389 protein-coding genes, 39 tRNA genes, 4 rRNA genes, 8 pseudogenes, 2 riboswitches and 3 other annotated features (2 of these 445 cut by a window edge) are annotated in these 461,373 nt (G+C 46.3%); of the genes and pseudogenes, 109 read left to right on the top strand and 331 right to left on the bottom strand.

Annotated features, from left to right (window positions below; translation table 11 throughout):
* Both QMA13_RS04955 and zwf read right to left on the bottom strand, forming a co-directional pair.
* Positions 1–994, bottom strand: the 5' portion of a protein-coding gene (locus tag QMA13_RS04955) for a metallophosphoesterase family protein (protein WP_282939892.1). The gene continues 71 nt to the left of window position 1, outside the view; 994 of the gene's 1,065 nt are visible here — the first part of the coding sequence; its start codon is at positions 992–994; the stop codon falls past the left edge of the window.
* Between the two features lie 233 nt (positions 995–1,227).
* Positions 1,228–2,748 carry a glucose-6-phosphate dehydrogenase gene (gene zwf, locus QMA13_RS04950; protein WP_282939890.1) on the bottom strand — a complete coding sequence of 507 codons (1,521 nt, stop codon included), beginning with the start codon at positions 2,746–2,748 and terminating at the stop codon, positions 1,228–1,230.
* Positions 2,749–2,948: 200 nt separating this feature from the next.
* On the opposite strand from zwf, the gene QMA13_RS04945 reads away from it, so the two are divergent.
* Positions 2,949–3,287 carry a hypothetical protein gene (locus QMA13_RS04945; protein WP_282939888.1) on the top strand — a complete coding sequence of 113 codons (339 nt, stop codon included), beginning with the start codon at positions 2,949–2,951 and terminating at the stop codon, positions 3,285–3,287.
* Positions 3,288–3,307: 20 nt separating this feature from the next.
* On the opposite strand, the gene QMA13_RS04940 is transcribed toward QMA13_RS04945, so the two are convergent.
* Together QMA13_RS04940 and QMA13_RS04935 are read right to left on the bottom strand one after the other, a co-directional pair.
* Positions 3,308–3,460 (bottom strand): hypothetical protein, encoded by a 153-nt coding sequence (locus QMA13_RS04940; protein WP_282939886.1) that lies wholly within the window; start codon positions 3,458–3,460, stop codon positions 3,308–3,310.
* 100 nt (positions 3,461–3,560) lie between these two features.
* Positions 3,561–4,016, bottom strand: a complete 456-nt coding sequence (locus QMA13_RS04935) for a GNAT family N-acetyltransferase (RefSeq protein WP_282939885.1) — start codon at positions 4,014–4,016, stop codon at positions 3,561–3,563.
* 291 nt (positions 4,017–4,307) lie between these two features.
* Here QMA13_RS04935 and QMA13_RS04930 point away from each other — a divergent pair, with 291 nt between their 5' ends.
* The gene (locus QMA13_RS04930; protein WP_282939884.1) at positions 4,308–5,027 is read left to right on the top strand and encodes a hypothetical protein; all 720 of its coding nucleotides are present in this window, start codon (positions 4,308–4,310) and stop codon (positions 5,025–5,027) included.
* Here the strand turns inward: QMA13_RS04930 and QMA13_RS04925 are convergent.
* Positions 5,022–5,306 carry a hypothetical protein gene (locus QMA13_RS04925; RefSeq protein WP_282939883.1) on the bottom strand — a complete coding sequence of 95 codons (285 nt, stop codon included), beginning with the start codon at positions 5,304–5,306 and terminating at the stop codon, positions 5,022–5,024. The genes QMA13_RS04930 and QMA13_RS04925 overlap by 6 nt on opposite strands.
* A 792-nt stretch (positions 5,307–6,098) precedes the next feature.
* On the opposite strand from QMA13_RS04925, the gene QMA13_RS04920 reads away from it, so the two are divergent.
* Positions 6,099–6,695, top strand: coding sequence for a TetR/AcrR family transcriptional regulator (locus tag QMA13_RS04920; protein ID WP_282939881.1), 597 nt, complete (start codon positions 6,099–6,101; stop codon positions 6,693–6,695).
* On the opposite strand, the gene QMA13_RS04915 is transcribed toward QMA13_RS04920, so the two are convergent.
* The 7 genes from QMA13_RS04915 to QMA13_RS04885 all read right to left on the bottom strand — a co-directional run bounded on the left by QMA13_RS04915 (position 6,673) and on the right by QMA13_RS04885 (position 11,576).
* Positions 6,673–7,323, bottom strand: coding sequence for a response regulator transcription factor (locus QMA13_RS04915; RefSeq protein ID WP_282939879.1), 651 nt, complete (start codon positions 7,321–7,323; stop codon positions 6,673–6,675). The genes QMA13_RS04920 and QMA13_RS04915 overlap by 23 nt on opposite strands.
* Positions 7,301–8,395 (bottom strand): sensor histidine kinase, encoded by a 1,095-nt coding sequence (locus QMA13_RS04910; protein ID WP_282939877.1) that lies wholly within the window; start codon positions 8,393–8,395, stop codon positions 7,301–7,303. The genes QMA13_RS04915 and QMA13_RS04910 overlap by 23 nt, the downstream gene beginning before the upstream one ends.
* Positions 8,396–8,464: 69 nt before the next feature.
* Positions 8,465–9,130, bottom strand: a complete 666-nt coding sequence (gene liaF / locus QMA13_RS04905; protein WP_282939876.1) for a cell wall-active antibiotics response protein LiaF — start codon at positions 9,128–9,130, stop codon at positions 8,465–8,467.
* Positions 9,131–9,287: 157 nt separating this feature from the next.
* Positions 9,288–9,995: a PspA/IM30 family protein gene (locus tag QMA13_RS04900; protein WP_282939874.1), complete on the bottom strand. Its 708-nt coding sequence runs from the start codon at positions 9,993–9,995 to the stop codon at positions 9,288–9,290.
* A gap of 2 nt (positions 9,996–9,997) precedes the next feature.
* A complete protein-coding gene (locus tag QMA13_RS04895) occupies positions 9,998–10,522 on the bottom strand; it encodes a PspC domain-containing protein (RefSeq protein ID WP_282939872.1) in 525 nt (174 codons plus the stop codon).
* Positions 10,519–11,208: a PspA/IM30 family protein gene (locus QMA13_RS04890; protein WP_282939870.1), complete on the bottom strand. Its 690-nt coding sequence runs from the start codon at positions 11,206–11,208 to the stop codon at positions 10,519–10,521. Before QMA13_RS04890 ends, QMA13_RS04895 begins: the two co-directional genes overlap by 4 nt.
* 65 nt (positions 11,209–11,273) lie before the next feature.
* The gene (locus QMA13_RS04885; RefSeq protein ID WP_282939868.1) at positions 11,274–11,576 is read right to left on the bottom strand and encodes a LiaF transmembrane domain-containing protein; all 303 of its coding nucleotides are present in this window, start codon (positions 11,574–11,576) and stop codon (positions 11,274–11,276) included.
* Between the two features lie 227 nt (positions 11,577–11,803).
* Between QMA13_RS04885 and QMA13_RS04880 the strand changes: the two genes are divergently transcribed.
* Positions 11,804–12,304: a hypothetical protein gene (locus tag QMA13_RS04880; RefSeq protein WP_282939866.1), complete on the top strand. Its 501-nt coding sequence runs from the start codon at positions 11,804–11,806 to the stop codon at positions 12,302–12,304.
* Here QMA13_RS04880 and QMA13_RS04875 read toward each other — a convergent pair.
* The 6 genes from QMA13_RS04875 to QMA13_RS04850 all read right to left on the bottom strand — a co-directional run bounded on the left by QMA13_RS04875 (position 12,264) and on the right by QMA13_RS04850 (position 18,980).
* The gene (locus QMA13_RS04875) at positions 12,264–13,460 is read right to left on the bottom strand and encodes a GNAT family N-acetyltransferase (protein WP_282939864.1); all 1,197 of its coding nucleotides are present in this window, start codon (positions 13,458–13,460) and stop codon (positions 12,264–12,266) included. The two genes, QMA13_RS04880 and QMA13_RS04875, sit on opposite strands and share 41 nt — an antisense overlap.
* Positions 13,457–14,737, bottom strand: a complete 1,281-nt coding sequence (locus tag QMA13_RS04870) for an ATP-binding protein (RefSeq protein ID WP_282939862.1) — start codon at positions 14,735–14,737, stop codon at positions 13,457–13,459. Before QMA13_RS04870 ends, QMA13_RS04875 begins: the two co-directional genes overlap by 4 nt.
* 537 nt (positions 14,738–15,274) lie before the next feature.
* The gene (locus QMA13_RS04865) at positions 15,275–16,516 is read right to left on the bottom strand and encodes a molybdopterin molybdotransferase MoeA (protein ID WP_282939861.1); all 1,242 of its coding nucleotides are present in this window, start codon (positions 16,514–16,516) and stop codon (positions 15,275–15,277) included.
* A gap of 7 nt (positions 16,517–16,523) precedes the next feature.
* On the bottom strand, positions 16,524–17,528 hold the full coding sequence (gene moaA / locus QMA13_RS04860; protein ID WP_282939860.1) for a GTP 3',8-cyclase MoaA: 1,005 nt from the start codon (positions 17,526–17,528) through the stop codon (positions 16,524–16,526).
* Between the two features lie 138 nt (positions 17,529–17,666).
* Positions 17,667–18,299, bottom strand: coding sequence for a molybdenum cofactor guanylyltransferase (gene mobA, locus QMA13_RS04855; protein WP_282939859.1), 633 nt, complete (start codon positions 18,297–18,299; stop codon positions 17,667–17,669).
* A gap of 36 nt (positions 18,300–18,335) precedes the next feature.
* Positions 18,336–18,980, bottom strand: coding sequence for an MOSC domain-containing protein (locus tag QMA13_RS04850; protein ID WP_282939858.1), 645 nt, complete (start codon positions 18,978–18,980; stop codon positions 18,336–18,338).
* Positions 18,981–19,153: 173 nt separating this feature from the next.
* Between QMA13_RS04850 and QMA13_RS04845 the strand changes: the two genes are divergently transcribed.
* On the top strand, positions 19,154–20,305 hold the full coding sequence (locus tag QMA13_RS04845; protein WP_282939857.1) for a GerAB/ArcD/ProY family transporter: 1,152 nt from the start codon (positions 19,154–19,156) through the stop codon (positions 20,303–20,305).
* On the opposite strand, the gene QMA13_RS04840 is transcribed toward QMA13_RS04845, so the two are convergent.
* The 3 genes from QMA13_RS04840 to QMA13_RS04830 all read right to left on the bottom strand — a co-directional run bounded on the left by QMA13_RS04840 (position 20,302) and on the right by QMA13_RS04830 (position 23,359).
* Positions 20,302–21,612, bottom strand: coding sequence for a molybdopterin-dependent oxidoreductase (locus QMA13_RS04840; protein ID WP_282939856.1), 1,311 nt, complete (start codon positions 21,610–21,612; stop codon positions 20,302–20,304). The genes QMA13_RS04845 and QMA13_RS04840 overlap by 4 nt on opposite strands.
* 231 nt (positions 21,613–21,843) lie before the next feature.
* Positions 21,844–22,650, bottom strand: a complete 807-nt coding sequence (locus QMA13_RS04835) for a pyruvate, water dikinase regulatory protein (RefSeq protein WP_282943261.1) — start codon at positions 22,648–22,650, stop codon at positions 21,844–21,846.
* 55 nt (positions 22,651–22,705) lie between these two features.
* Complete coding sequence (locus QMA13_RS04830; RefSeq protein WP_282939855.1) at positions 22,706–23,359, bottom strand: helix-turn-helix transcriptional regulator; 654 nt, start codon at positions 23,357–23,359, stop codon at positions 22,706–22,708.
* A 240-nt stretch (positions 23,360–23,599) separates the two neighbouring features.
* Here QMA13_RS04830 and glpX point away from each other — a divergent pair, with 240 nt between their 5' ends.
* From glpX to QMA13_RS04815, 3 genes are all read left to right on the top strand, one after another.
* Positions 23,600–24,571 (top strand): class II fructose-bisphosphatase, encoded by a 972-nt coding sequence (gene glpX / locus QMA13_RS04825; protein ID WP_282939854.1) that lies wholly within the window; start codon positions 23,600–23,602, stop codon positions 24,569–24,571.
* Positions 24,572–24,645: 74 nt separating this feature from the next.
* A complete protein-coding gene (locus QMA13_RS04820; RefSeq protein WP_282939853.1) occupies positions 24,646–25,461 on the top strand; it encodes a sulfite exporter TauE/SafE family protein in 816 nt (271 codons plus the stop codon).
* An 81-nt stretch (positions 25,462–25,542) separates the two neighbouring features.
* Complete coding sequence (locus QMA13_RS04815; RefSeq protein ID WP_282939852.1) at positions 25,543–26,592, top strand: polysaccharide deacetylase family protein; 1,050 nt, start codon at positions 25,543–25,545, stop codon at positions 26,590–26,592.
* A 92-nt stretch (positions 26,593–26,684) separates the two neighbouring features.
* Here QMA13_RS04815 and QMA13_RS04810 read toward each other — a convergent pair whose 3' ends face one another.
* Positions 26,685–26,972 (bottom strand): alpha/beta-type small acid-soluble spore protein, encoded by a 288-nt coding sequence (locus QMA13_RS04810; RefSeq protein WP_282939851.1) that lies wholly within the window; start codon positions 26,970–26,972, stop codon positions 26,685–26,687.
* A gap of 132 nt (positions 26,973–27,104) precedes the next feature.
* Here QMA13_RS04810 and QMA13_RS04805 point away from each other — a divergent pair, with 132 nt between their 5' ends.
* The gene (locus QMA13_RS04805; RefSeq protein ID WP_282939849.1) at positions 27,105–27,326 is read left to right on the top strand and encodes a hypothetical protein; all 222 of its coding nucleotides are present in this window, start codon (positions 27,105–27,107) and stop codon (positions 27,324–27,326) included.
* A 93-nt stretch (positions 27,327–27,419) separates the two neighbouring features.
* Here the strand turns inward: QMA13_RS04805 and QMA13_RS04800 are convergent.
* The 22 genes from QMA13_RS04800 to QMA13_RS04695 all read right to left on the bottom strand — a co-directional run bounded on the left by QMA13_RS04800 (position 27,420) and on the right by QMA13_RS04695 (position 36,389).
* Positions 27,420–27,500, bottom strand: a tRNA-Leu gene (locus QMA13_RS04800).
* A 5-nt stretch (positions 27,501–27,505) separates the two neighbouring features.
* Positions 27,506–27,582, bottom strand: a tRNA-Arg gene (locus tag QMA13_RS04795).
* Positions 27,583–27,599: 17 nt separating this feature from the next.
* Positions 27,600–27,688 (bottom strand) — tRNA-Leu (locus QMA13_RS04790).
* Positions 27,689–27,695: 7 nt separating this feature from the next.
* Positions 27,696–27,769: transfer RNA gene (locus QMA13_RS04785), tRNA-Cys, on the bottom strand.
* A gap of 9 nt (positions 27,770–27,778) precedes the next feature.
* Positions 27,779–27,853 (bottom strand) — tRNA-Gly (locus QMA13_RS04780).
* 10 nt (positions 27,854–27,863) lie between these two features.
* Positions 27,864–27,935: transfer RNA gene (locus QMA13_RS04775), tRNA-Gln, on the bottom strand.
* Between the two features lie 16 nt (positions 27,936–27,951).
* Positions 27,952–28,027, bottom strand: a tRNA-His gene (locus QMA13_RS04770).
* A gap of 13 nt (positions 28,028–28,040) precedes the next feature.
* Positions 28,041–28,114: transfer RNA gene (locus tag QMA13_RS04765), tRNA-Trp, on the bottom strand.
* A 7-nt stretch (positions 28,115–28,121) separates the two neighbouring features.
* Positions 28,122–28,206: transfer RNA gene (locus QMA13_RS04760), tRNA-Tyr, on the bottom strand.
* 32 nt (positions 28,207–28,238) lie between these two features.
* Positions 28,239–28,314: transfer RNA gene (locus QMA13_RS04755), tRNA-Thr, on the bottom strand.
* 13 nt (positions 28,315–28,327) lie between these two features.
* Positions 28,328–28,403, bottom strand: a tRNA-Phe gene (locus QMA13_RS04750).
* 23 nt (positions 28,404–28,426) lie between these two features.
* A tRNA-Asp gene (locus QMA13_RS04745) sits at positions 28,427–28,503 on the bottom strand.
* A gap of 13 nt (positions 28,504–28,516) precedes the next feature.
* Positions 28,517–28,593, bottom strand: a tRNA-Met gene (locus QMA13_RS04740).
* A gap of 13 nt (positions 28,594–28,606) precedes the next feature.
* Positions 28,607–28,682 (bottom strand) — tRNA-Val (locus tag QMA13_RS04735).
* Between the two features lie 19 nt (positions 28,683–28,701).
* Positions 28,702–28,776 (bottom strand) — tRNA-Glu (locus QMA13_RS04730).
* A gap of 9 nt (positions 28,777–28,785) precedes the next feature.
* A tRNA-Ser gene (locus tag QMA13_RS04725) sits at positions 28,786–28,874 on the bottom strand.
* 3 nt (positions 28,875–28,877) lie between these two features.
* Positions 28,878–28,953, bottom strand: a tRNA-Asn gene (locus tag QMA13_RS04720).
* Positions 28,954–29,060: 107 nt separating this feature from the next.
* A 23S ribosomal RNA gene (locus tag QMA13_RS04715) occupies positions 29,061–31,987 on the bottom strand.
* Positions 31,988–32,185: 198 nt separating this feature from the next.
* Positions 32,186–33,720: ribosomal RNA gene (locus QMA13_RS04710) — 16S ribosomal RNA — on the bottom strand.
* The 16S and 23S rRNA genes sit together here with 17 tRNA genes alongside, the layout of an rRNA operon.
* Before the next feature lie 418 nt (positions 33,721–34,138).
* The gene (locus tag QMA13_RS04705; protein WP_282939848.1) at positions 34,139–34,912 is read right to left on the bottom strand and encodes a thiazole synthase; all 774 of its coding nucleotides are present in this window, start codon (positions 34,910–34,912) and stop codon (positions 34,139–34,141) included.
* 52 nt (positions 34,913–34,964) lie between these two features.
* On the bottom strand, positions 34,965–35,165 hold the full coding sequence (thiS, locus tag QMA13_RS04700; protein WP_282943259.1) for a sulfur carrier protein ThiS: 201 nt from the start codon (positions 35,163–35,165) through the stop codon (positions 34,965–34,967).
* 168 nt (positions 35,166–35,333) lie between these two features.
* Positions 35,334–35,469: riboswitch (TPP riboswitch) on the bottom strand.
* Positions 35,470–35,519: 50 nt separating this feature from the next.
* Entirely contained in the window at positions 35,520–36,389 is an 870-nt protein-coding gene (locus QMA13_RS04695; RefSeq protein ID WP_282939847.1) for a nucleotidyltransferase-like protein, read from the bottom strand.
* A 116-nt stretch (positions 36,390–36,505) separates the two neighbouring features.
* Here QMA13_RS04695 and QMA13_RS04690 point away from each other — a divergent pair, with 116 nt between their 5' ends.
* Positions 36,506–36,853, top strand: coding sequence for a DUF2614 family zinc ribbon-containing protein (locus QMA13_RS04690; protein WP_282939845.1), 348 nt, complete (start codon positions 36,506–36,508; stop codon positions 36,851–36,853).
* Positions 36,854–36,936: 83 nt separating this feature from the next.
* Here QMA13_RS04690 and QMA13_RS04685 read toward each other — a convergent pair whose 3' ends face one another.
* From QMA13_RS04685 to QMA13_RS04655, 7 genes are all read right to left on the bottom strand, one after another.
* Positions 36,937–38,679 carry a glycosyl hydrolase family 18 protein gene (locus QMA13_RS04685; RefSeq protein ID WP_282939844.1) on the bottom strand — a complete coding sequence of 581 codons (1,743 nt, stop codon included), beginning with the start codon at positions 38,677–38,679 and terminating at the stop codon, positions 36,937–36,939.
* 151 nt (positions 38,680–38,830) lie between these two features.
* Positions 38,831–39,265 carry a peroxide-responsive transcriptional repressor PerR gene (perR, locus tag QMA13_RS04680; RefSeq protein ID WP_282939843.1) on the bottom strand — a complete coding sequence of 145 codons (435 nt, stop codon included), beginning with the start codon at positions 39,263–39,265 and terminating at the stop codon, positions 38,831–38,833.
* A 101-nt stretch (positions 39,266–39,366) separates the two neighbouring features.
* A complete protein-coding gene (locus QMA13_RS04675; protein ID WP_282939842.1) occupies positions 39,367–40,620 on the bottom strand; it encodes a DUF4097 family beta strand repeat-containing protein in 1,254 nt (417 codons plus the stop codon).
* A gap of 22 nt (positions 40,621–40,642) precedes the next feature.
* Positions 40,643–41,269, bottom strand: coding sequence for a hypothetical protein (locus tag QMA13_RS04670; protein ID WP_282939841.1), 627 nt, complete (start codon positions 41,267–41,269; stop codon positions 40,643–40,645).
* 67 nt (positions 41,270–41,336) lie between these two features.
* Positions 41,337–41,813: an anti-sigma factor family protein gene (locus tag QMA13_RS04665; protein ID WP_282939840.1), complete on the bottom strand. Its 477-nt coding sequence runs from the start codon at positions 41,811–41,813 to the stop codon at positions 41,337–41,339.
* The gene (locus QMA13_RS04660) at positions 41,758–42,366 is read right to left on the bottom strand and encodes an RNA polymerase sigma factor (RefSeq protein ID WP_282939839.1); all 609 of its coding nucleotides are present in this window, start codon (positions 42,364–42,366) and stop codon (positions 41,758–41,760) included. Before QMA13_RS04660 ends, QMA13_RS04665 begins: the two co-directional genes overlap by 56 nt.
* Before the next feature lie 83 nt (positions 42,367–42,449).
* Positions 42,450–43,139 carry an MgtC/SapB family protein gene (locus tag QMA13_RS04655; protein ID WP_282939837.1) on the bottom strand — a complete coding sequence of 230 codons (690 nt, stop codon included), beginning with the start codon at positions 43,137–43,139 and terminating at the stop codon, positions 42,450–42,452.
* A 202-nt stretch (positions 43,140–43,341) separates the two neighbouring features.
* Here QMA13_RS04655 and QMA13_RS04650 point away from each other — a divergent pair, with 202 nt between their 5' ends.
* A complete protein-coding gene (locus QMA13_RS04650; protein WP_282939836.1) occupies positions 43,342–45,036 on the top strand; it encodes a hypothetical protein in 1,695 nt (564 codons plus the stop codon).
* A gap of 34 nt (positions 45,037–45,070) precedes the next feature.
* On the opposite strand, the gene QMA13_RS04645 is transcribed toward QMA13_RS04650, so the two are convergent.
* From QMA13_RS04645 to QMA13_RS04625, 5 genes are all read right to left on the bottom strand, one after another.
* Positions 45,071–45,547, bottom strand: a complete 477-nt coding sequence (locus tag QMA13_RS04645; protein WP_282939835.1) for a GNAT family N-acetyltransferase — start codon at positions 45,545–45,547, stop codon at positions 45,071–45,073.
* A 165-nt stretch (positions 45,548–45,712) separates the two neighbouring features.
* Positions 45,713–47,158 (bottom strand): Asp-tRNA(Asn)/Glu-tRNA(Gln) amidotransferase subunit GatB, encoded by a 1,446-nt coding sequence (gene gatB / locus QMA13_RS04640; RefSeq protein ID WP_282939834.1) that lies wholly within the window; start codon positions 47,156–47,158, stop codon positions 45,713–45,715.
* Positions 47,159–47,185: 27 nt separating this feature from the next.
* Complete coding sequence (gene gatA, locus QMA13_RS04635; protein ID WP_282939832.1) at positions 47,186–48,643, bottom strand: Asp-tRNA(Asn)/Glu-tRNA(Gln) amidotransferase subunit GatA; 1,458 nt, start codon at positions 48,641–48,643, stop codon at positions 47,186–47,188.
* 30 nt (positions 48,644–48,673) lie between these two features.
* Positions 48,674–48,961: an Asp-tRNA(Asn)/Glu-tRNA(Gln) amidotransferase subunit GatC gene (gatC, locus tag QMA13_RS04630; protein WP_282939831.1), complete on the bottom strand. Its 288-nt coding sequence runs from the start codon at positions 48,959–48,961 to the stop codon at positions 48,674–48,676.
* A 222-nt stretch (positions 48,962–49,183) separates the two neighbouring features.
* Positions 49,184–49,564 (bottom strand): ATPase, encoded by a 381-nt coding sequence (locus QMA13_RS04625; RefSeq protein WP_282939830.1) that lies wholly within the window; start codon positions 49,562–49,564, stop codon positions 49,184–49,186.
* A gap of 473 nt (positions 49,565–50,037) precedes the next feature.
* Here QMA13_RS04625 and QMA13_RS04620 point away from each other — a divergent pair, with 473 nt between their 5' ends.
* A complete protein-coding gene (locus QMA13_RS04620; protein ID WP_282939829.1) occupies positions 50,038–50,496 on the top strand; it encodes an IS3 family transposase in 459 nt (152 codons plus the stop codon).
* A gap of 210 nt (positions 50,497–50,706) precedes the next feature.
* On the opposite strand, the gene QMA13_RS04615 is transcribed toward QMA13_RS04620, so the two are convergent.
* Positions 50,707–51,729: a collagen-like domain-containing protein gene (locus QMA13_RS04615; RefSeq protein WP_282939828.1), complete on the bottom strand. Its 1,023-nt coding sequence runs from the start codon at positions 51,727–51,729 to the stop codon at positions 50,707–50,709.
* Between the two features lie 145 nt (positions 51,730–51,874).
* Here QMA13_RS04615 and QMA13_RS04610 point away from each other — a divergent pair, with 145 nt between their 5' ends.
* Positions 51,875–52,966, top strand: a complete 1,092-nt coding sequence (locus QMA13_RS04610) for a YheC/YheD family endospore coat-associated protein (protein ID WP_282943258.1) — start codon at positions 51,875–51,877, stop codon at positions 52,964–52,966.
* A 190-nt stretch (positions 52,967–53,156) separates the two neighbouring features.
* On the opposite strand, the gene QMA13_RS04605 is transcribed toward QMA13_RS04610, so the two are convergent.
* The 4 genes from QMA13_RS04605 to QMA13_RS04590 form a co-directional block, all read right to left on the bottom strand.
* Entirely contained in the window at positions 53,157–55,700 is a 2,544-nt protein-coding gene (locus tag QMA13_RS04605; protein ID WP_282939827.1) for an EAL domain-containing protein, read from the bottom strand.
* Between the two features lie 40 nt (positions 55,701–55,740).
* Entirely contained in the window at positions 55,741–56,547 is an 807-nt protein-coding gene (locus QMA13_RS04600; protein WP_282939826.1) for a 6-carboxytetrahydropterin synthase, read from the bottom strand.
* 60 nt (positions 56,548–56,607) lie between these two features.
* Complete coding sequence (locus tag QMA13_RS04595) at positions 56,608–57,288, bottom strand: SDR family oxidoreductase (protein ID WP_282939825.1); 681 nt, start codon at positions 57,286–57,288, stop codon at positions 56,608–56,610.
* A gap of 349 nt (positions 57,289–57,637) precedes the next feature.
* Entirely contained in the window at positions 57,638–58,699 is a 1,062-nt protein-coding gene (locus tag QMA13_RS04590; RefSeq protein WP_282939824.1) for a MerR family transcriptional regulator, read from the bottom strand.
* A gap of 207 nt (positions 58,700–58,906) precedes the next feature.
* Between QMA13_RS04590 and QMA13_RS04585 the strand changes: the two genes are divergently transcribed.
* Positions 58,907–59,116: a hypothetical protein gene (locus tag QMA13_RS04585; protein ID WP_282939823.1), complete on the top strand. Its 210-nt coding sequence runs from the start codon at positions 58,907–58,909 to the stop codon at positions 59,114–59,116.
* A 324-nt stretch (positions 59,117–59,440) separates the two neighbouring features.
* On the opposite strand, the gene QMA13_RS04580 is transcribed toward QMA13_RS04585, so the two are convergent.
* The 8 genes from QMA13_RS04580 to QMA13_RS04545 all read right to left on the bottom strand — a co-directional run bounded on the left by QMA13_RS04580 (position 59,441) and on the right by QMA13_RS04545 (position 66,703).
* On the bottom strand, positions 59,441–59,695 hold the full coding sequence (locus QMA13_RS04580; RefSeq protein WP_282939821.1) for a hypothetical protein: 255 nt from the start codon (positions 59,693–59,695) through the stop codon (positions 59,441–59,443).
* Between the two features lie 129 nt (positions 59,696–59,824).
* A complete protein-coding gene (locus tag QMA13_RS04575; protein ID WP_282939819.1) occupies positions 59,825–60,385 on the bottom strand; it encodes a hypothetical protein in 561 nt (186 codons plus the stop codon).
* A gap of 7 nt (positions 60,386–60,392) precedes the next feature.
* Positions 60,393–60,632: a hypothetical protein gene (locus QMA13_RS04570; RefSeq protein WP_282939818.1), complete on the bottom strand. Its 240-nt coding sequence runs from the start codon at positions 60,630–60,632 to the stop codon at positions 60,393–60,395.
* Between the two features lie 48 nt (positions 60,633–60,680).
* Positions 60,681–62,363 carry a glycoside hydrolase family 13 protein gene (locus QMA13_RS04565; RefSeq protein WP_282939816.1) on the bottom strand — a complete coding sequence of 561 codons (1,683 nt, stop codon included), beginning with the start codon at positions 62,361–62,363 and terminating at the stop codon, positions 60,681–60,683.
* A 67-nt stretch (positions 62,364–62,430) separates the two neighbouring features.
* Positions 62,431–63,252 carry a carbohydrate ABC transporter permease gene (locus QMA13_RS04560; RefSeq protein ID WP_282939815.1) on the bottom strand — a complete coding sequence of 274 codons (822 nt, stop codon included), beginning with the start codon at positions 63,250–63,252 and terminating at the stop codon, positions 62,431–62,433.
* Entirely contained in the window at positions 63,252–64,118 is an 867-nt protein-coding gene (locus QMA13_RS04555; protein WP_282939814.1) for a carbohydrate ABC transporter permease, read from the bottom strand. Before QMA13_RS04555 ends, QMA13_RS04560 begins: the two co-directional genes overlap by 1 nt.
* A gap of 72 nt (positions 64,119–64,190) precedes the next feature.
* Positions 64,191–65,459, bottom strand: a complete 1,269-nt coding sequence (locus tag QMA13_RS04550) for an ABC transporter substrate-binding protein (RefSeq protein WP_282939813.1) — start codon at positions 65,457–65,459, stop codon at positions 64,191–64,193.
* Between the two features lie 233 nt (positions 65,460–65,692).
* The gene (locus QMA13_RS04545; protein ID WP_282939812.1) at positions 65,693–66,703 is read right to left on the bottom strand and encodes a LacI family DNA-binding transcriptional regulator; all 1,011 of its coding nucleotides are present in this window, start codon (positions 66,701–66,703) and stop codon (positions 65,693–65,695) included.
* A 453-nt stretch (positions 66,704–67,156) separates the two neighbouring features.
* Here QMA13_RS04545 and QMA13_RS04540 point away from each other — a divergent pair, with 453 nt between their 5' ends.
* The 3 genes from QMA13_RS04540 to clpP are packed head-to-tail and all read left to right on the top strand — an operon-like array spanning position 67,157 to position 68,732.
* On the top strand, positions 67,157–67,756 hold the full coding sequence (locus QMA13_RS04540) for a winged helix-turn-helix domain-containing protein (RefSeq protein ID WP_282939810.1): 600 nt from the start codon (positions 67,157–67,159) through the stop codon (positions 67,754–67,756).
* A gap of 5 nt (positions 67,757–67,761) precedes the next feature.
* Positions 67,762–68,100 carry a hypothetical protein gene (locus tag QMA13_RS04535; RefSeq protein ID WP_282939808.1) on the top strand — a complete coding sequence of 113 codons (339 nt, stop codon included), beginning with the start codon at positions 67,762–67,764 and terminating at the stop codon, positions 68,098–68,100.
* A 44-nt stretch (positions 68,101–68,144) separates the two neighbouring features.
* Complete coding sequence (gene clpP, locus QMA13_RS04530) at positions 68,145–68,732, top strand: ATP-dependent Clp endopeptidase proteolytic subunit ClpP (RefSeq protein ID WP_282939807.1); 588 nt, start codon at positions 68,145–68,147, stop codon at positions 68,730–68,732.
* 136 nt (positions 68,733–68,868) lie between these two features.
* Here clpP and QMA13_RS04525 read toward each other — a convergent pair whose 3' ends face one another.
* From QMA13_RS04525 to QMA13_RS04470, 12 genes are all read right to left on the bottom strand, one after another.
* Positions 68,869–70,062, bottom strand: a complete 1,194-nt coding sequence (locus tag QMA13_RS04525) for a M24 family metallopeptidase (RefSeq protein ID WP_282939806.1) — start codon at positions 70,060–70,062, stop codon at positions 68,869–68,871.
* Positions 70,063–70,400: 338 nt separating this feature from the next.
* Entirely contained in the window at positions 70,401–71,018 is a 618-nt protein-coding gene (locus QMA13_RS04520; protein ID WP_282943257.1) for an S-layer homology domain-containing protein, read from the bottom strand.
* A 64-nt stretch (positions 71,019–71,082) separates the two neighbouring features.
* Complete coding sequence (locus tag QMA13_RS04515; protein ID WP_282939805.1) at positions 71,083–72,906, bottom strand: hypothetical protein; 1,824 nt, start codon at positions 72,904–72,906, stop codon at positions 71,083–71,085.
* A 29-nt stretch (positions 72,907–72,935) separates the two neighbouring features.
* Positions 72,936–73,430 (bottom strand): hypothetical protein, encoded by a 495-nt coding sequence (locus QMA13_RS04510; protein WP_282939804.1) that lies wholly within the window; start codon positions 73,428–73,430, stop codon positions 72,936–72,938.
* Between the two features lie 7 nt (positions 73,431–73,437).
* Complete coding sequence (locus QMA13_RS04505) at positions 73,438–73,836, bottom strand: hypothetical protein (protein WP_282939802.1); 399 nt, start codon at positions 73,834–73,836, stop codon at positions 73,438–73,440.
* Complete coding sequence (locus QMA13_RS04500; RefSeq protein WP_282939801.1) at positions 73,833–74,069, bottom strand: hypothetical protein; 237 nt, start codon at positions 74,067–74,069, stop codon at positions 73,833–73,835. Before QMA13_RS04500 ends, QMA13_RS04505 begins: the two co-directional genes overlap by 4 nt.
* Before the next feature lie 24 nt (positions 74,070–74,093).
* Positions 74,094–74,987, bottom strand: a complete 894-nt coding sequence (locus QMA13_RS04495) for a hypothetical protein (protein WP_282939799.1) — start codon at positions 74,985–74,987, stop codon at positions 74,094–74,096.
* Positions 74,988–75,011: 24 nt separating this feature from the next.
* The gene (locus tag QMA13_RS04490; protein ID WP_282939797.1) at positions 75,012–76,004 is read right to left on the bottom strand and encodes a hypothetical protein; all 993 of its coding nucleotides are present in this window, start codon (positions 76,002–76,004) and stop codon (positions 75,012–75,014) included.
* Positions 75,982–77,670 (bottom strand): ATPase, T2SS/T4P/T4SS family, encoded by a 1,689-nt coding sequence (locus tag QMA13_RS04485; RefSeq protein ID WP_282939796.1) that lies wholly within the window; start codon positions 77,668–77,670, stop codon positions 75,982–75,984. The genes QMA13_RS04490 and QMA13_RS04485 overlap by 23 nt, the downstream gene beginning before the upstream one ends.
* 3 nt (positions 77,671–77,673) lie before the next feature.
* Entirely contained in the window at positions 77,674–78,945 is a 1,272-nt protein-coding gene (locus QMA13_RS04480; RefSeq protein ID WP_282939795.1) for a P-loop NTPase family protein, read from the bottom strand.
* A 27-nt stretch (positions 78,946–78,972) separates the two neighbouring features.
* A complete protein-coding gene (locus QMA13_RS04475) occupies positions 78,973–79,671 on the bottom strand; it encodes an SAF domain-containing protein (RefSeq protein ID WP_282939794.1) in 699 nt (232 codons plus the stop codon).
* A gap of 15 nt (positions 79,672–79,686) precedes the next feature.
* A complete protein-coding gene (locus tag QMA13_RS04470; protein WP_282939792.1) occupies positions 79,687–81,336 on the bottom strand; it encodes a serine/threonine protein kinase in 1,650 nt (549 codons plus the stop codon).
* Positions 81,337–81,606: 270 nt separating this feature from the next.
* On the opposite strand from QMA13_RS04470, the gene QMA13_RS04465 reads away from it, so the two are divergent.
* On the top strand, positions 81,607–82,371 hold the full coding sequence (locus QMA13_RS04465; protein ID WP_282939790.1) for a polysaccharide deacetylase family protein: 765 nt from the start codon (positions 81,607–81,609) through the stop codon (positions 82,369–82,371).
* A gap of 174 nt (positions 82,372–82,545) precedes the next feature.
* Here QMA13_RS04465 and QMA13_RS04460 read toward each other — a convergent pair whose 3' ends face one another.
* Genes QMA13_RS04460 through QMA13_RS04450 form a run of 3 tightly spaced genes read right to left on the bottom strand, consistent with a single transcriptional unit; the run spans position 82,546 to position 85,478 of the window.
* Entirely contained in the window at positions 82,546–83,439 is an 894-nt protein-coding gene (locus QMA13_RS04460) for a glycine betaine ABC transporter substrate-binding protein (RefSeq protein ID WP_282939788.1), read from the bottom strand.
* Between the two features lie 4 nt (positions 83,440–83,443).
* Positions 83,444–84,283, bottom strand: coding sequence for an ABC transporter permease (locus QMA13_RS04455; protein WP_282939786.1), 840 nt, complete (start codon positions 84,281–84,283; stop codon positions 83,444–83,446).
* Positions 84,261–85,478, bottom strand: coding sequence for a quaternary amine ABC transporter ATP-binding protein (locus QMA13_RS04450; protein WP_282939784.1), 1,218 nt, complete (start codon positions 85,476–85,478; stop codon positions 84,261–84,263). Before QMA13_RS04450 ends, QMA13_RS04455 begins: the two co-directional genes overlap by 23 nt.
* A gap of 271 nt (positions 85,479–85,749) precedes the next feature.
* Between QMA13_RS04450 and QMA13_RS04445 the strand changes: the two genes are divergently transcribed.
* Entirely contained in the window at positions 85,750–86,319 is a 570-nt protein-coding gene (locus QMA13_RS04445) for a GbsR/MarR family transcriptional regulator (protein ID WP_282939782.1), read from the top strand.
* Between the two features lie 73 nt (positions 86,320–86,392).
* Here QMA13_RS04445 and QMA13_RS04440 read toward each other — a convergent pair whose 3' ends face one another.
* The 3 genes from QMA13_RS04440 to QMA13_RS04430 form a co-directional block, all read right to left on the bottom strand.
* On the bottom strand, positions 86,393–86,992 hold the full coding sequence (locus QMA13_RS04440; RefSeq protein WP_282939781.1) for a TetR family transcriptional regulator: 600 nt from the start codon (positions 86,990–86,992) through the stop codon (positions 86,393–86,395).
* Positions 86,993–87,167: 175 nt separating this feature from the next.
* Positions 87,168–88,331: a YhgE/Pip domain-containing protein gene (locus QMA13_RS04435; protein WP_282939779.1), complete on the bottom strand. Its 1,164-nt coding sequence runs from the start codon at positions 88,329–88,331 to the stop codon at positions 87,168–87,170.
* Positions 88,332–88,551: 220 nt separating this feature from the next.
* On the bottom strand, positions 88,552–88,857 hold the full coding sequence (locus QMA13_RS04430; RefSeq protein ID WP_282939778.1) for a hypothetical protein: 306 nt from the start codon (positions 88,855–88,857) through the stop codon (positions 88,552–88,554).
* A 253-nt stretch (positions 88,858–89,110) separates the two neighbouring features.
* Here QMA13_RS04430 and QMA13_RS04425 point away from each other — a divergent pair, with 253 nt between their 5' ends.
* On the top strand, positions 89,111–89,338 hold the full coding sequence (locus QMA13_RS04425) for a hypothetical protein (protein WP_282939776.1): 228 nt from the start codon (positions 89,111–89,113) through the stop codon (positions 89,336–89,338).
* A gap of 88 nt (positions 89,339–89,426) precedes the next feature.
* On the opposite strand, the gene QMA13_RS04420 is transcribed toward QMA13_RS04425, so the two are convergent.
* The 4 genes from QMA13_RS04420 to QMA13_RS04405 all read right to left on the bottom strand — a co-directional run bounded on the left by QMA13_RS04420 (position 89,427) and on the right by QMA13_RS04405 (position 94,836).
* The gene (locus tag QMA13_RS04420; RefSeq protein ID WP_282939775.1) at positions 89,427–90,308 is read right to left on the bottom strand and encodes a carbohydrate ABC transporter permease; all 882 of its coding nucleotides are present in this window, start codon (positions 90,306–90,308) and stop codon (positions 89,427–89,429) included.
* 30 nt (positions 90,309–90,338) lie between these two features.
* Positions 90,339–91,292 carry an ABC transporter permease gene (locus QMA13_RS04415; RefSeq protein WP_282939773.1) on the bottom strand — a complete coding sequence of 318 codons (954 nt, stop codon included), beginning with the start codon at positions 91,290–91,292 and terminating at the stop codon, positions 90,339–90,341.
* Positions 91,293–91,399: 107 nt separating this feature from the next.
* Positions 91,400–92,929, bottom strand: coding sequence for an extracellular solute-binding protein (locus QMA13_RS04410; RefSeq protein WP_282943255.1), 1,530 nt, complete (start codon positions 92,927–92,929; stop codon positions 91,400–91,402).
* Positions 92,930–93,309: 380 nt separating this feature from the next.
* On the bottom strand, positions 93,310–94,836 hold the full coding sequence (locus QMA13_RS04405) for an extracellular solute-binding protein (RefSeq protein ID WP_282939771.1): 1,527 nt from the start codon (positions 94,834–94,836) through the stop codon (positions 93,310–93,312).
* A gap of 128 nt (positions 94,837–94,964) precedes the next feature.
* On the opposite strand from QMA13_RS04405, the gene QMA13_RS04400 reads away from it, so the two are divergent.
* Complete coding sequence (locus tag QMA13_RS04400; protein ID WP_282939769.1) at positions 94,965–97,280, top strand: AraC family transcriptional regulator; 2,316 nt, start codon at positions 94,965–94,967, stop codon at positions 97,278–97,280.
* A 1-nt stretch (position 97,281) separates the two neighbouring features.
* Here QMA13_RS04400 and QMA13_RS04395 read toward each other — a convergent pair whose 3' ends face one another.
* The 5 genes and pseudogenes from QMA13_RS04395 to uptA form a co-directional block, all read right to left on the bottom strand.
* Positions 97,282–98,034: a lipase family protein gene (locus QMA13_RS04395; protein ID WP_282939768.1), complete on the bottom strand. Its 753-nt coding sequence runs from the start codon at positions 98,032–98,034 to the stop codon at positions 97,282–97,284.
* A 110-nt stretch (positions 98,035–98,144) separates the two neighbouring features.
* Positions 98,145–98,780: an MBL fold metallo-hydrolase gene (locus tag QMA13_RS04390; protein ID WP_282939766.1), complete on the bottom strand. Its 636-nt coding sequence runs from the start codon at positions 98,778–98,780 to the stop codon at positions 98,145–98,147.
* A 13-nt stretch (positions 98,781–98,793) separates the two neighbouring features.
* Entirely contained in the window at positions 98,794–99,360 is a 567-nt protein-coding gene (locus QMA13_RS04385; protein ID WP_282939765.1) for a thioredoxin family protein, read from the bottom strand.
* A 100-nt stretch (positions 99,361–99,460) separates the two neighbouring features.
* Positions 99,461–99,937: pseudogene (locus QMA13_RS04380) on the bottom strand (nuclease-related domain-containing protein); the annotation flags it as partial.
* Positions 99,938–99,955: 18 nt separating this feature from the next.
* Positions 99,956–100,558 (bottom strand): annotated as a pseudogene (gene uptA, locus QMA13_RS04375) (undecaprenyl phosphate transporter UptA); the annotation flags it as partial.
* Between the two features lie 202 nt (positions 100,559–100,760).
* Here uptA and QMA13_RS04370 point away from each other — a divergent pair.
* Together QMA13_RS04370 and QMA13_RS04365 are read left to right on the top strand one after the other, a co-directional pair.
* A complete protein-coding gene (locus QMA13_RS04370) occupies positions 100,761–101,228 on the top strand; it encodes a cupredoxin domain-containing protein (protein WP_282939763.1) in 468 nt (155 codons plus the stop codon).
* Positions 101,229–101,364: 136 nt separating this feature from the next.
* Complete coding sequence (locus tag QMA13_RS04365) at positions 101,365–101,679, top strand: dehydrogenase (protein ID WP_282939761.1); 315 nt, start codon at positions 101,365–101,367, stop codon at positions 101,677–101,679.
* Between the two features lie 23 nt (positions 101,680–101,702).
* Here QMA13_RS04365 and QMA13_RS04360 read toward each other — a convergent pair whose 3' ends face one another.
* Complete coding sequence (locus tag QMA13_RS04360) at positions 101,703–102,365, bottom strand: NAD(P)H-binding protein (protein WP_282939759.1); 663 nt, start codon at positions 102,363–102,365, stop codon at positions 101,703–101,705.
* A gap of 193 nt (positions 102,366–102,558) precedes the next feature.
* On the bottom strand, positions 102,559–102,945 hold the full coding sequence (locus tag QMA13_RS04355; RefSeq protein WP_282939757.1) for a VOC family protein: 387 nt from the start codon (positions 102,943–102,945) through the stop codon (positions 102,559–102,561).
* 255 nt (positions 102,946–103,200) lie between these two features.
* Between QMA13_RS04355 and QMA13_RS04350 the strand changes: the two genes are divergently transcribed.
* Positions 103,201–103,965, top strand: a complete 765-nt coding sequence (locus tag QMA13_RS04350; protein WP_282939756.1) for a sulfite exporter TauE/SafE family protein — start codon at positions 103,201–103,203, stop codon at positions 103,963–103,965.
* Positions 103,966–104,086: 121 nt separating this feature from the next.
* Here the strand turns inward: QMA13_RS04350 and QMA13_RS04345 are convergent, their stop codons facing one another.
* Positions 104,087–104,374: a hypothetical protein gene (locus QMA13_RS04345; RefSeq protein WP_282939755.1), complete on the bottom strand. Its 288-nt coding sequence runs from the start codon at positions 104,372–104,374 to the stop codon at positions 104,087–104,089.
* 232 nt (positions 104,375–104,606) lie between these two features.
* On the opposite strand from QMA13_RS04345, the gene QMA13_RS04340 reads away from it, so the two are divergent.
* Both QMA13_RS04340 and sugE read left to right on the top strand, forming a co-directional pair.
* Positions 104,607–105,200 carry a TetR/AcrR family transcriptional regulator gene (locus QMA13_RS04340; protein ID WP_282939754.1) on the top strand — a complete coding sequence of 198 codons (594 nt, stop codon included), beginning with the start codon at positions 104,607–104,609 and terminating at the stop codon, positions 105,198–105,200.
* Between the two features lie 14 nt (positions 105,201–105,214).
* Positions 105,215–105,529: a quaternary ammonium compound efflux SMR transporter SugE gene (sugE, locus tag QMA13_RS04335; protein ID WP_282939753.1), complete on the top strand. Its 315-nt coding sequence runs from the start codon at positions 105,215–105,217 to the stop codon at positions 105,527–105,529.
* Between the two features lie 158 nt (positions 105,530–105,687).
* Here sugE and QMA13_RS04330 read toward each other — a convergent pair whose 3' ends face one another.
* Positions 105,688–107,502: an ABC transporter ATP-binding protein gene (locus QMA13_RS04330; protein ID WP_282939752.1), complete on the bottom strand. Its 1,815-nt coding sequence runs from the start codon at positions 107,500–107,502 to the stop codon at positions 105,688–105,690.
* Positions 107,499–108,068 carry a spore protease YyaC gene (yyaC, locus tag QMA13_RS04325; protein WP_282939751.1) on the bottom strand — a complete coding sequence of 190 codons (570 nt, stop codon included), beginning with the start codon at positions 108,066–108,068 and terminating at the stop codon, positions 107,499–107,501. The genes QMA13_RS04330 and yyaC overlap by 4 nt, the downstream gene beginning before the upstream one ends.
* A 136-nt stretch (positions 108,069–108,204) precedes the next feature.
* Here yyaC and QMA13_RS04320 point away from each other — a divergent pair, with 136 nt between their 5' ends.
* From QMA13_RS04320 to QMA13_RS04310, 3 genes are all read left to right on the top strand, one after another.
* A complete protein-coding gene (locus QMA13_RS04320) occupies positions 108,205–109,434 on the top strand; it encodes a glycosyltransferase family 2 protein (RefSeq protein ID WP_282939750.1) in 1,230 nt (409 codons plus the stop codon).
* A gap of 369 nt (positions 109,435–109,803) precedes the next feature.
* Complete coding sequence (locus QMA13_RS04315; RefSeq protein WP_282939748.1) at positions 109,804–110,484, top strand: response regulator transcription factor; 681 nt, start codon at positions 109,804–109,806, stop codon at positions 110,482–110,484.
* Positions 110,481–111,860 carry a sensor histidine kinase gene (locus tag QMA13_RS04310; RefSeq protein WP_282939747.1) on the top strand — a complete coding sequence of 460 codons (1,380 nt, stop codon included), beginning with the start codon at positions 110,481–110,483 and terminating at the stop codon, positions 111,858–111,860. Before QMA13_RS04315 ends, QMA13_RS04310 begins: the two co-directional genes overlap by 4 nt.
* 246 nt (positions 111,861–112,106) lie before the next feature.
* Here QMA13_RS04310 and QMA13_RS04305 read toward each other — a convergent pair whose 3' ends face one another.
* From QMA13_RS04305 to QMA13_RS04285, 5 genes are all read right to left on the bottom strand, one after another.
* Positions 112,107–112,772: a hypothetical protein gene (locus QMA13_RS04305; RefSeq protein WP_282939746.1), complete on the bottom strand. Its 666-nt coding sequence runs from the start codon at positions 112,770–112,772 to the stop codon at positions 112,107–112,109.
* Between the two features lie 15 nt (positions 112,773–112,787).
* Positions 112,788–113,927, bottom strand: coding sequence for an LCP family protein (locus tag QMA13_RS04300; RefSeq protein ID WP_282939745.1), 1,140 nt, complete (start codon positions 113,925–113,927; stop codon positions 112,788–112,790).
* A 266-nt stretch (positions 113,928–114,193) separates the two neighbouring features.
* A complete protein-coding gene (locus QMA13_RS04295) occupies positions 114,194–114,529 on the bottom strand; it encodes a hypothetical protein (RefSeq protein ID WP_282939744.1) in 336 nt (111 codons plus the stop codon).
* Between the two features lie 60 nt (positions 114,530–114,589).
* The gene (locus QMA13_RS04290; protein ID WP_282939743.1) at positions 114,590–115,090 is read right to left on the bottom strand and encodes a dihydrofolate reductase; all 501 of its coding nucleotides are present in this window, start codon (positions 115,088–115,090) and stop codon (positions 114,590–114,592) included.
* 92 nt (positions 115,091–115,182) lie between these two features.
* Positions 115,183–115,392, bottom strand: a complete 210-nt coding sequence (locus QMA13_RS04285) for a hypothetical protein (protein WP_282939742.1) — start codon at positions 115,390–115,392, stop codon at positions 115,183–115,185.
* A 388-nt stretch (positions 115,393–115,780) separates the two neighbouring features.
* Here QMA13_RS04285 and QMA13_RS04280 point away from each other — a divergent pair, with 388 nt between their 5' ends.
* Positions 115,781–116,683, top strand: a complete 903-nt coding sequence (locus QMA13_RS04280) for a helix-turn-helix domain-containing protein (protein WP_282939741.1) — start codon at positions 115,781–115,783, stop codon at positions 116,681–116,683.
* 60 nt (positions 116,684–116,743) lie between these two features.
* Here the strand turns inward: QMA13_RS04280 and thyA are convergent, their stop codons facing one another.
* Together thyA and QMA13_RS04270 are read right to left on the bottom strand one after the other, a co-directional pair.
* A complete protein-coding gene (thyA, locus tag QMA13_RS04275) occupies positions 116,744–117,538 on the bottom strand; it encodes a thymidylate synthase (protein ID WP_282939740.1) in 795 nt (264 codons plus the stop codon).
* Between the two features lie 171 nt (positions 117,539–117,709).
* Positions 117,710–118,462, bottom strand: coding sequence for a (S)-benzoin forming benzil reductase (locus QMA13_RS04270; protein ID WP_282939739.1), 753 nt, complete (start codon positions 118,460–118,462; stop codon positions 117,710–117,712).
* A gap of 170 nt (positions 118,463–118,632) precedes the next feature.
* Here QMA13_RS04270 and QMA13_RS04265 point away from each other — a divergent pair, with 170 nt between their 5' ends.
* The gene (locus QMA13_RS04265) at positions 118,633–119,433 is read left to right on the top strand and encodes a Cof-type HAD-IIB family hydrolase (RefSeq protein ID WP_282939738.1); all 801 of its coding nucleotides are present in this window, start codon (positions 118,633–118,635) and stop codon (positions 119,431–119,433) included.
* A 117-nt stretch (positions 119,434–119,550) separates the two neighbouring features.
* On the opposite strand, the gene QMA13_RS04260 is transcribed toward QMA13_RS04265, so the two are convergent.
* Complete coding sequence (locus QMA13_RS04260; RefSeq protein ID WP_282939737.1) at positions 119,551–120,207, bottom strand: MBL fold metallo-hydrolase; 657 nt, start codon at positions 120,205–120,207, stop codon at positions 119,551–119,553.
* Positions 120,204–120,893: a TetR/AcrR family transcriptional regulator gene (locus QMA13_RS04255; RefSeq protein WP_282939735.1), complete on the bottom strand. Its 690-nt coding sequence runs from the start codon at positions 120,891–120,893 to the stop codon at positions 120,204–120,206. Before QMA13_RS04255 ends, QMA13_RS04260 begins: the two co-directional genes overlap by 4 nt.
* A gap of 275 nt (positions 120,894–121,168) precedes the next feature.
* Here QMA13_RS04255 and QMA13_RS04250 point away from each other — a divergent pair, with 275 nt between their 5' ends.
* From QMA13_RS04250 to QMA13_RS04240, 3 genes are all read left to right on the top strand, one after another.
* The gene (locus QMA13_RS04250) at positions 121,169–122,509 is read left to right on the top strand and encodes a hypothetical protein (RefSeq protein WP_481858202.1); all 1,341 of its coding nucleotides are present in this window, start codon (positions 121,169–121,171) and stop codon (positions 122,507–122,509) included.
* 404 nt (positions 122,510–122,913) lie between these two features.
* On the top strand, positions 122,914–124,623 hold the full coding sequence (locus QMA13_RS04245; RefSeq protein WP_282939731.1) for a proline--tRNA ligase: 1,710 nt from the start codon (positions 122,914–122,916) through the stop codon (positions 124,621–124,623).
* 185 nt (positions 124,624–124,808) lie between these two features.
* Positions 124,809–125,246, top strand: a complete 438-nt coding sequence (locus QMA13_RS04240; protein WP_282939729.1) for a collagen-like protein — start codon at positions 124,809–124,811, stop codon at positions 125,244–125,246.
* 116 nt (positions 125,247–125,362) lie between these two features.
* Here QMA13_RS04240 and QMA13_RS04235 read toward each other — a convergent pair whose 3' ends face one another.
* A complete protein-coding gene (locus tag QMA13_RS04235; RefSeq protein ID WP_028550115.1) occupies positions 125,363–125,692 on the bottom strand; it encodes a hypothetical protein in 330 nt (109 codons plus the stop codon).
* Positions 125,693–125,880: 188 nt separating this feature from the next.
* Between QMA13_RS04235 and QMA13_RS04230 the strand changes: the two genes are divergently transcribed.
* Complete coding sequence (locus QMA13_RS04230) at positions 125,881–126,945, top strand: acyltransferase family protein (RefSeq protein WP_282939726.1); 1,065 nt, start codon at positions 125,881–125,883, stop codon at positions 126,943–126,945.
* Positions 126,946–127,283: 338 nt separating this feature from the next.
* On the opposite strand, the gene QMA13_RS04225 is transcribed toward QMA13_RS04230, so the two are convergent.
* The 4 genes from QMA13_RS04225 to QMA13_RS04210 all read right to left on the bottom strand — a co-directional run bounded on the left by QMA13_RS04225 (position 127,284) and on the right by QMA13_RS04210 (position 131,855).
* On the bottom strand, positions 127,284–127,481 hold the full coding sequence (locus tag QMA13_RS04225; RefSeq protein ID WP_282939724.1) for a hypothetical protein: 198 nt from the start codon (positions 127,479–127,481) through the stop codon (positions 127,284–127,286).
* 39 nt (positions 127,482–127,520) lie between these two features.
* Positions 127,521–128,837, bottom strand: a complete 1,317-nt coding sequence (locus tag QMA13_RS04220) for a deoxyguanosinetriphosphate triphosphohydrolase family protein (protein ID WP_282939723.1) — start codon at positions 128,835–128,837, stop codon at positions 127,521–127,523.
* Between the two features lie 130 nt (positions 128,838–128,967).
* Positions 128,968–130,914: a methyl-accepting chemotaxis protein gene (locus tag QMA13_RS04215; RefSeq protein WP_282939722.1), complete on the bottom strand. Its 1,947-nt coding sequence runs from the start codon at positions 130,912–130,914 to the stop codon at positions 128,968–128,970.
* Between the two features lie 38 nt (positions 130,915–130,952).
* On the bottom strand, positions 130,953–131,855 hold the full coding sequence (locus QMA13_RS04210) for a PAS domain S-box protein (protein ID WP_282943253.1): 903 nt from the start codon (positions 131,853–131,855) through the stop codon (positions 130,953–130,955).
* 362 nt (positions 131,856–132,217) lie between these two features.
* Between QMA13_RS04210 and QMA13_RS04205 the strand changes: the two genes are divergently transcribed.
* Entirely contained in the window at positions 132,218–132,757 is a 540-nt protein-coding gene (locus QMA13_RS04205) for an RNA polymerase sigma factor (RefSeq protein ID WP_282939721.1), read from the top strand.
* 3 nt (positions 132,758–132,760) lie between these two features.
* Positions 132,761–133,705: a DUF4871 domain-containing protein gene (locus QMA13_RS04200; RefSeq protein WP_282939719.1), complete on the top strand. Its 945-nt coding sequence runs from the start codon at positions 132,761–132,763 to the stop codon at positions 133,703–133,705.
* Between the two features lie 97 nt (positions 133,706–133,802).
* On the opposite strand, the gene QMA13_RS04195 is transcribed toward QMA13_RS04200, so the two are convergent.
* The 9 genes from QMA13_RS04195 to QMA13_RS04155 all read right to left on the bottom strand — a co-directional run bounded on the left by QMA13_RS04195 (position 133,803) and on the right by QMA13_RS04155 (position 149,123).
* Positions 133,803–134,039, bottom strand: a complete 237-nt coding sequence (locus tag QMA13_RS04195) for a DUF6953 family protein (RefSeq protein ID WP_282939717.1) — start codon at positions 134,037–134,039, stop codon at positions 133,803–133,805.
* 119 nt (positions 134,040–134,158) lie between these two features.
* Positions 134,159–136,513 carry an RNA polymerase recycling motor HelD gene (gene helD, locus QMA13_RS04190; protein ID WP_282943251.1) on the bottom strand — a complete coding sequence of 785 codons (2,355 nt, stop codon included), beginning with the start codon at positions 136,511–136,513 and terminating at the stop codon, positions 134,159–134,161.
* 356 nt (positions 136,514–136,869) lie between these two features.
* Positions 136,870–139,098, bottom strand: coding sequence for a glycosyl hydrolase family 95 catalytic domain-containing protein (locus QMA13_RS04185; RefSeq protein WP_282939716.1), 2,229 nt, complete (start codon positions 139,096–139,098; stop codon positions 136,870–136,872).
* A 12-nt stretch (positions 139,099–139,110) separates the two neighbouring features.
* Positions 139,111–140,406 (bottom strand): ABC transporter substrate-binding protein, encoded by a 1,296-nt coding sequence (locus tag QMA13_RS04180; RefSeq protein WP_282939715.1) that lies wholly within the window; start codon positions 140,404–140,406, stop codon positions 139,111–139,113.
* Between the two features lie 121 nt (positions 140,407–140,527).
* The gene (locus QMA13_RS04175; protein WP_282939713.1) at positions 140,528–141,409 is read right to left on the bottom strand and encodes a carbohydrate ABC transporter permease; all 882 of its coding nucleotides are present in this window, start codon (positions 141,407–141,409) and stop codon (positions 140,528–140,530) included.
* Between the two features lie 15 nt (positions 141,410–141,424).
* A complete protein-coding gene (locus QMA13_RS04170) occupies positions 141,425–142,387 on the bottom strand; it encodes an ABC transporter permease (protein ID WP_481858131.1) in 963 nt (320 codons plus the stop codon).
* A gap of 80 nt (positions 142,388–142,467) precedes the next feature.
* Positions 142,468–144,117: an extracellular solute-binding protein gene (locus QMA13_RS04165; RefSeq protein WP_282939712.1), complete on the bottom strand. Its 1,650-nt coding sequence runs from the start codon at positions 144,115–144,117 to the stop codon at positions 142,468–142,470.
* A 424-nt stretch (positions 144,118–144,541) separates the two neighbouring features.
* The gene (locus tag QMA13_RS04160; RefSeq protein ID WP_282939711.1) at positions 144,542–146,479 is read right to left on the bottom strand and encodes a chondroitinase-B domain-containing protein; all 1,938 of its coding nucleotides are present in this window, start codon (positions 146,477–146,479) and stop codon (positions 144,542–144,544) included.
* 310 nt (positions 146,480–146,789) lie between these two features.
* The gene (locus QMA13_RS04155; RefSeq protein ID WP_282939710.1) at positions 146,790–149,123 is read right to left on the bottom strand and encodes a helix-turn-helix domain-containing protein; all 2,334 of its coding nucleotides are present in this window, start codon (positions 149,121–149,123) and stop codon (positions 146,790–146,792) included.
* Positions 149,124–149,425: 302 nt separating this feature from the next.
* On the opposite strand from QMA13_RS04155, the gene QMA13_RS04150 reads away from it, so the two are divergent.
* Together QMA13_RS04150 and QMA13_RS04145 are read left to right on the top strand one after the other, a co-directional pair.
* Positions 149,426–150,175 (top strand): SDR family NAD(P)-dependent oxidoreductase, encoded by a 750-nt coding sequence (locus tag QMA13_RS04150; protein ID WP_282939708.1) that lies wholly within the window; start codon positions 149,426–149,428, stop codon positions 150,173–150,175.
* Between the two features lie 13 nt (positions 150,176–150,188).
* Entirely contained in the window at positions 150,189–150,659 is a 471-nt protein-coding gene (locus QMA13_RS04145) for a MarR family winged helix-turn-helix transcriptional regulator (protein WP_282939707.1), read from the top strand.
* Positions 150,660–150,759: 100 nt separating this feature from the next.
* On the opposite strand, the gene QMA13_RS04140 is transcribed toward QMA13_RS04145, so the two are convergent.
* From QMA13_RS04140 to hepB (QMA13_RS04050), 19 genes are all read right to left on the bottom strand, one after another.
* Entirely contained in the window at positions 150,760–151,314 is a 555-nt protein-coding gene (locus QMA13_RS04140; RefSeq protein ID WP_282939705.1) for an OsmC family protein, read from the bottom strand.
* A 104-nt stretch (positions 151,315–151,418) separates the two neighbouring features.
* Positions 151,419–151,952, bottom strand: a complete 534-nt coding sequence (locus tag QMA13_RS04135; RefSeq protein WP_282939703.1) for a hypothetical protein — start codon at positions 151,950–151,952, stop codon at positions 151,419–151,421.
* Between the two features lie 41 nt (positions 151,953–151,993).
* Positions 151,994–152,959, bottom strand: coding sequence for an ABC transporter ATP-binding protein (locus tag QMA13_RS04130; RefSeq protein ID WP_282939701.1), 966 nt, complete (start codon positions 152,957–152,959; stop codon positions 151,994–151,996).
* Positions 152,934–153,926, bottom strand: a complete 993-nt coding sequence (locus QMA13_RS04125; protein WP_282939700.1) for an ABC transporter ATP-binding protein — start codon at positions 153,924–153,926, stop codon at positions 152,934–152,936. Before QMA13_RS04125 ends, QMA13_RS04130 begins: the two co-directional genes overlap by 26 nt.
* Positions 153,927–153,951: 25 nt before the next feature.
* Entirely contained in the window at positions 153,952–154,881 is a 930-nt protein-coding gene (gene opp4C, locus QMA13_RS04120) for an oligopeptide ABC transporter permease (protein ID WP_282943249.1), read from the bottom strand.
* Between the two features lie 19 nt (positions 154,882–154,900).
* Positions 154,901–155,857, bottom strand: a complete 957-nt coding sequence (locus tag QMA13_RS04115) for an ABC transporter permease (RefSeq protein WP_282939699.1) — start codon at positions 155,855–155,857, stop codon at positions 154,901–154,903.
* A 63-nt stretch (positions 155,858–155,920) separates the two neighbouring features.
* Positions 155,921–157,642 (bottom strand): ABC transporter substrate-binding protein, encoded by a 1,722-nt coding sequence (locus QMA13_RS04110; protein ID WP_282939697.1) that lies wholly within the window; start codon positions 157,640–157,642, stop codon positions 155,921–155,923.
* 323 nt (positions 157,643–157,965) lie between these two features.
* Positions 157,966–161,748, bottom strand: coding sequence for a discoidin domain-containing protein (locus QMA13_RS04105; RefSeq protein WP_282939695.1), 3,783 nt, complete (start codon positions 161,746–161,748; stop codon positions 157,966–157,968).
* Between the two features lie 353 nt (positions 161,749–162,101).
* Positions 162,102–163,427, bottom strand: a complete 1,326-nt coding sequence (locus tag QMA13_RS04100) for an ABC transporter substrate-binding protein (protein WP_282939693.1) — start codon at positions 163,425–163,427, stop codon at positions 162,102–162,104.
* A gap of 84 nt (positions 163,428–163,511) precedes the next feature.
* Positions 163,512–164,831: an ABC transporter substrate-binding protein gene (locus QMA13_RS04095; protein ID WP_282939692.1), complete on the bottom strand. Its 1,320-nt coding sequence runs from the start codon at positions 164,829–164,831 to the stop codon at positions 163,512–163,514.
* Positions 164,832–165,015: 184 nt separating this feature from the next.
* Positions 165,016–166,419 (bottom strand): sulfatase family protein, encoded by a 1,404-nt coding sequence (locus QMA13_RS04090; RefSeq protein ID WP_282939691.1) that lies wholly within the window; start codon positions 166,417–166,419, stop codon positions 165,016–165,018.
* Between the two features lie 34 nt (positions 166,420–166,453).
* Positions 166,454–167,959 carry a PHP domain-containing protein gene (locus QMA13_RS04085; RefSeq protein ID WP_282939689.1) on the bottom strand — a complete coding sequence of 502 codons (1,506 nt, stop codon included), beginning with the start codon at positions 167,957–167,959 and terminating at the stop codon, positions 166,454–166,456.
* 65 nt (positions 167,960–168,024) lie between these two features.
* Entirely contained in the window at positions 168,025–169,920 is a 1,896-nt protein-coding gene (locus QMA13_RS04080) for a heparinase II/III family protein (RefSeq protein WP_282939687.1), read from the bottom strand.
* A gap of 9 nt (positions 169,921–169,929) precedes the next feature.
* A complete protein-coding gene (gene hepB / locus QMA13_RS04075; protein ID WP_282939685.1) occupies positions 169,930–172,173 on the bottom strand; it encodes a heparin/heparin-sulfate lyase HepB in 2,244 nt (747 codons plus the stop codon).
* Positions 172,174–172,354: 181 nt separating this feature from the next.
* Positions 172,355–173,665, bottom strand: a complete 1,311-nt coding sequence (locus QMA13_RS04070) for an ABC transporter substrate-binding protein (RefSeq protein WP_282939683.1) — start codon at positions 173,663–173,665, stop codon at positions 172,355–172,357.
* A 78-nt stretch (positions 173,666–173,743) separates the two neighbouring features.
* Positions 173,744–175,783, bottom strand: a complete 2,040-nt coding sequence (locus QMA13_RS04065; RefSeq protein WP_282939682.1) for a heparinase II/III domain-containing protein — start codon at positions 175,781–175,783, stop codon at positions 173,744–173,746.
* A 53-nt stretch (positions 175,784–175,836) separates the two neighbouring features.
* The gene (locus tag QMA13_RS04060; RefSeq protein WP_282939681.1) at positions 175,837–176,973 is read right to left on the bottom strand and encodes a glycoside hydrolase family 88 protein; all 1,137 of its coding nucleotides are present in this window, start codon (positions 176,971–176,973) and stop codon (positions 175,837–175,839) included.
* 61 nt (positions 176,974–177,034) lie between these two features.
* Positions 177,035–178,492 (bottom strand): sulfatase family protein, encoded by a 1,458-nt coding sequence (locus tag QMA13_RS04055; RefSeq protein ID WP_282939679.1) that lies wholly within the window; start codon positions 178,490–178,492, stop codon positions 177,035–177,037.
* Positions 178,489–180,780: a heparin/heparin-sulfate lyase HepB gene (gene hepB, locus QMA13_RS04050; RefSeq protein WP_282939678.1), complete on the bottom strand. Its 2,292-nt coding sequence runs from the start codon at positions 180,778–180,780 to the stop codon at positions 178,489–178,491. Before hepB (QMA13_RS04050) ends, QMA13_RS04055 begins: the two co-directional genes overlap by 4 nt.
* Positions 180,781–181,188: 408 nt before the next feature.
* Here hepB (QMA13_RS04050) and QMA13_RS04045 point away from each other — a divergent pair, with 408 nt between their 5' ends.
* Positions 181,189–182,412 carry an ROK family transcriptional regulator gene (locus QMA13_RS04045; RefSeq protein WP_282939677.1) on the top strand — a complete coding sequence of 408 codons (1,224 nt, stop codon included), beginning with the start codon at positions 181,189–181,191 and terminating at the stop codon, positions 182,410–182,412.
* 79 nt (positions 182,413–182,491) lie between these two features.
* Here QMA13_RS04045 and QMA13_RS04040 read toward each other — a convergent pair whose 3' ends face one another.
* The gene (locus tag QMA13_RS04040) at positions 182,492–183,151 is read right to left on the bottom strand and encodes a YheC/YheD family protein (RefSeq protein ID WP_282939676.1); all 660 of its coding nucleotides are present in this window, start codon (positions 183,149–183,151) and stop codon (positions 182,492–182,494) included.
* Between the two features lie 159 nt (positions 183,152–183,310).
* Positions 183,311–185,674, bottom strand: a complete 2,364-nt coding sequence (locus QMA13_RS04035) for a PDZ domain-containing protein (protein WP_282939674.1) — start codon at positions 185,672–185,674, stop codon at positions 183,311–183,313.
* Positions 185,675–185,933: 259 nt separating this feature from the next.
* Between QMA13_RS04035 and QMA13_RS04030 the strand changes: the two genes are divergently transcribed.
* Positions 185,934–186,767 (top strand): helix-turn-helix domain-containing protein, encoded by an 834-nt coding sequence (locus QMA13_RS04030; protein ID WP_282939672.1) that lies wholly within the window; start codon positions 185,934–185,936, stop codon positions 186,765–186,767.
* A 52-nt stretch (positions 186,768–186,819) separates the two neighbouring features.
* Here QMA13_RS04030 and QMA13_RS04025 read toward each other — a convergent pair whose 3' ends face one another.
* The 9 genes and pseudogenes from QMA13_RS04025 to QMA13_RS03985 all read right to left on the bottom strand — a co-directional run bounded on the left by QMA13_RS04025 (position 186,820) and on the right by QMA13_RS03985 (position 201,127).
* Positions 186,820–188,127 carry a carbohydrate-binding protein gene (locus QMA13_RS04025; RefSeq protein WP_282939670.1) on the bottom strand — a complete coding sequence of 436 codons (1,308 nt, stop codon included), beginning with the start codon at positions 188,125–188,127 and terminating at the stop codon, positions 186,820–186,822.
* Positions 188,124–189,743 (bottom strand): GAP1-N2 domain-containing protein, encoded by a 1,620-nt coding sequence (locus QMA13_RS04020; RefSeq protein ID WP_282939668.1) that lies wholly within the window; start codon positions 189,741–189,743, stop codon positions 188,124–188,126. Before QMA13_RS04020 ends, QMA13_RS04025 begins: the two co-directional genes overlap by 4 nt.
* Positions 189,743–191,009 (bottom strand): annotated as a pseudogene (locus QMA13_RS04015) (TRAFAC clade GTPase domain-containing protein). Before QMA13_RS04015 ends, QMA13_RS04020 begins: the two are co-directional and overlap by 1 nt.
* A 442-nt stretch (positions 191,010–191,451) precedes the next feature.
* Positions 191,452–192,096, bottom strand: a complete 645-nt coding sequence (locus QMA13_RS04010) for a hypothetical protein (protein ID WP_282939667.1) — start codon at positions 192,094–192,096, stop codon at positions 191,452–191,454.
* A 97-nt stretch (positions 192,097–192,193) separates the two neighbouring features.
* Entirely contained in the window at positions 192,194–193,486 is a 1,293-nt protein-coding gene (locus tag QMA13_RS04005; RefSeq protein ID WP_282939666.1) for a VWA domain-containing protein, read from the bottom strand.
* A 32-nt stretch (positions 193,487–193,518) separates the two neighbouring features.
* Positions 193,519–195,531 (bottom strand): hypothetical protein, encoded by a 2,013-nt coding sequence (locus tag QMA13_RS04000; protein ID WP_282939665.1) that lies wholly within the window; start codon positions 195,529–195,531, stop codon positions 193,519–193,521.
* Between the two features lie 17 nt (positions 195,532–195,548).
* Positions 195,549–195,884 carry a hypothetical protein gene (locus tag QMA13_RS03995; RefSeq protein WP_282939664.1) on the bottom strand — a complete coding sequence of 112 codons (336 nt, stop codon included), beginning with the start codon at positions 195,882–195,884 and terminating at the stop codon, positions 195,549–195,551.
* A 64-nt stretch (positions 195,885–195,948) separates the two neighbouring features.
* Positions 195,949–199,338, bottom strand: coding sequence for a tubulin-like doman-containing protein (locus QMA13_RS03990; RefSeq protein ID WP_282939662.1), 3,390 nt, complete (start codon positions 199,336–199,338; stop codon positions 195,949–195,951).
* Between the two features lie 22 nt (positions 199,339–199,360).
* Positions 199,361–201,127 carry a vWA domain-containing protein gene (locus tag QMA13_RS03985; RefSeq protein WP_481858130.1) on the bottom strand — a complete coding sequence of 589 codons (1,767 nt, stop codon included), beginning with the start codon at positions 201,125–201,127 and terminating at the stop codon, positions 199,361–199,363.
* A 247-nt stretch (positions 201,128–201,374) separates the two neighbouring features.
* Here QMA13_RS03985 and QMA13_RS03980 point away from each other — a divergent pair, with 247 nt between their 5' ends.
* From QMA13_RS03980 to QMA13_RS03960, 5 genes are all read left to right on the top strand, one after another.
* Positions 201,375–201,527: a hypothetical protein gene (locus tag QMA13_RS03980; RefSeq protein ID WP_282939661.1), complete on the top strand. Its 153-nt coding sequence runs from the start codon at positions 201,375–201,377 to the stop codon at positions 201,525–201,527.
* Positions 201,520–202,458 (top strand): hypothetical protein, encoded by a 939-nt coding sequence (locus QMA13_RS03975; protein WP_282939660.1) that lies wholly within the window; start codon positions 201,520–201,522, stop codon positions 202,456–202,458. The genes QMA13_RS03980 and QMA13_RS03975 overlap by 8 nt, the downstream gene beginning before the upstream one ends.
* Before the next feature lie 15 nt (positions 202,459–202,473).
* The gene (locus QMA13_RS03970; RefSeq protein WP_282939658.1) at positions 202,474–204,294 is read left to right on the top strand and encodes a hypothetical protein; all 1,821 of its coding nucleotides are present in this window, start codon (positions 202,474–202,476) and stop codon (positions 204,292–204,294) included.
* Positions 204,295–204,450: 156 nt separating this feature from the next.
* The gene (locus QMA13_RS03965) at positions 204,451–205,389 is read left to right on the top strand and encodes an HD domain-containing protein (RefSeq protein WP_282939657.1); all 939 of its coding nucleotides are present in this window, start codon (positions 204,451–204,453) and stop codon (positions 205,387–205,389) included.
* Positions 205,390–205,519: 130 nt separating this feature from the next.
* Positions 205,520–206,227 (top strand): MOSC domain-containing protein, encoded by a 708-nt coding sequence (locus QMA13_RS03960; protein ID WP_282939655.1) that lies wholly within the window; start codon positions 205,520–205,522, stop codon positions 206,225–206,227.
* A gap of 137 nt (positions 206,228–206,364) precedes the next feature.
* Here the strand turns inward: QMA13_RS03960 and QMA13_RS03955 are convergent, their stop codons facing one another.
* From QMA13_RS03955 to QMA13_RS03895, 13 genes are all read right to left on the bottom strand, one after another.
* Positions 206,365–207,873: a response regulator transcription factor gene (locus tag QMA13_RS03955; RefSeq protein WP_282939653.1), complete on the bottom strand. Its 1,509-nt coding sequence runs from the start codon at positions 207,871–207,873 to the stop codon at positions 206,365–206,367.
* Entirely contained in the window at positions 207,870–209,627 is a 1,758-nt protein-coding gene (locus QMA13_RS03950; protein ID WP_282939652.1) for a cache domain-containing sensor histidine kinase, read from the bottom strand. The genes QMA13_RS03955 and QMA13_RS03950 overlap by 4 nt, the downstream gene beginning before the upstream one ends.
* Positions 209,628–209,724: 97 nt before the next feature.
* Positions 209,725–210,546, bottom strand: a complete 822-nt coding sequence (locus QMA13_RS03945) for a carbohydrate ABC transporter permease (protein WP_282939651.1) — start codon at positions 210,544–210,546, stop codon at positions 209,725–209,727.
* Positions 210,543–211,481, bottom strand: coding sequence for a carbohydrate ABC transporter permease (locus QMA13_RS03940; protein WP_282939649.1), 939 nt, complete (start codon positions 211,479–211,481; stop codon positions 210,543–210,545). Before QMA13_RS03940 ends, QMA13_RS03945 begins: the two co-directional genes overlap by 4 nt.
* 286 nt (positions 211,482–211,767) lie before the next feature.
* A complete protein-coding gene (locus tag QMA13_RS03935) occupies positions 211,768–213,099 on the bottom strand; it encodes an ABC transporter substrate-binding protein (protein ID WP_282939647.1) in 1,332 nt (443 codons plus the stop codon).
* Between the two features lie 323 nt (positions 213,100–213,422).
* Positions 213,423–214,217: a (2Fe-2S)-binding protein gene (locus QMA13_RS03930; RefSeq protein ID WP_282939646.1), complete on the bottom strand. Its 795-nt coding sequence runs from the start codon at positions 214,215–214,217 to the stop codon at positions 213,423–213,425.
* A gap of 489 nt (positions 214,218–214,706) precedes the next feature.
* Positions 214,707–215,273 carry a peroxiredoxin gene (locus QMA13_RS03925; protein ID WP_282939644.1) on the bottom strand — a complete coding sequence of 189 codons (567 nt, stop codon included), beginning with the start codon at positions 215,271–215,273 and terminating at the stop codon, positions 214,707–214,709.
* A gap of 63 nt (positions 215,274–215,336) precedes the next feature.
* Positions 215,337–215,579: a glutaredoxin family protein gene (locus QMA13_RS03920; protein ID WP_282939642.1), complete on the bottom strand. Its 243-nt coding sequence runs from the start codon at positions 215,577–215,579 to the stop codon at positions 215,337–215,339.
* 41 nt (positions 215,580–215,620) lie between these two features.
* Positions 215,621–216,544 carry an NAD(P)/FAD-dependent oxidoreductase gene (locus QMA13_RS03915; RefSeq protein WP_282939641.1) on the bottom strand — a complete coding sequence of 308 codons (924 nt, stop codon included), beginning with the start codon at positions 216,542–216,544 and terminating at the stop codon, positions 215,621–215,623.
* A 205-nt stretch (positions 216,545–216,749) separates the two neighbouring features.
* Positions 216,750–217,499, bottom strand: a complete 750-nt coding sequence (locus QMA13_RS03910) for a winged helix-turn-helix transcriptional regulator (protein ID WP_282939640.1) — start codon at positions 217,497–217,499, stop codon at positions 216,750–216,752.
* Positions 217,478–217,873 (bottom strand): Fur family transcriptional regulator, encoded by a 396-nt coding sequence (locus tag QMA13_RS03905; protein ID WP_282939639.1) that lies wholly within the window; start codon positions 217,871–217,873, stop codon positions 217,478–217,480. Before QMA13_RS03905 ends, QMA13_RS03910 begins: the two co-directional genes overlap by 22 nt.
* 182 nt (positions 217,874–218,055) lie before the next feature.
* Positions 218,056–218,772, bottom strand: a complete 717-nt coding sequence (locus QMA13_RS03900) for a GGDEF domain-containing protein (protein ID WP_282939638.1) — start codon at positions 218,770–218,772, stop codon at positions 218,056–218,058.
* Between the two features lie 22 nt (positions 218,773–218,794).
* Positions 218,795–219,430, bottom strand: coding sequence for a GGDEF domain-containing protein (locus tag QMA13_RS03895; protein ID WP_282939637.1), 636 nt, complete (start codon positions 219,428–219,430; stop codon positions 218,795–218,797).
* Positions 219,431–219,732: 302 nt separating this feature from the next.
* On the opposite strand from QMA13_RS03895, the gene QMA13_RS03890 reads away from it, so the two are divergent.
* Entirely contained in the window at positions 219,733–220,926 is a 1,194-nt protein-coding gene (locus QMA13_RS03890; RefSeq protein ID WP_282943247.1) for an MFS transporter, read from the top strand.
* 59 nt (positions 220,927–220,985) lie between these two features.
* Here the strand turns inward: QMA13_RS03890 and QMA13_RS03885 are convergent, their stop codons facing one another.
* The gene (locus QMA13_RS03885; protein ID WP_282939636.1) at positions 220,986–221,876 is read right to left on the bottom strand and encodes a LysR family transcriptional regulator; all 891 of its coding nucleotides are present in this window, start codon (positions 221,874–221,876) and stop codon (positions 220,986–220,988) included.
* A 138-nt stretch (positions 221,877–222,014) separates the two neighbouring features.
* On the opposite strand from QMA13_RS03885, the gene QMA13_RS03880 reads away from it, so the two are divergent.
* Positions 222,015–223,226, top strand: a complete 1,212-nt coding sequence (locus QMA13_RS03880; protein ID WP_282939635.1) for an MFS transporter — start codon at positions 222,015–222,017, stop codon at positions 223,224–223,226.
* A 142-nt stretch (positions 223,227–223,368) separates the two neighbouring features.
* A pseudogene (locus tag QMA13_RS03875) lies at positions 223,369–224,924 on the top strand (DUF4127 family protein).
* Between the two features lie 47 nt (positions 224,925–224,971).
* Here the strand turns inward: QMA13_RS03875 and QMA13_RS03870 are convergent.
* The 3 genes from QMA13_RS03870 to QMA13_RS03860 form a co-directional block, all read right to left on the bottom strand.
* On the bottom strand, positions 224,972–226,741 hold the full coding sequence (locus QMA13_RS03870; protein WP_282939634.1) for a SulP family inorganic anion transporter: 1,770 nt from the start codon (positions 226,739–226,741) through the stop codon (positions 224,972–224,974).
* A 185-nt stretch (positions 226,742–226,926) separates the two neighbouring features.
* Positions 226,927–227,253 (bottom strand): ArsR/SmtB family transcription factor, encoded by a 327-nt coding sequence (locus QMA13_RS03865; protein WP_282939633.1) that lies wholly within the window; start codon positions 227,251–227,253, stop codon positions 226,927–226,929.
* 118 nt (positions 227,254–227,371) lie between these two features.
* Entirely contained in the window at positions 227,372–227,824 is a 453-nt protein-coding gene (locus tag QMA13_RS03860) for an SRPBCC family protein (protein WP_282939632.1), read from the bottom strand.
* Between the two features lie 190 nt (positions 227,825–228,014).
* Between QMA13_RS03860 and QMA13_RS03855 the strand changes: the two genes are divergently transcribed.
* Positions 228,015–228,401 (top strand): winged helix-turn-helix transcriptional regulator, encoded by a 387-nt coding sequence (locus QMA13_RS03855; RefSeq protein ID WP_282939631.1) that lies wholly within the window; start codon positions 228,015–228,017, stop codon positions 228,399–228,401.
* Between the two features lie 152 nt (positions 228,402–228,553).
* On the opposite strand, the gene QMA13_RS03850 is transcribed toward QMA13_RS03855, so the two are convergent.
* Together QMA13_RS03850 and QMA13_RS03845 are read right to left on the bottom strand one after the other, a co-directional pair.
* Entirely contained in the window at positions 228,554–232,282 is a 3,729-nt protein-coding gene (locus QMA13_RS03850) for an immunoglobulin-like domain-containing protein (RefSeq protein ID WP_282939630.1), read from the bottom strand.
* Between the two features lie 431 nt (positions 232,283–232,713).
* Entirely contained in the window at positions 232,714–233,472 is a 759-nt protein-coding gene (locus tag QMA13_RS03845; RefSeq protein ID WP_282939629.1) for an SDR family NAD(P)-dependent oxidoreductase, read from the bottom strand.
* 259 nt (positions 233,473–233,731) lie between these two features.
* On the opposite strand from QMA13_RS03845, the gene QMA13_RS03840 reads away from it, so the two are divergent.
* Positions 233,732–234,421, top strand: a complete 690-nt coding sequence (locus tag QMA13_RS03840; RefSeq protein ID WP_282939628.1) for a TetR/AcrR family transcriptional regulator — start codon at positions 233,732–233,734, stop codon at positions 234,419–234,421.
* A gap of 71 nt (positions 234,422–234,492) precedes the next feature.
* Here the strand turns inward: QMA13_RS03840 and QMA13_RS03835 are convergent, their stop codons facing one another.
* Entirely contained in the window at positions 234,493–236,529 is a 2,037-nt protein-coding gene (locus QMA13_RS03835) for a molybdopterin-containing oxidoreductase family protein (protein ID WP_282939627.1), read from the bottom strand.
* Positions 236,530–236,797: 268 nt separating this feature from the next.
* Here QMA13_RS03835 and QMA13_RS03830 point away from each other — a divergent pair, with 268 nt between their 5' ends.
* From QMA13_RS03830 to QMA13_RS03820, 3 genes are read left to right on the top strand one after another with little or no spacing between them, the layout of a single operon-like run.
* The gene (locus QMA13_RS03830) at positions 236,798–237,784 is read left to right on the top strand and encodes a substrate-binding domain-containing protein (RefSeq protein ID WP_282939626.1); all 987 of its coding nucleotides are present in this window, start codon (positions 236,798–236,800) and stop codon (positions 237,782–237,784) included.
* The gene (locus QMA13_RS03825) at positions 237,781–239,268 is read left to right on the top strand and encodes a sensor histidine kinase (protein ID WP_282939625.1); all 1,488 of its coding nucleotides are present in this window, start codon (positions 237,781–237,783) and stop codon (positions 239,266–239,268) included. The genes QMA13_RS03830 and QMA13_RS03825 overlap by 4 nt, the downstream gene beginning before the upstream one ends.
* Entirely contained in the window at positions 239,243–240,586 is a 1,344-nt protein-coding gene (locus tag QMA13_RS03820; protein WP_282939623.1) for a response regulator transcription factor, read from the top strand. Before QMA13_RS03825 ends, QMA13_RS03820 begins: the two co-directional genes overlap by 26 nt.
* Before the next feature lie 80 nt (positions 240,587–240,666).
* On the opposite strand, the gene QMA13_RS03815 is transcribed toward QMA13_RS03820, so the two are convergent.
* From QMA13_RS03815 to QMA13_RS03805, 3 genes are all read right to left on the bottom strand, one after another.
* Entirely contained in the window at positions 240,667–240,975 is a 309-nt protein-coding gene (locus QMA13_RS03815) for an MGMT family protein (protein ID WP_282939621.1), read from the bottom strand.
* 17 nt (positions 240,976–240,992) lie between these two features.
* Positions 240,993–241,670, bottom strand: coding sequence for a DNA-3-methyladenine glycosylase family protein (locus tag QMA13_RS03810; RefSeq protein ID WP_282939619.1), 678 nt, complete (start codon positions 241,668–241,670; stop codon positions 240,993–240,995).
* A 594-nt stretch (positions 241,671–242,264) separates the two neighbouring features.
* On the bottom strand, positions 242,265–242,459 hold the full coding sequence (locus tag QMA13_RS03805; protein ID WP_282939617.1) for a hypothetical protein: 195 nt from the start codon (positions 242,457–242,459) through the stop codon (positions 242,265–242,267).
* A gap of 396 nt (positions 242,460–242,855) precedes the next feature.
* Here QMA13_RS03805 and QMA13_RS03800 point away from each other — a divergent pair, with 396 nt between their 5' ends.
* Positions 242,856–244,250, top strand: a complete 1,395-nt coding sequence (locus QMA13_RS03800; protein ID WP_481858129.1) for a sugar porter family MFS transporter — start codon at positions 242,856–242,858, stop codon at positions 244,248–244,250.
* 65 nt (positions 244,251–244,315) lie between these two features.
* On the opposite strand, the gene QMA13_RS03795 is transcribed toward QMA13_RS03800, so the two are convergent.
* From QMA13_RS03795 to speB (QMA13_RS03765), 7 genes are read right to left on the bottom strand one after another with little or no spacing between them, the layout of a single operon-like run.
* On the bottom strand, positions 244,316–245,611 hold the full coding sequence (locus QMA13_RS03795) for an MFS transporter (RefSeq protein WP_282939613.1): 1,296 nt from the start codon (positions 245,609–245,611) through the stop codon (positions 244,316–244,318).
* A 53-nt stretch (positions 245,612–245,664) separates the two neighbouring features.
* Complete coding sequence (opp4C, locus tag QMA13_RS03790; protein WP_282939611.1) at positions 245,665–246,597, bottom strand: oligopeptide ABC transporter permease; 933 nt, start codon at positions 246,595–246,597, stop codon at positions 245,665–245,667.
* A gap of 22 nt (positions 246,598–246,619) precedes the next feature.
* Positions 246,620–247,570 carry an ABC transporter permease gene (locus tag QMA13_RS03785; protein ID WP_282939609.1) on the bottom strand — a complete coding sequence of 317 codons (951 nt, stop codon included), beginning with the start codon at positions 247,568–247,570 and terminating at the stop codon, positions 246,620–246,622.
* Positions 247,563–248,600, bottom strand: coding sequence for an ABC transporter ATP-binding protein (locus tag QMA13_RS03780; RefSeq protein WP_282939607.1), 1,038 nt, complete (start codon positions 248,598–248,600; stop codon positions 247,563–247,565). The genes QMA13_RS03785 and QMA13_RS03780 overlap by 8 nt, the downstream gene beginning before the upstream one ends.
* Positions 248,601–248,642: 42 nt before the next feature.
* On the bottom strand, positions 248,643–249,617 hold the full coding sequence (locus QMA13_RS03775; RefSeq protein WP_282939605.1) for an ABC transporter ATP-binding protein: 975 nt from the start codon (positions 249,615–249,617) through the stop codon (positions 248,643–248,645).
* 21 nt (positions 249,618–249,638) lie between these two features.
* A complete protein-coding gene (locus QMA13_RS03770; RefSeq protein ID WP_282939603.1) occupies positions 249,639–251,276 on the bottom strand; it encodes an ABC transporter substrate-binding protein in 1,638 nt (545 codons plus the stop codon).
* 26 nt (positions 251,277–251,302) lie between these two features.
* Complete coding sequence (gene speB / locus QMA13_RS03765) at positions 251,303–252,286, bottom strand: agmatinase (protein ID WP_349254194.1); 984 nt, start codon at positions 252,284–252,286, stop codon at positions 251,303–251,305.
* Between the two features lie 344 nt (positions 252,287–252,630).
* On the opposite strand from speB (QMA13_RS03765), the gene QMA13_RS03760 reads away from it, so the two are divergent.
* Positions 252,631–253,233, top strand: a complete 603-nt coding sequence (locus tag QMA13_RS03760; protein WP_282939601.1) for an ANTAR domain-containing response regulator — start codon at positions 252,631–252,633, stop codon at positions 253,231–253,233.
* A gap of 123 nt (positions 253,234–253,356) precedes the next feature.
* On the opposite strand, the gene speB (QMA13_RS03755) is transcribed toward QMA13_RS03760, so the two are convergent.
* Positions 253,357–254,331: an agmatinase gene (gene speB, locus QMA13_RS03755; RefSeq protein ID WP_282939600.1), complete on the bottom strand. Its 975-nt coding sequence runs from the start codon at positions 254,329–254,331 to the stop codon at positions 253,357–253,359.
* A gap of 332 nt (positions 254,332–254,663) precedes the next feature.
* Between speB (QMA13_RS03755) and QMA13_RS03750 the strand changes: the two genes are divergently transcribed.
* On the top strand, positions 254,664–255,272 hold the full coding sequence (locus tag QMA13_RS03750; protein ID WP_282939599.1) for a transglutaminase-like domain-containing protein: 609 nt from the start codon (positions 254,664–254,666) through the stop codon (positions 255,270–255,272).
* A gap of 133 nt (positions 255,273–255,405) precedes the next feature.
* Here QMA13_RS03750 and QMA13_RS03745 read toward each other — a convergent pair whose 3' ends face one another.
* The 4 genes from QMA13_RS03745 to QMA13_RS03730 form a co-directional block, all read right to left on the bottom strand.
* A complete protein-coding gene (locus QMA13_RS03745) occupies positions 255,406–255,774 on the bottom strand; it encodes a DUF6547 family protein (RefSeq protein WP_282939597.1) in 369 nt (122 codons plus the stop codon).
* 98 nt (positions 255,775–255,872) lie between these two features.
* Positions 255,873–256,586: a PadR family transcriptional regulator gene (locus QMA13_RS03740; protein ID WP_282939596.1), complete on the bottom strand. Its 714-nt coding sequence runs from the start codon at positions 256,584–256,586 to the stop codon at positions 255,873–255,875.
* Positions 256,587–256,772: 186 nt separating this feature from the next.
* On the bottom strand, positions 256,773–259,448 hold the full coding sequence (locus tag QMA13_RS03735; RefSeq protein ID WP_282939595.1) for a YhgE/Pip domain-containing protein: 2,676 nt from the start codon (positions 259,446–259,448) through the stop codon (positions 256,773–256,775).
* Between the two features lie 139 nt (positions 259,449–259,587).
* A complete protein-coding gene (locus QMA13_RS03730) occupies positions 259,588–260,670 on the bottom strand; it encodes a Gfo/Idh/MocA family protein (protein ID WP_282939594.1) in 1,083 nt (360 codons plus the stop codon).
* A 201-nt stretch (positions 260,671–260,871) separates the two neighbouring features.
* On the opposite strand from QMA13_RS03730, the gene QMA13_RS03725 reads away from it, so the two are divergent.
* Positions 260,872–262,089, top strand: a complete 1,218-nt coding sequence (locus QMA13_RS03725) for an MFS transporter (protein WP_282939593.1) — start codon at positions 260,872–260,874, stop codon at positions 262,087–262,089.
* A gap of 356 nt (positions 262,090–262,445) precedes the next feature.
* On the opposite strand, the gene QMA13_RS03720 is transcribed toward QMA13_RS03725, so the two are convergent.
* From QMA13_RS03720 to QMA13_RS03680, 9 genes are all read right to left on the bottom strand, one after another.
* Positions 262,446–263,642, bottom strand: coding sequence for an MFS transporter (locus QMA13_RS03720; RefSeq protein ID WP_282939591.1), 1,197 nt, complete (start codon positions 263,640–263,642; stop codon positions 262,446–262,448).
* Positions 263,643–263,663: 21 nt separating this feature from the next.
* A complete protein-coding gene (locus tag QMA13_RS03715; RefSeq protein WP_282939590.1) occupies positions 263,664–264,107 on the bottom strand; it encodes a MerR family transcriptional regulator in 444 nt (147 codons plus the stop codon).
* Between the two features lie 184 nt (positions 264,108–264,291).
* A complete protein-coding gene (locus QMA13_RS03710) occupies positions 264,292–265,107 on the bottom strand; it encodes an ABC transporter permease (RefSeq protein WP_282939589.1) in 816 nt (271 codons plus the stop codon).
* Position 265,108: 1 nt separating this feature from the next.
* On the bottom strand, positions 265,109–265,885 hold the full coding sequence (locus QMA13_RS03705; RefSeq protein WP_282939588.1) for an ABC transporter ATP-binding protein: 777 nt from the start codon (positions 265,883–265,885) through the stop codon (positions 265,109–265,111).
* A 4-nt stretch (positions 265,886–265,889) separates the two neighbouring features.
* Positions 265,890–266,954 (bottom strand): ABC transporter substrate-binding protein, encoded by a 1,065-nt coding sequence (locus QMA13_RS03700; protein WP_282939587.1) that lies wholly within the window; start codon positions 266,952–266,954, stop codon positions 265,890–265,892.
* Positions 266,955–267,082: 128 nt separating this feature from the next.
* Positions 267,083–267,565, bottom strand: a complete 483-nt coding sequence (locus tag QMA13_RS03695; protein WP_282939586.1) for a DinB family protein — start codon at positions 267,563–267,565, stop codon at positions 267,083–267,085.
* Positions 267,566–267,668: 103 nt separating this feature from the next.
* Positions 267,669–268,256: a sulfite oxidase-like oxidoreductase gene (locus QMA13_RS03690; RefSeq protein ID WP_282939585.1), complete on the bottom strand. Its 588-nt coding sequence runs from the start codon at positions 268,254–268,256 to the stop codon at positions 267,669–267,671.
* 55 nt (positions 268,257–268,311) lie between these two features.
* Positions 268,312–270,492, bottom strand: coding sequence for a PAS domain S-box protein (locus tag QMA13_RS03685; protein ID WP_282943243.1), 2,181 nt, complete (start codon positions 270,490–270,492; stop codon positions 268,312–268,314).
* A 98-nt stretch (positions 270,493–270,590) separates the two neighbouring features.
* The gene (locus QMA13_RS03680) at positions 270,591–271,541 is read right to left on the bottom strand and encodes a Gfo/Idh/MocA family protein (protein WP_282943241.1); all 951 of its coding nucleotides are present in this window, start codon (positions 271,539–271,541) and stop codon (positions 270,591–270,593) included.
* 257 nt (positions 271,542–271,798) lie between these two features.
* Here QMA13_RS03680 and QMA13_RS03675 point away from each other — a divergent pair, with 257 nt between their 5' ends.
* Positions 271,799–272,368: a hypothetical protein gene (locus tag QMA13_RS03675; RefSeq protein WP_282939584.1), complete on the top strand. Its 570-nt coding sequence runs from the start codon at positions 271,799–271,801 to the stop codon at positions 272,366–272,368.
* A gap of 149 nt (positions 272,369–272,517) precedes the next feature.
* Here QMA13_RS03675 and QMA13_RS03670 read toward each other — a convergent pair whose 3' ends face one another.
* From QMA13_RS03670 to QMA13_RS03655, 4 genes are all read right to left on the bottom strand, one after another.
* The gene (locus QMA13_RS03670) at positions 272,518–273,534 is read right to left on the bottom strand and encodes an aldo/keto reductase (protein WP_282939583.1); all 1,017 of its coding nucleotides are present in this window, start codon (positions 273,532–273,534) and stop codon (positions 272,518–272,520) included.
* Between the two features lie 180 nt (positions 273,535–273,714).
* Positions 273,715–275,226, bottom strand: a complete 1,512-nt coding sequence (locus QMA13_RS03665) for an anti-sigma-I factor RsgI family protein (protein WP_282939582.1) — start codon at positions 275,224–275,226, stop codon at positions 273,715–273,717.
* Complete coding sequence (gene sigI, locus QMA13_RS03660; RefSeq protein ID WP_282939581.1) at positions 275,219–276,028, bottom strand: RNA polymerase sigma factor SigI; 810 nt, start codon at positions 276,026–276,028, stop codon at positions 275,219–275,221. The genes QMA13_RS03665 and sigI overlap by 8 nt, the downstream gene beginning before the upstream one ends.
* A 230-nt stretch (positions 276,029–276,258) precedes the next feature.
* Entirely contained in the window at positions 276,259–276,687 is a 429-nt protein-coding gene (locus tag QMA13_RS03655) for a hypothetical protein (protein ID WP_282939580.1), read from the bottom strand.
* A gap of 416 nt (positions 276,688–277,103) precedes the next feature.
* On the opposite strand from QMA13_RS03655, the gene QMA13_RS03650 reads away from it, so the two are divergent.
* Positions 277,104–277,313: a KTSC domain-containing protein gene (locus QMA13_RS03650; protein ID WP_282939579.1), complete on the top strand. Its 210-nt coding sequence runs from the start codon at positions 277,104–277,106 to the stop codon at positions 277,311–277,313.
* Between the two features lie 354 nt (positions 277,314–277,667).
* Entirely contained in the window at positions 277,668–279,629 is a 1,962-nt protein-coding gene (locus tag QMA13_RS03645; protein ID WP_282939578.1) for a glycoside hydrolase family 15 protein, read from the top strand.
* Positions 279,630–279,745: 116 nt separating this feature from the next.
* Here QMA13_RS03645 and QMA13_RS03640 read toward each other — a convergent pair whose 3' ends face one another.
* The 4 genes from QMA13_RS03640 to leuB all read right to left on the bottom strand — a co-directional run bounded on the left by QMA13_RS03640 (position 279,746) and on the right by leuB (position 283,204).
* Positions 279,746–280,471, bottom strand: coding sequence for a polymer-forming cytoskeletal protein (locus tag QMA13_RS03640; RefSeq protein ID WP_282939577.1), 726 nt, complete (start codon positions 280,469–280,471; stop codon positions 279,746–279,748).
* A 336-nt stretch (positions 280,472–280,807) separates the two neighbouring features.
* Complete coding sequence (gene gcvH, locus QMA13_RS03635) at positions 280,808–281,191, bottom strand: glycine cleavage system protein GcvH (protein ID WP_282939576.1); 384 nt, start codon at positions 281,189–281,191, stop codon at positions 280,808–280,810.
* A gap of 104 nt (positions 281,192–281,295) precedes the next feature.
* Positions 281,296–281,844: a peroxiredoxin gene (locus QMA13_RS03630; RefSeq protein ID WP_282939575.1), complete on the bottom strand. Its 549-nt coding sequence runs from the start codon at positions 281,842–281,844 to the stop codon at positions 281,296–281,298.
* A 280-nt stretch (positions 281,845–282,124) separates the two neighbouring features.
* A complete protein-coding gene (gene leuB, locus QMA13_RS03625) occupies positions 282,125–283,204 on the bottom strand; it encodes a 3-isopropylmalate dehydrogenase (protein ID WP_282939573.1) in 1,080 nt (359 codons plus the stop codon).
* A 223-nt stretch (positions 283,205–283,427) separates the two neighbouring features.
* Here leuB and QMA13_RS03620 point away from each other — a divergent pair, with 223 nt between their 5' ends.
* Together QMA13_RS03620 and QMA13_RS03615 are read left to right on the top strand one after the other, a co-directional pair.
* Positions 283,428–284,612 (top strand): aminotransferase-like domain-containing protein, encoded by a 1,185-nt coding sequence (locus tag QMA13_RS03620; RefSeq protein ID WP_282939571.1) that lies wholly within the window; start codon positions 283,428–283,430, stop codon positions 284,610–284,612.
* A gap of 122 nt (positions 284,613–284,734) precedes the next feature.
* On the top strand, positions 284,735–284,878 hold the full coding sequence (locus QMA13_RS03615; protein ID WP_282943713.1) for a hypothetical protein: 144 nt from the start codon (positions 284,735–284,737) through the stop codon (positions 284,876–284,878).
* 166 nt (positions 284,879–285,044) lie between these two features.
* Here the strand turns inward: QMA13_RS03615 and QMA13_RS03610 are convergent, their stop codons facing one another.
* From QMA13_RS03610 to QMA13_RS03545, 14 genes are all read right to left on the bottom strand, one after another.
* The gene (locus QMA13_RS03610) at positions 285,045–286,595 is read right to left on the bottom strand and encodes a 2-isopropylmalate synthase (protein ID WP_282939569.1); all 1,551 of its coding nucleotides are present in this window, start codon (positions 286,593–286,595) and stop codon (positions 285,045–285,047) included.
* A gap of 202 nt (positions 286,596–286,797) precedes the next feature.
* Positions 286,798–287,790 (bottom strand): ketol-acid reductoisomerase, encoded by a 993-nt coding sequence (locus tag QMA13_RS03605; protein ID WP_282939567.1) that lies wholly within the window; start codon positions 287,788–287,790, stop codon positions 286,798–286,800.
* Between the two features lie 185 nt (positions 287,791–287,975).
* Positions 287,976–288,464: an acetolactate synthase small subunit gene (gene ilvN / locus QMA13_RS03600; protein WP_282939566.1), complete on the bottom strand. Its 489-nt coding sequence runs from the start codon at positions 288,462–288,464 to the stop codon at positions 287,976–287,978.
* The gene (gene ilvB / locus QMA13_RS03595) at positions 288,461–290,203 is read right to left on the bottom strand and encodes a biosynthetic-type acetolactate synthase large subunit (RefSeq protein WP_282939564.1); all 1,743 of its coding nucleotides are present in this window, start codon (positions 290,201–290,203) and stop codon (positions 288,461–288,463) included. Before ilvB ends, ilvN begins: the two co-directional genes overlap by 4 nt.
* A 497-nt stretch (positions 290,204–290,700) precedes the next feature.
* Positions 290,701–291,087 carry a GtrA family protein gene (locus QMA13_RS03590; RefSeq protein WP_282939562.1) on the bottom strand — a complete coding sequence of 129 codons (387 nt, stop codon included), beginning with the start codon at positions 291,085–291,087 and terminating at the stop codon, positions 290,701–290,703.
* Entirely contained in the window at positions 291,087–293,654 is a 2,568-nt protein-coding gene (locus tag QMA13_RS03585; RefSeq protein WP_282939561.1) for a glycosyltransferase, read from the bottom strand. The genes QMA13_RS03590 and QMA13_RS03585 overlap by 1 nt, the downstream gene beginning before the upstream one ends.
* Positions 293,655–293,684: 30 nt before the next feature.
* Complete coding sequence (locus tag QMA13_RS03580; RefSeq protein WP_481858201.1) at positions 293,685–295,952, bottom strand: cyclic di-GMP-binding domain-containing protein, MshE-related; 2,268 nt, start codon at positions 295,950–295,952, stop codon at positions 293,685–293,687.
* Between the two features lie 41 nt (positions 295,953–295,993).
* Positions 295,994–296,224, bottom strand: coding sequence for a hypothetical protein (locus QMA13_RS03575; protein ID WP_282939557.1), 231 nt, complete (start codon positions 296,222–296,224; stop codon positions 295,994–295,996).
* Positions 296,225–296,227: 3 nt separating this feature from the next.
* Entirely contained in the window at positions 296,228–297,568 is a 1,341-nt protein-coding gene (locus QMA13_RS03570) for a sugar phosphate nucleotidyltransferase (RefSeq protein ID WP_282939556.1), read from the bottom strand.
* 238 nt (positions 297,569–297,806) lie between these two features.
* On the bottom strand, positions 297,807–298,166 hold the full coding sequence (gene rplT / locus QMA13_RS03565; protein WP_282939555.1) for a 50S ribosomal protein L20: 360 nt from the start codon (positions 298,164–298,166) through the stop codon (positions 297,807–297,809).
* Positions 298,167–298,207: 41 nt separating this feature from the next.
* On the bottom strand, positions 298,208–298,411 hold the full coding sequence (rpmI, locus tag QMA13_RS03560) for a 50S ribosomal protein L35 (protein WP_282939554.1): 204 nt from the start codon (positions 298,409–298,411) through the stop codon (positions 298,208–298,210).
* A 22-nt stretch (positions 298,412–298,433) separates the two neighbouring features.
* The gene (infC, locus tag QMA13_RS03555; RefSeq protein ID WP_036746454.1) at positions 298,434–298,949 is read right to left on the bottom strand and encodes a translation initiation factor IF-3; all 516 of its coding nucleotides are present in this window, start codon (positions 298,947–298,949) and stop codon (positions 298,434–298,436) included.
* Positions 298,950–299,100: 151 nt separating this feature from the next.
* Positions 299,101–299,239 (bottom strand) — a sequence feature (ribosomal protein L20 leader region).
* 53 nt (positions 299,240–299,292) lie between these two features.
* Positions 299,293–300,528, bottom strand: a complete 1,236-nt coding sequence (locus QMA13_RS03550) for a glycosyltransferase family 2 protein (RefSeq protein WP_282943237.1) — start codon at positions 300,526–300,528, stop codon at positions 299,293–299,295.
* A gap of 265 nt (positions 300,529–300,793) precedes the next feature.
* Positions 300,794–301,966, bottom strand: coding sequence for a glycosyltransferase family 4 protein (locus QMA13_RS03545; RefSeq protein WP_282939553.1), 1,173 nt, complete (start codon positions 301,964–301,966; stop codon positions 300,794–300,796).
* A gap of 293 nt (positions 301,967–302,259) precedes the next feature.
* On the opposite strand from QMA13_RS03545, the gene QMA13_RS03540 reads away from it, so the two are divergent.
* Together QMA13_RS03540 and QMA13_RS03535 are read left to right on the top strand one after the other, a co-directional pair.
* Entirely contained in the window at positions 302,260–302,787 is a 528-nt protein-coding gene (locus QMA13_RS03540; protein ID WP_282939552.1) for a phosphatase PAP2 family protein, read from the top strand.
* A gap of 69 nt (positions 302,788–302,856) precedes the next feature.
* Entirely contained in the window at positions 302,857–303,975 is a 1,119-nt protein-coding gene (locus QMA13_RS03535) for an MGDG synthase family glycosyltransferase (RefSeq protein ID WP_282939550.1), read from the top strand.
* A gap of 68 nt (positions 303,976–304,043) precedes the next feature.
* Here the strand turns inward: QMA13_RS03535 and trmB are convergent, their stop codons facing one another.
* The 3 genes from trmB to QMA13_RS03520 all read right to left on the bottom strand — a co-directional run bounded on the left by trmB (position 304,044) and on the right by QMA13_RS03520 (position 305,744).
* A complete protein-coding gene (gene trmB / locus QMA13_RS03530; RefSeq protein WP_282939549.1) occupies positions 304,044–304,799 on the bottom strand; it encodes a tRNA (guanosine(46)-N7)-methyltransferase TrmB in 756 nt (251 codons plus the stop codon).
* Positions 304,800–304,922: 123 nt separating this feature from the next.
* Entirely contained in the window at positions 304,923–305,126 is a 204-nt protein-coding gene (locus QMA13_RS03525; protein ID WP_282939548.1) for a hypothetical protein, read from the bottom strand.
* A gap of 6 nt (positions 305,127–305,132) precedes the next feature.
* Positions 305,133–305,744 (bottom strand): WGxxGxxG-CTERM domain-containing protein, encoded by a 612-nt coding sequence (locus QMA13_RS03520; RefSeq protein WP_282939546.1) that lies wholly within the window; start codon positions 305,742–305,744, stop codon positions 305,133–305,135.
* A gap of 246 nt (positions 305,745–305,990) precedes the next feature.
* On the opposite strand from QMA13_RS03520, the gene mnmL reads away from it, so the two are divergent.
* The 5 genes from mnmL to QMA13_RS03495 all read left to right on the top strand — a co-directional run bounded on the left by mnmL (position 305,991) and on the right by QMA13_RS03495 (position 309,248).
* Positions 305,991–306,953: a tRNA modification radical SAM protein MnmL/YtqA gene (gene mnmL, locus QMA13_RS03515; RefSeq protein WP_282939545.1), complete on the top strand. Its 963-nt coding sequence runs from the start codon at positions 305,991–305,993 to the stop codon at positions 306,951–306,953.
* 44 nt (positions 306,954–306,997) lie between these two features.
* Positions 306,998–307,120 (top strand): hypothetical protein, encoded by a 123-nt coding sequence (locus QMA13_RS03510; RefSeq protein WP_282939544.1) that lies wholly within the window; start codon positions 306,998–307,000, stop codon positions 307,118–307,120.
* A gap of 106 nt (positions 307,121–307,226) precedes the next feature.
* On the top strand, positions 307,227–307,556 hold the full coding sequence (locus QMA13_RS03505) for a hypothetical protein (protein ID WP_282939542.1): 330 nt from the start codon (positions 307,227–307,229) through the stop codon (positions 307,554–307,556).
* 93 nt (positions 307,557–307,649) lie between these two features.
* A complete protein-coding gene (mnmM, locus tag QMA13_RS03500) occupies positions 307,650–308,234 on the top strand; it encodes a tRNA 5-(aminomethyl)-2-thiouridylate-methyltransferase MnmM (RefSeq protein ID WP_282939540.1) in 585 nt (194 codons plus the stop codon).
* Positions 308,235–308,282: 48 nt separating this feature from the next.
* Positions 308,283–309,248 carry a type I phosphomannose isomerase catalytic subunit gene (locus tag QMA13_RS03495; protein WP_282939539.1) on the top strand — a complete coding sequence of 322 codons (966 nt, stop codon included), beginning with the start codon at positions 308,283–308,285 and terminating at the stop codon, positions 309,246–309,248.
* A 70-nt stretch (positions 309,249–309,318) separates the two neighbouring features.
* Here QMA13_RS03495 and QMA13_RS03490 read toward each other — a convergent pair whose 3' ends face one another.
* Together QMA13_RS03490 and QMA13_RS03485 are read right to left on the bottom strand one after the other, a co-directional pair.
* Complete coding sequence (locus QMA13_RS03490; RefSeq protein WP_282939538.1) at positions 309,319–311,079, bottom strand: B12-binding domain-containing radical SAM protein; 1,761 nt, start codon at positions 311,077–311,079, stop codon at positions 309,319–309,321.
* A 104-nt stretch (positions 311,080–311,183) separates the two neighbouring features.
* The gene (locus QMA13_RS03485) at positions 311,184–311,411 is read right to left on the bottom strand and encodes a hypothetical protein (RefSeq protein ID WP_282939536.1); all 228 of its coding nucleotides are present in this window, start codon (positions 311,409–311,411) and stop codon (positions 311,184–311,186) included.
* 311 nt (positions 311,412–311,722) lie between these two features.
* Here QMA13_RS03485 and rlmD point away from each other — a divergent pair, with 311 nt between their 5' ends.
* Positions 311,723–313,177, top strand: a complete 1,455-nt coding sequence (rlmD, locus tag QMA13_RS03480; RefSeq protein ID WP_282939534.1) for a 23S rRNA (uracil(1939)-C(5))-methyltransferase RlmD — start codon at positions 311,723–311,725, stop codon at positions 313,175–313,177.
* 138 nt (positions 313,178–313,315) lie between these two features.
* Here rlmD and QMA13_RS03475 read toward each other — a convergent pair whose 3' ends face one another.
* The 8 genes from QMA13_RS03475 to QMA13_RS03440 form a co-directional block, all read right to left on the bottom strand.
* Complete coding sequence (locus QMA13_RS03475) at positions 313,316–313,636, bottom strand: hypothetical protein (RefSeq protein ID WP_282939532.1); 321 nt, start codon at positions 313,634–313,636, stop codon at positions 313,316–313,318.
* Between the two features lie 27 nt (positions 313,637–313,663).
* Positions 313,664–314,089, bottom strand: a complete 426-nt coding sequence (locus tag QMA13_RS03470; protein WP_282939531.1) for a hypothetical protein — start codon at positions 314,087–314,089, stop codon at positions 313,664–313,666.
* Between the two features lie 5 nt (positions 314,090–314,094).
* Positions 314,095–314,319: a hypothetical protein gene (locus QMA13_RS03465; RefSeq protein WP_282939530.1), complete on the bottom strand. Its 225-nt coding sequence runs from the start codon at positions 314,317–314,319 to the stop codon at positions 314,095–314,097.
* A 42-nt stretch (positions 314,320–314,361) separates the two neighbouring features.
* Positions 314,362–314,778 carry an Hsp20/alpha crystallin family protein gene (locus QMA13_RS03460; RefSeq protein WP_282939529.1) on the bottom strand — a complete coding sequence of 139 codons (417 nt, stop codon included), beginning with the start codon at positions 314,776–314,778 and terminating at the stop codon, positions 314,362–314,364.
* 205 nt (positions 314,779–314,983) lie between these two features.
* Positions 314,984–315,433: a hypothetical protein gene (locus QMA13_RS03455; protein ID WP_282939528.1), complete on the bottom strand. Its 450-nt coding sequence runs from the start codon at positions 315,431–315,433 to the stop codon at positions 314,984–314,986.
* Between the two features lie 97 nt (positions 315,434–315,530).
* Complete coding sequence (locus QMA13_RS03450) at positions 315,531–315,806, bottom strand: hypothetical protein (RefSeq protein WP_282939527.1); 276 nt, start codon at positions 315,804–315,806, stop codon at positions 315,531–315,533.
* A 34-nt stretch (positions 315,807–315,840) separates the two neighbouring features.
* A complete protein-coding gene (locus QMA13_RS03445; RefSeq protein ID WP_282943236.1) occupies positions 315,841–316,101 on the bottom strand; it encodes a hypothetical protein in 261 nt (86 codons plus the stop codon).
* Positions 316,102–316,190: 89 nt separating this feature from the next.
* The gene (locus QMA13_RS03440) at positions 316,191–316,733 is read right to left on the bottom strand and encodes a hypothetical protein (protein WP_282939526.1); all 543 of its coding nucleotides are present in this window, start codon (positions 316,731–316,733) and stop codon (positions 316,191–316,193) included.
* A 381-nt stretch (positions 316,734–317,114) separates the two neighbouring features.
* Here QMA13_RS03440 and QMA13_RS03435 point away from each other — a divergent pair, with 381 nt between their 5' ends.
* The 6 genes from QMA13_RS03435 to QMA13_RS03410 all read left to right on the top strand — a co-directional run bounded on the left by QMA13_RS03435 (position 317,115) and on the right by QMA13_RS03410 (position 324,173).
* Positions 317,115–318,401 (top strand): histidine--tRNA ligase, encoded by a 1,287-nt coding sequence (locus QMA13_RS03435; protein ID WP_282939524.1) that lies wholly within the window; start codon positions 317,115–317,117, stop codon positions 318,399–318,401.
* Positions 318,402–318,712: 311 nt separating this feature from the next.
* Positions 318,713–319,876 carry an SEC-C metal-binding domain-containing protein gene (locus tag QMA13_RS03430; protein ID WP_282939522.1) on the top strand — a complete coding sequence of 388 codons (1,164 nt, stop codon included), beginning with the start codon at positions 318,713–318,715 and terminating at the stop codon, positions 319,874–319,876.
* A 172-nt stretch (positions 319,877–320,048) separates the two neighbouring features.
* The gene (locus QMA13_RS03425; RefSeq protein ID WP_282939520.1) at positions 320,049–321,650 is read left to right on the top strand and encodes a spore germination protein; all 1,602 of its coding nucleotides are present in this window, start codon (positions 320,049–320,051) and stop codon (positions 321,648–321,650) included.
* Positions 321,650–322,846, top strand: a complete 1,197-nt coding sequence (locus QMA13_RS03420) for a Ger(x)C family spore germination protein (protein ID WP_282939518.1) — start codon at positions 321,650–321,652, stop codon at positions 322,844–322,846. The genes QMA13_RS03425 and QMA13_RS03420 overlap by 1 nt, the downstream gene beginning before the upstream one ends.
* On the top strand, positions 322,843–323,067 hold the full coding sequence (locus tag QMA13_RS03415) for a hypothetical protein (protein ID WP_282939516.1): 225 nt from the start codon (positions 322,843–322,845) through the stop codon (positions 323,065–323,067). Before QMA13_RS03420 ends, QMA13_RS03415 begins: the two co-directional genes overlap by 4 nt.
* A 14-nt stretch (positions 323,068–323,081) precedes the next feature.
* Positions 323,082–324,173 (top strand): GerAB/ArcD/ProY family transporter, encoded by a 1,092-nt coding sequence (locus QMA13_RS03410; RefSeq protein ID WP_282939514.1) that lies wholly within the window; start codon positions 323,082–323,084, stop codon positions 324,171–324,173.
* Between the two features lie 83 nt (positions 324,174–324,256).
* Here QMA13_RS03410 and QMA13_RS03405 read toward each other — a convergent pair whose 3' ends face one another.
* The 5 genes from QMA13_RS03405 to QMA13_RS03385 all read right to left on the bottom strand — a co-directional run bounded on the left by QMA13_RS03405 (position 324,257) and on the right by QMA13_RS03385 (position 328,017).
* A complete protein-coding gene (locus QMA13_RS03405) occupies positions 324,257–324,547 on the bottom strand; it encodes a hypothetical protein (protein ID WP_282939512.1) in 291 nt (96 codons plus the stop codon).
* 146 nt (positions 324,548–324,693) lie between these two features.
* Complete coding sequence (locus tag QMA13_RS03400) at positions 324,694–324,918, bottom strand: DUF1128 domain-containing protein (RefSeq protein WP_282939511.1); 225 nt, start codon at positions 324,916–324,918, stop codon at positions 324,694–324,696.
* A 226-nt stretch (positions 324,919–325,144) separates the two neighbouring features.
* Complete coding sequence (locus QMA13_RS03395; RefSeq protein ID WP_282943235.1) at positions 325,145–325,729, bottom strand: TetR/AcrR family transcriptional regulator; 585 nt, start codon at positions 325,727–325,729, stop codon at positions 325,145–325,147.
* A 168-nt stretch (positions 325,730–325,897) separates the two neighbouring features.
* Complete coding sequence (locus tag QMA13_RS03390; protein ID WP_282939509.1) at positions 325,898–326,536, bottom strand: YigZ family protein; 639 nt, start codon at positions 326,534–326,536, stop codon at positions 325,898–325,900.
* Between the two features lie 125 nt (positions 326,537–326,661).
* A complete protein-coding gene (locus QMA13_RS03385; RefSeq protein ID WP_282939508.1) occupies positions 326,662–328,017 on the bottom strand; it encodes a glucose-6-phosphate isomerase in 1,356 nt (451 codons plus the stop codon).
* A gap of 127 nt (positions 328,018–328,144) precedes the next feature.
* Here QMA13_RS03385 and QMA13_RS03380 point away from each other — a divergent pair, with 127 nt between their 5' ends.
* Positions 328,145–329,392, top strand: a complete 1,248-nt coding sequence (locus QMA13_RS03380) for an NAD(P)-binding domain-containing protein (protein ID WP_349254193.1) — start codon at positions 328,145–328,147, stop codon at positions 329,390–329,392.
* Positions 329,393–329,512: 120 nt separating this feature from the next.
* Here QMA13_RS03380 and ppnP read toward each other — a convergent pair whose 3' ends face one another.
* Positions 329,513–329,830, bottom strand: coding sequence for a pyrimidine/purine nucleoside phosphorylase (ppnP, locus tag QMA13_RS03370; protein WP_282939507.1), 318 nt, complete (start codon positions 329,828–329,830; stop codon positions 329,513–329,515).
* 61 nt (positions 329,831–329,891) lie between these two features.
* The gene (gene tkt, locus QMA13_RS03365; protein ID WP_282939506.1) at positions 329,892–331,901 is read right to left on the bottom strand and encodes a transketolase; all 2,010 of its coding nucleotides are present in this window, start codon (positions 331,899–331,901) and stop codon (positions 329,892–329,894) included.
* 297 nt (positions 331,902–332,198) lie between these two features.
* Here tkt and QMA13_RS03360 point away from each other — a divergent pair, with 297 nt between their 5' ends.
* The gene (locus tag QMA13_RS03360) at positions 332,199–333,305 is read left to right on the top strand and encodes a GGDEF domain-containing protein (protein WP_282939505.1); all 1,107 of its coding nucleotides are present in this window, start codon (positions 332,199–332,201) and stop codon (positions 333,303–333,305) included.
* Between the two features lie 93 nt (positions 333,306–333,398).
* Here the strand turns inward: QMA13_RS03360 and purU are convergent, their stop codons facing one another.
* Together purU and QMA13_RS03350 are read right to left on the bottom strand one after the other, a co-directional pair.
* The gene (gene purU / locus QMA13_RS03355) at positions 333,399–334,292 is read right to left on the bottom strand and encodes a formyltetrahydrofolate deformylase (protein ID WP_282939504.1); all 894 of its coding nucleotides are present in this window, start codon (positions 334,290–334,292) and stop codon (positions 333,399–333,401) included.
* A gap of 36 nt (positions 334,293–334,328) precedes the next feature.
* A complete protein-coding gene (locus QMA13_RS03350; RefSeq protein WP_282943233.1) occupies positions 334,329–335,453 on the bottom strand; it encodes a deoxyribonuclease IV in 1,125 nt (374 codons plus the stop codon).
* 120 nt (positions 335,454–335,573) lie between these two features.
* On the opposite strand from QMA13_RS03350, the gene QMA13_RS03345 reads away from it, so the two are divergent.
* A complete protein-coding gene (locus tag QMA13_RS03345; RefSeq protein WP_282939503.1) occupies positions 335,574–335,999 on the top strand; it encodes a DUF2621 domain-containing protein in 426 nt (141 codons plus the stop codon).
* A gap of 107 nt (positions 336,000–336,106) precedes the next feature.
* Here the strand turns inward: QMA13_RS03345 and QMA13_RS03340 are convergent, their stop codons facing one another.
* From QMA13_RS03340 to QMA13_RS03315, 6 genes are all read right to left on the bottom strand, one after another.
* Positions 336,107–337,492 (bottom strand): S-layer homology domain-containing protein, encoded by a 1,386-nt coding sequence (locus QMA13_RS03340; RefSeq protein ID WP_282939502.1) that lies wholly within the window; start codon positions 337,490–337,492, stop codon positions 336,107–336,109.
* Between the two features lie 130 nt (positions 337,493–337,622).
* Positions 337,623–337,808 (bottom strand): YjfB family protein, encoded by a 186-nt coding sequence (locus tag QMA13_RS03335; protein ID WP_282939501.1) that lies wholly within the window; start codon positions 337,806–337,808, stop codon positions 337,623–337,625.
* Positions 337,809–337,879: 71 nt separating this feature from the next.
* Entirely contained in the window at positions 337,880–338,410 is a 531-nt protein-coding gene (locus QMA13_RS03330) for a VanZ family protein (protein ID WP_282939500.1), read from the bottom strand.
* 68 nt (positions 338,411–338,478) lie between these two features.
* A tRNA-Leu gene (locus QMA13_RS03325) sits at positions 338,479–338,561 on the bottom strand.
* A gap of 30 nt (positions 338,562–338,591) precedes the next feature.
* Positions 338,592–338,664, bottom strand: a tRNA-Lys gene (locus QMA13_RS03320).
* Positions 338,665–338,706: 42 nt separating this feature from the next.
* A tRNA-Glu gene (locus QMA13_RS03315) sits at positions 338,707–338,781 on the bottom strand.
* 142 nt (positions 338,782–338,923) lie between these two features.
* On the opposite strand from QMA13_RS03315, the gene corA reads away from it, so the two are divergent.
* Positions 338,924–339,859 (top strand): magnesium/cobalt transporter CorA, encoded by a 936-nt coding sequence (gene corA / locus QMA13_RS03310; protein WP_282939499.1) that lies wholly within the window; start codon positions 338,924–338,926, stop codon positions 339,857–339,859.
* Between the two features lie 28 nt (positions 339,860–339,887).
* Entirely contained in the window at positions 339,888–340,559 is a 672-nt protein-coding gene (locus QMA13_RS03305) for a hypothetical protein (protein ID WP_282939498.1), read from the top strand.
* A gap of 190 nt (positions 340,560–340,749) precedes the next feature.
* Here the strand turns inward: QMA13_RS03305 and QMA13_RS03300 are convergent.
* From QMA13_RS03300 to QMA13_RS03290, 3 genes are all read right to left on the bottom strand, one after another.
* Positions 340,750–340,838 (bottom strand) — tRNA-Ser (locus QMA13_RS03300).
* A gap of 7 nt (positions 340,839–340,845) precedes the next feature.
* Positions 340,846–340,921 (bottom strand) — tRNA-Asn (locus QMA13_RS03295).
* A gap of 18 nt (positions 340,922–340,939) precedes the next feature.
* Positions 340,940–341,413: a SprT family protein gene (locus QMA13_RS03290; protein ID WP_282943232.1), complete on the bottom strand. Its 474-nt coding sequence runs from the start codon at positions 341,411–341,413 to the stop codon at positions 340,940–340,942.
* Positions 341,414–341,536: 123 nt separating this feature from the next.
* On the opposite strand from QMA13_RS03290, the gene QMA13_RS03285 reads away from it, so the two are divergent.
* A complete protein-coding gene (locus tag QMA13_RS03285; RefSeq protein ID WP_282939497.1) occupies positions 341,537–341,896 on the top strand; it encodes a hydrolase/acyltransferase in 360 nt (119 codons plus the stop codon).
* Between the two features lie 86 nt (positions 341,897–341,982).
* Positions 341,983–342,123: a cortex morphogenetic protein CmpA gene (cmpA, locus tag QMA13_RS03280; protein ID WP_282939496.1), complete on the top strand. Its 141-nt coding sequence runs from the start codon at positions 341,983–341,985 to the stop codon at positions 342,121–342,123.
* 215 nt (positions 342,124–342,338) lie between these two features.
* Here the strand turns inward: cmpA and QMA13_RS03275 are convergent, their stop codons facing one another.
* The 6 genes from QMA13_RS03275 to QMA13_RS03250 form a co-directional block, all read right to left on the bottom strand.
* Complete coding sequence (locus QMA13_RS03275) at positions 342,339–344,561, bottom strand: Tex family protein (RefSeq protein WP_282943231.1); 2,223 nt, start codon at positions 344,559–344,561, stop codon at positions 342,339–342,341.
* Positions 344,562–344,844: 283 nt separating this feature from the next.
* Positions 344,845–345,195, bottom strand: coding sequence for a type II toxin-antitoxin system PemK/MazF family toxin (locus tag QMA13_RS03270; RefSeq protein ID WP_028553083.1), 351 nt, complete (start codon positions 345,193–345,195; stop codon positions 344,845–344,847).
* A gap of 3 nt (positions 345,196–345,198) precedes the next feature.
* A complete protein-coding gene (locus QMA13_RS03265) occupies positions 345,199–345,480 on the bottom strand; it encodes a CopG family ribbon-helix-helix protein (protein WP_028553084.1) in 282 nt (93 codons plus the stop codon).
* Between the two features lie 246 nt (positions 345,481–345,726).
* Positions 345,727–346,914, bottom strand: a complete 1,188-nt coding sequence (gene alr / locus QMA13_RS03260; protein ID WP_282939494.1) for an alanine racemase — start codon at positions 346,912–346,914, stop codon at positions 345,727–345,729.
* 324 nt (positions 346,915–347,238) lie between these two features.
* Positions 347,239–348,816 carry a LolA family protein gene (locus tag QMA13_RS36515; protein ID WP_481858128.1) on the bottom strand — a complete coding sequence of 526 codons (1,578 nt, stop codon included), beginning with the start codon at positions 348,814–348,816 and terminating at the stop codon, positions 347,239–347,241.
* Between the two features lie 136 nt (positions 348,817–348,952).
* Entirely contained in the window at positions 348,953–349,864 is a 912-nt protein-coding gene (locus QMA13_RS03250; protein WP_282939493.1) for an LTA synthase family protein, read from the bottom strand.
* 612 nt (positions 349,865–350,476) lie between these two features.
* Here QMA13_RS03250 and QMA13_RS03245 point away from each other — a divergent pair.
* The 5 genes from QMA13_RS03245 to QMA13_RS03225 all read left to right on the top strand — a co-directional run bounded on the left by QMA13_RS03245 (position 350,477) and on the right by QMA13_RS03225 (position 357,907).
* Positions 350,477–353,326, top strand: a complete 2,850-nt coding sequence (locus QMA13_RS03245; protein ID WP_282939491.1) for an ArnT family glycosyltransferase — start codon at positions 350,477–350,479, stop codon at positions 353,324–353,326.
* Between the two features lie 55 nt (positions 353,327–353,381).
* Complete coding sequence (locus QMA13_RS03240; RefSeq protein WP_282939489.1) at positions 353,382–354,542, top strand: glycosyltransferase; 1,161 nt, start codon at positions 353,382–353,384, stop codon at positions 354,540–354,542.
* Positions 354,532–355,467 carry a lysylphosphatidylglycerol synthase domain-containing protein gene (locus QMA13_RS03235; protein ID WP_282939488.1) on the top strand — a complete coding sequence of 312 codons (936 nt, stop codon included), beginning with the start codon at positions 354,532–354,534 and terminating at the stop codon, positions 355,465–355,467. Before QMA13_RS03240 ends, QMA13_RS03235 begins: the two co-directional genes overlap by 11 nt.
* The gene (locus tag QMA13_RS03230) at positions 355,433–356,434 is read left to right on the top strand and encodes a glycosyltransferase (RefSeq protein ID WP_282939487.1); all 1,002 of its coding nucleotides are present in this window, start codon (positions 355,433–355,435) and stop codon (positions 356,432–356,434) included. Before QMA13_RS03235 ends, QMA13_RS03230 begins: the two co-directional genes overlap by 35 nt.
* A 177-nt stretch (positions 356,435–356,611) precedes the next feature.
* Positions 356,612–357,907 (top strand): UDP-glucose dehydrogenase family protein, encoded by a 1,296-nt coding sequence (locus tag QMA13_RS03225; RefSeq protein WP_282939486.1) that lies wholly within the window; start codon positions 356,612–356,614, stop codon positions 357,905–357,907.
* A gap of 254 nt (positions 357,908–358,161) precedes the next feature.
* On the opposite strand, the gene QMA13_RS03220 is transcribed toward QMA13_RS03225, so the two are convergent.
* Genes QMA13_RS03220 through QMA13_RS03165 form a run of 12 tightly spaced genes read right to left on the bottom strand, consistent with a single transcriptional unit; the run spans position 358,162 to position 372,842 of the window.
* Positions 358,162–358,560, bottom strand: a complete 399-nt coding sequence (locus QMA13_RS03220) for a GtrA family protein (RefSeq protein ID WP_282939485.1) — start codon at positions 358,558–358,560, stop codon at positions 358,162–358,164.
* An 8-nt stretch (positions 358,561–358,568) separates the two neighbouring features.
* Positions 358,569–359,540 carry a glycosyltransferase family 2 protein gene (locus tag QMA13_RS03215; protein ID WP_282939484.1) on the bottom strand — a complete coding sequence of 324 codons (972 nt, stop codon included), beginning with the start codon at positions 359,538–359,540 and terminating at the stop codon, positions 358,569–358,571.
* 40 nt (positions 359,541–359,580) lie between these two features.
* Positions 359,581–361,833 (bottom strand): DUF6311 domain-containing protein, encoded by a 2,253-nt coding sequence (locus tag QMA13_RS03210; RefSeq protein WP_282939482.1) that lies wholly within the window; start codon positions 361,831–361,833, stop codon positions 359,581–359,583.
* A gap of 58 nt (positions 361,834–361,891) precedes the next feature.
* On the bottom strand, positions 361,892–362,791 hold the full coding sequence (gene galU / locus QMA13_RS03205; protein ID WP_282939480.1) for a UTP--glucose-1-phosphate uridylyltransferase GalU: 900 nt from the start codon (positions 362,789–362,791) through the stop codon (positions 361,892–361,894).
* A gap of 38 nt (positions 362,792–362,829) precedes the next feature.
* A complete protein-coding gene (locus tag QMA13_RS03200) occupies positions 362,830–365,190 on the bottom strand; it encodes a glycosyltransferase (RefSeq protein WP_282939479.1) in 2,361 nt (786 codons plus the stop codon).
* Complete coding sequence (locus tag QMA13_RS03195) at positions 365,187–366,392, bottom strand: glycosyltransferase family 4 protein (protein WP_282939477.1); 1,206 nt, start codon at positions 366,390–366,392, stop codon at positions 365,187–365,189. The genes QMA13_RS03200 and QMA13_RS03195 overlap by 4 nt, the downstream gene beginning before the upstream one ends.
* A gap of 13 nt (positions 366,393–366,405) precedes the next feature.
* Positions 366,406–367,686, bottom strand: coding sequence for a class I SAM-dependent methyltransferase (locus tag QMA13_RS03190; protein ID WP_282939476.1), 1,281 nt, complete (start codon positions 367,684–367,686; stop codon positions 366,406–366,408).
* 11 nt (positions 367,687–367,697) lie between these two features.
* Complete coding sequence (locus QMA13_RS03185) at positions 367,698–368,963, bottom strand: ABC transporter ATP-binding protein (protein WP_282939474.1); 1,266 nt, start codon at positions 368,961–368,963, stop codon at positions 367,698–367,700.
* A 13-nt stretch (positions 368,964–368,976) separates the two neighbouring features.
* Positions 368,977–369,753, bottom strand: a complete 777-nt coding sequence (locus QMA13_RS03180) for an ABC transporter permease (RefSeq protein ID WP_282939473.1) — start codon at positions 369,751–369,753, stop codon at positions 368,977–368,979.
* 14 nt (positions 369,754–369,767) lie between these two features.
* Positions 369,768–370,724, bottom strand: a complete 957-nt coding sequence (locus tag QMA13_RS03175) for a GDP-mannose 4,6-dehydratase (protein WP_282939472.1) — start codon at positions 370,722–370,724, stop codon at positions 369,768–369,770.
* A 14-nt stretch (positions 370,725–370,738) separates the two neighbouring features.
* The gene (gene gmd, locus QMA13_RS03170; protein WP_282939471.1) at positions 370,739–371,713 is read right to left on the bottom strand and encodes a GDP-mannose 4,6-dehydratase; all 975 of its coding nucleotides are present in this window, start codon (positions 371,711–371,713) and stop codon (positions 370,739–370,741) included.
* Positions 371,714–371,762: 49 nt separating this feature from the next.
* Positions 371,763–372,842 (bottom strand): mannose-1-phosphate guanylyltransferase, encoded by a 1,080-nt coding sequence (locus QMA13_RS03165; protein WP_282939469.1) that lies wholly within the window; start codon positions 372,840–372,842, stop codon positions 371,763–371,765.
* Between the two features lie 295 nt (positions 372,843–373,137).
* On the opposite strand from QMA13_RS03165, the gene QMA13_RS03160 reads away from it, so the two are divergent.
* The 6 genes from QMA13_RS03160 to QMA13_RS03135 all read left to right on the top strand — a co-directional run bounded on the left by QMA13_RS03160 (position 373,138) and on the right by QMA13_RS03135 (position 383,941).
* Positions 373,138–374,637: a sugar transferase gene (locus QMA13_RS03160; protein ID WP_282939468.1), complete on the top strand. Its 1,500-nt coding sequence runs from the start codon at positions 373,138–373,140 to the stop codon at positions 374,635–374,637.
* A gap of 2 nt (positions 374,638–374,639) precedes the next feature.
* Entirely contained in the window at positions 374,640–375,782 is a 1,143-nt protein-coding gene (locus tag QMA13_RS03155) for a glycosyltransferase family 4 protein (protein WP_282939466.1), read from the top strand.
* Between the two features lie 28 nt (positions 375,783–375,810).
* Entirely contained in the window at positions 375,811–376,914 is a 1,104-nt protein-coding gene (locus tag QMA13_RS03150) for a glycosyltransferase (RefSeq protein ID WP_282939464.1), read from the top strand.
* A complete protein-coding gene (locus tag QMA13_RS03145; protein ID WP_282939463.1) occupies positions 376,907–379,366 on the top strand; it encodes an O-antigen ligase family protein in 2,460 nt (819 codons plus the stop codon). Before QMA13_RS03150 ends, QMA13_RS03145 begins: the two co-directional genes overlap by 8 nt.
* A 153-nt stretch (positions 379,367–379,519) precedes the next feature.
* Positions 379,520–381,193: an S-layer homology domain-containing protein gene (locus QMA13_RS03140; RefSeq protein ID WP_282939462.1), complete on the top strand. Its 1,674-nt coding sequence runs from the start codon at positions 379,520–379,522 to the stop codon at positions 381,191–381,193.
* 1,272 nt (positions 381,194–382,465) lie between these two features.
* Positions 382,466–383,941, top strand: a complete 1,476-nt coding sequence (locus QMA13_RS03135) for a hypothetical protein (protein WP_282939461.1) — start codon at positions 382,466–382,468, stop codon at positions 383,939–383,941.
* Positions 383,942–383,944: 3 nt separating this feature from the next.
* Here QMA13_RS03135 and QMA13_RS03130 read toward each other — a convergent pair whose 3' ends face one another.
* Positions 383,945–384,067 (bottom strand): hypothetical protein, encoded by a 123-nt coding sequence (locus tag QMA13_RS03130; RefSeq protein ID WP_282939459.1) that lies wholly within the window; start codon positions 384,065–384,067, stop codon positions 383,945–383,947.
* Between the two features lie 45 nt (positions 384,068–384,112).
* Positions 384,113–384,361: a phage terminase large subunit family protein gene (locus QMA13_RS03125; RefSeq protein ID WP_282943229.1), complete on the bottom strand. Its 249-nt coding sequence runs from the start codon at positions 384,359–384,361 to the stop codon at positions 384,113–384,115.
* 499 nt (positions 384,362–384,860) lie between these two features.
* Here QMA13_RS03125 and QMA13_RS36510 point away from each other — a divergent pair.
* The 3 genes and pseudogenes from QMA13_RS36510 to QMA13_RS03115 form a co-directional block, all read left to right on the top strand.
* Positions 384,861–384,959 (top strand): annotated as a pseudogene (locus QMA13_RS36510) (hypothetical protein); the annotation flags it as partial.
* Between the two features lie 45 nt (positions 384,960–385,004).
* Positions 385,005–385,655 (top strand): tyrosine-type recombinase/integrase, encoded by a 651-nt coding sequence (locus tag QMA13_RS03120; protein ID WP_481858200.1) that lies wholly within the window; start codon positions 385,005–385,007, stop codon positions 385,653–385,655.
* Positions 385,618–385,845 carry a tyrosine-type recombinase/integrase gene (locus tag QMA13_RS03115; protein WP_282939457.1) on the top strand — a complete coding sequence of 76 codons (228 nt, stop codon included), beginning with the start codon at positions 385,618–385,620 and terminating at the stop codon, positions 385,843–385,845. Before QMA13_RS03120 ends, QMA13_RS03115 begins: the two co-directional genes overlap by 38 nt.
* Positions 385,846–385,926: 81 nt before the next feature.
* Here the strand turns inward: QMA13_RS03115 and QMA13_RS03110 are convergent.
* Positions 385,927–387,229, bottom strand: a pseudogene (locus tag QMA13_RS03110) (chaperonin GroEL); the annotation flags it as partial.
* A gap of 135 nt (positions 387,230–387,364) precedes the next feature.
* On the opposite strand from QMA13_RS03110, the gene QMA13_RS03105 reads away from it, so the two are divergent.
* Both QMA13_RS03105 and QMA13_RS03100 read left to right on the top strand, forming a co-directional pair.
* Entirely contained in the window at positions 387,365–387,613 is a 249-nt protein-coding gene (locus tag QMA13_RS03105; protein WP_282939455.1) for a hypothetical protein, read from the top strand.
* A complete protein-coding gene (locus tag QMA13_RS03100; protein WP_282939454.1) occupies positions 387,600–387,980 on the top strand; it encodes a type II toxin-antitoxin system VapC family toxin in 381 nt (126 codons plus the stop codon). The genes QMA13_RS03105 and QMA13_RS03100 overlap by 14 nt, the downstream gene beginning before the upstream one ends.
* A gap of 129 nt (positions 387,981–388,109) precedes the next feature.
* Here QMA13_RS03100 and groL read toward each other — a convergent pair whose 3' ends face one another.
* The 10 genes from groL to QMA13_RS03050 all read right to left on the bottom strand — a co-directional run bounded on the left by groL (position 388,110) and on the right by QMA13_RS03050 (position 396,291).
* Positions 388,110–389,738 carry a chaperonin GroEL gene (gene groL / locus QMA13_RS03095; protein ID WP_282939452.1) on the bottom strand — a complete coding sequence of 543 codons (1,629 nt, stop codon included), beginning with the start codon at positions 389,736–389,738 and terminating at the stop codon, positions 388,110–388,112.
* Between the two features lie 124 nt (positions 389,739–389,862).
* On the bottom strand, positions 389,863–390,144 hold the full coding sequence (gene groES, locus QMA13_RS03090; RefSeq protein ID WP_028553107.1) for a co-chaperone GroES: 282 nt from the start codon (positions 390,142–390,144) through the stop codon (positions 389,863–389,865).
* 342 nt (positions 390,145–390,486) lie between these two features.
* Positions 390,487–391,248, bottom strand: a complete 762-nt coding sequence (gene tatC / locus QMA13_RS03085) for a twin-arginine translocase subunit TatC (protein WP_282939450.1) — start codon at positions 391,246–391,248, stop codon at positions 390,487–390,489.
* 33 nt (positions 391,249–391,281) lie between these two features.
* Positions 391,282–391,707 (bottom strand): twin-arginine translocase TatA/TatE family subunit, encoded by a 426-nt coding sequence (tatA, locus tag QMA13_RS03080; protein WP_282939449.1) that lies wholly within the window; start codon positions 391,705–391,707, stop codon positions 391,282–391,284.
* Positions 391,708–391,733: 26 nt separating this feature from the next.
* Positions 391,734–392,729, bottom strand: coding sequence for a molybdopterin-binding protein (locus QMA13_RS03075; protein ID WP_282939448.1), 996 nt, complete (start codon positions 392,727–392,729; stop codon positions 391,734–391,736).
* Positions 392,719–393,219, bottom strand: a complete 501-nt coding sequence (mog, locus tag QMA13_RS03070; protein ID WP_028553111.1) for a molybdopterin adenylyltransferase — start codon at positions 393,217–393,219, stop codon at positions 392,719–392,721. The genes QMA13_RS03075 and mog overlap by 11 nt, the downstream gene beginning before the upstream one ends.
* Before the next feature lie 41 nt (positions 393,220–393,260).
* A complete protein-coding gene (moaC, locus tag QMA13_RS03065; RefSeq protein ID WP_282939446.1) occupies positions 393,261–393,755 on the bottom strand; it encodes a cyclic pyranopterin monophosphate synthase MoaC in 495 nt (164 codons plus the stop codon).
* Positions 393,752–394,390, bottom strand: a complete 639-nt coding sequence (locus QMA13_RS03060) for a 5-formyltetrahydrofolate cyclo-ligase (RefSeq protein ID WP_282939445.1) — start codon at positions 394,388–394,390, stop codon at positions 393,752–393,754. Before QMA13_RS03060 ends, moaC begins: the two co-directional genes overlap by 4 nt.
* A gap of 142 nt (positions 394,391–394,532) precedes the next feature.
* Positions 394,533–395,333, bottom strand: coding sequence for an FkbM family methyltransferase (locus QMA13_RS03055; RefSeq protein ID WP_282939443.1), 801 nt, complete (start codon positions 395,331–395,333; stop codon positions 394,533–394,535).
* Between the two features lie 64 nt (positions 395,334–395,397).
* On the bottom strand, positions 395,398–396,291 hold the full coding sequence (locus QMA13_RS03050; protein WP_282939441.1) for an endonuclease/exonuclease/phosphatase family protein: 894 nt from the start codon (positions 396,289–396,291) through the stop codon (positions 395,398–395,400).
* A gap of 267 nt (positions 396,292–396,558) precedes the next feature.
* On the opposite strand from QMA13_RS03050, the gene QMA13_RS03045 reads away from it, so the two are divergent.
* Entirely contained in the window at positions 396,559–397,680 is a 1,122-nt protein-coding gene (locus QMA13_RS03045; protein WP_282939440.1) for a hypothetical protein, read from the top strand.
* 137 nt (positions 397,681–397,817) lie between these two features.
* Entirely contained in the window at positions 397,818–398,474 is a 657-nt protein-coding gene (locus tag QMA13_RS03040) for a hypothetical protein (RefSeq protein ID WP_282939439.1), read from the top strand.
* Positions 398,475–398,605: 131 nt separating this feature from the next.
* On the opposite strand, the gene QMA13_RS03035 is transcribed toward QMA13_RS03040, so the two are convergent.
* Complete coding sequence (locus QMA13_RS03035; protein ID WP_282939438.1) at positions 398,606–401,215, bottom strand: Ig-like domain-containing protein; 2,610 nt, start codon at positions 401,213–401,215, stop codon at positions 398,606–398,608.
* Positions 401,216–401,947: 732 nt separating this feature from the next.
* Here QMA13_RS03035 and abc-f point away from each other — a divergent pair.
* Positions 401,948–403,903 (top strand): ribosomal protection-like ABC-F family protein, encoded by a 1,956-nt coding sequence (abc-f, locus tag QMA13_RS03030; RefSeq protein WP_282939437.1) that lies wholly within the window; start codon positions 401,948–401,950, stop codon positions 403,901–403,903.
* 19 nt (positions 403,904–403,922) lie between these two features.
* Here abc-f and QMA13_RS03025 read toward each other — a convergent pair whose 3' ends face one another.
* The 19 genes and pseudogenes from QMA13_RS03025 to QMA13_RS02935 form a co-directional block, all read right to left on the bottom strand.
* The gene (locus QMA13_RS03025; protein WP_282939436.1) at positions 403,923–406,517 is read right to left on the bottom strand and encodes a hypothetical protein; all 2,595 of its coding nucleotides are present in this window, start codon (positions 406,515–406,517) and stop codon (positions 403,923–403,925) included.
* Between the two features lie 441 nt (positions 406,518–406,958).
* The gene (locus QMA13_RS03020; protein ID WP_282939435.1) at positions 406,959–407,774 is read right to left on the bottom strand and encodes a class I SAM-dependent methyltransferase; all 816 of its coding nucleotides are present in this window, start codon (positions 407,772–407,774) and stop codon (positions 406,959–406,961) included.
* A 149-nt stretch (positions 407,775–407,923) separates the two neighbouring features.
* The gene (locus QMA13_RS03015; protein WP_282943226.1) at positions 407,924–409,474 is read right to left on the bottom strand and encodes a 2-isopropylmalate synthase; all 1,551 of its coding nucleotides are present in this window, start codon (positions 409,472–409,474) and stop codon (positions 407,924–407,926) included.
* Positions 409,475–409,964: 490 nt separating this feature from the next.
* Positions 409,965–410,234, bottom strand: a binding site (T-box leader).
* Between the two features lie 126 nt (positions 410,235–410,360).
* A complete protein-coding gene (locus tag QMA13_RS03010) occupies positions 410,361–411,758 on the bottom strand; it encodes an NCS2 family permease (protein ID WP_282939434.1) in 1,398 nt (465 codons plus the stop codon).
* A gap of 170 nt (positions 411,759–411,928) precedes the next feature.
* Positions 411,929–412,029: riboswitch (purine riboswitch) on the bottom strand.
* A gap of 1,016 nt (positions 412,030–413,045) precedes the next feature.
* Positions 413,046–414,584 (bottom strand): glutamine-hydrolyzing GMP synthase, encoded by a 1,539-nt coding sequence (gene guaA / locus QMA13_RS03005; RefSeq protein WP_282939432.1) that lies wholly within the window; start codon positions 414,582–414,584, stop codon positions 413,046–413,048.
* Between the two features lie 426 nt (positions 414,585–415,010).
* A complete protein-coding gene (locus QMA13_RS03000) occupies positions 415,011–417,467 on the bottom strand; it encodes a transglutaminase TgpA family protein (RefSeq protein WP_282939430.1) in 2,457 nt (818 codons plus the stop codon).
* Positions 417,430–418,665, bottom strand: coding sequence for a DUF58 domain-containing protein (locus QMA13_RS02995; RefSeq protein WP_282939429.1), 1,236 nt, complete (start codon positions 418,663–418,665; stop codon positions 417,430–417,432). Before QMA13_RS02995 ends, QMA13_RS03000 begins: the two co-directional genes overlap by 38 nt.
* Before the next feature lie 11 nt (positions 418,666–418,676).
* Positions 418,677–419,614, bottom strand: a pseudogene (locus QMA13_RS02990) (AAA family ATPase).
* Between the two features lie 307 nt (positions 419,615–419,921).
* Positions 419,922–421,088 (bottom strand): alpha/beta hydrolase family protein, encoded by a 1,167-nt coding sequence (locus tag QMA13_RS02985; protein WP_282939427.1) that lies wholly within the window; start codon positions 421,086–421,088, stop codon positions 419,922–419,924.
* 389 nt (positions 421,089–421,477) lie between these two features.
* Positions 421,478–423,868 carry a glycosyl hydrolase family 95 catalytic domain-containing protein gene (locus QMA13_RS02980; protein WP_282939425.1) on the bottom strand — a complete coding sequence of 797 codons (2,391 nt, stop codon included), beginning with the start codon at positions 423,866–423,868 and terminating at the stop codon, positions 421,478–421,480.
* A 32-nt stretch (positions 423,869–423,900) separates the two neighbouring features.
* Positions 423,901–425,211, bottom strand: coding sequence for an ABC transporter substrate-binding protein (locus QMA13_RS02975; RefSeq protein ID WP_282939424.1), 1,311 nt, complete (start codon positions 425,209–425,211; stop codon positions 423,901–423,903).
* A gap of 74 nt (positions 425,212–425,285) precedes the next feature.
* Positions 425,286–426,905 carry an extracellular solute-binding protein gene (locus QMA13_RS02970; protein ID WP_282939423.1) on the bottom strand — a complete coding sequence of 540 codons (1,620 nt, stop codon included), beginning with the start codon at positions 426,903–426,905 and terminating at the stop codon, positions 425,286–425,288.
* Between the two features lie 105 nt (positions 426,906–427,010).
* The gene (locus tag QMA13_RS02965; protein WP_282939422.1) at positions 427,011–427,877 is read right to left on the bottom strand and encodes a carbohydrate ABC transporter permease; all 867 of its coding nucleotides are present in this window, start codon (positions 427,875–427,877) and stop codon (positions 427,011–427,013) included.
* 30 nt (positions 427,878–427,907) lie between these two features.
* Positions 427,908–428,867, bottom strand: coding sequence for an ABC transporter permease (locus QMA13_RS02960; protein WP_481858127.1), 960 nt, complete (start codon positions 428,865–428,867; stop codon positions 427,908–427,910).
* A 294-nt stretch (positions 428,868–429,161) separates the two neighbouring features.
* A complete protein-coding gene (locus QMA13_RS02955; protein ID WP_282939421.1) occupies positions 429,162–431,375 on the bottom strand; it encodes a helix-turn-helix domain-containing protein in 2,214 nt (737 codons plus the stop codon).
* 91 nt (positions 431,376–431,466) lie between these two features.
* Positions 431,467–432,825 carry a polysaccharide deacetylase family protein gene (locus tag QMA13_RS02950; protein WP_282939419.1) on the bottom strand — a complete coding sequence of 453 codons (1,359 nt, stop codon included), beginning with the start codon at positions 432,823–432,825 and terminating at the stop codon, positions 431,467–431,469.
* Positions 432,826–433,024: 199 nt separating this feature from the next.
* On the bottom strand, positions 433,025–433,495 hold the full coding sequence (gene bcp / locus QMA13_RS02945) for a thioredoxin-dependent thiol peroxidase (RefSeq protein ID WP_282939417.1): 471 nt from the start codon (positions 433,493–433,495) through the stop codon (positions 433,025–433,027).
* A 66-nt stretch (positions 433,496–433,561) separates the two neighbouring features.
* Positions 433,562–434,845, bottom strand: coding sequence for a serine hydrolase domain-containing protein (locus QMA13_RS02940; protein WP_282939415.1), 1,284 nt, complete (start codon positions 434,843–434,845; stop codon positions 433,562–433,564).
* A gap of 150 nt (positions 434,846–434,995) precedes the next feature.
* Entirely contained in the window at positions 434,996–435,682 is a 687-nt protein-coding gene (locus tag QMA13_RS02935; protein WP_282939414.1) for a hypothetical protein, read from the bottom strand.
* Positions 435,683–435,911: 229 nt separating this feature from the next.
* Positions 435,912–436,194 (top strand) — a binding site (T-box leader).
* Positions 436,195–436,243: 49 nt separating this feature from the next.
* Between QMA13_RS02935 and metG the strand changes: the two genes are divergently transcribed.
* Complete coding sequence (gene metG / locus QMA13_RS02930; RefSeq protein WP_282939413.1) at positions 436,244–437,869, top strand: methionine--tRNA ligase; 1,626 nt, start codon at positions 436,244–436,246, stop codon at positions 437,867–437,869.
* Between the two features lie 128 nt (positions 437,870–437,997).
* Here the strand turns inward: metG and QMA13_RS02925 are convergent, their stop codons facing one another.
* The 3 genes from QMA13_RS02925 to QMA13_RS02915 are packed head-to-tail and all read right to left on the bottom strand — an operon-like array spanning position 437,998 to position 440,627.
* Complete coding sequence (locus QMA13_RS02925) at positions 437,998–438,783, bottom strand: ABC transporter permease (protein ID WP_282939412.1); 786 nt, start codon at positions 438,781–438,783, stop codon at positions 437,998–438,000.
* Between the two features lie 4 nt (positions 438,784–438,787).
* On the bottom strand, positions 438,788–439,582 hold the full coding sequence (locus QMA13_RS02920; protein ID WP_282939410.1) for an ABC transporter permease: 795 nt from the start codon (positions 439,580–439,582) through the stop codon (positions 438,788–438,790).
* Positions 439,575–440,627, bottom strand: a complete 1,053-nt coding sequence (locus tag QMA13_RS02915; protein WP_282939409.1) for an ABC transporter ATP-binding protein — start codon at positions 440,625–440,627, stop codon at positions 439,575–439,577. Before QMA13_RS02915 ends, QMA13_RS02920 begins: the two co-directional genes overlap by 8 nt.
* A gap of 450 nt (positions 440,628–441,077) precedes the next feature.
* Between QMA13_RS02915 and QMA13_RS02910 the strand changes: the two genes are divergently transcribed.
* From QMA13_RS02910 to QMA13_RS02890, 5 genes are all read left to right on the top strand, one after another.
* Entirely contained in the window at positions 441,078–442,169 is a 1,092-nt protein-coding gene (locus tag QMA13_RS02910; protein ID WP_282939408.1) for an LCP family protein, read from the top strand.
* Positions 442,170–442,417: 248 nt separating this feature from the next.
* Positions 442,418–443,215, top strand: coding sequence for a PhzF family phenazine biosynthesis protein (locus QMA13_RS02905; RefSeq protein WP_282939407.1), 798 nt, complete (start codon positions 442,418–442,420; stop codon positions 443,213–443,215).
* A 55-nt stretch (positions 443,216–443,270) separates the two neighbouring features.
* Entirely contained in the window at positions 443,271–444,629 is a 1,359-nt protein-coding gene (locus QMA13_RS02900) for a glutamate-1-semialdehyde 2,1-aminomutase (protein WP_481858126.1), read from the top strand.
* A gap of 717 nt (positions 444,630–445,346) precedes the next feature.
* A complete protein-coding gene (locus QMA13_RS02895; RefSeq protein ID WP_282939405.1) occupies positions 445,347–449,897 on the top strand; it encodes a glutamate synthase-related protein in 4,551 nt (1,516 codons plus the stop codon).
* A gap of 159 nt (positions 449,898–450,056) precedes the next feature.
* The gene (locus tag QMA13_RS02890) at positions 450,057–451,073 is read left to right on the top strand and encodes a Rieske 2Fe-2S domain-containing protein (protein WP_349254192.1); all 1,017 of its coding nucleotides are present in this window, start codon (positions 450,057–450,059) and stop codon (positions 451,071–451,073) included.
* Positions 451,074–451,076: 3 nt separating this feature from the next.
* On the opposite strand, the gene QMA13_RS02885 is transcribed toward QMA13_RS02890, so the two are convergent.
* The 26 genes and pseudogenes from QMA13_RS02885 to QMA13_RS02760 all read right to left on the bottom strand — a co-directional run.
* Complete coding sequence (locus QMA13_RS02885; RefSeq protein WP_282939404.1) at positions 451,077–451,916, bottom strand: serine/threonine-protein kinase; 840 nt, start codon at positions 451,914–451,916, stop codon at positions 451,077–451,079.
* Positions 451,913–452,713, bottom strand: a complete 801-nt coding sequence (locus QMA13_RS02880; protein ID WP_282939403.1) for a class I SAM-dependent methyltransferase — start codon at positions 452,711–452,713, stop codon at positions 451,913–451,915. Before QMA13_RS02880 ends, QMA13_RS02885 begins: the two co-directional genes overlap by 4 nt.
* Before the next feature lie 262 nt (positions 452,714–452,975).
* Complete coding sequence (locus QMA13_RS02875) at positions 452,976–453,455, bottom strand: hypothetical protein (protein WP_282939402.1); 480 nt, start codon at positions 453,453–453,455, stop codon at positions 452,976–452,978.
* A 144-nt stretch (positions 453,456–453,599) separates the two neighbouring features.
* Entirely contained in the window at positions 453,600–454,262 is a 663-nt protein-coding gene (locus QMA13_RS02870) for a bifunctional 2-keto-4-hydroxyglutarate aldolase/2-keto-3-deoxy-6-phosphogluconate aldolase (protein ID WP_282939400.1), read from the bottom strand.
* Between the two features lie 99 nt (positions 454,263–454,361).
* A pseudogene (locus tag QMA13_RS02865) lies at positions 454,362–455,338 on the bottom strand (sugar kinase).
* Positions 455,338–456,093, bottom strand: a complete 756-nt coding sequence (gene kduD, locus QMA13_RS02860; protein ID WP_282939398.1) for a 2-dehydro-3-deoxy-D-gluconate 5-dehydrogenase KduD — start codon at positions 456,091–456,093, stop codon at positions 455,338–455,340. Before kduD ends, QMA13_RS02865 begins: the two are co-directional and overlap by 1 nt.
* A 180-nt stretch (positions 456,094–456,273) precedes the next feature.
* Entirely contained in the window at positions 456,274–457,266 is a 993-nt protein-coding gene (gene bioB / locus QMA13_RS02855) for a biotin synthase BioB (protein WP_282939396.1), read from the bottom strand.
* 490 nt (positions 457,267–457,756) lie between these two features.
* A tRNA-Arg gene (locus QMA13_RS02850) sits at positions 457,757–457,833 on the bottom strand.
* A gap of 7 nt (positions 457,834–457,840) precedes the next feature.
* Positions 457,841–457,914, bottom strand: a tRNA-Gly gene (locus QMA13_RS02845).
* Positions 457,915–457,930: 16 nt separating this feature from the next.
* Positions 457,931–458,007, bottom strand: a tRNA-Pro gene (locus tag QMA13_RS02840).
* 7 nt (positions 458,008–458,014) lie between these two features.
* Positions 458,015–458,097, bottom strand: a tRNA-Leu gene (locus tag QMA13_RS02835).
* Between the two features lie 4 nt (positions 458,098–458,101).
* A tRNA-Gly gene (locus tag QMA13_RS02830) sits at positions 458,102–458,176 on the bottom strand.
* Positions 458,177–458,246: 70 nt separating this feature from the next.
* Positions 458,247–458,321: transfer RNA gene (locus tag QMA13_RS02825), tRNA-Gly, on the bottom strand.
* 7 nt (positions 458,322–458,328) lie between these two features.
* Positions 458,329–458,408 (bottom strand) — tRNA-Leu (locus tag QMA13_RS02820).
* 14 nt (positions 458,409–458,422) lie between these two features.
* A tRNA-Lys gene (locus tag QMA13_RS02815) sits at positions 458,423–458,498 on the bottom strand.
* A gap of 9 nt (positions 458,499–458,507) precedes the next feature.
* Positions 458,508–458,582 (bottom strand) — tRNA-Gln (locus QMA13_RS02810).
* A 16-nt stretch (positions 458,583–458,598) separates the two neighbouring features.
* A tRNA-His gene (locus tag QMA13_RS02805) sits at positions 458,599–458,674 on the bottom strand.
* An 18-nt stretch (positions 458,675–458,692) separates the two neighbouring features.
* Positions 458,693–458,768: transfer RNA gene (locus tag QMA13_RS02800), tRNA-Thr, on the bottom strand.
* A 50-nt stretch (positions 458,769–458,818) separates the two neighbouring features.
* A tRNA-Asp gene (locus tag QMA13_RS02795) sits at positions 458,819–458,895 on the bottom strand.
* A 14-nt stretch (positions 458,896–458,909) separates the two neighbouring features.
* A tRNA-Met gene (locus tag QMA13_RS02790) sits at positions 458,910–458,986 on the bottom strand.
* A 15-nt stretch (positions 458,987–459,001) separates the two neighbouring features.
* Positions 459,002–459,077 (bottom strand) — tRNA-Val (locus QMA13_RS02785).
* Between the two features lie 16 nt (positions 459,078–459,093).
* Positions 459,094–459,168 (bottom strand) — tRNA-Glu (locus tag QMA13_RS02780).
* 11 nt (positions 459,169–459,179) lie between these two features.
* Positions 459,180–459,271, bottom strand: a tRNA-Ser gene (locus tag QMA13_RS02775).
* Positions 459,272–459,322: 51 nt separating this feature from the next.
* A tRNA-Asn gene (locus QMA13_RS02770) sits at positions 459,323–459,398 on the bottom strand.
* A gap of 36 nt (positions 459,399–459,434) precedes the next feature.
* Positions 459,435–459,551 (bottom strand): 5S ribosomal RNA (gene rrf / locus QMA13_RS02765).
* Between the two features lie 196 nt (positions 459,552–459,747).
* A 23S ribosomal RNA gene (locus tag QMA13_RS02760) occupies positions 459,748–461,373 on the bottom strand; it runs 1,297 nt beyond the window's last position.

Below are 461,373 nucleotides of genomic sequence, written 5' to 3'. Positions count from 1 at the left end.
TGACTCTATCCTTATACACCTGAACATATAAGCCTTGAGATTTCTCCTTGCCGGCATTCTCATAGTTCCGGTTCAATACTCTGCCTACGGAGGAGTTATGGAAGTAATGGAACGTTTCTTTCACGTAATGCTCTGCTCCATTCTGGAAATCCTGATGTCTATGTCCGCAAAATACGAATACATTTTTATAAGGCTTCAAAATTTCACGGAACTTCTTGGCAGGGATGAGCTGATGCGTTGCTCCATCGGAACCAATAGGCGGCAGCGGCTGGTGAGTCATCACGAAGATAGGCCTGCCATCTTTATGCTGTGCCAGCTGATTTTTGAACCAATCCAATTGCTCATCGGAATACCATGCACCCTCACCGACTTCCGGCTTCTCCTGCATGTATGCCTCTTGGGATAGTAAAATGATAGGGAATCCGTTAATCTGAGCGGCATTGTAAATGCTGTTCAAATTAAAAAACTTCTGGAAACGCTCACGCGCCTGCCAGTCCGTCTTCCCGTTAGGCATTGTTTCTTTATTGAATGCGCCTTTCTTATCTACCCAAATATCATAATAATCGTGATTCCCCATGTTCGCATACATCGGCGGAAGCTTATAGGCTGACAATAGCTTTTGCAGCTCCTTGTAGCCGTCCGCGCCTCCGAAATCCGTCAAATCACCTGTAAGCATCAGCGCTTCTATAGGAGATTCGAACTGCTTCATATCTTCCAAGGCTTCCTTCATATGCTTGACAGTATTCGGGTCATAAACCGAAACATGAAGATCGCTTAATATCATAAATGAAAATAACGGATCCTTATCGTTGGAAGGCTCCGGTTTGGGAGACGGCGGCTCCTGCTTAGCCATCTTCGGTTCTGTATCTGTGCCTGACTGGGCTGTTTGCTGTGTGTCCACCGATCGCTGAAGCAGTTTGAATAAGCCTGTGAATGCCGCTCCGATAAGGATGACCAATCCTAGCATCCAGCGGATAAAAGCCCGACGGGACATGTTGTTAATACCCCCTGAGGTGAGATCATGCTATCTATTTATTCAACGTTCATTTTACCATGAAATGCGTTTCTTTATTATATCTGTTTATCCGTTTGGTTGCACACTTTTTCATAGCCATTTCTCAAGTTTTGTAAAACAACAAAGAAACAGGGCTCGTACCCGTTAAAAGTACGGCCCTGCAATCTTCTCTCTTCTATGCCACTTCAATCAATCATTAGTAGGATTAAGCTTTAACGCTGTGTAAATTCCCAAGCCACTTCGCCCTCATCCTGACCGTTAACCGGCCACCATTTGAAGCCATCCTCGGACAACAGCTTCTGAGCTTGTTCGGGTCCCCAGGTTCCGGCAGGATACAATTGCAGATTGTCTGTGCGCTCTCCCCATGCCGCAGCGATTTTGTCGACGTATTTCCAAGCTAATGCCACTTCATCCCAACGGGTGAAGTAGGTTGAATCTCCGCGTGCGGCATCATGCAGCAGTCGCTCGTAAGCTTCCGGCGTATTCAGGCCGACTTGGCAGCTTTGGCAAAAATCCATGGCTACAGGTACAATCGTCCCTTCGGACCCTGGCTGCATTGCGTTCATTTTAAAGTAGATACCCTCCATCGGGTTCACTCGGAACACTAGAAGGTTAGGCTCCAGCTTATGCTTTTTAGACAAATACACATTATTAGGCACGTTTTTAAATTCGACTACAACTTCCGTCGTTTTCACAGGCAATCTTTTACCTGTACGAATGTAGAAAGGAACGCCTGCCCACCGGAAATTGTCCACGAATACACGTGCTGCAAAATAAGTCTCCGTCGTCGATTCCGGATTGACGGAATCCTCTTCACGGTACCCCGGAACCTGCTTGCCTTTGCTGGTACCCGCTACATATTGTCCGCGAACGGTATTGGCCCGAGCTTCGGCTGCTGTCTGGAAGCCGCGCAGCGAGCGGAATACTTTTACCTTCTCATCGCGAATATCTTCTGGCGAAAGACGGCTAGGCGGCTCCATAGCCATCATGGCCAGCATTTGCAGCATATGGTTCTGCCCCATATCCCGCAAAGCGCCGGAATGATCGTAATAGCCCCCGCGTTCTTCCACGCCAACGGTCTCACTCAATGTGATCTGAATATTCGAAATGTATTTATTGTTCCATAGAGGCTCAAAAAATGCATTAGCAAAACGAACAACGCTAATGTTTTGAACCATTTCTTTTCCAAGATAATGGTCGATACGGTAAATATCCTTTTCTTCAAATACTTGTCGAATTTCCGCATTCAGCTTCTCTGCCGACGGCAGATCGTAGCCAAAAGGCTTCTCGATGACAAGGCGTGCCCAACCTGGGGTTTCGAGCAATCCGCCCGCTTGCAGGTTATGGGAGACGCTGCCGAACAATTCAGGAGCCAGCGCCAAATAAAACAAGCGATTGCCGCCTACGTCGAACTTCTCGTCAAGTCGATCCGCTACCTGACGCAGTTCCTTGAACGCCGAAGGATTGTTAATGTCCAAAGGCATATACTCGAAATGCTCCGCAAAGGACTCCCACTGCTCGTCCTTCGTTACGTTATAACGCGCGAATTCTTTAATCGAATCCAGAACATCCTCACGAAATTGCTCATTGGTTCTCGAACGTCTCGCCAAACCGATCACGGCAAAGCGATCTCCCAGTTTACGCTCGCGATACAAGCTATAAATTGCAGGGTACAGCTTGCGGCGGGCCAAATCGCCCGTCGCTCCGAAAAGGAAAAATACCGTATTGGTCATCTTCTCATCATTCTTTCATATGTATTTTTTTGTAGCTTTTACTAATCAAAGTTAGGAACTCTATAAGCATAACGAAATCTCGCTCAGGATTCAATGCTTTCGTCAAGTAAATTGGGCGCGTAACCTCTGGGCCTTTATCCAAACGCACACAAACATTGCGCATAGACTAGAGTGTACATGATGACGGAGGTGTTGACACAATGAGACATATTCATCCCATTAACGAGGATACGTGCCGGGAGCATTACGGCAAGCCTGTTCTAATCATCTTAAGAGATGGTAGTGAATTGGTGGGTATTCTTAGCCAGTACGACAACGATAAGCTCATTTTGAACAGACAGGTAGCTGCTGCCGAAACAACAACCGGCACATTGAGCTCCAAAAGATCCGGCAGCCTCAGATCTAAAAAGACCAAAATCAAGGCCAAAACGAAAGCAACGGTATCCGCTTATCCAGGCCTCGGGTTCGGTTTTTCTCCCTTCGGCGGAGAGTTTGCATTGGATCTTGCCTTTATTGCCTTTCTGTTCTTATTGATCTAAGCTCCTAAGCTGCAAGAAGGCTAATTTTCGGCGGAAGAGAGAACCCTTCTCTCTCCGCCGCCGAGACTTATAATTTGATTTTCAAAACGAATCCATACCTTATGTAGAACAAACCGTCCATCGATGTCCTTAAATAGATGCGCGACCTTTTCACTGGTGGTTAATATCACCATTAGGAATAGCCCCTTCACTACGCAAACGCTTTAGTGAACTAACTTCCTTATGTGGTAAAAAAGGCCCCGCCCATTCACAGCGAAGACCTTGCTTATGGAGTTATTTCTCCTTCAGTTGGAGACGTTTTGATAATTGATAGCAGCGAATCAAGCTGTTGTACTGAATCGGTACATAATCTTTGGAAGCATAGAACCGCTGTGCTTGTGAATTAGTGTCATCCACCCACAGCCGGATTTCATCCTTCCCGGCTAACACGGAGAATCGCTCCGCATGTTCCATAAGCCTTGAACCGATCCCTTTGCCCTGCGCTCTTGGATGAACGGCAAGCATGTCGATACTCATTGCATCCCTGCCCTCGCGAAGCGTAATAAAGCCGCTCGGCACTCGGCCACCTGAAGATGCGACATAAGTGCTGCTTCCCTTCATCCGCTCTCTTATCACCGAAAGCGTGACACGCAGATCCGGTTGAGTCAATCTCGCATAGGGCAATAAAAGCAGCTCTACCAGTTCCAAAATCACTTTATCGTCCTGACGCGGAATTCGTTTTCGGATCACTGGCGTCGCCTCCTGGAATAAAGAATTACTTTATTCTATGAAGCGACGATAAGCTCTGCTATTATTTCAAATACTTTTTAGCGACGAAGGCAAGAAACAGCACGCAAACGATAATGACAACCACAATAACGGCCGTTTGTACCCAATCCATGACGAAATGCCCCTTTTTCCAAGTTAATTGTATATCATACAGTAGTGTTAATAATTATGTCAAGTTTTAATTTACGAGAAAAGGAACATTATGTATAATGGAACCATCTATTTTCTTTAAGAAAGCGGAGGTGTTCAAGCATGTTGACCAAGCTATCTCAAGTGGCTCGCACATACCGTACCAACGCACTGTGGCATTCCAGGGAAGAAGTATGGAAGCGTCGTTCTCGACATACGCCCTTCTCCTTCACACCATCGATAACATCCCCTACCATTCAAAATGACTTTGAGTCGTTTGCTCAGGCAGCAGCGCAAGGGTTGGCTCAGATTTTATTATCCGCTGTTCAATTAAGAGAATCTGCTGAAGGGTTGGCTCAAGGGGGCAAATCAGATCCAAAGGATGAAACTGATAACAATCCCTCCTTATCTGCAAACGAACAAGAGACCACCTCCCATCAACTACAAGTTGAGGAGCTGATCCAACACTATAGCGCTCTCCATAAAGCTATCGATTCAGCCTCCCAGTACATAAATAGCAAGACAGTTCAGGAAGCACTGGGCAAACCATATTCAGAATTATTAGCTCAGCCAGGTATTCGACAACGGGACGATGCTGCGTCTCAGATGTACGAGTTGATTGATCTGCATCTATTCAACCCACTGAGAACAAGCGAGCTTGCAGCCAATTTATCATCCGCAGCAGGCCGACTGCTTGCCCATCCGCCAGAGCAGCTTCTCGACATAAAACAACCGAAATTCAAATCGATAACGAATTACCATTTCCGACAATGGGACCGCAGCAAGATTCATACCTATTTTTCCATCTCCTTTAACGGAATGCTTGTTAATCAGTATTTATAACGCGCGGCTCATGCCGCGTTTTTTGCTTTCAAGCGATTGCATCAGGGCAGCATGCTTTACCTTCGCCAGCCTTCCGCTTTCCGACAGCTCAAACCACTCATGACACTTGTACAAAGATGTAAGTGCTTGCTGCGCCGCTTCCATTGCCTGCCCTTCATTCCTCAGCATGTAAAAGGCTATTTGATAACAGTAATCTTCATATTGCCGGAGCAGACCTGTTTTCTTATTACAAACCGACAGAGCTGACTCCCTCTTGCCTTCGAGCATATGGACAGTCATTCTTACTCTCCCCTTTTGACTGCTGTGATTGACCACTACTGCTTTATCTCCATACATTTATATCCTTACATATATAGACGAAGCAAAAGGCAATTTTCTTTCACCATTTACTCTATATCCACAAAAAAATGTCGTTTTCTTCATTTTTGAAGAAAACGACTGCTTTTATCTTCCATCTTTATGCTATTCATTCATCACATTGAAGCGTCAACCGCGCCATTTTTACGTGATAGGGTATTTTGTCAATTTCCCCGGAAATAATCGTTTTTTGATTCTGCATCCTGACAAAGATTTAGCTTTCCTATACAGATAATAAAAGTGCGTCGAACCATTTCGTTTTTTTCGTCATGCGCCCCTATGAAAATATCCGCTTTCATTAGATTCGACAATGGATAGTAGAAAATGTGCTGTCGAACAACGACTCATCTCAACCATTCGGAAGTCAACTCTAGACTGTCCAATCTCTCCCCGAATATGTAAACTTCTCTCCCCATCATTTTTAGGTAAACAAGAAGATTGAATACTTCAATCTGGATTTTGCGTAGTTATCTTCTATTATATGAACTCGAATCTCTTTGATACGTATGCCCTCATGACCATAATGCTGTTAAAAGGCGAGTGTAACACCCTCCTTATTCCTGTTAATCTCACAATATCACTCCCCTTTCGAGTGTTATATATAGTAACACAATTATTTAAGAATTGCGGGATCATTATTGTATTCAGCTGTTTTTATGTTATTATATATAACATATTATAGCGATCATTCATTAGGAAATGGAGTTCTGATAAATGACATCAAGTACGATTAAATCTGCTGCTTTACGCCACTTTGCGCGAAACGGGTATGAGGGCACCCCTTTATCGGAAATTGCTAAGGAAGTTGGCATTAAGACACCGTCGCTTTATGCTCATTTTCGCAGCAAAGAAGACTTGTTTCTTAAGCTGTTCGAAGATTTGCTCCAGGAGCATGCTGCTCGTGTCGGTCAATTATTGGCGTCTATCCAAGACTACTCCATTAAAGAAAAGCTGTTTGCTATCCTTCAAGACTCTTGTGACAATTATATGTTAAGCGAAGAAAAAATCACTTTCCTGCGCAGAGCCATGCTGTTTCCTCCTACCTTTCTCCAAGAACGGCTTCAGCAAAAATTTATCGACATCGAAAGTATGTTTACGGCCCCGCTTCAGGACATTTTTTCGACAGGCATACAAAAAGGACTCATCCGCGATGAGCCCGTTGAGGAGCTGCTGGCATCCTATCTATGCTTGATGGACGGCTGCTTTCTCCAATTATTTTATTATGGCCGACCTCAATTCGAACAGCGATTGGAGGGCGTGTGGCGTATCTATTGGGACGGTATAGCCGCTAATCCACAAGACCGTTCTTAAAAGCATAAATAGCCGCCTGCGTTCGATCCTCCACACCAAGCTTGGCGAGAATGTTAGTAACATGGAATTTGACCGTTTTAATACCGATGAACAGCTCGTCGGCCACATCCTGATTCGACTTACCGGACGCGATCAGTCGCAGCACTTCCATTTCTCTTTCCGTCAAATCCTCATGGGCAGGAGCGGCAGCCTTTGGCTGGCGAAAACGATTCATGATTTTGGAAGCAACCTGAGACTCCAGGATGGATTGACCCTTCACTGCTGCACGGATCGCTTGCGCAATTTCTGCTGCACGAGATGTTTTCAGCAAGTAACTGAAGGCTCCCGCCTCTATTACCGGGTACATTTTTTCATCATCCAAAAAACTCGTAAGCACGATCACCTTGCATTCGGGATACAGCTGTAGAAGCCGCCGGGTCGTCTCGATCCCGTCCATCCCTTCCATGACCAAATCCATCAAAACTACGTCAGGCTTATATTCCTGAGCAAGACGAATGCCCTCCGCACCGTTGCTGGCCTCACCTACGACCTCAATATCTTCCTCCGTGCTCAGTACAGCAGCCAGACCTATCCGCACCATTTCGTGGTCATCGACCAGCAGCACTTTAATCGCCATCTCGTTCTCCATCCAATTCTCCCCCTTCCGTCAAGATCGGTACCCGAATATCTATCCTTGTTCCTTTACCTGGGGCCGTTATCAAATTCAACGAACCGCCGATTTCATTAACTCGCTCCTTCATGGTGACAATTCCGTAGGAAGCGTGTTTTTTCGCGTCAAGGTCGAAGCCGACTCCGTTATCACGGATGAGCAGTCGAATCGCGTCGCTGGAAGGCTGTGTCAGTCTAACCTCCATCTTGGTTGCCTTGGAATGTCGCAGCGCATTGGACATCGCTTCCTGTACAATCCGGAACAAATGGTCCTCGATGCCCTTGGGCAGCTTCACATCTTCCTCTAGTTCCCAAGCCATTTCCATAGGTACCTTAGCCATCAGCTCTTGCAGCAGCTCAAGCAATCCTTCAGCCAGCCGCTTTCCTTCTAGATGCACCGGACGTAAATGCAGGAGAAGCGCCCGCATTTCGGATTGGGCGACAGAGGCCATTTCCTCAATCAGATGAATTTGTCGTTTAGCCTTCTCGAACAACGCTTTGTCGAAATCCTTGTCCAAGGTCCTCCCAACGGCAGTTGCTGTCATCGAGATGGCGAACAATTGCTGGCTGACGGCATCATGCAGCTCTCTCGCCAACCGCTGCCGTTCCTCCACTATTGCGGAATATTTCGCTTTCTGCGCCAGCTGTGCATTGTTGCTCGACAATCGCTGGAGGGAAGTCACTTGCTCTTCCCACTTTTTCGTAATTTGATTAAGCTGCTCTCCCAGTCTACCGATTTCATCTTCCCCCAAAGGGGGAACCTTGCGGCTTAGATTCCCTTTTTCCAGAGAAATCATCACTTCCCGAAGCAGCTCTAGTCGCCGCTTGGTCTTGCTGCTGTTCCACAGCCCGTAAGCGCCGCCGATAACCGTAACGATCCCAATGACCGTCAGGCTGAGCCGAACCCCTTCCTGCCAGGTGTTGAATTCATTAATGTAGCCATTGGAACTCAGGAAGTATACGATGACCCCAAACAAAAGAAGGCTGAGTATTATCGACTCGCCCATGCTTCGCCATATCATGTTGGTCAGTCGTTTATCATGCCCTTCCATCCATCCCGGCCTCCAATTGGATCTAATCCGTCATTCATACTAACGAGGTCTATATGTCCATTTGTTGCATTACACGATTTTAATATCAACATCAGCCACGATATAAGAGATCAGCAGCTTCACTCGGGTATCCGCGGTCTCGTAGTTATGGGACTGCCATACAGTTTTATTTAAAGCACCCGCTTCCTTAAGCGGTCCGATATCGGATTGCCCGAACAAGACTGAAGAAGTTACCGATACGCCCATATCTTCAGGAACGATAATATCGACGTCTGCAATGACGCCCTGAAGCACAATCGTTGTTTCCTGCTCCTCAGGAATGGCATAGGTCAAATCAATCTGCAGCTCGCCGAGCACGTTCCATATGGAGCTGCTGCGCAGCACCCATGGCTCTCTTCCCCAACGAATGCTTTCAATCAAGCTCTGCTTCCTGACATAATCGTCTCCCCGCTGAAGCTGTTTGGACCGAATATAAAAGAAACCTAGAGAAATCAGCACAACCGCTAATAACAGAGAGAGATTCCCTCCAATCAGTATGACCAATCCAATTCCGATAAATATATACCCTTTACGTACAGACGCGTTTCGGATTTTATTAATGCCGAAAAGTATAAATAAAAGAGCCAACACGGTGAAAAAGCCGAAATGGTTATCGAGAAGCAAGTAAATCCCGACTCCGATCAAAATCAGAGCTACATTTCGGTTATTGTTTCGGTTTCGCCAATTCTTCTTCATCCGTGCTGCCTCCCTTCTTATGTCGATTCTGGGTCGCCCTTTGATAGGCGCAAAAGCCATAGCGGCCTACAATTGCCCTATGGCTTTTTGCCTTTCCTAGCATATCATAATTTACTATGGCCTCAAAGAGGATTTTATGATACGGGGTGCAGTCTTCTTATTGAGATTGCTCAGTGCTCAGTTTTTCTTTCAAGAGCTGAAGCTGATCATCGACTTTTTGCTGCTTCGCTGTGTCGATGGTGCCATATCCTCCTGCCGTTGCACCGTATCCCGTTCCGGAATAGGTATTTACATAAGGCTTACGGGCCATTTCTGCTTCCACTTCTAAGGAAAGAATTTTATCTTCCATACGACGGAATCCTTTTACTGCATTGCCGCCATCAATCACGTTATTCGTTGTTACCTCTGCCATTTGTTTTTTAGCTTTTGCTAATTGGGCACGGGATACAAGCTCACTGCGTTTGTTGCGCATTTGATAGAATGCATCCTTCATTTCATGCAGCTGCTGGACCAATTCTTCAGCTTGCGCTTTGGATTGGGCATGCATTTCCGCATATTCCGTAATTTTGCCCTCGTAGTACAGTTTTTGCTCCAAAGCTTGACGCGCAGCTGCCTCTTGGCCGTTTTTCAAAGCATCCTTCGCTTGCTCTTCGCGCTGAGCTGTCAAACGGATCGCTTCATCCCAACGTTCTTTCACTTTGCGTTCCGTTGCGATTTGGCGAGCTACAGTGACTTCAGCTTGAGCTATTTCCTCTTCCATATCACGAATATATTGATTCAGCATGACGATCGGATCTTCTACCTTATCCAACAGCTCGTGCATCGACGCTTTTGTCATATCTTTAATTCTGGAAAATACTCCCATGTTTATACATCTCCCTTGAATTGTTGTTGTTTTTCATATTGTGCGACTTTGCTGCGTAACTCTTCAATTTCTTTCCACATTGCCTTTTTCTCGATATCTTTCATCATATCGTCTAGATCGGCTCCAGCATTCTTCGCTTGCTGCTGGCCCTCGTACCCATATCCAGCTTGGTTATATTGTCCTTCAAACTGCTGATCACGAGCATCTCTGTCATGACGTCTGCGGGGACCGCCATGACGTTTTCTTCCGAAATCCGCGCCCCATTGGGAGCCCGCGCCTGCCTGATTCCATTGGCCTTGTCCGTTACCTCCGTAGCCGTATCCTCCTGTATGACTGTCCGGATAAGGCTCGCTAGGTATAACAAGCGCCGCCAGGAAGTATAGCGGGATAACAACTCCAGCCGAGAAAAATGCTGTTATGACAACTATCAAACGAAGCAAATTCGAATCTATTCTTAATGTATCGGATAATCCTCCGCAGAGGCCGGTCACTTTACGGTCGATTCGTGAACGGTATATTCTGGTCATGATCGCATCCAGCCCTCCTGCTGTAATTTCGATTTAAGCTTGGCCAACTCACTCTCCAGTACTGAAGAAGCTGCGCTGCCTGCTGCCATGAAAGCATCTCGGCTTTGCGAGCGAACCTCACGAAGCGTGCGCGCCGTCATCTCCATGTCGGATACGCGTTCCTCCAGCCGATCGAACATCCTCGGCTGTGTTGAGCCGAATCCGCCGCCCATGCCGCGAAGACGTTCATTCATGCGCTGCTGAAGTCTTACGCTCTCCAGCCTTGCAATGTAATAGCTGCGCTTTGCCGCTACTTCATCAAAATCGGACTTGAGCTGTTGGACCTGCTCCTCCAGCTCGACGATGCCGAGCTTGCTTTGTTCATAGAGCGCTTTGTACTGCGTGCTGCGCTCCTCCTGCTGCAGCTTCTCCTGCAGCGCAATGCGCGCTACTTCTTCCTCGCCTGCCTTTAAGGCGATTACAGCCTGCTGTTCTCGGCGTTCCTTCAATTGAGCCGCATTCATGTACTGCTGTCTAAGCGACGCCGCATGGGACAAGCATTGCTGCAAAAGCCTTTCGGATTCACGAATTTGTTCAGCTTGCGAATTTAAATATTTATCAATCAAGCGCACCGGATCTTCGGATTGCTCCAGCATTTCGTTGAATGTCGCTACGGTAATGTCTCTGAATCTTTTGCCTAAACTCATGCCCTAACCACCTTTTCTTCGAATTCTATCCTATCCTTTATGCCAGGTTCATTGTGTCAGATAAATTAATAAGCGTCTCTTGACTTCTTCTTTAAGATGGATACACCGTAGCAAATAAATCCGATAGCAACCGCGATAGCAATCAAACCGGATAATTTACCGAGAAGAATCAGACCTCCGAATACGAGCAAGATCCAACCGATTGCAGAGCGACCGTTCTTGATACCCAGCCAACCCAATCCGACTAGAGCTATTGGAAACACGTAGCTCATGATGTGTCCTGTGTGGAAACCAATCTTACTCAATAAGATGATGGCTCCGAAGAAGATGAGTAGAAGCGCTAGACCACTGTGTCGATTTAGTCTCATGTATGTATTCACCGCCTTTCGTTGTCATGTCTTTCGTTCATGTCTTTATTTTAGGTTCTTTAGCGTTTTTTCAAAACGGACCTGCGTCGGTTTTTGCACCTAGACCAAAGTCGGGGCAACTATTAGACCTAAGCCAAAGTCCACAGAAATAAAGGGCTGAACAGGGATGAACTCTCATTTTCTGAGTCATACTAGCTATGAAACCTACTGGATCGGAGAGATGCTTCTTGAATCGCCCTCGTATTTCCCCTAGCGGCAGCACATTTCTGCGCTTTTCATGGATAGCCGCTATGATATGGCTGACATCAATCTCTTCGGCTCTTGCCGAGCCACAGCCTCCCGTACAAGTATTTGATGTCCAACAGGAGCAAGTCGTAGCAACACTTCCGAATACAGCCGCTTTTCGAGAGCAAGCGGCAAGCTGGCTTAAGGCAGTCCAGCATCTGTCCGGAAGAGCACGTGTAGAGGCTGAATCAGGCATCGTCGTCCATATTCCGCTTCAGCCCCCGCTTCCCGTGCAGCATAACTGGCTGACGATGAACGCTGCTGATCTATACCTTTTTATTGATCCCGAGAAAAAAGAAAACCCTCATCTGCTTGTATTCAGCAGCGAGGGCAAGCCGTACGTATTTGATTGTCCGAGCGACCCGGAATCCTTTTTAGAGCAGCATGGTCTGCTGCAGTTTGCTAAAAAAAGTCAGGCAAATATGTCTGACCCTGCGGAATAATCGATTCCAACAGATGGACAGCTTCTCGATCCCCTTGCAACCGTTCTGTCTCATACAGGAACGCTGGCCGCTGGTATCCCATGAACATAGTGGTTAGCGTTCCAATTCCGCAGGAAACCATCGGCGCAGAGCCACCGGCTTCGCGAATCTTTTCTACACGCAGGGATCCGTTCGAGGAAACTTCCAACATGAATTCACCGTCGTTCCATTCTGCATGTACGTCAGTAACCTTCAGTAATAAGCGGATAGTCGAGCCATCCTGCTGACCTGTACAATTAAACGGAAATTGCTCCAAGAAGAGCTTAACATCAACGATTCTGGCCATGAAATAAGGAATGATTTCCTGCTTTATGCGCGGATTATCCAGCAGGAATGACATACGGTCGTCTACCGGGACGCTTATTGTCACCTTCTCGATCATCGAGTCATGATCGGCGATAAACCTCCATAGTCCTCTCCAGGCTTCCTGATGAAGATACACAAGCTCATGGATACGACATATTTGATTTTTCACCTCGTAATGAACATAACCCGACGGAGAACCGGAAGCGTCGTAATAAACGGCCGCAGTCCCCTTTTTAGCATCGAAAATGCGGTTATTCCACCACGCTGAGTCGCGGTCCAGCGTTCCGTTATACCTCATCGCATATTGTTGATATATGGAATTTAGCAGCTCAATGTCCCTACCAACTCTTACAATGCGGCCAGGTTGATGCGGAAGCCTAGGCAGGAGCGTGGTCGGAATCTCATATTTTTTCGTTTCCGTGTAAGTCTCCCAACCGTATTTTCTATAGAATGCGAATTGAAAGGGATGCAAGTACGAAAGAGACTGTCCCTGCTCCCGCATCACCTGCAGTGCATTGCTTAATAAGCCAGATACTAAGCCGCCTCTTCGATATTCCGGCCAAGTGGCTACCGACGCGATGCCTCCCATTGCATATCGCTTGCCGTACAGCCAGGTATGCATATCCATTACGGTCATACGGGCGGCCAGTTTTCCTTCCACATAAGCACCCCAGCATTCCTTTTCCTTTAAAAGAGAGATTTTTTTCTCCCGCTCCTCCTTGGGCACCTCGTATTGGAAGGCAAACTCCGACAACGACAAACTATCTTGAAACTGCTCTTTTGGAATATGGCGAATAACAAATGATGTCATAGCATTCCCTCCGTCTTTTCTTGATACGATAGCGGCAGCCTTACGGTTACCGTCGTTCCTTTCCCTTTCTCACTCTGCAGCTGAAGAAATCCGTTAGCCGTTTCTATTATTTTATAACAGATCATAATCCCTATTCCCGTTCCTTTTGTTTTGGTGGAATAAAAGAGCGATCCCAATCGTTTTAATTCTTCCTCAGACATCCCGATCCCTTCATCCAAAATACGAATAACGGCTTGATCGTCCTCACGATACAGCTCCAACTGAAGCTTGCCTCCATCCGGCATGGCCTCGATACCGTTCTTAATGAGATTTATCATTAACTGACTCAATTTTTGACGATCGAAATAAATGGCAAGCGATGTCTGCCAGCAGGTCTGGATTTCTACTTGATGCGTATTCGCATACGACTTAACCACATCCACTGCATGAGACAACTGTTCGCTTAAATTCAGCTTCTCCCAGAGCGCATTCTGAGGCTTAGCGAATGAGAGATAATCGATTAGAATGGATTCGGCGCGATCCAGCTCTTCAAGAATTAACGGAGCATAATCATTAAAACGTTTTAATGCAGAGCTATGCGAATTCATCAGCTGCATGAAACCACGCACTACAGTCATTGGATTGCGGATTTCATGAGCAACCGAGGCAGCAAGCTCCCCCAGCATTTGCATTTTTTCCTTCTGTTGAAGCTCAGCCTTCATAAGCGAGTTCTCGTTCATCTTTTCAATAAAATAAATGCTCATATAAGCGCAAACCGCATGAAGCAGACCAAACAAGAGCATGTGAAGCACCATTTGAAGGCTCCAGTGGCTATATTCAGGCTTCAGTATGTAGATCAATACAACAACCAGCTCTCCAACAGCACCTGAGAGGAGTGTCGCTGCCAACAGCTTCTTTTTCATCGGTAACAGCTGATAGGTTCGGCCGAAATAAGATATGAATGTCCAACTTAATATAACGATAATTATCATCGACCACAGCTCAACGCTCCCACCCTGGAGTGCACGTACAAAGACGGTAAAAACCCCCAAAGTCAGTCCAACATACATTCCCCCATACAGGCTTCCGATGATCAACAAAACACCACGTAGATCAAAGGTATACTCCTGAAAGGAACCAATTTGAAAAGTCATGCATCCTGCCAGTCCAACGGCTAGTAAAGCCGTTAAGATAGGCTTATTCAGCTTAGCATTATGATTTATCCTATCCAACCACAGCACTTGATACAAAAAGATGCATGCACATATAATCAGCACGTTCAATAGCAAATGACTCAATTCTTTAGCACGCCCCCCTTCATCCTTACACTAAGGACCGATACCGATCATTTAACGTCAAGCATAGGTTTATTACAGATGCTCATCCTCCTATAAATCCTCATCTTGCTGCCGCGGATTCTCATACTTTTCTATCTTTAACCTACGGATCAAAAATAGTTCTGATAGCGCTGTATGAATCAATGTATTCAGAGTACAGTATATGGACATATTACCATTATGAGGCTAATATTTCTATTGTTGAATAGGAATAAATTCCGATTTTTACCGTTTCCGTTCAACTTTATCCCGATTAACTGCCAAGTTCCAAAGAAGAGTGTTCTCCCCTACAGAACACCCGTTTTTCTTACCTTATTCGGGCTCCTATCCAATCATCAGCGTCCCGCATAGGATAGTCCATATCTTCTGAAAGGGGGATATCGAATGAGCGGTGTCGGCGGAGTTTTCACTAGCACAGGAGTAATCCTTGTATTGTTCACAAATAACCCCCGATAAGGCCGATTTACGCCTCTTCGGGGGTTTTATTTCTACTCTATATTAATTTTTTCTCAGCAGCATCACAGTAACTATCTCGCCTGCTGCAGCGCCACGCCCACCTGCTGGAATATGAATCAAGCAATCCGCATCCTTGATCGATACCATGATGCTTGATTTATCCTTTCCTGCCGGCTCGGCACCGATCATCCCATTCTTCATGACTAACGTCCCACGTACATATCGTGGAAATGCGGAGCCTTTGGAATAGTCGGACATCAAGTACGCCTGTACCTCCTGATGCATGACCTGGCTGCTTCGCATTAGTGCGCGCATATAGGGCCGAACAAAAAGCTCGAAACCGACAAAGCAGGCGCCAGGATTGCCTGATAAAGCAAAAAGCAGCTTATCTCTCCACACACCAACGGAAGTCGGACTTCCAGGCCGCATAGCAACCTTATTGAAGAGCAGCCTTCCTTCCCACTGCTCAAAGACATCGACAAGCACATCCTTGTCACCAACCGAGACCCCGCCTGTCGTCAACACCAGATCCACTTCTTCAAAAGCCGTTAAGAGCTCTCGTTCTAGACTTCCCGGATCATCCGGCATAATAGGCATTATAATCGCCTCTCCGCCTGCTTCCTGAACCTGGCAAGCTAGCATATAGCTGTTGCTATTGCGTATTTTCCCCGGCTCAAGCGGTTTGTTTACGTCCAACAGCTCTGAGCCCGTGGAGAAAATCGCAACTCGAGGCTTACGGTATACAGGAACACTCGAATAGCCGAAGGCTGCCAATATAGCAGTCTCGCCAGCTCCGATCCATTGTCCCTCGTGCAGCAGCAGCTCACCTGAGGTCACTTCTTGGCCTATCGGTGTAATATTGTCTCCAGCAGTCATCTTCTTGCGAATACGCACCTGCTGCTCCCATGACTCCGTCATTTCAAGCATAATAACGGAATCAGCACCTTCAGGTACTACAGCGCCAGTCATAATACGGGCAGCCTGACCCGGTTGAACGCAGCGTTTAGGTACATCGCCGCTATATATATGCTCGACCACCTCAAGGGTGACAGTCTGATCTGGTGAGACAGAAGCGCTGTCTAAAGCACAGATAGCATAGCCATCCACACCTGAACGGCGAAAATGCGGTACGGGCTGCTCGGCTGACACGGGTACGGCCAGACGTCGCCCGAAGCATTCTGCTAAGGGGACTTCTTCCGCCTCCTGATGCCGAACCCAACCGAGCACTGCCTGCTGGGCCTCCTGTACCGTAATCGCTTTTCGTTGAAACTTTAATCCGGACACTTCGGCTCTATCCCCCAATCTGCGACATTCTCCGCAGCGTAGGAATGTGACTTTGCTGCTCGTTCAGCAGCGCTTTGGCCATTTCGTGGCTTTCGGGCTTCACTTCCAACGCTTTAAGGAATAAGTCCGCCAAAGCTTGATCATTGCCAATGTAGCTGCGGACATTGAACTCATCCGACCAGTACAGACATGGCTTAATGTTTCCGTCTGCGGTGAGGCGAAGCCGATTGCACGTTTCGCAGAAATGATCACTCACAGGATGAATCAAGCCGAATGTACCTGCAGCCCCTTCGATACGAAAATTTTGAGAAGGTCCATTACCGTAGATTTCACCGAATGGACTTATTTCCCAACCGCGCTCTGCACATCGATCTGTTACCGTGCTTAATGGAACGTACTTGCTTTTCCATCCCATATCATCGTGGCCGATTGGCATATATTCAATAAAACGTACTTGTACTTTACGGTCGATCGTCATTTGCAGAAAGTCATCAATCTCATCCTCATTCAAGCCTTTCATCAATACCACATTAAGCTTTATAGGGTCGAGGCCTACGCGATATGCCGCGTCGATAGCTTCCAATACCCGTTTAATATCCCCACCACGAGTAATCAGCGCAAAGCGATCCGCACGTAAGGAATCCAAGCTGATATTAATCCTCGTCAAACCGGCTGCACGGAGCTGCTCAGCTTTCGAGGCGAAGAAAATTCCATTCGTCGTCAAGGCGATATCCTCAATGCCGTCAATGGCTGAAAGGCGGGCAATGAGCTGCTCGATGTTTTTTCTGACCAACGGCTCTCCTCCGGTAATACGCAGCTTTCGCAGTCCAAGAGCTGCCAGTACTCTTACCACCTCGACTATTTCATCGAAGGTCAGCAGTCGTTCATCAGGCTCGAACTGCATACCCTCCTCAGGCATGCAATACACACAACGAAGATTACATCGATCCGTAACCGAAATGCGTAAATAATCGTGAACCCTTCCGAAACGATCCGTTAAAATGACTGACATCACAGCTCACCTCCATTATCCGCTTTGTAGATCCCGGACCTAACTCTTACCCCATATTATCATGTTATTATGGCATAATTCATTGTAAAAAAATAGCTTAGTGTAACTTATTCTAACATCTATCTACTAGCCTATTCCTTATTGCTGCAGCTTTTCGTATTGAATTGGATCATTAATATTTTCCACAAAATTAAGTGGAATGCCCTTCTCAGCAAAAAAACATTCATCCTCTTGCCTGTAGTTCAGCTTATGCATAAATTGCATTACCCTGTGCTCATTTGACTCAAGCATTTCATCTATAATCCCAATACATCGGTTGATTTTGTAAATCCCATGAAGCGGCTGTATTCTTCCACCCACCGTCGGTACCACTGCATCCCATTCTTCTCCGGAAGAAGAGTGAATCAGCTCCGACATGGCTCCAGCAGCAGCAGCTGATATATAAGGCATATCACAAGCAACAACCCACAGCACCTCACTCTGTGCGGCAGCCATAGCCGCCTGCATGCCTGCAAGCGGACCCTTTCCAGGCAGCAAATCCGGGATGACCCGCACATCTCTATAGCTCTGCTCTAGCAGCAGCCTCTCGAATGGAGCAGGCTCGTTAGCGATAATTAATATTTCCCCGCACAGCTTATTAAGCTCCTCCAACTGCCTCTCAATAAATAACTGTCCTTGCAGCTGCAGCATGGCTTTCATCCGGCCACCCATTCGACGGTTCTGCCCCCCAGCCAGCACCACACCTGAGAGACTCTTCTGACCCCCGTCCATATGCTCATTCCTCCATCCAAAATATTGGATTAGCTGCTAGCCTTCCGCTGAGTCCAGACGCTTTTGAAATGAAGCCCTCCAGCTTTCCGATAGCGCTTCGACCTCAAGCAATGAGCGAATCCCGCTCCAATCGCTTTTATCATGATATTTTAATCGGTTAGCCTCCGATATCGTATTAGACGCCGTATGACGTTCCACGATCCGCAGCTGCTGACCGGCTGATACCTTACCTGCTTTCAGCACTCGAAAGTAATAGCCGGTTAAGCCTGTGTTCTGAAACATAATCGGAAGCTCCGGTATATCGTACTTTTTTCCAAGCTTGAAGCAAGGCTGCCTTGGCTGAGAAATCTGTACGACGGCATCGCCCACCTCGAATATATCACCGATATGAACCTCGGTTTCCGTCATTCCGGTAACGGTAAAGTTCTCGCCGAAAGCTCCATGGGTCATCTCCATTCCAAGCTGCTTTTGCCAAAAACTGAAATGCTCCGCGCAATAAACGCAAACGGCTTTATCTTTTCCCCCATGATTTATCAGATCTGCTTGCCCATCGCCCTCAAGCTGAATGGATGAGAGGAATACAGCTCCTTCTACGGGCTTCTTGTATATACCGGTTTCCAGCGGCTTGCCCTTATAATCGATGACAACAGGTTTCCCTACATTTAACGACAACAGCTGCATTCCGTCAATCTCCTCTTAGTAAGCAGGACCTCCAAGTCCCGCAAACCACAATTTCTTACTACTATAAAAGAAAATGCTTCTCATCGCCATAGGAATCATTAGGATTTACCGTTTAATGCCTTTATGGAAAGGATAAAATAAACAGTAGAACGAATTATGGAGGGACTTGCAGCATGATTGAAAAGGGGAGAATCTCCTCATTCCAGATGGCGGTGCTAATGTACCCGACCATCATATCTACATCGATTCTCTCTGTTCCCTCTATAACAGCTAAGTTCGCGGATAAAGATCTATGGATCGCTCCCATCTGGGCTGCACTCACCGGTTTCTTAGTCGTTTATATCCTGATTATGCTAAGTAAGCTATATCCGGGACAAAGCATGATCGAATACAGCACCCACATACTTGGGTACAAACTAGGAAAACTGTTAGGCCTCATCTACATCATCTCTTACCTTATCAATGTAGGGATCATGATAAGAGAATACGGCGAATTTATAATGGACGCCTTTCTACATGAGACTCCAATCATTGTCGTCATGGGCAGCATGGTACTCGTGTGCGCTTTTGCTGTTCGCAGCGGCCTGGAAGTACTGGGGCGTGTTGCTCAAGTCTTTGTCCCTATAGTGGTTATTCTTTTATTGCTTATCTTTTCTTTAGCAATTCCTGACCTGGACCCTGACAATATGCTCCCTATTTTTGAGCGAGGGATAACCCCCTCCCTCATCGCGGCGATTCCAACCCAAACCTGGTTCACCGAGTTTATCGATATTACAATTCTGCTGCCTTTTTTGGCAGACCGCGAAAAGGGCTTGAAGTGGGGAATGATTTCGGTCATTGCCGTTATGGTATCCATGGTGCTTTGTGGAATCATTAGTCTGCTGCTGCTCGGGGACATCGTGAGCAGCTATAGCTATCCGGTCATGCTCGCAGCGCGTTACATTAGTCTGGCTGACTTTCTGGAGCATTTGGAAGCCATGGCCATGGCTGTTTGGGTACTCGGCATGTTTATCAAAATTTCGGTTGTTTACTATGTGCTGGTTTTAATGGTTGGGCAATGGCTTCAACTGCCAAGCTATCGTCCGCTCGTTTTTACTATCGGCTATATGTCTGTTGTTTACAGCAAATGGGTCGCGTCCAGCCGGGAAGTATTGAACCACATGCTCGCGACCTCACTTGTATTTTTTTATATTACCATTCAGTTTGTCATACCAGCTTTACTTCTATTGATTGCACTCCTTCGAAATAAATGGAGCAAGCACAAAGAACCGGGCAGCCGGTTGCCAACAAATGCTGTATCTCCAGAGAAAAGCTCAGACGGTTAAGACAATCTGTTTTTGCTAACCCATGCGTCATTATCGTAACCACGAACCTCCCAGTAGCCAATATGCTCTTTATCAATCAGTTCAATCGCCTGCAGCCATTTGACCGATTTATAGGCATACATTTTGGGAACGACCAATCGGACAGGACCTCCCAGCTTTTGGGGAATCGGCTTTCCATCCATAAGAACGGCTACCATTACATCCTCCATATGGGCCTGCTCCAACGATAAACAATCCGTGTATACTTTATCTCCCGAATACATTTTAACGAAGCGTCCTGTGCTCTTCACATTCGCCATAGCTAGAAGCTCAGACAAAGGAATCCCCTCCCAGGTTACCTTGTAGACAGACCAGCCAGTAACACAGTGAAAATCACTGACCTGCACTTGACGCTTTAGCTTCAGAAACTCCTCCCAGCTCCACGAAAGGGGCTTCTCCACCAAGCCTCCAATAGTAAACTTCCAATTATCACTCGCGAAGGCTGGGATATCTGTGACGGTATATACTCTAAATTGCCCTTGACCGCCTCCACCGGCAGGAGGATTGGACTCAGGGAGCGCTTCAGGTGCAGGGACCATCCGATTCGCATCCTCCCCTACCAACTTCTCCAATTCGGCTCCGCCTGTATCCGTTGCCGACTTAATCCACCGATAAAAAGCCGGACCGACTCCAAACACAATAGCCAGACCTACAACCCATCTAATAAATGCAGCACGTGAAATCGGTGCTTTCTTCCAATATTGTATCTGCGTTTGGGGTGAGCTCTCATCCTCATCCTGCATTCCAACCCCAATAGTAGCAGCCATGTCTCTGCCGCGCAGAACAGAAGCTTCGCGCTCCTCCTTACGCCTCATTACTTTTAACCATCTGCTCCTTGAAACAGAGTGATACACTGCATAGGGGATACCAACCCATGTGAAAAGATCATGCAGCACAAGGGCAGCATTGCTCCATACTGGAGAGAAGCTGCGGAACTGCCACAATATAATCCCGGACACACTCCAGCCTGTAAGCAAAAGAAGAACAATAACCAAATTCCAGCGCTGGTTCACTTTCTGCCGGATTTGCTTCCAATGCTTCGGGATATATCGGATATAGGAAGCGATAACCAGAATGGATGCAATCCCTAATACACTATGCGCCTGCTTTAAAAACACCCGAAAAGCTCCTAAATCTCCTCGAATCGAAGGAACATACAGCACGACACCTGTGATGGCAAGCAAGACAATCAGCCATGCATTCCACGCATGGAGCCGTTTCAGCGTTTTCCCATACGATTCCTTTAACCAGCTTCTCCAAGCATCCATCCTTGCACGCTCCTCTTCCTAGAGATGCACCCAGCACACTCTGCTCATCTGCATTTTGTTCTATAGAATTCGTTCATTGGAAGCCCTTTCTTTTATTGTAACATATCATAAGCCCTCCAGCCCATTAGGCCTTAAACGTATGATCAACCGACAGAATGCACAAAAAGCATGAAACCTACGCCCGCAAAGCGTACATCGCATGCTTACATTCCAAGATCGGCCACCGATCCTTTATTGTTTATAACCCATAATAATTCCTGCTGTCTCCTCGATTGCCTTATCGGTCACATTAATGATTGGGCAGCCTACCTGTTTCATAAGCTTTTGTGCGTAATCCAGCTCCTCCTTGATCCGTTCCATCACCGCATATTTTGCTCCGAACGGCAAACCGACTGCTTTCAATCGTTCCGTTCGTATTTTCAGCAGCTTGTCCGCATCCATAATAAGACCAATGATTCGATTGCCCGGCAATAGGAATAGCTCCTTGGGAGGCTTCACTTCTGGTACCAGCGGTAGGTTAGACACCTTGATCCCTTTATGCGCCAAAAAGATGCTCAGTGGCGTCTTCGACGTTCGTGAAACACCGATCAGCACGATATCCGCCTTCAATAAAGAGCTTGTGTCTCTTCCATCATCGCACTTTACGGCAAATTCTATGGCTTCGACCCGTTTAAAATAATCGTCGTCCAGCTCATGAAGCAGACCTGGCTTGCGCTTTGGGGAATCGTTGAACGTATCGATAAAAGCCTGCATCATAGGGCCCATAATGTCAACCGCACGGACTCCCAAACGGACTGCTTCTTCCCTCATCATTTCACGAAGCTCCGGTTGTACGAGAGTATAAGCGACAAAACCGCCGCGTTGGGCAGCTTCCTCCATGATCGCGCGGATTTCATCCTCGTGCTTAATATGCCCGATCCGTTTCGTCTTGACCTGCTGCGCATCAAATTGGCGCATGGTCGCCTTAACGACGGCTTCAGCGGTCTCCCCTACCGAATCAGAACAAATTGTGATTTCATAATGTTGGTCGTCTTTCATCATCCGGTTCTTCTCCTTTGTTTACAAGCATTTTCATCCATATTCCTTCTGTATATTAAGGCTCGGTTGCAAGCTCCAACAGAATTTGGGTCATGATCGTCTTGGTGATCCGACCTACTACGTCCCATCGAGAGCGACCTTGTGAAGTATCCTGTTTGGAACGAGTGACTACGGGAAGACTGTCCACCTGATGGAGAATCATTTTCCGTGCAGCATCGATAACCGTATCATCAGGATTTACATGAACTACGTTCGCCTCCCTAGTCATTACCATACTAACGGGCATGGATGCAGCCGCTGTATTGCCTAGTGTAAACTTTAACAAGTCTTTTCGGGATATGACACCGGATAAACAGCTTTCCTCGTCAACAACAATCAAGCTCCCCACATTTTCCATAAAAAGCGACACGACTGCATCATGAACAGAAGCATTCTCTCTTACAATGACCGGCATGGACTGTACATCTTTTACTTTAAGCGACTGCAGCCTCCGGGAAGCCTGACTTCCTGAGGACATGGCGGAACCCGGCGAGTAGCCCACTTTAGGCTTGGCATCGACATAACCGAGCATGACAAGCAAAGCAAGATCAGAACGAAGTGTCGGGCGGCTTAATCCGAGCATTTCCGCTATCTGTTCCCCTGTAATCGGCGAATGCTGTTTGACCAATTCTACTATTTGTAATTGCCGAGCTGTCAGTTCGATGATCATAACCTCCTGTCTTATTTCGAGCATGTTATATTACATGCATTGTACCAAATAATGAATCAAACTTATATAAAGAATGCATCCGTATCTCATAATAGGCTCAAAAGAGATGATTAATAGACTAAAAATAAAATATATTGCACGTTTTATCACTAATTATTATACTATATTTATTAAACATTGTATCTTATTTAATAATAAATGATACCACACAGAAAAAATCGGATATGGGGGCTATGTACTATGGAAAGAGAACTAGCACTGGAAATTGTTCGCGTTACTGAACTTGCCGCGTTGTCGGCAGCGCAGTGGATGGGCCGGGGAGACAAGATTCAAGCGGATGGAGCAGCGACCTCTGCCATGAGGACCATGTTCGACTCCGTCTCCGTCCAAGGGACTGTAGTTATCGGAGAAGGAGAAATGGATGAGGCTCCTATGCTATATATCGGCGAGCAGGTTGGAAATGGACAAGGTCCTGAAGTAGACGTTGCCGTGGATCCGTTGGAGGGCACCGAGCTTGTTGCTAAGGGACTAAATAATGCCCTTGCCGTCATTGCTATCGCCAACAAAGGCTGCCTTCTTCATGCCCCCGATATGTATATGGAAAAATTGGCCGTAGGCCCTGCCTTGGCAGGCAAGCTGCATCTGACTGACCCTCTTGAAGTTACTCTGGAGAAGGCTGCCCATTACCTGGATAAGCCACTAAGCAATTTAACCGTTATGATTTTGGATCGCGAGCGCCATCAAGATATGATTCAAACACTGCGTCGTGTGGGTGTACGTATCAAATTGTTGAGTGACGGCGATGTTGCCGGTGCAATGGCTCCTGCTCTGGCTGAATCAGGCATAGATCTCTACGTCGGCTCTGGCGGCGCTCCTGAAGGAGTTCTCGCAGCGGCTGCGTTATCCTGCCTTGGCGGTGAGCTGCAAGGACGTCTTATGCCTTCCAATGATGAAGAATACGAGCGCTGCTTGAAAATGGGTATGGACGATCCTTTGAAGCTTTTAAGCATGGAGGATATGGTCGGTACTGAGGATGTTATTTTTGCCGCAACAGGTATTACACCAGGAGAGTTTTTAGGTGGCGTTCAGTATTTGGCTAATCAGCGTGCGGAGACTCATTCCATCGTGATGCGGGCCAAGACCAAAACCGTACGATTTATTCGCTCCATTCATTATTTACCTAATAAACCTCAAATTATTACTTCGTTATAATAAGCCATATACTGCTCTACTTCTCTCGTATGTTACAATACTCATACACAACATATGACGGGAGAAGGTTTAAAATGGCTATCTTGTTTTATACAGCTGTAGGTTTGCTTGCAGCGACATTCGGGAGTCTTGTAGGCTTAGGCGGGGGCGTTATTATCGTCCCTGCTCTAGTTTACTTGGGTCCTATTTTTGTCGGTCAACAAATCTCCGTCGCTACGGCGGTAGGTACTTCATTGGCTGTTCTCATCTTCACTGCCTTATCTTCCACATTCACCTTTTATAAACAAAAGCGGGTCGATTTCAAAAGCGGATGGCTGTATTTCATCACCTGCGGACCTGGCGCCATGCTTGGATCATATACAACACAATTCGTTAACGCAAAATCATTCCAGCTCAGCTTCGGTATCTTTATGTTCTGTATGGCTACCCTCTTAGTGTTAAGAGATTATATGAAGCCATTGAATATTCAGTGGAGAATCCAACGATCATTTACAGATGCTCAAGGAAACATTCACGAATATGGCTACGGGATCATTCCAGCGCTTGTCATTGGGTTAGCTGTTGGGTTCATATCCGGTCTATTCGGGATAGGTGGGGGTTCTCTGTTTGTGCCGGCCATGGTTATCATTTTCCGGTATCCTCCGCATATTGCGACCGCTACTTCCATGTTTGTTATTTTCCTATCTTCCATTATGGGCTCCTTTACTCACCTCAGCTTGGGGGAAATCGATGGTTGGATGGTTCTAGGACTTGCTCCCACTGCCCTCGTAGGAGGTTGGCTTGGGGCTAAAATTGCCAGCAAGTTAAGCAGTAAAAAATTGCTCTGGATCCTTCGAATTACCTTTTTCATCGTTGCTATCAAAATGATTTGGGAAGGTATTGCAGGATAGCTGGTTATTTCTTGCTTTAGGATAATCCCTCCCTCTTTCGCCAACACTAAAGGCATCTTTGTGCAAGGGGGAGACCGACGTATGAGACCAAATGTTTTCAAAATAGCCTTATGCATTTCCATTGCTTCCTTGAGCTTATCTGGATGCGTACATCAGTCGGAACACTCTGCTCCAACCCCATCCGTACATACAACGGAACTGCTGCAGACTGAACCGAAGCATCAAGACAAGCTCTTGATAACTATGCCCGATACAGTCCAAGCGCCTAAATCATCGGTTGGACTACAGCCTACTGTCGTTCAACCGCCTTCTCCGACACCGGAGGTTCAACCTGCTTCTCCAGTTCAGCCTTCCGTTCAACAGCCATTAACTGAGGAGCAGCTACCCGTCCGTAAAGCAAACAAGAAGATACCTAAACATTCTGAGGGTGCACCTGCCTCAACCGCTTCCAACAAATCAACAGCAGCTAAGCGGCTGACCTTAAGTCAGCTCATAAAAAAATATCCTGATCTGCTCTTGTTAAAAGGGTCTTCTAACTCCAAACAAATCGCGCTTACCTTTGACGATGCTCCCGATACGCTGTATACGATTCAAGTATTGGATATTTTAAAAAAATATAATATAAAAGCTACCTTTTTCGTTGTAGGTCGACTTGCAGAGGCGCATCCATCTGTAGTAAAACGAATGCATAGAGAAGGACATGTTGTTGGAAATCATACCTATAACCATGCCTTACTAACCAAGCTGTCGGATGAACAGTTCCAGTCTCAAATTTCTAAAACCCAAAAAGTAATAAAGAACACTATCGGCTATACACCTAGACTGATTCGTCCTCCTTACGGAGAAATAACGGAAAGTCAGTTGCTGTGGGCTTCCAAACAACACTATACAATCGTTAATTGGAACGTAGACTCACGGGACTGGAAGCAATTAAGTCAAGCTGAGGTTACGGCCAACATATTAAATCACGCTGGTGCTGGATCGATCATTTTACAGCATTCTGGTGGGGGACCTAGTCAGAACCTGACAGGTACAGTAGCCGCCCTACCTGTAATTATTGAATCTCTTCAATCGAAAGGATATCGATTAGTTACTCTGCCTGAGCTTCTCAAAGTATCCAAACAGCTATAGACTTGAAGTCACTGAACGGTAAAGAAGCCTTCGATACCCAAAGGTAAATGAAGGCTTCTTCTTATTGTACATTCACGTTAAGGCAAGTTAAACTACCTACGATCCTCCAGCAGCTTTTGCTGTGCCATTCTTATCATCTCTTTAACCATGGAGCCGCCTATTCGTCCGCCAATCTTTCCTGCCTGCTCTGTCGTTAAACGTCCATTATCGTTAGGCGACAACGGAATACCTAATGTTTTCGCAACCTCATATTTGACTTCATCCGGCTTGTTCATATTGACGGCAAAGCCTTGCTGACTCATGACTTCACCTTTGAAATGCTCCATCCCTTGCGATGCATTCGGGACCAAGAGCCTGCTGCTGCTCCTTCTTCTTGCCATGGCAGTACTCCTTTCTCTTCTGGTAAGTATAGAATAAGCTTAAACAACGGCTACTATACTTACATAAAAACTTGACTTACCGTCAACAATAATGAAGCTGAATTCAATGTGTTGAGGAGGTACCGGAAAATCATGAGTCATCTATCTGAAATTATCGATAACCACTCTAACCTGGATGGTCTCTTTGCAATTATTAAGCATTATGGCGTAAGCGCGGAATTCGTTACCGATGCGCTCGTTCAACGGTTTGAGCAAATACAAAAGGATGATAACTCCGAAGCGAAGACTGAGGAAGAAACAGCATACTGTGAGGAAATATTAGATTCTTTAAATCAATACTATGCACGATTGTGATGATTAGCTGACCCATCAAGTAAGCCCAACTCCAATTGCATCTATAAGCATATAAAAAGACCATTAGATATTGTATCTAATGGTCTTTTTATATGCCGGTGAAGGGACTCGAACCCCCCACGGTTTCCCTCACGATTTTGAGTCGCGCGCGTCTGCCAATTCCGCCACACCGGCTAGTATGGCGCGCCCTGAGAGATTCGAACTCCCGGCCTTTTGATTCGTAGTCAAACGCTCTATCCAGCTGAGCTAAGGGCGCAAATATGAGGTTGTAACTGGTGCCGAAGACCAGACTTGAACTGGTACGGTAGTCACCTACCGCAGGATTTTAAGTCCTGTGCGTCTGCCGATTCCGCCACTCCGGCGTAAAAATGGAGGCGCCACCCAGACTCGAACTGGGGGTAAAGCTTTTGCAGAGCTCTGCCTTACCACTTGGCTATGGCGCCTAATTAAGTTGGAGCGGAAGACGGGAATCGAACCCGCGACCCTCGCCTTGGCAAGGCGATGCTCTACCGCTGAGCCACTTCCGCATATAATAAACTGGGGATCTAGGATTCGAACCTAGGCATGACGGAGTCAAAGTCCGTTGCCTTACCGCTTGGCTAATCCCCAATATTTGATGAAATAATGGGGCGATCGATGGGACTTGAACCCACGAATGCTGGAGCCACAGACCAGTGCGTTAACCCCTTCGCCACGACCGCCACAGTATTAAATTGGCAGGGGCAGCAGGAATCGAACCCACACCAAAGGTTTTGGAGACCTTTGTTCTACCTTTAAACTATGCCCCTATGAAAATGGTGGAGGCTGATGGATTCGAACCACCGAACTCGATGAGAGCAGATTTACAGTCTGCCGTGTTTAGCCACTTCACTAAGCCTCCGTATTCAAATGCGTGCTTCTTTAATGAAGCAATGGTGCCGTCGAGAGGACTTGAACCCCCAACCTACTGATTACAAGTCAGTTGCTCTACCAGTTGAGCTACAACGGCATATTAACTTAAATGGTGGCTCGGGACGGAATCGAACCGCCGACACGAGGATTTTCAGTCCTCTGCTCTACCGACTGAGCTACCGAGCCTCGGTACTACATTGTAAAGATAATGGCGGAGCCGACGGGATTCGAACCCGCGGTCTCCTGCGTGACAGGCAGGCATGTTAGGCCTCTACACCACGGCTCCACACTAGATAATTTGGTTGCGGGGGCAGGATTTGAACCTGCGGCCTTCGGGTTATGAGCCCGACGAGCTACCGGGCTGCTCCACCCCGCGTCGTTGTACTATATGGTGGAGGCTGACGGGATCGAACCGCCGACCCTCTGCTTGTAAGGCAGATGCTCTCCCAGCTGAGCTAAGCCTCCATATGTACTATAGTTTAAATGGTGACCCGTAGGGGATTCGAACCCCTGTTACCTCCGTGAAAGGGAGGTGTCTTAACCCCTTGACCAACGGGCCTTACTGCTACGGAGAGAGAGGGATTCGAACCCTCGAGACGCTTGTGACGCCTACACGATTTCCAATCGTGCTCCTTCGGCCAACTCGGACACCTCTCCATATGGCTCCCCGAACAGGACTCGAACCTGTGACAACTCGATTAACAGTCGAGTGCTCTACCAACTGAGCTATCAGGGAATAAAAGTTACAACAGAGTATCAGTTAATTGCACCCTGAAAACTAGATACGAAATAAATGCGCGTTGGTTGAGCTATACTTCTGCATGTTGTACACATCACAGAATCTTGGATAAGCCCTCGACCGATTAGTATTCGTCAGCTCCACACGTTGCCGTGCTTCCACCCCGAACCTATCAACCTCGTCGTCTTCAAGGGGTCTTACATACTGGGAAATCTCATCTTGAGGGGGGCTTCACGCTTAGATGCTTTCAGCGCTTATCCCGTCCGTACGTAGCTATCCAGCCGTGCTCCTGGCGGAACAACTGGTACACCAGCGGTACGTCCATCCCGGTCCTCTCGTACTAAGGACAGCTCCTCTCAAATTTCCTACGCCCACGACAGATAGGGACCGAACTGTCTCACGACGTTCTGAACCCAGCTCGCGTACCGCTTTAATGGGCGAACAGCCCAACCCTTGGGACCTACTTCAGCCCCAGGATGCGATGAGCCGACATCGAGGTGCCAAACCTCCCCGTCGATGTGGACTCTTGGGGGAGATAAGCCTGTTATCCCCAGGGTAGCTTTTATCCGTTGAGCGATGGCCCTTCCATTCGGTACCACCGGATCACTAAGCCCGACTTTCGTCCCTGCTCGACCTGTATGTCTCGCAGTCAAGCTCCCTTATGCCTTTGCACTCTTCGAATGATTTCCAACCATTCTGAGGGAACCTTGGGGCGCCTCCGTTACTTTTTAGGAGGCGACCGCCCCAGTCAAACTGCCCACCTGACACTGTTCCCCGACCAGTTCATGGCCGCGGGTTAGAACTCCGATACGATCAGGGTGGTATCCCAACGTCGCCTCCACACAAGCTGGCGCTCATGCTTCTCAGGCTCCCACCTATCCTGTACAGATCGTACCAAAGTCCAATATCAAGCTGCAGTAAAGCTCCATGGGGTCTTTCCGTCTTGTCGCGGGTAACCTGCATCTTCACAGGTATTAAAATTTCACCGGATCTCTCGTTGAGACAGCGCCCAAGTCGTTACGCCATTCGTGCGGGTCAGAATTTACCTGACAAGGAATTTCGCTACCTTAGGACCGTTATAGTTACGGCCGCCGTTTACTGGGGCTTCGGTTCATAGCTTCGGGATTGCTCCCTAACCACTCCCCTTAACCTTCCAGCACCGGGCAGGCGTCAGCCCGTATACTTCGCCTTGCGGCTTCGCACAGACCTGTGTTTTTGCTAAACAGTCGCTTGGGCCTTTTCACTGCGGCCCCCTCGGGCTATTCACCCTACCGAGGCACCCCTTCTCCCGAAGTTACGGGGTCATTTTGCCGAGTTCCTTAACGAGAGTTCTTCCGCGCGCCTTAGCATGCTCTGCTCGCCTACCTGTGTCGGTTTGCGGTACGGGCACCTTCTCCCTGGCTAGAGGCTTTTCTTGGCAGCCTGAACTCATGACCTTCGCTACTGCAATTTTCGCTCCCCATCACAGACCAGCCTTAACGATGTGCGGATTTGCCTACACATCAGCCTCTCTGCTTGGACGGGCATCCATCAGCCCGCGTCACTATCCTTCTGCGTCACCCCATCGCTCATAACGGTTCACGGTGGTACAGGAATTTCAACCTGTTGTCCTTCGACTACGCCTTTCGGCCTCGCCTTAGGTCCCGACTTACCCTGAGTGGACGAGCCTTCCTCAGGAACCCTTAGGCTTTCGGCGGACAAGATTCTCACTTGTCTTTTCGTTACTCATACCGGCATTCTCACTTGTATGCTGTCCAGCGCTCCTTACGGTACACCTTCAACCTACATACAACGCTCCCCTACCCAAGAGCATCTTTAGATGCTCAGGCCATAGCTTCGGTGGCGTGTTTAGCCCCGTTACATTTTCGGCGCAGAGTCACTCGACCAGTGAGCTATTACGCACTCTTTCAATGGTGGCTGCTTCTAAGCCAACATCCTGGTTGTCTGTGCAACTCCACATCCTTTCCCACTTAACACACACTGGGGGACCTTAGCTGATGGTCTGGGCTGTTTCCCTCTTGACAATGGATCTTAGCACTCACTGTCTGACTCCCGGGATGAAAGTATGTGGCATTCAGAGTTTGACTGGACTTGGTAACCCTTGGCGGGCCCCGCACCCAATCAGTGCTTTACCTCCACTACTCATCTCCCGAGGCTAGCCCTAAAGCTATTTCGGGGAGAACCAGCTATCTCCAAGTTCGATTGGAATTTCTCCGCTACCCCCACCTCATCCCCGAATTTTTCAACATTCGTGGGTTCGGGCCTCCAGTGCGTGTTACCGCACCTTCACCCTGGACAGGGGTAGATCACATGGTTTCGGGTCTACGCCCACGTACTAAGTCGCCCTATTCAGACTCGCTTTCGCTGCGGCTTCGGCTCTTCACCTTAACCTTGCACGGGAACGTAACTCGCCGGTTCATTCTACAAAAGGCACGCCATCACCCATGAACGGGCTCTGACTTCTTGTAAGCACACGGTTTCAGGTTCTATTTCACTCCGCTCCCGCGGTTCTTTTCACCTTTCCCTCACGGTACTGCTTCACTATCGGTCGCTAGGGAGTATTTAGCCTTGGCAGATGGTCCTGCCTGCTTCCCACGAGGTTTCACGTGTCTCGCGGTACTCGGGATCCGTCTAGCGATACGTTCGTTTTTGGCTACAGGACTTTTACCCTCTCTGGTCGGCCTTTCCAGACCGCTTCACCTAACCAACTTTTCGCATATTGACGTCCCACAACCCCAGAGGGCAAGCCCCCTGGTTTGGGCTATTCCGCTTTCGCTCGCCGCTACTGACGGAATCACTTTTGTTTTCTTCTCCTGAGGGTACTTAGATGTTTCAGTTCTCCTCGTATGCCTCCAATGCAGCTATGTATTCACTACATGGTAACTGAGTATTACCTCAGCTGGGTTCCCCCATTCGGACATCCCCGGATCAAAGCCTGCTTACGGCTCCCCGAGGCCATTTCGTCGTTCGCCACGTCCTTCTTCGGCTCCTAGCGCCTAGGCATCCTCCGTGTGCTCTTATTAGCTTAACCAGCTAATGATTCGATTCGTAAAGAATCGTCACTACGTGTATTGCTCTACGCATTTATTTCGATATCTAGTTTTCAAGGAACAATCTTAATTCAATTGAGAAGTGTTATCCTCTCAAAACTGACCAACGAGTGAATGTTGTTTGCAGTATAATATACTGCTTTATGTCCGATGACCTACAGTCATCATGGACTCCATAGAAAGGAGGTGATCCAGCCGCACCTTCCGATACGGCTACCTTGTTACGACTTCACCCCAATCATCTACCCCACCTTCGGCGGCTGGCTCCCTTGCGGGTTACCCCACCGACTTCGGGTGTTGTAAACTCTCGTGGTGTGACGGGCGGTGTGTACAAGACCCGGGAACGTATTCACCGCGGCATGCTGATCCGCGATTACTAGCAATTCCGACTTCATGCAGGCGAGTTGCAGCCTGCAATCCGAACTGAGACCGGCTTCTAAAGATTCGCTCCACCTCGCGGCTTCGCTTCCCGTTGTACCGGCCATTGTAGTACGTGTGTAGCCCAGGTCATAAGGGGCATGATGATTTGACGTCATCCCCGCCTTCCTCCGGTTTGTCACCGGCAGTCACTCTAGAGTGCCCAACTCAATGCTGGCAACTAAAGTCAAGGGTTGCGCTCGTTGCGGGACTTAACCCAACATCTCACGACACGAGCTGACGACAACCATGCACCACCTGTCTCCAATGCTCCGAAGAGGGCACCTATCTCTAGGTGTTTCATCGGGATGTCAAGACCTGGTAAGGTTCTTCGCGTTGCTTCGAATTAAACCACATACTCCACTGCTTGTGCGGGTCCCCGTCAATTCCTTTGAGTTTCACTCTTGCGAGCGTACTCCCCAGGCGGAGTGCTTACTGTGTTTACTTCGGCACCAAGGGTATCGAAACCCCTAACACCTAGCACTCATCGTTTACGGCGTGGACTACCAGGGTATCTAATCCTGTTTGCTCCCCACGCTTTCGCGCCTCAGCGTCAGTTACGGTCCAGAAAGTCGCCTTCGCCACTGGTGTTCCTCCACATCTCTACGCATTTCACCGCTACACGTGGAATTCCACTTTCCTCTCCCGCACTCAAGTCACCCAGTTTTCAGTGCGATCCGGGGTTGAGCCCCGGGCTTAAACACCAAACTTAAATGACCGCCTGCGCGCGCTTTACGCCCAATAATTCCGGACAACGCTTGCCCCCTACGTATTACCGCGGCTGCTGGCACGTAGTTAGCCGGGGCTTTCTTCTCAGGTACCGTCACCCTAGGAGCAGTTACTCTCCTAGGCGTTCTTCCCTGGCAACAGAGCTTTACGATCCGAAAACCTTCATCACTCACGCGGCGTTGCTCCGTCAGACTTGCGTCCATTGCGGAAGATTCCCTACTGCTGCCTCCCGTAGGAGTCTGGGCCGTGTCTCAGTCCCAGTGTGGCCGATCACCCTCTCAGGTCGGCTACGCATCGTCGCCTTGGTAGGCCGTTACCCTACCAACTAGCTAATGCGCCGCAGGCCCATCTGTAAGCCACAGGTTACCCCGTGTTTCATGATCCCCTCATGCGAGAGAACCAGTTATCTGGTCTTAGCTATCGTTTCCGATAGTTATCCCAATCTTACAGGCAGGTTGCCTACGTGTTACTCACCCGTCCGCCGCTATCCCCGAAGGGACCGCTCGACTTGCATGTATTAGGCACGCCGCCAGCGTTCGTCCTGAGCCAGGATCAAACTCTCCATTAAAGTGATCACCGAAGCGATCGTATAACAGAGCTTGTCTTAAGCTCAAAATTCAATGCTAGCGAGAATTTTCATTCTCTTTAAAACATTCACTCGTTGTTCAGTTTTCAAAGGACAATTCTTCGACAAAACCTTATTACTTTCGTAATTTTCATCTTGTCATTTTGTGTCGCTTTGTTTAGCAGCGACTTTTTTAATATAACACATTCACCCATCTTAATGCAAGCTTTTTTTCAAATTATTTTTCCGAATCAAGCTTGCTGTGTTTCAAATGTGCTTACCGTTTTTAGCGGCGAGAGTTAATGTATCATAGGCTTATATATAAAGTCAAGCATCTTTTTCAAAAAATATTGCGCAGCACTGATCAGAACTAAAATGGAAGTACAGCTGCTTCCAGCAGACCGTACTTCCCTCTATGTTACTACTCAATCATTCCTTCGTTCGGACTGCTTGCCGACGCATATCTCTTCTTAGGAATACGCCCTGCCATAAATCCTTTGCGGCCAGCCATTACAGCAAGCTTAAACGCTTCAGCCATGAGTACAGGATCTTGCGCTCCTGCAACAGCTGTGTTCAACAATACTCCATCAGCGCCAAGCTCCATAGCTAAAGCAGCATCAGCAGGTCCGCCGATTCCCGCATCGACAATAACCGGAACTTTAGCTTCTTCGATAATAAAACGCAATTGGTTCGGGTTTGCAATTCCTTGTCCGGAACCGATAGGAGAAGCCCCAGGCATAACTGCAGCGGCCCCTGCTTCTTGCAGCTTACGAGCCAAGATAGGATCGTCCGATGTGTATGGCAGTACAATAAAGCCAAGGTCCACCAAAATTTTTGTCGCTTCCAATGTTCCTATAGGATCTGGTAGCAATGTTTTCGGATCGCCGATGACTTCAACTTTTATCATATCGCATAAGCCGGATGCTTTAGCAAGTTTAGCAATACGAACTGCCTCTTCTACCGTATACGCGCCCGCAGTGTTAGGAAGCAATGTGAATTTTTTCAGATCAAGTGTTTCGAGAAAATTAGGCGTTTCCGGGTTATCGATAGGCAGACGACGAATAGCGAAAGTTAACACATCCGCTTCAGAAGCTTGAACTGCTTGATTCTGGATATCCAATGAAGAAAATTTGCCTGTCCCTAGCAGCAACCGGGATTTAAATTCATACGGACCGATTTTTAATACGTCGTTCATGTGTAACGCCCTCCATTTATAATAATTTATAAGTATAAGTAGCCATGATCCTTTAGCCCCCGCCTACAAAGTGAACAATCTCAAGAGAGTCGCCCTCATTCAGGACTGTGGCGGCATATTCGCTGCGATCGATAATTTCTCGATTCAACTCGATCACAAGTATTTTTTGCTCCAATTTAAAAGCAGCAAGCAAATCGGCAACGCTGTTCACATCGCTTACTTCTCTCATCTCTCCATTAATAGTTAGTTTCACGGTTATAACACCCCGCTTTCCAAATAAAATCACAGAACAAATCTCCCAAAAGTAAAGTGAACCTCTGAAGCAAATTCCTATGACTTTTGGTGGAGCCCAGGTTTTACACAATAAAAAAAGCCAACCCCGCGCAGAGGTTGACTTTGTAATCATGCCGAAAACCGGCATCATTACGTCCGTCCACTTCCCTACGCTGGTATCATCCAGAAGCATGTTAGAAGAAACATGCCAAATCAGGTTCCAAGGGTCAAGAAATAGCTTTCTTATCTCAGCCTCACAATAAAAGGCTCCCCTAGTGGCTATTCAATTTAAATATTAGTATAGCAGAAATGATCGATTTTGTCGCTTAAATGCTCAGTTCGTCGTATAACGAATTTCCAGCAATGATAAACTATCATCCAACGTATAGATGATTTCCTTGGCAAGCGATTTCTTCACGAGCTTATTAAGGATGAGAGGCAGCTCAAACCGAACGTCCGATAGTTTCTCACTTTGTTGAAGCTCAGGTAAGCTCCAAGCTTCCTCACGGCTCGATAATACAGAGATTAGTAGTCTACAGCACCTTTCCATCTTGGACATGACGGAAAATTCACTAGCCAGAAGAACTAACTGAACTCTTTGCTTTAAAGTTTCATTGCTTAGAGTAAGCTCTTCATATAGCTTATATACGCCAGGATTGATGGTTTTAACTTGTCGCCATACGGTAATTTCGGGGTGGCTCCCTGCTTCAATAATAACAATCCTCGCCCAATGATGAAGTGCCTCTAGAATGTTATTGTAGGCATCCAGCAGGTGGTCTTCCAGAATATATTCTTTACTCTCCATGTATTTACGCAAAAACTTGGAGAACTCTATTAGTAGCTTGTGTTCTCTCATTTCCGACGGAAATTCCAGCATTCGATGCCGCAAACCTTCTAAATACATATCCCGATCCAGAAGAATCTCTCCTTTTAAGATCCAGTAAATGAGGTTGCGGTGTTCACCGTGTAAAATAAATTGATGAATTGCAGAAGGAGTAAACCATCTTTCTTGTATACGGCAGTTGTCTTTTATATAATGATACTGTTGATCGGTTTGCAGGCCTTCTTTTACAATGACTAGCAACAGGAGATCGAATCCGTCCGTGATCGCTGAAAACATCGACGGATTATCGACCGCCAATATACTCATGACTGCTTCATCTTCCCGGAGCCTGGCAATCCTTTGTTCCTTTAAGGCGTTCATCGCCGCAGCCTCCTACATAACATTCCATGATACATCTTATTTCTACACAAGTAGGCGGTTTCCTGCAAATTTCAGTGACAAATTTCACAATATATCTAATGAAAGAAGTGACACCAGTGAGATTGAAATCCAGTAAAGTAAATGAATTCCGTTTATGGGGGCTACTGCTTACTATGGGCGGGATGCTGCTCATGATCGTGGGACTAGCAGGTATTGTTTTTAATTGGGGTGTGGCCGGCAAAATTATCGCAGGCATTTGTATGGTTATCGGTGCTATCTCCATGCTCGCAAGTATGGGCGTTTATTTCTGGGCCGGTATGATGTCGACCAGCACGACGGTAGTAGAATGTCCCGAGTGCGGGAAGCCTACGAAAATTCTTGGAAAAACCGACCGCTGTATGTTTTGCAAAACGATTTTGTCTCTGGACCCTCAGCATGATCCTAATGCCAAGGCCAATCTATAATGTCACGCAAAAATAAAACTGGCTCTCTCCATCCCTTTGAGGGGGATAGAAAGAAGCCAGTTTTTTGTTGGAAATTCTTCTCGTTATTTAGCAAGCTCCGTACGAATTAGATCCCATATGTCCGGGTTCTCGTACCCTCTTCGCCAAGTAGCCACACCAGCAAGATTATATTTATTAACGATATCCATTCGTGCCTTCATGGAAACCTCGTCCTCTAACCAAATGCGGATCAACTTTCCCCCGTCTTTGTACTCGACGTAGTTTTGACCAGCTTCCGGCAGGAAAACAGGAGTGAGGTTTTTATCTTTAATCGTTTTTTGCGGATTATCCATATAAACGGACCTCGAGCTGACTTTCGTTTTGCCATCTACTACTTCTTCTGTCCAAATACGTGTATAGAAAGGAATGCCTAGAACGAGCTTTGAAGCAGGTATTTCGTCCTCTTTCATCAGCTTCACTACGTTCTTCTCCACCCAAGGAATAGAGGCAACGGAGCCTGAAGTAGGACTGCTTGCCCAAAATTCGTCGTATGCCATAATCATCATGTAATCGAGCGAATCAATCAGCGATTTTCTATCGTAGAAGGCAGACCACATCTCACTTGAAGATTTCGGTGTCACATCCATGGATACGATAAGTCCCTGTTCATGCATGAGAGGCACCATTTCGCGGACGAATTGGACCAGATTCTCTTTATCCTTTGTGTTGACGTTCTCAAAATCGATATTAATGCCCTGCAAGGAATACAACTGGGCAAAGCTAAGCAGCTGCTTGATCATTTTCATTCTTTTATCGTAGGTGGATAAAGCTTCTGTCGTCCGCTTCGGCTCGAATCCATTGCTGAACAGCGCCCAGATTTGATAGTTCTGACTATGTGCCCATTTGATATAAGCGGGGTCCGCAATATTTTTCAAGTTCCCCTGACCATCGTCAATATGAAACCACGTAGGACTGACCACATTCAAACCGGGCATAGGCGAAAATTTGGACGTATCCGGGCTTTTCGGGGTCGTGACCTGCTCCCAGGTCATATTGACCTTCCCACCCGCCAATTTAGGCGCTACAAAGCTCGAAGGCAGCTCCTGCTTCGGAACCTTCTCCACATGGTCGGATACCAGATGATCCTTTTTGATATAGCCCATGTACCCGTTCGTCAGCTGCACATGGTACCATTCTTCCTCCTCATCCCAGATCATGACGGCCTCACCCTGCTTCAAGTCAGCGAGGATCGGTGATTTGATGGACATTTCCTTGCGCATTGGAATCGTCTTATCCGGTTTGTTCGGGTAGGACACAGTTTTGCCCCAGCGAATCTCGTCTCCTTCTTTCACCAGAATGACGGCACCCGTCTCCTGAGACTCTCTCAATTCAATTCGGTAAAGCTGTTTCAACGGTTCCATCGGAAGGTACAATGCTCCATTGACCTTTTCCAAAGGAAACTTCAAGTTGAAAGGTTTCTCATTGATGGTACCCGTCAGTTGGCTTGTCCGTAAACGAACCACTTTGTCCTGCGTCGTAATGATCGTGGAATCGCTCGAATCCTCGTATAGCATAGTCGGATCTATTAATTGCTTAGCTATAGAGAAAGGCAGCTTCAAGCTTTCTTCTTTCCCTGCAGCTGGCTCCTCCGACAAAACTCCTTTATAAAAGATCGGCTTAGTTATTCCATCAAAGGAAGGGTCCTCGTGCCTGCTGGTCGGTACGAATTTATCCCAATATACAACCGCAGCGGCTCCCAGGAAAACGGCGAACAAAAGCGTCCATATGGGCCATTTTTTCGACCTTTTTCTTGCCGATCTGTGATTCGTCATGTTATCCGGTTCCATTGCTTCACTCCCATGGTGACTCTATTAATCTCGAATCTAGTATTAGTTTAACAAAAAAGACGTACTAAAAGCCACTTGTTTGCCAAGCAGGCTTTGAGCACGTCCATTATACCCTAATTTAGTAGATTGTTCCAATTTGCAAGCAACTGTATCAGTGATGTTCGACCGCGGCACACTCCGAGCATATTCCGTAAACTTCGACACGGTGGCTTTTCACCACAAACCCTGTCTCTATCCCGGCCGTCTTCTCCAAGTCATCCAAAGGCTTGTATGCGAAGTCAACCAATTTGCCGCATTGCTCGCATAGTGCATGATAATGGTCCGACATATCCGCATCAAACCGGCTTGAATGGTCGCCATAGGTCATTTCACGGACAAGTCCCACCTCGATAAACACCTTCAAATTGTTGTACACCGTAGCAACGCTCATACTGGGGAACCGCGGAGCTAAAGCCTTGTAAATCTCATCGGCCGTAGGATGCGTCATCGTATTTAACAAATAGGCCAGAATAGCATGTCTTTGCGGGGTCATGCGTACGCCTGTCGACTTCAATTTATGCAACGCTTGCTCCAATCGAGAATCCATGCTGTCTCACCGCCTAATCCGATAAAAGGTATCGATTTATTTTACGCGGCATCGTTTACATTTGTCAATGAAGTTACCGGATAGTTGGAAAAATGAGCGTATTATTCGGCTTTTTGAATGTCGATATTTCCGTTCGTATCCAAATGAATTTTGTTTTTGCCGGTTCCTACAACACCTTCGATGGATTTCTTGTTAACCTTCATCGGAATCTCGGAATGGATGTTGTCTTTCTCGCCTTCTCCCTTGAGGGTATAGTCGCCAGTGGCTGGAATCGCAAGCTTAATGTTGCCGTGAGTGGTCTCTATATCCCAATCCCCATTGACGATGCGGCTGGTTACTTTTACCGAACCATTTGTCGTGCTCGCCTTTAGTCCACTCGGTACATCCGCGATCTGGATATTTCCGTTCGTCGTTTTGGCAGCTACAGAGCCGTTCACTTGGTTCAGATCGAGACTGCCATTTGTCGATGTCAGCTTGACATCACCTTGGTGATCTTTCACATCCAGCATACCGTTGGTTGTATCCAACTCCATACTTCCTTTGGTCTGGGAGGCCCCAATACGGGCATTGGTAGATCTCAATTCTATTTTCTCCGCCTGAATGGAGGAAACTTGAATGTCTCCGTTGGTAGTCCTAAGCTTTAACTCCCGCTTGAACGTTAACTGATCAGCCGCTATTTTGCCGTTGCTTGTTTCCATATCCACATCAAGCTTTACTTGCTGTGGTAAACTAATAACGAGATCCGTCCGCGCCTTACGATGCTGCCAAAAGCCACTGCCATACTCTGCGCCTTCGGAAATGATCGTCAACACATTTCCTTGAACGTTTTGGTCCAGTCGAGATTGTGAAGCAATACGGCTGGCTTCCTGTTCGTCATCTATAGCTACGTAAACGGTTGATTGAATCTGCAGTTGGTCCGAGCTCCCCTGCTTCATAATGACATTGCCTGAAGGATTCTTTACAATCACTTTATCGACCCCGTTACCTAACGAAATCTCTTTGGTTCCTTGCTCGAATTTGCGGCCATCTCCTTGAGTAAAAGATAGCATGGCGTCTTCCAAATTGAGATTCCCCGACCAGTTCTTAATAAAGGCTCCGGATTGAGTGCTTCCAATTACGACTGCGGAGAGGATGACAGCTATAATAACCCCGCTTATATCAAGCTTCAACTGCTTGTCGCTATCTCCATACTTTATATTGTATAAAATATATTCAACGCCAAGTGCTACAAACAATACGGGCCACCAATCGACGAGCAGTGAAGTCCACTGAGTACCCATATACTGATCGGCAATGACTGCCGCGCCGACTAAAACCAACAGTAGCGCAGCCGTGTAGCGACCTGCTTTTCGCATAGTATGTTTCTCCTTCATGTCTTTATTTTTTAGTGGATTCTTTCAAAAACAATACAACGCCTACAACTATAAGCACAATCGCGCCGATAGATGATCCCAGCAGTTCAAAAATGCGGTTTAACCATGCCGGTTTGCTGCTTACAAGGAATAAGAATACGCCTCCAATAATAAGCAAATAGCCTAGTGTGCTTCCCTTTGGGATTCTGGATATGGATGTCTTACGGGCTCCCGGCTCTCCCATTGGGTCCGAATAAAGCCCTCCCCACTCGGAATTCACTTTATCTGTCTGTTGCAGCGCATCGAAAATGTTATAGAAATAAATAACAGGGACAAATAATGAAAACAATACGATCAACGGGATGCTAGAGCTTGAGTTCGTAGCAAAAAACACGATGGCGAAAATATCTGCGATCAGCAGAAGCATCAGCATCATCCCCCGCTGCATCAATCCCAGGTACAACTGCCCTGTGCCGGGAATAAGAAAGGAGAGCAGGCAGGCTACAAATTTACTTTTACGTGGGACGGTCCGAAAAGGATCATAGGGAGGTTGATTGGGAGAGGTTTGATTCCATCTTTCCATGCGCTCCCTCAAGAATGCTTCTTCCTTCTCTTCTTCATTTATAATAGGCTGTTTACGCTGGTCCTCCATATAGGATTACCTCCATTCGTTCATATGAATTATTGGGATCTAAGTATTCCGAACCTATCAGCCGATTTCAAGAAAATAGTTGGTTGGAGATACGTTGCACAATCCATTCAACTACGGCAACTTTGCTGTACACATCGTCTCCCAACTGTTCCGCATTGATGGACATGATTTTGCCTAATATCCCAGAGGATATAAACACATAGGTTGCGGCAGTGGCCACCAATCCGTGAACCAATTCATTGTGCCATCTTGTCCTCCGCTTGGATGTGGATCTGCTGCGGGCTGATGCCGCTACTCGAAAAGAGTGTTCTTGAGACTCTTTCCCAATAGCCGCCATAACTTTGTCCTCTAACTCTAATGGCGCCTGAAGCAAAGGCATTTCATCCAGTAAGGATTCCATATCGAGATACGCACGAAGTCGTGTCCGGCAATCGGGGCATCCTTGAATATGTCGCCCGATTTTTTTCAATTCCAGCTCTGAGCAAGCATTATTTAGAAATCGTTGCAGATGACGATCGTCCGGATGCAGATGATGTTTGTTCATTATTGCGTACCTCCTGCCATTTTTGTTTGAGCAGCGCTTTTCCACGATACAGTCTTGTCTCTATCGTTTTTAAAGGAAGCTGTGTAGCTTCGGCTATTTCTTGATAGGACAGCTGTTTGTAATGATACAAGTACAGAATGAGTCTGTATTTGTCCGGGAGCTCTGACAGCAGCTTCAAGATCGTTTGCTGTTCTTCCTTTTGTAATGCGGCCGCTTCAGGCTCTTCCTGACGGTTGCCAAACCAGTTCTTCACTTTATCCAATATAGCCTCATAGGGCCTACGCCGCTGTGAGCGGCGGTAATCGGTAACCAAGTTGACCGATAATCGGTAAACCCATGTCGTAAATTTGGCATCCCCACGAAAATGCACCAATGACCGATACAGCTTAATAAAAATTTCCTGCGTCAAATCTTCGGCGGTTTCGCGATGCTCAACCAAGCGATACACGAGCGTATAAATGTAATTCTTGTGACGCTCGATCAAGAAGCGATAGGCTTCTTCATCGCCTTGACGGATCTGTTCGACCAACTGCTCATCCGTCAATTGCTCCATCGTTTCACCGCCTTCGTTAAGTTGTTATAAACTATTTGACGGCAGTCGCTGTCTGAACCCTTCAAAAAATAAATAAATATTTTTTATTCGATCGATATAGCATGTACTCCTTCAAGATGCTGCAATTGCTCCACTAACGAAGTAATCGGTTTGCCGCGTCCCAGTCGTACGGTAAGTGATACGATCATCGAGTTGAACTCCCCTTCATGCTCCTCTACAGTAAGCTTTTGAATGTCATGACCTTGTTCGCTTAATGATGTTGAAATGCGAGTGAGCAAACCCGGGCGTTCATCCGCCCGAATCCGCAGGAGACGCAGCTTTTTGCCGTGAAAATATCGCTTCTCCACCTCATTAAGGACCCAAAGACTTAACAGAGCTAAAAAGCATACCAAGGCGGAGGCATAATAAAAGCCTGCCCCAGTAGCCAGCCCTATCGCCGCCACGACCCACAACGAAGCTGCTGTCGTCAAACCTGTAATGGATTTGCCGGTGTACAATATCGTTCCGGCTCCTAAAAAGCCGATACCGCTAATGACTTGAGCAGCAAGCCGAGCCGGATCCAGACGCACGTTATCCAGCTTCGCAAATTCAGAGAAGCCATACATCGATAGCAGCATGATTAACGTAGAACCGAGACATACAAGAATATGTGTTCTTAATCCTGCAGCGTGACTGCTTCGTTCCCGTTCAAAACCGATCAAGCCGCCAAGCATCAAAGACAAAACCAGTCTCAAGGTTATATGAAACGAATCAATGTAAAAAGGATCTGACATAGCACGTTCTCCTTTTGTTGGACTGCGTCCATAAAGGAAGAGAACATTTTCATATGAGCATATTTTAACATGGTTCATCCTCATTCGACGAAAATGTTTTAGCCTAGAGTTGACTTCCCTTCCTATGACGCTAAACTTAGTATGTAGAGAATGAAACGTTTAAAGCTATTCCATGCAAAAAGACTGAACGGAGGAACTCCATTTGACTACACCTTATTCATCATTGACGGAAAGAAAACATGCCATTCGCAAGCTTGCTGCGTTCAAAGCACTTGAGCTGCCTTTTCAACCTAGCGGCTTCTGGTTCCATAGCGATGTGCGTGATAATTTTTATTATGCGATTCATTTGTTCTCTTATTGCACTGACAAGGAAGCTTCTTCCGAAATGAGCGATACCCAGCGTGAAGCTGCCTTGGAATTAGCATCAGGCATGATTATCCGGGTATTAAGCTTACAGGTTCAAGACCCTGAAAACCCGATGTATGGCCATTGGCCTCTTAATTTGGGCAGCGATCCTGCGGCAGCCAAACCGAACCTGCTTCCAGTAGAACTGATGGGCTGTCTTATTATTTTATTTTATAATCAATTTCAAAATGCGCTGCCTCTTGGCCTTAAGAGTGAGCTGAACCTGTCGATTCTACATATTTACCAAAGCAGCGTTTACCGTCAACCGATTAAGCAAATTCATCACCACGAAGCTAAGCATACTTCGTTAAAGCTTCTGCTCGGTCATCAATTTGACGATCAAGAGCTTCTCCAGCAAGGGCTGAGATTTGCTAAACAGCAGCTTCAGCATGTAAAAACGTTCGGGTTCAAGGAATACGGTGCGCTTCCGTGGCATTGGCACTGGATCCAATCGTTCACCTGCGTATGGGAAGTGGTCGACGATGCGGCAGTTCGTGAAACCGTCAGTGAGATGTTGGACTACTTATGGCGCTTACGGGCGGATTATTATTTAAAGGGAGCTTGGGTAGGCGCTCAATCCCGTCAATGGCCTCATGACGGTCCAAAGGACAATAACACGCTGCTCGATTACATTCAGTTCGGAGACTTCCCAATGCCTTCCGTTATTACTCGTCTGGAGGGTGCAAGCCTATATACTTACCAAGTAGCCGACGATATCGTGAAACGCGCGGTAGAGCGTGATTCTGCTGAGGAGCTGAAGCGCAAAATTCAGTTTGCAGAGGTTGACGGTGAAGTGACGGAGGAAGCTCATCTCTATACTTTAATTACCCCTGATTACGCTGTGGGCGGTATTTGGGAACGTCGGGATGAATTCGATAACGAGCAGCAGCGCTGGGACGTTACACTCCCGTTGACAGATCCTGCCGCGGCTATCGGTGTCAACCAAGCGTTCTTCTTCCATCCGGGAAATAAATATAAAGAAGGCGACGACAGGCATCAAAGCCGATACGGTACAGTACTGCTTCATCAGGATTCCGTTGCTCAGCTGTGGGAAATCCCTTCTGAAGATAGCGAAGCATATCCATCTCTTATTGGTTGCCTGCCCAGGGGAGAATGGACGTTTGAAGAACGCAGTGGTTACGGACGTATCGGTAATATTTATGCAGCATTTCATCTTATGAATGATTTCATTGTGGAGGAACGAGCGGATCGGGTATCGATTACAAGTCCATTCGTAGAAGGCGCTAACGGAGTCGTGATGGAGGTTGTAGCTTCCAAAGAAGCAGACCAGCTGGGAATCGAAGATCTGGAGCAGTTTACAGCTCGAATGAAGCAGAACCAAGTCCGCTTTAGTGGTAAGACTGCCGAAACAGATGGATTCGGAGTCGTGTACACGACAAGAAAGCAGGAGGAGCTGAAACTCGGCACAGCGTCTGATAACGAAGCAACGATTAATGGACAGTCGATTCGTTGGGACGAGTATACGATCTAATGAATGATAAAAACGTGATGCGAGCATACTCGCATCACGTTTCTTCTTTTACATAAGGCATTCTTTTATAAAATACGGTAAGCGTAACATTCGGAGCAATCTCTAGCACTTGACCTGCTTCGTACCCATGTTTAGTGTATAAAAGTACAGCCGGGTCGTTCTTGGTACCGGTCGATACTTTGATCATCATCCCAGGCATGGCAAATTGTTCAGTATAGTGAAGCAATTGTGTAGCAATCCCGCGGCGAAAAAAAGACGGGTGAACCATTAGACGGCATATGATCAGTTCTTTGGAGCTTTGCTTCACCGCTACGGCACCTGCGAGCTGCTGCTGTTCATCATAGTAGCCAAAAAACTGCTCTCCGGATTCCCGAATCGTTTTGGGAGAATCGAACAATGGAGGGATCTCGTCGAAACCAATTCGTTCTGCTTCCACCCGGTAAGACAACTGCTGCAGCATCAGAAGCTCCAATACTTGCTGGTTATCCTCTATATCAATTGGTTGAATCATACAGCCTCTTCACCTCGCTGGCAGCACTGCTTTTATTGTATTAGCAGAAGTATACACCAGAAACTCATTCATTCCAATCGTTCCCATTTGCAAACGTATAAAATCTTTGAAATGAAAAAAACAGTCTCCATCTCTTAAGAAACGGAAACTGTTCTCTTTTAGTGATTATTGATTCAAGCACTCCACAATAAGCTTGTTAACAAGCCCAGGATTTGCTTTTCCTTTGGTTTCTTTCATGACCTGTCCAACCAGGAAGCCGACAGCTTTATCTTTACCTGCTTTGAAATCAGCAACGGATTGCGGGTTGTTGGCAACAACCTGCTCAACCACCGATTTGATAGCTCCCTCATCGCTAATTTGAACAAGGCCTTGCTCTTCAACGATGGTTTGCGGAGCTTTGCCTGTTTCGATCATCGCTTTGAAGACCGTTTTCGCGATTTTGCTGCTGATCGTTCCTTTTTCAATCAAACCGATCATCTCACCCAAGCCTTGGCCTGTAACCTTCACATCCTGAAGCTCAAGATTGTTGGCGTTCAGGTAGCCCAGCAAGTCGCCCATGATCCAATTGGATACGGCCTTTGCATCCTTGGTATATTTCAAGCTTTCTTCGAAGAAGTCAGCCACCTTGATCGAAGACGTGATAACCTCTGCATCGTAGCTTGGCAAGCTGTACTCGTTGACATACCTTGTCTTACGAGCATCAGGAAGCTCAGGAATGCTGGCGAGAACACGCGCTTTCCACTCATCGTCGATATATAAGCGAACCAGATCCGGATCCGGGAAGTAACGGTAGTCGTGAGCTTCTTCCTTGCTGCGCATTGTCAGCGTCTTGCCTTGGGATTCATCCCAGCGGCGCGTCTCCTGCACAACCTCGCTGCCGCTGTCCAATACATCGGCTTGACGCCACTCTTCGTACTCGAGACCTTTTTGAACGCCGCGGAACGAGTTCATGTTCTTCAGCTCTGCACGGGTTCCAAACTTCTCTTGTCCATACGGACGAATACTAATGTTCGCATCGCAGCGAAGCGAGCCTTCCTCCATTTTCACGTCAGACACATCGCAGTATTGCATGATGGCCTTCAGCTTCTCCAAGTAAGCGCGAGCTTCTTCAGGTGAACGAAGATCCGGCTCGGACACGATTTCAATAAGCGGTGTACCTACACGGTTGTAGTCCGCTAATGAAGCGTATCCCCCATCCACGTGAGTCAGCTTTCCGGCATCTTCTTCAAGATGAACGCGAGTAACGCCGATTCGCTTCGTTTCGCCATTCACTTCGATTTCGATCCAACCGTGCTCGCCTATCGGTTTGTCATACTGTGAGATTTGGTACGCCTTAGGCGAATCCGGGTAAAAATAGTTTTTGCGATCGAACTTGCTGTCCGTAGCAACTTGGCAGTTTAGCGCCATAGCCGCTTTCATCGCGTATTCCACCGCTTGCTTATTCAGCACAGGCAGTACGCCGGGATAGCCCAGGCAGACCGGGCATGTATGAGTATTCGGCGGAGCTCCGAATTCCGTGGAGCATCCGCAAAAAATTTTGGACTTCGTGTGCAGTTCAACGTGAACTTCCAGTCCGATGACCGTTTCGTATTTCGTTTCGGTTGCTGACATGCTGGCTTGCTCCTTTCATCTATTCTGTTACAGCTGAGGACGCTGCTTGTGGTGATCGGTATTTTGCTCGTAGGCGTGAGCCACACGCAAAATGGTCGATTCGTCCAGCGCTTTCCCGATGATTTGCAAGCCAACCGGCATGCCGTCAGCCAATCCGCAAGGAACGCTGATCGCAGGGATTCCCGCCAGATTCACCGGAATCGTCATTATATCGTTCAAATACATCGTCATCGGATCATTGACTTGAGAACCTACTTTGAAAGCTGTCGTAGGAGCTGTAGGTCCGATAACAACGTCATATTTTTCGAATACTTGGTCGAAATCTTGCTTGATCAACGTACGCACTTTTTGTGCTTTCAAGTAGTACGCATCGTAATAACCGGAGCTTAGAGCGTAGGTTCCAAGCATAATCCGGCGCTTCACTTCCAAACCGAAGCCCTCGCTGCGTGATTTGAGGTACAGATCCAGCAGGTTTTTCGGATTGTCTGCACGGACACCGTAACGAACGCCGTCAAAACGGGCAAGGTTCGAAGAGGCTTCAGAGGAAGCCAGCAGGTAATAAGCAGCCACAGCATACTCGGTATGAGGCAGTGACACTTCTTCCACAATAGCTCCAAGACCTTCCAAAACTTTCAAAGCATTAACGATCGCTTCACGAACTTTCGGTTCGATACCTTCGCCCATATATTCCTTAGGCACGGCAATCCGCAAGCCTTTCACGTCACCCGTCAGTGCGCTCAAATAATCTGGAATATCTACGTTCGCAGAGGTGGAGTCCTGTGAGTCATGACCTGCAATAGCTTGCAGCAAGTAGGCGCTGTCTTCAACATTTTTGCTCAGTGGACCGATTTGATCCAAGGAAGAAGCAAAGGCTACCAAGCCGAAGCGAGAAACTAAACCGTAGGTAGGCTTCAAGCCGACAATACCGCAGTATGCGGCTGGCTGACGGATTGAACCGCCTGTGTCGGAGCCGAGAGAGAAGTAAACCTCGCCTGCAGCAACAGCTGCGGCGGAGCCACCGCTGGAACCTCCCGGAACATGCTCTAGATTCCATGGGTTAAACGTGCCGTGGAAGCTGGAGTTCTCATTGGAACCTCCCATGGCGAATTCATCCATGTTCAGCTTGCCGATAGAAACGGCTTGAGCCTCTTTCAGCTTACGGACGACCGTAGCGTCATAAACCGGATGGAAATTGCGCAAAAATTGACTGGCACAAGTCGTTGTAACGCCGTCCGTCACAATGTTGTCCTTAATTCCAATTGGTAAGCCAAACAGCAAACCTCTGGACTTGTCTGTACCAAGCTGCTCGTCCAAAGACTTGGCGGCCGCGCGGGCATTCTCTTCATCCAGCGTCAAAAACGCCTTCACTTTATCCTCTACTTGCCCGATTCGGTTGTAGGATTCGTTCACCAAGTCGGAGACAGATAGTTCTTTGGCATGAAGCCTGTTATGTATGTCTTGTAATTTCAGATCAAATAAAGACAAAACTGCATCCTCCCTTCAATATGGTTACAGCTATTCCAATACAGCTGGCACCTTGATTTGACCGTCTTCTTCATCCGGCGCATTCAACAGCACTTTTTCAATCGGCAGAGAAGGTCTCGATACATCCTCGCGCATCACATTGGAAAGCGGCATGGGATGACTGGTCGGCTCAACATGTTCCGTATCCAGCTCATTTAATTTCTCTGCATATTTTAAGATGGCGTTCATCTGCTCGGTTAATTGTTCTTTTTCCTGATCCCCTAGTTCAAGTCGCGCCAATTTGGCAACATGCTCTACATCCTTTATCGAAATGCTCATCGACTGCCCCCCGCTTCTTAGTGTTGCTTACCGTTAATTTTCGACAAAATAGACGAAAACCCATCCTTATATTATAAACCAGATGAATATTGAACTCAATTACCTAATTAAAACCCTCCATTGAAGTAACAACACAAAAAAACAGCCCGCTAGCGGACCTCAGGATCCGGTTGGGACTGCTTACCATAAGCTTGATATCATATAGGCCATACGCTACCTTTATTAGATCCAAGCCTTTAGATTAATTTGTTTAATGAAATCTTCTTGCGTTTGAACATCCTTCACCGCTTCAGCAGGCTCTTCCGGTTCTTCATCCCCGTTCATAATACGGCGGAACAATTCTTCATTCTTTGTAGCCAGAGCAAAATCAATTAAAGATTCTCGCTCCAGTCGGTCTACTTCCTGCTGTATCAATACTTCCTCAAGCTCGATATCATCAGCAGATACGAAGAAATGCTTATTTATTTTGGGGACGCGCACCACATAATCAAACACATTATCCGCATTGCGGTCATAAGCGATAATGTATCCGTAATCTCCAACGGGCAAATTTTGCTCAAACTTGTCTGCGACGATATATACCTTCTGTCCCAAACGCAGCATATGCCATTCCTCCCAAGACTAACGTGCCTATCAGATTCATGCCCGAAATGGTTATTATGAGTTGGAAAAAAACAACATAATAGATTTGTTTGACGAGTCGAGCCATGAGTATCGGTATACGTTTATGAATTAATTCTATTAATTTTAGCATCTTTTTGGGGCTTAAGCAATGATAGACAAGCTGCATATGCACACTTATGAATAATAGTTACTTCCATTTATATATGTATTTAGAACGCTGCTCGACGGTACGATGTGAAATCAAATGGATGTATGACTCCTCTTCCATATCCCTGTGCTGTAATAGTCTTTTATTCTGAGGTTTCTATAGTAAATATTATGAGGAGGCATCAACGCAAAAAAATCTGCAAAGCCCAATACACCTCCGCCTGGCCCTGCCGGACCTGTTGGTCCTGTTGCTCTGCCCATCGTCCTAGGAACGGTAAAAGAGGCAGTTCAGGAGCGCAACGCTAGTGGGGGTGCTGTTACATAGTGATCAAAGCTCTCAATTCACTTCTCGGAGCTACAACCCCCTGCTGGAAAAGAACCATATGAAAGCCAGTATGTCTCGAAAAGGGAATTGTTATGATGCCGCTTGTATGGAGAGCTTCTTCGGTCATTTGAAGTCCGAGTGTCTGAAACTCCAAAAATTCGAAACGGAGGAGCAACTGATTCAGGCTGTACAGGATTACATCAAGTTTTATAACAACGAGCGATTTCAGAAAAAACTAAACAACCTTAGTCCGGTTCAATACCGAACTAAGGCTCTTAAAAGCTGCTTCTTTAATTTTTGTCTACTTGACGGGGGTAAGTTCAGCATGGTTCGACTGCCTCGTTGTATTTATGGGTCCCAGATGCTGGCGAGCGACCGGATCCAAAAACAAACTGCGTTTGAGAATAAACGGGAAGGCTTTGAATTATTCGTTAGCTGAATCTGGAGGATCACGAAGGAACAGGGTTTCCAAGACGTCATAAGTCGATATGAAACCGTCAGGCCTTACTGGCTGAACCTTCACATTACTTAAAAGAAGAGCAAGTTTTATAAGGAGTGGTGAATCTCATGCATGTGAAGAAAAGCAAAGAACTTGACGACAATTCACCTACTCATGAAACAAATAAGGGATTACAATGTTGGAGACTAATTAAGAAGGAGTATAAGATAGACTTGCGCTAAATGAGAGTTGGGTAATATCAGCTGCTGAGGGATCCGTCGACACAAGCGTCCTTACACGTATACCAATACGATCACCCGCAGCGACTACTAATGATCCCCCAACATTTCTATTCGTTGCGGTACGGAAACCGGATGGGATACCAGGTGTGATGACTGTATTCGGAAATCCGAATCTAACCGAACTAGTAAGTGGAGTTGTCACGTAAGGTGAAGAACTATGATCAATTCCATTATTAGGAACTGACGGTGCGCGGAATACTGTAAAATCATATTGAAGACCGAGAGTATTTATAGATACCACAGAAGCAACTAATAAATCTACACTTATTTGTAAATCTTGAATGGTACCCGCAAAGGGAATTGGGAAAGCGAAACCGCCTGCTTCAGGTGGCATAGTTGATTCTCCAGAACCATCAATAACTTCAACCGTGTGATTACCAAAACCCATTAAAATTGGAGCAGCTGATACTACTGTTGCACCACTGAGGATGATACCCGTTGAAAATGGAATTAATCCACCTCCTGGTGGTCCTGCCGGACCCGTCGCCCCTGTTAGTCCTGTTGGTCCTGCGGGTCCTGTTAGCCCGGTTGGTCCTACTGGTCCTGTTAGTCCTGTTAGCCCGGTTGGTCCTGTTAGCCCGGTTGGCCCTACTGGTCCTGTTGTTCCTGTTGGTCCGGCTGGCCCCGCTGGTCCTTCCGGTCCCGCTGGACCTGCTGGTCCTGTTAGCCCTGTTGGTCCTGTCGGCCCTGCTGGTCCTGTTGGTCCTTCCGGTCCCGCTGGACCTGCCGGTCCTGTTAGCCCGGTTGGTCCTGTCGGCCCTGCTGGTCCTATTGGTCCTACCGGTCCTCCAGCTGGTCCTGTCGGTCCTGTTGGTCCTGTTGGTCCTGTCAGTCCTGTTGGTCCCTCCGGTCCTACGGGTCCTGTCGGTCCGGCTGGCCCCTCCGGTCCTACGGGTCCTGGAGGCCCTGGAGGACAGTTACATTTCCCCATGTTCTCAGCTCCTTGTAGTTAAATCTAATTCATCATATTAAAAAACAAAAAAAAATCACACAGCGAACACCTACAAAAAACTAATTTTGGTAAATATCAAGATATCTTTTATTCAGCTATGCTATTGTCCTATACCAATGTGTCTATGCTGGCATTCAATAATAAAAGAGAAGGAATCAAAGGCAAGGAAGTGATGAGAGTGGGTAGTCGCCCGTTAATAGGTATTTTGGTAACAACAAGGGGCAGTAGAAAAAGAGTACTGGAGCTTTATCAACGTTATCACAATCTAAAAATGAAACTTTACGCTTTTACTCCAGCAGATATCCTTTGGAAGAAACAACGCATTATTGGACTTAGTCTAGAGAAGGGTATTTGGAAGCAAAGTTCATTCCCTTTTCCTAATGTCGTCTATAATCGATGTTTTAACAAAAAAGAAACAACCATTCAACGTCTAGAGAAAGCGATTGGCAGGAAGAAATGTTTTAACAACATCAATTTCTTCAATAAATGGGATCTCTATAACCAATTAAAACAATCAAGCCTTACAACGTATATACCAGATACATTTTTATATAATGAAGTGAATGTATCCGAACTTTTAGAACAATATAAACTAGTATACATCAAGCCTTCCTACGGATTTAAAGGGACGTCCGTGTATCGGGTTGAATTAATGGATAATGGCGATACTCACATCTCATTGCACAGCTTGGCTCCAATGTATATTTGCAGGAAAGATGAAAGCATTCAGGAAAAATTGAACGAGCTTTTCGGTCAGAAGAAATACATGGTACAGCAAGGAGTTCGAATGAGTCATCTTGATCATCGGTATTTTGATATCCGAGTCCTTGTTCAAAAAGGTATTCTTGGAAAATGGATGGTTTCTACCATCACATCTAGGGTGGCTTATGAGCATTACTTTAACACGAGTATGTGTGAAACGATTTATGACACCGCAAAAATTCTTCCGCGATTATTTTCACCGGAAAATAGGAATGAAATCCTTGAATCTCTTTCAGAATTAAGTGTGCAAGCGGCACAAGTAGCAGAATCCCATTTGGGTTCTTTGGGAGAATTGAGCGTGGATTTTGTACTAGACGAACAAAGAAAGCTATGGATTATTGAACTTAACGGAAAACCCCAAAAAAATATATACAAAGACCTTAAGCGTTTTAAACAAAAAAAATTAATTTATAAAAGACCATTGGAATATGCTTATTATCTCTCTCAATCCTAAGAGAGATTAAGACTAGATAGAGGGCAGACCCTACTCTCTTCATTTTGTTAAGTCATTGCGCAACGCACAAAGAAGCCGATTCAGCTCACTGAGCAACCAGCGAACTCGTATCAGCTGTTAGCCTGTCCCCCCCAGCAACTGAAGGGGAGGCTATCGCTAGCCTGAGGCCTGCATGACGCACATCCTCGGGCTAGCTTTCAATTTTACCTGCAGCCGCACGGGCAATTTGCTCGAATAGCTGTTCGAAATCATCCACCGATAACGGCTTGCTGAAATAATAACCTTGCGCTTCATTGCACTTGTTATTTTGCAGAAAGCGAAGCTGTTCGATCGTTTCTACGCCCTCGGCTATAACCTTTAATTTTAAGTTGCGTGCCATGGCAAGGATCGTCATAATGATTTCCATATTATCGGAGCTGTTTTTGACTTGGCTTATAAACGACTTGTCAATCTTCAACGTATCAATCGGGAACTTATTTAAATAATTCAAAGAGGAATATCCGGTTCCGAAATCATCAATGGCTATTTGAATGCCTAGCTGTTTTAAGGAATTCAGTTTCCCTATAACATAATCTTCATTGTACATAGCGATGCTCTCGGTTATTTCCATCTCCAGCTGCGTCGGCTCCAAACCGGTTTCTTCAAGCACCTGCCGAACGTAATCGACGAGATTTTGCTGCTGAATTTGACGTGCTGACAGATTCACGGATACCCGCATAGGCGGGAAGCCTTTCTCCTGCCACAGCTTGTTTTGCTTGCAGGCCGTATACAGTATCCATTCTCCCATAGGAGCGATTAGGCCAGTCTCCTCGGCAAGCGGAATAAATTCCAGCGGTGAGATCAGACCGTTCTCAGGATGAATCCATCGCACCAAGGCTTCGACACCAACAATTTCTCCCGTGTTCAAATCTACTTGCGGCTGATAGTACAGTGTAAATTCATTACGTTCCAAAGCTTTGCGCAATCCTTTTTCCAGCGCTGCTCTTCTTACTATCTTATCCTTCATCTCCAGAGCATAAAACTGGAAGTTATTGCGCCCCTGCTCCTTGGCACGGTACATCGCTATATCCGCATTTTTGACGAGCGTATCAATGTCCTCTCCATCGCATGGGAACATACTGATCCCGATACTCGGGGTTACGGAAAGCTCTTGCCCTTCATATAAAGCGGGTCTGGACAGCAGCTGCAATATTTGCTGGACCTTCTGTTCCGTCGCTTCCCGAGAATAGCCCGGCAGCAGCAGAACGAACTCGTCCCCACCTATCCGGGAGCCCATTTCATTCCCTCCGGCAATGCCTGCGATCCGCTGCGCAACTTCTTTTAGCAAGTAATCTCCGCTGGAATGACCGAACGTATCATTGATCCACTTGAATCGGTCCAAATCCAGGAAGAGAACGGCAATGGAGGAACCGTCCTTTTTTACCGATTCTAGAGTGTTCTTGAAATGCTCGTTAAACAATCGGATATTAGGAAGACCTGTCAGAAAATCATAATTAGCGCGAAATTCGATCTCTGCATTCTTGTCCTTTAGCTCCTGCGTGTAGGTTTGGAGATTCATGGACATCGTATTGACCCGTTTGGACAGCCAGCCTAATTCATCGTTACGGTCAATAGCAATCTTGGCGCCGAAGTTGCCCTCGGATATTTCGTTCACTTTATACAGGATGTGATTGAGCGGACGTACAATATAAGCCGCCAATAAAAAGCTGACCAGCAGCACGATCATCAAAACAATCACGGAAATGACGAAATTGTTCAAGAGCTGCTCGCTTAAAATATCCTGAATGATATGGTAATCCGTGACGATTCCGATGATATAAGGGTTCGCCGCTTGTATAGGAATGAAGCTTTTCAATACCTTTTTCCCGTTGGCTTCTGCAACGACGGTGATCATCTTGCCCGATTGGAAGGATGCAGTCACATGTTGAACATCGTCGGCTTCCTTATACACATATTGTCCGAACTGAATGTCTCTGTTCACCAGGTCGATATACTTTTGACCATTAGCTTCTGAGTATACCGGAGGATGTCCAAACGTTTTAGGATTGAACCCGGTGATCTCGAGTACACTTTTATTGTTCTTCAATATTTTTTCTAGGATGGATTCCGGTCCGAGGATTTGCTGAAACTTCATAATCTGCGTATCCCTTATATAGGGATTGATAATGTAGTTCGTTGTCCCATCGTAATAATAGCCCCACTTATCTACATGATCCGGGTCCGAATAAGATATATTTACAGGTCCCGACCAAAAATTCGGCAGCTTTAGTCCTTGCGCCACTACCGTATTTTTATCCTTCAGCAGCTGAGTAAAAGCCACAAACCAGTAATCCCAATCCTTCGTGCTCATATCGATCTCTTTGGAATCGGAGGATCTTATACCTTTAATATCGTCGCCTACCTGCTGCAAAAGAGTAATATGCGACACACCTAATTTTTCCGAAAGAGCAACAAGCTCCTCATTAGTAACCTTATCAATATCAGGATCTAACGCATTTTGTGCCGCTACTGCTACGACTCGTAGTTTATTTCCTATTAAATCTTCAACATACTGAGCGCCAAATTGAGACTGTTCAATGGAGATTCCAATTTGTTTAGCTAGTAGATCCATTTGTTTTTCTTGATCCTTCAACAAAAGATCCCTTGAAAAATAGTAATTCAAAAAATTGTATAAACCCATAATAATGGTTACTACAACGATAAAAGTTAACGCTAATTTTTTTCTAAGAGGCAATGGAATCCCTCCAACTGAAACGAGTCATAGGCAAAAGATATTATGCGTAATATTCAAAGTAGTTTTTCTCCGTCTCCCATAGACCAACTTTATACAGTTTAGGAATGCGCTCAGCTAGTATTTGGCAAATCACCATAACCACAACATCGGATGTCGGGTTCAGCTCTTTAAATTCTTCTGTGTCCAGGTTTAAATGCTTGTGGTCAAATTTCTTAATGATTAATTCATCTACAATCTGATCCAGATCGCCCAAATTCATGATCATTCCGGTTACAGAGTCGGGCTCACCTTGGACGGTCACATCCAAATAGTAGTTGTGTCCATGTCCATTAGGGTTGTTGCATTTGCCGAAAATTCGTTTATTCTCTTCATCACTTAACAAATAGCTGTGCAGCCGATGCGCTGCGCTGAAATGATATTTTCTTGTCAAACGAACCATGGAATCCCGCTCCTTCTCCGCATGCAAATAATGATTTTCTCTTAAAATCAATTGATGTAGCTCGCAATCAGGAAATTTTCCGTCAAGAGCTTGCCAAAGATATTCAACGATATTTTCCGTCGTCGGTATGCGCTCTTGAAAATAGGGGTGCTCGCGATCCAAAAACTTGCCATCCAGCTCTGACTTTATCAGCCCTTTAGCCACTCTATCAATATCGGTTATGTTAACCACAATGCCCGACTTGGGATCCAGCTCTCCTCGGACCATAATTTCCAGGACATAATCATGTCCGTGACCATTAGGATTGTTGCATAATCCAAACACTCTCTTATTTTCTTCTTCTGTCCATGCATCAACATGATAGACATGAGCAGCAGAGAAATGAAGCTTCCTACTTAAATAAATCATGTGCTTAGCTCCCATCTTTGGAATGAATGTTTATGTTACGATCTCTGATGCCTTGAATCGCTAGAGTACTCCTTTAGGCGGAGTCATCTTGATTTCATCCATACGAACATGCAGTGGGGTTTGCGCAATAAATGCAGCCGTTCGTGCCACATCATCGACATGGAGCATGTCGTCCTGCGTAAAGCCCTCAACACCCTTCCACAAGTCAGTGTAGGTAGCTCCAATGCACAGCTTCGTTAAAAAGATGCGGTTCGGATACCATTCTTCTGCCAACGCCTCGCCCAATCCATTTAGCGCATGCTTGGAGGAAGTATACAAGGCCGATTGAGGCAGCGGACGTTCCGTCATAATGGAAGAGATATTGATAATTCTGCCGCCTCTATCCTTCATTAAAGGAAATGCTCTTTGAATGCATTGAATCGGACCGAACACGTTGGTGGTGTAGGTATCTTCCCAATCCTCTTGTTCTAATTGTTCAAAAGGCTTGTTAATCATCACCGCAGCATTGTTCACCAGCACATCCAATACCCCGTGCTTTTGTTCGATGATGCTAAACGCTTCTCGAATGCTTGCCTCCGAACTCAAATCCATAGGCAGATGAATAAGATGATTATCATTTTGATGTTCATTGCTTCCGCGGCTGGCGGCATAGGTTATGTAACCGTTTTTAGAAAGTTCTCTGCTTATAGCCTCGCCAATTCCCCTTGATGCTCCTGTTACTAACGCGATTTTTGGTTCCATGAAGATGCTATCCCCTTCCTACTATTTTAAATGCCGGCTTGGATAGAGAATACCCGACATTTATGAATTGAAGCTCCATTACCGGCTGTTAAGCCCGGACTGGCTAAAGAGTCGGTTTCCTCGGAATGGAAGGATTCAACGAATCCGCGTCCTGTGACACTGCAGGTAAACTATTTTCCTATAACAATATCAAAAAGGTTATTCATTCCATTTATCTTTTCGACAAATGTAGATATTACCCTGCATCATTATGCTAACTTTTAAATTAAATGTATATTTTATTACATAAAATGTACTTGAAAGTCATTTTTGGTTGAAAGCTGTTCTAATCTGGAGACAAAATCGACAGTCAATGCTTACGTACGGCATAGACCATGTGCACCCAGTCATTGATCTGCTGCTGTACGGTAATAAAGCCGCGTCCTCGGAACCATTGAAGTATTTGAGACCGGTCGGACGGATGCTTCTCATTGACCTCCGCTATGAGATCATGGCTGCCCGTTCTTTTCAGCTCAGACATCTTCTCCTCACGCGCACTGGCATGCTCAAACATGAGACTTGTGATCACTATTCTCCATTGCAGCTTTAACACCCGGTTCATCTCTTCAAGCGCAAGGAGCTGCTGCTCTTCTGACAAATGGTGAAAGGCCATGTTCGTCGCAATGAAATGGAACTGCCCCTCAAAGAATGGCAGCGCCAGGAAATTACCCAGCTTAGCTGAAATATCCGGATATTTGCTGCGGCATTTGGCCAGCATTTGCCTTGACTGCTCCACAGCGAACATACTTGCTCCCTCTTGCTGCAGGCGCCCTGCTAAATTACCAGTCCCTGCACCGATGTCGAGCCCTGATTCACCTGGCTGGGGAGCAATCCACTGGACGGTATATGACAGCGCCCGTTCGTATTCTTCAGAAGAGGCTATGAAACCGACAGGACTTACGCTACCGCTGCTGTCTTGGTCAAATCGTTCAGCCTGCACATCGTAATCCCACCGGTCCTCCCAGGAGGAACGGGTTTGTTTCAAGTGCTTGATGTGATCGGCAAGCATGAATAAATCATCCAGCCTAAGCGGCTCAGAATTCCCCGATTTGTCGATCAGCTTGTCCATTGTTGTAAGCACCTGCTTCCATTCCACCCACTGATCGAACAATACAGCGCGCTGAAGCTCCAAATAATGCCGGTACGTCTCCCGATCACCGCTATCCGCATAATGAAGGAGCTTGGCAATACCTTCGATACCGAACCCGATTTCTCGAAACGCCGCTATCGTTTGAAGACGCCACGCATCCTCCTCCGTATACCGACGGTATCCGTTCTCTTCATATTCGGGATGAAGCAAGCCCCTTTCTTCATAAAATCGAATCGCTCTCGGCGTGACGTCCAGCCGCTTGGCGAGCTCGTTAATTTTCATGTACTAGCGCTTCCTCCTCTAATTTATGAATTATTGACATAATGAGACTGACTGGCGTTTTTAATCGTGAATCGGCTGTCCAATTTGTGAACGTTTTATAGCAACTGGATGGTCCTATGATCATCCAATTGGATGGTTTCGAGGAGGTGGTATTCCTGTACAATAAAATCAGTTAGGAAAGAATACAAACCATGAGAAGGTGATCCTATGAGTCTAACCGTTTTGTACATTCTCATTTTTATTGTAGGTATGTTCGGACTCATTGCTACAATTGCTGTTGGCATGTCTCAAAAAAATAAAGAAGGAAACCCGGCTTACGACAAAAGCACAGGAAAAATTTTCCTAAGACTATCTATCTATTACATCATTACTATTGTAGGCGGCTATGTCATTTATGCTATTTGGGCTTTCAGCTGATCAACTATCACCGCAAGAGAGAAGCTATATTGTGCCCTACTAGTGACTCGAAGCAGCTGGAAGAAGGCATGAACCGAGGTATTCGGTTTGTACTTCGCAGTGTATAAGGTTCAGAGCCTAGGTACGTCCGGTTGCCGTTTATCTCTGCATGTACCATATTACTACATTTATTGTCATAATTAGTTTATTTTCTTTTTGCATTTGATGCTATAGCAGCAACTTTTACGAGAAATTAGGACTACAAAAAGGTGCCATCTCAAAAGGACAGCACCTTTCCTTATATAGCCGATAGAACATAAAACGGTTCCTCTTTCATGAAATTAATCATGCGTTATTTCTCCATATGGGATTAATGGCTGCTCCGTCAAACCCTACGTACATCATATAGAAACGATCCTTATGGACGAAGACAAAGGGGCAATCAACGGCCTGCGAATCAAAGCTGCTCTCCCCTCCCGATCCACTCAGCACTGGTCTGCCCAGCTTGTGGGGTGTATGTAACTGTAGAGAGCGTCCTTTTGGTTCCGGTTCATCTCCCGCATGATTCTTGATTCTTGCAGGAAACTGCCCACATGCCATTACCTGTAGTCCCCGTTAATAAATTCATTTCGTTCTCCCCACTTATCCGTAAACAATACGCCTGACGGTTGATCCAGGCTGTGGCCATTCAAAGTCACTCCTTTCTGAACTCAAATCATCCTTATCTTGTCACCATAGCACACGCTCTCCCATTGCCCGGATGATAAGATTGACAGAAAGCACCAGCACAAGACCAACCAGAGATTGAAACAAACCGATAGCCGTTGTGTAGCTGTATTGAAGATTGACGAGTCCAAGCCTATAGATATAAGTGTTCATGACGTCGGAGACACTGGTCACCATCGGATTCGTTAACACCCATACGTGCTCGAAGCCGACGTCGAATATACGGCCCATTTGCAAAACAAGCATAAGTGCTACGGTGCTTCGGATTCCCGGAATAGCGTATTGCGAATGATCTTCACGAGGTCGCTGCTGTGAAGAAGCCTGTTGAAATGCTCCAGCCCCACCCATTTGCTCCCAAATACCGTCAGCCAACCGAAACTCCTTGAATGCGATGATCTCCCCATATAAGGGAAAGTACTTAAATACAATAAAGTAAAAGATAACGGGAATGAGAAGCCCATAGAGAAATGGCCTACGCTTCATATCCTTCCAGATGGATTTTCGTGAAACCGTAGGTTGAGTCCCTTCACAGCTTCCTACATCCACGGCTTGTTGTGCACGCATGCTTCGTTCACCTTCCTTTTCTTTCTGTTATCGGCTTGTTACGATTCGGCTTGATCCCAACATAACAACCGGCGTCTTCACTGGAAAGCTTCACTTTTTGCGGTATCTCGCTTCTTTTGATCGATTGGATACACATTTTTTGCTTCGATATGCCTTTATTGATCAGAGCAGGCCGCCCGGTCCCGCAAGCCCACATGAAAAGCTCTCTAGTTACTTCGTGGTTCTGTAAAAATTTTGCTGAGGACAAAAAAAGAAGCCTTCCCAGCAAACGCCGAGAGGCCTCAATAATCTATATTTAGTTCAGCTTGAATACCTGAGCTTCGTAAGGACGCAGCTCCAGACGCTGCAAATCCCAACCTTCATTGAGCTCATAGTTGCCTATGAGCCGCTCGCTTGATGTGCAGCGGACCGTGCTTGGAAGCTCGAACGTCACAGGTGTCTCATAGAAATTGAGAACAACCAGCAGGCGCTCCTCTCCCAAAGTCCGTGTAAACGAATAGATACGCTCATCCTGCTCCAGCAGTAATTCATACTTTCCGTATACGATGACGTTTTGCTGCTTGCGAAGCTCGATTAAACGGCGGTAGTAATGAAAAATAGAATTCGGATCATTTAGCGCCTCTTCGGCATTGATCTGCGTATAATTCGGATTTATCTTAAGCCAAGGCGTCCCCGTTGTAAATCCACCATGCTCCGTAGTGTTCCACTGCATTGGGGTGCGGGCATTATCCCTTCCTTTGCTGTAAATGGAAGCCATAATGTTCTCCACGCTATGTCCGGCTTCGCGATATTCATGGAACATGTTGATCGTCTCAATGTCCTGATATTGATCAATGGAATCGAATTTGACGTTCGTCATGCCAAGCTCTTCACCTTGATAAATGTACGGCGTCCCTTGGAGAGTGTGAAGCAGTGTCGCTAGCATTTTAGCCGATTCCTTGCGATAGGGCCCGTCATTCCCGAAACGCGAAACCATTCGCGGCTGATCGTGATTATTCAAATAGAGGCTGTTCCATCCTCTGCCGTATAACTCGTTCTGCCATTTGCTCATGATGCGCTTGAATTCAGTGAGCTTCCACGGCTGTATGTTCCATTTTCCACCAGGACCTGAGTCAATATCCATCAGTTCGAACTGGAACACCATATTCAGCTCGCCCCGCTCCTCGCCTACGTACTTGACCGCCTCATCCGGAGTCACGCCTATGGTCTCGCCCACGGTCATAATATCGTATTTGGACAGGACCTCCCGGTTCATTTCCTGCAAAAACTCATGAATGCGCGGACCGTTCATAAAGTGTTCTCCGCCGAAGTTGTAAGTCCCTTCACCCGACGCGTCCGGCAGCCCTTCCACCTTGCTGACAAGGTTAATGACATCCATCCGGAAGCCGTCGATGCCTTTGTCAAGCCACCAGGTCATCATGTCGTACACCTCGCGGCGTACTTTTTCATTCTCCCAGTTCAAGTCCGGTTGTTTCTTGGAGAATAGATGCAGGAAATACTGCCCTGTCGTCTCATCCAGTTCCCAAGCCGATCCGCTGAAAAAGGAAGACCAGTTGTTCGGCTCCATGTCGCCCTTGCCATCTCTCCAAATATAATAATCCCGATAAGGGTTGTCTTTGGACTTGCGGGATTCGGCAAACCATACATGCTCGTCAGAGCTGTGGTTGACCACAAGGTCCATAATCAGCTTCATGCCGCGGCTGTGCAGTCCGTCGAGCAGCTGTTCCCAATCGTGAAGCGTACCGAAGTCATCCATAATGCTTTGGTAATTGCTGATGTCGTAGCCGTTATCATCGTTGGGAGATTCATAGACCGGAGACAGCCAGATTATGTCCACCCCAAGCTGCTTTAAATAATCCAGCCGTGAGATGATGCCGGGAATATCCCCGATGCCATCCCCGTTACTGTCCTGGTAGCTGCGGGGATAAATTTGATATACGACGCTTTCTTTCCACCAAGTTCGGTTCAAGTTGTCCATGCTTAAGCTCCTATCCGTGTTTCTCTATTTATATGTTCTCTGTCATTTCATTGCTTTTACATAGCCTTTACTTCACGGCGCCTTGCGTAATGCCATTAATAATCCATTTTTGCGCAATCAGATAGACGATAACCATTGGGGCGAGAGCCAGCAGATACGATGCAAACGCCAAGTTAAAATCGGTGCTGAATTGACCTTGAAACACATACTGCACCAGAGGAAGCGTGTACGATTCCGGTTTGCCCAGTATAATGAGCGGCAGCATAAAATCATTCCACGTCGACAAGCAGCTTAATATGACAATGGTGGCATTAATCGGTGCGAGCAAAGGGAAGATAATACGCCAGAAGGTTCCGTAGGTCGTAGCTCCGTCCACCGTAGCAGCCTCTTCCAATTCAATCGGGATCGTTCTGATATAGCCGACATACACAAAAATGTTAAAAGCAAGTCCGTATACGATGTAAAGAATAATTAATCCCGGCATGTTGTTCATATGCAGTGCCGTCGTCAGCTTGACAATCGGAAGCATAATAATTTGAAAAGGAATGAACATCGCACTGATAAAATAAAAATACAAGCCTTTAAAAAACTTCTTGTTCATATTCCTAGCTATCGCATAGGAAACGAGCGAATTAGTTAGAAGAATAAACGCAACGGAACCGACGGTAATAACAAAGCTGTTCTTGAGAGCCGAGAAAAAGTTAGTCGCCGCAATAGCATTCGTGAAGTTCTCAAAATGCAATCCCGTCGGCAGCGAAAAGAGCGATTCGGCCATTTCCTCAGGACTTTTCAGCGCAATAGCAACAGCCATATATAAAGGGAACAAAATCAGCAAGGATCCCAGAGCGATCAAAATCGTGACGAGCCAGTTCGTGGATTGTTTGGTCATTATGCACCCATCTCCCGTTTCTGCAAAAATTTAAGCTGTACGACGGAGATAACTACAATCACGATAAAATAAATAACGGCGTTCGCGGATTGGTAGGCAAATTCGCCGCCCTGGAAACCGCCTTGATAAATCAGGAAAGCAATGGATTGAGTCGCGCGGCCGGGTCCGCCTCCCGTCAAGGCAACGATCTGGTCAAATACCATCAGAGAGCTCTTCATAGCAAGCACCATATTAATTGTGAAAAAGGAAGAGATCATCGGAAAGGTGATTTTCCAGAACGTCTGCCATTTACCGGCTCCATCCAAATCGGATGCTTCATAGATATCCTGCGGAATCGTTTGAAGTCCGGACAGATAGAGAATGGTATTAAACGCAATCCCCTGCCATACCGCTACGATAACGATCCCGATCCATGCCCATTGCTCATTGCCGAGAATGTTCGAGGACAGAAATTCGCTTCCCAGCTTCTCTCCCCATACCGGAACAACATTTGCAAAGATATAGTTGAAAATATAGCCGACGATGAGAACGCCGAGCACGTTGGGAAGGAAGTAAACCCCCCGAAAGAAATTGCGGAATTTGATGCGCGAGTTCAGCCCCAGCGCGATCAGCAAGCTTATCACGTTAATGAGCACGGTAACGACAATAGCATATTTAAAAGTAAACCAATACGAGTTGATCACATTATCGTCATGAAACAAACCTATGAAGTTTTTAAAGCCGACGAAGTCATAGCCTTCACTGTACCCGTCCCAATTCGTAAAAGCGTAATAAATGCCCTGTAAGGCCGGAAAGGTATGAAAAGCGAAAAATAAGAGCAACGCCGGCACTGCCATACTGTAAAACGCCGCTTTTCTCGAAACCATGGTGTTCCTCCTTTAATAAATAGGGAGAGAGAGCGCCTTGCGGCGCCCTGCTTCTTCAAATTGCGACGGCGCTTACTTGCGGCTGGCAACTTTGTCCCACTCGGTATCAAATTGCTTCACATAAGCGTTGACATCTTTTTTCTGCAGGAAGCTTTGGATAATCGTATCGGCTTTAACGGCTCCAGGAATATAGTGATCGGAGAAATCGTCGATGGCGCCGCTCGCAAACGAAGCATTTAAATCTTGTACGCTGGCATCGGTTTGATTCACGTTTTTCACGGCGGAGAAAGCTTTTTGCTGATCAATGTAAGTTTGCACGTTCTCAGGCTTCAACATGAATTCAATGAATTTCTTGGCCTCTTCGGGATGCTTGCTGTTTTTGGAAATCGTCAGCAGCGTATCAACGCCGGAAATCACTTTATTCTTGGACGGGTCGTTCGTAGCAGGGAATGGGAACACACCCAGGTCGATGTTCGGATTCGCTTTTTTAATTTCCGGAATTGCCCACACGCCTTGCAGGTACATAGCGGACTCTCCTTTAGCGAATGCGGTGTTGCCATCATTGTAGCCCTTGCCCATCATATCCTTTTGGCCGAAATCCAGAAGCTTTAATTGCTTCTCAGCCACTTCGCGGAATTCCGGACTGTCAAACTTAACGGTCCCTTTAGAGCGTTTGTCGTAGAAATCAATGCCCAGGATATCTGTCGACAAGGAGTTAAACGGCACCATCACGGTCCAGGAATCTTTAATCGTCAGATAAAACGGCGTTTTGCCGGCATCCTTGACTTTTTGTGCAGTAGCGATCAATTCATCATAAGTTTTTGGGATGCTCAGACCCAGTTCTTTAAACATCGTCTTGTTGTAAATAACGCCGCTCGCATTGGCAGTAAACGGAATAGCATACAGCTGATCAGTGCCTGTCAGCTTCTTCAGCATGCCGATGTAGGAAGGTTGAATATTTGATAGGAGGGCGTCATTCGAAAAGTCAGCGAATAAACCGCTTTTGGACAACTGCGCGAACGTGTCCGTCGCTCCAAGACCGATAATATCAGGCACGTCCTTTTTGGCTACACGGGTTTTCAAGACGGTTTCTGCATCGGGCGGGTTCACTTGAGTGACCGTAATATTCGGGTTCGCGTCGTTAAACTTTTTGACCAGTTCATCGAAGGATGCTTTGGCTTCCGCCTTGTTCTGGAAAAACTCCAGCTTCACTTTTTCCCCATTGGCGCCAGGAGCTGACGTATTGGAAGAAGCATCATTGTTGGTCTTCGCGCCTCCGCAGCCTGCAATAACCGAAAGTGCAAGAACGCTTGTAAATATAGTCGTAGCTGTTTTTTTCATCGAAGAGCCCTCCATTTTATAAATCAATTAGTAGTATGTCTGAACTTTATCATCAATAAACTTCAGTAAACGTTTAACCTAATGAGGTGACAAAAAACAGTCTCATATCTTGCTTAAACCACCACCCTTACAGAGTAAATCAGGATAAATACCATCTTTTCAAAGCCCCATTCACTATGGAAAGAAGATTTTAGGTTAAACGTTTACTATAATATCTGAAAAAGAAGCCCTTTTCAAGGCTTTGATCTCACGGTTTGTCTTTCTACCAAATGATGACTTACGATGCTGCTCGACACTTGCGTTGAACCTTCTTCGATTAATGTAATTAACTTTTCCGATGCCAATCTCCCCATCGCGGTCAATGGCTGATGAATGGTGGTCAGCGGCGGATAGACCATTCTGGCAAATTTTAAATCATCATAACCGATGATCGATATATCGTCCGGAATCTTAAGCCCTTGCTCCAAGGCGGCCCTCATAGCGCCAATAGCCATCTCATCACTTGCTGCAAACAAAGCGGTAAAAGGCGAGGCTTCAGCCAGTAGCTTTTTCATGGCTTTCCTGCTGCTCTCCAGTTCAAAATCACCACATGCCACTCGAGATTCGTCAAATTCGATTCCATTGTCCGCCAAAGCTTGGCGATACCCGTCAAAGCGCGGGAAGCCCGCTATCTGATCCTTCATCGAGCCGGTGAGCATGGCGATCTCCCGGTGACCCTTCTGTATTAGGTAGTCTGTCGCATGATAGGCCGCTTGGCGGTCATCGACCTTGACATAAGGGATCATAAATTTCTGAGACATCGTATTGACCAGTATGACTGGAACTCTCATTTCCTTGATAGCTTGAAAATACTCATCCTTCAGCACTTCGCTCGTGAAGACAATACCGTCGACCTGCTTCTCCCGCAGGACCTGTAGGTACTTCATAGTCCTTTTGCCTTCCTCAGCCGTATTACACACAATGACACTGAACCCTTTTTCTTGAGCGATTTCCTCAATACCGCGAAGAATATCCGATGAGAAGCTGCTGGATACATCCGGAAACAGGACGCCGATCGTCTGGGTCCTCTTATTCACCAGGCCTCTTGCAATCGCATTAGGCTGATACCCCAGCTCTTCCACCGCCCGCATGACCTTTTGCCTGGTCTTATCCGAATAGCCGGCAAGATTATGAAGCACCCGGGAAACCGTAGCAACAGAAACATCCGCTGCCTTGGCCACGTCTTTTATTGTCGGAGGATTCATATCATAAATTACCTTCTTTGCATAACATCTTTTAAATACGTAAACGTTTAAGTATTCTTAGAATAGTCTCCTATTCAAGGTTTGTCAAATCTTTTTTAAATCGCTTACAATAACTAGCAGCACTCGCTTGGGAACTGTTAGATTCCTTATATACATTAGATTTATTGATGCCTGCACAGGAAATATTGACGGAATTTACAGAAGATTCACTCCCTGAGCGTATAATCTTCCCCAAGATCAAAATCATTGTTCTTAATGAGATAAATTATCTGCCTCCGAAAATACACTCTTCCGGACTATAGGAACCAGTAACAGCGTGTCATCTATCAGGATGTCGGCAGCAATCAACAAGTTCATCAATAAACAAACACGACATCAGCCCTTTGACAAAACCAAAATAACGTAATAAAATATTTTTACGTAAGTATAATACTGTATGGAGGTTGGTTTAGTTTGCAGCAAGATATTCTGGAAAGCTGTCTCATCCAGTCGCCGGATCAAGCGATGGCTCTGCTCAATCCGCTACGCGCGGATATCGTTTCGCGGCTCATCGAGCCCGCTTCGGCTGCCGAGTTGGGAAGAATGATCAACGAGCCGCCTCAACGGATGAACTATCACTTGAAGGCGCTGGAGAAAACGGGATTAATTCGTAGAGTCGGTACGCGACAGGTTCGCAATCTTGTCGAGGTGTTGTATCAGTCGATTGCCAAAACATTCGTATTGGCGGAATCACTCAGCTTGTCGGAGGAAACGATCGAGCGGCTGAAGGAGCACGGCTCATTGGCTCAGCTCATTACAACCGCAGAGCAAATGAAGAAGGATGCGGTCTATCTCATGGAACATTCGGAGAAAGGAACTGAAATCCCGAGCGCTACCTTACAGATGGATATTCCTCTACTCGACGGCGACGACCGGGAAGCTTTCATTGCCGATTACGTGACCATGGTAAAGCAGTTAGTTGGAAAATATGCAAAAGCCGCGGATAATTGTCAAAATCCCTCTCTTTATAAGGTGATATTGTCTGTATATCCGAAGGCTGCGGAAGGAGATTAATCTTAATGAGCAAGAAAGTGATTCATGACGAGGCAGTGAAGGAGCAGCAAATAGCTGCTGGAACATCCGAGGCTGTAAAGCCAGCCTCCCCTTTGCTTGTAACCAGACAAAGTGTGGATACGAGTGATAAAGTGTCTACAGAACAGCAAGCTAATGTTGTTGATCTGGAGCAATACAAGGCAGGCCAAGGTCGGCTTATCTCTGAAGAGGCGCTCGTACAAGAATGGCAGCTGAACACCGGAGATAAGGAGCCTCTAGTCAAGCTCATTATGGTGTCTTCCGGATTCAGCGGCAAAAGAAGCTACATCTCAAGAAATACAGATATCCAATGCAAAGCAGCCTAAAAAACGGAACTTAAAGGTTCAACAAGTGAAATGGAGGTAGGAAGATGAGCTATATTCCTATGGTTATTGAGCAAGAGGGTCGCGGCGAGCGATCATATGATATTTATTCCCGATTGTTAAAGGATCGTATCGTTTTTCTTGGTTCGGAGGTCAACGATCAGGTGGCGAACAGTATTATTGCACAGCTGCTCTTTCTTGCGGCGGCCGATCCTGAGAAAGATATCCATTTATATATCAACTCCCCAGGGGGCTCGACCACAGCGGGCTTGGCAATCTATGATACGATGCAGTTTATTAAGCCTGATGTATCAACGATCTGTGTCGGATTTGCGGCTTCCATGGGAGCTATCCTGCTGACAGGCGGCGCAAAAGGCAAACGGTTTGCCCTTCCGAACTCCGAAATTATGATTCACCAGCCGTGGGGCGGCACACAGGGGCAAGCATCGGATATTCAAATCCGGGCGGCGAATATTATGAAGACGCGTAATACGCTGTACAAAATTATCGCGGAAACATCCGGACAGCCTTTTGACAAAGTGGAGAAGGATTCCGACAGGGATTATTTTATGAGCTCAATCGAAGCCAAGGAATATGGGTTGATCGATAAAGTCATCGAGCGGGTTCAGGCATAAGGGGTTCTTCTAAGGGACCAAGCGGGATTTGATCCATTTGTTGGCAGACAATACACAGCATTTCGTATTAAAAAGCAGCGGGAAAGACAGTGATTTCACTGCCTTTCCCGCTGCTTTTGCTATTCTATACTGACGGCTATATCCGGATCAGGCCTTCCCGGGTGACTGTCAGCTTCTCATAACCGGTATGGGTGATCGCATAGCTATTCTCGATACCGACAACCCCGCGCTGCGGGAACGTAAATTTCGGCTCAATCGCTATGACCATCCCAGGCTGCAGCGGATAGCTGAAGCCTTTGGCTAATACAGGCAGCTCATCGATTTCGAGCCCGATCCCATGACCGAGAAACTTGACCTGGTCGTCGCCGAAGCCCATATAATGATCGCTTAATCCCGCATCATGCGCCATAAGCATCGAATGCATATATAAACGTTCGCACACAGTCCCTGGTTTCAGCATCTCCTCAACACTGCGGAGGATTCGCTCCGATGTATCGTACGCATGGACAAGGCCATCCGGAAGATTGCCAATAACTACAGTACGGGTCTGGTCAATGACATACCCGTCGATGCAGCAGCCAACATCCAGCAATATAGGCTCGTTAGCCTGAATCGGTCGGCGACTGGCGCTTTGTGGAACAGCAGCGCTTAAGCCTCGACCTCCAGCCGGACCGTCAAAATAGCTTGGCGTAGCGGCGGCTTCTCCTGCCCCAACCATACCTGTTATAACCTCCTGATTATATCCGCGCATTCTCATCAATCCTATATGGCCTTGAAGACGAATGAACTGTTCGATGCTGGTCATTAGTTCCAGCTCCGTCATCCCTGGCTTCAGTATGCTGACTGAGTGTTCAAATGCCAGATCGATAACTCGCGCCGCTTCCTTTATAAGGGCTATTTCTGAAACGGATTTGATCATCCGCAGTTCACGAACGATCGTCGATCCATCCACCCAATCGATATCAGGCAATACATTTTGCAGCTTCAACAGCTGCTGTACCGGCAGGACATCGAATTCAGCAGCAAATTTCAGCTTGCGTGAGCTTGCCGCCTGCTGCAACAAGGGGCCAAATACTTCGGCAAGCCTTTTCCCAAAGCTGCGAAAAGAGCCCAGGGCCTCCACGGTTATTGCTGATTCTTCCTGTGCCCTTAGAACACTACGCCGAACGAAAAAGACAGCCTCTCCGTCACTCGGAACAAACAAATATCCGGTTTGCATAGAGCCCGTGAAATAATACAAATCTACATTTTGAGTGATCATGCAGCCATCCATCTGGCTCTGACGCAAACGCTCCTGCAAGCGTTGAATACGTAAAACATTTTCATTCATTGTCCTTCACTCCCAGTTACAAAATTGACATTGGTATTCTATAAAAGGAATCTTATCGTTCCGGTATCTAGTGATCTGCTCCAACTATTCGTTTTCTACCTACCTAATCCGTCGTCCTTCATGTAATGCGTACCTGTTCTGCAAGCTCTCTTTTGTAAGAGTACTCCATCTTCTTTATGCTTTCAACATCCTTAGGTGTTTTTGGACCACAGACTTCCTGCATTCAAGACATTCCTTTCGTCTCTGTTTTTCTTCATTAACAATGCCCGTATCAAATAAAAACAGATGGCAGCATTGGATATGCCGACATCTGTTTCATTTTATCTCAAGTCGTTTTCTTATGAGCCCACACTATCCATGGTCTTAGCTAGAACAATGCGCTTCAAACGCTGCAGCACAACGACCGCTTCAGCACGCGTTGCCGCTTGAGTGCCTTTCAACGTATCACCGGCCTCATCAATTAGTCCCGCATCTACGGCCTGCTCTCTTTGTTTAGCCGTCTGCTCTTGGCCTGCCTCAGGGTCCATGGTGCGAAGCGCTAACCGAATCATTTCGGCGCGTTGGAGCTCTTGATCCAGCTCGTCAGCCGAAAAATCGTTCTCATCCACGATACCGACATCACGAAGTGACTGAAAGCTTGCCTCTTGGCTGCTGTGTTCAGAAGAAGATGCAGCAAGCGGTATATGCAGTCCTGCTAGCAGCATGTTGATAAATTCCGCTCGACTTACCGAACGGTCCGGACGGAACGTTCCATCGTCGTAACCCGAGATAATACCTTCGGAAACAGCTTCCAGGATAGGCTCCTCCGCCCAATGTCCATGCATATCACTAAACTCAGCTGACTCCGGATTAGCATAAATTGCATTTCCTCCGGATGAAAAAGCAAAGGGCAAGCTAGCCAATGCGAGTACATAAGCGGTCCTGCGAATAAGGACTATGGATGCAGCCGCAAACATCAATTTCAATTTATTTTTTTGTCTCCTAATGGTGGACATAGCATCTAACCTCTTTTCATCCAATTTACTCTGCCTCGTATGCTTTCAGCACCCGACTGCTTTCACGCCGCTCCGGGGAAGTGACCGTCACATACAGCTTGCCGCCTGCTGAATTCAACTGCAAACGTTTGATCGTGACAACCGAGCTGCCTTCTGGCACAGTTGCGACAGCCTCTGATCCCCAAGCTGTTTGAATAGGTTGGGTAGAAAACGCATCCTCATAGAGCTTCACGGTATCCCCTGGCTTGAGATTCGTGATGGTCACCTCATCTACGTTCTGATCGGTAACGTTCTTAACGTTAATGTTGTTAGGTGAGAGAGGCAGCGTTAATGGCTCTGCCGCATAAATTTTAGGCGTCCGTGAGCTTTCTTCTCCCTGTGAGCGGGTTACCGTTACATAGACCGTACCATATCCGGTTTCGGGTAAAGCGGTATATACGACAGCAGATGCGGTTCCATCTGCAATAGCCGTACCGATTGGAGCTGCAGCCGCTTCCTCCGCATATACTTTGACTATATCGCCAGGCTGAAGTCCTATGACGGTAACCGTATCGTTCGGCCCTGCCACATTGCGTATTTCAATATCTGAACGCGATGGGGCGAGTCCCGCCTGCTCAGCCGCATAGCTTTTTACCGTTCGGCTGCTTTCCCGCCCGGATGCGGAAGTAACCGTAACATAGACATAGCCTGCTTGCTTGCCTAATTGTCCTATTTTGATAACGGCCAAAGAGGAATCCGAGGTGACCGTTGTCGTACCCAAAGTATAGGTCGCATCCGCGGTCGGATATACTTTCACTATATCGCCAGCCGATAAACCAAAGATTTCAATATGGTCGCTCGTTCCTTCCTGCTCATTCGTAACAACGATCATTCCCGGGGCTAGTGCCGGCGTCACCGGTTCAGGATTGTAACGCTTCGATATTCGTTCGCTTTCCAGAAGCGGCGGTGCCGTTACCGTAACATAAATGCTCCCTTGACCGTCTCCTGTTGAAGGAAGGGCCATAGGGATTTCTACCGAGGAAGCTCCCGATGCCACAATCGCTTGTGCCACTGGAGACGAGTCACGATTAGAGGCATACACCTTCACAATATCGCCAGGCTGCAATTGCGACACGATGACATGGTCGTTAGATCCCCGTTCATTATTAACACGTATTTGATCAATCTGAGGCTTACCTGTTCTCGGCTCCGCATCATACCCCTTTTCTACCGTCCGGCTTTCTCTTTTGCCAGGCTCGGTTACAGCTACATAGATGACACCTTCCTCAGCGCCTAACTGACCGACTGATATGACCGTTCCATCTGTCGTGCTTGATGCTACTGTACTAGAACCAAGCAGCTTGGTTTTGGATGCATCTTTATAAACCTTTACCACATCCCCTACGTGAAGCCCCCTAACCGTAACCTGGTCATTGGCTCCCCCCGACCGATTGGTTATACGAATGGATGTCACCGCAGGGGGCACAGATAAAGGTTCCTCCGCGAACGATTTGACGATACGTCGGCTCTCGGAATAGGATGGCTGCGTGACCGTAACGTAAATATGACCACCCAATACTCCTAACTGGTCAACTGTGACCGTAGTACTGGAATATCCGCTGCTAACCGTAGAACTTCCAATAGGAGAAGCCGCTCCTCCATCTGCGTATACCTTCACTTCATCACCGGCGGATAACCCGCTTACGGTAACAAGATCACTTGTCCCCGCCGGCCGATTATCTACCCGGATCGAACTCGGAGCAGGGGGTGCGGATGCAGCCGCATGTACTGGGCCAGCAGGAAGCAGCGAACCAAAAACAATGCACGAAAGCAGCCCGGCTGATGCTAGTTTTTTTGTTCTTTTTAGCAAGTAGTATCCACCTCATTTATTAAGTAAAATCAATCCAGCGGATATTCGTAAATGACCGTTTTATAAACATCGCCGTTGAACGACAATGCATTCGTTCGGGGAAGCTTAACCTTTACTTTGTAAATGACAGCGGGCCCTTTTAACATTTTGGATATATGCTCGCTCTCCTGGACATAGCTGAAGGGAAAACGGACTCCCGGTCTACTGTCATCCACATAATCCTCGAATACAACGACGGGGCGATCCTTCAATAATGTGCCTGTATAAGGCGTCCCATCACTGTTGAGTTGGAGATTGTGCCTCATTCCCGCTTCAAAAGCAGCCCGGGAATCACTTCGTTCGAACACGATGTCCCCTTCGGCAAGCCGATCCTTCTTCACCTGCAGGGCGGCGTCATGAGCTCCCCGATTGATTGCGAATTTAAGCCGATTATGCGTAGTTTCCGTCACATAACGATCCGCTTCAAAGCTTGTCGTATATAAGAACATTAGGATTATAAAAATGAGAAGCAGCGCCCGGTTCATATCCTTCTCACCGTACCAGCGCTTCGCTCATTTGCTTCGCATAGCGGACGATTTCCGGAGGGTCACGGTCGACACTGCCGAACATACTGCGAAAAAGCCACCTTGGCGTACTTTTCACAGAAAGCTTCCCTTCAATATACTCTCCCCTCGGTGTAAGCTCCGTCGTCCCGGTAAACCGAATATCGTTCGCATCAAGCAAAAACGTATGCACCAGCGTCCCCCGCATCTCATCGATAATTTCAGACGTAAATCGGCCGTTGTCGGCATTCGCCGCTTTTTGGATCGCGCTGTCCAGTACCATCTCTACCGCATTCGCCCGTGTTGAGTAAATATCGTGCAAGATCGGCTGAAACAGCAGCAGCATTAAAATATACACGGTCAGCATTTCCACCAAAGCGGCTTTCATGCGGATATGGTTTCAATGCTTATGGTGAGCGAATCATCACCCTTCAAGAAATCCGGCTGCGGCGTTCCTTTCATTTGATAGTGATACGATGTGGGAACGTTGGTATTATTAAATAAATCATCCATTTGGGTTTTCTTGTCTTTAATCGATCCCCACAATGCAACAAAAATGAAAATTCCAATAGCAGCCAGCGTAGCCGCAATTAACAAAAACTTCTCCAAAGCTGGTTTCATACGTTATTCGCTCCTCGTCATTAATTATCCAAAATGGTTCGTACTGCGCGCTAAATCCGTCACATACTGCTGAGCGATGTTTAACGCATTCCACAAATAAATGAGCAGCGGGCTGAACGCAGCCGCATAAGCTATGCTGCCGAAAAACTTTCTTTGACGACGGCGGTTTTCACGCAGCATTTGCGTGTAGCTCTCTTCTCTGGTATCGACTAATGCCGAGATGTCCTCCGGAGGGGTCAGCTCCAAATCCGCAAGCAGCTTGCACAGCTCCTTCGCCTCGCGGGTTCCGATATCGTCGGCAATTGTCTGAAGTGCCATAGAAGCCCCTTCGTCAAAAAGCCGAAGCCCTTTGTTCAAGGATGGCTTGATACGTACCGTATAATCGCGGAGCTTAGTAAGCAGGGTGTGTAAATTCAGTCTTCGTTTCGGGTTGCCTTTGAGTTCGTCTGCAATCATGCTGTAAATCATGAACAGCTCCCGATTTTTTTCTCCATCATCAATCTCCTTCCATTTACTCAATACATAGGTGAGTAAGGAAGCCTTCGTATTCGTTGCGAGCAGCAAGACAACAGGTCCCCACAACCGCAACAGCAAACTTGGCCAAGTAAGCTCAGCCCAATGAAAGGAGGCATCATACAAGCTGTTCATAATCCATACCAAAGCTGTGCCATACCGCAGCGATTGAATTTTCCAGGCATTCAGCTTAAGCGGGTAACCCGTCTGTTCCAAGCGTCGTTCCAGCTCAGGATGATGGAGCCAGCGCTTGAGCTGCATATACTGCAGCCGAGTCATGTATTTCAGCGATACAGGTGCGCGGAGTCTACGATGGACCAAATAAGAGGCATAAACGTATAGCAAACAAATGAGCAATGCGAACAGGGCGCTTGCCAGGGCATATCCTTCATGCTGCAGCTGCATGAACGCTTGTCATCTCCATTCTCCTTAATAGTCGTTAGGGGGACGCCTGAACCATACGGCAAGAAGCAGCGAACCGCCGATAAAGCAAAGCGTTACGGTCAGCCAAAATCGTCCCTGCTCCGTCCCGAGTTGATAGTGCATCGTGCTGTTATAGCCCATAAAAACGATCATAATAACGATCAGCAGCGGAAACAGGATGACATGCAGCCAACTCAACTGCAGCACCTCCGAGCTCGAATCTCCTTCGTCACGGAGCATATCGATTTGCTTATGAATGTTTTTATCAATAGCGTTCAGCGTGCTTTCGACATTCTCGCTGCGCAAAAGTCCTTTAAGAACCGTTAGGCCGAGCTGCTTGGCGAAGGAGGTTTGAATGCTATAAATAAACTCTTCAATCGCCTTCTCCATCTCGCGTGAATCTACGTAATTCAACTCCTCTCGAATCCAGTTCATAAAATGCCGGCGTATAGAAGCCGAGGAAACCTCCTGGCTGGCGAGCTGCAGAGCGGTTCGCATATTGCCCCGGGTCACCTTGTATTTGCTCGATAAAATGCCGACGGCCTCAGCCAGATCATATCCACTTTGGATTTGCAAACTTCTCAGCTTTAAACGATGATAAGCGACAGGACAAGCCATAATGAGCGCGCCCATAAAAAAACTGAATCGAGCATCCATAGTAATGAAATAAATAATCAGGCCTACAGAAACTGCCATAGAGACAGCTAATAGAACAAACCTCTGTACGGTGTACTCGTTATAACGCTCGCCATGCGTAACCTTGAGAAGCAGCTCCAGTTCTCTTCGCAGACGATGCCATATAGCGACTAGCCATGACGCGCCCTTTTCGGGCTCCTTTTGCCTTCGCAGCTGCTTCATGCCTGCTCTATAACGACGGTCTGTACGAACAGCTTCCCCCCAATAACGGAGCAAAGGCACTAGCGTCTTGTACAGACCAAGTGTAAACAACCAGGCGGATATGCACAGCACCGCTGCATTAACGATCGGATATACTGCCACCCGACTGCCCTCCCCATGCCTCAATACATTCACGAACACTGATAGCTGCCTCTCGTCTATGCCTTTCATAGGACGGATATGTTTGCTCCAACGTGTCACTGATTCGATGAAGCGGATTCGCGTGTACAGGATTCAGTACTACGATTCCATCCTCTTCAGGAATAGGCGAAGCTTCCGCTAATTTTCGTAATGACCGTTCCATGAGCTCAGCCCACTCGGGCTGAACTTCCCTCATTTCTTTGCGTAAACGGTCGCTCAAATCATTTCTGTAAGTCCAAGTGTCATCGCGCTCATTCCAATGCATGATCTCGTGAGTGCTGATCTCCCCATTCATCCGGTTATACCGTAGCTCCATCACGCTCTTGATCCTTTTGCGCGATCTCCCCGCATCCTGCGTCTGCACGATTAGAATGTCAATATTATCAGCGACCCGCTTCTCTTCCTGCTCGAACCGTACCCCAGGGTTCAGGGTGCACAACAATCGTGCGAACTGAGAGGGCACTGTCTCAGGCTTCCACGTGTGGAACGTGCTCCCAAAGCCTTTAAGCAGTCGCTCGCAGGCGAGCATGGCACCTTCCGCTTCTACCCTCCGAACCTCGCCGATAATGGCATAATCCACATCAAACCGAAGCACTTGATCCATTGCATGATGAAACGTATTTTCGTGAGTGACCCGCTCGATCAGTTTCTTCTCAGGAAAATCCCGGCTCGCCGCCAGCTCATAATGCTTTTCAATAATGGCGCCCGTATAGTCATCGGCTCGTTCAGCGAGCAGCGCCTTTAAGGTGGTGGACTTTCCTGTCCCTGGCGGACCAATTACCAATAGATTACAATGAGTCTTCGAAATGCCCTTCATCAGTACAGCCGCCTCAGGTGGAATCGTTCTACGACGTTCGTCGGCCAAATCGTCCACCGTGACCCGACCGATCAAAAACCGGCGAAAAGTAATGACATCACGTCGAACATCCGGCTTAACCGTTAACGTTACCCGTTCTCCTGTATATAAATCGACCTCCAGCGTGGTGTTGTACAAATTAACGATGGCATCCTCTCTTTGTCGGGTCAAAGCACGAATGATCTTGTCCACATCCTGGGTGGTTGCGAATTGAAAAGGCATCCGCTCGTGCCGTCCATGATGATGGATCCAAATCGAGGTGCCGATAATTTGCGCCGCATAGCTGTCTGGGTACTTTTTCCAGCAGGCTAGCGCTTTAAAGCCGTATATCTCGTGAAACATCGCATGGGTTATGTCGGAAAAGCATTGCTGCTCCTCTCTCGCGTAAAGCCTTAAGCCAACATAATATTCAGGCAGATCCACTTGATACAAGCCATTCTGATCTACATAAGACTGAATTTGTTCCATAATAGCCGATACGGTCTCAGGAACACCAATAATGGCCTTATTTTCCAGCTCGACAAAGGCTTGTGCCTCATCCGTCTTGGCAACATCAGCTTGCGGCCTATCTGCTTCCCTGCGGTGCATCGTCCCAGCAAACCGCTCACCGACCAGATCTTTGTAGGTTTTGCACACCTGTTCGAATGTTGCCATGTTTGTTTTGCTCTGTGAAATATCAGCTTCCTGCGATACGGCTTGAGGAGTGGGAGATGCTTCTGGCAATGCTTCTCTATGAAATTGACCAATATGAAATCTGGAGTAGCTTCCCATAGATCAAGCCTCCTTTAGCGGCTTTACCCAACGAAGCCATGAACCCTTGACTGATTTAGAAGCGACAGAGGAAGCAGATCTGTCCGAAGTAGGCTGCATCGATATGCCGTAATAATGTAGAATTGCGCGGCATACTTTAATAAGCTCCTTGTCATACTCAGGCCATTGTTGACTGAGCAAGCTTTTTTCCGCTTCGCTTCGATAAAACCCCGGCACATGCGGAATACTTCCGACATAAGGCATATCCAGCTGGCGGGAGAGCTGCTTTTCATTTTCCATATCGGGGGAACGGAGCATTCGATTAAACAGTAGCATCGCCTGACGACTCTCCAGATGAAACACCGGGTTCAAAATATGCTCGCACATGCGTTTCCACTGCTCTTTAGCAGCCTGACTCTGATTCATCTGTACCAGCAGCAGATCCGCAGCATATATGCTTTGCGCAGACAGCGCATGGTCCGGGTAGCTGCCTGCATCGATCAGCACCAGATCAAAGCACTCCCGCGCTTTTTCGATCAGCCAGGAAATCCCATCGGTATGATAGTAGTAAAGCTTTTTCAAATCCCTGTTGCCGGCTAAATAATGAACACCCGACGCTACCTGCTGCATTTTGTTAACAAGCTCACCGCCTTGAAGCTGTCGTCCCTGGAGGCTGCCCCACAGCTCGTCCAAATATTTAGCCTCGTACTTGATGCCAATGTCCCCGGGGTTCCATCCGTTCAAGCCTAAGATGCCAATTCGTTTCCCTGATAGTCTGGCAAGCTGCATGCCTGTTACTAACAGGCTTGAAGTAAGCCCTAACTGGGGCAGCGCTCCTATTGCTGTAATCACCTTGCTTGTAGGCAGTTCCTTGGCAAAGCAAAGTCTTCCGATTTCTCTAGCTACTTGCTCTGGGGTAAGGTTAGGCATTACACACCGGATTCCGTGAGCTGCACATAGGCTTTGGGTGGTTTTCAATACCATGAAATCCGGAGCATGGTTCAACAAATAAACAAAAGTTTGCGCCGTGTAATGTGCTCTTAAAGCAATGACTTCATATATATCAAGACATTCCCCGCTGACAATCCATAGATCCGAAGCTGACGCCGGACCCTGCTTGGGAAAATCTGAATCTGTAAAGACTGAGTCAAAGCTTACGGCGTTCTCACGTTCTTCGGCTTCCATGAGCAGTACAGCAATCATTTCCTTGGAAATCGATGAGACCGAGCCATAATCGTTTGAAATCCGCAGCGCTTCAATCAGCCGCCGATCCTCGGCTACTACATAAACATTCAACTATAAGACGCCTCCTCTTGGTTTGCCTTACCTGTAAACGATTAAAAAACGATAGCCTTTGGTGCCGTATTTGCGAATCAGCTCCTTCTGCTCTTCATTGACTATAAGCTCAACCGTAGTGACGGCTCCGGTCGTTTTCTTACGGTCGTCCGTCGAAGCAATCTCCTGATTGTTCGATCCTTTAACAAAGCTGACGACTATTTCCTGGAGCCTTTTCTCTTCCTCGAACGGAATGTTCAATGTTTCCAGTTTTTCACGGGTCAGCTCCTGCCCGGATTTGTCCTCAGCTTTTTTGGCTTCTTCCTTTTGTACAAGCAGCAAGGAGACCCTATCTCCCCGGAGCAAGCTTCCAGGAGGCTTCCCGAACATCCACTCCGCAGGCAGCGACATGTTCCATTCCCCTAGACCAGGGAGCAGATGACTCGTATTAAGCATCGCATCGGTTATTTGCTCATTAGCGCGAATGACGCGCGTGGTCTCCTGTCCGAGAGCACGGGGCAGCTTGTCGATAGCTCCGTCCACTAGAAGCTCTTTCTTCAGCTTGACTGTCTTCAGGTCAGCCTCCGACAATCGCCCGCCGCGTTCAACCGTACGGGAAGCCTGGAGAACCTCAACGGTACCCCATCTCGGTTCTACGCCCCATTTCCACCCGATTAACAATGCGGGACCGGACAAGCACAATCCTATGACCAACACATAGTACATGCATTTATACCAAAAATTCATCGAACTCTTCTCCTGTTATCCGTTTTTCCACAACTTGCGCAGCGCATTCAGAGTACCGCTCGTCGCAGCATCTGCTTTTCTTTCCTCGAGCCATTCTCTCAGCCAGGGCTTAATGGCTCGTACAAGCTGCTGCTGGACAACGGGGCGATCCTGAACCAATAGGCCGAGCCAGCTTGCTTCGGCAATCTTCGCGTAGTCGATTACCGGCAGCATACATACCGGAGGCTCAGGCAGAACGCGCAGCCACTGGCCCGTATGGCCGGAGGTAACCGTCTTGTTCGCGATCCCATATACTCGCTTGCCCGCCTGTCGCAGCTGCTGTAACTGCTGCTGGCTTCTGCGCGTCATTTCAAGCTCAAGCTTGTGAAGCATAGGGTCAACTACATATACGATATCGACGGTCTCCATATTTAACAGCTCGAGTATTCCGGGATGCTGCCAATCTGATCCGATGTCGATCAGTAAGATTGGCGTGTCTAGCTCCAGCAGCTTATGCAGCCAACGGCTTGTCCCTCCGCCGCCATCAGTTGATTCGGCTGCTGATGGGAGCCACAGCGTGCAGCCATCCACCCAGGCTGCATCCCGACGCGAGTCAGCGCCTGCTGCATTGTAGCAGCGATAGCCGGGCGGCGCGTGCTTCTCGCCGAACAGCAGCGCGTGCAGCTCCGGCTGCTGCTTCGGCGCTTCAGCCACCGCGTGCGGTACGCCGAGCCCGTGCAGCGCACGGGCCAGCGTGATCGCCGCGAACGTCGCACCGGCGCCGCCGTAGAGCGCGCCTACGGCGATGATTCGCGGCGGCTGAGCCGAGGTGCCGGCGTTGCTGCGATCTTCCCGCCAGGTCGTCGCGACCGACGAGCGGCGCTCCGCCTGTACTCGCAGCAGTTCTTCACGCACCTCAGCCGCGCTCCGACAACGCGCATCGGGGTCAGCCTGCAGCAGCTTCTCTACTAGCTCCGCGAGTCTTCCAGGAAGCTTTGTATCAAGCTCTTGCAGCCGCTTGTGCCCAGCATGACAATACGCCCCACCGCTTAGCAAAAAATACATAAGCGCTCCGAGCCCGTACAAATCAGTGCGCTCATCGGTCTGCCTCCCCTCGAACTGCTCCGGAGCTGCAAAGCCGACGGTACCTATGCGAACCGTATCAGCGGCTTGTCCTCTTTTGAAGCTTCGCGCGATGCCGAAATCGATAAGTCTCAGCCTTTCCTGTACATCGATCATCAGGTTCGACGGCTTCAAATCTCGATAAATGATCGGCTCTGGCCTACGGCTGTGCAAGTAAGCGAATAGTTCACATAGCTGCAGTGAATAATCGATCACCTGATCCAGCTCCATACGGTGGCCCTTCCGTTCAAAACGCTGCAGCAGCGTTTCACCTTCGATATAGTCCATGACCAAATAATTGAATCCGCCGCGGTCGGCAGTATAATAATCCACAATATCAGGTAAGTTCGGATGGTGAAGCCGCACGAGCATGTCTGCCTCCGCCAAGCCGGCGTAAACCTCATCCCCTTCTAGCCTCGCCTCCTTCACCGCCCTGCGCTTGCCAGGTAATCGCAAATCTTCCGCCAAATAAACCGTGCTCATTCCCCCCCTGCCAATAACGGATACGATTCGATACCGATTTCCTAGTACATCGCCCTCGCTGAGCCCTTGCTGTCCTCTCATACAGACCTCACCTCTATCCAAGTCATGTTCATGCCCGTAAATGAACCGCACATTTCCCGAACGACAAAAAAACCGCCCCTTCCCTGACGCCTAAGCGCAGGATAGAGGCGGTTCTTCCGCTCGTAATATCCAATGTTGTATATAAATTACCACAATTTTCTTTATTATGCAACAGCATTTATTGGAAGGAAGCGGATGTCTAAATTTACTCCGTGCGGGAAAACTATGGTACAATCTCATATTTAGGATGCAATAGGAGGCCTCAATGACATGCGTAGTCATAACTTCAAAGTATTGGCGCTTTCGAGCTGTATACTGCTGCTTGGATTCAGTACAACCTTAACGGCCGCACCAAGCAAGGGACGACCGTATTATGAAAAACGCGGCGAAGTCGTTTGGGAAGTGCCGACCGAGGAACAGGTCATAGCGCTGAGCTTCGATGATGGTCCTGATCCCGAGGATACGCCTGAAATCTTGGACTTACTGAAGCAATATGATGTGAAAGCAACCTTTTTTATCATTGGAAATAAAGCAGAAATGTACCCCGACCTCGTTAAGAGGGAAGCAGATGAAGGACATGAGCTGGCCAATCACACCTATAAACACCTCTATTTCAACAGGAAGGTGTCCGAGCATCGGTTCAAGGATGAGCTGAGAAAAACGCAGGATGCCATATTTAAAGCAAGCGGGCAGAGGCCCCACCTGTTCAGGCCTCCAGGAGGCTACTACAATGAGACTCTGGTTCGCATCGCGAGGAAAGAAGGCTTTACTGTAGTCATGTGGTCATGGCATCAGAATACAATGGACTGGAATACACCGGGTATTTCCAAAATTACATCCACCGTGCTGGATAACGCCCGCAACGGTGATATCGTCTTGTTCCACGACTATGTTGAAGGACAGACACAGACCATCGCCGCCCTAAAAAAAATACTGCCTGAGTTGAAGAGCAGAGGCTACCGGTTTGTTACAATTTCAGAGCTGTTGTCCTACAGCAAGTTAAGTCCGGTAAAACAGGGAGATTCTATTAAGTAATCCATCCTGGTTTTTCAGCAGCGTAAAGCCGCAGATTTTTCGGGGGACAATCTCCCCCGACCCTTTATAATGATGGACCGGCAACTGTCCTCTTAGCTACAGACAATCCCATACCGCAGATGAATGCAAAAAAGAGCAGCTATCCGAGGAAAACTGCTCTTTGATACGCAACTACTATTTAGTTTTCAAATCTTCAATGGAATCGATATCCATATAGGAAGGAACGACAAGGCCGATTTTCGTACCATTCAGATTAACTCCAAGATCCTCGAATTTCCCCTTGTACTTCTCATAGTAATCTTTATGTGTTGTAGGAAGCCACGCTGCCACAATAGCGTCCGCATCACCATTGGAGACACCAGCCCACATGGGGCCTGCTTCGACCTGTAGAAGATCGACTTTATAGCCGAGCTTGGTTTCCAATACCGTTTTCACCACATTCGTGCTGGCAATTTCGGAATCCCACGCAACATAGGCAAGCTTAAGCTTTTTGCCATCTGCTTTAGGAATATCTTTGCTCCATGCATCCACTTTGTCTGCATTGTCCTTAACCCAAGCCGCGGCTGCATCCTCAGGTTTTTTACCGTTTTGAATATCCACCATGACTTTGGCCATATCTTCCGGAGTCCATTCGAACTTATCCAGCAAGCTATAGGCCGAAGGCTCATCCTTCTTCAGTCCGTTGCGGACAATTGTATGAATTTGCTCGTCGCCACCATATACATTTTTAGGGTCCTTCAAATATTTCAAATCATATTTACCGAACATCCAATGCGGTGTCCAGCCGGTAATGATGATAGGCTTTTTATCCTTGTACGCTTTGTCGAAAGCAGCAGTCATAGCCGCTCCTGAGCCCTCCACGAGTTTCCAATCGGTGAGCTCGTAATCCTTAATCGCCTGCGCCGTCGATTTCATAATCCCTGCGCCCGGGTCAATACCAATAATCTCATGCTTCACCTGAGCACCAATCGTCTGAGCTTGCGGCGCTTCTTTTTCCTTGGCACAGCCTGTCAAAATAACAAGGGCGGATAACCCTGCAAACATAAAAGTTTTCATCGTTTTTTTCATTTCATTACCCTCTCTTTGTTCTTTTTCGTTTAACCAGATGCTGCGTCATTCGATCCAGAAAAATAGCAAGAATAACGATCGATAAGCCAGCTTCAAAGCCTTGACCTGTCTTAATCTGCGTGACCGCCCGATACACATCGGCTCCAATACCTTGGGCACCGATCATGGACGAAATAACAACCATAGACAATGCCAGCATCAGCGTTTGGTTCACGCCTGCCATGATGGTAGGCACCGCTAGCGGCAGTTGGACTTTGAACAGCATTTGACCCGATGTAGAGCCAAATGCATTGGAAGCCTCGACCAGGTCGGCAGGAACCTGCCGTATCCCCAAGTTCGTCAGACGGATCGTAGGAGGAACCGCGAAAATAACGGATGCGATTACTCCCGGTACTACACCCAAGCCGAAGAAAGTGACCGCAGGTATTAAATATACGAATGCAGGCATCGTCTGCATAAAATCGAGTATCGGCATGAGCACGTTTTGCACTCGCTGGTCCTTAGCACACCATATGCCAAGAGGAATGCCAAGCACGATGGAAATGATCGCCGACGTCAAAACCAACGCGAGCGTATCCATCGTATGGTCCCAGTACCCCAGGTTATCAATAAGGTATAGTCCAATAATAGTAAATAAGGCCATGGGTAAACGGGCAAACCAGTAAGCAATGGCGCCCAATAATATTATAAATACTAAGGACGGTACCAAATGAAGCACGGTGGAGATACCGTTCACAATCCCCTCAATAATCATCGACACCGCATCGAAGAAGATCGATAAATGAGTACCCAGAGCATCAACTGCACTCTCTACCCATTCGTCAAGAGGCATTTTCGGAATCATCCGTCGTCACCTCCTTCGCCATATGCTGTCCAGCCAAAGCTCCCAGTACGGCTCCACGAACAATGACGCCTACGATACGTCCGTTCTCATTAACAACAGCAACGGGATATTTGGATGAGCCGCATATTTCAAACAATTCATGAAGCAGCATTTCCGGCGAAACGGTAGGTACATCATCAATGACGATATCCTCCAATGATTGGCCATCCTTGACTGCATTGGATGCATCATCCGCTGTTATAACTCCAAGCAGTCTCTTCGATCGATCGACGACAAACAAATTGGAGATACCACTGTCCCGCATCAACTGCAGGGCTACACGCGGACCTCTGTCCAATCCTACCGTCTCCGGCCTGCGCATCACGTGAGAGGCCGTTAATACCTTGGATAAGTCGACATCCTCAACAAATCGTTCCACGTATTCATTAGCCGGATTCATCAAAATTTCTTCAGGCGTCCCTATCTGTACGACAGCCCCGTCCTTCATAAGCGCGATCCGATCGCCAATCCGCAGCGCTTCATCTAAGTCATGGGTAATAAAGACGATAGTTTTCTTCATCTTATCCTGAAGCTCCAGCAGCTCATCCTGCATATCCTTGCGAATAAGCGGATCCAAGGCGCTGAACGCTTCGTCCATCAATAAAATATCCGGATCATTCGCTAACGCTCTCGCGAGTCCTACCCTCTGCTGCATGCCTCCGCTAAGCTGATCGGGAAAGCTGTTGTCCCAGCCTTTCAAACCAACAAGCTCAAGCGCCGCCTCCGCCTTGCTCCTTCTGGAGGACTTCTCCAATCCTTGTACTTCGAGTCCGTATTCCACGTTTTCGAGCACCGTCCGGTGCGGAAATAGCGCGAACTTCTGAAATACCATACTGATTTGTTTCCGTCTGACTTGACGCAATTGCTCCGGATTCATCTGTACAATGTCTTGACCGTGAATAGCAATCGTACCGAGCGTCGGCTCGATCAGACGATTCAGCAGTCGTACCATCGTCGATTTGCCGCTCCCCGACAATCCCATAATGACGAATATTTCCCCGGACTCAATTGAAAAACTAACCTTGTTAACCCCCACGGTGTGCTTTGTTTCCTTGTAAATGCTGTCTTTAGACCAGCCTTTATCGAGAAGACTAAGCGCACTTTCGGGATTAGGGCCAAATACCTTCGAAAGCTCTTTTACTTCGATAATGGCCATGGTTTCACCTCATTCCATTCCATTTCGTTTCCAGTTCTCTCGTACCTAAGTGTAAAGAATGCTCTATACAGAGTCAACACTTTTTTTCGTTTGTATCGTACGTACAGTAAAAACTTTACGAACTTTACACATTGAATCCTCACGATTCCTTTCGTATCGTCCGTTATCCAGAGCTTTACAATCTGCCTTTTGTTTCTTACAATAATCGTGAGTTCTGATAATGATGACAACCATCTAAGTCTAGGACATCGACAGAGGAGTGGGTGCAATAATGAACGGGTTAGAAGGGATCGCGCCCGAGCAGGAACAACAGATTCAAAAAGCGCGAAAGCGTGTCATCGAATCCATAGGCAAAAATATGGACTTGTATGGAATTACGTTGTCTCATGGTCTTTTATACGGTTTAATGTTTTTTCAAAACAAACCGATGACGCTGGATGAAATGGGCGAAGCCATGGAAATGAGCAAGACAAGCATGAGTACAGGGATTCGTTCACTGCTGGATTTAAAGATGGTGAATCAAGTATGGGAAAAAGGATCGCGGAAGGATCTATACGAGGTGGAATCGGACTGGTACCAGACGCTTGCCGATTTTTTCGGCATTAAGTGGCGTAAGGCCCTCGAAATCAATTTGCAATCCCTGCGTAAATCGTTAGCAGAGCTGCAAGATTTGGCCGAGCGCTTCCCTGAGGACGAGCACCTTCAGACCTGTTTGCTCATAGATATAGATAAAATCAAAAATGCACTTGCTTATTATAAGTGGTTCGATAAGCTGATTGATTCGTTTGAAACCGGCGAAATATACCAATTTATCCCCAAGGAAGTCCCTGATAATAAATAACTCAGGTAAAACCAAAAAAGCCGGTTGATCGTCATCGATCCCCGGCCTATTTCTTCTTGTACACAATAAGACTTTATTCTTCAAAACCAGCCGCTCCGAGAGCCCTCAGTACAAACAAGCTGGCGTGTTCCGCCGTCCTCTCGACACTGGTCTCCTGCTCCGTAAAAAGGGGCTTCAGGGTAACCATTTTTTTAAAAGAAAGCGCCGTGCTGATGATAAAAAGCAGGGTATGGTCCAACGATTCGTACCGGAACACTCCCTCCTGCTTTCCATTAATGAGAAGCTCTCTTATTTTAATCCATATGGGAAAGGTTCGCTCCGTGATGCGCGGCGACCTTTGAGAATTAGCTACAAACTCTTGCTGAATAATGGAGGCTACCTCCGGCTCGTTCATGCAAAACCAAACGACTTCCTTCACCATGAGTCGAAGAGCCGATACAGGCTCCTTTAATTGCTCTTCAAGCTCCTCCATTCGGTGTCCGACGAAAAAGTAATCAAACACCGCATGGAACACTTTTTCCTTGCCTCCGAAATAATACGAAATCAGAGCTACGTTAGCGCCTGCTTCCTCGCAAATTTGGCGTACAGTCGTTCCGTCAAACCCTTGTTGAGCAAACAGCTTTTTGGCTGCAAGCAAAATCCGTATTTTCATATCCGAATCGGTCTGTGTCATAGGTTCTCCTTAGCTTTGAGACAGTCTAATCATCTACTTAAGATCCATAATTACTCCTATTATGAATCTTTCTTATTGGATTCGCAAGCGGTTACAATAAGCTTAAAATAAGACCCGCCAAGATCGAAATCCGACGGATCAATAATCTGACCATTAGCTTCCGTAACCACTCATGCTATGCCCGGGTAAGTCCCGCTTCTGCACGGGCTGGAGCAGCCTGTGCTTCCCTGCGCAATCCTGTTGCTATGGCGCCAAGAGCACCGCATACGACCAAAATCACGGCCAAACTGCCTGCTTCTGCTGTAGCGCCGGAACCGGAGAACAAGATGTTCATAATGCCTTTTACGGCATAGGTGGCAGGCAAGTATCCGCTTAGCGTAAGGTAAAAGTCAGATAACAGCTCCCGAGGCACCATTGCCCCGGACGAAACCAGCTGCACGGACAGCATTGTAATATTGAACAGCATTCCTGCCATGCCGAACACGATGAGGAATAGCTGGGAGAATAGCATGAACGTGAGCAGGAATAACGCCTGGAACAGCCACATCGATACGAAGCCGCCTGCGGAGGTTCCCCCAAGCGACAGCACAAGCGAGGTACCTACTAAAGCGATGAAAATGGAAGAGACCACGTTGATTATCATTCGAGCAGCAAACTTGCTCCATTTGCTTACTTTGTGACCGAGCATCATGGTTGCCTGTTGTACGTTCATCCCCATAATCATGGCACCTACGAAGGATGCTAAAACTAGCATCATCGGAATCATTTGATTCGCCATCCCGCTAACCGGATTGGTGTATTCGAACTGTCCTGTCACCTTCTCCGCTAACCCTTGCGCTATTCCTTGCGCTTGCTGTGACGGCATATTTGCTTGTGTCAATACAGCTTGCGCTCCAGCAGCGACAGCTTCTTTATTTACCGTGGAGGTTACGCCGTTTGCTACGCCCTGCATCATGCTTTTTATCAAGGCCGGATTAGATTCGTTAATGGTATACTCAATCTGCCCTTTCTGTCCTGGCGTTTGCAACTGCTTGGAAAAGTCAGCAGGAATATGCAGCACCATCTGCACCTCCCTGTGCTCCAGCTGCTGTTTAGCAGTGTCATAAGAGCTTTCGGTCAACAGTTGAAACGGCATATTCGCTTTTAATTGATCGGCCACCTTCACCCCCATTGCGTTGTCCTCATTGACGACCGCAATCTTTAGATGCTTTGTGTTATCTGTGACACCAGCATAGCCCGTCATCCAAATGATGCTGAAAATAACCTGAAACATCATAGCCGTCACAATACCGACGATGGTTGCAGGCTTCTTCATATAAGCTTGTAAAGCCTCTAACATGGTAATCTCTCCCTTATGTACTCTGTTAAACATTTGTTTAAATTAAACGTTTGTTTACAAAATAACCGATCACAGCTCGTCCTGTCAATCTTTAACGATTAATTCTTTTCGTTTGCTTTCGCCACCCGCGAGAGGCTCCTTACCCCACCCGTTAAAGTAAGGAGCCTTCCCATCATGGCAGTTGGGCATGTGCTAAATAAAGCACGTCGCCTCTACTGGGTCATCTAACTACGCCGCGCAGGATGATAACAAGCAGAATGTACAATACAAGAATTGTACCTACTGATGTCCATCCACATCCTCTATGGCAATGACCATGATGGTGATGATGTTTCTTCGGCTCGATGATGTTGTATGCTTCGAAGTTGGCATGAACATTGATTGGAGCAGCGTAGGTTGGTGCTGTGTAGCTAGGAGAGACAAAGCTCGGCGAATAAGGCATAGGCATTGGAGCATTCATATTAGGCATTGGTCCTGGCATTTCCATAGCTGGCGAAACCATTGGCATCGGTTTAAATTTATCCATTAGGGACACCTCCATAAGTTTTAAGAGCGTGTTACTATCGAACACATCAACAGTCTATGGAGAACCACCTAGGTAGAGCACGGTATTCACCTATATACGAAAAATTAGACAGATGCCTGCATGACAACCCGTACAAATGCTGTTTCGAACAAGCAACTTTTGGGAATGCTGCGCGTCAAAATAGATATCCATATTCCCTACTATTGGGAGCACCCGCTTGCCTGAGATCTTTCCTACGGAAAGGAGAACCTCTATGACAACCCCCCTTCACGAAACCCAACCGGAACCGGTAAGGGTTGAGACCAAAGTCGAATATATAAATCCAGAACTGCAGGAGCTGCAACAAATTCATAGCGGAGGACCGCTTAAAAAAGCAGACCTAAGCTCCATGCCTTTACCTATCCGCTACTTCGGTTATTTCATCTTCACCTCCGCCGCCCTAATGCTGATCATCGGTTTACTGATTCAGTTTTTTAAATAACGCATTGCATCTAGAGCTATAAATAACAGCAGCCCTAGCCCGACAGTTTATCGGACTAAGGCTGCTTTTTGACCTGCGGTTGAGAGTCTTATCCTTTTACGGAACCGACCAATGCGCCCTTAGCAAAATATTTTTGCAAGAATGGATAAACGAGCAGGATCGGAATGGTAGACACCATAATAACGGCCATTTTGATCGTTTGTTCCGGCGGCTTGACGAAATCGTCACCAAATCCGGATGTATCTGCACTGAAGGCGCTTGCCACAATGACGATTTGGCGCAGCAGAACTTGAATCGGCCATTTGGTACCATCGTTCAAGTAAAGGATTGCATTAAAATAGGTGTTCCAATAGTTAACGGCATAGAACAAGGAAATCGTCGCAATAGCCGGCATGGATAACGGAATAACGATTCTGAACAAAATACCGAAGTCATTGCAGCCGTCGATTTTGGCAGACTCTTCTATTCCGTCCGGAAGATTCATAAAGAAGCTTCGCATAATGATCAAGTTAAAACCATTGACTGCTGTAGGAAGAATCAGTGACCAGTAGGAATCTACCAGACCCAGCTCCTTCACCACGAGGAACGTTGGAATCAGCCCCCCATTGAACAACAACGTGAATACAACCAGGAACATTAGCACTCTGCGGCCATCCAAGTCTCTACGCGTCAATCCGTACGCCATGAGGCAAGTAAGTACCATACTGACCAGCGTGCCTACTAGAGTAACCCCGATAGAAACACCCAATGCCTTATAGATAGCGTTAGTAGATAAAATATATTGATAGGCTTTCATTGTAAATTCCGTAGGAATCAAAACGAACGGTTTTCTAGCCATCTCCTCTTCCGTCGTGAAGGACGCCATAACAACGTGCAAAAACGGGAGGAAGGTGATCAGCGCAATAATGGCCAGCAGAACAATGTTGCCGATATCAAACATTCTGCCGCCAAACGTTTTATCTCGTACCATGAAGATGCTCTCCTTTTCTTCAATGCTGATTTAGTAGATGCCTTCCTCACCGATTTTTTTAGCCAACTTATTAGACATCACCACCAGGATCAGGCCTACAAACGATTTGAAGAAGCCTACTGCCGTACTGAAGCTGAATTGTCCCTGTTTAAGACCCACCGTGTACACATAAGTGTCCAAAATTTCCGCTACAGGACGGTTCATAGAGTTGAGCAGTAAGTACACGTGTTCGAAACTGAGATCGAGAACGTTGCCTATTCTAAGAATTAACAGAACGATAATTACACTCCGAATCGATGGAAGCGTAATATGCCAAATTTGTTTGAATCGGCCAGCCCCGTCCATTCTTGCTGCCTCATAAAGCTGCGGATCAATGGATGCAATAGCAGCCAGATAGACAATCGTTCCCCAGCCCGCTTCTCTCCAGATAACCTGGGCAATATACATCGGATGAAACCATACGGAATCCAACAGGAAGTTGACCTTTGCAAACCCGAAGAAAACTAGCAATTCGTTAATAATCCCGCCGTCCATCGTTAGCATGACGTAGGTAATGGAGACGATAATAACCCAGGATAAAAAGTGGGGAATGTACACAATCGTTTGGACTAACCGTTTGAAAAACTGGCTAGCCACCTCGTTCAACATGACCGCCAAAAGGATAGGTACCGGAAAATAAAAGAGAATATTGTATAAAAACAGCAATAACGTATTCTTGAAGATGTTCCAGAACTCACCGTCAGTAAATAGCTTCTCAAAATGCTTTAACCCCACCCATTCGCTTCCCAGAATCCCTTTGTAAGGCATGTAATCTTGGAAAGAAATGATTAATCCATACATGGGCAAATATTTAAAAATGCCGAAAAAGATCAAGCCTGGAAGAATCATAAAATACATATAGCGGTTCCGGACAAGTCTTTTCATTAGATCGCTATTGGATTTGGGAGCCTCCATCACTTTAGGTCGAGCGACAGTATTGCTCATAGTGAATAACTTCCTTTCTTTCCGTAAGATCAGCGGAATCCTGGGGTGCTGTAATGAGGGAGAGAGGCTCCTGAATGTTCAGGAGGCCCTTCTCTGGTTACCCTTTATTATTTACCGCCGCTTGCTTTGTAGGATGCATTGTATTCTTCAATGATTTTGGCACCGCCGTCATCCTGCCATTTTTTGATGGCTGCTTGGAAACCAGCTTCGTCAATGTTACCCAGCATAAATTTGTATGAAGCGTCTTTAATCGTGTCTTGCAATCTAGCGCCTTTTTCGTTATACGTTTTGGAATCCAAAGGTACCGTTGGATCCTGCAAAGCGAATTTAACCGCATCATTGGAAAGGTTGACCGCTTTCTCTTGTGCTTTCAGCGTGTACAAGGAAGGAAGAATGTTGGTTGTATCAGCCAAAGCTACAGTCAGGTAAGGCTTTTGCTCTTTTTCTTTGAGCTTCTCGTCTTCGCCAGGTTGTACTTTACCGTCTTTCAACGTGTAGTGACTGCCCTCTACGCCGTATTTAAGCAGATTCGCAATTTCCGGATTGAAGAACTTATCGAAGAAAGCTAGAATTTGCTTCAGTTCTTTCTCGGTTTTTACAGCAGATTTAGGGAATACAACCAAAGTCCCGTAGCCTGGAATACCCCAAGTGGTCGGCTTGGCGTTGCTTGGGCTTGTAAATTGGTTCAATACCTCGTATTGAGCTTCCTTAACGTTTTTGGACGTTTTATCCTGAATCGTCAGTACGTCTTGCATAGAACCGATATACATCCCTGCTTTACCGGTGTACATCATGTTCTGTTGGTCCGTTTTACTTGTTACAGGGAAGTCTTGGTTGATCAAGCCTTCGTCACGAAGCTTCTTGATGAACTTCATAGTGTCCATGTAGCCTTTTGTCGTGAATTCAGGAACCAGTTTGCCGTCTACAACGCCCCAGCCGTTCGGAGTGCCGAAGTAGGAAGACAACGTTTTGAACGAACCGTAGATCAGATCGTTACGGTCTGCAAGACCTAATGTTTTACCACCGCCCGCGAAATCAGCTTCTTTGAATTTTTTCAGCATATTGTAAATGTCATCGGTTGTTTTCGGTTCTGGCAAGCCTAGCTTATCCGCCCAGTCTTTGCGGTAAATAACACCTTGGCGTGCAATCGGTCTTTCTTGATACAAGGAGTAGATTTTGCCTTCTACCGCTGTATTTTTCAATACATCCGGATTCAATTTGCTAAGGTTGGGATAATCTTTCAAGTAAGGTCCGATTTCCCAGAACTGGCCGTTCTTGATTGCATCACGAAGCAGTACGAAGGAGGACTGGTTTTTCAGGTAAGCTGCTTGCGGCAGGGAACCGGTTGCAAACGCGGCTTGGAACTTCTCATCATAAGAACCGTCAGGAACCCATTGGAATTCAATTTGGCTGTTTGTTTTCTCTTCCAGAATCTTCTTTAATTTGTCAGAGGGTACTTCAGGTGTTGCCAAGTTCGCCATGATCGTAATTTTAAGCGGTCCTTCATTTTTCGCAGGTCCTGCGTCAGCTGCTTGCTTATTGTCCGGCTTGGCAGTGTTGCAACCTGCTAAGATGGTAGTTGCTGCAAGTACTGCGGCGCAGACCATGCTGGTTCTTTTCGCATACTTCGGATTCATCTTCAAATGTTTCGACCTCCGTTTATTGTTTATATGTTTTTCGTTGCTGGGCTAATCATATAACGATAACCTTCATTACAACTACAATCATTGAATCACACACAGCGTGAAATCCCCGTCATATCAAGGCTTTGGGAGATTTCGATTTTGCAGGTTAAAATCTGCACATCCGATAATATGGCTGAAAGATTAGCATATCGAGTGTAATTCGCCTCTTTCCGCGCGCGGAATATATCGAATCAACGACAAAAAAACCGTCATCCTCTGATGACGGTGGGTCTATTGAGAATCCTGTGAAGATTCAGATTTGTACGTGGCACTCCGGTGGGGTATCCCCAACAGTCTGACCGTGCCTGCATTCTCCGATAACGGCTCTATATCTATTGGTTGTTCTTTTTTTGGTAGGCTTCGTTGTACTCTTTAATAATATCCGCTCCGCCTCGACTCTCCCATGTACGAATCTCATTCTGGAAAGCGGCGAGATCGATTTTGCCAAGAATATAATTGAACGTAGCGTCCATCACAATATCCGATAAGCTCGCTGCCATGAGATCATAGGCCTGTGAAGATAAGCCTTCGGTTGCATCACGGATCAAAATTTGATCATTATCCTTAGTCAACTGATTGGCCTTAAGAACTAATGGGTCCTCTTCTTCCTTCACCTTCATCATATTCGGGTTGTTCATGCCCGCAATAACGAGGGAAGTTAAAGGCAGCACATCCGTGTCACGAAGCTGATTCATTGCCGCTGTAATCGAGACTTGACCTTCAACTAGTTCATAATGCTTACCTTCGATACCATACTGCAGCAGATTGCTGACATCTGGTCCCATGCTCCGGTCGAAAAATGCCAAAATGTTACGGAGTTCCTCCTCATTTTTAATCGCTTTCTTCGAGAATAGGAACACTCCGCTGAAGCCTGGATTAGACCATACGCCTTCCCCCTTCGGACCGCGAATCCTGTTCACTAAGGTCAGCTCGGCTTTGGGATCGAACTTTCTCAGTTCATTCTGCAGCCGCGGAGCGTCAGCCATGCTTCCTATATAGCCTCCCGCTTTCCCGTTGATCAGCATATATCTTTGAATCTGCTTGCTAGTAACGGCAAAATCTTTATTCATCATATTTTCGCTTACGAGCCTTTTCATGAAATTCATCGTATCTAAATATTCTTTAGTCTTAAACTCGGGAACGAGCGCTCCATCTTGTATTCCCCAATTATTTGGTGTTCCGAAATAGGAGCTTAGTGTTTTGAATGCACCGTAAGTCAAATCCCCGCGATCTGCGATCCCGATCGTGTCTTTAACGCCGTTCCCATCAGGATCATTATTAGTAAACTGCTTCAAAACCTGAAACAGCTCTTCGGTTGTGGTCGGTTCCTTGAGATGCAGCCGATCCAGCCAGTCTTTCCGCAAAATGACCCCTTGACGCGAGGCAGGCCTTTCCGCATATAAAGCATATATTTTGCCCTGAACGCTTGATTCGTTCAATATGGATTTATTCAGTGTTTTCAAGTTCGGATAAAACTGCAAATAGGGGCCAATTTCCCAGAACATCCCGGAACGTATCGCATTTTTGACAAATACAAAGTCCGATTGATTGACGTAGGTCACCTGCTTTAAAGAATTGGTTTGCAGCGCATTGATCATTTTTTCTCTGTAATTATCATTAGGAATCCAGTCGATTTCGAGCTTAGCCCCTGCGGCTTGCTCTACTGCACGAAGGATGTCCTGCGGAGGAGCCTGATTCTGGTGCAATGGAACCATGATTCCGATAGGCTTGGAGCTTATGCCCTGATTGCTCTGCGGAGGATACGGACGCTCACAGCCGCTTAATAGGAAAACAAACAAGAGGAAAGCGATTACAATCGGAAGCACCTTTTTTCCTGTGACTTTCATACGTTCGATCATGCAATCCTCCTAGAATTCATCTTGGTTTCATTATACACGAATGCCGATTTGTATGAAATCATTGCTCCAATTGAGTTCCATTGGTAAGATAGAATCGTCTAACCATGTCGAAAGCAGGAGGGTACAGGATGCAAAGGCTCAGTTATCTCACCAGACTCATTTTATTCGGATGCATCTTATGTACGCTTCCCGTTATTTTTATCGGCATTGTTTCCAATCTGCAGTCCTCCAACGAAATTCAAAAGCAAGTCAATCGAGGACAAATTCAACTGCTGACTCAGATGAATTCCAATGTTGAGCAGGTACTAAGAACTATTAACCATGCCTTCGATCAGTTGGTCAACTCGCCGGTCATGGCTAAAGTATTGAACGAGCCCTTTACTTCGAATGATTTCATGCTGTATAAAGATTTGCGTAAGGAAATCAGCAACACGCAATCGTTCTATACCAAGGTCGAAGACGTCGTCATCATCAATATTAAGCAAAACTGGATGATCAAAAACTCCGGCTTCTACACGTTCAGCGACTATTTGCATCATTTTCAGCTTGCCAATCAAATGCTTCTGCCCAATTCTTTTTCATGGGTGCTGAACCCAAGCATCTGGTTTTATAGCGAGGAAAAAGCAAACGCTGCCACATGCCCTTATACCATCAGTCTCGTTAAGAAGCTCCCAGATCAAAATTTGGACAAGTTCGGGCTGGCGTTTACGAATCTCACCACCTGCAGCTTGGCCGAAATGCTAAATTACACACCGAGAGAATCCGAAACCGTCATGATTCTCGACGATCAGGAGCGTATCCTGTTCCATTCCGATCCAACGATGATTGGTAAATACGCCATTAACACCGAATTTATTAAAGATCCTTCCATCTTCTCGCAGCCAACAGGACAATTCCAAACTGAAGTGGATCATAAAAAATATACGGCGACCTATTTGCGGTCAAGCTATAATAATTGGATTTATTTATCCATCATATCCATCGACAGTCTGACCCAGGATTCCAAGCAAATCGGTCGATACACATTGATCGTCTGCCTGATTATTGTAGTGGTCTTCCTCATTATCGCATGGCTTCTTTCAAGGAAAATGTACAATCCTATTGAGCGGCTTCTGAGAGAAGTTGGCGGCAAGGTTCCTAACAGCGGAAAGCTGCGAAACAATGAGTTTGATATTATCAGCCATCAGGTTCAAGATTTGTTCCGCTCCAAAACGCAGCTTGAGAAGGAAGCACATCAACATCTGCAGCAGGCGCTAACTTATTTTCTAATTAAAATGTTCCAAGGCAAAGTACGCCGAAATGAACTATCGGAGAAAATGGAGCAATTCGGATTTAGTGAAAGACTGAGTGAATGGCAAGCATTCACGGTCATTACGCTGCAAATCGACACCTTGGAGCACACACGATACGGCAAGGAAGACATAGAGCTTCTCTTGTTCGCCATTAATAATATCGTTGAGGAGCTCATTCCTTCAGACGTCCGTCTTCCACCCGTATTTATCGAGCAGACGCAGGTAACGATGATTGGGAGTAAGAACCAATCGTTGGAGGAGTTCAACGGCATCATGTATTCGTTAACGGAGTCGATTCAACAAACGGTGCAGCGTGTGCTCGGTCTTGAAATCAGTATTGGGATCAGCCTCCCGTTCGATGACCCGAAAAAAGCGTCCGTAGCCTACCGCGAAGGCTTGGAAGCATTGAAACAGCGCCTCCACCTAGGCGGTCAAGTCATCATTTCATACGCTAACATCAACGAAGGCAAGCACCAATTGAATTTGGATTACCCGTTCTTAACGGAAAGCGATCTTCTCGATGCGATCCTCCTTGCGGACGAGGATAATGCCAAGCTTTATTTAAACCAGTTTATGCATACGATTTTCAAGCATGAAATGACGCCTCAGGAGTATCAAATATCAATGGTTCGCCTATTTACCAGTCTGATGGTGGCCATGCAGGAATCCGGCGTAACCTTAAATCAATTAAAGCATGGGGATGTGTCCTTGTACGAGGAATTGAATCGATTGCAAATGACGACTGAAATAGAAGATTGGTTCTGGACACGCGTCATTTCACCGCTAATCGGGATTTATCGTGACCGGCAAAACTCTCAATACCATAGTATTTCAGAGAAAATTATCGATATGATTCATAAGCATTATGATACCGATCTTACTATTGAAGAATGCGCATCGCAGCTCCACTATAACGCCAACTATTTGAGCGGTATTTTCCGCAAAGAGACTCATACCACGTTCAGTGATTATTTGTCTGCCTACCGATTCAACATGGCTAAGAAGTGGTTAACGGAAACAGATATGACGATCAAGGACATGTCCGAGAAGCTGCGGTATATGAACTCTCAAAACTTTATCCGCTCGTTTAGAAAATTGGAAGGGATCACGCCAGGGCAATATCGTGAGTCCTTCCGCAAACGTGGCCATTAATTCAGTCCGGGAGAAATCCCGGGCTTTGTTTTTTCAAGCTGGCGCTGTAGGTAGGAGCGGCACCTGCCAGAACATCGTAATAATTACGGATCGTATGGTTGCTCATAATCGTAGAACGGCTGAACCGGATTCGATAAAGACCTTTAACATGACTGTATTCCGCACCTTTAAGAGAAGGGGGAAGAACAGGAACCAGGTCGGAGCTGTTGACGACGCGTACAGATCTGCGAATTTTGCGAGAGAACGCAGCTGTGAACTTGCCATTCCCTACTTTGGGTGAACCGAAGGTCATCAACAGCGGATTGTTAAAGCTGGTGTTCACTGCTATGTCCAGTGTACACAGCGTAGCGACGGCCCCACCCAGACTATGACCCGTTATCCAAATCTGCTTACTCGCAGAGAGTCCGCGTAGCTCATTCATGACTTGATCTCTGATCTTACGTCCGTACAGCTTGGCAAACCCGCGGTGGACATAACCCCCAGCGGCTGCATAAGGAAAACGAACTTGAGCCATATCGGTATCGGCCAGCAATTCCCCGATTGTTTCTGTGCCCCTGAACACAATGATTACCATCGTCTTGGACTGCAGAATCATTCCTGCGTACGGATTTTGTTTGCTCCCCAGCACCTTGGATAGCCGAAATCCTTTTGGCGTTATACATCGTCCATTATTTTTGTACTGTTCTACTGCTTGATACACGGCTGCCGATAAAAAGACAGCTCTGTCCGCAATCCACTTCCCCTTCTCCCCCATTCTTCCCCCTCCTTGAACGAGACTGCTTGTATAAGCATTCTATTCAAGGAAATGCAAAAGCTCCTCGGCTATCGCCATGAACGGCAATAACTGAGGAGCTTTCATTCCGGTTATACGTAAGGATTATTTTCCTTCTCATAGCCAATGGTCGTTTTAACGCCATGACCAGGGTAAACAACGGTCTCATCCGGCAGCTCGAACAGCTTCAGATGAATGGAATCCATCAGAGCCTCTGATCTGCCGCCAAATAGATCGGTGCGGCCCACAGACAGCCTGAACAGCACGTCGCCTCCGAACAAATAAGGACCGATCAGGAAGCTCACACTGCCCGGCGAATGACCGGGAGTATGCATGACTTTGATGTCGAGCCCCAGCAGCTTCAGCACCTGTCCTTCATCCAGAGCATACTCTGCAGGTTCCGTGACAATCGGGCCTCCAAGCTCGGGCCATCTCGAGGAGCCGTTGCTCTTCGGATTGGTTAACCAATCCGCTTCAGCATCGTGCAGATAGACCGGGCATCCTTTCAGCTTGCGGATTTCATCCACCCCGCCGATATGATCGAAATGGGCATGTGTTAGTAAAATAGCCTCGATCTGCAAGCCTTCGATTCGCTTGAGCAGCGGCTTAGGATTCATGCCAGGGTCAATAACGATCCCCTTGCCCTCCTCCGGTCTCGACAGCAAATAAGCGTTCGTGCCAAGTGGTCCGAGGGAGAATGATTCTATCTTCAATCCTTCTAAACTCATCTGTCACTCCACCTTAAAATGTCGAAAGAAGGTCGCGTAGTTCTTTCACAATAACAGCATGATAGCCTGTGCCTTCCCCATACTGGCGGCCCATTTCCTGGCGCGCAACTTTAATTTTCTCATCATAGTCCGGAGCAGTACGATCCGGGTTCTCTTTTTTGAACTGATTCATGACGGCCTGAACATTATTAGGACGAGGTCCCCAATGTCCGAGCACATGTCCGCTGAAATCGGTGAAAATAACGATTGGAATCGCTTCTCCACCTCCGGTCAAAAACTGAGCCATCACATCTGGATTCTCTTCCTTGATAAGTACTTCTACTGGAATACCGGAATTTTCAAGCGCACGGAATACGACAGGTACGTTACGAACTACGTCACCGCACCAATCTGCCATCAGGATCAGGCAGCGAAGGTCGTCGCGGTTATTCAGCGAATCGAAGAACTCCTTGTCGTCCTCATTCTGCCAAGTGAAGCTGTCATACCATTCCACGAATTTCTCCTGGTTCTTCGTCATTCCGTCGATGAACTGCTGCGGCTTCAAGCCGGTGCGGAGCTTATGGGACAAATTTGTACTCATATCGTAAAGCCCTCCTTATGGGTTGGTATAATATTCATTTTATATAAAAAAAGAATACTAGGCAATAAAGCCCCGCTTCCGATTTGAAGCGAGGCTGCATTTATTTGCTGCTGGAGCTATTTTCTTGGATAAGATGCTCAATGGCTGTAATCTCGGATGCCGTAAGCAAAGTTTTTCTTGATTTATGGGTTTTAATCAAATGAGCCAATCGATCCAGCTTCACCGTCGCAAAAGCAGGGCTTTTCCCAACAATTTGGCTGTGCGGATGCGTAAAGCAGAGGACTCCGACCAATTCCGGATTCAGGTTGGCCGAACGGAACAGCTCCTTCAGAACATGCTCATGGCGGTACAGCTGCGCTGTTGGATCTCCCGTGTGTCCTTCCTTACTGCGCTCCACGCCTTGCGAGGTAAATACGATCTCACCCGACCAGTGCTTGGAATCGATGTGGAAGACACCATTGGGACCGATCACAATATGATCGAACTCCTGTGAGCCTCCACCTGCCCGCACTTGACGGTTGTTTAACACACGGTATTCGCTGCCGATATATTTAAGCTGATGAGCTGTGCTCTTCTCGCCCTGATCGCCCTGTTGGGCAACGTTGCCCTTTTTCCGTCTTACTAACTTGAACAGCACATAGAGAACCGTTAAAGCAACCGAACCGATGATGAAAGGCGTCGTATATTTAGAAGCGTAATCATCAATATTCTCCCAATTCGAGCCAAGCGTGTTGCCCAAGTAGACGAATAATATCGCCCATGGGATCGTCCCCAACAAGGTATAGAACAAAAATGTCAGCATAGGCATACGAGCCATACCAGCCGGAATAGATATCGCTTGTCTTACGACAGGAATAAATCGGGCGGTAAACACCATTCCCGCGCCGTATCTATTAAACCAGCCTTCTGCTATATTTATGTAACGCATTTTAAGATGAATGTATTTGCCGTATTTCTCTATGAACGGCCTTCCCCCATATCTGCCAATCCAATACAAGAAGACTTGCTGAATCAGACAGCCTAACGTACCAAAAATGACTGCACCCAGAAAAGAAACGTTTCCTGTCGATACAAGGTACCCCCCGTAAGAGAGTACGATTTCACTAGGAATGACTTCAAGCATCAATCCAATCAGTATTCCCCATACGCCCAAATCCTGAATAAACATCAACGCGCTGTGAATCAGATCCTTTAACATTCTTCTCCAGCCTCTTCCTCTCATCCCGGGCAAGCCCGACTTGTCACATCTATCCTATTCTATCATAAATCTGTTCATTCCAACCAGCTAGCATGAAGAGACAAGCTGGAGCATACACTTAGTACAAACTATGGGGAGTGCGACAGGGAACCCGGGCTATTATCCGAGCTTAAATAATACTCCTTAAGAAGGCGGGATAATCATGACCAAAATATTCGTAGTCAGCAAAAGACAACTTAGACATTGGCTGCTTATCGGCTTGATGGCGCTCGGCACATTAGGAGCCGCATGGTATTGGGGATACAGCGAAGCTAAAACGACAAGCGGCTCTATGGCGCCGCAAGGAGAAGCGCGCACGATCCATCTTGTCACCGGCGAATTCAAATCCACGGATGCGAACGGCAAGACGATTGAAGCCTACCGTTGGGATCCCGGCACCATCCACGTCAAGCAGGGAGAGCCTATTAATCTGAGCATCTTTGGCGTCAATGGGACGAATCATCCTTTCATCATTGATGGTCTTAACGTAAAAGGCGAGGTGAAAAAAGGAAAGGAAACCGTCGTCTCTTTCCGCGCCGACAAGCCTGGCACTTATCGCATCGTTTGTTTATCCCATCCTGACATTGCTCACAACGGCCCTATGGTCGGTTATATCATCGTTGATGCCTAGCCGACGAAGAGCGGACCCAAAGCCCTAACGCATGAACTATGCATTAGGGCTTTTTCATGCTAGAATCATGCCTTCGACAGGGGCACCTGACTCTCTTCCAGCATACGATACGGTAGGAAGGAGAGAATGAATGCCCATGAATCCAGCAAACAAAGTAAAGCATGACCAATCGTACCCCACCGCTCGTAAAATCCGCCGGGCCTGCTCCAGGGAAATGTACCGCGCCCGGAAAAAAATCGACAAGTGGATCTCGCCGGAATTGGTGGATAAAGCCGATGAGATTTATTACAAAAAAGTATTATTGAATTTAATATGGATTTCGGAAAACAGCAGCAACCGTAAGTTGCTATCCGATTGGTGGGACGAAAATGTGTGCCCCGAGATTGCGGAGCTGTGGGAAATAGAGCCTGCATTGCTTGCAAGAGCATTCAGGGAGTCGTTCGGAGGCTGACGCTATCTCCCCAAGAGCAGACATCAGTGTCGGACCAAATCAAATATCGCGTCCGACTCATACATTGTAACGCCGCGGCGGTTCAACAGAGCCGCCCGGATCATGCCTTCCGCTACAGTATCCGCTGCGATCGGTTTGTATTTGCGGAACGGTCCCTTAAATACGAACGACAAGCGACGTGCTGCCGCCTCGCCTAGCTGTTCACCGCGGCGCACCTCTTCTCGCTCGCCCGTCAGCAAGGACGGTTGAAAGATGGACAAGCCGGGAATTGCCAGCTGCCGAAGCCGCGTCTCGGTTTCGCCTTTTACCCTGCTGTAGAAAAACATTGACTTTGTATCGGAGCCCATCGCCGTAACTATCAGATACTGGTCGGCTCCATTTGTCGCCGCCTGTTCAGCCAGCTTCACCGGATACTCATAATCCACCTTGCGAAACTGCTGCTGGCTTCCTGCCTTCTTGATGGTCGTGCCCAATGTGCAGAACACATCGGCCCCTAGCCAAATAGAAGTATCCAGCTCCAGTCGATCGAAATCGACGATCCTTTCGTCCAGCTTGTCATGCCGACGCCCTGTTGCTTTGCGGACCACAGTATACACTTCACTGTAGTATGGATCAGCCAGCAGCTTATCCAGCAGCGCTTTGCCTACCATCCCCGTCGCTCCTGCGACGACAGCTCTTTTTGTCATACGGTATACGCCTCCGAATTCCTTGTATGGTTATGGGGAGCATGTACAAAATAAAATAACCCCACAAAGTGGAGCTTTCAGCTTCGAAGCGGATTCAGGTACTTTGCGGGGGCACCAAAGCTTATTAATTCTTATTTGTTAAAAAAAGCTGTCGGGTTCCATCCCAACAGCCTTTCCTAACGAGTAATGATGTCTATTTGGCTGCTGGCTGAAAAAACTCCAAGCGTTCGCCATCCGGACCAAAGAAGAAGGCAATCAGATCACCCTCCAGAATCATGCGTGGTGTTTCATCCATCAGCTTGACGCCCAAGCCTTTCAGACGGTCGATCTCTGATTGAATGTCACTAACCGTGAAGGCAATATGATGCACGACACCATTATCCGGGAGTCCCTCGCGTCCGCGTCCAATCAGCTCGATCTCGATCTGTTCAGAGCCCGGGAAGGACAAGAAGCCAAGCTCGGCGCCGTCCGCCAGCGCTACCCGCTTCACCAATCTAAGCCCCAACACCTCCGTATAAAAACGGATAGAAGCATCCATATCCTTAACCATAACCCCAATATGCTCCAGCTTGTGAATCATCTTGAACACACCTCTCCCCTACGGTCATTTCTTGTTCTCGAATGAAGAATATCATGGACAGGACCTTTGTGCAATCCATATGATCCATATTGTCCGCACCTCAATAATCTGGCTATCCAATAGACACATTCTGCTTTTTATTCATCGCCTTCTTCTTAATTCTGGAAGGGAAAAAAGTATTGTAGATTCGTGTCGATTTATATATACTTAGCCTATTATTTCGAGGTTTATCGGGAAAAAAGGAGAATTACGATCATGGATTGGCCTTCAATAGATATGCTTTGGTTTTTAGTTATTGCCGGATTCATCGCGGCCTTTGTCGACTCGGTTGTCGGAGGCGGCGGACTTATATCGGTGCCTGCTCTGCTGCTTACCGGACTTCCACCCAGCATGGTGCTGGGGACGAACAAGCTCGGCGGGACTCTTTCCTCCGTCACGAGCACAATATCTTTTTTGTTCTCGGGTAAAATTAACGGCAAGCTAGTGCTTGCCTTGTTTCCTTTATCGTTCGTCGGATCGGCGCTCGGAACCTATGCCGTACATTTACTGCCTTCCGCGTTTCTTAAGCCTCTTGTCATCTCTCTGCTTGTCATCGTTCTTATCTATACCTTGTTCAAAAAGAACTGGGGTGCCGACGCCAAACCGCGTCCGTTAACAGCAGCAACCAAGGTGGCATGCGCTTTATGTGCCTTTGTTCTTGGATTTTATGACGGGTTCTTCGGACCAGGCACTGGCTCCTTTTTATTGTTTTTGTTTTTGTTGCTCGGCTTTGATTTCGTCGGGGCATCAGGAAACGCCAAGGTGCTGAATTTGGCGAGCAACATTGCTAGCCTTGCTGCGTTCTTTATGCTCGGATCGGTCCATCTCGGCTATGGTTTGCCTATGGGTATCGCTATGATAGCAGGAGCCTTCGTCGGCTCCAGACTTGCCATTCGTCACGGCGCCCGTTATGTAAAGCCCCTGTTCATAGGGGTTACCACAGTGCTCATCGGAAAACAGCTGTGGGATATGCTGCTGTAGCCAGAAGTGGAATGCTGCTTATACAAATTAAAAAACGGCTCCTTGGTCACCCTTTTCTTCCAAAGGACGGACCAGCGGGCCGTTATTTGTTATGTTGGATCCATGGTCTGATTTCATCAGACTAACCGCAAAAAACGACAACCGCATTTAAATAGTTCATACTAACATGGCGAACTTGATTACGGAAAAATTCCTGTAACGGATCAGTGACGACGTGAGGATCATCCACATTGCGCATGTCATCCCACGTGCATTCTACGCCTTTTCCGCCCGCAGTACCTGTGAACATGCTGCAACCGTTACAAAATGATTGTCGCTGCTGATCGTCAAGCTTCACAATTTTGTTGCGAAGGCAGCAGTAAATATTTCCGTCTTGATCCTTATAGTTAACATGGTTAATGGTTTTCACCAATTCCACCCCTTTAAGACTGAAGTCTGAATGTAATATTTATTATATAAACCAAATGTTAAATGTATGAACCCATTTTATTAAGCTTTTTTAAAATTACCGCTGTGCTTCTCTTTCCCTAGAGTTCTACATTTTTTTACAGAAAAAGCTTGAATTTGACGAAAAGAAACTGTAAAATGAGAGTTGCCTAACTAACGTTAGTTAGTTTAATGTAATAAGGAGGTTGCTGCCTGTGACCATAACGAAAATCAAAGCTGCAGCGCTGCGGCTGTTCGCACAGAAAGGCTATGAAGCTACCCCGCTATCTGAAATAGCTAAAGAGGTGGGTATTAAGACCCCTTCCCTGTATGCTCACTTTAAAAGCAAAGAGGACTTATATTTTGCTATTTTCGAAGATGTGATACAGGAGCATTTAGACCATGTTGCGGCATTGGAGACGCATATTGCAGGGATGAACGTACATGATAAGCTATACACCCTGCTCCAAGATTCTTGCCAGACGTATCTATTGAGCGAACCTAGCATCACCTTCCTCAAAAGAGCGATGCTTTTTCCGCCGGAATCGCTTGAGCAAGAGCTGCAAAGACGTTTTCCCCAATCGGAGACAGCTCTTTCCAAAGTGCTGACTGAAATCTTCGAGGAGGGGATGCAGGCAGGAATTCTTCGCCGCGTTCCAACAGCAGAGCTCATTGCCTCCTTCTATTGCTTGCTTGATGGAACATTCATTCAGCGGCATTACTATAATCGCAACGATTTCGAGCGCCGAATCGAAAGCATTTGGCGGTTGTACTGGCAAGGAATTATTGTACAGCATCATGATGAGTAGGGGAGTGATTCACCATGGCATGGATTTATTTGATTATTGCCGGATTATTCGAGGTCGTATGGGCCATTAGCATTAAATATACTCAAGGGTTCACTAAGCTGGTTCCCTCTGTTGTAACGATTGCCGGTATGGCAGTAAGCTTTTATTTCTTATCCCAGTCGTTGAAGTCCCTTCCGATGGGCACCGCTTATGCGATCTGGACAGGCATTGGTGCTTTGGGAACCGTCGTTATCGGGATGCTCTTCATGGGAGAACCCCGAGACGCCATCCGCGTTCTGTTCCTTCTGTTGATCGTTGGAGGCATCGTCGGTTTGAAGGTAACCGCATAAATAGCAAAGAGGCAGGCTCGGAATCATCCGACCTGCCTTTAGGCTGTTGAGAAACCTGTGATAATCAGATCTGAACATGTTTCTCCAGTGGGGTATCCCCTTCCAGCCGCTGTTGTTATAGCTCCTCGAGGGGATACCCCACCTCATTTTTTTTCTATTTATGCTTCGAATGCCTTGGAAAATTGTGTCCGATACAACCGCGCATACAATCCGTCCAGCTCGAGCAGCTCCTCGTGGCGTCCGTTTTCTATCACTTGCCCTGCGTCCATGACGACAATGCGGTCAGCCGATAATATCGTAGAAAGCCGGTGAGCGATAACCAACGTAGTCCGTCCACGCATCAGCTCATCCAAGGCGGACTGAACATATGCCTCCGATTCAGAATCCAAATGGGAAGTCGCTTCATCGAGCACAAGAATTCGTGGGTCTTTCAGAATGGCACGGGCAATCGCCAGCCGCTGGCGCTCGCCTCCTGAGAGCCGATGACCGCGTTCCCCGACCATCGTGTCATAGCCCTCCGGCAATGCCATGATCATCTCGTGAATGTAAGCCTGCTTGCAGGCAGATTCAACCTCCTCCTCGGTTGCATGCTGCCTTGCAAACAGCAAGTTATCGCGAATGGAAGCATGGAACAGGAATGATTCCTGCGTAACAAAGGCGACCTGGCTGCGTAAAGTTTCCAACGTCACTTCTTTGATATCGAAGCCGTCGATCTCAACAGCTCCTGACGTTGGATCGTACAGCCTGCCAAGCATGCCGATGAGCGTAGATTTGCCCGCTCCGCTTGGGCCGACAATAGCTACCACCTCGCCCGGCAGCGCTTCGAAGGATACATCGCTCAGTGCATATTTACCCGGCTGATACGCATAAGTGACATGGCGGTAAGCCACTCTCCCTTGTACCCCCGGAAGCTCGCGTGCCGTCAAGGAATCCGCTACTTCGGGCTCCATATCTTCGTATTCGAAGATACGCTGAAATACGCCTAGCGCTGTCGCTACCTCGACATGCAGATTAAGCAGGGTCGTAACCGGTCCGTACAGCCGTCCCAAATATTGAGTAAACGCAACAATGCTACCGATCGTCATAATGCCGGTGACGACATTCCATCCCCCGTATAAATAAATAAGTGCTGTGCCGATCGGTCCCAAGATGCCCAACACCATACCGTACCAGCGTCCTACAAGATTAAGACGAAGCTCCAAATCCATAACCTTCTGATTGAGCTCGCCGAACTGCTTCTCCTGCTGCTTTTCCTGTTGGAATATCCGGGTCAGGAGCGCGCCCGACACACCGAAGATTTCCCCGAGCTGCGACGACATTTCGCCTCTAACCCGCTGCGTATCCCCGCGTAACCGCTTACGAACCTCGGCAACTTTGCGAACCGGGAGAATAAACAATGGCAAAATGATTAAAGCTAGCAAAGCCAGCCGCCAGTCCAATGCGAACAAAATGACTACGGTTGTCAATACGATTATCGTTTGCGTAACGGCTGAGACGACGATGGTCGTCACTACATTTTGTACCGCCAGCACATCACCGGTCAGCCGTTGAATGATCTCCCCTGATTTCGAATCCGTGAAGAAGCCCATGGACTGACGCTGCAAATTAGCGAACAGCGACTGGCGCAGGTCGCGCATAACCCCTTGGCCGACCTTGGTATTCTCATGGTTTTGCCAAACGCCCAGCAGGCCGCTCAAAAGCGGCAGCAGCACCATGAGCCCGACCATCTCCAGCAGCAGTACTTTATTCCCCTTGGGTATAGCCGTATCGATAATTTCCTTCATAATAAGCGGCGGTAGAAGTCCAATTAAGGAAGAAGCCAGAGCCAACACCAAAATGGCTGCTAACTGCCAGCGATAACCGCGAAATAATCCATAAATACGCTTGATCGATACATCCTTAAGCGACGCTTTCCCCCGGCTTTGCAATATTTGACGGTTGCCAGCCTCCCAGCGCACTCCTTCTCCCCTCATCTCTCACCCTCCTGTGTACATGACTTAATTAATACAGTATCAACAGGGAATGCCAACCGGATCGCTGCAACGATTTCTTTGGCCATGACCATGACCCGGTAAAGCGAAGTGCTTTGCAGAGTTGAATATTTTTGTCCCCCATCTACATTAACAATCCCGGCAATGGAATAATCCCCCACGGCAGGCAGCTGTTTGCCTAGCGATTTCCCAGGCTCCATCGGTTGATTGGACACCTGATAGGAAGCTACAGAAGCGTGCTGGCCCAAGCAAGCGTCAATAGCAATAACTTTAAGTCCCAGAGGAATATCGGCCAAACGCTCAATCATGTTGCTTGCGTCCAACGGAGCTTCAAGAGTCCCCATCACATACGGGTACCCCGCCTCCACGAGCATCGTGCCTACCAATGGCCCCAGCGCATCGCCGGTAGAGCGATCTGTTCCAATGCACAAAAACAATATTTCTGAGGCATCCAAATCCGTCTGCCTTATCGTTAGCAGAAACTCAGCAAGCTCCCGTCCCTTGACTCTTTTCCTAATAACGGGCACTGCTTCCCCATTCCCTTGCATGGCCTCCCCCCTCCTATTGTATGCCAACTCCCAAGTCTTTTCCTCATTGTATCACAGAGAAACCAGGATTTGTTGTTCTGCGGCAGCCCATGATATAATGCGACCAAACGATCTGCCAAAAGGACGTGATTCACCCATGCCGATAATCAAGCTGCTTGCCATCCTAGTATTTATTTACTGGATTATCATGCTCTGGGACACGCTTCAAGCCCGCAAAAGAATGCTGAGCTTGCCTCACGCACCTCCCGAAACCTATGTCTCTGCCTCCAGCAGCCTTAGGACGAAATCGAATCCGGCAATGAATCCTCAGGAGACTCCGCTTGTTTCCGTCATTATTGCAGCCAAGGAAGAAGAAGCTTCCATTGTCGAGACGGTCAAGCACCTGCTTCATCAAACTTATCCGAGACTTGAAATCATCGCTGTTAACGACCGTTCGCAGGATGGGACAGGACATAAGCTTGAGGAGCTTCGCAAATGGTCGGAGGGCAAAGAGCATATAGATATCCCTTTAAAAATTATTCATGTCACGACTCTGCCCGCAGGCTGGCTCGGCAAAAACCATGCTCTGTATCAAGGTTATATGCAGTCACGCGGCCAATATGTGCTGTTTACCGATGCGGACGTTCTGTTTCAGCCCGACACAATCGCAGACGCAGTTCATTATATGAGAGCAAACGAGGTTGATCATTTAACGCTGGCTCCAAACATGATCATAAACGGATTTTGGCTGAAGGCTTTTGTCATGTACTTCTTCTTTACACTGAGCTTATACGTCCGACCCTGGCGGTCTAATATTGATAGTCAGCATAAGAATGGAATGGGGATAGGAGCTTTTAACTTACTTACCCGAAATGCTTATGAAACAATCGGTACCCATCAGGCATTTGCACTACGGCCCGACGATGATCTCGTACTTGGCATGCGGGTCAAACAGGCCAAGCTGAAGCAGCGGTTAGTTTCCGGCAAAGAGCATATCGCCGTAGAGTGGTATAAAAGCTTGGGTGAAGCGATCCATGGGCTCGAGAAAAACTTGTTTTCAGGCTTTCATTACAAGCTCTCCCTAGCCTTCATGGCAGTGATTGGCCAACTGATCCTGTTTTTACTGCCATTCATTGCCCTGTTCTTTGCTGGAGGATGGGCTTCATGGGTTTACGGGCTGTCGATCTGTATCATGCTCTACGTGTACTTCCGGCTCGTTCATTCATTAACGGGTATAGGTGGCTCCGAGGTGCTTGTGCTTCCTTTAACGGTCGTGCTGCTGTGTTACATTGTAGCTCGTTCCGTATGGCTGACGCTTCGACAGGATGGTATCCATTGGCGTGGCACCTATTATTCATTGGACGAGCTTAAGAAAATGCGGCGTTGACCGCCAACAATGTTAACAAAATTTTTACACTCCAAGCCGTTATGATATTATAAAATAATAAAAAAGAGCGTAGTCTTGCCAGGCTAGCGCCGATTATAAGGGAGAGCTGACCATGACTTACTTATCCAACAAACAATTATATTACGTTACCGGCGTCATGCTGCTGACATTTGTTCTTATCGTCGCTTACCAGCACATCCAAGCGTAGCTCTTATTTTGCAATTATAGATAGACTATTACCAACTACACCGACACGTTCATGACGTGCCGGTTTTTGTTCTACATGGGATTTTGAATTATTCACATATATCGTTATAGTAATAAAGGAAAGAACGAACCACCAGATAGCAGGAAAAGGACTGTATACGCATGAGAATTCATATATTAATCGCTGATGACGATCCTCATATCCGCGAGCTGCTGCGGTTTAATCTCCACAATGAAGGCTATGTCGTATATGAAGCCGAGGATGGCGATCAAGCCTCCCTTCTTCTGGAGACCGAACTGGTGCATTTGTCCGTCGTTGATGTGATGATGCCCGGCAAAAACGGTTGGGAGCTGTGTAAGGAAATACGCAGGCATTACGACATCCCGGTCATCTTGTTGACTGCCAAAGGCGCTATGGAGGATAAAGAAAAAGGGTTTTTGTCCGGTACCGACGATTACTTGGTCAAGCCGTTTGAACCGCGTGAGCTGCTCTATCGGATTCGCGCGCTGCTGAGGCGATATCAGTTAGCCTCCATGGAAGTCATCAAGTTCGGCAGCACAACCATTGATCGCAAAAGCTATGAGATCTCTATAAAGGACGAAATCTATACCATCCCTTTGAAGGAATTCGAGCTCTTATCGCAGTTAGCCAGCAACCCCGGACGTATTTTCACAAGAGATCAGCTGCTACAGCTCATTTGGGGTGCCGATTATGAAGGAGACAGCCGAACCATCGATGTCCATATCAAACGGCTGCGTGAACGATTTTCATCTAAAACCGACGATTTTGTCATTACGACGATTCGGGGGTTGGGCTATAAGCTCGAGGTCGTGGATCCATGAGAACTTTGTATACACGGATTGTGGTCACCTTTATCTTCATTGCCCTGATCAGCAGCATCTTCGCGCTCTTCGTGACCAATGCTTATTATACGTCCCACCTTAGAACCTACAATGAACAAAAGATCACGCGCATCGGCAGCGATATCCGCAGCTTGTACGAGCAAATAACCGGCATAGAGCTAAGGTCTTACTTGACCCGCATTGCCGGCCTTGGTTATCAGATTTACGCCGTAAACAGCCGAATGGAAGGCACCTTCTTCGGCGCTCCCTTCAAACATGATGAGTTGGATCCGGATATCATCCGGCGTGTGCTAAACGGAGGGGATTACCAAGGGATTATGGAAGAGAAGCAGATTCTGATGGTTACAGGCTTTTTTGAGAACAGCTTACGAAACACAGCAGGCCTTCCCTTGAATGTGAATGGAGAGAATTACGCTCTGTTTATTAGGCCGAATCTGGAAGAGCAGATTGGAGAGGTTCGCCTTCTGATGGGGTTTCTATTGGGGTTCACTTTTCTGTTCAGCATCATCTTGATCATCGTCCTGACCCGTTTTATCGTGAAGCCACTCCAGCAATTAACCGAAGCGACCAACAAAATCGTCGAAGGTGATTACAATATTGAGCTGGATATATCGAGGCGGGACGAAATCGGAAATGCCGCTCGTCATTTTACTCAAATGGCCAGCTCTCTAAAAAAACTGGATGAAATGCGACAAGAGTTCGTCGCGAACGTATCGCACGAAATCCAATCCCCTCTCACCTCCATTCAAGGCTTCGCCCAAACGATGCTCGATAAACAAGCGACGCCTGAGGAAGCAGAACGATATTTGAAAATTATCGAGGAGGAAAGCAAGCGCCTGTCAGGCCTAGGCAAGCAGCTGTTAACCTTAGCTGCGCTGGATAAAGAAGATACACTTACGAAACGCACAGCCTTTCGTTTGGACGAGCAAATCAGGCAGGCTCTCCTCGTGACAGAATGGCAGTGGACGGAGAAACGGCTGGAGCTTGAGCTCGAGCTGCCTGACATGATCATGACCGGTGACGCTCAATTACTGGTTCAAGTTTGGCTCAATTTGATGACTAACGCGATCAAGTTTTCTCATCCGGGAGGTACCCTTAGGATAACAGCGAGGGTTGAACAGGAGATTGTCGTGGAAATCGGTGATACAGGGATGGGCATCTCGGAAGACGAGCTGCCTTACATCTTCGAACGGTTCTACAAAGCCGATCAAGCCAGAAATCGTACCCGTTCCGGCAGCGGTCTCGGGCTGTCCATCACTCGTAAAATTGTAGAGCTGCATGGCGGAAGTATACAAGTCCAAAGCCGTTTAGGCAAGGGTTCCACCTTCATCGTCCATCTCCCTCGTCTACCCTAGACCAAATAAGGCTGCAGCTAGTGCTGCAGCCTTGAGTCTGTCGAGAAAATCTATTATTTAAAAGATAACGGCTGACGGTAGGTGGGGTGTCCCCTGGAAGAGCGAAAGCGACCGCCTTTGTTATCGGGAAATCACCGCTGTAAAGCGATTAAATTAAAAATATCCCGATAACAACAGCGGCTGGAGGGGGATACCCCACCGGAGTACCACCTGCACATCTGAAGTTTCCTCGATTTCTCACTTGACTCAAGATGTACCTAACTGCAGCTTCTCCACCATATGATCAACCAAAGCCTTTAACGGATTCCCCACTCGTACGCCGCAGGCGCGCTCGGTCTCCTCGGCTGACTGAACCATGGACAGCTGTGCCGCCCACACTTCTCTCTCAGGGTGTTCTTCCGTCAGTTTCTTCAGCCCTGCAGAAACAAGCTCCACATAAGCATCCTTTCTCCCTTGCATCAATAACTCAAAGGACTGCTCCACGGTTTGCGATTGAAGGTCAAGCTGTTTGCCCTTAAGCAGCGAATAACGGATCAGACGCTCCAGCGTACCTTGAACCGTCGCCGGATTCGTAAACACAAGTAGTGGCGGACGGTCGCTTTCACATATCGAGTCGAACAACGGATCGTCGATTTTGATCATCGGAATACCATAGTCCAGATCTGCCGGCATATGAGCCGTAAAGAAAGTACAGGTTATGAGAATGGCATCGACACGGCTAGCGGCGACCCAATCCAGCGTCTCCTTGATTTTATGCTGTGCCTTCTCTAACAGAAAAAGAGGATCGCTTTTCCTCCGATCCAACCCTGGATCCACAAAATGAAGAAGCTCTACATCGTATGGCTTCAGTGCTTTTTCAATGATGTCGATATTCGAATAATGAGCATGATAACAGCCTATCGTTACCGTCATAGACTCAGCTCCCTTCTAATCAAATGGCAAAGGGTTACCAGCAAACGAAGGAGGTGGGGTTACATTGTTAATGGCACCGTATGTCGCTCCACTTACCGTCGTTTTTCCAGAGCCTGCGCTCTTACCTGAGTTACTGCTCGTATTTGAAGCGCCTGTAGTCTTCCCGCTGCCGTATGTACTGGTTGTTGTAGAATCGGACTTGCCCCAAACGTCTTCGGTTATCGTATCCGTGTCGCCAAGCTGCTGCTTGAGGGCATCGCTCGCCCGCTTCAATTCTTCTTTCTTTATAATAACATAAGGGCTTTCCCATTCACCTTCCAGATGAACATAATTTACATTGGATGGAGTCATATTGAAATAAGTTTTAATCATATCGCGAATTTGCGATGAAGGCACGTCTGTGCTCATATGGTTGCCTACGGCTTCAATCATTTGTGACAGCTTCGTAATCCCGCCAGCAGTCTTGACCGATTTCAGCATTTCGCCCAATACCTGCTGCTGTCTTGCATTGCGGGCAAAATCACTGGATTCCTGCGTATCCATATTCGATTTCCGGTATCTGACAAAATCTAGCACCTGTTTGCCGTTCAGCTTGGAAATACCCTTTTTCAAATTAATGTTCGTCCCGTCTTCATCGTCGACATAACGCATATCCATATCTACGTTGATTGTAAGTCCACCCAGTACGTCAACCGCCTGACGGAATCCATCAAAATCGACGGTGATGGCATAATCGATGGGTACCCCCAGCAAATCTCCAAATACGTTCTTTGTATTGGTAAAGGCTTGGTCCTTGTTTATATTGTAAAAGTACGGATAATAATAGTTCGCTTTTCGCTCAGGGAGCCCTTTTGGGAACAGCTGCGTATCCCTTGGGATAGAAACAACGGTGGCTGATTGTGTGTTCGGATTCACGGTTACTACCATGATCACATCAGAGTTTAATCCTCCGCTATCCTCCCGATGGTCGATTCCCATCAGCAGCAATGTAAGCGGTTTTACTTTTGCTGATTCCGCCTCCGCAACAAGCTCCGGTGTGCCGATTTTTTCAATGACTTCACTGGCATCCTTGTATAAAACAGAAGCATATATGCCTGCGCTCGCGACTCCTATGAGAACGCAAGAGATTGCAATTTTGACGATTTTTTTCAGCATCCTATCGTCCTCCTCATTTCCCAGAAAACCAATGGAGAAAATTATATAAGAAAAACCTTAAAATAAGCTGACAAAAAGCTTAATTTTTCGTTATTTTCCCATAAATTCATTTAAAATCAGTCACTTTTCCACATCATAACTTCATATTTTTGTCATATTTCCAGTGTAAACTATAAAAGTTAAATTGGTTACTTTTTTTCACAAAAAAACAGCCCACCACGTCGAATCGACGTAATGAACTGCTTAGTGAATAATAGCTATTGCTTTTAGCGGACTTGCTTGGGCTGCTCCGTATTCCCACCTGTCACTTCGATGCTTTGCATCGATTGAGTGAGCTGCTCTTGAACTTGCTTCAGCTCCTGTTCATGCTGATGATGGTGATCGGATATTTGTGCATCAAGCTGACTTTGAGCCTGCTCCGCGGCTCGCTGTGCCGTCTCCAGCTGCTGAATCGAGCTGGACAGCTTCTTCGGATTGGATTCAAGCTGAGCATGGCGCACAGCCATCTCCGCATCCTTGGCTACTTGAATGGCTTTCTCGGCATTGTCCACAACATGACGCAGCGGCATTTGGTGCTGGTTTACCTCTGTCAAAAGGTCCACTTCCTTTCGGTTGATTCACAACCTTAAGATGCACCGAAACCGTCGAAATCATTCTGCAATTCACTGCCGTTTTCGTTCATAAATCACAAATGCATAGTCGTATGGATTTTTTTCATCACGTGGTCCTTGCTCCTTGGAAATCCTATTCCACTTTGTGAGGTCAAGCTCATCAAAAAACGTATCGGCCTCGAACTCATGAGCAATTTCCGTTACAACCATTTTGTCCGCATACGGCATGAATAAACGAAATACCTCTGCTCCGCCGATGACGAATAATTCCCCGTTTTCCGCATGAGGTCCGTAGCGCTCCAACGCTTCTTCCACGGAATGAACGACTTCACAGCCTTCGGCTGCAAAAGCTGCATCACGGGTTAAAATGACGTTGCGTCGCTTCGGAAGCGGTCTTCCTATGGATTCGTAGGTTTTTCGTCCCATAAGGATAGTGTGACCACTAGTCACTTTTTTAAAAAATGCAAGATCCGCAGGCAGATGCCATGGAAGCTGATTATTTAGCCCAATACCGCGGCGTTCATCCATAGCAAAAATAAACGAAATGATCATGTTCCAGCCTCTATTCCATTTTTAAATCGCCTTAATCGAAAGAAACAACGTTTTCAATAATCAAAGCGTAGATTTATATCATCCGTATAATATCATGGGCGCAGATCTACTTTCAATTCTGCCTTGACCGAATCGGTTTCGGCTTTATTTAACGTTTTTTGAATATAATAGTGCTTCGAGCAGTAGCCTTTGGATACAGCATGTCTGCTGCAGTTGACCCACTTGCACTGTTTGGGCTCCTTCTTGGACTTCTTTCTCACCATATTCGGACTACCGGTTCGAAGCAGCCTCTGATGATGCATGGAACACAGGTTTCTTGCCTTTACCCGGCGCTGGCATCCTTCCACTATACATTCCTTCATAATTATTGCGATCCCTCTTCATTGTGTTAGTGGCCGTTATGCTCATGAGCCTGATAATTGATTAGCATACAGTCCTCGTCCTCCCCATTATACGGATTCACACTCATTCCTAAAAATCGGGTGAACCTTGAAGAGATAACCTCAATACTTTCCTAAGTCCAAAAAACAGCCATAATAGGCGGTTTAAACAAATGAGGTTAACTATTTAAATCATGACGTAGAAAGCCTAGTGAATATTAGGGAATAAGCCCATTTTCCAATATTCACAGGTTGTTTGAGTACCAAAATCATTTATATACTTAACAACGTCAAGACAGGAGGGAATATCTTGCTAACCGTTGAATCATTAGTCCGAATATTAAAAAAACCGATGGGAATCATTAAAATAGAAGGCGAGACACTCTCTTTTATGGAGGTTAATGAACCCTTTTGTGCGCTATCAGGGTATACCCGAGAAGAGCTTTTGCATGTAGATCCTTCCGAGATGTTGGCGAAGGGGGATCCCAAACCAACCTTTCATTTTTTCGAGGACGATTCTTTTTTAAGAACTGAGATTACCGCCCTGTCCAAAGATCAAACCGAAGTGTTCCTAGAGGTAGAGCTATACCGGATCCATGAAGGTCCTAATGAGTTTATCATTGCATTCGCAGATCACATAAGCAGCAAAAAGTGGATTGATCACTATGTTGCCAACAAACCGATTCTTTGCTCTGGCATTGTCAATCCTTCTTATATTTTGACTCGATATGAAATGTATTTTGATCCTATTGTGGATCATAAGAGCAGGTTCGAGCATAAATCCATCTTCGAGCTTATTGCAAAAGTGGATCATCCCGTGATGAAGCAACTGCTAGAGGAAATAAAGCTCACGAAGCAAACGAAAGAAGTTATTCTGCGGACGACAAAGCTTAAAGGCTTATTGGAGCTGAAAATGAAGATTATGGTGCATCCTTTTTTTGATGGAGCAGGCACCTTTTTAGAATATGCATTTGTAATCAGCCAACTGGAGCAGTATGAGATGATTGAGAACGCAGCCGTGCGATTAAAGGTTCTCATGGCTCAGCGTAGCATGTCAGCCCAGTCCTTGTCGGAAGCCACAGGCATTACCATCCAAACCATCTCCAAACTGAGGAACGGTAAAGTGATGAAGCCTCAGCTGTTAACAGCTCAATTAATCGCGGGCGAGCTAGGTGTTGTGGTGTCCGACATTTGGGCGGAAACAAGAAGGTAAACGGCCTATCGTACAAAAAAAATCGACCTCATGACTAGGGGCCGATTTTTTTTGCTTAGTTTATACCGATATAGGCGCTTTAATGACCGGGTGACTCTCGTATCCCTCTATGACGAAATCTTCGAACTTATAGTCGAATAGGGAATCAGGCTTGCGAGTGATAACCAGCTTAGGCAATGGATGAGGGTTCCGCGACAGCTGCAGCTTGGCCTGCTCCAAATGGTTCAAGTACAAATGCACATCGCCCCCTGTCCAAACCAGCTCTCCCGGCTCAAGATCACACTGTTGGGCTATCATATGCGTCAGTAAAGCGTAGCTTGCCAAGTTAAAAGGCAGTCCAAGGAACGTATCGACCGACCTCATTTGAAACATGCAGGACAGTTTACCCTCCGCTACATAAAATTGAAACGCGTAATGGCAGGGCGGCAGCGCCATCTTGTCCACTTCCGCAGGATTCCAGGCTACGACCAAATGTCGGCGAGAATCGGGGCTGCGTTTAATTTGCTCAACCACTTGACTGATCTGGTCGATATGCCGTCCGTCCGGCGCCGGCCAACTCCGCCACTGGGAACCATAAACCGGGCCTAGATCACCGTTCTCATCCGCCCACTCATCCCAAATTGTCACTTTGTTATCTCTTAAATAACCTATGTTCGTATCCCCGCTCAAAAACCACAGCAGCTCATGGAAAATAGAGCGAACATGCAGCTTTTTCGTTGTCAACAGGGGAAAGCCTTGAGATAAATCACAGCGCATCTGCCTTCCAAAGACAGAAATGGTCCCTGTCCCTGTACGATCGGTCTTCTCTACTCCGTGTTCCAATATATCTTGAAGCAAGTCCAGATAGGGTTTCATAACGTGTACCACCTTTATGCGAGATCGCTCATCCATATGGCGGTTCGTCTGCACTTCGCAGCTTTTTCCGCCATTCATTCTTGAATTATTATATCGGACAGCGGAAGGTGTGTCTACGCAAATGGATGATGAACGGCGGTTCTTGCTCCCATCATTTTTCCTTAAATGCTGCTACATCGTATGTATTGGCTTCAGTTGCTCAACAACAGAACCATGCGGATAGAATTCCCCCAACAGCAATTGCACCAGCTGCTCCGCCGTATAATCAGGTGTGGTCAGTTTCCCTTGTTCCTTCCAATTGGCAAAAAGATTCGCAGATGCGAACCGGCTCTGACTCGTTGTCCTTGCCTCCTGCTGCAATGCGGTTTCCACCATTCCTGGCCAAACAGACACGATTTGGATGCCTCCTTGCTTATTCTCTTCCTCCAATCCGACCACTTGCGTAAAGGTATCCAGCCCAGCCTTCGCCGCTGAATAGCAGCTCATCCCCGGGAACAAATATTTGGACGAAGCCGATGAAATATTCATTATTTTTTTGTCCGCCTGAAGGTGCTCGGCCTTTTGAATAAACAAGGAAGTTAAAATCATCGGAGCAATCAGGTTGACCTGGACATGATAGGTTATGTCCTCTGGGCTGCATTGATCGATCGAAGCGAGGGGCGCCACAACGGCAGCATTGTTGATGAGATATACCGATTCCGCTTCCGAAGGATCAATGCAGGCAAACACCTCGTCCATGAGTGCATTCAATTCACCGCTTCTGCCAAGATCAAACGGAAAATAATGAAGGTTGCCTTGCTTTGAAGTCAGCTCTTGATTCTCCGACCTTGAAATGCATATGACACAATGTCCAGGGGCAATAAGTCGCTCTGCCAGCGCTTGTCCTATACCTCTCGACGTGCCGGTAATAATAAAATATTTCATTTTTCAAACCTCCATTTTATGACATAGTATTAGTACTAAGTACTAATATCAACCTATACCTATTGATGGTAAATGTCAACAAGTGGAATTTCGTTTTCTGTATAGTCCCTCCCCGCGATGTAAGGTATAATGAAAGCCGTAAATAGAAAGATAAACGGGAGTGGTTGAACATGTATAAAATGCTGGCGATCGACATCGACGATACACTTATTAATGATGAAAAAGAAATCACAGAAGGAACCAAGCAAGCGCTGGCTGATGCTATGGCTCATGGAGTCACAGTAACACTTGCAACGGGACGCATGTATGCCTCTGCTAAGCAATTAGCGGCTCAATTGGAGCTGAACGTGCCCCTCATTACGTATAATGGCTCGCTTGTCAAAAATTCCGGCGATGGCCAAGTATTATACGAGCAGTGCGTTCCACAGAACGCAGCCACCATCATTTTCGATTATTGCGAACGGAACGGGCTTCACCTGCAAACTTATATAGATGACGTTTTATATGTAAAAGAGGATAACGACAAAATCAAAGCCTATTCGGAGCTTTCCAAAATCCCATATACTGTCTATCCCGAATTTGCAGAGTTCATTAATAAGCCTTCTTCCAAATTATTAATTATAGACGACCCTGCCAAGCTGGATGAGGTAGCTGTCGAGCTGAGAAGCCTTATTGAAGGGCAAGTTCATATTACGAAATCAAAGCCTCATTTTCTTGAAATCATTCATCATCAAGGAACCAAGGGAGATGCTCTGCGCTATTTGGCAGGTCAGTTCGGTTATGACATGTCGCAAACCATTGCTATTGGGGACGGCTGGAATGATCGTGAAATGCTTGAAGCAGCAGGTCTTGGAGTTGCTATGGGGAATGCTGTTGCAGGGCTTAAGGAGATCGCCGATTATATAACACTCAGCAATAACGAGGACGGCGTTAAGCATGTAGTAGATAAGTTTGTTTTGCAGACCGTTTAATATAGTACAAAAAGAAAACCGTCCGAATTATCGGGCGGTTGTTTTGTATGCAAACTTATATATCCAGGAAGGAAGAGAGCTAAAGAATCGTTTCGGGTACGCTGCTGCTAACCGTACTTAAACGAATTGCAACACATACTCTTCGTACTGCTCCTCGGCATTCGTAATGCTCACATCGCCGCTATGACAGATACTAACCCGTTTAGGGTTTAGCTGCTTCACAATAGCGCCACTCTCGACGGCCTGCTTCATATCCGACGTAAACATAGGCATAGGTCGATTCAACCTGCCCCGCTTGGAAGTGAACAAATCGCCTGCTAGCAATACTCCGTCCTGCTCATGGAAAAAAACGGTATGTCCCGGGGAATGACCCGGAGTATGGTAGGCGGTCAAGCCCGCTGCACTTAACACATTGGTATCAAAAGGCTGCACAAGGCCTTGCTCAGTTAGCTTCTCCGCTTTTTTACGTCCGGGAAACGGAAGCTTCCCCTCCATATAAGGGATTTCCGTCTCGTGTACGTAGACTGGAACCGGATACTGATCGCGGATGCGCTTTACTCCTCCCACATGATCGGAATGTCCATGGGTGAGCACAATGCTCTTGAGCGGAGCTTGCAGCTCCTTGAAGCATTTCTTGAGCCCATTGGCCATTAAAGGAATCCCTGAATCTACGAGCGTCAAGCCTTCGTCTGACTTTACAACCCAAGCGCTGATAGAAAAGCCGATCCAAGTAGTACATTTCCAAATATGATCCGAAATTTGCACGGTTTTCATTTTGAATTCCTCCCCGATTTGTTGTTCAGCTTCTTTGTTTGCTTCTCTTCCTGCTTACGCTTTTTCAACATGCCCAGAATCATAATCTCTACGCCTTCATCCAATATAGGAATGATTCGTTCGAGCAGCTGTTCTAGCGGTTCTTCATTGCTAAGATACGTATGAACCATACCGTTCAGCATGTAAAAAAAGATTCTTGCGCAATCGATTTTCTGTTCGTTCCCATCCGCCTCAATAACGCGATTCAGCGCCTCTGACAAATAGGCAAAAACCTGATTTCGATGTTTATTCACTTCGCTTTGCGGATTGATCTCATCCACGCGTGCCGCTTTCATGTTAAAGATGACCGACACCATGCTTCTATGGGTCAAGCAGAATTGAAGAAACTGCCTACTAATCTCTTTCAATGCATCGTTCGCGGAATTCTCCTCGTTGTCCAAGGCGCCAAGCATCGTTTGTTCCAAGGACATCAATGGGGGAATCGCAAGCTGCTCCAGCAGTGCTTCCTTATCTTTGTAATACAGATAAATGGTCGTGTGCGAGCAGCCTGCCTCCTTAGCAATTTCACGCATCGTAACGGCATCATATCCAAGAGTAGTGAACAGCTTGCCTGCCGCCTCGCGGATGCTGCTCTTCGTCTCCTCCGACCGGATTTCCTGCCTGCTTCTTTTGATTTTCTCTTCCATATCCAAACCTCCGAATACTTTCATAACCATTGGTTAGTAACCGTTGGTTATATCATAACCGGTGGTTACGATATACGTCAAGCCTATATTGGATAAAAAGTATCTGAGGCAAAAATAGACACCCGTTCCTCTCTCCCAGTCACCAACGGCTAGCCCTTGCATATGGTGTATTACCTAAGCTTGGGCTTTTGTCATGGGAGGCGATTGCATTGGAAGTTTCCATTGTGTCATTGCATTGGGTGTACTTGCTGTTGATCGTTTTAATTATCGGGTTCATGGTATTCCGCAGAGATACTACGATCTTGTGTATCGTAGGCATTTTCCTGCTCGGTCTAATGTCTACACACTCTTTAAGTCAATCCATCAGCGGGGTGTTTAACAGCTTTATCTACGCCATCAAGGAGCTTATGGGGACGATATTGATCATTTCCATCATCGTCTCTATGAGCAAAGTACTATCGAAGACCGGCATTAATGAATCAATGATCTCTCCGTTCGCACGCTTCATTCGAACCCCTGCGCTCGCGTTCTGGATCATTGGCGGCTTGATGATGGTCATCTCTTGGTTTTTCTGGCCCTCGCCCGCCGTTGCTTTGTTAGGAGCTGTACTGCTCCCTGTCGCGCTCCGGGTCGGCTTGCCTGCGCTCGGTGTAGCTATGGCAATGAACCTGTTTGGGCATGGTATCGCTTTATCCGGTGACTTCGTCATACAAGGAGCGCCTAAGCTGACGGCCGATGCAGCAGGCATCCCGGTAGGCGATGTCATTCAAGCCAGCATACCACTTGTTATTGTCATGGGTGCGGTTACCACAATCACAAGCTTTTGGCTGCTGCGCCGGGATATGAAGAGCGGCAAGCTGACGGCCACCACAGGTCTATCAGTCGCGCCGTCGAAAACCAGTTCAGCCGAAGGTTCGGGTATTAGCCGACTGTCCCGGTCCAACCGAGTCTTGTTCGCTGTGCTTATCCCGATCTTGTTCTTGGCTGACGTCGTCGCCATGTTCGTGCTTAAGCTGCAGGGTGGAGATGCTACAGCGCTGGTGGGCGGCACGGCCTTGCTCATCATGCTGTTCATCACTGTCACTGCACATAAGAACAACGGCCTTGAGAAATCCGCCGAATATTTGGTGGAGGGTCTTCAATTCGGGTTCAAAATCTTTGGTCCTGTCATTCCCATAGCCGCTTTTTTCTATTTGGGCGACTCCGCCTTTTTAGACATTTTTGGGAAGGTGCTTCCCGCTGGCTCCCACGGCTTGGTCAACGATCTCGGTCTTGCACTAGCACATACAGTGCCCATTAATGGCGCGGTCGGTGCGGTCACCCTCACCACCGTTGGCGCCATCACCGGCTTGGACGGTTCAGGCTTCTCAGGCATTTCTCTGGCGGGTTCCATTGCCAAGCTCTTCTCTACTGCCATTGGCTCCGGCATCGCCACATTGACCGCGCTTGGCCAAATTGCCGCCATCTGGGTCGGTGGAGGGACATTGATCCCATGGGCGCTTATTCCAGCCGCAGCGATTTGCGGTGTTGATCCTTTCGAGCTGGCGCGGCGCAATCTGAAACCGGTACTGCTCGGATTAGCAGTCACCACGATTGTAGCCATGTTTTTGCTATAGGCTATAACACTCACTTGACCATCGTTTCCTTTTCATGTAAAGTAAAACCAACTTGTATATCTAAAAGCCATGACCAAGGATATAAGGGCTACAGGCGGATTGTTTCAGAGAAGGAGATCACAGACTGCGAGTCTCCACAATCACCGGGTTCCTTCCCACCTTGAAAGCTTCAGCGGTGAACCAGCAACAGTCGTATCCGCTGACGGCAGAAGCCGTTATCTTCATGAAGTAGCTGCCTGGCTGTTTGAGGCAGTTAGAATATAGGGTGGTACCACGACGCATTCGTCCCTGACGAATGCGTCTATTTTGTATAAATCCATGATATGAGGTTAGTTATCGATTCGAGGCTTGATTGGTTTTACAGCGGTTTATCCCACTTTAGATAACCTTTAGGAGGCAAGACTATGAGACAGCGCAGCATGTTGATCCCGACTTTGCGGGAAATTCCGGCGGAAGCTGAAGCAGCAAGCCATAAGCTTATGATACGAGGCGGATTCATCAGGCCATTGGCTGCAGGAATTTATACTTACCTGCCTATTGGCTGGAGAGTTTTACGGAAAATAGAGCACATTATTCGTGAAGAAATGGATCGTGCCGGTGCTCAGGAGCTCCTCATGCCGGCGATGCAGCCTGCAGAGCTATGGAAGCAGTCAGAGCGCTATGGCGTTTACGGCCCTGAGCTGATTCGACTGCACGACCGAAACCAAAGAGAGTTTGCCTTAGGTCCTACCCATGAAGAAGTCGTAACCGCACTAATACGGGACACGGTAAGCTCTTATCGGAGCCTGCCTATGACGGTGTATCAAATTCAAACAAAGTTTCGGGATGAGCGTCGACCCCGGTTCGGATTGCTGCGCGGCCGGGAGTTCATGATGAAGGATGCCTACTCCTTTGCAATAGATTGGGAGAGTCTTGACTCTACTTATCAATCGATGTATGAAACGTATCATCGGATTTTTACCCGCTGCGGGCTGCATTTTCGTGCCGTAGAAGCGGACGCAGGATCCATCGGCGGTGAAGGTGAAACCCATGAGTTTATGGCTCTTTCAGATATTGGTGAGGATACGGTAGTGGCTTGTCCAAGCTGCGGTTACGCCGCTAATCTGGAGAAAGCGGTGGCACTTCAGCAAAAACAAGAGTCTGCCTCCCCATCGTCCAATGTCCTATGCGAAAAGTTTGCGACACCCGGTATCAAAACAATAGAGCAGCTCGTTCATGCTTTGGGGATCAAAGCGGAAGCGATTATCAAAACGCTTGTCTATATCGCGGACGGACAACCGATTGCCATTGCTATTCGCGGTGATCATGAAGTCAACGAGCTGAAGATGATGCATTGGCTGCGAGCGGAATCGCTGGAGTTAGCCGATGAACAGACCATCCAGCAAGCCGTAGGAGGACCAGCAGGATTCATAGGCCCAATCGGTTTGCCCATTAAGCTCCTGGTAGACCATTCTGCCGCTCAAATCACTGCCGGTACTGCCGGTGCCAACACAACCGATTACCATGTGCGTAATGTTGTTCCTGGGAGAGACTTCTCGATCGAGCACGTCGGCGACTTCCGTAATGTTAAAGAAGGGGAGAGCTGCCCTCAGTGCTCAGATAGATTGAAGTTTTACCGCGGTATCGAAGTCGGTCATGTCTTTAAGCTCGGCACCAAGTACAGTGACAAGCTTAAGGCCGAAACAGCGGATGCGGCTGGGCAGCAAACCAAGCTTATCATGGGCTGCTATGGCATCGGTGTCTCCCGTCTGTTGTCTGCCATAGTTGAGCAATATCATGATGAGCAGGGCATTAGATGGCCCGCTTCCGTAGCTCCGTTTCAGGTTCACCTAATACCAGTCTCGATCCAAGACGAGACTCAAATTCATTTAGCCGAGACGCTCTACCAGAAGCTTATTAACCTTGGCATCGAGGTACTGATGGATGATCGCGAGGAAAGACCGGGAGTCAAATTCAAAGATGCCGATCTGATCGGCATTCCAATTCGGCTTGTGATTGGTAAAAAATCGAATGAAGGCATAGTTGAATACAAATCGCGCACTAGCAGCGAATCAGTAGAAATGACTGTTGCCGAAGCTATCGAGCATATCCTTAAACCATTTGCACATGAATAGAGAGACCCGGTGCTGCCGAGCAAAGTACATTGGTGTTTGTACTTTTGCTCAGCTGTCATCGGGTCTTTTTTATGCACGGCCTAGGACGAATTAAAAATTTCCGGGCTCGTGCCCATAACCGAATAGGCACTTGCTACATATATTGAATCTTAGATAGGCATTTGTTAGTTGTTACTAAAAAGGAGATGTTGAACGTGTATCCATATTATCAATCCCCATACAATGGACACGATACCAGAGGCTTTATGCCGGGACCAGGCGGATTTCCAGGCGGACCTGGTGGCGGTCCAGGAGGATTCCCCGGTGGGCCAGGCGGTTTCCCTCCTCCACCGCCTCCAGGAGGAGGAGGCAGTGCTGCCGGAGCACCCGAATCCCCTCCACCTTCGTTTATCCCTCCAGAGCCTGCCGTTGCACCATTCGCCGTAGACCCCGGCAGTATTCGCGGCTGCTTATTCCGCAACACATACATTTGGCAGGATAACGGAGATCAGTACTGGATGTTCTTGACCCATGTAGGCCGCAATTCGGTATCTGGCTTCCGCTGGTACGGTGTCGGCTCTGTTGGCTTCTGGTTGTTCTTCGGTCTGGATTTACGCAGAATCAGGCAGTTTACCTGCTTCTAGTTCAGCTGCATAATTGGCAAGGAAGAAACACCCCTTAATGCATCTTAGAAATCTATAATACATTTGGTGCAACATGAAGAAAGACCCTCGATCAGGGTCTTTCTTCATGTTGTTTACTAATCAAGCTGGAGCAGCAATTGTGCAATAAGCTGGGTATTTTCCAGCTTGTTCTTCAAATAATCATAATCCACCCTGGATTGATCCACGGCCACTTTTGCCCTTGTCAGCATTCTTCTTAGCTCATGCGTATGCTGCCAAATTTCCGCGTCACGAGCCTGCTCGTTCTTCCCTGTTACCATACCGAGACTGAACAGCTCACACTCCTTGGCATGCAGAGCCAGTTTAGCATCCTCCAACCTGCTTAGGCCATCGTAATAATCGGACTCAGCTTCCCGCAGCTGTTCCGGCAGCTGCTGCAGCAAGAGCAGCACTTCTTCTTTCGTCATGGCGCATTCCCTCCACGCAAACTCAAATTCAAGCTTCCGTATCAGCTTATGCGGCACTGCTTGCGATTAAGCATATTTTAAGCATCCTTTCAGTCTTCTTTCAGTTTAAAGTCATATTAATGACATCTTCCTATGAGATGATGATCCCAAAAGATAAAATTCTGAAAGCAAATGGAGAGACAACCGTAATGGAAAAACGCTTTACGATCCCTTACATTCAAGCTGCGCGTGGCATTGCCGTTGTTCTGGTCATGCTGTTTCACGCCTCACAATCGGCCATCAAATACTTTCATATCGATTTCCTTGGAGTTAGTGAGATGCCTCGTTCAGGAGGATATGCCTACTTTTTCGTTCTGACCGGATTTTTAATGTACACTTTGTACCACAATCATTTTGGACATGCTGAAATGTGGCTTTCCTTCATTGTCAAACGATTTCTACGCATTTATCCGTTGTACTGGCTTATTACTTTGGCCGTCATTCCAGTTTACTTACTAGTGCCTTCCTTTGGACTAGGGTTCGAAACCAAGCCCGTAGAAATCATTCGTTCCCTGCTGCTGATCCCCGGACCGAATCCAACCATTCTGGGAGTCGCCTGGTCGTTAATTTATATCGTGTTCTTCTATGCCGTATTCTCTCTGCTGTTCGTATTGAAAAGATCGGCTGCAGCTCTGCTCTTCACCGTATGGATTGCTATTATAGCGTTGAACGCTTTAGGATGGATTCATTTAAAAGATAACATGTGGATCCGCTTCTTGTTCGACGGCTTGCATTTGGAGTTTATGCTAGGGGTTGTTGTAGCTTTAACAGTAAGACGCTTGACCGTCCGCAAAAGCGGGATCTGGCTTGCTGCAGGGATCGCTATTTTTCCGATCGTATGGATATTGCGGTACACTTATCCTGATTTTTCCTATGTGAATACCCTTTATACTTTGGGCTCTGCACTTGTGCTGGTAGGGATCGGCTCGCTAAAAGTAACATCTCCCCGGTGGTTAAAGCCTTTGCAATTTCTGGGTGACGCCTCTTATTCGATTTTGCTAACAAGTCTGATCTTTTTATCCATTACGCTAAAGCTGACCAAAGCTATGCATCTCGATGGATGGATCGGCCCGGCAGGCGCAACTTCCGTGTGCTTCCTTGCATCTTTGGCTCTCTGCTGCCTGTTCTATGTATTCATTGAGAAGCCGCTCGTCCTACGACTTAGACAGCTCCTGCTGCCGAAAGTTCAACCTGCGGCGGCGTCATCAAAATAAATATACCCGCCCTTCCAAGCTGCGTGCTTCCCTTCGGCCAACCATCGAGCTTTTCCGTTCGATGATGCCGTAGGGGTTGCCGCACTTTTTTTCATTTGACGTACTGATAGGCGACATACGAAGTAAGGTTGCCTGTATTGATAAAAATATCTCCTATCTGGATCAACAGGCATGCCCAGCTCAGCTTTTGGCAGGAATCATCCTTTCATCGCGATCAGGTACCCTCAGCTCCTTCGCCATCATAGTCGGATCAGATAGAGACGACTTCTCTATTCATTCCTAGCCCCTCACCCGAAAAAGGACGCTCCTATCATAGAGCGTTTTTTTTCATGCGAAACCTAATGGTTCAACGGATGGCTGATGGATGGAGGTGGAGTATCCCCTGGAGGAGCGAAAGCGCCCGCCTTTGTTATCGGGAAAATACTGCTGGAATGTGTCAAATAAAAAATTTCCCGATAACAACAGCGGCCGGAAGGGGATACTCCACCGGAATACCACATACGGAACTGAGCCTTCCACAAGGTTTCTGCATCCACGCAAAAAACGCTCCCAACAGGAGCGTCCTTTTTCTCTCTTTAATCCATCTCATAAATCGAGCCGGATTTGCTCGCGAACATTTCGGCATATACTTTTTCCGCATAGGCGTCAGTCATCCCCGAAATATAGTCCGCGACAAAGCGCGGCCATGGCCATCTGCTTTTATGCTGCTCGTAATTTTCCATCCAATCCGGCGGAATGATCAACCGACCTGTTTCGTATTCGATGAAGCTTGTCCACAATCTTTGAATCATTATTTCGCTGCGCTTTTGCAGCCGCTGTACACGGAAATCTTTAATTAGCGTCACCCACGCCAATTTTTTCAAAATTTCCATCGTGCGAAGCAGATGAACGTCCTCTTGTCCATCGCGGACAAACGTAACCCGCTTCCACCCCTTCTTCGGATCGTCGATAATCCCAACCTGATGGGCAAATAGGCTAACCCAGCGAGCTTTGATCTCCCTGCGCGTTCTGGAAGACTCCTGGCCGCATTCCTTATAAATCGTCTCCCACTGCTCCAGGAACGAGATGAGAACCTGCTTGACCATGGCCTTCATATCCACCTGATCCCAACCCATGTCCCCGTTGCCATGATCGTCTACAATTTCCTGAATGACACTGTCTACGAGCCGTGGATCTTCGAAGAAGGTCCGATTCATTTGAATTTTGCCTGCTCGGATACCATCCTCGATATCATGTGTCGAATAGGCAATATCGTCGCTCAAGTCCATCAGCTGCGCTTCCAGCGTAGAACAGTCCTCCGGCATTCCCCACTGGTTCCGAAGCATGGCAATTTCCTGCCACTCCTTGCCGTAAACGCCTTTGATACGACCCGGTTCATCTAAATTGTAAGGGTATTTATTAATCGCAAGCAGCACCGCTGCCGTTAAGTCGAGGCCGCTTCCACTGCCAGCGCGTTTTTCAAGAAACATGAGAATGCGGAAGTTTTGCGCATTGCCTTCGTAGGCCATCCCGTGAACGACCGCAAGCAGCCGGTTCAACACATCTTCTCCCTTATGTCCGAAAGGAGGATGACCCAAGTCATGGGCTAACGATGCGCATTCCACTACCGCCGGATCGATCATCAATCCCGGATGCTCCTTGCGCGCCAGGAAAGGATACAATTTCCCCATTTTGCGGGCTACTTCCCGTGCGATTTGGGATACCTCCAGAGAATGGGTCAAACGCGTGCGGTAGTAATCACCCGATCCTGCGCCAAACACCTGCGATTTGCCCTGAAGGCGTCGAAACGCGGGCGATTGTATCAACCTCGCATAATCCTTCTCGTATTCATCCCGTTCTTCACTGGATTTTGTTGCCGTCGTGTCATTCAATCGAAGCTTTCGCAAATCCATCTATGTCCTCATCTCCAATTCGCCTATCCCGGGGTCCGTGTCCGGTAAACTATATCGAAAAACGACGTTCCCCCGGAACGCCGTTTTCTTTTCTACCTACCATATTATCATTTCTGTGGACAAAATAAAATCAACATTTGAATCGTTCGATTTTGGTCTGCAGTTCTTCCGCCATGGATGACAATGCTTGCGCAGAAGCAGAGATTTCCTGCATGGATGCCATTTGCTCTTCCGCCGCTGCAGAAATTTGTTCTGTATGTTCGGCAGCGGTTTCAGTAACTTGTGACACGGTATTCATCGTTTCTCCTACCTTACGGGTTCCATGAGATACACTCTCCGAGGAGGCAGATGCAACCTGCATCTGGTCGGATACTTCCGTAATTTTCACTTTAATGTCTTCGAACAGCAGCCCCATACGATCTACAACCTGTTTACCTGCAGCTACTTCGCGGGACGCTTCAACCATGGAGCTCAATGCCTGATTCGACTGCGTTTGGATTTGACCTATCAGGAGATTAATCTCGCTTGACGACCTTGCGGTCTGCTCCGCCAGCTTTTTTACCTCACCAGCTACGACAGCGAAGCCTCTGCCATGCTCTCCTGCTCTAGCCGCTTCGATGGAAGCATTAAGCGATAGCAAGTTGATTTGATTGGCGATTTCGGTAATTTGCGAAATGATCTGATTAATATCCTGAGAGCGGCTAGCCTGCTCCTTCACAATGGACTCCAACTGATCTACATTGCTGCCGATCACGTTCATTTGGCGGATGACCGTGTCTAGTACTACGGCTCCTTCATCTGAATAGCTTCGAGCCTCTGCTGCTCGTACTGAAGTATGCTGTACCAAATCGGTAATGTTCGACATATCCGTGACCATTTCACCTGTCACTCTAGAGCTTTCATTGACGCGTTCCACAAGAAGCTGCGACCCTGACGACATGTCCTGTGCGGAGGCTGCTATTTGGTCCGTTGCCTTCGTGTTTTGCTCTGCGCTTGCGCTCAGCTCTTCAGAGGAGGCTGCCAGTTGGGTCGAGGTTTCTCCTATTTCGACAATCATCGTCTTCAAGGAGTGGACCATCTCATTAAAGCTTTGTCCCAGCTTACCAATCTCATCATTCGACTTGACGGCCACTGTTTTGCGGAGATCACCTTTGCTCAAGGCAGCCGCCGTTTCCATCAGCTCCCTTAACGGGCCTACGATAGAGCGGATCATTCCAAAAACCAGTATGCCTCCAAGCACTAAAGATACAATGACGACGCTTACCGTAACCTGGTAAATGAGCGCCGATTTTTCCGCGACTTCCTTCGACTCCATCGCGCCTACCAGCTTCCAGCCCGTAGACGGAATCGTAGCAAACGCAGCCTGTTTCTGTTGGCCCTCATACGTATAGTTTGTTCTGCCCGAATCCTCTTTATAAAACAAAGAATAATGTTCTTCCTTCGCTTCATCACCGGGCTTCTGTGAAGGATGAATAAGAAACTTTTTATTTCTATCTAATATGTAGACATAGCCCCGTTCCCCGATTTGTGCGCTTTTTACCATGGAGGTCAGCTTCTCAAGGCTTAAGTTAACACCGATAACGCCTTTTTTATCAGGAAGCATTGACGCAACCGTCACCACCATATTTCCTGTAGTAGCCGACACGTACGGATCCGATACGATAACAGCACCCGCTGCTTTCATAGCATCCTTGTACCAATCTCTTTCCCGCGGGTCGTACTTTTGACTGCCAGGATCCGGTGATTTCATCCATGCTCCGTTTTCGTTGCCAAGAGTAGCCAATTCAAGCTCTGGATGGGTGGAAGTAAATGAATCGGTAATTTCACGGGCGCGCGGACTTTTTTCATCAATCGCGGTACTCGTCAACTGCTTGGCCAGTCCCTGCACATTGCCCATTTCCATGCGAATATATTGTTCCACGGACTGATTCATTAGATCAACCGTGTCTTCTGCCGAAGCAAGGAGTTCATTTTGCATACTGCTTCTAGCTGTTTGATATGAAATAATTCCTATCAGCAAACAAGGAATGATAAGCACCAAAGCAAAGGCTGCAATCAGCTTACGCTTTAAGCTCATATTGTTCAATCCAGGCATCCGCATGTCTTCCTTCCATCTCACATGGTTTTAAAAGCATCATCCCAAATGTCCGATTCATCTACACCTAAAGCACGGGCAACCAAGTTTCTCGTGTATGCATGGGGCTTGTTTATTTTGCCGTTGCGCAGCTTGGAGAGTGTCGTTTTGGAAATACCGGTCATGCGGCACAGCTCCAAAAGGGAAATCCCTCGATTCAGCATTAGCATTTGAAGCTTTAAAGCAGGACCAACGGAAGGCAGCGCTTCGTTATGTGCTTCAAGGAGTATAAAAGCAAAATGTCGGAAAGTCCCGTCCGCCTTATAGAAAGGACAAATGAGTGCTTTTCGCCGCCGTCTCACATTTCTCACCAGGGTAGAAAATATAAATTCCTTTACATTTCCTTCCTTGGCGCATTCTCGGAACTTTTTACGAATCATCATGATGTCTTCCGATGCCGTAAAATGAACAATGGAGCGTTCCTCAAAATTCTCCATAGAAAGTTCCGTTCCGGGAACATATTGCGTAATCCGATCCACCGTCAATTGCTCGCTTATCAATCCTGATCCGATAATTTGCGGTAAGCGCAGGTGAGATTCAATCCACTTCCGCTCGGATATATCCCGTATAATACACAATAGAAACGAATCAGACCTTCCTGGTACCAAGCTCATGCTCATTTCGACAGAAATCACTGTCCGATTTTTTCTTACCAGAACCGTTTCTGTCAAAACCGTTTTATGCTTGTGTACCCTCTCCTCTTTCTTGACCATTTCGCGTTCATACTCCGGCGCATACATTTCTCTAGGATGAAAACCGAACAGTTCGTATATCGAGTCGTAGCCTAACATAGCAAGGAACGATTCGTTAGCCGCCGCGAATTGCGACGTCTTGCCGTCCTTCAGGCCGATAAGTACCATTGCGTCCGGAGCGTATTGAAAGATCGCTTCTATAATTCACCCTCCCCCATTCCATAATCTGTTGCCCACATTGTAACAAAGCTATAAATTCATAAGCTATTGTTAAATGATACCAGTCAGGTGAAGTAGAATGACGATAGAACAAAAGGATATGCAATCAGTATAGGGGTTCATTTTGCCGCTTTACAAACGGTTACAGTATAATAACAATGCCCTGAAAGCTTATGTTTTCGAGTCCGATTTTCATTTTTCGACATATTCCGCATTAAACTTTAATAGATTAAACTTTTAAAGTTGTATTTTGTGTTTAACCCTCTTTTTTGGGAACTAATTCCTAGGTTGAAGGGTCTTATTTATTGAGGTGATGGATATTGGAGCGGCACTACTTGGAATTTCTCGTCCCAGGGTATGATCGTGATGCCGTACTGCGTGATCTAATGCAAGGTTACGGGGAAGACGTATGGAATTTTGCTTATTTTCTTACACGCCAGTCACATGCAGCTGATGACATCTCGCAGGATGTATTTTTATCCGTTTATGATAGGCTGTATTCATTTCGCGGGGAATGCAGCGTGAAAAGCTGGCTGTTAACCATCACACGCAATAAATCTCTCCATTTTTTAAAAAGCGCCTTTATTCGAAAGGTAACACTATGGGATACGATGAAGCTCCGCAAAGAAACCGCCCCTTCGGCAGAACAGGTTGTATTTGACAAATTGGAATCCAAAGAGCTATGGAACCTTGTTATGGAGCTGCCGCGCAAATTTAGAGAGGCAATCATTCTCGACTATCATTATGGCCTGAGCATCAAAGAAATGGCGGTATTACTGAATATTTCGGAAGGAACCGTCAAGTCGCGGATCTACCGGGCCAAACGCAAAATTTCGGATATGCTCGCAAAAACAACGGAAGGTGAGGAGGTCTAGACGATGGATCAGAAAAAGCCGAAATGGGCGGAACAGATAGGCAGCTCTCCGTTTTCCACACAACATTTCACTTCCGAACTGCAAAAAAAGATCATACAGAAGACGACAGTGGCCCGCGTACAAAATCGGATTTCATTCATTATAACCGTGGGAGCTGCCTCTGCCTTAATCTGCGTCATTGCGGGCTTGCTTGTTCTCGGTGATACGAAAGGGTCCTTCACTCAACTGGCGTCTTTGTTAAGTAAAGCATCATGGCAGAACCCCATGCGCCAAGCTTATTATGATCATGGTAAGCTGCTGCTGGAGGTCTTCCCGGACCCTGGGCTGCAAGCGGGCAAGTCCTACGGTTATTTATGGTCCTTTAAGGCGCCATTTGACGAGCTGAAAGGAAAGAAGCTATCTATTAAGGCAGAGCATATTCATTCTGAACAAAAGCTTGTTGCGGTAACTCCCGTCGAAATAACTCAGCCTAGCAGTGGATATAAGGGATTGGAGAGGTATACCGCAGCCTTCGGGCTGCCATTAAGCGGTTTATGGCGTTACACCGCAGAGCTGGACGGCAAGGCTTACGGTGATGTGGTCTTATCCGTGCAGGAACCGTCGTGGGACCTCACTCCGCAGTTCAAGTCCGGGAATTACGCCTTGCGGGGAATTGAACACAAGATCGGATTTATCGATGCCGGATTTATTGCAGGGGTGCAGCAAAAATATATGTGGCATCTTTGGGAAAACGGACAGCCGCTGGAAGGCAGATTTTCAGTCAAAGCTGTCAAGCAGGGGGATGAGCGTATCATCGATGTTTTCTCCACTGAAGCTTTGGGCGGAGCCATTAACGGTGCTGACCGGACCGTTGTCACAATGATGTCGCTGCCAGAGCCGGGTCTATGGCGGCTGCTTCCTTATGTAGGCGACCAAATGCTCGATTCCATTGTCGTTCGTGTGAAATGACTTGAAGCAACAAGATATAAACAAAAGAAAAAGCAAGCGGTCTCGTTCCTCATACAGCAGGAATAGCGCTTGCTTTAATCGCTAGGGTTAGCGAGGTTTATGTCCAGCCCCAGAAGAAGCCATCTCTATCCCATGCCGCTTTCCCGCCGTGCAGCTTCTTAAATATTTTTTTGACTTCTTTATCGATCGAACGATTCCCGTTTTCATTGACATAAATATACGCCTCGCCGTAATGCTTAGCAATGTAATCTACAGCGTCCTGCTGGCGTAATATACCGGCAAAACGCACTTCTTTCACCATCCATTCGGCAATTTCATTAGCCGTCTGATTCATATGGAATTCCCCTCGCTATAAAATGATGTGTTCCTCATTGTATCATAAGCGGTTTCGATTTACACAACGATAAGCATAACGCAAATAACCGGCCGCACAGCAGCAGCCGGTTATTTGCGTTATCCATGAATGTTTGTCAGCACATAAGTATCCTCAGGCTGGGTGGTAATGAACGGGCTCAGCTCCCCGAGCGCATAAATATGCAGCAGGTGCATCGCGCGAGTACATGCCGTATAGAACAGCTTACGCTCGTTCTCACGAGAGTACTGCTCCTTCGAGCCGTCATAAATTAAGACGGCATCGAACTCAACGCCCTTAGCCAGGTAAGCGGGAAGCACAAGGATCCCCTTAGCAAACTCAGGCGTATGCTTCGTTATTAGCTGCAGCGGTAGCCGCTCCTGCAATGCATCGTAGGCTTCCGCGCTCTCCCCCGCCGTCTTGCAAATGATTGCAATCGAATCGAAGCCCTCTGCTCGCAGCGCTTCAATGTCGGCTGCGATTTTGTCGTGCATGGCGCTTAGATCTGCTGCCGCTAGCACTTGCGGCTTATCGCCTTCGCGGTTGAACGGGATGATCTCTTCGCCTCCAGGCACCATACCGCGGGAAAACTCAACGATTTCCCGAGTGGACCGGTAACTGCGAGTCAGTCGGATCAGCTCGGTCTGATCCGGGCCATACAGCGCCGTGATCGGATCGAGCTCACCGAGCGCTGAAGCGTGAGCGTAGATCGCCTGATTCATATCGCCTAGCGCAGTCATACGAGAGCGAGGGAACAGCCGCTTCAGAAATTCAAGCTGAAACGGAGAATAGTCCTGTGCTTCGTCTACAATAACGTGACGAACCGAAGTGTTCGTCTGGAAGCCCAGCATCAGCTCATTCAAATACAAGAGCGGCGTCGCATCCTCGTAAGCGATGTCTCCCTGCTCCATTCGCGTTACCGTCTGCTTGCATATATCCGGCCACAGCTCCGGCATACCAGCCTCTTCCGAGGCTTGCGAGAAGAGCCCATCATTCTCGAACAGCTGGCGATAAATCGCTGTTACATGGACGAACCGCAGCCGTTTGATCCGACTGCGAACCGGCTTCAGCTGTTCCGTGACGATCATCCGGGCGAGTAGGTCCTTCTCCACCTCGTAATCATCGAACGTTTCTTCCCGCTCCTTTTGCTTACGGCGCATTTGGTTGTAAGCACGCTGATAATCCTCAGGCTCAAGCAGGTTGATCCGATCCTCTACCCACTCCTCCTGCCGTTCCTTCTTCTCGAACTCTCTCACTTCCCCGAGCAGCCAGTCTCTGAGTAAGATGAGCCGATTCGGCAGCCTTATCGAACGATCAAACTCATAGAACCGTTCTTTAATCCGTTCTGCGGAGATAATATTTTTCCCTTGAAACTTAACTGGCTTAAAGACCATCCCTTCCTGCTCCAGCACTTCTTTGTAATGGGAAATGACCGCCAAAAAATCGACAGAGGATTTGTAGCGAATCCCCTCTATTCTCGCCTCATACCCTGGATCGGATGCTGACGAAAGCACATATTCCAGCTGTGCAAACGGGTCCTCAAGGTTATAATATTTGCCAAGACGATGCTCCAAATATTGCTGGAACGTCGTTTGCTGCATATTCTCTTCTCCCAGCTCGGGAAGCACCGTGGAAACGTAGCTGTTAAACATCGGGTTAGGAGAGAACAGCACCATTTGGTCCGCTTGCAGCGTCTCCCTATGCTTATAGAGCAAGTATGCGACCCGCTGCAGCGCGGCGGACGTTTTTCCGCTGCCTGCCGCCCCTTGCACGATCAGCATCCGGCTGCGGTCATTACGGATGATCCGGTTTTGCTCCTTCTGAATCGTCGCCACAATACTTTTCATCTGAGCATCCGAGCTGCGGCTCAGCACCTGCTTCAGGAGCTCGTCACCGATCGTGACGCCTGTATCGAACATAAGCTTGATTTGCCCGTCACGAATGACATATTGGCGTTTCAGCTCCATCGTCCCGGTCACTTCTCCTCCGGGCGTCTCGTACGAGGCGGGACCCGGCGGATAATCATAATACAAGCTCGATACTGGAGCGCGCCAATCATACACCAGGAACGTATTGTCATCCTCATCGGAAAAAGACGCTATCCCCAAATAAATCTTATCCGCTCCACTTGCACCATCCTCTTTGAAGTCAATCCGCCCAAAATAAGGCGTCTTAACCAAACGGGTCAGCTTGCCAAGAGCCACGGAAGCTTGACGGTGCCTGCGCTCCCGATCATTGAGTATTTCAACCTGCTGTTTTAAGCTGAAGTAGGTTTCTGTCAAATCCTCCATTGTACTTAAGTTCACGGTCACTTCATCCCAAAAATGCTTGCGGATATCGACAACATCGGTCTTAACATCTCCGACCTCCACCGCCAACCCTTCAATACGCTTGCTAATCTTCCCCGTAACCGAATCCACTCGCTGCTGCTCTTCGCGCCAATCGATTTCTGTCATACTCAAAAAAATCGCCTCTTTTCGAATGGAATGTTAGAACAAAAAATAGGTTTGACATTGCTTGAACAGGATGCTATAATGATATTAATAAATGTTAATATGCAATATTTTTATTTACAAATACAAAAAACGACCGATTTCCATTGTAGCACTTCTCCTTTTTTAAATCAATATCAGACAAGCCTAACACAACGTCGGAAGACGTTTTTTTTATTTCATAGTGTTTTTAATAGGATTTTTAGTTAAAAAACCGTTATGCTCTCCCCCGTCTAAGGGCAAAGTGCATAACGGTTTTAGTTTTTGCTTTAAATGCTACGTGTAAGGACTAGCCTTCTCTTCATTCAATATCCATATGGCTAGTTTTGAAAAGGAACCCCATAACGGCGCCAAGGCTTATGGGCTCCGAAATAATTGCACAGGCTCCGCACTGCTTCTACAGGTGCAACCGTAAAGGACGGTGAATCTTCACCCTCGTACAGCACAACTTCCTCATCCTGCTTCAGCTCCAGCTCGATAAGCCCGCTCCCCAGCCGCTTCATTGGCACGGTACGTTCCCCGCTGACTCGCACATTTGCCGTATCCGACCAATCCGTTTGCAGCCTGCATGGCTCTCCTGCTAAGCTTTTCACACGGATAAACGCCGTCTTGCCCGCTTTTCGCTGAGCGCTGATGAGAAACGCCCCTTCCGCCCGCAGGTTGTGGAAGCTAACGTCTTCCCAAGTGGACGGTAGTGCAGGGAATACGCGGATTTTATCCCCCCAGCTTTGCAGCAGCAGATCCTGAATCGATTCTGCGCAAGCCAGCGGAGATTCCATTACCGGCCCCGCTTCCCTGTACATCGTATTCGGCTTGATCAAATGCATGAAGCTGTGGATGTATTGAAGCGCCTCATCGCCCTCCCCTATCGCCGCCGCGATAGAAGCAGCTCCTGTGAACGTGAAGCCGCGCATATCACCCTCCATCCCGGTCCAATAGCGAAGCGACTTATGAATCAGCTCCCGCTCCTCTTCCTGCTCCCCCGTCATTTGATGCAGCGGAAATACCGCCAACAAATGACTAAAGTGCCGATGGCCGAACTCGATCGGAGCATTACGACCAAGCATGAATCCATTCTCATCCACTGGATATGGCGTCAGATTATCCAACACATACGTCCAACGCTCGGCTGTCGGATCATGGAGCTCCAACCTGTCGTTGATACCGAGCAGCGTCTCGCAGCCCCAACGGATCAAGGATAGATCATAATGACAGTCGGGAACGGTCATTTTTTTGAAGGAGCCGTATTCCGGCGACACGGTCGGCGGCAGGTGCAGCTTACCGTCTTCCCCCTGCTCCAAGATGTGAATGAAATATTGCACACCGCGCTTTAACAACGGCAGCAAGCCGTTTATCAGCATCGACTTATCCATGGAGTGTCGGTATTGACGCCAATAATTATGACAAATCCAGAGCAGGTTGCCCGTCTCGTCAACTACCTTGCTTTTCAAATCATAGCTGCAGCTGCGGCCTAAGCCTGCCGAATCATGGCGATACGCTTCCGGAACATTTGCAATCAGATTATCGAAGTTGGCGTCAAGCGCTCGAATTAGCGATTCCCCGATGTCCAATCGGTTGGAGGTGTACACCGGCGAATAGCTCATTTGAACGTTCATATTAAACCATACACCCGGCCAAGGTGTAGGCGTCATCCAAGGCCCTTGATTGTCGATGATCCAATGCTCTTTACGGGTCGCCGAAGCCAGCTTGTACATTTGAATCCAATAAAAGCCTTCCAGCAAAGTATCCGGAATCGAAATGAAGCTTTGCGGATAATACGCATGCCACCAGCTCCGGTGCGCCAGCACTTCCTGCTCCAAATCAGCCTGAGCCGTCTCGCGTACAAGAGCTATAGCGTCTGCCCTGACTTCTTCGCTTACACCATTTTGAATCGTTAAATAACAAACCCGGTGGCCTTCTGCTGCATCTTGCTCCTGCCATGCCGTTGTACAGCCATCCCCTAACGGGTACTGCTGAACACCCACGTTGACCTCTTGCTCTGTGTAGCGGCTCACTTTGATTTCAGGAATATATTGATTCAGATTGGGCCCGTCCGCATTCTTCAGCACATGCGAGACCTCAGGCTCGGCATACCACTGCAGCTTCGCTCCGCGTTCCCCTTCCGATGTCTCCAGCTCAATCACCATAACCATTTTCTCGCTATGGACGAATGCCCGCAGGCCAATCTCACCAACCGTAGTTACAACACGTGCTTTAATCTCAGCGTTCCACAGATCGACCTTGATCTCCGTCGGCTGATACACCCATCCTACGCATTCCAAATCGATCTCACCGATCGGAATTCGCGGACTGTAACCACTCGTGCGTGCAGCCGTCACATCCGTACGTCCAAGCACGAATCGCAGCACATTCCTTTTGTCACGATGCTCTTCACCGAACATCATGGCTCCCATTAAGCCATTCCCAATGAATGCGCCTTCATTCCATGACATCGGACGCGTCTTCCATGTCATATCATGCCGGGATAAAAACTCACTCCAATCGAGGTTGACCTCTAGCCGGCTTGATTTCTCCTCTTCCACTCTCATACGGTACTCCTCCTAATTGCTGTTCTTCTTAATAGACTGCTCCGCTGCCTCTTTAGCCGTACGAAGTAATGTGTTGATATCTGTATTGCCAGTCGTTAAAGCATCAAAGGCTTTATCGATTTCTTTGGAAACGAACGCATCGTTCTCATTGATTTGGCGCATCGGAGCCGCCTTCAGTTTAAATATAGCCGAGGTGTTCTTTCCTTTCAATATGTTCACTTTCTCACCGAACACCTTTTGCAGCTCCGGATCCTGAATCGCAGGCAGCTTGCCGTTCTTACTCAGCTCTAGCTGCGTCTCCTTGGAGGTCAACTGCATCAGCACCTGAAACGCAGCCTCTTTATGCTTGCTGGTCGATGAAATCGCAATATTGTGCGAGTCAATTCCATGACCGACATCTGGTTTATCCTTCATAACAGGGAAGGTGGCCATATCCCAATTCATCGGCTTGCCTTCACGTTCCAATTGCTCGAGATTTTGCGTATTGTCGTAAGTTAAATAGGTTGCCAGCGTTCTTTCTTTCATGAAAAGATCGCGATAATTTTTCATAAATTGATTGCCTGGAATCGAATAAAAGTCCAGCATCATCCTAAAGGCCTTTACCCACCCGTCGGAAGTCACCGCCACCTGCTTGGTAGAAGGATCGATATAATCGAGTGACATCGGTGCCCCGCCTTTCAGCGCATAAGGATTGACACCTGAATACTGCACACCGTCCACGACTCTTGTCAGCTTGCGGCTTAAATCCAGATACTCATCCCAGGTCATCCCGTCCTTTGGATAGGGGATGCCGAATTTATCGAAAATATCCTTATTGTAATACGTTACTGCATAATTAGTGGAAAAAGGAAGCGCATACAGTTTGTCGCTGCTGCCACCTGCCTTGCGAATAGCATCCAATGCTTCCTTATTGAAAGGATCTAATGCAAAGTTATTTTTCTTTGCTAGAGCATTCAGGTCCTCAACAACCTCCAGTTTTCGCATATCGGTAACATACGGCGTGCTGAGAAAGATGAGATCCGGCACATTGTCGGCTGCAATTAAGTCTTCTATGGATGAACCTTTGGCGTTATTGACGATTTCAATCGTAATGTTCGGATACTTTTTCTGTACGGGCTCTATGATGTATTTTTTTATGCTGTCCTCCGGATAAGCAATTCGCATGAACAGCTTTAACGTAACCGGTTCATTGCTGACCACGACCTTGCCTGTGCCCTCCTCTTTAGGTGAAGAGCTTCCTCCTGCATTGCAGCCCGCCATCAGGACAAGCACCATAGCTGTAATCCACATTCTGGATTGATTCAACATCTACAAATCCCTCCATCTATATATTCTGTATCTGCTTCGCCATGCGAAAGTAAAGCAAGCCCCCTTGAAACGGGGGACTTGCCTCGACTATAAATCCACATCGCTAACAATCTAAACAACTTTAACCTTTAATAGCGCCAACTAATGCGCCCTTAACGAAATATTTTTGCAGGAACGGATACACCAGCAGGATAGGAATCGTTGCTACGACGATCGTCGCATGCTTCAGCGTCTCCGATAGCATCGCAATATCGCTTGCACTCGATCCCGTCGCCATATTGCTCGCTTCATTTTGCAGCAAAATCTCTCTTAGAATCAGCTGCAACGGATATAATGAACGGTCTCTCAAGAAAATCATCGCATTAAACCAGGAGTTCCAGTGGCTTACTCCGTAGTACAATAGCATCACGGCAATAACCGGCATGGATAGAGGCAGAATGATCCGGAATAAGATGACGAATTCGTTCGCTCCATCCATTTTGGCCGACTCCTCCAAGCTATCCGGGATAGCTTCAAAGGAGGTTTTCATAATGATTAAATTAAAGGTGCTGATCGCTTGCGGAATAATCAAGGACCATAACGTATTCGTAATGCCCAATCCCTTGACCGTTAAATAGAATGGGATGAGTCCACCATTAAAAAACATCGTAAACACGATAAATAACATGATCGGCTTACGGAACTTCAAGCATTTGCGCGACAGTGCGTAAGCCCCAAGTGAAGTGAAAAAGATGTTAAAGGCCAAGCCGACAATGACAACGAACAACGTGTTCCCATAGCCTTTTAGAATCATCGGGTTATCAAATACCATCTTATAGGCATCCAAATTAAACCCAAGCGGTTTCAGCAGAAATCCTCTGTGGGCCATATATTCGCCAGGGTCGCTTAACGAAGCGAAAATGACGTAGATTAACGGATAAATCGTTGCTATCATCAACAAGGTAAGGAAAGCAGCGTTACTCCACTCAAAGGCGATTTCACCTAACTTTTTTCGATATGGCATGTTCAAGCCCTCCCCTTACCATAAGCTCGTCTCGTTTAGCTTGCGGCTTAACCAGTTCGAAAAAATGACCAATGTGAAATTAATAACCGAGTTAAACAAACCGACAGCGGAGCTGAAGCTGTAGTTCATTTCCTGCAGACCGATACGGTACACATAAGATCCGATAACATCGGCGGTTTCGTAGGTCGACGGATTATAGAGCAAAATAATTTTTTCCGAGCCTACGTTCATGAGCCTTCCAATATCCAGAATAATAAGGATCACGATCGTCGGCATGATGCCTGGTAGCGTAATATGCAGCATTTGCTTCCATCTGCCCGCGCCGTCAATCTTAGCAGCCTCATACTGCTCAGGATCGATCCCTGTCAGTGCAGCTAAATAAATAATCGTTCCCCAGCCGATGTGCTGCCAGACCCCGGATGAAATGAACAGCGTCCGGAAATATTCAGGCTCCAGCAAGAGCGAGATTCTCTCCCCTCCGAAATAGGCGATCACATCGTTGACGATTCCCGTGCTGGAAGTAAATTCCTTGATCATCCCGCATACGACGACCAGCGATATAAAATGCGGCATATACGTAACGGTTTGCACCGTTCTTTTAAACAAGGAGGAACGGATTTCATTCAGCAGCAGCGCTAATATGATCGGTGCCGGAAATCCGAATAACAGCTCGTATAAGCTGATAAGGATCGTATTTTTTAATACCCGCCAAAAGTAAAGCCCTCCGAAAAAGCTTTGAAAGTGCTCCAGTCCTACCCATGGGCTGCCCCAAATGCCGAGCCGCGGCGAATAATCCTTGAATGCAATAATAGCGCCATACATAGGAACATAATGAAATATGGCAAAGAACAAAACAACCGGTACTAGCATTAAGTAAAGCAGTTTATTTTTGCGAATATCCCCAAGCCATTCTACAGCTAAGTTCCTTTTTGCCGCGTAGGGAACTATGTTAGGTTTGGTGACTGTTTTGGTGCTCATCCTCATTCCCTCTCTCTGGTTGTAGTTAGAAGAGAATCGGCAGTCAGGACTGCCAGATTCCCCTCCATCAGCATACAAAATTAACGTTTGTTATAACGATCGAGTGCATCTTGATATATTTTGACCGCACGCTCAATGCCAAGCTTCTTGATCTGAGCCACATACGTATCGTAATTATCGAGCGGTTCTTTACCGACTACGAATTTCACGAACATTTCTTCTTTATAGTTGGTTACGTCATTAATGATTTTGCCGAGCTCCTTGCTCTCCTCGATAGTCGGAGTCAGGAATAACGGAATCGTGTGCTTCTCCGCATCCGTAGCTCCCCAAATTGCCGGAGCATCGTCCTGCTGCTTATAAGAATTCCAGCTTCTACGTTCGTCCGCTTCATAAGGACCATTCGGCTTCGTATACTGCGCAATCATTTGCTGCAGGTTGTACTTATCGTTCTTCACAATTTTATCCGTATATTTAGGAATGCCTTTATCCATCGTATAGCTGTCGCCTTCGATACCGAAGTTAAAGAGCAGCCCGCCTTTTTCGCTGTAAGCGTAATCGAGCCACTTGGCAACCAATTCTGGATTTTTGGCGCCAGTAGTGATTGCTTTGCTCGCTCCAGGACTGTATTTGAAATCACGATGCCCGGTGAACGGCGTCTCGCCCTTTTTAAGCGAAGGATAGGGTGCAGCTACCAGATTGTATTTAGGGTCCTTCCCTTTCATCGTATCCAACCATTTACCCAAGCCGCCGCTTTGCAGACCGACCGTTGCTCCGGTTTGTCCGCTTAGCATTTTGGTATCCAGCGCTTTGCCATCCGTTAACGCAAAATCCTTATCAAACAGCCCTTCCGCATACCATTTACGCAGCAATGCCAAAGCATCCTTGTACTGAGGATCGATAGGACCGAATTTCACTTTGCCCTGATCGTCCAAGTAGAACGTGTTGGATGTTTTGTAGGCGCCGATGAAAGCATCACGCATTTCCAGATTGCCGTTCACATACGTGACGGATAAAGGAGCGGTAGCACCCTTCTTCTCTTTGAATGCTTTCAGTACTGTTTCCCACTCATCTACGGTCGTCGGCATTTGAAGTCCAAGATCATCGAGCCAGTCTTTACGGATAATCGGACCGCGGAATACAAGACCGGAAGGATTACGAATCATGGGGAACACATAATATTTCCCGCTGTCCGTCTTGATCATTTTGTCGAGCTCTTTGTCCGCCTGCAGCTTCTTCTTCAGGTTCGGCGCATACTTATCGATAATATCGTTCAATGGAACGATAACCTTGTCAGCAATAGCTTTCTCAGGACCACCAGGATACGAGCCTGCGCTGCGTCCGGTCCAGTCATACTCCACCGTATCGGGCAGTTCATTCGATGCAATCATCAGATTGAATTGTTCTTTAGTTTGATTGTCGGACGGGTGAATATATTTCACCTTTACCCCTGTTTCCTTCTCCAACTGCTTGCCGAAAGGCAGATCAGTCAAATTGGGTGCGAAGGTGGTGGCGTTATTATTCAGACTCTCCCAAGAGGTAAGTCCCTCGGTCGTCTGCAGCGGGTACGTACTACCTAAGCCAGCTTGCCCTTTCGCCGGGTCCTTTCCTCCGCTTCCGTTACCGCTATCCGTTGGCGACTTACTGCAACCTGCAAGAACTAAACCACCGGCTAAACTTATGGCAAGTCCGACACCTACAACTTTTTTTACTGATTGATGTTTATGGCTCATTTAAATCCCCCTGTTCCTACTTTTCGCGTTATCCATTCTCGATATCAATGAAACTTATGGAGTGCACTCATGGCCTCATTATGATACGACCTCGGTCCTATGCCTATCTTTAAAAAGTGAAATCGTCGATAAAATCGATACTTCCCTATCGGTACTTTAGCTATTGCTCTGCAATTGTTAGAAAATGTCGTGTTTTGTAAGTAAGCTGCTGCCAAATCTATAGGAACTGTTCTGCAGAGCAGTGAGATTTCGAGAAACCCATGATACTTCAGATGCATGCGTGGTACTCCGGTAGGGTATCCCATTCCATTTTTTGCTATCATTGAAGGAATGGGCTTCTCGACAGACTCCTGTTCTAAAGAACAGCTTGTATTCTAAGGTTATGAAAAAGGGAAGGAAGCCCCTCCCCTGGTTCAAATTAGCGCTATGATGTTACCGGACCTACATCTGCGGTAGTCAAAGGTTTACGAATATTGGAGCTGGTTGCATAATATTCATCTGCTCCGATGTCACTGATGCCCGAACGAGCTTCACCGTCCATATCTTCAGTTACATAAGAGAACGTTCCACCGGATGCGTTGATTGCCTGCGTACTTGCCGATGAGAGCTTTTTCAGCATAAGCGGGCTTGCGGACGTCCCCTCGTTTACATCGACCATGCTTGGATCCGCATTTTTCACCTGAGCGTTGGTCGCATTAAAGTTGCTCGCGTTTTGACCGAAGCCGATATTGTTCGTGAATACAGTGTTAGTAGCCGTTCCTACGTTGTACATAGGCGTACTATTAATGCCGACCATGAGATTGTTAGCTATTTTTACGTCTTGAGGAGCGTAGTTCGGCGTTCTTGTTTTCATCCCGACATTAATGCCGCTGGTACTGTTGACAATCGTGTTATTGACGATTTCAGCTCGGTACACTTTCCAATGTTTGGCCAAATCATCTTTGGTTGGATTGGTGCTGTAGCCGTCAGAGCCTCCATCATAATCACCACTATCGACATTGATGGCATCCATAGTCAGACCCGACATATAGTTGTTATAAATTTTGTGGTCGTTTCCGTAAATGCGGAAGCCGCCCACCTTGGCTTTCACACCGTCACCAAAAATGAAATTGCCGTAATAGCTGTTCGAATGACCATGACGAGCCGTCATTTGCCCTCGTGAGTTTTTAACGGTATTGTATCTGACCGTGTTATGACTGCTCTTGACTGAGATTACTTCATCGTCATTATCGGTATTTTCGAATAAATTGTACTGCACGGTAGCGAAGCCATCCGACATGGACATCCCGGATAAACCGACGCGAATATTTTCGCCGCCGTTGTCCGTAATATAACTCCAGTCATGGAAGTAGTTATACTCAATCGTATCGTATTGGGAGACTTGAGTACCGGCTCCATCGACGGAAATCATCTGCCCAATCCCGTTACGGGGTCCAAATTCATTATGATCTATCTGGTTATGATGGCTGTTAGCCCCGGTAAGCTCCACCCATTTGACTAACGTGTTGGGGTCGCTTTGCTGCAGCTTGAAGAAGTTATTCGTAAGGCGGATATTATTACTTGCATTCAAAGATATGCCTGGAGTCAATGCAGTACTTGTAAGCTTCAACCCTTTAAATACAATATAAGAGGATGTATTGACACGGAAGCTGCCGGAAATGATGGCTTGGCCTTGATTAGCAGCACGGATCGTTATAGGTTGGCTGCTGGTGCCGTTTTTACTTGAAATAACGAATCGTCCGGCTACAACAGGACTCTCTGAATTACTGGAATTGTAATACGTGCCGTTCGCCAAAACAATCTCCGTTCCGGCAGTCGCATTGTTTAATGCCGTCACCAATTGGGCAGAAGTCGAAACATTCACAACATTCGAGCTGGAAGCAGCTTCCCCGTAAATTTCAACCTCCGTATAGCTGTTCCACGCACTGACCGAATTCATATGGCCCATAATGCGTACATAACGAGCAGAGCCTACATCTGGAAAATCGAAGGTCTGCAGGCTGTTGTTCAGGGCACTCGTTACGTTAGACATAGCCGACGTGAACGTCGTTCCGTCCGTTGATGTTTTGATATCGAAATTAAAGGTGCGCGTATCCCCGCTTTGGAAGGCGATTTTGACATACGCGACCTTTTTATTGGAGCCTAAGTCGTATTGAATCCATTGATTATCTCCGCTTGCCGACCAGCGTGTAGCCAGGTTGCCGTCAACTGTATTGGCAGGCACATTGCCATCATCCGCACTAGCGCTCACGGCAGAAGCCGCAATCGAGAATTTGGCATCAGCGGCATAGCCCATTCCAGGAACTAACGCTGTGAGCAGCAGCAAGCATAAGCAGAGTGACCACATTCTTCTTTTCATCATTAAGTAAGCACCGTCCTTTGTAGTCATTTTTTATAATTTCAGAATCAGAAATGCGAAAAAGGAAGCGTTATCAAAATATCGACTGCTTCTTCTTCTTCATGCCATCCCTCCTTACGTCTCGATAGAATTGAGTGCGCACTCAATTAATATGAACACCCGTTAGCGGGTCAAAGTAAATCTCGAAAATGTAAAATGATCATTAAAAAACAAACTTGACCGCCTTAAAATTAAAAAAGCGTACCAACATACAACAGAGCCGCAAAAGCATAGCTTTTGAACGGCTCTGTAGAAAATAACGGGGTGAAATTTTTTACATCGGAGGGGTTTTCGTGAACTTGCCGGGCGTAATGCCCTCGAACTTTTTGAAAATACGCAAAAACGTATTGACGTCACTGTAACCAACCTTGCCAGCTACCTCGTTAACCGTATACTTTTGCTCAATCAGCAGCTTCTTAGCCTCTTCCAAGCGGGTTTTGTTAATGAAATCAAGCAGCGCTTCGCCTGTATACTCCTTAAACAGACGTGAAACATAAGAAGGAGTCAGATCGAACGCGCCTCCAATCATCGATATGTTCAAGCTCTCCTCATTGAAGTGCTCCTTCACATACGCCTGGATTTGCTCTACAAAATGCTTGTGATGATTTTTCTTTTCCTCGTTGATGTACTCACACACCTGCAGCAGCACGTCGTTAATATGAATTTTCATTTCCTTAATGGTTTTGCAGCTCATCAATCGGTCAATGGAGTCAGCTTGATCGAAAAATTCCTTCCGGCTGCTCGCATTCACTTCGTCAATCGTCTTCAGCATCGTGCTGACCAAATCGAACATGAGGCACTGGGCCATGCGGACGGACATGGAAATACCGGATACATTTTTCTCGAATATTTGCTCCAAGAGCTCTTGGGCTTTATCCACGTTGCCGGTTTTAATGAAATAAATAAACTGCTGCTCCACATGCATTGGGTAATCGTAAGTACGTCTAGACCGCTCCGCATCGCTATCCTTCATCTCATCATAGGAAATGATCTCACCGCTGCCCATAACGATCCGGTACTCCATCGCTTCCATCGCCTCTTGATAAGCTTGGGCAATACCCACCAGCTCTTGCTGTACCCCACTGATCGATACCGTTAATTCGGCATGAATGTGCTCTTTAATAAAAGCTTTGGCACTGTCCGCTATCCGCTGGAGCTCCTTGCGCGAATCCTGCTGTCCTACATTTACGTTAATAATACAAGCGAGCACATCATCCATTTCAACGGTATAAGCCGGACTATCGGCCCCTGCCAGCTCCTCGATAACGTTCGTAATGACAAAATACAGTGTCTGCGCTTTATGGTCGAATCTCGGCTGCTCCGAGGAATCGTCGAACTTGCCGTAATTCTCGACATGGAACAGCAGCACGGCAAATTGATTCGATTGCAGCACAATATCGTGAGCGGCCAACGATTCATGAAGCGGTACCCCTCCGTCGATCTGTCCCTTTAACAATCTCCGCAAGAAGTGAGAACGGATTGCGTTATGATGCTGCTTGAGCCGCTGATATACCTCTTCTTTTTCCGCAAAGGTGTTATTCATAGCCGCTTGGAAAAATACATATTCGTTGGAGCCGATATCGAACGATACCCCCGCTTTTTTGGACAAGCTCTCAATTAAGGTGCGGATGGGCAAATAATTTTTCCTCAAAAATAAATACGTCACAATGCCTCCGAACAAGAAGCACAAAAACACGCTCCACAACGTCACTTTCTTCACAAAATCCATTTTTTCCGAGTAGATGTCTGCCGGAATGAGGGATACATATTTCCAACCGGTTACATCGGAAGTCGTGTACGAAAGCGCAAGCTTCCGACCATCTGCACCTTTCTCATACAATAGCCCCTTTGCCCCTGTAAGCATGTCGTACTGCAGATCCGAAGGAATGTCCTGCTCACCTACATTGGTCGCCACCACGCGATTCTGCTTGTCCATAATAAGAACGGATGCGTTTGCCTGCGGAGGAATCGTCTCCAGCAGCTTGGAATCTTTCATCACGAACATGATGACCGCGCCCGACGAATCCGGAAAGTCACCAAGTATCGTCCTGGCGTACATGACGGACTTCTCTACTCCCTTTTCGGTCCAATTGAGTACGGGAGTGTAGCCCTGGATATATTTTTGGGCAAAATAGTCCGACCATTCTTCATATTTCGTATCCTTCGTCTGCCGCAGCACCGAATATAAGGTCTCGCTGTTCATGCGGTTGTATGAAGACAGCACCGTATTGCTGTTCCTGTAGTAGACGTATAGTTGACTTATAAAATCGTTAGCCATCTTAAACACTCTGACGTCCTCCGCTATATTAAACAGCTGAAAATGATCATTGTCCGTCAGCGGTGCGCTCACATTAATAAAGCTTGTCACCTTTTTGTTGTAAGCGATTTCCAAAGTGAGCTGCTCCAGGCTCTTCAGCTTGCTATCGATAGCTTGTTCGATCTGAGTCAATAGCAGTTCATTCGATCGATTCACTTCATTCTCCACAATACGAAGTGTAGCTATATAAATGATGACACTAATAATAATGGGGACAAGCAGAACAGAAATATAAGAGATAAGCCATGTCGTCATAACACTGCGGCTTTTGAATCGGATTCTTTTCATCATGGCTAGGTACCCCCGGTGTCTCAGTAATCAATATGATCAAAAATAGGATAAACTTCACTTTATCATTATATAGAAAAAACAGCATTATCGCATTCTCTATCTTCATATAGATTCGGTCAAAATTCACGTCTGCTTTTTTTACATTCATCACATCCATTTTTCTCCGTCATTCACTGCAATTCTCTATTCATCAAACCTGCTCATGTATTGACTGCGGATTAGGAACAAGCCTATAATGTAAATTGTTAAGACATTTAAACTATTAATATATAGAAATTAAAATTCGAGAGGTGGAATTCACAATGAAATTAGAGCAAAAAATTGCAATTATAACCGGCGGGGCATCCGGCATAGGCAGAGGAATGGCTCTTGCTATGGCTAAGGAAGGAGCCTACGTAGTCATTGTGGATATTAATGATGAGAAGGGCGCGGCAACAGAGAAAGAACTGAATGAGATTAGCCGCGGCAAATTCATTAAAGCCAATATATCGGATAGAGAAGAAATTAAACGAATCGTAAACGAGACCGTTCAAACGTTCGGAAAAATAAATATATTAGTGAATAACGCTCATGCTTCCAAGCAAATACTGTTTACAGAAACGAAGCCGGAGGATTTGGCGCTTTCCTTCAACACCGGATTTTACCCAACATTCAATCTGATGCAGGAGTGCTTCCCTTATTTGAAGGAAACCAAGGGAAGTGTCATTAACTTCGCTTCCGGTGCGGGCTTAACGGGAATGGTGACACAAGCCTCTTATGCGGCAGCCAAGGAAGCCATTCGCGGACTATCTCGAGTGGTCGCTAATGAGTGGGGGCAATACCAGATCAATGTAAACCTGATTAGCCCTATCGCCCTCTCCCCTGGCGTTGAGCAATGGAAAGAACATTTTCCTGACGCATACGAAGAGACCGTTAACAAAATCCCGTTAAAACGCATGGGAGACTGCGAGCAGGATATCGGCCGCGTCGCTGTCTTCTTGGCTAGCGAGGATGCCAGCTTTATTACGGGTCAAACCATTATGGTTGACGGCGGCTCTGTTATGTTAAGATAAGGACAGGCATCCAATGCCTGACTTATACTCGACTGAGGTGGCCTTATTGCTGACTGGAAAGAAAAAAGAGCTGTCTCGTTTATATGCTCAACAAATTTCGGATTTTGTGTTTGAGTTCACTAAAATCATATGGAGCTACGATCTGACCGACTCCCAATACGCCTTGCTGCAAATAGTGAACAGGGAAGGCAAAAAGACTTGTTCCTACCTGGCTGATTCGCTCGGCGTCACTCTATCGGCAGTCACCAACCTTTCTAATAAACTGGTGAAAAAAGGATATATCGAACGCATCATTCCGGAAAACGATAGAAGAACAACTTTGCTGCAAATCACGGAATCCGGTCAAGCCATTATGCAAAAGATGATCGAACGTTACACGGAAATTTCAGAAGGCATGTGGACTGGATTTTCCGAGGAGGAAATGGAGCTGCTTATAGCAAGCTACCAGAAGATGATTGCTAATCTAGATCGAGAGAAGAAGTAGTGAATCGGTGATACAATCAAATACCCGAAAATAGTCAGCAGGGGGATGCTGTCTATCTTTCGGGTATTTTACATTAACGGAGCTTTAGCAGGATGAACAATTAGACTTCTTGCTCCTGCTTTGCTTCAGGAGAAGTATGAATAATCTCACCTGCGATAATTTGCGGATTCGCTAGCAGGTTCAAAACAGGGCATGCCCGTTCCACCGCTTCATGCAGCTCAGCGATCGTTTGATCGGATTCAGGCGATACGATATGCAGCTTGTATTGTATATTGTGCGGATAGATTGGGACATCTTCATAGCCCGGCTTGCCTGCCAGCGGATGCTGCTGCCCGGTTACTTCAACCTCCAGCGATTCCAGCTTTACTCCGCGCTCAGCCGCTTGAATCAGAGTGATGTGAGTCAAGCAGCTGCCCAATACACCCAACTGCAGCTCAGGAGAGCTGGGTCCAAGATCATACCCTGCAAAATCCGGGGGGCTGTCGCTAATGATTTGAAAATCACGGATACGGATTTCACGTACGCCGCTGCGGCCTTTAGCCCGTACTTTAGCCCCGAAGCGGTGAGGCTCTAAATTTGGATCGTTCTGCGCTTTTTCGCGTCTTGCGATGGAAGCTTCACGCTTCTCCAACAAATATTCATTTAATGTACTCATGTATAACCACTCCTCTTTTATAAGTAAGATTTAATAAAATGAAGGCTGCCAAACTACTTATCCATGTAAAATGATCCCATATCCACTGACATAACTCCTCCGCTTTACCCAGCCTCACCCCCCTCAAAACGGATCGTTTGATGATTCAGACGCTCTATGCGAATGGTGAACTCATTCTCGTCCAGAGAGTCGAGCTCCCCATGAGTAGACGAAGATTCATTCCGCTCCTCATGCCGGCCAAGTTTACTAATTTGCCAAAAGGCCGGGATCGTTGCCTGAAGCAGGGCCACGTCACTCCTGCTCAAACGAATCCCTTCCAAAGCTCCATCAACTGCACGATAATCGACTTGCTCCTTTAAACCAAAACGATAGCGTAGGTAATGAATCAGACCCCGTACAGTCAAAAATTTGAACTCGTACCCATCCAGAATGGCTTGCTCAAGCTCATGGCCGTTCTGCTCTGCATACTGTATCAAGATGTCCCAAGGCAGTTGTTCCGGCCCTAATGTCTGCAGTGCATCAATATCCTTGCGGTAAATAGCATCCAACAACTCTTCATTCGACAAGCCTCCAGCTCTCGCTATTTCCAGACGGATACCTACAGGCTGAGGCAGCCTCGCTCTCGTTACCTTAGTCATATCAACCAAACCTCCCTATCCTCCTGCTTCCCTATTGCAAGCTACACCAAATGACAAGCGACGTAATGACCTCCGCCCAAATCGCGGAATACAGGCTCCTGTTCCCGACATACCGATGCGGCAATAGGGCATCTTGTATGAAATTTGCAGCCGGACGGTGGATTCGCCGGACTCGGGATATCGCCTTTCAGCACAATTCGCTCCCTTCTTGCTTTGGGGTCCGGTATAGGGATAGCAGACAACAGCGCTTTCGTATACGGATGCTCAGGCCGGGTAAACAAGTCATCCCGGGAAGCCAACTCTACAAGCGAGCCTAAATACAGCACGCCGATCGTAGAGCATAAATGCTCTACAACGCTCAAATCATGTGAGATGAATAGATACGTCAGCTGCCTGCTTTCCTGTAGATCACGAAGCAAGTTGATAATTTGAGCCTGGATGGACACGTCCAATGCCGAGACGGGCTCATCCGCCACAATAAATTCCGGATTCAGTATAATGGCTCTCGCGATCCCAATCCGCTGCCGCTGACCACCTGAGAACTCATGTGGAAAGCGGTCGATATGATAAGGTGCCAAACCGCATAAGGACAGCACCTCCTGTACCCTCTCTCGCGCTTCCGCCTTCGTGGCAATCCCATGGTCCAGCAGCGCCTCTCCGATGGCGTCACCAATACGGATACGTGGATGAAGCGATCCATACGGGTCCTGGAACACCATTTGCATCCGCGGACGGATACGGCGCAGCTCTGAGAACGATAGTCCGAACAGATCGATGCCGTCAAACTTCACTTCGCCTTCTGTTTTGTCCGACAGGCGCAGCAGCGTCCGACCTATCGTACTTTTGCCGCTGCCTGACTCACCTACAAGACCGAAGGTTTCACCTCGTCGAATCGTCATATCGATACCGTCTACGGCTCTCACATCACCTGTTTTCCCTCCAAAAATGCCTTTGTGGATCGGGAAATACGTTTTCAGCCCTTTAACCTGAACTAACGGTTCGGACATGCGGTCTCTCCTCCTCATAAAGCCAGCATGCGATTTGATGACCTTCCTCCGCATTACGTAAAGGCGGCTGCTTCGTACGGCAAATATCCATGCAGTGCTCACATCTTTCGCTGAAATAACAATGATCCCCTAAGCCAACAGGGCTTGGCACTTGACCTGGGATCGAATACAATCGTTCCTGCCTTTGCCGGATCACTGGTCTAGACTTCAGCAAGCCTTGTGTATACGGATGCTTCGGGTGCTCGAACAGCGAGTGAACAGGAGCCTGCTCTATAACCTTGCCGCAGTACATGACGACGACATAATCGGCCATCTCCGCTACGACGCCGAGATCATGGGTGATGAGCAGAATCGACATGCCCCTCTCCTCCTTGATCTCCCGCAGCAGGTCAAGAATCTGCGCTTGTATCGTTACATCCAATGCGGTTGTAGGTTCATCAGCAATAAGGAGCTTCGGATTGCAGCAGAGCGCAATAGCGATCATGACTCGCTGAAGCATGCCCCCGCTCAGTTCATGGGGGTAGGAATCCACAATTTCCCTTGCCCGGGAAATACCAACCCGTTCAATCAGCTCTACCGCCCTAATGCGAGCTATCTTCTTACTTAAATTTAAGTGCCGGATCAAAGGCTCCATCAATTGCTCTCCAATGGTCAGCACGGGATTCAGAGAAGACATCGGTTCCTGAAAAATCATCGCCAAATCCCGACCCCTGAGCCGATGAATTTCTTTCCTTCCTGCCCTCAACAAATCCTGATCTTCAAACAAAATGCGACCGCCCCTAATTCGGCCCGGCGGCTCCTCGATCAGTCCCATCATGGACAGTGCCGTGACACTTTTACCGCATCCGGACTCTCCTACCAGTGCTACCGTCTCCCCTTCATGAATGCGGAAGCTCACTCCATTGACCGATTGGACGACGCCTTCCTCGGTGTAGAAATACGTATGCAAATCTTGAAATTGTGCCAAGGTCCTCCGGGTCAAGCTGGTTCACCTACCTTTTCGTTCTGGGGTCTAACGCATCGCGCAAGCCGTCGCCCAACAAATTTATCGCAATCACCGTTAAAAAAATGGCTGAGCCCGGAGGAATCCAAAGCCACGGTCTCGTTTGAAAATCAATTAACGAATTGGCGGCCGCCATCATGTTGCCCCATGAAGGAGTTGGCGGCACCACGCCTAAGCCCAAATAGCTTAGTACGGTCTCGCTTAAGATCGCTCGGGCTACACTCAGAGTCGCAACCACAATAATGATCGGTACCGCATTGAGCATCAAATGAACGATTTTGCGTTTATCACTTAACCCCAGGGACTCAGCAGCCAGCATATAGGGCCGTTCCCGAAACGATAAAATCTGACTTCGCACCATTCTCGCCAATGACGGCCAGGCCATGAAGCTAATCAACAGCATAACCATATAGATACGATATTCCGAAGGGACCTTTAGGTCGGACAATATGGCCCCAAGAATAATTAAAATCGGTATTTCAGGTACTGCCAGCAAAATATCGGCTGTCCGCATCACCAAATGATCGACGACCCCACGGTAAAACCCAGCTAAAGCACCTAGTAAAGAGCCGACTGCAACAGACAGCACCATCGACACAAGCCCGACAACAAGCGAAATTCTTCCTGCCTGCATCAAGCGGGTGAGAACATCTCTGCCCAGATTGTCAGTACCCAGCCAATGGGAAGCCGTCGGCGGTTTGTTAATCAGCGATACATTCACCTTCCCCGTCGTATAATCCGAAAGCAGTGGACCTACGAAGCAGAACAGAAACATAGCCAGCAGAAACAACAAGCCGGAAACGGCCAGCTTATTCCGCTTCAGCCTCCGATAAGATGCCCGCCACAAGGAAGAAGAGCGTGCCGCCTTTCCCTGCGGGCTGACCTTCAAGCGGGCTTGGATCACTTCCGATGATTCCATAGCCATAAGTTCACTTCCTTCACTTTAAACGGATGCGTGGATCGGCCACGGCGTACAACCAATCTGCAAGCAGGTTTCCTATCACCGTAAGTACCGCCAAAAACATCGTAAAGCCCATCAGAACCGTATAGTCGCGATTCGATATCGCCTCCATGTGAATGTATCCAACACCCGGCCACGTAAAAATCCGTTCCGTTATAATAGCTCCTGAGAACAATCCAGGTAGCTCCAGACCCAATAACGTAATAGCTGGCAGCAGTGCATTGCGCAGTGCATGCTTGTAAATGACGGTTCGTTCCTTCAAACCTTTGGCCCTAGCCGTTCGCACGAAGTCCTGCTTGATTACATCGATCATGTTAGCTCGAAAATGGCGGGTCAACGAGCCTACACTGAGCATCGTCAGCACGGTAGTCGGAAGGATCATATGGCGCACGATTTCCCATAGGCGAGCATAGCCCGTCGTTTGACTGCCTGTGTCCAATATGCCTCCAATCGGAAGCCATCCAAGGTCTACCGCGAACCATTTGATCAACAGTAAGCCGATAAAGAAAGAGGGAAAAGACATCGCCCCGAATACAGCCAGCGTAATCAACGAATCGTACCAGGAATATTGCCTAGTTGCAGAGAACACACCAATGAAAACAGCTATGATCCAGGTCAAGACTAAGGAGATGCCAGCGATCATGAATGAATTAACAACATACTCCTTCAAAACCGTCGCCACGGGCTGCTGATATTGCAGCGAATAACCGAAATCTCCTCTAAAGGCATTGCCTAACCAAATGAAATAACGTTCCCACAACGGTTTATCCAGCCCGTACATCGCTTTAAGCTCTGCCGCCCGCTCCGGTGTCAGCATGACATCTGAATCGACATAGTCCCCAGGAGCCAGCGCGAAGATAAAGAATATGATGAGCGATGCGCCAATCACCGTAGGGATGAGATGCAGTACTCTTTTGACCATATATTGACGCATGACAACCTGTTGCCTCCTTGCTTGCCAGCTGGCTCCTATTCACGGCATAGAACCGTATACGCGTTAATCAATCTTTAGTTTGGGAATAGAACGGTTGAGGATGGACACCGGATCGGGATTAATCCCTTGAATACGGGCATTGTGCGCCGACAATATTTTCAAATAAGATAGCAGCAGCACCGGCGGGTCCTCCTTCAATTGTTTGTACAGATCGTGATAGATCGGAATTCGTTTATTCGTATCCAACGTTTCCGTTCCTTGGTCAATCAATTGATCCACCTTCGGGTTGGAATAGCCGCTGACATTATATTTGGTCTGGAAGCTTTTCACGCCATCGTAAGGGTCCGAAAAATTAGTAGAAGTAAAGGAAGCAATGTCAAAGTCGCCTTTTTTTCGTTTGGCCAGCAGTGCATTGAAATCAAGAATTTCCGCCTCAATGGCAACTCCGATATCCTTGAAATTTTCTTTAGCCAAAGGAATCAGCACATCGTCGATGTTGTACCCCTTGCGTCCCAAATATTGCAGCTTGAGCTTCTGCCCATCCTTCTCTCTAATGCCGTCAGCCCCAACCTTCCAGCCGGCTTCATCCAGAAGCTGCTTCGCTTTTTGCGGATCGAACGGATAGGGCGTTACGTCCTTCGTATAAGCCCATGATGCCGGGGACACGGGAACGTTAGCGACTTCTCCGAACCCTTGGTACAAAATATCGGTAAATTTTTGTCTGTCCAGCCCGTAATACAATGCCTGCCTTACACGCTTATCCTTAAGGAATTTGCCTCCACTGTTAAAATCCAGATAGACGTAGGACGTAGCCGTAAACGTGTTAATATTGGCAAAGCCAAGTGCTTTCAGCTGATCGAAATTGTCCCGGTTCGCCGTAAATCGGTCGTAATCCGTTTCACCCACTTTGATATATTGAAGATTCGTATCGTTGTTCGTTATTTTAAAAATAAAATTGTCAACGGACGGTTTGCCTGCATAATAATTCGGATTCGCCGTAAACCGGACTTCCTGACCTTTGATAAATTTATCGAACTTATATGGACCTGCTCCCAGCGGCTTATCGTGTAACGTCCTGATATAATCCAGATTGCCTTGCTTGTAGTCCTTACCGTAATAAGCTTTGGACAGCACCTCGCCCCCGATCAGCGGAAGCGCTAGAGTAGTGACCTTCTCTGTCGTGATTTGAATCGTCTGTGGGTCGATCACTTTAATCCCTTCAACGGCATCTGCTTTTTTCTCCTTGTAAGCCAATCCACCCTTGATGTTCGCCTGAGAAATATCGACTCTTCCGTCATATGCGGGATCGTGCAGCAGCGTCAATGTGAAGGCTACATCCTCCGCCGTCAACGGCGTACCATCGCTGAACTTAAGATTGGGTCTTAAGTGGAACGTATAGGTCAATTGATCCGCGCTTGTGTCCCACTTCTCAGCCAGCTCCGGAATGGGCTTGCCGGTTTCATCTTTTGTGATCAAAGAGGCGAACAAAACACCTGTAACATTGCCATCCCAGCCATTCTGATAGAAATAAGGATTAAAGACCCCTTCTGGGGTTTGCGTTCCTGAAATAAAGGTTGTTGTTCTTTTTTTAGCCGTCTCGGGATTTTTGGACACATCCGATGCTTTGACCAGCCCATCTTTAATGCTGTTTAACCCTGCATCGCTCGTCCCTTCCGACTTTTCCACTGTGTCCGGGCCTGTAGCTGAGCGATTCCCGCCGCATGCCGATAACAGCAATGCCAAGGCTAATACGGAAACACTCGCTTTCATCCATCTTCTCTTCATCTCTGATCCCCTGCTTTCATTATCATAGAAGCATTAAAAACTTATTATGCACACCTAAATAGTTGGATTAATAAAGTGGACAATCCACTTATGGTCTCCAGGGTACGCTTAATAGACCAACCGTTCCTATCAGTCGGTCTCCGTTTGTTACGGTAGACTCCTCTTACCATTGAAATTATGTATCGATACCTAAGCTAATATCCAAAACAAAAAAGGAGACCAACAACAATCGTTAGTCTCCGTCTGTACGGTAGATATCAAAGTATTCTTATGTGATTTATATGCTATCATCGTCCAATACATCTGTCAACCATTTTCTAGGCTTAACCGGAAAATACCGCCATCTCACTATAGCTGTTCCACGCGTTCACGGAATTTCCGTACCCGGTCACCCTAATATAACGGGCCTGCTTTTGAGCAAAACCGAAGTACTCCATATTGGAGGAGGTACCACTGCTTACACCATTCTGCACTTTCTCCCAAGTCTGACCGTCCTGCGATATGGCGATATCTAAGTTAAAATATCGCGTAGTCCCATTGTAAAAAGCAATGCCAAGGCCACTAACTGGCTTCTGGCTGCCCAGATCGAGCTGAATCCATGGCGTATTATCGGCAGACCAGCGTGTATTCATATCGCCGTCAATCGCCTTCTCTTCACCATTGCCTTCCTGGGCTGAACTGGCTGTAACCCCTTGAACGGCAAGCTGAGTATAGTTAGCAGGTTTGGTTAGAAACGATTGCGCATTGAATTGGACCCTGTACTGCTGCGAGCGATTTGTATAAGCTGCATCTGTTACCGTTATAACAACAGGGTTCGGCGAGTATACATCTTGTGCGACGGTCACTTGATCTCCAGCTTTAGCGGAAGTCGCGTCCACAACCGGATAATTCTGCGTTCCGAAAGGAACATTGACCGCATAGCTGTAGCTATTTTTATTAAAGCCCGACAATGGCTGCCCGTTCAGCGCGATTTGCGAGAGCTGTGGGAGCGTTTGAATTTCCCCGTCCGCAATAGTCCAGCTGCTTAATGGAACATACGGCGCAGCTCCGGGGACATTGTCACCAGCAGCCAATGGCGTCAGTTGAATAGCCATATTGAGGTCTTGCACACCAGTAAGCTCAAGCGCCAGCTTGCGAATGCCGGTATTCGGGTCCTGCCCTGATGGGTTCGGCGATATCGGAAGCGGTTTGGCGTCCATTACTTTAAAGGTTGCACCAGCAGGAGCTGGGCCGGAGAAGCTCATCGTCACGCCGAGACACTTGCCGTTTTGAGTCAGAATAGCGGATTTACCATCCGCTGCGACTGCAATGTCGGCTTTGGTATGCATGAACCACCATACCTTCGAAGGCGATTTAGTATGAATTTCATCCTGCACCGTTAAGGTGCTGCGGTTATCACCGAACATAAGGCCTCTCTTGGCCGTTGTGGCGTTTTTAGCGTAAGCCGGTGTCATATTAACGACAGCCAGCCCGCCCTTTGGCTTAGATTCATACCTCTCAATCGAGCTGAACGCATACTGGTCCTGCTCGAAAGTTCCATCCGGGTTGATCACAAGCGTATTATGGCCTTCCGGCATGAGCCTGTAATATTTGAAGCGTTGGTTGTCGTAGTCAAAATAATTCGGAAGATTATAATCATCGCTACCCAGATCCATAGCCCATTGTACCCCATCCGCCTCAAATACGAAGTTACCGACATCGGAATGCGCGTGGCTGGAGTTGCCTTTACCACCCATAATACCGGCGAATTTAGCCGATGTATCGTTCCATTTGCTGCGGAACGTAGCCAGCTCCGTATTGCGGAAATATTGATCTAACGGGATCGATACGTTCATGTTAAGCAAGCTTGGATCATACCAGAGTAGATCGTACACGCCTCCTGCTTGCTTCGCTTCCTGCATCAGAAGCAGGCGCAGTCCTGCTACATCCGCATTGTTAAGCTGCTTCGCCATCCAGAATAGCTCGGGAGCGCGTATTTTAAAGCTGTTCGAATCGCCAAAGTTAAACGAACCTTGAGGACTGAGCACATAATTGATAAAATAAGCGGTTTTGTAAAAACCTGGAGTTTCCGTGTGTCCGTAAGTTTTGCCTAATGCCGTTTGCATCGCCGACATATAGGTAACTAAATATTCCACCGTATAGCGCCAATAACCTGGCCCTTCGCTCCAGCCACCATCCGGATTAAACTCCAGCAGTATAAAATCCTCCAGCGAGCGAAGTGATTTTGCTGTAATTTCTCCTGCGATGGCTTCTTCTTCATCCCCAATAGCAAGTGCTCCAAGGATAATACCGCCGTTGCACACGGCGTTCCAATTGCTTATTTTCTCGTTATCCGATAAGCTAACCCACCAAGCGTTATTGTTATGTGCGGCAATGGCTTTGGCCAGCCCTTTATCGCGGATGGCCGTGCGGATTAAATCCCTTTGCTGCTGCGTTAAATAATTGTACAGCCAGTCGTAGCCGATGGCCATGCCAGCCGTCAGCTCTGTGGTGTTCAGAAACTCGTTCTGCTCATTCCAGTTCGGGATCGAAGCCGCCTTGAGCATTTCATCGACAGCCCGCTGCGCATACTTAGTCTCCCCGCTCAGCAAATACATCAATGCCGTCTTCTCGATAAAAGGACGCGCATCCTTGGCAGAATCCATCCGCCTTCCGTCAGGCAGATCGTATACACCTACCGGTGTGGTAAGAACGGTGTCTGCGCTTTTCCGTAAATCGCTGTACCATTTGGATAAATTGCTGTCGGTTTGAATTTGAGATTGCAGCATAGTAATCCGGTCCGGCGTAACGAACAAACGCGGATGCTGTTGGTTCGGGTTTTGCTGCTTCAGATCGGCAATAATGTCCGCTGCCGACGGACGATCGTAGACGATGCGGCGGATCGCCTCCTTCGTCAGCTTCGACAGCTCGCTGCTGTCGGGAAGCGGATTGGTCGTGCTGATCAGCACCAAATCATCATGGATTAGTACGTGTTGGCCCATGGACTTGGAGAACAGATCCGAAGATACGTACAGTGTCGTCCCGATGAGCCGCAGCGGAGCATCCAATACGACTGTTCCGCTGCCGCCCGTCACATTGGAGCTGCCTATCGTCAGTGTAATTGCATTGCCAAGAACTCCCGTCTTCGGACCGAGAGTAACGGTTCCTGCAGCCGCATTCCAGCTGTACGGAACGTCTAATTGCCCTGCTGCAAACTGCAGTGGAACGAGTATTTTCCCGTTCTCTAATTGAGGCTTAACCGTCGGATCGGCGGCGTTCAACGGCTTGCGCTGTAAATAAGAGTAGGCGTTTGGGAACCCCGCCAGGAACGCAATCGACTGTTTCAGCCTTGCCTGAGCGTAGGCATCATTCGCATTGCCTGTGCCCGGATCAGGGGTCTGAAAATAAGAATCGTCAAGCGGCACATCGCTGGCATAGACGCGCACATCATCCATCCAAAACTCATTGGCCGTACCCGTCTGCGACTTCGTGTAGCTTTTGAATGATGAAATATCGTTTATCGTGGCCGAGTTGCTGTAGCTGCCATCCGATATTTTTTTCACACCGTCCACATACACGTCGATTTTCTTGGTGGCGTTCTTGACGATGATTGTCAGTTGGTACCAAGTATCGGCTGCGTAGCCGGTTCCGGACAGCTTAGTACCGCCAGCGTACATGAAGCCGTCCGCCTTGAATTCCAGCAGTGCGGATTGGACATTCGTACTTGACTTGATTTGTATTAACGGACTATAGAACTTGGTATTGTTATATTTGACCTTCATCTCGATAGCCACATTGCCTGTAAGCGGGGAAGCGAATGTTTTGGTCAGCACCAAATCAGAGGCAGTTCCGCTTCGAAGACGCAGGCTTTTCCCCGTTCTTTCAGCGACTTCTTCTCCTACGATCTGGGCCCCCGAGGTAAGTCCGGAAGCCGACCATCCAGAAGGAGCACCAGAGCCGTGGCTATCAAAATTATCGTTCACATAGATAACCGGCGATGCTCCTTCGGCATAAGCAAGAGCGCTGCCTCCAACCCAAGCCGTATAAGACGTAAAACCACTTAGGATAAGCAGCGCTGTCAAAAAAAGCAGCAGGCTTTTGCTGTATACATTTGTTCTCATTTTCATCAATAACACCTCTTTCGGTTTATAGGATAAATCCCACGGTAGGGTGTCTCTCCGATGTTCCTCCATTCGTTACGATCTTTTTTTGCAGGAGTAGGCGGTGCTGCTTTTAGGTTGTAACGAAACCGGAAAAAACTCGAAATATTGCTATGATACTCCGATGGGGTATGCTCCTCCAGCCGCTGTTGAAACCCGTGAATTTGATTAGAAATTAGCGGTATATTCACGGGTTTCAAAGGCGGACGTAAACTCCTCCGAAGCATACCCCACCTACTTATATAGCAAATTTCTCGAAGAACTAAGTTTCTCGTAAACCTAAAAGCTAAAACCGCCCTCGCTTCTGCAAACGATCGTTTCTATTTCTTTTTAGCTTTTTCCGCTTCTATATCTTTGGCGAGCAGTTCGTTAGCCTCCCGAACCGCGGTGACGCTGTCCTTTTGGCCCCGCCCGATAAAACCGAAGGCATCATTAAGTCGCTTCCAAGCTAGATCGTTATACTCGGTCAAAGGAGCTGGAGCCGCGTATTTTTTCGGGAAAATGGCGTTAATGTTTTTGCCCTTATATTTCGGCAGATCCTGCGCAAATGTCTTCTTGATTTCAGGATTTTTCAATGAGGTTTCAATCCCCATTTTGGAGCGCATTGTTTGGAATTCATCCGAAGTCAACGCTTGAAGGACATCCATAGCCTCTTCCTTGTGCTTGCTCGTCTTGCTGATGTAGATGTAGCCAGGGAAAGCTTGCGGGCCTACATCACCCAGCTCCTTGAAGTAAGGCAGGGAAGCGTAATCCCAGTTCAAATCATCCGGGAAATTGATCGCTGCATTGGAGAAGTGAGACCACATCGCCAGCGTCTTATCCTTCGCGAACATATTGGACTGCGCTGTGGAAGCGAAGAATCCCCCCGCGAGCGGCTTGCCGTCCGGAGACGGAATTAATTGATAGAAGCGTTTCAGGTTGTCGAGAAAGGCCATCATTTTCGGATCGTCGAACATTGGCTTTGAAGTTTTCGGATCTACGAACGGCGCCGAGAACTGATTTGTCTTCGAGATATGCTCAGGTGACGCTAGGAAGCCATAATACTGGGTACCGTTATCGTTACGGGTCACTTGTTTGGCCAGATCATAGATTTGGTCCCATGTCATGCCGTCCTTAGGATAAGGCACTCCGAATTTGTCGAAGATGTCTTTGTTGTACATAATGACTGGAGAAGTATTGGATAGCGGAAGTCCGTAAATGCCACCATTCGCGATTTCTTTTTGCTGATCGATAGTGAATGGCTCAAACCGGCTCAAATCCACATTTTTCTGCTTGATCAGGTCGCCGATATCCATCTGGAATTCGTTGCGAATCAGATTAAGATGGGTATGGCCAACTGAAAAAATCAGGACGTCGAACTGTTGCCCGCCTGTAATCAAACCATCCATCGATTTGGATGCAGGAACCGGAACGAATTTAGGAATAATATTAGGATACTTTTGCTTAATATAGTTGCCGTAATTGTTCATGAAGTCTTCTTCTTTCCAATCGGCATTACCCGTTTGATAGAAGACGAGCTCCACAGGCTCCTTCTTACCCGTCGTTGATGCTCCTTCCTGCTTGCCGCTGCTGCAGCCCGCCAACAAGCTTGCCGCTACTATAGATGCTACCGCTACCTTCCCTGAGCTTACAACCCACGATTTCATGTGGACACCCCTTTTTTTCGTCTATTAATCCATTTCCTTCAACATTCAAGCTGATAGACTGCGTCGTTCCCATTTCATATTCATTTACTTTTGCTTCTCAGCTACAATCGACTTATTGATCGTTTCTTCCAAATCCCGCAGCGCGGTATTGATGTCCTTTTTGCCGGTAAGCACGTTATTAAACTCTTTATTCAGAGGCGTCGTTACCGGAACGGTGACCAGCTTCGAATCTCTCGAAGGAACCGCTTTGACGGGCTTGTTAACATAGAGAGCTTCCGTATGCTTACCCTTCAATTTAGAAAACTCCTGACCGAACGCTTGTTGAATGGCCGGATTTTTTAAGACCGTAGCCTTGCCCGACTTGCTCGCTTGCATTTGCATTTCATCAGACAACACAAACTCAAGCACCTTGAACGCTTCTTCCTTATGCTTGCTCGCACTGATCAAATAATAAAAACGAGGGTTAATTTGTGCATTCGTTCCGGGAGCTTCCTTCATCGTAGGCAGCGAAACCATATCCCAGCTCGTAAAATCATCCGGAAAGCTCTCCGCAGCAGCCGTAACATCCGCATGCATGGCTGAGACCCGATCCTTCATGAAGCTGTTTACTTCCTTCACCCTGCTTCTTTCATCCATAGGTGTGTTCATCGGAAAGCGGTAAAACCTCGTTAACGTGGAAAAAATCGATTTCCAAGCCTCCGTATTCACCGCCGACTTGTCCTCGCTGGCATGCAGGTATGGTGCTCCAAGCTGATTGTTATCCAGCAAATAAATGAAATTCATTGTCATCCCGCGGTATTGAACCCCGTCTTCATAACGGGTAAGCTTTTGGGCTAATGCATAAGCGTCATCCCACGTCATTCCATCCTTAGGGTACGGAATTCCGAATTTGTCGAAAATATCTTTATTATAGTAAAGCACAGGGGTATAAGCATTGACGGGAAGTCCGTACAATCCAGCTCCGTAGCTTGCCGATGCGTTCTTAATGATGTCCAGGTAGGCCGGATCGATCCGACTCAAGTCCAAATTGGATTGCTTCACCAGCTCCGTCAAATCATACTGAAGATTGAACTTAACCAGCTTCTCATTTAACGCCGAAATCCCCTGGTAATAAATGTCCGGACTGTCCCCGGCAAGCACGAGATCTTGAATCTCTTTGCCTTGATCCGCTCCTTGAAACTCAAAAGAAATGTATGGATATTTTTGCTTAACCTTCGCTTCCACTTCGGTTCGGAACTTTTCCTCGTAGTCTTTGTCCCCGGTATAAAATTTAAGAGTAACCGGCTCCTGCTTGACTGGAGCGGTTCCGGCAGCCGGATCGCCTTGCTTGCTGCAAGCTGAGATCAGTGTAGCGGCGAGAACGGATGACAGTGCAGCCAAGCTTACTTTGATTCCTTTTCCCATACAGGGTCCCTCCCATTTGCATATCACTTCATAAACTTCCTTCGCTTGCAAGTTTAAAAAGATCCGCTGTCTGTACAGAAGGAGCATGGTACTGCAAGGTAAACGATATAAGTTGAACTCAAGATTTCCGACTGACACCCGTTTCATACCAAACAGGACTGCTTTGCAACTTCACAAGCTAGAACTACCGCGCCGCCTCTACGTAGGGTGTATCCTTGACTTCAAGCTGTTTGCGGTGCAGCTCCTCGGTTAACTGTTTCACGGTATCGGCATAGGCCGGATGATGGTATACGTTGTTCATTTCGTTGGAATCCTTGCGCAGATCGAACAGCTCCCATTCTGGAGGCTTCGGATCGTCTATCGCATCGGTAGCTCCAAGTGCATCAGCGTAGTAGTAAATCAGCTTGTAGTCGTGCGTGCGCAAGCCGTAGTGAGCGTAAACCCCATGCTCGCTTAAATGCATCCAGTACCGATAGTACATGGAGGTGCGCCAGCCTTCGGGCGTTTCCCCTTTCATCAAAGGACGCAGGCTTGTGCCCTGCATAAACTCCGGTGTAGATATTCCCGCATAATCAAGGAATGTAGGCGCAAAATCAACGTTAAGCGCCATCGTATCCTGTACGCTGCCTGCTTGAATTTCTTTGGGATAGCGTACGATAAACGGCATGCGCAAAGATTCCTCGTACATAAACCGCTTATCAAACCATCCATGATCCCCAAGGAAAAAGCCTTGGTCCGACGTATAGATAACGATCGTGTTGTCCGCAATACCTTCTTCGTCGAGCCTATCCAGCAGCCGACCAACATTATCATCAATGGATGCCACGCAGCGCAAGTAATCTTTGATATAACGCTGGTATTTCCAGCTTTTCAGCTCTCGCTCGGTTAGTCCCTCTGGAGGATCTACCTTTAGATCCCTCTTCTTTAAATCGCGGTCAATTCTCATAATTGCCGCTTCGGCGGCTGCAGCCCGATTGCTGTAATCGTCGTCGAATGTTGGAGGCTCAGGTATATCCACATCTTCGTATAGATGGGCGTGCTTCGCATCAGGAATCCATGGGCGATGCGGCGCTTTATGGTGACACATCAGGAAGAACGGACGTTCTTTATCCCTCTTATCGATCCAATCGATCGATTCATCCGTAATAATGTCGGTAACGTAGCCCTCGTACTGCTTCTCCACACCCATTTGAATGAATTTAGGGTCATGGTAGTCGCCCTGCCCAGGCAATACGTTCCAATAATCAAAGCCGGTAGGATCGCTGTAGCCGCCATGTCCGAGGTGCCATTTGCCGATGATGGCAGTCTGGTATCCATCCTGCTGAAGCAGCTTGGCTACGGTCTGCTGGCGGCCATCGAAATGGTCTCCCAGCGTCTGAACACCGTTCAAATGATTGTATAACCCGGTCAATATCGTAGCCCGGCTCGGAGCGCATATGGCATTAGTGCAAAAGCAATTGTCATAACGCATCCCCTCGTTTGCAATCCGGTCCAAGTTCGGTGTTTGATTGATACGGCTGCCGTAGCAGCTCATCGCATGCGCGGCATGGTCATCGCTCATGATAAACACGATGTTCGGTCGGTTCATAGCTCGTTGTCTCCTTTATAGATTGAACTTTGGTTTAAGCCAGCGCGTAAATCGGCGATATCCATGCACATTGGCCGTTGACCTGCTTAATCTCGACATGATACACGTCACACTCGGATTCGACATTCGTATCCGTCCATACTTCTTTTACAGTGTAAGCTTGCTCTGGAATCGCACGATGCAGAACGATGGCCTCGGAATTGTAAGGATGTAAATGCTGCGTTCTGTTACCCTCAAGCAGCTCTCCTACGGTAAACGTCATCTCGGCTCCGTTCAGTTGTACTCGCAGTTCAGTGTCCACACTACCTTCAATTTCCAATATAACCGCAGCTGTATGCGGATGAAGCGTCGTCGGATTTTTGAATGTCATGCAGCTCCATTCCACGGAATCGTCCGATTGACGGATAAGCTTGTTACCTAGAGCGTTCATAGAAGGATCATCTTTCATCTCCGGTGTAGGAGCTAGAACGCTGCGACCGCGGAAGCAGGTTTCTACAGCAAGAAGCTTACCGTTGCTTAACTCGGCATTTCCTTGCCATGAGAAGCCGTTCTTGTTATTGCCCCAGCCCATCTCGACTCTTACTTTATATTTGCCTACTGCCTTGGTGGCCTCAGTGCCTGCGCTAGTTAAAGATTCTCCATTGATGACTTTCCATGGCTTCAGGTTTTTATAAACGACGATTTTATCAATCTGATCGCAAGCCGTGACCTCCAGCTCCAAATTGCGCTCGCTCGCCTTCACCTCACTGCCCATGGGCTGTCCGTTCATGCTGAACCGGCAGGCGATTTTGTCACCTGTAACGGCATACGTTCTACGCGCCAGAATGGCTTCCCAAATCGATTCGCGTGTTTTGGAATCAGCCAATACCGCCAATCGTCCGTCTCCGTAAGAGCCTGGGTAGCCCGCGTGATGATCCGTAGAGCCGACAAAACCAAAACGGTGCTTCCGTTTCAAAGCTTCAAACACGCTGCTTCGGGAATCGCGGGGTCCCATGTCGTGGTAGTAAGGATATTGACCTTGGTCTGACATGCCGCTGCCGTGCTTGGAATACACCTCAACAATTGGACTGATGGAACCGTTGAAGCTGTCCCAGTTCCCCCCACGGTATCCCGGTGTATAGCCAACATGATGCGGAACGGCGATCACTCGACGTGGTGCAAGCTTTTCCACGATCGCTGCCGGTGATTCCCCCTCTACGAGCGGAAGATCATCGTCCGGCGATACGAAGTGGTGGTCGCCATATTGGCTGGAATGCGCCTCATATCCCTGGAAGGTGACGAATTCGCCTGGCACATTGAAGCTTTTAACCGTCTCGCGAACTTGATCCCAATGTCCACGCAGCTTGGCGAACCCTTCCTTATGAAAATCAACTAAGTATTCCAATCCCTCTGTGCGGGCCGGAATGTCGTACCACGAAGCGTGACCGATAATGGCTACGAAATCAAGCTGCCCCTTGGCAGCAAGCAAAGCATTTTCTAACCCTCCGAATCCGTAGCTGATTCCGCAGTGGTTGTGTAAATCTCCCCAGTATAATGGCATATGTTTGTTCCTCTCCTATTTGTATGGTCGAAGTCATGCTATCTATTTTTTTATTGGGCTATCGTTTAAGCTTGGCGGAAGCGAATGATATGACTGCCTTCCTGTTTGGGATCTTTAGGCGTCAGCACAATTCGCTGCAGCCGATCCCCCCAGGAGTTGCGGAGCTTTTTGTCTTCTATTTGTATACTCTCAACGGAGGCGATAAATTGTTCCGCAGCATATTCCATCTGTAAAGCTTCTTGATCGTTACGACGGAATACAATAAGTCCATTCGCCGTTACTTCCGGTTGGCAGCAAGTCATAAAATTCATTGTAAATTGGCAGGCTTGGGCATCGTCAAATGCATAGCTCTCTTCAAGCTCGATCACAGCGTGTGGAGAACGAGTCAATCGGCAGCACCGAATCCATGAGCGGATTCCCGCTTCAGGCAAGTAAGCGGAAGCAATGTTCATACTCAATTGCGAGCTTTGCCCCGTCACTTCGTACTGTGCTTCTGCAGCACGGTACATACTACCGTCCTGCTGCATGAAGCCATTGATCGTAGGCAGGTTATGGTAGCCTGACTGCATCGTCCATATCTCGTAACGCTGTGCGCTGAACGTTTTGGCTGTGTATTCCTCGACTCCAATATCGATAAGCACCGGCAGTCCGTCCGCATACACGACAAAGTGCCCGACATCGTTATGATTGTGACTCTCCAGATTGTGTCCGCCCTTCATGGCTAGGTACAGACCGCGATCCGAAGATTCGGTCTCCCGAGCTGCCATAACCTGAATGCCGTCCATCCACATATCGCGCTGGAACGTGAGCGGTCTGTTCTCGTTCTCAATCGCGCTGTAATCAAACAACGCTGGAAGCACGCGGAGGAAAGAAAGAAACTTCATGTTCTTCCAGCCCTCGGTACGCAGCATCTGGTGTACCGCCGTTCCGAGAGCCATCATATTATCGTCACCGATACGCTTCCCGTAACGATACACGATATCTTCCTCAACAGTAATCCGATGAGGGCCGTCGGCAAAATTAAGAAAATACCTGTCATGTATGTGTACCTTATAAATGTATCGTCCGATATTTTGAATTAACGGCTCGCCATACACGTTCAAAGCACCCTTGGATGCGGTATACAAGAGCTCCAAGCAATCGAACAACGATCCGCCTGCCTTGTTCCAATAGCCAGGACCTTCATCACAGCCTCCGTCGGCTGGATGCATCGACAAGAAACGGTCCAAGCTTTTCATCGCCTTACGGACAGCTTGCAATCTCCTGCCGTCATCCTCCTCCGTCAGGAGAAAAGCGTTCAAGCAATTGGATGTGCACCAAGGCGTCCAGTTATTTAACCGCTTATCCCGCTCCTTAATTCCCATCCACCAGCAATCGTCACGATCAAGATAAGGGTCCAGAATGCGGTGCCGCAGCTCGGCAACGATCCGCCGATCAATAAGAGGATTCATCTGATCCAACGCTGGCTTCAGCAGGTAATGCAGCCAGGCGAACAGATTGCCTGTCTCGGCGGCAAATAAATCTATTCCTGGCTGGCTTTCGGTGTCGGGCAGACCGGGATGCTCATGCTGAAACATCCGATTATGAGCCGAGATGACCCAGCATGATTCTTCGCTGATCTGCCAAATGCCATTGATGAGATCATTCAGAAACCGCCCCTTATTCTCTACGCATTCGGCAAGAGCGAGGCTCGTCACTGCTCTTCTACGGAGATGATACGGCCCATCGTAGCGAGTCCGATTGCCATTATTCAAAAATTCCATATACATCGTCGCAGTAAGTATCGGCCATGAATAATCCAAATACTTTTCACCCTCGGCTATGACAGATAAGCGAAGCTCTTCAGGCAGTGCGTCCCACTCGCTTCTTTGCTCGATATCCGGGAAAGGACGGTAAGCTGCTTTTGTAAGTAAGCATTCTCCCAATTCCTCAGCAGTTAACAGATCACTAAGACTTATCATAATAAAACCTTACTCCTTTCCTTCCGCTTCCACGGTCAGGGGAATGAGACGTATAGTTCCGGATATTTCCGTGAGGTGAAGAACACCTGCCTCTTCTGTTACCTCATGCTGCTCGCGCGCATCTCCACGCTCTACAATCCAAGCCCCTGCCGTTAGGTCGGCTATGACGTAGTTAAGTGATGCTGAAGCTGCATCTGCAGTCGGTGCCACAGGCACATCCAGCTCCTCATGAAGCCGCAAGCCGCTTTTGCTGAATAGTACGACCCAGTCCCTTATCTGCGCTCCAACGAGCGAGTCATTCTCCACTCTATGAGTCGGTAATGCCTCAGGACCGTCGATATCCTTCATCTGCATAACGTTCAAGAAAACATCTTGTTCGGCAGGCTGACTCGGACTGGCCTCAATGCGCCATGCCCCCTGCTCCTTGGTACTAGGGAAATCGTTGATGTAATTGGTACCGAACACCCAAAACTCTTTACCCGGACCGCCTACAGCTGTGATTTCAAGATTATCAGCTACAGGAAGCAGCGTATCGTTGATTAACTGCCCGTTATAATCGTCCTCGCTGCGCGAGATTACGGTACGGCTGCCGTTCACCTGCGGCTCTTCGATACTATGAAGCAGCCAATACTTCTTGAAATCAGGGTTCGCTGATGTGACGCGATCAAACACGATAAGCGCAGCAGGATGGTTCGCATCCTTAAAGTTTAAGAACATAAACGAGCGTTGGAACTGCTTCATCTTGTTCGAATACGCAGCAGTTATGTCACCTTTTAAGTAAGAGAAATCAGGCTGTACCGGATCGGGTCCATAAGCATGCGCCAGTACTTCTCCGCGTTTAAAATCCTTGTTCAACAAATCATCGAGCGTAAGCGGCGGACGGCCCTCGTTCGGCCAGCGTTGTCCCCCGTCATTCACATTAGGCCATACAAGGCCTCCATCCTTAACATAGGGATACTGCTTTAGCTCGTCGGGGTCGTACACAAGCACCGTGTTATGGGCAATGGTCCGCTTGAAATAATATTTATTGTGCGGCGAATGGTATTTACCAGAAGAGCCCTTGTAAATACCAGAGTCAATTGCCAAGTACCCTTTGTAGTACAGCTGGAATGCTCCTGCATCTAAGTGCTGGTGGTTGTTGTACTGATATTCCCCCACGCGCATTTCAGCAACCACCGTAGGTGAGCTCTTATCCATCCCTTCATCCCAGCCGGTTCTCGCAAGCATGATTCCGGTTGGAGATCCGAAATAACGGGTAAGCGGCAGCTCCTTGATCGATTTAGGCTGCACCTCCGGGTTGTAGAACAAAAATGCATGGAACACGTACATATCCGGTATTGTTTGATATTCTCGGAACTGTTGATCCATAAAGTAAGGATTATCATAATAGCTGCCTGCCATCATATAAACGAGCGGGAAAAATTGAATGTATTTATCTTCTGCATACAGCGGATTATCGCTATCTCCATCGCGCAGCAGCTTGCCATCAGGCCTTCTCGTATAAATCCACTGATACCCTACCTCTCCCTGTGAAGGGTCGTAAGGATTGCCCATTCCCATTCGGTCTAGGATCCATGTGGCATACAGCTCAGCCTGGTAACGATAGGTGCCGTAATTGTCTCCCTGATGATGCCACCCCGAAGGATAAAAGAAATTGCGTGCCGGTGCCATCTCCGCGTAGAATCGTCCTGCCGATTCGTTGTAGATTTCCGGGTCCTCGTCGTAGATAGCAATGCCTGTGCCGATAAGGTCGCGCATCAGCATCCATTCGCTCGTATGACCAACAATCGAGCCCTCCTTCTTAGGAGGGAAGCCGCATTCCAGCATGCCAGCTAACCTTTTGAAGTGACTGATCATAAACTGCCGCTCCGTATCATCGATCAGATCGCGGCACCAGTCATAGACGACGGCCACGGACGACATTAGCCGTCCAATAGCCCGGGAAATATCCTGAAAGTTCGGATTAAACGACTTCGTAATGGTGGTAAGTGCCAAAGCTTTGGCGCGAAGGCCTGCTTCTTGATCCCCATCCAGAACATACATCAGCGCATTCGCTTCAATGAGGTAGGCTTCATCCGGATGCTCAGCGGATTGAGCCTGGTTAATGTCCACCTGACTGAATTGCACAAGCCGTTCCCAAACTTGCTTCATTTCCGGCCTGAATCGTTTCTCCCTTAATCCGGGTAAATGTTGACTCCGCAGCAGCAAGCGTGGGTATTCTTGCGGCGGCGTATGCGGCGGTTTTGGATACATGGCTGTCAGCCTCCTCTTCATAACGGTGTTCGATTGCAAATAAAATCTAACGCTAACGCGATAAGCTTGTTGAGAAGCCTAAGGAAAGTCAGCTGTGAGTGGGACTCCGGTGGGGTATCAACTGTATCAGTAGATTCCTCAAAACCACTTCACGCGGTCGCTCAACTTTGGATTACAGTGATTATTTGGCTTTTTTCATATCCACCATCGTCTTCTCGGCTTTCTCCTGAATTTCTCTCAGCACCGTATTGACATCCTTGTTGTTGATCGCCATATCTTTAGCCCCGTCACGAATCAGCTGCTTGAATGGAAGATCGTAATCCGTCGGTTTGACAATTGGCGCCTGCTTCGTCTTAAACACAGCCTGCACGTTTTTACCCTGGAAGCCCTTCAGCTCGGAAGCGTAGGTTTTCTTGACCGCATCATTGTTCAATGAAGTCATTCTTCCGGTTTTGTTCATCGTAATCTGCGCCTCATCGGAAACCAGTGTGGAGATGACCTTGAACGCTTCCTCTTGATGCTTGCTCTTTGGCGATAGCATCATCAAATGCAGATCAACGGGCTTACCAACCCCAGGCCGGTCCTCGAAGCTCGGATAAGTGACCATATCCCAATTGACGGAACTCCCTTGCTGCGCCATGTCCTCGATCGTGCCAACGACTCCGTCACCCCAAACCGGATACATCGCCAACAGCCTATCCTTGAAGAAGCCATTGGACGTGTACATGAACTTGTTTTTCTCGCCGATAAAGCCTGGAATCTCATACATCGCCTTCAGCTTGGAAAAGGCCGCTTTATAGCCCGGCGTATTAATCTCCGGCTTCTCTTCCTTCTCGTCGACATAAGGAAGCGAATACTGCCTGGTGACATTTTCCGGATAATCAGGATCAATGCCGATATACTGGATGCCATCTTCCTTGCGCGTCAACTGCTTGGCTACAGCAATCGCTTGATCCCATGTCAGACCATCCTGCGGATAAGGAACTCCGAATTTATCGAAAATGTCTTTGTTGTACAGCATCAGACCGTAATTCATAGAGAATGGGACAGCGTACACCTCGCCCTTATCGCCAAACTGCTTAATCGCACCCATGCCTACCGGATCAAAACGGTTAAAATCCAAATTGTTCTTCTTCGCCAATTCATTTAGATCCATGCCTAGCCCAAGCTTGTTAAACATGCCAATGTACACATTGCTGGTCAAAATTAGATCAGGCAGGTTGCCGGAAGCAATAATTTGCTCCGGCGTGTCCTTATCCCCATTTCGAGAAACGAGCTGCATTGAAATATTCGGATACTTCTTCTGAACCGGCTCAACAAAAAACTTCTGGAACTCCGATTCCTGAATGCCCGAGCTGTAGCTGTACACGACAAGCTTGACAAGCTCATTGGATTCAGACTTTACGGGTGCTTCCCCCGCCTTTTCCTTGGAGCATCCGGACAAAGCCACCGACAAACAGAGCAAACCTGGCAGAACTAAACCTTTTTTCATCTACAGAAAACCCCCTATTCACTCATGAAAAGTGTGTAAAGATGAGTCCATCGCAAAATCGGTATAGTCGAACTGTCGTTAAGGCAATTTCCACTGGGAAAGCGGCACATAATCATGGCCTGCCGAAGGAACCGTCTCTCCAGAAGCAAGTGGGATAAGCTCCACAGCCATCCGCACATTAGTTGCTCCATCCAGCTTAATAGCCAGCTTTCGGATTCCATTGTTCGCCGTTTGTCCTTTCGGATTCAGCGATTCAGGGAGCGGTTTGGCATCCATGACCCGGAACTTCGCTTGTGTTGGCGGCGCATCTTTAGGAAAAGTCATCGTCACCCACAGTCTTTTGCCATTCTGGCTTAACAGTGCGGATTTGCCGTCTTCAGCCACTTGAATCGAAGCTTTCGTGTTCATAAACCACCAGACCGTGGACGGCTGCTTGGTCTGAATTTCATCCTCGATAAGAAGCCCTTTGCGATCGATAAACTGAATGCCTCGCTTCACAGCGTCGGCATTTCTGGAGTAAGCCGGCTGCATATCCGCAATGGCTAAAGCCCCCTGAGGCTTCGTTTCAAATCTCGTTATTCGATTCATCGAAGCCTGGTCCTGTTGAAATTGCTTATCCGGATTAAGGACTAACGTATTGTGTCCTTCCGGCTTCAGTCGGTAGTACGTATAACGTTCTTTGTCATATTCGAAGTAGCCTTTTAAATTGTAATCTTCCTTGCCCGGATCGATTGCCCACTGTTCGCCATTCGCATGGAACACGAATTCTCCGATATCAGAGTGAGAGTGGCTTGCTGTAGCCGTTCCCGCTTTGAAACCTACATAAGCCGCTGTTGGATCGTTCCATTTGCTGCGCATAATAACCAGTTCTGCATCGCGATAATATTGATCGGTCGGTAATGTCATTTTCATGTCATGGAGCGATGGATCATACCAGAGCAGATCGTATACTCCGCCAGCCTGCTTCGCATCTTCCATCATGGCAAGCCGCTGTCCGGCCAGCATAGGATCATTCGTCGCTTTCGCTAACCAGAATAGCTCCGGAATTTTCATCTTGCCGCTGTCGCTGTCCGCAAAATTAAATGTTCCTTGCGGCCCTGTAGCATAGACCGGAAAATACGCTGTTTTGTGTAATGCAGGCGTCTGCGCGTGTCCATACGTTGTCCCCAGTGAGGTCTGCATAGCTGCCATGTAGCTGACCGTATATTCCATCATGTATCGCCAGTAGCCCGGCCCTTCGCTCCAGCCGCCGTCCGGCTCCCAGTGGCTCAATATAATCTTTTGCACCGATTGCAGCGAACGGACAATGATCTCTCCTGCGAGTGCCTTCTCCTGTTCTTCGTCACCGATAGCGAGTGCTCCCACAATGATGCCGCCGTTGCAGACGGCGCTCCAGTTGTTAACCGGATCGGTTCTTACACTCCACCACACCTGCTTATTGTGGGCGTCCAGAGCTTTTTGTAGCCCTTTCTCCACCATGGATTTACGGATTGAATCCCTCTGTTCCTGCGTCAGGTAGTCATAAAGCCAATCGTAGCCGATCCCCATCCCTGCTGTGATTTCAGCTGTGTTAAGAAATTCTTTCTTATCATTCCAATCCGGAAAAGCGACCATCGCCATCATTTCCTGAACCGCCCGCTTCGCGTATTTCTCATCCCCGCTAAGCTGGTACATCATCGCATTTTGCTCGATGATCGGTCTGGCGTCTCTGGCCGACAGCATCCTGCGTCCGTCCGGCGTTTCATACGCCCCGACTGGCTTCGTCAGCGTCTTGTCGGTCGCTCTCTGCAAGTCCCCGTACCATTTGCGCAGCTGCGGATCAGTCTTGACCCCATCCTTCAGCTTGGCAAAGGTGTCCGCCGTTGCGAACAGCCTCGGGTGTCGCTGCTTCAGGTTGTTTTTTTGCAAGTCCGCGATGATCCCTGCGGCCGTTGGAGGCCCGCCGGTGTAGGGCGCAAACGCTTGCGACGAAGGTGTCGGCGGTACTGCTTGCGTACTTGTTCCCTCCTTCTCCATCGGAGACGGAGCGGCGCTATCGCCGGTACAAGCAGACAAAACGGTCAAGCACATCACCAGCAGCAAAATGAAAATAGATTGGGTCAGTTTGAGAAACGGCATCTTTTTTCCTCCAGGGCTTGCTTGGTGTTATCTATTAAGGATGTACCACTTGTTTACCAGAATAGATCCGTTTGTCCGCGCAGCTTAGCTATTGCCTCGACGAAATAGTAGTCGCCGTAGATCAGGCCGACGTCGATATTTTTGTTGGCAGGCCAATGCCCGGTGCCGTGAGGCAGAATCGCTTCGTCGCTCGTATCCCAAATCGCATAATGGTCCACCATCGATTTGAGGATACGCTTCGCCGAAGTCTCATAAAGCCGACCTTCCTCGGCAGGTAACGAGTCCGCCAACAGCAGCAAGCCGCTTGCAGCAATAGCTGCCGCCGATGAGTCTCTTGGAGCGCCTTCCTGCGTAGTCAGACGGAAGTCCCAATAAGGCACTAAATCCTCAGGAAGATTAGCTAGGAAGAAATGTGCCACCTTTTTGCTCGCCTGCAAATAAACATCGTTCTTCGTGTAGTGGTAGCATAGAGCCAAACCGTATAGCGCCCAAGTCGTCCCTCTCGCCCAAGCCGATTCAGGTGCAAAGCCCTGTCCGCCCAAAGCTCCGACACGTTCCCCTGTTTCCGGGTCAAACTCTACGATGTGATAGACAGAGCCATCGGCACGGATAAATTCACGCATCACCATATGAGCATGGGCCTCAGCAATGTGCTTAAACCTTGGATCCCTGGTTTCTTCCGATGCCCAGAAGAGCAGGCTTAAATTCATCATGCAGTCGATAATAGCCCAACCGGTATTTCCGTTCGCGCTCTCCCAGTTGCTCTGGTTCCAGGCACGGATGAAATTGCCTTTAAGGTTGAAGCGTCCGGCCAGCCAGGCTGCCACCTTCAACGCACGGAGCTTCGACTCTTCGCTGCCTGTCAATTTATAGTTAGCTACCGAGGTCAAGCTCCACATGAAGCCGACATCATGATGCAATCTCGTGTATTCGTCGATGCATACGTCCATTTTGCTCTCGCATTGCTCGGCAAGCTGCTTCAGCTCTTCATTATTCGTATCACGGTATAAAAGCCACAGCAGCCCTGGCCAGAAGCCGGAGGTCCAGCCTTGCGGATCCGTGCAGTCGTATTTCCCCTCTTTGGAAACGTGCGGGAATCCAGCTCCAATCGTCTTGCTTGTTTGGCCTACCTTGGCTACAACCTTGCTCCATGCTTCATCAATCCACAAATCGTATGTACCAGCTGACATTGTTTTCTCTCCTTATAAGTTCAACTCATCCTAGTTCAGAAAAATTCATTCGATTCCATTCTTATGTTTTAAACTCTGAGTAATCAGCGAGGAATCTTTCGTACATACTGTCCGACATTTCAAGCAGATCGTTGGTCTCTTGCATATGCCGTCTCAAGCACTCCAGCATGCTCTCGATCCGGCTACCGTGCTCTTCTAATTGAAAAGCCAAGTTGTTCATTTCCTGCGGATCATTCACAACATCATACAGCTCGATGAAGCTTTCATCCTTGAACATATCAACGATGAGCTTATAGTCATCTTCCATAACACAGCGCTGAAAATTGCTGCGCGCTCCATTTCCGTCAAACTGGATGAAAATGCGATCCCGGTCCAGCTTCTCCCGATCCCCTCTAATTAGCGGCATTAAGGATAATCCCGATACCCCTTGAGGTGTCTCGACACCGAGATAGTCACATAATGTCGGAAGGACATCTATGCTGCTGACCAGCTCATCCGTGCGATTCAACGCAGGAGTAAACCCTGTAGGAAATTTGAAATACAACGGCGTTTTCACCGATTCCTCGTACATACACATCTTTTGCCACAATCTGTGGGAGCCCAACATCTCACCGTGATCACTTGCAAACAAGATGAGCGTGTTATCGTATAGTCCTTGCTGCTTCAGCTCGGCAATCAGTTGTCCTACGCAATGGTCCAGCAGCGCAACCAGACCTAGATAGACCTTCCAGATTCTCTGCCATTCCTCACGCGTATAGGGTGTTCCCAGCACTCCTGTCAAATTGTACAGCTGCAGCGGAGACTGATTATCCGCCCACACACCGACATTCTCGGGCAAATCCACATCCTGAATCATGGAGTACCACGGCTCTGGAATATCAAGCGGAGGGTGCGGGGCTAGAAACATCGCATTCAGCGCGAACGGCTTGCTGCGGTCTCTATTGCGAATCGCCTCCAAGGAATCGTTAAGAATGAAACCGTCATAGAAGAAATCCAAGTCCTCCTCATATCTCCCTATCGTTGGAGTCGAGTACTTGCGCTTCCTCGTTATTTTTCCGTAGGCAAGCTCGGGCACAAGCCCTTGGAATGTCGGTCCGCCCGGCTTTTTCTTGCCGTTCTTCTTAAGAAAAGCTTCATAACGCTGCTCCAGCTGAAGCCAGTGCGTCTTGCTGTCGTCACGATGTTCGAGCTTCGGCTCGGTGAACAGATGCTGCTTACCGGTATGCCAGCTGTCCCACTGCTGCTCGAGCAGCTCATACCAATGGGTATGCTCAGCTCGAACCATACCATGCTGCTTCTCCTGCTCCGTCCATGGATTGATGAGAGAGCCTGTGACATTCGGGTATTTCCCCGTAAAAAAAGCCCCACGAGCCGGTACGCAAAGCGGCGATGCGCAGTAAGCCCGGTCGAATACGACACTTTCCGCCTTAAGCTGATTAATGTTCGGCGTGTGCTCTCCAAACGCATCCCACCGCAGCTGATCCGCCATAATAATGACTACATTCGGTTTATCGCTCAATCTTGTACACCTCCTGATTCCGAATCTGCTCTCCCGTCGCCACCTTGATATACGATGCGCATCCGTCCGAGTATTGCCTGAGCCTGCCAATGCAGAACGCCGCCCTCTTCTGTTACTTCCTCCGACACAATAGGCTGCCACCCCATACCCTCGGCTCCAACACGCTCCTGTTCCACTCTCCATTGGCCTGCCGCAAGGTCAGTTACGATGTAATTCAAGCTGGCCCCACCGTCGGGTGCTCCATCAGAAATGTCCGGAAGCACAGTATCCTTTTGCAAACGCATCCCACTTTTCGAGAACAACGCGACCCAATTCTTTATTTTGACGCCGATCAGGGTTTCTCCATCCATTCTCTCCGTCGGCAATGCCTCAGGACCGTCTATATCCTTCATCTGCATAACATTTAAGAATAAGTCCTCTTCCGCCGGTACTTGCGGGCTAACTTCAATTCGCCATTCGCCCTGCTCCTTCGTACCCGGAAAATCATTCACATAATTGGTTCCGAACACCCAATATTCCTTGCCCGGACCGCCTACCTTTTCAATCTCCTGATTGTCCCTCGCAGGCAGCAGCGAATCGTTGATCAGTTGGCCTTTATATCCATCCTCGCTGCGGGAAATGGTAGTTCGACTTCCTTCAATTTGAGGTTCCTCAATGCTGTGCAGCAGCCAATATTTCTTGAAGTCCGGGTTCGCCGACACAACACGGTCAAAAACGATCAATGCCGCCGGATGCTCCGTTTCGTTAAAATTCAAAAAGAGGAACGAACGCTGGAACTGCTTCATTTTGTTCGAATAGGCTGCGGTTATGTCCCCTTTCAGATAAGAGTAGCTAGGTTTGATCGGGTCAGGACCTATTGCATTAGCGAGCACGTCGGCTCGTTTGAAATCTTTGTTCAGCAGATCGTCCAGCGTAAGAGGCGGACGCCCTTCATTAGGCCAGCGCTGCCCCCCATCATTCACATTAGGCCATACAAGACCGCCGTCCTTGACGTACGGATACTGCTTCAGTTCGTTCGGATCGTATACAAGCATCGTGTTATGAGCAATTGTTCTTTTAAAATAGTACTTGTTGTGCGGGGAATGATACTTCCCTGATGAGCCTTTATACGAGCCCGAATCGATAGCCAGATTGCCTTTGTAATAAATTTGGAACGCTCCTGCGTCCAGATGCTGATGGTTGTTATACTGGTACATGCCCACCTTCATCTCGGCCACTACCACATTGGAGTCCATTCCAGTATCCCAACCTGTACGTGCCACCATCACCCCTGTCGGAGCTCCGAAATACCGGGTCAACGGAAGCTCGTCAAGCGGCTTTGCTTCTACATTCGGATCGGCGAACAAGAAAGCAAATAACACATCCTTATCCTGCAGCCTCCCTTCATCCACCTGCTTTTGGGCTATGAAATAAGGGTCCTTGTAATAGCCCCCCAATATCCAATAAATGAAATGAAGCCTCGTATACTTCGTTTGCTTCAGCATGATCGGAGTCGTATCCCCATCGCGCAGCAGCTTGCCGTCCGGACGACGTGTATAAATCCACTGATAGCCAACGTCACGCTGCGAAGCATCATATATATTGCCAAAGCCCATTCGATCAAACATCCATGTAGGAAACAGCTCCCCTTGAAACCTCACGCCCCCGTAACCGTCCCCTTGATGATGCCAGCCCGAAGGGTAAAAGAAATTGCGAGCCGGAACCATCTGATGCAGCACCCGGCCCGCAGCCAAATCATACATTTCCGGATCTTCGTCATAAATGGCGATGCCTGTACCCAACATATCGCGCTGAATCATCCACTCACAGCTGTGACCGACAAAAGCCCCTTCTTTTAGAGGTGGATATCCGCACTCCAGCAGTCCCGCCAGCCGTTTGAAATGCCCTATAAAAAAGACCCGTTCTTCATCTGTCACAAGATCGTAGCACCAATCGTAAACAATGGCCCCGGCCAGCATGAGTCGGCCGATCTCTCTCGAAATATCCTGGAAATTAGGATTGAAGTTCTTGGTGATGCTGCTGAGTGCCAAAGTCTTCGCTTTGATGCCGGCGTCTTGATCACCTTGTAACACATACAGCAATGCATTAGCTTCAATAACGTATACATCCCCAGGACAATGCTCAGAGTTCGCTTCCTCGATGCTGTAGCTGCTGTACTTGATAAGCCGTTCCCACTCTTGCTTCAGCTCAAGTCTTGTCATTTTATCTCGTAGCTCCGGCAGGTGCTCCTTGCGTAAAAATAACCGTGGATGCTCCGACGGCGGCGTTAATTCTGGTTTAGGAAACATGGCTGCTGTCCTCCTATCGATATTCCAATTCTGGTTCAATCTCAGAAAGCTTCATTTGCAAATAAGTAGTAATCAAGTCGATTCTTATTTCTGTTGTATGGCATAGAATCATGCTGCTAAAGATTTACTCCGATAATTGTAAACGTTATCAAATATTTCATAGGTATAAATTCAATCCAGGCTGCTTTTCTTCTCCTCCTGATCATACGTCTGCACCTGACTTATGTCAATAACTAAACTTAGATTGAATAAAATAATAAAATAACGGGTATATTATCCCTAATACTATCGTGCGTTACGTCAAATTTTATATGTTAGTTCGTCAGACTCCATTGCTAACTTGCGATAATTTTGATATGGTTACATTAGCAATATTTTGAGATCGAAATGAATTGCGAGGGAAAGCTTATGGATAACATTCGCAAAATATGGGATCAAAAGAGAAGTAAAACAGCGATCCTTCAGATGCTGAGAGTGCACGGCCCGATGTCCCGTATCGAGTTGACTCAATTAACCGATCTGAGCCGCGCGACGATCTCAGTGACGATTAATGAACTGATTGAATTAGGGCTAGTTCACGAAACCGTGCTGCGTCAATCTACAGGGGGAAGGCCCGCTACGAATCTGGAGCTTGTCCCCTATTCCCATATGATATTGGGGGCCGATTTGAACCACCAGACATGGACGCTTGGCGCTTTCGACCTGCTGGGCAACACCATCGAGAAGAAGCGGATCACGTTCAGCCCGCTTACCCCAGAAGCGGCAGTGCAAGCTCTGGTACGTGAAATTCCTGACTTTATTAAAAAAATAGACAAAAGTCCGATCCCTCTACTGGGCGTCGGCGTACCAGGCTTAGTCGATACGCATAACGGTTTGCTGCGCAGCTCCGCCGTGATGGGATGGCAGCAGGTCGAGCTGGGAGCTATGCTTGAAAAGGCCCTGGGCTGGCCTACCGTTGTCCTTAACCGCAGTCGAGCTCGCGGTTTATCCGAATGCCGCTACGGTGCAGGAAAAGATTATCAGCATATGATTTATATCGGGATCGATTCCGGTATTGGAGCCGGTATCTACGTCCATAGGGAATTAATTCACGGAGCTTTGGGAGGCGCAGGTGAAATCGGCCATACGACGGTCGATGTCGACGGTCCGTTATGCCCTTGCGGCAACAACGGCTGTCTGCAGATGATGTCTGCCGCTCCAGCCATGGAGCTGGAAGCCCGCAAGCTTCTCCGGATGGGAGCCCCCTCTTCGCTCCATATGCAGCCAGGCTTTGACCTGCAAATGCTCAAAGCTGAAGATATTTGCCAAGCAGCCGAGCAAGGAGACGAGCTTGCCGTTCAAGTCGTCCATAACGCCGCTGCCTATCTGGGCATTACAATGGCCAATTTGGTCAATCTGCTTAATCCCGAAGCCATCATTTTGGGCGGCTCCATTCCGAAGGACTGCCCTTCCTATGTGCAGACAGCCGTTAAAGTGATGGGGCAGCGCGCGATGGGCCAACTGTCTGCATCTACAACCGTCCATATCGGTCAATTCAAGGAAATCGGCGGTGCACTAGGAGCTGCCAATATGGCGCTCGATCGTCATATGTCATTCTCCCATTTTTCCCAGCAATCCAGCATGGTTAAATAAAAGCTTGGCTTGGAGGCTGCGTAATAAATCATAGCAAAACAAAAGGAGGCGCTCGTAACTGAGCCCCTCTCTTCCTTTGCTAATGCGGTTGAGTATTTACTTCCAGCAGCCAAATTCTCCCCTGCATATCGATACCATAGTCGAAGCCGAGCATATCAATACCTGGAAACGCACGAACCAGCATCTCCATACTCTGATAAGATAGCCTGTTCATTTCATGCTTCTTGGCAATCGCAGCTACGGACAACGAGCGTCGAAGGGCATCGTTAGCCCGCAGTAGAGTCCCGCCTCGGCAAATGTTCGTCACGAACAATCCCGGCTTAGCCAGCTTGCCAACAATCGCCTTGGTGAACCATTTTCCATGCCTCCGCAGCAGCTTCACCCGATAATCTACCGGTCGTCCGGAAATACGTGCCAATACAATGCCCCGCTGTACCAGATAAGCCCTTCTATGACGAATGCGCTCGACCATGGCCAGCATAGTCCCAAAGCTCACTCTGCGTATTATCTTCTCACGATGATGAACCGTGTAGCCAGATCCTTCCTTGTAAATGAGAACAGCTCCATGCCCCCCAGTACCAATGCAGGGCTTCATAACAACTCGTCCGTATTGATTCAACATGCGCGCCAGCACGGATCTGTTGTATAGTCTTGTTTCAGGAATATGACGAGCAACATCGCGATGCTTTCGTAGTACATTTGTTTTCAACCATTTGTTCGGAACCAATCTTGACACCACCGGATCCCTCCTTGTACTGGCAAAATCCCACTCACTAGTACAATATTCATCCGGGCCAGACAACTCCTGTACCTTTGTCCGGTCATGATGTATATGGAGAAACAGCAGTATCTTCATCCTATTTTGGCCAAATAGGGCATATATAAAATGCTTCTAAGACTAAGGCTTGACAGCTACTATGTTAACCTCGCGCTGCCCTCTAAAGACGACCAAATGAAGCGAGTCGCCACGCCCTAGAGCTTCATAGGCAGCCAACAAATCCTCCACGCAATCAATCCCTTGCCCGTTCAGCTCCAAAATGACATCAGCAGCCTGCATTCCGGCCTCTAGCTGCCAGCTGCCCCAATACATGGCTTCAAGCAGGACACCGGTCTCCTCATGCAGGCCTGCAGCGGACACTTCGCCTAAACCGACTACGTTTTTCACTAAGCACTTCCCCCATCGAACCCGTTTAGGATCTCTTCCTGAATCGGAGGCCTTCTCCGCATAGGTCGGGAGCTTGGGTGAACGAGCTTTTTGCAATAAATCCGGATGCTGCACTCCAAAGCAACTCATATCGAAATTGACAAAACCAACTCGGAGCGCATCCGATTGTTCTCTTACTCGATAATCTCCTGCTGACAGATCGATAAACAGTGCATCCCCCTGGATAGAGTGCTCATCTCTTCTACTCTGCTGCTGAAGGACTAGTGCTGCCTCCGCTTCTTCTTGTCCCTGCACATGAAGGAAATTGCTGTCGCACTCCGCTCCCCAAGGCTGTGGCACTCGAATCGGGGCATACTCGGCAAACACAATATTGTGCCGGAATATATCTTGACTCCCTTTATACCAGACATGCGGATGAAAAGAGTTGTTGACCATAATGTTGTTTTCACAAATCCGGTAGAAGCCTTCTCTTAATTTAATGCCACCCGACAAGCATAAATTGTTATAGATGTGGTAATGACTTGATCCATCATCCAGATCAATGTCCCACCCATTATCGCAGCGCCACCTATTATTGCGAATCACGATAGGCTTCACTACATCAAGCAGGGGGAGTTGACTTCTCTCACCCGTCTGCCCAACTTCTTCCGCATCATGTAGTGTATTCAAATCGATGTCCGTCAAGCCCCAATAGCGGTCCCGCCCCCAAGAGTTGAACGCGCCATGGTCTCCTGTCTCCAATACCGTATCGAATACATCACAATGCTCTATAACATGCCCGCCCCATGTGCCTTCGGAAATGTTGATTCCAGCCCGAGGAGCATCGTAAATCGTACAATGACGAACAGTAATGTCCATTGCCATCGAAATTTGCACAGGTGCCGATTGCTTCTCTACCGTACCGCATCGTGTAATAAGGCAATCCTCAACTAGACAGTCCGCAGGGTATGCAGCCGTTAGTGGACCCGGCGTGAGATCCAGACTGTCCATGCTCTGGCGCTGCTCATACTCGAACAGTGGACTTCGCACCGCTTCCGCAGAACCTACAAAGGCGATGCCGCTCGCTCCGATCTCATTTAAATGGCAGCCTCTAACCGTAATGCCCCGATTATAACCATCTACAAATATGGCATTGCCGCCGAGCCCTATAAACCGGCAATTTTCGAATAAGCACCGCTCGCTACCTCTAATCGTTATCGCTCCGCCTCGATATATCGTCCAATCGCTTCTTAGCAGCGGTTCCCTGTTATCCATGAACGTTCTGGATGCATGATGAAATGTAAAGCCTCGCATATGAACATGCTGCACAGGTGCGTACTCGCTGCCCGCCAGCTCGACCAAGCAGGACAAACATACAGCTTCGACGGAAGCGTTCTCCATGTCCGTATTGGAATCAGGGTACACGTAAAGCCTATTTTCCCGCGCATCCCAATACCATTCGCGTTGAGCATCCAGCTCTTCGAATATGTTCTCTACGTAACGATAAGTGTCATGCATCCCTTTTTGCCGGTTGTTTTGCCAGCCGCCCTCATAAATAAGCTGCCCATGCTCATCCTTGCCCACTATGCGGAAATGGTGATCCCCCCACAAATGCTTGTGCATGACATGAAGGTACCCTCCTTCGGGATTCGTCCAACGGCTTACCCTTTCGGAACTAATGCAATCCGCGGCAAAGCCGTTGAAAATACGAACATCCGGAGATGTATTCGGGTATCGGGCCATATCCCACCTTTCTCCGTTTATGAATAATTGATCCGTCACCATACCTTTCGGGACCCGAGCTTTTAAAATGCATCCCTCATGAATCTCCCAATCCAGCTCCAGCCGGATTCCACCGCTCAGGATCACCTCTTCTCCTATCGCTTCGTACACGACAGGCGCTTCCTCCGTACCTGAATCTTCAGCCGTAAACACCAACGGCTCCGCCAAATAGTATGTTCCTTCCTGAACATATACTTTTACCGCAGCTCCTTTGAGAGAAGCTGATCTTGCTGCCCGCTGTGCCCTTTCCAAGGTGTCGTAAGGTTCTTCCTTTGTACCGTTTGCCCTGTCATTCCCTATTCTTGAAACGTAAATTTCCACAACAGATGGACTCATGTGTATACTCCCCCCTGATTCCGTTTAACCTTCCTTTCTCCATTTTAAGTCACGCTGAGCTATGGGAGGAATGCACAATGCTCCGCCAAGTATGCACAAAACTCTGATGGAGCGCTGGTCCTAACCACCGTAATGCAGCCTGTGCTATACTTTGGACATCTAACAAAGTCTGGGTAATCTTCGACTACTCAACTGCTATACGAGCAGGGCATTTCACCAAGCAATCAGACTCTTTTCTACGGAAAAAGCGAGGATAAGTATGAAACCAAAGGAATACGACTGGTTAAGCTCCTATTTGCAAAAGCTTCAATTAGAGGTGCTTACGGTAGGCTATAATCAGGTCAAGCCGCAATGGAAAAACTGGAACGTAGCTCCGCCCTTTTGCTGCCTCTATTTCATTGAAGGCGGGGAAGGATGGTTTAAGATCAAAGGCCGAGAAACCCATCCAGGGCCGGGTGAGATCGTGCTGCTCCCTGCAGGCGTCATTCATTCTTATTCAACCTCCCCAGAGAAGCCTTATCTTAAATACTGGTGCCACTTTCAGGCAAAGGTGGGCGAGATGCACCTGTTTCACCTGCTCGATATGCCGAGCTGCTTTCCTTTGGGTGATGCGACCCTCTTCAAGAACCGGTTCCGAGACCTGCTGAACGCGTACCGAAGCTCCCATCCTCTCGCACCTCTTCAAGCCAAATCAGCGTTAACGGATATTGTGACCATGCTGTTCGACGAATGCTTGCCCGATCAGGTGCAGCCTGCGTCAAATCCGTCCCTGGATAAGCATAATGAGATTATTCGTTATATTGAAGATCATTTGTCAGAGGAGCTAACTGTCGAGCAGCTTGCGAGGATCGTCAATTACAGTCCGAACTACTTCATTCAATTTTTCAAAACAATGCAGGGCTTGTCTCCAATTCAATACATTAATAACAGCCGGATAGCAAAGGCGAAGCGCCTACTCCTGACCACCGATATGAGCCAGGCTCAGATTGCATCCGAGCTTGGGATGGAGCCGCATTATTTTTCCCGAATGTTCAAACGTCATGAGCAATTCTCACCACAGCATTATCGCAATATGATGAGGGAGAAAGAATGAAAAAACCGTCCCTTCGGAAGAGCTTCTTCTCCAAGGACGGCTGTCATAAAGCTTATTTTTTTACCGCTCCCGCTGTGGTAGCGGAGGCTGCCGGTGTATATTTGATCGTTTTCTTGATTGTATCGCTCATCTTGCCAAATTTATTGCCCGCTTTGATCTCTACAGTATTATCCCCCGGCGTCAAATTCATTGACCAGGACACGGTGCCTTGTCCAACCGCTTGGCCATTAATATAAATAGTCGGACTCGTATCATTCGTATCTTTGGCGCTAGCCGAAATGATAACCGGAGCAGTTTTGGATGTCTCAGGGATTGGATTGTACGTTAGGGTCGGAGATGGCATGGTGTACATCACCTTTTTCTGAACAACTTCAGATGCCGTACCTCCACGATTAATCGCTGTAAATTCAATTAGGTTCTCACCGTCATGCAGAGCTATCGTTGTATCTATTGCACCATTAGCCACGTACTGGCCATTCAAGTACATTTTTACCGTTTCCGCCTTCGCTTTATCACCCTTCACACTTGCTTTGATCGGCAAATTCATAGTGGTTGACGTCTCCGGCAATGTTTCTACGGCAATTTCCGGAGGAGGGCCAACGCTAGCCATCCAGTTCAACATCGGAGTCCATAATAAAAATAAAAGAAGTGCGGTAACAGGCACTGCAATAAGACTGGAGCGAACCAATTTCCGCTTATTGCGAACGAAAAAACGGATCCATTTCCCCGACTGCTTAAGCTTAATCGCTTGGAATAATGCGGCGAACGAAGGATTGGCAACAGCGAGCAGCCTTTCCCGAACCGCTTTGTTCCTGAAAGCTCTCGCATCATGAATATCGAAATATCGGGTAACCGCCGCTTTGTAGCTGGACTGAATAACTTCTTTATCATCCAGAAACTTACGATCGCCAGCCGATTTCAGCAAAAAATCATACATCGTATCTGTATCACTCATATTGGAAGCGATATATTCGAGCATGCCATCGTAGTCATACCCTGCGGCAAACTGGAAGCTTTGCTCGGCGTCGGGAACATAAAATGCAAAAGCAATTGGACTAAAACGGCTGGAATCGATTCGATTCTCCAACAAACGTTTTAACGAATCCTGCACCCGTTCCAGATCAGCAGGTCCCAGCTCCTTCATCGCCTCTAGCGCTTCCGACTCTTCCTCCGGCTTCAGCATAAGCAATCTATATAAGAGCGCGAGTACAATGATGGTCTGCCTTTTGTTTTTTTCCATGCGTTGGAACAACGTAGTGTCAATAGGGTCCACCATAAAGCTGAGGCGGATCACATCGTCGTAAGACAAGCTTCTCTCATCGAGTTCTTCCAGCAATTCCAGCTGAAGTTCAAGCATCATCTGATCACTAAACGGCTCAACCTGCTTCTTGCTGCTATGTTGAGGCAATTGTTCGAAATAACGATACAGAACAGCAGCCGTATCGATTCGCTTGGGCCCGGTCTTTTGCAGCAGCTGCTTGCTTTTTTCAGGACTTCATTGACGAAGTAACGGACTTGCACCATCGTATCGGCTTGAGTTAACCAAAAATCGATTTCAGCCAGCAAAGCCTCCACCGTTCCGATTTGTTTCATGCGATAAGACACATATTGCTCCGCTGTGTTCGAAGATTGCTTCTGCAATTCCCGCATCACTAAACCTAACACTTTGGAGGAATGCATCAGCATCGGTTCAAATAACCCTGCTGCGCCCGTTACCCCTTCTTCAGAACGAGATGACGCACGATTCACAAAAATAACGAAGCATTGAATCAGCAGCGCCTGCTCTCCCTCTTCTGCCAGTGCATAATAATCCAAAAGGCTCTGAATATAACCAGCAGTCGGCAAGCTTCCGCCATCCGTCGCATCCTTGCGCAGCAAACGGATAAACAGCTCCCTCAGCCGCGGCTTGCTGCGAACGTTTTCTTTACGCAAGAAGCTCAATATCGAGCTCATCGTTCCAGAACGATTGTGCTCATACAACGTTTCGTCACCTTGCTCAATCTCATATAACGTAAGCAGTTGAGAATAGGTCGAGACCGCTAACGGGATATTCAGTCCCGAATCCTGCAGCGCTTCCTCACAAAAATCAAACAAACCTTGAAGAGGCTCTGCTTCATGCCGGAAATGCCATACGAATTCCATCAAAGGCTGCTCGCTATCCGGGATTTCCGTATTCATAAATTTCCGATTCGGGAAATCGAATAAGTATTCTTTTTCGATACGACGATCCGGCAAGCGCAAGCTTCCTTTTTCCACAAAAATGATATGGATATTCTGCTTGCTCTCCGGCTCGCTATTGAAGGTCATGAAGCCCAGCTGGCGCCGGAATGCGTAAGGAATGCACCGGTAGATAATTTCGAGCAGATGTTTGGCCTTCTCTGAGCTTTGCGATACTTCCGTATCCAGCGCGATATACACTTTCTTTTTGTTCGAGGTGGATGACATGATCGCATAGATGAGCTGCTGGAACCGATTGGCATCAACGCCAAGCTCGTTTAAGAGACGCTCCTGCTCATTCTCGTCATAATGCCGATCATATGCGATCTCGTCCACCTCAGGTATGGCTTTCCCATTACGGATATCGTAGCTACTCTCGAAGCTGTTGATGCGGAACAATCGATTCGGTTCCCGTAAGAAAGGATCCTTCAGCTCCTTCGGAACAATATACTGATGAGTGAACGATGCGCTTCGCTGTCCGGTAAAATCCGTCCCTACGTAAATGCTGCGGCCGATGACCATATCTCCGTTATCGGTTTGAAAAACTTGAAAGCATTCAGGGTACTTTGAGCTGTCTGACTCATCTCTCGCAAGCAGCTCCTGGGGAGCTTTGTAGACACAATAAGGATGCAAAATCGCTTTAATGAAGGTGTTATCCAATGACGGTGATTTGGCAACTGTATCAAACCCTTCGCTGGTGCGAAAGATTCCCTCCCGGTCTCGGGTAAAATACTGCTGCTGTATTTTTCTGTGAGCCATCACTGAGCCTCTCTTCTAGCCACATAATCCAGCTTGTGAAGCAGCCAAATAAACGGCTCATCGACTCGCGTCGGGTTGATTACGCCCGTCAGTTGTTTGTTGACCGGGTTGGCGCCGAGGGCAGATACGGCAAAATAGGCGGTGTTCGAAAAATAAACGTCAATAGCATCTTTAAAAGGTCTGTCTACCTTTTCGATAAAGCGGCTGATCTCGCCGTTGATGTTCTCAAATTCATTTTGATTCAAGTAGCCTTTATGAACGACATTGCGGAATACGTTGCTGTTAGGCTGAATGTACTCGCTATCTTCCTCTTTCAAATATTGAAGCATATCGCTCTTCGTCAGCACGATAGCTGTCGGTATGTCGGTTTTGCTGTTTTGCTGGTGGGCGATAAAGTTTTCGAACAGACTGATCACCACTTCGCGCGGCTCATCATACCGGTTGGCAAACTCGCCTTCCTCCGTGCCCAAGTTAATGTGAATTCGGTCGCGGATACTGCGGATTTGCAGAGGATCGACTAGAAACAAAATGCCAGACGAATTTTTGATGTGAGACGCGTAAATATCCAAATATTCGCGCTCTACCATACCCTCGCCGGCCACATCGAAAAAGACAAGAGTCAGCGGCGCCTGCTCCGGGTCCTTGAACACAAATTGAAATATAAACGGCTCCTGCTGCTCGTTCGGATTCGTCGATTGCAGCATGCTTCCCCCGTTCAAAAATAGGCTCGTGATAATTTTGCCGGAACTTCCGGCTGATCTCGGCGCTAAGCGGCATGCAGGCCGCATTGAAATTAGATGCGGTCGTATTTTGCAGCGTATGGATGAGCGACGTCATATAAACGGATTTGCCCACCTGAGAAGCTCCGACAATGGAAATAATATTGCTCGGTACTTTCCCCGCTGAAATCGGCAGTTCGTTATGACAGTTCGGGCAAAGACGTCGCTTGCTCGTCTCCCCGTAACGGTCCGTGACGGCTACAAGTACGTTCTGCGAGTAGGTTTTATTCTCTTCGGGGATCGTGTGAGGCTCGATAACCGCCTCCATGTCCACCTCGGACAAATGAAATTTGCGACGCCAATCGTTCAGCTTGCGATCCTCCTGGAGCATGAAGTCATCGTCGTTATCTCTTATATGGGTAGCCCGGAACTGCACTTCCTCCGGGTCGAATTTGCTGAAGCAGTAGGGGCATACAATACTGTAATAGGGCGGCCTTTCTTTGACAGGCGCTTTTTTTCCGAACCAATTTTTCAAATTTCCTAGCATGTTATCCCTCCTAAAAGTTTTCGGAGAAAACTGATTTCGTAAACAGGGTGAATCCTTGGACGCTGCGCGGGTTGGATCATTCTTCCGATCGCTGTTGTCCCCGGATTTTTTTGATTTTAATCGACCCTGTCGTTAAAATCCGAGGACAAAGGCGAACGCTTCCGCTTCTCCAGAACGATCTCACCCGCTCCGCTTTGGATTCACCGGATTTCAGAGAAAAGTGGTTTTTCAAAACCAACTTCGTAAGTTCGGGTGAATCCTTGGACGCTGCGCGGGTTGGATCATTCCTTCGATCGCTGTTGTCCCCGGATTTTTTTGATTCTAATCGACCTTGTCGTTAAAATCCGGGGACAAAGGCGAACGCTTCCGCTTCTCCAGAACGATCTCACCCACTCCGCTTTGGATTCACTACGTTGAAAGTCCTCAAATGATAACGAATTAGTTACTCATACATAAGAGCGAACTGCTCGCTATATCTCTTGCTATCGGTGAAAAATACCTTAATATAATCGTTCTTCCCTATTTCTACTTGCGGGAGTGTACTACGTCCCACAGGGAAGTCATCCATGAACGGATACGCGATGCCGTCGTCTTTATGAGTCGGATTCGCGCCCTCTTTCTTTACATAGCAGAGCGCCTCCTGGGGTACGGCAATTTCACAGAATAACTCAATCCGCGCACTCTTATACTTGCTGAACAGCTTGCTTCCGTACTTGACCGAGCAGCGAATTTTGGCTCTTCCCCCGCTCATTCGAACACTATTGCTTTCGTCCAACTGCCTGAGTACTGTCAGCTTCCCGTCGTTCCTGCGGCATGGAAAGATCCGGTATCCCCGCAGCCCGATGTAGTCTATCCGCTCCCGATACCCCGATTTCGCTTTGTATTCCTCACGGGTAAACAGCTTCAACTGCTTCGTCGTCAATAGCTCTACAGCTTGTTCAGCACCGTCGGGAAAGCTGTAAATATATACATACTCGACATCTTTAGGCCACTGCCAGGTTAGCAGGCACTCTCCATCCTGCAGCTGACAGGCGGCCTTCGTAATTCGATAAGGATCGCTGGGTTCTTCCCACTGCAAAATTATCATCCTCCTAAAAGTTTAATCTGAAAGATTAAACTGACTTCGTAAGCATTCGCTAAAAGTTTTCGGAGAAAACTTGCTTCTTCCGGTATTTCTACGCTAGCTATCTAAATCGTTTGCCTATCTTACTATCGTCACCGCGGTTACCGAACCTGCCTTGCTCCCGCACAGCTAAACCTCTTCGTCCGCCGCGAAGGCCATTATTCCCAGCATCGTCCTGATGAACAGCTACGATCATCGTAGACAGCGAAAGGATCAATGCAAGCACCACATCAGCAAATGCCCGATACACCGAAGGGTAATCGGCCTCATGCAACCCATTTTCCAGTATAATGCCTGCAATCAGTCCTGCTACCATACCACCTATCATAAAGCTTTTCGCCAAATAACGATTATCGAATACGATGCCTAACGATAAGCCGAGCAAAGTTCCTAACAGCATGATCAAGATAATGCGCAGCGCAGCATAATAGCCATCAGCCGAAGAGGCCCCTACACGTTCGTTAAGAAGATGGCGGTGCTGCCCGGCATCGTAGATTTGCTCGAAAGCTCCGGCAATGCGATCTGCTCGCTGAACATTTTGGAAGGTGCCTCCGGTTTCATTGGAAATCCTTGTAAGGACCTCATTGCCTCTGTCATCGTTGGGAATAATGCCGACGGTATGAACTCGAATCCGCTCCTGTATGTAAGGTGCCAGCACTTTGGAATAATTAACCTCATTATATCCGTCCGAAATAAGAATAACCGCAACTCTGCGTTTCGGATCGCCTTCTTTATGCAAATAATCCATAACCGTATTCAATGCCTTCCCGATATCCGTTTGCCCGGATGGCTCATCTATCGCCGCCAGCTTGGAGGATAGCTGAGCTTTCACTCCTGAATCCGTCACTCTGGTAAGCGGAAAATTAAGCTTAGTTCCTTCATTGAAGGTGAAGAGCGCCGCCCGTTTGCTGCTATCCATCCGTTGAATTAAAGATTGAGCAGCTTGAATGCTCTGCTTGCCGGGATCGGTTTCTTTCATGCTCTCCGACATATCCAGCAGAAGCACATAATCCTTAGGCGTATCTTTCTTCTCTATCGAAAATCCGTAAATGAACTGGAACAATGCCCCTGCAGCAAAAAGCATGACAAGCGTTCCAGGGACCAGAAGCTTCCATCCATCCCCGGCATAGCGCAAGCGCCAATTGTTCCCGTTCAAACGAGGCGAAATCATCTCGGCAATCAGACAGAACAGGCCTACGACAAGGGCGAACTGTCCAAAGTACAGGCCTATTAGCAATGTCTCATGCACTCTGCCTTCCCATTGATTTAGTATGATTTCTCCTATGAAAAAGCCCAGCAGCCCGCCGATGAGACTCATCAACGTCAGCAGCGCATTCCATTTTCGCTGTTTCACCTTGTCCCCCTCTTTCCGCAGCTTGCGGCCGGTTACTCCGGCGTCTTATTAAGCTCTTTGATTCTATGAAATTGAAAGCCATTCTCCACATAAGTATCATAATAGAGCTTGCCGTTCCGGTAATACATCAAATCATCCAATCGAAAACCACCCATAATATTCAACTTTTCAATGCCGCTCGCTTTCTTCTCATGCACACACCCGAGCTTGTACGTCCTACTGCCGCGATCCACAGCAAATGCATATTGGATGAATTCACTCTGAAAATCACCAAACATATATTTTTCCTCATAGCGATGGCGATGAGTAGAACGATATACGTCGGCCCTAACAGCCGCCTCACTCTCCAGGGTCGCATACAAATCGCGGAACAGCTCCTCCTTGGACAACACAGCACGATTATCGTAGCTGGTCACGACGTTCGCTCTTTGCAACAGCTCGTCTTCGAACGATTGCTGGAACAACGGATGGATGAATACATATTGTCGCACCGACTCCATAAGCTTCTGAAGCAGCTGCTCCTCTCCTTGAATCAGAAGTTGCGAGACATTCCCCACGCACCGCTCCTCCCAATAAAAATGAGACCCACGGCGATCCTCCAGCTCGGCAGTAATCTTGTTCACGACATACTCATAATATTCGTTAATATTGCGTCCCAAGTAATCACTCGTATATGAAATACTGCTGCGGCTTGCATCTCGAAGCCGCTTCTCCAGCTGTTGAAGCCGTTCGATGTACTGCTTCATTCGCGCATGCAGCTCTTCAAGCTTCTCAATATACTGCTGCAGCAGTTGTCGCTTTGCTTGGTAGTAAAGCATATCCAACTTGATACCGTAAATGTCATCCAACACAGCCTTGACTACGTTTTTCAACGGAACCTGATTGGTGAGGCGGTTCCACAGCGATACCCGTTCTGCCGACTGCGGATCAATCTGTTCCTCATACCGCAGCTCCAAGTCCAATCTGCACTGCTCGAGCAGCGCATCCGTTTCTTTCATCTGCTTCCGCAGCTCAGGCATCACGCTGTTCGTATCCAGCTCTTCCGATGTCCACGAATATCCGCTGACAACTCCGTACAATGGATTCTCGATAACCCGTTCCTGGAACCGTCGTTCTAATTGTCGGCCAAAGTCCCGCTGCAGTAAGGCTGCTTCAACCCGACGGGCAACATTCGTGTCAAAAAAAGCTTGAGCATTGCTGCCGAACAAAGCTATCTCCGCTTCCCGATAGCTCATCGACTTCCATTGCCCAGGTGAAATCGAGTGGTAGAGCAGCCCGTACATTCCCTCCAGAGCCTTTGCCGGCTCTTCCAACAGAGAATGAATAGCCTGGTCACCTCGCTGTGTATCCAGCTCTAGCAGCTCGATCAAGTCCTTGCGATCGACTTTTCCTTGCTCCCGCTGTCTTTCTATTACCGTTCGATACCAATGGTATAAGACCGTCAAAGCAATAGGCTGGTTCGGACGCTGTACCTTGGAAAATCCAGCCGATACGAAGAATCTTGAGTCTCCGTCTGGTGGCGTCATATTTTGTCTGAACTGCTGATGGTTATAAATTCCATGCTGCGGATCCGTTTGTTCGGGTGCCATACGGTTTTTTAACAGATTGAGACTGCAAACAATTTCGCAGCTCCCCCGCACCCCGCTGTCTGCAAACAAGCCCCTCTCGTCCTTGCTGCTCAAAAGGTAGACCATATCGAATAGCGGTGCAGGTCCATATTGAACCGGCATACGAATGCCTTCCCCTGTAACCTGAAGCATGCCATGAAACTTGAAGCCTCTATCCTGGTACAAATCTACTTCACGCAAAAAGCTGACCCCAAGCGAAGAGGAGAAAGCATAGGTGTCCCCCACCTGCTTCTCCTCCAAAAGGCCATAAAGGTCTATCATTACGGATCGGAATTGTTCCCCGAAAATGGTACGTGCGAGTACCGTCAGCTCAGGCAGCAGCACATTGCACGGATCATCCAGCTGCGTAACGATGGCAATATTTAAACGCTGCAAGCTAGAGTACATCCGCCCAAATTCTCCAATGCGATTATTCATTCGGCGCAGAATCACGTTCAACTCCAGCAGCTTCGTCTCATCGCTGTAAAACTGCTCGTGCGTGTTCGTACGAACTTTTTTTTGTCATCTGACAGGGCGGGCAGCGCCCAGGAGTACAAATTTTCATCAGGCTCCACAGGCTTCGTCCCCACATGCAAATAGACGACACCCTCGCTGTTGTTCCACTGGTTTCCGTTCAGCTTGCGGATTTGCCGAAGCGCCTCCTCTGTCTGATCGCCAAGGAAAAGGAAGACGAGAGGATGGTTAATGCTGCGCAGCTCATCGGCGTCGCTCCCCTGGCTGTCCATTTCCGCGTCATATTCATTTGCAAATGCTAGCAATGTGTCGCGCATAGTCCTCTGCACCCTCCTTTCATAGCTTTCTACATAAGCGAACAAGCTTGCTATCTCAAGCTTCTTACTTCAGGCTTCTCACCATGTCGCTTACTTTACCGGACACCAGCTTATAGAACTGGTACATGTCTTCCCCGTTCTCCCATTCCACACGATCGTAATCCAGAGCCGACTTGGCCTCCGAGTAAGCCTCCGCCATCTGACGAAGCGTTTCGAGCAGTTCGCTAATATCAGCCGACGCAGTCAGCTGCTGGCTTCTTTTAGCCGCTTTGCGCTGCAGTAGGCTTCGTTGTTTCTCGTCCAATCCGCGAACTTTGGAATAAATCTCATATTCAACGAATTTGTTATTTTGCATCAGGTTGACGAACGGCACCCACGGATCTTCCTCTGCGTCATGATCGTAGACGAACAAGGCACCTTTTTTGCGGATCGTGTTCGTATATGCCGCATCGATAAACAGCTGCATGAGCTTCTCTTCATCCTTATGGGCGCCAAGCAGCTTTTCCAGCTCCTCAATTTTGAGCACGATCCCGTTCATTTTACGCCATTCTTCTTTCACGCGCTTCAATAGTTCTGGAGAACGAATCAGGTTGTCCTTTGCCATATCCTCGTTCACACTGCCGAAAATATCCTTGGTGCTCTCTACTGGCAGCCCTTGCTCTACAATGCGTTTCAGCTCACTTACGCAGCGCTGTAATTCTCCTAAGTTCGGCTTTTGCGAGCTCAACTGCAAGTTGTACGACTCAAGGTGCTGCTGCAAATCAAACGGCTTCGTAAACACGCACTCATAACGATTAATCGTGCCGCTGTCCGGACCTTTTTCACGAATACAGCGATAAACCACCATTTGCTCGAACAGTTGGCGAATCTCAGTATTATATTTTTTTACCCGGTTGTTGTCGTACGTATCTCCCCAGGATTTCTCCGGAATTGGTGACGGCAGGTAAGTCCAGTTCACTTTATCGGTCTGTACAAGGTGACGTCCGATGCCTTCCGGCTCTAAGATAGTATTCTCGTAGCTGGTCTCGTACACTTTCAAAGGCGTATACAGGAACAGCGGGATACCGTTCTGCGTGTTAAGCCAGAATATCCGGTTTTTCACTTCGCTCTCCTTGATCGTAAACCGGGAGTTGGCGATCGCATGATCCTGGAAATTGCGAATGCCCTTGAAAATATTCGGCGCCTTGACCGGTACCGAAACGAAGCCCCACGACGGGAAGTTAAAGTGGCCCGAGCTGTTGCTCAAATGGAAGACCGGCTTGGCCTCTTCATACAAGCGGCTTGCAATGGTCTGCTCCACCAGCTTTTCGATGGAATCGTCATTGCCGTATTTGATGATCAAATACTCTTCCATCGACTTCGTGATCAAATCGCCAAAGTGATCGGTCAAAAATTCCGAGATCGAGCTGATCACATCTACTTCCTGTTCCTTGATCCATTGATTGGACTTAACTAGCAGCTCGTTCGTAAAATCACGGATCAGATCGTTGACATTCTTCTCATCGGTTACCTGCCCAATCAGCTTGGCGATGTCAGGCACGCTAACGACGTTCCAATAATACGTCCGGTTTCCTTTATGATCCACTTCTTCTTGACCGTTCGTCAGGATGTCGCCGTTTTTCTCGAATATTTTATTCAGCTCGTTCAGCAGCTCTATAAACACCTGATAAATGCGCGAATTTTCCTGGTTGATCAAATGATACAGATCCTCGTAGAACTCGACCATTTGCTCCATGCGCTCGCGGTCCGCGTGCAGCAGGTACTCCTGAATTTTCGCTTCGATATAGGCATCCTTCTTCTTGTCCTTGGAAATGAATGCGCTGCGGGCTTCGGTCATCTTCTGATCTGAGCTCTCTTCAGCAGACTCAATATCCCGTGGAATGCGGTAAATGCTTTCCTTCAAAGACTCGATGTAAGAAGAGATCAACTTAAGCAAACAGAACCCTTTGTCCTGCAAAATAATGCGCGACACGTAAAACGGCCCTTGCTCCGGATTTCTGAAAATTTTGGTCACCTGCTCGGTGAACAGCTCCTTCTTCTCTCCCGGAAGCTGCCTGCGGCATTTGATATATTCCTCACGTGCGCGAGAAAGGAAGTTCTGCTCCAGTTCCGTGTCAATGTTCACGGTCTGCTGTTTGACCACATTGGCGTAGCTGAGACGCTCGCTGTTCTGATAGCCTGGAATCGGCTCTGGCACTCGCTCATCGAACTCACGATGGATCGAATCGGGATCGATACCGAGCTTATGAGCCAGCTTCTCCACTTCTTCCTGGGAAGGTCCTGCATCGAACATTTTCTCCATGCGCTGAAATACTTTGAACGCCAAGTAGGTCGTCATTTCTTCAATTGGCAGTACTGCCGACGAAGCTCCCAAAATATTGTATTGATAGTTAGCCGCGTAAGCCTTCGGCATCTGATTAATGTTCGTACGGATATTGCTGATATAGTCGTGGATCGCGAATTCTTCGCCGGAGCTTTTATCCTCGCTCGCCATGAAGTTCGTAATATTCTCCGCCGTCACGTTCATGCAATAGTCGTATGCATTTTCCAGCAGCTTGCCCTCCAGATTGGTAGCGGAGATCAAATGCGCCAGATTAAACGGTGGCATAGGCGAGTTAACGTTCAGAATGCTGGCGTACTGCTGTTTGAAGCGCTCGCTGCGCTCGTCCACATTCATCCAGTAATCCAGCTCTTTTAACGCTGCGTAGCCGTTCTTCTTGATATATTCGCGCGAATGCTCGGTCAAGCTTTTGTTCGCAAGGTTCACATCAGGTGTGAAAAGATAGCCCAACAGATTCACCTTGTCGACGCCGGCTGATCCGAAGTCGCGTTCAATAATGCCGCGTACAATATATGCGATGTCCAGGAAGCATCCGCTTCCGGTACCACCCGACAAGCCTGTTAGCAAGAACACCATCAGCTTCTTGTTCGTGCCTACCGACAGCGTCTTGATCTTTCTCTCGATCGTTTGAACGACTTGGACGATTTTGGTGAACAGCAGCAGACGGCCCGCTTGTCTGACGCCTGAAGCTCCATTGATTCCATCGGTGATAGTCAGCTCCGGGGACAGCCATTCCTTTATGTAGTCCTCCAGTACGCTGCGATTTTGCAGAACGCTTCCGATCTCGGCATTGGAGAGCAGCACGAATTCCGTCAAAGGATCGAGTCCGATCCCTTTGTACTTCTTGTTGCGGTCATGCTCGTTCGTTTCCAATGCAAGAAACTCGACGTTATTCGGCTTTTCTTTTTTCTTCTTCGTAAAAGGATCCTCTGGCAGCTTGAACCGGCGGTTGATTTGATATTTCAAACGGAGCAGCGCATCGATCCCCGTGCCCCCGAGACCGATGATCAGCATCGGGTTGTCGATGGTATCGACACGGATTTTATCGCTGATAATCCCTCCGCCAAGCGATACATCCAGCTGTTGAATATGCTCTCTGACTACTGCTTTCATGGTATGTCCTCCCGTATCGGATCTATTTTAAATATTCCAGATTAATGGACTTATTGACGTTTTGTAACGTGATTTTGATGCGGTCGTTGTTTTTGAGCTCTTTGCCCTTTGATGCGTCGAATACACGGCCGCCTTTTTCAATGGTACAACCCGATTCATTGAGCAGCACTACATTGTCGCCGGCACCCGGCTTCAGTACGATCTGCTTCGTCTCCGCAAACTCAGGAGCCAACTGCAGCAGCTGGTGAAGCTGGCATTTGCCCTTGAACGCATTCAACTTCTTATACTGCGGATTCGTGCGTTCGCCGGTATCTTCATCCTTAATCTCGATGACCAACTGCCCGACGAAACCTTTGTTCGCTTTCTTCCATGCAGCGTATGCGAACGCTACACCAGCCAGAAGCACTAGCACTCCGGCTATCCAGCCACCCGTGACGGCCCAGTTCGTCTTAGGAGCTTCCGCAGCTCCACTGCTGCTGTCAGATGGAATCTTAGCGCCCGTTTTCGCTGAAATCTTAGCAGCCTGCGATTCCCGCACAAAATTCGCATCCTCCACCTTAACCTTCAGCTCGTAATCATGAGCTTCCGCGATTTTCATAGAGCCTTCAATGCCCTTCTCCGAAGTCGTCAGCGGAATCTCTTGTGTTTTCTTCGTATCGAGGTCGGTCACGAGCAGTGTCGACTTCGCATTTTTGTACAGCTCGGTGTCCGTAATGTTCTGACCGTTGGACTGCAAATACGCTTTGACCGGCACAGTCGCACCAGGCCCATAAGATATAGACGACGAAAGTTCCATCGACACCTGCAAATCGTAGTTATAAATTAAATTAATATTGATTTTTTCTTTTGGAACGCCTTTAATTTGCAGCTTCCAGTCCCCTTGGACCGGGTTCAAAATTTTAAGCAGCGAGTAGGCATTGGATGTAGAATAGATGATTTTGTCGGACGGAATGGTCTGTTCTTGCCCGGAAGGATTAATCAGTTTGATCTCCACAGGCTTGTTCGACATGATCGAGATGTTCGCTTCTTGAACGCTCGAATTCGGAATTTTCACCGCTACATCCTGGAACTGTCCATTCGCCGTAAAACCGGTCAAAGGAACCACTTTCAGCTTCAAATGGCTCGCATAAATTTCGCTCAATATTTGTGGTAAATCATCCGCTGTGCTCGTAACGAACAGCTTGCCGTTCGTTTCCTTCGAAATGCGCTCCAGCGCATCCTTATTCAGCTGGCCGTCGGCATTGAGACCGATCGTATAAATCGGAATCCCTTTGTCCTTAGCCTTCTTTACCGCATCATTCAGCACTTTATCGGACTGCTCCTGCGTCTTGCCTGCATTTAGGGAGTTGTTCCCATCGGTCAGCAGGACGATGAGCGGAACATGGCCGGGCTCCGAGCCTGACTCCAGCACTTTGACCGCTTCACTTACGCCTACGGCAATATCGGTGTAAGGTCCTCTCGTCAGCTGATCGATGAACGATTTTAAATCTTTTTTATCCTGCATGCTGTTCATCTTCAGCAGCGCTTTTTCTCTCAGCACCTGATCGGTATAAGCGACCACCCCGATTTTGTCCCCTTGGACCGATGCCATGTCGACGAACATTTTCATCGCTTCATAGCTTACTTTATTGACGTCGCTCTCGTTCATCGAGGTACTGACGTCGACCGATAGCACGGCGTCGATTTTCGTATCGCTGTTCGTATCGGCAGCCAACGCCGCTTGCGACAAGGTTAAAAACAATAGCATTGTCGCTAAAAGCAAGCGGATGATGGATTTGGTATTATTCATGGTGTTGATTCCTCCAAAGCAAGATGGTTTACTTAACATATCGAGCGATTTCGATGGTTCGCTATACAGCTTTAGACTAAAAACCCCATTTCCCACCACTTCCGCTACTATCTTTGCGGTGTTTCGCTGTCATTTGACAACCAGTTGTGGAATCAAGTGGGAGTCTTGCTGTATATTATGTCTACTAACATATTAACTTTTTACTATGTAAAATTCCACTAAGAGAAACTGATATCAGGAGAAAACGATGCCGACATTTATTGGAATTGCTTTTGCCGCCGTCTTTATTGCCGTCCGCTGGGTCTATTTTCATACGAGCAAACAACGGGAAGTAGCGTCAGATGCTGTCGACGCGGGGTTTGTCCAGGCTTTAAATCGTACAGGTGAGCGTCATGAATAGTAAAATTCCTGTACAGTTCCGAAAATCCGCAGCAACCCGCCATGCATTTGAACGTTTGAAACATTGTAAAGGTTGCGGAACCTATTCCGTACTTTGGGAAGATCGCTGTCTAAAATGTGGAGCGGAAGGAAAATTTCAATCGCTGCAGGAGCTGGTAAGAGGAGTTCGCCGCCGCGGCGCATGGAGAGATTCAATGATCGTCTTCTCGATCTGCCTTGCTGCCTTTTTCTTAGCGGAAAACGGTCTTCAGATGGCGATTTCTATCGCCGGAGGCGTACTTTTGGTCGTAGGCTATATGCTGCTAAACCGACATTACGCCGTTTCCCTTGAGAAAAAGCTGCTTCATCAGCTGTTGACGAACGAGAACTCTTCCATTAGAGAGGGGCTGCTGCTCGACATCGAGGATGCGGCACATGATCTGAAGGCGGACGAATACAAGCTGGCATACGAAAAGCTGAGAGAAATCGGATATCTGATAAAAGGAAATCAGGTGAAGGTGCTCAAGCTGATGTGCCTGAACCATTTTATTTTGCGCAGAGATATGGAGCTGGAGCTGTCGGAGCTGATCCCTGACGACTTTGACAAAGAGTTCATCCGTTACTTGAACGAGGTCAGCAAGGTAAGCTCGCATTTGATTCAGCGCGACACGCTTAGCTATGTGTGGAAATTCCGGGTGCTGATCGAGGCGCTGCCAGAGGGCAGAGAGACGTTAGCCTTGGCAGCAGGAGCTGCCCTGCGTGTCAAAGCTTATGTGCTGCAATATCAGGAGCTGGTGGCAGCATTTATCGATGAGCTTCCGCGGGACCGTGTGCTCCGTCTTTCCCGTTTAATTCAAAATAGTCAGAATGAAGCCCCGGAGCTGTATAATAAAACAAAAGAAACCATCAAGCGGAAATATGACTCGGACCCCGAGTTTCAAGTTCTAGGGTAAGGAGGACCGCTGGCCATGTCACATTCTATGTATCACCGTTCCATACGTTACCTGTGTGCTGCCTCCTTGCTGCTCGTTATCATGCTCTGCTTAGCCGGCTTCAAGAGCTATGCCAGCTGGATGAAAATGGATCTGTATGCTCAGGCGTCCAAGGAGCAGGCTGCAGGCCATGAGCTCGAAGCAGAAGCGCTGTATCAAAAAGCCCGTTCCAATACGATGATCAGCTATAAAAATCATGAGATTGATGCCGCTCTGGATGAGCTTCGCCCGGCTACAGAGCTCAAGCGGGGACTGATTGCCATCGTCTCGGATATTAAAGCAGCCGTTCAAGTCAATGACGTCCCGACTTTACTTCGGGCTTACGATTCATTTCAAAGCGTCAAGGCGGACTACTCCTCCCAGGACGAGACGGCACAAAAGCGGTTCTCCGACGCCGAGGCCTCGTACCAAGTGGAGAAGCAGCTTGCAGACGCTTTTACCAATGTCAAAGACGGCTTGTTGAAAAGCCTGGAAACCACTGCTTCAAAGAAAGCATTCGACAATGACAATGCAATCGCTTATTTGGCGCAAATTCCGGCAGTCTACTATAAGGATGAAAAAACAAAAAAACAGAGTCTCGCCACACGATTAAAGGCTTACGATCAAGCCCGAGTGGAGTCGGTATTTCAGAAAAAATCGTTCGGAGAAGCCGTTGACGAAGCGGCGCGCATCCGTAAATTTTATACGGCTAACAGCATCCAGGCAGAGTGGCTTGCCCCCATTATAGAAACGAATGTGCAAAATTCACTTGCTGCCTTACTGAAGAAAAACGATATTAAAACCTTTATCGAGAACTCTCAAAAGGTGCTCAATGTTAAGGAGCTGGCCGATTCCCGCACCAAGATCAGCACCTACGTCCAAAGCTCTATGAAAGGTCAGTTCACGAGAGCCGAGCAGCTGACATCCAGCAAAAAATTTGCAGAGGCCATAGAGCTGTACACCGTACTGAACAGCTACAAGGATACAAGCAAGGAGATTCGCGATACCGAGACGCGCTGGCTTCAAGCCGATCCTTCACAGCTTCTTCATAAAGCGACTGACGCTAACGTTAAGCTCACGAACGTCGTAAGTGCCAAAGGGCTATGGGGCTCTCAGCTAGCAGCGGCAGGCATTGCAGACAATCAGTCCCTCGTACTGGCACGTCTCATGCCCGATCAAAAAATAAATCAATCGGCCACAGCCATTGACGGAAAACTGAACATCAAAACGATCACTTTGACCGATGAGTTCACGATGCGAGGACTTCCTACTCTGCTGATTGAAGCGGAAAGCAAGCAGCGAAAAGCAAGATTTATCGTTTATGAGGCCCAGTCAGCTGACCTGCACAAGCTGCTTGACATTGAAGCTGACGGACTCACCCAGGAACGGCCGGGTATCCTAGCAGTAGACAATGTCGCCGGAGAGCCTTCCGGACAGAAGACCTACTACGAATACAAGGACGGCCAATACGTAGTATCCAAAATGAAGACGGATGTGACCGATATAACGCTTACTGATCTGCCTAAGCAAAAAACAGGTACCGTCGTTCGCTTCCCATGCACGATCATGTCCGTTGACGGTGATACGGCCGTCGTCCTGCTTAATAACGACTATGTGCTGTTGACCGGCAGCATGAAGTTCAGGCCGGGACCGGCCACGATAACAGGCACCTACGTGGATAAGAGCAGAGTCAGCGTAGGTGCTTCCCAGACGGCTACGGCTTATAAAATCTCAGTAGCTGCACTATCTTCAAGCGAGCCAGCCCAGACGACGGATAACAAAACCGGCGCCAGCGGGCGTACCGATACGCGCCCTTGAATCCCACACAAGTAGAGGCCATTTACAAACCACCCGATTCCCATTATAATATAACTCTTTTAACAATAAATGGAATATGGGGTGCAAATGGTCTTGACTTTCATACCCGTTCAACAAACGTTTTGGAACGATCATCTTTGGGAGCCGCTGTACCAAATGAACATTAGCCCAGAGCCCTTTGAAACAGAGCTGTTTCAAAGCGCACCCTTAAGAAGACTGAAGCATTTGCATCATTTCGGTGCAGGTGCTTTATTCAGTCCGGTTACTCATTCCCGTTACGAGCATACGATTGGGATCTGGGCGCTTATACGGCATTTTTTCCCTGATCACCGTGAACTGCGTGCCGCAGCCATTTTGCACGATATCGGGCATCTGCCGTTCTCCCACACGGTAGAGCATGCTCTAGGCATAAGCCATCATCAAAAGACCGAGGAGGCCATTGGAACACCCCCGGTTTCAGCTATTTTGACAAAGTACGGCTTATCTCCTCAGCGTATCATCAAGCTGCTGAACACGGACTCTCCTTTGACGCATAAATCGGATTGGTTAGGCGTTGATCATCTCGACAGCTTTTTGCGTGACACGTACATGGCCGGTCTATATAAACTGCATCCTGCAGACATTGTCCGCCGTATTCACTTCAAGGGCAACAACGTTGAAGCAGCTGATGAAGAAACTGCACTCCATCTGTTGGATGCTGTAGTCAAAGACAATCTTGTATTTCTGCATCCGCACTTTTTGGTGATGGACGATTTGATGTCCCGTGCGGTGGATTCCTATTGCAGGGAGTATCCTGATAGGAAGACAGCTATTTCCCATATGACGGATTCGGAGCTATTATCACTGCTTCAAGCCTATGCCGATACTCGTTCGGAGATAAAGGCGCTGCTTCAAGTGCTTCTCTCTGAACCCCATCGTATTGAGCTTAGTTCTGAAGCGAGCCCCGATTTCAGGCAGGTAAGTATTAGAAAGATATACGTCAAGCAGCCCTTGGTTGACGGTGCTCCCTTAAGCAGCATCAGCTCTTATGCCTCGGAAGCTCTTAGACAGCTGGAAGCGCTGCCCCGAACCTATTACTATAAAATCCGTACTTAAAAGCCTGTCTTCCCAAGGTTCATAAAAGTCGAAAGATCATTCAGCTAGTAAATAGTTTATACCGCTTATTGCAATATTTGAGCATATTAATAGTTTATGTGCAGAGGTGATTCCGATATTAATTGGCGAATTGAAAGAAATACATAGATATCCGGTGAAATCCCTTGCGGGCGAGAGTCTGCAGCAAGTCCAGGTCGAGCGATACGGCTTATACGGTGACCGGAGTCATGCACTAATTGACCCAAGTCAAGAAGGCTGGGACCGATACGTAACGGCCCGAGATATTCCTAAGCTGCTGAGCTACCGTGCACGATTCGAAGGGGACGGGTCAGATAGCCATTTTCCGGAAGTAGCTATCATGGACTCTGAGGGCCGCAGATTCGGCTGGAATGATGAGTTTCTCTCACAGTTCGATTCTCTGCACAATAAAGAGGTTACATTGGAAACCAATACGCCCGACTCCGAAGAGCTTCTCGCCGTCGATGCATCGAGTATCCTGATAATTACGGAATCCTCCGTCAAAGCTTTGGAGCAGCGCTGGGGACATCCGTTAGATCCAAGAAGATTTCGCGCGAACTTTCTCGTCACGCTGTATGAGGAAGCCCCTTTCAGTGAAACCGTTTGGCTGCAGCGTAAACTGACCATCGGCTCCGTCACGCTTCAAGCGGATGAGCTTTGCGAGCGGTGCTCGATGATTACGGTTCATCCTGAAACATTACATAGGGACAGCTCCCTCTTAAAACTCATCCATCAGGAACGAAATACGATGTTTGGTGTCTACGCATCTGTCGTCGAAACCGGTAAAGTCCGTGTTGGCGATAAAATCAGTATAGAGTAACGCACGCCAAATGGCCGGCATCCTAGGGAATGCCGGTCATGAGATTGACGAAAAACCTGTAAAACACAAAATAGTTCCATTTTACGCCAGCGGGATATGTCCCTACAGCTTTAAAGGTTCTTGTCTCTCGTAAACGATTATGAAGAAGCATGCTTTGTTCTTCTGTAGTCGGAAGGATACGTTCCAACCATTTCGGTAAACAGCTTGGTGAAATGGCGCGTGCTGTAATAGCCAACGCTTTCGGCAACCTGCTGCACCTGCATGCTGCCATCCGCCAGAAGCTCCTTGGCTTTGAGTATTCTAAGTCGGGTAACATATTTCATAAAGGTCGATCCGGTTTTTTTATGAAATAAGGTGCTCAAATAGTTAGGAGTCACATTCAAGTCAGCAGCAATTTGACTGATGCCAATATCCTTCATATAGCTGCTCTCAATATAGGCAATGACCTGCTCCACCCAGTCTACAGGCTGCTCTGTGCTTGGTTGTCCTAGCAGCTGGCGGTCGCCTAACGCTCTTAAGGAGCGAAGTCCCTCCTCTACGGTAGTCAAGGTCTGGCCTTCGTTGCACAGGGGGAAGACACAAGCCAGATATGCGATGATAGAACGCCCAATCGGACTATCCGAGGATAGGCTTGTTCGAAGCCACTGCTGCTCCAATTCAGCAACGGTCTGTTGAAATTGCACGTACAGCTTGTTTTTAAACAGCTGGTTCGCCGAGATCAGGAGCTTCCCGAGCTTAAGCTTTCCTTCCTGTTCCGAATAAGAACGCAGCTCCTGCTGGAGCCATTTGAGGTTCAGACCCAAGAGAGGGCGCAGCTCAGACCAACGCTGAAGCTGATTCATTTGATCCAAGAGCTCATTGAAGCTTGAACATTCCGACGTTTGCATTTGCGTGATAGCCGCCTCATCTCCACTCAACTGCTTCAAAGTCCGTTCGAATGCTTCCTGATAGCTGATCACACGTTGGCGGACCTTGGGTCCTTTATCCCGCTCCCATGCACTTACCAATGCCAGCTCACCGCCCGGCAGTGCGAAGACGCCGATATTCAGTCCACAGCCAAGACAACCGTTCATAAGACCTCGGGCAGTATGGCAAAGCTCATGCTGAAGCGCAATCAGTTGGCTCGCTGGCCAGGAGGAATCCAAGTAGACGAGAGTTCCCTGAAAGCTTCCCCCACGGAATAGGCTGTCCTGTGGCTCAGCCGTAATCGTGGTAAGCCCGTGAAATAAAGAAAATAACATATTCTCGAATTGCTGATTCAGCAAAGCGATATACTGCTGGTTATTGTCATAAACGCGATGGAGGGTTTTGCTCAGCTCCTCCGGATCTACCGGCTTGAGCATATATTCTGATGCTCCGAGCTTCAACGCCTGCTGAGCAAAAGAAAACTCTGAGTACCCGCTCAAGATGATCCACTGCGTCAAGGGAGACAGTTGCTTTCCTCTTTGAATAGCCTCAAGACCGCTCAGCCTCGGCATTTTGATATCGACGATAGCGATGTCCGGCAAGCAGCGCCCCACAATATCAAGCAGCTCCTCTCCATTAGCAGCTTCACCAAGTACGTTCCAGGAGCCTTCCATTTCTTCCAGCATGCTGATCAGACTCGCTCGAACCAAGGCTTCATCATCGGCAATGACGATATTCATCCCGCGCTCCCACCCTTCAACGGAATTTGAAAGACAACCTGCGTTCCTTGTCCGACCTTACTATCCAACCGAAATACCGCTTGCTCGAAAGACAATCTCAGCCGTTCCTTGACATTTGTTAACCCAACGCTCTCCTGGCCTTGGATCGGCTCGAACCCTGCACCGTCATCACAGATCGTTATTTCAAGTACGGCCTGTTGTTCTTGTTCGTCCATAAATCGTCTTTGAGCGGCAACAATAAGGGAGCATGGCCGATCTAAGCACTCCATGCCATGAATAACAGCGTTTTCCACGATAGGCTGCAATAGGAGCTTTGGAATTTGAACGGAGGCCAGTCCTTTATCCATTTCAATTCGGTAATGAAGTCTCTCTTGGAACCTCATCTGCTGAAGCTCGCAATATTTCCGAATAAACTCCAGCTCCTCGTCCAGCTTCACCCAATCGTTACGTTCAAGAATATAACGAAGCATACTGCTCAGGGACAATATCGCTTTTTCCAGCAGCTGTCTTTCTCCCATTCGATTCAGCCCGATGAAGCCATTGAGCGTATTGTATAGAAAGTGGGGTTGAATCTGCGATTGCAGCGCTCTGTATTCCGCATCCCTCCGGCCTAATGCCGCGTGATATTCACGATCAATCAATTCCTTCAGCTGCGCAATCATCGTATTGAGGCTCATGCCGAGTTGAGCGATTTCGTCCTTGCCGCTTACCGTAAACCGGCTTTGTAAATCTCCTCTTTGCACCCTTTTCATAACAACAACCATTTTTTTGAACGGGGTAACAATCCAGTGCGATACGGTGAAAAACAGCAGCAGCGTAATAAGCAGTCCGCCTAACGCTAGGATCAACCCACCCCAATAAATCCAGCTGAGCTGGGCTTTTACAACGGAATCAGGGAACAGCACCGCAATGCTCCAGTTCGAGCTGTTGATCGTTTTGCTGACGACCTTATACTCATCATCGTCACCCTTAATTTGATGCTGCCCTTTGGAAAGCTGCTCCAGCATTGCCTGAGACACGAAGTAATTGGCGTACAGCAGCTTCCGGTTGTTATCGAGAATGACTACAATAGCTTTGTCACTGAACGGTACATCTTTAATGATACTCTCAAGCACGATCGTATCGGCATCAGCCATCATGACCGCTAAAGGCTTACTAGAATCGGGATCTTTGATTAAACGGGCAACCGAGAACACCTGCTTCACATCGGTCGTATTTAAATAGTCTTGGGAATGGACGCTTATAAAGGCAACAGCTCCATCCTTGCGCACCGCTTCCTGGTACCAATCCTGCTGCTGGAACGGATAGTCCGGAACCGGCTCATTCATGCCGAAAGCAGAGGTAACATACACGGATCCATCATAAGGCAGCAGCGTTGTCGCCAGAATATCTTTACGCGCATTGCGCAAAAACTTGGGAAGCATCAAATTCAGCGACTTTTCCGCTTCCATCTTGGCGTAGTCGCTTGCCATGGCATATTGGTGGCTTGCTTTCAATTTGAGTGCGACCATCACATCGTTATTCAGATACGGGGTAATCGTCATACGCTCCAGATCGTCGACATAGGTCATAATATTGTTCGTTAACGCCGTTAATGTGCCTTCCGTCAGCGTTGCCGTTTGTTTGGCGATCAGCTTCTCATAGTAGGTAGGAACACTAATAACAATGAGTGCCAACGGCACGACCAACGTCAGCAAAAACAATAAAGAGAGCTTGGAACGGATCGAATACGCCAGCTTCACAAACGGCCACATCCCGACCTTGGTATAGTATATAGCTCCATTTTATACCATGCTAATCCGCATAGGGAAGAGAACGCGTTCGCCTCATGTAGAGCATTATTAAACCGTTTCAGCCTTTTACAGCGCCGGAGGATAGTCCTTGTATAAAATATTTTTGCAAAAATAAATATAGCACCGTAATCGGTATCGCCGCCATGAACGATCCTGCCGCAACCCACCCTATATTATTGTTGTATTGTCCAAAAAAGCTCGACAGCGCGACAGTAATCGTACGAGTAATCGGCTGCTGCAGAAAAAAGACAGAGAACTGGTAATCGCTCCAAATCGTAACGCCAGTCAATATAAGCACGGTTGCCGTCACAGGCTTGAGTAGAGGCAGCAGCACCTTATAGAATAGTCCGAGTCTTCCTGCACCGTCGATCATCGCGGCTTCGTCCAGCTCCTTGGGAATCGTCCCGATAAACCCTGTATACAAGAAGATTGTGATCGGAAGACTGAACGTAATTTGCAGCAAAATAATGCCCCAAAACCGGTTCATCCCTCCAATATCGACCATCAGCTTATACAACGGTACTAGAATGGTCAAAGGAGGAACAATCAGTGCCGATATGAACACAAAGTAGATGAATTTATTCCATGTCGTCTGATAGCGTGCCAATGGATAGGAAGCAATAGAACCCAATATAACAATGCCCGCCAGCGCAAAAGCCGTCACGGTGACATTGTTCATAAAGGCCCGCCCCAAATTCGCTTCACGCCAAGCATTAATAAAATTATCGAAATACAAGTAACCCGGCATAATCCATTTGGAGCTGGGGTCATCCAGCGCTTTAAATGAGGTCGTTATCAAAATATAAAAAGGGAGAATGTGAATCAAACAAAGGAGCCAGGATACCGCTTCAGCCCCCCAACGGACAGATGATCTGCTCACGCGCTCACCTCTCTTTTCCGCAAGTAATACAGCACAGTAATACTTACAATAGAGATCATCACAAACATCAGATTCCCGATAGACGCGGCGTACCCGGCATCCTCCCGGCCAAAATAAAGCTGGTACATCAACGTCGATAGAGAAGCAGAGGCATAGCCGGGGCCGCTATTCGTCATGGCGGTGACCACATCAAACAGCTTCAGTCCACCGATGACGTTCAACACGACGCTGACCGTAAATGAAGGAGCCAGCAGCGGCCAAGTGACATGGGTAAATTTGGCCAAAGAGCCCGCACCGTCGATAGTAGCTGCTTCATAGTAGTCTTTAGGAATAATTTGCAGACCCGCCAAAAAGATAATCATCGCAATCCCCAGGTACTGGTATGTATTGACGAAGGTTATAATCCACACATTGATTTTGGGGCTACCTAATAAATTGACTGGCTTATCTTGAAACAGCAATAAAATATCGTTAATCGCTCCGCCGTTATACTGAAAGAAAAAATACCAGATATACCCCATAATCAGCGGACTGATGATCGCCGGTAAATAAATAATCGTTCTTGTCAGTCCTCTAATACGAATATTTCGATTCAGAAAAAGCGCGTAGGCAAGGCCAATAATGTTTTGAAACAAGGCGCTGCCAAGCCCGTAGATCAAAGTGTTTTTAATAACGTTGCTAATATCCGGGTCCGTCAGCATCCTTTTATAGTTGCTAAAGCCGATCCACTTGTATTCCTGTGAATATCCATTCCAATTGGTCATCGAAATCGAAATGCCTTTAAGAAATGGATAAAAAATAAACAAGCAAAACAACAGCAGCGCCGGAGCGTACAGCAAATTCAGCCATGCCGGCGAGTGGATGAACTTGCTCCATCGTTCGTTCCGGTTAACTGGCTTCGTATGAAGGCTCGCCTCGGTAGGCGTTTGGGCCATTGCGGCTTCCTCCTTCCCTTATAGCATCGGAGGGGCAAGATGCCCCTCCTGGTTGGATGAGAAACGTATAAAATACTTGAAATATTGCTAGTATACTTCGGTGGGATATGCCCCTCCAGCCGCTGTTGAAACCCGTGAATTTGATTAGAATTAGCGGTATATTCACGGATTTCAAAGGCGGACGTTAACACTCTTCCAGGGCATACCCCACCTACCCATATAGCAAATTTCTCGAAAAACAAGTCTCTCGATAGCCTAGGAGATGAACACCCCTCCGATAGCTTTTTTATTTATTACTAAGCCGCTCGACTTCCTGCTTCATTTTATCGGAATACTGCTTCGCATCGACGTTACCGGCCAGTAAAGACGTACCTGTCTTACACATGACGTCCCACATTCCGTTGGGCAAATATACGCGGTCGAAGTATGGGAATACCCGAATATCCGCGTACTTGTTATAGTACTCCGTGAATTCATGCTTCGCCTCAACACCTTTAAGACCTGGAGGGAGCTTAGTGGCATTGGCAATTTTGGTCATGTTCTCCGGTTTGGCAAAATAAGCAATCAGCTTTTTCGATTCGTCCAAATGCTTACTGTCTTTCCATGCGCCCATCGTATAGCGCTCACCGCCTGAGAAGTTCGGCGCGTCTCCTGGTACCATCGAAGGAACTGGCATAAATCCGATTTTCAGATCTCCTTTAATTTTATGGACCTCATCCGCGAAAGAAGGGCCTTGAAGTGTAAAGGCTACTTTACCTTGAGCAAACTGTTGAGGAAGATCGCTATATTTGGCCGTTAGCACATCTTTGTTAATGTAGCCTTTTTTCTGCATCTCAAGGAATTTATCCGGCAGTGTCTTCCACTTGTTCCAGTCGAATTTTTTATCAAGCAGGTTCTGCGCTTCGTTCTCCTTAGGGCTAATTAATAAGGATGTCGCAAAATAATCGAAATATTGCCCGATCATCCAATCGTCAATGCCTGAGAAGTAGAAGGGAGTGACCTCTCCTTTGCTCTCCGTTTTCAGTTTTTCCGCTGCTGCCATCAGCTCATCGAATGTTTTGGGCGGTTCCACGTTATATTTTTTCAGGAGATCGGCGTTGTACGTCAATCCGTCCTTGGCTTCGCTCAGCACCAGCGCATGTACTTTGCCGCTTTTGTCCGTGACGACATCCTTGATGGTATTCGTCAACTGGGAAGCCCACGGCTGATCCTTCAGATCGGCCAAATATTTACCGTAACGAATAATGGCCCAGCCATGCGTATCGAACACATCGGGCAGATCGTTGGCAGCCATTTTGACCTTTAAAATATTTTCATACTCCGTACCTGGAAATTGTAAGTCCACGTCGACCTTTCCATTTTCTTTGGCAAAATCGCTAGCGATCTGCTTGTAAATCTCTTGAATCGGCTTATCGTTGACGGTCGAATAGACGGTAATTCTTGTTTTGTCCCCTCCACTGCTTGCAGGAGAGCTGCTCTTGCCCGCATCTGCGGTTGGAGCTGGCGTCGCCGTCTTTTCCGCAGTTGTCGTGGTTCCTCCTTGTCTTTGTGAGCAGCCGGCTAAGGCGATGGAACATGTTAAAGCTAAGATCGTTGAACTCCACAATTTCTTGTTCATTTTTTGGCCTCCCTTATCGTTTCGATGCTTGGGTACAATCTGTCTTCCCCCTGCTGCATTGACTAACTGAAGGTCATCTCCTAGAGTCCTTATAGCTTTGTTCCTGTTCGAATTAGATATTATCATAGATGAACGCGCTTACATATGATTCAATTCTACGATTCAAGCGCTCATTTATTAACTGGCTCTCACAGCAAAAAAACCGCCTGGCACGAAAATAGCCGGACGGTTCTGAACTTAGCTCAATATGAAAATACAACAGGAGGCAAAATGCTCCTTACCGTGCTCGGTTAGCTCTTAGCTGTAGCTTGCACAGTTCCGTGTCAATTAATTAAGCCTGCTTCCATTTTAATACGCCGAACCTTTTCCTCCCGCTCACTCTCAGATAACCGAGGGCAAGTATAGCAATACCCATGTTCTGTGTCTGTTTTGTATGCCAAGCAGCATACCGGTTTAATTCGCATTTGTTCGCCGGGTACCTTCGGATTCTCCATCATCCGGAACTGAATATCGAAGGGATTACGAGAACGCCCGAATAGCGATGGCTCCAGAGCGTAAAAGAGCATGTCCAAGTCATGCTTTAGCCCTATGAGCTCCTCTTCGGAACGGGCTTCCTTTTGCCAAAGGTCCTTCGCATAGTGCATACGGGTAACCATGGTGGACCAAAGAAGTCCAACGTTCATAGGGATGACGGCGGCTATGCCTTCCAGCAGAGGTCTCACCTGCCGACTGTAAAATAACGTCATTGCGTCTTTTACGCGATCACTTCGGTTCAGTCTGGAGAGAGTTTCCCCACGCCACTCCTTGATACGGAACGCCAGTGCAATTCTTCGGCCGTTATCATGAATCTGTACCTCTATATTATCCAATGAAAAATCCGGTATGAACGAATCATGCCACAGAGAATATTGGAAGGCAGTACATACCGCGCCAAACCAGCTCGCAAAATACGTTGCCGCCACATCGGGCTCCAACGCCTTAAGAAGTGGGGCATAGGTATGAATGAACGCTTCCGCGCCTTGTTTTCCGACCAGGCAGGAGAGTGATGCGCCGAACAGCGTACCGGGTTGATCCTCCAAGACCACAAAAAACTGATTTTCGTAATACGCTGTATCCACTTACTCTAAAGCCCCTTCCTATATGAACCCCTGACAAGCAGTTTGATGAATGATGTTATGCCAACACTTGAAAACGATTCTCATTTTCATAATAACCAAGCCTACTTAACCTGTCAATTTATGCGGAATTGTTACTCTTCCATAAAAATACATGAAACCATAAAGCTAGTCAACGCAAGTAATGGTGAACTATTACACACTTTCTATTCAGAACACCAACGGTGATATATGAGCCTCTTTCGTGGTTTAATTCCTCACAGCATTAGCTATGAAAAAACAGTAGGGCGCTGTTATGCAGCGCTAACATAGCTGTTTCTGTGGCGCACGCTGTCAAACGGCTTCTGTAACGCGGTTTTTCAGCGTTACGAGACTCATTCAGCCACTGCACTGCCTTTTGCACTGTTGTGCAGCGCTAAACGTGAAAAAGATGACACGCTTTAGCGAGCCATCTTGCACATCCAAACTATATAGAGATACTTTCCGCTCCTGTTATCCGAGCGTTTTCTCTCCTTTTTTCCAGTTTGCAGGGCACAATCCTCCGGACTGCAGCGCTTCTAGAATGCGCAGCGTTTCATCGACGCTTCTGCCTACGTTCATGTCGGTTACGACCTGGTAGCGAAGGATACCTTCGGGATCGATGATGAATAAGCCGCGATGAGCCGCGCCAGTAGCATCATCCAGAATGCCGTAAGCTTTCGCTGTCTCCTTCTTGAAATCCGAGGCCATCGGATAACGGATCGGTCCTATACCTTGTTGATCACGCGGAGTATTGATCCAAGCCCGGTGCGTGTAAATGCTATCAACGGAGATCCCTATTACATCGCAATCCAGCTCCTGAAACTTGTCGTAATGATCACTGAAAGCAATAATTTCTGTCGGACATACGTAAGTGAAGTCAAACGGCCAGAAGAAGACCATGAGCCAGCGACCGCGGTAGTTTTCCAATGCTACGTTCTCCTCCAACGTCTCTAAGTTAATTGTAGAAGGGAGGTTGAACGATGGTGCTTTCAATCCGATTTTAACCGTTTCTGTTGCTGCAGCTGTAGTTGTTGTCATATTGATTTCCTCCTAATGGGTTTTAATTGATTTAGATTATAAAAGTCTGAGAAATGAAGTGGATTACTGAGCCAAAGCTTTTTTTATACGAGTTGGATTCAGGCCGAGAATTTTGGTCTCCCCGATCACTGTTACTGGAATCGAGCTCATCCCCATCGCTTCCAGCTCGTCGCGGAAAGCTTCGCTATGGTCAATATTGCGTTCTTCAAATGCGATATTTTGTTCCGTTAAATATTTCTTGAGCTGGCTGCAATACGTGCAGGTTGTGCTGGAATAAACGATAACCGGTGTTGTTGTAGTGGACATACTTCATTCCTCCTTGGGATTGTATAAGTATTTTTGTATTTTTATTTGTACTGCGGAATTAACTGTGCTCTGCGATGAATGAACTTGTCGACCGCCATGGCGGCGATAGCTCCGTCAGCCGCGGCGACTACCGCTTGCTTAACCGGTGAGCGACGAACCTCTCCCGCTCCAAACACTCCGGCAACAGGGGACTGCATGTATTCGTCCAGTATCATGAAGCCGTTCTCGTCAAGCGGAACCTGATCCTGCAAAAAATCGGTTCCCGGCTGGCTGCCTGACAGAAAGACGAAGACGCCATCTACCGTGAGCATCTGCTCTTCACCAGAAGAGGATTTCACACGAAGTCCCTCTACATTTTGTTCACCGACAATTTCCAAAGGTCTTGTCCTAAAATACACCTCAGTATTGTCCAACTGAGGTATCGTCTCCGCCCCCTGCAGCTCGTTGCGGGGTACTATAAAATGAATCTTTGAGACCATTTTATTCAGAGCCAGTACTTCATCCAGAGCTTCCTCCGAGTCGCCGATGACGGCAATTTCCTTGCCTTCGAAGAAGGCTCCGTCGCAAGTGGCGCAGGTGCTTACGCCACGTCCTAGAAGTTTTTCTTCACCAGGAAGCATCCGGTTACGGCCTTTGGAGCCGGTTGCCACGATAACGGCCTTCGCTTCAAACATGCCGTCTGCCGTGAACACATACTTCGACTCCCCTTCCAGATCAACCGCCGTTAGGGTCGTCTGCTTGAACTCAGCTCCGAAGCTTCGAGCCTGGTCACGAATGCGATCCAACAGCTCCTTGCCGCTGAGCGCTTCTGTAACGCCGGGGTAGTTAGCTATTTTGTGAGTCAGAGCCAATGCACCGGTGTTAGGAGCTTTGTCCAGCACCAAGGTAGATAAGTGCCCCCTCGCTGTGTACAAAGCTGCCGAAGCGCCTGCTGGCCCACCGCCGATAATAATGACATCGTACATCCAATCACTCCTTACTCTTTTCAATTTTATATTTAAACTTAAACTAAATCTAATTTGTTGATAAGAGAATCATAACATGGATGGTCCAGCACATCATGAAGGTTTGATTAGGCTATCATGAAGATTTCATGAAGCTGCCTTCTAGACGCGGAAAGGTGGGTTCAGCGACGTATCGCCAAACCCACCTTTCTCATATATACACTTATTAATCAGCCAATCGATACCCGACACCACGAACCGTTTCAATATAAGTAGGTGCCTTTGGATTGTCCTTAAGCTTTTGCCGCAAGCTTTTTACATGAACGTCCACTGTATTGCTGCCTCCGTAGTATTGGTCTCCCCAGACGCGGTCCATTAGCTCCTGCCTGGAGAGCACAGCGCCATTCGTTTCCAGCAAAGCTTTCAGCAGATCGAATTCGGTTTTGGTCAAATCGATTCGAACGGCTCCAAGATAGGCAGCCATTCTTTTATAGTCCACCAACAGCTCCTTATGCTGCACTTGATCGACCCGTTCATCCGGCATCCTTCCTCCGCCTAGCAGCATGGATTGTATGCGCTCGAGAATCGGTTGGGCTCCTGCCGATGACCAGAGCAATGCATCGTCATAGGACGATAAGGTGGACTCCATCAGCCTATCCGTTCCTCTGACGAGCAGTATGGCCGGCGCTGCCAAGGCAGTTGGGCGAGCTTTGGGCTGAAGGCCATCATAGGTTGCATCCACAATAAGCAGATCGATCGGCAGTGCCGCGAGCGACTGCTCCTCCAAATGATGAAAAACTAAGACATCGTAGCACTTAGCCGTCAGTTCACGAACCAATTCATGCAATGCATGAGGAAAAGGGCTAATGAGCACGATAGTATGCGTAGTGGAGCAAAAGGCTCCTATGGGCTGGCCCGATGAAGAAGCACCTATTGACGCGGACGACCACTCATTCACTTCTCTTTGCTGCTGCATGAAGGACACACTCCTTTGACCAAAATATGTTCTTCCTCCACTACGTAGCCGGTCTCTTCGGCAACCGAACGCTGCCACTCGGCCGGAACATGGGTGAATACTTCATCGACCTTCCCACACACACGGCATACAATATGCTGGTGATCCTCCGTTCGGGAATCGTAGCGGCTTGCATCGCCCTCCAGCTTTAATTCTCGAATTAGACCCTCCTCGGTCAAATATCGCAAGGAATTGTATGTTGTCGCATAAGCGAATTGGTGTCCTCGTTTATTCAATCGTTCAATAATTTCAGCAGCTGTAGGATGATCCGTACTCTCCATAACAATTTCATATATCGCTTTTCGCTGTGGCGTCAGCTGTCCTTTTCTGCTCATAAGAATTCCCCCGGTACTCATATTATATTTAGATTAATTCTAATATTAAACTTAGTCTAAGTCAATACCACTGATTTTATACATTCTGAATTAGTAAGCAAATCGGTCTTCATAGCAAAAAAAAGCTGAACGGGGTGCAATCCCTGTTCAACCTTATATTTGTGCTCCATCCTCTGATTTAGTTACTGCGCTGCATTGTAGACACTGCCTGCATTTGGATGAACTGGGCTTATGAACTCCTTACACGCAGAACAAACCGCGTTTTTCTGCTGCTTCGCATTGTACATCGCATGATCCGCATCATTTATGAAATCGCGCAATGTAGGGTAATCACCTTTAAACACAGCAAAACCTATACTCACCGTAACGTCCAATTCGCCATAGTCCTCCGTTTGAACCCGCCGCTGCTGCACTCGGGTACGAATACATTCGGCAACCTCCTCAGCCTCCGTTCCAAACAGCCCGGGTAGAATAAGAGCAAATTCTTCACCGCCCCAGCGCCCGACGGTATCTGTTTTTCGTACCGAGCTTTGAAGGCAAGAAGCAACCTCGCGCAGCACCTGTTCACCGATCAGATGGCCGTATTTCGTGTTAAAGCCGCGAAAATCGTCAATATCGATAACGGCAAGAGCAAACATGTCTTTGGATCGTTGTGCCATGTTGAAGCTGTGTTCCAGCTTGCGGAACAAAAATCGGCGATTATGCAGCCCCGTACCATCATCGATAATGCTAAGCTCGTACCAACGAATGCATAGAAGTGTAAGAAGTGCACCGGTACTTAATGTGAGAAGCAGAGCGGCACCTGTTCCGTACATTCCCTTCTTTTGCAAATAGAAAGCAACAATCCATATGGCGGCATTTGCCGCTGCGCCTAATAGAACAAGAGTTTTCTTTGGCATACAACACATCCTACAGCAAGGTTTAACGGTCGTACTTTCGGATCAAGTCGGTCAATGCTTCACGGAACAAAATGGACTCTTTCTTCTTCAGCTTTTCAGCCAATGTTTTCAACTGCCGAACCATGGTTGCTGGATAGTAACAGGTCTTCATCACCATTTCCTCATTGGGCGGGAGCGAAACTTGATTTCTCCCGGATTCCTTCGCCGACATTAGCGCTGCGTTAGCCGCGCGCATCAAAGCATTCTCATCCTTAGCGTCCCGCGGATATTGGGCAACCCCTACCGTTACGCTAACGTCTGGAATACGTTCCCCGGTAAGCTGGTGAAACCGCTCTTGAGAAGCATGAACGGCGGCACGCACGGCTTCCATCTTCAGAAATCCCTGCTCCAGACTATATTCGGGTAGCAGCACCGCAAATTCATCGCCGGAAACTCGGAACACTACGTTTTCCGAAGTCTCTTCCTTTAGAATATCAGCGATCGTCTTCAGCACATGATCCCCTGCATCGTGACCGAACCCGGTATTGATTTCCATAAAATGATCCACATCTATAAGTGCTAGAGCGACACCCTCACATTCTTTGGTCGTCTGCTTTAATTGAACCTCCAGCGCCTCCCTATTGCTTAATCCTGTCATTCCGTCCTGCCTAGATTTCATATAACCATACCCTTATAAAAAGTTATATATAATATTATATATAATTATATACATGTAAAATTTGGAAATGTCAATTACATCTTTTGAGCTGTGAGTTACGTTCACAGATTCACTCAACGTTGACAAATTTCATTGACATACTTATAATTGTCATAGCAACAAAATGATATAGCATGACTAACCGAGGTAATTTCGCAGCTCCACTGTGAAATTACTTTTTCTTGCTGTGTATAGCGTTTTAACTGATGAATAACCTATCGGTCATCAGACACAATAAACATAAGAAAGAAGCGATCATCTGTATGCAAAATCCAGAAGCTACTCAAGACGCTCCGTTATGGAGCCGCAATTTTATTACCATCTGTTTCAGCAGTTTTTTTGTTTACATGACATTTTATATTTTGGCGGTAACCCTTCCGACCTTTGTACTCGAACAATTACATGGAAGTAACCAACAAATCGGCCTGGTTACTACGGTATTCATTATTGCCGCTGTTATATTTCGTCCACTAACCGGTAAATGGCTCGATGAGCTGGACAAGAAGAAAATCATCCTCTTCTCGCTTATCCTTTTTGCCGTTTGCAGTATTTTGCATCTGGTCGTTACCAATTTCTATGTCCTGCTGCTGCTAAGATTTATTCATGGGATTGGTTTCGGAATCGCTGCAACAGCCACATCGGCCGTCGTTATTCATATTATTCCGGTGAGTCGTAGAGGAGAGGGAATCGGTTATTTCAGTCTTTTCATGAGTTTGGCTATGGTTATTGGTCCGTTCCTTGGGCTGACCTTAATGACTAATTTCAGCTTCAACGTATTGTTCATCGCCTGCTTTATCCTGGCACTTCTATCTCTGCTGTGCGGTCTGATGACCAGACTTCCGCACACTCCATCACCAGTCCAAATCGCCACATCGTCTTGGGATTGGAAAAGATTTATCGAGCCCAAAGCCATTCCGATTTCTTTGGCTGGAGCCGTGCTGGCCTTTTCATACGGTGCCATCTCCACCTTCATTTCCGTTTATGCGAAATCCATCGGGTTGGAAAAGATAGCGAGCTACTTCTTCATGGTGTTTGCCGCTATGATTCTTATATCAAGACCTTTTACCGGAAAATTGTTTGACCGTAGAGGGGAGCATGTTCTCGTCTATCCAGGCATTATCCTGTTTGTCGTCGGAATGATCTGGTTGAGCCAAGCGAATACAGCCTTTATCTTCCTGCTCACAGGCGGCATTATTGGCCTTGGATTCGGCGCGCTGCTTCCCAGCTTTCAAGCCCTTGCCGTCAGATCGGCGCCGAGTCATCGCAGCGGGCTGGCTACAGGAACCTACTTCGTATTTTTCGATTCCGGCTATGGCCTTGGTTCATACGTACTTGGCATCATTGCTGCACAAACGAATTACCACACCATGTACTTGATAGGTGGAATCGTCGTCGCATTCACCGTCGTGTTGTATTATGGTCTACATCATAGAAAGCAAAAGGTTCAAACGGCATAAGATGCTTTGCACAAAAAATAGGCTGCATAAAGTCCTAACGGATTTCATGCAGCCTATTTTTATTGCGGAGTTTCCTGGTGAAATTGTTCGATAATAAAGGTGCGGAATAACTCCGCTGATGGCGATAATGTACGATCTTCGACCCAAGCCAGTCCGATTTCGCGTTTGCAGAATGGCTCGGTTACTCGTAGGCGTTTGATTTTGCTTGAATCGATGCCTGTAAAAGAAGGAATTAAGGTCACACCTAGGCCAGACGATACAAGTACGGACACAGTTGCTACATCATCTCCTTCGAATTTGATCTTGGGGACAAAGCCTGCCAATCCGCACAATTGATCTGTCAACGTACGCATTCCGTACCCTCTTTTAAATGTAATAAATGGTTCTTCGGCAAGTTCCGCCAAAGGTATAGAGGCGTGAGAAGCTAACCTATGATTCGATGGAACGTAAACAAACAGCTCTTCTTCGATCAATTTATGCCACATGATACCTTTGTCATTTTCTAGCCGTCCTACGATGCTGAGGTCTACTTCGCTATGCAGCAGCTGCTTGTGAATGATCGTTGTCGGACTCTGGTGCAGCATAAATTCAACATTCGGATACACTTGATTGAATCGACTTATTAATTCCGGCAATATGCTCAGGCCCAATGTCATAACAAACGCCAGCGAAACCGATCCGGTATGCGGATCTTGCATTTGCTGCAGCTCCTGCACTCCGTCCTGAATTTCTTGAAGCGCCCGGTCAACCCGCCTTAGAAACAGCTTGCCGAACGAGTTTAACTGGACAGAGCGGCCTATTCTATCAAATAGAGTGACCCCAAGCTCCTCCTCCAAATGAGTGATCGAACGGCTAAGGGCAGGTTGTGATATAGCCAGCTTCTCCGCTGCCTTGGTGAAATGCTCGGTCTTTGCAACGACGCGAAAATACTCCAGCTGCTGCCATTCCATGTGGGACGCCTCCGTTTCTCTTATAACCAAAATGCATCATTTCTATATCAATAATAAATTGGACGTTATCAACTGGCAAGGAGTAGACTTAGTAATCATCAATTAAACGTTCTGAGTAGGAAATAAGGGGAGTTAGCTATGCCATATATTGAAATCGGAAGCAGCGCCTATCGGCGCATATTATTGAGTATGCTGTTGGGAAGCTTGGTTACCTTCGCCATTCTTTACAGTCCGCAAACCTTGATCGGCGCTTTCGCGGAGCAATTCCATGTTTCGCCGTCTACGGCGAGCTTTGTTATTTCTTTTGCCACGCTCATGCTTGCTGTCAGCATGCTGTTCGTCTCTGTGTTCTCCAATGCATGGGGAAGAAAAGGCGTCATGAGCATCTCGTTATTCGCTACGTCGGTGCTCGCTATTATATCCTCGTTCAGCAACAGCTTTCATTTGCTGCTAGCTTTAAGGCTGCTCGAGGGTATCAGCTTGGCAGGCTTTCCGGCTATTGCCATGACCTATTTGAATGAGGAAATATCTCCACGCAGCATAGGGCGGGTCATGGGGGTCTATGTCGGCGGAACGGCAATAGGCGGCTTCGTAGGCAGGGTTCTCGTCAGCGCATTGACGGATTTGTTCTCATGGCATGTGGCGCTGCTCGTTTTGGGTATATTTAGTCTACTATGCAGCATCTGCTTCTGGATGTACTTGCCCAAATCCCAGCATTTTCAACCGATTAGCATTTCTTTCAAGCATTCACTCACTGGCTTTAAAAGTGGAATAACCAATAAAAAGCTGCTTTCCATATATTTGATCGGGTTTCTATTGCTAGGTGTCTATGTAACGTTGTTCAATTACTTAGGCTATCCGTTATCTCAGCCGCCTTATAATCTAAGTCAAACCGTGATTGGCTTTTTGTTTATTTTCCAATTGGTAGGGTCATGGAGCTCCTTCCTGTTCGGGAAGCTCGCCGACAAGCATTCACGGGCGGGTCTGATCGGTCTCGGCATCGCCCTGTCACTTATTGGCGCACTGCTCACGTTGAGCGGCAATCTATACTTCATGATTGCGGGTCTGATCTTGTTCGCCTTCGGATTTTTTGCAGGGCATACCGTTGCCAGCGGCTGGATCGGAAGAATTGCTCCTGCCCCTAGCAAATCTTACGCTTCGTCTTTATATTTATTGTTTTACTACACGGGCTCCAGCCTTGTCGGTTGGTTCGGCGGGTTCTTCCTTGCTTCGCTCCACTGGGGAGGAGTCGTTGCCTTCATAGGTGTGCTGCTTATTGTCACGGCTCTGCTGGTTTTGCAGCTCACTAGAGAGCCTGCTGCTCAACACCACGTTCGTATGGAAAAATAAATAAATAAATAAATAACCTGTCGGACTTGAGCTTGGCCCTTTTCCGAACTATCATCTCATGATAATATGGAGTTATTTTCCATGCGATTAGCCTGAATTGGAATCTATCTCTATGACTCCACAGCTCGGAGGGTGAACTACGATGTACAAAATCGTCTATATGCCTTTGGACGAAAGACCATGTAATTATCGTTACCCGCTTTATTTGGCCTCTATCACGAATATCAAGCTTGAGACTCCCGCAATGAGTCTGCTTGGGCGGAAGAAGAAGGCAGCCGATTCGGACACCGTCGCTCAATGGCTGGTTGAGGCGACACAAGGAGCCGATTTCCTGATCGTTTCCATCGACATGCTCGTGCATGGAGGTATCGTTCCGTCCCGTTTGCATCATACCAAGCAAGAGGAATGCGAAAGGCGCCTCCGCGTCTTGGATCGGATCAAACAGTGCAATCCAACCCTGCGTATCTACGCCTTCAATCTTATAACCCGAGTTCCCTCCTATTCCAGCTCCGAAGAAGAGCCGGATTATTACGCCGATTACGGTCAATCCATCTATACCTATGGATGGCTGAAGGACAAAGCTGCTCAAGAAGCACTCACTTCTGAAGAGCAGGCTCAGTTTGAAGCTGTGACTTCGACGATACCGCAGGAAGTGTTGAATGATTTCTTAACCCGTAGAGAAACGAACGCTTTCGTCAACAGCGAGACGATAAAGCTGGTCCGTGACGGAGTCATTGATTTTCTTATTATCCCGCTCGACGACAATGCGAAATACGGCTTCAGTCCAACCGAGCAAAGAAGACTATCGCAGCTGGCAGAGGAGCTTGATGTTGATGATCGCGTCATGATTTATCCGGGAGCTGACGAGATAGGCTGCACTTTGTTCGCCAGAGCGTTCAGCGAGGCAAATCAGTACGTTCCCAAAGCCTTCGTCCGCTACTCTTCGGTAAACGGACCTTTCGATATGAGGATCGGTCTCTTGGAGAGAGCATCAAGTATCATTTAACCGCCGCAGGCGCTGTCGCCCATGATAACTCCCATGGCACCGACTTTGTTCTAATGGTAAACTCACCGCCTGTTGGGCAAAAGGATATGAACGAAAGCTGGACGCCTTACGCGCAGAGGCATCGCTCCTATTTCTCCGAAATGAATCCAAAGGAATTCGTCAAAGCAATTCGTCACTATATCGAAGATGGGCATATGGTTGCATTGGCTGACGTTGCCGTCGGCAACGGCTCGGATCACCCGTTCATGAAGCTGGTCGGCAGGAGCGGATTGCTTCATGACATCGCGGCTTACGCCGCTTGGAATACTTCAGGCAATTCAATGGGGACAGCCGTCTCTCATGCTGTCATTGAATCCTACTATCGCGGCCATAGCAGCGATACACTGGAACGGCAGACTCGCAGTCGGGCATATTACTATTTCCGATTAATCGAGGATTGGGGCTACCAGGCTGTTGTGCGCGAGGACGTCATTCAACATGTACTGCCTCAACTGGGAGCCAGCTATTACGAGCTGACTCATGTCCAGAAGCAAGTGTATGCCAGCATTCAATCAAAGCTGGAGCAATTCATAGCGGACTATCTGCAGGAAGGTTCTCCTTATCAGTTTCGAATCAAAGACGTTCATTTACCATGGGACCGCATGTTTGAGGTTGGATTCGACGTCTTAATAGAGTCGGGAACAAATCCTTAGACCCATCTTCTTCGCTACACACAATATATTTTATTGTTTCCCAATGTTCACGGCGTTTCTTTTCTAACATCAGTTGACATAGCGCCTCTATGAACCTCCTTTTGCCCAGTATGAGAAGATAATGCGGCGCATTCACGAAATGCGAAGTGCTGGCAGCCTAGGCATTGGTTATAATCCAGTTGACCTAACGCAAAGGTAATAGCTTCGCCGGTGTGGTCAAAAAAGTGGTTTTTCCCAACCGTTTGGTCTAATCCCGTTTTTCTCAAATACGCTCTTGGTTGGAATTGAATTCCCGAAATAAGCACAATACCACCCGAATTTTTAAAATGATTTACGATGCTAGTAAGGTTAGCTTCACCGGTAGCATCTATGAAAGGAACTTTCCCCATACGCAGCAGCAACACTTTCGGATGCAAGCGAATGGTATCCAAAATAGATTTTTCAAACCTATTGGCCGCGCCAAAGAATAGAGGTCCTTCAATCGTGTAAATGCTAATCTGGGGACAATCGTGGCCTTCTTTGACCATATAAGACTTTACTTTCTCATTTTTCATCGACGGATCAGGTAAGACCTTTGTCACCGTCAGAATATCCCGCATCCGCTTCACAAAAACAATAACCGCCAACACCAATCCGACTTCGACTGCCGTGGTCAGATTGGTTAGCACGGTAAGAAGAAATGTAATCACCAAGATAATGGAATCGCTTGTTTTCGTTTTTAAAACGTGGGCAAACTCTTTCCGCTCGCTCATATTCCATGCCACCACCATCAGAATCGGCGCCATACTGGATAAGGGAATTGTTGAAGCAAACGGAGCAAGTAAAACCAAGACTAACAAAACAACTCCCCCGTGAACCATCCCTGATATTGGAGATACAGCTCCATTTTTAATATTGGTAGCCGTACGCGCAATCGCCCCAGTCGCAGGAATCCCCCCAAAAAGCGGAGCGACGACATTCGCAATCCCTTGCCCTATGAGCTCACGATTGCTATTATGTCTGCTTCCGGTCATACCATCCGCCACAACAGCAGACAGGAGCGATTCAATTCCTCCAAGCATGGCAATAACGAATGCAGCCGGAAGAAGCTGTATGATTATTTCCAACGTAAAATGCGGCATGGAAAGCATCGGCATTTTATCAGGAATAGCTCCATACGTTGAACCGATTGTTTCTATTTTCCCATTAAAAAATACTGTAGCAACAACACTTGAAACGACGAGTCCGAGTAAAGATGCCGGAATTTTCGGGAAGATTTTTGGGATAATGAGAATGATGGTCAGGCAGATCGCAGCAATCAGGGTACTATAAATATTCCACGTGGAAAGATGGATTCCAATTTCTTTCATATTCGTTAAAAAATACTCATGACTCTTCATATTCTGCAGTCCCAGGAAATTCGCGATTTGGCCGGAAAAGATGATGACTGCGATGCCTGACGTAAACCCGATTGTAACAGGCCTCGGGATAAATTGAATCAACAAGCCAAGTTTGAAAATACCCATTAACATAAGAATAACCCCTGCGAGAATACCAGCGAGGAGCAATTTTTCATATCCATATTGCAGGACAATACCTAATAAAATCGGTACAAAAGCACCGGTTGGACCTCCAATTTGAAACTTAGACCCTCCAAGAAATGAAATGAGGAACCCTGCTATAATGGTCGTATAAATTCCAAACTGAGGTTTTACACCAGACGCAATAGCGAAAGACATGGCAAGCGGAATGGCTATGACACCGACAATCAACCCAGCAATGAGATCCCGACGTAATGAATGGAAGCTGTACCCTTCAAACCTTCCTGACCATTTCATATAGAACCCTTCTTCTTTTATATATTTGATTATTTGAATATATGAGGAATACATGGGCAATATACACCTGGCAGCTCTTCTTGTCAATAATCCATTGTCTCTCTCGTGGTGTTCAAATCCGCTTTCATAATAAAAAAAAACAAGGCATCTTATTTGATTTAAAGATTCCTTGTTATCGGGTCGTTTTATTCATTTCTCATGTTTTCTAATAATGATATAGCATCCACCAGATGATTATCAAAGATCTGTCTGGCAACACCAAGAAGTTCTTTTATGAGGGGATCACGAAGCGAATATATAACTGAAGTTCCCTCTTTAGTTCCACTAACCACATTCTTATTGCGAAGCACGGCTAATTGCTGAGACACGGCAGAACCTTCGCTTCCCAAAATGGCCTGAAGCTCATTGACATTTTTATCCCCTTCGCATAACACCTCAAGGATTCGAATACGCATGGGATGAGCTAACGCCTTAAAAAATTCTGCTTTAAATTGCTGAATTTCACGATTCATTTATAGTAATCCCCTTAACCTTTGAAACTTTAAATATACAAATATCATAGCATATATAAGTAGGCATTGGTAAAACAAACCTTAGAAGGTTCTAACACGCTTCATTGCTGATGCACCATTACGAACTTTCCTTCATCCGCTTATCGAGCTGCTCCAGCACCCATGGCCAAGCCTGCTCGTGTCCGTTCCTCGATTCTTCATCCGGGAAGCCTGCGTGAGTGAGCCTAAGCTTCGTACCGCTGCCATGAGGCTCGAGTTCAACCGTTACAACGGTCTCAGCTCCCTTGGTTCCCCCTTCTCCTGTAACCCATGTCAATTCAATCAACCTCCCATGTTCAAGCCGCAGAAATCTACCGTAATGAGGATGTCGCATCGACTCATGAATCGTTTCAAAGAAAAATACTGTATTGACTTCCCCTTGCATTAATACAGTTCCTGGAGCTGCGAACCACCGGTCGAACTTTTTCGTCCACGCTTGGAACAACAGATCAGGAGATGACTCCATCCCACGTTCCACCGTTAGATGAAACGGTCTTGAAGAAAGATCAGGTATAGTAAATGTCATTGTCATGAACACTACAGTCCTTTCGTTTGAAAATTGACGATCTTATCTGATAGAATTCCTTAAGGAAAGGCTAACACCTTTACGATAACTCATTTTTTTGTTGATACGTAGATGATGTATGCTAAAATTGATATTTATAAGTACACATATTTTTGTGGTGTAGTATCTATTTTTATACCTAAGGAGGGCATGAAGCATGAGTGCTCGTAAATCCCAGTTTGGCGATGCCCCTATCGCAGAAGGATGCTCAGTCGAATTTACACTTGAGGTGATCGGCGGGAAATGGAAGGGCGTTCTGCTTTATCATCTCATGGACGGTACGAAACGATTCAACGAACTCCGTAAAATATGTCCCCATATTACTCAACGCATGCTGACATTGCAACTGCGTGAATTAGAATCGGATGGGATTGTTCACCGCGAGGTTTATCAGCAAGTTCCACCGAAAGTAGAATATAGCTTGACGGAATTCGGCAAAACATTGGAACCGATCATTCATCTCATGAAGCAGTGGGGCGAAACATATAAGCAAAGCACTAATAGGATTTCAAACAAAAGCAATAACGGACAATCTAATGGATAAACAGGTAAGGACCTCTAAGCGAGGTCCTTAGTGTTAAGTGGGGTATACCTTTGGAGAATGCGATTGCAGCCAAATAACCTTTAAATAAAATATAAAAACAAGAGACCCAAGGCATAGCCATTCGGGTCTTTCGTTTCGTAACCAGTAGGATACTAGATGTTCAATGCTTCCAACAGCTTGTAGATCATTGCCGAAGATTCTGCTCTTGTTGCGCCAAGGCTTGGGCGGAAGGTTTCATCCTCGTACCCGTTCAGAATGCCTGACACGGCTGCAGCCTTCACAGAGGATTGAGCCCAATCCGGAATGCTGGATGCGTCCTTAAACGAATTAGAATTCACTGCATCTGCTTTGTACCCATTCACACTCAGCGCTCTGGACATTATGACGGCCATTTCTGCTCTAGTGATCGTCTGATCGGCCTTGAACAACAAGCGTCCATTTTCTTCATAACCGCTAATAAAGCCCGCTTTGACTGCTGCTGCAATACTGCCTTTTGCCCAGGTCGGAATTTGATTGTCATCTGCGAAAGTAGTGGATTGTACCATCGTCTGAAGTCCGAACGCTTCAGCGATCATTTTCGCGAATTGTGCACGTGTTACTGTCTGTTCCGGACGGAACTTCCCATCCTCGAACCCTTGAATGACATTCATTCCAGTCAAGCGGTCGGTGTATGGAGTCGCCCAATGTCCGGTCATATCCGGGAATGTCATAGGCTTGTAGTCAAGCAGCGCAAACTTCGTAAAGTGGTTAACACTCACCGTTACACTGCCGTCTGGATTGATGGTTCCACCCAGATAAATCCAGCGACCTTGCGTTTCGTTATAGTAATATATCGCCGGCTGACTTCCTGCTGCGATGGAAGCTGCCTTGTAATACAGCTTAATTTCCACAGGCTTGTTAAAGGTATGACCTGTTGTACTTGTCAGCTCGATCGCTGGGCTTAACGCCTTCAATTGGCCGAACGACGGAGTCTGATCGGAAGACAGCAGCGTAGCCTGAATCTTGCCGTCCGCAGTCACAGCACCCGCTGGAACCTTAAATTGCAGTACATCCTTAATACCGCCTTCCGCCCCTTGTGCTGCATTCACTGTCACTTGGGTATTGGAGGTGCTATTGCTATTACCTTTGTTCGTGGTGTTATCGTTATTCGAATTGTTCGTAGTATCGGTTGGAGTCGTACCGCCACCTCCGCCGCTAGAACCATGGTGGTTATTCCCTTGCGGTGCTACGATATTCACCGTTCGCGTAATCTCCGCCGCCGCATTGCCGGCCAAATCGTTTACATTATAATGCAGTGTATAACTTCCGCTAGCTTGCGTGTCCACAGTTCCGGTAACCGCAACCTGCCCCGCAATGCCAACATTGTCCGTCGCTTCGGCTCCCTGCTCAGTATAAGGTGTGCCGACAAGCATAGTGACATTCGAATTTCCTTTAAGCGTAATAACTGGAGCTGTTCTGTCAATGCTTACAGTAAGCGGAAGCTGCGCCCTATTGCCTAATGAATCGGCCGCCCGGAAATTCAGCTTATGCTCGCCTTCACCGGATACCTCAACTTTGCTGTTACTCGCATATGTGAGGTACTCCCCTCCATCCTTCGATAATTCTAATGAAGCCGTCGTGCCTGGAACATACACATTGGCATATACACTGGCTGTTACGTTTTGGTTCGTCCATGCTCCATTGGAATACGGGCTGCCATCTGCTGTTTTCATCGTCCAATTCAGCTGAAGAGGCGTGATGCTGGCATCCCCCTTCAAAGTAACTGAAAAAGCTTTTACATCCGCAGCATTCCCCCGCTTAATCGTTGCCGTTAGCGTCAGCTCCGTATCCTTATTAGGATAGAATGCAATTTTCCCGTTATCATCCATCCATAGCGGATTGGAGCTTTTCCACGTAATCGTGGTTCCTTGTTCTCCGGTTGACGGTAATTTCAAGTCCGTCTTAACGGCACTGGTATCTCCTAAAGTCAGCACGTTCTTCGCCAGCGCGACCGCTTCTGCATCGGTATAAGCCAATGCCTTGACTGTTGCTGTGAACGTTTTTACATCGCTTGTCGTTCCCCGGGTCACTGTAGCCTTCAAGGTTACCTTGGCATCGGGTTGGCCAGCAGCCGGACGAGTCACGATGCCCTTATCCTTAGCAATTCCGATTACATCGGGGTTCATGCTTTCCCATTGAACGGTTGCTCCGTGTTGGCCTTGCGTAGGCAGCTCGATGGTTGACGTTACACTGCTTATATCACCCAAATCCAAAGCAGCCAGCGTATCTTCTACGGCCTGCTTATCTGTATACTCCTCTACGTTCACGAAGATCGGATTTGAATAAAACCATAAGTCGCTATAATTCCTTTTGTTAATTTCTGCAAAACGAGTCTCATTATCGTCGATATCGGTCTTCGGGTCAATCAGCGGCTCTCCATTGCTTGTTTCCCCAGCCACGTTAACTCCCAAATTGGTGCCGCGCAGCCTAAAATATTGATTCTTGCTGGCATTTCCAAGGTTGTACGTAATGACATTATAGCCTTCAGCATCCGTCTTCCAATCACTGCTCGTAAAGCGCTGAAGCACTTTTGTCGAGTCGTTCGTATCCTTGGAATATTCCGGAGTTCCCGGTACGGCATATCCTTTTACATCACCTGCTATCAGATCCACATGATCCACTTGGACAGGGTCACCGTTATTGTTTTTGTCCGGACTTTTGAAACGAATGGTAAGCTCAAGGTTATCCCCTTTCTTTGCGGAAAGCTCTTCACCCATATCCTTCTTTGTTCCATTGGCATCAATATGAAAGTCTAGTGCATTAATCAAATCACCGAATACGGAGAACGATTTGCCTGACCGCATCCCTTCAAGTACCGCCTTCATGTCGGTTCCATTAACCCACGTATAATTCTTGGAATACTCCCCGGGTCTATAGCCACTGGAATATTGCCGAGTGTCCTCGTCTATCTTGAAATGATAATCGGAATTCGTAAAGTTCCAGAACCTTCTGCCTTCCCCAAGCAGTGAATCCCATACGCCTCCAACCTTGGCAACCATATAATCAGCGCCACCATAGGTCCGATTCTTGGGAGTAGTTAAGTTATACCCTCCCCGGTCTGGCTCCATCTGACCTCCCGGCATCCCTTCCATCCCGAAGTAAATATCTGGAGCAATATTATTGAAGTCGCGAATATCCGAAATTTTGTAGATCGACCCATCAGAGCCTGCTTTCCGTGAAGGATGGTTCAAGAACGCGTAGCTGCTATTAGGAAAATTCCCCTCAAGCCAGGTCAAAGCTGTACGAGCATCCTGACTTGTGGAATAGGCCTTATTGTATGTCGCTTTCCATACCGCTACATCCGTCGGATCAAACAAGTTTTCAGCGCGGTCCGTAAACAAATACTCGAACTCGCTCACCGCTTTGATCGCCTTATTCTGATCGTCCGACAAAATGCCTATACCGGCATGATCATAGGTTGGCATGTCCCACTCGAACCCAGAAAAAATGATTTTATTTTTATATTTGTCGGCTTCCTGCAATTGCTTGATTTTCGGTATTTGGTATTGAGCCATGCCTTTGGAATAAGGAATCGGCCCGCCTGGTATTTGCTTCCCTTCATCATCCCGGCTGGACATTCTCAAGTGATCGGCAAGTGCCAGCCAGTCCATTCCATACTGTTCAAATCCATTATCCAGCACCGTTTGCAAAGATTGCTGAGCATCGTCGGATTCATACGTATGGGTATGATATTCACCCGTCATCCACCTTCCTCCGTTAGCGTCAGCCTGATTCACGTCAGCCGCTGCACCGAATACGGTTGCGGTAGGTAAGCTTTGGCCCAAGAGGGAAACCGTAAGTGTCAGCAGCGATAAATTTCGAATTGGTTTTCTCGTTTTCAATGAAGTCTAGCCTCCCAAGATGTTACTTAATGTAAAAAATAATGACTTCTTGCTTTACATTTGTACAGCTGTAAAGCACTAATGCATGCATTCAGCTCAACAAACCCTATAACCCTTTTCATCTTATTTAGAAGACGAAATCCGTCACAGTCGTTGTTTATCCGAAAGTTGTTCTAATCTGGCGATTAACACGTTTAAATTATCATAGTTCTTTTTCACTGTATATGAATTGAGGGCAAATAAAACAAAACCTTTACAAAAACCGTTTTCAAAATTGTTTGAGTTTCAAATAGTAAACTAAAACAAGGTTTAGCTTGATGTATTAAGGCTCACGCAGCATTCTCGACATGAATTTAGCATGGAAATTCAACCTTTCTTTAGGTACAAAAAAACGCAATCCGCATTATCGCGAATTGCGTTTTTATTAACCGTTACAGGGTAAGTCCTCCATCGACGACAACAACCGAGCCGGTCATATAACTGGACTCAGGAGAAGCCAAGAAGGCAACCATAGCAGCAAGCTCTTCCGGCTGTGCATAACGCCCCATTCTCATAACCGATACTTCCTCTGGCACATAACCGGTTTGCTCCATGGTAGCTGAGACGCTGTCGGTCAGAGCCGTTTTGACGCCTCCAGGACAAATCGCGTTGACGCGGATTCCTTTTCTTACGTATTCCAGCGCAGCTGCTTTGGTCAACCCGATAACCGCATGCTTACTTGCCGAATAGGCCCCTGCGCTATGCTCACTTCGTATCCCTGCCGTAGAAGCCGTATTAATAATGGTGCCGCTGCCCTGGCTTTCCATTACTTTAAGAACGTATTTCAGCCCAAGGAATACCCCTTTGACGTTTACTGACATAATACGGTCAAACTCGGCTTCATCCGTATCTGAAAGCATCGAGAATTTCTGAATAATCCCTGCGTTATTAAAAAATATATCAATCCGTCCGTATGTTTTTACCGCTTCATTAACATAATATTGAACATCTTCACTCTTAGCTACGTTAGCCTGAACAAAAATACCTTCCCCGCCTTGTTCTTGCACAAGCTTCAAGGTTTCTTCTCCGGATTCTTTGTTGTAATCAACCAATACAACCTTTGCCCCGTTCTTAGCGAGCTTCAAGCTGCTTGCTCTTCCTATACCGCTTCCTGCACCAGTAATTACAGCAATTGGGTTTGTATTTGTCATGTTCATCCATCTCCTTCAGCAGTATTGGTTTTCTATCCTGTTCAGGATAGGAAGAAAGTTATTTTAAAATGATAGCACAACTACCTATGTGATAGTATTACTATCATTACAATATTGATTATATCACCAACCCTTTTTGTTTTCAATCTGTCTATGCAAAAAAGCATTTATGAAAAAGCAGGCGGAGTTGACAACCTTTAGTCGTTTTGATAGCATGGCTATCAATTATGACATGACTTGGTTGAGGAGTTGAAGCGGAATGGACCCTAAAAGCAGATGGGAGCAGGAACGGCTTGAAGGCAAGCAGCAGCGCCTCAGCAGTATCATTACCTCTGCGGAGCGTGTATTTTTGAGGAAGGGCTTGGAGAAAGCCACCATGCAGGATGTTGCCAAAGAGGATAATGTAGGCATCGCCACGCTGTTTCGCTATTTTCCCAAAAAAGATAAATTAATCGTCGCCGTCGCGACCCGCCTTATGGAATCGCAAGCTCCCATATTTGAAGAAATCGCTCAAAGACAGGAGACCTGCTTGAAAAAGCTCGAGCGCGTGTTCGATTATTTTGTTTCCTTTAGTGGAGAGAAGCGCGAGGAACGCACAAGGCTACTGGAAGCCTTCGAAAGCTATGCCGCGCAATCGCTCGAGCCGCTGGAGGATATCGATAAATACAATGCCGTTTACCACCGGATTTCGGCAATCTACCAGCAAATTATTGAAGAAGGAGTTCACGACGGCTCCATCCGATCCGATATTTCAATTCAAGATACCCTATCGACTATGGCCAATGCATTCGGTATTTTTGCACAAAAGCTGTCACTGCAAAAAAACATCGTGATGCTGGAATCCGATATGGACCCGGAGACCCAACTGCTGCTAATGAAAAAAATATTCTTGGAGTATTTGCATGCCCCAGACAGTGCCGACACTCCTTCATCAAAATTAAAAGAGTGAAACACAAATAGACCGCACCCGCTTTATAAGCGGGTGCGGTCTATTTATGGAATAGGCATAAAGCCATTATTCTATAGTTTATCCACCTGTACACGGCCCGAGAAGAAGGTGGCCCCTCCCCCCATATCGGCAAGGCGATCCGGTGTAAGGGCGTTGACCGTTCTCTTTCCACCTGGTGTGTCAGCCCACAAACCTTGGCTTACAACTACGCCCGGAAGCACATCCTCTCCGACCGAAGCGGTCAGCTCACATTCTCCACGGCTGTTCCATACACGAACAAGCTCTCCGTTCTGAATGCCGCGCGCCTCTGCATCCTTCACATTCATATGCACCTTCTGTGTCTTTTCCATACGGACATGCTTCTCATTATTGGAGAAGGTCGAGTTAAGGAAGTTGTGATTCGGTCCCGGAATGAACAGGAACGGCAAATCCTCGTCTTCACAAAGCGGTGTGTAGGTCGGCAGCGGAGGAAATCCTCTTCTCTCCATCGTTTGGGAGTACAGCTCGATCTTGCCGCTCGGCGTCTTCAATCTTCCCGGAAACAGAGGCTTGACTGCGCCTTTCACATACTGCTGCTCCACTAATGCCTCATAGGTGATACCTTCCAAAGCAGGGTTCACCGGGTTATCCAATGCCTGCCTTATCAGCTCTTCGTCCGTATCGCGAAGTGCCTGATCCTCAAAGCCCATGGCTTGCGCCAGCAGGCGGAATACATCGACATTTGATTTACTCTCACCGTAAGGCTCGATCACCGGCTGTTGTATTTGAATGTAGTGATGCCAATAAGAGGCGTAAAAGTCGGTATTCTCAAACGCTGACGTCGCCGGCAGCACAATGTCTGCATACTTCGCAGTTTCCGTCAGAAACAGCTCATGGACGACCGTAAACAAATCTTCACGCTCCAGCCCCTGCCTTACTTTATTCGCCTCCGGAGCCACTACGGCCGGGTTCGAATTGTAGACGTAAAGCGAACGTATAGGAGGATCCAGCTCAAGCAATGCGCTGCCCAGCTGATTCATATTGACTTGTCGTACTTTGCCTGGCAATAGGTCCGGACGCATTAGAGCAGACTCATTATGACCTAGAACAGAACCGTTCCCTTTGATCGCACCGCCGCCCGGCACAAGCCACTGGCCAGTGAGTGCAGGCAAACAGGAAATCGTACGGATACACATCCCTCCGTTATCGTGATGCTGAGGACCGTTACCGATCCGGATAAATGAAGGCGAAGTTTGACCGTACATCCGCGCCAGCTTGTAGATGTCCTCCACAGGAACGCCGGTAATTCCCGATACGGTGAACGGATCATACTGACGAACATGCTGACGCAGCTCCTCGTGGCCTACGGTATATTCTAGCAAAAAGGCTTCATCTGTCATTTGTTCGTCGAACAAAATGTGCATGATGCCTAGCGCCAAGGCCGCATCCGTACCTGGCTTGATCGGAATGAACCAATCGGCCCAACGGCCGGTCTGATTTTTATGAACATCGATAACGACGATTTGAGCCCCATTCTTCCGTGCCTTCTCAGCAAGAACCACTTGGTGCATGTTAGTGCTGACCGTATTGATCCCCCACATAATGAACAGCTTCGTATGAATCGTTTCTTCCGGATCCGTTCCTACGCCCGAGCCCATCGTGTAGCCGTAGCCCTCCGAGCCTGCCGCAGAGCAAATCGAATACTTCAAGCGGGTTGCACCAAGGCGGTGAAAGAACCGTCTGTCCATTCCCTCTGTTCCGATCAATCCCATATTGCCATAGAAGCTGTAAGGCATAATGGCTTCTGTGCCATGCTCCGCGATTGTCTTTTTCCAATGGGTGGTGATCGTCTCGATGGCTTCCTCCCACGTAATGCGCTCGAATTGTCCGCTTCCCTTCTTCCCCGTCCTTTTCATTGGGTATTGAAGCCGCTTGGCATCATAGATACGTTCACCCATATTGCGGACCTTGTTACAGATAGCCCCCTGGGTCACCGGGTGCGATGGATCTCCTTCTATTTTGACGATTTTCCCGTTTTCCTTATGAACCAATAAACCGCATTGATCAGGGCAATCCAAAGAACATACGGATGGAAATACTCCTGTTGGTTGTTGAATAGCTGAACTCATGCTGCAGCTCCTTCCGTCCTGTTTGAATTTGGCCGATAGCCGGTCATACAGTCTCTTTACTCTAGTATCAGTTTATGAAAAAGCAATGAATTAGTAAAGGCTCGAGGTCCAAGCTTGTTCGGCAGCCTGGTCCGTTTTGGTTTGGGGCGCCAGTTTTGTATAATGAGCCTATAGTACTGTGAAAAAAAGTTTATTGACTTCCTTATATAGAAGAGCGACCGCGCTTAGTGGATGTTTTATCGTCAAATAGAAGCCTTGGGAGGCAAGCATGTCAAATCGCAGATGGTATATCGGCCTACTAGTTCTTACATTTGTGTTCATCTGCCTACTGCTGCAATTTTTGTTCTCTACGTTACGGATTCGCGAGCTGGTCAAGCTGCCGTCAGCCGTGTCGGAAATATCCCCGCGGCACATTGTCCTCATATCACAAGAGCTGGATAACCCCTTCTGGAGATCCGTCGAACAGGGAGCCCGCGCCGCTGTGCAGCAGTATGGCTGGGAGCTGGAATATACCGGCTCCTTTCGCATCAATCCGGCCGAACAGACAAAGCTGCTGGAGAAGGCGATTGCAGCCAAGGCGGATGCTATTCTGCTCCAAGGTCTTGGGGAACCGCAATATAAGCAGTGGATTGATAAAGCGATAGCTCAAGGTATCCCTGTCCTTACCGTAGATACCGACGAACCGGAGAGCAGCCGGCTGTCTTATGTCGGAACGAACAATGAGGAAGCAGGCAAACGAATGGGTGAGCTTGTCGAACAAAAGGTTGGGGACGCAAGCCGCATCGGCGTTCTTATCGGAAGCTCAGCCGATAGTCAAAGGCTGCGATTGTTAGGGTTTCAAGAGGCGACTAGCTATTACCCCAACCTTACGATTACGGAAATTCGAACCTCCAATATTTCCCGACTCCAGGCTGAGCAGCAAGCAGCCGACATGCTGGCAAAGCATCCGCAGATACAGATCATGGTCGGATTCAGCGCCTTGGACGGCATAGGCATAATGAAAGCAGCCGAACGGGCTAGCCGGAATGATCTACGAATCTTTTCCTTCGATGATCTTCAAGAGACGGTAGATGGCATCCGTCAGTGTAAAATAGCTTCCTCCATCGTTCAGCAGCCATACAAGATTGGATATGATTCCGTTATGCTGCTAAACCAATATTGGAGCGGCCAAGCTCCTGAGAAGCAGCATTTTATCCCTGCCACGGTTCTTGATGCAAACAGCTTGGGCGGCTCCGCGGGAGGAGCTTGCCGATGACATTACGTACCAAGCTGCTAATCTTTATCCCTTTGCTGGTGCTTATGGCTAATGCGGTGACCTTCTTCGTCTTTCAGAGCGAGAAGATCGTTCAGACCAGCTATGATCGGATGATGGAGCGGATGCTGCAGTACAAGCAATCGGGTCAAGCCGCCGAGCAATCTTTAAAGGCCTTGTATGGGTACTTATTGAATCCTGAAGGAGCCGACTCGACCGAACTTGAACGCAGCCAAACCAACCTGACAGCCGCTCGCGGAGGGCTATCGACACAATGGCCATCCTCACTTCATCCTTCGGAATTAACGAGCTATATTCATATGCTCGACACACTGATAGAGCAGGAGAAGGCATCTCTCGCTTCCTCACTGGAGCATTCTCCTGCTCCCGCTTTAAGCCATTATGAAGAAGCAGAAGCTACGCTCGGGTTTATCCGCGAGGCAGGACAAAGCCTCGTCGATCTGGAGCTGAGCTCCTATCAACCCGTCTTCAAGCAGCTGCAAGAGGAAAACAGCCGGATGAACCGGCTCGGAGCTGCCGTGTTTATTATCAACACATTGCTTGGGATCGGGCTTGCCTTATGGATATCCGGCAGTATTACCGGACCCGTTCGACGTCTCGTTCGAATGGCTCAGCATTTTTCCAAGGGTCAGCTTGAGTTAGCCACAGACTCCGCACCCCCTCGTTCGGAGGACGAGCTAGGTGTCTTGTCAGAAACGTTCAAGCAAATGATGACGGACTTGTCTATTTTAATAGAAAAGGATAAGGAAAGCCTCGAAAAGGACCGACTCGTCAAGGAGCTAGAGCTGCAGGCACTGCAAAGCCAGATTCAGCCCCATTTTCTATTCAACACGCTCAATGTGCTTTCCAAGCTGGCACTGATTGAAGGAGCGGAGAAAACGAGCGACCTTATCGTTTCCATGTCTAATCTGCTGCGCTATAACTTAAGCAGACTAGATCAGCCAGTGACACTCAAGGATGAGCTCGACCATGTCAAAGAATATATCGCCATCCAGCAGGCGCGTTTTCGCGATCGCGTTCGTTTCGAGATGGAGATCGATTCGTCCGCGTTTCCGGCACCGATACCCGCACTAACAATTCAACCTTTAGTGGAAAATGCGTTTTTGCATGGCATTGAGAGCATGGAGCAAGGCGCTGTGATTCGCATAGTCGTTCGGAGGAATACAGAGGGCCTCCGCCTTTCCGTGGAGGATAACGGTGTCGGGATGAACGAAGAGACTAGGCAAAGACTTCTCCATCTGGAGGGCGGAGTAAAACCCGCTGTAGGGGACTCATCCGAGCAAATGAAAAAACCGTCTACGGGACTGGGCACGGCGAACGTGTTTAAACGTCTCCAACTATTTTATGGACGAAGTGATCTGGTAGATATACAAAGCAAGCCGGGGGAAGGAACCCGCATTTTTATCCGTATACCCGATGGAAAGGAGAGTGAATCGACCGATGTATCGTTTGTTGATAGCCGATGATGAAGCTTTGGAGCGTGAAGGGCTGGAATGGATCGCTCAACGTATGATGCCGGATCAGTTCGAAATCATCCATGCCGAGAACGGCAGGACGGCTATTGAACGCGCCGAAGAGCTTCGTCCTCATATTGTGCTAATGGACGTCAACATGCCTGGCATTCAAGGCCTGGATGCACTTAAAGAAATCAAAAGGCTGCTTCCAGAAACGAAGATGGTGCTCGTCACTGCATACGATTATTTTTCTTACGCCAAAGAAGCTCTAACCCTCGGCGTGAAGGAATACATTGTGAAGCCGGCCCGGCGGGAGCAAGTCGTCCAGACTCTGCAGCAGCTTGTACAGGAATTGGATCAGGAAAAGATAAAACGGACGGAAGACCTGCGACTTAGAGATAAGGTTTCTCAGCTACAGCCGCTCGTAGAGAATGAGCTAGCTCTCATGTTTATGGTAGATCAAGTACTCGGAGCAAGCGCCCCCTTGCTGTCAGAATGGCTTGACTTCCCCATGGATCAAGGCTGCTCAATAGTAATTGCATTCTCTGAGCTTGTTTATTCGCAGGATAAGAAAAAAATTTACGATACGGTCCGCAGCTTCGCCAAGTCTCACTTTGCAGGACCTTCTCTTGTCAGCTCCTTCATCGACAGGCACATGGCAGTGTTTCTGAGTAAAACGTCAGCAATACAAGACGCAGATTGGTATTCTGTCTTGAGGCAATACGGCGAGAGACTGAGCGCTTTAACAGAGCGCCAGCTTGAGCTTACAGTCTCCATCGGCATCGGCTCGACTCATTCGGATGTCGAAGGCTTGCGTAAATCTTACTTTGAAGCTGTGTTTGCTTCAACCTATTTTGAGCAAGGCGGTAAAGTGTGCTTGTTTGCGGAGCTGACGAAGCAAGCCGGAGGCTATGACTTGAGCGTTCAAAGCTATCAGGGAGAAACTGCAGAGCATAGATCCTATGTTCTATCTGCCCTGCAGCGTATTCGAGAGGAGCGCGAGGAACAAACAATCCATGTCCTCGATAAAGCCAAAAGCTACATCGAGAGCAAATTCGCCGAAGATATTTCGCTCGAGGAAGTAGCTGATGTCGTTCATCTCAACCCTCACTATTTCAGCAAGGTGTTCAAGCAGCATATAGGAGAAACCTTTATCGATTTCCTTACCCGACTTAGAATCGCGAAGGCCAAAGAGCTAATGGCATCCAATGAATTAAGTCTCAAAGAGGTTTGCTTCGAGGTTGGCTACAAAGACCCTAACTACTTCAGCCGGGTTTTTAAAAAAGTGACCGGAATGACACCGACCGAATTTCGTGGGCAAGGAAACTAAAATTTCAGTCAAATGGATCCTACATGCCCTTAATTATCAACGGTGTATATTAATTGAAGCTGGTGCCCCTCGCATTCCAGCTATTCAGGATGAAACTGCCAACGGGGCAGATCCAGTTTACCTTGATCATCCACCGTAATCCCTTCATTTTGCAGGTGCATGATTTGTATGAATCTGGATTCCTCTTCCTGAAGCCCTATCTCGCCTTTGGCATTGACGACCCGGTACCAGGGCAGGTTGTATTTCTTACTGGATGAGTGAAGAATCCGTACGACCTGCCTCGCCGCTCTCCGGCTTCCGGCCAATTCCGCAATCTGCCCGTAGGTCATCACATGCCCTTCCGGTATTCCTTTAATCACCTTAATAACCTGTTCGGTAAAAGGAGTCATCCCCTACACCCTCTCCCTTATTCACGCTGCTGCTCTATGAGCTTCTCGCGAAATTGCTTATACTCTCCTGCACCAACATGTCCCTGATTAATAGCTTCCCATAAATACAAAGAGGCAATCGAGCGGTACGGGTCCCAAGTCAAACTCTGCTGCTCCAACATGGCGGCACCGTTCCCTTTCTCCCCTTCATAGAGCCACAACGCTGCACGGCGAAGCCCTGCATCTCCCATCGATAATACATTGTCCCTGCCCATGTAAAAAATTAAGAACATTTCGGCCGTCCACCGGCCAATTCCTTTGATCTTCGTCAAAGCATCGATGGCTTCCTCATCGCTCATCCCGTCCCAGGCGGCAAAGTCGATGTCTCCCTGCTTAACCGACTGGGCAAGTCCTTTGATGTAACCTATCTTGGGCCTGGAGACCCCCGCGCCACGCAAGATATCCTCCGAAGCAGCAAGCATGGAATCCGGTGTGATCCCGCCGCACTGCTGCTCCACGCGTTGACAGATTGTTGCTGCCGCTTTGACCGAAAGCTGTTGGTTGATTAGCGACTTGGCCAAGTATTCAAAACCATCCGTACGTCTCGGCACGGCTATTGAGCCAACCGCTTCAACCAGCTCTGCCAATCTGTTGTCTTGAAGGCATAACTGACGTATCCTAGGCTCGTCTGTATGTAATTCAAATAAGGATGTCATGGGATTCCTCATTTCCAAAGATCTAATTAGATTTAATCAACATCAAGCCTATCCATTTCCAAAAACGTTCTCATAAGAGACGCTAAGTAATCGAACATACTTTCTATTTATTATAATTGCCGACCTAAGCGTACTTCAAGCAATTCCCACTTGCTGAACATCATGTAGACTCATGTTTTTTTAATTTATGGAATTTACCTATTGATAAAACTAATAACATTAGTGAACATTCAAATTTATCACCTTTTTAACCGCAAAGTTGTAATTAATTGTTCAACACACTGTGAAATGATTTCGTATGAGTTTCTCTCGAAGTCCTCTAATTTAACAGTACCATCCTCATTATCAACCACGACGATAAGCCCGTTTCCCTCAATCCCTAAAGGAATGTTCTCAAGTTTGTTGTTGTGACTACTTTTATATCTCATAAGAGTGTTTCTATAAGATTCCATAGCTGCTATAGGTAATACAGATTCTAGCTTTATATAGTTGTCGTTAATAAATCCATCTAAATCAGCAAACTAATATGAATTAAAGTATTCTATAAGAGATGGATGGATCTTGATACCTAAGTTCTCCTCCAGTGATTCGAAATCATAGAAGTGTTTCTCTTTCTACTGGCTGCCAGGAGATGTACTCATCCTCATAGACCTCCCCAACATAAATAAGAGAGTTTGCATCTCTATCAAATGATGTTTTAAATAAAAAGTCCCATCCTGCCTGAGCAATTTCTTCCCTTAATGAGAAATATTGATTCATAGCTTTTTTTATAGACAAAACATCACCCATTAATTGTTAATTTTTTGTAACTCAGCATATTGGCTATCAATTCCCAAATCATGGTTCTTTTCGAATTTATGTATGCTGCTGTCTCAGGATGTAACTGTGCCTTAATACAGAATAACTCCATTTCTCTCATAACACACTTATTTTGTGCTGTGATTGTAGCACGTGACTAATATATTTTTTTTCGTTGTTGTTATCTCCCCACCCCAAGCACTTTTTCACCCCTCAAAAAACAAATATGTGCTACCTCCCCCTTTTTACATCCACTTAAAAAACTAGAACAAAATATGTGCAGGAACAACACAAATAAGTGAAGACGATTGCCCGCTTCCCGTGTTCTTACGCGTGCTATAATGAACTCGTTCGCAAGGCAGGTAAGACAGAAAGGGGAGCATTCCTATGGAAATGACCACAACAAAAACGGACGAACCAGCAGCACAGGGAAGCATTAAGTTCGTCACGCTCGTTTCGATTGTAGCCGCTTTAGGCGGATTATTATTTGGATTTGATACCGCTGTCGTTTCGGGTGCTATCGGCTTTATGCAAACCCGCTTCGACTTGAGTGAAATACAGGTCGGGTGGGCCGTATCGAGCCTTATTATCGGTTGTATTATCGGGGCTGCAAGCTCTGGGGTCCTCAGTGACAAGTTTGGCAGGAAAAAGGTGCTAATCGCAGCCGCTATCCTCTTTATCATAGGATCGATAGGATCGGCCATTCCGGATACATTCACCGGATACATCATCGCTCGCATGATCGGAGGTCTCGGGATCGGAATCACATCCACCTTGTGTCCTCTGTACAACGCAGAGATTGCACCGGCGAGATATCGCGGCCGTCTGGTGGCATTGAATCAGCTTGCAACCGTTACTGGGATTTTCCTCGTTTACTTCGTTAACTCCGGCATTGCCGGGTCAGGAGATGAAGCTTGGAATATATCAACTGCATGGCGTTGGATGTTCGGTGTCGGTGCTATTCCAGGATTCTTATTCCTTGTGCTGCTCTTCTTCGTTCCGGAAAGTCCAAGATGGTTAATCAAACAAGACAGACCGGTAGAAGCGCTTCCTATCCTGCTGAAGATTCACGGTGAGGAACTTGCTCGCCAAGAAGTGTTAGATATCAAAGAAAGCTTCAAGCAGGAAAAGGATACCTCCCTCCGCCAATTGTTCCGTCCGGGTCTGCGGATTGCCCTTATCGTCGGAGTGACGATAGCGGTTCTACAGCAGGTTACTGGGATTAATGCCATCATGTATTATGCTCCAGAAATATTCAAGCAAACCGGTGCCGGTACGAATGCGTCGCTTGTCCAAACGATATTAGTAGGCTTAATCAATTTCCTATTCACGATTCTCGCACTGTGGTTAATCGACAAAGTAGGCCGCAAAGCGCTGCTGCTCGTCGGCTCCTCTGTCATGACCCTTTGTCTTGCGGTTATAGGTATCGCCTTCCATACGGGACACACCTCCGGACCAATTGTCCTTATCTTCATTTTGTTATATGTCGCGGCTTTTGCCGTCTCGCTCGGACCTGTCGTATGGGTGCTGTTGTCCGAAATTTTCCCGAATCGAATCCGCGGCAGAGCTACGGCAATAGCTTCTATGGCACTTTGGGCCGCTGATTACGTCGTTTCTCAATCGTTCCCTCCAATGCTTAACTCAGCAGGACCTGCAATGACCTTTTGGATCTTCGGCGTCATGTCCTTGATCACTGTCCTGTTCACATGGCGTGTAGTGCCTGAAACCAAAGGCAAATCGCTCGAGGAAATCGAAACGCTTTGGCCTGCTAAGAAAGCTTAAACCAAATGGAAATAGACCGATCTCATTAAAGAGTCGGTCTATTTTTTCTACCCAGCTTATTGCATTTAGTGCGTCAATGTTCTTAGCTTCACTTCCGGCACCGGATCGGGATCTTTGTTCATATTCGAATGAATATAGAACATCACTAGTGCCGCCAGAGATGAGAGTGTGCCCAAGAAGAACACAGAACCTATTCCCCATAGGTCAAAAGCATGGCCGAACATGAGAGGTCCGATCATTCTTCCGACGTTAGCGAAGCCGCCTGCCAGGCCCATATAAAATGGTGCATGGACTCCAGACCGCTCTGAGAAGAAGGTCGGTATGGCCGGCAGCAGCATCATTTCACCGAGCGTAGCCAGAATCATTCCGATAATTAAATAAATGTACAGCTCGTGGAAAAATAAGATGAAGGAGAACGCCGACACAGAGAACAATGCACTGATCAGCATTTGCCTGACGATATTTTGCGCGAATCTTCTTTTAATCCAGCTCGTAAAGGGCTGCCCGACAAGAATAACAATGCCATTGACCGTCCATAGTAAGCTGTAGAACTTCAAATCCATTCCTTGCTCTTCAATATATGGAGCTACTCCTGTGGACCATTGGGTGAAAGAAAGCCAGAAGAACATCGAGCCTATCGATATAAACAAGTACAGCTTAATGTTGCGAAGCAGCTGGCCGCGGTTCAACTGGACGACTTCCGCTCTTGCAGCTGTCATACCTTTGTGCTCTTCTTTTTCCGATACCGATGTATCACTAAATGTCGGGGCGTAGCTTTCCTTCATAAAGAAGAACAAGAAGACCGCGAACAACAGCGTAGTGCTTCCTGTCAGCAGGTACGTCAGCTTGAACGAGATCGATGCGATAAGCCCTCCGACCATAGCGCCAATAGACAGGCCGAAGTTGTTGCATACATACATCACGTTGTACAGCTTACGCCGATGCTCTTTCCACCGAAAGCCTACATAAGCATTCATGGACGGCATCGAGATTCCGTTGGTGAAGCCAAGTAAACAGACGAGCATAATATAGATCGGCCAGCTGTCTGTAAAAGCAATGGCGAATAAAGCTAGAGACGAGAGTGTAAAAGAACCGGAGATCATCGCTTTGGGTCCGATTCTGTAGTACAGATTACCGCCTACGAATTCCCCGAGTACGCTGAATAACGCTTGATAGAGGACGATCAGTCCGGCCTCTCCGTACGATTTCCCCATTACATTATGCACATATAGTGTGGTCAAAGGCCACATGACCGCTTTCCCGGTAGAATTCACGAAGCTTGCCGTTAAGAAGAACAGCGCATCTCTAGGAAAAGATTGCATAACGGACCTTACTGCAGACGAAGTTTGTTTTACATTCATTATTCTCCCACCACTATCATTGTAAAGTCGTCGCCGGCCCTGAGCCTTCCCCGTTAAGTGTTAATTTTCTTCGGATCCATAGCATCCCTTACACCGTCACCGATAAAATTAATCGATAGTACGGATACGATAATAATGAGCCCTGGAGGAATCCACAGCCACGGCTGACTCGTCAGTGCCGTAATCGACTGAGCCGCATTCAACATATTGCCCCAGCTGGCCGTCGGAGGCTGAACCCCCATACCAAGAAAACTAAGCGAAGATTCGGATAAAATAGCCGCAGCCGCACCAAATGTCGCATTAACGAGAATCGGTCCCAACGCATTAGGGAGGATATGCCCGAATAGAAGCCTGGGCGTGCTTAGGCCAAGCGCAATACCCGCCTTGACATATTCCGTTTGCCGTAAGGACAGTACACTCCCTCGGACGAGCCTAGCGACAGAAGGCCAACCGAGCAAAGCTAATACTATTATAATATTCGATAATCCGGTACCAAGTACAGTGACTAGCACCAAAATAACCATCAAGCTCGGAAACGACATGAACACATCAATCACCCGATTGATTACCATATCTACCCAACCGCCCATATATCCGGCAATGGCTCCGATCACCGTACCTATCATAACATACAGGGCCACAGTTACTACCCCCACCGATAGCGACACGCGGGTCGCATACATTAATCGGCTCAGCACATCACGCCCCACTTGGTCCGTTCCGAGCCAATGCTCGGAGGAAGGCGCAGCGGAGAAAGCTTTTCCGATTGCATTGGGATTGTAAGGTGCAAGCAGCGGGGCAAAAATACCAATGAAGATCAACAGAGCAAGAGCAGTTAAGCCGACCACCGCCATTTTATGCTTCAAAAATCGCCTCATAATGATTTTGGCATAACTGTCGGAAACAAACTCGGGGGATCGGCTTTGGAGAAGCGAAGGCAGAGCTTCTGCCGCGGTCAGTTCTTTTTGCATATCCATCGAAGACATAAGGTTTCTCCCTCCAGTCATCCTAATTGTACTTAATACGCGGATCGACAACGGCGTACATCATATCAGACCATAAATTGGCGCACAGCACGGTCAGTGCAGCCAGCATGTTAATTCCCATCAGCAGTGGAAAGTCGCGGGAGAGAATGGCTTGAATGGTGAGCTGCCCCATGCCGTTCCACTGAAAAATACTTTCCGTAATGACAGCTCCCCCGATCAATATCGGGATGTCTAGGCCAGCAATGGTAATGACGGGAATAAGCGCATTTTTGAGCGCATGCTTGTTGACGACAAAGAATTCCTTAACCCCTTTGGCTCTTGCCGTTCGTAAATAATCCTGACCTAGCACCTCCATCACACTAGAGCGCACATATCGCACCATTCCTCCGGCAATGGACGTTCCGAGGGTAATCGTTGGAAGAACGAGATGAAGCACAGTATCCCAAACACTTCCGCTTCCTCCCATCGTGCTCATACCTCCGGTTGGAAGAATACCCAGCAGCACACCGAACACATAAATCAAGCCAAGTCCAAGGAAAAAGCTCGGTATCGACACGCACAGAAATGAATTTGCCGACATGAAATAGTCGAACTTGGAATTGGCTTTGACGGCACAGTAAACACCAATAGGAATGGAGATCAAATAACCGAATACAATCGAAGCTCCCATCAAGATCAATGTGGGGCCGATACGCTCCGAAATAAGATTGACCACCGGCTGGAAGGAGCTGAACGAGTGACCTAAATCTCCGTGAGCAAGATTCAGCAGCCACTTCAAGTAACGAATCATGAACGGATCGTTCAAGCCCAGCGCTTCACGGCGTATCGCCTTATCTGCTTCAGACACATCGGGGTTGACATACATATCGACAGGGTCCCCAGGGATGAGATTAATAATGATAAAGTTCAGGAAGGTAACACCTAGCAGAACGGGGATCGCAATTAACAGCCGCCGGATCAGATAATTAAGCATAAACGCGCTCCTCCGATCCGACCGTTTCGGATTCACCGAGAGGGAAGTGACAGGCCACTCTATGCTCGCCTGCGGTCAAGCCCGGCTCCCGCTCCCTGCAGATCGGCTGAGCTATCGGGCAGCGCGTATGGAATCGACATCCTTGAGGAGGCGAGGCCGGACTTGGCACATCTCCCTCCAGCACAATGCGCTGTGCATTTCTCATTGCGGGGTTAGGTGCAGGATAGGCATCCAAAAGAGCTTTTGTGTACGGATGCCTCGGCATCGTGAAAATTTGTTTCTTGGGGGCAATCTCCACGATCTTGCCCAAATACATGACTGCAATCCGGTCGCTCACATACTTCACCGCTCCGAGCCCGTGTCCGATAAACAAATACGTTAAACGAAACTGCTGCTGAAGCTCTTTCATCAAATTTAATATTTGAGCCTGAATCGATACGTCCAGCGCCGAGACCGGCTCGTCACAGACGATAAGCTTGGGCCGCAGACCCACCGCTCGGGCAATTCCGATCCGCTGGCGCTGACCTCCGGAAAACTCATGCGGATATTTTCCCAAGCTTTGTGCCGATAAGCCTACAAGCTCCATCAGCTCAGCCGCCTGGCGAACCGCCTCTGCCTCGCTCACACCGGTCAATGTCCTCAACGGCTCTGTCATCAATTCAACAATTCTCTTGCGCGGATTCAACGAGGAATAAGGGTCTTGGAAGATCATCTGCAAATCCGAGCGGAGGGACCTCATCTTCGCTAAGCCCATCGGCGCAAGATCATGTCCTTGGAACAGAATGCTTCCTTCGGTAAGCTCCTCAAGCTTTATAATGCTGCGGCCCAGGGTCGATTTCCCGCAGCCGGATTCACCGACAAGACCCACCGTTTCTCCTGGATAGACGTCCAAGTCGATACCGTCTACTGCTTTGATATGACCAACCGTTCGCGAGAAAACGCCCCGTTTGATTGGATAGTATTTTTTGACCCCTCTCAGCTGCAATAGAGGCTCCTGCGGTACTGCTTCACTGCTACCGGTTGTCAGCATCGTCGTTCCCCTCCATTATTGGAATGTGATTCATTCATAGTGTTATTGCACTTCCCCAACACCGGCAAACCAGCATTTCACCTTATGTCCCGGAGCAGCTTCAACCAACGGCGGAGCATTCCTGCACATCTCGGAAGCCATGGAGCAGCGGGCCTGATAGCGGCATCCCTCCGGCATATCGAGCAGGGAGGGAACTGCGCCTGGTATAGACTGCAGCTCCTCCTCCTCCATCTCCAAATGGGGTATGGACTTCATTAATCCGATGGTATAAGGATGCATAGGGCGCTCGAACAGTTCATAGACCTCGGCCTCCTCGACCACTTGTCCTGCATACATGACGATAATTCGGTCCGCCATTTCGGCCACGACGCCTAGATCATGTGAAATGAGAATGATAGAGGTGTTGGACTCAGCACGGATTTTTTTCATCAGCTCCAGGATCTGCGCCTGAATGGTAACGTCCAACGCCGTTGTCGGCTCATCCGCTATCAACAGCTTCGGCTTACAGGCTAGCGCCATTGCAATCATCACGCGCTGCTTCATGCCTCCCGAGATGGTATGAGGATATTGATGCATCACTTCCTCAGCTCTTGGAAATCCGACGGCTTTAAGCAATCCGACGGCATGCTGCCAGGCCTCTTTGGTGCGCAGCTTCAAATGGATTCGGAGCGATTCCGTGAGCTGATTGCCGATCGTAAATACCGGATTCAACGAAGACATTGGATCTTGAAAGATCATGGCGATATCTTTGCCGCGAAGAGAACCGAGCTCGCTATCGGGCATAGAGACAAGATCTTTGCCTTGGAACAAGATGGCTCCGCTCTTGATGCTGCCGTTACGTCCTAGAAGCTTCAGAATGGATAAGGAGGTCACGCTTTTACCGCATCCTGACTCCCCTACAATACCTAAGGTCTCTCCCTGCTTCAGCGAGAAGCTGACATCATCGACTGAGGTTACCTCTCCTGACTCGGTTTGAAATGACGTTCGAAGCTGACGAACTTCCAATAGCTCCTTCATGTGCTCACCTCATGTTCTTCGTTATTTGCGGTACCATTCGTTGACACTGTAATGCATCCCGTCCGTCACGCCACCTTTACCCTCGATAGCCTTGGATATCGCGATCAGATTGTACTCGGAGTACACGGTAATTAACGGAACATCCTCCTGAATCGTATTCTGCAGCTCTTTATAAATCTGGAACCTTTTATCTTTATCCGTCTCATTCATTCCCCGATTGAACAGATCGTCGACCGTCTTACTTTTATACCTCATATCATTCAGTGCTGCCGTGGAACGATATACCGTAGCTGGACCGTCAGGGTCCATCAGACTGCCGAAGCTGCTCAAGGTCAGATCGAAATCCCCTTTGACGAGTCGAGATACAGTGGTTGGGAAATCAAAATTAACCTGCTTAACCTTCAGCCCAATCGCTTGAAAATTTTGCTGAATGATATTGCCCGCCATTTCCCTTGTCTTATCTCCGGTCGGCACAATCAATTCAATGGGTTTGTTCATATCGAAGCCTGCTTCCTTAAGCAATTGCTTCGCTTTCTCCGGATCGAATCCGTAGGATTTCACATTTTTATCGTGGTAAGGATGCGAATTGGAATAGGGACCATCCTGCAGCTCTCCCGCTCCCGGCATCAATTGATCGACGATCATCTGACGGTCGATGGCATAGGCAAGGGCTTGCCGCACCTTCTTATCCGGGAAACGCTCCATGTTAATTTCGATGGAGTTATACCGTCTTGTTTGCTGCTCTTCTGTTCTAAGATTTGCGAAGGTTTTTACCGTCTTCCATTCGGATGCCGGTATATTGCCCGAGCCTTGAGCAGCATTCATATCGAGCTCACCGGATTGCAGTTGGGCGACCATGTTAGAGGCAGGCATAATTTTGACAAACACCTTGGCGATCTTCGGAGCTCCCCGGTAGTAATTTTCATTAGCTGCAAGCTCCACATAAGCTTTGTTCTCATACTTAACGAATTTGTATGGACCCGAAGTCACATTCGGATTTCTCCAGAAGGGATTTTGGTTCAAGGTTGCCGGATCAGCACTCTCCAATACATGCTTGGGAACAATGAGCAAATCGGTTAACCTTTCATAAAGCAGATTAGGATCGACCGGCCTGGCTGTTTTTAGCTCCAAATGCTTGTCGTCAATGACCTTGATCGAAGAAATCTTCTCCTGGCCTGCTGGAAGCATGCCCTTCTCGTTCAAGCCGTCCAAGGCAAATATGGCGGAGCGCTGTGTAGTGACAGTCTTTGGATTGACGATCAGATTAATCGTAAACTCAACATCCTGAGCGGTAACCGGCTTACCGTCCGTCCAGTTCGCGTTGTTGCGAATCGTAATCTTATAGGTTTGATTGTCCTCCGTAGTGAAGGATTCCGCCAAGGCCATTTTGAAATCCAAGGGACCTACTGTCTTAACCAATGAGTCGAAAAAGTATCGGTATATGAATACTGCCCCGCTCGACCCGCTGCCGTCAGAATCAATCGGATTAAACATTAACGGCGGATTCGTTATCCCGACTGTAATTTGACTTGCTGCAGTACCTGACGTGCTGCCTGTTGAGGCTGCGGCTCCTTGTTCCGTAGCGGATGGTTTGCTGCAGCCGGCGAGCATCAGTACAGCGAGTGATATAAGGCTCCATGTCTTGTATGTCTTCTTCATCGGCTCATCCCCCTCTTTGTTCTCTTCTAGCCTACGGTTACCGCATCTTCGGCAGCCAACACACTGTCCATACGTCGTCTCACCGCTAGCAAGCATACAAATTCAAAAGCGATATTCGCAGCATTCAACGCTGTTATCTGATTCGCATCTCGATCTGGCAGCACTTCAACCAGATCGAAGCCGATAAAGTTGATTCCCGCCAACCCACGAAGCATTTTTTGCGCTTCGTATGTCGTGAAGCCTCCTACTTCCGGAGTGCCTGTTCCCGGCGCATAGACCGGATCCAGGAAATCCACGTCGAAGGTCAGGAACACAGGCCTGTCTCCAACCCTTTCCTTAATTTTCGCGCAAAGCTCCGGAATCGTTAACTCGCGAACATCATCGGTTGTAAGAACCTCGAAGCCCATTTCTCTAGCATCCGCCAGATTGTTCGGCTTAAAGGTGCTGCCCCTCATCCCCATTTGAATGGAGTGCTTCGCATCGATTAAGCCCTCGTCCATAGCGTAGCTGAACACCGCTCCATGCGACCACATCCGCTCCGGGGTTTTGGAACGCCCCGTATCCGAATGGGAGTCGAAATGAACGAGACATACCGGGCCATGCTTCTTGGCTGCCGCTCTTAGATGAGGAAGAGAGATCGAATGATCGCCGCCCAGCATAATCGGCACAATCCCTGCTTCAAATACAGGTGTCAGCTGCTCTTCGATGGCCTGATACGACTGCTCGATATAACCAGGGTACACGGTTAAATCACCATAATCGATGCCTGATAAATATTCGGAAATGTCGATGTCGTGAACCGGAGATATAGGACGAATGCGCTGCGACATCGTGCGAATGGACGAAGGACCGAAACGGGCACCTACCGCATAGCTGACTCCCGTATCAAATGGAACACCGATAACTGCGAAATCGACATTTTCTAAAGTCTGAACATGCGGAAGGTGCATAAACGTATGAATTCCAGAAAATAAAGGTCTTCCCATTTCAATTTGCGGACGGTACATCATAACTCCACACTCCCTTGTTATTATTTAGGTCTAAAAACAGCACAAAGAGGCCGGTTGATTAGATTCAACGGCCTCTTTGCCTATACAAACCATCCCTGATGGATGGATGTGTACTATGCAGTTGTTATATATTCATTATAGATCAAGGTTACCTTAATGTCAACTAACATAACATATTTTATTATATTTATATAGATCATCGTATTTATTGTTAAATTATATAACATTATATTAACAATAAATATTGACTTTTCAGGCTTTTTTCTTCAATAATTAACATATACCTCACTCATAACCTTTAAGACTCTTTTCAACTTCATAATCTAAAATCGAGGTGATCATGCATGAAGACCCGGATTTTACACCTACACGACATTCCGACGACCAAGTGCCGAGTGGATCTAAGATTGAAGGAGCTGGACTACTGGGTAACTTCGATCGAAGCCGGTAATCTCGCCTCCTTGCAGCAGCGCAAGTTCGAAATTGTCGTCTTGGACGTCCCTGCATGCCGATTGAAGCCCTGGCTTCACGAAGCTAATTCCCGCTTTGTCCTCCCCCTCTTCTGGTGGTGCGAAGAACGCAAACCGGCCACCACAGCTCCTCATGACAAAGTAGACGGTATTCTCTGCTGCGGCATGAACGACAACGAACTGCAATGGTCGTTATTACTCGGAATCAAAAGCTTCCAACGAAGACTGCACCTGGAACGAGAGTACAGCTTTCTCGCATCCAAATTCGAGGAAAAAAAGCTGGTGGACGACGCAAAATTCATGCTTAGCAAGCTTAATGATGTTAGTGAAACTAAAGCTTATGAGATGATGCGCACTCAAGCTATGAACGAAAGAAAAAAATTGATCGAAGTAGCCCAAGCAGTTCTGAGAACGAACAACCTCTCTTCCAAAAACACAGCCTCCCCCCATCTCAAAAAATACGATTACACTCAATAAAAAATGGTGCCAGCACTCCGCTTATCCAGCTCACATTCGTCCGCCTCATAAAAAATCGCGCTTATCCTACAAAGGATAAGCGCGAAGAGCTTGTTTTATAATGTTCTATCACGTTGTAACTTCTTACCCCGTTACTACTTCAGCTGCAGCACCCTCCAACGCATTCCGTTTATTTAAAGCAAGCAGAGTAATCACCTCATAAACGATATGCGCTGCATTCAGTGCAGTAACCCGGGTCGGATCGCGATCGGGCAATACTTCAACCAGGTCAAAGCCAATAATATTCAGACCGGCAAGCCCACGCAACATTTGAATCGCCTCATAAGTCGTGAAACCACCGACTTCCGGAGTTCCTGTGCCAGGAGCGAATACCGGGTCAAGAAAATCGATATCAAAGGTCAAAAATACCGGCTTATCTCCCACCCTCTGTTTGATCCGGCTACACAGCGCCTCTACGCCAAGCTTTTTCACCTGGTCCGTTGTTAATAAATCGAAACCGAGCTTTCTCGTCTCCTCATAATGTGTAAGACCCGAGCACCCCCGCATCCCCATTTGAATAGAGCTTTCTGTATCGATCCAACCCTGTTGAGCCCCATGCCAAAACATACTTCCATGAGAATAAGGCCGACTCTCATCCATAGGCTTCCATGCATCCGAATGGGAGTCAAAATGAACCAGACTGATCGGACCATAGGTCTTGGAGGCCGCTAGAACATGCGGGTAAGAGATCGAGTGATCACCGCCCAGGATAACCGGCACGATCTTTTTCTCAAATATCGGCTCCAGCTGCTCTTGAATCACCTCATAGCTTTGTTCAATATATCCCGGATAGACCGTCAAATCTCCATAGTCAATCCCAGATAAATACTCGCTGGAATCAATGCCTTGAGCAGGATTCGTCGGTCGAATCCTTTGAGACATTTCCCGAATAGCCGATGGCCCGAATCGCGTTCCAACAGCATAGCCCGCACCAGTATCGAACGTATTCCCTATTACTGCATAATCAACATTCTCTAATGTCTGTACATGAGGCAAATGCATAAACGTGCGAATCCCCGCAAAACCCGGCTTCCCTTTTTCAAATATCGGTCGATACATCAACAACACCTCCACCCAAAATAATTAGCATCATTAACCCTGCAACTGCATATCCACGCTCAAAAAGCCGCCTTCTTTTATCCAAAGAAAGCGGCCCTATTGCCGATTCAAGCTTGACGATATTGGCAAGCTTGAACTATTTAATTGTTGTGGTCTATGTAACTTAAATTAACACCAACATTCCGTAAAGTCAATGAATTTTTCAAAAACTTCTTTCTTCTGTTTTTATATTGACAAAATATTCAAAATAATTCATAGTTATTCAATATTAAGTAACACGCATATAACATTATATTAAAATACAGCCCTATTCAGGGAGGTGCCTTTAAGCTGTGAATCTCTTATGCGAATCCAATCAAATGACGGATTACTTAACGGAATCCGATATTATCGACTTTAGCCACCCGGCAATTCAAGCTGCCGCTCAGCGAATTAAGCGGGAATACGATGACGAACAGACTATTGTTAAAGCCGCCTTTGAATTTGTGCGGGATGAAATCGATCACTCCTGGGATATCCAGGGCTCACTAGTTACTAGAACAGCATCGGAAGTGCTCCAGCATCGCCAAGGCATCTGTTACGCCAAATCCAATTTATTGGCCGCACTCCTCCGCAGCTTGAGCGTCCCGACTGGATTCTGCTATCAAAAGCTGACTCTAGGTGACACCCCGGATACCGGCTATTGCATTCACGCCTTAAACGCCGTTTATCTGAGCTCACTTGAACGATGGATACGCCTCGACGTCCACGGCAACAAGGAAGGCGTGCAGGCTGAGTTCTCGACGACCGAGGAGAAGCTTGCTTTTCCCATTCGTTCTCATTACGAAGAAATCGACTATCCTGTCATCTACGCCGAGCCGAACGCGAAAACAATGGATACCCTCGCCAACAATACCGACGTGCTGACTATGTATCTCAACCGTCTCCCAACCGACTTGTGATATTCCTTCATATTTTCATCGCAAGATCGATCGTTGAAATAGGGTGATGAGATCACCGGTTCCTATCGGCAGCCTCATCACCCTATTCATCTGTAGTTCCCCGTTCCTCACAGCGATGACATATCCAATCATTTTAGTTATTTACGTCAGGCCATGCGTTCCCTTCTCTTCGGCATACCCAATCATAATACATTTCAAAACCAAATGGTTCAAAGGCCATCCTAACTCCATCCCTAATAAGCTCAAGACCCTCTAAATTCATTTGATCTGTAAGATACATAATGACATCATGAATTCCACCATCTCGAGCAATCTCAGTAATTAGGGCAAATATCTCTTTTTGTTCTTTTGTTAACTCACCGAGTACCTTATTAATTTTTTCTGTTTCAATGGTCTTAGGCCAACCACTGCCCATTATCCGCCGAGGCAGCACCCCAGGTCGCAAGTCCACTAAATCGTCTATGAACGCTTTATACAATTCTACTGAATTCTTGTCTATCATCCTAGCTATATCCTTTTTTTTGAAAGATAGTTTAAACCACATATATTTCCTAACGTCGACCTGTTGCTCTTCAGCTCTTGTTTACCGTTCAGCGTTAGTTATTCAACTTCTTTTTCGTTGACTCGGTTGTCGTCCGTTAATGAATCCGTTTCTGGTGAAGATGTCACTGCTTCATCCGTGCTTTGAGTTGAGGAAGCCAAGACTTCTTTCAAACCGTTTTGAAACTGCGCCATGAGTTCTTGAAATTGTGTGGCCTGCTTCGAGTTGGGGTCAGCCTGTGCCGATTCTGCCGCTCTAGCCATTAAATAAATGACATCGGACCATTCCTTCATAAAGCCACGTAAATCACTTTTCCTCCCCCCAACACCTGGCTGCCGATGCCGTCCATGTCGTTCCCACCGGTCACCATCCCGTTTCGCCTCTGCCCCTTCTCTATCGCGAAGAGATGTCAATCCTTCATCTGTTATATGGTACAGCTTCTTACCGTCTGTTTCGCTGCTGCCTATAAGCTTCATGTCTTCTAGCAGCTGCAAATTAGGGTAGATAGAACCTGCACTTGGGGTATACAAACCACCTGTCTTCTCCTCCATAGCTTTGATCAACTGATATCCGTGCATGGGCTCCAAAACCAATAACTCAAGCAGAGCAAATTTGAACTCCCCGCGCTCAAAGAAACGACGTTTGCCTTCACCCCGTCCCCCAAAGCCACCTCTCGATCCGCCATGACGGTGCCTCAAAAACTTCTCCTGGTATACGTCTTCATGCCCAAAGCTTTTACGCTCTTTATGACGACCTTGATAAAATCTCATCATAGATTCATCTCCTCAATACGATATATCGTTATAATATAACGATATATCGTATTGGTCAATGCCTTTTTTGTAAATTTTATTTTTCTCATGAGAAGACACTATGTTATGTCGCGGAAATTGAGGCTACAAACCAAAGAGCACCCTGTGCCGATTCTTTAATCGACGTCAAGGTGCTTCTTATCTTCATTACGGGATGAGCTTCGTCTGTCTCGCTTTCTCAGCCACACGTTTGGTATATCCGCTAAGCGGCTTTTTCAGTGCCAAGGCTACCACATAACACAGAACGATGAACACAATCAGGAAAAAGATATCCTTCAGCGCTACTGACCATAATATTCCCCCCACAGCTTCGCGCATCGCTCCCACTGCATAAGTAAAGGGCATGAACGGATTCAGGTTCTGAAAGAATGGAGCCGCTGTGCTTACCGGGAATGTTCCTCCCGAGCTTGAAAATTGCAGCACAAGGAAAATAATAGCTAGGCCTTTGCCAATATTGCCGAAAACGGAAACGAGTGTATAGGTGATGGTCACGAATACATTGCTGATCAATATGGCAAATAGGACAAACCAAATTTTGTGCACGACATACGTTCCTAACAGGAAGAAGTCCCCAAGTGATACAATTAAAGCTTGAGCCAGACCAATCGTGAGAAAAATGCACAATCTGCCGAAGTAAACCTCATAGCTCTTATACATTCCTTCCGTGCCCTCTACATCCACTCTCATTAAGGAGACTAACAGCATAGCACCCACCCACAACGATAGTGTCGTGTAGAAAGGAGACATCGCTGAGCCGTAATTCGGGATCGGATATTTCTTCTCTTCCTTAATCAGGATCGGGTTAGATAAGAAATCACTTTCCTTTTGAATATCATTTTGCAAAAACTTCAGCAGCTCACTGATACTGCTCCCGCCCTCCAGCCTTCTAATCTGATCCGCCGTTTTGCGAACAGCGTCCTCGAACTCTGGAAGATTATTTCTGACGAGCCCTGCCACTTGATGCACAGCGCTTTCGAGATCCGAAAAACGCGTCTGATACAAATTCGACAGCTTGCGCAGCTCATCTTCAACTGTCGGCAGGTCATTTCGGATGAAATCCGCCGCTTGGTGAACCTTTTGCTCAATCCTCGGTAAATCATTGTGAATGAACGGAACCGCTTCGTTAAGGGCAGCTGTAAAATCATTCATCTTGCTCTGAATCGTAGCTGAAGCTTCATGGATTCGGGTACGAATCTGCGGCAAATCCTTTTGCAGCGCATCCAGCTCGGTTTGGGCAAATCGAATTCCAGTCTGGGCATCCTGTAGAATCGCTTTTATATCCGGCAGCTTGGCCTTTAACGTCTGCAGCACGTCCGATGCATTGCTGGCGACGGACTGAATTTGACCCAGTGCTTTATTGATGTTCGGAACAATCTCCGAATCGTACCGGGATAGGATGTCTCCGAGAGTGGCACTCGCTTCCTTGGACAGCTTGTTTAAATTGTTGACGATATCTTTGGCTGGCTTTTCACCTTTTTGTATAGAAGTGACGATCGCATTAATCAGCTGAACCTGCTGGCTGAAGTTTGATCTTACACTCGTTAACCGGTCTATCACATTGCTGAGAGGATTCCCCGGCAAATAGCTGTTCAACCTTGTAAAAAGATCAATTTGATGATCCAGTACTTTGACTGCGGTATTCAAACGGTCAGCCGTGAAGTTCAATACCGCCAGCAAAGATTTGGGGTCGATATTGGCATCCTGCAGTTGATCGGTGATTTGTGTTACAGCATCGGCCGTTTGCTGAAGTAGAATCAAATTTTGCTTAATAACAGGAATCATCGCTTGAAAAGCCGCATCATTATTTTTCAAGAAATCATTCAACTGAGCGGCAAAAGCTCCCCCATTGGTTGCTATAGCATCCAATTTAGGCAAAGCTTCGAGCGCAGCTCCTACGATTTGATCCGCCTTGCGGACATCATTAATGGCCGTGTTCATCGCGTCTTCGACCTTATAGAAGTTTTGGTCGAGCTCCACGAGACGATCAGCAGCCCGTTGAATATCCGGCAACTTTTCTTGGATAAGCAGAACCTCATTAGCCACTTCATTAACCTTTGGCCACTGATCCTCCACCTTGAGCAGCGCAGCTCCCGCTTTATCGATCTCGGGAATTTTCTGCTCTAGCTCGACGATCTTGTCGCCCTTTTCACGAAAATCAGGCAGCTTCTGTTCGATATCCAGCACCTTATTGCCCATATCCTCAATCTCCGGAAGACGCGTTTCCAGCTCGAATATACGCTCTTCTATCTTGCGGATGGTAGGCAGCTGCTGCTCAAATCGGAGGCCCAGCTCCTGCATTCGGCTCAGCACAGTTTCACTTACGGTTTTGATGAAATTTTCGCTGATTTGAGTCGTTATGCTGGAGGCGCCTTTTTCCGTAATTTTGGGGGCGACCGCGTTAATTTTTTCGTTTACCGTATATTGAATTTCCGGCTTCTGTACTTCACCTTCCAGCACCTTCGCTATTTTGCTTGAGAAATCGGCTGGTATAAGCAAGCTGGCGTAGTACGTGCCCCGCTCCACGCCACGAATGGCCTCCTTCTCATCAACGAAAATCCATCCCAGCTTGTGATTGTCCTTCAAGCTTTCCAATACCTCGTTACCGATATTGAACTGCTTATCCTGTACGGTAGCTCCCTCGTCCTTGCTGGTTACGGCAATTTTGATACCGGATGTATTTGCATACGGGTCCCACATCGCTTTTAAATTAACCCAGGCATAAACGGATGGTAAGATGGCTAGGGCAATCATTAGCAGCAAGCCCGTAGGAACCTTAGCGATGTTAAGTAAATCGGTTTTATATATTTGATAGATCCTCTTCATTCGCAGTCCACCTAAGTTGAATTCATTTGTTGTTTAATTTATCCTGACATTCCACATTCCATACTCCGTGCTTCAGAGACCACTGCAGCCCTCTTTCCCACTGCTTCCGAATCGTTCTCCGACTTTTCTCATCCTTCCTTTATTGAGCCCACGGTTGGCGTTCAGCTACTACTTTTTGTCCCGTAGCTATCGCCTTTTCTATCATCAAGCCCAAATAGTGATCCTGGGATGCATCCCGGAGACTATAGAAGTCTGGCCCTCCAGCTGCGTAGTCTCCCATATGCTGCAAGCAGGAGGCTATAGCGATCTCGTCATCATACAATCTTGCTGGAGCAAACGGATTATCATAAACCCAGCGCTCTCCCGCCATAATTCCTCTCAGAAAATAACCTTCCAGATTCTCGTCTTCTCCTCGGTTAATCCGTTTGAGGTCCATATAGAGCGGGGTCTCATAATCCGCCAGCACCCGAATGCGGTTATCGAAGATTTCGCCGCGCTGTCCTCTTACGGACAGATGATTCGAACGGGTCCAAGAGCGATGTTGGTCCTTCGTAAAATCATAAATGCCCAGCTTCCCGCCAAAATCCAGCCAAGCCAAATCACGCTGCAGCGCAATGATACGCTCCTCTGTCGGAGGACCACTGCGTGTAGGTCCGGCAACCCAATCGGATTCAAACCTCATCGCCTGAATTCCGACTTCCTCAAAGCCCGCTCCAAGCATTTTTCTAATAAGACTGACCCCATGATACATTTGAGAAATGGATACAGTCGCTTCGGTCAGGGGACCAAGCTGTCCTGAACGAATAAAAGCCAGTCGCGCCGCATGGGCCGGTTGAAAATGATACTGCTCCGCCACCTGAATCCGTGCACCTTTCAAGGTAAGCTTCTCATGCAGCTCCAGCAAGCCTTCGAGATCAGGAGCCGGCGGCGTTTCCGCCAACGCAGGTATACCAAGCTCAGCCAATTGAAGCAAGTAATCCTTGCATGCTGAGCGGCTAACGGATACGACTACAAAATCAGGCTTTTCCTTATGTAACAGCTGCTCCAATGTTGTATAAGTAGGCACATTCCACTCTTGTTCAAGCTTCCGTCCTTTGTCTGCATCCCTAACGACCAGCCCGCTAACACGGAATTTCTCTGGAAGCGCCTGGGCTATTCTAAGATAAAACTGTGCACGGAAGCCTCCGCCACCTATAATACTGAACGATACCGGTTTTCCCACGATCGATCCCTCCTATTTATGCCAATCATCTCCATCTAAAATAACGCATATTTCCATTTAATGAAACTGATTTTCCGAAATTAGTCGACAGAATAGATGTCTCATTACAACATTCTATCGTTCGAAAAAAAGATTTTATCGGGAAGATCTCCCTTATTAATGATATGATGATCAAAAAAGAAGAAAAGGGAGTGCTTCTTTGTGAATTATTCCTGGAAACGCAATCTTTTCGTTTTGTGGGTAGGCACCTTTTTGGTAAGCATGGCCTACTCAGTTTCCATTCCATTCATGTCCATTTTTTTACAAGAAGATTTAGGTGTGAGTGATCATCTCGAAGCGTGGACCGGCGTCATTTTTGCATCCACCTTTTTAGCCAGCTCGCTCATTGCGCCCTTCTGGGGCTCGTTAGCCGACAAATACGGACGAAAGCCTATGATGCTAAGAGCAGGTATCTGCTTATCGATCGCTTACTTTTTATATTTTGTCGTGCAAAATCCGTATGAGCTGATTCTGGTGCGGATTATGGAAGGCTTACTAGCCGGCTACATTCCGTCAGCTATCGCCTTAGTGGCCACTAATACGCCTGAAAAAAATATCGGCTATGCATTGGGCATCATCTCTACTTCCAGTGCAACCGCGTCGATCTTGGGTCCACTGCTCGGAGGCGTCGTCAGTCATGTTATCGGCCCACGAAATACGTTCTTTATGGCGGGCGTTATGGTGCTCATCGCGTTCATTATTGCCGTGCTTTGGGTAAAAGAGCCTTCCTTCAACAAGTCTGATGCCAAACGATCGTCTATCGCAAGTGATCTTAAGGTGGCTGCTGCTAACAAATCGTTAATGTCAGCCCTGTTCATCGTATTCATTACGTCTACATCCATTATGATCCTTGAACCTTTGTTGACCATTTATGTACTGAAGCTGGGCTCCAGTCAATCCTCAGCGTCGTTGAACGCAGGCATTATCTTCTCGGCTGTGGGAGTCGCGACTTTGATCGCCGCTCCGCGTTGGGGTAAGCTCGGTGGTAAATGGGGATATGAAAAAGTACTGTTCATAGGTCTTCTAGGCGGAGGCTTAGGGAATTTGCTGCAAATTTTATTCCACAATCTGATCGGCTTTGGATCGCTGCGCTTTGTGTATGGACTTTTTTTCGCTGCCGTATACCCTGCCCTGAATGCATTCATTGCGCAGAAGACCGATCCGAGCTTCCGCAGCCGTGCATTCAGCTTGAATCAATCGGCTAACCAAATGGGCTTGCTGCTCGGCCCGTTAATCGGGGGCTTTCTTGCATCGCAAACATCGATTCCTATCGTGTTCGCTATTAACGGCTGTATGCTTTTGCTTGTGGCTGTGTTATTGAAGGTACCTAGATTCTCGTTCCATACAAGCCCTACCTCCTTGAAGGAAACATCCAAGTAAGCTCGGATCTCCTGTTCTCCTGTTCTCCTGTATGACGCCGCCTTCCGGCGAACTTGCTAAGCTGGGTAGGATACCTACTACCCTGTAAAACATAAAAAGCCGACCTCTTTAAGGTCGGCGAACTGAAAAGCCTGTGGGTACCAATAGCTGAGCACGGTAGGTGGGGTATCCCCTGGAGGAGCGATAGCGTCCGCCTTTGTTATCGGGAAATACCCGCTACAGCAGCGATTAAATTGAAAATTTCCCGATAACAACAGCGGCTGGAAGGGGATACCCCACCGGGAGTATCGAAGCTATTTTCACCTCAACAGGTTTCTCATCATGAAAGCCGACCTCAACAAGGCCGGCTTTTTATGTTAATGAGATGACTCCGCACGGTCAATATGAAGCAAATGCTTACGATTGCCCATTATGAATAAAACAGAGATAAGAACAAAACATCCGCCTACGATAAACGGCACATGAGGATTGAACCATTCTGCCAGCTTACCTGCAAACCATGGAGCAACGGCTCCGCCAAGGAAACGCAAAAAGCTGTAAGCCGCAGAAGCCGTAGGACGCTCAACCGGTGCAGCCTGCATAACGGCTGTCGTAATCAACGTATTGTTATTTCCCAAGAATGCTCCTGCGATAATAACCGCAATGATAACCACCGCTTTGCTCGATGTCCATATCCCCATAGCGAACAAGGTTAAAGCAAACAAAGTAAGCATCGTACACATCGATGCGATAGTACCGAAGCGTCTTTCCAGCTTAGGTGCCATAAAAACGGAGGTAGCGGCAAGCAATAGCCCCCAGCCAAGGAATACATAACCGAGTCCCCGTTCTTTCAAATGCATAACAAACGGCGAATAAGCGAGCAATGTAAAAAATCCGAAGTTATACAAAAAGGCGGTAATCCCAAGCGTCAAGAGCCCGCGGTATTTCAAAGCACGGAACGGATCCAACAAGGAGCTTTTGTTCTTCGTCATTTTCTTGGTCTTGGGCATCATGATCAGAAGGAAAATAAAAGCGACGATCATAAGAACGCTAACCCCGAAGAAAGGGCCACGCCACGAAATGGAGCCTAATTCCCCACCTAGCAGCGGACCGACGGAAATACCAAGTCCAATGGCAGCCTCATACAAAATAATGGCTTGAGCCGTTCCGGCGGTTGACAATGATACGATAGCAGATAACGCGGTAGCAACAAAAAGCGCATTACCCAGCCCCCAGCCACCGCGCAGACCAACGAGTGTCCAAATGCCGTTAGACGCACCGCCCAGAGCAGCAAAAATCGCGATGATGACAATTCCAAGCAGCAGTGTCCATTTAATACCTAATCTCGACGAAACGACGCCGGTAATCAGCATGGCAATGGCCATGACCATATTATAGCTTGTAAAAAGTAAGGTAACCTGGCTTGGTGTTGCATTCATTTTTTCAGCGATTGCGGGCAAAATAGGATCGACAAGGCCGATCCCCATAAAGGCGATAATACAAGCAAAACCTACAGCCCAAACCGCTTTTGGTTGACTCAATAAACTACTTTTACCTGATGATGCAGGTTCCATAAAACTCCCAACTCCTTGTTTTTATTTTTGTTCGTTTCCTCCGCCCATTCTGGCTATAGCCGCCTGAACGCGGTGATGAAATTGCTGAATTTCATCGCGCATTTCAATCATTTTTTGCAGTTTTTCTTCGATAATGACAAGCTGGTTTTTCACGATAGGCTCCAGCTGGATTAATTTCGGCAGTTTTTCCTTATCGTCCGATATTTGTCTGTATCCTTGTCTATGTGATTCCAGTTCTTCTGTAATGGATACATAACGTTGCAGCTCCTGTAAGGAAAAGCCAAGTACATCCCGCGCGTTAATAAGCCGCTTCAGTCGATCAATATGATCTTGTGTGTACATGCGGATCCCACCGTCTGTACGTTCTGGAGGAGACAGTAATCCGATCTCCTCATAATAGCGAAGCGTACGTTTAGTCAAACCACATTCCTTCGCTACGTCATCGATTTTGAATTTTGCTGTCATCCGTATCATCCTTCTCTCTTGGTCGTATACTATTATGCTCCTAAGTTAACGTTAACGTCAACTGTAACTTTTAACAAAACATCGATTGTAATATGCTACGAAGCTTCCTCGCGTATACAAAAAGACCGTCACAGAATCGGCTGAGTTTCAACCAATCCAGTAACGGTCTCTTCATTCAGATAACTTATTTCCATGGCAGCAGCTTATTTTCAAGCCACTGCAAGCCGCGGTTAAATAATAGTCCTAGAAGAGAAAGCACGACAACGCCGACCATCAGCTTCGTAGTAATCATCAAATTTCCGTAATGCAGAATCATCGATCCTACACCCTGCTGGGCTGCAATCATTTCCGCAGAAACCAACAGCAAGAGGGATGTACCCGCAGCAAGCTTAAGTCCGGCGAAAATCATTGGCAAAGCTCCGGGAAGGATAACCTTGCGGATGACGTTAAAATGGCTTGAGCCAAATGTAACAGCCGCTTTAATCCAAATAGGATCAACATTCTTAACGCCAGAAAATGTATTAATGACGACAGGGAAAAACACTCCCAGCGCAATCATCGTAAATTTAGGCGTTTCTCCGATACCAAGCCAAAGAATGATCAATGGCAGCAAAGCGATTTTAGGAATCGGATAAATCGAATAGACAATCGGACTTACGATGGCATCCATCCACCGTGAAAATCCTAGCAGCAGGCCCACAACAATACCGCATACAGCACCAATTGCGTAACCTACGAGTATACGATACAAGCTGGCCCACAGGTTCTCATGCAGCTCTCCGCTCGTTAGCATATCCCAGCCAGCTGATAAGATGGCAGTCGGGGCTGGCAAGAACAGCGGCGGCATTATCCCCATTCGGCACACCAGCTCCCACACCAGCAGGATGACCAGAATCCCTAGTACCGAAGCATAGCCCGGCACCTTTTGCTCAAGGAAGGATACCCGATTGCGGATGACATGGCGCTGCTCGTTTGTCTTTTCATTAGATGTCGCGCTCATGCTATACCTCCTTCAGAGCTTCTTGGGCATCATGCCGAATCAGCTGCCAGATTTCATCCGTGTATTTCTCAAATGCTACGCGATGCTCGTCCTTGTCTCTGCCCATTTTAGGCAGGTCAATCCGGATTTGTGCTTTGATTTGTCCTGGATGGCGAGACAGTACAATAACTCGGTCCGCCAAATAAACAGCCTCTTGAATGTTATGCGTGACATAGAGCGTGCTCAATCGGGTACGATCCCAAATCGACAGCAGCTCCTCCTGCATCAACGTTCTAGTTTGAGCATCAAGAGCAGAGAACGGTTCATCCATTAATAGAAGGTCCGGCTCAACGGCAAGTGCTCTTGCGATACCTGCCCGCTGGCGCATCCCGCCTGATAATTGCTTAGGGAATGCCGATTCAAAGCCTGTAAGACCAACCATATCAATGTAATGCTGCCCTTTTTCCTTCTGCTCCTGCTTGCTTGCCCCTTGCTCTTCCAGCCCGAAAATAACATTCTCATACACTGTACGCCAAGGAAACAGTGCAATTTCCTGAAAGACAATACCAAGACGCGGCGGCTTCGCTGCATTAAATCCCTCGAAATAAACTTCACCCGAGGAAGGGGACAAGAGTCCCCCGACAATATTAAGCAGCGTCGATTTTCCGCAGCCGCTCGGTCCGACCAAGACGACAAATTCCTGCTCCTCGATCGCAAAGTTAATATTTTGGAGCGCTGTAACTTCGCGTTTCTTGGAATCGACAAACTTTTTCTCAACGTTATCTACTACAATCCTCATTGCATTACTTCCCCAACTGCTTCAATGCTTCATCTAGCAAGCTCGTATTGATGATGCCTGCAGGGTCAACAGCTTTATCGATGAGCTTCTCTTTGGCATAATAATCCACTTGGGTTTTGATGTCAGTAGCGAGAAGCTTTCCGTCACGATCCATGTATGGCAAGCCTTGCTTCACCGTTTCTTCAGGCTGATCTGTGTACTTAGCGATAATTTTAACGACATCGTCGTAGTTTGCTCCAGGAACCACTTTGCCGTCCTTCTGAGTCAATACTGCATCATAGTAGTAGCGTGTTGCTTTTGCATAAGCTTTCAAGAAACGAACGGACAAATCTTTGTTATCTGCAAGCTTAGGAGAGAAGAATACGCCCGATGTTTGGTATTCGATCTCGTCCCCCACTTGAGCTAAAGTGCGGCCATAGCCTTCTTTTACAACCGTCGTCAAGTTCGGCTCGTTCAACATAACCGCATCGACCTGTTTACTTTTCAACGATTCCATCAAGCCTTTAATGCTGTTCAGAGGAACCAATTCAACGTCTTTCAAAGTCAGGCCGTGCTTTTCAAGCAGACGTCCCACCATGTAATGGTAAGTAGAGCCTGTTTGGGTAATCCCGATTTTTTTACCTTTCAACTGCTCTATGGATTTAACAGAAGAGTCTGTAGGAACCATTAAAGCTGTCGAAGAATAGCCTTTTTGCTCTCTACCTTTGTCGGCAACGATGACCAATTTTTGACCGCCGGCAACCATGTTGTATAAGCTGGCCGAAATTCCCGTTGCTCCGACCTGCACGCTTCCGCCCGCTGTTGCTACAGCAATAGGCTGCGCTGCGTCAAACCATTTTGCTTTGGCATCAATGCCTTCGTCTTTGAAATATCCTTTCTCCATAGCAATAAATATCGGTGCCGAACTGGTCAGCTTAAGCATGCCGATGTCCATTGAAACGGTTTCAGTTTTAGCTGGTGCTGCTGTGCCCCCGGGAGTCGTTGGGGTTGCTTCTTTTTTTCCACAGCCAGCTAGTGCAGTGCTGATACCCAATACTAACGTTAGTGCCAAAAGTGATGCCTTTCTCATGCTGTTTACCCTCCATTTTTTTATACGCAATTACCAAACCCTATATTTGTTCGACGCGTTAAAGCAATTATCCTGCCTAAAACTCTTTTTTTATTGAACATTGTTTAAAAAATTTCATTCTATTCAATTTAGTGCTTCCATTTCAATATATTGTCATTCCGATCTTGCAGCAGTCGGGTCATATAAACAATCTGCCCCGTATGATACGCATAATGAACGGTAAGATGGTATAACAGCCTCGCGACGGGACGTTGGTAAGTGGCAATTCCCGCATCTGGAGGATAATGAATCGTTACTTCCCGCTCCAACTCTTCCTCAGATAAAGCAGTCAATATGCTTCTCGATTGCTCTCTCACATTAGACAAACAGCTGTATAATTCCTTGCAGGAATACCCTCCTTCCGCCAAAAACTCAGCAGAGCGTTCCCTCGTAAACGGCTGCCCACCGATACTGCTTACAATATTATGGTATTCATTCCCAGCCAAGTGAAGGCATAGGTTACCAATACTATTAGTCCCCTCTTTCAGCTTTTCCCAAACGTTCTCGTCAGAAATACGGTTTAGAGCTTTTTCAATCTTTTCAAGCTCTTGATCAAGCAAAGATAGAGTCATCGAAATCAACATGCTGCACCTTCCTTAAATGAAATACATTGTTTAACCTATTCGTTGTGTCCGAACGTAAATAGAGCCGGTTCTCCCGGCCCTGGTTTCGATATTAATCAAAATCGTAGCGCTGCTCATCCCATGGATCTCCGTACATATGGTATCCGTTACGCTCCCAAAAGCCCGGCTTGTCGTTGTTCATAAACTCAATCCCCCGCAGCCATTTAGCGCTTTTCCAGAAGTAGAGATGAGGCACTACCATCCGAACCGGATAGCCGTGGTCCGGTGTCAGCAGCTCTCCATTATGCTTAAGGGCAAAGAACGAAGTTTCCCGAAGAAAATCTTCCAGCGGCAGGTTTGTCGTCCAACCATGTTCAGCATGCAGCATAACGTACTTCGCTTCAGGCTTCAGCTTAACCCGCTTCATGACCTCAGCTACAGCAACCCCTTCCCATACATTGTCCAGCTTAGACCAAGTCGTCACACAATGAATATCGTTATGGAATTCCCGTCTGGGAAGAGCAATGAATTGCTGATAACTAAGCGTGATATCTTCCTCCACAAGTCCAAACAAACGAAAATTCCATAGGCTCATGTCGTTGTAATAGGGTACGCTGCCGTAATGTAGTACTGGAAATCCTTGCGTCAGTGTCTGCCCCGGCGGTACCCTGTTCCCGATTTCCTGCTTGATGTTCATCATGAACTTCCTCCCTCACGACTTGTAAGAAACTTCGGCCTTTAAGCCTCTACCCCTATTATAGCCGTAATGAGATGGGTTCTTCCAAAGGAAGTTCAGCTATCGGCAGGCTCACTTCAACCGTCGTCCCCTGATTCAGTCTGCTTGTGATGGACATTTTCCCGGCGTGATGTTCAATAATTTTTTGGCTCACCATCAATCCTAGTCCGGTTCCACCTTCCTTGGTTGTGAAGAACGGCTCTCCAAGCCGCGGCAGTTTGTCCTCCGGGATCCCACACCCTTGATCCACAATGCGCATCCGGGCATGACCGGTTGTGTCCAAGGAAAGCTCGATGAGAATAACCCCTTCACGAGTCATCGCCTCGATTGCGTTTTTCAGAAAGTTAATGATGACCTGCTTAATTTGGTTGGGGTCACATTGTACCGTAAAAGGTCCTTCGTCCGCTGATAACTGGATTTCAATGTTTTTCATAATAGCCTGCGTGCCAATCAACGTCTGAACCTCTTCGATCAAATCCTTGAGATCAGTCCTTCGCAATTGAAGGGATTGCGGCTTGGACAGCATCAGCAGCTCGCTTACGATCAGTTCTATGCGATCCAATTCCTCTTTCATAATGGCTAGATACTTAGGAAACTGCGGATCCGAGTGCATCATCAGCTTCACGAAGCCCTTCAATGCCGTAAGCGGATTACGAATTTCGTGCGCCACTCCGGCCGCCAATTGACCTACCACGGACAGCTTCTCGGATTTGCGCAGCAGTTCATCTTTTCTTTTCTGCTCGGTAATATCTTTGACCATCACATAGCAGCCTACCATGGCCTGACGAATGATAATCGGTGCAGGTGTAATTAATAGATCAATCAGAGAGCCATCCTTACACACGACCCGCATTTCTCCACACTCGACCGCTTCACCTATCATGAACCTTTGGAACCATTGTTGTGCTCGTCCGACATCTTCATAGTGGAACAAGTCCGTAAAATGGAAATCGTTTAATTCTTGTGCTGAATATCCCGTAATCTGCTCTGAAGCAGGATTTACCGAAACAATATACCCCGTTTTATCCAATGAAATAATGGCGTCTGGATTATATTTTTTTAACGAAGTATATCGATCAATCGTTTCCTCAAGCAGCTGCTGCATTTTCTTCTGCTCCGTAATATCCTGTACGGTCCCTTGCGTCTTAATGGGAAAACCTTCGTTATCCTTCAATACGACTCCTTGGATATGGACATGCTTCTCAGTGCCTGTAGTTAGGATAAGACGGCATTCGAGGCTGAAGTTATGACCTGCCATAGCCCTCTGCACTTTAGTCAAAACATTTTCATGGTCCGCCGGGTGAACAAATTGCAGCAGATTCTCAAACTTTCCGATTATATTTGTATCCGTGATGCCATAGATGCGAAGCAGCTCCTCGGAGCAATGAATCTCACCCCGCTCCAAGTCCCATTCCCAGCTTCCTATCGATGCAATTCGCTGTGCTTCCGCCAAGCTCCTCCGGCTGTTAATAAGAGCCTGCTCGGTCTGTATCCGCTCTGTAATGTCCCTTCCGATGGACAGAATTTTATCTACGTCACCATCCACATTTCGAATAAGCTTGATAGTCGTCTCAAACCAAATGTAACGCCCGTCTGCATGCCGGAATCGCGCGCATACTTTGTCCTTATCCGAATAATCGCGTTCATACAGTTCAGCAATATCATCAGGGTGAAAATAATCCATCAGCTTTTTCCCTATAAAATCTTTAGGATGATAGCCGAGCAGATTATGGAATGCCGGTGAAACATAGAGACACACTCCATCGCTCGAACTGTAAGCAATAATATCCTGCGAATGCTCACACACAACAGAATCCAAGTTATCCGCAAGCTTTTTCTCTGTGATATCCGTTAAATAAATATAAAAACTTTCCGGCACTCCCTCCTTATTGCGCAGAGTAAATACCTGTTCAGCTACCCATACTACATGCCCTGATTTATGAATATAACGGATTTCCATGATAGCGGAAGAACTATGTCCTTCCAGCAATTTCTGAAGCTGCCGCTCCTCTTGAGCCCAATCGTCCGGATGGAAAAAAATTCGATGATCCTTATCCACCAGTTCTTCTTCGTCGTATCCAAGCATCTTATAGAGAGCAGGATTAACCTGATTCCATACACCGTCAACAGAAGCAACAGCGATACCGATGGGAGCAAGTAAAAACGCGTTTCCATAAAAAGAAGGGTGTTCCAGATGCATCGAGCTCAATAGTGACGCCTCCTTTGCATTACCTTTAATAATTGCTCAGGTACTTAATAAATCACATATAGGTATCTAACTGAACGCTTTGAACGCTTTTATAAGCGGGAGGTCATCCTTTCAATCATTTGGTGAACAGGAAGGACCTGATCCGCACGAATGGAACAAGTTGCTGGGTCATGCAAACGTTGAAGGAAATGGTTAACAGCCCCGGCAAAACCTCTTCGAGACACAATCGTGTCCCAACTGCCAAAGGCTGATGACTTGGGAAGACTATGCTGTTCATATAAAACCGCCGTCTCCATATTCGTCACCTCGACAGAGCGAAAACTTCCATGCAGCTCAAGCTTTTCCAGATCCACACCGGCACGCCGTACCATACTAAATTGGCCTGCACGGACGGCTGTTTTGCCAATACCGGACCTAGTAAATGTGAGACTGCCCGTTCCGAACAGCAGCTTGCCTTCCTCATCCATTTGCTCTATGTACTGCAAATCCTCATAGCGCTCACCACCTAACCATAGCAGCAAATCCAGCATATGAATCATATCGTCGTACAAGGTGAATTTGGCGCTATGCTTTTGCAATTTCGTCCTATGCTTTGAAACACTACATAGATCGAAGCCTTCGTTCTCCTCAAGCCAATCTTTAGCCTGGACATATAATGGCGCAAAGCGACGATTAAAGCCAACCGCCAGCACAACTCCTTGATCGAGCGCATACTGTGCCATAGCTTCGGACTCCTGATAGACGTAAGATAACGGCTTGTCTACATAGACAGCCACCTTCTTCTTCAAGCAAGCCATGACGACGTCATAATGGGTCTCAGTTGGGCTGTGCACGAACACCGCTTCAGGCTCTTCTGCCAGCAGCGCCTCCACGCTCTCATAGCGCCCTTCTATGCGATATTGATCTGCTATCCTCTCAACCGTAGCCGGTGTCCTGCTGCTAATACCGACAATGTGAACGTTGTCATTTGAACTTAAGAGAGGTAAATATACTTTCTGAGCGATATCTCCTAGCCCTATGATCCCTATCCTTTTTTTCATGGTTGATCCCTTCTTCTCAATCATTTGCTCCACATTGTGTCGATTCATCTCGAAACTTATCGCCCTCAAATTGCGTATCTCATCTTGAAGCAGTGTCACTGCCTTACGCTGTTATTCTACTAATCAGGAGGTTACATAAATTTGACATGCTGTAATGTGGCAAATCTCTTTAATTTGCTATGGTCGTTATGGTAGAATAGGAATATTGTGAATATATCTGCTTTATCATTTTGCTTTCCATCTGGGGGATGGCTAACTTGTCGAAATTAAAATGGTTTTGGACTTTCATCATACTTTTTGTCGCATTGTTAGGATTAGCCGCTTTCTTTCAATCGGATATGCTTATTTACGCCGCCAGCGCGATCCCGATTCTTATTGTTTTAGCTTTACCCGACATTAAGAAGTATCAATATATTCGGAGCGCCAAAAATGCAAGGAATGTTGCCATTTACAAACAGGATAGCGGGGAAGATACGCTCATTATCATTGCTTTCCAACCAGGTTTTTTACGTTGGAAATCGAGCAAACTGTTTTTTCATTTGAACGATATCCGTGAAGACTCTAGCACCGCGAATTCTGTTTTTCAGGGTAGCGGCGAAACGGTTGCTTCCATTCCGGTCCTCTCTTTCGATCTGGCTGCGCACAAACGTAAGACGGGATGGATTAGCATCGACCTTGCTCAGCTGGAACAGCGAACAACTAACTTGTCTTATACAACAGACGAAATTAACCGGTTAGTTATTAGCATGAAAGACTTGGAGGAAACGGCATTGACGATGATGTCAGCAACCACTTCCTCCTCAAAAAACAAAAGTATTTCCGCTTAGATCATCCGTAAGAGAATGCCTTGTATTGACAGGCAATTCCTTGGACTACAGCCCTTTCAATTGCTGCCAATCAGGCGGCATTTTTTTATGTACTCCAATGATCTTAACTATGTTATAAAATGGCACTCTCAGTATTAGTAAAGCCTTTGTTAACGGTAGTAAGAAGCCGCTTCTTGTACCACTTTTTGCATAGGCAGATGATATGGACATTTCTCCTCACAAAGCGGCTTCTCTCTACAGGGCTCATAATCCGCACAGGAGAGAATCTTCTCTTTTTGCTTCTCATAAAATCCGTTGCCTTTAGGCAGTAGCCCCAAAGTTTGGCGTATTTGGCTCGATATCATAATATCCGGAATGGTAACCCCAATCGGACACGAGCAGTAGTTACAGCGGCGACAATTATGACTTCCGAGCTCGAGAGCCAACGATTCCAGTTCTTCACGCTCCGCCGTATCAACCTCAAGCTCCATCGCGGCCAAATTTTGTTTGACCTCGTCTACACTAACCATTCCAGAAATAATAACATCAACATTTTGGCTGTAAGGGTATCGGATCGCCTTCTCCACAGGCTGAATGAATCCCCCTGAGAGCGGCTTCATAGCGACCTTGCCCATTCCCATTTGCGTAGCCATGGGAATGAGTTCATTAAGCGCAAACGGCTGCGCCAGATTGAGATGAAACAAAACTTGGTCAAAATCTCCCTCGCTGATCCATTTGGCCAATAGTTCAGGACGATGGCCTGTAATGCCTATATAACGTACTTTACCAGCCGCTTTCATCTCCAAAGCAGCTTTATATGCCCCATTCTCTTCCATTGCCAGCTTATATTCGCTCACATAATTCACGTAGTGAATTTGCAGCAAATCAATGACATCGGTTTTCATTCTTACCAAGCTGCGCTCGATTTCTTCCTTAGCGGCAGCATAATCACGCTTATTAGTCTTCGTCGCCAAAAAATACTCCGAACGGCGGTGTGAGATGGTTTCCCCGATAATCTCCTCGCTGTTGCGATATCCCGCTGCTGTATCGATGTAGTTAATTCCATGATCCAGCGCATAATTAAGTGTATCTCCCGCTTGCTCTAGAGGTACCCCCGGTAAATTCATCGCTCCAAACCCTAATGCGGATACACGGTATCCGGTCTTCCCAAATTCGCTGTATCTCAACCGTTTTCTCCCCTTTATCCGGAAATCTAATAAAATATCGAAAGCTTCAATAAGGAAGCTGCTAAGAACTTATTCAAGTTACTATTTTATCATAACCTCATCGAATCCGTCACAAGAGCAGTTAAAAAATTCACGCAAAAAACACAGCGGCCAACTTTGGCGGCTGTGTTTTCGAGGCTTCTAACGCCTGTCGTCTTTGCCATTGTTATCTCTTCTTTGATTCTTACCCTCATCGTCCTTCGATGAATCATCCTTTTTCTTGTCATCGACTTTTTTATCATCGGATTTCTTATCATCCGTTTTTTTATCGTCCGATGATGGCTTTTTATCCTGATCTTTCTTGGAGTCATCCGTCTTTTTGTCCGGTTGCTTATCATTCTGCTTCTTTAGATCTTCTTGACGCTTCGCCTCTTCGCGTTTACGATCCTCATCGTCCTTCTTAGAGTCATCCTTTTTCGGATCGTTTGACTTCTTTGGGTCATCGTCCTTCTTTCTAGGGTCCTCTTTCTTGGGATCCGTATCTTTTTTGGAATCGTCGTCTTTCTTATTGTCATTACCGGGCAGATTCTTACCGGGTATTATCGTTCCCGGTCTCATACTAGGCGTCGGTGTTGGCTTAGGAGTAGCCGTAGGTTTCTTATCATCTTTACGGTCATCCGTTTTATTGCCGCTATTGTTCGTATTTGGGCTGCTGCCCGAAGTGGTCTTTTTCGGATCATTTTTATTGTTATTATTGTTGTTGTTATTGCTATTATTGTTATTATTCTTGTTGTTATTGTTACTGTTGTTGCTATTATTGTTGCCTTTCCCGTTGTCCTTGGAGTTTTGCTCCTTCTTCTTTTCCTGCAGCCGCTTATCCAGCTCTCCGGATTTTTCGTCATCCATCAGCTTTTTGAAGTCGGCTTTCGTCGGGGTTTTGTCAGGCTGAACAATCGCAGTCTTGTTATCCGGGTTATTTTTCACGATTTGATGAATCGACTCCTTCTTCAACTCATCAATCGTGACATCCACCCCATTGCTTTTGGCATTAAGATAGACTGAATATTTACCCATGGAAACACCGCTCTTGTTTGCTTCCTCGCGAACCTCTTGCGGGGCCGCAAACGCCTCTACCTGATAGGAGCTCACCTGAGTCGGATGGGTTTGCTTAATATGATCGGAAACCTGCTGACGAAGCTTCTCAGCAATCTTCGAATCATCTACCGTACTCTTCTCCTGCACTACGGAGCTTGCGATGACAATGTCCGCCTCACCCTTGGAGAGCGACTTCTGCTCAGCCTTATCTAGCAAGGTAGCCGTTACATTCTCCAATGTTTTCCCCTTGTAACTCACTTCTTGAATCAATTCAGATCCATCATCATTCAGCCCTCTAAGTTCGAGCACTTGTTCCTTTTCATCGATTCCCATCTCAACTGACGGATTGATGTCCAGCGATACATAGGCAACGACCTCGGAGCTGCCCATTCTCCCAGCAAAGCTGGCGAAAACGACTAGGCAGAACACGACCGCCGCGACGAGTGCGGAACGGCCGGCTACGGACGGACTACGCCAGTTCAAACCGGCGTCAGCATAAATGATTTCCTCACCGACTTCACAATTGCGGTTTTTTCGGGAAATTTTATCGAATTTGCCGTCCTGGCGCATTACGATAATGCTGGAGCCCGTCATCTCCATGACGATGCCTTTATTCATTTGCTACCCCCCCTTCAATTACATCCTCTTTGATATGTAGATAGTCTCGAAGATATGGATATGGCCCGTTATAAATTAAAGCGACAGCAATGATAAATTTGCGGTTGCGTTCCAATGTCTTTCGGGACACCTTTACCATGTCCAACAATTCCTTAATCGGCAGCATACGCTTTGAGAGCATTGTCCTCATTAATTCAGAATCCCCGGAGAGCTGCCTGCCAATGGCGAACAACGCCTGCCTGGAATCGTCATGCTTGGGAGACGCATCCACCAAATCCGAAAATTGAATACCAAAATCCGTCAAACAACGATTCAAATCCAATATTTCGCTGCGCCGCTCCTCCATTCCTTTTTGCTTCTCATACTGCTCGATCGCCTGATGAATTTCCACCGGGTTCACGACGTTATCCTCTTCGTCCTCCACTTCGAACATGCTGTAAGGAATCTGCTGCGTGAAGCGCTGCTCTTTACGGACATAATCAATTAAACGGCGTCGAATGACTTGCTCGGCAAAACCGAGAAAAGACCGACCCGCCTGCGGGGAGAATTGGTTAACGGCTTCGTTAAAAGCGCCTAAAGCAATACTAAATTCATCATCTCTTGCCGGATCTACATATCTCTTGCAAAAACGGCTGGTCACCTTCGCAACATACGGCTGGTAGTCCGTAATAAACTGGTTGCGCAGGCGTAAATCACCCTCTTGAATCCGAACCACGACTTGCTCAGGTGTTTGCGAATCCGATTTATCAGGGTGGTGAGACTGGCGTTTTCCGAGAAATCTCTTAAATAAAACGAGCAGCAATCGTTCCACCTCACACTATATTTTTTCGCTATCATCACGGTTGTTTACGGGGGTCGTTTTGTGCTTCAGCACTTATTATATCACAGGTAATATGAACCAAGCTTTCTTTGTCGAAAATGCTTGTCACATCGTCGAATTTTTGACCTTGGTTTGGACTGCAATAACAATGTGTTCATTTGCAGAAAACAAAAAAAACGTCCCCTACTAATAAGAGACGTTGTCAGGTCAAATTATGTTAAGCCGCGCATAGACTTTTTGTTCTTTAATCTGTTTTTGCGCTGGCTGAGGATGTTCAGCCGTTGCTTGAGCTGCTCCTCCCATTCGACATCGCCCCATGCTTTGGCCACCATCAACAGATCCAAAGACATATCAATTTGACTGCGTACGACCTCTAAGGGATCTTCATTCTCATGGTTCACGCAGTTTTCTATAAGTTCCGCTTGGCTTCGGTTATCGACGTATTCTTGAAAATCTACTTCCGGTGCTCCATCACCATGCGCATATTCAGCCAATATATCGTACTCGCTCTCTACTAAATAATGAACCTCGACCCGGTGGCAAACCGGACAAAATAATAAAGGCACATTATGAATTTGTGTTCGTATATGTTTTAAAGTCCCTTTTGTTCCGATCATACTGGCGCCACAACAAAAACTCATCTTTACGCCTCCTAAATAATTTCCCCTTCAAAAAGCTTAACGGGTTCAATAAGGATCACGGGCTTCTCCTTAACAACAAGGCTGCCTCGCTTGGGATAATGATAAACAGAACTGACTTATCGTCTATTATAACAGCTGGCAGGTTCAATGAACAAGGCAGATGCGGATATTACCATTTTTACGCAAGGTGCAGCGATAGTTTGCTAGATAGATGATTCAGCATCTTCATCATCGGGTATATAAATATATAAGGATGTAAGGAATAGGTACAAGCTGTATGAATCGACGAATTCAACCTATTCTAATCCCATATTCATGGGCATATATTAACAATATGTCGACGAAAATCCGTTGCGGCTTTAGCTCCTGCTATGCCAACGGATTTTTCATTCTCATTTCCGAAGGGAGAGAGTCACATGAAGTACATTCCGATCGGATCCAAACAAATCGCTTTCGTGCAGTACGATGATCAGTCCTCACAAATGCACATCCAATACCATACGGGGCAGACGGAGGTTTGTACTGGAGTTCAGGAGGAACAGGTACAAAGGCTTCTGCAGTCGGATAACCCTTATGATCTCATGGTACGCTTGACTAGGGCACAGAAGACGGCCCAAAGAGCTTAAGTATGCGATGATATCAAGCATCATGAAGTCAGCGCTTTAAAAGCACCCTCCAGTCCCCGACCGCACTATTTTACAGGTAAGAACGGATCAAGACCGATTTCCTGCTCTCGGGGTTCTCCCATCTCCGCTTTCGGGTGGAGATTTATTTTTTTCCAATATCCCCTATATAAGTATAGTTCTCGCCATATAGGAAATAGTAGAGTACTAGAGAAGCCGCCATTATCGTTAAAAGATTTATCCAAATATCCCAAAGAATCCGTTTTCATGCGCTTTCACGGGATTGACCACTTTGGTAGAAAAAGGTACTCTAATTGAAAAGAAGTACACTCCAGATAGATAAAGGATGTGGGTGGATTGCCAAGACACTTAGTCATCGGAAACGGCAAGTTTTTGATCAACCTAGACCGTCAAACGTACATGAGAGATTTATATTATCCCTATGTAGGGCAATTGAACCACATCGGAGGTTACCAGTGCAGAATCGGTCTGTGGGTTGACGGTGCCTTCTCTTGGTTGAATGACCCGGAGTGGGATTTCCATCTTGCTTACGCAGAGGATTCTTTGATTACCGAGGTAACCGCGGAGAATGCCCGTCTTGGCATTTCACTGCTTATTAATGATGGAGTGCATCAACGGGACGACATTTATTTGAAAAGAGTGCAGATCCACAATCAATGGGACACCGTCCGCGAGGTTCGGATGTTTTTCAATCAGGATCTCGTCATTAATGAAACTGAAGTCGGCGATACCGCCGCATACTATCCGATCAACAATACCGTATTTCATTATAAAAAAGATAAATATTTTATGTTCAGCGGCAGCACAGGGCCTGAAGGTATTTACCAATATACAACCGGCGTGAAACGCTTCTATAATGCAGAAGGCACTTGGCGAGACGCCGAGGATGGCCACCTCATGGGCAATGCCATAGCTCAAGGGTCCGTAGATAGCACGATCAGCTTCCGTCTTCATGTGCCGCCTCATGCGGATGAAATCATGTACTATTGGATGACGGCAGGCAAAAATCTAGAGGAAGTCAAAAAGCTTGACGCCTACGTGAAGGAAAGCCACCCCGGCAAGCTGCTCGATCGTATCAAAGTGTATTGGCAGCGCTGGGTCAATAAATCCGAACGGGATTACGGTGACCTAAGTCCGGAGGTGATCCGGCTTTATAAGCAAAGCTTATTAGTTGTACGCACTCAGACAGACGTTAACGGCGCTATTATTGCAGCTAACGATTCCGATATCATGCAAAGCAACCGGGATCACTACAGCTATATGTGGCCGCGTGACGGTGCTCTGATTGCCTATGCAATGTCCATGGCAGGGTATCAAGGAATGATTACGCCTTTCTTTCATTTCTGTGCCAACGTGCTGTCCCCGGAAGGATATCTTCATCATAAGTACAATCCGGACGGCACCGTCGGCTCCAGCTGGCATCCATATATTCATGCCGGTAAAACCCAGCTGCCGATTCAAGAAGATGAGACTGCGCTTGTATTATTCGCCTTATGGCAGGACTTCCTGAAGCATGGCGTTATCGAGCTTCCACAGTCTTTATACCGTACTTTAATCCGCCGGGCCGCCCGCTTCATGTCCACTTATATCGATCAGGATTTGAATCTCCCAAAACCAAGCTACGACCTGTGGGAAGAGCGATACGGCATTTATACGTTCACAACGTCAGCGGTTTACGGCGGGCTGATCGCGGCCGCAAATTTCTGCAGCTTGTTCGGCGATGAGGAGCGAAGCAGCAGGTACAAGCATACCGCTGAGCGTATCAAGGCGGGTATGTTGAAGCATCTGTGGGATGAGGAAGAGCAGCGCTTTGTGCGAGGCCTTTACTTGGAAAATGGAGAATGGGTTAAGGATAAGACTATCGAGAGCAGTGTATACGGCATTTTCGAGTTTGGCGTACTGCCTGCCGACGATGATCGAGTCGTTCGCACGATGCAAACCAATCGAGATCGGCTTACAATCAAAACCGATATCGGCGGCGTAGCGCGGTATTATCATGACTATTACTTCCAGCGTTCTTCTGACATCGAGAATATCCCGGGAAATCCTTGGATTATATGTACGCTCTGGATTGCCGAATGGGAGATCGAATACGCCAAGACAGTAGCCGATCTAGAAGCGCCCCGACGAACTTTGGAATGGGTCGTGAAGCACGCAATGGAAAGCGGCATATTGTCGGAGCAGCTTGATCCGTTCGACGGCAGCGCTGTATCTGTCGCCCCGCTTACTTGGTCGCATGCAACCTATGTGTTGACGGTTGTCAAATACATGGAGAAATATAAGAAGCTTAAAGGGTAGAGAACCACAAGGCATCCCGTTATGGGAATAAGAATAAAGCCTGGAATCATCATAACCTAAGGTTACGGTGAGTCCAGGCTTTATTAGGCTATATCATGCTCAACGACTCATGCGAATTAGATTTGTTTGGCATCCATAATTTTCGCGTTCTTATCAGGAATAAAAGACTCTTTATACTCCACGCAATCGATAATGCAGCCAGGCCCCACGGTAATTCGACTGCCACGCACCATTTTGGCTGTTGTGTATTCCAATTCAATCTCGTCGCCTTCAATAGTATCGACTGTCAGCTGCTTAGCGACGAATTTAGGCAGAAATGGGTTCAGAAGCGACTTCAGTCCACTTCGGCAAACGGAAATCTTCTCGCCTCCTATTTCTTGAGCCTTACAAGGGCCATACATGGTTATATCAACGTTTCCGGCATTTAGCAGTCCACCGATCTGGAAAACGCCCTTTACCGCAAAAGTCTCAGCCTCGCTGTCCCCATCTACATGAAAGCCGCCCTCAACACGAACATGATCACCGGTCGCACTGCCTTTAACACGGGTGGATCCGCTGCATTCCAGCTCGCGATAGGTGAGATTGCCATCTACTTTGGCTTCCCCGCTGATTTTGAATTTTGCTACATCGACATTCCCATCGATATGGCATGAACCGCTGATAGAGGCATCGTTAGCACGTAAGTACCCTTTTACTCCACCCTTACCGTTGATTTGAAAATCGATGCATTCCGTATCGCTTAGCAGCGTTCCGAAGCCGTCGATTTTGACGTTTCGAAAGCTTCCTCCACCTGAGGAGCCGCTACCCGCAATGACCAAATCCTGCTCTTTATGCTGTTCCATCCTAATTCCCTCCATCGTTGTCTTTTCCTATTGTTTCAAAAATATTGTCATCTCATCACTTTTCGTAAATCACCTTATTCAGTAAAACAATGTTTCGATTATCAATAGTTGTATGAATATACAAAGACATCTATCACTGGATTGTATAAGTTTGGGTGCTAAAAAGAAGTCTCATTATTACCTTAACAAATATAGTGTAACATAACACTGTTACGTTGTAAATATAGATCTCTAACCATTCATTTTGCGGCAAACAACTTTACAAACACCCGTGAAATAAAAAAAAGCCCTCCTCATCCTTAAGCCGAAGCATTAGTTGAGGAGAGTCTGCTGCTATTATTCGTGTCCATAAGTTGCTTCGTATTTATCAGCATCCCACAGCTTATCCAGCTCCGCGGGATCTGCAATTTCCACCACTATCATCCATCCGCTCTCATACGGAGATAGATTGATAACGCCCGGATTTTCCTGCAGCTTACGGTTAATGTCGATCACTTTGCCTGATAGTGGAGCATACATCTCGGATACGGTCTTCACGGACTCCATGCTGCCGAACGGCTCGCCCGCTTTCAATGAATCGCCGACCTCAGGAAGCTCAGCAAATACAATCATTCCAAGCTCCTCTTGAGCAAAATCCGTCATGCCGATAACCGCACGATTGCCTTCTACACGAACCCATTCGTGATTTTCGCTGTATTTCAAGTTATTCAATACTTCCACTTGCCGTTTCCTCCTGTCTTACAAATGAAAATCCCTCTAGCTGCAGTATAGCAGACCAGAGGGATTTTTTGAAATAGGAAGTCCTAGAACCGAATAATCGGAACTTATTTCGCAACCAGATGCTTGTCGCCTTTTTTCCAGTTCATTGGGCAAAGACCACCGGATTGTAATGCTTCCAGCACGCGGAATGTTTCTTCTACGCTGCGGCCTACATCGTTGTGGTTAACCACTTGATATTTTAATTCGCCTTCAGGGTTGATGATGAACAAACCACGAAGCGCGATACCTTCTTCTTCGATCAAAACGCCATAATCACGAGCTACTTTTTTAGTCAAGTCTGCTCCCAATGGGAAGTTCAGCTTGCCCAAGCCGTTAGCGTCAACTGCAGTGTTGATCCATGCACGGTGGGAATGAATGCTGTCTGTGGATACGCCAAGAACATCAGCGTTCAATTTTTGGAAATCAGCATATGCTTCGCTCAAAGCAGTGATTTCTGTTGGGCATACAAAAGTAAAGTCTAAAGGATAGAAGAACAATACCAACCATTTACCTTTGTAATCGGACAAAGAAACTTTACCGAAATCTTGGCCGTTACCTGCTGCTGTTTCCATTGTGAAATCTGGAGCTTGTTTACCTACCAAACGTTCTGCCATCTGATAATGTCCTCCCTTAATGCTTGTATTTTTCATATAAAATCGTAACATCCGTCATTATGAATGTCAAGATTAAAGGAATTACTAATTAATAATTATTATAATTTGTCACAATTCTACCGTTGATCTTTTACGTAATGAACAACGAAGACCCTTAACCATCCCCTGCAGATGGAAGAGTCTTCACTGTGATGAAATATTGATAAATGCGAGCTAGGCAACGACAGCCTTAAGGCCGATAAAACGATCTGCCTTCAAGCTTGTCCACCATGCGGATTTCTTATTTACGGATAGCATTAACGATCAGATCGCCCATAGCTGTAGTTCCGATAGCTTTGCTCTTGTCTACAGCGATATCGCCTGTGCGATGTCCAGCGTCAAGAACTTCTTTTACTGCGCGTTCGATAGCTTCTGCAGCGTCGTGATATCCGAAAGTCAAACGGAACATCAAAGCTACGGAAAGAACCGTTGCGATTGGATTGGCTACGCCTTGACCAGCGATGTCAGGAGCGGAACCGTGTACCGGCTCGTACAATCCGAATGCGCCTTCGCCAAGAGATGCGGAGGACAGCATACCGATGGATCCAGTCAACATAGCAGCTTCGTCACTCAGGATATCCCCGAACATGTTTTCCGTTACGATAACATCAAAGCTGGATGGGCGACGCAGCAATTGCATAGCGCAGTTGTCTACCAATACGTGCTCCAGCTCAACATCCGGATAGTCAGGAGCGATGCGGTTAACCGTTTCTCTCCACAAGCGGGAAGTTTCAAGCACGTTCGCTTTATCTACAGAAGCTAGTTTTTTGCTGCGAGTTTGTGCAATTTCAAATGCTTGACGCACGATGCGCTCAACTTCTTGTACGTTGTATACACAAGTATCTACCGCTTCTTGTCCGTTCGCGCCTTCGCGACGGAATTTCTCACCGAAGTAAATACCGCCTGTCAATTCACGAACAACAATCAGGTCCGTACCTTCCAATACTTCCGGCTTCAATGTGGAAGCATCTTTCAAGCAGTCAAAAATAACCGCTGGACGAATGTTGGAGAACAAGCCCAACGCTTTGCGAATGCCAAGAAGTCCTGTTTCCGGACGAAGTTCCTTGGAGTTATTGTCCCATTTAGGTCCGCCTACCGCACCTAACAGTACAGCATCGGAATTTTTACACATATCCAAAGTTTCTTGAGGAAGTGGAGTTCCCTTCTCATCAATAGCGATTCCGCCGAACAAACCATGCTCGGTTTCAAAACGGTATCCAAAAACCTCTTCCGTCTTTTTCAATACTTTCTCAGCTTCAGCTACAACCTCAGGTCCGATACCGTCCCCAGCGATTACAGCGATTTTTTTAACGTCTGCCATTAGGTTCACTCCTACACTTTAAGTATTATATCCTTTGTACCATATTTAGCCCCCTATGACAAAGATATAAAAGCTATCATCGTAATAGGAATTACCTATAGTGGTCTCCTCAGATGGGATTCATGGATTCATCATAATAATATTCAAAAGGTGTTGTCTTACAAGTGCCAAAGGTTTACAATACTTAAAAATATAAAATGTCATTGGGCAAAGGAGCTTAGGTATGAATTATCGATTCTCCGATACAACAGAAAGCTTCAAATCTTCGGCGGTTAGGGAAATTCTGAAGCTGACTCAAGGCAAGTCCATCATTTCACTCGCAGGCGGGCTCCCCAACGAGCAGTATTTCCCTATTGCGGCGGTCCGGGATGCGTTCTCGCGCGTGTTTGACGAGGGGAAACAAGTACTGCAGTACGGCTTAACTGAAGGCTTTACACCGCTTCGTGAAAGTATTAGCCGGCATTTGCAGCGCAAGCAGATTCACGTCGGCATCGATGACATGCTGCTCACGACAGGCTCTCAACAGGCCATTGACTTATTGACACGAGTTTATATTGATCCAGGCGACGTTATTTTAGTAGAGCGTCCAACGTATTTGGCTGCACTCCAGATCTTCCAATCGAGAAATGCACGCATCGTCTCCGTCGATTGTGACGCGGATGGTATGGATCTATCCGATCTTGAACATAAAATACAACAGTATAGTCCCAAACTGATCTACGTGATTCCTACTTTCTCCAACCCTTCAGGTAAAGCATGGAGCTTAGAACGCCGGAAAGGCACTCTGGACATTTGCAAACGCAGCAATGTCCTTATTCTTGAAGACGATCCTTACGGAGAATTGCGTTTCGGTGGTGGAGATGCTTTGCCTTCGCTCTTCTCTTTGGACGAGCATCCGAACGGCTGCGTTGTTTATACGAGCACGTTCTCCAAAATCGTAGCTCCCGCTCTGCGTACAGGCTGGGCTATTGGAGACCCTCAGATTATCCGTCATATGACTCGTGCTAAGCAGGCTGCCGACCTGCATTCAAGCTCGATGGATCAACAAGCACTCCACCAGTTGTTCTTGCATTTCGATCTTTACGGTCATATCGATTTAGTTCGCACTGAATACGAAAAACGGATGAGACAGATGGTCGAGCTGCTGCAGCTGCAAAATTGGCCTGGTGCCCACTGGATAGAACCCAAAGGAGGCATGTTCATTTGGCTGGAGCTTCCAGAACATGTGAATACCGAGCAGCTCTTAAAGCTTGCTGTAGAAGAAGAGGTAGCCTTCGTTCCCGGCATCAGCTTCTATGCAGACGAGCCTAAGCATAATACGATGCGTTTGAACTTCACTCATACCGACACGGAACAAATGGTTGAGGGTATCGAACGTCTGAACCGTGCTATTCGCAAAGTGCTGTAAACTGCAATCCGTATATAAAGCAACAGCAGCCCTCTCGGTTTAATGGGAAGGCTGCTGTTGCTATTTATTTAATTGTTGAGCTCAAGAGCATGATCTCAGGAAGATTCTCTCTGATAAATTAGATGAAACAAGATCTTGTGATGATTACCAACAAGATGAACAATACCAAGATTACTCCTGTGCTAGTGAAGACACCGCCTACTCCTCCACAGCTGCAACCTACTCCTCCTAATCCGAATCCCATAGCTCCCATCCTCCCTTCTTAAGGAATTGATGTATATTATGACAATGGGATAAGGAACGAGTGGGCTATTAGAGGAATAGGGCATCTAACCATACCAGACATTCATAAGGTAAAACAAAATACCCCTCATGCTCTTGTCCGAAGACAATGCATGGGGGTGCTTCAGTCGTACTTATTCAAAAATACGATTAGATCAAGGATACATTGTCCCTTTTGCTGCGCGCAGGGGATTTCCGTTTCTCGATGAGACGGTTAACCGCATCAATATATGCCTTTGCGCTTGCCTCCAAGATGTCGGTGCTGACACCGCGTCCTTGAACGGAATAATCGCCTTGATTCATCACAACATGAACTTCACCCAGCGCATCTTTGCCGTGGGTAACGGATTTAATCGAGTAGTCTTCCAGCTCGACCTCTTCTTTAGTCACTTTATCAATCGCATTGAAAATCGCATCAACAGAGCCATTGCCTACAGCCGCTTCTTCAGCAGATCCTCCATCGATCATTTTCACACGAATCGTAGCGGTAGGAACGGACTGATTGCCGTAGGACAGCTGCAGATTGTCAAGCACGAAGACTTCCGGTGTTTCGATCAGCTTCTCTTCGATCAGCGCGCGGATATCCTCATCGCTAACATCCTTCTTCTTATCGGCCAAATCCTTGAACTTGCCGAACGCTACATTCACCTGTTCGTCGTTCAATTCATAGCCAAGGTCGATCAGCTTCTCACGGAACGCGTGGCGTCCGGAATGCTTACCCATAACGAGCTTGCTTTCCTTCAAACCGATCGTTTCTGGAGACATGATCTCGTAGGTGGTTTTCTCCTTCAGCATGCCATCCTGGTGAATACCGGACTCATGCGCGAACGCATTTGCCCCTACAATCGCTTTGTTGCCAGGCACAACCATACCTGTCAGCTTGCTGACCAAACGGCTGGTACGTGCAATCTCGTTGAGTACGAGGGAGGTTTTCGCTTGGAAAAACTCCTGGCGCGTTTCAAGAGCCATAGCCACTTCCTCCAGGGAAGTGTTACCTGCTCTTTCGCCGATACCGTTGATAGTACCTTCGATTTGGTCCGCTCCGTTCAATACAGCCGCCAAAGCGTTAGCTGTAGCCATTCCCAAATCATCGTGACAATGAGCGCTCAGCTGAATTTTCTCGATCCCTGGCACATTTTCTTTCACCGTTTTGAAAATATTACCGTACTCGTACGGTGTCAAGTAGCCAACTGTATCCGGGATGTTGACCACGGTAGCACCCGCACGGATCGCCATTGCCGTCACTTCACAGATAAAGTCCAGCTCCGTACGTCCCGCGTCTTCCAGCGAAAACTCGACTTTATCGAAATATTTTCGCGCGTAACGGATCGCCGCTTCAGCAGTTTCCAGTACTTGATGCTTTTCCATACGCAGTTTGTGCTTGCGGTGAATCGGCGAGGTAGCCAAGAACAAGTGCACACATGGATCCTGTGCCCCCTTCAATGCTTCATGCACAGCGTCCAAATCCTTCTCTCTGGAGCGAGCCAGACCGATAATGGAAGCATTTTTCACCGCTCTTGCTACTGCATTGACACCAGCCAAGTCCCCAGGAGATGCCGCGGGAAAGCCCGCTTCGATGCGATCAATGCCAAGCTTCTCCAATTGCAGAGCAATTTCAACCTTTTCCTGCATGTTCAAGTTCACGCCTGGCGATTGCTCGCCGTCCCGCAGTGTTGTATCGAAAATATAGATTTTTCTCATGAGCCCAATCACCTCTTAGGAGTTTTCGCAAGAAAACGGACTTTTGTCGCCTATAACGAGACCCATACATACACAGTCTCTCTAAGCAGAAAAAGGTACGGCTCGAAGGTGAGAAAACCGGAGGACACTCCACCGCTACATTCCCCATTGTCTTCAAGCCGACCTCATTCATACTCTATCTATTACACGGAACGAACTAATATTACTTTTTGATCCAGTGCATCATTTCACGCAGCTGGGAACCAACTTGCTCCAACGGATGCTCGGATTCCAGACGGCGAGTCGCTGTCAAGAAAGCACGGCCGGATTGGTTTTCCAAGATAAAGTCACGAGCGAATTTACCTTGTTGGATATCGGAAAGCACTTCTTTCATTGCTTTCTTAGTTTCATCAGTGATGATGCGAGGACCAGTTACATAGTCGCCGTATTCAGCTGTGTTGGAGATGGAATGTCTCATAGTAGCCAATCCGCCTTCATACATCAGGTCAACGATCAATTTCAACTCATGCAAGCACTCGAAGTATGCCATTTCTGGAGCATAGCCAGCTTCAACCAAAGTTTCGAAGCCTGCTTTAACCAATGCAGATGCACCGCCGCAAAGTACAGCTTGCTCACCGAACAGGTCAGTTTCTGTTTCTTCACGGAATGTTGTTTCAATAACTCCTGCACGTGTGCAGCCGATACCTTTAGCATAAGCCAAGCCGATTTCTTTAGCTTTGCCTGTAGCGTCTTGGTGGATAGCGATCAATCCAGGTACGCCAAAGCCTTCAACGTATACACGGCGTACCATGTGACCTGGGGATTTAGGAGCTACCAACAATACGTCTTTATCGGAAGACGGATTGATTTGGCCGAAGTGAACGTTGAAACCGTGGGAGAACATGATCGTTGCACCTTGTTTCAGGTTCGGTTCGATTTCGTTATGGTATACGCTTGCTTGCGTTTCATCCGGCATAAGGATTTGAACCACATCAGCCAATTTTGTTGCTTCTGCAACGGAGAATACTTCGAAACCGTCGTTTTTCGCTTGCTCGAAGGATTTACCTTGACGAAGACCAACAATAACTTTCAGACCGCTGTCACGCAAGTTTTGCGCTTGAGCATGTCCTTGGCTTCCGTAACCGATAATTGCGATTGTTTTACCTTTAAGTACGTTCAGATCAGCATCTTTTTCATAATAAGTTGTAACTGCCATGGATAATAGCTCCTCCTTTTGTTTGAAAACCCTGTGAATGGGCGGTACAACGGACAACCAAGAGCTTTCAGGGCACTATCACGGTAATGATTTTACGCCCTAAAGTAAAGTGATCCGCTCTAGCACCCACTCACAAGGTAATTGTATCGTTATTACTAGTTACCTTACAACATAGAAATAATGACTTATTTTACCGACCCGCGAATCATTGCGGTAACACCGGTTCTGGACAGCTCACGAATGCCATATGGCTTCAGGAGCTCTACCATGGCGTCGATCTTCTCGGAATCCCCAACCACTTGAACGATCAGTGAAGATGGACCGATATCGACAACCGCGGCGCGGAACGTTTCTACAACGCCCAAAATTTCAGGACGCGCGCTAGGCTCTGCGCTAACCTTGATCAAAGCCAGCTCACGCGCAACCATCGGGTTAGAGCTCAGGTCAACTACTTTAATGACATCGATCAGCTTATACAGCTGCTTGGAGACTTGCTCCAGCGTCTTTTCGTCGCCTGTCGTTACGATAACCATACGGGAGAGGCCCGATTCCTCGGATTCTCCTACCGTGATGCTCTCGATGTTAAAGCCTCTGCGTCCGAACAAGCCGGATACACGCTGAAGGACGCCAGGCTGGTTGTTCACTAGTACGGAAATGGTATGTTTGTAATTCATTCCGAATCCCCCATTATCATTTCATCTATCGTCGAGCCCTGTGTAACCATCGGATACACGTTCTCACCTTTACGGACTACGAATTCGACGAGTACCGGACCCGGGGTGTCCAGAGCTTCCTGCCAAGCACGACGCGCTTCCTCTTTGTTGGTCGCTCTCAAGCCTTTTACACCGTAGGCTTCTGCCAGCTTGACGAAGTCAGGGCTTCCCGCCAGGTCGATATGGCTGTAACGGTTGTCATAAATAATTTCCTGCCATTGACGCACCATGCCTAACACTTGGTTATTGATAACGGCAATTTTAACAGGGATGTTATTGATGGCACAAATGGCCAACTCCTGCGAGCACATTTGCATACCGCCGTCACCGTTGATCGATACGACCAAACGATCCGGATGAGCTACCTGCGCACCGATTGCAGATGGGAACCCAAAGCCCATCGTGCCCAATCCGCCAGAGGTGATAAAAGAACGCGGGTGATTGAATTTATAATATTGGGCAGCCCACATTTGATGCTGGCCTACGTCTGTCGATACGATTGCTTCACCGTTCGTCGTTTCGTGAATCATCTCGATAACATGCTGCGGCTTCAATTCCGTATCGGAATCCTTGTAGCGCAATGGACGATTTTTCACGTTTTCTTGGACTACTTTAATCCATGCTTCCGATTGGGAAGGCTTCGCTTTTTGCAAGGCCATTTGCAGAACTGCTTTAACATCGCCAACGCATGGAATTGTGGCTTCCACGATTTTGCCGATTTCCGCAGGATCCACGTCGATATGAACGATTTTCTTCGCTTGAGGAGCGAAGCCGTTCACTTTCATCGTTACCCGGTCATCAAAACGGGCACCGATGCTGATGAGCAGGTCGCAATTTTGCAAGGCTTGGTTAGCCGCATAAGCTCCGTGCATTCCCGGCATACCGAGCCACAGCTCGTGTGCACTTGGGAATCCGCCTAATCCGAGCAGCGTCGTCGTTACCGGAATCCGTGTTTTCTCTACAAACGCAAGCAGCTCTTCCGATGCGTTCGAATAGACAACACCGCCACCAGCCAGAATGACTGGACGCTCCGATTCAGCGATAGCTTCCAGCATCCGATCTACCTGCAGCTTATTAGGCTGAACCGTCGGATTGTAACCGCGAATTTCCACCTTGTCCGGGTAGTAGTAAGGCGCCTTGTCATTCGATACATCCTTCGGAATATCGATCAGGACCGGCCCTTTACGTCCAGTAGAAGCAATGTGGAAAGCTTCCTTGATGATGCGAGGCAAATCATTTACGTCGCGAACCAGATAGCTGTGCTTCGTAATCGGCATCGTGATACCGGTAATGTCAGCCTCTTGGAATGCGTCCGTCCCGATGACCGACGTCGCTACGTTTCCTGTTATGACAACCAACGGCACCGAATCCATATAAGCTGTCGCAATCCCTGTCACGAGGTTGGTAGCCCCCGGACCGGAAGTGGCGATACAGACGCCAACCTTTCCTGTGGAACGGGCATATCCATCCGCCGCGTGAATAGCTCCTTGCTCATGGCGCGTAAGAAGGTGTTTGAAATCCTTATTTCCGTGCATCGCATCGTAAATATATAAAACCGCCCCGCCTGGGTAACCAAAGACGCAATCTACGTCCTCCAGCAGCAAACTACGCAGTAACATTTCCGACCCTGTGATAACATCCGGCTGCAGCAGCTCTTTACGCAATTGTTCTTTTGACTTTTGAGTGGTTTGAACGATCATGATATTTTTCCTCCTCTCGAAAAATGAGAAAAACGTCTTCTGACGTAATTCGTGATGTACGACCGCCATAGCGGTATTTTTCAATGCAAAAAACCCCTCTCATCCCAAACGCCGACAAAGAGCGTCTGAAGGGACGAAAGGGGTTAAATCTTCCGTGGTACCACCCAGAATTTGTTATCTGCCTCACAGCAAATAACCTTAGCAGGTATGAAGCCATACTTCAGCAACCATACCTTCAGCACGGTAACGTGTGCTATTCCGATTTCCCCTACTAGCTAAGCCATTCATAACCGGCATACTTTTCAGGGAAACAGCTCCGAGGTGAGCTCGTACATAAGGGATTAAGGCATCGGTTCCAGCTTATCCTCTGCTCTCTGAACATAAGAGCCCTTATAACTTCGTCCTCATCATTGCCGTTATCAGCAAGTTGTACTTTTCAATCATTATATGCCGAAACATCTGAAGAGTCAAGTGGCATTCCAACACTATAAATTCCCTTAAGAATGTGCTGTTTGACGAAACGTCCAATAGTAGTTGAATATAAAATTAGAAATCGGCACTGCGATCACCACGAAGCATTGACCGATCAAGTAATTCCAGTGCAGCAAATCCACAGCCGTGTACATAATACCGCTGTTTAACAGCAGCCCAAAACCTGAGACCACAGTATATTTAACCAAAGGTCGCCACCCGGAGGGTGAGTCTTGGAAGGTCCAATATTTGTTAAGCAAATACGATACTAGGAGAACGACAATAAAGCCGATTGCTGAAGCCCAAACCGGCTGCATTCGGGCCCACTCCACTAGCGCAACCAGGACAGCGAAATGTAATAAGGTCCCCAAGACACCAACGATACCATACTTTAATATCAATTTTATTTTCATTACATTCGACTCACTTCTAGCGCTTGTTCCGTCTCGCTGCTCAAACTATGAATTTTATCGCTGACCAGATAGCGGGGTCTCCCCTTAACCTCATTATAAATCGATGCTATATATTCGCCAATAATCCCCAAAGAAATCATAATGACGCTGCCTATAATAAGCAGAAGCAGAATAACTGTTGTAAAGCCGGTCACTGCATTGCCCAGAAATTTTTGGAATAAGGTTTGAATGCCAAGGATAATAGCCCCAAGAAAAAAGATCACACCGAATATACTAACAAAACGAAGCGGTATGGACGAGAAGGCCACGACCGCATTAACTGCCAGCTTCAGCAGATTTGTAAAGCTCCATTGACTATTGCCATCCACCCTTTCCGGTACTTCAAAATCGATTTGCACCTTATCAAAGCCTAACCAGGCAACCATACCTCTAAAAAAGGTGTTTCTCTCCGGCATTTCCCTCCAAGCTCGAACGACCTTTTGATCCAATAATTTATAATCTGAAGCGCCTCTCAGCTCATATCCGGACAGCTTGTTCAATATGGTGTAAAACATGGAAGAGCCGATCGCTTTGTCCAGCGTTTCATTCCCTCGACTCCGCTTGACGCACTCCACAACATCCTTCCCCTCTTCCCTCCACAAATGGACCATTTGCTGTAATAGCTCAGGGGGATGCTGCATATCGGAATCCATTATGATGACCGCTTTGCCACGGGCATGCTCTAACCCTGCACACATAGCTAGCTCTTTACCAAAATTTCGACTGAGCCGTAAGGCATAAAAATGCTGTGAAAGCTCACCAAATTGAGTTAGCTTATCCCAGGTTGAATCCTTGGAGCCATCATCAATAATAATGATCTCATAAGACGAAGTAATTCGACTGATTTCTTTTTCTACCCTGCTTAAGGACTGAACAATATGAACCTCTTCATTAAAAACGGGAATAATGACCGATATTTCAGGTTCCATGCTATTCATTCGGCTCCCCCCATCCGTCGTTCGGATAACCTTATATAATCTCCATTTCCCGCCAAATTCCTTATAAAGCTCGCACCATGGAGCACCTTTTTCATAAAGCTGATATTTTTGATTATCGATGCTGTCTGCAGAGCTTTTATCCGGCTTTGGACTAAGAATGAAATCAACACCGCTCCCTACCGGGTCTTCCAATGATTCATGGAATTTAAAATCACTCGTAATAAGATACTTTTCGGGATGCTGACTGTTAAGGATCACGGAATAAGCAGAGTAGGAATCCATCAGGATGTTGTAGCCTGCCAGATCAGTATCCAAATATTGTGCTATTTCCTTCTCGACCGTCTGGGATACTGCGTAGTGCTCGGCTTGAATAAACTTATTCTCATCTGGCGCAATTTGTGGATTCATCAACGCAGATGTGAGCAGGACACAAGTTGCTGCCATACCGGAAATAACGATGCTGTAATTTACAAACGTTTTTTTCAATGAGGCCAGCTCATAGGGCAACCATGCCACTGTAATAGGCAATACGTACATAAAATAACGGAACCAACCATAAGAGGTACCCTTTAATAGCATTAACCATTGAAGTGTAATAATAGAAATAAACAACAGCATCAGGACGAGAAAATCCCATAAGACCCAACGTCGGTTCCAAATTCTAAGCAGAATAATGCTAAGAAGAGGAATAGAGTAGTACGCTGTTTTTTTCAAAACAAATAAGCTGGCAGGAATCGGATGTCCAATCATCTCAGCGAATTTCTCTTCGGATGCCAGCTGCTGCGCCTGAGCTACATTAGAATAATCCCCGTTTAGGAAAAACAAAGGATTCCCCATAATTAAATAGTTAAACCAGATCCACAGCAAACCCGAGAATACAATCGGAGAAAGCATCAGTACCCAGGTTCCCTCAACATGAAAATATTTATATTTAAACGTATGTCGGGGAAGTTGTTCTGTATCGGCGTCCTGTCGTGGTATCAGGAATATAATAATGATTACGGCCAAGCCCATTGCGGCACCCAGTGGTACGGCCTCATATCGAGTCCAGAAAGCGAGGGCAAGCGCAAAGCTAACCTTGATAAGACTTCTGACGTTCCGGGTTCTAATCCAGTGACTCAAATGAACAACCGAGTACATGATAAAAAAGATAAAAGGCGCATCGCTCATTCCGTTAGCCCCGAACAGGAACATAAAAGGGTTGCAGCTGAATAAGAGACTGAATAGGATTGCAAACCAGCCAGGCATTCCAAAGCTTACTACAGCACGAGCCAGCATAGCCGCGGTCATCCCGGCAAAAAGACTGCTCATAATAACTCCAGCCAACCCTGAAGATGCTAGTGCTGGAAACCAGTGATATGGTAACAGGAAAACCAGATCTACCAAACTAGGCAGCGGAGTCCAAACAAAGCCGATTGCCCCCAAATGAGGATTCCGGCTAAACAAGACATAGAATGCATTAGCGACACGGCTCATAGCATCAGAATGAACATAACCGACGACATGGCTTACATAGTACCCTACTGCAAATTCAAGCCCAAATAGAAGGAGGAACAATGCCCAATACACACTACGATGAAGCTTGACCATCTGTTTCCTCCTCCTACCTTTACATCTTGATTATTTAGAAACTGTTGTTTGCTTGTTAAGTCCATGAGTCGTCTTTTCCCAATAAAACGGCTTTGTGATCAACTGCCATGCTGCTTTTATTGCTGCAATACTCATTAGTACCCAATAGATTGGCGTAAGAAGGGCATGCTTCACAAAACGATACGAAAAAACATGTTCTTTTTTTCTTTCCAGTTGATCGATAACCCAATACACTCCAGCAACGTTGCTGAACACAAACAAGAAATTACCGATCAAAAACTCTATCGCCGCCAAATAGTAGATAACCCCCGGGAAAAACTGAGGAATCCATGCCGCCTTCCAACCGTACCACAGCACGATCATCACCCAGAATATCGGGTTTAAGAGTGGCAGCATCGGCGTGGCGAGCACCATAACCTGAAAACCCATAAAGCCCTTGAAGCCGAGCTCCCGATACAATCGTAAAGGATTGCGCATATGGACGAGCCATGTTTGCATGTAGCCTTTGATCCAGCGAGACCGTTGACGTATCCAGTTCCCTACCCGGCTGTTGGCTTCTTCCCATGTTCTCGAATCGACGATAGCTGTCGTGTAACCCGATTTATAGAGTCGAATGCCCAAGTCGGCATCCTCGGTCACATTATAAGGGTCCCATGCATTAATTTCTTTGAGCACGGACATTTTAAAATGGTTGGAAGTCCCTCCGAGCGGAATCGGAATGTCCAGCTGCATAACGCCGGGCAGCAGTAATTCGAACCACATGCTGTACTCATGGGTAAACCAGCGCGTAAGCAGGTTCTGCTCGCTATTAAAATAATTTAGCTTGGCCTGGATGCAGGCACAATGCTCAGGATTATTCATAAAAGCCGCATGCACCTTCTTAAGCTGGTCGGAATCTGGACGATCCTCCGCATCATAAATGACAACGTACTCCCCACGTGCTCTGATAAGTCCGTAATTACATGCCTTGGGCTTTGTCTTAGGCAGGCTGTGGGGCACAACAATCGTCGTGTAGTATGCAGGGAGCTTCATTTCTTTTAACAATACCTGTGCTTCGACATCATCTTCCTCAATGAGAAGCCTCACATCCAGCTTTGCTTTGGGGTAGTCCAGCTGCTCGATGTTGTTCAGCAAATGCGGAATGATATGGCTTTCCTTGTACATAGGGACAAGAATCGTATACATCGGCAGCGTTCTCTCGTCGATAGCATCGATTTGCTCTTGAGTAAAGCGAATCTGTGCACGATCCCGGGTTCCGTACATAATGATCATGAACTTGAATAAGGTCATGGAGAAATAAAAGATTTGAATCGCAATATTAATAACGATTAACGTATGAAACCAATCCAGGCCGAGGCTAACCAAAAGCAAAAACAGTCCGATTCCTGCTGCCACAAGCTGCGCTTTGGTAAATGTAACATGGGCCGAATTCTGTGGCTGTTCATTCACCAGCTTCTGTGTGCTTTCTGCCATCAGCTCTGTTGGGTATATTTCCTTCCAGAAAAATTCCATTTCCTCGCGCGTAGCCAATACTTGCTCAATGGGCAGACCCAGCCAGTCTACCAATGCTTTGCGTGACTCGTCAGACAAAGGCCCTCCGACCGCGACCAAGTATCGGTGCGAGCTCTGATTAATGACGACAGCGTCGTAACGTCGTGCCATCGATTCCGGTAATCGATTTACCGTATCAAAATCGAATTCTGTGCCGATACGTCCGAGGTTATTTTGTGTGGCAATATGTCGATACAGCCTCTCGGGTTCGATGTAACGCAGAGACATTAGTATATCTCCGAGCATACCGCCGCTCTTGCGCTGAAAATCCAACGCCTGGTTCAACTGCTCTTGCGTAATGGCGCCTGTCTCTACCAACATGTCGCCAAGTCGCCCTTTATGTGATTGGCGGTTCATAATGGCTGCGATTTGTTCCTTTTGGGCGAAGCCCATCTCAGCAACGATATCGCCGAGTCTGCCGCCTAATTTGCGCTGCTCCTCTACCGCTGCCGCCAATTGCTGTTCCGTAATTAGCCTTTCCTCGACAAGCAAATCGCCAAGCCTCATTCTAGGCTTACCCACTTGCTCCTCCAGTAAAGGCTTGAAGCCTTCTTGATCCAGTATAGACAGCTTCTGCGCTATCAAGGCTTCAACATATTGATCCTTGGATTCGAGCTCTCGCTGAAGCAACTCAATTTGTTTGTGAAGCTCACCCAATCGCTTTTGCTGAGCCAGGCTCTCTGTTTCAACTTGCATTCTTTTATTTCGTATACGTTGTTCCAGCTGCGTTGCATGTTTATCGGTCATGCCTCTGCGGAGTCCGAGCCAGGCGAGACCGAATGATCGTTTTAATTCCGGTTTCTTTGAATCCATTGCTTTAAACCCAACTCCAGCCGGTCTAATTCATCTATTTTATGTTTAAGGGCAGCTAACTCGCTCAGCAGCTCCGCTTCCTTCTGCTTGTACGTTGTTTCTCCCTCTCTAAGCTGCTCGTCCAACTGAACCTCTTCAGCTTCCAATGTAGAAAAATAACGCTCCACCTTGCGAGGATCATACCCTAACAGCGACTTTTCTCTCACAGCCTAATCACTCCTTTTGAGAGCTGTAATCGTCTTAACAATTTCTATGACATGGGCTGTTTCAATAGCTTGAAGCACAGCCGTATCCGAATCATCCAGCACGATGGTGCTGCCAGAAGGCAGCGTAATGATCTCATTGTTCTTAATTACCCTCGTGACACCATGCACAATCGACCAGGTTACAGTCCGGCTGCGGCTTTCAAGGATTGTTTGTCGTTCCATTTCTGAGCCTGCTTCCAGGCAGATACGACGAGTCGTTACTACTGTTCCGTCCTCCATAGTGCATTGATCCAAATCACGTGAGTATATGGGTGAACTCTGGTCATCGCAGCTTGTCCGTTTCTTTTCCTGCATACGGTTTAATGCTTCTTTAAGCTGCCCGTCCTCCCCTTTGTGCGTAACCAAAATCCCTTCAGGACTAGCCGCTACAACTACGTCGGACAAGCCTAGCACAATAACCGGAGACATCGTTTCATTAATGATATGAACGCCGCTGCAGCCTTTGCCGATATAGCCCGCACCCGTCACCGATTCGCTTAATTCTTCCGTTAACGAGCTCCACGTTCCAAGATCTTTCCACGGCCCCTCATATACGAGTGCTGCTATCCGCTGCTCCCTCTCCACTACTGCATAATCAAAGCTTCGGCTCTCCAAGCCGGCGTAAGCAAGGAGCAGCTCTTCATACGTATCCGGCAGCTCCATCTTCTTCAGGATATCCAGCAGAAATCCCGCTTTAAAACAAAAGACACCGCAATTCCAGAGAGCACCCAGCTCAATATACCTTGCCGCATCTCCTGCAGAAGGCTTCTCATAAAAACGACGGATGGTTACAGCCTCCGCTCCCAAGCTTGCAGCCTCCGGAAGCATATATCCATACTTCTCAGACGGCATAGTGGGCTTCACTCCCATCAGCGCAACATTGGCCTCGGAGCTATCTAGAACTTCTGGGAGCTTCAGCAAAGCGTCATAAAAAGAATCCTCCACTTGTCCGTCAACAGGCAGTACAATGACCGTCTCGTCACGGGATATACCTCCATGGGTGTACAGGTAAGCCACCGACAGCAAAATGGCGGGAAACGTATCCCTCTTAGCCGGTTCTAGCACAAGATCGACATGACGACCTAGCTGCTCGCGAATTTGCTCCCTCTGACTTACAGCCGCTGCAATAATGGCAGAACGGTGCAATTGACGACTTTCAAGCTGTCTCCATACTTTTCGAAGCATGGACACCGGTTCGGTCTGACGCCCCTCGCTGAACAAGGGTATGAACTGCTTCGATCGCTGTTCGTTCGATAAAGGCCACAACCGTGTACCTGAGCCCCCAGAGAGCAACACAAGCTTCATAGGTATCACCCAATCTCTTTTTAAAAATAATAATCGACTTATTTCGACGTAATTTATTCCATTAATGAGACTAAAGTCCTATTATAATATATCATAACATAAAAAGGTTATAAAATAATTAAGTAAATATTAGCTATTGATTAGGATTTATATTTATTACCCATTCTCCAAGAAAACAAAAAAAAAATCGCTTGCCCACTGAACTAAGTCAAGGGAAGCGATTTTTCACGTGCTATAGTTATGCGTTCACTTTTTGCTTAGCTGCAGTAGCCAAGTCGTTAAACGCGTTAATGTCGTTTACAGCCAGTTCAGCCAAGATTTTGCGGTTAACTTCGATACCGGACAGTTTCAAGCCGTGCATGAATTTGCTGTAAGACAAGCCGTTCATGCGAGCTGCTGCGTTGATACGAGTGATCCACAATTTACGGAAGTCGCGTTTTTTCTGACGACGGTCACGGTATGCATACAGTAAGGATTTCATTACTTGCGCATTAGCTGTTTTAAATAAACGGTGTTTGGAACCGAAATAACCTTTAGCCAATTTCAAAATCTTTTTATGACGACGACGAGTTACGAACCCGCCTTTTACTCTTGCCATGATTCATTACCTCCAAAGTTTAAGTAGAATAAAATTACGAATTAACCTTTGATGTTAGCCAGTTGTTGTTTCAAGCGTCTTACGTCGCCTGCAGCCATAACCGGGTTAGTAGCTAGAACACGTTTTTGACGTGCGGATTTGCTGGACAACAGGTGGTTTTTGTAGGCTTTGTATCTTTTTACTTTGCCTGTACCTGTAATCTTGAAACGATTTTTCAAGCTGCTATGTGTTTTCATTTTTGGCATGACGTGTAGTCCTCCTTATAAATTATACTTGCTGCTTCGGCGATAAAATCATGATCATGCTGCGGCCTTCCAGCTTCGGTCTGCGCTCAACAATGCACAGTTCCTCCACTTCGGCTGCCATCCGCTCAAGCACTTTTTGCCCGATGCTAGCATGGGCGATCTCACGACCGCGGAAACGGACGCTCAGCTTGACCTTGTCGCCATCATTCAAAAACTTCACGACGTTGCGCTGCTTTGTTTGAAAGTCATGCTCATCGATCGTGGCACTCAAGCGAACTTCTTTAATTTCGATGACTTTCTGGTTTTTACGGGCTTCTTTTTCTTTCTTCTGCATTTCGTAGCGGTACTTCCCGTAATCCATAATCCGGCACACCGGCGGCTTAGCCGTTGGGGCAACGTTAACCAAGTCCAAACTGGCATCCACAGCAATCTGAAGCGCTTCGCGAATCGGCTTGATTCCGAGCTGCTCTCCATCCGCACCGATCAGACGAACTTCCTTCGCCCGAATTTCATCGTTAATTAAATGCTCTGTACTAATAACCTGCCACCTCCAAAAGGATTGTGAGATATGCCTCTATTCGGATCTTTCAAAAATGAGCGACCACGTTTAGAGGTTTGGTTTATTCGCCAATAGGAATGATCTTTCACTCAGCAACTCGCTTAAGTTAATTTAGACATCCCTATGTGCTAAAAAAGAAAAGACGCGGGCGCAAAAGGCCCACGTCTATTAAGGTTCAAGTGATCGATTTCATTCCACATTCACTTTAGCTTATTGACCAGCCAACCTTAAGTCGGTCAGGTGAGAAGCGGGCGCTTCTTCTTTTGCACCAAAGAATCATAACATATTCTCTATTTCAAGTCAACTACTTAATCCTAATTGATTAGCTAACCTGTTTGCTTTGAACTTCTTCCAAGCGGATAACCCTCGTATGCTCGGTATGGCTCCATTGTTTGTTGTTTTGCGTGAAGAACGCATACACCGTAATCGGCCACCAGGACAGCATAAATACAGGGAAGGTAATCAGGTAAAGCCATGTTTTCCAAGATGCCTTCTCGATAATCAGCGCCAATGGGAACAAGACATAGCTTACGATAGCTACAATCGTAAACAGAATTGGCGCATAATCGAACAGCGATCTTAAAGACGGAATGCCTGGCATCATCATATCAATCCATAATGCGATGGAAACGACAGAGGCGATCAGAATAACATATACATTCAATGCATACACAGCCGTATCGAGTTTGGCCCAGCTAGCTTCCTTCAATCCCTGCCAGAACAAAGGGAAGAAATAGCGGCGTGCAACATCGAAATGCCCCTGCATCCATCTTAAACGCTGTCTTGCCGATGCCTTGAAGGTCAAAGGCTTCTCATCATAAACCTTCGCATCATAATTAAACGTAGGGTTAATGCCGCGTTGTACGCAGCGCATTGTAAACTCCAAGTCTTCAACCAGGCTTGTTGCACCCCAGCCGATTTCTTTCAGTAGGTCGGTTTCAAAGCACATGCCCGTTCCGCCCAAGAAATTGGCCAATCCAAGATTTTCGCGTGGCAGCTGCCACAAGCGATTGCAGTACCAGTATGTTACCGCATAAGCTGCGGTAATCCAAGAATCATTCGGATTTTTAGTATCCAAGTAAGCTTGAATAACTCTCGAGCCGTTGCACAAATCATTGTTCATGTGCGTCAAGTAATCCGGGTTCACCAGATTGTCTGCATCGAACATAACAACCGCATCATAGCTGCGTGGCATTTTCCAAAGCTCTTTGAGCATCCATTCGATTGCGAAGCCTTTACCACGAAGCTTCGGATTGTTGCGCTCGCAAGCATAAACGCCCATACTCCGGGCAATGTCTGCGGTTTTGTCCGTACAGTTATCGCAAATTACGAAAACATCATACAACTCTTTCGGATAATCAAGGTTCTTCAGGTTATCGATCAGCGCTCCGACGACTTGTTCTTCGTTATGTGCCGCAACCAGTATGGCAAAAGACTTTTGCGGCGCATGCTGCGCTTTAGGCTTGCGTCTGTACCAGCCAAAGCATGTCAAAAAAAGCTGATAACCTCCGACCAACGCCAAGACAATCTGAATGCTAAGTATAACATTGTCCAGCATCATAAATCCCCCTTTTTTATGTACCCCAAAGTCTTTTCTCTCTCTACTCTATAGTTATGAACTTCGATGGTCTCTTTTGGATTTGTGTGGGTAGCCGAATATGATTTTCCTCTCTTTGCCCCGTTTTGTCAAAAGCCTCTGAAAGCTCCTTTAAGTCAGATATCTGAACAATAAGGCCAAAAACAAGGCAAATTAAACAAAGCTCTCTGCCAGCCAGCTATTACATCTCATTTTCATCGATTTTCAGCGTTTTTTCAGCTTAACATTATTTAGCAGCAATAGCGTCCGAGCTCCTTGCGGTCCCGGAACTGTTCATTACGTTCAAATAGCTCTCATACAAGCCGGCAAAGATGTGATCCCACGACTGCTGTAAGCTGTATACACGCCCTGCCGCGGACAATTGGGAACGGTATACGCTATTATGATACAACAATTCCACGGCGTGTACAAATTGTGGAATATCTCCCGGAGGGCATAGAATCCCTGTGTGACCATGCTCAATAATATCCTTTACCCCGCCAGCGTCAGATCCAATCACCGGAGTTCCAGACGCCATGGCTTCGAGCACTACATTACCGAACGTTTCTGTCTCGGATGGAAACAAAAACAGATCTGCGGCCGCATACAACTCGCTTAACTCCTGACCTTGCTTGAATCCGGTAAACGTTACGTCAGGTTGGTGTTCGTACTGTTCCAGAAGCGGCCTATACAACGGACCATCCCCAGTAATTACAAGCTGCGAAGCAGACCGTATAGGCTCAGGAAGCGCAAAATAAGTCTCCATAACGACATCAACGCTTTTCTCTGGCGCCAGCCTTCCGACAAAAAGAATCACAAATTTTCTCGGCTGAATTCCATATTGTTGTACTATTCGCTCTTTATCGACAATAGGATGAAAACGGCTTGTTTCCACTCCGCGGGACCATATTTCCAGATGCTGAAGTCCCTTTTTTTGCAAGTGCAGCAGGGTTGATCGAGAAGGAACATATATCCTTTGGCAGTCCTGATGGAACCAGAGCAAGTATTTCCAAAGCATGGGTTCCATCCACTGAAGCTTGTAAAAAGATAAGTATTGGTCGAAATGCGTATGATAGGAAGCTACGAGCGGTACGGAGTTTCTTTTGGCAAAGTGGAGTCCTGTCAGTCCTAAATTGAACGGAGTAGCCACGTGGATTAAATCAGGCATAAAAGCTTTCAGTGTCTTGTTCAGATGGATGGGATTAGGGATAGCCAACCTGCATTCAGGATACAATAAAAAGGGAATACTGTAATAACGTTCCACCATTTTAGTGTGAGAATAAGCCTCCGCTTCGCCACACGGCGCAAATACTTTGCATTCTGCTCCTTTAGACTCTAGAAACTTCACCCAACGACCTAAGGTTTTGGCCACTCCGTTAACATCCGGAAGGAATGTATCCGTGAATAAAGCTATTCTCATGATAGCTCCTCCTTAGAACTTTACGAAGTAAAGTTCACTTCGTAAGCATCCGCTTAGAACTTTACGAAGTAAAGTTCACTCCGTAAGCATCCGCTTAAAACTTTATGAAGTGAAGTTCGCCTCATATTACGTCTCATTCTAGAGAAGGAGTGTTATGAGAGCATCAATGGAACATTAAAATTTTGCTCCAACCAATTTATTATGGATTTGATATTCCATTAACAAAAGGAGATTACACTATGTATATGTACATCAGATAGAGCTTATCCCACTTTTTAAAGGAGGCGAGGTTGTTGAGCAGAGTTGTGCTTTGGCTTCAGTTCCATGAAAATCGAATGTTTTGTTGGGTCAATCAGCGTCTGCAGCATAGGGTGCTTGATTATCTTTTTAATACAATAACCCACTTGGGAGGCGCCACTATCACCATCTTAGCGGCTTTGAGTTTAAGCTTATTTGGGCAGGACAGCTGGAGAATGGCCGGCTTTCACTGCTGTGTCGCCCTGGCACTCAGCCATATCCCTGTAGCTATCATCAAACGCGCTTATCCGCGTCTTCGTCCTTATCTTGTTCTTCCTGACACGAATACATGCAAAAAACCTCTTACCGATCATTCTTTTCCGTCAGGTCATACCACTGCCATTTTTTCCATCGCCGTGCCGTTAGTGTTTGCCGCTCCTTGGCTTGGGACAATTTTAATTCCACTTGCATTCTTTGTAAGCTTGTCGCGTATATATTTAGGACTCCACTATCCATCCGACTGCTTGGCCGGATTTATCATCGCAATGACTGCCGCACTAATCACAGCGCCCATATTCGGGTAATGATTTGGACATAATAGGAACTGCGTTCACTTTATGTAACCATCTGTCACAAGGTATGGTGAAGAGCCTATGAGTAAAAAAAGGGTCTTGTTATTATCCGAAGGCTTCGGTGCCGGACATACACAGGCTGCTCACGCTTTATCGGTAGGCCTTCGTATGCTCTCTCCGGACATTCAGACTCGTGTTCTGGAGCTTGGCACCTTTCTCCACCCCACGCTGGCTCCATGGATCTTGACGGCTTACCGCAAAACAGTCACTACACAGCCTAAGCTTTATGGCCTTATGTATCGTTACCAATACAAAAAATCGCTTAACCGCTTCACTCAATTAGCCCTGCACAGAATTTTTTACTCACATACGGCTGAAGTCATCAGCCATCTCCGTCCTGACACGATAGTATGTACGCATCCATTTCCAAGCGCCGTTATCTCCCGTTTGAAGCGCGCAGGGTTGACTATTCCTTTATGTACGGTAATTACGGATTATGATGCTCATGGGACCTGGGTCAGTCCGGAGGTGACTAAATATCTGGTGTCTACCCTTGCGGTGAAGGAGAAGCTGTTGAAACGTGGAATCCCCTCTGACGCTATCGAGGTCACGGGAATTCCAGTCCACCCCAATTTCTGGGAGCAGAATAATCGTGAGGAACTTAGGACCCGTTTTCAACTTAAGGCTATGCCTACCGTTTTAATTATGGGTGGGGGCTGGGGCTTGATAAACAACAGTGAGTTCATGCAGTACTTTAGCCATTGGCGGGAAAAAATACAGCTTATCCTATGCTTGGGCAACAATGACAAGGCGCTTAGCCTTTTATCCGAGGACGAAAGATTTAAACATGAAAATATCAGACTTATGGGGTTTACAACTGAAGTGGATAAATGGATGGATGTATCGGATCTGCTTATTACAAAGCCTGGAGGCATGACTTGCACTGAAGGCTTGGCTAAAGGAATCCCCATGCTCTTCTATAAACCGATTCCCGGTCAAGAGGAAGAAAACCTGCAATATTTTACCGAACATGGCTTCGGTGAACAAATCAAGTCTGGTGAAACGATCGATCATTGGTTCCAATTGTTAGTAGATCGGTACCCGGAGGTTCAAAAGAGAAGAACACTTTGGAAGCGTGATACCAACAGTTACAAGCCTGACGATTGCCCGAATGCGATCATGGAGATCTTGATGCAATGAGAACATATATCGATATACAGAAAAAAAGCATGCCAGACCCCCAAAAAAGGTCAGCATGCTTTTTGATTTTAGTTCTCGTCTTCTTCTGTATCATCAACGACCAGGTTGTTCTTTTCTTCCCGTTCTCGCTCCTCAAGCTGGTGCAAATGGTTAGCTAAAGCAACGGACCCGATAACAGCCTCAAGTCGGTGTATATTCATGCCTTTATCATGGAACTTCATTTCATATTCCGTCATGACCAGATCGGTTCTTGGGCCTTCTGCATGAAGATCCAGAGCAATATTACGCATGCGAAGTCCCATATCTGCAAAAGAATTAAGTGAAAACTCAAATAAGGAACGGGAATCCGTTTTGAAGTGAATTTCGCCGCGTTCGTTAAGAATATCGATATATTTGCGAACAAAGCCCGAATGCGTCAAGCGACGGCGGGCATGGCGCTTCTTGGGCCATGGATCGCTAAAATTCAAATAAACGCGTTCCAGTTCATCGGTATCGAAGATATCCTCGATTTTTTCAATATTAAACAAAGCCAGCCTTAGATTATCCAGGCTTCCCCCATGTTCCTCACGGGATAGCTGAGCTTTCTCTGCCGCTCTGCGCAGCAGCTCGTCGTACATATCCACGCCTATGTAATTGATATCGGGGTTCAAGGCGCTGAGCTGACTAATAAACCGGCCCTTCCCCATTCCCAGCTCGACATGAATAGGCTTGTCATTGCCGAACAATTCCTTCCATTTGCCTTTATAAGCCGCTGGATTTAATAGGATAAGACCCGGTTGTGCCTCCAACGCTTCCCTGATCCCTTTTCTACCACGTAAACGCATCGTCATCCTCCAAAAAACTGCAATATCTTTTTCAGTTCAGTGAGAATTATACTCTGAATCGACAGTAAAGAAAAGACCGGCCCATGCAAACTGATGCTGCATGGACCGATACGGATTTGGAAATTACATCTCCAAGAGATGATATTCCCACTTTGATGTAGGGGAAAAAAGGATGGTCTCCATCTTTTCCCTAACCTTTTTACGAGCAGCGGACTCAAGCTCAGGCTGATCTCTAAAGTGAGCTCCCATACTTAGCACCCAAGCTTCTTTTACCGTAAGCTCAACAAGCATCTTTTGATTTCCCGATGGAAAAGTCAGATGGCTCATTGCGTCTTAGCGGTCTCCAGCATTGGATTCATTCCGGTTATTGCTTCTGAGTCCTGCCAACCCAAGCAGACCAAGCAAGCCTAACCAGCCCCAGCCGGAGCCGCCTGATCTAGTCGTTGTATCTGCATTGGCACGATAGCTGTTAGTGTCATAATTCCCACCATAGCCGTACGGTCTATACGTATTATTGTCATACGTATTTCCGTATGTGTTCATACGATTCAGCAGATTATTGCTGCTATAATTTCCTGTTGTGCTGGTCGTGTTGGCATTGTTCGTATAGGTACCATCCGGGGTTGCGGCTGTCCCTGTGGTTGAGCCTGTCGTATTCATCGTCCCGGATGTGCCTGTTGTGCCATAAGTGCTTGTCCCTGTTGTACCATACGTTCCTGTTGTACTACTAGTGCCATAAGTGCCTGTTGTACCACTGGTACCTGAAGTCGAAATACCTGTGCTTGAGGTCGTATCCACATTATAAGTGCCATAATTACCGGTGGTCGACGACGTCGTTCCCATGCCGGAAGTACCTGAGGTCGTTGCTTCGGCAAAGGCTTGTCCACCAAATCCTAAAGAAGCAGTAAGAGCCAGGGTCATGACGGTTTTACTAAGCTTGTTCATGTGGTTGTGAGCTCCCTTCACAGCTGAGTTTGTTGGTGCACCATTAGCATGGTCGCTTGAATAAATAAATATCCTTAGTGAGCAATAGGAGCTTTTGTCAAGGAAAAATTCGCAAAGCTATCCTTTTTGCGATAAAATAAAAAGGTCGAATATCCTCGAATTCCGCTCCCTAAGGGACTTCCGAGGTTTAGTCCCAATAAGAAGGCTTTATTTCTACTTTAATTAACAAAAAGGAGTTCACTATAGATGAAGCAAGTTGAAGAATCACTTATTCCTGCAAGCTGGGGAGATAAAAGGTTCCATACGTGGAACACAGAAATGCGCCGACAGTTCGGCACCAAAGTATTCAAGGTTATGCTGGACGCAGGATTTACCTGCCCTAACCGTGACGGTTCCATTGCTGCTGGAGGCTGCACCTTTTGCAGTGCGCGGGGGTCAGGCGACTTTGCCGGAAGCCGCCGCGACGACTTGGTGACGCAATTCAACAAAATTCGGGATTTACAGCATAAAAAGTGGCCGGAAGCACAGTATATCGGCTATTTTCAAGCCTATACCAACACTTACGCCCCGGTCGAAGAGCTTCGGGAATATTTCGAGGTTATATTGCAGCAGCCGGGTGTGGTTGGATTATCGATTGCTACAAGGCCGGATTGCCTGCCGGACGACGTAGTTGAATACTTGGCGGAGCTGAATGAGCGAACCTATTTGTGGGTGGAGATGGGACTGCAAACGATTCATGAATCGACCTCGCAATTGATTAACCGCGCCCATGACACCCAGTGCTATCTGGATGCAGTAGCCAAGCTGCGCAAGCATAACATTCGCACTTGCGCTCACATCATTTATGGGCTTCCTGGCGAAACGCACGAAATGATGCTTGATACCGGACGTGCCGTTGCTCAAATGGATGTACAAGGCATCAAAATCCATTTGCTTCATTTGATGAAGAAAACGCCAATGGTCAAGCAGTATGAAGCTGGCTTGCTGCAATTTCTAGAAAAGGATGAGTATGTCAAGCTGATAGTCGACACATTGGAAATTTTGCCTCCGGAAATGATTGTCCACCGGCTTACAGGAGATGCGCCGCGTGATTTACTTATCGGCCCGATGTGGAGTTTGAAAAAATGGGAAGTACTGAATGCATTCGATCACGAGCTGCGTGAACGAAATACATGGCAGGGTAAATACTGGAAGAGAGCTAATATATAGAGAATCCACAGAGAAAGAAGATGACAGAAGTCGACCGGTTTTACATGACGAAAGGAGCAATGCTTCGTGAAAAAGACATGGATAGCGGCGCTGGTCACCGCCGCAATGATCTCCGGCTGCAGCAGCGAGCCTGCCTCGCAGCCGCAACAAAGCCCTCCGCCCGCTAAGCCTGCTGACGCGGGCGACCCGCTCGCGCCGCCAGCGGCGCTGCAGCCGGACGACAAAGCGTCCGGCGATACCGCCGCTGGCGGCGAGGATGCCGCTGCCCCTCCGGTGGCAGCGATAGAGCCTGCTGCGCCAAGTGGAGGCGCAGCAATCAGCGGCGGCGCGTCCACGAGCGCGCCGAAGAAGCCTGGGACGGCCAAGCCTACGCTGCCGCCCGCGAAGACGCCTGTGGCGGAGCAGACGCCGCTGCCACAGACTGTGCCCGATGCCCCGAAGGCATCGGAGCCGACGACACCGTCGTTGCCGTCCTCCGCCTTTAAGGAACCGCCAAAGGCTACTCCAGCTCCTACTCCGTCAGGAGACGGCGGCAAGTCACCAATCGTACCGCCGGTACAGGATTTGCTAACGCCGCCAATGGCCGGAAGCGGATCGAAATAATCGCATTTCTTCTATAAAATAAATGAAGTCAATCATTCACGGCATATAACATTACCAGTACTCATTCTATTATTTATTGAACTGGAGGCACCCATGGGTTTCTTATCTATATTAAGCTTTGCCCATAAGCTAATTGAGGAACGCGTCACTCCAGGAGATACCGTAGTCGATGCTACGGCAGGCAACGGAGTAGATACCGTATTTTTAGCCAAATGCGTCGGTCCGCAAGGGACCGTTCACGCTTTCGATATACAAGAACAGGCGCTGCTTCAAACGGAGCAGCGCCTGACCAAAGAATTACCGGGTTGTACATCGGTCCAATTGCATTTGCGCAGCCATGCGCTGCTCGAAGAAACATTATCAGAGGCAGCTCAGGGCAAAGTTGGGGCCGTCATGTTTAATCTCGGATATCTGCCAGGCGCTGACCATCTAACGATTACGAAGCCAGAGTCCACCATCCCTGCTATGCAGGGTGCATTGGACATGCTTCGTATTGGCGGCATTTTGACCATTGCCTTGTACACAGGCCATGAAGGCGGTCGACAAGAAGCGGAGGCCGTTCATGAATGGATAGAACAGCTTCCACAAATGAAATACCAAGTACTGGAGTATCGTTTTCTAAATCGTCAGAACCATCCTCCTTATTTAATTGCAGTGGAAAAAAGGCCATTCAGTTGATATAATGCTACTGAAAAAATGGAAAAAACTTAGAAAGCAGGGAACTCATTGAAGCCATATCCTTTGTTATTTCAACCTGAAATGAAAGAACGTGTTTGGGGAGGCCGTGCCTTGGAGCAATTTGGTCTGGAGCTTCCTGAAGGTCCGATCGGTGAAGGCTGGATGATCGGCGACCACCCCAATGGTACGACGAAAGTAGTCAATGGGGAGCTATCCGGCATGGGCCTGGATCAAATCCGTGAGCTATATGGGAAAGATTTTTTCGGAAGCAAAGGATTCTCCGAGAAAAATGGCCGTTTTCCGTTATTAATTAAACTTCTCGACTGCCAGGACGATCTATCCGTGCAGGTGCACCCGAATGACCATTATGATCGACTGCCCCAAGGTGAGCTCGGCAAAACCGAAATGTGGTACATTCTCGATGCCAAACCAGATGCCAAAATCATCTACGGTTTGAATGACGGTGTAACTCGCGAGCAGTTGGCCAAAGCCATCGAGGAAAACCGTATTTTAGATTGCCTACGCGAGATTTCGGTTGAAGCCGGCGATTCTTTCTATATTCCTGCTGGTACCGTCCATGCGCTCGGCGCGGGAATTCTTGTTGCTGAAATTCAGCAAAACTCGGACAGCACCTATCGGTTGTATGATTATAATCGCTTAGGACTCGATGGCAGCCCTCGGGAGCTGCACATTGAAGATTCTTTAAACGTCATTGCTTATGAAGGCTCCGGTTCCTCTTATATGAAGACAGACCTTTCAGGTTCCAACGAATGGCTTACGCTTGCAAACTCCCCTTTCTTCATTACTGAAAAAGGCAAGGTAGACCAAATGTGGTCACTGCAAACCAATGCGGACAGCTTCATTATCCATATCATTTGCGATGGTTCCGGGACCATTCAATGGGCGGATGGCGAGCTCTCCGTCAAGCCTGGGGAATGCTACCTGATCCCTGCTAGTCTAGGAGATTATACGCTGACAGGGTCCATGACCGTGCTTCGGAGCTATCTTCCTTAACATGCGCAAACAACCACCCTTGAAGGGTGGTTGTTCTTTTTAAGCCGCTTCCTCTGGCGTATACCTAACCTCACACGAACACAGATGCAGCATCTATAGTAAAATATTGCGCCGGCGCAGCCGCATCAGGCGGGAAGTACACCACGAGCAGCCGCTCTTCATCGGAGAGCATCTCTCCGGTTTCCAAGTAATGATCCAATCGGAACGGCAGCACTTCAAGCATCACATGCTTATGCAGATCCTTCTCACTAATTCGTAGTGCAGCGAACGTTTCAGAAACCGCTTCAGGATGTTCTGCGAGCATCTTGAAATAATGACCCTGAGCCGCTTTATCCAACTTGAACTCCCACCATATTTTTCTCGGCTTATACTTATGGTTAAGGAAATAATCAAGCTTCATTAACCCTTCGACCACATTCATATTTTTAGTTTCCCGTTGAATAAGGAAAGAACGCAAGCGGGTGAACAAATCCTCTAGCTGATGCCCGATTTTTTGCCAGCCTTGACCTTCCCAGAAATCCCCAAATTGTTGAAAAAAATCAAAGGCGGATGGAAACTCTTCACGGATCAAATAGTTTACGGTATGGTCCATCCGGTGCGAATTCCAATATTTCTCCAGAACGTCTTCCACCCGTTTAATTCTGATTAAGTCCGTGAAAGGCAAAATATCGTTGCCGAGAATTTCATATGGCGCATGATCCATAAATTTATAACCATATTTTTCAGCATCTGCCCGCATTCCCGTTCCGCGAAGCATTTTCAAAAATCCAAGCTGCAGCTCTTCCGGCCCCAATTCGAACACGTCATTGAACGTTTTGCGGAAGGAGTTGTAGTCTTCCTCTGGCAGACCGGCAATCAAGTCCAGATGCTGATCGATCTTGCCGCTTTCCTTAACCATGTTAACCGTACGGGTAAGCTTGGTAAAGTTCTGTCTACGTTTAACAAGATTATTCGTAAGATCATTCGTTGATTGGACTCCGATCTCGAAGCGGAATACACCAGGGGGAGCATTTTTAGCCAAATAATCTAACACTTCGGGCCGCATAATATCCGCGGTAATCTCAAATTGGAACACCGTTCCACGATGGTTTTGAATTAGAAACTCGAATATCTCCATCGCATAGTCCCTTTTAATATTAAAGGTTCTGTCCACGAATTTAATGAGCTTCGCTCCTGAATCGATCAAATACAATATGTCACTTTTGGTCCGCTCCATATCGAAATACCGGACGCCAACCTCGATTGAAGACAAACAGAATTGGCAGCTGAACGGACAGCCACGGCTTGTCTCGAAATAAACGACACGGTTCGCCAAACTTGGAACATCCTCAGCAAAACGGTGTGGTGAAGGAATATCATCCAGCTGAAGCTTAGGTCTTGGCGGATTGATGATTACTTTATCATTCTTACGGTAAGCGGCGCCGAATACGCTGTACAGCTTCCGATCCCCAGAGATCTCCTGCAGCAGGTGGTGGAATGTTTCCTCGCCTTCACCCATTACGATGTAATCCACATCAGAAAGCCGGTTCATCCAATACTCCGTATCATAGGAAACCTCCGGTCCTCCTAATACGACGATAAGCTCTGGATTGATTTTCTTCATCATACTGATAACCGTGATCGTTTCTTCGATATTCCAGATGTAGCAGGAGAAGCCTAGAACGTCAGGCTTCTTTTGAAATAGATCGGAAACAATATTCATTGCCGGATCCTTAATCGTATACTCTACGATGTCTATATCAAAATCTTTCTCACTAAACGCCTTCAAATAACGAAGCGCGAGCGAGGTATGAATATATTTCGCATTAAGCGTAGATAGCACAACTTTCATTCGGATACCCTCATTTGCTTGCAGAATCAATGTATTCTTTATTCTACACGGAAATGAAGTCGAACACAAAAAAAAGAAAATGGAACGACCTCTCCATTTTCCTGCTATATCCAGCTATTGTTATGTTCTGTCCATCCCGCTTCCGGTGTCATGGTTTGTAGCAAAAACTCGTCGCTGCCATCCTCGCTCCATTTATTTGCTTGACTCATCAATTGCTCCTCTACCAAATCCTTTTGGGAAAGCAGCTGCTCCCTATTGCCGTCGGATAAAAGAATATTTCTTTTTAATTGTTGACGCTGCTCCATACGTTTAGCCATTTGATATAAAATCATGTCTGATCTTCCCTTCTTTGTGTTCCTCGTTATCGTTAGCATACCGCCCAAATATTAAGACAGGATTAGCGGAACATAAACAGATCGTTAAAATCTGCGAACGATACGGCACCTCTTTCTATTTTTACCAGAGAGTTGAAATATATGTAAAACGATGACGTCTTATGCCAAAATAATTCGCTTGGATGCATTTGTTATGGGTTTTTGAGATTGTCTTCCTCTTGGTTCCTCCATTACTCCGAACATGATATAGTAACTGTAACTGAACGAAATGTTTGAACTACTATTGTGTATCGGAGCGATAATTGAGGATGAATAAAAGAGAAGGTCGTCCTTCCCAGCAAGGGAAGAAACCATATAAGGGACAAACTCCCCAACATAAACACGTCGCAGGAAGCGGCGAAGACGTTAAACCCGGAGATCGAATTGTTGTAACGATAAAAAGAATAGGCATAAACGGAGAAGGTGTCGGTTATTACAAAAGAAAAGCGGTTTTTATTGACGGAGCCCTTCCAGATGAGGTCGTAAAAGCTAATGTGACTAAAGCCGAATCCACCTACTTGACCGCCAAGCTGATTGATATCGAGAAGAAATCAACGGATCGCACTAAGCCTCCCTGTCCTGTCTATGACGCATGCGGAGGCTGTCAGCTGCAGCATATGAATTATCCGGCTCAGCTTAGTGCCAAAGAAGAGCTTGTACGCGAAGCATTTAACCGCTACGCCAAGCTAGCGGACTTGCCGCTTCGGCCCATTCTAGGAATGGATGATCCTTGGGGCTATCGAAATAAAGCCCAGCTTCAGGTAGGCTGGTCTAACGATCAGTTCATCACGGGGCTCTACTCGCCCGGTTCTCATCGTCTCGTCGACATTTCGGGCTGCCCGATCCAGGACCCAACGATTAATGAAGTGATCAGCAAAGTAAAAGCGATCCTCGCTCGGCTGAATATTCACCCTTATCAGGAACGCAGCCGCAAAGGGATTGTGCGCACTGTCGTAGCGCGGGTCAGCAGGCTATCTGGCAGCGTACAGCTTACGCTCATTACCGCTGAGGAACGACTTCCCGATAAGGAGCGCTTGATTGCAGCCATCCGTGCGGAGCTTCCGATCGTCACTACGATTGCGCAGAACATTAACAAGGCCGATACACCGCTTGTCTTTGGCGAGGAAACTCAAATACTCTGGGGTGAGGAACGATTGAACGAGGAACTGGGAGGACTTCGTTTCTCCCTGTCCCCTCGTGCCTTTTTTCAGCTCAACCCGGAGCAAACCGTCAAACTGTACAATGCCGCCAAGGAAGCTGCTGCCTTGACCGGCGACGAGCTTGTTGTCGATGCCTACTGCGGTACCGGCACGATCGGACTGTGGCTAGCTCCGCAGGCCAAGGAAGTCCGAGGCATCGAGCTTATCCCTGAGGCGGTGGACGACGCGCGCCGCAATGCGCAGCTGAGCGGAGCCGACAACGCGAAGTTCTTCGTCGGACGCGCGGAGACGCTGCTGCCCGAGTGGGTCAAGCGCGGCATCCGCCCCGACGTAGTCGTAGTGGACCCGCCGCGCACGGGGTGCGAACGCGATCTGCTCCACGCGATCGCGGCTGCCAAGCCTGCACGACTCATCTACGTGTCGTGCAACCCCTCCACCCTGGCCAAGGATTGCCAGGTGCTGTTCCAAAGCGGGTACCGGCTGGAATGGATCCAGCCTGTGGACATGTTCCCTCAGACAGCGCATGTGGAGTGTGTCTCACTGCTAGTACGGAAGGACAATTAAACCAAGCCAAATTAGTAAGAGGGGTGGCCATCCCCTCTTCTTTGTCGTACACAGAAAATAAAAATAGAAGCTCAGGCTAGTTCAATGCCGAAGCTTCACAAAAGAACAATTAATCGTGCGGAACATATGCTCTCACTCCTACACATCTCCATCTTCCGATTCACTGGTTCCTATTTGCGGTTCACTAGCCGAGACGATCAATTTCTGCAGCCATTCAGGCACCTCGGAATCCGATACGTTGAGCATATCCAGGAAATCGGAATCGTTCAGAAGAGATCGAATGCCGGAAACGACATTACGATCTCCGCTGACAGAACCAAAGCCTTGTGTCAGCTTCTGGTGGCTTTCGAAACCGGTCGGCCAGTTATTGCCCATATTGATACAGGAAGCATTCTCGACAGATCCGATACGGATAGATCCAATAACAAATTGTGGGGATAATAAGGAAGATATGTCCATAACCTCCAATCATAAGACGAATCCCAATCAGTTTCTTGTTAACCGATATCCGGTTTGCGTGCGTTGCAGGCCCGGTAAAGCATCGTCAGACGGTTTAGAGGACGAATTAGCGTTTTTGGGGCGATCCCCCTCGGAGGGTGCGGCAAAGTCTGCTTTGTTTCGTGTATTCGATTTCAGAGTAGATGGGTCTGGGCTAATTTTAGCACCGAAGTTGTTTCCCAGATTCAAGGAACCGCTTAGCTGCTTGATGTCCAGATTGTCCAGACGATATTCCATTTTCTCCAGTACGGGTTGATGAATATGGACATTTTCGATCGTAATGTTTGTAGAATGAGTTCGCAGCTGTTCAATGGATTGTTCCAATTGGCTAAAGCGCATGTTTAAATCTTGAAACCGTTTGTCCAGCTCCATGGCCAGTGTTTGGGATTGAGGGGGCCTTTTTTTCCAAAACATGATACTCACATCTTGCGAGGCTTGATAATGGATAAGGAGTCGAATTGATCGTTATCACCCAAAGACGATCGAAAATCAGAGATGAACAACTGCTTCCCGTTAACTGTTCCAAACGCTTGATTTTGTTTGGCAGTATGCTTGTATTTCCACTGCACATTACTGCCTTGAAAAATGCCTGACGAGCCGGAAACCGTTCCAATTTGAAGGTCATAGAAATGTATTCGTACCATCTTTTACCCACCTCACGTTCTTTTTTGCCCTAGGAAAAAGGTTCAAGTAAAATCGATCGAGATGTTTGTCTGTTGTACGGAAGTTTCGATTTGCAGCTCAATGATAAGCAAACCCCTATTGTACTTCGCACTAATTTTTTCCATGGAAACCGGTCTTGGCATAGGCAAGAGCCTTCGGAAGTTTCCAAAGAAACGTTCAGTCTGGGTGATTCGATTCTCCGTAACAGGGTACATACAGGGGATTTCTCCTTCCAGCACCAACGTCTGTCCTTGAAGAAAGATGCCGATTTGATCAGGAGAGCTGAGTCCGGGTATTTCAGCAAGAACAGCCACTGTAGTTTGGGTATGATAAATATCGATACGCGGTCCCCTATTGGGGATCATATCGGCGATATCTTGCCAAAACTCCTCACCTAACACTTCACTGGCTTGCTTGTGAAACGTATGTAATTCCTTCATATGGTTTTGTCTTTCTTTGTCCTCCAACCCTATCACCACGCTCTAACAGGTAGCTTTTATCATTATCTATGTATATGTACAGGAAAAGAAATGATTCACCGTGCATTAACGGCAAGCTTGTCCTATTTGGAGCAGACACGACATGGGGCTCCCCGGTGCCGGTCCAGAAAAATGGAGTAATCGCCGATTTCAAGCTGAGACGGTTCTACTGATCACGGATTGATATTTCATGATACGGTTCATTATCACGTGACTTGGGCAGAAGAACTTCCACCACATCGCCATCCATCCTGGCATACGCTTGAGCAGGAGATACGTCACTTGGCAATCTGATTTCCTGAGTGTTTCCAAGGTATTCGATTTTGAGTTTATACTTGTTGGCAAAAAATCTAATATCATGATTGGATGTTTTATCTGGAACTTTACATCGGACAAAAATAACACGCTGACTCTCAAACAGTTCGTATTCGACTCCTTCTTCTGCTGAAAATGGGTCATAGACCGACTGATGAGGCATCGAATGTTGCATGAAGTTTTTTATTGTTTTGTGTACAAGCTTTTCTATTCCGTTACTTTCGGCAGGTAATGGAAATTGTTTAATCAAGGATCTCTGCAGTTCCTGCCAGTTCTTGATTGAATTTTGGCCATAATCCATAATAGTTCACTGCCTTTCCCAAAACGTTATGGCTCGGATGAGTCCAATCTGTGCTTGCCGCGTCCTCATGCTGACTATATTCACCAAAGATTTCTTTTTAAAATTTATGAAAATTAGTAATTTTGCTCAAGAGCGGTTTATTCGCATTATCATAGATTGGTGTGATAAGCCCATGGAGCTGAAACAGTGTGGGTTCGCCACATTTGGCACAAAAGGCGGCGTTTTGAACGTTTAGAAACGTACACCCTTTTTTCAACAAACCGGGTTCATCTGAGCAGCGATTTTGTAAAGGGGCTCCGCAATCAATACAGAACTTATCGTTTTCATTAGCAATTTTAGAGCATCGCATGCAGTTCACTTGTTTCTTGCTCATAAACCTACCTCTCCTCTCATGATTTCTCCGTTTTTTATAATGCCTGGGATTGAATCGAAGGGGCGGGATCAATTTCAGTGATCGGATTATCTATGACATCATTATCAAAAACAGTGGATATAAAGCCTGCTTCCACATTCGCGCCAAATAATTGACCGTTCCCGTAGTTTGTCTTCCCGTTCTGATTCCAGCCGGGCTGAGAGATTTCTCCGACAGCAATGACAGAACCTCTGTTCAATGAATTTACATTTATCGCACCGGCTGCCAATGAAATAATAACGGCCAAATGGTTCACCCCCGACAAAAGCCTATGCCCTTATATTATTCAGTTCATTGGTTTAGGTTACAGGCTGTAATATTATGATGCTTGAAGGCTGGAGTGTTCTAACACTTATCCTCCTGTTTCTTAGTAATACGGATGTTTTTCTCCACATTTTGGACGTTCTCCGTAATTATTGCTTCGTTATGAAAAGGTGCATCAACGGCATCATCGTCAACGATCATACTGGCTACTTGCTTTAGATGATTGCGGCCCAAGTTTTTGCCAAAGCCATAATTGACTTTACGTGCGCTTCTCCACCCTAATTGTTTGTTGTCCCCCAAATCCATAGCTGAGCCATTGCTTAAAGTATTTGCATGAATGCTGTTAAAATCGATTGCGCATTGCTGCAGCGAATGGTTGGTTTCGGTAAGAGTGATGTATCTGGTATCTTCAATCGGTGTATCGATGAAATCGGGATCTTGCACTACACTGACGACGTTTGTAAGCGTGGAATTGCTCAGACTGCCAAAGCCCTGATTGCTTTTGCTGTAAGTAGACCAACCGATCGCTTGATTGGTTCCGATAAAAATACCCGAAGAATCTTCAATATTGTTCACAAACAATTTATTGAACACCACATAAGCCCTCTGTTGGTTAAGCTTCATGTGAACCCTCCTACCAGTTAAATAGTAAGCTCACCTTAGCAAGAAGGTGTATGCCTATATTGTATTCCGCCATTTCGTTCTGTTGCATGAATATCCAAGAAAGTTGCCTGAGTATCATTCTTGTTTAACAGCGCCCCCTCTTGCATCCCCTCCCATCTCTTGCTATAATCGATCTCAACCATTGTTGAAGGGATTGGAAGCCATGAATACCATCATGCTTAATCAAAATCAACTTCATCATTTCATTCAGCGTTAGCACACCTGTACATTTTCAGGGTGGGCTAACGCTTCTCGCGTTGGCCTCCCTGCGGCATAGGAACGCGCAGGACCAAGAGGTCCGGCGCGTTTTTTATTTTCCCTCCAAAGAAAGGAATGAGGATTATGCAAAATGTAAAAGGTACCTACGATTTTTTCGGAAAAGAACAGGAGTTGCGCAAGAAGGTTCAAACCGTGCTGCAGGAAGTATTTGAATTGTGCGATTTTGATGGGATGGATTCAACGATACTTAATGAACTCGATCTTTTGTCCTCCAAATATGCGGGTGGCGACGAAATCATAAAAGAAATGTATCAATTAACCGATCAAGGGGAGCGCAGCCTTGGGCTTCGTTACGACCTAACTATTCCTTTTGCCAAAGTAATAGCGCTGAATCCTGGGATTGAACTTCCTTACAAGCGATACGAAATGGGGAAAGTTTTTCGAGATGGTCCTGTAAAGCGTGGACGCCTTCGTGAGTTTTTGCAGTGCGATGTCGATATTGTCGGAATCGATGGCCCCGAAGCGGAAGCAGAATTAATGCAAATTGCTGCCGAAGTGTTCAAAAGACTGAACGTACCGATTGCACTCAGGTGGAATAACCGCCAATTTCTCGGGGAAATTCTTGAAGCTATAGGAGTCCCCTCTGCGGAAAAGCTATCTGTTATGCTGACATTAGATAAAATCGCGAAAATCGGGACCGATGGAGTTATTAAGGAGTTGGCTGACAAAGGACTGGAGCCTCAAGTAACGACCGCCATAACAGAGCTGATTCCGTTAAATGATCCTACAGCAGAGCAACTAGCCGACCGATATGGAATAACTAACTCCAAAGGCTCCTTGGAGGTTCAAGCTCTTCAAGAGCTTATTTACAAGCTGGGGCTTAAGCAAATCTGTACCTTCGATCCTTTTTTGTCACGAGGGCTATCTTTTTATACCGGAACGGTGTACGAGATTTTCGATGCTAGCGGCTCCTTTACCTCAAGCTTAGGTGGTGGCGGGCGTTATGACGTCATTATTGGCAAGCTGGTCGGCAGAGAGGATGTCCCTTATCCAACCGTTGGTATCTCTTTCGGTATGGAGTCGATCATGGAGATGTTGAAGAGCCGCCCAATCGAAACGAAAGTTCCAATTGCCATCGTTATTCCCATTGGACTTAGGACGATTCCTGATGTGTTGAGAACAGCAGCCGAGCTTCGTGCGAACGATATTCGAACCGGGTTGGACACAAGCCGTCGCAAATTAAAAAAATCGCTCGCCGCGGCTGCATCGAAAGGAATCCGGTACGTGATCTTGATAGGCGAAGATGAAACTGCCGAAGGTAAGGTTCGTTTGAAGGATATGAAAGAAACAACGGAAGTCGTTCTGTCTTTAGAGGAAGCAGTGTTCCTAATTCAAAAGAACACTCAATGAGGAGAAAATCGGGGTAGTTGATTGTTTAGGATGAACTGGTTAAAATATTTAGTAAGCGTTTCATGCAAATTCTTTGTTGATTCGACAAAAAATGGTCCTTTGGAACCATAAAAGTTTGACAATTTCACCTATCCGCTTAAAATTTATTTCATTATGCTATATAATTACATTTGAGCAGTTATCACACGCTCTATGTTACTTGTTAGTGTGATTGGATAAAGAACGGATTCCAAATTAATGTTACAATAAAACCCATCCGAGCTAAACTAAAGTTCGGATGGGGCTTTTACCTGCTCAGAAAGGATGAATACATGATGGACAAGCATCTGAGCGAAACCGATCAGAAGATGCTGTTGAAAGAGGAAGAAAAGCGTTGGCCTAACATTGAAGTACCGGTTACACTTTCCAATTATTTTGGCAAACTTACCAAGCCGGAACTGTCAACCATTCGTATGAACCTGGGAATCAAAGGAGCAAGCTCCTTAAAGAAGCAAGAGCTTATCGACGTGTTGGTGGAACAAATACCGACAGCGCTTCCCAATCTGCTTCTTGCATTCGATGAAACCCGCTACCAAATTTTGAAGCATCTGGCCGACCGCGGCGGACAAGGCAATACATTGCTGGAAGCGCATCAGCTCGATTATTTCAAAACAAGAGGAATTCTTTGTTCTGGTACTTACGAAGGAAATAAGACATTGGTAATGCCTCAGGAAGTGCTCGCATGCTTCAAACGTGTGGACAATTCTTCTTATCGGGATCAAATCCGTAAAAATACGGAGTGGATAAAGCTCACACAAGGCTTGCTCTACTACTATGGCGTCCTGAGCCTGAATGAACTGGAACGGCAGATTAACCAGCAGACTGGATCCAGAATTAAACTGGGTGAATACACAGAAATCCTTCAGGAAGCCGTTTCGTTCTATGAGGAGCTGCAAACCGATACGTACGGCTACTCCAACAGCATCGTATTAGACACAGATAAAGTGAAAAACGAGCAAGAGTCTAGATCTCAATTGCCGTTCTATCCTTTCACCAAATCCCAGCTATTGCATGCAGGCGCACCGAATTTTGTTGATCGCAATGCGAGCTATCAAGCCTTTGTACTCTTTATTCGCAAGAACTATTCCATTTCTTTGGACGAGGCAGACTTTATCGTAGAAGAATGTGTAGACGCTATTCGCAATGGACAAGCTCCGACAGAAGTGTTCAAGCTATTGCAACAGCTTCTGGAAATCAAGGAATTGGACATAGTTAAAGCGTTCATGGAGCATATTGCCAACCTTCACAATAACACAAGACAATGGGTTCTCAAGGGTTATACCCCCCATCAACTAGCCCCATCATCTGAAGCTCCTACTGAGACGCTAGTGGCCAAGTCGAATGTCATTGAATTTGCTGCAAAAACAAAAGTCGGACGAAACGACCCTTGTCCTTGCGGAAGCGGCAAAAAATACAAAAAGTGCTGCGGACGTTAATTAAATTAACTAAATAATTTTGAGTCCCTCCAGGGGCTTTACTATACGAATAGCCGTCCTGCCCAACCAATGGTGCAGTGGGACGGCTATTCGTGCTGAGTTCATCCCGAATAAAAAAATCCAATATAGGTAAACATTTAGACATGAATAGCACAAAGCATGAGGTGTAAGTATGTCTATTTTTTCATGGCTCCGACGCCACATCCACAACACCGACGCTAGCAGCCGGACCGAGTTCAAACATCAGCCCCAGCATCCCTTGGTGAGTACCACGGATCTGCTCGATCAATCTATACGCCTTGACGATCGTATCTCCTGGTTTCAGAAGCAGCTAGCAGGTGACTCCGACGTCGTCATTCAAAACTTTACAAGTCCATCCGGGACATGCTGCGCCCTGTTATTTATTAAAGGCATGGTTGATCAAGAGACTTTGCAAAAAGAGGTGCTTCAGGCAGCTTTAGCGATCGAGTCTCTAGATGCAGCCGACTTTTGCAAGCAAATTTTTGAAGATAGGCGCCTGCCTGTTACAGGCATGCAGTTGGCGACCACATTAAGTCAAGGCTTGCTCTCTCTACTGGAAGGACATGCACTGCTTCTTATTGAAGGAGACCACCGGATTCTTGATCTGCCCGTCACCAACTATCCCAAGAGAGCTATTAATGAAGCGCCCAACGAATCTGTCATTCGTGGTCCCCGCGAAGCTTTTATCGAAAGCTTGCAGGTGAACACCACCCTCATCCGCAGAAGACTCAAGACACCGGATCTTAAGCTGGAGTATATGAAGCTCGGAAGACGTACCCATACCGATATTGCTATCGGTTACATTCAAGGGATTTGCAAGCCCGAGCTCGTTGAGGAAGTAAAGCGAAGAATATCTCAAATCGATGTGGACGGAATCATGGGGAGCAGCTATATCGAGGAATTTATCGAGGATAGTCCCTACTCTCCGTTTCCCCAAATGCAGTATACCGAGCGGCCTGATGTCGTATGCGCCTCCTTGCTCGAGGGACGGATCGTAATCATCGTAGACGGCACGCCGATCGTCCTGCTTGCTCCTGTCACCATGTTCATGCTGATGCAATCCGCCGAGGATTACTACCAACGGTTCATCTCCTCAACTTGGATTCGCTGGATTCGATTCGCGTTTATTTTCATTTCGCTGCTGCTGCCCTCAACCTATATAGCAGTAACGACAGTTCATCCTGAGATCATACCGAAAAGGTTGCTTGTCACGATAACATCTTCCCGGGAAGTCGTGCCGTTTCCTGCTTTAATCGAAGCATTCATGATGGAGCTTGCTTTTGAAGCGCTTCGCGAGGCGGCCATTCGCATCCCCAAATCGATCGGACAAGCGGTATCCATTATTGGAGCGCTTATTATCGGTACGGCTGCCGTTCAAGCAGGTATCGTATCTGCTGCCATGGTCATTATCGTTGCTTTGACGGGGATTGCTTCTTTCATTATTCCGCATTACGATCTCGGGCTTGCCTTCCGGCTGCTGCGCTTTCCCATTATGATTTTGGCCGGCATGTTTGGATTAATCGGTATTGCCTGCGGTTTGATTCTGATCTACCTGCATTTACTTTCCTTACGATCATTTGGGACACCGTATCTAACCCCTCTCACTCCCTTTTCCTTTAGCGATTGGAAGGATACCTTCGTTAGGGTTCCGTGGTGGTTGATGAAAAGGCGGCCTTCCCTCCCGTCGAACGGCACGCAGCGACAGCCGAAAAATACGCGGGGATGGGATCACAAGGAGGAGGATGAAGATTGATGGCTGAATTCCGTCTTCGAATAACGATCACTCTAATGACAGCCCTTCCCCTTCTATTCTTGTTAAGCGGGTGCTGGTCGACCATTGAGCTGAATGACCGTGCATTTGCGCGGATAATTATTTTTGATAAAGGCAAGCAAGGAATCGAGCTTACAATGGTTTTCCCGCTTCCTAATCGGTTGATCCCTGGAATGGCAGGCAGCGGCGGCGGACCTCAGACAGGCAACCCCTATACATTTATTTCTAAGGAAGGGGCCAATGTTGGACAGGCGCTGCGCAATATTCAGATCGATTTGTCACGCAAAATCACCTTGGGACAGTCCAGTGTTGTCATTATTGGCAAAGAGCTCGCTCAGGAAGGTATAGGTCCGGTATTGGAATTTCTCGCCCGGGAGCCGCGAATTCATATCAATGCCAGTATGTTCGTAACGGAAGGTAAAGGAAAAGAATTGGCTAACATTCCAACCATTTTCGAAAGATTTCCAACCGACATTTTAACTGCTTATGTCCTCCAGCATGAGACGATACAAGCAACGGTTAAAGATTTTCTCATGGCCAATTACACGGGCGGAGATATGGTTGCACCCTTGCTCTCCTTTCAGCCCAAAAAAATTGTGGGCGAGAAAGGCGATCTACAAGATTGGATGGGAGTAGGCGGAGCCGCCGTTTTTAAAAACAAACAACTGCAAACCACCGTAGGCATTAAGGATATGCGGGGAGCTCTCTGGATTCTCGGCCAGCTAACCGAGGCGGAAATTACAATCCCCTCACCGACGGACGGGCGTAAGGTCAGTTTTTTTATCGAGCATACCCGGACCAAAATCAAGCCTCGGCTCGAAGGGGAGAAAATATCCATCCATATTCAAAGCACTGCCAATGCCCGACTGCTCTCGTCCGATACTCAGCTGAATGTGGAAGATCCCAATCAATTGAGCGTGCTCGCCAAGCAGCTTGAATCAGAGGTAGAGAAGCGTATGATGAGCATGATCGACAAAACACGGGAAGTGAAGGCAGACGCTTTTCATCTTGGCAATTACATCTCCTGGTACTATCCGCAACAATGGAAGACATTGGCACCCCAATGGATGGAGCTTTACTCCAATCGAACAACTGAAATCGCAGTCCATGCAGATATCAATATTCGTAGGCTGGGTACCGAACAGAAATCCGTAGAGGTGGAGGCCAAAGAATCATGATCATCATCATGATCTTGTACGCAATTGTACTGTATATAGAATGGCGCTACTTAACTCATCACGGTAGAAAGCGCCGAACCTTCTTCATTGTTATTGGTTATGCAGCAGCTTCATGGGTATGCTTTGAAATCCTGTATTACATTAGAGAGCAGTGGCGGTTAAAGGATTTGATAGAAACCGTATTCGGTCCTGTCCAATCGTTGTTAAAAATCAATGAGTGAGAGGAGGATGCCAAGTGAGACGAATAACCCAGCCGCAGCTGTTTATGATGTTCTCCATCTATTTGTTTACGAGCACACTTGGCTTATATGTTAATTATGTCGTCACGACTTCCGGATATTTAACTTGGTTAAGTATGGTGCTAGGCGCTTGTCTCTCTATACTCATCACCTACTTCTCTTACCGCCTGGCCAAAAAAAGGCCTGACCAATACTTTGCTTTCTACGGCAAAGACATTTTAACTAAATGGTTGCATTACCCGCTGATGATTGTCATCGTTCTGTGTTTGTTTTTTATCACTTCCTTTATTTTGCATGACTTGGAGGACTTCATTATCCAGATCTATTTGCCATCGACGCCCAACTGGGCTATAGCTGTTCTTTTAGGCATTTGCTTTGTCGCTGCCGTTCGCTGTGGAGTCGAAACTATTTTCCGCTGTGCACAGGGCATCTTCTTCATTAGTATATTCGGTGTTCTCGCAACTCCCTTTTTTGTGAAAAAGGAAATGAACCTGGACATGGCTATTGCCTTTATTAATCGCTTTGACATGGCTCAAATATGGAACGGAATGTGGGCTAATGCTTGTCTATTCGGAGAGACGGCGTTCATTCTATTCTTGTTCCCAAAGATTTGCGATACCGAGAAAACGATGCGAACCATCACCGGCGCCACCTTTACTGCCACTTTTATTATTTTGACTAATATTTTGCCGGCAATGCTGATTTTCGGACCTGAGCTCATGGGGAACATAACTTATCCCGAGCTTGAACTCATTAGATATATTCATGGCAGTACTTTCTTTGAAAACCTGGATCCTGTCTTGATTGCCTTATGGATTACCGGCTTATTTATCAAAATCAGCTTTTTACTGTATGTGATCGTCATGAATCTAGCTCAGCTCTTCGTGTTAAAAGACCATAAGCCCTTGACCTTATCGACGACGGTTCTTATTATCGGCATGTCTTTGTTTGTAGTGAGCTCTACGGCTGAAAGCTCGGAATTGATTTCTAATGGCCTTATCGGGATGGTTATCCTTGTTGAAGCTATACCCATCCTCTATTTATTGGTCGATTGGATTCGCTCTTTTAAATTCGTGAAATCCAAGTAACTCTCTCAAACTATAGGTATTTTGCACAACAAAAAAGCCCATTCGCGGGCTGAATTGCCCCGGATGAGCTTTTTCCTTGCTTCTTACCAGAAACCGCCGCCGAATCCGCCAAACGGGGAACCGAAACCATCAAAGCCACCAAAACCGCCAAAACCGCCGAAAGCAAACGGGGATGTTCCAATGGCAAGAAGATCGAATAATACCAACGGTATAAAAGCAGATGTTTGAACTTTCCCTTCTTCAGGAACCATAATGAGCTTGTTTCCGCTAATCCGGACTAACTTTCCGCTTACTGTCGTACCGTCTTTCTTAACAGCATAAACCGTTTTACCGATTAATTTTTGGACTTCTTTGCTGCTAACCGTCATTTGCATGTGAGTCCTCCTCCGTATCTTTGAGTGTTAGGCTAATGAAACATAGCATTCAACTACTCTATAAAGTACGTAATTGGAGGATGGCTTGCCTGTTCACTTGTACCTGTCCCAAGGAAGATAGGAACATAGCCTTCAATGCATTAAATCTAAACTTTGCGAAGGCGGCCCAATTCGGTCGTAATCGCTTCGATCTCACTAATGCTAAAATTAGGCTTGGACGATACCATTTCGAATATGTCCCTTAAATCCTCATACTGCTCGTCGTTCAAAGCCGTAGCTTTCAAAGCAGCCCCCGTCGCCATGCGAAGCTTTTTCTTAATTTCTTCGATCATATAATCCACATTTTCCAATGTATTTCGAGTTAAATCCAACGTTTACTCATCCTTTCTTATCAGAAGACCAACATGCATTCGTGAACGCAGTCGTTGTCAACTGCTCCCGCTTTACTTAGTCTTAGGTTCCCATTGTATCATGTTTTTACCGGATGCGTGTACTAAATAGGCCTGTTTACAGTTAGGAATAGCCACTATGACTAAAAAGGCGCTTACATGATAGTCTATCTTTGAGATGAGATACCTACAACCGATGCATTGTAGGCTACTGAAGCCCTTCACATAAATATTTCACATGCTGCTCAGCAAGCTTTTTCACATCTTCATACGTTTGATTATAACGGATATTGTAGGATATAAACCCATGCATGGACATAAACAGGCTCCAAGGCACGCTATACATCTTCTGCTCGTTGCCCGACTGTCTCGCTATGACGGAACGGACCACCGTGGCAAACAGCTCCAAACATTGCGCTTGCTCGGTTCTGCCATAAAGCTGCAGTTCCGCATCGTTAATCATAAACATGATTTCATAATGATACGGATTCTCGAGGCCAAATCGTATAAATTCCAGCATCAACTTCTCCAGCTGCCCCAGATCACCCATTCGGCTGCGGCTCAGCATCTCTTTCTGCCTTTCCAGCAGCATCTGAAAATCAGCGTTTACCAAGGCATAAAAAAGCTCTGCTTTCTCTTTAAAATGATAATACAACGCCCCATGACTGTAACCCATCGCTTTGGCGATGCTGCGCATTGTTAAAGTATGATAGCCGTGTTCGGCGAAAAGCTGCCTCGCCTCATCCAGTATTCTTTCGCGGCTCAGCTCCTGCGCCACTGCTTTTCTGGCCAACACGATTCAACTCGCTTTCGTATGTGGTTTTATCTTTATACTTCAATAGTTTATCACTTTATTGCTGCAAAGCAAGAGAAAATATAGGATGAAAGTATTATAAATAAAAAAACGCCTTTCGGCGTTTTTTATGACTCGTTAAGTAGTCGATCTCACTCCACATTCCAATTACGGCTTCTCGGAATGCTCAATATACTTCTCTTCCCCAGCGGTTATCAGACCTTGACCCTGTGTGACGTCTGTCATCCACGCCATAAAACGGTCAGCCTCCTCTGCCAGAGGAAGACAGAGGAGTGTCACTTTGTCCGTGAACAAGGTCTCCCCCATCAGCATCTCACGGTTTCGCAGCTCGTTCTCGACTTTTCCGTGCCATGTGTAGTCGATTTCGATCCGAACTTCGCGATGCAGCACTTTATAGATAGGCTCCGCAGCCGCCAATCCCGCAACCGCTCCATCCGTATAGGCTCTGACAAGCCCACCAGCGCCCAACATAATGCCTCCAAAATAACGTGTGACGACTACGGCTACATTCTTCAAGCCTTGGTTCTTGATGACCTCCAAAATAGGCCTGCCCGCCGTACCACTCGGTTCGCCATCATCGGACTGCTTTTGATATTGGTCGCGGTCACCAACCATATAAGCCGAGCAATTATGTGTAGCCATCGAATGCTCCTTCTTTATGCGCTCGATGAACTGGATCGCTTCCTCCTCCGTCTCTACCGGCATCGCATGACCGATAAAACGGGACTTTTTAATCACAACTTCCGCGACTCCGGCCTGTATGACCGTTTTATAATAGGGCAGCATTATGAATCCCTCACTTTCTTAACCATTGCATGGTCCCTGCTGTATACCATCATATCTAAACTTGGCAAGAAAAAAAAGCAGTGCACCCCCTAAACGATAAGGGCGAACTGCTTTTCTCCACTGCCTTACTTGGTCAATCTTGCTTCAAGCTCTGCTTTTTCTTTCTCATAGCCTGGTTTGCCAAGCAGCGCGAACATATTTTTCTTGTACGCTTCAACGCCTGGTTGATCGAACGGATTAACTCCGAGCAAGTAACCGCTGATTCCGCATGCTTTTTCGAAGAAATATACCATAAAGCCGAACGTATACGCGCTCATATCCGGAAGTGTCACGATCAAGTTAGGCACTCCGCCGTCGGTATGTGCAAGCATGGTACCTTGGAACGCTTTTTTGTTAACAAAATCCATCGTTTTGCCGCTCAAGAAGTTCAAGCCATCCAAATCGTCGGCATCCGTTCCGATCGTGATTTGCTCTTGCACCTCGGCTACTTGAATGACCGTTTCGAACAAAGTACGGTTCCCTTCTTGGATAAACTGTCCCATCGAGTGCAAGTCAGTGGAGAAATCAACCGACGCAGGATAAATTCCTTTGTTGTCTTTTCCTTCGCTCTCCCCGAACAACTGCTTCCACCACTCCGATACGAAGTGTAAAGAAGGCTCGTAGTTCACAAGAATTTCGGTCGTTTTACCTTTGCGATACAAAGCATTACGAACAGCCGCGTATTGGTAGCTTGGATTTTCATGCAAATTCGGGTTAGAGAACTCGACTCTCGCGTCAGCAGCGCCGCGCATCATAGCTTCAATGTCGATACCTGCAGTCGCGATTGGCAGCAAGCCAACTGCTGTAAGCACGGAATAGCGTCCGCCTACATCATCAGGAATTACGAAGGACTCGTACCCTTCTTCAGTAGCCAGCTTCTTCAAAGCGCCTTTAGCTTGGTCGGTCGTTGCGTAAATGCGTTTACGTGCAGCTTCTTTACCGTACTTCTTCTCCAGAAGCTCGCGGAAAATACGGAATGCAATTGCAGGCTCTGTCGTCGTACCCGACTTGGAAATGACGTTAACTGAAATATCCTTGCCTTCGAGCAGCTGCAGCAAATGCGTTACATAAGTGGAGCTGATGTTGTTGCCAACAAAGTATACTTCAGGAGTTTTACGCTTGTCCTTCGGCAGAAGGTTGTAGAACGAGTGAGACAGCATTTCGATAGCTGCTCGCGCGCCCAGATAAGAACCGCCGATACCAATAACAACAAGAGCGTCGGAGTCGGATTGAATTTGCTGAGCTGCTTTTTGAATGCGGGCAAACTCTTCTTTATCGTAATTCGCAGGGAGATCGATCCATCCCAAATAATCGGATCCTGCACCGGATTTGTTATGTAATTGCTCGTGAGCAAGCTTGATTGGCTCGGCGAGATAATCTACTTCATGCTGTTGAATGAAAGATAATGCTTTGCTGTAGTCAAAAGAAAACTTGGCGCTCATTCTATTCATCCTCCTTAGATTTGTCTTTCCATGCTTTAGATTAGAATACTGTACTTCACAAAGGAAAAGCAAGCGATGCATTCACACCGATATAGGTAAATGCTACAATATAAACAGAGGTGATTCGATGAAAAGGATAGGATTTATCGGATTAGGAACTATGGGAAAGCCCATGGCTGCCAATCTTTTAACAAAAGGCTACGACGTAGTCGTGTACAACCGAACCTCAGAGAAAACCGCTGAGCTCGCAGCACTTGGAGCGCAAACGGCGGCAACGCCGTCCGAAGCTGCTCAAGGTGTCGATGTCGTCGTTCTTATGCTGAGCAACGATGTAGTTGTACTGGATGCCGTCCTTGGCGATCAAGGTGTCATTCACGGTGTTACCGCCGGCCAAACCGTCATTGACTGCAGTACGGTATCTCCTGATACCAGCAAACGAATTGCAGCGGAGTTTCTCGGCCGAGCTGTCGATTTTCTCGACGCTCCCGTTACAGGAAGCAAGCCTGCCGCGGAAAGCGGTACGCTCGTCTTCATGATCGGCGGAGAACCAACGGTTCTGGAACGCCAGCGCCCTATATTTGAAGCTATGGGCTCCAAAATCGTCTACATGGGGCCGACCGGCTCCGGCTCTTATGCCAAGCTCGCGCACAATACGATGGTCGGCATTAACGCGCTTGGCCTTGTCGAAGGCTTGTCCATCGTGACGAAGGCAGGCTTGGATGCAGAGCAGTTTTTGCAAATCGTATATGCAGGCAGCGGCAACAGCAAGCAGGCTGAGCTCAAGGGCGGCAAAATCGTGAACCGCGACTTCAGCAACCAGTTCTCGCTCCAGTTGATGCTTAAGGATCTGCTGCTGGCTACCGATGTGACCAACCGCTTCCAGATGCCGTCACCGATGCTCAAAGCCGCGGCAGGCATTTTCCAGATGGGCCTAAGCAAGGGACTAGGCGAAGCCGACTTGTGCTCCGTCGCCCAAGTCTACGAAGAATGGATGCATATGCAGATCAGCAAGACCGCTTCCGTCGTGGAAGAACGCCGTAGAACCAACAGACTGCAGCTGAACATCCCTCTTCATTTATCGGTCCATCAATGGGAGCAGGAAGGCGCCTTTACCGGTCAAACCATCCCTGGGGTTCTATATGACTTGTCCGAGAACGGATTGCAGCTCATTTCCCAATTCCCGCTGGCAGAAGACATGTTTATCGTCATTCACTTCCCTAAGGAAGCCGAGCTGCCTCCTGTAACAGGAAGAGTTATCCGTATCGAGAGCGACAATAACGGTTCGTTCCGTTACGGCTGCTTACTTTCCGGACTAGCTCCTTATGACAGAATCCAGCTGGAAGCATATATCGCACACCATTTGGAGCAGCAATAACGACTACCTAACAACCATTAGGCCTCTTATAAAAAAATACCCTGCTGCTTTGCATTCTCCATGGAGGTTGCTTGCCGGCAGGGTATTCTTCATTCCTTCATCCGCTCTTAAGCTATCGGACTACTCTGCAATGTAGGAGCAGCAGTAGTCTGTAGGCGTTTTTACCTGCAGCTTGAACTTCGAATTCGCAGGAACGGTGAATTCCCCAGTACCGTCAATATGAAGCCATTCGCTTGTGCCAGGAAGCAGCACTTCCAGCTCACCGGCTTGGATCTCCATAATTTCCTTAGCATCGGTTCCGAATTCATACTCTCCAGGAAGCATAATGCCCAGCGTCTTCTTAGTTCCATCCGCGAACAGTACAGTACGGCTTGTTACTTTGCCATCGAAGTAAAAGTTCGCTTTTTTCAATACGGTCACTTGCTCAAATTGGGACATGGTTCGCTTTTCTCCTTTGGAAGGGAGACCGGACTGTATCAGCCCGGCCTTCTAGTATGATTTATTTCAACAGCTGCTTCACGCGGGCAACAACGTTTTCCACGGTAAAGCCGTATTCTTTAATGACAACTGGTCCTGGAGCGGAAGCGCCGAAACGGTCGATACCAAGAACGCTGCCTTGATCGCCAACATAACGATCCCAGCCGAAGGAATGACCCATCTCAACAGCGAGACGTGCTTTAACATCCGGCAAAATAACGGAATCCTTGTACTCTTGGGACTGTTTATCGAACAGCTCCCAGCTTGGCATGCTGATGACGCGAACTTGTACGCCTTCTTCTGCCAATTGTTTTTGAGCAGCTACTGCCAGCTGTACTTCTGTACCTGTAGCAATGATTTGCGCTTGTGGCTTGCCGTTAGCAGCATCAGACAGAACGTAAGCACCACGGCTCAAGCTAGCATTGGCTTGCTCAGTGCCATCCAGCTTAGGAGCTGCTTGACGGGAGAAGATCAAGGCAACAGGGCCTTTTTTGTTCTCAACCGCATAGCGCCAAGCTGCTGCTGTCTCGTCGCCATCTGCTGGACGAATAACAGTAACACCAGGAATAACGCGCAAAGCTGCCAACTGCTCGATCGGCTCATGAGTAGGGCCGTCTTCGCCGACACCAATACTGTCATGAGTAAATACATAGATAGCAGGAACATTCATGATGGATGCCAAGCGGATAGCCGGACGCAAGTAATCGGAGAAGACGAAGAACGTACCGCCGAATACTTTAAGACCGCCGTGAAGCAGCATACCGTTCACAGCAGCGCCCATACCGAACTCACGCACACCGTAGTAAATGTTTTGTCCGCTGTAATCTTTCGCCGTCATCACGCCAAGATCTTTCATGTGCGTCATGGTCGAGGACTCCAAGTCCGCGGAACCGCCCACGAGAGATTTTACGTTCTTAGCGATAGCGTTCAGCACGATACCGGAAGCTGTACGAGTTCCTTTTTCCGCAGGAGCGGCAGCAGGAATATCTTTATCCCAGCCTTCAGGAAGGTCGCCGTTAACAGCTGTTTCGAATTGCTTAGCAAGCTCAGGATATGCCTTAGCATACTCAGCGAACATTTGCTGCCATGCAGCGTTGGTTTCAATACCTTTTTGCTTTACAGCAGCAAAGTGTGAGCGTACCTCTTCAGGCACGTAGAAGTGTTGATCCTCTGGCCAGCCGTAAGCTTTTTTGGTCAAAGCTACTTCGTCTACGCCAAGCGGAGAACCGTGAGGACCTACATGACCACCTTTACCCGCTTTGTTCGGGCTACCGAAACCGATGACGGTTTTTACTTCGATAAGTGTAGGACGCTCGTCGTTTTGAGCTTCTTGGATCGCTTTTTCAATAGCATTCAGATCGTTGCCGTCTTGTACGAAGAGCACCTGCCAGCCATAACCTTCAAAGCGTTTCTTTGCACTCTCGGAGAAGGACAAGTTCAACTCGCCGTCCAAAGAGATATCGTTGGAATCATACAATACAACCAATTTGCCAAGCTTCATATGTCCTGCAAGGGAAGCTGCCTCGGAAGAAATACCTTCCATCAAGTCTCCATCGCCGCAAATGACATACGTATAGTGGTCAATCACATTGAATTTATCTTTATTGTAAACCGAAGCCAGATGAGCTTCAGCAATTGCCATCCCTACACCCATACCAAAGCCTTGTCCCAAAGGACCCGTTGTAGCATCAACACCTGCAGTATGTCCTACTTCAGGATGTCCAGGAGTTTTGCTGCCCCACATACGGAACTGTTTCAGCTCTTCCATTGGAAGATCGTATCCGCTCAGGTGAAGCAAGCTGTACAACAGCATGGAACCATGACCAGCCGACAGAACGAAACGGTCGCGGTTAATCCAAGTCGGATTGTCCGGATTGTGGTTCATCGTTTTTGCAAAAAGCTCATAACCCATAGGCGCTGCGCCCATCGGCATTCCCGGATGCCCTGATTTTGCTTTCTCAATGGCATCGATGGCTAAGGTACGGATGGTGTCAATCGACAATTGCTCGATTGCTTTATTCAATACTGTCATGAAAAAAACCTCCTACTTATTTTAGTGAAAGCGGTAATTCCGGACACTACTCGACATAAACATCGAAATGTACGGAATTTTACGCCATTGTTAACGTGTGCATTATCAATTGCACGGAAACTCACTTGCACCATTTTACCATTGTCCGTTTCGGTTTGCCAGCTTAAACCTAATTTAAACATAAAAATTTCATACGGAAAATATCACCTGCACCGAGAGGAATTTGTTTCATTCTGGCGAATATGTAGTATTCGTGGATGAATGAATCCTGTTTACTTGGAGTGGTAGAAGTCAATTATGAACCTGTTACTGGAGCTGGCTAAGACACGTCAAACCTATCGAAAGATGCTGAATTTATACTGGATTACTATTATTTTAACCGTTTCCCTGGAATACTTGATTCACCGTTTAGAAGCTGCAACCGGAGGAGCGTCTATCCTCAGCTCGTTAGTCCTTCAAGCTCTCGGCTTGGCAGCTGTGACCGGTACATCGGAAATGCTCTACAGGTATCGTAAAATACAAAGTGATGATTTAATGATTATTACCGGAATCATCTTCGCCTCTTCGATCATCTATCTGAACCCTAACATCGGCATCGTACCTGCAATTTATATTTTTCCCATCCTAACATCTGTACTCTCCTTCAACAAGAAGCGCATTTTGGTAGCCCTTTCTCTGATTCTCATCTGCTTTGCTGCGATGTACCTCATAACTCCTGAGCTGCGTATAGCCATGAAGCCTATTCATATTATCGGTACCTTGTTTTTGTACATCGGCGTTACCATCATTGCCTTGAACATCTCCATTAGCGGGATTGAACTGCTGAACAATCTGAAGAATGCCACCGAAACGAAGCAGGAGCTGCTCGTTAAGACGATCATTATGGACAAGCTTTCAAAGATGGATGCCTTGACCGATCTTTACAACCACAAGACGTTCCACGAGTATCTGGAAAAATTGATCGAGCAGCACGAACGGAATCACCTCTCGCTTCAGCTTGCCATCCTGGATATCGATAACTTCAAAAAAATTAACGATACCTACGGCCACTGGGTTGGCGATATTATGCTGCAGCGGGTAGCCAACATCATTAAAGATACTGTTACACCGAACGACTTTGTTGCACGCTACGGTGGCGAAGAATTCGCCGTCATCTTCACTGAGAAAACGATTGAGCAATCGTTTCGCATCGTTGAGCAAATCCGGCATAAGCTTTCGATTACACTCCACCCCGAGCTCGATTCGCAGGCGGTCACTTTAAGCATCGGTCTTCACAATTACATCAAAGGGGACGGCAAGGAGGCGCTGTTCAAAGGAGCCGATGCATCGCTCTACTCCGCCAAGCGTACCGGTAAGAACAAGACCATAATCCAGGCGCTTATCGGCGATCATAAGGGAGCCTGACGGCAACAGCCAACTTATAAATATTCATACCCAATCAAAAGAGACTGAACCTCGTCTACAAGACAAGCTCAGTCTCTTTCTTTGGGTCTGCAGTTAGTTAAACACGACCGTTTTGTTGCCGTGAACGATAACCCGGTCCTCAACATGCCAGGATACAGCACGAGCCAGCACGGTACGTTCGATATGGCGTCCTATTCGCTTCAGGTCATCGACATTGTGGCGATGGCTCACCCGTTGTACGTCCTGCTCAATGATTGGCCCTCCGTCCAGCTCTTCCGTTACATAGTGCGCAGTAGCACCAATGATTTTCACCCCGCGGTTATAGGCTTGCGCATAAGGCTTGCCGCCGACGAAAGCCGGAAGGAACGAATGGTGAATATTAATGATCCGGTTTGGGAAATGCTCGATAAACTTAGGTGTAATGATCTGCATATACCGAGCCAACACTACCGCATCGACCTTGCCCACAACAAGCTCCAGCTGTTGGCGCTCGGCCTCCGCCTTCGTTGCTGCCGTTACTGGAATATGATAGTAAGGAATATCGAACGATTCAACCAGGCTGCGCATATCGTCGTGATTGCTGATGACCATAGCGATGTCCGCCTCAAGATCTCCTGCCTGCCACTGCCACAGCAGCTCCAGCAAGGCATGATCCTCCTTCGATACGAACACAGCAAGGCGCTTCTTGCGACTGGCGCGATTCATGCTCCATTTCATCTGGAATTGCTCCGCTACAGCAGCGAAATCCGTCTTGAGTTGCTCTCTGCGCTCATCCAGGTTATCCAGATCAAATTCAATCCGGATGAAGAACATGCCGCCCTCCGGATCCATCGTATATTGATCAGATTGTACAATATTAGCTCCCTGTTCATACAAAAAACGGGAAACCGCTGCGACAATCCCCGGCTGGTCCGGGCAGGAAACTAGCATTCTGGCGCGGTTTTTCAAATCGTCCCGCTGTGCTTTCGGCAATACATTCGGTGTCATAACCCTAACTACTCCTTCGTCATTTCAAAATTTCCATTACAATTGAAATACTTTTTGACCTGCAAACCATGCTGTTAAGCGCTGGTTAATTTGTTCTTCCGAAAGCTCAGGCAATACGCGATGCTCGGCAATGAGATCGTACAGACGCTCCATGGGCTCGCGGCCGTCTTCTTTTTTGGCTTTGGCATCCGTTTTCAGTACATCCCATACGCGCAGCACATAATCACGGTGATTGACATCCTGCTTGCTGAAGAAATGCGCCAAACGCTCAACATCCTCCAGGAAGTTAGAGCCGAACCGCTGCTCCACCGTACCGCTGAGAAGGGCAATTTCCGCTTCGTACATTGGACGCTGAAGCTTGTCCTCTTTACCAATCCACGGGGTTTCCAGAATTAGCGGCAAATGGGTCAGCTTTTCATGGTGGACTACATTGTTCATAGCCTCGAACCCGATCCAGCCCGCTCCAACCGGTGCGTGACGGTCTTTGCTCGCCCCTTTCGGATTTTTACTATCGTTCAAGTGAACGACCCCAATCCGATCAAGTCCTACCACTTTGTCAAAATGCTCCAGCACGCCGTCCAAATCATTCACAATATCGTAGCCTGCATCATGAATGTGGCAGGTGTCCAGACATACGGATAATCTACCATTATCCTCTACCTTATCAATGATAGCTGCCAGCTCTTCAAAGCTGCGGCCCATTTCCGTTCCTTTACCGGCCATCGTCTCCAAAGCGATATTCACGCTCGTATCCTTGACTCCGGCTAATACCTCGTTCAATCCTTCCGAGATTCGAGCAAGGCCGTATTCAGCATCCTTGTCTGTATAAGCGCCCGGATGAAGAACAATTTGCTTCACGCCCAAATAATCCGTACGGCGAATCTCTTCTTGTAGAAAACGAACGGCCAGCTCATACGTATCATCTTTATAAGAGCCTAAATTAATAATATAAGGGGCATGTACGATAATCTCTCCGATGCCATGCTTGTCCATAAGGGCTTTGCCTTCTTCAATATATTGCGATTCAATCGGCTTACGGCGCGTATTTTGCGGCGCACCCGTGTATATCATGAAAGTAGACGACCCGTAAGAGATAGCTTCTTCTGCCGCGTTCAGCAGCCCTTTATCTGAAAACGATACGTGAGAACCGATTTTTACCATCGTATTGCTCATCTCCTTTTTTTTGCACTCACTCTATTTTACTAGTATTGACTCTTGTCCACAAGGCTACTTTTGGATATCGCCAAAGTAAGGTATAATAAGGATGAGGTGACAATAATCATGAATTCGGGTTTTATGTACTTTATCATCTTTTGGGTTTTTGTGCTGCTCTTCTTCATGTCGATAGGCGGCTATTTTATGTTCCGCAAATTTTTGAAGGTGCTGCCTAAGGCGGATGGCATGTCCAAGCTCGATTGGCAAAACCATTATGTCGAGTCGTCCCGCCATTTATGGACCGATGAAGCCAAAACCTTTCTAGATATGCTTGTCGATCCCGTGCCGGCGCCGTTCCGCGATATTGCCCGCCACTCCATTGCCGCCAAAATCGGTGAAGTCGCTTTGGAAGCTAAAGTAGACCGCATTACGCAGGACATTTGTCTCCGCGGCTATATTCTGGCAACTCCCAAACGCGATTATAAAAGCTTGGCCAGTTATCTTGATAAGCAGCAAATCGATTACAGTGCATTTAAGCATCTACTTCAGTAAATATGGCAAAAGGCTTCCCACCCTTGGATGGAGGAAGCCTTTTTTTTCTTTTCCACACCTCTAAACACGGTCGATCATCTGCGAAAGGACCTCTATAGAGGTTTTCCTCATTTTTTCTTACCGGGCTTAGCCGGCTCTGGCTTTTCCTTATCCAGCTTCACCGTTAAGGTGACCGGAGTCCCTGCAACCTTCAAGGGGTTCGGTTTAAGCTGGGTCGTGCGGAAGCCTACCAGCTTGATTCCGTCTACGGAGATGGTCTTTGGAAGCTCCTTCTGCGTCAAGTGGGCAATTTGTCCATCTAAAATGACATATAGATCCACTTCATCGTCCGTTTTCATATCGACGGTCAAATATCGATTATCTTTAGGCAAAATAGCCGCTTCGATTTCGCCGTTCTTCAGGTTTTTATTCAGCACGCCTTTATCGTCGAAGTAGTCGCGAACATTGACGATAGAGTCATTCGACCAGCTTCCCGAGTTATTCCCGCCGATAATGGAGCTGCCAGTGTCCCAATCCGGATACAAGCTCGAAGTATCGGGGTTATAAATCCCGGATCCTGTAGAGCCACTTCCGGTTCCACTCGTGCCACCCGAGCCTGCCCCTTCCAATTGAATTGTGGAATAGTCTCCCAACCAATAATTTTTGCTCAAATAATTATAAATTCGATTCAAAATGGTTACCGCTTCAGCACGGGTCACCTTATCCATCGGGCGGAAATATCCGAGCTCATTGCCCGTCATAATACCGGAAACCTGCAAACTTGCCAGGCTGCTGGCTTGGGCATTGGAGAACGCATCACTGCCGAAGGTGCAGTCGCTCTTTCCAGTTCCCATGAACAGAATTGGCAGCACGCTGTTCGTTTGCAATAATGCAGTACCGGATGCGTCAAGTCGACCATCCGATTTCGCCGCATCATCATATTTCACTTTATCCTCGAACATTTTTATCGGGATATCTTTATATTCGGAAACAACAGAACACACATCATTCGGGCTCATGCGCCGGTCAATCATCCTAGTGTCGAAAAACGAGTACAGCATATCGGCCAATTGCAGCCGAGTAAGCTGGGCGTCAGGACGAAAGGTTAGCTCCCCCATATTGGATAGTCCGTATACCCCCCAATTGAATGACTGGTTATACATTTCCGAAATCGGCTTGTAGGCCCAGTGCTGTGAGGATACGTCGGCAAACCCGTCAATCTTTTGTAAGCCTGTAGCATATAAATTCGGCCGGTACTTATCGAATAACCGGTAAATCATCGTTGTCCATTCGGCTTTGCTGATCGTTTGGCTCGGTCTGAACGTCCCGTCCGGATAGCCGGTCAGAACCTGCTTTTGTGCCATCAAATAAATGGAGTTGATAGCCCAGCCGTTATTTTGCGCGTTGACATCACTGAATTGAACCTCGGCTTTCGCTGGCAGCGCGGGCAATGCAAGCCCTATGACCGTCAGCCATAACAACCATGTGTAGCGGATACCTCGTTTCTTTTTCATTGCATACCCTCCAATCCTCTTCCTTCTTATATCGGTTTTTCGCACATTTTTTGTTAATCTCTTGATCAAGAAAAAGACGACTCTCCTTGAGCCGCCGTTCTCATTCCTGCTGATCTACTATAAATAATAATTAAATTTTCAAATCCAAGCTTTGTCCCAAATAAGGGTGCTGAGCCGCTGTCATGCCTTGCAGCAGCATATTGACTTGATCCGTCTGCGCATCGGTTGCTTTTTTCAACACGGCAATATCAACGGACTGCTGCAGCGCGTTAGCGCTAATGGCAGTTGAAGCCGAGCTGATGCTGTTTACATCCATTTTGCGGGCTCCTTTCTTTTCCTAAGATAGAGAAGCGTCCCTGTATATATCGGATGCAGAATGCATTTTCTTTAATGCGCCTTGCGCTTGCGCAAAAACAGCTTTACAACAGCTATGACGAGCACTGCAAGCACGACGCCGATTGTGTCCACCATGACGTCGATCGCATGGCCGGTACGGCCTAGAACGAACGATTGATGCCATTCATCGGAAGCTGCGTACAGAATGGAGAAGATGCCGCCTATTGCTAGGGAGGCTCCCGTCTTGATTGGCTTGGACAGCAAAGTCATCACGACCAGAAAGCAAAGGATTGCATATTCCGTTATATGACCGCCTTTGCGGATGAAAAATTCAATAAAATCATAAGGCTTCGTCCATGTGACCAACCCACCGTCATAATAAAACTCTATGTGGGGCATCCAACGGGACAGAGAGTCTAACGGGAGCCATTCGGCAAGGAGCGGTCGAATATCCTGCTCTGCATAGGTTTGGGCGGATTTGACAAATATAAGCACGATCCAAAAGCAGCTGAGTATCAGCCATACAATAAATTTCCAACGCTTTGCGACACTTATATGAATCACTCCTATCAGCAAAATCATAGTGAATAGGCATTTGGAGGTAATAAAAAAATCCCTTGCTGCCAAGGGATTATGTCTGTTTAGATGAATGCGGTTGAGAGGACTCGAACCTCCACGAGCGTACGCCCACCACCCCCTCAAGATGGCGTGTCTGCCATTCCACCACAACCGCAAGTTAAAAAATAATGAGGGATATAAAACATGAGCCATGAAGGACTCGAACCTTCGACACCCTGATTAAAAGTCAGGTGCTCTACCAACTGAGCTAATGGCTCTTATCAAGGCATGCTTTTCAATTCGATTACCTTCGAAATGAGTGGTGACCCGTAGGGGATTCGAACCCCTGTTACCTCCGTGAAAGGGAGGTGTCTTAACCCCTTGACCAACGGGCCTCGTTGTGTGTAATCATGCTGCCTTTTTGACGACAAAAGTTATTATATCCGAATGTATTGTAATTGACAAGCCCTTTTTTAAAATAATATTTTCGTCTTGGAAACCATTGTATGATATGCTTTGAACAATGAGGTGAACGTAATGATGATCGTGCGTAATCCGGACACAGATCAAGTGACCGAAGAAAATATCCGGCCTCCTTACACCCAAGAAACCGTCTGGATTCACTTGCCTAATCCCGAGCCTGCAGAAGTTAAGCGGGTCGTTCAGGACATGTTTCACTGCCATCCTCTTGTTGTGGAAGATTGCATCAAGCTGAATCAGCGTCCCAAGATGGACCGGTATAAGGATCACATTTTCCTGACCTTTTTTGCTATTGTCGATAAAAGACTGACTCCAGTGGAAATCGGGATTATCATAGGCTCTAACTACATCATTACGATTTGCAAAAAACAACTTCAACTATTCGAGGTGCTGAGACAACAATTACTAGCTGTAAAAGAACGAACGGATCATCCAGGTTACATCCTGCATCGTTTGCTCGACCTTTGCGTGGATGATTACACCGAAATAACGAATCATATTGAAGATCAAGTGGATCATATGGAGCGCAATCTTTTCGTGAATCCCTATCTCAAGGTATCTCACGAAATCTTCCATCTTAAACGATCCATGCACAAGTTTCGCCGTATTGTTCTCGATGAGAAAACGATTGTAGGCTCCATCAGCCACCATACATTTCCGTACACGCGTCAGGAAACCGATGTTTACTTCATTGATATTTATGATCATATTTCGCGTGTCCTCGATTCCCTAGAAATATTCAGAGAATCGTTCACCGCCCTGCTGGAGCTTCAGGTGAACATGAAGACGGACCGCATGAACCAGATCATAAAGACATTAACAATCATCAGCTCCATCTTTTTGCCCCTGACGTTCATCGCCGGAGTCTATGGCATGAATTTCAAAAATATCCCTGAGCTAAGCTGGGATTGGGGTTACGCCTATGCGTGGGGAGTGATGATTGGAGTCAGCTTGCTCTTATGGCTTATTTTTAAGTGGAAAAAATGGATTTAGATTCAAAACATCCAGGAGACAGGTGATAGTGTTGCAAACGTTTCTCTACTTCCTGCTGGGTTTTCTGGACGTTATAGCCATTCTTGCGCTCATATTCAAAACGTTCCGGTGGCCCTTCTGGGAATATTGGCCCCAATTGACGATCATCGGGTCGGTCTTATCGATAGCATCTTATTTAAACCGGATGGTGCTGGATATTCCAAGCTATGATCTGGCCATTCAATTCAGTTTATGCATTCTATTATTGAGGTTTCTGGTTAAAGTCAGATTCGTCCATGCGATAGACGTCTCAGCTATTGGATATCTTGCCTTTAACGGAATACTGATTCTCGTCTATTTCGGCCTGCTGCATTCGGGACTCGTTACCACTGACGATGCGCAGCAGCCTGCCAACTGGGGGACATTTATTATTCAGTTGTCCTGCGAGTTAGCTTCCTATACCACTGCTTATCTGTTGTATCGCTTTCATTACGGTTTTTCCTTTATTATGCGACCTCCTCACAACCTGTACCTTAACCGTAATGTATCAGGCTTTAAAAAGATAAAGACGATAGTCAACACAATCGGGATACTAACCGTTTTTGTCTCCGTGTATTGGGTTCTGAATTACCAAGAATCCCTGTCTATTTTATTACTCATCATCATCATGTCACTAGCCATACTCGTTTATTTATCTTACAAGAGAGATCTTCAGGACTAATACATACTTGTTATTGTTAGAGCATCACAAATGCTGTGTACATAATTCAGTAAGAGAGACGGCCTGCTGGTTGACCTGGGGCTGGCCTCCCCTCGATCCACATTTCCCTCCCGTACCAAGGATGGAAAGTCACAAAATAAATGCTGTTAAATAAAAAAGAACCGTCCTCACGGACGGCCCTTTTATTGTACGGAGAGAGAGGGATTCGAACCCTCGCACCACTTACGCAGTCTAACCCCTTAGCAGAGGGTCCCCTTATAGCCACTTGGGTATCTCTCCAAAGCTTTGGCTCCCCGAACAGGACTCGAACCTGTGACAACTCGATTAACAGTCGAGTGCTCTACCAACTGAGCTATCAGGGAATAACAATTTTTAATTTATCATGAATTTTGCTTTAAGTCAAGCATATGCAGCTTCAATTTCCCCCTACAATTTCCACAGGCATATTTACGCGGGTCCAGCTTTCTTTTGCGCAAATATTCCGTCTTGCACACGGTACATACAAGTTTATATCGATAAGGCTCACGGCGTTTGACCGTTGGCAAAGATCGGCAAAACCTTGTCCCACCAACCTGCTTCAGTAACGACTTAAAATCCGCATCCCGGTGCTGGTAGCCTCTTTTCAACAGATGAAGATGATAATGGCACAATTCGTGCTTGATAATTTTTTCTACGTCTTCCATGCCGAATTGCTCAAGCTGATGCGAGCTGATCTCAATATCATGCGTCTTGGTAAAATAACGGCCTCCCGTCGAGGTCAACCTGCGATTAAACCGCGCCTTGTGAAGAAACGGACGTCCAAAGGAGTCCAAAGATATTTGCTCCACCCATTGCTGCAGCTGCTGGTCATCCACTGTGCCCACCCACGTTTCTTTCGGATTCTCACTTGAATTGTAACCGCATCATAGGCTACACTGTCAAGTAGATAGTTTATCATCGGATATAACGAGCAGCAAGCACGAGAGGAGTCCCTATTCATGTCCAAAATGAAATACGCCATCCTGCAGTTGGGCACCAAAATCGAATTTGTCGAGTTGCCCGCTTCGCACTTGTATCAATTAACAGCATTAAATCTTCGTCTTCATAAAGAATTGGAGAAACTGACCGCATCTAACGTCCCCTCTCTTCCCAAGGTCATTGCCGAGTGCGACGGTCTGGATATAGTCAATCTCGAGTATAAGCTGCATCATGGGTTGGACTACATTAATCAACTGGAGCAGGCTTTCTCTTCTATTAATGAGCAAGCTTATCCGCTAGTTTCCTTGTTGACCGAGATTCGTGCGCTTCAAGCTCAATTGGAGCAATGGTACGAGGACGAGGAAGAACTCGCGAATTAGGACCTGCACCCATCTGCCCACCTAACCATATGCTATACCGAGAGCATGAAGGTGCATAACGGAAGGGCGGGAAGGGGCTGATTCATTTGCCACAATGGCTTTGCAATCAACTAATGCGAGCATTCTATAACAAAAACCGCAGGCAAATCAGGTTGCTGAACGATTGCTGGTTTTTCTATCGAACGCGAAGAAGCGACTCGGAGGAATCCTCATCTTCACAACTTTAATAAAACTCATATCTAGAAAAAAAATAGAGCAATAGCACGGAGAATCGTCTCCGACTATGCTCTATTTTTCTGTACCTATAATCAAGAGGCCAGATTCATATCAACGTTAGGATTGAACCTCTATTAGATACCATACCTCTGATGCACATCTTTAGATAACCGCAACAGGCAGCTCGACCTGTAAACTTTCCGTTCAAGCTCTCGCTTTGTACGTCTTACTGCTTTTTCATAGTCAAGCTGACTCTGCCTTTTTTCAAATCAACACTTAATACCCAGACGGTTACGGTATCCCCTACGGATACCACATCCATCGGGTGCTTCACAAAGGAATCGCTCAATTGAGAAATGTGGACAAGCCCATCATTTTTAATCCCAATATCGACAAAAGCTCCGAAGTCGATCACGTTGCGCACTGTGCCTTGAAGCTCCATTCCTGGCGCCAAATCCTCAATCTGTAATACATCTGTACGGAAAATCAGCGCAGGCAGCTCGTCGCGGGGATCGCGTCCAGGGCGCTGCAGGCTGTCCAGAATATCGCGCAGCGTCGGTACCCCTACGCCAAGCTTAACTGCCAGCTCTGCTGGCTCTACGTGCTGCAGCATATCCTTGAGCTCCTGAGAGCCCAGCTGGGACAGCTTCAGCTTAAGCTCGCCAAACAGCTTGTCCACCACGTCGTAGGACTCAGGATGGATCGGTGTGTTGTCCAGCGGGTTTTTTCCCTCGCTGATGCGCAGAAATCCGGCGCATTGCTCATAAGCCTTAGCTCCAAGACGTGGCACCTTCTGAAGCTGAGTCCGGCTGATGAACTTACCGTTATCTTCACGGTATTTCACGATATTTTTGGCCAGCGTGCTGTTAATCCCCGATACATACGAGAGCAGTGAAGGTGAAGCTGTGTTCACGTCCACACCGACATGGTTTACGGCAGATTCAACAACAAAGGTTAAGCTTTCGTCCAGTCTCTTTTGCGTCACATCATGCTGGTATTGGCCTACACCGATCGCCTTTGGCTCGATTTTAACGAGCTCCGCCAGCGGGTCCTGTAAACGACGTGCAATCGAAATCGCACTACGTTCCGCTACATCAAGATCTGGGAATTCAGTCTGCGCCAGCTTGGAGGCGGAATACACACTGGCTCCCGCTTCGTTGACGATCAAATATTGCAATCGACGTTCCTTAATCTCTCCAATCAATTCCGCTACAAACTGCTCTGTCTCCCGTGACGCCGTACCGTTGCCGATAACGATCAGCTCTACCCCATAGGATTCAATTAGCTTACGAAACTTTGCTTTCGCCTCAGCTACTTTATTATTAGGAGGCGTCGGATAGGTAACGGCGATTTCGAGCATTTTGCCTGTGTCATCCACTACGGCTAGCTTACAGCCTGTCCGATAAGCCGGGTCAACGCCAAGCACTACTTTTCCTTTGATCGGAGCTTGGAGCAGCAAGTTCCGCAAGTTTTCGGCGAACACTTCGATGGCTTTTTCTTCCGCTTTCTCCGTCATTTCATTCCGAACCTCACGGTCTATAGAAGGAGCTAGCAATCGCTTGTAAGCATCCTCTACAACAGCCTGCAGCGTGTCCTTAACTACGGATGGACCCTTGATCATCTGACGGCCAATATAATCGTGGATACGGTCGGTCTGAACCTCCAGCGACACCTTCAGCACATCTTCCCGCTCACCGCGGTTAATTGCCAGAATCCGGTGCGGAGGCAGCCTGCGAACCGGCTCCTGATAGCTGTAATACATTTCATATACAGATTCCTGCTCGGAATCCTTCGCTTCGGTCCTTACAATCCCTTGATCATATGTATACTGGCGTACCCATGCGCGTATTTTGGCATCGTCCGCAATCTGTTCCGCGATGATATCCATCGCGCCCTGAATAGCCTCGTCCGATGTTTTAACGCCCTTCTCTTCGTTTATGTATTTACCCGCTTCCGCATGCAAATCACCCTGACGCGGTTGAGCCAGCATCCAGGTCGCTAACGGTTCCAGCCCTTTCTCCTTCGCTACGCTTGCCCGAGTTTTTCGCTTCTGGCGGTAGGGGCGGTACAAATCCTCCAGCTCCTGCAGCTTAACGGATTTTTCGATGGCGAGCTTCAGCTCATCCGTCAGCTTGTCCTGCTCAGCAATAAGTCGAATGACTTCCAGCTTTCTGGACTCCAGATTGCGCAGATAAGCCAATCTTTCTTCAATGTCTCGCAGCTGATTTTCATCAAGCTCCCCTGTCATCTCTTTGCGATAACGTGCAATAAAAGGAATCGTATTGCCTTCATCCAGCAATCCGACCGTAACTCGAACCTTGGCCGCAGCCAACTGCAGCTCACCTGCAATTTGTTTCAAAATACGTTCTTGAATTGCCGCTTTCACCTCTTCGTTAAGCTCGGTTCCTGCTTTGTTATCCTCTAACTGAAGCACTTCATCTTTCGACATCGACATCTACTCCAAGTCCTCCTCCGACTGTTCCCACTAGTAAGGCTGCTTGGGTCCTAAATGGGCCCCAGCTTATCATCAAATAATTGCACATAAGAAAACCTCTATTGAGGCGACTTTAAAGATGAGCTACCGTCATTATGGGTGCATTTTTGTGAAAAAAGGAATATTCTGCGCATCAACAACAGGGTAATTGCTTTAATGAAAATTACTCTTCCTATCTGGTAAAATTAAAAAACGAGGGATCCCCCACGCGGTCCCTCGCTTCAATCCCATGAATGCGTTAAAACTCAATCAGTCCCACGCTTACCTGCAATGCATCATCCACTTTACGCATCGTCTCTTCATCAAGGTGAGTAATTTTATCTGTCAGACGCTGCTTATCAATCGTGCGGATTTGCTCCAGCAAAATGACAGAATCTCTGTCAAATCCATGAGATTCCGCGTCGATTTCTACGTGTGTAGGCAGCTTAGCCTTTTGAATTTGGGCCGTAATCGCCGCTACGATCACCGTAGGACTGAAGCGATTCCCAATATCATTTTGAATAATGAGCACGGGACGGATACCGCCCTGCTCGGAACCAACGACCGGTGATAGATCTGCGAAAAATACATCGCCTCGTTTAACAATCAATAGTTACACCCCGCTTACTAAACGGTCAAGAGTGTTATCCGCTTCTTCCTCCGCCTGAAATGCCTCTGAAGCCATGTGTAAGTTGATCTTCGCCATCTCCATATAACCGCGCTGCATAGATTCCCTCAGGTGACGTTTCTTCCGTTCCACCAAATACAGCTTCATCGCTTGACGAATAAATTCGCTGCGATTCGAGTTTTCCTTCTCCACAATACCGTCTACTTCCTGCAGCAAATAGTCCGGCAAGCTGATCATAATTCGTTTAGTGTTCTGCGCATTGGACACCAAGCATGCACCCCCAAAAACAATACAAGCAATATTACCATTATGGCGAATATACAGCAAAATTATACAAGATGAGTATATGCCAGAGGTATAGCAAATATGTTATACCTCTCCTGTTGACTACACTATAGAGTTCCAAGTCATAAGAATCCACAGAAGTATGTATTATACATATTCGCGGCCAAACCCGAAATTCCTCTACTTTCCCTCTAATTAAATGGTTGGAAAATGTTACACTATTCGCCTTTACTGGCGAGCGTTCCAACCTTGACGCATCAGTGGATTGACCGTAGATACAACCACACCGTCACGAATGTACACACGGGGCACACGGTGAGAAATCATGCAAATAACCTCGTAATTGACCGTACCGAGCCACTCGGCGTGATCTTCCGCCGTAATCTTCCCTTCCCCTTGAGTACCCAGAATAACGACGTCTTCGCCTTTCTGAAAATCCTCAAGCCCAGTTACATTCATCATGCACTGGTCCATACATATACGGCCTACGATCGGTTTGCGCTCCCCTCTAACCAGCGCTTGTGCTTTGCCGGTCAGCATTCTGGAGAATCCATCAGCGTATCCGATCGGAAGAGTCGCAATCGTTTCATTCCCCTGGGTACGATAGATCGTCCCATAGCTTATACCTGAGTCCGCAGGGAGCGTTTTTACCATTACCACCCCAGTTTTAATACTGAGCACAGGCTCTAGATCAATAACCTGATGATTCACTTCCTCCGATGGATACAACCCATACATACTGATACCAAGACGCACCATGTTATGGGTTAAGTCCGGAGAATCGATCGCTGCTGCGCTATTCCCTGCATGGACATAGGTAAACTCCGTGCCTTTGTCGGCAAAATACTTTACAATCCGGTCAAAACGGCGATACTGCTCCAGCGTGTACGTTTTGTCCTCTTCATCCGCACAAGCGTAATGTGTGAACAGCCCCTCGACGTGAAGTCCCGGTATTTCAAGCGCCCGCTCAATGAACGAAATGGCTTCCGTTTCTGTAGTAAGCCCTAACCGATTCATCCCGGAGTCAATCTTCACATGGATTTTAAGCGGTTTTTCCCTAGCCTGCAGTCGTTCAAATGCTTCCAGCACCTCATAGCTATACATATTGACCGTAATGTCATATTCCCATGCCATCTCCAAGCCCTCAGGAGGCGTGTAGCCCAACACCAGAATCGGTGCCGTTATTCCCGCCTGCCGCAGTTCCAAACCTTCATCCAAAAAAGCCACCGCAATATATTCGACACCGCACTGCAGTGCCTCCCGGCTGACCTCTACGGCTCCGTGCCCGTAAGCATCCGCTTTGACCACAGCCATCATCTTCACATGGGCAGGCAGCACTCGGCGGAATCCTAGCAAATTGCTCCGTAGTGCATCTAACGAAATCTCCACCCTTGTAGGCCGGTAAAACGAATCCATAAGTCCACCTTCTTCTGCGAAAATCAAGGGAAGCTCCCTTTAGCAGGGAACTTCCCCCTTGTCGTTTTCCATGTTTCATTCAATAAACCTATGGTAATCCGATCTACAACAGGTGTCAATGAACAAAATATTGAACAGCCAGATATCAGGAAAACGTTAGTTTTTGGTAATTCGAAGGTGTTAATACGCGTTTTTCTTGCTTATTTGCCTTAAATATTGGAAGAAGTTCATTATTTAAATCGTTCCTCAAGCTCCATTCAACATCAATATAGGAGAAAGGCATGGAAGGTTCAGGGTATTCGACCACTAATTACTTGTCATTTCTCACTTACCCATCTCATCTTGGACGGCTTGAGCTACCTTAATCATCTCCGTTTGGTGAAGATCCGCCGTCGAAAGTCTGAATTCAACACCTTCATAAGTCCATGTCATTGTCTTCTTTTCATCCCCAATGACGACAGCCAAGGTGAATCCTAAATCCACGATATTGCCTGGGAGAGAAGTTACTGTTTGAGTCTCAGGACGGGATTCAACCAGCGTGTAATTGTACTTGCCTGAGTAGCGAAGCATGACCGCATCCTCATCCCCCAGCTTAATCATCTTAATGTCCTGTTTCTTCACGCCGTTAGGCATGTAGTTCGGCTCAATGACTCCAAATGACTGAGCAGTGGTGCCCTTAGTGCCTGCGGCAGTACCGTTGGCAGCGGCGCCATTTGTGGCAGTGCTGGAGCCATTGGCTGGTGTTGTAGTACCGTTAGTTGGATTAGCTGCACCTGCACCATTGGTTGCGCCTTTAGGTGTTGTGCCTGTTGTATTGCCGCTGGCTGCTCCTGTTGTCGCCTTGTCTGCCGGAGCTGCGCTACCAGTACTGCCGCTGTTAGCCGTTGTACCGGATGTCGTCTTGTCCACTGGAGCTGTAGTACCTGCACTAGTGCCCTTACCTGTCGTTCCAGTTGATGTACCCTTACTTGCATCAGAAGCTGCTCCATTCGCTCCAGTAGAGCCTGCAGCGCCTGTTCCAGCCTTAGTACCTGCATTACCGTTTGTAACGCCGCTAGTACCGTTCGTGGAAGTGCTGCTACCGGTTGTTGCTCCACTAGTAGTGCCTGTCGCTTTTTCACCAGCAGTTCCTTGCGTGTTTGTTCCGTTTGTTGCCTTGGCTCCTGTTGAGCCGTTAGCACCTGCTGAACCTGTGCTGTTCGCCTTACCGTCTATCGTTCCAGCATCATGAGTACCCGGTTGCACCGAAGTCGGCAGGGACATGATGTTCCAGCTTGTCATATTCCGCTGCATATCAAAAGAATCCTTATCGAATTTCTTACCGAATTCAAATTGATTAAAGTCTACAATCATCATTACATTGGCATTAGCATCAGACACTTCTACATGTTGTGGTGCGTAATTCTTTTTGTCCAACCAAATCTTCTGCCGCGCTAACGAGCCGTTCTGGTAATTCGCCAACACATCGAACACATACGCATTTTGATCCGTTGTAAAATGACGCTCATTATCCATCAGAATGCTTTGGACGAGCGATTGATACAAATAAACCTGGCCTTGATTTTCCGGCCAATCACTTTGGAACCGGAAGCTCTTGTTCAGATGTGGCGTCAGTACAAAGACCCCGTCATCGTTACGTAGTACGATCTGAGTAATGTCCTTCTTCGCATTCGTCAATGAGATCCGATAGTAATGAGGGTTCTGATACCATACCTCCACTTGATATTCCTGCGGCTCCTGCCCTGTGTGCAGCACCATCCGCCCGCTGCCTTGATAGCTCTGCAGCTTGTTCACCACCGAATCCAAATCCTTTACCACTGATCCCGAATCCTTCTTGCCGCAGCCAGCTAAAACCAGGCTCAAGCTCAAGACTAAGGCAATCACCCAAGTGAATCGCCGCATTCGAATCCCCTCCACCACCATAGTTAATTTCAACTGATAACATGTCTATGTGGGGACTTGGACAATTATGCAGACAAGGTTAGGGGAGGAAATAAAAACTCCTATAACCGGTTGGTTATAGGAGTTGGTGGGGGGATTATTCTTTTGATTCGTTAGCTGCCTTTAATCTCGGGACTAGATCACCTTGAATCATTAAATCGGACATGTCTAATCGCTTTCTAGCCTCATTAGCATTCGCAGTACAGGAGCTATTCGGTTGCAATTGATTCGTTTTAAGATCATAGCACTGACCCTCAGCAATCGAACCACTTAATGTAAGAAAATAATGAGATTCATCTGCATAGGAACCGTTCCGGAAAACAACCAATCTGGAAGGATCGTTCTCGAACAAATCATTTCCCATGAAGAAATGATCTTCAGTAGAGATACCAAGCAAATGAAGCAGACTTGGAGTTAAATCCAGATGTCCTGATGGAATATTACTGGTTGTATTATTTTTGTAGGCAGGGATATGAATAATTAGCGGGACTTTATCCCACTTTGACGCATCAATAATGTCCGTATCTGTTTTTACAACTGTAGCGATATCCTTAATGTCAATTGAACTATCATGATCGCCATAAATAGCTAATACCGTGTTGTCATAAAGCCCTTTCTGCTTTAATTGATCAATGAATGCTCCGATTGCCATATCCGTATAATGAACCGTGTTTAGATATCTGTCCAGCATACTTCCCTCTTTCTCATCAAATACCTTGTATTGTGCCGGCAGCGCATCATAAGGATGATGGTTGGAAAGAGTAATTAAGAATGAGAAAAAAGGTTGCGGTAAAGTAGATATTCTCTGAACGGACTGCTCAAGAAAATCTTTATCCGATAGCCCCCACCCAATATTTTCTCCTGCTGAAAAGTCAGACCCAAACATACTCGAATCTATTCCAAGATGCTGATGCATGGTTTTTCGGCTCCAAAATTGTCCATCATATGCATGAGCTCGGAAAAGAATCGTAATTTTGTTGAGGATACGAGAAATATACAGAACCTTCATTCAAAGGGTATAAGGAAACCATTGATGTGAATTCCCCGTCAGAGGTTCTCCCTTGGTTTGTTTGGTCAAAGTAATCATCGTAGTACATACTATCTTTTATTAATTTATATATTTGCTAATTGATTTTATTAAAGAGCATTACGATTGAGACTATTATAGCTATCCCAGTAACAGCTTTTTTATTTGACTATATATCAAACATCTGATGACAACAGTACCCTTACTTTCAGCCATTACAAGAAAATGTTACTATATAAGCCTCTTTATAAAACCTATGTAGGTATGTTAAACTGTTTTTTTCCAAGTAGCAGCTTATGATGTCTTTTTATGATAAGACTACTGTCCGATAAAATACTTATATGTAGGGATTTTCAGCGTTCATTCAGTTAATGGTAATCATTTCTTAATAATTATCTGATAACATAATGTGAACCCAAAATAAATATTTATATTAACTGTAAGTTTGAGACAACAATCTTTTAAACCTTAACTAAACTAAACGTGTTATATTTAAAACTGATGTTCAAAAATGTCAGGAGAATATAAACAAAAAAAATATTTACTAAGGCAGTTCGCTTCATAGAACTAAGCCTGAATCTGTAGGAGGTATCAATGGTTAATTTAGTACAACTTGGTTTGTGGGTATCGATACCGTTCTTAGGTTATCTGCTCAATTTGTTTTTTCAGAAAAAAATAAAAAATGAATGTGAAACGAAAACTGACCTATTTCATTTATTTCTAATGACGGTTTGTGGGATAGCTATATGGTCTATATTTCTTATAGGTTCTGTACTATTAGGAATTTACAACAGTGAAGTATTTGGATATGCAGGTTGGTTAATTTCATTAGTAGGATTATTTTTTATTAGTAAAAAAATAATAGGTTTGAAAGAAGTTAAACTAAACATTGATATTTGGGAATCGATCTTCACCATAGGTCTTTTAGTGCTAATTGTATTTAACGTTATTTATCCAAACGAGAATATATTGGGTGGGAGAGATCAGGGAATCTACGCAAATAGTGGGATCTATATAGCAAACCACGGTAGTACCATTCGGGATTATCCTCTGCTTAGTGCTGAAGATTATAATGGAAGTTTTCTAGCTGGTCTTTACTCGACACCAGGGCATATTACCGTACAGTCTTCAGATCTTTATTCGACATGGCTAGCACATGGTTACTCCACTTTTGGGATTGAAGGTCTCTTTAGAGTAAACACTCTGTTTTTGTTCTTCTCACTTATTTTATTTCGATATTTTGGACAGACATTTATGAAAAAACCGTATGCGATTATGGCGACCTTGTTTCTAGGATTTAATTTAAGTCAACTATGGATTTCCAGAATGACTTTATCGGAAACTCTTACACAGGTCTTTGTTTTAGCCGCAATTTTGTCGATAATTCTTTCATTACAAAATAAGAACAATACCTTTGCTTATTTAAGCGGATTTCTTTGGGGAATGACCTATTTAGTAAGAATCGATGTTTATCTTTTTTTTCCGATGCTAATCTTTTGCCATATTATCTTTAATTTACTTAAAAAAGAAGTTTCATCATCAGAAAACGCAGTATGGAATAGATTGCATATTACTAACGCAGCTTTTATTTTACTTTCAGTTCCCTATTATTACTATTTTTCTAAACCATATTTTTTGGCTCTATCCGATCAGCTTTTAAAAATTGGTCTCCTAACTATTTTTTTATTTATTATTTTAGTTATAACATCAAAATTGAAAATAAAAGTATCGAGTACAAAATATTTATACTACTGTCTACTAAGTTTAATTCTTATTACGGTCATCTATGCCCACTGGATCAGACCATACATTGGTCCCTTTGCTACGTATGATTGGCCTGGAACTCCCTTAGATGGGACTCGAAATTACCGTGAAAACTCTATCATCATCATTTGCTTGTATTTATCAATTCCTATCTTTTATGCAGCGGTCGGTGGCTTATTAGCTGCTGTATACAGTATTATGTTTAAAAAAGAGTGGAGCCTTATACCACTCGTCGTCCTTATTGGAGGGTTTTCTGCTTTATATTTATACGATCCTCAAATATCACCCGATCAGTATTGGGCAATCCGGAGGTTCATCCCAATTATAATTCCAGGCATTATTTTCTTGGCTTTTTACGGGCTATACAGGTTCTCATTACTTTTCTCTAACAATCGGCGAAAGGTTATTCTCACTATAGTTAGCCTGAGCCTGTTCACTTTCGTGTTTCAACAAGACAAGGCACTAATATTAGGAAAAGAAAATAATAATTCCTGGAATCAGGTTGCAACCATAGCTAATAAAATACCGGATAATTCCAAAATCATTTCTAATACTATAGATACACTTAACACTCCTCTATTTATGGCTTTTGATAAAAAAATACTTCAATTAAGTCATCTAAGAGAATCAAGCTATGAAAAGTTACTTACTGAACTAAACCAACAAAAAGATGGAGATATTTATTTACTGGGAAGTATGGGGATATTTGGTTATGATCGAGAGAATGTAGAGGATTTTGATTTGCAATTTAGTAGTCTTGAGCAAGTACCAAATAAACTACCAAGTGAGTTAATTGAAGATCATTATCACTTAGAGCTAAGTAAATTAATTAAATCTGATAAACCGCAAAATACTATATTAGGCGCTTACCCTGTATTAGGAGTAGAGGAATCAGGTTTCTATAATTCAGAAGTTGATTCTTTAGGAACTCCGTTTAGATGGACCGACGGAAACGGCTCATTAGTAATCCCTATGGACACTGAATACCAATCATCAAGTGTTCAAATCTCATTTAATAATATAGGACCACAACCGCAGAATATTAAAATTACAGCTAATGGTCAAAATCTATTTTCAGGGGAGATCAACGGCCCTACTGAGAAAATACTTTCTCTTCGCAATATAGAATCATCTGATAATAAAATCACGCTTCAGATTGAGAGTGATGTATGGAATCCGTCCAAGTTAGAAGAAGGTTCAGACGATAATAGAAATTTAGGGATAGCAGTTAATATGATCCGCATTAATAATAGTCTTTCTTCTTCCAGTCAGGATCTTACAGACGTCAAAACGCAAATTCAGCTCGAAGGTTCTGACAACTTGACTATGGATACAAATGTTCCCAAAAACATAACCATCAGTCTGAGTAACATTAGCGCAAAATTTCTTCCTACTTCTCGTTATTTAGGGACCGACCAAAATGCCGTAAAGGTCGGCCAATTATGGTTTAATAAAAATGACATGAGTCAAAGAGTATCAGAGGGTCGAACGCAATTGCCTTTTTCACTGTTCCCAAATGACAAACTACAAACTAAAATTGAACTTTCTCCCATAGGTTATGACGGCAAACCGCTACCTCCCGGAGACTATGAAGTTTGGGTTGGATTAATACAGGAAAGTGTAAAATGGTTCTATGAATACGGTGAAGTACCAACAAAAATAAATGTTCATATTAAATAGAGATCGTTTCATGCTGTATACATAAAGAACAAATCCACAAATCAAGGGGATTCTTATGAGAATCACAATAATAGGTCCATCCTATCCGTATCGTGGCGGGATATCACACTATAATACTTTGTTATACAGGTCGTTATTAAAAAATAGCCATCAAGTTCAATTTATTGGGTTTAGAAGACAATACCCCAAATTTTTGTATCCTGGAAAAAGCGACGAAGAGAAAGAGAATATTAGTCTTTACGAGCCTGATATTCTTCGAGTTTTAGACTCTATCAACCCTTTAACTTGGCTTCAAGCTGTCAAACACATAAGAGAATACCAACCTGAAGTTATCATTATCCCTTGGTGGGTGACTTTCTTCGCACCTTTGTACATTGTACTTTGTACGCTTACTAGAGGAAAGACGAATGCAAGGATTATGTTCTTATGTCACAATGTTATTGAACATGAGACAAGCCGTATCAAACAATGGATTACTAGTAAAACATTAAGACTTGGTGATTTCTTCATGGTCCATTCCTCAGAAGATCTATCCAATTTAAAAAATATTATTCCTGAAGCGATCGCTAAAAAAGCTTTTATGCCATCATTTCATGAAATAAATTCCAGACAAGTATCCAAGGAAAGCTCGCAATATTTATTGGGCTTGCATAGTAAAAAAGTGCTTTTATTCTTTGGATTTGTAAGGCCGTATAAAGGATTAATGTTCTTATTAAGAAGCATGGTACCTTTAGTCAAAAAATTCTCTGATATTCATTTACTCATTGTCGGGGAGTTCATGAAGGGTTCTAAAGAGGAATACCTTAAATTTATCTCTGATTATTCACTACATAATTATGTAACAATTATAGATCATTATGTCCTTACCGAACAAATTCATCAATATTTTTGCACCGCGGATATAGTCGTTCTTCCTTATACTACCGCAACTCAAAGTGCTGTCGTTCAACTTGCATACAGCTACAATAAACCTGTGCTTGTGACGAATGTAGGTGGTCTTCCCGAGGTTGTAATAAATGGAGAGACTGGCTACACAGTACCCAGCAAAAGTAGTGATGCCATTTATGAATCTATAGTTGATTTTTATGAAAACTCACGAGAACAGGTTATGTCAGAAAATGTAGAATATTTCAAAACTAAATTTAGTTGGGACGAATTATGCCATCAAATTGTGCAAGGTGCCAAAGCCAAGAAGGGCCAGCAAAATGATAAATAAAAAAGCACTCTTCTCTGTTATCGTAACGATCATAGTATTAGTACTTTGTATTAAATTAATAAATATTGATGATATGATGATTGCCATTACAAAAATTAATATATCTACAGTACTGATTGGTATCATAATTTATGTCGTTCAATTCATTTTGAGAGCCTATAGACTATCGTTAGTACTCGAAAACTTAAATACCCTGCGATTAATGCCATTTATGATGATATATCAATTTTTACTAAGAATTCTTCCATTTAAAAGCGGAGAAATCTCTTATGTTGTTTTGCTAAAAAAACAACACAAGGTTGAAACCTCTGTTGGAACTTCTACATTATTTCTAATGAGAGCGTTGGATGCCCTTTCTATATTATATTTGGTGGTTTTCACTCAAAATTACAACAAACATCTATTTTTTTCCTTATTTTTATTCATAATATTTTTCATTCTATCATCTTATATTATTTCACTGTTTCTCCAAACCGAAAAAAACGATAATATATATATCCTTCGATTGATTAAAAAATATTTAGGAGATGTCCCTGGAATTACTCTAAATAAAATTGTTCTACTACAGTTCATATCACTGTTAATCTATGTCAACCTTTATATTTTTGCTTACTTCATTACTAATGATCTCATACAAATTTCGATAAGTAACGTAGTGTATGTCGTTAACTATGCATTCATTGGTAATTACATCCCCATTAATGGAATTAATGTGGGTACTCAAGAAATTGGATGGATGTTGGGTTTAAGTAGACTAGGGTACTCATCAGAACAATCAGCTTTGGTGACTGCAGTTCAAAATATTGTTTCTTTGTTGATATTAACTATTTTATTTATTTCGGGATGGTTATGTATCATTTTTAAAAAAAGTGAAAGTGAAGTGAATACAGATGAAATTAATTATCCAAATTCCTTGCCTAAATGAAGAAGATACGCTCGCAATAACAATAAATGATCTTCCTAAATCGATTAATGGCATTGATGAAATTGAACTACTGATCATAGATGATGGAAGTACAGATAGGACCATTGAAGTTGCAAAAAAAATGGGAGTAAATCATATTGTAAAGTTTCCACGGAATCGTGGATTAGCAGAAGCTTTCAAAGCTGGTATGGATGCTTGTTTAAGGCTTGGTGCCGATATTATTGTTAATACAGATGCAGACAATCAATATAAAGGTAGTGATATTCCCAAACTTATACAGCCTTTATTAACCAAAAAATGCGATATTGTTATTGGGAATAGGCAGACAGATAGCATTGCCCATTTCTCCCCAATCAAGAAATTTTTTCAAAAATTCGGAAGTTGGATTGTCCGTAAAATATCCCAAACTGATATACCAGATACAACAAGCGGATTTAGAGCATATACGCGTGAAGCAGCTCTCCGCATAAATATTGTTTCCGAGTTCACTTATACACTAGAAACTATTATTCAAGCAGGACATAAGAAAATGGCAGTTGGTCACGTGAAAATAGGTACAAATGGGAAGTTAAGAGAATCACGACTCTTTAAAAGCATTGGCAATTATATGAAGAGATCAGCCAATACTATCATTCGAATTTATACCATGTATCGACCGCTGAAAGTGTTTATGACGACTGGGTTTATCATGTTCGTAGCTGGACTTTGTGTTTCTTTGAGATATGTTTTTTATTATTTACATGGAAACGGCAATGGTCACATTCAATCTTTGATTCTAGCTGCTACCCTAATGATAATCGGATTTCAGGTAGGTCTTATTGGACTTGTAGCGGACTTGATTTCTAACAATAGAAAATTGTTAGAAGAGGCTTTGTACAGAGTAAAAAAAATGGAGTTAGATTCAGCTCAAACAGATCACTCGCCAACACCAAAATACAGTATTTCCAAAAAAAGAAATATTTCCTAGAGATAGAGTGGCACCAATTTTACATATTAACCCGGATATGGGTAACACTTCCCTTCCAAAACTTTCACAATCTCAGGTACATCGTAACTTGTCAAGCGAATGAACTAATAAATGCTTTCTCTATTATCAATATAACAAAACATAATTCAACTAATTCTAAAAAAGTGGAGGCTCAAAATGAAAGTGTCTATAGTAGGAACTGGCTATGTTGGGCTCATTACAGGATGCTGCCTTTCTGAAATAGGGCATGTTGTAACTTGTATAGATAAAGATCCTAATAAAATACAGCAACTTCAAAATGGAAATATTCCGATTTATGAACCAGATCTAGATAGTATTCTTAAGAAAAACATGGAGTCTAATAGGCTATTTTTTACTGATGACATTATAGGAGCTGTTAGGGCAGCAGAAGTAATATTTATTGCTGTTGGGACTCCGATGTCAGAATCGGGAGATGTAGATTTAACTTCTGTTTATGCTGTTGCAAATGATATTGCTCCATATTTAAATAATAATGTAACAATCGCAATTAAAAGCACTGTTCCTGTTGGAACTTGTGAAGAGATAAATAAAATTATTCGATCCTTCAGAGGGGAAGAGATCGTTTATAATGTTGTTTCCAATCCGGAGTTTTTAAGAGAAGGTTCCGCGGTATATGATGCGATGAATCCTGATAGAATAATTATTGGTTCAACTGACCAACGAGGATTAGACGTTATGAAACAATTATATAATAAATATAATTGTCCAATTATTGAGACAACTCTAAACGCCTCTGAAATGATCAAGTATGCTTCAAATGCATTTTTGGCTACAAAAATTTCTTTTATAAATGCAATGTCAAACTTATGTGAAAAGTTAGATGTTGATATTACAATGATTTCGAAAGGTATAGGGCTTGATAAACGAATTGGACCACATTTTTTAAATGCTGGAGTTGGATATGGCGGATCATGTTTTCCTAAAGATGTAAAAGCGTTAATTACAGCCGCTAAAGAAGAAGGATATGACTTTAAACTTCTTAAAGAAGTTGAAGAAGTGAATGCATCTCAGAGAAAGATTATTGTTCAAAAAGTTTTGAAATATTTACTTAACAAACAGGGAAGCGTAGGTGTTTTAGGACTTGCTTTCAAACCAAATACAGATGATATGAGAGAAGCTCCTTCAATTTTTGTTATTAAGCAGTTACAAGAACATGGTATCGAGATTAAGGCATATGATCCCATTGTGAAGGAACAAGTTTATAATCATATAACCAATATAAAAAATTGTAAAGAAGTATATGGAGCTTTAGAAGGTGTGGATGTTATTGTATTAATGACGGAATGGCCAATATTTTTAGAACTTGATTGGGAAAAAATATCAGGATTAGTCAGAAAAAAAGTGGTCATAGATGCGAGGAATGCATTAAATCCAATGATGTTAAAGAATTATGGTTTTATCTATGAGGGAATGGGACGAGTAATAAATTAAGAGAATAATAGGACTTCTGTTAAGAAATGGATACATGACAAGCAACCGCCGACGGCCCTATCGTTGTAAGGAAGTCGGCGGTTGTGGATCATTACGTTTTTTGGGGTCAGCATAAACAGAACGTCCTTTAGAATTAGACGATTACCAGAATATCTATATCCGGTATATAAATTATTTTAGTATACCTTGGGCTAAGTTTATTATGGAATATAATAAATGAAGTAATATATTCATTAACTGTTTTATAAATGTTACTAAATTGATTTTTTCGAAAAAATAATAAATTTACTGAATAAATAATTAGTAGCAACAACTAATATATTCGATATAATCTTCGAAAAAAAGTCATCTTGCATTAAATATTGAACCATTAACATCATAACTAATAAATCCATAATCAAAGAAAGAATTCTAAAAAAGATAAAAAATAATATTTCCTTAATAACTTTATATATTTCATTATTATAGCTTTTAAATACGTATAATTTATTAGTAATGAAAGCAAAAATTACAGAGACTAACCAAGCAAATGCTGTAGCTATTTTATAATCAACAATCAGACTTTTTGTTAACAATGCATACATAACAATATTCACAACAGTTGTGAGAATACCAAAAAAAATATAATTACCAAGTTCTTTTTTTAAAGTCATTTCGCCACCTAAAATTTTCCGATTAATTCTGCTTTTTCTCCAATTTCATCTTTCCTATTGTTATATTCATTTATAAAATATAGTGGTCTTCTCTTTGTTTCATTGAATATTCTCCCTAAATATTCACCTATTATACCTATAGATAATAGTTGTATACCTCCAAGAAATAAAATTACTGTAATAAGAGAAGGATACCCTGCAACGGATTCACCGTACAAAACGGTTTTTGTAATTATAAAAAGCATATAAATAAAAGCAAATAATGAAATGAATAAGCCAAATAATACAGATAACCTCAGAGGAGCTATCGTAAAAGATGTTATTCCCTCAATGGCTAAATCTGCTAGTTTAAAATAGTTCCATTTTGTTTCTCCAGCAGCCCTAGGGTCGCGATCAAAAAGTATTTCTTTTTTATTGAAACCTATCCAACTAAACATCCCTTTTGTGTATCTTTGTGTCTCTCTAAGTTTTTTCAATGCTTCTACACAGCGTCTATCAAGTAATCTAAAATCTCCTGTATTTTCTTGTATAGGTATTTTACTTATCCTTTGAAGTGTTTTATAAAACATATTCGCGGTAAATTTTTTCAACCAAGTTTCTCCAGCTCTATTTCTTCTTTTTGCGTATACATCATCGAAACCTTCTTCCCAGTAATTAATCATTTCAACAATTAATTCAGGAGGATCTTGAAGATCGGCATCGATAATAACAACAGCATCACCCGTAGCATAATCAAGACCTGCAATCATAGCAATTTCTTTTCCAAAATTTCTGGAAAGATCTATATATGAAATTCTTTTATCATGTTGCCTCATGTTCTTTATGATATCAATTGTGTTATCCTTACTTCCATCATTAATAAACAGAAGCTCAAAATTATAGTTAGGTATAATATCAATCACTTTATTTAAACGAGTATAGAGTTGGTGGAGCACGGCTTCTTCATTATATGCAGGTATTAATATTGTTATCTTTCTCAAGATGAACTTCCTTTCTTAATCTAAATTAACAAAACAAGCTTTATTCAAATCTAGTTATTATCAACGATCTAAAGTGCAATCCTAAAATCCTAGTATCCTCATTAATTCCCATATCTTTAGGAGAAGTTGCACTTGGTGTTTGAAATTTTATATACAGCTGATTACTATCGTTGAGTACGTTGTTTGGGATTGCTACTTTCAACTGTTGTGCTCTTGATATAGGACCTTCCCAAATAACTTTATCGTTAATACTAATAATAAGCATTTGCCTATCCAGTTTGTGGTTTATCAACGGAATCATATCTAAGTTTAATTGTAAATCTTCATTAACTCTATCCTGTAAAAAAAATCTAAGTTCAGAGATGTGACCTTCTGTCCAAGTGCCATCTTTTCCAGAACTTTCCTCCCAACCGGACAATGAATATTTTCGAAAAACTCCATTAAGGCCAAATTTTACTTCATCACCAAGTTTATAGTTAATTAGGTTATTAAGATTAACTTTCTGTAAATTAAAATTATTTATTTCATTTCTTAGTAAGTTTGCGGTAGGTATAAACACAAAATACCCATCAATATTATATACTTCCGTACCATTCAAAATGAAAGAGTTAATATCGCTTTTATCTATAATATATAATGTTTTTGTATCATATACTCCATTAAGTAGTTGTCGCCTAGTTTCTGTATTGATTGCAATGCGTTTAGAATAATCTTGTCTAGCAAAATATCCAATATTAATCTTCATATTGTTATTAGACGCTAAATAAGAAAAAGGAAGATATAACTTGTCATTTAAAGGTACAAAAACAATATTATCAAATTGTGTTGTTGCAAAGTTCCAAAAGGCTGATTTTAGCGGATTGTTCCAAGTGGAATAATTATTATAAGACTTGTGAAACTCTTGCATTTTAGAGGATAAATCATAATACTGAATAAAAAGTGAAAATGATAACAATAATATTACGACTTTTTTTGAGGAACCTCTTATTAAAATATATAAACTGAAGAAAATTATCATATAATACAATGGCCAAATCATTCTACCAGAAGCTCGAATTGTACCTAATAGAGCAAGAATGTTTTCATTCAATTTAATATTAGCTAGTATATGATTATCTAATGTAATAACATTAGATGTTGCAATTGCAAAATAGATAACAAATACAATACTTAAACCAACCCAAAAGTTTTTTATTGGTTTTACTAGTGAAGGCTTATTTAGGATTTGAAAAAACGCCCATAATAATATTACAATTATTCCAACACCAAAGTAACTAAAACCCTCATACTGCCCACTTATTGCAAGACTTCTATCTTTTATTAGGCCGTTTGACCATCCTTGTGGATTGAATAAAGATGTTAAATTAAAGCTTAAATCACCATAGCCACTCGTAGAACCAACTTTCCCTAAAGTAAAGTAACCTACTGACCACAGTAAAAAAATAATATTTATAGAGATAATTATTATATATATTAGTAGTATTTTATAAGAAATTACTTTTTTAATAACAGCCAACTCAAATAATTGAACAAAAAAAAGACCTAGTATCATTATAAAAATATATGGATGTACAAGTAAACTTACAGTTATTAGTAATAACCACTTAACAAACGGGAAATAGGATTTATTAATAAATAATAATATAGAGGCCAATATTACCCAGTGCCCCATTAATGCTTCATGTCCGTAAGCCCTCCAGAGCATAATAGGGCTAATTACAAAAAACATAGCAGCTAGAATTTGAACCGATGTATTATGGGTTATTTTACGGATAAGCATTAATCCAAAAAAACCTTGTAAAATATAACATATCAACATCCAATAGCCCATATATTGGAAAGTAGGAGGTAACACAGGATTTAGCGTTTTAAATATGAAAGCTAGTAACGGAACAGAATCAGTATAGAAAATTGAAGTGTTTAAAGGATAACCAAAGCTTTCAATTTTCCCAAAGGGAATGCTCCAAGGTTCATTTCTAAAGAATTGCCATCCTATATAATGCTGGGCAGGGTCTTCTTTCAAAAGCAACCAATCTATATAAGTATAATTTAAAATATGGCTACCTAATACAGCTAAGAAATATAAACCACTTATACTCACACTTAATACTAATAAAAACAACTTTGTATGAGATATATCTAGAAACCTTCCATTTTCTTCAAAATAATAAAATACCATTGTTAAAAGAAAACATAATATTAATGGATAATATATGCGAAAATCTAATAATAGACAACTCGAAATTAGTAAAATTAAAATAATAAACAGCATTAAGCTTTTAATTTTAACCATGTTGAACATTTGTACCTCCTACGCCAAAAAGGAAAGCATCAGAAAACTGTCCATATTATTAATTTTCAATATGAGTTTGATGTTGTTTCAATAACAATTCCATATAGTCAAGTAACTCATTTTTCAATTCATTCCGTTCCAGTGCGAAATCAAGCGTTGTTTTTATAAAACCTAGCTTTTCACCTACGTCGTAACGTATACCTTCAAAATTGTAAGCATAAACTGATTCAAATTGTAACAATCTTCTAATTGCGTCAGTTAGCTGTATCTCACCTCCTGCACCTACGATTCCTTCATCAAGTATTTCAAAAATTTTTGGGGTAAGTATATACCTACCTAAGATGGCGAGATTAGATGGAGCCTCATGTATAGCTGGTTTCTCAATTAAGTCTGACACGCGAACTAATTGCTTAGTAGCATCTCTTGTGTCAATAATTCCGTATCGTGAAACCTCACTTTGATTTACTGGTTGTACACCGATTATCGTAGATCTATAAGACGTGAAAAGATCAATTAGTTGTTTTAAACAAGGTTTAGTCGTTTCTGTAGTTTTAACAATATCATCTCCGAGAAGAACAGCAAATGGCTCATCACCGATGAATTTCCTTGCGCACCAGATAGCATGACCGAGTCCTTTGGGTTCTTTTTGTCTGATATAGTGTATATCAACTAATCTTGAGGAATGTCTTACTTCCTCAAGAAGATTAATTTTATTCTTTTCTATCAGTTTCTGTTCCAATTCAAATGCAATGTCGAAATGATCCTCAATTGCTCTTTTTCCTTTACCTGTTACGATAATAATATCCTCAATCCCCGATTGAACTGCCTCTTCGATAATATACTGTATTGTTGGTTTATCCACAATTGGTAACATTTCCTTCGGCATTGCCTTAGTTGCTGGCAAGAAACGAGTGCCCAATCCCGCGGCCGGTATTATCGCTTTTTTAATTTGTTTCATGAAAAAGTAGCCCTCCTAAAATGGTTATAGTTAATAATTTAATCTAGTAGAGCTTGACTGAATAATTTGGCGACAACATTAAAATCATGATTTTCTTTCATGTATAATTCGCCAAAAGCCCCCATCTCATTTCTCAGCATAGGATTATTGACAATTTCCATTAAATAGGCTAACAAAAGCTCTTCCTCATATTCATCAACATCCACTTTCCAGACACAGCTGTCAGGGTACTCCATATAGGATCCAACATTTGAAACAATGCAAGGAACCCCGTAGCCTAAAGATCTTACTAAAGTAGCTGATGTTTCACCAAAAGTTGGCCATCTAAGGTTAATACAAAGATCTGAAGCTTCAATATATTTTTTAAATATCTCTAAACTCGGACCTGGTATTATTTTTACATAATTATTAATATTCATCTTTTTAAGATTTTTCATAATGTGTTCTTTCATCTCGCTGTTACAATGACCAATTATATTTAACTCTATATTTGTATTGGTCTTTATTAACTCAGAAATTACACGTAAAATAACATCTATTCTCTTATTGGGGATAACATTCCCAAATACTCCGATAGATATTTTATTCAAATCCATTTGAAGACTCTTTTTTAATTCTACTTTTGTTAGTGATGACTCATTTACTAAAATACCACTTGGTATTGTAACGATACTCCCTTGAAAATCCGATTCAATCTCAATTTTATCTTTAACCCATTTGCTATGAACAATTACTTGATTACTTATTTCTACTACTTTCTTAAACATTGGGAATTCTTGATCATTGGGGTAAGTATTCATCGTTAGTAATTGCTCGCCAGCATGCAATCCTTTTTGTCCATGGCTGTACGCTAGCTCATTCACAAATCCTGTTTTATCGCCACGTAAATACTTAGTATATATATAAAACCCATATAAATTTAAATCATGCAAAACTACACTGCCAGGATAATTAATAATAGCGTCGTATATCCATGAGTGAAGCTCATTATTGCCCATATGATATACTCTTATTTTTATTTGTTCTAATTCGTTAAAATGATCTTTATAATCTAAAACAACAAAATTATCCTTAATAAAGCTATTCTCTGGAATATAACCATTTACAAAAATCTTTATATCAAAATAATCTTTTAATTTTGTAAGCAATTCTTCACTATAGTCAGAAATCCCAGAAGACTGAGGGTTTAAAGGACTGAAATAAGCCATTACAGGCTTCTCAGAATTCAATTCTAAATTTAATAACGAAGTCGATGCTAGCATTTGGAATGCATGTAAACTAAGCTGAGTTGAGTGATCCCAACTAAATTTTTCTGCTTGTTTTATAGATTTTATCTTCAGTTCTTCTGATAATTGTTTATTTGTAAGAATAGAAATAATAGCTTCTGCTAACATCTCATCATTATTAACATCAACAAGTATGGCGGCATTATTGGTTACTTCAGGAATAGAAGAACTTTTCGTCGTAATTACAGGAGCTCCGCATCGCATCGCCTCTAAGACAGGTAAGCCGAATCCTTCATAAAGAGATGGAAATACAAAAAGTTCACATTCCTTGTACAAAGAGACTAAGCAATCATCACTTACAAAGCCCAAAAATAGTATTTGTTTATCACTAATTCCATTTTCTCTGGCATACGAAGTTAATTCCGCTTTCTCTGTTTCTTGTTTTATTCCAGATATTACCAATTTAATGTTTGGCAACTCTTTAACTACTTTTGAAAAAGCATTAATTAATCCCTTATTATTTTTTCTAGGATCATAACCCGTTAGTGAGTAAATAAATGGAGAAGACAAGCCTAACTCTTCATTGATTATTGTATTCTCGCTTCCCGATTTACCAGGATGGTACAAATTCTCATTAGTAGAAGCATATATAACATGAATTTTACTAGAATCCATTGGATAAAACTTCAATAGGTCATTTTTTGATGCTTCAGAAATGGTCAGTACCATATCTGCTTTTGCAATCAATTCGCATCTTGAATTATATAAATTTTGGATATGCTGAGGCCATTTAGCATAGTATTGCTCTTGCATCACCAAAGGAATTAAGTCATACACTAGATAAGATATTTTAACTTTACTATTTTCAATCTTCGGAACTTCAATATCAAACATGAGCGGACTTGTAAAATGAATGATATCTATATGTTTTTTCTCTACAAAATCCTCTAGTTCTCCTATTTCCCAATTATGATCTTCTTGAATTCTTTTATCAAAATCAATGTATTGAGTTACAAAAGAAAATTCCCATTTATTATTTTTTTTTCTAAGCAGGTAATATCTATGGCTATTGTCTTGTTTAATAAAATCTTTTATCCAGTTGTAAGTATAAATTCCTATTCCTCTATTTTTCTCTGGAGTATATAGAGTCTGAATATCAATTAAGATTCTCATGCAATAATATCCTCTCTTTGAAATCCTTTACTAACTAAAAATTCAATTATTCTCTCCGCCGTTTTTTTCCACGTATAAAACTCTTCTACATATTTTTTCCCTTTTTGTCCCATCACCTTTGCATTCTCTGAATCAATTAATAATATATTTAATGTTTCTTTGAATGACATGTAATCTTTATAATACAAACCACCTTCACTTCGATCACAATGCCCTTTTGTGACCGCACAATGCTCATGAACTATGACAGGTGTATTACATAGCCAACTTTCCATTATAACAATAGAAAAACTCTCCATCAGTGAAGGTTGTATTAATGCCACTGCTCCTGCGATTGCATCATACTTTTCCTCATCACTTACTTCTCCTACATGAATGATATTCTTTGAGCTTTTCATAGTTTCAATAATTTGGTCTTCACCTTTACCAAGAAAAACAAGTTTAGTGTCATTTAAAGTATCTTCAATATATTGATTAAACAAATTAATAAGTTGAGGAACGTTTTTCCCCGAAACTTGCCTACCTACATATACAAAATATTCTCCATGTAAATTATATTTTTTCCTAAAATTATCAGATGAAGGTGCATAATCGATTTCAACTCCTCCACCTGAAACTGTACCCGTACCCTCTTCCAAACCATACAGCCTTGATGAAAATTCAAGCTCTTCTACAGTGTTTAAAAAGAGTCCTTTTACTCTAGAAAACATATCACTTACGGACTTGAAATAAGCCATTCCTTCGTCATGAAGACATGGTATAATAAAGCTATTTTCCGGTCTTAATTTGCTTCCCCAATAAGTAGTTCCAGCAAGATAAGGTATAAACATAAAAATATAGTTGTCACCAGAGGTATTTATAAAATCATACATGGAGTCACTGTTAACAGTTTCGTGCATTAATTGCATTTCTTGAACGTAACTTAAAGTTTCCCCATGTATTAATTTGCCCATAAGCTCATCGTATAAAATCTTATTTCTTTTTCGAAGTGAAAATCTTCTTACTTGAAGTTCATTTATTGAAGTCAAACCTTCATCATAGAAATCTGTACCCCAATCCCAAAATGAGTCCTTACCACAAGTGGTTATAATCTCAACCTTGCACCCTGCATCCTGCAGACTTTTAGCGATACCACCAGCAAATCTTTCTGCACCACCTGAAATATTATCACTAAACCACGGGGTTACGATTCCAAGTTTCATAAAAAACTCCTTATTATTTAGATAAAATTAACGAAAAATTATAGTACTCTTGAGGATCAGTTTCTTCAATTGGTCCACTTAAATAAGAATTAATAACATCGAAACCAATATCAACAGCAATATACTTATATGTCTCATGAAACATCGGTTTTTCATGTGTAGGATCCAAATAATAAAGATTATGCATCACATATGGAGATGTGGTGTTAGGTGTTTCTAGAATTAATTTTCCATTTTGAGAAAGCTTCTTAAAACAAAGCTTAAGAAACTTTATTTTTAAGGGCGCCGGGAGATGTTCTATAACATGTGCCATAAAAATGCCTCCAACACTACTATCTTCTAACCCTTCTAGGTATTTTATAGCATCATCCGTATATGCTATCAAACCCTTTTCAGTACATGCATTAACTAATTCTGGATCAGAATCTACTCCAATGCCCTTGATATTATGTTTCTTTAATAATTCTAAAAAATAACCTCTGCCGCAGCCTATATCAAGAACATTATCGCATTCCTGCAAATGTGGAATGTATTGTTCATATATTCCTTGTACAATATCACGATCAGCACTAAACCGCTCAGCAAATTTTGAATAATCAAAGTCCAAGAAGTTTTGTTCTTTATACATTTCTTGAATAGAATTTAAATCTGTTTCCAATTCTTTTATTGTTCTTTCTTTAATTTCAGATAATTGTATTTTTAATGCATCAATTGTAGATGTTAATTTTTTATTATAAAATACTAATTCATTATTACTAACTTGCAATTTTTCATTAATAATTTGTAGTTCTTCGTTGATTGATACTAATTTCTTGTTATTTATATCTAACTCCAAAAAATTATTATTGATTTTATCAATCTCAACATTTTTATTTATTAGATGAAGTATAAGTTTGTTCTGTTCATTTAAGATTTCAATAGTAGAGTTTAATCCAAACCATACATCATTGTTTAAATGTTTTTGTTGGTTAGTAAATGTATCAGCATACCATTTTGTAAAAAGCCTTGCTCCTAATCTCCTTATTGGGATAATAATTTTCCCTAGAATTTTAAATCTCGATACAAGATGAGGCTCTAGAAAAGCTACTGGCATATTAGGAGTAATTCTGTATGTTAAACGTTTTAGATTGATTTGCAAAGTATTGATAATATTAGAAAATTCAGAATCATCAAATTCCAAAATTGGAGATTGTATTTCTTGCTCTAATCTAGTTTCTTCCATAGATTTCTTTTGTGAACGTACACCATTCCGTATTTGATTCATAATAAAATCAGGAGTTATTTTTTTAGACATACGATCACCTCTTATACTTTATGAATCCATTCGTGATTTATTTTAACTATGCCTACATCGTTAGCAAGACTAGATATTTTGAAGGAATATTTCCGGTCGTGATAATCATATTGATTACCATTAATATCATGTACCGCTACAGTAATAAGAAAAGTTCCAGCAACTAAATCAATAGAGGGTATATTAAAAATCATAGTACCATCATCATTTTTTTTAAGCTTCTCTATATATACTTTGTCAATAAAGGTATTTGTACCATAACAATGTATATTATCAATAGTATGAATTCCACAACCAAAAACCGGTTCTTCAACATCTTTATTAGCTTTATACTTAATATGGATCTTCATGGGTTCTCCACTTAAGAATCCGAACTTAGCATTGTTAAGATCATCAGTTAATTTAACATCAATTATTTCTATAAATTTATTACCCCAACGTGTCTCATCTATTATTTCATTTGTTTCATTTAAACCATCTTCTAATTCCAATTCCGATTCATTACTTTGCTGATGAGAAGTATTCTCTTCAATCAAACGTTTATTCTCTTCATCTGATAAATAAGACAAATATTTATCAATAACTTTTCTTGGATTACCATCCTCTGCAACTTTCCCGTTTTTTATCCATAAAACTCTGTCACAAAGTTTTTCAACAGATCCAAGGTCATGAGAAACAAATACAATTGTCGTTCCTTTATTTCTGAGTCGTAGTAGCTGATCCATGCATTTTTGTTGGAAAGCTGCATCTCCTACAGCAAGAACTTCATCAATAAGCAAAATATCTGGTTCAACCATTATCGCTACAGAAAAAGCTAGACGCATATACATACCTGAGGAATAACTTCTAACAGGGTTTTCTATATAGTTTTTTAATTCTGAAAAAGCAATTATTTGGTCAAGTTTATTTTTAATTTCCTTTTTGCTTAGACCTAGTATCGCTGCGTTCATAAAAATATTTTCTCGACCAGTAAAATCTGGATGAAAACCAGCGCCAAGTTCTAATAAGCTGGAGACTTTTCCTTTTATGTCAATATTACCTCGATCTGGGTATAATATTCCTGTTAATAATTTCAATAAGGTGCTTTTCCCTGAACCATTTCGACCTATTAATCCGACGGTTTCACCTTGTTTAATATCCAATGAAACTTCATCAAGAGCAAGATAAATATCATATTTGTTTTTTCTTTTGTTAACAATTCGATCTTTTAAAGTAGACGCTCTTTCTTTAAAGACCTTGAATGATTTGGTAACGTTGGAAACTGAAATAACATTCATAATCTATACCACCTTAAATTTCTTCTGCAAAATTACGGCTTAATTTTTTAAAGATAAAGAAACCGAAGTATAACATTAATAATGCAACTATTGCTACAGTTATTAATGGACCTGCATCTGGAAATTTATTATAGAAAAATATATCATGAAAACCTTCAATAATTACCTTCACCGGATTGTAATCAAATATATACTTGATTTCTTTAGGAATCATGCTCGAGGTAAAAACAATTGGAGTAAGATAAAACCACACCATCATAATGATACCAAGAATATGTTCCAAGTCTCTGAAATACACATTTAGGCTTGAAACTATTAGAGTAATCGCGAAAGTAAACAAAAAATAAACTAAGAGAATAATTGGAAATAATAAAAGTGGTAGCCCTAATTGTATTTTGTTAAAGAAAAGGATGGGGAATAATATTAATAAACTAAAAAAATAATTAATAACACCGCCAATTACAACTGAGAGAGGTAATATTTCTTTGGGAAAATATATTTTTTTCACTAATCCAGCATTTCGAATCACTACCCCTGTACCAGACAAGACGGCTTGGTTTATCAAAAACCATGAAATTAATCCAATAAATAAATAAGATGTATAATTATCCATATCGATTCTTACAATAAATTTAAATACAATAGAATATACTAACAGCATTAATAGTGGATTAAGTAGAGTCCACAGAAATCCAAAAAATGATCCTTTATATCTAGTCCTTAAATCAGTAAGAACTAAACTTTCCAGCATTTGTCTATACTGATATATTTCTCTTATTTTTTTAAACATGTGTGCTAAGCTCCTTAATTGGAGTTTTGTTTGCTCCTCCAATAATTCATAATATCTTGAAGAGATTCATCTATAGATATCACTGGTGACCAGTTAGTAAGCGACTTTAGAGCTGAGGAATCCCCGTAATAATAAGGAAAATCCGAAGGTCTCATTTTGTTAACATCAATCTGTATTTGTATTTCTGTATTTAAACTCATTTTAATTAATTTATCTAAAATATCTTGAATCGATATAGGCTTACCAGAACAAACATTATAAATTTCTCCAAATTTATCGCTTTGAGTAAGAAGATAATAAGCTCTTACAATATCCCTCACATCTGTAAAGTCCCTCTTTGCATCTAGATTCCCTACTTTTAGAATGGGACGTAGCTCTCCTCTTTCAATCTCAGAAATTTGTTTAGCGAAGTCTGAAGTTACAAAGCCCACACCTTGTCCTGGACCGATATGGTTAAATGGTCTTGCATGAATAATATTTAATGAGTAGGCTTTATAGTAATGTTGTACTAACATACTAACAGTTGCCTTTGAAATACCATAAGGACTGATTGGCCTTAAAAAATTCCCTTCGACAATTGGCATTTCCTCCAATTTTACTTCACCATATTCCTCGGATGAGCCTATAGTTAGTATTTTTACAGTTCTTGATACATTGCTGCTTCTCACAGCTTCCAATAAATTAATTGTCATTATTATATTCGAATCAAAAGTCATTGCTTTGTTATCCCATGAGTCCCTCACTGAGCTTTGTCCAGCAAGATGAAATATACAATCAGGCTGTATATCATTAACTAATTGCAAAATCTGACTACTTGAATTCAGATCTAATGTAACAATATTAATTGTTTTATTAAATAAAACGGGGGAACTCTTACGAGTTGTCCCCCAAACCTCACATCCCTGTTTTCTCAAATAATCCGCTAGGTATTTAGCTACAAACCCCGTAATACCAGTAATTAAAGCTTTCATGAAACCAACCGCCTTTATGCGTGCTGAATAACTTGCAATCTTTTCAAGTCACTCTCAACCATCATAGTTATTAACTGCTCAAAACCCACTTCTAGATTCCATCCCAGCTGTTCTTTAGCTTTTGTACAATCTCCTAAGAGAAGATCAACTTCTGCTGGTCGAACAAATTTAGGATCAATTACTACATGATCTTGCCACTTTAATCCTACATGTCCAAATGCTATTTCAACCAACTCTTGGACAGTATGCATTTCACCAGTAGAAATAACATAATCATCTGGACGTTCTTGTTGGAGCATCAAATACATAGCTTTTACATAATCACCTGCAAAGCCCCAATCTCTCTTCGCATCCAAATTACCCATTCTTAGCTCTTTTTGCATCCCTAGCTTAATTCTCGCTACTGCATCAGTAACCTTACGAGTAACGAATTCAACACCACGGCGAGGAGATTCATGGTTAAACAAAATCCCTGAGCAAGCGAACATATCATAGCTCTCGCGATAGTTTACAGTAATCCAATGTCCATATACTTTAGCTACTCCATAAGGACTTCTTGGATAAAAAGGTGTCGTTTCTTTTTGAGGAGTTTCTACAACCTTACCGAACATTTCGCTACTTGATGCTTGGTAAAACCTAGCTTCTGGTTTTGTTAATCTAACAGCTTCCAATATATTAGTTACACCGATACCGGTAACTTGTCCAGTTAGAACCGGTTGTTCCCAAGAGGTTCCCACAAATGATTGTGCCGCTAAGTTATAAACTTCATCTGGATTAGACAAACGAATTGCTTGAATTAATGAGCCTAGGTCGAGCAGATCACCATCGATAAACTCAATTTCATTCTTAAGATGTTCAATGTTATCCATAATAGGCATACTTGTTCTTCTACGAAGACCATAAACTTTATAACCTTTAGAAAGTAATAGTTCAGCTAAGTAAGATCCGTCTTGTCCTGTAACACCTGTAATTAATGCAGATTTAGTCATTTAAATAATTTCTCCTTTGTATAAAATAAGAATTACATATGAGTTATGTTTATAAATATTGTTCAAGCTTCTGAGTTCTCAATTCTTTTAATAGCAGTTTCACTTCTTGTGCTTTTTCTTTTGTACAAATTAACGTTACATCTTCAGTGTCAACAACAATAAGATCTTCAATTCCAAGAGTAGCAATAAGCTTACCATTACTTTCAATGATACATCTCTTAGTATCTAAATTTAAGATATTCCCTTTAATTACGTTGCCATTTTCATCACGATCATTGATTCGATCAAGAGCAGTCCAGCTCCCTACATCATCCCAACCGAACACACATGGTATAACATAAATATTACTGACCTTTTCCATGATGCCATAGTCGATAGATTGATCTGGCATTTTATAAAATTCTTTATGAATCAATTCATTTCGATCCAAATTCGTTTCAAAAGCAGACTTTAATGTCTCTAAGACATCATGCATATCAGGCATAAGTTCTTTAATATATTGTCTTATAACAGCAGTTTTCCAAATAAAAATACCACTATTCCAAAAGAAGTTACCTGAATCCAAGTATGTTTGTGCCGTTTCTGAATCTGGCTTTTCAACAAACTTACTCACTTTGTGTACTTCTAGTTCATTAACTTTACTTACTTGTTTTGTACTTTCAATATAACCATACCCTGTTTCTGGATAGGTCGGCTTAATTCCTAATGTAACAAGGTTATTGCCCTCCTGTGATACTTCTACTGCAGTTTGAAGAATCTTAATAAATCCTTCTTCATTTTCAATAATATGATCAGACGGCAGGACTACCATTGTACTATCAGGATACTTTTCTTCAATAATAAGAGAAGCAATTCCCACACATGGAGCTGTATTTCTTCCAATAGGCTCTATAATAATATTTTCTAAAGGAAGATTAGGTAGTTGAGCATGTATCAATTCTGCATAAAGCTCATTAGTTACGATAAATACGCGGGAGATATCTATTAACTTTTCAAGTCTAGATATAGTCTGCTGAATCATGGATTTATTTCCGGATATATTCAGGAATTGTTTTGGCAAATTTGTACGGCTTTTGGGCCAGAATCGTTCGCCTTTCCCGCCAGCCATAATCACCGCGGTAATGGTCATGTCTTCCCCTCCAGTTATCGACATAAAACGAGAAATTAACTCACAATATTATAGCGTAATAATTTACTGCAAAGCAATCTTTTCTGGAATTATTTGTTTCCAGCCCCAAATCATTAGTATAATAGGATCAGTGAAAATGTCATTCATTAAACAACAAGTATAATTATAATCTATGTTATCAGTGGTCACTATGAATTTCCACACCATTAAATTGCCAATATGTTTAGTTGCATTAAGTAACCTTTTCAGAATAGAATTATATTAGATAACGTCGAATTATCGGAGGTTTTAGAACTTGAATTACTCTTATGCAACATCAAAAACAAATAAAGAGCAATTAATTCCAACTATAGAGATAAACAAAAAATTAGAAGTAAAAAAAAATTACTCCAGTCTTCTCACTTCATTTTTTGTTTTGTTTGAAGTTTTTCTCATTAGTCTTGTATTTTTCTTCTTATATGAATATCGTATCGCACAAGAATTTGATAGAGATCTTACATTTTGGAATGTTGATTCCCCTCGATTTATTAATTATGTCGTGTTCTTTATAATCTCTTCGACTGCTTATATCATTTTTATGTACCGATATCAATTATTTCGTTTTAGATCCGGGTCAGGTCTTGCTGATGAGCTTTATAAAGTAATTAAAGCTTTTTCCTTCTCAATTTTAATAACTATAGGTGTAAGTTTTATATTAAAGTATACGGACTTTTCAAGGCTAGTTATTGTAAGTTATTGGTTATTTGCTATTATTTCATCTTGTTTCGTTCGAGTAATTAAAAGGCTTGTATATAATCGATTAGCTCGTCAAGGTGTAGTTAGTAAGAATGTGGTAATTGTTGGCGCTGGAAAAGTTGGGAAACTGCTTATGGAAGATTTATCGAATTATCGTTATTTAGGTTATGATATTGTAGGTTTTGTGGATGATTACGAATGTGATGATATTGATACTCATAAATACTTAGGTCCCATTTCTAAATTGAATGAAGTTCTTAAAGAAAATCTGATAGAAGAACTTATTGTAACTATCCCCTCTGAGAGAGAGCTTGTGAATAAACTCATAACCGATTTAAGAAAGCTAGATATCCAGATTAAGATTATTCCTGACTTATATAATCTTGTTATGAGTACAGTACAAATCGGCAATATTAACACACTACCTGTCGTAACTCTGGTTAAAACACCCATGAGAGGGATTGGTCTCGCAGCCAAAAGATTGATTGATATTATTGCGTCTTCATTATTAATTTTTATCATATCTCCAATATTTATTATGACATCAATTGCCATTAAGATCGATTCTAAAGGAAGTATTATTTATAAGCAGCAGCGAATCGGAAAGAATGGTAAACAATTTCACATGTTAAAATTCCGATCCATGGTTACTGATGCTGACGCCATGTTAAAAAAGCTCCAACATAAAAATGAAATTGATGGTATTGCCTTTAAAATGAAAGATGATCCTCGGATAACAAAAATAGGGAGATTCATCAGAAAATATTCAATTGACGAATTACCGCAGTTGTTTAATGTTCTTAAAGGTGATATGAGCTTAGTCGGACCCAGGCCTCCTTTACCAAACGAGGTAGAGCGCTATGGAGACTGGGAGTGGAGAAGACTTGAAGTTCTTCCTGGTATAACTGGTTTATGGCAGGTAAGCGGGCGAAGTGATCTATCTTTCCAACAATGGATGAATCTTGATGTATACTACATCGAAAATTGGAGTATTGCTTTTGATATTAAAATCTTACTTAAAACAATTCCTGTCGTTTTAAAGGGAGAAGGAGCTTATTAATCTTGAATGTTTATTTAGATGCTCAGCCGCTGCTTGGGCCACGATCTGGCATAGCAAGATACGTCGAATGTCTGACTAAGCAGTTATCATACAATGAAGATTTGGAAGTGTTTTTAGCTTTTAACCGAATTGCAAAAGCTATTCGTGAAAATCACGTTTTATCACTAAAACGTGATTTTCATATTCATTTAATAAACAATGTGTATCCTTATAAAGTACTTAGAAGACTTTGTAAACCAAATCTTTTATATAGTTTACCGTATGATACAGCGTCTAAAGCTAAAGCAGACATTTTTCATGGAACTAATTTCACTTATACTCCTATTTGGAAAGGTAAAACTATTATCACCATTCATGACCTTGCTTACATGAAATATCCAGAATCAACAAGCGAGCGCATACTAAAACATCACAGCAAATGGGTTCCATACAGTGTTAAAAAATGCGATCATATTATAGCAGACTCTTTCCAAACAAAGCAGGATATCATAAGTTTGTTAAATGTGCCTGATGATAAAATTGATGTTATTCATTTGGCTGCCGATGAACACTTTACTTATATTTCTAATGTAAATCCTGTAATTAAAAAGTACAGCCTTCCTGAGAAATACATTTTATTCGTTGGTACTTTGGAACCAAGAAAAAACCTACTAGGCTTATTAAAATCGTATTTAATTTTAAAACAAAACTATAATTATTCCGAAAAGCTTGTTATTGTAGGTGCAAAGGGGTGGAAATATAACCCTATTTTCGACTGGGTACAACAGAACAATTTGGAGGAAGATATCATATTTACTGGATTCATTGATGATGCTGATCTTCCCGCTATCTATAGTGCTGCTACAGTTTTTGTAATGCCGTCTATTTACGAAGGATTCGGTCTACCTTTGCTTGAGGCCATGCAGTGCGGAACTCCGGTAATTGGTTCAGATATATCATCAATTCCTGAGATCGTAGAAAAGTCTGGTTTGTTAATCCCACCAGATGCTCACTCTGAATGGGCTGATGCAATGCATACTATGATAACTGACGAAAGTTTGAGGAAACACTATTCTCGATTGGCCTTGGACCAATCTTCTCGATTTACTTGGGAAAAAACTGCCGAAGAAACAAGAAGCATTTATTATAAGGTACTGAGCAAATAAATGTTTTTTTATGAAGGGAGGCTTTATTGTGAAAATCGCACTAGTCCATGATTATCTCAACCAATACGGCGGCGCAGAACGGGTCCTAGAATGCTTTATGGATATGTTTCCCGAAGCTCCAGTTTATACGATATTATCCGATCTTTCTAAATTGCCTGACCGTTTCTCAGAAGCAAACATCACAAATTCTTTTATACAGAATGTTCCTTTCTCCAGAAAGCATTACAAAAAAATGATCAGCCTCTTACCGCATGCAGTTGAAAGCTTCGATTTACGTGAGTACGATGTGATCCTGAGCTCTTCCAGTGCGTTCGCCAAAGGAATCATTACGAATCCTTCGCAATTGCATATATGCTACTGTCATACGCCTATGAGATATGTTTGGGATTTGTATCATCAATACTTGGCAGAAATCAATAATCCCATATACAAAAAGGTATTGCCATTTGTTCTGCACAATTTACGCAACTGGGATGCTATCAATTCTCAAAGAGTAGATCATTATATTGCTAATTCAATCAATGTTTCCAAACGAATAAAAAAATATTACAATCGCGAAAGCCATGTCATACACCCCCCCGTCTCTTTTGAGCGCTTTGATTACGCGGGAGACAGTGGGGATTATTTTTTAATCGTATCAAGACTCATTCCCTATAAACGAATTGATCTTGTAATAGAAGCTTTCAACCTGCTAAAATTACCCTTGGTAATCATTGGGGATGGCTATGACCGCAGCAGACTGCAAAAGCTAGCTGGCCCAACTGTACAACTAATGGGATATCAGTCGGACGAAGTCATTTCAAAGTATTATTCCAATTGTAAAGCTTTTATCTTAGCAGGCGAAGAGGACTTTGGGATAACCCCTCTGGAAGCCCAAGCAAATGGTAAACCCGTTATCGCTTTTGGAAAAGGTGGTGCTCTTGAGACCGTAGTTGATGGTAAAACCGGCATTTTCTTTCCTGAACCTACTGCCGATAGTTTGATTCAAGCTATGAATCGATTTAACTCTATTTCATTCAACCCGCATTTGATTCGCAATCATGCAAATCAGTTTAATGAGCTACGCTTCAAGGAAGAAATAAGGAGCTTTATTAACAGCACCATAGAGATAAAGGAGTATTCTCATGTATAAGAAAAACAAACAGATTGAACGTGAAGGGAACACATCTATATTATTTTGGTTTCTCACCATTTTTGTAGTCCTTTTTATGTTCTGGGCACCATTTCAAAAGGGACTATTTAACGGCAATACGTATGATTTTGAGAGACCTCTTTACAGTTCCTTTGTTTGGGTCTTTATAATCATGTTTATTGCTTCGCTGTTTTTATTTTACAATTGGAAATTTAAGAACCATAGCGATATTCTTAGTATTTTAGTTTGGTTACTCCCTATTACTTTTTTACTAGCCAAAATAAATGAAGCATCCCACTACTATGCCACCAATATGGTATATATTGAGATGCTTTATGCCGTATTTTTTGTTCTCGGTTTTTATTTATGCAGAAGTTCACTCGGTAATCGTATCTTAACATACTGCATTATGTTATCTGGATATGTAATCGTATGGTTCGGTATGATTAATTGGCTTGGATACAAGGAATTCGCTGCAAAGCTCGTTAAGTGGTTCGTAGATCTGCCTGACATGGAATACAAAGATGCTGTCATGATGGCTAGCAATCAACTACGTCTTACTTCTACATTTCAGTATGCGAACTCCTACGCGGCGCTTTTAATCGCCTTACTTCTAGCAGGTGCATACCTAATAGTTTCAAACCGTAAGCCAATTTCCATTGCACTTCATGCTTTTATGCTTGTTCCTATGATTCTATCTATGCTGCTTACATTATCCAGGGGCGGTCTGGTCATACTACCGATCGTGTTGCTATTAATTTTACCGTTTTTGAAAATTACGAAGCAAATCTTTATTTTTATCCATCTGGGTATATCCGCAGTGATTTCACTTGTTATTTTGAACAAAATTACTCTTGTAGGTGAACAATTCCACTTACACCAAGATCTTTCAACGGCGGCAAGTGGATTGTGGCTATTGATTGGATCCTCTGTTGGGTGCGCATTAATTTCCTGGCTACTTCAACATTTCGTCTATCCTAAAGTAGAGGGATTTTTTAATGCTCGAGTTAAAATTCGGTTCGCTAATATCATATTACCTGCAGCGGCATTGATCATAGGTTCTTTAGGCATATTCGTAGTGTTTGGCAATACAGGAGCTATTAATTTGTTCCCTGATTATATCAAGCATCGCATTGAAACCATTAATTTTGATCAGCACAGCGTTCTTGAAAGAGGAACTTTTTATAAAGACTCTGTTAAATTGATTGAAGATTATCCTGTATTTGGCGGGGGTGGGGGAGCATGGGCTGCTCTATACGAGAAGTATCAAAACAATCCTTATGTAAGTAGACAAGCTCATAATTTCTTCATACAATACTTAGTCGAGACAGGAGTAGTCGGTATTCTGGTGCTCCTTGCTTTCCTTTTCTCTGTTTTCTATCTATTCATTCGACAAAGTATTAAAGAATATGCAGGTTCACAAGAAAGCTCGAACCGCCATGTTTTCTTTATTGTCACAATTTCGTTAATTGTTCATAGCATGATCGACTTTGACCTGAGCTATGTATATTTGGGGGCACTTCTATTTCTTTCCCTTGGTGGAATGATTTCGAGTCCAGAGCATCCCTCATTATCTGAAAAGTGGCAAAAGATCAATAAGTACAAATGGATATATCCTTCAATACTTGTCATCTTATCCATTGTTATGTTCTTCAGTTCAACAAGGATGTTAAGTGCTAATAGTAATTTCCAAGCAGCTTTATCGTTAGCTCAGTCTAACAAAAGCATTAACGAAATATTCACGCCTTTAAACAATGCATTAAATCAACACCCTAACCATCCTGATTATGCATCATATAAAATTGACATCTTGCTTCAAGCCTATAGTCAAACAAAAGATGAAAATTTCTTCAATCAAGCTGTTGATTTGATACAAAAGACCAGAGTAAATGAACCGCACAATAGACCATTAATCGACAAAGAAGTTTACACTCTAGCCATTAAAGATCAGCTTCCTAAAGCTCTTGAGCTCGTGAATAATGAAATCAACAACTTCCCTTGGGACATTACGCTTTATGAAAAAAGCATATTGATGAATTATGATTTAGGGACAAGAGCTCAATCGGCCAAAAACAACGCGTTGGCAGAGCAATATTGGAATCAAGCCACTACGGTTTACAGTACAGTTCTGGAAAAATCCAAGGAACTGGAATCCCTGCCTAAAGAACAGCTTCAAGGCCGCGCTTTTGGTTTAACGAAAAATATGGCCTTTACCTTAGGACAGATTGATTTTATGCATGGTAAATATGCATCTGCAGAGTCTTTCTTGAAATTCCAACTCAGCGATCAATTCAATGATCAGATGAATGTAGAGATGGCCAGATGGTATTTAGCCTCCCTTCAAAAACAAAATAAGAATGACCAAGCCTTGTACGATAAGCTAATTTCCAAAGATCCAAAAGAAAAGGATGAAATTAACAAGCTGGTAAACGCAACTTTTTCCGTTAAATAACGTTCTATTATTTGGGAACTGTTTTTCGTAAGCAAAATGCTACCAATTTTAGTTGAGAGATGTTAGAATGAGTTTTATGTTTCTTTAGAATTACTTAACATAGGCCTAGCCTTGTTATATGACTCACGTCAAGAAAGGAGGTGAATGACGATAATGGCGAATAATAATCTTCAAAATGGATTACACAGAGAAAGAAATAGGAGGAGAAACCTAGTGTTAAATCGTACTTTTGTTAAGAAAACTTCTGCACTACTATCTTTAATGCTTGTTATCGCAATGATGGTTCCTGTGTTGGCATTCGCTGCCACTGGATTTTCAGGTTTGACTTATAAAAATGGCTCTGTAACAGGTAGCGTCTATTCCGACGTTTATGCTGATGACAGTGTAGGTAACGCCGTTTACGTAAACGTTTATAGCCCTGATGGAAAGTTTCTGACTACTACTAAAGCCGTTTATAATAACGTTTATGAAAATGGAAAAGGTTGGTATTACAATATTCCAACTCAAACTATTTACGGATATACATCATTGACTGTAAACACTACAGTTTATAAGCAAGGTGTTGTTTCCGTAGGTGATTCCGTTTACTCTACAGTAAGTAACACTAGCACAGGTGGCGGTAGCAGACCTGGTGGCGGCGGTGGCGGCGGTGGTATTATTAGCACCGGTAACACTATCTCCGTAAGCAGCGATGGTTCCGTTGATGCTGGCACACTGACTAACGCTCTGGCTAACAACGATACTGTTACTTTAAACCTTTCCGGTGACCTTGCCCTTCTTCCTGCTTCCGCTTTGGTTGATGCAGTAAAAGCTGGCAAGAAAATCGTATTGGTTAACAGCAATGGTACATTGACTCTTCCTCTTTCCGTACTTAAGTTGGACGATCTTGCTAAAACGCTTGGCGTTGAAGTAAAAGATATGAAAATTAAAGTATCTATCGCAAAAGTAACTGGCGCAACTGCAGAAGCTGTAAAAGCTGCTGCAACAGCAGTAGGTAGTACTCAAATTGCTGACGCTGTAGACTTTAACGTGGTAGCAGTGGATAACGGTAGCAAGACTGCAGCGGTTGACTTCGGTAAAACCTATGTATCTCGTTCCATCAATGTTTCCAAATCTGTTGACTCCAAAAAAGTAACTGGTGTTGTATACAACGAAACTACGAAAAAACTGAGCTTCGTTCCTTCTACATTTGCAACTGAAGATGGTAAAACGACAGCTACGTTGAAACGTAACGGCAGCAGCATCTACACTGTGGTTGAATCCAACAAAAGCTTCACTGATGTGGCTTCCCACTGGTCCAAAGCTGATGTAGAGCTTCTTGCTAACAAATTGGTTGTTGATGGTGCAACTGACACAACATTCCAACCAGACCGTAACATCACTCGTGCAGAATTTGCAGCATTGGTAGTTCGTTCTTTGGGATTGTCTTCCGCAACAGCAACTAGCAACTTTACAGACGTGAAATCCGATGCTTGGTATGCAAGCACTGTAGCTACAGCTGCTAAAGCTGGTATCATCGACGGCTACGAAGATAAAACTTTCCGTCCTGATGCTCAAATCACTCGTGAAGAGTTGGCAGCTATGGTTATCCGTGCAATGAACTATGCTAACATCTCTACAAATGTTTCGGATCCACAATCCGTACTGAGCAAATTTAAAGATTCCAACAAAATCGTATGGGCTCAAAAAGAAATCGCTGCTGCGATCAATGCTGGTTTGATCAACGGTATGACTGATGATACTATCGGTTCCGCAAGCCAAGCTACTCGTGCACAATCGGCTACTATGCTGAAACGTTTCTTGAGCGTTGCGAACTTCATTAACTAATATCTATAAAAGAAGACTCGGTACTTCGGTATCGGGTCTTTTTTTATGTGTCTGCTCCTTCTCTTTTTCTTTCAGCTAGCTGCTACGAAGCTTGGCTTACCAACTCTTAACTCTATTGTTTGCCTTCAAAGAATTGAGCATTCTAAATTAAGAGAATCTATTGTGGGCCTGTATAGAACGTTGATCCTTCAGCCAAGACGAGGCCTAGGCCGTGATCGCATTTGGGTAACGGACGCACTATTTTGCGGGGTGCGTTACATTTATGTCTACTCATCTCCTATTAATGTCCCCCTCCATCAGCCTATAAGATTTAAACCATTCGAGAATCCATTTTAGTTTTGCGTACTAATGTTTTAATTGAGGCCAACTCCTTCTAATTCAAAAAGTACGGCCTTATTAAAAAGACTCTATAAACAAAGCTTAGAAACACATAAAAAAACCGGCAACCCTCACTCGAAAGTGATAGCTGCCGATTCTATATTGCCAGTGCAGATGGATTACATCATACTGCCCATGATGTTGTGGTATAAAAATGCGTATAATTAAGTCTTTACTAGCTTGTAAAAACCCTTGTATTTAGTATGTCGAATTAACTTATAATAAAATGTGTACAAATGTGTCTGAGGTCAAATGTGAGGTCAAACCAATTTCGACCTCATTTTTATTATTTATCATTGTCGTGTTTCTTCTATATATTTACGTACTCATTTTAAAAATTGACTTATTACACCGATTAATAATGTACAACATCACCCACAATTGCTATAATATAACTGCAAGCCGGAAGCATCGGTAGCTGAGTCGCTCAATCGGAAAAGCATCCGTTAGCGGCTTTTATTATTTCTGTGCAGGTGATATTGAGCTATACCTTCCTACTAAAGATTTAGAACTCGTATTAAAATAACTCCACGATAAATATCCCGGTCATTATGATGACATGACGATAGAAAAACTCAAGTTGCAACCGTACTATAAACAAATAAGGGTATGGTGGAAAGCCTTGGCCTACTACGGTCATAAGGGAGCGTGGTTTATTCGATTAGAAGATGCACCGGATGGATTAGAGTGGATAGGATAAGAAGCGCAAATATTCACGTGGAGAGATGGAAAGTACGTTAAGGTACAAGAGATGACAAAGGAAAGTTGCAAGTCGCACTACGAATAGTGCACCAAATAGATGAAGATGGAAGTATGATGATTGAGGAGTGAGGCTGCTCGAGTAAACGGATTGTAAAAAGAATATATAGAGAAGATTAAAAGGAGTACATCTTAATGAAGAAAATATCAATACTATTCACACTACTATTTATAATAGTCACACCAATTTATTATATATTATCTTTACAAATACCAATTTATTCTGATGCAGCAATCGTCTTGTTAGAGGCACAAGACATCTTGAACGAAAATATTTTCCTAAAAGGGTGGTCACTTTCTACTGGGTCATTCTATACAACTGATACACTGATTTACACTATGGGTGTATGGCTATTTGGAGTAACAACTAAAGTATTATACATCATGTCAGCAGCTGTCTACGCGTTGATTGTCATATGTTGTTTAGTTTTGTCTGGTAAAGAAAATCAAGGATACAATTATACGAAAATGGCCGTTACATTTGCTCTCATTGGTTTGCCTACGCTGTTTTTATCGTCTCTAATCTTTTCCCAAGCCATTCATATGCCTGCTATATTATATACTTTAATGAGTTTTATTAGTTTATCATATGTGCAGAATACAAAGATCAAATATGGTATATTCGTTATTTTAATGACATTCACCGCAATAGGAGATCCTTTTGCAGTATGGTTTGCATTCGTCCCTATATTATTAGTATATGGATATCGATGGCTATGTCGTATTGATCGTAAAGAATCCATTTACACTATCGTTGCTACAATTGGTTCCTATATCATATCCAAAGTAGCACTTTGGCTCATTTCGATTGTAGGGTTTAAAGTCCCAGGCGTTCCAGGCCCTTCTTTTGTAGAATACGATAAACTCGCACTCAATATAAAACTCACGATAACAGGAATCATTTCGTTGTTTGGTGCTGATGTATTTGGGAAGCCTATATCAGATCTTAAAACCATGATAACAGCTTCGCATTTCCTGGGCCTTTTGCTTTTTGTGATTGTAATCACAAAAATACTGCGTTCATGGAAAAAGCAGGATGCTATCAACCAAATACTTGCCATATCCATCATTAGCGTGATACTTGAATATTTATTTAGTAATATGCCTATCGATATTAGTACAACGCGTTATTTTACTCATGCCCTAATATTCGGAGCTATATTAGTTGGTCGGTTGTTACCTTCATTTTCATTTTATGAAAACAAAAAAAGATACATAGTTGCCTTCTCTTTGATCTATCTGTTCACGTTTATTCAACCATTAAGTATGCAACCAATAGATACAAAAGAGCAGCGGCTTTCTAAGTTCTTAGAAAAACAAAATCTAAAAGTCGGATTCGCTCCGTATTGGTCTTCTCATTCAGTTACATTGTATACGAATGATAAAGTTAAAATTAGACCGATTGTAGGTAATCCAGAAGGTTATATCGGGCCCTTTGGTTGGTTATCAAAAGAATCATGGTATAAGGAGCCGGGAACCTTTGTCATCTATGAATCGGGCAATTGGGGTAATGTGAATGATGCTACAATCACTAAGACTTTCGGCAAACCTCTGGAAGTGGTTAAATTTGAGGATTACACAATCCTGAAGTATGAATCAATCAAATTTTAATAATTAAAAATGAGGCCATCCGTTAAAGGAGGCCTCTTTCTTTAATACGTCTCTGACTGCAAGCAGCTGATTCATAGCCCATTGAGCATTTCCATCTTGTTCACCTGCTTTAATCAGGTCGAACATATACGTGTATTGGTTAGCAAGATCATTTATTTTAATTCCTTTTGCTTACCAAGTCTCAGATGAGGCTAATTTGTGCTGTAGAGTGAAAGCTCTGGCAGCCTTACCACCTTCAGGATTAACCGCTACAAGTCCACTTATCTTTCGTTTAAGCAGCTGTATAACAGCTTGCCCATTTGCTTTATCCTCAACCAATTTAAGCCTTGCCTTTGGAAACTTGCTTGTCATTTGAACGATCTTGTCCATGGTCCTGATGACATCCATTCGATCTTTTGCTTGATCAAGTAGGAATTTTATCTGTTCGTTTACGCCCCCAAGCCTGACCGACTACGTAATCACTGCCGTCGCTATCCTTGAAAGTTTACAATCCCATGACTGCAACTCCTCATCAAACGATTGAGGCAACTCAATAGGTTCTATATGAATAAAACTATCACCAACCCTTACCTATACAGAAGGAAGGTTCATACCCTTATACTGCCAGTAGCGCCACCAATGACGTTTGAACATTTCCCCATCTAGTGCGGTTGGTCGCTGCTGGAAAGTGCATTCCACGCTCTTAATCCGCCGGCTGTGAGGATCATTGATGTAACTATCTTTAAACTCTTTCAACCATGCATTGTCTTTTCCATGAAATAAATGATTGGGCATTTTCATTAGAAAGCTTGCATGATTAGGTAGGTGTTTGCTTTACTTAACCTTCGTATGCCATGTTTTGTACGTAATTCGGGGACATTCTTCAGTTGCATCTCTCCAATACGAATTAGATAATGGTACTTATGTTGTTGAAAAGGACATGTTGTTTAAGGATCTTGTTCAGTCGTGGTTGAAATACTATGAAAAATGTGTTAAGCCGAGCACGGTCAGAGTAAGAAAGCATGAGTCTGGTCATCTAATTAACTATTTTGAGACTATAAAGGCGAAGAATATAACAAAGAAGATGTACCAGGATGCACTCATTTCTCTCAAAGATAGATTATCGGACAATACAATAGAAGGAGTACATACTTCTGGTCGCATGATTTTTGGATATGCATTAGAGTTTGATATCCTCAAAACCAATCCAACACAATATGCTACAGTTTCAAGAACTCAAAAGACTGTCGAAGATATTGAGAACACTAAAGAAATACCTAAGTACTTGGAAAAGGAACAGTTGTCTTTATTCCTTGGGGCTGCTAAGGAAAAAGGATTATCTGGTGATTATGCAATGTTCCTAACTCTTGCATATAGTGGAATGCGTGCCGGCGAATTATGTGCACTGAAATGGAACGATATCGACTTTAATGAACAAAATTTAAGCATCACCAAGACCTACTATAACCCGACTAATAATAACCTAAAATATGAATTGCTAACACCAAAGACAAATACTTCGATTCGTAAAATTGAATTGGCCTCAATCATGCTGGATGAATTAAAAAAAGCACAATCGAGTCAAAATGAAATTATGGTGCTATATAGAAAAACGTACCACGATAAAGGTTTTGTATTTGTTAATAATGAAAACTATCCCGTGTATCCGATGTATATCAAAATGATCGAGAATTCGAATGAGACGTATATTAAAGCAGGCCAGTCTTGTTACTAACCTGACTCCCCACTCTTTTAGGCATACACATACTTCTCTTCTCGCGGAGGCTGGAGTCGGATTGCAGGAAATCATGGAGAGACTTGGACATAAAGATGATGAGAAAACAAAAAGTGTATATTTGGATGTGACCAAAACAATGAAAAAAGAGGCCTCTCATAAGTTTAATCAACTCATGAAAAGCCTCTAAATCGGAAGCGATGATATCTGAATGAGGTGAGGTTAACACTCCTACCTATTCCCCTTATATATCAAGGGATTTTGGCACGTATTACATCATGCCGCCCATGTCAGGCATAGCTGGTTTATCTTTTTCTGGTTTGTCCGCGATAACCGCTTCGGTTGTCAAGAACATAGCTGCAACGGATGCTGCGTTTTGCAATGCGGAGCGTGTTACTTTTGCAGGGTCAACGATACCGGATTCGAACATGTTAACCCACTCGCCGGTAGCAGCGTTGTAGCCGATGCCTACAGCTTCTTTTTTCAAGCGCTCAATGATTGCGGAGCCTTCTTGACCAGCGTTAGCTGCGATTGTACGTACAGGCTCTTCCAGAGCGCGTAGAACGATGTTTACGCCTGATTGCTCGTCGCCAGAGGACTTAACTGCTGCACGAGTTGCGTTCAGAGCATCTTCGATACGAAGCTTACGCTCTTTTAACTCAGTTTCAGTAGCTGCACCAACTTTGATTACCGCTACGCCGCCAGCCAATTTAGCCAGACGCTCTTGCAGCTTCTCTTTGTCGAAGTCGGAAGTGGTTTCTTCCAATTGCGTACGGATTTGGGAGATACGAGCGCCGATGTCTTTTTTGTCGCCTGCGCCGTCTACAATAATAGTATTTTCTTTAGTTACGCGGATTTGACGAGCTGTACCCAATTGCTCAGGACGAGTGGATTTCAGATCCAATCCAAGCTCTTCTGTGATCACTTGTGCGCCAGTCAATGCAGCGATATCTTGCAGCATAGCTTTACGACGGTCGCCGAAGCCAGGAGCTTTAACCGCTACGCAAGTGAATGTTCCACGAAGTCTGTTCATGATCAAGGTTGCCAAAGCTTCGCCTTCTACATCCTCAGCGATGATCAGAAGCGGTTTGCCTTGTTGTACTACTTTTTCAAGCACAGGCAAGATCTCTTGAATGTTGGAGATTTTTTTGTCTGTGATCAAGATGTATGGGTTATCCAAGATAGCTTCCATTTTGTCCGTATCTGTGATCATGTACGGGGAAATGTAGCCACGATCGAGCGATCAGTTCGCCTACTTCTTCGTCAGCAGCGGAGATAGCCGCTACTTGAGCAATGGATTGTTTGCCTTCGATTGCTTTGGAGATGTTTTTCAATTCCTCTACAGCCGCTTTAGCCGCTTTAGCCGCTTTGTCGATCCCTTTACGGATAACCATAGGGTTAGCGCCAGCTGTCACGTTTTTCAAGCCTTCGCGAATCATCGCTTGAGCAAGAACGGTTGCTGTTGTGGTACCGTCACCGGCTACATCATTTGTTTTTGTTGCTACTTCTTTAACGAGTTGAGCACCCATGTTCTCGAATGCATCTTCGAGTTCGATTTTTTTAGCGTATGTTATGAAAAAAGAGGCATCCAAAAAGTTCAGTTAGCTCATGAGAAAACTTTAATGTAATGCATCTGGATGCGATTGTAAGATTGGTAATTGTGAGTCAATACTGAATCAGATATAATTAAATGAAGGACGGTGATTAACATGAACTTCGTCAGAAAAATAACAAACAGTGATGTGCTAAAGTATATTATCGATCTTCCAGAGAACCTACGCAATCAGGACGTTGAACTAATCATATTACCAATTGGAGATCCAACTCCATTTAAAACACCAGTACCTGCTACTCCTACAGCGCGAGGCGCATTAAAACAATTCGCCAACATAGATTTAATCGAATATGAACAAAACGCTTGGGCAAAGGGTGTGCAAGAAAAGCATGAACATCGTTGATGCAAATATGATTCTACGGTATTTGCTTCAAGATGCGATTCAGTTCATTGATCAAGCCAGTGAAAAGATTGAAAACTACCCTATCTTTATCCCTAATGAAGTTATCACCGAGGTCGTTTATGTTCTGGAGAAGGTATATAAGGTGGATCGACCACTTATCTATGATTCACTACGGAACTTACTCACCTACAGCAACATCACCACGCATGACAGAAGTATCCTAGTTGAAGCTCTAAAGGTCTACAGTGAAATCAAAATCGATTTTGTTGACTCCTTGCTCTTCGCTTATTCCAAGATCGAAGGACATACTGTTTTCACTTTTGATAAGAAACTTAACCAGTTGCTTGATGAATTACGCAATGCATAATTAAAAGGCTTCTCACGAGTTCTAAATGAACTTTGTGAGAAGCCTTTTTTTATTCAATATGGTCAAAATGTGGTCAAACGACGTTCTTCCGAAGAAGAACCCTTGATGCTACAGGCTTTACAGCCTAGATTACATCATGCCGCCCATTCCACCCATGCCGCCCATGTCAGGCATAGATGGCTTGTCTTTTTCTGGTTTGTCCGCGATAACCGCTTCGGTTGTCAAGAACATAGCCGCAACGGATGCTGCGTTTTGCAATGCGGAACGAGTTACTTTTGCAGGGTCAACGATACCGGATTCGAACATGTTAACCCACTCGCCAGTAGCTGCGTTGTAGCCGATGCCTACAGCTTCTTTTTTCAAGCGCTCAACGATGACGGAGCCTTCTTGACCAGCGTTAGCTGCGATTGTGCGTACAGGCTCTTCCAGAGCGCGTAGAACGATGTTTACGCCTGTTTGCTCGTCGCCAGAGGACTTAACTGCTGCTACAGCATTGTATACGTTAACGAGGGCTGTACCACCGCCAGAAACGATACCTTCTTCAACCGCTGCACGAGTTGCGTTCAGAGCATCTTCGATACGAAGCTTACGCTCTTTCAACTCAGTTTCAGTAGCTGCGCCGACTTTGATTACTGCTACGCCACCAGCCAATTTAGCCAGACGCTCTTGCAGTTTCTCTTTGTCGAAGTCGGAAGTGGTTTCTTCCAGTTGCGTACGGATTTGGGAGATACGAGCGCCGATGTCTTTTTTGTCGCCTGCGCCGTCTACTACGATTGTGTTTTCTTTTATTACGCGGATTTGACGAGCTGTACCCAATTGCTCAGGGCGAGTGGATTTCAGATCCAATCCAAGCTCTTCAGTGATCACTTGTGCGCCAGTCAATGCAGCGATATCTTGCAGCATAGCTTTACGACGGTCGCCGAAGCCAGGAGCTTTAACCGCTACGCAAGTGAATGTTCCACGAAGTCTGTTCATGATCAATGTTGCCAAAGCTTCGCCTTCTACATCCTCAGCGATGATCAGAAGCGGTTTGCCTTGTTGTACTACTTTTTCAAGCACAGGCAAGATCTCTTGAATGTTGGAGATTTTTTTGTCTGTGATCAAGATGTATGGGTTATCCAAAATAGCTTCCATTTTGTCCGTATCTGTAATCATATACGGGGAGATGTAGCCACGATCGAATTGCATACCTTCAACCACTTCAAGCTCAGTAGCGAAGCCTTTGGACTCTTCAACGGTGATAACGCCGTCTTTACCCACTTTTTCCATAGCTTCAGCGATCAGTTCGCCTACTTCTTCGTCAGCAGCGGAGATAGCCGCTACTTGAGCGATGGATTGTTTGCCTTCGATTGCTTTGGAGATGTTTTTCAATTCTTCTACAGCCGCTTTAACCGCTTTGTCAATCCCTTTACGGATAACCATAGGGTTAGCGCCAGCTGTAACGTTTTTCAAGCCTTCGCGAATCATCGCTTGAGCAAGAACCGTTGCTGTTGTAGTACCGTCACCGGCTACATCGTTAGTTTTAGTTGCTACTTCTTTAACGAGTTGAGCGCCCATGTTCTCGAATGCATCTTCGAGTTCGATTTCTTTTGCAATGGTAACACCGTCGTTAGTGATCAACGGGCTGCCGAATTTTTTCTCCAGAACCACGTTGCGGCCTTTAGGACCCAAAGTAACTTTTACGGCATTTGCCAAAGCGTCAACACCGCGAAGCATTGCGCGACGAGCGTCTTCACTGAATTTAATATCTTTTGCCATGAGTGATACCCTCCCGAAAATGTAGTTTTTATTTTAAGTCGTACCATTATTTGCATCGTAAGTATAAGCTAGCTTCGCTCATAAAGCAGCAGCTCATAGGCTAACTTAAGTAAGATCCTCTAAATTAGGCAAGAACGGCAAGAATGTCGCTTTCACGCATAATCAGAAGCTCGCGGCCATCAAATTTCACTTCAGTGCCAGCGTATTTGGAGAAAATGATACGGTCGCCTTCTTGAACTTCAAGCGGAACACGCACTCCGTCTTTAAGAACACCGCTGCCAACTGCTACTACTTTACCTTCTTGCGGTTTCTCTTTAGCTGTGTCTGGCAGTACGATACCGCTTGCTGTGGTTTCCTCCTTAGCAATGGCTTCAATGACTACGCGATCACCCAACGGTTTGATCATGAGAAAATAGCCTCCTTTAGATTATGGTTGTTTCGTATATTCCGTTAGCACTCGAATATGCTAAGTGCTAACAACACTTATTATGATAATCAGTTTGTGTGAATTTTGCAAGTGGTTTTACCGATTTTACTGAACTTTCACACCCCATTCATTGTATCCATCCAAAAATAAAATATACGATGTCCTATGAGAGCCCTACATCCTGGGGATTAGGTTCTTTTCTAATGTAATAAATACTATGAAATGCCGCCAAATTCCTGCTAGTTATCGAAAACGCTTGTCCTACTCTTCAAACAGAAAAAAAGCCCGCCCTCACACAGTCAGAGACTGATAGAAGCAGACTTATTTAGCACCGAACTCTTCTTCCCAAGCTTGATCTTTGAGCAGTTGCTTACGGTATACCATACCCGACAACAGCACGCTGCACTCATATAGGATAATCATCGGAACCGATACAATAACCGCTGAGAGCATATCTGGAGGCGTAATCATTGCGGCCACTATAACCAGAATCAAATAGGCGTAGCGGCGAATTTTGTGCAGCCGATTCGGATTCAAAATCCGCAGCTGTGTCAAAAACATAATGACAATCGGCAGCTCGAACAAAAGTGAGATCGGAATCAGAATATTGAACATAAACGAAAAGTATTGGGAAATTCCATACGTCTCTTGTAATGCAAGCTTTTCCGAGATACCCGATGTAAATAAAAATGCCATTTTAAACACAACAAAATAAGCAAATGCCAACCCGATTAGGAACAATAGAAAAGCGAATGGAACAAATTTCAATGATGCTTTCTGCTCTTCTTCCCGCAAACCTGGCTTTAAAAAAGACCATATTTGGTATAAGGCAACTGGTAGTGTAATAATGAGTCCGGTTACCAATGCAAAGCTCATGTACATCCTAATGCCATCCCATGGAGAAAATACGTTCCAGGTAATATCCTTAGCCGGAGGTACAGTTTTAAGATAAGCTATAATTGGCTGAGCCACAATAATGCCTATGACCATTCCGATAATGAGTACGACCAGTACCCATATAATCCTTTTGCGAAGCTCGCCAAGGTGCTCGACCAATGACATTCCTTCATCGATATCCTTCATTTGTTCACCAACCTGCTGTGAAGTGAATAACTATTAATCCGGCAGCCTGCGTGAATCCGTTGCCGGTCTTTCTTGCTGAGCAGAAGCCGATACTGTTGGTGGCTGGCTGCTGCTTTGAGTCGAAGATGCTGCTGCTGGAGCAGGCGTTACATCTTTGCGTTGAGGTTGAGGCTGTGGTTCCTCATCTTGCAAGCCGCCCATCAGATCATTGGCCGTCTTTTTAAATTCACGCATCGTTTTGCCCAGCGCTCTACCTAGTTCTGGCAGCTTATTCGGACCGAATAAGACTAGTGCCACAAGAGCAATAAGCAGTATGTGGGAAATACTCATAGGACCTCCTTTTGTTACCGTATTTCTGCCGTTCTTTAATGAAGCAATACAACCTAGAATCTGTCCGACGGATTGATTTTGATGAAATACCATCCCTTTCTCGGAAACCCAGATTGAATCAATATTCACCTGTTTGGTTCCCCTCGGACAGACTCCTAACACCCGTACAAGCCTCCGTATCCCATCTCCGCTATTTCCTGGCGGGTGATAGGCTCTCCTGCGCAAATGCGCGGCAAAATCACATCGAACGAGGTATACGGGTCATGCATTACACAGCCGGGTAGCCCCATAATAGGGATCTCTCCCAAATAACCAATCAACAGCATAGAACCCGGCAGCATCGGTGTCCCATAGCTTACGATACGGGCTCCAGCCTGTTTAATCGCGCCAGGAGTTCGATCATCCGGGTCTACGGACATCCCGCCTGTTACAAGAATTAAATCGACCTTAAGCTCTTCTAAAAAGTAGCGGATTTCGCTGACAATCGTTTCGCTGTCATCCGGGGCAAGCCTTTGTTCTATTACTTCGGAGCCCAAGGCAGCTACCTTTTCCCGAACGATCGGCCCGAATTTATCTTGAATTCGTCCCTTATACACCTCGCTACCCGTCGTAATCAAGCCTACGCGGAGAGGACGAAATGGTTTGACTTCGACCAAGGGCTCGCTTGCCCGCTTCTCGACCTCACGAATTTTCTCCTCTTCTATAATAAGAGGAATGACCCGCGTTCCGGTCAATGATTGCCCTGGTTTGACAACAGTATTCGTCTTGATGGTGGACATAACGATTTGATCCAACGCATTGACCGCGTCCACGAGCGGCTTATGTATTTTGGCCAGTCCATGAATCGAAGACTTCAGCGTGATTTTGCCTTCGTGAGGCTCCGTCAGTACGACATTCATCCCTGCAGCCGCCTTGGCCATCCGCTTGGCTGCCTCATCTTCATGAAGCCAGCCATCCTCGAGAGCCATAGCATAGATATGCTCCTTACCTATATTCAGCAAGGCAGGAATATCGCTTTCCTGGATTACATGACCCTTTTTGAACAGACGTCCTTTGAATTCCCCGGGAAGTATCTGCGTCAAGTCATGCGCCAGCATCATCCCGACCGCTTCCTCGACCTTCACCTCGCGAAGCATATCCTCAGGCTTCATACCCATGATCTCCTTCGCGTCCGGTCAAGATGCCCAGAGCATGCGGCAGCTGATCCATGACGGCTGCCAAATTCTCCGAAACGCCTTTAGGACTGCCTGGCAGATTAATGATCAGCGTTCTGCCGCGAATCCCGGACACCGCCCGCGAAAGCATTGCTCTTGGCGTCTTTTGCATCGAAATCATTCGCATGGCTTCGGCAAATCCGGGAGCTTGGCGGTCGATCACTTCCAAAGTTGCTTCCGGAGTTACATCTCGAGGGGCAAGGCCTGTTCCGCCTGTGGTCAGGATGAGATCCACCTTGAAATAATCGGTCATTTCGATCAACGCGGCCATAATCTCGTCCTTCTCGTCCGGCACTACACGGTACTCAATAATTTCCCCGTTAATTTCCTCTTCGATCAGCTCCCGAATCACTTGGGCGCTCGTATCCTCACGCTCTCCCCGGGATCCTCGATCGCTTGCGGTTAAAATCGCCACTTTCCAACGCATAAGCTTACTCCTCTCCATGGGCTTATTGTACCGTAAAGTGATTACAATTCGGTGTCGGTTCTGTGAAAGTCACCGTTTTTTCCACCCGTCTTACTAACCAGCATAGTGGGTCCGATGATCATATCCTTCTCAGCCGCTTTGCACATATCGTAAACCGTCAAGGCGGCTGCCGATACGGCAGTCAACGCTTCCATCTCAACTCCGGTCAAACCCTTCGTTTTGACGGTCGCTTCGATGAAGAGCTGGTCGTCATCATTATCGCTGAACCGGACATCAATGCCGGTCAACGATAACGGATGACACATCGGAATCCAGTCTGATGTCTTTTTGGCAGCCATTACGGCAGCGACCTGCGCAACGGCAAGCACATCGCCTTTACCGATTCGCCCTTCCTTAATTAAGGTCAACGTAGAAGGCTTCATCGACACCGTTGTCCTTGCCGTTGCGGTACGGCTTGTCTCCTGCTTATCGGAGATATCTACCATCTTGGCTCTGCCCTGCTCATTGAAATGAGTCAAGGGAGTCGAATCACTCATGGTTTCAGCCCTCCTGTTTTGGTAGCGCGGAGTGTTCTCTCCTCCGTAATCAGCTCGTCCAATCGGAAGTCGAACAATCCCATCGGAACCTCCTTAATCATCTGCAGATCAAAAGCTCCCGCAATGATATAAGGCATAGTCCAACCGGAACGTACATACTGCTGCATAAACCGGTCATAGAAGCCTCCGCCATAGCCTAATCTGCCGAACTGCGAATCAAAAGCCAAACCAGGAACCAGAATCACATCGATCTGCTTCATATCATGAAACCGAGGTGCATTCGCTACGGGCTCAGGAATGTTCCAAGCCCCCTTCTCCAGATCCTCATACGATTCGATTTCGAACAGCTTCAACTGCTTAGGCTCCTGCTGCACTTTGGGGACGAGGACACGGTATTGCTTGGCCCAGCAAGCTTCCATAACCGGTGTCACATCGACCTCAGATTTCACAGGCACATACGTAAATAAAGTGGGCCGATGACCCGGACTGGCACTGGAATCCATAATCTCGCCGATTCGGCGAACTAACGCTTCACTAACTTGCTTCGATTTTACGCTGTGCTCTGAAGGCGATAATGCATTTCGTTCTGCCTCTGCTAGACGTCGAAGCTCCATTTTCCATTCTTTGATATTCATGTAACGGCCTCTCTTTGATGGGGTCGGAAACGTGAGGAAATTGCACTCTAATGAAAAAACATCATTTTCATTCAGTTTACAACAATTATCCATTAAAAAAAAGCAAGAGATCATTTACCCGCATTTCTTTTCATTTTTTGCCCTATTCTTGGCTCCCAGGCTTCATAACTACATAGGGAAATCCAGGACCTGTAAAAATCTCCTCCAATGGGAAAGAGACAAGCTGACCTTCTGAATTGATCAAATAGAACACATACCCATACTGTTCATGGTAAGACCTCAGCAGTTGATGAAAAGGCTCCAGATCGCTCTGAAGAGCCGCATTATTAAGTTCAAATACAATCGTTCCAATAGACCGCTGAGTCAAGTATTCCTTCATACCGAGAAATGCGTGATACTCTCCGCCTTCGATATCCATTTTCAGCAGGTCGATTCGAGGTACGGAGGAATAAAGCAGGTCCAGCCTCTCTGCGGGAATGGTGATGGATTGAACCTCTTCTTTATAATGTTGAAAATAAGCTTCATTATGCCTTTGAATCGAAGCATTTCCTTTAAATTTTTCATTGGCGTAAAAAGAAACAGCCTTATTTTGACTATAGACCGCTTTGTTATGAACGATGGTTCGGTCATGCAAATAGTTAATGGATAGAGAATCATTTAAATAATGGACGATTTCCGGATTCGCTTCATAAGCGATCACTTTACCTTGAGTTCCAACAAGCATCCCGAACAGCACCGAAAAATAGCCTACATTGGCTCCAATATCGACGGCCGTTTGTCCAGGCTTCATATAGTTAATTAAATATCGGGTCAAAGGGAGCTCCACTGCGCCTGACAACGCAAGCTGGGGCATAAGACTCAAATCATCCGCAGGCACAATCAAAGTACCCTTCCAAACCGTCGAGATCAGCATACGATTATTACCAATATATAGTCCGTGCATGGTCCCCTCCTGCAAGCCTTTAGTCAACTTCTTTTTAACATATGCAGAGGAAGGAATCATGGCATTATTGCCCACCCTGGAACAAGGCTACTTTATATAAAACAGGCACATGATCGGAAGCCTTCGTTGCTTTGGTCCAAGCTGGCGTATCCTCCAAACCGGGAAAGCTGGTGAATATATGATCGATCTGTCCCCCGTGTAACACCGTCGATTCGGAAGCCGGCAATCTCGCTTGATGCAAAGTCTCATTCAATTCCTTCATTAAAGGATCTTGATCCGTCATATTCAAATCCCCCAATAATACGATCGGCGTTCGGATTTCCTTCAAAATACGAAGCAGCTCAGGCATCTGCCGTTCACGGTCAGCTCGTGTTACTCCCAGATGGGTCGTTACAATCGTCACCAGCTCTTGCTCCCGCCCTTGCTGCCCTTGTGATGGGTTGTGCGGCCTCTGGATCTCCATTTGGGCTGTTAGAACCACCCGCGGCTCCTTTTCCCCCGGTAAGGGATACGTATGTGGATTTATCAGGGGGAACCGGCTTAGTAGGGCGATCCCATATTGGGAAACACCCTGGCTCATGGCCGGAGCATATAAGAACGTCATATGAAGAGACTGCGATAAGGCACGTGCTTGATCCTGAAAACCGCTGCGCCCTTGAAATCTATCAACCTCCTGCAGTGCTATGAGATCGGCTTTACCTTGTGATAGAGCATCCCGAACAGACTGCAGACGAACTTGACCATCCAAGCCTTTAGCATGGCGAATATTAAATGTCATCAAAGTAAGCTTGTTCGCTGCACTATAGGAAGGACGACTAAGAGCCTTACCCACAGGCAGCCAGCTTAAGACCAACAATATACTAATTGCAAAGACTACTATTAATAGGGATAAAGAGAGCGCCCCTCCATTGCGAAGCCTCTTTCCACTTCCTTGCTCCGTATTCATTTGCAGCTGCACAGCTCTCACCTCTTTTTTCCAACCTACACGAAGTCTTGTTATGGCCGGCTCCCCGCTTCACACAAGGAAACTCCACCTACAATCCTGTTTCATCGAGCATACGATATACGTTTTAAGTTTGTATACAAGGAAACGGATGGAAACTTTCGTTCAGCGCACTTTCAGCTAACATTAATGAGAGGTTAAGCTACACTTCATAGGTTTTTCATAAATGGAGCCTATACTTCAAAGTGTAAGGAAAATCATTCATAAAGGTGGAGAAAACATATGAAGCAAATCGGTAAAAAAATACTTACAGGCACAATCGCAGCAGGATTCCTTCTTGGAGGCGGACTTACCGCAGTACTTACTCAGGCTCAAGCGCAGGATACCACCAGCTCGACTGTTCAAAATAGCTCAGATACCAGCTCCAAACAAGACAAAGCAGGCTTCAAAAAAGGAATGGAAGGTCGCGGCGGCGAACGTCCTGGCTTCGGCTTTGGCGGAAACAACGTGATCAAAGAAACAGCTACATTGCTCAGTGTAGAACAAAGTGTTGTTATGGATGAACTGAAGCAAGGCAAAACGTTAGCTCAAATCGCTCAAGACAAAGGCGGCCTAACTCAAGACGATTTCCTGCAAAAATTAATCGCAGCCGAAACTTCTACAATCGATGCAGCGGTAACCTCCGGTAAGCTGACTCAAGAGCAGGCGGACAAGCAGAAAACCAACTTAACAGACCGTCTGACCAAGGAAGTTACTAACACAGGATTTGGCAAGGGCTTTGGCGATAAAGGACCTCAAGGGGATAAGGGCGAAAGCCGTGGCATCAATGTGTTCCAACAAATCGCTACTGTCCTTGGCGTAGAGCAAAGTGTAATCCAGGATGAATTAAAGCAAGGGAAAACATTAGTTCAAATCGCACAGGATAAAGCGGGATTAAGCGAGGATACTTTATTGCAAAAATTAGTAGCTGCAGAAACGGCGAATATTGATGCAGCCGTGACATCCGGCAAGCTGACTCAGGAGCAAGCTGATAAACAAAAAACAGGTCTTTCCGATCGTTTGAAAAAAATGATTGAAAATACGCAAAAACAAGGCCCTATGGGTGGCGGTTTTGGAAAAGGTTTTGGAAAACAGGAGCATTTCGGAGGCTTTGCCAATAGCGATGCTTTGGCCAAAATTCTCGGAATCACTAAAGAAGAGCTGAACACCCAGCTGAAAGCGGGCAGCTCGCTGGTTGAGATCGCTCAATCCAAAGGAATTACTGAAGATCAATTGATCGCTCAAGTGAAAGACAGCATGACGGACTCTATCAAAAAATTTGTTGAGAACAAAGGGCAACAACAGCATAAAGAGAAGAAGTCTGCCTCGGAAGCTTCTTCTGCTACAACTGACGCTGCCAAATAAAAACGAACACATTCCGTTGTGAACACGATTCAGTTTCCTCCTATACTTTATATAGAGAGCTGCCTGCATGGAGGCGGCTCTCCTTGATGTCTCATAAAACATACCCTTCGGATCATAGGTGAGAGGAAGAATTTATAATGAAATATAAACAGCTCATAGGAACTTGTGCATTATTGGCGGTCATTGCAAGCGGCTGCGGAACTGCTTCGGATGGGGCAGCAAAGGGTACGGCCAACGCTGCCGGCTCCACAAGCACTCCTTCAGCCCAAACTCAGGAGCAGAAACAGGATGCTAACCAAACCTCGCAGGATAAGCAGCAAAGAACAGCGATGAGCCAAGGTCAACGTCAAATGATGATGACTTTTCAGACCTTGATTCAAATGGATAAACAAGAAGGGCTCAGCATTACTAAAGATCAGGCTGCACAAATGCTGCCCGTCGTTCAAGACAGCGTGACGAAAGGCGAGCTTGTTACAGACAATCAGACAAAGCTGGTTGAGAAGCTTACGACAGAACAAAAGAAATTCATCGATGATGCTGCAGCTCGCATGCCGATGAGACAAGGAAACTCCGATGCTGCCAATAACGGTGAAGCTAAGCCAAAGCAGGCCCCAACGGAGGAACAGCTGAAAAAGATGGAAGAAAATAAACAGCAAAGACAGCAGCAAAAGTCTGACTCCAATGCAACCGGCCAAGCTAATAAAGACAATCAGCCAAGAAACGGCGGTTTCGCCGGCGGTGGAAAAGATATAGGGCAGCAGCTCATTGAATTGCTTCAATCGAAATCCAAATAACTTTATAGTGAACCACTACTAAGAGGATACATAATATCCTGTAATTAGGCAGCTAGACAGAGAAAAGGACCCGCCGGCGGCGGATCCTTTTTTATTTATTACGAATGAATGATAGCTTGTTACTCCAAAAGTTAATTTACGATGATATAAACCGTCGTCTTCTTCTTGGCATACGTAACGGTCACAGTCGCCTTGCCCTTACCAGTAGCTTTAATGATTCCGTCCTTCACGTCGGCAACACGGATATTGGACGAAGTCCACAATGCTGGAATGGTAACATCCTCTTCTGCCAAGTCTTCGAATGTAGCCGTTGCTTTTACCTCTGCCGTCGATCCCGATTTCAACTCAACAGTGACTACATCGGTCTTCAAATATTTCAGCTTGTCGATCTCAACAGGAACCGCAACGCTTTTACCGCCGAACGATGCTGAAATGGTAGCACTACCTGCTGATACTCCGGTAACTAGACCGTTGTTTACGTCAGCAATTTTATAGTTGTTTGATTTCCATTGAGCAATATCAGACACGTCTTTCTTGCTATCATCAGAAAGGGTTGCCGTCAATACGATTTGTACGGAGGAGCCGGTTTTCGTGGAAACATATCGTCTATCCACCTCTAAAGCTTGTACAACGCCAATCTCAACCGCAATCGTTACCGATTTGCCGCCATACTTTGCTGTAATCGTCACCTTGCCTCGTGATACCGGAGTCACAATTCCATTCTCTACTGTTGCGATTTGAGGATTGCTGGATGTCCACTCCGCTTGACTCGTAACATCTGTAGGATTTCCGTTGGAGTCGGTAGCACTTAGTGTAATCGTCTTGGTTTCTCCAAGATCAAAATTGATGAAAGAAGGCTTTGCGCTAAGCTTATCCGCCATATCGACTTGTACGTTAAACGTCACCGCTTTGCTCTCAAACGATGCTGTTATGGTAGCTTCACCCGAGCTTACAGCTGTAACGATACCTTCTTCTACCGTAGCCACCTTGGCATTGGAAGTAGTCCATACCGCGTCTTTTTTAAGATTATTCGGAACGGTTCCATCTGTATAAGTTGCTGTCAGGTTCAGCTCTTTCTTATCGCCTTTCTTTAAAGACACATTCGTATCGCCTGTCGTAGTCAAGCTTTTCAATACACCTACGGATACTTGGATCGTTGTCGTTCTCGTACCGTATTTTGCCGTGATTGTTGCAGCACCGGTGCCCACACCTGTAATTACGCCTTTACGAACCTCAGCGATTTCAGGAGCACTGGTAGACCATTCGGCTTTCTCTGTAATATCATCTGTCTTACCGTCATTATAGATAGCACTCAAAGTAACCTTATCATAGCCTCCTACTTGGAAGCTCACCGTTTTTTTGTCCGGCTTGATGACATTAGGAATATCTACGGATACTTTGATCGTTACGCTTTTTTCGCCGTAAGTTGCGGTAATCGTTGCTTCGCCCGCTTTATAAGCGGTCACTTTGCCTTCCGTTACTTTCACAATAGCTTCGTTATCTACAGACCATTTAGCCTGCTTGGCAACGTCTTCCTTTGTGTTATCTAGGTAAGTTGCCCACAGAACGATCGTCTCGCCTTTCCCGGTGTTCATGAAAAGGGCATCCTGCTCAGCTTCTAGTCTTCTAGGCACTTCAACGTCAACGACCGCCGTAACGGTTTTGTTGCCGTATTTGGCTGTAATGGTTACTTCACCGATCGCATTGGCGAACAGCTTCCCTTTTACAACACTTACAATAGCGTCATTGCTCGAAGTCCATTCTGCGCGATCTGTAATATTTTCCGGATCTCCCTCAGCATAAGAGGCCATAAGCTTCAGCTGCTCCGTACCGTTCTTCTTCATATATACGTTCTCGGTACCCAGATCGAGCTTAACTGCATTATCTACATCGACTTTAATCGTAGTTGATTTCGTACCATAGGTACCTGTAATCGTTGCTTGTCCAGGTCCGTAACCGGTGATTTCTCCCTTGAGCACATCGGCAACGCCAGGATTATCCGATTCCCATTCAGCTAGGTTCGTTACATCTACCTTACTGCTGCCGTCTGGATACGTGGCGAATAAAGTAATGGTCTCCGATTTGTTAATTAATAAGGACAATTGGGATTTGCTTGGATCGACCCTCTTAGCGATTTCCACACTAACAGGGATCGAAACGGTCTGATTGTTGTATTTGGCGGAAACGATAGCCGTACCGGAATTTTGACCTTTCACTTTACCGTCGACTACGGTAGCCACTGCATCATTATCAATACTCCACTCCGCTTTGGAAGTGACATCTTCGTTAGTACCGTCATCATAATAGGCGGTCAGCTTGATTTGCTCTTCGCCGTTTTTGCGCATTTCAACTTTTTGCTTATCTTTTACAAGCGAACGGACATGCTTGATAACAGTCACGTTAACTATCACGGTTTTATCCATAAAGCTTGCCGTAACAGTTGTTGTGCCTTCTGCCTTAGCTGTTACAACACCCGCATATACAGATGCTACACCCTTCGCTTCTGCAGCCGGGTTCGAAGTCCAATCCGCTTTGATCGTAACATTTTCTGTCGCTCCGGTCACATACACAGCCGTAGCCGTTAATGACGCGGTTTCACCAACTTCTAATTGCAGCTCATTTTTGTTCAGTACGAGGTTGGATATTTCAGTAGCCGCCATTGCGCTCATCACGCCAAAGCTGCTCGACACGAGACTCAAAATAAGGAACAGTATACAAAGTCTTGTTGCCCGCAAACGCATTGTTTCATCTCCTAGTCTATTTACTTTATTGGACAGCATCCTAGTTAATAGAATCCTGCTTCATCTGACTCCTGCTGATTAAAAAGCCGACATTGTATCGATCTCGACTATGACTTAAGCTTTCGCCGTCAATCGTTCTTGCACCGCAGTCCTCCTTTTAGGTGATAGTCTTCGCTACCTCGAAAAGCCATGCTTTCAGGGAGCGTGCCATGACATATGGCGGACGTATATACCTTATCGGTACAGCACATCTATTTTATCGACAAAAAGCATCAAAAAGTTTAGGTTTTTATCTGAAAGAATGCTGAATGCTTCAGGGGGTTAGCGGCTTCATGTGGATAACAGCATCTGTGGATATGTTGATAGAGAACGGCTAATCTATACACAGACTTTATTTGAGGATTGTTGATTTGTGTATAACCCTGTGTATAATTCATCTAAAGCCTTACCGTTAAGCCTATTTTTTCAGAAACAGATAAGGAATTTATGTGGCATAGGCACACTAACATGGTGCGGGCTGTAAATTCATCAAGAACATGATACACTAGGAGGAATGAGACTATAACAGGGCTTATGCATGTTCAGATTGAAGTTAACCCAAGACTTGGTGAAAAAATGCAAACGGTCGCAAGAGATACCAACGCTTTTATTCACATCCATGGGTTTCCGACAGACTCACCGAGCTAATGCACAACAGGTACTAAAGAGAGTTAATCGTTTAGGAGGCTAATTATGCTGCTGCAAGTATCCGGAATAACAAAAAGCTACGGAATCAATACCGTGCTTTCTAATATATCGCTGCAAATCGAGTCCAGAGAACGAATCGGACTGGTCGGAGTGAACGGCGCGGGCAAGTCCACCCTGCTGCAAATCATCGCTGGAGAGATGTCCTATGATTCAGGCGATATTTTCAAAGCTAAAGAAACGAAGATTGGCTATTTAAAACAGAACAGCGGTCTCATTTCGGACAGGTCGATATGGGATGAAATGAAAAGCGTATTCACCCATCTGGAAGAAGCTGAGCAAGAGCTGCGCAGACTGGAAACGATGATGGCGGATCCGAATGTGCTGGCAAACGACAAGCAGACGGAAGAAACGATGAAGCGGTACGCTTCCTTATCCGAATGGTTCAAGGAGCAGGGCGGTTATGAAGCGGAAGCGCGCATCCGCGGTATTTTGCACGGAATGGGTTTTGGGGATTTCGCTCCGGAGACCCCGGTCAATACGTTAAGCGGTGGGCAAAAGACGCGTCTTGCGCTGGCGAAAATGCTGCTGCAGGCACCCGATCTGCTCCTTCTCGACGAGCCGACGAACCATTTGGACATCCCTACTCTCACATGGCTTGAAGGGTATTTACGCTCTTATTCCGGCGCTATTCTGGTCGTGTCCCATGATCGTTACTTCCTTGACGCCCTCGTCAATGCCATTTACGAGATCGAGCGTACGACTTCCAAGCGCTACACTGGCAATTACACACGATATGTAGAAACCAAGCAGGCCGAGTACGAAATTCAAATGAAGCAATTCGAGAAGCAGCAGGAAGAAATCGCGAAGATGGAGGAGTTCGTTCAACGCAACCTCGTCCGCGCTTCTACCACCAAACGGGCTCAAAGCCGCCGAAAAGCATTGGAGAAGATGGATAGGCTGGACAAGCCCTTAGGCGATTTGAAGCGAGCCAGCTTCTCGTTCGAGGTTGAGCAAACGTCCGGTAAGGAAGTACTGCAGGTAAGCGACGTATCCATTTCCTATGACGGACGTAAGCCTTTGTTGCGTGATGTTTCCTTCCAGCTTCGCCGCGGGGACACAGCCGCTCTGATAGGGCCCAACGGGATTGGTAAATCCACGCTCCTGAAGACGCTTATCGGTACCCAGAAGCAGGATAAAGGGGACATTCGTTGGGGCTCCAACGTCCGGATCGGCTACTACGATCAGGAGCAAAAGGGCTTGAATCCGAACAACACCATTCTCGCCGAGGTGTGGGATGAGTTTCCGAATTTGGAGGAGGCACGCATACGGACAGTGCTCGGCAGCTTTTTGTTCAGCGGAGAAGATGTTTTCAAGAAAATTACGTCTTTGAGTGGAGGCGAAAAAGCCCGTGTCTCCTTAGCCAAGCTAATGCTGCAAAAAGCGAATGTGCTTATTCTCGATGAGCCGACCAACCATTTGGACCTGTTCAGCAAAGAAGTGCTCGAATCCGCACTTATCGATTACGAAGGTACCCTGTTATTTATTTCCCATGACCGGTACTTCTTAAATAAAATGGCGGAGTCCATGCTAGAATTGAAAAGTGATGGAGTCACCTCTTACTTGGGGAACTACGACGATTACGTGGAGAAAAAGCAGGAGCTTGCCGAAATGGAGCAGCAGCGGCTTGCAGCTGAGGCGGCAAAAAACAAAAGCGGAGCTGCCGGCGGTAATAAAACCGCTTCGTCAGCAACAGCGACGGAGAACGGCTATGAAGCCAACAAAGCAGCCAAGCGCGAGGAACGCACTAAACTGCGTAAGCTGGAGCAGTTGGAGCAAGCAATCGCCCAGCTTGAAGAAGAGCTGTCTCAAATTGAAGAAGAACTTGCCAAGCCGGAAGTGTACAACGACTATGTACTCGTTCAGCAAAAGAATGAAGCGATTGAACATAAAAAAAGCCAGCTGGCCGACTGCTATGAGCAGTGGGAGCAATTGGCGGAATAATTCGAGGGCGTCTGTTTATTCAGACGCCCTCTAGTTTTAAGAGCAGCAGTGGAACACTGCTGTATACGATCATCGTCGCTGCGGCGACGATACCCGAGTCATTAAGCAGCAGTGCTGCAATAGCACCTATGACATTAGCCGCACATCCGTACATAATATACGGATAGCGTCTTTGCCAGCGGCGGAACAGTCCTCGCGGACGAAGAACAAGAACCGCCATGACGACCAGGCTGGTGAGCAGTACCTTGCTCCAGGCAGAGACGCCGATCAGGTGCCAATTCATCTCGAGCTTGCGCATGATGATGGTACCGATCAGGTCGATACGGCCCTGGAACAGCGTGTGAAAGGCCCGGCCGATATGGCTCTGCTTATCGGCGGAGTCCACTGTGGCTGCGCCTGCGTTCAGCAGCCACAAGCCCACGAGCGCTGCCGCCAGCAGCAGCGCAAGAGTAGGCGCGGCGCGCAGCCAGCGGCGCCCGCCGGCCAGGCGCGCTCCAAGCGCGCCAAAGGCCACCGCCGCGGACAGCGCTCCGCCGGCGTTAGTGCCGAGCGCCGGCGACGCGAGGTAGCCGGCGACGGCGGCGCCGACGGCCGCGGCGGGCCAGGCGCGCCACGCGGCAGCAGTACGCGCCGCTAGCCGGCTGCCGCGCAGCGCAGCGCCGGGAGCCGTGGCCGCGCGAGCGGCTAGGCCACTGCCGGCGCGAAGCAGCGGCGCGAGTACGCCCGTCTGCGGCAGGCGCCAGGCCGTTACGCCGCCTGGCTCGGCGGCCGGGCCGTGCAGCAGCGCGGCGGCATAGGCCGCAGCCTCCGCTGGAGGTCCTGCCGCGGGCGAAGCTCCAGCCCGCAGCGCAGCAGGAACCGCGCCGGTGCTTGCTCCTGCCCCCGCAGAGCGGTGCTTACGCCGCAGCAGCGACTGCTGCAGAGCGGTAAGTCCCAACAAGGATGCTCCCAACAGCACCCCCATACACTCGTTGCCCATTCCATAATATCGTGCTCCGATCATCGGATCGTAGCCGAGCACCGACCGCTGCATCGCCTTTGCACCATGCATTCCGTCATATAACAACAGCAAAGTTACTATCGTTCCTATTCCCGCCAGGCAGATTGCGGTCCGTCCAGGCCTGGAAACAGCAAAATACGCACAGCAAGCGCTGATAGCTAACACCGATCCTAATGCCGTAATCGATGTAAGCACAGCAGGCTCACTCGGCATCCACCCCATGGACAATAGCCCGGCAGGAGCCAGCAGCAGAGAAAACAACAGTCCGATACTTACCATGACCGCTCTTCTCCCCAGATACTTCTTCCCAAACATGGCCGCAATCAATACAGCAAGCATCACGGTTATTTCATAAATGGCAAGACCATATAGAAGCGGAGGACGCATTACATAGACGTTTTGCATATCCCTTACTTGTCCTAACAGTCCCGTGAGCACCGCTTCTTTCTGCTTCGCCTGGATGGGCAGACCGATCATTGCCTCCGGCGTCTCGATTCCAAACCTTCCAAGCAGCGTAGGAGCCAAATCCACCAATGACACGATACCCGGGCGTCGAGTTGTTGCAGAGGTTAATAACGCTTCATTCGCTCCATTTATAGCGGGCCTATACATCAACAGGGGAGCCAGGTAAGCCTTCGCTCGTGCAGCGTCGCTATTCACTTGCGGACTAAACAGCCAAAGCTCGCTTCCTTCAGCTTCTCTTATCTTTTGTGCCGCCTCTCCGATAAAACGATCCAGCTCCGCCAAAACAGCCAGCTTCATTTGTTCGAACGCTGCCTTCGAATAAATGCCTTTCTCATCATACAATCGCGCAAGGTCCCCTACTTCCATTAAAGTAACGGATGGCGCAAGCTGCTCAAGCCATCGATTCACCAGCCAATGATAGTCCGTCTTTAAGCCGCCAGGCCATGACGGGTCACGCACCTGTCCTCTTCCGCTCACATCTCCGTAGCTCACTGCATTCGATACATTCATCAGCATCAGCGGAGCGTACCGTCGAATCGAGCGACCTATCTCATCCTCGGTTACTCCGATAGGTCTAGACCGATCTGCGTTCCCCCATACACTAAGACGTACGCCGGCTGACTCTAGCCGCTCCCCCAGCAGCCCCGGAACAGCGCGATAGTAGTTATTCGTATTCATTCTGCGCATCGGTTCCGCTTCTTTAACTACGATGGAGCTATCCGTCTGACGGCCAGCATGCCGCTGAACCATTTCTGCCGCATTCTGTCCATTCCATAGCTCATTGCGCTGCAGCCCTTGAACCCCAGGACCTCCTTCGGCAAAATGGCCTGCACCTATCGATAAATAGGCGTCCTCCAGCCCCTTGCCCGGCGTGCGGATATTTAGTGACCCCCAAGCAGCGCCTTGCCGAAGATTCATCAGCTCAGGCATCGCTTTCTGCCAAGCCGGTGAGAGCTCCAGGAAAGAGAAGCCTGGAATAGACACTATCCATATTTTTTTTTGCAGCACGTTTTTATGCAGCTGGTTGATTGGTTTAAGTGCCACTGAAGAAAAGGAAGATGGAGGCTCGGAATATGCAGCGGCATGTCCGTAAGGATGAAAGCTTATCCCCAATACAAGGACAATGCGGGCTATCCACTTTGGATTCATGTTAGTGCTTCTCCTTTGTTAAGAAACCTTCGCCAGTTTCTTACTTACTTATCCAAGTACAGTCCCCCAATATCCACCTTTCTATCCAAACTGTGTATATTTGATTGGAGAAGCCTCTTTATCCACAAGCTTATTCACAGTGAAAGGAGTTCTTTCTTCCTAGAAAACCAACCATTTCCGTGTTCATCCACAAGGATATCCACATTATCCACAGATTGGGTGCCCAATAATTATCCACGCACCTCGTTTTGATTTGGGTATAACGAAAGTTGATTTACAGCCTCTTTACAAAGTTATGCACATTATACACAAGGGCTGTGGATAACTATTATCCACAGCCCTTTTCCTAAGCATGACTATTGAATGTGCTTGATACCACTTCACACATACGTTTTTTCCGAAAGCTAGTTGTCATTCCGGTCTTGAGCCTCTCATTCGAAACTAGCCTTGCTTTCTCCCGATATACAGCAAATGCGGCGAAATACCCAACACATACGGATTTTCAGCTGTTTGTTTCAACAGCTCTACGATTTTTGCAAATTCGTCCTCTCCTCTGCTTCGCCAGTAGCTCCATTGGTCTGGTTGAAGTAAAGAAGCAATGTTAGAAGAACCTATCAGCTTTACGGTTTCGAATCCGTTGACTTCCATTAACGGTTGTATATCTTCTATTTGAAAGTAGTACGCGCCGGTAAAGCGTCTCTCATCCTGATGATCAAACCTGCCGGTTTTCATAAAATGTGCAATGTTATCGGCGGTATCATTAGGCCTCCAATGCTGAGGTGTTGTTAAGGAGGTCATCAAATGCCTTACCCGCGACATGAATGCAACAAAAACCATCCCACCGGGTTTTGTCACCCGATATAGCTCCTTAACAGCACGTATTCGATCCTCTTCCTCCTGAAGATGATATAAAGGACCCAGCATTAAGGAAGCATCGAAGCTGTTATCCTTCAACTCACTCAAAGCTACAGCATTAGCCGTGTGAAAGCCTTCAAACCGATCCTCAAGGCCCAGTTCCTTCGCCTTCTCCTTTGCGGCTTCCACCAGCTTAGCGGTTATATCCGTCAAAGTGACGTTGTAGCCTGCTTGTGCCAGCTTCATGGCATATTTGCCCGGTCCGGCTCCGTTATCTAGAATTAGCCCCTGCTTCGGAAGATGCTCTTGGATGAAATGCCAGTTTATTAAAAATTCAATCGGCTCGCGATCGAGACGGCCCCACTCGTCAAAGGACTCATAGTACTGTACGACACGGTTCATATTCACCAGCTCCTCACTAAATAAGGGAAGTTCTTATTACACGACTTAAATTGCCCGGCCTATCTGGATCGAGTTCTCATACCACCAAAGTATTTTATACGAGTTTACGAGACCCGTACTTCGTCTCAATTTGAAGCGGCAGCCGCCTTCTAGCCTACGGATACCGTACCTTCTGTCTGTATAGATGACCTGTGTTCACGAACCGCCTGATTGCAAGCCGCCATGAATGCTTGAGCTACAGCCATTAGTACATCACGATGCTCCGACACCCCTCTGTAGCTGCTTCCATAGGCACTCACCGTCACAATAGCTTCGCCATTTGCTTCCTCACCAGAGGACATGGAGTACAGCTCCAAATCAGCGAATTCGACAGGGATGGGCAGCACTTGCTTTATACCTGCTACCAAAGCTTCAACAGGAGCTTCCCCGGTTCCCGAACAAATGATTTCTTCACCCGTCATGTTGTTGGTAACGATGCAGGAGGCCATCCGATGTCCTGTCGTTCCTGTAAGCACCTGAGCTTGAACTAAGGTGAACGGCTCCAGTACCGTATTCACCGTACTGCCCACCAGCTCCATCAGCTGATGATCCTGAACGACCTTCTGCTTATCAGCCAGCTCTTTAAAGCTGGTGTACAACGTTTCCATCTGGTCCTCTGTCAGCTGAACCCCGAATTGTCCTACGCGATGCTTGATTGCATGACGACCGGAATGCTTGCCAAGAATAATCATGCTGCGAGGTATGCCCAACCGGTCAGGATCCATAATCTCATACGTGTTGCGGTTTTTTAGCAAACCATCTTGATGAATACCCGCTTCATGCTGGAATGCATTGCGTCCGACAATCGGCTTGTTAAACGCGATTGGGAAGCTCATGGCGCGGCTCACTCTTTGAGACACGTTATAAATGTGCTCCGTTTGGATACCGGTTTCCGCCCCAAGCGCCTCTTTGCGCGTTTCAATCGCCATAACCAGCTCCTCCAGGGAGCAGTTGCCTGCACGCTCACCTACGCCGTTCACGGTGACCTCCACTTGGGTGACTCCCGCACGAATGGCAGCCAAGCTGTTGGCGACGGCAAGCCCCAAATCGTTATGACAGTGAGCACTGAATTCCACTTGATCGCTGCCGCGGACGTTATTCATGACTCGGGTGAACATCGCCCCATATTCTTCAGGAAGTGCATAGCCTACGGTATCTGGGATGTTAATGATATTAGCTCCCTCTGCGATAACAGCCTCGATCATTTCGAACAAAAATTCATCACCGGTTCGAGTCGCATCCATTGGTGAAAATTCGATCCGATCTACAAATTGTTTAGCATAAGCGACCATAGACCGAGCGATTTGAATGACCTGATCCCGTGATTTGCGAAGCTGAAAATCCAGATGAATATTCGATGACGATAAGAATAAGTGCAATCTCCGACGCTCTGCCGCTTCCGTTGCCCGAATGGCCGAATCGATATCCTCTTTTACCGATCGAGCAAATCCACAGATTTCAACGCCGTGAACCTCCTGGGAAATACGCTGTACCGCCATAAAATCGCCGGGGCTCGAAATCGGAAAGCCTGGCTCGATAATATCGACGCCCAGCTGTGCCAACTGCTTCGCGATCACGATCTTTTGCTCTGGATTCAAGGATGCGCCCGGTGCCTGCTCTCCATCTCTCAATGTCGTATCGAAAATATGGATTCTCTTCATTCCGTTTGCTTGGTTTGCTTGGCTATTGTTTTGGTTTGTCATTTGTAACGCCTCCTATAAGGTTTGGTCATGCTTCATTTCCTGACTATACAAAAAAGACCTATCGTCTCCACATAAGAGACGACAGGCCTTCGGCTGCCGCGGTACCACTCTCGTTGACCCTTTCCGTAAGAAAAGGCGTCCACCTCGCTCGCAACAAAGCGTCCTAACCGGGAAGCAGTTTCTGATCATACACCGCTTCACCATACCTTGCTGCGTTCCCCGATCACGTGGGGCTAATCCGTCAGAGCCTAATTACCAGTTGTTCTGGGTTCAGCCCTACCGCTCCGGGGCGAGATTCAAGCATCCGTCGACTGCGTCGCACCACCCCGCAGCTCTCTGATCGTCCAGATTGCTTTACTACTACCGTTCCTAGCGTTATTTTCTATATGGGATTGTTGTTTGATTTTTCATCTTGTTAAATAACCAAAAAAGGCCTGACGTCTCCTGTAAAAGAGACGACAGACACTGATCTATCGCGGTACCACTCTTGTTGACCCGGCTGCAAGCCGAAGTCCACCTCGTGTGCTTAGGGTTTGAAATCCTTAAGCACGCCTGATCACGGAGGCCATCCGTTGAAGCTTACCCATCGATGCAGCGCTACATCGTTTCAGCTTCACCGCTCCCGGGCGAGTTTCGTAGGCTTCACTGACTGCGTTGCACCACCCCGCAGCTCTCTTGACAGTTCAGACCGACTACTGTTCCCGTTCCTAGCGTTTTGATATTGATTGCAATTATAGTATGCGTCTTTTGAAATGTCAATGCATGCATTTTATTCATTTTTCAAAAAAAGAAAAGCCCCGGTATTCCCTGAAGGAAAATACCGAAGCTTTTGACACGATTTGTATTAGCCTTCGCTGCCGAAAAATGCATAACGCAGCACGATCAAAACTGCCAGCACCCACATCAACCAATGAACCTTGTGATTATTATTACCGCTCATACGGGAGAAGGATGCCAAGATCACATAAGTGACAACACCGAACGAAATTCCGTTAGCGATATTGTAAGTAAACGGAATGAAAGTGATCGTGAAGAACGCAGGAATCGCAACAACAAAATCTTGAAAATCGATTTCTTTAACCGACTGCATCATCAGTACGCCGACAATAATTAGAGCCGCTGCCGTAGCGGAGCCCGGAATCAGTGCCGCAATCGGAGCCAAAAACAAAGCAAGCAGGAAGCACACGCCTGTTGTAACGGCAGTCAAACCGGTACGTCCGCCTTGAGCAACGCCAGCAGCACTTTCGACAAATGCCGTTACGGTGCTTGTACCTACCAATGCGCCACCGCTTACTGCGATCGCGTCAACCATCATGGCTTTACCAACTTTTTTATTGCCTTCTTCTTTATTTTTCATGAAACCAGCGCGGTTCGCCGTACCTACTAGCGTACCAAAGGTGTCGAACAATTCAACAAATGTAAAGGTCGCTATGACCGAAATAATCCCTGCGTTAAGTACGCCTTGAAAGTCAAATTGGCCAAAAGCCAGTTTGCTCAGATCAGGAACCCAAGTGGTTTTAGCATCGGTCAAGGTGCCCAAATTCACTTGTCCCATTAACAATCCGACCACAGTCGTCAGCAAAATTCCGAACAAAATCGCTCCGCGAACACGAAGCACCATCAGGATCGAAATAATTAAAATACCGACGATACAGAGCACTACATTCGGATCCTTCAAGCTGCCCATGTGAATAATGGACTCGAACGACAGCAGGTCCGTATATTGATGAGCCTTCACGTCGTTGCTTGTTTCTACCGCGATTGCCATCATACCGCTGTTTTTCAAGCCGACAATCGTAATAAACAATCCGATACCTACTGTAATTGCATGCTTCAAGCTATCAGGCACAGCAACCAGCAGCATCTGACGTACCTTTGTAACCGTCAAAACGATAAAGATCAAACCGGAAATGAATACAGCCGTTAACCCCATTTGGAACGTAAATGTACCTTGTGAAGCCAAAATCACCGTTGCGAAATAAGCGTTCAATCCCATCCCTGGAGCCAATGCGACCGGAAAATTAACGAATAACCCCATCGCGATAGTCATAACACCTGCAGCAATCGCAGTGGCTAAAAATACGGCAGTCCAGTCCATCCCTGTAGCACCGGAGCCAAAGCTACTGAGAATGTTCGGATTTACGGCCAAAATATACGCCATCGTCATGAAGGTCGTCAAACCCGCCATGATTTCTGTACGCACATTGGTACCGTTTTCCTTCAGCTTAAAAAATCGATCCATTCCCCAAATCCCTCCAATGGTTTTTGGAACAACGAAAAAGTCCGGCTTTGATCGATGATCAAATGGCCGGACTCACAAGCAAAGCCGGATCAGGACTCTGCGATTCCCCCGAAACCACAGAAAAAGGCTTTCCTCAAGCCCTCTTTTGTCATTTCAGGGGAGCATCGCGCCCCTCCGCTTTGTTTGTTCGTAGCCAGATCATTTACGGTGATCTCGTAGAAACTCCCAGGCCAATTCCCGAGATTATACGAAACAGTTATTCCCTAATATTCATCATTTATTCTAAATTTCTTGACGAAACTTGTCAATGGATTTTTCCGAACATTAACGAAAGTTTTTTTATTCTCGTTCGTTTATTGCTAAAGGTTTCCTCTTGATGAAATCGCTGCAAACGATTAGCTCTCTTAATGAAAAGCTTGATTTACAAACCACATTTACACAATAAAAGAGCCTTTCCCTTATACAAGGAAAGACCCCATTCCTTACTCCCCATCACTGGGTGAATCGTACGGTCCTCGTACTTACACAATTGTCAATGAATACTCGAAAACTTACCCGTGTACATTTAAAGACAACTCTTACGTGCAGATCGAAAGTACCCGTTCCTGCGATTTCAACTCTGTCATTGCCTACTCTACGTGAATTCCCCACAATCCTAAGATTGCCTGGATTTGCTTTGTCGGTAGGTGTTAATGTCCATTCATAAACAATGTCTCTATCACGACCCGAACAAAGGGCTCCAGTGCATATTAAATTAGCATCTGCAAAGTATATATTCCGAGTTTCTGGCACCCTTTTTATTCCTTCGCCTCTTAGATGTGACTTAAAGCAACAACCGACTGCACCCCGACGTTTACGCCCCTTACAGATAGATGATGGAACAGACAGCGTAGCTTTTCCGATTCGGGTACTGATCATGCGGCTCTTGCACTTCCCTCCACATCCACACGAACATGACATCCTGATACACCTTCCCGTCAAATTGGATTATGATGTATCGTATGTGATAACTTGTTCAATTGCATGGATAAGTATCATGTGAGAGTGCTTAAATAGGAATCTGAACGCCCATCACCGTCCCTGCCCAAAATTACTCGAATTTATTTGAAATCGTCAATGTTCTTTGTTTGTGGTCATAAAAAATACTCCCTTCTATTAGCTAAACAACGCAAATAAAAGAGAGTCATTTTTTATTGTTGCAGGCGCACAGGAATTTCAACACTGTCAACGCCGGAAGCCCTGGTTATCAAGGCCTCCAAGCGATTAACAGCATTAAACATTCACATCCTATTCCCACTCGATCGTTGCAGGCGGCTTGGATGTAATATCATACACGATACGGTTAACGTTATCTACTTCGTTAACGATACGAACCGAAATTTTCTCCAGAACATCCCAAGGAATACGCGCCCAGTCGGCTGTCATGCCGTCGATGGAAGTTACTGCGCGGATACCGACTGTGTACGAATACGTACGGGCATCACCCATAACGCCTACGCTCTTCATGTTCGGCAAAGCTGTGAAGTACTGCCAAATTTCACGGTCTAAGCCCGCTTTGGCAATCTCGTCACGCAAAATCGCATCGGATTCACGAACGATCTCAAGCTTCTCTTCGGTTACTTCACCCAACACACGGATCGCAAGACCCGGACCTGGGAAAGGTTGACGCCATACGATAGCCTCAGGAAGGCCGCACTCCAAGCCTACTTTACGGACTTCGTCCTTGAACAATGCTTTCAAAGGCTCAACAAGCTCAAATTTCATATCTTCAGGCAATCCGCCTACGTTATGGTGAGATTTGATGGTATGAGCCGTAGCTGTTCCGCTCTCTACAATATCGGTATACAAAGTACCTTGCGCAAGGAACGCGAAATCGTCAAATTGAGTCGATTCTTCCTCGAACACACGGATGAACTCGGTACCGATGATTTTACGTTTTTGCTCCGGATCGTCTACGCCGGCCAACTTGCCCATAAAACGGTCACAAGCATCGATTTTTACTACTTTCATATCGAATTTGCCGACAAAGGTCTCCATAACGCCTTCCGCTTCCCCTTTGCGCAGCAAACCATGGTCGATAAACATACATGTCAATTGATCGCCGATCGCCTTGTGAACCAACATAGCCACAACAGAAGAGTCTACGCCGCCGCTCAACGCACACAGCACCTTTTTATCGCCTACTTGGTTGCGAATATCGCGGATTGTATCTTCAATAAAGCTTTCCATGCTCCACTTGCCTTCACAGCCGCAAACTTGGTACAGGAAGTTGTGGATCATGTCGTTACCGTAAACGGAGTGACGCACTTCCGGGTGGAACTGCACCGCGAACATTCTTTTCTCTGGATGGCTCATAGCAGCTACAGGAGCATGCTCCGTGCTTGCGTCCACGACAAAACCTACAGGAGGTTCCACAACAAGATCACTATGGCTCATCCATACTGTTTGCTTTTTGTCCAGGTTATGAACCAAGCTGCAATGGTCGGCGAAATCAACCTCAGCTTTTCCGTATTCACGCTTCGAGGCTCTTTCTACTTTACCTTGCAATTGATGAGCCATCAGCTGCATTCCGTAGCAAATCCCGAAAATCGGTACGCCCAAGTCATAAACGGCTGGGTCGACCAATGGGGAATTCTCGCCATATACGCTCGCAGGTCCGCCGGAAAACACGATACCTTTCGGTTGAAGCTGTTTCAGCTTCTCCACTGGCGTATTGTAAGGCAGCAGCTCGCTGTACACACCTAAATCCCGAATACGGCGGGCAATCAGTTGGTTGTACTGACCTCCAAAATCGAGCACAACAATAATTTCATTCGGCTTGTCCATAATTTCCTCCTTAGTGTTTTGCTTTAGCAAAACTTACTTCGTAAGCATTTGCTGAGTTTTCGTAGAAAACTTACTTCGTAAGCGTTGCTGAGTTTTCGTAGAAAAACTTTCTTCATTCCGTCATAGTCCATGTGCTGCAGTTCCGCGGGCGCAAAACCAGGTTCACACGCAAGCTTCCGCCTCTTCATTCCATTACAAGACTTGAAGCTCTGCTCTAAATCAATAGACATTATTATAAGCTTCCGTCACAGAAAGGGCAATGCCTCCATCAAAAATGCACAATTAGACAAAATAAAATAAGCTGCAGAACTAGTATTTCCCATCCTTTGAACTTAAAAAATGATGTTCAAAAAAATGAATGATCACTGCAAATGATGACAAATGGCTTATAGACGGCAAAAAGCCTGCGGCCGTATAATAAACGGCTCACAAGCTTTTTCGTATATCTTGCCATGCTTCGTGAAGCTGTCGACGGGTTACTGCCGGGTTACCGGCGTTGTATTTCAAAGTTTCCTGCAATCGGATAAACCTTAGCAGCGATTCTCGCTGAGCATCGGTGTTGTACGAACGGGTTAGCATATATTCCCGTAAAGTTTGCGCAGGCTCTACGCGGCCCCATCGGCGCTGAAGCTTCCTCCACAGGCGATCGGACGCCCGCTGCACGGCATAGGCACGTACTCCGTTAAATCTAATCCCGCGGCGCAGCCTAACGGGTATGTTATCTCGTTCAGCAGTCCGGTGCACTGCTCCCGCTCTAAAAGTAATCCACATGTGGATAAACATAGCTGTCAGGCATGCAACAGCTATCCACAGGGATAAAGGCAGCCAATGCCGAATCCACAGCCACCCATTGTGGAAAAAGTCCATCCCTTTATGAGCTAGAGTGGATAAGACAGCTAAAATTCCCATAACCATGGGGATAAGCTGTGATAACGATGAAGTATAGTTCACCAAGCTCTGCAATATGGAGCCATCCGCAGCTATATCAGAAGTTTGGTTTGCCGCAGCGGTAGAAGCCGTTCGAACGGCACTTTCGGAAGCGCTTCCCTCGCCAAAACCGGGCGTAGGGTCAAAAGGCACCCACCCGGCCGTTGGTAAGTACACCTCCACCCAGGAATGAGCGTTTTTATTGCGCACCTCCACATTATAAACAGGAGTACCGTTTGCCCCGTTCGTCTCCATAGAAATAACCTGTCCTGGCGCAAAACCTTTCACCCATCGCGAGGGTATCCCTACCGATCGGAGCATGACGGCCATTGCCGTTGAAAAGTGATCGCAATAGCCCATTTTTTGCTCAAACAAAAACTGATCTACGAAATCTTGACCTTCAGCTGGAGGCCGTGTTTGCTCCAGACTGTACGTGTAGTGACTGCGCAAATAGCGCTCTATCGCCTCTACTTTCGCATACACGGTTGGCTCATCCTTCGTCAAATTGAATGCCAATTCGGATACTCGTGCAGGCAGCCTGTCGGGCAGCTGCAAATAGGCATCGTTCGCTTCGCTTACTGCCGCACCTGCCGGAGCAGGTTGCGCGCTTTCTGCACCCTGCTCCCAGGATGCTACCTGTACCGTATAAGACGATAACGGATCCGCCAGCGCCGGCAAAAAATAACGCTCGGACCACTGGTCCTTCCACAACCAGTCGGGAGAAATAGAGTCGCCGTCTTGCGAAACAAGCGAATCAATGCTCATTAATGAACCGCCCAAAAATAATTGAGTAAAGCGCTGCTTGAGAAAGACTTGCTGTGTTACCGCTGTTGAGGATGACTTAACAGTAGCATGAGCCGCCGTTGTCATTCCCGAGGCATCGCTGCCACTGTCTGACGGAGATGACGAAGCCTTCAGTTGAACGGTATCGGTATCCGATGCATACCAGCCGCTGCCTGTATAAGTCGACTTGGAATCCCCACGCCAATAGGTCAGCTTTGTCGTCCTTGCCACAAAGACGACGCTGTCGTCAGCGGTTAACGGATACCCAAGACGGGAATCATCGGAGCCGTAGCCGGTTTTGCCTGCCGAGGCCGACGAATTGTTCGTTCCATGATCCTCCAGAAAATGAAGCCGCTCCTGCCAGGACGCGAGAGGACCCGACCAATCGATAGTTTTTCCTTGCACCGGATGCTGCAGCGCCCCTGCCCAAGCCCCTAGCATTAAGAGTGCGGTTAAAACGCAGCTCGCCACTATAGGCGTCCAGAAAGCAGAACGCTCTTGTTTGGGCGGGGTTGAACGGGGTTTGTAATCTGCAAGCACACTGGAGCCGCTTCTCTTCCATCGGGTCCAGCGGTCCGCTTGCAGCCAGCCCTGCAGCAATAATCCTGCCCCCGCGGCGCTCAACAGGCCATAGGACATATCCTTGTCAAATATAAGCTGCAGGGCTATGAGATAGATGAGCGTCATCATAACAAACCACAGCAGCTGTTGTCGGTCAGCTACAAAGGATTGCAGCACCCAGATGAAAAAGCCCCAGCCAGCCACAAACAGCATCGTCCTAGTTGCCGGCGAAATGAACTCGAGCTCTCCTTGGGCCGCATGAACGGCATCCTCGTTAAGATCATGCAGCCAGGATAGCCACCAGTCAGCTCCAGGGAACCACTGACCGCTATGTAATACGGCGGTTGTCGCAACAATAATCGCTATCCTGACGATCCAGGCAGCAGCCCCCGGCATACGAAGCGTGTCCAGAGCAAGAAACAGTGCAAAAGCGACCAAAAACGGTGTAATCCGGTACACCTCCGTGAAATCGGACAGCTGCTGCAGCGGTACGAGCCAGGAGCGGATGAGCCAGAACAGAAGGAGCGCGTAGCCGATGCGCAGCGCCCAGGGTTGATCGGGCTCAGCCGTATCGTTAGGCACCGGCTGCGGCATGTTTGGCTTCTGCGCCATAACCCTCACCCCCTCCGGCGGTGCGTCGATTTGACGCGCTGACCGCCGTAAAGCGGCAGCCGGCGGCTTCCGCCTGCCGCCGCCATTCCTGCACGGCATTGGGCGCAGCGTCTTTGCCGTGGACGTACACCATGTGAACGGCACGCTCCCGCAGCCGGAACAGGACCCGCATCAGCTGCTCATCCGGCTGAGCCGTGACAACAGCGACACTGACCCCTCGCCCGATGTGCAGCGCCTCGCGCTGTACGCTCGGTGCCAGGGGGCTGTCGCCGTCGCACGGCAGCTGCGCGAGCAGCTCCAGCAGCTCTGCGAAGCGCTCGCGTCCGCGCGCTTCAATGGACCGTCCTTGCCGATCTGTGGCGGCAAGGCGAACGTTCATGCCCAGCTGCATTGCACGCTGGGCGAGACCTGCCGCGGCCTCGACCGCCGTCCCGAACGCTGCTGCGTTCGGCACGCCCTTGGCCGCGTCGAGGCAGATGAGCAGCCGGTCCGCGCCGGGCTGCTCGGTCTCTTTCGCGCGCAAGGCTCCTGCGCGCGCGGTGGAGCGCCAGTGGATCCGGTTCAACGGATCCCCCGGCGCATAGGGCCGCGTCCCGTACGCCAGAGTGGACGCGGCCTGCCGCTGCAGCTGAGGCTGCGGCCCCGAGCGCGGGAGCTCCTCTCCCGCGCCTTCCGCGGCCGTCTGCAGCTGCAGCGGCCTTGGCAGCACCAGCAGACGGTGCTGCCCGGTTTGCACGCTGCGGCGATGGATACGCAGCAGCCCGAAGGCGTCGATGATCCCGACGCCGGATTCCTCCAACCGGTATAAGCCTCGCGGCATACCGGGTAAGCGGAGCAGCGCGGTAGCCTCGCCGCTCAGACTTAAGCGCACCGTATCACGTACAACAACGGTTTCCCCAGTCCCCATATTCATCCAGCGCTCCTCTATCAGCAGCCAACCAAGAGGCATCATCGGGATACCATACCTCAGTCCAAGAGCCATTTCAACGCTTTCCCCGCTCCAGCAGCGAATCTGAGCTTTCGGTCGTTCCACACGAATCGGTCGCATCAAGCCAAGAATCCCAATGCCTAAATACGACAGCAATAAACTTAAACCATAAAAACAAATCCAAGCTGAACGGCCTCCAAAAACCTCGGACCAATACCAGGATGCACCCCAGCAAACAAACAGCAGCAGCGTTATCAGTACATTTCGCATGATTAGCCCCCTTATTGTGCCGGGGCGTAGCGACGCACCGGGATCGGGGTCGTTGCAGCGATCGTTTCCATGATCGACTCGCTGGGTTTACCCGCCATCGCCGCTTCTGCCGTAAGCATCAGACGATGGGCAAGTATCGGAAGCACCATTTGCTTCACATCATCGGGAATAACAAAGCTTCTTCCGGATAAAAATGCTCTCCCTTGCGCCGCCCTCATCAAAGCAATAGACGCTCGAGGACTTGCTCCAAGTGCAATGTCCGGATGCTGCCTCGTAGAAGTCACCAGTTGTACAATGTAACTTTTTACCGTGTCATCCACATGGACTCTTGCCGCTTCCTTTTGTAGAGAAGCAAACTCCTCCGATAGCATCAGCGGACGTAGTTGACCTATAGGATGCCGTTCCTCGACCCGATTCAGCAGCTCCATTTCCTCCGTAGCCTCAGGATAACCGAGACTTAACTTCATCAGGAAGCGATCGAGCTGGGCCTCCGGCAGTTGGAACGTCCCGGCAAAATCAATTGGATTTTGCGTAGCCAGCAAAAAAACGGCTCCGGTAGCGAATACGTTGCACCATCCACCGTAATCCGCTTTTCCTCCATAGCTTCCAGAAGCGCCGATTGTGTGCGAGGCGTCGCTCTGTTCAACTCATCGGCCAAGACGAGATTGGCCATTAACGGACCGGGGCGAAATTCGAACTGAGAGGTTTGCTGATTGAAAATGCTGCTTCCCGTCAGATCCGATGGCAGCAAATCCGGTGTGCATTGGATGCGCTGAAAGCTGCAGTCAATCGTTCGGGAAAGAGTGCGCACCAGCATCGTCTTACCCACACCCGGAACGTCCTCCAGAAGCACATGTCCTCCACATAGAAGGGCGATCAGCAGCTTTTCTATAACATCGCGTTTGCCAATAATGACTTTCTCCATTTGATAGATAACTCGTTCTAGCATCGCCTGCGGGGGATCAAAAAAAGATGAATGCACCTGCACTTGAACCTACCTCCTTCAATAGATTTCATTCTATTGAATCTAGTATCCCCAAACCTTCTACCTTTTAGACTGTGCTATAAACGATCACCTTACTCTATCCGGTTTGTGCCATGTTTTTGGAAGACAAATGACGCTACTAATCCTCTTATTACAAAAAAAATAAGAGAGTGCCTTATCAGCACTCTCTTGAACTAGATTCAAATCTATTTAATCTCATTTACTAATAACTTTATTAATTAATATAAGCGCCATTCGGCAGACATACTTCCTATGCAAGATGCTGTAAGGAAGAACAAACGATGAAATCTTGTTCATCCGTAACAAGAATAAAATATGACTTGGCTCCTCTTGGAATATCTGCTTTTATCTCGTGGGTTTGAGGATCAATCTGCGCCTCACCAATCTCCCAGTTCATTTTAAACCAGTCGGATGTATCGATTGCATACCTCAGCTCCGCTTTCTTGATAGGCTGATTGAAACGAACCACAGCCTGCCCCTCGGACTCCCCTTGTTCAACCAACTGAACGAGCGGCTTGCCGCCTCGAACCATCTGATCGGCAAAAGCGTAAATCTCCTTAGGACTCCATCCCTTTACATGAGAGTGGCCCAAGCCGAACTGAATGCTCAGTAACGATTCGTTTCGCTGATTGCGTGCCGTCTCATAAGACCTGCTGAACAGATGAAGCGGAAAATGCTGGTCATCATCCCCATTCACCCATAGCATCGGCATTGTGATCCGAGGTAGATGAGCGGACGGATCCCACAGCTGCTTCATTTTCTCAGCTGTCGCTTCCGGCATTCTGGCGAAGCCTTCCCCATACTTGTTGGTTGCATCGTATAAATAACCACAGCCGTAAACAGGAATGGAAAATACGAACCGGTCATCTACGCCAGACACGATCTCCGTTACGATGCCGCCCCAAGAAATACCATGAATCCCTACACGATCAGAATCCACTTTATCCAACGAACGCAAGAACGAATGTGCTCTTATAACGGCGGCAACCGCATGATACATCCACTGCTCCTCGATCGGAAGCGCGTAGTCTCCGAATTCCCCTTGTCGAGAAGGACCGCTCCACTCATGCTGTGGGCGCTTCCCTTCACTATCTTTATCTAAAGGCAAATGGCCTTCCAAATCCATTGCAATGGCTGCATAGCCCCGTTCCGTCCATTGCTTAATCCATTCGTAGAAGGCCGTACCGCCTCCGCCATGCACCAGTACTACTGCAGGGACTTTAGTATCGGTTGAAGTCTCAGGCAGCCCGTAATATGCAAACACGCGAGTCGGCTTCCCTTGGTAGGGCTCCCCCTCGATATAGATCGCTTGGATGTCACCCTGATTCATCTCAGGAACGGGAATGACCTTGGGAACTTGTGTTAGCTCGGCCAGATTCCAGGGGTGGGATACAGGGATTTCAGGTTGGATAGACAAACGGTTCTCCTCCTCATTAGTAACAGTGGCTCTGAATAATTACAGAAAATTATAGCACCTTGATGAAAACGAGAACATTGCCGATACTAATGTAAATTTGGATTAAACTAACTCAAAAAACAAAGAGGGGTACAAATTGCACCCCTTCAAGTCTGTCGAGAAACTTTTATTCAGAAGATAGCTGCTGGCGGTAGGTGGGGTATCCCCTGGAGGAGCGTAAGCGTCCGCCTTTGTTATCGGGAAATCTCCTCTGTAAGCGCAAAATAAATTAAAAATTTCCCGATAACAATAGCGGCTGGAAGGGGATATCCCACCGGAGCCCCACGCACACTTCCGAATTATTATAAGTTTCTCCACACTCTAGGGGTGCAAACTGCACCCCTCTTTGTTTAATTCAAATAGTTTAATCCTACCCGAACCGGTACTCCCGCTTCCAGCTTTACGTTGCGAATTCGGTCTCCCTCAACGGTGAAGCCTTGTATTTCCGCAACAGGCCGTGGAAGCTGTAGATCTACCGTCTGACTTTGATTTCTTGAGCAAAGCTCAAGCTGAACGGTACCTGCATCCTGATCCCAGGCTACGGATACTTCAACCGCTCCACGCGCCAGCAAAGGACCTGCGTGGCCTTTTCTCCACTTGGTCGGCAGCGCAGGCAGTACGCGGATCGTGCCGTTCAAGGAGAACAAGAGCATCTCTTGAATCGCTGCGCTCCATCCCATGTTGGCGTCAATCTGGAACGGTGCCCAGTCCGCATCGACACCGATGCCCATTTTGCGCCAGTCGTTGTGGAACGTATAGAAATTGTTAATGACGCAGGTACGGCTCAGAAGGTCCAGACATTCCAATGCCAAATCTCCTTCACCCATACGTGCATAGTGATTGGACATGTGAGCAAGCGACCAACCGGTCTGCTCCTTTAATCCGATCCCCAGCCGTTTTTTGGCTGCTATAACAAACGCTTCAAATAGATCAGGATCGTTATCCTTCGATACCTCTGTCCCCGGAAATACAGGATAAATATGGGATTGATGGCGATGATGGTAATTGTCATGGAAGTCCGGATGCATCCATTCGCTTACCGCTCCATCCCCATTAATACGATAAGGTCGAATTTTGCTTAACATCTTCTTCCACTTGCCGATTTCATCCGTGTAGGCTTCCGCTTTTTCTGCACCTTCAATCAGATGAGTAAGCACTTCCTTGGCGATCGCAAAATCCATCGTACTGTTGATGGCCGTTTCGGTAAGCGGCTTTTTCCCAGGACCTTGAGAATAGTTGCCAGGGAAATTTTCCGGTGAGTTGGACGGACAGCTGACGTAGTATCCTTCCTCATCCTCAAAGAAAAAGTCTTCATAGAACAGCGCCGTTTCCCTAAGGAACGGAAGTGCACGTTCCCGCAAAAACTTCACATCACCCGTATACAAGTAGTAATCGTAATAATGCTGCGCAATCCAGCCCGCTGCTCCGGTCCAATGAACAATATGCGGTGCTTTATGCTTCAATAGCCCCGTATCCGGCGATGTCGGCGCAGGAATGTAAATGCCCCGGCAGCCATACAGACGCTGAGCGTTCGTGCGGAAATCGTCCATCAACCGGTCGAAATAGTCGAACATCGCTAGCAGCAGCTCTGGCATATTTCCCGATAACGCCTGCCAATAGATCATCTGAATGTTCTCGTTAGACATGTTGAACGCCCACATGCCTTCGTATTCACCACACCACAGGCCGTATAAATGACATGGCTGGCCTCCGTCACGGGAGCTCGAAATGAGCAAATATCGGCCATAGGCCCACATCTTCTCCGTCATTTCAAGTGATGCTTCGCCTTTATACGCATCCAGCAGCAGCTCCTCATTAGAGCGAGAGTGAGTCTCTGCCCCAAGATCCAAGCTCACAGCCCGGAAAAGACGACCGTGCTCGTCAGCATGAACCTGAAGCAGCCCATCGTAGCCTGGTTTGATCTCAGCCAAGCTTTGCTGAGCTTGTAACCATTCGGTAGTACGTGCTCCTTTAACGAACAATTGAAGGATAACCAGGACACTGCCTGCGCCATGAACCTTCAACCAATCCTCTCCTGCTTCCAGCGTTCCTCCTTGAGGGATAACTCTGGCAACCGCACCAAAATCGGTTTGATCGTCATTTTCAGCCGCATAGAACAAATATTCACCATCAGTTTTCTGCTCGACCTTCTCCGGCAGTGTTGCCGATTTACGAACATCCTTTGGATCGTGGAGCTCCAGGCGGAATTCAGCCTGTACCTTATCCGCACCTTCAGCCCGAATCTCATATACAATGACATCGTCAGGACGGGAGACGAATAATGACCTATCGTAACGGGTTTCACCATCACGCCAGGAGACCTTCACTTCTCCCGTCTCCATATTTAATTCCCTCTGGTAGGCTTTAAAGCCGTGAGGGGAAGGCATAATGACCTTGAAGTCCGCAAGCGGCAGCGGCCATGCCATTTTGGGCTGATAGCCCCGCTCCTCGAGAGTGTCCGCTAAAATCCGGTTAGCTTTAGGGGCATTGCCACCCAGCATGAGGCTTCTTACTTCCGGGAGCTTGTCGCTCACGTCAGGGAGCTCAGGCGTCTTGCTGCCTCGCCACAGCTCTTCATGGGTGAGCATGATCGTTTCTTCGTACACGCTGCCATATACAGCTGCTCCGATCATTCCGTTACCGGAAGGAAGCGCCTCGCGCCATTTGGCTCCCCACCAAGAGGAAGGGTAGTTAAGTATCAGTTTATTTTTCTCAGCAGGCTGTTGATCTTGCGACTTCATCTTCATCGTCCTTTCATTCTCTATTGCAATGGCTATTGCTGCTTACGCTGGTCTTCAATTGATTTATTAATTAATTCTTCGGCTTCCCGCAGTGCAGTATTGACATCCGCTTGACCTGTGGCTACCTTTTTGAACTGCCCACGCATGATCGAGAAGGCTGCCGCATCATACTTTGTAATCGATGAGAACGGCTTGGCATTTTTATTTTTGATGAACGCTTCGCGGTTTTTGCCTTTCAGCACTTCGATGTCCATCCCGAAATCCTTGTTGATGTCTGAATTGGCGAGGACCGAGCTGTTACCGTTCTTAGCAATGAGCTTCTGCGCATCATCGGTCAACATTGCACTAAGAGCCAGGAAAGCCTGATCCTTATGCTTGGATGTCGTGGTAATCATTCGGGCGCCACCTTCTACTTGCACACCTGTATTCGGAGCCTCCGGGAAGCTGGGCAGACTGACTACATCATAGTTCAAGCCGTTTTTAACGGCTTCCGGCATCGACGAGAAAAATGAGCTCGTGGAGTACATGGCCAACGTCTTATCTTTAGAAAATAAGTTCAAGCCTTTTCCGTAGGTTGTTGTGTCCACCTCGTTGCCGGTAATCGTATAGAATCGCGCCCAGTTTTCAAACAGCTTTTTCCAATCCGCGTTGTTCACGATCGCTTTGTTTGTTTTTTCATCAATAATCGGAACGGACAGCTGGTTGTATTGAATTTGAAACTGATCCTGGAAATCGTAACCCCGATACGCTACGCCGCCATCGGTTCTTGTTACTTTTTTGGCGAGCTCATACACTTGATCCCATGTCATACCGTCTGTAGGGTAAGTCACTCCAAACCGGTCAAAAATATCCTTGTTATAGTACATCGTGACCACGTTGCCAGAGATAGGCAGAGCATACAGCTTGCCATCACCCGAGTTTTTGCGGACCGTATCCATAACGACAGGATCGATTTTGGCCAAATCCAAGTTAAACGTTTTCACAAGTGGGGTCAAATCTTCCAAAAGTCCAAGCGTCTGGTACTTCCCTATTGCCGAGATATTGTCGCCCAATATATCAGGCACTTCTCCGGAAGCCATCAGCTCATCGATTTTTTTGGTCATTGGGACGAGCGTTATATCGATGTGCGGGTATTTTAATTTGACAGGCGCTACAACCAGCTTTTGGAATAATTCTTCCGACATATTCCCATAAAAAGTAAGCGTCACCGGATCCGTATTTATTTTCGCTGCTGCGGCTGTATCTTCCTTCTTTACATCGTTTTTTTCGGAACAGCCTTGAATAAGAGAAGCCAACAGCACGAATGTAGACGCCAGGATGAAGGTTTTGTTCGTCTTTTTCATACAATTATCCCCTTTATAATGAAATATTTATAAAGAGGAGAGGCCTGACAAAAGCCGCCTCTCCCAATATACGCCTACTTGAATTGGTACAATTTGTCCCGGAGCAGCGCCTTGTCTTTATTCTCGCTGTACCACTTGGCATACCAATCGTCAACCTGCTTGCCACCTGCTTTGTCCCACAAGCTTTTCGCTTCGGCCAATGCCTGGTCCGGTGTATAGGAAGCTCCGCTCACGATAGCTTTGATCCAAATATCGTCGATCTGCTTTTTGATGCTGGTATCGATCAACTGAATGTCGTCCGGAGGCGTTGGCATATGCTCCCCATGTGTAATGTCCGCAATCGGTCTCTCCGGATTCAAGTAATACTCATTCGCTTTTTTCATCATATTGTAGAACTCTTTCTCCTGCGGATTATCCTGGTTCAAAGTCTCCTCATATTTGCCGCACTTGCCTTCGAGAGCCGGAGAGAACAACATTCGGAAATCTCCCGCATAGGACAACTGCTTCTCTTTCTCTTTATCTACAAAGACCGGACAGCCATTCTTCCCTTGTGTGTAGTGCGTGCCTTCTAAACCGTACTTCAATGTTTTCCCTGCCGTTTCCGAGGAAATGAAGTCAATGTATTTCATAATGGCTTCCGGATTTTTCGCTTCATTGTTAATGATAGCTGTGATCTGTACTGGATTTTGAATTGTTGGGCTGAATTGGCCGTACGTGCTTTTTGGAAGCGGTATAACGATCACTTCTGCGGACGGATTGTTCTTCTTCAGTGACTCGTAGATTTGCAGCCAGGCTGCGCCGGTCATTTGTCCGCCCCACATCCCAATTTTGCCGTTCACCCAATCCTGCTGTGCCTTTTGGCCGCTTTTATCCGTCAAGTAATCTTTATCGACCAGCCCTTCGTCGTACAGACGCTTCTTGAACGCTGTAGCGGCTTTAGATCGCTCCCAGTCATGAATCAGCTTGCCATCCTCGACAACCCACTTCACATTTTGGAACATCGCATTAAGGATCTGATTCGTGATATAAGCTAATGAGGTACCATAAGTGTCCTTCTTGTTGTTGCCGTCCGGGTCCTGTTCTGTAAATGCTTTCATTACTTTGTACAAGTCTTCCGTCGTTTGCGGCGGTTCCAGATTCAGCTTCTTAAGCCAATCTGCACGGATATACAGTGCGTGGTTCGTCTGTAGGCCATTAATGATGCCGAAGCCGTACATTTTACCGTCCGGCATGGAAGCAACTGTCTTAAGGACCGGATATTTCTCCAGCAGCTGCTTGTAGGTCGTGCTGTGTTTGTTGATCAGATCATCCACAGGCTTAATCTGCTTTTGTGCATACAGCTGTCCACGCAGTACATTGGAATAATCGAATATGAGATCAGGTGCACTGCCGGAAGCGAACAGTGTCGTCAGCTTGGCTGTCGCATCATTACGAGGAATCGCTGTAAATTTCACGTTAACGGGTCCGTTGCTGTTGATCCAGTCGGTCCAGCGGTTTTTCTCGATCGTTCCCTCTTCCTGCGGTACTAAACCGCGATCGTACACGGTTGCAGATATTTCAGGCTTCTTCCCGTCAGAACCCTTAGAATTAGAATCTGCCTCTTTAGAGCTGGAACAGCCCGCAAGCGCTACCGTGGATGTAAGGACAGCAGCTACTCCAACATTGATCCATTTTATATATGTTTTTGTTCTCATTTCTTATCCCCTCCAATAGATATCTGAACCTTGTCTTCATCGTCACCCATCGTCGTATCGCGCTACGGCAGCAGTGACATCACTCCCTCTATACCGCGAATGCCGCTACCCTTTGACAGCGCCGATGAGCACGCCTTTAATGAAATATTTTTGCAGGAAGGGATATACCACGAGCATAGGAACGACCATGACGACAATGCCTGCTGTCTTGATCCCCTCCGGTGTCATCGATGCCTGCATGTCGCTGGCGTTCAGCTCCTGCATTAACGATTGGCTCTGGATCATCTGCTGGACCAGCACCGTTAAATTATACTTGTCGGTCTGATTAATATAAATCAGGAGCGAGAAGAATGCATTCCAATAGCCCACCGCGTAAAATACAGACAATGTAGCAATAACCGGCAGCGACAGCGGCAGGATCACCTGCAGCAAATATCGCCACTCCCCGCAGCCGTCTATTCGTGCAGCATCGTCCAGCTCATCAGGAATCCCGTCAAAATACGTACGCATCACAAGCATATTAAACGTACTGATTAAACCCGGCAGCCATAGGGCGCCATATGTGTTAATCAACCCAAGCTGCTTCAAGAGCAGGTAAGTAGGAATCAATCCCCCGCTGAATAGCATGGTAAAGATAGTAGCCATAGTGAAAAAACGGCGGCAATAAAAATATTTTCGTGATAGCGGATAAGCAGCCAAGATGGTAAACACCATACTAAGCACAACACCGACGAGTGTGATCGTAACGCTGTTTTTCAACGCATGGACGATTTTGGAGCCTCTGAAAAGCAAGCCATAAGACTCCAGCGTCCAACCTTGGGGCCATAAAGTGACGATACCGGATGTGACGGCGTGGGGGCTGCTAAGCGAGACGGACAATACATGCAGCATCGGAAGCAGGCAGCTGACAGCTGCAATGATCAATACAACGCCTGTAATCCCGTGATAGATTTTTTCTCCTGATGTTCTCATTGGTACCTCCCGAATAACGTTTCGTATATGTTACCAGATCCCCCTATTGAATTTACGGGCTATTGTATTAGCTGTAATAACCAAGATGAAACCGACAACGGATTCGAACAGGCCCATGGCGCTTGTAAGACTGAACTGTCCCTTTTGCAGACCTATCGTATATATGTACGTGCTGATAACCTCCGATACATTTGATACAACGGAGTTTTGCAGTGTATACACGTGGTCGAAGCCGACCTCCATGACCTTGCCCATGGAAAGAATGAGCATCAGGACAATTGTGGGTGCAATGCCCGGCAGCGTAATATGCCACATCTGCTTCCATTTGCCAGCTCCGTCGATGCTGGCTGCCTCGTACAGACTCGTATCAATCGAAGAGAGTGCTGCCAAGTAAACAATGGCACTGAACCCCGCTTCCTTCCATATCCCTGATCCTACGAAAATGAACATCCATGATGTTTCATTGTAAAGAAACGGAAATGCGCTGCCGGTCCACTGCTGTATCCAATGGTTTATCACACCCGATTCTTGAGAGAATATCGTGACAACCATGCCACCAACGATAACCCAGGATAAAAAGTGTGGCAAAAACACAAGTGTCTGCACCGTTTTTTTGAACCATATCTTCTTAACTTCATTTAACATGATGGCCAGCATAATCGGAAATGGAAATCCGATAAATATACTCATTAAGCTCAGTACGAGCGTATTGCGAATAATGAGCAGAGATTTCGGGTTGCTGAACAAAATATGAAAGTTTTTCAAACCGACCCAGGGACTGCCGAAAATACCGTCTGCAAAATTGTAGCTTTTGAAAGCAACAATAACTCCTACCATGGGGGCATATTTGAAAATTAAATAGAAAGCAATGACCGGGACAAACATAATAAGCAGCGGAAGGTTCTGCTTCAGCTTCCTTCTTCTTTGCAGTGAAAGAGAACTTTTCCCGCTGCCCGCAGGCATGGTTACGGTATCTAGCTGCTGACTCATGGATCCACCTCGGCTTCAGTTGTTGTGAACCCACTGTAGACGAAAGTGTGACAGCCTGACAATTGACAGTATTCCGCGAGGTCACCGAATTCCTTTTTTTCTTATGACAACCGGTTTTGCAGGGCAGTGGTCAGTTTTCCTGTAATGGACAATTTTCCGAAAAGCGCACAAAATAACCCCACAAAGTGGAGCCTTTAAGCTTCGAAGTGGATTCAAAGGTACTTTGCAGGGAGCTCCGAAACAGATAAAATTCTATGTCAAAAAGCCGTCCTAGCAAGCACGGACGGCCTCTTCTTACTCTTTCTTGCGGTATTCTCCCGGCGTGACGCCGGCCAGCTTCTTGAACACACGCATAAACGATCTTACGTTAGGATATCCCACCTGAATCCCGATTTCCTGAATGGACTCACCCGTCTCCATCAATAATCTCTTCGCCTGCTGAATGCGGACATTTCCCAAGTAATCCAGGAAATTGACCCCGAACTCCTCTTTAAACATTTGGCTCAAATATTTGGCATTCAATTCAAACTCTCCGCTCAAATAGGTCAATGACAAGTCCGGGTTCGCATAATGCTCGTTAAGATATTCCTTAACCCTGAGCATTAACGGATGGTGCGTACGCGACGTCCTTAGACGGTCCATCTGCTCAAAGGCAGCTGTTAAAACGATCGTAAATTCCTGCTCCAGCTCACTGATCGTATCCAATCGCTCCAATGCTTCGCTCAGTTGCGGCAGTGTTTCGTTTGTCCAAATGTCCTGAAGCTCCGAAGGAAGCTCCATTACCTCTCGCTGCATATGGTAGATCAAATAGTGCAGAATGGCATACACATCATCCCGGGTAAACAATCCGTCTATCAGCTCGCGGAACAGTTGATCCAGCTCCAGCCGCCACTCCTTGTCGCCGAGCCTGAACTTTTGGCCCATGGAACGCATCCAATGCAAATGCTTATAAACTTCACCCTGTGATTTAGCCGCAACTTCGCCATGCTCAATGATCCGGTTGCCTCCAAGGGATGATTTGTACTGCAATGCTTCCAACGCTTCTTCATGCGATCCAGGAACCTCATCTATTCCGTCAATGAGAGCTCCAATACCTATCGTAACGGTATAGGCAAGGTGCTGGTTCACCCACAGCTTTACTTTGTCAAACATTTGTGAGGCCAGTACCGTCGTCTCCGCATCAGCAGGAAGATGCACCATGGCGCTTAACTGAGCATTGGAGGTCCACTCCATCCAGACGCGTATCCCCTCATTTTGGGATATTTCGGTTACAACACTGCTAAGGGCAAACTTAAGCAAATATTGGTCCCTCTGGTTGTATCGGCTGCAGTATTCAGCATACTTGTCGATCTCGACAACAGCCATCACTATCAGCCCGATATCCTCCTGCAGCCCGTACAGCCTCATCTCCGCTTCGAACTGTTCTTTACTAATGGGGCGAGTGCCATCGATCATTTCCTTAAAGAAATTTCGTTTCCGGAAGATTATATCTTCCTCACGCTGCTTCTGAAAAGTCATCGTCCTCTCCACCAAATCGTCGAGCGCCGTTTCTATAAACCGGAACTCGTCTTGTCCGGACATACCTGCAAGCGAGCTGCTGCGCTGGGCAGCGTAGGAATCGATCCGTGCCAAAATCGATTCGATAGGCTGATAATTCCGCCTTGTCACATACACGATCCAGATAAGCCCAATCCCGATCATCAGCAAATTCATGGCCATCCAGAGTGAGGAATACGAGACTATAAATAAGGGTGGATTATCGTTCAGCAGCCCGCTTTGGATGCGCCAGCCAGTATAATCGGATGTAACCTCAGAAAGCACCTTACCTGCGGACTTACTGTCCACAATCGGCTTACCTAGATGATCCGTTAGCTGGATAAAGTTCACATTCGACTCCGTCATATCTTTAATTAAGTTTTGTATCGCCGAAGTCTGCACGTTCACAACGATGATCCCCTGCTTGCCGCCGAGCAGCGGAACGTTCTTTACTAGCGTAACCACCTGTGAAGACCTGATCTGGTCGTCGAATTCTTTGTAAGCCCTTGCATCCGTCCATTTAAGAGATCCCCCTTGCTGAAGAGCGTTTCTAATAAATTCACGGTCTCCGAACTCTTCCATGGGGGCCATCAGTGTATTACTCAGTACTGTATAGTCAGATTGACGAACCAGATAGATGGAGTCAATCATTGGCGTATTGGCGATTAATTCTCTTAACTTATAAGAGACGTCATAGAGTGTCATGGTAGAATTGCCTGTATAGTATTGAGCATAAAATTGGGTGATTTTCTCATTGGTTTGGATTTCTTTAATCATTTGCTGGTCAATCGTCCGCATCGTATGATCAATCATTTGCATAACGTGATCGGCAAACACATTATTAGCACGAACCGTTTCTTTTTTGGTAAGCTCGCTGGCCGAAATGGCGGAAAGAAGGATCAACGCTAATGCGATAAAGAAAAAAATAGGCAAATAAGATAGCAGCAATCGTTTAAACCAATTTTTTTTCATGGAAACCCCCGAGCGCGAAGACTATAGTCTTGCCCCATTATACCCTATATCCTCATGGGAACCGAAGGTTACATGAAAATTTTCCCTAACACTAAAACCCAAGCTTTGTCATAAAGCCACCACTCAGCCGCGCTTTCACTTGCCTAAGGCCATTCTCTTCCCCAAAGGATATAATCTGATTTCCGAGCATCTCCAGCGTCTCTCGCAAAGGTACGTAGACGGTTCCATTCAATAATTCCATATGAGCCATATGGTAGGTTGTCTCCTTGCCACCTGTCTTCACACGAAGCTCCTGCCGGGAAAAGTCATAATCCGCCGCATGCATGCCATATCGAACAACAGCGGTTCTATTCCGCTCTTGCCATTCAATTTGACCGTCCATACCTTCTACGAGCAGACGCAGCGGCACCTGATAATGTCCATCGGACAACCGGTACTGATCAGGATCAAGGTGCAGAATAGTGTCTCCGAGGGAAATTTCCAACGGGACCTGTTTAGAACTCTCACTATTCGGAAGCTTAGTGTCTCCCCCTGCCTGTTGAGCTCCAGCCATCCCTGTTCCCCCTACCGCAAGCAGATGTTCAGAAGCTTCGGCGAGCAGCTTTTGATGCGTCGTTTCTGTAGTTCCTCGTGTCCATTTCAGCTTTCCTACCGGGAAATGAATGGGTGGCACCTGAGGACTAATCGGTGCGAAAGCGTAACCTTTATCCTTAAACAGCTTAATGATATCCGGCAGCGCCTTGATGGTCTGCTCATGACCGGTACCGTCATGCATCAACAGAATGACCTCCTGCTTGAAAGGTCCCTTCTTGACGGTCTGTAAAATCTCGCTGGCCGGAACTCCGGGTCTTGCCGAATCTCCGCTGTCTATATTCCAGTCGTATACTTCGTATCCCGCTTGATCCAGGTAATAAAAGTAGAAAGCGTCGAAGTTGCTGTAGGTACCTCCCGGCGCCCTTACGAGCCTCGGTCTTATCCCTACTTGCTCATCCAATATATCCTCCGTTTTTTGGATTTGATTCCAGAACGTTTCGAAGCCGGAATACAACTCCTTATATACATGATTGTACGTATGATTGCCGATAGCATGCCCTTCCTCCACTGCTCTTCGGACCAGCTCGGGATGCGACTTTGCTTCTCCGCCCAGTACGAAGAAGGTGGCCTTCACATCCTCTTTTTTCAAAATGTCCAGTACTTTTCCCGTCAAAGGGCTAGGTCCATCATCAAAGGTCAAATAAACGGTAGGCTGCTCCGGTGATACGTATTCCTTATCCTTCCATATTGTTTTTCCCGATTTGAGTTCATTGTACAGCGCATGAGTGCTTGCGTGGCTATCCGACGCGTGAACTGTAGCATCGGGAGCCGAAAAAAGAACAAGCGAACAAAGCAAAATGACGGCCATAAATAAGCCGATTCCGCGCTTAAGAAGAGTTCGGAACGAGTTGAGCATGAAGGATCCCTCCGCATAATCTATTAATTTGACTTAATAGACTATATGGGAGACCGCATCATCATATGCCTCAATAATTTCTTCTTCCATGCAAAAAGAGCAGCCGGGCTTGGGCTCCTCAGCTGCTCCTTGATAACTGCTTGTTTCATATTTCATAGATAAAGACATCTAATAGAACATGGGATGAATCAATACCCTGTTACGCCAAGTTGTCTTTAATATAATTCAGCGATTCTTCAACATGATTTTTAATTTTGACCTTGCGCCACTGCTTTACTAACATTCCCTCTTTATCGATGATAAACGTGGATCGCTCCACTCCCATATACTGTTTGCCGTATAAAGTCTTCAGCTGCCAAACCTCGTACAATTCAGCAACCCGATGATCTTCATCTGATAATAACAAAAAGGGCAAGCCGTACTTTTCAATAAATTTGGTATGCCGCTTGACGGGGTCCGGGCTTATCCCGATAATAACGGTGTCCTGAGCCTCGAACAAATCCGCGCGATCCCGCAAATCGCAAGCCTGCGTCGTACAGGTCGGTGTCATATCCTTAGGATAAAAATAAAGCAGCACATGTTTTCCTCGAAAATCGGATAGCTTGACAAGTTGTCCGTTAGAGGAGGGGAGTTCAAAATCTGGCGCTTGTTGTCCACATTCCAATGTCATAAGTATTCTCCTTCATAGCGTATGTCACGTCGAGTATACCGCTATTCCAGATATTTCACAAACGCACTACCGTAAAGTAGACGTATCCTTAAAAGACCGCAGAGAGGATCTCAGCTTTGAGACACCTTCATCATTTGCGGGCAGCGCTTCGTCCGATCGCACGGCCATGATGGCTTTGATAAGCATTCGCTCCGGCATAAAATCGTCCTCCTCATTCGTCGCGCCAATAGCCATAATCAAATTTAAATCCGGTACGACGAAAATGCGCTGTCCCCCAGAGCCCGCCGAGTAAAACACATCATGATGCACCGGTGTATCCCCCGGAATAACTATGACCTTAAGCCACCATAAGTAGCCAAATCCACCTTCCGTACCGTCGTCATACATTTCCGTCGCTTGCTGCTGTACAGATTCCTCGACCCATTCGTTCGGCACAATCTGATAATTTTCCCAGCGGCCATTATGCAAATACATCAACCCGAATTTAGCCATATCCCTACAGGTCAAATGGAGACCCCAAGCACCGATTAGGTTGCCTTGTGGATCTTGCCCCCAGGAAACATTCGTAATCCCCATCGGATCAAATAGATTGATTTTGGCTAGGATGCTAAGCGGAATCCCTGTTGCTTTTTGCATTGAGACGGACAGCAAATGCGCATTCCCGTTACTGTACCTGAACATGGTCCCAGGTTTCGCTGCCATTGGCTGTTTCAGAATGTATTGGCCCCAATCCGGCGAATTGGCCATTTCATGTGAGGACCTCTCTTGCTTGTTGTCCCAATCCATCCCCGATGTCATGGAGAGCAGTTGCCCTACCGTGATCTTAGCCTTTAAAGGATCGAGTACGATTTCCGAAAACAGCTCTTGCAGCGTTTGGTCCGCTCTTATGGTTCCCTGGTCTACGGCCATGCCTACGAGGGCCGATGTAACACTTTTCGTTACGGAGTACATCGGATGCCGCTTTTCCTCATCCCAATCGCCATTATATCCTTCGGCAGCTACATAGCCGTCACGGATTAGAACGAAGCCATCCACTCGCTCGTCCTTGAATTCCTTTACCATATCGGCAAGGGCATTGGAATCCATCCCTAACTCTTCAGGAGCGGCCATTTTCCAACCTTCAGTCGGCCAATAGTCGAGCCTCTTGTCTTTGCGTAGATTTTCAACGATTCCCGTGTTGGAATACGGAATTGCAGCCGCTTTCGGCTTCGTTATATATTGTACATTTCCCTTACTGGTTGGGGTTGCAGCGAGCATATTCGATAGCAAAAATTTAGAAGCTGTATGAGACGGCTTTGCTTTTGCTTTATTGTTCGATTTATTTTTGTTCTTCTTATTTCTTTTCAGCATGCTTTCCCCTCCTGATCCTAATAACGATTCCGAATAGATGTAGCATCTGTAACCATTCTCTCTTTTATGTGGCAACAGAGTTGAAGCGTTCTAGGGCTGACAAGGCAATAGCCACCCCATTTTCCATGAGGCGGCCCAAGCTGTGTATAGTTATTTTTTTTGAACAATAAGGCTTTGAAGGGAAGGAGTCAGGACATCCTTCAGCTTGTTAATAAGCTGTTCATCCGTCATCCCTTTATCAAGGGCGATCTCGGAGAGGCTTTTGCCGTTGTTCAGCTCCTCATTCAGTTCCTGCTTCGTTACTCCTAATGCAGCCGCAATGTCTTCAGCCTTAAGGGATTGCTGCAGCTTCAAAGGCTGTTTGGCTTTATCCGTATGCTCTTTTACTTGATAGCCTGCTTCATTTACGATTTTCCGAATTTGTTCCGTTGCTTTCTTATTGAGCGTATCGGCTTCGGCCTGCGTAATTTGATTGCTGGAAAGCGCATTGTTAATCAAGCTGAGTGTATCGTCAGTCAGTTTGTTCATTAAATCCTCAGCACTTTTTCCTTGCTCTACTGAAACACTGGCTAGAGATTTGCCTCCCTTCAGTGCCTCATTCAAATCGTCGTAATCCATGTCGAGAATTCCGGATGCCTTAACGATAATAAGATTCAGCTCCAGGTTGACGCGTTTGGACAGCGGTATCGATGTGTTAACCGGAGCAGTGACGACTGTGCCGGAATCACTGCTGTCATCGTCAGCATAGACCGGATGGGTAATGGCACCACCTAATCCCGCAATCAGCAAAGCTGCCGCGACAGTTCCCGCCATCATTTTGTGCTTCATAGATTTCATGGCTCTCTCCACCTTTATCCGATATGTTTCTCTATAGGCTCTCTCCCTTACATGGATCAGTATATTCTTCATATATGAACTAACTTTTACGCCAAAATGAATTTTAGCTAAATACCAGCTTAAAGTTTGCTTAAAATACTTCCCTCCAACCATCTTCTTAGCAGATTTAGTCAATAAGCCCATTGATAAAAAGTTAATTTCTGGATATAATGTCTCATTAATGAATAGTTGAAAAGCTACGAAGAGAAAGAGTAGTTGGAATCCCTTCTTTGAACAGAGAGCTCCGGCAGCTGAAAAGGAGTAAAGAAGCATCTGACGAACATGGTCTCTGAGCCGTGCATCGAACCCCGTTCAGCTAATATAGCTGATGGAAGTAGGCTGCACCGGGTGCGCCCGTTAACGTGCTAGGGTATAACCACCTTGTATAAGGTGCCGTACCTGAAGAGGTCCGCCGCTGCGAAGTGCGGATAAATTTGAGGTGGTAACGCGTGAGTCATACTCTCGTCCTTTTGAGGACGGGAGTTTTTTTGTTTTTCAATCGAATTTGGGAGGATGGGAATTATGGCGATTTTTATTGGAGGCGCATGGCCGTATGCGAATGGCTCACTTCATCTAGGGCGAGTGGCAAGCTTGCTGCCGGGTGATATTATAGCTCGCTATTATAGACAAAAAGGAGAGGAGGTGCTCTACGTATCGGGAAGTGACTGCCATGGAACCCCTATTTCCATCCGGGCAGGTCAGGAAGGTGTGGAGCCTAGGACCATTACAGACAGGTATCATCAGGAGTTCTCGGAGTGCTTTCAAAAGCTTGGCTTTTCATACGATCTCTATACGCGAACCGACGATCCATTTCATCATAAGATTGTGCAGAAGTTGTTTTTGAAGCTGCTCGATCATGGTTTTCTTTATAAAAAAGCGGTGCAACAAACGTATTGTACGGAATGCGAGCAGTTTCTGCCGGATCGCTATGTGGAGGGGCTCTGCCCGCATTGCGGAAGTGAAGCAAGAGGTGACCAATGTGATGCATGCTCTTCCCTGCTCGATCCCTTGGAGCTTCGTGAACCTAAATGCAAGCTGTGTAAGCATACACCGACCGTTCGGCATACGGATCATTATTTTCTAGCTTTATCCAGGTTCCAGACCCAACTGGAAGCCTATGTGGAGCAATGCACCGGATGGAGAGATAACGCTCTTCAACTGACGCGGCGTTATTTGAAACAAGGCTTGCTAGACCGCGCAGCAACTCGTGATTTGGCTTGGGGCATCGATGTTCCGCTCGAAGGTTTTGAGGGTAAAAAAATTTACGTGTGGATCGAGGCAGTCAGCGGTTATTTATCCGCCAGCATGCAGTGGGGAGAAGAGACGAACTCTAACTGGGAAAAGTTCTGGTCTGAGCAAGCTACAGCCTATTACGTGCACGGGAAAGATAATATTCCTTTCCATACTTTAATCTTACCGGCGATTTTACTCGGTGTAGGACATCTCCATCTTCCGGATCGAATCATCTCAAACGAATATTTAACGCTAGAAGGCAGGAAGTTCTCAACGAGCAATAACTGGGCAGTCTGGCTGCCCTATATGCTTGAACGATACCATCCCGATTCATTGAGGTATTTCCTCATATCGAACGGCCCGGAGCATAGAGATACGGACTTCTCGTGGAGAGCCTTCATTCACTGTCATAACGGTGAGCTGCTCGGAGCTTTCGGTAACTTCGTCAACCGGAATTTGATGTTTCTAATGAAATCATTCCAGGGGGAACTGCCTTCGGGACAAATGGATAACGAAGTTCGCCTGCAGCTCGAGGCTCTATACGTTCAAACAGGAGCTTTGCTGGAAGCCGGTAAGTGCAAGTCCGCATTGGAGACTCTGTTCACTTATGTCCGCAGCGCTAACAAATATTTCGACGAGCATAAGCCGTGGATTCAAGTAAAAGAAAGTCCTGTAGAAGGAGCGAACACCTTGTACACTTGTGTACAAATCATCGTAAACCTGTCCAATTTGCTTTCGCCTTTCCTGCCTTTTTCTTGCGATAAAATCCGTTCGTTCCTGGGCATCACAGAGCCAGGGTGGAGCTACTTGGAGGTACCTTCATCTAGGCATCTTCAGGCGCTTGAGCCTTTATTCGAGAGAATCGACGCGAGCCGAATAGAGGAAGAATTAGAGAAACTGAGAAGTGGGTATTGATCCATTTAGACGCAAAAAAGAGGCTGTACGCCCGCTCCCTCCAAACTGAAAACCTATCATCAATGAATAGATGTATCCGTTTCAGAATGAAAGGATAATGCGCGCGTAACAGCCTCATTTATATGTGATTACGAACCGGCACCGCGATACCGCTTAACACCGTAATTCCAAATGAATAGTGCAACCGACAAAAATACGACTCCAACTACCGGAGTCAGCAGAGCGAACGTCCCCCAGTTGGCCCGATCCAGAAAATAGGCTGCAGGATAAAACCCTACAAAACCAAACGGAAGCACCCAAGTAAGCAATACGCCGATGAGCTTATTGTAGATTGTCATTGGATAGCGCCCATAGTTCTGAATATTCCACAAGAGAGGCAGTATTCCTGTCGGCGAGTCGGAGAAGAATGACAGCGACGTAAAGAAGATATAGACGCCCCCATAAATCATGATGGAACCGACCACCAGCAGCACGAAGACGAATGGATCGTACCACGTAAGCGCGATACCCAGATGCGACCAAGAATAAATCATAATGAGAAATCCTGTCAGTGCGCTAAACAGCGACGAAGGGTCCATATTTTCCAGCATCAGCTGGACCAGATTATACGCAGGACGAGTCAAAATGCGGTCCATTTCCCCTTTTACAATGTAGCGCTCACTAAATCCCCACAAATTAAAAAAGGTAATAAATATACCGTATGGCACCATAAAGTAACCATAGATGAACAATATTTGCTGCTCGTTCCAAGAGCCAATGAGCTGCGTATGCTGGAACACCACCAGGATAAAAAACAAGTTTAACCCATTGAACATCAGATCTGAAAGCACTTCAATCCAGAAGTCGGAACGATATTCCATTCTTGTTTTCATGTAATTTTTCAAATAATCAATAATCAAGCCAGCGTAAAACATCGTCTTAACCTCCCTGCACGAACAGCCGTGTCCGCGCTCCGCGCCATAAAATGACCAGCGGCACGATAAGCAGCACAAACCACAACAGCTGCACACCGAGCACCTCATACACGGCACTGCCATTCACCTTGCCCGTAAACACGGCACTCGGCAAATACGTAATGGCTTGAAAAGGGAGCAGATTTAACACTCCTTCGGCCCATCCCGGGAAAAACGACATCGGAATGACAAGCCCGGAGAACAAATCGACGGCAACCCGCTTCATGCGCATCATGCCTTCATTGTTTTCAAGAAAAAATGCAAATAATCCGGTAATTATATTAATCTGAGTATTAATCAGAAAGCTCATGAACAGCATAAGCAGGAATATTCCCCACACACCGGGGTCCGTAGGGAGCTTGACAGGAAACAAGAACGATACGATAACCATCCCTGGCGTTGAAAACAACAGAAGCCGAAACAAGCCTTCGCCAAAGCCCTGCATCATTTTTACAATAATATAGTTGTAGGGACGGATGAATTGAATCGCCACGCTGCCGTCCTTGATTTCGTTCGCGATCTCCCGGTCCAGGTTATTGAAATAAAAAGCACGCGCCATCCAGGATACGGCGACATATGTTGTCATCTGTGCTACAGTCATGCCGCCCAGCGTTTCGTTAGCTCCGTATATAGCTTTCCACAGGAAATAATAGGCTCCAATATTTAGGGCATAAATGATAATACCGCTGTAATAATTAACTCGGTATGCAAGCATCATTAAGAAACGGATCCGGATCATGTCCACGTAGGCGCTAAGCATGAACGTTCACTCCTTGTTCCCCTGCCGCTTGCCCGGACTTTGCTTCTGCCGAACCGGATTTATAAATTTCTCGCACGATATCATCGGTGTTCGTCTCAACAATCTTAATGTCATCAATACTCATCACACCGACAACTCGGCTTAGCACCTCGGATACATTGGCCTTTTCTTGCGGAATCCATACCTTGGCGCTTCTGTCGTTGTCCATCGTCCATTCTACCGGAAGCCCATGGGTCAGCTCATGCAGTCGATCTATCGATACCGGATCCGTAAACTGCAGGATCACTTCCTTGCCCTTGCCCCATGTCGCCTTCAGTTCCTCCAAGCCGCCGTCATAGATGATATTTCCATCGTCAAGCATAATGACCCGGGAGCAGAGAGCTTCTATATCCTGCAAATCATGTGTTGTTAACAGAATCGTCGTTTCATAACGCTGATTCATCTGTTTCAAAAACTCTCGGATTTCCGTTTTGACAACAATATCGAGACCGATCGTCGGTTCGTCCAGAAAAAGGATTTTGGGATTATGCAGCAGCGACGCAGCCAATTCACAGCGCATACGCTGCCCTAAGCTGAGCTTCCGGACCGGACGGGCCAGCAGCTCGGACAGCTGAAGACGCTCCACCAGCTCATTAAGACGCTGTCTGAAGTCGGACTCCGAGACACGGTAAACCTTTTTCAACAATTGGAACGATTCTATAACGCCGATGTCCCACCAAAGCTGACTGCGCTGTCCAAAGACGACGCCAATGCCGCTCACGAACTTTTCCCGTTCTTTGTGAGGGATATAGCCGTTAACGCGAATGTCTCCTGCCGTAGGCACTAAAATTCCTGTCAGCATTTTAATCGTCGTCGATTTGCCTGCACCATTCTCACCGATATAGCCGCAAATTTCCCCTTGGGGAATTTCAAAGCTGATATCCTTCACTGCTCTGACTTGCTTGTATTCCCGACGAAACAAGTCCTGCACAGCACCTCTGAGCCCTTCGCGGCTCTTTTGGACTCTAAAATCTTTACGAAGATTGTGTACTTCAATAGCTTGCATAGCTTCCTCCTGATGACCATTTATCTTATAGTTTTAACGAATGGACTATCTTATTCCATACCTGAATGTACAGGCCATCAAAACATGTCTGATTGTGGCGAAACTTGCTATAAGGAAACCGATCAAATTATAATGTAAACATCACCCAACTAAGCCGACTTCCATAGAAGCAGCTTGGCGTGATGTGCAACCGCACTTGATTTAGATGATGTTAAGGTATGATCGATTTCCTATCGTTCGTTCCGCCTTCATCCGTTTACGATTGCGTTTCGTGTGGTAAGTATACAATAACAGGACCTTTTTCCCAAAGGATCGACATGTCTTGACGGCGCCAAGCTTTCCTATATCCTCCATGCATGTTCCTGCAGCATTGTCAAAACCTATAAGTTATGATACACGAACCCATTGCAAAGGAAAAGCGGCTGACAACTTTATGAAAGGAAGGATCAGATGGCCAGCAAAATCAAATGGGCGATATTCACAACAGTGCTTCTGCTCTTCGTAGGGGTCGGATATTATACATACGCATTTTTACATTTCGCTAATAACATTCAAACGAAACCGGATAATGACAAGCTCTTCAGCGGCATTACAACTAAAAGCACAACCAAAGTATCCGAGACGTATATGCCCCCCAAATGGGAAGGCAAGCAAAGAGTCAACGTTCTGCTGCTTGGTGGAGACTCCCGCGGGATGAAGAAGAATGAAATTCCACGATCAGACACGCTGATGGTTGCCTCCATTGATCCGGTTACGAAAAAAGCTTATTTATTTTCAATTTTGCGGGATACCTATGTGAAGATTCCAGGTCAAGGCGAGGATCGGATTAATGCCGCATTAGCTATTGGAGGGCCTAATCTGGCGATGAAAACCGTCAGTGATTTAATGGGCATCCCGATTCAATACTATGTGTATACGGATTTTAAAGGCTTCATTGCTCTCGTCGACGCGATTGATGGGATTGATCTGCTCGTAGAAAAGGACATGAAATATTCTGATGCTGAAGATGGGCATGAATACGATATTAACTTAAAAAAAGGGATGCAGCACCTGAATGGCAAAACCGCGCTGCAATATGTGCGATTCCGTCATGATGCAATGAGCGATTTCTCGCGGACCGAGCGTCAGCGCAAATTTATTCAAGCCGTCCTGCAAAAGATGCAGAGCACCTCATCCTTGCTCAGGCTGCCCAAAATCTTAAACAGCATCGATCCTTATATTGAGACGAACCTGACAACCACAGATATGCTCAAGCTCGGTTCCCTTGGCTACGAAGCGAAGGCCGAAGGCATGAACAGCCAGCAAATTCCTCCATCCGATCTTCTAATCGAAAAACGTGTTGGTGGTGCAGAGGTTTTGTCTGTCAATAAAGATAAATTGCAAACCTATATCAAAGCATTATTTGATGGCCGAGATCCGGCTGCAACGGATAAAGTGCCAGCTTCCAACGGTAAGACTGGCAATGGCTCGACGAATGGTAAAACCAGCTCAGGTTCAACCATATTATCGAGTACTCCAGGCAGCGGAGCCGTTCACAAATAATCCGAAGGTCTCGCTGCGGCGGGGATGACAACAGAGAGGAACTTAGGAAGCGGACGCTTCCGGTTCCTTTTTTGTTACACTGCTAGGAAAAGAACCATTTCCTCGATATCTTCAAGCAAAATGGACGATTACCTGCAAATATGAAAACCCTCTAAGGTTTTCATTGGCATTGAAAAAATCTATAATGATAGGAAAGTATACTTCTCGGCAATCTGTACCTCCCATCCATGTATAAGGAGCTGTTCGGAATGATTCCTATTTATACAGTCGATGCATTTACCTCTACCCCCTATGCGGGTAATCCAGCCGCCGTTTGTATTTTACAAGAGTTTCCTCCTGACGATGCCTGGCTCAAGAAGATCGCTGCGGAGATGAACTTATCCGAGACTGCCTTTTTATGCGCTATGCAGGGAGTAGGTAATTACCAACTGCGGTGGTTTACTCCTGAAAGGGAAGTGGACCTGTGTGGTCATGCAACTCTAGCAAGCGCCAAAGTGCTGTGGGAGAGCGGTGTAGCTTACCGGATCGAGCAGCTTCGCTTTCACACCAAAAGCGGCTTATTGACAGCGAAAAGGGTAGATGGCGGCATTGAACTGAACTTCCCAGCTGAACCTGTCGCTCCATGTGCTGTGCCTCCTCTTCTTGAGGAAGCAATCGGGTTCAAGCCTCAAGCCGTTTACAGCAACCGAATGGATATTCTAATAGAAGCGGAAAATGAACAAGCTTTGCGCGAGTTGAAGCCAGACTTCAGATTATTGAAAGAGCTCCCGGCTCGAGGATTGATTGTAACATGCCGTTCCGACAATCCCGAGTATGATTTCGTATCCCGGTGCTTCTATCCTGCCTTAGGCATTGATGAAGATCCGGTAACTGGATCGGCTCACTGCGCGCTGGTTCCTTACTGGCAGGAGAAGCTCAACAAAAAACAATTTACGGCGATGCAGCTCTCGGCCCGCACTGGAGTATTGAAGCTGCGGTTGACGGATACCCGAGTCCATATCCAGGGACAGGCTGTTATTATGGTCAAGGGACTTTTACTGCACTAAGCTGGAGATCGTACGACTACCCAAACTAATGAATCAACTATAAAGGAGTATCATCATGACATCCTCATTCCCCATTCTACCAATGAACGAAAAAACTCGTTCCGAAGCATTGTATAAAGAAGCGTTGGAGCATATCGTAGGAGGCGTGAACAGCCCCTCCCGGTCTTTCAAGGCAGTCGGTGGCGGAGCTCCCGTATTCATGAAGCGCGGTCAAGGCGCTTATTTCTGGGACGAAGACGACAATCGCTACATTGATTTCTTGGCGGCCTACGGGCCTATCATTCTGGGTCACGCCCATCCTCATGTTACCGCTGCGATTTGTCTCGCTGCAGAGAACGGGACCTTGTTCGGGACACCGACGGAGCTCGAAATCGAGTTCGCCCGTATGATCAAATCAGCGATTCCATCGCTCGATAAGGTACGCTTTGTTAACTCCGGCACCGAAGCCGTCATGACGACCATTCGTGTAGCCAGAGCTTACACGGGGCGCAATAAGATCATTAAATTCGCCGGCTGCTATCACGGCCACTCGGACTTGGTACTTGTAGCCGCAGGCAGCGGCCCTTCCACTCTCGGAATCCCGGACAGTGCCGGAATTCCGATGAGCATTGCCAGCGAGGTCATCACGGTGCCGTTCAATAACCTCGAAGCGCTCCATGCTGCATTGGAGCGTTGGGGCGATGACATCGCCGCGGTGATGGTGGAGCCGATCGTTGGCAACTTCGGCATGGTCATGCCGAAGCCCGGCTTCCTCGAGGGACTATGCGCCGCGGCGCGGAACAACGGCTCCCTCGTCATCTACGACGAGGTAATCACGGCGTTCCGCTTCCATTACGGCGCGACGCAAACGTTCGATGGCTTAGAGGCTCCTAGCCTCGCAGCCATCGAGCCGGACCTGACGGCCCTGGGCAAAATCATCGGCGGCGGGCTGCCGATCGGGGCCTATGGGGGCCGCAAGGACATCATGGCGCAGGTAGCGCCTTTGGGCCCGGCTTATCAAGCCGGGACGATGGCAGGCAACCCTGCGTCGATCTCCGCAGGCATCGCATGCCTGCAAGCACTTCAGGAGCCGGGAGTCTACGACCGGCTCGACAAGCTGGCCGCCACGCTGGAGGCCGGCCTTGCGCAAGCCGCGGGCAAGCATGGCATCCCGCTCACGATCAACCGCATCTGTGGCTCTCTATCGACCCACTTCTGCGATCATCCAGTTACAGACTATGATGAAGCTCAAGATACGAACGGTGATCAATTCGCCCGTTTCTTCCGACTTATGCTGGAGCAAGGGATTTGTCTTGCCCCATCCAAATATGAGGCATGGTTCATGACCACAGCTCATACCGAAGAAGATATCACCTACACCATTCAAGCTGCGGAACATTCCTTCGCAACAATGGCCAGCGAACGCATCGTGTAAGAGAAGAATATATATAGAAGGACCGCTATCCATGAAATAGCGGTCCTTCTTTGTAAACTAACCTGACCCATCCATGTTTTTCTTAAATATTCCTTCATTGTTCGTGTGTTAACTAACGTTAATTAGGTTGATAAAATCCTTTTATCCCAGGTATAACCTAATCTTTCCTCTAGACAGTCCGATTATATTATTTTTGTAAAGAAAGCTTCCACGATACAAATATTCACGATAAAACCGAACTATACAATCATTTCCTTAATTTTTCGTTCGTCTTTGGCATTTCGACGTTTTTCGCTGTTTTTTTGCCTTTATTCACCAATTATGCAAAATAGATAGCGCTTACATCCAATCATTCCAGTGATTGTTCTATTGTGCAACCAGCAATTTCGTGATATTCTATTAATACTTTATTTTGTAAGAAAATCGGCTATTTTATAAGGTTTTTGGCATGTAAGCCGTATCGGTATGCGCTCATTTTGTCGATGTGGGAGCAAATATTTTTCTTACATCCTCACACGTCAGCGCTTCGCAGCGCCTTCGACAAGCAGTAGCAGAATGTGGTTATGCATGAAAAATGTATATTTATTCATCGCGAATCTCGTCGATGGATTTGTCCGCTTTCTTATCGCCGCAGTGACATGAACAAACCTTGCTTGATGACGATTTAGACTCGCATACTTTTAATGGGAGGTGACGGTCAGCCTGCTGACCACAAAAATGAATGAAGTAATGCGCAATGAAGGCCGTTTTCAGAATTTGCTAGGTACCGAGCACGACAGCTGCGGTATCATCTGTATCGTGGAGAAGGACGGATTCCCATCCCGGGATAACATTCGGAAGACGATTGAAGCTCTTGTCAAAATGGAGCATCGTTCGGGATTTATTAACGGCGAGGGAGACGGATGCGGCATTTTGACCGACATTCCTAGAGCCCTGTGGGAGAAAAAACTGAACGAAGCTGGTCTTGACGGCAAGCTTGCCTATGATGCTCGCTTTTCGGTTGCCCACATCTTTGTTCCGCGCAAGCTGGACATCTCCGTGGCTGATATGCAAAAAGGTATTCGCGAGCTGTTTGCCCAATTTAATGTTTCTATTATATTGGAACAAGAAAATCAAGTGGATAGCAGTGTGCTTGGGGAGAACGGTCGTAATGACGAACCAACCTTCTGGCAAATCGCTGCATTGTGTGACAAACAGGAAGTCGTCGTCGCTGATCATTTGTTCGAGCTGCATGTAGCCATTGAAGCTCGCTACCATGTTCACGTTGCTACACTGAGCAACGTAACCGCAGCTTACAAAGTCATGGGCGCTGCCAGCATTCTTCCTAAATATTATAACGATACTCGTGACCCGCTCTTTGCAGCGCAAGTAACTATCGGTCACAACCGTTACTCCACTAATACCCAATCCAGCTTTTTCCGTGTTCAGCCGTTCTCTTTACTCGGCCACAACGGAGAAATCAATACCGTCAAAAAAATGCGTCTTGAAGCAGACATGGTCGGCGTACAGTTAGTTGAGAGCGGAAGCGACTCCCAAGACATGAACCGTACGATCGAAACCTTCATTCACCGCTTCGGCATCAGCTTATTTGAAGCGATGGAAGTCGTGTTCCCTCCTATTATTAATGAAATGAAACAATTCCGTCCGGAATTACAAGACCTTTATGTATATTATCGTCAAATCTGGGGTCACTATGCTCAAGGCCCAGCCGGTATCGTATCCCGTTACGGCAATGAATGTATTTTCAGCGTCGATGCTCTTGGTCTTCGTCCGGTTTGGATGGTAGAGAGCGATACGTCATTGTACTTCTCCTCTGAGCAAGGCGTTATTACCGTAGACGAAATGGTAGCGGATCCGAAACCGATCGCCCCAGGCGAAAAAGTCGGTGTCGTCCTGACACCAGGCGAGCATGTTCAAGTGATTCCTTACTCCGGAGTTCAATCTTTGGCTTACGAGCGTGCAAGCAAGCGCGTTAATTTCACAGGCTTGCGCAAACACTTGAAAGATGCACTACCGGTAGTAGAGGCTGCTTCTCAAGACGATGCTTCTGTTACTGATGCTCTGTACAGCGCATTTGGTTGGGACCGTGAAGGAATCCAAATGATAGAAACCATGTCCGAAACCGGCGCGGAGCCGATTCGTTCGCTTGGTCATGACGGACCTCATGCATGTATCAACTGGGAGCGTCAAAACATTCCCGATTTCATCAAAGAAAGCGTAGCCGTCGTAACGAACCCTGCGATTGACCGTGACCGTGAGATGGAACACTTCTCCACTCGTGTCGTTGTCGGCCCTCGCCCTACTGTTTATGGCCAGCCGGATCAACGTCTTCGCCTTGAATTGTTAACACCGCTTGTGCTGGAAGGCAGCAACGGTGTGGATTCCTTGGCTGAGCTTGGTCAACCAAGCTTGGAGCAGCTTCGTGCGATGTTCACTGCGCAAGGCGATAATGCCGTAGTGACATTGTCCCTCACATTTGCTCGCGGCACTTCCTTGAAGGATGCCTTGGATCAATTGGCTGCTGATGCAGTAGCTGCTGTTAAAAACGGTGCTGTATTGCTGATTCTCGATGATGCCAATGCACATCAAAACGATCGTTTGTTCATGGACCCGCATTTGTCCGTATCCAAGGTCGATATCGCTCTTCGTGCGGAAAAATTGCAGTTTGGCGACAACCTGCGCCGTCATACGACTGTGGTGCTTCGTACTGCAGCGATTCGCAACCTGCATGATATTGCAGTTGCTTGCGGTCTCGGTGTAGATATCGTATCTCCTTACTTGCTGTTTGCAACCTCCGCCGTGAAGAACGGTGCGCCTGCAGCACGTAAAGTGTACGCGGCTTTAACTAAAGGTCTGGAAAAAGTCATTTCCACTATCGGTACTCACGAGCTGCGCGGCTACACCCGCTTCTTCTCGTCGATCGGCTTGAAGCCGGAAGTATCCGATGTGTTAGATATCGTGAACTACCTTGGCAGTGAGAATGCTGGTACGGGCTTTACCGAATTGGAAGCAGATGCAGAAGCTCGTTACAATGACTTCTCGAATCCTAAAGCCAAGGCAGCTCGTAACTTCCACTTCTTCCAACGGATGTGGAAAGCACTCGGAGAGGCTGCTTCTGGAACGGCTCCTTATTCCGATTACCGTGATAAGCTGCGTGAAGAAGAAAAGCGCAATCCGATCTCGATTCGTCACGTTGCTGACTTCAATTATGATTTGGCGCATCAAGAAGGCCGTAAGCCTCTGGATCCGTCGCAAGTCGATATCGGTATCGGCGGTCATGACTTACCAATGCTGATCTCCTCCATGTCGTTCGGTTCCCAGAACGAAACTGCATTCCGCGCTTATGCGGAAGCCGGTGAACGTCTGAACATGGTTACCATGAACGGTGAAGGCGGAGAGATTAAAGATATGCTCGGCCGTTACAAAAGAACACGCGGCGCGCAAGTCGCTTCCGGTCGTTTCGGAATCAATGTAGAGCTGGCTAACGCCGTAGCTTTCCTTGAAATCAAAATCGGTCAAGGCGCTAAACCGGGTGAAGGCGGTCACTTGCCTGGCTCCAAGGTTACAGCTAAAATAGCTGCTGCTCGTAACGCGACCATCGGTTCCGATTTGATCTCGCCATCCAACAACCACGATATTTATTCTATCGAGGACTTGGCGCAAATCATCTCTGAGCTGAAAGAAGCAAGCGGACGTAAAGCTAAAATCAATGTTAAAGTTCCTATTGTTCCAGGTATTGGTACGATCGCAGTCGGCGTAGCTAAAGCAGGCGCTGATGTTATCACCTTGTCCGGCTTCGACGGCGGTACAGGTGCAGCACGTATTCACTCTCTGACTCATGTAGGCTTGCCTACCGAAATCGGTACGAAATTGGCTCACGTAGCCTTGATCGAAGCAGGCTTGCGTCACAAAGTCGAGCTGTGGAGCGACGGCGGCTTGAAATCCGGTGCCGATGTAGTGAAAATGATGCTGCTCGGTGCAAACCGCTGCGGATTCGGAAGTATCTCAATGCAAGCTATCGGTTGCACAACATGCCGTGGATGTCACTTGGATACTTGTCACGTAGGTATTGCAACACAAATCGATTCGATGGAAGAAGCGGAAGAAAAAGGTCTTCGCCGTTTCGTGCCTCGAGTATTCGATACAGCAGTAGATTCTCTCGTTCGTCTATATGGCGGAATGGGCCAAGAAATTCGCGAAATCGTAGCTCAGTTGGGCTTCTCCAGTGCGCAAGAGCTGGTCGGCCGCTCTGACCTGCTGCAGCAAATCAGCTGCCAAGATAAAATTGACTTGTCCGACATTTTGCGTCCGGCTCCGCTTTCCTTCGCAGCAGCGCATGAAGCTCAGTTGGAAGCTGCAGCAACGGTATCCTCCGATATCCGTATTGCTGCAGGCGCTGAAGGTCAAGAATTCTTCCCGGATTCCTTATCCTTCGACGCTCCGATTACACGCAGATGGTCCAAAGTGGATGCGGAATCCCGTATTCTTGGAAGCCGCTACTCCAGCCATCGCGTAAGAGATCGTTTTGACGGAAGCTATGATCAATTGCCTCCTGTATCTCTTACTTTGACTGACGGTTCCGTACCAGGTAACGGCTTGGGTGCGTTCAACGCACGCGGCGTTGACATTACGGTTCACGGTGGAGCTGAGGACGGCGTAGGTAAAATGTCGTTCGGCGGTAAAGTAGCGATCCTGAAATCGCAAGGCAGCCATGGCCAATTCATCAACGGTTCCGTTGGTAAATCGTTCGGTTACGGTGCTCAAAAAGGTCTGTTCCTGATCCAAGGAAATGCAGATACTCGTGCCTGCATCCGCTTCTCCGGCGCAGACGTCGTATTCGGCGGCGAAATTACTTCTCCGATTGAAGACGAACTTGGCGGACTTGCAAGCCGCGCGAACCTGAAAGGCTTCGCCTTCGAATACATGACCAATGGTCGTGCCGTAGTGCTTGGCGACCCAGGTCCATGGATTTGCGCAGGGATGACCGGCGGTGTAATCTATCAACGTCTGAACCCGGAAATGGGTATGAACGAAGCGGCAATTGAACGCCGTATCGCTAAAGGCGCGAAAGTGAAAATCGAGAAAGTCGGCCCACAAAGCATCAAGGATCTGAATGAGCTGCTAGGCGCTTACCGTCAAGAGCTTGCTGCATCAGGTCAAACAGAGGCTGCTGCGAAAGTAGATCATCTGCTCGCTAATCTCGAAACCAGCTTTGTGCGTATCGCTCCGGTGAACCTGCAAGCAGACCAATCGGTGGCTACAGAATAATCAACAGTTAAATTGAGTTTATAATCCCATCAGAGCCTCATGTTCTGATGGGATTTCTTTTATTTATGTTTCGAACGTATCATTTTCGTATAATGAATGGATAGACAGAGAATGGTAAGCAATAGTTACATAAGGAACTGCTATTAGGACTAACTTAATATGGAACATGCTATAAAAGGAGGTGCCAAGGTATGGTCGACGGACAATATCGGAGTGCGCAAAAGGAAAATCCCATGTACTTGGTATGCGATTGGCTGGTCGAAGGAATTGAAGGCTAAGCCTATCAAAAAACGGATGCTTGGACGAGATATCGTCCTATTTCGCGATCAGCAAGGCACCGCTCACGCGCTTCATGCTTACTGTCCACATAGAGGAGCTGATTTATCTCTTGGACGCTGTGCAGGTGGTCTGCTGGAGTGTGCGTATCATGCATGGTCTTTTGATGGCCACGGGCAATGTGTTGATATTCCAGCCCATCCTGGCCGTGCTGTCCCTGCTTTTGCGAATACGAAATCCTATCCTCTTATTGAAAGAATAGGTTTGCTATGGATTTACCCAATGACCAGAGACCTGCTCGACTATGAGCCAGAAGCACTGAAGCTTGTTAGCCCTGTCTTGGAAAATCCGGATTATGTCCTAGCACCTTATGATGCTATATGGCAGGCTCACTTAACCCGCGTAGTAGAAAGTGTACTGGATGTCGCCCATGTCCCTATTGTTCATAATAAAACGATCGGCAAGAAGTCACCGAAGGAAATTAACATTGAATTTGAAGCAAAAGATAACCGCATTCGAATCCGCAATGGTGGCGGTATTCTTGATTATGATTTTCCGCAGCAATGGCTGCTCACACCCGTTAAAACGGAGGGCAGCCAGTTCATTAACTTCGTTACTTTCTCGCCGATAGAAGAAGAAGTAACTGCTATTTATGGTCTCGCTGGGAGAAACTTTGCTAAGTTTCCCGGCATGAATTATATTTTCTCCAGATACAGCAGCAAGGTGCTGAAAGAAGACCAAGGGATCGTTGAGAGTCAACATCCCCGTCCGATCCCCGACGCCTTGCGATTGGAAGCTCATATGCCTGCGGATGGGCCTCAAGTTCGCTTTCGGCAACGCTGGTACCAATTTCTTACAAGCAGTGAACCGAAAATCATGATTAGCGATGCAAAGGCCTAGTCATTAATCTTGCTGGCTTGCCAAAGCCTGCTTCCAAGCCTCATAAAAGCTCTTGATACTATCATAACGATCTTCACGAAGAGATGCTGCTGCTTTGCTGACAACATGATACAGTGGCTCTGAAGCTCTCCAAGCGTTTAGCTCTCTACTTCCGTCCGAGAGAAAAACGAACGCTGCCGCTCCCATCGCATATATATTTGTCCGATAATCAATTCTACTGCCACGAATGAACTCCTCAGGAGCCATAAATCGACTGGAGCCGAACAATCGGTTTTTCTCCAGTATGAAGGCTCCTTTAGTGTAATGGTCGAAATCACATAAATGCAGCTTATGGAGCTGAAAGTCATAGATCATGCAGCCATCATAAAAGTCTACCGCTACATACCCATGCTCTTCCAAAAGCATGTGCAGTTCGTATACGGTGTTCAGAGCTTGTATAATCCGTTCCACAGACTGCTGCCTGAATCGGTAATGAGGTGATTCCGGATTACTTCTCCCTTCTTTTCCAGGAAAATCAGGCGTTCCAAGCACCTCCCCCTCTACCCATTCGTATACGTGAGCGTAACCATTTAGGGTCGAGAAGGAGTTCAGCAGCTTAGGAATAACCGGATGAGTCACTTCAGAATGAAAATGTTCCACTTGCTTCAAATAAGAAACTGCACCAGATGTTCCGGCATGCTTTACGAATAGACATTGTCCCGAAGGAATCCTGATACCAAACGATACACATCCGGAATCCTGCTTATCGAACACCCTGAAGGTCGTTCCACATTCCGCTAATAAGTCCTGGATCGTCGAAGAAGTATGACGAATGTTCAACAGTAGGCTATCGACATGACTCATAATTCCAACCTCCCTCCCGCTTTCGCTTGAATGAAATAGTAGAAATTCGTCACTTGAATTCCCTTCTTGCCAGCATGTCTTTCAAATCGAGTCAGGATATCACTATAATGAGCTTCTCTGATATAACGTGCAAAATCGGAGCTTTGTCCAAAACAAAGCATCTTCACTACGTCCTCCGGTGTCGGAATCCAGATCGTTTCTCTCAAGGTGCGCAGCTCAATATTGATAAATCCGCTTCTATTCAGCCTTTCGTTAATTATATCTAGTATAGGGGTCCCTAACGAGGACGGGGCAAATAATCCGGGGAAACAATGGGCTAATTCACCACCCTCTCCATTTCCGTCACCAGGATGGAATAGAACAATCCTTCCTCCAGGACGAACAACTCTATTCCCTTCGTTGTACCAACTGGTGGGGCCTTTTTTCGTATAAGCCACATTAAAGTAAGCATCCGGAAATGGCAGTCCCTCATGGGTATGCCCCACAATAAATCGGGTATTTTGCTTCTTATCCCGATTCGCCGTTGCAATAAACCCTTCCGTCATGTCATACCCTACCATTTCATCGGCATGGTCCCCCCAACGGTTGGTATACTCACCATGACCACAGCCGACGTCAAGAACCTTGCCATGCAATAATCCTTCTAAGGTTTCCGTCAAAGTATCTTCTGCTGCTTCTCCTTCATACTCATAGTTCCATGTGTATTCATATTTGCCTGTTTGCTTTGCAAGACTTTGACACCATTCCTTAGACTGGCCTTTTAAATAATTGGGATGCTGCGTTATATCCAGTTTCAAATAAATTGCACCTCCACCTATATGATTTTGCCGGCCGGCATGAATAAACATATAGGAAATATTCCCAAAAGTATAGACTTATACTGATCCAACATTTATAATAAGATTATAGGGAGCTGAAATAAGCCCCCCTCTATTTAATAACACCCACCTATGAGCTGAACGAACGACACCTTTATGGTGTCTTTTTTTATATCACGAATGTACCCTTTGGATAATTTTAAAAAAACAAAAAAGCGGTGCCTAAGCCCGCTTTATACACTCACTTTTTACTCCCTTGTTTGATGATTATGAAGCCTATTCCAGCTACAACCACTAATCCAGCGATAATGGCAATAGCCATCTCCAAACCAACGTTACTTCTCGTTCCAATGACTGTGGTTTCCCCTAGCATTTGCTCGTCAAAGGAACTGGCTAAGCCGGTATTGCCGCACAGCATCGGACGTAATTTACCATTATCGGTCCCAGCGAAAATAATATATTCTTCACCCACTTGAAACTTAGTCCAAAAATTCTGTTGTAGCATGACGGTTTCACTCAGTTCCCCCTTCCATGCCTTGAGTACCTGAAACTTTAGCTTATCGTTCGTTTCGGATAAGAGCCTCCCCTTAAACACGAGCTCCGAATAGCCCATCTCTTCTTTCGGAGGGCGCGGCGGCGCACAAGACAGGGCGGAGACCGAAGGTATCGCAGCTCCCCAAATCAAGAATAATACCATCAACAGTCCAATCCAATGTTTCATTTTGTTCACTCCCCTTCATCAAAGCCTTTTTCTATTTTTTTCCTGATGTGCTCTATAACGAAGGTTAGCACAACTATGTTGCAGTGAATAAAAAAGAAGCCACCTCTCTTAATTAGAGAAGTAGCCTCTTGTCATAGACCGCTATTATTGTTTAGCCGCGCGATAAGCTTCAATATATTGAGCCGCTTTTTTCGCTACAAGGCTGTAATTGCGTTCTTTTACCGCTTCGGTGGTCAGGTCGGAACCGATACCTACCGCAACTGCACCTGCTTTAATCCACTCAGCCATATTGCTGAGCGATACGCCGCCTGTAGGCATGATGTTAGCCTGCGGCATAGGTCCTTTGATCGCCTTGATAGTCGAAGGCGAGTACAGGTTTCCTGGGAACAGCTTCACGATGTCTACGCCAAGCTCTAGCGCTTGCTGAATCTCGTGGACTGTCATAACCCCTGGCATCACAGGTACACGGTACCGATTACACAGGGTTACGGTAGCAGGGTTTAACGAAGGTCCTACCACGAACTCGGACCCACTAAGGATCGCTGCACGCGCTGTTTCCGGATCCAGTACGGTACCTACACCAATAATAGCATATTTGGACGGATCCTGTGTCATGCTGGAATATTTCTTCGCTAGCGTCTCAATCGCTTGCAGAGCGAATGGCACGGTCATCGTAACTTCGATGACTTTAATGCCGCCCTCGATGGCTTGTTCAGCCATCTCTACAACTTCCTCCGGCGTCTCGCCACGAAGTACCGCAACGACACCTTCCGTTGTAATTTGCTGAAGCAGCTTTAATTTTTTCATATATGGTTTCTCCGTTCCTTAGCATCTAGTTTGGAGTTGATCAATGAAACAACAAGCTGTGATCGGAACTCGATCCCTATACGCAGGTCGATCCCGTTCTTAGCGCTCTACGTGCTTCACATTGTTCAGCACAGCCTCTACTTGCTCCCAAGTCGGGATGCCTTCCCAATCGCCTTCCATTTGTACGACCATGCAGCCGATCAAATTTCCAAGGCGAACGGCTTCAACATGGCTGTAGCCCTTCAACAGACCAACGATAAATCCGGCGCAGAAGCCGTCTCCAGCTCCAACCGTGTCTACAACTTGCTCCGCCTTGAAATAAGGCACAGCGGTAACGTTGCCCTTCTCCACTACGTAAGTTTCATCGTCTCCGCCTTTGACAATACTAACCGCGTTCAGTTCACCCAAACGCTGAATAATTTCATCAAAGCTCTCCGTTTGATACAACAGCTTAAGCTCGTCCAAGCCAGGCAGGAAGTAATCCGCTTCCTTAGCCATGTCTAGCAGCACATCGCGTGCTTCTTCGATGGACCACAGCTTCAAGCGCAGATTCGGATCAAAGCATACTTTCACGCCATGCTTGCGGGCAAGGCGCATAGCTTCTTTGGCTGCTTCACGGCAGGACTCGCTCAGTGCCGGCGTAATGCCGGTTACATGCAAGTATTTAGCCTGCTTAATGTACTCCTCGTCCAGATGCTCTGGCTTCAGCGTGCTTGCTGCCGAGTTTTTGCGGTAGTAGTATACCGATGTTTTACCGGATACGACTTCGCGGAGCATCAGTCCTGTAGGAGCATCCGTTGTCAATTCAGCACGGGATACGTCTACGCCTTCACCACGAATTTTTTTAAGATCATCCGTCCGAACGGGTCTTTTCCAAGCCGGCTAAACCAGCCTACACGATGGCCAAGACGGGCAACGCCGATTGCTACATTACTCTCCGCGCCGCCGAACAATCCTTGAAATTGCGATGAATATTCGATTCCTTTGGAGCCTGCCGGCATCATGAGCGCCATCGTTTCCCCAAAGGTAATAATCTCCGGTTGAAACATTTGAGTGCAACCCTGTTGTGCCGCCATTATCGGTTCATCCACCCGCCGTCAACGCATAGCACGTGACCGTTCATGTAATCCGAAGCTGCGGAAGCCAGGAATACGGCAGGACCTTGCAAATCTTCCGTTGTGCCCCAACGAGCTGCAGGAATACGAACCAAAATTTGCGAGCTGCGCTCTTCATCTGCACGCAATGCTGCAGTATTGTCTGTAGACATGTAACCTGGAGCAATGGCATTAACTTGAATGCCTTTGCTAGCCCATTCGTTAGCCAATGCTTTGGTAACCCCAGCAATAGCATGCTTGGAAGCCGTGTACCCAGGAACGTTGATTCCGCCTTGGAAGCTCAGCATCGAAGCGATGTTGATGATTTTACCGGAGCCTTGCTTGATCATCTCACGTCCTACTAGCTGACACAGGAAGAAAGATGCGTTCAAGTTCAAGTTAATTACATCGTGCCAATCTTGAGCTGAATGCTCAGCAGCTGGTGTACGACGAATAATCCCTGCATTGTTTACCAAAATATCGATTTTACCAAACGCGTTCAGCGCTTCGCTAACTACGCGCGGATATTCTTTTTCATCAGACAAGTTCGCTACAACAGTATGAACTTTACGGCCCAGAGCTTCAATTTTTTCTTGAGTCTCTCTATTGCGGTCATTGCTTGTAACAATCACAATATCTGCGCCTGCTTGTGCTAATCCCAAAGAGATTCCGCCACCAAGACCTACGGCACCACCTGTTACGATAGCTACTTTACCGGTCAAATCAAAAAAATTCATCTCTACACCTCGTTTAAACGTTTTATATAATAACAAAACCCCAGTTCCTGAGGTTGTCTACACTTATTATTATAAGTGAAGTACCCCCAATGTGCCAGAGCACCCCTGAAAATTTCATGGTCATTCTTTCACAAATAGTGAATATTTAAATATTTCTTCACCATTAAGGTGTATTCCCGCTTACAAAGCACATAACTCAATTTCGAAACCGAGATCTTCAATCATTCGTTGGTCTTCAGCAGCTTCCTGACCCGTTGTAGTCAAATAATCTCCAACGAATATGGAATTCGCAGCGTACAGTCCTAGAGGCTGTAATGAGCGCAAATTGACCTCTCTTCCCCCTGCTATCCGGATTTCTTTGGAAGGATTCATGAACCGCATCAGAGCGAGCACCTTTAGACATTGTCGTGGATTCAACTCCTTCCGATGCTCTAACGGGGTCCCTGGAATTGGATTCAAAAAGTTTACCGGAATCGAATCTGCCCCCAGCTCACGAAGAGCATATGCCATTTCAACGATCTCCTCTTTCGTCTCGCCCATTCCGACTATACAGCCGGAGCATGGTGACATCCCTGCAGCTTTTGCTTTCTGTACCGTCTCTTGACGGTCATCATATGTATGTGTCGTAGTAATGCTTGGAAAGTACCGACGGCTCGTATTCAAATTATGATTATATCGGTCTACACCTGCTTCTTTAAGCCTAGCCGCATCCTTATCTGATAAAATGCCCAGACAGGCACATATTTTCAACGGCAACGTTGATTTAATCTCTTGAATGGCTTCAATAACCTGATCAAGTTCGCCTCTTGTAGGGCCTTTTCCGCTGGCCACAATGCAATAAGTACCTACCTTCATTTCCAATGCTTTATGTGCACCGTCTAATAATGTTTTTTTATTTAACAGAGGGTACTTCGGTATCGGTGCCTTGGAAACTATCGATTGCGAGCAATATCCGCAGTCCTCTGGACAAAGTCCGCTTTTCGCATTAATAATCAAGTTGAGCTTCACTTTGTTCCCGTAATAATGGTGTCTTACCTTATATGCGCTATTCATTATCGCCAATACTTCATTGTCATCCGCCTCTAGCACGGATAAGCCTTCCTCCATCGTTAAAGGCTGCCCTCTTAGTGCTTTCTCCGCCAATGCGTTCCATTCCGTATATGTCGCTCTCATTTGGTGATTCCTCCTGCTCTCGCATCTATTTCATTTTTTCATTTGATAGGCATCTTACGATATTTATTTTTGTACAACTTCGATTAATTGTCAACCATAATTATATATTTTAAGTTAACAATTAAAATAATACTAAATAATCACAAAAGAAAAGCAGTTAAAGGTAGAAACATAACCAACATTTTGCTTTCCCCCAGCTTGGTTGCAAGCTGAGATTAATGGACAGCAAACTATCTTTTTTGGGCTAGCTAACGAGCTATGGAAAGCCGCTGGTATTTCCTTAGATTCATTTATATACTTATTTGGTATTTGCATAATAGAAAAAAGCCCATTTGGCGATTCTTCGCCAGTGGGCTCTACTATATTCTTTTAGCTTCTTTCCGTTGCTTTGCGGTAAGTTAATACAAAGCAGCTAGCTACTAATGAGAAAAAATAAGCTCATTAAACACACAAAAAGCCATCCTTAAAGGATGGCTTTAATTTACGTAAGTGGCGTCCCAGAAGGGATTCGAACCCCTGACCGACGGCTTAGAAGGCCGTTGCTCTATCCAGCTGAGCTACTGGAACAAAAATATGGAGCGGGTGATGGGAATCGAACCCACGCTACCAGCTTGGAAGGCTGGAGTTCTACCATTGAACTACACCCGCTCGATATAATAAATTATGGTCGGGATGACACGATTTGAACATGCGACCCCCTGGTCCCAAACCAGGTGCTCTACCAAGCTGAGCTACATCCCGAAGATTGTGGTGCCGGTAGAGGGACTTGAACCCCCACGGTTTCCCTCACGATTTTGAGTCGCGCGCGTCTGCCAATTCCGCCATACCGGCTTTCTGGAGCGGAAGACGGGAATCGAACCCGCGACCCTCGCCTTGGCAAGGCGATGCTCTACCGCTGAGCCACTTCCGCACATTTCAGAAAGAACAAGAATTATTATATGATAATCTTCTCTAAAAAGCAATAACTTTTTTCTAGAGATTGGAGCGGAAGACGGGAATCGAACCCGCGACCCTCGCCTTGGCAAGGCGATGCTCTACCGCTGAGCCACTTCCGCAAAAAGATGCGCGTAGAGGGACTTGAACCCCCACGGTCTCCCGCTAGATCCTAAGTCTAGTGCGTCTGCCAATTCCGCCATACGCGCGCTTGAGAAAAACATGGTGAGCCATGAAGGACTCGAACCTTCGACACCCTGATTAAAAGTCAGGTGCTCTACCAACTGAGCTAATGGCTCATACAAAAATGGCTGGGGATCTAGGATTCGAACCTAGGCATGACGGAGTCAAAGTCCGTTGCCTTACCGCTTGGCTAATCCCCAACGGAAAATTTAAAAATGGGGCGATCGATGGGACTTGAACCCACGAATGCTGGAGCCACAGACCAGTGCGTTAACCCCTTCGCCACGACCGCCATATTAAACTGTAGGAATGGTGCCGTCGAGAGGACTTGAACCCCCAACCTACTGATTACGATTCAGTTGCTCTACCGATTGAGCTACGGCGGCTTGATAATGCCGATGTGAGTCTCTTCGATGACCTCTGATTAAAACATAAATGGCGGAGCCGACGGGATTCGAACCCGCGGTCTCCTGCGTGACAGGCAGGCATGTTAGGCCTCTACACCACGGCTCCACACTAAAATAAATTGGTTGCGGGGGCAGGATTTGAACCTGCGGCCTTCGGGTTATGAGCCCGACGAGCTACCGGGCTGCTCCACCCCGCGTCGTTGTACTATATATGGTGGAGGCTGACGGGATCGAACCGCCGACCCTCTGCTTGTAAGGCAGATGCTCTCCCAGCTGAGCTAAGCCTCCATATGTATTGCATTAGTGGTGACCCGTAGGGGATTCGAACCCCTGTTACCTCCGTGAAAGGGAGGTGTCTTAACCCCTTGACCAACGGGCCTAGAAAAATTATGGCGGAGAGAGAGGGATTCGAACCCTCGAGACGCTTGTGACGCCTACACGATTTCCAATCGTGCTCCTTCGGCCAACTCGGACACCTCTCCATTATTATGAAAGACCAAAGGGATAATCCCCTCGAAGTTATGTTGGAGAAATGGCTCCCCGAACAGGACTCGAACCTGTGACAACTCGATTAACAGTCGAGTGCTCTACCAACTGAGCTATCAGGGAACGATGTAACTACTAATTGCTGTGGTTGAAGCAATCGCTTGGCGACGTTCTACTCTCCCAGGACCCTGCGGTCCAAGTACCATCGACGCTGGAAGGCTTAACGTTCGTGTTCGGTATGGGTACGCGTGGTTCCCTTCCGCCATCATCACCAAACTAAGAGCTTTCGTCAGAAAGCTTGCTTCGTAAGCATACGCTTTTTTCGAAGAGTTACTTCTTCGAAATCGCTGCGAGAAAATATCCTTCCTTAAAAAGGACATGCAGCTCAAGGCTTATTCCTTGAAAACTAGATACGAAATAAATGCGCGTTGGTTGAGCTAATACTTCTGCATGTTGTACACATCACAGAATCATGGATAAGCCCTCGACCGATTAGTATTCGTCAGCTCCACACGTTGCCGTGCTTCCACCCCGAACCTATCAACCTCGTCGTCTTCAAGGGGTCTTACATACTGGGAAATCTCATCTTGAGGGGGGCTTCACGCTTAGATGCTTTCAGCGCTTATCCCGTCCGTACGTAGCTATCCAGCCGTGCTCCTGGCGGAACAACTGGTACACCAGCGGTACGTCCATCCCGGTCCTCTCGTACTAAGGACAGCTCCTCTCAAATTTCCTACGCCCACGACAGATAGGGACCGAACTGTCTCACGACGTTCTGAACCCAGCTCGCGTACCGCTTTAATGGGCGAACAGCCCAACCCTTGGGACCTACTTCAGCCCCAGGATGCGATGAGCCGACATCGAGGTGCCAAACCTCCCCGTCGATGTGGACTCTTGGGGGAGATAAGCCTGTTATCCCCAGGGTAGCTTTTATCCGTTGAGCGATGGCCCTTCCATTCGGTACCACCGGATCACTAAGCCCGACTTTCGTCCCTGCTCGACCTGTATGTCTCGCAGTCAAGCTCCCTTATGCCTTTGCACTCTTCGAATGATTTCCAACCATTCTGAGGGAACCTTGGGGCGCCTCCGTTACTTTTTAGGAGGCGACCGCCCCAGTCAAACTGCCCACCTGACACTGTTCCCCGACCGGTTCACGGCCGCGGGTTAGAACTCCGATACGATCAGGGTGGTATCCCAACGTCGCCTCCACACAAGCTGGCGCTCATGCTTCTCAGGCTCCCACCTATCCTGTACAGATCGTACCAAAGTCCAATATCAAGCTGCAGTAAAGCTCCATGGGGTCTTTCCGTCTTGTCGCGGGTAACCTGCATCTTCACAGGTATTAAAATTTCACCGGATCTCTCGTTGAGACAGCGCCCAAGTCGTTACGCCATTCGTGCGGGTCAGAATTTACCTGACAAGGAATTTCGCTACCTTAGGACCGTTATAGTTACGGCCGCCGTTTACTGGGGCTTCGGTTCATAGCTTCGGGATTGCTCCCTAACCACTCCCCTTAACCTTCCAGCACCGGGCAGGCGTCAGCCCGTATACTTCGCCTTGCGGCTTCGCACAGACCTGTGTTTTTGCTAAACAGTCGCTTGGGCCTTTTCACTGCGGCCCCCTCGGGCTATTCACCCTACCGAGGCACCCCTTCTCCCGAAGTTACGGGGTCATTTTGCCGAGTTCCTTAACGAGAGTTCTTCCGCGCGCCTTAGCATGCTCTGCTCGCCTACCTGTGTCGGTTTGCGGTACGGGCACCTTCTCCCTGGCTAGAGGCTTTTCTTGGCAGCCTGAACTCATGACCTTCGCTACTGCAATTTTCGCTCCCCATCACAGACCAGCCTTATCGATGTGCGGATTTGCCTACACATCAGCCTCTCTGCTTGGACGGGCATCCATCAGCCCGCGTCACTATCCTTCTGCGTCACCCCATCGCTCATAACGGTTCACGGTGGTACAGGAATTTCAACCTGTTGTCCTTCGACTACGCCTTTCGGCCTCGCCTTAGGTCCCGACTTACCCTGAGTGGACGAGCCTTCCTCAGGAACCCTTAGGCTTTCGGCGGACAAGATTCTCACTTGTCTTTTCGTTACTCATA

The organism is Paenibacillus sp. RC67 (assembly GCF_030020805.1).
Taxonomy (GTDB): Bacteria; Bacillota; Bacilli; order Paenibacillales; family NBRC-103111; genus Paenibacillus_S.
Note: the sequence above shows the minus strand (reverse complement) of the source record. Positions and strands in the feature narration are given on the sequence as shown.

What these genes read in the sequence shown, in the direction of transcription:
- leuB (WP_282939573.1), bottom strand. Translation starts at nt 283,204, where the DNA reads ATGGCAGACGTTAAAAAAATCGCTGTAATCGCTGGGGACGGTATCGGA.
- QMA13_RS04495 (WP_282939799.1), bottom strand. Translation starts at nt 74,987, where the DNA reads ATGCAGCTGCAGCATGAAGGATATGCCCTGGCAAGCGCCCTGTTCGCA.
- QMA13_RS03455 (WP_282939528.1), bottom strand. Translation starts at nt 315,433, where the DNA reads ATGGATTATGGCCAAAATTCAATCAAGAACTGGCAGGAACTGCAGAGA.
- QMA13_RS03735 (WP_282939595.1), bottom strand. Translation starts at nt 259,448, where the DNA reads ATGAAGAGGATCTATCAAATATATAAAACCGATTTACTTAACATCGCT.
- speB (WP_282939600.1), bottom strand. Translation starts at nt 254,331, where the DNA reads ATGTATCGACCGATATTTGAAAAAGGGAAGCCGGGTTTTGCGGGGATT.
- QMA13_RS03700 (WP_282939587.1), bottom strand. Translation starts at nt 266,954, where the DNA reads ATGAGAAAGGCATCACTTTTGGCACTAACGTTAGTATTGGGTATCAGC.
- QMA13_RS04920 (WP_282939881.1), top strand. Translation starts at nt 6,099, where the DNA reads ATGACATCAAGTACGATTAAATCTGCTGCTTTACGCCACTTTGCGCGA.
- QMA13_RS04440 (WP_282939781.1), bottom strand. Translation starts at nt 86,992, where the DNA reads ATGACACAGACCGATTCGGATATGAAAATACGGATTTTGCTTGCAGCC.
- QMA13_RS04100 (WP_282939693.1), bottom strand. Translation starts at nt 163,427, where the DNA reads ATGAAATCGTGGGTTGTAAGCTCAGGGAAGGTAGCGGTAGCATCTATA.
- QMA13_RS03840 (WP_282939628.1), top strand. Translation starts at nt 233,732, where the DNA reads ATGGACCCTAAAAGCAGATGGGAGCAGGAACGGCTTGAAGGCAAGCAG.
- QMA13_RS04510 (WP_282939804.1), bottom strand. Translation starts at nt 73,430, where the DNA reads ATGAACCGGGCGCTGCTTCTCATTTTTATAATCCTAATGTTCTTATAT.
- speB (WP_349254194.1), bottom strand. Translation starts at nt 252,286, where the DNA reads ATGATGTACCGTCCGCAAATTGAAATGGGAAGACCTTTATTTTCTGGA.
- QMA13_RS03390 (WP_282939509.1), bottom strand. Translation starts at nt 326,536, where the DNA reads ATGCTGCCCTATTATAAAACGGTCATACAGGCCGGAGTCGCGGAAGTT.
- mog (WP_028553111.1), bottom strand. Translation starts at nt 393,219, where the DNA reads ATGCGTTGGAAAGTGGCGATTTTAACCGCAAGCGATCGAGGATCCCGG.
- QMA13_RS03425 (WP_282939520.1), top strand. Translation starts at nt 320,049, where the DNA reads ATGTCTATTTTTTCATGGCTCCGACGCCACATCCACAACACCGACGCT.
- QMA13_RS03745 (WP_282939597.1), bottom strand. Translation starts at nt 255,774, where the DNA reads ATGATAGACAAGAATTCAGTAGAATTGTATAAAGCGTTCATAGACGAT.
- QMA13_RS04910 (WP_282939877.1), bottom strand. Translation starts at nt 8,395, where the DNA reads ATGGAAGGGCATGATAAACGACTGACCAACATGATATGGCGAAGCATG.
- QMA13_RS04430 (WP_282939778.1), bottom strand. Translation starts at nt 88,857, where the DNA reads ATGGATAAATTTAAACCGATGCCAATGGTTTCGCCAGCTATGGAAATG.
- rplT (WP_282939555.1), bottom strand. Translation starts at nt 298,166, where the DNA reads ATGGCAAGAGTAAAAGGCGGGTTCGTAACTCGTCGTCGTCATAAAAAG.
- corA (WP_282939499.1), top strand. Translation starts at nt 338,924, where the DNA reads ATGATGATCGTGCGTAATCCGGACACAGATCAAGTGACCGAAGAAAAT.
- QMA13_RS04405 (WP_282939771.1), bottom strand. Translation starts at nt 94,836, where the DNA reads ATGATCGAACGTATGAAAGTCACAGGAAAAAAGGTGCTTCCGATTGTA.
- QMA13_RS03190 (WP_282939476.1), bottom strand. Translation starts at nt 367,686, where the DNA reads ATGTCTAAAAAAATAACTCCTGATTTTATTATGAATCAAATACGGAAT.
- QMA13_RS03415 (WP_282939516.1), top strand. Translation starts at nt 322,843, where the DNA reads ATGATCATCATCATGATCTTGTACGCAATTGTACTGTATATAGAATGG.
- QMA13_RS02925 (WP_282939412.1), bottom strand. Translation starts at nt 438,783, where the DNA reads ATGTTTTACGCTGGCTTGATTATTGATTATTTGAAAAATTACATGAAA.
- QMA13_RS03865 (WP_282939633.1), bottom strand. Translation starts at nt 227,253, where the DNA reads ATGAATCGTGAAATTCAGCAATTTAAAGCAGAATTTTTTAAGGCGTTA.
- QMA13_RS03230 (WP_282939487.1), top strand. Translation starts at nt 355,433, where the DNA reads ATGAAATTAATTATCCAAATTCCTTGCCTAAATGAAGAAGATACGCTC.
- QMA13_RS04695 (WP_282939847.1), bottom strand. Translation starts at nt 36,389, where the DNA reads ATGAACGCCTTAAAGGAACAAAGGATTGCCAGGCTCCGGGAAGATGAA.
- QMA13_RS04270 (WP_282939739.1), bottom strand. Translation starts at nt 118,462, where the DNA reads ATGAAATATTTTATTATTACCGGCACGTCGAGAGGTATAGGACAAGCG.
- alr (WP_282939494.1), bottom strand. Translation starts at nt 346,914, where the DNA reads ATGGATTCGTTTTACCGGCCTACAAGGGTGGAGATTTCGTTAGATGCA.
- QMA13_RS03815 (WP_282939621.1), bottom strand. Translation starts at nt 240,975, where the DNA reads ATGACTCCTTTTACCGAACAGGTTATTAAGGTGATTAAAGGAATACCG.
- hepB (WP_282939685.1), bottom strand. Translation starts at nt 172,173, where the DNA reads ATGTATCCAAAACCGCCGCATACGCCGCCGCAAGAATACCCACGCTTG.
- QMA13_RS03800 (WP_481858129.1), top strand. Translation starts at nt 242,856, where the DNA reads ATGGAAATGACCACAACAAAAACGGACGAACCAGCAGCACAGGGAAGC.
- QMA13_RS03475 (WP_282939532.1), bottom strand. Translation starts at nt 313,636, where the DNA reads ATGGACATATCTTCCTTATTATCCCCACAATTTGTTATTGGATCTATC.
- QMA13_RS04200 (WP_282939719.1), top strand. Translation starts at nt 132,761, where the DNA reads ATGGATCAGAAAAAGCCGAAATGGGCGGAACAGATAGGCAGCTCTCCG.
- tkt (WP_282939506.1), bottom strand. Translation starts at nt 331,901, where the DNA reads ATGACAGTATTGAATAAAGCAATCGAGCAATTGTCGATTGACACCATC.
- QMA13_RS04895 (WP_282939872.1), bottom strand. Translation starts at nt 10,522, where the DNA reads ATGACCAGAATATACCGTTCACGAATCGACCGTAAAGTGACCGGCCTC.
- QMA13_RS04215 (WP_282939722.1), bottom strand. Translation starts at nt 130,914, where the DNA reads ATGAGCTTAAAGCGTAAGCTGATTGCAGCCTTTGCTTTGGTGCTTATC.
- QMA13_RS03890 (WP_282943247.1), top strand. Translation starts at nt 219,733, where the DNA reads ATGCAAAATCCAGAAGCTACTCAAGACGCTCCGTTATGGAGCCGCAAT.
- QMA13_RS03795 (WP_282939613.1), bottom strand. Translation starts at nt 245,611, where the DNA reads ATGAATGTAAAACAAACTTCGTCTGCAGTAAGGTCCGTTATGCAATCT.
- QMA13_RS03975 (WP_282939660.1), top strand. Translation starts at nt 201,520, where the DNA reads ATGAATAGTAAAATTCCTGTACAGTTCCGAAAATCCGCAGCAACCCGC.
- QMA13_RS03925 (WP_282939644.1), bottom strand. Translation starts at nt 215,273, where the DNA reads ATGACAACAACTACAGCTGCAGCAACAGAAACGGTTAAAATCGGATTG.
- gmd (WP_282939471.1), bottom strand. Translation starts at nt 371,713, where the DNA reads ATGACTAAATCTGCATTAATTACAGGTGTTACAGGACAAGACGGATCT.
- QMA13_RS03640 (WP_282939577.1), bottom strand. Translation starts at nt 280,471, where the DNA reads ATGGAACAGCATAAAGAGCAGGATTTGGTCATTGCGGGTAGCGGCTCC.
- QMA13_RS04610 (WP_282943258.1), top strand. Translation starts at nt 51,875, where the DNA reads ATGCTGGCATTCAATAATAAAAGAGAAGGAATCAAAGGCAAGGAAGTG.
- QMA13_RS04065 (WP_282939682.1), bottom strand. Translation starts at nt 175,783, where the DNA reads ATGCCGTTTCTCAAACTGACCCAATCTATTTTCATTTTGCTGCTGGTG.
- ppnP (WP_282939507.1), bottom strand. Translation starts at nt 329,830, where the DNA reads ATGTCCCAATTTGAGCAAGTGACCGTATTGAAAAAAGCGAACTTTTAC.
- QMA13_RS03010 (WP_282939434.1), bottom strand. Translation starts at nt 411,758, where the DNA reads ATGGATCGATTTTTTAAGCTGAAGGAAAACGGTACCAATGTGCGTACA.
- QMA13_RS03580 (WP_481858201.1), bottom strand. Translation starts at nt 295,952, where the DNA reads ATGACCGATAAACATGCAACGCAGCTGGAACAACGTATACGAAATAAA.
- QMA13_RS03235 (WP_282939488.1), top strand. Translation starts at nt 354,532, where the DNA reads ATGATAAATAAAAAAGCACTCTTCTCTGTTATCGTAACGATCATAGTA.
- QMA13_RS04155 (WP_282939710.1), bottom strand. Translation starts at nt 149,123, where the DNA reads ATGATGAAAAGAATCCGATTCAAAAGCCGCAGTGTTATGACGACATGG.
- QMA13_RS04355 (WP_282939757.1), bottom strand. Translation starts at nt 102,945, where the DNA reads ATGATTCACAAGCTGGAGCATATTGGGGTTATGGTTAAGGATATGGAT.
- QMA13_RS03570 (WP_282939556.1), bottom strand. Translation starts at nt 297,568, where the DNA reads ATGAAGCTTGTGTTGCTCTCTGGGGGCTCAGGTACACGGTTGTGGCCT.
- QMA13_RS04080 (WP_282939687.1), bottom strand. Translation starts at nt 169,920, where the DNA reads ATGATAAGTCTTAGTGATCTGTTAACTGCTGAGGAATTGGGAGAATGC.
- QMA13_RS03690 (WP_282939585.1), bottom strand. Translation starts at nt 268,256, where the DNA reads ATGATGAACATCAAGCAGGAAATCGGGAACAGGGTACCGCCGGGGCAG.
- QMA13_RS03780 (WP_282939607.1), bottom strand. Translation starts at nt 248,600, where the DNA reads ATGCTGACAACCGGTAGCAGTGAAGCAGTACCGCAGGAGCCTCTATTG.
- galU (WP_282939480.1), bottom strand. Translation starts at nt 362,791, where the DNA reads ATGAAACAAATTAAAAAAGCGATAATACCGGCCGCGGGATTGGGCACT.
- QMA13_RS03525 (WP_282939548.1), bottom strand. Translation starts at nt 305,126, where the DNA reads ATGAGCCATCTGACTTTTCCATCGGGAAATCAAAAGATGCTTGTTGAG.
- QMA13_RS03020 (WP_282939435.1), bottom strand. Translation starts at nt 407,774, where the DNA reads ATGAACCGTGTCGTACAGTACTATGAGTCCTTTGACGAGTGGGGCCGT.
- groES (WP_028553107.1), bottom strand. Translation starts at nt 390,144, where the DNA reads ATGATCAAACCGTTGGGTGATCGCGTAGTCATTGAAGCCATTGCTAAG.
- QMA13_RS04285 (WP_282939742.1), bottom strand. Translation starts at nt 115,392, where the DNA reads ATGCATCATCAGAGGCTGCTTCGAACCGGTAGTCCGAATATGGTGAGA.
- QMA13_RS03615 (WP_282943713.1), top strand. Translation starts at nt 284,735, where the DNA reads ATGAAACAAGATCTTGTGATGATTACCAACAAGATGAACAATACCAAG.
- QMA13_RS03610 (WP_282939569.1), bottom strand. Translation starts at nt 286,595, where the DNA reads ATGAGAAAAATCTATATTTTCGATACAACACTGCGGGACGGCGAGCAA.
- QMA13_RS03950 (WP_282939652.1), bottom strand. Translation starts at nt 209,627, where the DNA reads ATGTGGCCGTTTGTGAAGCTGGCGTATTCGATCCGTTCCAAGCTCTCT.
- QMA13_RS03715 (WP_282939590.1), bottom strand. Translation starts at nt 264,107, where the DNA reads ATGACAGCAAAATTCAAAATCGATGACGTAGCGAAGGAATGTGGTTTG.
- QMA13_RS04465 (WP_282939790.1), top strand. Translation starts at nt 81,607, where the DNA reads ATGCGTAGTCATAACTTCAAAGTATTGGCGCTTTCGAGCTGTATACTG.
- QMA13_RS04265 (WP_282939738.1), top strand. Translation starts at nt 118,633, where the DNA reads ATGTATAAAATGCTGGCGATCGACATCGACGATACACTTATTAATGAT.
- QMA13_RS03105 (WP_282939455.1), top strand. Translation starts at nt 387,365, where the DNA reads ATGAACTTCGTCAGAAAAATAACAAACAGTGATGTGCTAAAGTATATT.
- QMA13_RS04500 (WP_282939801.1), bottom strand. Translation starts at nt 74,069, where the DNA reads ATGAAACCAGCTTTGGAGAAGTTTTTGTTAATTGCGGCTACGCTGGCT.
- QMA13_RS03620 (WP_282939571.1), top strand. Translation starts at nt 283,428, where the DNA reads ATGAATTATCGATTCTCCGATACAACAGAAAGCTTCAAATCTTCGGCG.
- QMA13_RS04245 (WP_282939731.1), top strand. Translation starts at nt 122,914, where the DNA reads ATGAGACAGCGCAGCATGTTGATCCCGACTTTGCGGGAAATTCCGGCG.
- QMA13_RS02885 (WP_282939404.1), bottom strand. Translation starts at nt 451,916, where the DNA reads ATGAGTCATGTCGATAGCCTACTGTTGAACATTCGTCATACTTCTTCG.
- QMA13_RS04350 (WP_282939756.1), top strand. Translation starts at nt 103,201, where the DNA reads ATGGATTGGCCTTCAATAGATATGCTTTGGTTTTTAGTTATTGCCGGA.
- QMA13_RS03250 (WP_282939493.1), bottom strand. Translation starts at nt 349,864, where the DNA reads ATGAAGGTTCTGTATATTTCTCGTATCCTCAACAAAATTACGATTCTT.
- QMA13_RS04255 (WP_282939735.1), bottom strand. Translation starts at nt 120,893, where the DNA reads ATGGAAGAGAAAATCAAAAGAAGCAGGCAGGAAATCCGGTCGGAGGAG.
- groL (WP_282939452.1), bottom strand. Translation starts at nt 389,738, where the DNA reads ATGGCAAAAGATATTAAATTCAGTGAAGACGCTCGTCGCGCAATGCTT.
- QMA13_RS03880 (WP_282939635.1), top strand. Translation starts at nt 222,015, where the DNA reads ATGCCATATATTGAAATCGGAAGCAGCGCCTATCGGCGCATATTATTG.
- QMA13_RS03990 (WP_282939662.1), bottom strand. Translation starts at nt 199,338, where the DNA reads ATGAAAGCAGTAGTCAGAGAGCATATTCAACAGCTGGATGTATCGCTT.
- QMA13_RS04315 (WP_282939748.1), top strand. Translation starts at nt 109,804, where the DNA reads ATGAGAATTCATATATTAATCGCTGATGACGATCCTCATATCCGCGAG.
- QMA13_RS03185 (WP_282939474.1), bottom strand. Translation starts at nt 368,963, where the DNA reads ATGAATGTTATTTCAGTTTCCAACGTTACCAAATCATTCAAGGTCTTT.
- QMA13_RS02975 (WP_282939424.1), bottom strand. Translation starts at nt 425,211, where the DNA reads ATGAAAAAGACGAACAAAACCTTCATCCTGGCGTCTACATTCGTGCTG.
- QMA13_RS03655 (WP_282939580.1), bottom strand. Translation starts at nt 276,687, where the DNA reads ATGAGTTTTTGTTGTGGCGCCAGTATGATCGGAACAAAAGGGACTTTA.
- QMA13_RS04235 (WP_028550115.1), bottom strand. Translation starts at nt 125,692, where the DNA reads ATGACGAAAGAAGAAGTGCTGCTCTTGCTGCAGCAGCTGCCGGAACAG.
- QMA13_RS04185 (WP_282939716.1), bottom strand. Translation starts at nt 139,098, where the DNA reads ATGAGAGTGGAAGAGGAGAAATCAAGCCGGCTAGAGGTCAACCTCGAT.
- QMA13_RS03175 (WP_282939472.1), bottom strand. Translation starts at nt 370,724, where the DNA reads ATGAAAGCTTTAATTACTGGTATTACGGGGTTTGTAGCTAAATACCTA.
- QMA13_RS04470 (WP_282939792.1), bottom strand. Translation starts at nt 81,336, where the DNA reads ATGAGAGGACAGCAAGGGCTCAGCGAGGGCGATGTACTAGGAAATCGG.
- QMA13_RS03970 (WP_282939658.1), top strand. Translation starts at nt 202,474, where the DNA reads ATGTCACATTCTATGTATCACCGTTCCATACGTTACCTGTGTGCTGCC.
- QMA13_RS04670 (WP_282939841.1), bottom strand. Translation starts at nt 41,269, where the DNA reads ATGGAGGACCAGCGTAAACAGCCTATTATAAATGAAGAAGAGAAGGAA.
- QMA13_RS03100 (WP_282939454.1), top strand. Translation starts at nt 387,600, where the DNA reads ATGAACATCGTTGATGCAAATATGATTCTACGGTATTTGCTTCAAGAT.
- QMA13_RS04585 (WP_282939823.1), top strand. Translation starts at nt 58,907, where the DNA reads ATGAGTCTAACCGTTTTGTACATTCTCATTTTTATTGTAGGTATGTTC.
- zwf (WP_282939890.1), bottom strand. Translation starts at nt 2,748, where the DNA reads ATGACCAATACGGTATTTTTCCTTTTCGGAGCGACGGGCGATTTGGCC.
- QMA13_RS03075 (WP_282939448.1), bottom strand. Translation starts at nt 392,729, where the DNA reads ATGAAGCCTGAGGATATGCTTCGCGAGGTGAAGGTCGAGGAAGCGGTC.
- QMA13_RS03770 (WP_282939603.1), bottom strand. Translation starts at nt 251,276, where the DNA reads ATGAAGAAGACATACAAGACATGGAGCCTTATATCACTCGCTGTACTG.
- QMA13_RS04160 (WP_282939711.1), bottom strand. Translation starts at nt 146,479, where the DNA reads ATGATGAAAAGAAGAATGTGGTCACTCTGCTTATGCTTGCTGCTGCTC.
- QMA13_RS04450 (WP_282939784.1), bottom strand. Translation starts at nt 85,478, where the DNA reads ATGGCCATTATCGAAGTAAAAGAGCTTTCGAAGGTATTTGGCCCTAAT.
- thyA (WP_282939740.1), bottom strand. Translation starts at nt 117,538, where the DNA reads ATGAAACCCTATCTGGACTTGCTTCAAGATATATTGGAACACGGAGTA.
- QMA13_RS03225 (WP_282939486.1), top strand. Translation starts at nt 356,612, where the DNA reads ATGAAAGTGTCTATAGTAGGAACTGGCTATGTTGGGCTCATTACAGGA.
- QMA13_RS03940 (WP_282939649.1), bottom strand. Translation starts at nt 211,481, where the DNA reads ATGGCCCAAACGCCTACCGAGGCGAGCCTTCATACGAAGCCAGTTAAC.
- QMA13_RS04475 (WP_282939794.1), bottom strand. Translation starts at nt 79,671, where the DNA reads ATGAATTTTTGGTATAAATGCATGTACTATGTGTTGGTCATAGGATTG.
- QMA13_RS04815 (WP_282939852.1), top strand. Translation starts at nt 25,543, where the DNA reads ATGAGACCAAATGTTTTCAAAATAGCCTTATGCATTTCCATTGCTTCC.
- QMA13_RS03510 (WP_282939544.1), top strand. Translation starts at nt 306,998, where the DNA reads ATGACGAAAGGAGCAATGCTTCGTGAAAAAGACATGGATAGCGGCGCT.
- mobA (WP_282939859.1), bottom strand. Translation starts at nt 18,299, where the DNA reads ATGGACGGGGGTCAGAAGAGTCTCTCAGGTGTGGTGCTGGCTGGGGGG.
- QMA13_RS04145 (WP_282939707.1), top strand. Translation starts at nt 150,189, where the DNA reads ATGCCTGACTTATACTCGACTGAGGTGGCCTTATTGCTGACTGGAAAG.
- QMA13_RS04520 (WP_282943257.1), bottom strand. Translation starts at nt 71,018, where the DNA reads ATGTTTGCGGCTGCATCCATAGTCCTTATTCGCAGGACCGCTTATGTA.
- QMA13_RS03705 (WP_282939588.1), bottom strand. Translation starts at nt 265,885, where the DNA reads ATGAGGATTGTAGTAGATAACGTTGAGAAAAAGTTTGTCGATTCCAAG.
- QMA13_RS04660 (WP_282939839.1), bottom strand. Translation starts at nt 42,366, where the DNA reads ATGGAGCAATTGACGGATGAGCAGTTGGTCGAACAGATCCGTCAAGGC.
- QMA13_RS03000 (WP_282939430.1), bottom strand. Translation starts at nt 417,467, where the DNA reads ATGGCGCAGAAGCCAAACATGCCGCAGCCGGTGCCTAACGATACGGCT.
- QMA13_RS04560 (WP_282939815.1), bottom strand. Translation starts at nt 63,252, where the DNA reads ATGACCAAACAATCCACGAACTGGCTCGTCACGATTTTGATCGCTCTG.
- QMA13_RS03895 (WP_282939637.1), bottom strand. Translation starts at nt 219,430, where the DNA reads ATGAAATCTAGGCAGGACGGAATGACAGGATTAAGCAATAGGGAGGCG.
- QMA13_RS03665 (WP_282939582.1), bottom strand. Translation starts at nt 275,226, where the DNA reads ATGAATAAAGGCATCGTCATGGAGATGACGGGCTCCAGCATTATCGTA.
- QMA13_RS03450 (WP_282939527.1), bottom strand. Translation starts at nt 315,806, where the DNA reads ATGAGCAAGAAACAAGTGAACTGCATGCGATGCTCTAAAATTGCTAAT.
- gatC (WP_282939831.1), bottom strand. Translation starts at nt 48,961, where the DNA reads ATGAGCATTTCGATAAAGGATGTAGAGCATGTTGCCAAATTGGCGCGA.
- QMA13_RS04545 (WP_282939812.1), bottom strand. Translation starts at nt 66,703, where the DNA reads ATGAATCCTCCGACAATAAAAGACGTGGCCAAGGCAGCGGATGTTTCT.
- rpmI (WP_282939554.1), bottom strand. Translation starts at nt 298,411, where the DNA reads ATGCCAAAAATGAAAACACATAGCAGCTTGAAAAATCGTTTCAAGATT.
- QMA13_RS02870 (WP_282939400.1), bottom strand. Translation starts at nt 454,262, where the DNA reads ATGAAAAAATTAAAGCTGCTTCAGCAAATTACAACGGAAGGTGTCGTT.
- QMA13_RS03055 (WP_282939443.1), bottom strand. Translation starts at nt 395,333, where the DNA reads ATGCACGGACTATATATTGGTAATAATCGTATGCTGATCTCGACGGTT.
- QMA13_RS04445 (WP_282939782.1), top strand. Translation starts at nt 85,750, where the DNA reads ATGAACGGGTTAGAAGGGATCGCGCCCGAGCAGGAACAACAGATTCAA.
- QMA13_RS04130 (WP_282939701.1), bottom strand. Translation starts at nt 152,959, where the DNA reads ATGTCCGAACCGTTAGTTCAGGTTAAAGGGCTGAAAACGTATTTCCCG.
- QMA13_RS04945 (WP_282939888.1), top strand. Translation starts at nt 2,949, where the DNA reads ATGAGACATATTCATCCCATTAACGAGGATACGTGCCGGGAGCATTAC.
- tatC (WP_282939450.1), bottom strand. Translation starts at nt 391,248, where the DNA reads ATGAAGGATATCGATGAAGGAATGTCATTGGTCGAGCACCTTGGCGAG.
- QMA13_RS04675 (WP_282939842.1), bottom strand. Translation starts at nt 40,620, where the DNA reads ATGCGAAAAGCAGGTCGCTACACGGCTGCGCTACTGTTGGTTTTAGTC.
- moaC (WP_282939446.1), bottom strand. Translation starts at nt 393,755, where the DNA reads ATGAGTGATTCGACTCCCTTGACTCATTTCAATGAGCAGGGCAGAGCC.
- QMA13_RS04045 (WP_282939677.1), top strand. Translation starts at nt 181,189, where the DNA reads ATGGATAACATTCGCAAAATATGGGATCAAAAGAGAAGTAAAACAGCG.
- QMA13_RS03460 (WP_282939529.1), bottom strand. Translation starts at nt 314,778, where the DNA reads ATGAAGGAATTACATACGTTTCACAAGCAAGCCAGTGAAGTGTTAGGT.
- ilvN (WP_282939566.1), bottom strand. Translation starts at nt 288,464, where the DNA reads ATGAATTACAAACATACCATTTCCGTACTAGTGAACAACCAGCCTGGC.
- QMA13_RS03995 (WP_282939664.1), bottom strand. Translation starts at nt 195,884, where the DNA reads ATGCGCGACACATTGCTAGCATTTGCAAATGAATATGACGCGGAAATG.
- QMA13_RS04600 (WP_282939826.1), bottom strand. Translation starts at nt 56,547, where the DNA reads ATGATTTATTTAAGTAGGAAGCTTCATTTCTCTGCTGCTCATGTCTAT.
- QMA13_RS04150 (WP_282939708.1), top strand. Translation starts at nt 149,426, where the DNA reads ATGAAATTAGAGCAAAAAATTGCAATTATAACCGGCGGGGCATCCGGC.
- QMA13_RS03165 (WP_282939469.1), bottom strand. Translation starts at nt 372,842, where the DNA reads ATGACCATTACCGCGGTGATTATGGCTGGCGGGAAAGGCGAACGATTC.
- QMA13_RS04460 (WP_282939788.1), bottom strand. Translation starts at nt 83,439, where the DNA reads ATGAAAAAAACGATGAAAACTTTTATGTTTGCAGGGTTATCCGCCCTT.
- bcp (WP_282939417.1), bottom strand. Translation starts at nt 433,495, where the DNA reads ATGACATTGGAATGTGGACAACAAGCGCCAGATTTTGAACTCCCCTCC.
- QMA13_RS04180 (WP_282939715.1), bottom strand. Translation starts at nt 140,406, where the DNA reads ATGTTGAATCAATCCAGAATGTGGATTACAGCTATGGTGCTTGTCCTG.
- moaA (WP_282939860.1), bottom strand. Translation starts at nt 17,528, where the DNA reads ATGTCAGTCATTTTAACGGATCGTTTCGGAAGGGTTCACGATTATTTA.
- QMA13_RS03245 (WP_282939491.1), top strand. Translation starts at nt 350,477, where the DNA reads ATGGTTAATTTAGTACAACTTGGTTTGTGGGTATCGATACCGTTCTTA.
- QMA13_RS03870 (WP_282939634.1), bottom strand. Translation starts at nt 226,741, where the DNA reads ATGAAATGGTCAGGAAGGTTTGAAGGGTACAGCTTCCATTCATTACGT.
- QMA13_RS03910 (WP_282939640.1), bottom strand. Translation starts at nt 217,499, where the DNA reads ATGCAGCAGCAAAGAGAAGTGAATGAGTGGTCGTCCGCGTCAATAGGT.
- QMA13_RS03060 (WP_282939445.1), bottom strand. Translation starts at nt 394,390, where the DNA reads ATGAATATCAAAGAATGGAAAATGGAGCTTCGACGTCTAGCAGAGGCA.
- purU (WP_282939504.1), bottom strand. Translation starts at nt 334,292, where the DNA reads ATGACACCGAATGTATTGCCGAAAGCACAGCGGGACGATTTGAAAAAC.
- QMA13_RS03435 (WP_282939524.1), top strand. Translation starts at nt 317,115, where the DNA reads ATGCAAAATGTAAAAGGTACCTACGATTTTTTCGGAAAAGAACAGGAG.
- QMA13_RS04175 (WP_282939713.1), bottom strand. Translation starts at nt 141,409, where the DNA reads ATGCCATATCGAAAAAAGTTAGGTGAAATCGCCTTTGAGTGGAGTAAC.
- helD (WP_282943251.1), bottom strand. Translation starts at nt 136,513, where the DNA reads ATGACAGAAATCGATTGGCGCGAAGAGCAGCAGCGAGTGGATTCGGTT.
- QMA13_RS03145 (WP_282939463.1), top strand. Translation starts at nt 376,907, where the DNA reads ATGTATAAGAAAAACAAACAGATTGAACGTGAAGGGAACACATCTATA.
- QMA13_RS03605 (WP_282939567.1), bottom strand. Translation starts at nt 287,790, where the DNA reads ATGGCAGTTACAACTTATTATGAAAAAGATGCTGATCTGAACGTACTT.
- QMA13_RS04845 (WP_282939857.1), top strand. Translation starts at nt 19,154, where the DNA reads ATGATTGAAAAGGGGAGAATCTCCTCATTCCAGATGGCGGTGCTAATG.
- QMA13_RS03275 (WP_282943231.1), bottom strand. Translation starts at nt 344,561, where the DNA reads ATGTCGAAAGATGAAGTGCTTCAGTTAGAGGATAACAAAGCAGGAACC.
- QMA13_RS03915 (WP_282939641.1), bottom strand. Translation starts at nt 216,544, where the DNA reads ATGTACGATGTCATTATTATCGGCGGTGGGCCAGCAGGCGCTTCGGCA.
- liaF (WP_282939876.1), bottom strand. Translation starts at nt 9,130, where the DNA reads ATGAAGAAGAATTGGCGAAACCGAAACAATAACCGAAATGTAGCTCTG.
- QMA13_RS04370 (WP_282939763.1), top strand. Translation starts at nt 100,761, where the DNA reads ATGACCAAAATATTCGTAGTCAGCAAAAGACAACTTAGACATTGGCTG.
- QMA13_RS04290 (WP_282939743.1), bottom strand. Translation starts at nt 115,090, where the DNA reads ATGATCATTTCGTTTATTTTTGCTATGGATGAACGCCGCGGTATTGGG.
- QMA13_RS04820 (WP_282939853.1), top strand. Translation starts at nt 24,646, where the DNA reads ATGGCTATCTTGTTTTATACAGCTGTAGGTTTGCTTGCAGCGACATTC.
- QMA13_RS04365 (WP_282939761.1), top strand. Translation starts at nt 101,365, where the DNA reads ATGAATCCAGCAAACAAAGTAAAGCATGACCAATCGTACCCCACCGCT.
- QMA13_RS03740 (WP_282939596.1), bottom strand. Translation starts at nt 256,586, where the DNA reads ATGATGAGATTTTATCAAGGTCGTCATAAAGAGCGTAAAAGCTTTGGG.
- QMA13_RS03465 (WP_282939530.1), bottom strand. Translation starts at nt 314,319, where the DNA reads ATGGTACGAATACATTTCTATGACCTTCAAATTGGAACGGTTTCCGGC.
- QMA13_RS03285 (WP_282939497.1), top strand. Translation starts at nt 341,537, where the DNA reads ATGTCCAAAATGAAATACGCCATCCTGCAGTTGGGCACCAAAATCGAA.
- QMA13_RS03025 (WP_282939436.1), bottom strand. Translation starts at nt 406,517, where the DNA reads ATGAATCCAAAGTGGATAGCCCGCATTGTCCTTGTATTGGGGATAAGC.
- QMA13_RS04525 (WP_282939806.1), bottom strand. Translation starts at nt 70,062, where the DNA reads ATGAATGAAAATGTTTTACGTATTCAACGCTTGCAGGAGCGTTTGCGT.
- QMA13_RS04850 (WP_282939858.1), bottom strand. Translation starts at nt 18,980, where the DNA reads ATGCAGCTGTTGTCGTTAAATGTAGGGAAACCTGTTGTCATCGATTAT.
- QMA13_RS04625 (WP_282939830.1), bottom strand. Translation starts at nt 49,564, where the DNA reads ATGCTGCGTTTGGGACAGAAGGTATATATCGTCGCAGACAAGTTTGAG.
- QMA13_RS04310 (WP_282939747.1), top strand. Translation starts at nt 110,481, where the DNA reads ATGAGAACTTTGTATACACGGATTGTGGTCACCTTTATCTTCATTGCC.
- QMA13_RS02900 (WP_481858126.1), top strand. Translation starts at nt 443,271, where the DNA reads ATGACATCCTCATTCCCCATTCTACCAATGAACGAAAAAACTCGTTCC.
- QMA13_RS02935 (WP_282939414.1), bottom strand. Translation starts at nt 435,682, where the DNA reads ATGAAATCTATGAAGCACAAAATGATGGCGGGAACTGTCGCGGCAGCT.
- QMA13_RS04385 (WP_282939765.1), bottom strand. Translation starts at nt 99,360, where the DNA reads ATGAGTACAAATTTGTCCCATAAGCTCCGCACCGGCTTGAAGCCGCAG.
- QMA13_RS03965 (WP_282939657.1), top strand. Translation starts at nt 204,451, where the DNA reads ATGAACATTAGCCCAGAGCCCTTTGAAACAGAGCTGTTTCAAAGCGCA.
- abc-f (WP_282939437.1), top strand. Translation starts at nt 401,948, where the DNA reads ATGCTGCTGCAAGTATCCGGAATAACAAAAAGCTACGGAATCAATACC.
- QMA13_RS04420 (WP_282939775.1), bottom strand. Translation starts at nt 90,308, where the DNA reads ATGGTACGAGATAAAACGTTTGGCGGCAGAATGTTTGATATCGGCAAC.
- QMA13_RS04890 (WP_282939870.1), bottom strand. Translation starts at nt 11,208, where the DNA reads ATGAGTTTAGGCAAAAGATTCAGAGACATTACCGTAGCGACATTCAAC.
- QMA13_RS03720 (WP_282939591.1), bottom strand. Translation starts at nt 263,642, where the DNA reads ATGGAACCTGCATCATCAGGTAAAAGTAGTTTATTGAGTCAACCAAAA.
- QMA13_RS04415 (WP_282939773.1), bottom strand. Translation starts at nt 91,292, where the DNA reads ATGAGCAATACTGTCGCTCGACCTAAAGTGATGGAGGCTCCCAAATCC.
- QMA13_RS03420 (WP_282939518.1), top strand. Translation starts at nt 321,650, where the DNA reads ATGGCTGAATTCCGTCTTCGAATAACGATCACTCTAATGACAGCCCTT.
- QMA13_RS03440 (WP_282939526.1), bottom strand. Translation starts at nt 316,733, where the DNA reads ATGAAGCTTAACCAACAGAGGGCTTATGTGGTGTTCAATAAATTGTTT.
- QMA13_RS03340 (WP_282939502.1), bottom strand. Translation starts at nt 337,492, where the DNA reads ATGAAAAAGAAACGAGGTATCCGCTACACATGGTTGTTATGGCTGACG.
- QMA13_RS04095 (WP_282939692.1), bottom strand. Translation starts at nt 164,831, where the DNA reads ATGGGAAAAGGAATCAAAGTAAGCTTGGCTGCACTGTCATCCGTTCTC.
- QMA13_RS03590 (WP_282939562.1), bottom strand. Translation starts at nt 291,087, where the DNA reads ATGAAAATAAAATTGATATTAAAGTATGGTATCGTTGGTGTCTTGGGG.
- QMA13_RS04195 (WP_282939717.1), bottom strand. Translation starts at nt 134,039, where the DNA reads ATGAATCAGACGGCTAATGAAATTGCCGAATGGATGGTGAAAGAAGTG.
- QMA13_RS04240 (WP_282939729.1), top strand. Translation starts at nt 124,809, where the DNA reads ATGTTGAACGTGTATCCATATTATCAATCCCCATACAATGGACACGAT.
- bioB (WP_282939396.1), bottom strand. Translation starts at nt 457,266, where the DNA reads ATGAGAGCGACATATACGGAATGGAACGCATTGGCGGAGAAAGCACTA.
- QMA13_RS03860 (WP_282939632.1), bottom strand. Translation starts at nt 227,824, where the DNA reads ATGACAATGACATTTACTATACCTGATCTTTCTTCAAGACCGTTTCAT.
- QMA13_RS03385 (WP_282939508.1), bottom strand. Translation starts at nt 328,017, where the DNA reads ATGAGCGCCAAGTTTTCTTTTGACTACAGCAAAGCATTATCTTTCATT.
- QMA13_RS04900 (WP_282939874.1), bottom strand. Translation starts at nt 9,995, where the DNA reads ATGGGAGTATTTTCCAGAATTAAAGATATGACAAAAGCGTCGATGCAC.
- QMA13_RS04485 (WP_282939796.1), bottom strand. Translation starts at nt 77,670, where the DNA reads ATGGGAAGCTACTCCAGATTTCATATTGGTCAATTTCATAGAGAAGCA.
- metG (WP_282939413.1), top strand. Translation starts at nt 436,244, where the DNA reads ATGGCGATTTTTATTGGAGGCGCATGGCCGTATGCGAATGGCTCACTT.
- QMA13_RS04615 (WP_282939828.1), bottom strand. Translation starts at nt 51,729, where the DNA reads ATGGGGAAATGTAACTGTCCTCCAGGGCCTCCAGGACCCGTAGGACCG.
- QMA13_RS04940 (WP_282939886.1), bottom strand. Translation starts at nt 3,460, where the DNA reads ATGGTGATATTAACCACCAGTGAAAAGGTCGCGCATCTATTTAAGGAC.
- QMA13_RS04025 (WP_282939670.1), bottom strand. Translation starts at nt 188,127, where the DNA reads ATGATGCTTGAACTTCAGCTGGAATTGCTGGAAGAACTCGATGAGAGA.
- QMA13_RS04115 (WP_282939699.1), bottom strand. Translation starts at nt 155,857, where the DNA reads ATGCGTCAATATATGGTCAAAAGAGTACTGCATCTCATCCCTACGGTG.
- QMA13_RS03835 (WP_282939627.1), bottom strand. Translation starts at nt 236,529, where the DNA reads ATGAGTTCAGCTATTCAACAACCAACAGGAGTATTTCCATCCGTATGT.
- QMA13_RS03775 (WP_282939605.1), bottom strand. Translation starts at nt 249,617, where the DNA reads ATGAAGGAGCTATTGGAAGTTCGTCAGCTTCGAACGTCATTTCAAACC.
- QMA13_RS04435 (WP_282939779.1), bottom strand. Translation starts at nt 88,331, where the DNA reads ATGTTAGAGGCTTTACAAGCTTATATGAAGAAGCCTGCAACCATCGTC.
- QMA13_RS03825 (WP_282939625.1), top strand. Translation starts at nt 237,781, where the DNA reads ATGACATTACGTACCAAGCTGCTAATCTTTATCCCTTTGCTGGTGCTT.
- mnmL (WP_282939545.1), top strand. Translation starts at nt 305,991, where the DNA reads ATGAAGCAAGTTGAAGAATCACTTATTCCTGCAAGCTGGGGAGATAAA.
- QMA13_RS04830 (WP_282939855.1), bottom strand. Translation starts at nt 23,359, where the DNA reads ATGATCATCGAACTGACAGCTCGGCAATTACAAATAGTAGAATTGGTC.
- QMA13_RS04425 (WP_282939776.1), top strand. Translation starts at nt 89,111, where the DNA reads ATGACAACCCCCCTTCACGAAACCCAACCGGAACCGGTAAGGGTTGAG.
- QMA13_RS04835 (WP_282943261.1), bottom strand. Translation starts at nt 22,650, where the DNA reads ATGAAAGACGACCAACATTATGAAATCACAATTTGTTCTGATTCGGTA.
- QMA13_RS03015 (WP_282943226.1), bottom strand. Translation starts at nt 409,474, where the DNA reads ATGAAGAGAATCCATATTTTCGATACGACATTGAGAGATGGAGAGCAG.
- QMA13_RS04555 (WP_282939814.1), bottom strand. Translation starts at nt 64,118, where the DNA reads ATGGTTTCGAGAAAAGCGGCGTTTTACAGTATGGCAGTGCCGGCGTTG.
- QMA13_RS03240 (WP_282939489.1), top strand. Translation starts at nt 353,382, where the DNA reads ATGAGAATCACAATAATAGGTCCATCCTATCCGTATCGTGGCGGGATA.
- QMA13_RS03630 (WP_282939575.1), bottom strand. Translation starts at nt 281,844, where the DNA reads ATGGCAGAACGTTTGGTAGGTAAACAAGCTCCAGATTTCACAATGGAA.
- QMA13_RS03785 (WP_282939609.1), bottom strand. Translation starts at nt 247,570, where the DNA reads ATGCTTAATTATCTGATCCGGCGGCTGTTAATTGCGATCCCCGTTCTG.
- QMA13_RS02890 (WP_349254192.1), top strand. Translation starts at nt 450,057, where the DNA reads ATGGAACATGCTATAAAAGGAGGTGCCAAGGTATGGTCGACGGACAAT.
- QMA13_RS04885 (WP_282939868.1), bottom strand. Translation starts at nt 11,576, where the DNA reads ATGAGACTAAATCGACACAGTGGTCTAGCGCTTCTACTCATCTTCTTC.
- QMA13_RS03485 (WP_282939536.1), bottom strand. Translation starts at nt 311,411, where the DNA reads ATGATTTTATATCAAATGGCTAAACGTATGGAGCAGCGTCAACAATTA.
- glpX (WP_282939854.1), top strand. Translation starts at nt 23,600, where the DNA reads ATGGAAAGAGAACTAGCACTGGAAATTGTTCGCGTTACTGAACTTGCC.
- QMA13_RS04505 (WP_282939802.1), bottom strand. Translation starts at nt 73,836, where the DNA reads ATGAAAGCCGCTTTGGTGGAAATGCTGACCGTGTATATTTTAATGCTG.
- QMA13_RS03955 (WP_282939653.1), bottom strand. Translation starts at nt 207,873, where the DNA reads ATGAATATCGTCATTGCCGATGATGAAGCCTTGGTTCGAGCGAGTCTG.
- QMA13_RS03350 (WP_282943233.1), bottom strand. Translation starts at nt 335,453, where the DNA reads ATGGTAAAAATCGGTTCTCACGTATCGTTTTCAGATAAAGGGCTGCTG.
- QMA13_RS04140 (WP_282939705.1), bottom strand. Translation starts at nt 151,314, where the DNA reads ATGAGTACATTAAATGAATATTTGTTGGAGAAGCGTGAAGCTTCCATC.
- QMA13_RS04090 (WP_282939691.1), bottom strand. Translation starts at nt 166,419, where the DNA reads ATGAACCGACCGAACATCGTGTTTATCATGAGCGATGACCATGCCGCG.
- QMA13_RS03115 (WP_282939457.1), top strand. Translation starts at nt 385,618, where the DNA reads ATGAGACGTATATTAAAGCAGGCCAGTCTTGTTACTAACCTGACTCCC.
- opp4C (WP_282943249.1), bottom strand. Translation starts at nt 154,881, where the DNA reads ATGGAATCATCGGAAGTGATCCAAGCCCGCTTGAAGGTCAGCCCGCAG.
- trmB (WP_282939549.1), bottom strand. Translation starts at nt 304,799, where the DNA reads ATGCGTTTACGTGGTAGAAAAGGGATCAGGGAAGCGTTGGAGGCACAA.
- QMA13_RS04300 (WP_282939745.1), bottom strand. Translation starts at nt 113,927, where the DNA reads ATGCTGAAAAAAATCGTCAAAATTGCAATCTCTTGCGTTCTCATAGGA.
- QMA13_RS02950 (WP_282939419.1), bottom strand. Translation starts at nt 432,825, where the DNA reads ATGCTCAACTCGTTCCGAACTCTTCTTAAGCGCGGAATCGGCTTATTT.
- QMA13_RS04250 (WP_481858202.1), top strand. Translation starts at nt 121,169, where the DNA reads ATGGTATTCCGCAGAGATACTACGATCTTGTGTATCGTAGGCATTTTC.
- hepB (WP_282939678.1), bottom strand. Translation starts at nt 180,780, where the DNA reads ATGTTTCCTAAACCAGAATTAACGCCGCCGTCGGAGCATCCACGGTTA.
- QMA13_RS04035 (WP_282939674.1), bottom strand. Translation starts at nt 185,674, where the DNA reads ATGAGTCCATCTGTTGTGGAAATTTACGTTTCAAGAATAGGGAATGAC.
- QMA13_RS03550 (WP_282943237.1), bottom strand. Translation starts at nt 300,528, where the DNA reads ATGCTGGACAATGTTATACTTAGCATTCAGATTGTCTTGGCGTTGGTC.
- QMA13_RS03685 (WP_282943243.1), bottom strand. Translation starts at nt 270,492, where the DNA reads ATGCATCTGGAACACCCTTCTTTTTATGGAAACGCGTTTTTACTTGCT.
- QMA13_RS03120 (WP_481858200.1), top strand. Translation starts at nt 385,005, where the DNA reads ATGTACCAGGATGCACTCATTTCTCTCAAAGATAGATTATCGGACAAT.
- QMA13_RS03200 (WP_282939479.1), bottom strand. Translation starts at nt 365,190, where the DNA reads ATGAGAATCTTAATTGATATTCAGACTCTATATACTCCAGAGAAAAAT.
- QMA13_RS04535 (WP_282939808.1), top strand. Translation starts at nt 67,762, where the DNA reads ATGAGCAAGAAAGTGATTCATGACGAGGCAGTGAAGGAGCAGCAAATA.
- QMA13_RS03935 (WP_282939647.1), bottom strand. Translation starts at nt 213,099, where the DNA reads ATGAACAAGAAATTGTGGAGTTCAACGATCTTAGCTTTAACATGTTCC.
- QMA13_RS03130 (WP_282939459.1), bottom strand. Translation starts at nt 384,067, where the DNA reads ATGTTCGACCTGATTAAAGCAGGTGAACAAGATGGAAATGCTCAATGG.
- QMA13_RS04590 (WP_282939824.1), bottom strand. Translation starts at nt 58,699, where the DNA reads ATGAAAATTAACGAGCTCGCCAAGCGGCTGGACGTCACGCCGAGAGCG.
- QMA13_RS04925 (WP_282939883.1), bottom strand. Translation starts at nt 5,306, where the DNA reads ATGACTGTCCATATGCTCGAAGGCAAGAGGGAGTCAGCTCTGTCGGTT.
- QMA13_RS02980 (WP_282939425.1), bottom strand. Translation starts at nt 423,868, where the DNA reads ATGAAGTCGCAAGATCAACAGCCTGCTGAGAAAAATAAACTGATACTT.
- QMA13_RS03545 (WP_282939553.1), bottom strand. Translation starts at nt 301,966, where the DNA reads ATGAGAATAGCTTTATTCACGGATACATTCCTTCCGGATGTTAACGGA.
- QMA13_RS04165 (WP_282939712.1), bottom strand. Translation starts at nt 144,117, where the DNA reads ATGAGCCATAAACATCAATCAGTAAAAAAAGTTGTAGGTGTCGGACTT.
- QMA13_RS03820 (WP_282939623.1), top strand. Translation starts at nt 239,243, where the DNA reads ATGTATCGTTTGTTGATAGCCGATGATGAAGCTTTGGAGCGTGAAGGG.
- QMA13_RS03180 (WP_282939473.1), bottom strand. Translation starts at nt 369,753, where the DNA reads ATGTTTAAAAAAATAAGAGAAATATATCAGTATAGACAAATGCTGGAA.
- QMA13_RS03905 (WP_282939639.1), bottom strand. Translation starts at nt 217,873, where the DNA reads ATGAGCAGAAAAGGACAGCTGACGCCACAGCGAAAAGCGATATATGAA.
- gatB (WP_282939834.1), bottom strand. Translation starts at nt 47,158, where the DNA reads ATGTCAGCAACCGAAACGAAATACGAAACGGTCATCGGACTGGAAGTT.
- clpP (WP_282939807.1), top strand. Translation starts at nt 68,145, where the DNA reads ATGAGCTATATTCCTATGGTTATTGAGCAAGAGGGTCGCGGCGAGCGA.
- QMA13_RS04705 (WP_282939848.1), bottom strand. Translation starts at nt 34,912, where the DNA reads ATGAACGACGTATTAAAAATCGGTCCGTATGAATTTAAATCCCGGTTG.
- QMA13_RS03900 (WP_282939638.1), bottom strand. Translation starts at nt 218,772, where the DNA reads ATGCCAAAGAAAACTCTTGTTCTATTAGGCGCAGCGGCAAATGCCGCC.
- QMA13_RS04595 (WP_282939825.1), bottom strand. Translation starts at nt 57,288, where the DNA reads ATGGAACCAAAAATCGCGTTAGTAACAGGAGCATCAAGGGGAATTGGC.
- QMA13_RS03330 (WP_282939500.1), bottom strand. Translation starts at nt 338,410, where the DNA reads ATGATTTTGCTGATAGGAGTGATTCATATAAGTGTCGCAAAGCGTTGG.
- QMA13_RS04230 (WP_282939726.1), top strand. Translation starts at nt 125,881, where the DNA reads ATGGAAAAACGCTTTACGATCCCTTACATTCAAGCTGCGCGTGGCATT.
- QMA13_RS04085 (WP_282939689.1), bottom strand. Translation starts at nt 167,959, where the DNA reads ATGCCATTATACTGGGGAGATTTACACAACCACTGCGGAATCAGCTAC.
- QMA13_RS04060 (WP_282939681.1), bottom strand. Translation starts at nt 176,973, where the DNA reads ATGTCAGCTGGTACATACGATTTGTGGATTGATGAAGCATGGAGCAAG.
- QMA13_RS03805 (WP_282939617.1), bottom strand. Translation starts at nt 242,459, where the DNA reads ATGGGTGATGTTTTGTCTATAAAAAAAGCTATGAATCAATATTTCTCA.
- QMA13_RS03985 (WP_481858130.1), bottom strand. Translation starts at nt 201,127, where the DNA reads ATGAATAATACCAAATCCATCATCCGCTTGCTTTTAGCGACAATGCTA.
- QMA13_RS03920 (WP_282939642.1), bottom strand. Translation starts at nt 215,579, where the DNA reads ATGTCCACTACAACAACACCGGTTATCGTTTATTCCAGCACAACCTGC.
- QMA13_RS04030 (WP_282939672.1), top strand. Translation starts at nt 185,934, where the DNA reads ATGAAACCAAAGGAATACGACTGGTTAAGCTCCTATTTGCAAAAGCTT.
- QMA13_RS04565 (WP_282939816.1), bottom strand. Translation starts at nt 62,363, where the DNA reads ATGGACAACTTGAACCGAACTTGGTGGAAAGAAAGCGTCGTATATCAA.
- QMA13_RS04395 (WP_282939768.1), bottom strand. Translation starts at nt 98,034, where the DNA reads ATGGGGGAGAAGGGGAAGTGGATTGCGGACAGAGCTGTCTTTTTATCG.
- QMA13_RS02955 (WP_282939421.1), bottom strand. Translation starts at nt 431,375, where the DNA reads ATGAAAAAAAATTGGTTTAAACGATTGCTGCTATCTTATTTGCCTATT.
- QMA13_RS04915 (WP_282939879.1), bottom strand. Translation starts at nt 7,323, where the DNA reads ATGGAGAACGAGATGGCGATTAAAGTGCTGCTGGTCGATGACCACGAA.
- rlmD (WP_282939534.1), top strand. Translation starts at nt 311,723, where the DNA reads ATGAATAAAAGAGAAGGTCGTCCTTCCCAGCAAGGGAAGAAACCATAT.
- QMA13_RS04685 (WP_282939844.1), bottom strand. Translation starts at nt 38,679, where the DNA reads ATGGAACCGGATAACATGACGAATCACAGATCGGCAAGAAAAAGGTCG.
- QMA13_RS02995 (WP_282939429.1), bottom strand. Translation starts at nt 418,665, where the DNA reads ATGCGAAATGTACTGATAACGCTGCTGCTGTTTGTTTGCTGGGGTGCA.
- QMA13_RS02875 (WP_282939402.1), bottom strand. Translation starts at nt 453,455, where the DNA reads ATGAAACATTGGATTGGACTGTTGATGGTATTATTCTTGATTTGGGGA.
- QMA13_RS02965 (WP_282939422.1), bottom strand. Translation starts at nt 427,877, where the DNA reads ATGAGAACATCAGGAGAAAAAATCTATCACGGGATTACAGGCGTTGTA.
- QMA13_RS04360 (WP_282939759.1), bottom strand. Translation starts at nt 102,365, where the DNA reads ATGACAAAAAGAGCTGTCGTCGCAGGAGCGACGGGGATGGTAGGCAAA.
- QMA13_RS04810 (WP_282939851.1), bottom strand. Translation starts at nt 26,972, where the DNA reads ATGGCAAGAAGAAGGAGCAGCAGCAGGCTCTTGGTCCCGAATGCATCG.
- QMA13_RS03845 (WP_282939629.1), bottom strand. Translation starts at nt 233,472, where the DNA reads ATGACAAATACAAACCCAATTGCTGTAATTACTGGTGCAGGAAGCGGT.
- ilvB (WP_282939564.1), bottom strand. Translation starts at nt 290,203, where the DNA reads ATGATCGTTCAAACCACTCAAAAGTCAAAAGAACAATTGCGTAAAGAG.
- QMA13_RS03220 (WP_282939485.1), bottom strand. Translation starts at nt 358,560, where the DNA reads ATGACTTTAAAAAAAGAACTTGGTAATTATATTTTTTTTGGTATTCTC.
- QMA13_RS02970 (WP_282939423.1), bottom strand. Translation starts at nt 426,905, where the DNA reads ATGAGAACAAAAACATATATAAAATGGATCAATGTTGGAGTAGCTGCT.
- QMA13_RS03035 (WP_282939438.1), bottom strand. Translation starts at nt 401,215, where the DNA reads ATGCGTTTGCGGGCAACAAGACTTTGTATACTGTTCCTTATTTTGAGT.
- QMA13_RS03210 (WP_282939482.1), bottom strand. Translation starts at nt 361,833, where the DNA reads ATGGTTAAAATTAAAAGCTTAATGCTGTTTATTATTTTAATTTTACTA.
- QMA13_RS36515 (WP_481858128.1), bottom strand. Translation starts at nt 348,816, where the DNA reads ATGCGGCGATTCACTTGGGTGATTGCCTTAGTCTTGAGCTTGAGCCTG.
- QMA13_RS03520 (WP_282939546.1), bottom strand. Translation starts at nt 305,744, where the DNA reads ATGAACAAGCTTAGTAAAACCGTCATGACCCTGGCTCTTACTGCTTCT.
- QMA13_RS03360 (WP_282939505.1), top strand. Translation starts at nt 332,199, where the DNA reads ATGAACCTGTTACTGGAGCTGGCTAAGACACGTCAAACCTATCGAAAG.
- QMA13_RS04110 (WP_282939697.1), bottom strand. Translation starts at nt 157,642, where the DNA reads ATGAAGAGAAGATGGATGAAAGCGAGTGTTTCCGTATTAGCCTTGGCA.
- mnmM (WP_282939540.1), top strand. Translation starts at nt 307,650, where the DNA reads ATGGGTTTCTTATCTATATTAAGCTTTGCCCATAAGCTAATTGAGGAA.
- QMA13_RS03535 (WP_282939550.1), top strand. Translation starts at nt 302,857, where the DNA reads ATGAGTAAAAAAAGGGTCTTGTTATTATCCGAAGGCTTCGGTGCCGGA.
- QMA13_RS03650 (WP_282939579.1), top strand. Translation starts at nt 277,104, where the DNA reads ATGAAGTACATTCCGATCGGATCCAAACAAATCGCTTTCGTGCAGTAC.
- QMA13_RS03405 (WP_282939512.1), bottom strand. Translation starts at nt 324,547, where the DNA reads ATGCAAATGACGGTTAGCAGCAAAGAAGTCCAAAAATTAATCGGTAAA.
- QMA13_RS02960 (WP_481858127.1), bottom strand. Translation starts at nt 428,867, where the DNA reads ATGAGTCAGCAGCTAGATACCGTAACCATGCCTGCGGGCAGCGGGAAA.
- QMA13_RS02895 (WP_282939405.1), top strand. Translation starts at nt 445,347, where the DNA reads ATGAATGAAGTAATGCGCAATGAAGGCCGTTTTCAGAATTTGCTAGGT.
- QMA13_RS04305 (WP_282939746.1), bottom strand. Translation starts at nt 112,772, where the DNA reads ATGACGGTAACGATAGGCTGTTATCATGCTCATTATTCGAATATCGAC.
- QMA13_RS04655 (WP_282939837.1), bottom strand. Translation starts at nt 43,139, where the DNA reads ATGTCAGATCCTTTTTACATTGATTCGTTTCATATAACCTTGAGACTG.
- QMA13_RS04875 (WP_282939864.1), bottom strand. Translation starts at nt 13,460, where the DNA reads ATGACATCATTTGTTATTCGCCATATTCCAAAAGAGCAGTTTCAAGAT.
- QMA13_RS04455 (WP_282939786.1), bottom strand. Translation starts at nt 84,283, where the DNA reads ATGATTCCGAAAATGCCTCTTGACGAATGGGTAGAGAGTGCAGTTGAT.
- QMA13_RS03045 (WP_282939440.1), top strand. Translation starts at nt 396,559, where the DNA reads ATGAAGCAAATCGGTAAAAAAATACTTACAGGCACAATCGCAGCAGGA.
- guaA (WP_282939432.1), bottom strand. Translation starts at nt 414,584, where the DNA reads ATGGACAAGCCGAATGAAATTATTGTTGTGCTCGATTTTGGAGGTCAG.
- QMA13_RS04170 (WP_481858131.1), bottom strand. Translation starts at nt 142,387, where the DNA reads ATGAGCACCAAAACAGTCACCAAACCTAACATAGTTCCCTACGCGGCA.
- QMA13_RS03585 (WP_282939561.1), bottom strand. Translation starts at nt 293,654, where the DNA reads ATGGTCAAGCTTCATCGTAGTGTGTATTGGGCATTGTTCCTCCTTCTA.
- QMA13_RS03380 (WP_349254193.1), top strand. Translation starts at nt 328,145, where the DNA reads ATGAAAAGGATAGGATTTATCGGATTAGGAACTATGGGAAAGCCCATG.
- QMA13_RS04010 (WP_282939667.1), bottom strand. Translation starts at nt 192,096, where the DNA reads ATGATAATTTTGCAGTGGGAAGAACCCAGCGATCCTTATCGAATTACG.
- QMA13_RS03760 (WP_282939601.1), top strand. Translation starts at nt 252,631, where the DNA reads ATGAAGACCCGGATTTTACACCTACACGACATTCCGACGACCAAGTGC.
- QMA13_RS02940 (WP_282939415.1), bottom strand. Translation starts at nt 434,845, where the DNA reads ATGCTGAAAAGAAATAAGAAGAACAAAAATAAATCGAACAATAAAGCA.
- QMA13_RS02915 (WP_282939409.1), bottom strand. Translation starts at nt 440,627, where the DNA reads ATGCAAGCTATTGAAGTACACAATCTTCGTAAAGATTTTAGAGTCCAA.
- yyaC (WP_282939751.1), bottom strand. Translation starts at nt 108,068, where the DNA reads ATGCAAGGGAATGGGGAAGCAGTGCCCGTTATTAGGAAAAGAGTCAAG.
- QMA13_RS04400 (WP_282939769.1), top strand. Translation starts at nt 94,965, where the DNA reads ATGCAAAGGCTCAGTTATCTCACCAGACTCATTTTATTCGGATGCATC.
- QMA13_RS03335 (WP_282939501.1), bottom strand. Translation starts at nt 337,808, where the DNA reads ATGGATGTAAACAGCATCAGCTCGGCTTCAACTGCCATTAGCGCTAAC.
- QMA13_RS04550 (WP_282939813.1), bottom strand. Translation starts at nt 65,459, where the DNA reads ATGAAAAAAACAGCTACGACTATATTTACAAGCGTTCTTGCACTTTCG.
- QMA13_RS04135 (WP_282939703.1), bottom strand. Translation starts at nt 151,952, where the DNA reads ATGACTAAGGTAACGAGAGCGAGGCTGCCTCAGCCTGTAGGTATCCGT.
- QMA13_RS03040 (WP_282939439.1), top strand. Translation starts at nt 397,818, where the DNA reads ATGAAATATAAACAGCTCATAGGAACTTGTGCATTATTGGCGGTCATT.
- QMA13_RS03345 (WP_282939503.1), top strand. Translation starts at nt 335,574, where the DNA reads ATGAATTCGGGTTTTATGTACTTTATCATCTTTTGGGTTTTTGTGCTG.
- QMA13_RS04665 (WP_282939840.1), bottom strand. Translation starts at nt 41,813, where the DNA reads ATGAACAAACATCATCTGCATCCGGACGATCGTCATCTGCAACGATTT.
- QMA13_RS04805 (WP_282939849.1), top strand. Translation starts at nt 27,105, where the DNA reads ATGAGTCATCTATCTGAAATTATCGATAACCACTCTAACCTGGATGGT.
- QMA13_RS03885 (WP_282939636.1), bottom strand. Translation starts at nt 221,876, where the DNA reads ATGGAATGGCAGCAGCTGGAGTATTTTCGCGTCGTTGCAAAGACCGAG.
- QMA13_RS04260 (WP_282939737.1), bottom strand. Translation starts at nt 120,207, where the DNA reads ATGAAAACCGTGCAAATTTCGGATCATATTTGGAAATGTACTACTTGG.
- kduD (WP_282939398.1), bottom strand. Translation starts at nt 456,093, where the DNA reads ATGAATTTTTTTGATTTGACCGGTAAAGTAGCTATCGTAACAGGTGGT.
- QMA13_RS03680 (WP_282943241.1), bottom strand. Translation starts at nt 271,541, where the DNA reads ATGAAAAAAAGGATAGGGATCATAGGGCTAGGAGATATCGCTCAGAAA.
- QMA13_RS02905 (WP_282939407.1), top strand. Translation starts at nt 442,418, where the DNA reads ATGATTCCTATTTATACAGTCGATGCATTTACCTCTACCCCCTATGCG.
- QMA13_RS03430 (WP_282939522.1), top strand. Translation starts at nt 318,713, where the DNA reads ATGATGGACAAGCATCTGAGCGAAACCGATCAGAAGATGCTGTTGAAA.
- QMA13_RS03830 (WP_282939626.1), top strand. Translation starts at nt 236,798, where the DNA reads ATGTCAAATCGCAGATGGTATATCGGCCTACTAGTTCTTACATTTGTG.
- QMA13_RS04840 (WP_282939856.1), bottom strand. Translation starts at nt 21,612, where the DNA reads ATGGATGCTTGGAGAAGCTGGTTAAAGGAATCGTATGGGAAAACGCTG.
- QMA13_RS04320 (WP_282939750.1), top strand. Translation starts at nt 108,205, where the DNA reads ATGCCGATAATCAAGCTGCTTGCCATCCTAGTATTTATTTACTGGATT.
- QMA13_RS03135 (WP_282939461.1), top strand. Translation starts at nt 382,466, where the DNA reads ATGAAGAAAATATCAATACTATTCACACTACTATTTATAATAGTCACA.
- QMA13_RS04930 (WP_282939884.1), top strand. Translation starts at nt 4,308, where the DNA reads ATGTTGACCAAGCTATCTCAAGTGGCTCGCACATACCGTACCAACGCA.
- QMA13_RS04390 (WP_282939766.1), bottom strand. Translation starts at nt 98,780, where the DNA reads ATGAGTTTAGAAGGATTGAAGATAGAATCATTCTCCCTCGGACCACTT.
- QMA13_RS04330 (WP_282939752.1), bottom strand. Translation starts at nt 107,502, where the DNA reads ATGAGGGGAGAAGGAGTGCGCTGGGAGGCTGGCAACCGTCAAATATTG.
- perR (WP_282939843.1), bottom strand. Translation starts at nt 39,265, where the DNA reads ATGGATTCTCGATTGGAGCAAGCGTTGCATAAATTGAAGTCGACAGGC.
- QMA13_RS04105 (WP_282939695.1), bottom strand. Translation starts at nt 161,748, where the DNA reads ATGAAAATGAGAACAAATGTATACAGCAAAAGCCTGCTGCTTTTTTTG.
- QMA13_RS03470 (WP_282939531.1), bottom strand. Translation starts at nt 314,089, where the DNA reads ATGTTTTGGAAAAAAAGGCCCCCTCAATCCCAAACACTGGCCATGGAG.
- QMA13_RS04645 (WP_282939835.1), bottom strand. Translation starts at nt 45,547, where the DNA reads ATGATTCAACCAATTGATATAGAGGATAACCAGCAAGTATTGGAGCTT.
- QMA13_RS03710 (WP_282939589.1), bottom strand. Translation starts at nt 265,107, where the DNA reads ATGAGCGCGACATCTAATGAAAAGACAAACGAGCAGCGCCATGTCATC.
- QMA13_RS04410 (WP_282943255.1), bottom strand. Translation starts at nt 92,929, where the DNA reads ATGAATCCGAAGTATGCGAAAAGAACCAGCATGGTCTGCGCCGCAGTA.
- QMA13_RS03195 (WP_282939477.1), bottom strand. Translation starts at nt 366,392, where the DNA reads ATGAAACTTGGAATCGTAACCCCGTGGTTTAGTGATAATATTTCAGGT.
- QMA13_RS04020 (WP_282939668.1), bottom strand. Translation starts at nt 189,743, where the DNA reads ATGGCTCACAGAAAAATACAGCAGCAGTATTTTACCCGAGACCGGGAG.
- sugE (WP_282939753.1), top strand. Translation starts at nt 105,215, where the DNA reads ATGGCATGGATTTATTTGATTATTGCCGGATTATTCGAGGTCGTATGG.
- QMA13_RS04575 (WP_282939819.1), bottom strand. Translation starts at nt 60,385, where the DNA reads ATGCGTGCACAACAAGCCGTGGATGTAGGAAGCTGTGAAGGGACTCAA.
- QMA13_RS02910 (WP_282939408.1), top strand. Translation starts at nt 441,078, where the DNA reads ATGGCCAGCAAAATCAAATGGGCGATATTCACAACAGTGCTTCTGCTC.
- QMA13_RS03695 (WP_282939586.1), bottom strand. Translation starts at nt 267,565, where the DNA reads ATGACTCTATCTTTGCTTGATCAAGAGCTTGAAAAGATTGAAAAAGCT.
- QMA13_RS02920 (WP_282939410.1), bottom strand. Translation starts at nt 439,582, where the DNA reads ATGCTTAGCGCCTACGTGGACATGATCCGGATCCGTTTCTTAATGATG.
- QMA13_RS03980 (WP_282939661.1), top strand. Translation starts at nt 201,375, where the DNA reads ATGCCGACATTTATTGGAATTGCTTTTGCCGCCGTCTTTATTGCCGTC.
- QMA13_RS03810 (WP_282939619.1), bottom strand. Translation starts at nt 241,670, where the DNA reads ATGACATCCTTATTTGAATTACATACAGACGAGCCTAGGATACGTCAG.
- QMA13_RS03855 (WP_282939631.1), top strand. Translation starts at nt 228,015, where the DNA reads ATGAGTGCTCGTAAATCCCAGTTTGGCGATGCCCCTATCGCAGAAGGA.
- QMA13_RS04220 (WP_282939723.1), bottom strand. Translation starts at nt 128,837, where the DNA reads ATGGATTTGCGAAAGCTTCGATTGAATGACACGACGGCAACAAAATCC.
- QMA13_RS04070 (WP_282939683.1), bottom strand. Translation starts at nt 173,665, where the DNA reads ATGAAAAAAGGTTTAGTTCTGCCAGGTTTGCTCTGTTTGTCGGTGGCT.
- QMA13_RS03140 (WP_282939462.1), top strand. Translation starts at nt 379,520, where the DNA reads ATGGCGAATAATAATCTTCAAAATGGATTACACAGAGAAAGAAATAGG.
- QMA13_RS04000 (WP_282939665.1), bottom strand. Translation starts at nt 195,531, where the DNA reads ATGAATAATCGCATTGGAGAATTTGGGCGGATGTACTCTAGCTTGCAG.
- QMA13_RS03490 (WP_282939538.1), bottom strand. Translation starts at nt 311,079, where the DNA reads ATGAAAGTTGTGCTATCTACGCTTAATGCGAAATATATTCATACCTCG.
- opp4C (WP_282939611.1), bottom strand. Translation starts at nt 246,597, where the DNA reads ATGTCTTCGATGGATATGCAAAAAGAACTGACCGCGGCAGAAGCTCTG.
- QMA13_RS04580 (WP_282939821.1), bottom strand. Translation starts at nt 59,695, where the DNA reads ATGGCATGTGGGCAGTTTCCTGCAAGAATCAAGAATCATGCGGGAGAT.